The sequence below is a fragment of the Xanthobacter sp. YC-JY1 genome, from assembly GCF_021730305.1.
GTDB classification, from domain to species: domain Bacteria; phylum Pseudomonadota; class Alphaproteobacteria; order Rhizobiales; family Xanthobacteraceae; genus Xanthobacter; species Xanthobacter flavus.
On sequence record NZ_CP032674.1, the window covers coordinates 717,464 to 1,178,836 of the forward strand.

At 68.1% G+C, this 461,373-nt stretch carries 401 protein-coding genes, 4 tRNA genes and 7 pseudogenes (2 of these 412 only partly in view); 182 read left to right on the forward strand and 230 right to left on the reverse strand.

Translation table 11 applies throughout. From position 1 onward, the window contains the following. The 5 genes from D7006_RS03410 to D7006_RS03430 all read right to left on the reverse strand — a co-directional run. Window positions 1-254 carry the 5' portion of a hypothetical protein gene (locus D7006_RS03410; RefSeq protein WP_237355558.1) on the reverse strand. 298 nt of this gene lie to the left of the window's left edge, so 254 of the gene's 552 nt are visible here — the first part of the coding sequence; it begins with the start codon at window positions 252-254; the stop codon falls past the left edge of the window. Window positions 255-330: 76 nt separating this feature from the next. Next, window positions 331-1,146 (reverse strand): WYL domain-containing protein, encoded by an 816-nt coding sequence (locus D7006_RS03415; protein WP_237355559.1) that lies wholly within the window; start codon window positions 1,144-1,146, stop codon window positions 331-333. A gap of 122 nt (window positions 1,147-1,268) precedes the next feature. Further along, a complete protein-coding gene (locus tag D7006_RS03420; RefSeq protein WP_237355560.1) occupies window positions 1,269-2,621 on the reverse strand; it encodes a (Fe-S)-binding protein in 1,353 nt (450 codons plus the stop codon). A gap of 200 nt (window positions 2,622-2,821) precedes the next feature. Continuing rightward, window positions 2,822-3,544: a cytochrome c biogenesis CcdA family protein gene (locus tag D7006_RS03425; RefSeq protein ID WP_237355561.1), complete on the reverse strand. Its 723-nt coding sequence runs from the start codon at window positions 3,542-3,544 to the stop codon at window positions 2,822-2,824. 7 nt (window positions 3,545-3,551) lie between these two features. Then, on the reverse strand, window positions 3,552-3,989 hold the full coding sequence (locus D7006_RS03430) for a thioredoxin family protein (protein WP_237355562.1): 438 nt from the start codon (window positions 3,987-3,989) through the stop codon (window positions 3,552-3,554). 188 nt (window positions 3,990-4,177) lie between these two features. Here D7006_RS03430 and D7006_RS03435 point away from each other — a divergent pair, with 188 nt between their 5' ends. The 3 genes from D7006_RS03435 to D7006_RS03445 all read left to right on the forward strand — a co-directional run bounded on the left by D7006_RS03435 (window position 4,178) and on the right by D7006_RS03445 (window position 6,576). Continuing rightward, complete coding sequence (locus D7006_RS03435; protein WP_169123611.1) at window positions 4,178-4,798, forward strand: Maf-like protein; 621 nt, start codon at window positions 4,178-4,180, stop codon at window positions 4,796-4,798. Beyond that, window positions 4,795-5,001, forward strand: coding sequence for a DNA gyrase inhibitor YacG (gene yacG, locus D7006_RS03440; protein WP_024277474.1), 207 nt, complete (start codon window positions 4,795-4,797; stop codon window positions 4,999-5,001). Before D7006_RS03435 ends, yacG begins: the two co-directional genes overlap by 4 nt. Before the next feature lie 93 nt (window positions 5,002-5,094). Continuing rightward, window positions 5,095-6,576: an aldehyde dehydrogenase gene (locus D7006_RS03445; protein WP_237355563.1), complete on the forward strand. Its 1,482-nt coding sequence runs from the start codon at window positions 5,095-5,097 to the stop codon at window positions 6,574-6,576. A 21-nt stretch (window positions 6,577-6,597) separates the two neighbouring features. On the opposite strand, the gene tmpT is transcribed toward D7006_RS03445, so the two are convergent. Further along, a complete protein-coding gene (tmpT, locus tag D7006_RS03450) occupies window positions 6,598-7,236 on the reverse strand; it encodes a thiopurine S-methyltransferase (protein WP_237355564.1) in 639 nt (212 codons plus the stop codon). A 130-nt stretch (window positions 7,237-7,366) separates the two neighbouring features. Between tmpT and D7006_RS03455 the strand changes: the two genes are divergently transcribed. Together D7006_RS03455 and D7006_RS03460 are read left to right on the forward strand one after the other, a co-directional pair. Beyond that, window positions 7,367-8,800 (forward strand): aspartate aminotransferase family protein, encoded by a 1,434-nt coding sequence (locus tag D7006_RS03455; protein WP_237355565.1) that lies wholly within the window; start codon window positions 7,367-7,369, stop codon window positions 8,798-8,800. A 325-nt stretch (window positions 8,801-9,125) separates the two neighbouring features. Further along, on the forward strand, window positions 9,126-9,527 hold the full coding sequence (locus tag D7006_RS03460; RefSeq protein WP_169123614.1) for a DUF1236 domain-containing protein: 402 nt from the start codon (window positions 9,126-9,128) through the stop codon (window positions 9,525-9,527). Between the two features lie 58 nt (window positions 9,528-9,585). Here the strand turns inward: D7006_RS03460 and D7006_RS03465 are convergent, their stop codons facing one another. Next, on the reverse strand, window positions 9,586-10,185 hold the full coding sequence (locus tag D7006_RS03465; RefSeq protein WP_237355566.1) for a glutathione S-transferase N-terminal domain-containing protein: 600 nt from the start codon (window positions 10,183-10,185) through the stop codon (window positions 9,586-9,588). Between the two features lie 118 nt (window positions 10,186-10,303). Next, on the reverse strand, window positions 10,304-11,176 hold the full coding sequence (locus D7006_RS03470; protein WP_237355567.1) for a 23S rRNA (adenine(2030)-N(6))-methyltransferase RlmJ: 873 nt from the start codon (window positions 11,174-11,176) through the stop codon (window positions 10,304-10,306). A gap of 169 nt (window positions 11,177-11,345) precedes the next feature. On the opposite strand from D7006_RS03470, the gene D7006_RS03475 reads away from it, so the two are divergent. Then, complete coding sequence (locus D7006_RS03475; protein WP_237355568.1) at window positions 11,346-11,744, forward strand: hypothetical protein; 399 nt, start codon at window positions 11,346-11,348, stop codon at window positions 11,742-11,744. A gap of 30 nt (window positions 11,745-11,774) precedes the next feature. Here D7006_RS03475 and D7006_RS03480 read toward each other — a convergent pair whose 3' ends face one another. Together D7006_RS03480 and D7006_RS03485 are read right to left on the reverse strand one after the other, a co-directional pair. Next, entirely contained in the window at window positions 11,775-12,467 is a 693-nt protein-coding gene (locus tag D7006_RS03480; protein WP_237355569.1) for a ribonuclease T, read from the reverse strand. After that, window positions 12,464-13,006, reverse strand: coding sequence for a hypothetical protein (locus D7006_RS03485; RefSeq protein WP_229646593.1), 543 nt, complete (start codon window positions 13,004-13,006; stop codon window positions 12,464-12,466). The genes D7006_RS03480 and D7006_RS03485 overlap by 4 nt, the downstream gene beginning before the upstream one ends. A 257-nt stretch (window positions 13,007-13,263) precedes the next feature. Between D7006_RS03485 and D7006_RS03490 the strand changes: the two genes are divergently transcribed. Further along, a complete protein-coding gene (locus tag D7006_RS03490; protein ID WP_237356842.1) occupies window positions 13,264-14,493 on the forward strand; it encodes an alanine racemase in 1,230 nt (409 codons plus the stop codon). Window positions 14,494-14,654: 161 nt separating this feature from the next. Here D7006_RS03490 and msrP read toward each other — a convergent pair whose 3' ends face one another. From msrP to D7006_RS03515, 5 genes are all read right to left on the reverse strand, one after another. Continuing rightward, entirely contained in the window at window positions 14,655-15,632 is a 978-nt protein-coding gene (gene msrP / locus D7006_RS03495) for a protein-methionine-sulfoxide reductase catalytic subunit MsrP (RefSeq protein ID WP_237355570.1), read from the reverse strand. Window positions 15,633-15,735: 103 nt separating this feature from the next. Continuing rightward, window positions 15,736-16,245 carry a DUF992 domain-containing protein gene (locus tag D7006_RS03500; RefSeq protein WP_237355571.1) on the reverse strand — a complete coding sequence of 170 codons (510 nt, stop codon included), beginning with the start codon at window positions 16,243-16,245 and terminating at the stop codon, window positions 15,736-15,738. 114 nt (window positions 16,246-16,359) lie between these two features. Then, window positions 16,360-16,890 carry a DUF992 domain-containing protein gene (locus D7006_RS03505; RefSeq protein ID WP_237355572.1) on the reverse strand — a complete coding sequence of 177 codons (531 nt, stop codon included), beginning with the start codon at window positions 16,888-16,890 and terminating at the stop codon, window positions 16,360-16,362. Window positions 16,891-17,122: 232 nt separating this feature from the next. Further along, window positions 17,123-17,596, reverse strand: a complete 474-nt coding sequence (locus D7006_RS03510) for a DUF992 domain-containing protein (RefSeq protein WP_169123622.1) — start codon at window positions 17,594-17,596, stop codon at window positions 17,123-17,125. Between the two features lie 237 nt (window positions 17,597-17,833). Beyond that, complete coding sequence (locus tag D7006_RS03515; RefSeq protein WP_169123623.1) at window positions 17,834-19,036, reverse strand: pyridoxal phosphate-dependent aminotransferase; 1,203 nt, start codon at window positions 19,034-19,036, stop codon at window positions 17,834-17,836. Between the two features lie 261 nt (window positions 19,037-19,297). On the opposite strand from D7006_RS03515, the gene D7006_RS03520 reads away from it, so the two are divergent. The 5 genes from D7006_RS03520 to D7006_RS03540 all read left to right on the forward strand — a co-directional run bounded on the left by D7006_RS03520 (window position 19,298) and on the right by D7006_RS03540 (window position 24,049). Then, window positions 19,298-19,936 (forward strand): glutathione S-transferase family protein, encoded by a 639-nt coding sequence (locus tag D7006_RS03520; RefSeq protein ID WP_169123624.1) that lies wholly within the window; start codon window positions 19,298-19,300, stop codon window positions 19,934-19,936. A 199-nt stretch (window positions 19,937-20,135) separates the two neighbouring features. Then, window positions 20,136-20,519 carry a hypothetical protein gene (locus D7006_RS03525; protein ID WP_237355573.1) on the forward strand — a complete coding sequence of 128 codons (384 nt, stop codon included), beginning with the start codon at window positions 20,136-20,138 and terminating at the stop codon, window positions 20,517-20,519. After that, a complete protein-coding gene (locus D7006_RS03530) occupies window positions 20,503-21,741 on the forward strand; it encodes a PQQ-dependent sugar dehydrogenase (protein ID WP_237355574.1) in 1,239 nt (412 codons plus the stop codon). Before D7006_RS03525 ends, D7006_RS03530 begins: the two co-directional genes overlap by 17 nt. 75 nt (window positions 21,742-21,816) lie before the next feature. Continuing rightward, window positions 21,817-23,181 carry an 8-oxoguanine deaminase gene (locus tag D7006_RS03535; protein WP_237355575.1) on the forward strand — a complete coding sequence of 455 codons (1,365 nt, stop codon included), beginning with the start codon at window positions 21,817-21,819 and terminating at the stop codon, window positions 23,179-23,181. Between the two features lie 85 nt (window positions 23,182-23,266). Continuing rightward, window positions 23,267-24,049 carry a hypothetical protein gene (locus D7006_RS03540; protein WP_237355576.1) on the forward strand — a complete coding sequence of 261 codons (783 nt, stop codon included), beginning with the start codon at window positions 23,267-23,269 and terminating at the stop codon, window positions 24,047-24,049. A 96-nt stretch (window positions 24,050-24,145) separates the two neighbouring features. Here D7006_RS03540 and D7006_RS03545 read toward each other — a convergent pair whose 3' ends face one another. Next, window positions 24,146-24,508 (reverse strand): DMT family protein, encoded by a 363-nt coding sequence (locus tag D7006_RS03545; protein ID WP_210254740.1) that lies wholly within the window; start codon window positions 24,506-24,508, stop codon window positions 24,146-24,148. Window positions 24,509-25,137: 629 nt separating this feature from the next. Here D7006_RS03545 and D7006_RS03550 point away from each other — a divergent pair. Then, window positions 25,138-25,554, forward strand: a complete 417-nt coding sequence (locus D7006_RS03550) for a hypothetical protein (RefSeq protein WP_237355577.1) — start codon at window positions 25,138-25,140, stop codon at window positions 25,552-25,554. Window positions 25,555-25,606: 52 nt separating this feature from the next. Continuing rightward, window positions 25,607-28,267 (forward strand): excinuclease ABC subunit UvrB, encoded by a 2,661-nt coding sequence (gene uvrB / locus D7006_RS03555; protein ID WP_169123630.1) that lies wholly within the window; start codon window positions 25,607-25,609, stop codon window positions 28,265-28,267. A gap of 141 nt (window positions 28,268-28,408) precedes the next feature. On the opposite strand, the gene D7006_RS03560 is transcribed toward uvrB, so the two are convergent. Next, window positions 28,409-28,681 carry a hypothetical protein gene (locus D7006_RS03560; RefSeq protein ID WP_237355578.1) on the reverse strand — a complete coding sequence of 91 codons (273 nt, stop codon included), beginning with the start codon at window positions 28,679-28,681 and terminating at the stop codon, window positions 28,409-28,411. A gap of 58 nt (window positions 28,682-28,739) precedes the next feature. After that, complete coding sequence (locus D7006_RS03565; protein WP_229646604.1) at window positions 28,740-29,147, reverse strand: DUF930 domain-containing protein; 408 nt, start codon at window positions 29,145-29,147, stop codon at window positions 28,740-28,742. A gap of 202 nt (window positions 29,148-29,349) precedes the next feature. On the opposite strand from D7006_RS03565, the gene D7006_RS03570 reads away from it, so the two are divergent. Continuing rightward, window positions 29,350-29,901 carry a DUF2478 domain-containing protein gene (locus D7006_RS03570; RefSeq protein WP_237355579.1) on the forward strand — a complete coding sequence of 184 codons (552 nt, stop codon included), beginning with the start codon at window positions 29,350-29,352 and terminating at the stop codon, window positions 29,899-29,901. A 59-nt stretch (window positions 29,902-29,960) separates the two neighbouring features. On the opposite strand, the gene D7006_RS03575 is transcribed toward D7006_RS03570, so the two are convergent. After that, a complete protein-coding gene (locus D7006_RS03575; protein WP_237355580.1) occupies window positions 29,961-31,463 on the reverse strand; it encodes an MFS transporter in 1,503 nt (500 codons plus the stop codon). A 202-nt stretch (window positions 31,464-31,665) separates the two neighbouring features. On the opposite strand from D7006_RS03575, the gene D7006_RS03580 reads away from it, so the two are divergent. The 4 genes from D7006_RS03580 to D7006_RS03595 all read left to right on the forward strand — a co-directional run bounded on the left by D7006_RS03580 (window position 31,666) and on the right by D7006_RS03595 (window position 34,256). After that, on the forward strand, window positions 31,666-32,370 hold the full coding sequence (locus D7006_RS03580; protein WP_237355581.1) for a hypothetical protein: 705 nt from the start codon (window positions 31,666-31,668) through the stop codon (window positions 32,368-32,370). Between the two features lie 162 nt (window positions 32,371-32,532). Further along, complete coding sequence (locus D7006_RS03585) at window positions 32,533-33,105, forward strand: hypothetical protein (protein WP_024277505.1); 573 nt, start codon at window positions 32,533-32,535, stop codon at window positions 33,103-33,105. 167 nt (window positions 33,106-33,272) lie between these two features. After that, window positions 33,273-33,527, forward strand: a complete 255-nt coding sequence (locus tag D7006_RS03590; protein ID WP_237355582.1) for a hypothetical protein — start codon at window positions 33,273-33,275, stop codon at window positions 33,525-33,527. A gap of 33 nt (window positions 33,528-33,560) precedes the next feature. Then, window positions 33,561-34,256: a class I SAM-dependent methyltransferase gene (locus D7006_RS03595; RefSeq protein WP_237355583.1), complete on the forward strand. Its 696-nt coding sequence runs from the start codon at window positions 33,561-33,563 to the stop codon at window positions 34,254-34,256. A 108-nt stretch (window positions 34,257-34,364) separates the two neighbouring features. Here D7006_RS03595 and D7006_RS03600 read toward each other — a convergent pair whose 3' ends face one another. Further along, window positions 34,365-34,811, reverse strand: a complete 447-nt coding sequence (locus D7006_RS03600) for a GtrA family protein (protein ID WP_237355584.1) — start codon at window positions 34,809-34,811, stop codon at window positions 34,365-34,367. 421 nt (window positions 34,812-35,232) lie between these two features. Here D7006_RS03600 and carB point away from each other — a divergent pair, with 421 nt between their 5' ends. Then, on the forward strand, window positions 35,233-38,607 hold the full coding sequence (gene carB / locus D7006_RS03605; protein ID WP_169123637.1) for a carbamoyl-phosphate synthase large subunit: 3,375 nt from the start codon (window positions 35,233-35,235) through the stop codon (window positions 38,605-38,607). A gap of 238 nt (window positions 38,608-38,845) precedes the next feature. Beyond that, entirely contained in the window at window positions 38,846-39,319 is a 474-nt protein-coding gene (gene greA, locus D7006_RS03610) for a transcription elongation factor GreA (protein WP_169123638.1), read from the forward strand. A 240-nt stretch (window positions 39,320-39,559) separates the two neighbouring features. On the opposite strand, the gene D7006_RS03615 is transcribed toward greA, so the two are convergent. Beyond that, window positions 39,560-40,045: an Lrp/AsnC family transcriptional regulator gene (locus D7006_RS03615; RefSeq protein WP_169123639.1), complete on the reverse strand. Its 486-nt coding sequence runs from the start codon at window positions 40,043-40,045 to the stop codon at window positions 39,560-39,562. A 279-nt stretch (window positions 40,046-40,324) separates the two neighbouring features. Between D7006_RS03615 and trxB the strand changes: the two genes are divergently transcribed. The 5 genes from trxB to D7006_RS03640 all read left to right on the forward strand — a co-directional run bounded on the left by trxB (window position 40,325) and on the right by D7006_RS03640 (window position 44,298). Next, a complete protein-coding gene (gene trxB / locus D7006_RS03620) occupies window positions 40,325-41,287 on the forward strand; it encodes a thioredoxin-disulfide reductase (RefSeq protein ID WP_237355585.1) in 963 nt (320 codons plus the stop codon). A 152-nt stretch (window positions 41,288-41,439) separates the two neighbouring features. Continuing rightward, on the forward strand, window positions 41,440-42,330 hold the full coding sequence (locus tag D7006_RS03625) for a LysR family transcriptional regulator (protein WP_024277513.1): 891 nt from the start codon (window positions 41,440-41,442) through the stop codon (window positions 42,328-42,330). Window positions 42,331-42,647: 317 nt separating this feature from the next. After that, entirely contained in the window at window positions 42,648-43,166 is a 519-nt protein-coding gene (locus D7006_RS03630) for a peptidoglycan-binding protein (RefSeq protein WP_229646618.1), read from the forward strand. Window positions 43,167-43,218: 52 nt separating this feature from the next. Next, complete coding sequence (locus D7006_RS03635; RefSeq protein WP_237355586.1) at window positions 43,219-43,539, forward strand: hypothetical protein; 321 nt, start codon at window positions 43,219-43,221, stop codon at window positions 43,537-43,539. 45 nt (window positions 43,540-43,584) lie between these two features. Beyond that, window positions 43,585-44,298, forward strand: a complete 714-nt coding sequence (locus D7006_RS03640) for a M15 family metallopeptidase (protein ID WP_237355587.1) — start codon at window positions 43,585-43,587, stop codon at window positions 44,296-44,298. 175 nt (window positions 44,299-44,473) lie between these two features. Here D7006_RS03640 and D7006_RS03645 read toward each other — a convergent pair whose 3' ends face one another. The 10 genes and pseudogenes from D7006_RS03645 to fdnG form a co-directional block, all read right to left on the reverse strand. Continuing rightward, the gene (locus D7006_RS03645; protein ID WP_237355588.1) at window positions 44,474-44,845 is read right to left on the reverse strand and encodes a hypothetical protein; all 372 of its coding nucleotides are present in this window, start codon (window positions 44,843-44,845) and stop codon (window positions 44,474-44,476) included. Between the two features lie 6 nt (window positions 44,846-44,851). After that, the gene (locus D7006_RS03650) at window positions 44,852-45,346 is read right to left on the reverse strand and encodes a hypothetical protein (protein WP_237355589.1); all 495 of its coding nucleotides are present in this window, start codon (window positions 45,344-45,346) and stop codon (window positions 44,852-44,854) included. Window positions 45,347-45,423: 77 nt separating this feature from the next. Then, a tRNA-Sec gene (locus D7006_RS03655) sits at window positions 45,424-45,519 on the reverse strand. Window positions 45,520-45,654: 135 nt separating this feature from the next. Continuing rightward, window positions 45,655-47,478: pseudogene (selB, locus tag D7006_RS03660) on the reverse strand (selenocysteine-specific translation elongation factor); the annotation flags it as partial. Continuing rightward, window positions 47,479-48,207, reverse strand: coding sequence for a tetratricopeptide repeat protein (locus D7006_RS03665; protein WP_169123859.1), 729 nt, complete (start codon window positions 48,205-48,207; stop codon window positions 47,479-47,481). Window positions 48,208-48,802: 595 nt separating this feature from the next. Next, window positions 48,803-50,233: an L-seryl-tRNA(Sec) selenium transferase gene (gene selA / locus D7006_RS03670; RefSeq protein WP_237355590.1), complete on the reverse strand. Its 1,431-nt coding sequence runs from the start codon at window positions 50,231-50,233 to the stop codon at window positions 48,803-48,805. Window positions 50,234-50,243: 10 nt separating this feature from the next. Beyond that, window positions 50,244-51,176 (reverse strand): formate dehydrogenase accessory protein FdhE, encoded by a 933-nt coding sequence (gene fdhE / locus D7006_RS03675; RefSeq protein WP_237355591.1) that lies wholly within the window; start codon window positions 51,174-51,176, stop codon window positions 50,244-50,246. Window positions 51,177-51,266: 90 nt separating this feature from the next. Next, complete coding sequence (locus tag D7006_RS03680; RefSeq protein WP_237355592.1) at window positions 51,267-51,965, reverse strand: formate dehydrogenase subunit gamma; 699 nt, start codon at window positions 51,963-51,965, stop codon at window positions 51,267-51,269. Continuing rightward, on the reverse strand, window positions 51,962-52,918 hold the full coding sequence (gene fdxH / locus D7006_RS03685; RefSeq protein WP_237355593.1) for a formate dehydrogenase subunit beta: 957 nt from the start codon (window positions 52,916-52,918) through the stop codon (window positions 51,962-51,964). The genes D7006_RS03680 and fdxH overlap by 4 nt, the downstream gene beginning before the upstream one ends. A gap of 17 nt (window positions 52,919-52,935) precedes the next feature. After that, complete coding sequence (gene fdnG, locus D7006_RS03690) at window positions 52,936-56,022, reverse strand: formate dehydrogenase-N subunit alpha (protein WP_237355594.1); 3,087 nt, start codon at window positions 56,020-56,022, stop codon at window positions 52,936-52,938. A gap of 485 nt (window positions 56,023-56,507) precedes the next feature. On the opposite strand from fdnG, the gene D7006_RS03695 reads away from it, so the two are divergent. The 4 genes from D7006_RS03695 to D7006_RS03710 all read left to right on the forward strand — a co-directional run bounded on the left by D7006_RS03695 (window position 56,508) and on the right by D7006_RS03710 (window position 59,900). Then, on the forward strand, window positions 56,508-57,071 hold the full coding sequence (locus D7006_RS03695) for a TlpA disulfide reductase family protein (protein WP_237355595.1): 564 nt from the start codon (window positions 56,508-56,510) through the stop codon (window positions 57,069-57,071). Further along, complete coding sequence (locus D7006_RS03700) at window positions 57,068-58,192, forward strand: transglutaminase-like domain-containing protein (RefSeq protein WP_229645374.1); 1,125 nt, start codon at window positions 57,068-57,070, stop codon at window positions 58,190-58,192. Before D7006_RS03695 ends, D7006_RS03700 begins: the two co-directional genes overlap by 4 nt. A 130-nt stretch (window positions 58,193-58,322) precedes the next feature. Continuing rightward, window positions 58,323-59,399, forward strand: a complete 1,077-nt coding sequence (gene selD / locus D7006_RS03705; RefSeq protein WP_237355596.1) for a selenide, water dikinase SelD — start codon at window positions 58,323-58,325, stop codon at window positions 59,397-59,399. 93 nt (window positions 59,400-59,492) lie between these two features. Further along, a complete protein-coding gene (locus D7006_RS03710; RefSeq protein WP_237355597.1) occupies window positions 59,493-59,900 on the forward strand; it encodes a hypothetical protein in 408 nt (135 codons plus the stop codon). Here D7006_RS03710 and D7006_RS03715 read toward each other — a convergent pair. Together D7006_RS03715 and D7006_RS03720 are read right to left on the reverse strand one after the other, a co-directional pair. Further along, entirely contained in the window at window positions 59,866-61,482 is a 1,617-nt protein-coding gene (locus tag D7006_RS03715; protein ID WP_237355598.1) for a bifunctional aminoglycoside phosphotransferase/ATP-binding protein, read from the reverse strand. The genes D7006_RS03710 and D7006_RS03715 overlap by 35 nt on opposite strands. Window positions 61,483-61,723: 241 nt before the next feature. Next, window positions 61,724-62,839, reverse strand: coding sequence for an NAD(P)-dependent alcohol dehydrogenase (locus D7006_RS03720; protein ID WP_237356843.1), 1,116 nt, complete (start codon window positions 62,837-62,839; stop codon window positions 61,724-61,726). 196 nt (window positions 62,840-63,035) lie between these two features. On the opposite strand from D7006_RS03720, the gene D7006_RS03725 reads away from it, so the two are divergent. Then, on the forward strand, window positions 63,036-63,341 hold the full coding sequence (locus tag D7006_RS03725; RefSeq protein ID WP_237355599.1) for a hypothetical protein: 306 nt from the start codon (window positions 63,036-63,038) through the stop codon (window positions 63,339-63,341). A gap of 128 nt (window positions 63,342-63,469) precedes the next feature. On the opposite strand, the gene D7006_RS03730 is transcribed toward D7006_RS03725, so the two are convergent. The 4 genes from D7006_RS03730 to D7006_RS03745 all read right to left on the reverse strand — a co-directional run bounded on the left by D7006_RS03730 (window position 63,470) and on the right by D7006_RS03745 (window position 68,233). Further along, the gene (locus tag D7006_RS03730; protein ID WP_237355600.1) at window positions 63,470-65,116 is read right to left on the reverse strand and encodes a GMC oxidoreductase; all 1,647 of its coding nucleotides are present in this window, start codon (window positions 65,114-65,116) and stop codon (window positions 63,470-63,472) included. Continuing rightward, window positions 65,109-65,456: a hypothetical protein gene (locus D7006_RS03735; protein ID WP_237355601.1), complete on the reverse strand. Its 348-nt coding sequence runs from the start codon at window positions 65,454-65,456 to the stop codon at window positions 65,109-65,111. Before D7006_RS03735 ends, D7006_RS03730 begins: the two co-directional genes overlap by 8 nt. 9 nt (window positions 65,457-65,465) lie before the next feature. Then, window positions 65,466-66,830, reverse strand: coding sequence for a sugar porter family MFS transporter (locus D7006_RS03740; protein ID WP_237355602.1), 1,365 nt, complete (start codon window positions 66,828-66,830; stop codon window positions 65,466-65,468). 80 nt (window positions 66,831-66,910) lie between these two features. Beyond that, entirely contained in the window at window positions 66,911-68,233 is a 1,323-nt protein-coding gene (locus D7006_RS03745) for a DegT/DnrJ/EryC1/StrS aminotransferase family protein (protein ID WP_237355603.1), read from the reverse strand. 158 nt (window positions 68,234-68,391) lie between these two features. Between D7006_RS03745 and D7006_RS03750 the strand changes: the two genes are divergently transcribed. The 4 genes from D7006_RS03750 (at window position 68,392) to D7006_RS03765 (ending at window position 72,642) form a co-directional block, all read left to right on the forward strand. After that, window positions 68,392-69,726 carry a sugar porter family MFS transporter gene (locus D7006_RS03750; protein WP_237355604.1) on the forward strand — a complete coding sequence of 445 codons (1,335 nt, stop codon included), beginning with the start codon at window positions 68,392-68,394 and terminating at the stop codon, window positions 69,724-69,726. A gap of 65 nt (window positions 69,727-69,791) precedes the next feature. After that, the gene (gene gltS, locus D7006_RS03755) at window positions 69,792-71,000 is read left to right on the forward strand and encodes a sodium/glutamate symporter (RefSeq protein ID WP_237355605.1); all 1,209 of its coding nucleotides are present in this window, start codon (window positions 69,792-69,794) and stop codon (window positions 70,998-71,000) included. Window positions 71,001-71,722: 722 nt separating this feature from the next. After that, complete coding sequence (fldA, locus tag D7006_RS03760) at window positions 71,723-72,205, forward strand: flavodoxin FldA (protein ID WP_024277541.1); 483 nt, start codon at window positions 71,723-71,725, stop codon at window positions 72,203-72,205. After that, a complete protein-coding gene (locus tag D7006_RS03765) occupies window positions 72,184-72,642 on the forward strand; it encodes a DUF2023 family protein (protein ID WP_237355606.1) in 459 nt (152 codons plus the stop codon). The genes fldA and D7006_RS03765 overlap by 22 nt, the downstream gene beginning before the upstream one ends. A 27-nt stretch (window positions 72,643-72,669) precedes the next feature. Here D7006_RS03765 and D7006_RS03770 read toward each other — a convergent pair whose 3' ends face one another. Beyond that, entirely contained in the window at window positions 72,670-73,029 is a 360-nt protein-coding gene (locus D7006_RS03770; protein WP_229645386.1) for a hypothetical protein, read from the reverse strand. A 292-nt stretch (window positions 73,030-73,321) separates the two neighbouring features. On the opposite strand from D7006_RS03770, the gene D7006_RS03775 reads away from it, so the two are divergent. The 3 genes from D7006_RS03775 (at window position 73,322) to D7006_RS03785 (ending at window position 76,163) form a co-directional block, all read left to right on the forward strand. Then, the gene (locus D7006_RS03775; RefSeq protein ID WP_237355607.1) at window positions 73,322-74,071 is read left to right on the forward strand and encodes a transaldolase; all 750 of its coding nucleotides are present in this window, start codon (window positions 73,322-73,324) and stop codon (window positions 74,069-74,071) included. A 146-nt stretch (window positions 74,072-74,217) separates the two neighbouring features. Then, window positions 74,218-75,438: a Ppx/GppA phosphatase family protein gene (locus D7006_RS03780; protein ID WP_371745030.1), complete on the forward strand. Its 1,221-nt coding sequence runs from the start codon at window positions 74,218-74,220 to the stop codon at window positions 75,436-75,438. Next, window positions 75,435-76,163: an RlmE family RNA methyltransferase gene (locus tag D7006_RS03785; RefSeq protein ID WP_237355609.1), complete on the forward strand. Its 729-nt coding sequence runs from the start codon at window positions 75,435-75,437 to the stop codon at window positions 76,161-76,163. The genes D7006_RS03780 and D7006_RS03785 overlap by 4 nt, the downstream gene beginning before the upstream one ends. Here the strand turns inward: D7006_RS03785 and D7006_RS03790 are convergent. Further along, window positions 76,160-77,599, reverse strand: a complete 1,440-nt coding sequence (locus D7006_RS03790) for an MFS transporter (protein ID WP_237355610.1) — start codon at window positions 77,597-77,599, stop codon at window positions 76,160-76,162. The two genes, D7006_RS03785 and D7006_RS03790, sit on opposite strands and share 4 nt — an antisense overlap. A gap of 172 nt (window positions 77,600-77,771) precedes the next feature. On the opposite strand from D7006_RS03790, the gene D7006_RS03795 reads away from it, so the two are divergent. After that, complete coding sequence (locus D7006_RS03795) at window positions 77,772-78,026, forward strand: hypothetical protein (protein ID WP_168462499.1); 255 nt, start codon at window positions 77,772-77,774, stop codon at window positions 78,024-78,026. Window positions 78,027-78,062: 36 nt separating this feature from the next. Here D7006_RS03795 and D7006_RS03800 read toward each other — a convergent pair whose 3' ends face one another. After that, complete coding sequence (locus D7006_RS03800; protein WP_237355611.1) at window positions 78,063-79,073, reverse strand: NAD(P)H-quinone oxidoreductase; 1,011 nt, start codon at window positions 79,071-79,073, stop codon at window positions 78,063-78,065. Between the two features lie 141 nt (window positions 79,074-79,214). Between D7006_RS03800 and D7006_RS03805 the strand changes: the two genes are divergently transcribed. Further along, window positions 79,215-79,397: a DUF1192 domain-containing protein gene (locus tag D7006_RS03805; RefSeq protein ID WP_237355612.1), complete on the forward strand. Its 183-nt coding sequence runs from the start codon at window positions 79,215-79,217 to the stop codon at window positions 79,395-79,397. 290 nt (window positions 79,398-79,687) lie between these two features. Further along, window positions 79,688-80,089, forward strand: a complete 402-nt coding sequence (locus D7006_RS03810; protein WP_237355613.1) for a hypothetical protein — start codon at window positions 79,688-79,690, stop codon at window positions 80,087-80,089. A gap of 98 nt (window positions 80,090-80,187) precedes the next feature. Here the strand turns inward: D7006_RS03810 and rpmE are convergent, their stop codons facing one another. After that, entirely contained in the window at window positions 80,188-80,412 is a 225-nt protein-coding gene (gene rpmE / locus D7006_RS03815) for a 50S ribosomal protein L31 (protein ID WP_024277552.1), read from the reverse strand. Between the two features lie 88 nt (window positions 80,413-80,500). On the opposite strand from rpmE, the gene D7006_RS03820 reads away from it, so the two are divergent. After that, entirely contained in the window at window positions 80,501-82,324 is a 1,824-nt protein-coding gene (locus D7006_RS03820) for an ABC transporter transmembrane domain-containing protein (RefSeq protein WP_371745031.1), read from the forward strand. A 3-nt stretch (window positions 82,325-82,327) separates the two neighbouring features. On the opposite strand, the gene D7006_RS03825 is transcribed toward D7006_RS03820, so the two are convergent. Both D7006_RS03825 and ada read right to left on the reverse strand, forming a co-directional pair. Beyond that, entirely contained in the window at window positions 82,328-82,858 is a 531-nt protein-coding gene (locus D7006_RS03825) for a GNAT family N-acetyltransferase (RefSeq protein ID WP_237355614.1), read from the reverse strand. Between the two features lie 46 nt (window positions 82,859-82,904). Next, window positions 82,905-83,984 carry a bifunctional DNA-binding transcriptional regulator/O6-methylguanine-DNA methyltransferase Ada gene (gene ada, locus D7006_RS03830; protein WP_237355615.1) on the reverse strand — a complete coding sequence of 360 codons (1,080 nt, stop codon included), beginning with the start codon at window positions 83,982-83,984 and terminating at the stop codon, window positions 82,905-82,907. 178 nt (window positions 83,985-84,162) lie between these two features. Here ada and D7006_RS03835 point away from each other — a divergent pair, with 178 nt between their 5' ends. Further along, on the forward strand, window positions 84,163-84,717 hold the full coding sequence (locus D7006_RS03835) for a flavin reductase family protein (protein WP_237355616.1): 555 nt from the start codon (window positions 84,163-84,165) through the stop codon (window positions 84,715-84,717). Between the two features lie 120 nt (window positions 84,718-84,837). Here the strand turns inward: D7006_RS03835 and D7006_RS03840 are convergent, their stop codons facing one another. The 14 genes from D7006_RS03840 to D7006_RS03905 form a co-directional block, all read right to left on the reverse strand. Beyond that, entirely contained in the window at window positions 84,838-85,434 is a 597-nt protein-coding gene (locus tag D7006_RS03840) for a DUF2239 family protein (RefSeq protein ID WP_237355617.1), read from the reverse strand. 61 nt (window positions 85,435-85,495) lie between these two features. After that, a complete protein-coding gene (locus D7006_RS03845) occupies window positions 85,496-85,861 on the reverse strand; it encodes a DUF1850 domain-containing protein (RefSeq protein WP_237355618.1) in 366 nt (121 codons plus the stop codon). Window positions 85,862-85,864: 3 nt separating this feature from the next. After that, window positions 85,865-87,994 (reverse strand): TRAP transporter permease, encoded by a 2,130-nt coding sequence (locus tag D7006_RS03850; protein WP_237355619.1) that lies wholly within the window; start codon window positions 87,992-87,994, stop codon window positions 85,865-85,867. 101 nt (window positions 87,995-88,095) lie between these two features. Beyond that, the gene (locus tag D7006_RS03855) at window positions 88,096-89,073 is read right to left on the reverse strand and encodes a TAXI family TRAP transporter solute-binding subunit (protein WP_229645398.1); all 978 of its coding nucleotides are present in this window, start codon (window positions 89,071-89,073) and stop codon (window positions 88,096-88,098) included. 130 nt (window positions 89,074-89,203) lie between these two features. Next, a complete protein-coding gene (locus D7006_RS03860) occupies window positions 89,204-90,382 on the reverse strand; it encodes an NnrS family protein (RefSeq protein ID WP_237355620.1) in 1,179 nt (392 codons plus the stop codon). A 33-nt stretch (window positions 90,383-90,415) separates the two neighbouring features. Next, entirely contained in the window at window positions 90,416-91,447 is a 1,032-nt protein-coding gene (gene moaA / locus D7006_RS03865; RefSeq protein ID WP_237355621.1) for a GTP 3',8-cyclase MoaA, read from the reverse strand. Window positions 91,448-91,450: 3 nt separating this feature from the next. Further along, window positions 91,451-92,287 (reverse strand): carbonic anhydrase, encoded by an 837-nt coding sequence (locus tag D7006_RS03870; protein ID WP_237356845.1) that lies wholly within the window; start codon window positions 92,285-92,287, stop codon window positions 91,451-91,453. Further along, the gene (locus D7006_RS03875; protein ID WP_169121553.1) at window positions 92,274-92,663 is read right to left on the reverse strand and encodes a hypothetical protein; all 390 of its coding nucleotides are present in this window, start codon (window positions 92,661-92,663) and stop codon (window positions 92,274-92,276) included. The genes D7006_RS03870 and D7006_RS03875 overlap by 14 nt, the downstream gene beginning before the upstream one ends. 10 nt (window positions 92,664-92,673) lie before the next feature. Beyond that, window positions 92,674-93,516, reverse strand: a complete 843-nt coding sequence (locus tag D7006_RS03880) for a peptidylprolyl isomerase (RefSeq protein ID WP_237355622.1) — start codon at window positions 93,514-93,516, stop codon at window positions 92,674-92,676. A 5-nt stretch (window positions 93,517-93,521) separates the two neighbouring features. Further along, the gene (narI, locus tag D7006_RS03885) at window positions 93,522-94,295 is read right to left on the reverse strand and encodes a respiratory nitrate reductase subunit gamma (protein WP_237355623.1); all 774 of its coding nucleotides are present in this window, start codon (window positions 94,293-94,295) and stop codon (window positions 93,522-93,524) included. Between the two features lie 11 nt (window positions 94,296-94,306). Next, window positions 94,307-95,041, reverse strand: a complete 735-nt coding sequence (narJ, locus tag D7006_RS03890) for a nitrate reductase molybdenum cofactor assembly chaperone (RefSeq protein WP_237355624.1) — start codon at window positions 95,039-95,041, stop codon at window positions 94,307-94,309. Continuing rightward, complete coding sequence (narH, locus tag D7006_RS03895) at window positions 95,041-96,576, reverse strand: nitrate reductase subunit beta (RefSeq protein WP_237355625.1); 1,536 nt, start codon at window positions 96,574-96,576, stop codon at window positions 95,041-95,043. Before narH ends, narJ begins: the two co-directional genes overlap by 1 nt. Continuing rightward, complete coding sequence (locus tag D7006_RS03900) at window positions 96,573-100,316, reverse strand: nitrate reductase subunit alpha (RefSeq protein WP_237355626.1); 3,744 nt, start codon at window positions 100,314-100,316, stop codon at window positions 96,573-96,575. The genes narH and D7006_RS03900 overlap by 4 nt, the downstream gene beginning before the upstream one ends. Before the next feature lie 117 nt (window positions 100,317-100,433). Next, window positions 100,434-103,202 (reverse strand): MFS transporter, encoded by a 2,769-nt coding sequence (locus D7006_RS03905; protein ID WP_305852706.1) that lies wholly within the window; start codon window positions 103,200-103,202, stop codon window positions 100,434-100,436. A gap of 248 nt (window positions 103,203-103,450) precedes the next feature. Between D7006_RS03905 and D7006_RS03915 the strand changes: the two genes are divergently transcribed. Then, window positions 103,451-104,143 carry a helix-turn-helix domain-containing protein gene (locus D7006_RS03915; protein ID WP_169121546.1) on the forward strand — a complete coding sequence of 231 codons (693 nt, stop codon included), beginning with the start codon at window positions 103,451-103,453 and terminating at the stop codon, window positions 104,141-104,143. 107 nt (window positions 104,144-104,250) lie between these two features. Continuing rightward, entirely contained in the window at window positions 104,251-105,522 is a 1,272-nt protein-coding gene (locus D7006_RS03920; RefSeq protein WP_237355627.1) for an MFS transporter, read from the forward strand. Window positions 105,523-105,526: 4 nt separating this feature from the next. Here D7006_RS03920 and D7006_RS03925 read toward each other — a convergent pair whose 3' ends face one another. From D7006_RS03925 to D7006_RS03945, 5 genes are all read right to left on the reverse strand, one after another. Continuing rightward, window positions 105,527-105,673: a hypothetical protein gene (locus D7006_RS03925; protein WP_237355628.1), complete on the reverse strand. Its 147-nt coding sequence runs from the start codon at window positions 105,671-105,673 to the stop codon at window positions 105,527-105,529. 62 nt (window positions 105,674-105,735) lie between these two features. Further along, a complete protein-coding gene (locus D7006_RS03930) occupies window positions 105,736-106,989 on the reverse strand; it encodes a lytic murein transglycosylase (RefSeq protein ID WP_371745032.1) in 1,254 nt (417 codons plus the stop codon). A gap of 92 nt (window positions 106,990-107,081) precedes the next feature. Continuing rightward, window positions 107,082-108,200 (reverse strand): ABC transporter substrate-binding protein, encoded by a 1,119-nt coding sequence (locus tag D7006_RS03935; RefSeq protein ID WP_169121543.1) that lies wholly within the window; start codon window positions 108,198-108,200, stop codon window positions 107,082-107,084. Between the two features lie 59 nt (window positions 108,201-108,259). Continuing rightward, entirely contained in the window at window positions 108,260-109,060 is an 801-nt protein-coding gene (locus D7006_RS03940; RefSeq protein ID WP_237356847.1) for an ABC transporter ATP-binding protein, read from the reverse strand. Window positions 109,061-109,062: 2 nt separating this feature from the next. Beyond that, window positions 109,063-110,082 carry an ABC transporter permease gene (locus tag D7006_RS03945; RefSeq protein WP_237355630.1) on the reverse strand — a complete coding sequence of 340 codons (1,020 nt, stop codon included), beginning with the start codon at window positions 110,080-110,082 and terminating at the stop codon, window positions 109,063-109,065. A 298-nt stretch (window positions 110,083-110,380) separates the two neighbouring features. Between D7006_RS03945 and mtnC the strand changes: the two genes are divergently transcribed. Both mtnC and D7006_RS03955 read left to right on the forward strand, forming a co-directional pair. Beyond that, entirely contained in the window at window positions 110,381-111,058 is a 678-nt protein-coding gene (gene mtnC / locus D7006_RS03950) for an acireductone synthase (RefSeq protein ID WP_237355631.1), read from the forward strand. Between the two features lie 35 nt (window positions 111,059-111,093). Further along, a complete protein-coding gene (locus tag D7006_RS03955) occupies window positions 111,094-111,423 on the forward strand; it encodes a 2Fe-2S iron-sulfur cluster-binding protein (RefSeq protein WP_237355632.1) in 330 nt (109 codons plus the stop codon). A gap of 5 nt (window positions 111,424-111,428) precedes the next feature. On the opposite strand, the gene D7006_RS03960 is transcribed toward D7006_RS03955, so the two are convergent. The 9 genes from D7006_RS03960 to D7006_RS04000 form a co-directional block, all read right to left on the reverse strand. Further along, a complete protein-coding gene (locus D7006_RS03960; RefSeq protein ID WP_237355633.1) occupies window positions 111,429-111,914 on the reverse strand; it encodes a DUF2269 domain-containing protein in 486 nt (161 codons plus the stop codon). After that, a complete protein-coding gene (locus tag D7006_RS03965; protein ID WP_237355634.1) occupies window positions 111,914-113,203 on the reverse strand; it encodes an SDR family oxidoreductase in 1,290 nt (429 codons plus the stop codon). The genes D7006_RS03960 and D7006_RS03965 overlap by 1 nt, the downstream gene beginning before the upstream one ends. 248 nt (window positions 113,204-113,451) lie before the next feature. Further along, complete coding sequence (locus tag D7006_RS03970; protein WP_237355635.1) at window positions 113,452-113,787, reverse strand: hypothetical protein; 336 nt, start codon at window positions 113,785-113,787, stop codon at window positions 113,452-113,454. A gap of 17 nt (window positions 113,788-113,804) precedes the next feature. Next, window positions 113,805-114,239: a hypothetical protein gene (locus D7006_RS03975; protein WP_229646633.1), complete on the reverse strand. Its 435-nt coding sequence runs from the start codon at window positions 114,237-114,239 to the stop codon at window positions 113,805-113,807. 115 nt (window positions 114,240-114,354) lie between these two features. Next, window positions 114,355-115,233, reverse strand: coding sequence for a 2-oxo-4-hydroxy-4-carboxy-5-ureidoimidazoline decarboxylase (gene uraD, locus D7006_RS03980; protein WP_237355636.1), 879 nt, complete (start codon window positions 115,231-115,233; stop codon window positions 114,355-114,357). 14 nt (window positions 115,234-115,247) lie between these two features. Continuing rightward, window positions 115,248-116,051 carry an ABC transporter permease gene (locus tag D7006_RS03985; RefSeq protein WP_229646635.1) on the reverse strand — a complete coding sequence of 268 codons (804 nt, stop codon included), beginning with the start codon at window positions 116,049-116,051 and terminating at the stop codon, window positions 115,248-115,250. A gap of 10 nt (window positions 116,052-116,061) precedes the next feature. Continuing rightward, window positions 116,062-116,919: an ABC transporter permease gene (locus tag D7006_RS03990; RefSeq protein ID WP_237355637.1), complete on the reverse strand. Its 858-nt coding sequence runs from the start codon at window positions 116,917-116,919 to the stop codon at window positions 116,062-116,064. A 2-nt stretch (window positions 116,920-116,921) separates the two neighbouring features. After that, entirely contained in the window at window positions 116,922-117,968 is a 1,047-nt protein-coding gene (locus tag D7006_RS03995; RefSeq protein ID WP_237355638.1) for an ABC transporter substrate-binding protein, read from the reverse strand. Window positions 117,969-117,970: 2 nt separating this feature from the next. Beyond that, window positions 117,971-119,077: an ABC transporter ATP-binding protein gene (locus D7006_RS04000; protein ID WP_237355639.1), complete on the reverse strand. Its 1,107-nt coding sequence runs from the start codon at window positions 119,075-119,077 to the stop codon at window positions 117,971-117,973. 134 nt (window positions 119,078-119,211) lie between these two features. On the opposite strand from D7006_RS04000, the gene D7006_RS04005 reads away from it, so the two are divergent. From D7006_RS04005 to D7006_RS04025, 5 genes are all read left to right on the forward strand, one after another. Next, a complete protein-coding gene (locus tag D7006_RS04005) occupies window positions 119,212-120,159 on the forward strand; it encodes a LysR family transcriptional regulator (protein ID WP_229646639.1) in 948 nt (315 codons plus the stop codon). Window positions 120,160-120,309: 150 nt separating this feature from the next. Continuing rightward, window positions 120,310-121,296, forward strand: a complete 987-nt coding sequence (locus tag D7006_RS04010; protein WP_237355640.1) for an AraC family transcriptional regulator — start codon at window positions 120,310-120,312, stop codon at window positions 121,294-121,296. A gap of 161 nt (window positions 121,297-121,457) precedes the next feature. Beyond that, the gene (locus D7006_RS04015) at window positions 121,458-122,513 is read left to right on the forward strand and encodes a linear amide C-N hydrolase (RefSeq protein WP_237355641.1); all 1,056 of its coding nucleotides are present in this window, start codon (window positions 121,458-121,460) and stop codon (window positions 122,511-122,513) included. Between the two features lie 186 nt (window positions 122,514-122,699). Then, the gene (locus D7006_RS04020) at window positions 122,700-125,252 is read left to right on the forward strand and encodes an AsmA family protein (RefSeq protein WP_237355642.1); all 2,553 of its coding nucleotides are present in this window, start codon (window positions 122,700-122,702) and stop codon (window positions 125,250-125,252) included. Between the two features lie 127 nt (window positions 125,253-125,379). Next, entirely contained in the window at window positions 125,380-127,500 is a 2,121-nt protein-coding gene (locus D7006_RS04025) for a 3-hydroxyacyl-CoA dehydrogenase NAD-binding domain-containing protein (protein WP_237355643.1), read from the forward strand. Window positions 127,501-127,579: 79 nt separating this feature from the next. Here the strand turns inward: D7006_RS04025 and D7006_RS04030 are convergent, their stop codons facing one another. Continuing rightward, window positions 127,580-128,773, reverse strand: coding sequence for an acetyl-CoA acetyltransferase (locus D7006_RS04030; RefSeq protein ID WP_237355644.1), 1,194 nt, complete (start codon window positions 128,771-128,773; stop codon window positions 127,580-127,582). A gap of 15 nt (window positions 128,774-128,788) precedes the next feature. Then, window positions 128,789-130,261: an OB-fold domain-containing protein gene (locus tag D7006_RS04035; RefSeq protein WP_237355645.1), complete on the reverse strand. Its 1,473-nt coding sequence runs from the start codon at window positions 130,259-130,261 to the stop codon at window positions 128,789-128,791. Between the two features lie 157 nt (window positions 130,262-130,418). Between D7006_RS04035 and D7006_RS04040 the strand changes: the two genes are divergently transcribed. Further along, window positions 130,419-131,654, forward strand: a complete 1,236-nt coding sequence (locus D7006_RS04040) for an NAD(P)/FAD-dependent oxidoreductase (protein WP_237355646.1) — start codon at window positions 130,419-130,421, stop codon at window positions 131,652-131,654. A 181-nt stretch (window positions 131,655-131,835) separates the two neighbouring features. Here the strand turns inward: D7006_RS04040 and D7006_RS04045 are convergent, their stop codons facing one another. Next, window positions 131,836-132,507 (reverse strand): TetR/AcrR family transcriptional regulator, encoded by a 672-nt coding sequence (locus D7006_RS04045; RefSeq protein WP_237355647.1) that lies wholly within the window; start codon window positions 132,505-132,507, stop codon window positions 131,836-131,838. A gap of 490 nt (window positions 132,508-132,997) precedes the next feature. Here D7006_RS04045 and D7006_RS04050 point away from each other — a divergent pair, with 490 nt between their 5' ends. Together D7006_RS04050 and D7006_RS04055 are read left to right on the forward strand one after the other, a co-directional pair. Next, entirely contained in the window at window positions 132,998-134,323 is a 1,326-nt protein-coding gene (locus D7006_RS04050; RefSeq protein WP_237355648.1) for a phenylacetate--CoA ligase family protein, read from the forward strand. A gap of 7 nt (window positions 134,324-134,330) precedes the next feature. Then, complete coding sequence (locus tag D7006_RS04055; RefSeq protein WP_237355649.1) at window positions 134,331-135,233, forward strand: alpha/beta hydrolase; 903 nt, start codon at window positions 134,331-134,333, stop codon at window positions 135,231-135,233. A 267-nt stretch (window positions 135,234-135,500) separates the two neighbouring features. Here D7006_RS04055 and D7006_RS04060 read toward each other — a convergent pair whose 3' ends face one another. From D7006_RS04060 to D7006_RS04085, 6 genes are all read right to left on the reverse strand, one after another. Further along, entirely contained in the window at window positions 135,501-136,637 is a 1,137-nt protein-coding gene (locus tag D7006_RS04060; protein WP_237355650.1) for a CaiB/BaiF CoA-transferase family protein, read from the reverse strand. A gap of 5 nt (window positions 136,638-136,642) precedes the next feature. Beyond that, window positions 136,643-136,963: a 2Fe-2S iron-sulfur cluster-binding protein gene (locus tag D7006_RS04065; protein WP_237355651.1), complete on the reverse strand. Its 321-nt coding sequence runs from the start codon at window positions 136,961-136,963 to the stop codon at window positions 136,643-136,645. A gap of 38 nt (window positions 136,964-137,001) precedes the next feature. Beyond that, window positions 137,002-137,739 (reverse strand): SDR family NAD(P)-dependent oxidoreductase, encoded by a 738-nt coding sequence (locus tag D7006_RS04070; protein WP_237355652.1) that lies wholly within the window; start codon window positions 137,737-137,739, stop codon window positions 137,002-137,004. Beyond that, window positions 137,736-138,566 carry an enoyl-CoA hydratase/isomerase family protein gene (locus D7006_RS04075; protein ID WP_237355653.1) on the reverse strand — a complete coding sequence of 277 codons (831 nt, stop codon included), beginning with the start codon at window positions 138,564-138,566 and terminating at the stop codon, window positions 137,736-137,738. The genes D7006_RS04070 and D7006_RS04075 overlap by 4 nt, the downstream gene beginning before the upstream one ends. A 216-nt stretch (window positions 138,567-138,782) precedes the next feature. Beyond that, complete coding sequence (locus D7006_RS04080; protein ID WP_237355654.1) at window positions 138,783-139,316, reverse strand: aromatic-ring-hydroxylating dioxygenase subunit beta; 534 nt, start codon at window positions 139,314-139,316, stop codon at window positions 138,783-138,785. Then, window positions 139,316-140,593 carry a Rieske 2Fe-2S domain-containing protein gene (locus tag D7006_RS04085; RefSeq protein WP_169124395.1) on the reverse strand — a complete coding sequence of 426 codons (1,278 nt, stop codon included), beginning with the start codon at window positions 140,591-140,593 and terminating at the stop codon, window positions 139,316-139,318. Before D7006_RS04085 ends, D7006_RS04080 begins: the two co-directional genes overlap by 1 nt. Window positions 140,594-140,991: 398 nt before the next feature. Here D7006_RS04085 and D7006_RS04090 point away from each other — a divergent pair, with 398 nt between their 5' ends. From D7006_RS04090 to D7006_RS04110, 5 genes are all read left to right on the forward strand, one after another. Beyond that, on the forward strand, window positions 140,992-142,140 hold the full coding sequence (locus tag D7006_RS04090) for an ABC transporter substrate-binding protein (protein WP_237355655.1): 1,149 nt from the start codon (window positions 140,992-140,994) through the stop codon (window positions 142,138-142,140). Between the two features lie 216 nt (window positions 142,141-142,356). Beyond that, entirely contained in the window at window positions 142,357-143,229 is an 873-nt protein-coding gene (locus tag D7006_RS04095) for a branched-chain amino acid ABC transporter permease (protein WP_029557220.1), read from the forward strand. Window positions 143,230-143,231: 2 nt separating this feature from the next. Continuing rightward, window positions 143,232-144,188, forward strand: a complete 957-nt coding sequence (locus D7006_RS04100) for a branched-chain amino acid ABC transporter permease (protein WP_210257902.1) — start codon at window positions 143,232-143,234, stop codon at window positions 144,186-144,188. Next, complete coding sequence (locus tag D7006_RS04105) at window positions 144,185-144,970, forward strand: ABC transporter ATP-binding protein (protein WP_237355656.1); 786 nt, start codon at window positions 144,185-144,187, stop codon at window positions 144,968-144,970. Before D7006_RS04100 ends, D7006_RS04105 begins: the two co-directional genes overlap by 4 nt. After that, on the forward strand, window positions 144,957-145,658 hold the full coding sequence (locus D7006_RS04110) for an ABC transporter ATP-binding protein (protein ID WP_169124399.1): 702 nt from the start codon (window positions 144,957-144,959) through the stop codon (window positions 145,656-145,658). The genes D7006_RS04105 and D7006_RS04110 overlap by 14 nt, the downstream gene beginning before the upstream one ends. A gap of 38 nt (window positions 145,659-145,696) precedes the next feature. On the opposite strand, the gene D7006_RS04115 is transcribed toward D7006_RS04110, so the two are convergent. The 6 genes from D7006_RS04115 to D7006_RS04140 all read right to left on the reverse strand — a co-directional run bounded on the left by D7006_RS04115 (window position 145,697) and on the right by D7006_RS04140 (window position 156,121). After that, complete coding sequence (locus D7006_RS04115; protein ID WP_229644553.1) at window positions 145,697-148,858, reverse strand: efflux RND transporter permease subunit; 3,162 nt, start codon at window positions 148,856-148,858, stop codon at window positions 145,697-145,699. Between the two features lie 4 nt (window positions 148,859-148,862). After that, window positions 148,863-149,990: an efflux RND transporter periplasmic adaptor subunit gene (locus tag D7006_RS04120; protein ID WP_237355657.1), complete on the reverse strand. Its 1,128-nt coding sequence runs from the start codon at window positions 149,988-149,990 to the stop codon at window positions 148,863-148,865. A gap of 222 nt (window positions 149,991-150,212) precedes the next feature. Beyond that, the gene (locus D7006_RS04125; protein ID WP_237355658.1) at window positions 150,213-152,504 is read right to left on the reverse strand and encodes a DUF3141 domain-containing protein; all 2,292 of its coding nucleotides are present in this window, start codon (window positions 152,502-152,504) and stop codon (window positions 150,213-150,215) included. Window positions 152,505-152,514: 10 nt separating this feature from the next. Then, window positions 152,515-153,726 carry an acetate/propionate family kinase gene (locus D7006_RS04130; RefSeq protein ID WP_237355659.1) on the reverse strand — a complete coding sequence of 404 codons (1,212 nt, stop codon included), beginning with the start codon at window positions 153,724-153,726 and terminating at the stop codon, window positions 152,515-152,517. 2 nt (window positions 153,727-153,728) lie between these two features. Beyond that, window positions 153,729-154,721 carry a phosphate acetyltransferase gene (locus D7006_RS04135; RefSeq protein ID WP_210257903.1) on the reverse strand — a complete coding sequence of 331 codons (993 nt, stop codon included), beginning with the start codon at window positions 154,719-154,721 and terminating at the stop codon, window positions 153,729-153,731. Between the two features lie 338 nt (window positions 154,722-155,059). After that, window positions 155,060-156,121 (reverse strand): HAD family phosphatase, encoded by a 1,062-nt coding sequence (locus tag D7006_RS04140; RefSeq protein WP_237355660.1) that lies wholly within the window; start codon window positions 156,119-156,121, stop codon window positions 155,060-155,062. Window positions 156,122-156,645: 524 nt separating this feature from the next. Here D7006_RS04140 and D7006_RS04145 point away from each other — a divergent pair. Further along, a complete protein-coding gene (locus D7006_RS04145; protein ID WP_237355661.1) occupies window positions 156,646-161,976 on the forward strand; it encodes an alpha-2-macroglobulin in 5,331 nt (1,776 codons plus the stop codon). A 5-nt stretch (window positions 161,977-161,981) separates the two neighbouring features. Continuing rightward, on the forward strand, window positions 161,982-164,057 hold the full coding sequence (pbpC, locus tag D7006_RS04150) for a penicillin-binding protein 1C (protein WP_237355662.1): 2,076 nt from the start codon (window positions 161,982-161,984) through the stop codon (window positions 164,055-164,057). Between the two features lie 120 nt (window positions 164,058-164,177). Here the strand turns inward: pbpC and D7006_RS04155 are convergent, their stop codons facing one another. Then, the gene (locus D7006_RS04155; RefSeq protein WP_169124406.1) at window positions 164,178-164,384 is read right to left on the reverse strand and encodes a hypothetical protein; all 207 of its coding nucleotides are present in this window, start codon (window positions 164,382-164,384) and stop codon (window positions 164,178-164,180) included. A 257-nt stretch (window positions 164,385-164,641) separates the two neighbouring features. On the opposite strand from D7006_RS04155, the gene D7006_RS04160 reads away from it, so the two are divergent. Beyond that, window positions 164,642-164,715: transfer RNA gene (locus tag D7006_RS04160), tRNA-Gln, on the forward strand. 353 nt (window positions 164,716-165,068) lie between these two features. Beyond that, window positions 165,069-166,040 (forward strand): hypothetical protein, encoded by a 972-nt coding sequence (locus tag D7006_RS04165; RefSeq protein ID WP_237355663.1) that lies wholly within the window; start codon window positions 165,069-165,071, stop codon window positions 166,038-166,040. A gap of 64 nt (window positions 166,041-166,104) precedes the next feature. Here the strand turns inward: D7006_RS04165 and pcaD are convergent, their stop codons facing one another. The 6 genes from pcaD to D7006_RS04195 form a co-directional block, all read right to left on the reverse strand. Next, window positions 166,105-166,902, reverse strand: coding sequence for a 3-oxoadipate enol-lactonase (gene pcaD / locus D7006_RS04170; protein WP_237355664.1), 798 nt, complete (start codon window positions 166,900-166,902; stop codon window positions 166,105-166,107). 19 nt (window positions 166,903-166,921) lie between these two features. Next, a complete protein-coding gene (locus D7006_RS04175; protein ID WP_237355665.1) occupies window positions 166,922-167,956 on the reverse strand; it encodes a cyclase family protein in 1,035 nt (344 codons plus the stop codon). 62 nt (window positions 167,957-168,018) lie between these two features. Then, window positions 168,019-168,738, reverse strand: a complete 720-nt coding sequence (locus tag D7006_RS04180) for an SDR family oxidoreductase (protein ID WP_237355666.1) — start codon at window positions 168,736-168,738, stop codon at window positions 168,019-168,021. Then, window positions 168,735-169,043, reverse strand: a complete 309-nt coding sequence (locus D7006_RS04185) for a YciI family protein (RefSeq protein WP_237355667.1) — start codon at window positions 169,041-169,043, stop codon at window positions 168,735-168,737. Before D7006_RS04185 ends, D7006_RS04180 begins: the two co-directional genes overlap by 4 nt. Before the next feature lie 23 nt (window positions 169,044-169,066). Continuing rightward, a complete protein-coding gene (catC, locus tag D7006_RS04190) occupies window positions 169,067-169,342 on the reverse strand; it encodes a muconolactone Delta-isomerase (protein WP_169124412.1) in 276 nt (91 codons plus the stop codon). 118 nt (window positions 169,343-169,460) lie between these two features. Beyond that, window positions 169,461-170,684 (reverse strand): ABC transporter substrate-binding protein, encoded by a 1,224-nt coding sequence (locus tag D7006_RS04195; RefSeq protein WP_169124413.1) that lies wholly within the window; start codon window positions 170,682-170,684, stop codon window positions 169,461-169,463. Between the two features lie 353 nt (window positions 170,685-171,037). Between D7006_RS04195 and D7006_RS04200 the strand changes: the two genes are divergently transcribed. Together D7006_RS04200 and D7006_RS04205 are read left to right on the forward strand one after the other, a co-directional pair. Beyond that, window positions 171,038-172,054, forward strand: coding sequence for a 3-hydroxyacyl-CoA dehydrogenase (locus D7006_RS04200; RefSeq protein ID WP_237355668.1), 1,017 nt, complete (start codon window positions 171,038-171,040; stop codon window positions 172,052-172,054). Beyond that, entirely contained in the window at window positions 172,051-172,848 is a 798-nt protein-coding gene (locus tag D7006_RS04205) for an IclR family transcriptional regulator (RefSeq protein WP_168459301.1), read from the forward strand. Before D7006_RS04200 ends, D7006_RS04205 begins: the two co-directional genes overlap by 4 nt. A 30-nt stretch (window positions 172,849-172,878) precedes the next feature. Here the strand turns inward: D7006_RS04205 and D7006_RS04210 are convergent, their stop codons facing one another. From D7006_RS04210 to D7006_RS04265, 12 genes are all read right to left on the reverse strand, one after another. Further along, the gene (locus D7006_RS04210) at window positions 172,879-173,958 is read right to left on the reverse strand and encodes a LuxR C-terminal-related transcriptional regulator (protein ID WP_237355669.1); all 1,080 of its coding nucleotides are present in this window, start codon (window positions 173,956-173,958) and stop codon (window positions 172,879-172,881) included. A gap of 272 nt (window positions 173,959-174,230) precedes the next feature. Beyond that, a complete protein-coding gene (locus tag D7006_RS04215) occupies window positions 174,231-175,370 on the reverse strand; it encodes an aminomethyltransferase family protein (protein ID WP_237355670.1) in 1,140 nt (379 codons plus the stop codon). A gap of 20 nt (window positions 175,371-175,390) precedes the next feature. After that, complete coding sequence (locus D7006_RS04220; RefSeq protein ID WP_229645458.1) at window positions 175,391-177,106, reverse strand: APC family permease; 1,716 nt, start codon at window positions 177,104-177,106, stop codon at window positions 175,391-175,393. A 188-nt stretch (window positions 177,107-177,294) separates the two neighbouring features. Next, window positions 177,295-178,266 carry an electron transfer flavoprotein subunit alpha/FixB family protein gene (locus D7006_RS04225; protein WP_237355671.1) on the reverse strand — a complete coding sequence of 324 codons (972 nt, stop codon included), beginning with the start codon at window positions 178,264-178,266 and terminating at the stop codon, window positions 177,295-177,297. Further along, window positions 178,266-179,060 (reverse strand): electron transfer flavoprotein subunit beta/FixA family protein, encoded by a 795-nt coding sequence (locus D7006_RS04230; protein ID WP_237355672.1) that lies wholly within the window; start codon window positions 179,058-179,060, stop codon window positions 178,266-178,268. The genes D7006_RS04225 and D7006_RS04230 overlap by 1 nt, the downstream gene beginning before the upstream one ends. Before the next feature lie 8 nt (window positions 179,061-179,068). Further along, the gene (locus D7006_RS04235; protein WP_237355673.1) at window positions 179,069-180,472 is read right to left on the reverse strand and encodes a hypothetical protein; all 1,404 of its coding nucleotides are present in this window, start codon (window positions 180,470-180,472) and stop codon (window positions 179,069-179,071) included. A 3-nt stretch (window positions 180,473-180,475) separates the two neighbouring features. Further along, the gene (locus D7006_RS04240; protein WP_237355674.1) at window positions 180,476-182,638 is read right to left on the reverse strand and encodes a heterodisulfide reductase-related iron-sulfur binding cluster; all 2,163 of its coding nucleotides are present in this window, start codon (window positions 182,636-182,638) and stop codon (window positions 180,476-180,478) included. Between the two features lie 141 nt (window positions 182,639-182,779). Then, window positions 182,780-184,987, reverse strand: coding sequence for an NAD(P)-binding protein (locus D7006_RS04245; RefSeq protein WP_169124422.1), 2,208 nt, complete (start codon window positions 184,985-184,987; stop codon window positions 182,780-182,782). Window positions 184,988-185,412: 425 nt separating this feature from the next. Next, window positions 185,413-186,549, reverse strand: coding sequence for an FIST N-terminal domain-containing protein (locus tag D7006_RS04250; RefSeq protein WP_237355675.1), 1,137 nt, complete (start codon window positions 186,547-186,549; stop codon window positions 185,413-185,415). A 203-nt stretch (window positions 186,550-186,752) separates the two neighbouring features. Continuing rightward, window positions 186,753-187,073, reverse strand: a complete 321-nt coding sequence (locus D7006_RS04255) for a hypothetical protein (protein ID WP_169124424.1) — start codon at window positions 187,071-187,073, stop codon at window positions 186,753-186,755. Window positions 187,074-187,134: 61 nt separating this feature from the next. Further along, a complete protein-coding gene (locus tag D7006_RS04260) occupies window positions 187,135-188,517 on the reverse strand; it encodes a PP2C family protein-serine/threonine phosphatase (protein WP_237355676.1) in 1,383 nt (460 codons plus the stop codon). An 89-nt stretch (window positions 188,518-188,606) separates the two neighbouring features. Then, entirely contained in the window at window positions 188,607-189,044 is a 438-nt protein-coding gene (locus tag D7006_RS04265; protein ID WP_169124426.1) for a potassium channel family protein, read from the reverse strand. 255 nt (window positions 189,045-189,299) lie between these two features. Between D7006_RS04265 and typA the strand changes: the two genes are divergently transcribed. After that, window positions 189,300-191,129: a translational GTPase TypA gene (typA, locus tag D7006_RS04270; protein WP_169124427.1), complete on the forward strand. Its 1,830-nt coding sequence runs from the start codon at window positions 189,300-189,302 to the stop codon at window positions 191,127-191,129. A 272-nt stretch (window positions 191,130-191,401) separates the two neighbouring features. On the opposite strand, the gene D7006_RS04275 is transcribed toward typA, so the two are convergent. Further along, window positions 191,402-192,505, reverse strand: coding sequence for an NAD(P)/FAD-dependent oxidoreductase (locus tag D7006_RS04275; protein WP_237355677.1), 1,104 nt, complete (start codon window positions 192,503-192,505; stop codon window positions 191,402-191,404). Between the two features lie 130 nt (window positions 192,506-192,635). Between D7006_RS04275 and D7006_RS04280 the strand changes: the two genes are divergently transcribed. The 5 genes from D7006_RS04280 (at window position 192,636) to D7006_RS04300 (ending at window position 197,706) form a co-directional block, all read left to right on the forward strand. Beyond that, window positions 192,636-192,977, forward strand: coding sequence for a DUF971 domain-containing protein (locus tag D7006_RS04280; RefSeq protein ID WP_237355678.1), 342 nt, complete (start codon window positions 192,636-192,638; stop codon window positions 192,975-192,977). Next, window positions 192,974-194,722, forward strand: coding sequence for a fumarate reductase/succinate dehydrogenase flavoprotein subunit (locus tag D7006_RS04285; RefSeq protein WP_237355679.1), 1,749 nt, complete (start codon window positions 192,974-192,976; stop codon window positions 194,720-194,722). Before D7006_RS04280 ends, D7006_RS04285 begins: the two co-directional genes overlap by 4 nt. A 30-nt stretch (window positions 194,723-194,752) precedes the next feature. After that, window positions 194,753-194,986, forward strand: coding sequence for a ferredoxin family protein (locus tag D7006_RS04290; RefSeq protein WP_024277657.1), 234 nt, complete (start codon window positions 194,753-194,755; stop codon window positions 194,984-194,986). Window positions 194,987-194,991: 5 nt separating this feature from the next. Beyond that, complete coding sequence (locus tag D7006_RS04295; protein WP_229646653.1) at window positions 194,992-195,963, forward strand: HEAT repeat domain-containing protein; 972 nt, start codon at window positions 194,992-194,994, stop codon at window positions 195,961-195,963. A gap of 117 nt (window positions 195,964-196,080) precedes the next feature. Then, window positions 196,081-197,706, forward strand: a complete 1,626-nt coding sequence (locus D7006_RS04300) for an alpha-amylase family glycosyl hydrolase (RefSeq protein WP_237355680.1) — start codon at window positions 196,081-196,083, stop codon at window positions 197,704-197,706. A gap of 55 nt (window positions 197,707-197,761) precedes the next feature. On the opposite strand, the gene D7006_RS04305 is transcribed toward D7006_RS04300, so the two are convergent. Beyond that, window positions 197,762-198,793 (reverse strand): TRAP transporter substrate-binding protein, encoded by a 1,032-nt coding sequence (locus tag D7006_RS04305; RefSeq protein WP_237355681.1) that lies wholly within the window; start codon window positions 198,791-198,793, stop codon window positions 197,762-197,764. Between the two features lie 237 nt (window positions 198,794-199,030). On the opposite strand from D7006_RS04305, the gene D7006_RS04310 reads away from it, so the two are divergent. The 7 genes from D7006_RS04310 to bluB all read left to right on the forward strand — a co-directional run bounded on the left by D7006_RS04310 (window position 199,031) and on the right by bluB (window position 207,088). Continuing rightward, window positions 199,031-199,909, forward strand: coding sequence for an IclR family transcriptional regulator (locus D7006_RS04310; RefSeq protein ID WP_237355682.1), 879 nt, complete (start codon window positions 199,031-199,033; stop codon window positions 199,907-199,909). Window positions 199,910-199,935: 26 nt separating this feature from the next. Further along, the gene (locus D7006_RS04315; RefSeq protein ID WP_237355683.1) at window positions 199,936-201,555 is read left to right on the forward strand and encodes an acyl-CoA synthetase; all 1,620 of its coding nucleotides are present in this window, start codon (window positions 199,936-199,938) and stop codon (window positions 201,553-201,555) included. A gap of 41 nt (window positions 201,556-201,596) precedes the next feature. Beyond that, entirely contained in the window at window positions 201,597-202,358 is a 762-nt protein-coding gene (locus D7006_RS04320; protein WP_169124433.1) for an SDR family NAD(P)-dependent oxidoreductase, read from the forward strand. An 11-nt stretch (window positions 202,359-202,369) separates the two neighbouring features. Beyond that, window positions 202,370-203,125, forward strand: coding sequence for an SDR family NAD(P)-dependent oxidoreductase (locus D7006_RS04325; protein ID WP_237355684.1), 756 nt, complete (start codon window positions 202,370-202,372; stop codon window positions 203,123-203,125). A gap of 111 nt (window positions 203,126-203,236) precedes the next feature. Next, entirely contained in the window at window positions 203,237-204,745 is a 1,509-nt protein-coding gene (locus D7006_RS04330) for a glycerol-3-phosphate dehydrogenase (RefSeq protein WP_237355685.1), read from the forward strand. A gap of 21 nt (window positions 204,746-204,766) precedes the next feature. Further along, on the forward strand, window positions 204,767-206,254 hold the full coding sequence (gene glpK / locus D7006_RS04335) for a glycerol kinase GlpK (RefSeq protein WP_237355686.1): 1,488 nt from the start codon (window positions 204,767-204,769) through the stop codon (window positions 206,252-206,254). 138 nt (window positions 206,255-206,392) lie between these two features. Next, window positions 206,393-207,088, forward strand: a complete 696-nt coding sequence (bluB, locus tag D7006_RS04340; protein WP_237355687.1) for a 5,6-dimethylbenzimidazole synthase — start codon at window positions 206,393-206,395, stop codon at window positions 207,086-207,088. 36 nt (window positions 207,089-207,124) lie between these two features. Here the strand turns inward: bluB and D7006_RS04345 are convergent, their stop codons facing one another. Next, window positions 207,125-207,685 (reverse strand): protease inhibitor Inh/omp19 family protein, encoded by a 561-nt coding sequence (locus D7006_RS04345; protein WP_237355688.1) that lies wholly within the window; start codon window positions 207,683-207,685, stop codon window positions 207,125-207,127. 302 nt (window positions 207,686-207,987) lie between these two features. On the opposite strand from D7006_RS04345, the gene D7006_RS04350 reads away from it, so the two are divergent. Both D7006_RS04350 and D7006_RS04355 read left to right on the forward strand, forming a co-directional pair. Beyond that, entirely contained in the window at window positions 207,988-208,761 is a 774-nt protein-coding gene (locus D7006_RS04350; RefSeq protein WP_237355689.1) for an SDR family NAD(P)-dependent oxidoreductase, read from the forward strand. Window positions 208,762-208,843: 82 nt separating this feature from the next. Next, a complete protein-coding gene (locus D7006_RS04355) occupies window positions 208,844-209,773 on the forward strand; it encodes a methylated-DNA--[protein]-cysteine S-methyltransferase (RefSeq protein ID WP_371745033.1) in 930 nt (309 codons plus the stop codon). 16 nt (window positions 209,774-209,789) lie between these two features. On the opposite strand, the gene hemH is transcribed toward D7006_RS04355, so the two are convergent. The 3 genes from hemH to cpdR form a co-directional block, all read right to left on the reverse strand. After that, window positions 209,790-210,848, reverse strand: coding sequence for a ferrochelatase (hemH, locus tag D7006_RS04360; RefSeq protein ID WP_237355690.1), 1,059 nt, complete (start codon window positions 210,846-210,848; stop codon window positions 209,790-209,792). A gap of 178 nt (window positions 210,849-211,026) precedes the next feature. Beyond that, window positions 211,027-211,101 (reverse strand) — tRNA-Val (locus D7006_RS04365). Between the two features lie 86 nt (window positions 211,102-211,187). Further along, window positions 211,188-211,550: a cell cycle two-component system response regulator CpdR gene (cpdR, locus tag D7006_RS04370; RefSeq protein ID WP_024277671.1), complete on the reverse strand. Its 363-nt coding sequence runs from the start codon at window positions 211,548-211,550 to the stop codon at window positions 211,188-211,190. 190 nt (window positions 211,551-211,740) lie between these two features. Between cpdR and D7006_RS04375 the strand changes: the two genes are divergently transcribed. Continuing rightward, window positions 211,741-212,628 carry an N-formylglutamate amidohydrolase gene (locus D7006_RS04375; RefSeq protein ID WP_237356849.1) on the forward strand — a complete coding sequence of 296 codons (888 nt, stop codon included), beginning with the start codon at window positions 211,741-211,743 and terminating at the stop codon, window positions 212,626-212,628. 1,211 nt (window positions 212,629-213,839) lie between these two features. Beyond that, window positions 213,840-214,625: a histidinol-phosphatase gene (gene hisN, locus D7006_RS04380; protein WP_229646665.1), complete on the forward strand. Its 786-nt coding sequence runs from the start codon at window positions 213,840-213,842 to the stop codon at window positions 214,623-214,625. A 6-nt stretch (window positions 214,626-214,631) separates the two neighbouring features. On the opposite strand, the gene D7006_RS04385 is transcribed toward hisN, so the two are convergent. After that, window positions 214,632-215,573, reverse strand: a complete 942-nt coding sequence (locus tag D7006_RS04385; RefSeq protein WP_237355691.1) for an alpha/beta fold hydrolase — start codon at window positions 215,571-215,573, stop codon at window positions 214,632-214,634. Window positions 215,574-215,660: 87 nt separating this feature from the next. Further along, window positions 215,661-216,173, reverse strand: coding sequence for a hypothetical protein (locus tag D7006_RS04390; RefSeq protein WP_237355692.1), 513 nt, complete (start codon window positions 216,171-216,173; stop codon window positions 215,661-215,663). Window positions 216,174-216,438: 265 nt separating this feature from the next. Here D7006_RS04390 and D7006_RS04395 point away from each other — a divergent pair, with 265 nt between their 5' ends. Together D7006_RS04395 and D7006_RS04400 are read left to right on the forward strand one after the other, a co-directional pair. After that, window positions 216,439-216,924, forward strand: a complete 486-nt coding sequence (locus D7006_RS04395; RefSeq protein WP_237355693.1) for an Hsp20 family protein — start codon at window positions 216,439-216,441, stop codon at window positions 216,922-216,924. A 186-nt stretch (window positions 216,925-217,110) separates the two neighbouring features. Further along, window positions 217,111-218,097, forward strand: a complete 987-nt coding sequence (locus D7006_RS04400; protein WP_237355694.1) for a phosphoglycerate dehydrogenase — start codon at window positions 217,111-217,113, stop codon at window positions 218,095-218,097. 60 nt (window positions 218,098-218,157) lie between these two features. Here the strand turns inward: D7006_RS04400 and D7006_RS04405 are convergent, their stop codons facing one another. Further along, on the reverse strand, window positions 218,158-218,439 hold the full coding sequence (locus tag D7006_RS04405; RefSeq protein ID WP_229646669.1) for a MoaD/ThiS family protein: 282 nt from the start codon (window positions 218,437-218,439) through the stop codon (window positions 218,158-218,160). 3 nt (window positions 218,440-218,442) lie between these two features. Further along, window positions 218,443-219,528: a sialidase family protein gene (locus D7006_RS04410; RefSeq protein WP_237355695.1), complete on the reverse strand. Its 1,086-nt coding sequence runs from the start codon at window positions 219,526-219,528 to the stop codon at window positions 218,443-218,445. A 162-nt stretch (window positions 219,529-219,690) separates the two neighbouring features. On the opposite strand from D7006_RS04410, the gene D7006_RS04415 reads away from it, so the two are divergent. The 3 genes from D7006_RS04415 to D7006_RS04425 all read left to right on the forward strand — a co-directional run bounded on the left by D7006_RS04415 (window position 219,691) and on the right by D7006_RS04425 (window position 224,785). Beyond that, on the forward strand, window positions 219,691-220,305 hold the full coding sequence (locus D7006_RS04415; RefSeq protein WP_237355696.1) for a TetR/AcrR family transcriptional regulator: 615 nt from the start codon (window positions 219,691-219,693) through the stop codon (window positions 220,303-220,305). A gap of 101 nt (window positions 220,306-220,406) precedes the next feature. Further along, window positions 220,407-221,639, forward strand: a complete 1,233-nt coding sequence (locus D7006_RS04420) for an efflux RND transporter periplasmic adaptor subunit (protein ID WP_237355697.1) — start codon at window positions 220,407-220,409, stop codon at window positions 221,637-221,639. 86 nt (window positions 221,640-221,725) lie between these two features. Beyond that, a complete protein-coding gene (locus D7006_RS04425) occupies window positions 221,726-224,785 on the forward strand; it encodes an efflux RND transporter permease subunit (RefSeq protein ID WP_237356850.1) in 3,060 nt (1,019 codons plus the stop codon). 123 nt (window positions 224,786-224,908) lie between these two features. Here D7006_RS04425 and D7006_RS04430 read toward each other — a convergent pair whose 3' ends face one another. Both D7006_RS04430 and D7006_RS04435 read right to left on the reverse strand, forming a co-directional pair. Continuing rightward, complete coding sequence (locus tag D7006_RS04430; RefSeq protein WP_169124448.1) at window positions 224,909-225,490, reverse strand: HdeD family acid-resistance protein; 582 nt, start codon at window positions 225,488-225,490, stop codon at window positions 224,909-224,911. 186 nt (window positions 225,491-225,676) lie between these two features. Further along, the gene (locus D7006_RS04435; RefSeq protein ID WP_237355698.1) at window positions 225,677-226,864 is read right to left on the reverse strand and encodes a L,D-transpeptidase; all 1,188 of its coding nucleotides are present in this window, start codon (window positions 226,862-226,864) and stop codon (window positions 225,677-225,679) included. A gap of 237 nt (window positions 226,865-227,101) precedes the next feature. On the opposite strand from D7006_RS04435, the gene D7006_RS04440 reads away from it, so the two are divergent. From D7006_RS04440 to metH, 3 genes are all read left to right on the forward strand, one after another. Further along, window positions 227,102-228,121: a metalloregulator ArsR/SmtB family transcription factor gene (locus tag D7006_RS04440; RefSeq protein ID WP_237355699.1), complete on the forward strand. Its 1,020-nt coding sequence runs from the start codon at window positions 227,102-227,104 to the stop codon at window positions 228,119-228,121. After that, window positions 228,121-229,062, forward strand: a complete 942-nt coding sequence (gene metF / locus D7006_RS04445; protein WP_237355700.1) for a methylenetetrahydrofolate reductase [NAD(P)H] — start codon at window positions 228,121-228,123, stop codon at window positions 229,060-229,062. The genes D7006_RS04440 and metF overlap by 1 nt, the downstream gene beginning before the upstream one ends. 88 nt (window positions 229,063-229,150) lie before the next feature. Then, the gene (metH, locus tag D7006_RS04450) at window positions 229,151-232,903 is read left to right on the forward strand and encodes a methionine synthase (RefSeq protein ID WP_237355701.1); all 3,753 of its coding nucleotides are present in this window, start codon (window positions 229,151-229,153) and stop codon (window positions 232,901-232,903) included. Between the two features lie 16 nt (window positions 232,904-232,919). Here the strand turns inward: metH and rsmA are convergent, their stop codons facing one another. The 8 genes from rsmA to msrB form a co-directional block, all read right to left on the reverse strand. After that, window positions 232,920-233,798: a 16S rRNA (adenine(1518)-N(6)/adenine(1519)-N(6))-dimethyltransferase RsmA gene (rsmA, locus tag D7006_RS04455; RefSeq protein WP_237355702.1), complete on the reverse strand. Its 879-nt coding sequence runs from the start codon at window positions 233,796-233,798 to the stop codon at window positions 232,920-232,922. After that, window positions 233,795-234,859 (reverse strand): 4-hydroxythreonine-4-phosphate dehydrogenase PdxA, encoded by a 1,065-nt coding sequence (pdxA, locus tag D7006_RS04460; protein ID WP_237355703.1) that lies wholly within the window; start codon window positions 234,857-234,859, stop codon window positions 233,795-233,797. Before pdxA ends, rsmA begins: the two co-directional genes overlap by 4 nt. A 92-nt stretch (window positions 234,860-234,951) precedes the next feature. Further along, complete coding sequence (locus D7006_RS04465) at window positions 234,952-235,860, reverse strand: SurA N-terminal domain-containing protein (RefSeq protein WP_237355704.1); 909 nt, start codon at window positions 235,858-235,860, stop codon at window positions 234,952-234,954. A 98-nt stretch (window positions 235,861-235,958) separates the two neighbouring features. Continuing rightward, complete coding sequence (locus D7006_RS04470) at window positions 235,959-238,385, reverse strand: LPS-assembly protein LptD (protein ID WP_237355705.1); 2,427 nt, start codon at window positions 238,383-238,385, stop codon at window positions 235,959-235,961. Window positions 238,386-238,495: 110 nt separating this feature from the next. Further along, the gene (gene lptG / locus D7006_RS04475; RefSeq protein WP_169124455.1) at window positions 238,496-239,593 is read right to left on the reverse strand and encodes an LPS export ABC transporter permease LptG; all 1,098 of its coding nucleotides are present in this window, start codon (window positions 239,591-239,593) and stop codon (window positions 238,496-238,498) included. Window positions 239,594-239,595: 2 nt separating this feature from the next. Further along, window positions 239,596-240,927: an LptF/LptG family permease gene (locus D7006_RS04480; protein ID WP_237355706.1), complete on the reverse strand. Its 1,332-nt coding sequence runs from the start codon at window positions 240,925-240,927 to the stop codon at window positions 239,596-239,598. Window positions 240,928-241,067: 140 nt separating this feature from the next. Next, window positions 241,068-243,179, reverse strand: a complete 2,112-nt coding sequence (locus D7006_RS04485; RefSeq protein WP_371745035.1) for a S9 family peptidase — start codon at window positions 243,177-243,179, stop codon at window positions 241,068-241,070. After that, window positions 243,154-243,597 carry a peptide-methionine (R)-S-oxide reductase MsrB gene (gene msrB, locus D7006_RS04490; protein WP_229646679.1) on the reverse strand — a complete coding sequence of 148 codons (444 nt, stop codon included), beginning with the start codon at window positions 243,595-243,597 and terminating at the stop codon, window positions 243,154-243,156. Before msrB ends, D7006_RS04485 begins: the two co-directional genes overlap by 26 nt. 522 nt (window positions 243,598-244,119) lie before the next feature. On the opposite strand from msrB, the gene D7006_RS04495 reads away from it, so the two are divergent. After that, window positions 244,120-244,533 carry a MucR family transcriptional regulator gene (locus tag D7006_RS04495; protein ID WP_169124459.1) on the forward strand — a complete coding sequence of 138 codons (414 nt, stop codon included), beginning with the start codon at window positions 244,120-244,122 and terminating at the stop codon, window positions 244,531-244,533. 89 nt (window positions 244,534-244,622) lie between these two features. Here D7006_RS04495 and D7006_RS04500 read toward each other — a convergent pair whose 3' ends face one another. Both D7006_RS04500 and D7006_RS04505 read right to left on the reverse strand, forming a co-directional pair. Further along, window positions 244,623-246,236 (reverse strand): phosphoenolpyruvate carboxykinase, encoded by a 1,614-nt coding sequence (locus tag D7006_RS04500; protein ID WP_169124460.1) that lies wholly within the window; start codon window positions 246,234-246,236, stop codon window positions 244,623-244,625. A gap of 184 nt (window positions 246,237-246,420) precedes the next feature. Then, window positions 246,421-247,137, reverse strand: a complete 717-nt coding sequence (locus D7006_RS04505; protein ID WP_237355708.1) for a HugZ family protein — start codon at window positions 247,135-247,137, stop codon at window positions 246,421-246,423. A gap of 287 nt (window positions 247,138-247,424) precedes the next feature. On the opposite strand from D7006_RS04505, the gene D7006_RS04510 reads away from it, so the two are divergent. The 7 genes from D7006_RS04510 (at window position 247,425) to D7006_RS04540 (ending at window position 253,157) form a co-directional block, all read left to right on the forward strand. After that, window positions 247,425-248,123, forward strand: a complete 699-nt coding sequence (locus tag D7006_RS04510) for a response regulator transcription factor (RefSeq protein ID WP_029557293.1) — start codon at window positions 247,425-247,427, stop codon at window positions 248,121-248,123. Between the two features lie 31 nt (window positions 248,124-248,154). Then, window positions 248,155-249,915, forward strand: coding sequence for a sensor histidine kinase (locus tag D7006_RS04515; RefSeq protein ID WP_237355709.1), 1,761 nt, complete (start codon window positions 248,155-248,157; stop codon window positions 249,913-249,915). A 56-nt stretch (window positions 249,916-249,971) separates the two neighbouring features. Further along, window positions 249,972-250,373, forward strand: a complete 402-nt coding sequence (locus D7006_RS04520) for an HPr kinase/phosphorylase (RefSeq protein ID WP_237355710.1) — start codon at window positions 249,972-249,974, stop codon at window positions 250,371-250,373. A gap of 108 nt (window positions 250,374-250,481) precedes the next feature. Further along, entirely contained in the window at window positions 250,482-250,883 is a 402-nt protein-coding gene (locus D7006_RS04525) for a PTS sugar transporter subunit IIA (RefSeq protein WP_024277703.1), read from the forward strand. Next, the gene (locus D7006_RS04530; protein ID WP_371745036.1) at window positions 250,852-251,235 is read left to right on the forward strand and encodes an HPr family phosphocarrier protein; all 384 of its coding nucleotides are present in this window, start codon (window positions 250,852-250,854) and stop codon (window positions 251,233-251,235) included. Before D7006_RS04525 ends, D7006_RS04530 begins: the two co-directional genes overlap by 32 nt. A 183-nt stretch (window positions 251,236-251,418) precedes the next feature. Then, on the forward strand, window positions 251,419-252,903 hold the full coding sequence (locus tag D7006_RS04535; protein ID WP_169124464.1) for an ATP-binding protein: 1,485 nt from the start codon (window positions 251,419-251,421) through the stop codon (window positions 252,901-252,903). 177 nt (window positions 252,904-253,080) lie between these two features. Further along, window positions 253,081-253,157: transfer RNA gene (locus tag D7006_RS04540), tRNA-Arg, on the forward strand. Between the two features lie 393 nt (window positions 253,158-253,550). Here D7006_RS04540 and D7006_RS04545 read toward each other — a convergent pair. The 8 genes from D7006_RS04545 to D7006_RS04580 form a co-directional block, all read right to left on the reverse strand. Further along, a complete protein-coding gene (locus D7006_RS04545) occupies window positions 253,551-254,597 on the reverse strand; it encodes a DMT family transporter (protein ID WP_237355711.1) in 1,047 nt (348 codons plus the stop codon). Between the two features lie 173 nt (window positions 254,598-254,770). After that, entirely contained in the window at window positions 254,771-256,228 is a 1,458-nt protein-coding gene (locus D7006_RS04550) for a multicopper oxidase family protein (protein WP_237355712.1), read from the reverse strand. 58 nt (window positions 256,229-256,286) lie between these two features. Further along, on the reverse strand, window positions 256,287-256,661 hold the full coding sequence (locus D7006_RS04555) for a hypothetical protein (RefSeq protein WP_229643638.1): 375 nt from the start codon (window positions 256,659-256,661) through the stop codon (window positions 256,287-256,289). An 11-nt stretch (window positions 256,662-256,672) separates the two neighbouring features. After that, on the reverse strand, window positions 256,673-259,804 hold the full coding sequence (locus D7006_RS04560; protein ID WP_237355713.1) for an efflux RND transporter permease subunit: 3,132 nt from the start codon (window positions 259,802-259,804) through the stop codon (window positions 256,673-256,675). Between the two features lie 9 nt (window positions 259,805-259,813). Beyond that, the gene (locus D7006_RS04565; protein WP_237355714.1) at window positions 259,814-261,457 is read right to left on the reverse strand and encodes an HlyD family efflux transporter periplasmic adaptor subunit; all 1,644 of its coding nucleotides are present in this window, start codon (window positions 261,455-261,457) and stop codon (window positions 259,814-259,816) included. 78 nt (window positions 261,458-261,535) lie between these two features. Beyond that, on the reverse strand, window positions 261,536-262,864 hold the full coding sequence (locus tag D7006_RS04570; RefSeq protein ID WP_237355715.1) for an ATP-binding protein: 1,329 nt from the start codon (window positions 262,862-262,864) through the stop codon (window positions 261,536-261,538). Beyond that, complete coding sequence (locus tag D7006_RS04575; protein ID WP_237355716.1) at window positions 262,861-263,574, reverse strand: response regulator; 714 nt, start codon at window positions 263,572-263,574, stop codon at window positions 262,861-262,863. Before D7006_RS04575 ends, D7006_RS04570 begins: the two co-directional genes overlap by 4 nt. A gap of 76 nt (window positions 263,575-263,650) precedes the next feature. Further along, a complete protein-coding gene (locus tag D7006_RS04580; RefSeq protein WP_237355717.1) occupies window positions 263,651-264,676 on the reverse strand; it encodes a LysR family transcriptional regulator in 1,026 nt (341 codons plus the stop codon). Window positions 264,677-264,812: 136 nt separating this feature from the next. On the opposite strand from D7006_RS04580, the gene D7006_RS04585 reads away from it, so the two are divergent. The 4 genes from D7006_RS04585 (at window position 264,813) to rhmD (ending at window position 269,118) form a co-directional block, all read left to right on the forward strand. Then, window positions 264,813-265,655, forward strand: coding sequence for a fumarylacetoacetate hydrolase family protein (locus tag D7006_RS04585; protein ID WP_237355718.1), 843 nt, complete (start codon window positions 264,813-264,815; stop codon window positions 265,653-265,655). Between the two features lie 11 nt (window positions 265,656-265,666). Further along, window positions 265,667-266,419, forward strand: a complete 753-nt coding sequence (locus D7006_RS04590; protein ID WP_169124473.1) for an SDR family NAD(P)-dependent oxidoreductase — start codon at window positions 265,667-265,669, stop codon at window positions 266,417-266,419. A 136-nt stretch (window positions 266,420-266,555) separates the two neighbouring features. After that, complete coding sequence (locus tag D7006_RS04595) at window positions 266,556-267,866, forward strand: MFS transporter (protein WP_169124474.1); 1,311 nt, start codon at window positions 266,556-266,558, stop codon at window positions 267,864-267,866. Window positions 267,867-267,933: 67 nt separating this feature from the next. Then, entirely contained in the window at window positions 267,934-269,118 is a 1,185-nt protein-coding gene (rhmD, locus tag D7006_RS04600; protein WP_237355719.1) for an L-rhamnonate dehydratase, read from the forward strand. Window positions 269,119-269,286: 168 nt separating this feature from the next. On the opposite strand, the gene D7006_RS04605 is transcribed toward rhmD, so the two are convergent. Next, on the reverse strand, window positions 269,287-270,102 hold the full coding sequence (locus tag D7006_RS04605; RefSeq protein ID WP_237355720.1) for a DUF1345 domain-containing protein: 816 nt from the start codon (window positions 270,100-270,102) through the stop codon (window positions 269,287-269,289). A gap of 691 nt (window positions 270,103-270,793) precedes the next feature. Between D7006_RS04605 and nhaA the strand changes: the two genes are divergently transcribed. Further along, window positions 270,794-272,122: a Na+/H+ antiporter NhaA gene (gene nhaA / locus D7006_RS04610; protein WP_237356851.1), complete on the forward strand. Its 1,329-nt coding sequence runs from the start codon at window positions 270,794-270,796 to the stop codon at window positions 272,120-272,122. On the opposite strand, the gene D7006_RS04615 is transcribed toward nhaA, so the two are convergent. Beyond that, complete coding sequence (locus D7006_RS04615; RefSeq protein ID WP_229643135.1) at window positions 272,117-272,980, reverse strand: transglutaminase family protein; 864 nt, start codon at window positions 272,978-272,980, stop codon at window positions 272,117-272,119. The genes nhaA and D7006_RS04615 overlap by 6 nt on opposite strands. 383 nt (window positions 272,981-273,363) lie before the next feature. On the opposite strand from D7006_RS04615, the gene D7006_RS04620 reads away from it, so the two are divergent. The 8 genes from D7006_RS04620 (at window position 273,364) to D7006_RS04650 (ending at window position 285,356) form a co-directional block, all read left to right on the forward strand. After that, window positions 273,364-273,576: a cold-shock protein gene (locus D7006_RS04620; protein WP_169124477.1), complete on the forward strand. Its 213-nt coding sequence runs from the start codon at window positions 273,364-273,366 to the stop codon at window positions 273,574-273,576. A gap of 203 nt (window positions 273,577-273,779) precedes the next feature. Continuing rightward, window positions 273,780-273,908, forward strand: a complete 129-nt coding sequence (locus tag D7006_RS25275; protein WP_256444955.1) for a hypothetical protein — start codon at window positions 273,780-273,782, stop codon at window positions 273,906-273,908. Window positions 273,909-273,917: 9 nt separating this feature from the next. Further along, window positions 273,918-274,223, forward strand: coding sequence for a hypothetical protein (locus D7006_RS04625; RefSeq protein WP_169124478.1), 306 nt, complete (start codon window positions 273,918-273,920; stop codon window positions 274,221-274,223). 27 nt (window positions 274,224-274,250) lie between these two features. Beyond that, on the forward strand, window positions 274,251-274,514 hold the full coding sequence (locus D7006_RS04630) for a DUF1488 family protein (RefSeq protein ID WP_169124479.1): 264 nt from the start codon (window positions 274,251-274,253) through the stop codon (window positions 274,512-274,514). Between the two features lie 96 nt (window positions 274,515-274,610). Beyond that, on the forward strand, window positions 274,611-274,832 hold the full coding sequence (locus tag D7006_RS04635) for a hypothetical protein (protein ID WP_169124480.1): 222 nt from the start codon (window positions 274,611-274,613) through the stop codon (window positions 274,830-274,832). A 103-nt stretch (window positions 274,833-274,935) separates the two neighbouring features. Next, window positions 274,936-283,497 (forward strand): GH36-type glycosyl hydrolase domain-containing protein, encoded by an 8,562-nt coding sequence (locus D7006_RS04640; protein WP_237355721.1) that lies wholly within the window; start codon window positions 274,936-274,938, stop codon window positions 283,495-283,497. Window positions 283,498-283,584: 87 nt separating this feature from the next. Beyond that, window positions 283,585-284,004, forward strand: a complete 420-nt coding sequence (locus D7006_RS04645; protein WP_237355722.1) for a CopG family transcriptional regulator — start codon at window positions 283,585-283,587, stop codon at window positions 284,002-284,004. A gap of 92 nt (window positions 284,005-284,096) precedes the next feature. Next, entirely contained in the window at window positions 284,097-285,356 is a 1,260-nt protein-coding gene (locus tag D7006_RS04650; RefSeq protein ID WP_237355723.1) for a PHB depolymerase family esterase, read from the forward strand. A 90-nt stretch (window positions 285,357-285,446) separates the two neighbouring features. Here D7006_RS04650 and D7006_RS04655 read toward each other — a convergent pair whose 3' ends face one another. Then, a complete protein-coding gene (locus tag D7006_RS04655) occupies window positions 285,447-286,409 on the reverse strand; it encodes an alpha/beta fold hydrolase (protein ID WP_237355724.1) in 963 nt (320 codons plus the stop codon). A 190-nt stretch (window positions 286,410-286,599) separates the two neighbouring features. Here D7006_RS04655 and D7006_RS04660 point away from each other — a divergent pair, with 190 nt between their 5' ends. Beyond that, complete coding sequence (locus D7006_RS04660) at window positions 286,600-288,711, forward strand: catalase (protein WP_237355725.1); 2,112 nt, start codon at window positions 286,600-286,602, stop codon at window positions 288,709-288,711. 57 nt (window positions 288,712-288,768) lie between these two features. On the opposite strand, the gene D7006_RS04665 is transcribed toward D7006_RS04660, so the two are convergent. Further along, entirely contained in the window at window positions 288,769-289,695 is a 927-nt protein-coding gene (locus D7006_RS04665) for a hypothetical protein (protein ID WP_237355726.1), read from the reverse strand. A gap of 157 nt (window positions 289,696-289,852) precedes the next feature. Then, entirely contained in the window at window positions 289,853-290,350 is a 498-nt protein-coding gene (locus D7006_RS04670) for a ferritin-like domain-containing protein (RefSeq protein WP_237355727.1), read from the reverse strand. Between the two features lie 320 nt (window positions 290,351-290,670). On the opposite strand from D7006_RS04670, the gene D7006_RS04675 reads away from it, so the two are divergent. The 3 genes from D7006_RS04675 to D7006_RS04685 all read left to right on the forward strand — a co-directional run bounded on the left by D7006_RS04675 (window position 290,671) and on the right by D7006_RS04685 (window position 293,888). After that, the gene (locus D7006_RS04675) at window positions 290,671-290,850 is read left to right on the forward strand and encodes a CsbD family protein (protein ID WP_237355728.1); all 180 of its coding nucleotides are present in this window, start codon (window positions 290,671-290,673) and stop codon (window positions 290,848-290,850) included. 192 nt (window positions 290,851-291,042) lie between these two features. Then, on the forward strand, window positions 291,043-292,575 hold the full coding sequence (locus tag D7006_RS04680) for a helix-turn-helix transcriptional regulator (RefSeq protein WP_237355729.1): 1,533 nt from the start codon (window positions 291,043-291,045) through the stop codon (window positions 292,573-292,575). 146 nt (window positions 292,576-292,721) lie between these two features. After that, entirely contained in the window at window positions 292,722-293,888 is a 1,167-nt protein-coding gene (locus D7006_RS04685; protein WP_237355730.1) for a histidine kinase dimerization/phosphoacceptor domain -containing protein, read from the forward strand. A 1-nt stretch (window position 293,889) separates the two neighbouring features. Here D7006_RS04685 and D7006_RS04690 read toward each other — a convergent pair whose 3' ends face one another. Further along, window positions 293,890-294,789, reverse strand: a complete 900-nt coding sequence (locus D7006_RS04690) for a LysR substrate-binding domain-containing protein (RefSeq protein ID WP_237355731.1) — start codon at window positions 294,787-294,789, stop codon at window positions 293,890-293,892. A gap of 234 nt (window positions 294,790-295,023) precedes the next feature. Between D7006_RS04690 and D7006_RS04695 the strand changes: the two genes are divergently transcribed. From D7006_RS04695 to D7006_RS04715, 5 genes are all read left to right on the forward strand, one after another. Then, window positions 295,024-296,364 (forward strand): MFS transporter, encoded by a 1,341-nt coding sequence (locus D7006_RS04695; protein WP_237355732.1) that lies wholly within the window; start codon window positions 295,024-295,026, stop codon window positions 296,362-296,364. A gap of 66 nt (window positions 296,365-296,430) precedes the next feature. Next, the gene (locus D7006_RS04700) at window positions 296,431-297,261 is read left to right on the forward strand and encodes a phosphogluconate dehydrogenase C-terminal domain-containing protein (RefSeq protein WP_237356852.1); all 831 of its coding nucleotides are present in this window, start codon (window positions 296,431-296,433) and stop codon (window positions 297,259-297,261) included. A gap of 90 nt (window positions 297,262-297,351) precedes the next feature. Beyond that, window positions 297,352-298,596 carry a ribulose-bisphosphate carboxylase large subunit family protein gene (locus D7006_RS04705; protein ID WP_237355733.1) on the forward strand — a complete coding sequence of 415 codons (1,245 nt, stop codon included), beginning with the start codon at window positions 297,352-297,354 and terminating at the stop codon, window positions 298,594-298,596. Continuing rightward, window positions 298,593-299,966 carry a 3-oxo-isoapionate kinase OiaK gene (gene oiaK, locus D7006_RS04710; RefSeq protein ID WP_237355734.1) on the forward strand — a complete coding sequence of 458 codons (1,374 nt, stop codon included), beginning with the start codon at window positions 298,593-298,595 and terminating at the stop codon, window positions 299,964-299,966. Before D7006_RS04705 ends, oiaK begins: the two co-directional genes overlap by 4 nt. Before the next feature lie 385 nt (window positions 299,967-300,351). Further along, complete coding sequence (locus tag D7006_RS04715) at window positions 300,352-302,865, forward strand: arylsulfatase (RefSeq protein ID WP_371745037.1); 2,514 nt, start codon at window positions 300,352-300,354, stop codon at window positions 302,863-302,865. Between the two features lie 78 nt (window positions 302,866-302,943). Here D7006_RS04715 and D7006_RS04720 read toward each other — a convergent pair whose 3' ends face one another. The 5 genes from D7006_RS04720 to D7006_RS04740 all read right to left on the reverse strand — a co-directional run bounded on the left by D7006_RS04720 (window position 302,944) and on the right by D7006_RS04740 (window position 307,003). After that, window positions 302,944-303,261 carry a cytochrome c gene (locus D7006_RS04720; RefSeq protein WP_237355736.1) on the reverse strand — a complete coding sequence of 106 codons (318 nt, stop codon included), beginning with the start codon at window positions 303,259-303,261 and terminating at the stop codon, window positions 302,944-302,946. Between the two features lie 11 nt (window positions 303,262-303,272). Next, a complete protein-coding gene (locus tag D7006_RS04725; protein ID WP_169124493.1) occupies window positions 303,273-304,493 on the reverse strand; it encodes a molybdopterin-dependent oxidoreductase in 1,221 nt (406 codons plus the stop codon). Window positions 304,494-304,806: 313 nt separating this feature from the next. Then, window positions 304,807-305,841 (reverse strand): GTP-binding protein, encoded by a 1,035-nt coding sequence (locus tag D7006_RS04730; protein ID WP_237355737.1) that lies wholly within the window; start codon window positions 305,839-305,841, stop codon window positions 304,807-304,809. Further along, window positions 305,834-306,175 (reverse strand): hypothetical protein, encoded by a 342-nt coding sequence (locus tag D7006_RS04735; protein WP_237355738.1) that lies wholly within the window; start codon window positions 306,173-306,175, stop codon window positions 305,834-305,836. The genes D7006_RS04730 and D7006_RS04735 overlap by 8 nt, the downstream gene beginning before the upstream one ends. Before the next feature lie 21 nt (window positions 306,176-306,196). Continuing rightward, complete coding sequence (locus tag D7006_RS04740) at window positions 306,197-307,003, reverse strand: GntR family transcriptional regulator (RefSeq protein ID WP_237355739.1); 807 nt, start codon at window positions 307,001-307,003, stop codon at window positions 306,197-306,199. 99 nt (window positions 307,004-307,102) lie between these two features. Between D7006_RS04740 and D7006_RS04745 the strand changes: the two genes are divergently transcribed. The 13 genes from D7006_RS04745 to D7006_RS04805 all read left to right on the forward strand — a co-directional run bounded on the left by D7006_RS04745 (window position 307,103) and on the right by D7006_RS04805 (window position 319,939). Continuing rightward, a complete protein-coding gene (locus tag D7006_RS04745; protein WP_024280023.1) occupies window positions 307,103-307,975 on the forward strand; it encodes a branched-chain amino acid ABC transporter permease in 873 nt (290 codons plus the stop codon). After that, on the forward strand, window positions 307,972-308,952 hold the full coding sequence (locus tag D7006_RS04750; RefSeq protein WP_237355740.1) for a branched-chain amino acid ABC transporter permease: 981 nt from the start codon (window positions 307,972-307,974) through the stop codon (window positions 308,950-308,952). The genes D7006_RS04745 and D7006_RS04750 overlap by 4 nt, the downstream gene beginning before the upstream one ends. Then, window positions 308,939-309,715, forward strand: coding sequence for an ABC transporter ATP-binding protein (locus D7006_RS04755; RefSeq protein ID WP_237355741.1), 777 nt, complete (start codon window positions 308,939-308,941; stop codon window positions 309,713-309,715). The genes D7006_RS04750 and D7006_RS04755 overlap by 14 nt, the downstream gene beginning before the upstream one ends. Next, window positions 309,712-310,428: an ABC transporter ATP-binding protein gene (locus D7006_RS04760; protein ID WP_229643114.1), complete on the forward strand. Its 717-nt coding sequence runs from the start codon at window positions 309,712-309,714 to the stop codon at window positions 310,426-310,428. The genes D7006_RS04755 and D7006_RS04760 overlap by 4 nt, the downstream gene beginning before the upstream one ends. Before the next feature lie 33 nt (window positions 310,429-310,461). Continuing rightward, window positions 310,462-311,853, forward strand: coding sequence for a dihydroorotase family protein (locus D7006_RS04765; RefSeq protein WP_237355742.1), 1,392 nt, complete (start codon window positions 310,462-310,464; stop codon window positions 311,851-311,853). Window positions 311,854-311,900: 47 nt separating this feature from the next. Then, entirely contained in the window at window positions 311,901-313,115 is a 1,215-nt protein-coding gene (locus D7006_RS04770) for an amino acid ABC transporter substrate-binding protein (RefSeq protein WP_237355743.1), read from the forward strand. After that, window positions 313,112-314,092, forward strand: coding sequence for an amidohydrolase family protein (locus D7006_RS04775; protein ID WP_237355744.1), 981 nt, complete (start codon window positions 313,112-313,114; stop codon window positions 314,090-314,092). Before D7006_RS04770 ends, D7006_RS04775 begins: the two co-directional genes overlap by 4 nt. A 98-nt stretch (window positions 314,093-314,190) precedes the next feature. Then, window positions 314,191-314,850 carry a DUF2161 domain-containing phosphodiesterase gene (locus tag D7006_RS04780; protein ID WP_237355745.1) on the forward strand — a complete coding sequence of 220 codons (660 nt, stop codon included), beginning with the start codon at window positions 314,191-314,193 and terminating at the stop codon, window positions 314,848-314,850. Between the two features lie 399 nt (window positions 314,851-315,249). Beyond that, the gene (locus tag D7006_RS04785; protein WP_237355746.1) at window positions 315,250-316,068 is read left to right on the forward strand and encodes an ABC transporter ATP-binding protein; all 819 of its coding nucleotides are present in this window, start codon (window positions 315,250-315,252) and stop codon (window positions 316,066-316,068) included. Continuing rightward, window positions 316,061-316,960, forward strand: a complete 900-nt coding sequence (locus tag D7006_RS04790) for an ABC transporter permease (protein WP_169124505.1) — start codon at window positions 316,061-316,063, stop codon at window positions 316,958-316,960. The genes D7006_RS04785 and D7006_RS04790 overlap by 8 nt, the downstream gene beginning before the upstream one ends. 41 nt (window positions 316,961-317,001) lie before the next feature. Continuing rightward, window positions 317,002-317,886, forward strand: coding sequence for an MBL fold metallo-hydrolase (locus tag D7006_RS04795; protein ID WP_169124506.1), 885 nt, complete (start codon window positions 317,002-317,004; stop codon window positions 317,884-317,886). A gap of 104 nt (window positions 317,887-317,990) precedes the next feature. Beyond that, on the forward strand, window positions 317,991-319,007 hold the full coding sequence (locus tag D7006_RS04800) for an ABC transporter substrate-binding protein (protein WP_237355747.1): 1,017 nt from the start codon (window positions 317,991-317,993) through the stop codon (window positions 319,005-319,007). A gap of 98 nt (window positions 319,008-319,105) precedes the next feature. Continuing rightward, window positions 319,106-319,939 carry a GntR family transcriptional regulator gene (locus D7006_RS04805; protein WP_237355748.1) on the forward strand — a complete coding sequence of 278 codons (834 nt, stop codon included), beginning with the start codon at window positions 319,106-319,108 and terminating at the stop codon, window positions 319,937-319,939. Between the two features lie 19 nt (window positions 319,940-319,958). Here the strand turns inward: D7006_RS04805 and D7006_RS04810 are convergent, their stop codons facing one another. Both D7006_RS04810 and D7006_RS04815 read right to left on the reverse strand, forming a co-directional pair. After that, window positions 319,959-320,732, reverse strand: coding sequence for a siderophore-interacting protein (locus tag D7006_RS04810; protein ID WP_237355749.1), 774 nt, complete (start codon window positions 320,730-320,732; stop codon window positions 319,959-319,961). Window positions 320,733-320,755: 23 nt separating this feature from the next. After that, window positions 320,756-322,198, reverse strand: coding sequence for an MFS transporter (locus D7006_RS04815; RefSeq protein WP_237355750.1), 1,443 nt, complete (start codon window positions 322,196-322,198; stop codon window positions 320,756-320,758). Between the two features lie 169 nt (window positions 322,199-322,367). On the opposite strand from D7006_RS04815, the gene D7006_RS04820 reads away from it, so the two are divergent. Next, window positions 322,368-323,261, forward strand: a complete 894-nt coding sequence (locus tag D7006_RS04820) for a LysR family transcriptional regulator (protein WP_237356853.1) — start codon at window positions 322,368-322,370, stop codon at window positions 323,259-323,261. A gap of 23 nt (window positions 323,262-323,284) precedes the next feature. On the opposite strand, the gene D7006_RS04825 is transcribed toward D7006_RS04820, so the two are convergent. Beyond that, the gene (locus D7006_RS04825) at window positions 323,285-324,325 is read right to left on the reverse strand and encodes a LacI family DNA-binding transcriptional regulator (RefSeq protein ID WP_237355751.1); all 1,041 of its coding nucleotides are present in this window, start codon (window positions 324,323-324,325) and stop codon (window positions 323,285-323,287) included. A 241-nt stretch (window positions 324,326-324,566) separates the two neighbouring features. On the opposite strand from D7006_RS04825, the gene D7006_RS04830 reads away from it, so the two are divergent. The 9 genes from D7006_RS04830 to D7006_RS04870 all read left to right on the forward strand — a co-directional run bounded on the left by D7006_RS04830 (window position 324,567) and on the right by D7006_RS04870 (window position 333,083). Continuing rightward, a complete protein-coding gene (locus tag D7006_RS04830) occupies window positions 324,567-325,352 on the forward strand; it encodes an ABC transporter permease (protein WP_229643103.1) in 786 nt (261 codons plus the stop codon). After that, complete coding sequence (locus D7006_RS04835; protein ID WP_024280497.1) at window positions 325,349-326,131, forward strand: ABC transporter permease; 783 nt, start codon at window positions 325,349-325,351, stop codon at window positions 326,129-326,131. Before D7006_RS04830 ends, D7006_RS04835 begins: the two co-directional genes overlap by 4 nt. A 9-nt stretch (window positions 326,132-326,140) precedes the next feature. Further along, window positions 326,141-326,932, forward strand: coding sequence for an ABC transporter ATP-binding protein (locus D7006_RS04840; RefSeq protein WP_029555401.1), 792 nt, complete (start codon window positions 326,141-326,143; stop codon window positions 326,930-326,932). An 82-nt stretch (window positions 326,933-327,014) separates the two neighbouring features. Further along, complete coding sequence (locus D7006_RS04845) at window positions 327,015-328,118, forward strand: ABC transporter substrate-binding protein (RefSeq protein ID WP_237355752.1); 1,104 nt, start codon at window positions 327,015-327,017, stop codon at window positions 328,116-328,118. A 47-nt stretch (window positions 328,119-328,165) separates the two neighbouring features. Then, window positions 328,166-329,479, forward strand: a complete 1,314-nt coding sequence (gene hisD, locus D7006_RS04850; RefSeq protein ID WP_237355753.1) for a histidinol dehydrogenase — start codon at window positions 328,166-328,168, stop codon at window positions 329,477-329,479. Between the two features lie 3 nt (window positions 329,480-329,482). Next, window positions 329,483-330,244 carry an SDR family NAD(P)-dependent oxidoreductase gene (locus D7006_RS04855; RefSeq protein ID WP_237355754.1) on the forward strand — a complete coding sequence of 254 codons (762 nt, stop codon included), beginning with the start codon at window positions 329,483-329,485 and terminating at the stop codon, window positions 330,242-330,244. Window positions 330,245-330,270: 26 nt separating this feature from the next. Then, window positions 330,271-331,266 carry an alcohol dehydrogenase catalytic domain-containing protein gene (locus D7006_RS04860; protein ID WP_237355755.1) on the forward strand — a complete coding sequence of 332 codons (996 nt, stop codon included), beginning with the start codon at window positions 330,271-330,273 and terminating at the stop codon, window positions 331,264-331,266. Window positions 331,267-331,506: 240 nt separating this feature from the next. Then, a complete protein-coding gene (locus D7006_RS04865) occupies window positions 331,507-331,794 on the forward strand; it encodes a UxaA family hydrolase (RefSeq protein WP_169124518.1) in 288 nt (95 codons plus the stop codon). 8 nt (window positions 331,795-331,802) lie between these two features. Then, window positions 331,803-333,083 carry a UxaA family hydrolase gene (locus tag D7006_RS04870; RefSeq protein WP_229646781.1) on the forward strand — a complete coding sequence of 427 codons (1,281 nt, stop codon included), beginning with the start codon at window positions 331,803-331,805 and terminating at the stop codon, window positions 333,081-333,083. Between the two features lie 89 nt (window positions 333,084-333,172). On the opposite strand, the gene D7006_RS04875 is transcribed toward D7006_RS04870, so the two are convergent. Continuing rightward, window positions 333,173-334,177, reverse strand: coding sequence for an Ldh family oxidoreductase (locus tag D7006_RS04875; protein WP_237355756.1), 1,005 nt, complete (start codon window positions 334,175-334,177; stop codon window positions 333,173-333,175). Next, complete coding sequence (locus D7006_RS04880) at window positions 334,174-335,109, reverse strand: hydroxyacid dehydrogenase (RefSeq protein ID WP_237355757.1); 936 nt, start codon at window positions 335,107-335,109, stop codon at window positions 334,174-334,176. Before D7006_RS04880 ends, D7006_RS04875 begins: the two co-directional genes overlap by 4 nt. A 198-nt stretch (window positions 335,110-335,307) precedes the next feature. Between D7006_RS04880 and D7006_RS04885 the strand changes: the two genes are divergently transcribed. The 3 genes from D7006_RS04885 to D7006_RS04895 all read left to right on the forward strand — a co-directional run bounded on the left by D7006_RS04885 (window position 335,308) and on the right by D7006_RS04895 (window position 338,117). Then, a complete protein-coding gene (locus D7006_RS04885) occupies window positions 335,308-336,105 on the forward strand; it encodes a GntR family transcriptional regulator (RefSeq protein WP_237355758.1) in 798 nt (265 codons plus the stop codon). Between the two features lie 355 nt (window positions 336,106-336,460). Further along, window positions 336,461-337,231, forward strand: a complete 771-nt coding sequence (locus tag D7006_RS04890; RefSeq protein ID WP_237355759.1) for an ABC transporter ATP-binding protein — start codon at window positions 336,461-336,463, stop codon at window positions 337,229-337,231. Then, on the forward strand, window positions 337,224-338,117 hold the full coding sequence (locus D7006_RS04895) for an ABC transporter permease (RefSeq protein ID WP_371745039.1): 894 nt from the start codon (window positions 337,224-337,226) through the stop codon (window positions 338,115-338,117). The genes D7006_RS04890 and D7006_RS04895 overlap by 8 nt, the downstream gene beginning before the upstream one ends. A 33-nt stretch (window positions 338,118-338,150) precedes the next feature. On the opposite strand, the gene D7006_RS04900 is transcribed toward D7006_RS04895, so the two are convergent. Beyond that, a complete protein-coding gene (locus D7006_RS04900) occupies window positions 338,151-338,903 on the reverse strand; it encodes a GntR family transcriptional regulator (protein WP_237355760.1) in 753 nt (250 codons plus the stop codon). Between the two features lie 227 nt (window positions 338,904-339,130). Here D7006_RS04900 and D7006_RS04905 point away from each other — a divergent pair, with 227 nt between their 5' ends. The 11 genes from D7006_RS04905 to D7006_RS04955 all read left to right on the forward strand — a co-directional run bounded on the left by D7006_RS04905 (window position 339,131) and on the right by D7006_RS04955 (window position 348,821). After that, a complete protein-coding gene (locus D7006_RS04905) occupies window positions 339,131-340,153 on the forward strand; it encodes an ABC transporter substrate-binding protein (protein WP_237355761.1) in 1,023 nt (340 codons plus the stop codon). A gap of 90 nt (window positions 340,154-340,243) precedes the next feature. Beyond that, window positions 340,244-341,020: a succinate dehydrogenase/fumarate reductase iron-sulfur subunit gene (locus D7006_RS04910; RefSeq protein ID WP_024280482.1), complete on the forward strand. Its 777-nt coding sequence runs from the start codon at window positions 340,244-340,246 to the stop codon at window positions 341,018-341,020. Further along, on the forward strand, window positions 341,017-341,361 hold the full coding sequence (locus D7006_RS04915) for a succinate dehydrogenase (protein WP_237355762.1): 345 nt from the start codon (window positions 341,017-341,019) through the stop codon (window positions 341,359-341,361). Before D7006_RS04910 ends, D7006_RS04915 begins: the two co-directional genes overlap by 4 nt. Continuing rightward, a complete protein-coding gene (locus D7006_RS04920; RefSeq protein ID WP_237355763.1) occupies window positions 341,358-341,738 on the forward strand; it encodes a succinate dehydrogenase in 381 nt (126 codons plus the stop codon). The genes D7006_RS04915 and D7006_RS04920 overlap by 4 nt, the downstream gene beginning before the upstream one ends. 2 nt (window positions 341,739-341,740) lie before the next feature. Then, window positions 341,741-342,472 carry a sulfite exporter TauE/SafE family protein gene (locus tag D7006_RS04925; RefSeq protein WP_237355764.1) on the forward strand — a complete coding sequence of 244 codons (732 nt, stop codon included), beginning with the start codon at window positions 341,741-341,743 and terminating at the stop codon, window positions 342,470-342,472. 9 nt (window positions 342,473-342,481) lie between these two features. After that, window positions 342,482-343,354: a fumarate hydratase gene (locus D7006_RS04930; protein ID WP_237355765.1), complete on the forward strand. Its 873-nt coding sequence runs from the start codon at window positions 342,482-342,484 to the stop codon at window positions 343,352-343,354. A gap of 14 nt (window positions 343,355-343,368) precedes the next feature. Beyond that, window positions 343,369-343,980, forward strand: coding sequence for a fumarate hydratase C-terminal domain-containing protein (locus D7006_RS04935; RefSeq protein WP_237355766.1), 612 nt, complete (start codon window positions 343,369-343,371; stop codon window positions 343,978-343,980). Next, window positions 343,977-345,707, forward strand: coding sequence for an L-aspartate oxidase (locus D7006_RS04940; RefSeq protein ID WP_237355767.1), 1,731 nt, complete (start codon window positions 343,977-343,979; stop codon window positions 345,705-345,707). The genes D7006_RS04935 and D7006_RS04940 overlap by 4 nt, the downstream gene beginning before the upstream one ends. Further along, the gene (locus D7006_RS04945) at window positions 345,704-347,383 is read left to right on the forward strand and encodes a thiamine pyrophosphate-binding protein (RefSeq protein WP_237355768.1); all 1,680 of its coding nucleotides are present in this window, start codon (window positions 345,704-345,706) and stop codon (window positions 347,381-347,383) included. Before D7006_RS04940 ends, D7006_RS04945 begins: the two co-directional genes overlap by 4 nt. Window positions 347,384-347,470: 87 nt before the next feature. Next, complete coding sequence (locus D7006_RS04950; RefSeq protein WP_237355769.1) at window positions 347,471-348,478, forward strand: ABC transporter substrate-binding protein; 1,008 nt, start codon at window positions 347,471-347,473, stop codon at window positions 348,476-348,478. Window positions 348,479-348,638: 160 nt separating this feature from the next. After that, a complete protein-coding gene (locus tag D7006_RS04955; protein ID WP_169124533.1) occupies window positions 348,639-348,821 on the forward strand; it encodes a hypothetical protein in 183 nt (60 codons plus the stop codon). A 9-nt stretch (window positions 348,822-348,830) separates the two neighbouring features. Here the strand turns inward: D7006_RS04955 and pta are convergent, their stop codons facing one another. The 4 genes from pta to D7006_RS04975 form a co-directional block, all read right to left on the reverse strand. Beyond that, window positions 348,831-349,910: a phosphate acetyltransferase gene (gene pta, locus D7006_RS04960; RefSeq protein ID WP_237355770.1), complete on the reverse strand. Its 1,080-nt coding sequence runs from the start codon at window positions 349,908-349,910 to the stop codon at window positions 348,831-348,833. A 187-nt stretch (window positions 349,911-350,097) separates the two neighbouring features. Continuing rightward, window positions 350,098-351,873: a sulfoacetaldehyde acetyltransferase gene (xsc, locus tag D7006_RS04965; protein ID WP_237355771.1), complete on the reverse strand. Its 1,776-nt coding sequence runs from the start codon at window positions 351,871-351,873 to the stop codon at window positions 350,098-350,100. Between the two features lie 83 nt (window positions 351,874-351,956). Continuing rightward, the gene (locus tag D7006_RS04970) at window positions 351,957-353,297 is read right to left on the reverse strand and encodes an MFS transporter (protein WP_237355772.1); all 1,341 of its coding nucleotides are present in this window, start codon (window positions 353,295-353,297) and stop codon (window positions 351,957-351,959) included. Continuing rightward, window positions 353,261-354,967, reverse strand: coding sequence for a GMC family oxidoreductase (locus D7006_RS04975; RefSeq protein ID WP_237355773.1), 1,707 nt, complete (start codon window positions 354,965-354,967; stop codon window positions 353,261-353,263). Before D7006_RS04975 ends, D7006_RS04970 begins: the two co-directional genes overlap by 37 nt. Before the next feature lie 192 nt (window positions 354,968-355,159). Here D7006_RS04975 and D7006_RS04980 point away from each other — a divergent pair, with 192 nt between their 5' ends. Beyond that, window positions 355,160-355,987, forward strand: a complete 828-nt coding sequence (locus D7006_RS04980; protein ID WP_229646762.1) for an IclR family transcriptional regulator — start codon at window positions 355,160-355,162, stop codon at window positions 355,985-355,987. A 97-nt stretch (window positions 355,988-356,084) separates the two neighbouring features. Here D7006_RS04980 and D7006_RS04985 read toward each other — a convergent pair whose 3' ends face one another. The 12 genes from D7006_RS04985 to D7006_RS05040 all read right to left on the reverse strand — a co-directional run bounded on the left by D7006_RS04985 (window position 356,085) and on the right by D7006_RS05040 (window position 376,224). Continuing rightward, the gene (locus D7006_RS04985) at window positions 356,085-361,259 is read right to left on the reverse strand and encodes an ATP-binding sensor histidine kinase (RefSeq protein ID WP_237355774.1); all 5,175 of its coding nucleotides are present in this window, start codon (window positions 361,257-361,259) and stop codon (window positions 356,085-356,087) included. Window positions 361,260-361,860: 601 nt separating this feature from the next. Further along, complete coding sequence (gene cydB, locus D7006_RS04990) at window positions 361,861-362,889, reverse strand: cytochrome d ubiquinol oxidase subunit II (protein WP_237355775.1); 1,029 nt, start codon at window positions 362,887-362,889, stop codon at window positions 361,861-361,863. Between the two features lie 2 nt (window positions 362,890-362,891). Then, on the reverse strand, window positions 362,892-364,310 hold the full coding sequence (locus tag D7006_RS04995; RefSeq protein WP_371745103.1) for a cytochrome ubiquinol oxidase subunit I: 1,419 nt from the start codon (window positions 364,308-364,310) through the stop codon (window positions 362,892-362,894). Between the two features lie 2 nt (window positions 364,311-364,312). Further along, window positions 364,313-366,610, reverse strand: a complete 2,298-nt coding sequence (locus D7006_RS05000; RefSeq protein WP_237355777.1) for an FdhF/YdeP family oxidoreductase — start codon at window positions 366,608-366,610, stop codon at window positions 364,313-364,315. 274 nt (window positions 366,611-366,884) lie between these two features. Next, complete coding sequence (locus D7006_RS05005) at window positions 366,885-367,784, reverse strand: HlyD family secretion protein (RefSeq protein ID WP_237355778.1); 900 nt, start codon at window positions 367,782-367,784, stop codon at window positions 366,885-366,887. Then, window positions 367,781-367,987, reverse strand: coding sequence for a DUF1656 domain-containing protein (locus D7006_RS05010; RefSeq protein ID WP_237355779.1), 207 nt, complete (start codon window positions 367,985-367,987; stop codon window positions 367,781-367,783). Before D7006_RS05010 ends, D7006_RS05005 begins: the two co-directional genes overlap by 4 nt. 23 nt (window positions 367,988-368,010) lie before the next feature. Then, the gene (locus D7006_RS05015) at window positions 368,011-370,113 is read right to left on the reverse strand and encodes an FUSC family protein (protein ID WP_237355780.1); all 2,103 of its coding nucleotides are present in this window, start codon (window positions 370,111-370,113) and stop codon (window positions 368,011-368,013) included. 49 nt (window positions 370,114-370,162) lie between these two features. Further along, on the reverse strand, window positions 370,163-371,278 hold the full coding sequence (locus D7006_RS05020) for an FAD binding domain-containing protein (RefSeq protein WP_237355781.1): 1,116 nt from the start codon (window positions 371,276-371,278) through the stop codon (window positions 370,163-370,165). Between the two features lie 22 nt (window positions 371,279-371,300). Further along, window positions 371,301-372,077: an SDR family NAD(P)-dependent oxidoreductase gene (locus tag D7006_RS05025; RefSeq protein ID WP_237355782.1), complete on the reverse strand. Its 777-nt coding sequence runs from the start codon at window positions 372,075-372,077 to the stop codon at window positions 371,301-371,303. Between the two features lie 54 nt (window positions 372,078-372,131). Continuing rightward, window positions 372,132-374,387, reverse strand: coding sequence for a molybdopterin cofactor-binding domain-containing protein (locus D7006_RS05030; RefSeq protein ID WP_237355783.1), 2,256 nt, complete (start codon window positions 374,385-374,387; stop codon window positions 372,132-372,134). Continuing rightward, window positions 374,384-374,878: a (2Fe-2S)-binding protein gene (locus D7006_RS05035; protein WP_237355784.1), complete on the reverse strand. Its 495-nt coding sequence runs from the start codon at window positions 374,876-374,878 to the stop codon at window positions 374,384-374,386. The genes D7006_RS05030 and D7006_RS05035 overlap by 4 nt, the downstream gene beginning before the upstream one ends. Then, window positions 374,875-376,224, reverse strand: a complete 1,350-nt coding sequence (locus D7006_RS05040; RefSeq protein ID WP_237355785.1) for a cytochrome c — start codon at window positions 376,222-376,224, stop codon at window positions 374,875-374,877. The genes D7006_RS05035 and D7006_RS05040 overlap by 4 nt, the downstream gene beginning before the upstream one ends. A gap of 191 nt (window positions 376,225-376,415) precedes the next feature. On the opposite strand from D7006_RS05040, the gene D7006_RS05045 reads away from it, so the two are divergent. The 7 genes from D7006_RS05045 to D7006_RS05075 all read left to right on the forward strand — a co-directional run bounded on the left by D7006_RS05045 (window position 376,416) and on the right by D7006_RS05075 (window position 382,748). Next, entirely contained in the window at window positions 376,416-376,964 is a 549-nt protein-coding gene (locus tag D7006_RS05045) for a peroxiredoxin (protein ID WP_237355786.1), read from the forward strand. After that, window positions 376,961-377,506, forward strand: a complete 546-nt coding sequence (locus D7006_RS05050) for a DsbA family protein (RefSeq protein ID WP_169124549.1) — start codon at window positions 376,961-376,963, stop codon at window positions 377,504-377,506. The genes D7006_RS05045 and D7006_RS05050 overlap by 4 nt, the downstream gene beginning before the upstream one ends. Before the next feature lie 30 nt (window positions 377,507-377,536). Next, window positions 377,537-378,772, forward strand: coding sequence for an MFS transporter (locus D7006_RS05055; protein WP_371745040.1), 1,236 nt, complete (start codon window positions 377,537-377,539; stop codon window positions 378,770-378,772). Window positions 378,773-378,854: 82 nt separating this feature from the next. After that, window positions 378,855-379,508, forward strand: a complete 654-nt coding sequence (locus D7006_RS05060) for a lipase family protein (protein ID WP_237355787.1) — start codon at window positions 378,855-378,857, stop codon at window positions 379,506-379,508. 189 nt (window positions 379,509-379,697) lie between these two features. Next, entirely contained in the window at window positions 379,698-380,534 is an 837-nt protein-coding gene (locus tag D7006_RS05065) for an alpha/beta fold hydrolase (RefSeq protein WP_237355788.1), read from the forward strand. 152 nt (window positions 380,535-380,686) lie between these two features. Beyond that, window positions 380,687-382,327 carry a Na+/H+ antiporter gene (locus D7006_RS05070; protein WP_237355789.1) on the forward strand — a complete coding sequence of 547 codons (1,641 nt, stop codon included), beginning with the start codon at window positions 380,687-380,689 and terminating at the stop codon, window positions 382,325-382,327. Between the two features lie 133 nt (window positions 382,328-382,460). Beyond that, on the forward strand, window positions 382,461-382,748 hold the full coding sequence (locus D7006_RS05075; protein ID WP_237355790.1) for a hypothetical protein: 288 nt from the start codon (window positions 382,461-382,463) through the stop codon (window positions 382,746-382,748). 180 nt (window positions 382,749-382,928) lie between these two features. Here the strand turns inward: D7006_RS05075 and D7006_RS05080 are convergent, their stop codons facing one another. From D7006_RS05080 to D7006_RS05095, 4 genes are all read right to left on the reverse strand, one after another. Further along, window positions 382,929-383,444, reverse strand: a complete 516-nt coding sequence (locus D7006_RS05080; protein ID WP_237355791.1) for a Dps family protein — start codon at window positions 383,442-383,444, stop codon at window positions 382,929-382,931. A gap of 265 nt (window positions 383,445-383,709) precedes the next feature. After that, window positions 383,710-384,111, reverse strand: coding sequence for a response regulator transcription factor (locus D7006_RS05085; RefSeq protein WP_210257914.1), 402 nt, complete (start codon window positions 384,109-384,111; stop codon window positions 383,710-383,712). An 84-nt stretch (window positions 384,112-384,195) separates the two neighbouring features. Continuing rightward, window positions 384,196-384,849 (reverse strand): response regulator transcription factor, encoded by a 654-nt coding sequence (locus D7006_RS05090; RefSeq protein ID WP_169124556.1) that lies wholly within the window; start codon window positions 384,847-384,849, stop codon window positions 384,196-384,198. Continuing rightward, window positions 384,846-386,348, reverse strand: a complete 1,503-nt coding sequence (locus tag D7006_RS05095; protein ID WP_237355792.1) for a sensor histidine kinase — start codon at window positions 386,346-386,348, stop codon at window positions 384,846-384,848. Before D7006_RS05095 ends, D7006_RS05090 begins: the two co-directional genes overlap by 4 nt. 432 nt (window positions 386,349-386,780) lie before the next feature. Here D7006_RS05095 and D7006_RS05100 point away from each other — a divergent pair, with 432 nt between their 5' ends. Both D7006_RS05100 and D7006_RS05105 read left to right on the forward strand, forming a co-directional pair. Then, window positions 386,781-387,326, forward strand: coding sequence for a helix-turn-helix domain-containing protein (locus D7006_RS05100; protein WP_237355793.1), 546 nt, complete (start codon window positions 386,781-386,783; stop codon window positions 387,324-387,326). A gap of 252 nt (window positions 387,327-387,578) precedes the next feature. After that, on the forward strand, window positions 387,579-387,866 hold the full coding sequence (locus D7006_RS05105) for a hypothetical protein (protein ID WP_237355794.1): 288 nt from the start codon (window positions 387,579-387,581) through the stop codon (window positions 387,864-387,866). Window positions 387,867-387,964: 98 nt separating this feature from the next. On the opposite strand, the gene D7006_RS05110 is transcribed toward D7006_RS05105, so the two are convergent. The 17 genes and pseudogenes from D7006_RS05110 to D7006_RS05190 all read right to left on the reverse strand — a co-directional run. Next, window positions 387,965-388,318 carry a hypothetical protein gene (locus D7006_RS05110; protein ID WP_169124594.1) on the reverse strand — a complete coding sequence of 118 codons (354 nt, stop codon included), beginning with the start codon at window positions 388,316-388,318 and terminating at the stop codon, window positions 387,965-387,967. Between the two features lie 90 nt (window positions 388,319-388,408). After that, window positions 388,409-390,073: a cation/acetate symporter ActP gene (gene actP, locus D7006_RS05115; protein WP_237355795.1), complete on the reverse strand. Its 1,665-nt coding sequence runs from the start codon at window positions 390,071-390,073 to the stop codon at window positions 388,409-388,411. After that, window positions 390,070-390,426 carry a DUF485 domain-containing protein gene (locus tag D7006_RS05120; protein ID WP_237355796.1) on the reverse strand — a complete coding sequence of 119 codons (357 nt, stop codon included), beginning with the start codon at window positions 390,424-390,426 and terminating at the stop codon, window positions 390,070-390,072. The genes actP and D7006_RS05120 overlap by 4 nt, the downstream gene beginning before the upstream one ends. Then, a complete protein-coding gene (locus D7006_RS05125) occupies window positions 390,423-391,655 on the reverse strand; it encodes an FAD binding domain-containing protein (protein ID WP_237356855.1) in 1,233 nt (410 codons plus the stop codon). The genes D7006_RS05120 and D7006_RS05125 overlap by 4 nt, the downstream gene beginning before the upstream one ends. A 238-nt stretch (window positions 391,656-391,893) precedes the next feature. Then, window positions 391,894-392,511 carry a TetR/AcrR family transcriptional regulator gene (locus tag D7006_RS05130; protein ID WP_371745041.1) on the reverse strand — a complete coding sequence of 206 codons (618 nt, stop codon included), beginning with the start codon at window positions 392,509-392,511 and terminating at the stop codon, window positions 391,894-391,896. Between the two features lie 174 nt (window positions 392,512-392,685). Then, entirely contained in the window at window positions 392,686-393,408 is a 723-nt protein-coding gene (locus tag D7006_RS05135) for an ABC transporter ATP-binding protein (protein ID WP_237355798.1), read from the reverse strand. Then, on the reverse strand, window positions 393,398-394,147 hold the full coding sequence (locus D7006_RS05140; RefSeq protein WP_237355799.1) for an ABC transporter ATP-binding protein: 750 nt from the start codon (window positions 394,145-394,147) through the stop codon (window positions 393,398-393,400). Before D7006_RS05140 ends, D7006_RS05135 begins: the two co-directional genes overlap by 11 nt. Further along, window positions 394,144-395,133, reverse strand: coding sequence for a branched-chain amino acid ABC transporter permease (locus D7006_RS05145; RefSeq protein WP_209489942.1), 990 nt, complete (start codon window positions 395,131-395,133; stop codon window positions 394,144-394,146). Before D7006_RS05145 ends, D7006_RS05140 begins: the two co-directional genes overlap by 4 nt. Continuing rightward, window positions 395,130-395,981, reverse strand: a complete 852-nt coding sequence (locus tag D7006_RS05150; protein WP_237355800.1) for a branched-chain amino acid ABC transporter permease — start codon at window positions 395,979-395,981, stop codon at window positions 395,130-395,132. The genes D7006_RS05145 and D7006_RS05150 overlap by 4 nt, the downstream gene beginning before the upstream one ends. A gap of 39 nt (window positions 395,982-396,020) precedes the next feature. Beyond that, a complete protein-coding gene (locus D7006_RS05155; RefSeq protein ID WP_237355801.1) occupies window positions 396,021-397,562 on the reverse strand; it encodes an aldehyde dehydrogenase in 1,542 nt (513 codons plus the stop codon). Between the two features lie 32 nt (window positions 397,563-397,594). After that, window positions 397,595-398,578, reverse strand: a complete 984-nt coding sequence (locus D7006_RS05160; RefSeq protein ID WP_237355802.1) for an amidohydrolase family protein — start codon at window positions 398,576-398,578, stop codon at window positions 397,595-397,597. Between the two features lie 92 nt (window positions 398,579-398,670). Then, a complete protein-coding gene (locus tag D7006_RS05165) occupies window positions 398,671-399,897 on the reverse strand; it encodes an ABC transporter substrate-binding protein (protein WP_237355803.1) in 1,227 nt (408 codons plus the stop codon). A 156-nt stretch (window positions 399,898-400,053) separates the two neighbouring features. Continuing rightward, a complete protein-coding gene (locus tag D7006_RS05170; protein WP_237355804.1) occupies window positions 400,054-400,845 on the reverse strand; it encodes a YoaK family protein in 792 nt (263 codons plus the stop codon). Window positions 400,846-400,912: 67 nt separating this feature from the next. Continuing rightward, on the reverse strand, window positions 400,913-402,106 hold the full coding sequence (locus tag D7006_RS05175) for a cupin domain-containing protein (RefSeq protein WP_237355805.1): 1,194 nt from the start codon (window positions 402,104-402,106) through the stop codon (window positions 400,913-400,915). A gap of 183 nt (window positions 402,107-402,289) precedes the next feature. Continuing rightward, entirely contained in the window at window positions 402,290-402,694 is a 405-nt protein-coding gene (gene crcB, locus D7006_RS05180; RefSeq protein ID WP_237355806.1) for a fluoride efflux transporter CrcB, read from the reverse strand. Window positions 402,695-403,259: 565 nt separating this feature from the next. After that, window positions 403,260-403,514 (reverse strand): annotated as a pseudogene (locus tag D7006_RS05185) (electron transfer flavoprotein subunit alpha/FixB family protein); the annotation flags it as partial. Window positions 403,515-403,529: 15 nt separating this feature from the next. Further along, a pseudogene (locus D7006_RS05190) lies at window positions 403,530-404,464 on the reverse strand (IS3 family transposase); the annotation flags it as partial. A 63-nt stretch (window positions 404,465-404,527) separates the two neighbouring features. Here D7006_RS05190 and D7006_RS05195 point away from each other — a divergent pair. After that, entirely contained in the window at window positions 404,528-405,562 is a 1,035-nt protein-coding gene (locus D7006_RS05195; protein ID WP_237355807.1) for an IS110 family transposase, read from the forward strand. A gap of 256 nt (window positions 405,563-405,818) precedes the next feature. On the opposite strand, the pseudogene D7006_RS05200 reads toward D7006_RS05195, so the two are convergent. The 8 genes and pseudogenes from D7006_RS05200 to D7006_RS05235 form a co-directional block, all read right to left on the reverse strand. After that, window positions 405,819-406,055: pseudogene (locus D7006_RS05200) on the reverse strand (transposase); the annotation flags it as partial. Between the two features lie 149 nt (window positions 406,056-406,204). After that, a complete protein-coding gene (locus tag D7006_RS05205; RefSeq protein ID WP_237355808.1) occupies window positions 406,205-407,089 on the reverse strand; it encodes a transporter in 885 nt (294 codons plus the stop codon). A 141-nt stretch (window positions 407,090-407,230) separates the two neighbouring features. After that, a complete protein-coding gene (locus D7006_RS05210; RefSeq protein ID WP_237355809.1) occupies window positions 407,231-408,073 on the reverse strand; it encodes a hypothetical protein in 843 nt (280 codons plus the stop codon). After that, the gene (locus D7006_RS05215) at window positions 408,070-410,346 is read right to left on the reverse strand and encodes a hydantoinase B/oxoprolinase family protein (protein ID WP_237355810.1); all 2,277 of its coding nucleotides are present in this window, start codon (window positions 410,344-410,346) and stop codon (window positions 408,070-408,072) included. Before D7006_RS05215 ends, D7006_RS05210 begins: the two co-directional genes overlap by 4 nt. Window positions 410,347-410,429: 83 nt before the next feature. Then, the gene (locus D7006_RS05220; RefSeq protein WP_237355811.1) at window positions 410,430-412,586 is read right to left on the reverse strand and encodes a hydantoinase/oxoprolinase family protein; all 2,157 of its coding nucleotides are present in this window, start codon (window positions 412,584-412,586) and stop codon (window positions 410,430-410,432) included. Between the two features lie 105 nt (window positions 412,587-412,691). Then, window positions 412,692-413,078: an acetone carboxylase subunit gamma gene (locus tag D7006_RS05225; protein ID WP_237355812.1), complete on the reverse strand. Its 387-nt coding sequence runs from the start codon at window positions 413,076-413,078 to the stop codon at window positions 412,692-412,694. 17 nt (window positions 413,079-413,095) lie between these two features. After that, complete coding sequence (locus D7006_RS05230) at window positions 413,096-415,027, reverse strand: hydantoinase/oxoprolinase family protein (RefSeq protein ID WP_237355813.1); 1,932 nt, start codon at window positions 415,025-415,027, stop codon at window positions 413,096-413,098. 425 nt (window positions 415,028-415,452) lie between these two features. After that, window positions 415,453-417,492 carry a sigma-54-dependent Fis family transcriptional regulator gene (locus D7006_RS05235; RefSeq protein ID WP_237355814.1) on the reverse strand — a complete coding sequence of 680 codons (2,040 nt, stop codon included), beginning with the start codon at window positions 417,490-417,492 and terminating at the stop codon, window positions 415,453-415,455. Between the two features lie 466 nt (window positions 417,493-417,958). On the opposite strand from D7006_RS05235, the gene D7006_RS05240 reads away from it, so the two are divergent. Beyond that, window positions 417,959-419,170, forward strand: a complete 1,212-nt coding sequence (locus tag D7006_RS05240) for a GTP-binding protein (protein WP_237355815.1) — start codon at window positions 417,959-417,961, stop codon at window positions 419,168-419,170. A gap of 32 nt (window positions 419,171-419,202) precedes the next feature. Here D7006_RS05240 and D7006_RS05245 read toward each other — a convergent pair. Further along, window positions 419,203-420,374: pseudogene (locus D7006_RS05245) on the reverse strand (acetyl-CoA acetyltransferase). Window positions 420,375-420,666: 292 nt separating this feature from the next. On the opposite strand from D7006_RS05245, the gene D7006_RS05250 reads away from it, so the two are divergent. Next, window positions 420,667-421,701 (forward strand): zinc-dependent alcohol dehydrogenase family protein, encoded by a 1,035-nt coding sequence (locus tag D7006_RS05250; RefSeq protein ID WP_237355816.1) that lies wholly within the window; start codon window positions 420,667-420,669, stop codon window positions 421,699-421,701. A gap of 120 nt (window positions 421,702-421,821) precedes the next feature. Here D7006_RS05250 and D7006_RS05255 read toward each other — a convergent pair whose 3' ends face one another. The 14 genes and pseudogenes from D7006_RS05255 to D7006_RS05320 form a co-directional block, all read right to left on the reverse strand. Further along, complete coding sequence (locus D7006_RS05255) at window positions 421,822-422,250, reverse strand: CopG family transcriptional regulator (RefSeq protein ID WP_237355817.1); 429 nt, start codon at window positions 422,248-422,250, stop codon at window positions 421,822-421,824. Window positions 422,251-422,255: 5 nt separating this feature from the next. After that, window positions 422,256-424,235 (reverse strand): conjugal transfer protein TraG, encoded by a 1,980-nt coding sequence (locus D7006_RS05260; RefSeq protein ID WP_237355818.1) that lies wholly within the window; start codon window positions 424,233-424,235, stop codon window positions 422,256-422,258. A 24-nt stretch (window positions 424,236-424,259) separates the two neighbouring features. Beyond that, on the reverse strand, window positions 424,260-425,999 hold the full coding sequence (locus D7006_RS05265; protein WP_237355819.1) for a VirD2 family relaxase/mobilization nuclease: 1,740 nt from the start codon (window positions 425,997-425,999) through the stop codon (window positions 424,260-424,262). Next, window positions 425,989-426,246, reverse strand: coding sequence for a hypothetical protein (locus D7006_RS05270; RefSeq protein ID WP_237355820.1), 258 nt, complete (start codon window positions 426,244-426,246; stop codon window positions 425,989-425,991). Before D7006_RS05270 ends, D7006_RS05265 begins: the two co-directional genes overlap by 11 nt. Continuing rightward, window positions 426,243-426,899 carry a lytic transglycosylase domain-containing protein gene (locus tag D7006_RS05275; RefSeq protein ID WP_237355821.1) on the reverse strand — a complete coding sequence of 219 codons (657 nt, stop codon included), beginning with the start codon at window positions 426,897-426,899 and terminating at the stop codon, window positions 426,243-426,245. The genes D7006_RS05270 and D7006_RS05275 overlap by 4 nt, the downstream gene beginning before the upstream one ends. A gap of 174 nt (window positions 426,900-427,073) precedes the next feature. Then, window positions 427,074-427,619 (reverse strand): conjugative transfer signal peptidase TraF, encoded by a 546-nt coding sequence (gene traF / locus D7006_RS05280; RefSeq protein WP_237355822.1) that lies wholly within the window; start codon window positions 427,617-427,619, stop codon window positions 427,074-427,076. Next, window positions 427,616-428,146: a DUF2840 domain-containing protein gene (locus D7006_RS05285; protein ID WP_237355823.1), complete on the reverse strand. Its 531-nt coding sequence runs from the start codon at window positions 428,144-428,146 to the stop codon at window positions 427,616-427,618. The genes traF and D7006_RS05285 overlap by 4 nt, the downstream gene beginning before the upstream one ends. Next, on the reverse strand, window positions 428,143-428,394 hold the full coding sequence (locus D7006_RS05290) for a hypothetical protein (RefSeq protein WP_237355824.1): 252 nt from the start codon (window positions 428,392-428,394) through the stop codon (window positions 428,143-428,145). Before D7006_RS05290 ends, D7006_RS05285 begins: the two co-directional genes overlap by 4 nt. Beyond that, a complete protein-coding gene (gene parA / locus D7006_RS05295; RefSeq protein ID WP_237355825.1) occupies window positions 428,391-429,044 on the reverse strand; it encodes a ParA family partition ATPase in 654 nt (217 codons plus the stop codon). The genes D7006_RS05290 and parA overlap by 4 nt, the downstream gene beginning before the upstream one ends. Then, complete coding sequence (locus D7006_RS05300) at window positions 429,041-430,201, reverse strand: replication initiator protein A (protein ID WP_237355826.1); 1,161 nt, start codon at window positions 430,199-430,201, stop codon at window positions 429,041-429,043. The genes parA and D7006_RS05300 overlap by 4 nt, the downstream gene beginning before the upstream one ends. Before the next feature lie 15 nt (window positions 430,202-430,216). Next, window positions 430,217-430,498, reverse strand: coding sequence for an AlpA family transcriptional regulator (locus tag D7006_RS05305; protein WP_237355827.1), 282 nt, complete (start codon window positions 430,496-430,498; stop codon window positions 430,217-430,219). Window positions 430,499-430,637: 139 nt separating this feature from the next. After that, window positions 430,638-431,141, reverse strand: coding sequence for a DUF2285 domain-containing protein (locus tag D7006_RS05310; RefSeq protein ID WP_237355828.1), 504 nt, complete (start codon window positions 431,139-431,141; stop codon window positions 430,638-430,640). A gap of 127 nt (window positions 431,142-431,268) precedes the next feature. Next, window positions 431,269-431,421: pseudogene (locus D7006_RS05315) on the reverse strand (transcriptional regulator domain-containing protein); the annotation flags it as partial. A 112-nt stretch (window positions 431,422-431,533) separates the two neighbouring features. After that, a complete protein-coding gene (locus D7006_RS05320) occupies window positions 431,534-431,791 on the reverse strand; it encodes a DNA -binding domain-containing protein (RefSeq protein ID WP_237355829.1) in 258 nt (85 codons plus the stop codon). 207 nt (window positions 431,792-431,998) lie between these two features. Here D7006_RS05320 and D7006_RS05325 point away from each other — a divergent pair, with 207 nt between their 5' ends. Then, entirely contained in the window at window positions 431,999-432,217 is a 219-nt protein-coding gene (locus D7006_RS05325; protein WP_237355830.1) for a helix-turn-helix domain-containing protein, read from the forward strand. Window positions 432,218-432,397: 180 nt separating this feature from the next. On the opposite strand, the gene D7006_RS05330 is transcribed toward D7006_RS05325, so the two are convergent. Then, window positions 432,398-433,351 (reverse strand): helix-turn-helix transcriptional regulator, encoded by a 954-nt coding sequence (locus D7006_RS05330; protein ID WP_237355831.1) that lies wholly within the window; start codon window positions 433,349-433,351, stop codon window positions 432,398-432,400. 227 nt (window positions 433,352-433,578) lie between these two features. On the opposite strand from D7006_RS05330, the gene D7006_RS05335 reads away from it, so the two are divergent. Then, a complete protein-coding gene (locus tag D7006_RS05335; protein WP_237355832.1) occupies window positions 433,579-434,427 on the forward strand; it encodes a sulfite exporter TauE/SafE family protein in 849 nt (282 codons plus the stop codon). A gap of 86 nt (window positions 434,428-434,513) precedes the next feature. Here D7006_RS05335 and D7006_RS05340 read toward each other — a convergent pair whose 3' ends face one another. The 11 genes and pseudogenes from D7006_RS05340 to D7006_RS05390 all read right to left on the reverse strand — a co-directional run bounded on the left by D7006_RS05340 (window position 434,514) and on the right by D7006_RS05390 (window position 443,645). Next, window positions 434,514-434,843, reverse strand: a complete 330-nt coding sequence (locus D7006_RS05340; protein ID WP_237355833.1) for a DUF736 domain-containing protein — start codon at window positions 434,841-434,843, stop codon at window positions 434,514-434,516. Between the two features lie 495 nt (window positions 434,844-435,338). Further along, on the reverse strand, window positions 435,339-435,755 hold the full coding sequence (locus D7006_RS05345) for a hypothetical protein (protein WP_237355834.1): 417 nt from the start codon (window positions 435,753-435,755) through the stop codon (window positions 435,339-435,341). 137 nt (window positions 435,756-435,892) lie between these two features. Next, entirely contained in the window at window positions 435,893-436,087 is a 195-nt protein-coding gene (locus tag D7006_RS05350) for a hypothetical protein (protein WP_237355835.1), read from the reverse strand. A gap of 109 nt (window positions 436,088-436,196) precedes the next feature. After that, window positions 436,197-436,928, reverse strand: a complete 732-nt coding sequence (locus D7006_RS05355) for an ABC transporter ATP-binding protein (protein ID WP_237355836.1) — start codon at window positions 436,926-436,928, stop codon at window positions 436,197-436,199. A 1-nt stretch (window position 436,929) separates the two neighbouring features. Then, window positions 436,930-437,721 (reverse strand): ABC transporter ATP-binding protein, encoded by a 792-nt coding sequence (locus tag D7006_RS05360; RefSeq protein WP_237355837.1) that lies wholly within the window; start codon window positions 437,719-437,721, stop codon window positions 436,930-436,932. Continuing rightward, window positions 437,718-438,767, reverse strand: a complete 1,050-nt coding sequence (locus D7006_RS05365) for a branched-chain amino acid ABC transporter permease (RefSeq protein WP_237355838.1) — start codon at window positions 438,765-438,767, stop codon at window positions 437,718-437,720. Before D7006_RS05365 ends, D7006_RS05360 begins: the two co-directional genes overlap by 4 nt. Window positions 438,768-438,770: 3 nt before the next feature. Next, window positions 438,771-439,646, reverse strand: coding sequence for a branched-chain amino acid ABC transporter permease (locus D7006_RS05370; protein ID WP_237356856.1), 876 nt, complete (start codon window positions 439,644-439,646; stop codon window positions 438,771-438,773). Window positions 439,647-439,676: 30 nt separating this feature from the next. Beyond that, on the reverse strand, window positions 439,677-440,816 hold the full coding sequence (locus D7006_RS05375) for an ABC transporter substrate-binding protein (protein ID WP_237355839.1): 1,140 nt from the start codon (window positions 440,814-440,816) through the stop codon (window positions 439,677-439,679). A gap of 35 nt (window positions 440,817-440,851) precedes the next feature. Further along, window positions 440,852-441,723: pseudogene (locus tag D7006_RS05380) on the reverse strand (3-keto-5-aminohexanoate cleavage protein). A gap of 59 nt (window positions 441,724-441,782) precedes the next feature. Then, on the reverse strand, window positions 441,783-442,724 hold the full coding sequence (locus D7006_RS05385) for a 3-hydroxyacyl-CoA dehydrogenase family protein (protein WP_237355840.1): 942 nt from the start codon (window positions 442,722-442,724) through the stop codon (window positions 441,783-441,785). Window positions 442,725-442,802: 78 nt separating this feature from the next. Next, complete coding sequence (locus D7006_RS05390; protein WP_237355841.1) at window positions 442,803-443,645, reverse strand: cyclase family protein; 843 nt, start codon at window positions 443,643-443,645, stop codon at window positions 442,803-442,805. Between the two features lie 123 nt (window positions 443,646-443,768). On the opposite strand from D7006_RS05390, the gene D7006_RS05395 reads away from it, so the two are divergent. Next, on the forward strand, window positions 443,769-444,557 hold the full coding sequence (locus tag D7006_RS05395; protein WP_237355842.1) for an IclR family transcriptional regulator: 789 nt from the start codon (window positions 443,769-443,771) through the stop codon (window positions 444,555-444,557). 48 nt (window positions 444,558-444,605) lie between these two features. Here the strand turns inward: D7006_RS05395 and D7006_RS05400 are convergent, their stop codons facing one another. The 4 genes from D7006_RS05400 to D7006_RS05415 form a co-directional block, all read right to left on the reverse strand. Beyond that, window positions 444,606-445,529, reverse strand: a complete 924-nt coding sequence (locus D7006_RS05400) for a DUF2493 domain-containing protein (protein WP_237355843.1) — start codon at window positions 445,527-445,529, stop codon at window positions 444,606-444,608. 339 nt (window positions 445,530-445,868) lie between these two features. Further along, on the reverse strand, window positions 445,869-446,906 hold the full coding sequence (locus D7006_RS05405) for a toprim domain-containing protein (protein WP_237355844.1): 1,038 nt from the start codon (window positions 446,904-446,906) through the stop codon (window positions 445,869-445,871). A gap of 90 nt (window positions 446,907-446,996) precedes the next feature. After that, window positions 446,997-449,060, reverse strand: coding sequence for a ParB/RepB/Spo0J family partition protein (locus D7006_RS05410; protein WP_237353995.1), 2,064 nt, complete (start codon window positions 449,058-449,060; stop codon window positions 446,997-446,999). A 174-nt stretch (window positions 449,061-449,234) separates the two neighbouring features. After that, on the reverse strand, window positions 449,235-450,431 hold the full coding sequence (locus D7006_RS05415; RefSeq protein ID WP_237355845.1) for a DUF932 domain-containing protein: 1,197 nt from the start codon (window positions 450,429-450,431) through the stop codon (window positions 449,235-449,237). Between the two features lie 545 nt (window positions 450,432-450,976). Between D7006_RS05415 and D7006_RS05420 the strand changes: the two genes are divergently transcribed. The 6 genes from D7006_RS05420 to D7006_RS05445 all read left to right on the forward strand — a co-directional run bounded on the left by D7006_RS05420 (window position 450,977) and on the right by D7006_RS05445 (window position 457,148). Further along, a complete protein-coding gene (locus D7006_RS05420; protein WP_237355846.1) occupies window positions 450,977-452,248 on the forward strand; it encodes a site-specific integrase in 1,272 nt (423 codons plus the stop codon). Window positions 452,249-452,516: 268 nt separating this feature from the next. Beyond that, window positions 452,517-452,849, forward strand: a complete 333-nt coding sequence (locus tag D7006_RS05425) for a helix-turn-helix domain-containing protein (RefSeq protein WP_237355847.1) — start codon at window positions 452,517-452,519, stop codon at window positions 452,847-452,849. Between the two features lie 50 nt (window positions 452,850-452,899). Further along, window positions 452,900-454,132: a type II toxin-antitoxin system HipA family toxin gene (locus D7006_RS05430; protein ID WP_237355848.1), complete on the forward strand. Its 1,233-nt coding sequence runs from the start codon at window positions 452,900-452,902 to the stop codon at window positions 454,130-454,132. Between the two features lie 111 nt (window positions 454,133-454,243). Beyond that, entirely contained in the window at window positions 454,244-454,981 is a 738-nt protein-coding gene (locus D7006_RS05435) for a DUF5131 family protein (RefSeq protein WP_237355849.1), read from the forward strand. Continuing rightward, the gene (gene tcmP, locus D7006_RS05440) at window positions 454,981-455,895 is read left to right on the forward strand and encodes a three-Cys-motif partner protein TcmP (RefSeq protein ID WP_237355850.1); all 915 of its coding nucleotides are present in this window, start codon (window positions 454,981-454,983) and stop codon (window positions 455,893-455,895) included. The genes D7006_RS05435 and tcmP overlap by 1 nt, the downstream gene beginning before the upstream one ends. Next, a complete protein-coding gene (locus D7006_RS05445) occupies window positions 455,892-457,148 on the forward strand; it encodes a three-Cys-motif partner protein TcmP (protein ID WP_237355851.1) in 1,257 nt (418 codons plus the stop codon). The genes tcmP and D7006_RS05445 overlap by 4 nt, the downstream gene beginning before the upstream one ends. A 119-nt stretch (window positions 457,149-457,267) precedes the next feature. On the opposite strand, the gene D7006_RS05450 is transcribed toward D7006_RS05445, so the two are convergent. Then, a complete protein-coding gene (locus D7006_RS05450) occupies window positions 457,268-458,095 on the reverse strand; it encodes a hypothetical protein (RefSeq protein WP_237355852.1) in 828 nt (275 codons plus the stop codon). Window positions 458,096-458,395: 300 nt separating this feature from the next. Beyond that, window positions 458,396-458,563 carry an integrase core domain-containing protein gene (locus D7006_RS05455; protein WP_371745042.1) on the reverse strand — a complete coding sequence of 56 codons (168 nt, stop codon included), beginning with the start codon at window positions 458,561-458,563 and terminating at the stop codon, window positions 458,396-458,398. 215 nt (window positions 458,564-458,778) lie between these two features. Here D7006_RS05455 and D7006_RS05460 point away from each other — a divergent pair, with 215 nt between their 5' ends. Next, on the forward strand, window positions 458,779-459,975 hold the full coding sequence (locus tag D7006_RS05460) for a DUF932 domain-containing protein (RefSeq protein ID WP_237355853.1): 1,197 nt from the start codon (window positions 458,779-458,781) through the stop codon (window positions 459,973-459,975). A 173-nt stretch (window positions 459,976-460,148) separates the two neighbouring features. Continuing rightward, window positions 460,149-461,373 carry the 5' portion of a ParB/RepB/Spo0J family partition protein gene (locus D7006_RS05465; RefSeq protein ID WP_237355854.1) on the forward strand. Its footprint extends 839 nt past the window's final position, so 1,225 of the gene's 2,064 nt are visible here — the first part of the coding sequence; the start codon lies at window positions 460,149-460,151; its stop codon lies off the right edge, out of view.

Genomic DNA, 461,373 nt, shown 5'->3' on the forward strand with positions numbered 1-461,373 from the left:
TCGGTGACGGTCTGTTCCGCCCGCGACTTCAGCGCATCTTCCGGCTTGGGCGCGGCCAGAGGCGGCGCGACCTGCGGCGGCACGACGGGCGATGTGGCCGGCGCGGGTGTTTCCGTGGCCGGCGCGGGGCGCGGGGGGACGGGATCGGCCGGGGCGGCCTGCTGCGCCAGCGCGGGGCCGCTCAGGAGCGCGCCCGCGAGGAACAGCCCCGCAAGGGCAGGGCGGAAGAGGCGGATCGGGCGGGCAGACGTCATTGTGTCCTCCGGATGGTTTCGGAGGACAACGCAGGCGCGGCCATATGGTGCCGCCGCGCCTCTGCTTTGGTGAAGCCTATCTTACGTGCCGGCCGGTGAGGGCATAGCAGAAGGCGTCGAGCATCTCGGCTTCGGCTTCCTTCAGCGTGCCGTCGGCGTTGATGACGCGCATGCCGGCCTTGAGCAGGGTGGCGATGGCCTCGGTGCCGCTCTCGAACAGGGTGTCGAGAGCGCTTTCCACGGATTCGGGCGTCGGACGCAGGCGGGCGACCCAGGCGGCGAGGCGCTCGCGCTCGGTGCCGGTGAGGTCGATCTCCTCCGCGGCGCAGGCGCGCTCGCAGAAGAAGACCATCTCCTCCACCTCCGCCGCGCCGATCTCGCGGTCCGCCCGCGCCAGCGCGGCCAGGAGCGCGATGCCGGCCTTGCGGATGACCAGGCGGATGCGGTCCCAGCGCTGGTCCTCGGGCTCCTCCGGGGCCACCAGCTCCGCGTCCTTGGGCCAGATGAAGCCGAAGGTCTCGTAGAAGAAGCGCGACAGCGGCTCGCGCTTCGCCCCGTCGAGGTCGGTCACGCCGGTGATGCGGTCCACCCGGAAGGCGCGCGCCGCCTGCCGCTCGTGGCATTTGGCGATGAGGATGGGCACGCCCTCCACATTGCGCTGCACCGCCCACACCGAGATGCGGCGGTGGCTGATATTGCCCGCATGGTCCACATAATCGATGGCGAAGGACTGCCCGTCGGCGGGGTCATGGTCCTCCGCCGCGCCGGCGGCGAGGGTATCGTGGGGGTCGTCCTCGGGCACCGAGACGCGGTGGGCGTCGGTGTAGAAGGGGGCGCCGATCATCTCGACCCGGTCGAGGATGAAGGACTTCAGCGAGGTGATGGCGTTCATGGGGGCGCTCGCACTGAGGCCGATGCATCGGGCCGACGACGGTTCCCCCATAGATAGCTGGCGCAGCGTCGCCGATAAAGCTTTTCCCCGTATTGGCTCCCGTGCGGCCTTCTTGTGGTGCCTCAGTCCCGATCCAGCGCATCCCGGATCAGCAGCGCGATGTGGCGCGCCTTGCGGCCCGACCCGTGCTCGATCTGGTGGCGGCAGGAAAAGCCGTTGGCGATCAGCGGCGCGTCGTCCGGCGCGGCGCGCATGGCCGGCAGCAGGGCGATCTCGGCCATCTGCATGGACGCATCATAATGCTCCGCCTCCAGCCCGAAGCTGCCGGCCATGCCGCAGCAGCTCGTCTCCACGATGTCGTAGGAGAAGCCGGGGATGAAGGAGAGCACCTTGCGCGTCGCCTTCATCACCCCGAACGCCTTCTGGTGGCAGTGGCCGTGCAGCACCGCCTTCGCACCGGGAAGCGCCTTGAGCTTCAGCCGCAGCCCCCGGTTCTGGTGCTCGCGGGCGAGGAATTCCTCGAACAGGTAGAGCTGCTTGCCCAGCGCGCCGATCTTCGGGCCGAGGCCGAGGCTGTAGAGCTCATCCCGCAGCGACAGCAGGCACGAGGGCTCGAGGCCGATGATGGGCGTGCCGGCGGCGATCTCGCCCTCGAAGGCGGCAAGCACGCGCCGACCCTCGCTGCGCGCCTTCTCCACCATGCCGGTGGTGAGGTAGGTGCGGCCGCAGCACAGGGGACGGTCGGGCTCCGCGTCGGCGGGATCGGGCTTTGCGATGCGGACACGGTATCCGGCGAAGGTCAGCACCTCGCGGGCGGCCTCCGCCACCTCCGGCTCGAAATGGTGGCAGAAGGTATCCACGAACAGGATCACGTCGCCCCGCTCCGCCAGATGCGGCGCGGCGGGCGGTGCGACATAGGCGGCGGGGGCCGGCTCCGGAATGGGGCGGCGCGCGGTGATGCCGAGGAAACGCTCGGCGAGGCGGGCCATGGTCGGCACGCGGTTGCGCAGGAGAATGGCGAGGCGCAGCAGGCGGCGGTGGCGGCCGGTCCATTCCGGCACCCCGCCGAAGAGACGGGTGCGCAGAGGCACGCCCTTGATCTCGTGCCGTTGTGCCAGATACTCGGTCTTGATGAGCGTCATGTCCACGGCGCTCGGGCATTCCTTCTTGCAGGCCTTGCAGGACACGCACAGGTCCATGGCCTCGTCGAGCCGGGGATCGGCGAAGGCGGCGGCGTCGCTGCCGTCGTTCAGCGCGGCCTTGAAGGCGGCGACGCGGGCCTCGGTGGAATGGGCGCGGTCACCGGTGATGCGGTAGCTCGGGCACATCACGCCCTTGCCGGTATTCTGACAATCGCGGCTATGCATGCACACGGCCACGGCCTTGGCATAGTTCCCGCCGGTGGCGGGAATGCCGGAATAGGCGTCGCCGATGCCGTAGGTGTCGTAAGCCGACCAATCCAGGAAGGTTTTCATGCCGCGCGGGTCCTTTTCACCCGCGCCCATGCAAGAGGCATACCCCCTGGCATACGAAGAGCCCGGCGGCGCACGTGGGATCGGTGTGCGCCACCGGGCGCCGGCCGCAGCCTGCGGGACGCGCAGGACTCATGCGGCCGGAGGGAGACGGCGCCAGTTCGGCCCGTCTCTGGATCGAAGCGGAAACGACCTGCGGGAGGTCAGAACCGCGTCGTCAGCGTTGTCAGCCAGGCCGGGGAGACCTGGACCAGAACCGCTTCGATCCGCTTGTCGGCACCGGTGGCGATCAGCAGGCCGACCACCACCAGCACCAGACCCATGAGGGCCTTGGCGCCCTTGCCGCCGGAAATCATGCGCCCGCGCCAGCGCATCAGCGTGGGGCGCGAGAGGGTGCCGGCGAGCGCCAGCGGCAGGCCGGCGCCGAGGCCGAACAGGGCCATCACGGCCGCCACCTCGCCGAGGTTGCGGCCCTGCGCGGCGAGCACCGAGGCCGCGCCCAGCGTCGGCCCGACACAGGGGCTCCACACCGCGCCGAGCAGCAGCCCGACGGCGAACTGGCCGCCCACACCCTCCGTCGCGAAGCCGGACAGGTGCCGGCTGGCGAGGTCGCTCACCGGCCCGCCCGCGGTGGCGAGCCGGGTCTGCAAGGGCGGCACGGCGAGGACCGCTCCGATGCCGATCATCAGCACCGCGCCCACCATCCGGAAGGCATCGCCTTCCAGCCCGATGGCGTAGCCGACGGTGGCGACGAACAGGCCGATGACGGTGAAGGAGAGCGTCACCCCCACCGCCAGCGCCAGCGGGGCGAGGCGGTGCTCGGCCGCTGCAGCGCCGAGCACCAAAGGCAGCAGCGGCACCACGCAGGGCGACAGGATGGAGAGCACGCCGGCGAGAAACGCGAGGCCGAGGCTGCCGAGGGCCATGGTCGCCTCAGACGCCCTTGGCCAGCAGCGCCTCGATGGACGGCCGCGCGGTATCACCCACGGAACGGCCTTCCTCGGTCTTGCCCTTGTAGACGATGAGGGTGCTCTGGGAGCGGGCGCCGAAGGCCTTCACCACGTCCTTCTGGCTGTCGAAATCGACGCGGAACACCACCATCTCCTTGAATTTGGGGGTCGCGAGCAGCTCGCCGAGAATGGGCGCCTGGGCCGCGCACACCGGACACCAGCTGGCATGGATCTCCACCAGGATGGGCTTGCCAGCCTTCTGCGCGTCGGCGAAGGCCGCCGGCGTGTAGGCGGCATGGGCGGTGGAGGATTGTGCGGTGGCGCCGTGCTCGGTGCCGGCGAGGGCGGATGCGCCGGCCAAGGCGGCCGCGGCAAGCGGAAGGGCGATCGCGAAGGCGAGGGTGAAACGGCGGGTGAACATGATGGCGTCCTTCTTCCCTGGATCGGCTGCGCGTGGCCGACATCGGGCTTTTCGGGGCGCGGCGGCGGGCGGTTACAGCGGCAGGAGCCATCACGGCCAGTTGATCGGCGTTCACAGGCCCGGCCAATTCCGCTAGACCACGGACCAGACAGGGGCCGGCGCGGGTCGGCCCGGGAGGAATTTGCTCCGTGAACGATCAGGTGAAGCTCGTCCTTGCCTCCGGCTCTCCCCGCCGCCTCGCGCTGCTGAACCAGGCCGGTATCGATCCGGACCTTCTCATGCCCGCCGACGTGGACGAGACGCCCGAGCGCGGCGAGCTGCCCCGCCGCCTCGCCCAGCGCCTCTCGCAGGAGAAGGCGAAGCTGGTGGCCGGCCGGGCCAAGGATGCCGAGATGAACGCGCTGGTGCTCGCCGCCGACACGGTGGTGGCGGTGGGCCGGCGCATCCTGCCCAAGCCCGATCTGGTGGACGAGGCGGAGGCCTGCCTGCGCCTGCTCTCCGGCCGCACCCATCGGGTCTATACCGGCGTCTGCCTCATCGATCCGCGCGGCCGCACGGCCACCCGCCTCGTGGAGACCCGGGTGCGCTTCAAGCGGCTCTCGCGCGACGAGATCAACGATTACCTCGCCTGCGGCGAGTGGCGCGGCAAGGCGGGCGGCTACGCCATCCAGGGCATTGCCGGGGGCTTCGTGGTGAAACTGGTGGGCTCCTACACCAACGTGGTCGGGCTGCCGCTTTCGGAAACCCTCGGCCTCCTGACCGGCCAGGGCTACGACGTGCGCGCCGGCTGGGTGGAGCGCGCGGCGTGAGCGCGGATACCCCCGCCAAACCCATCCCCGCCGCTCGTCCGTGCCCCATCTGCGGGAAGCCGCCGGTGGAGCGCTACAAGCCCTTCTGCTCCAAGCGCTGCGCGGACGTGGACCTCAACCGCTGGCTGTCCGGCAGCTACGCCATCCCCGGCCGTCCCGAGGAGGACGAGGACGGGGAGAGCGGACCGCCAGAGCGCGAATAGGCGCCCTCCGCCCCCACCTTGACGGCTCCCGTTACGGCGCGCGAGGGTGCCGCAGGTCTGGCGCGGGCCGGGTCTGGCAGTGGAGCGAGCATCATGGCGGCGGTGGAACGGGTGTCGGCGGATCATCCCGCCTTCCGGACTGAGGCCTTCATCGACGGCGCCTTCGTGCCGGCCGCCTCGGGCCGCACCTTCAGCGCGATCAATCCCGCCACCGGCCATGCCATCGCCGAAGTCGCGGCCTGCGATGCGGAGGATGTGGACCGGGCCGTGAAGGCCGCGCGCCGCGCCTTCGAGGATCGCCGCTGGGCCGGCCAGCGCCCGCTGGAGCGCAAGCGCACCCTGTTGCGCTTCGCCGAACTCATCCGCACCCACCGGGACGAACTGGCCCTCACCGAGACGCTGAACATGGGCAAGCCCATCTCGGACGCCCGCGCCATCGACGTGCGGGCGGCGGCCGACTGCTTCGCCTATTACGGGGAGTGCTGCGACAAGGTCTATGGCGAGGTCGCGCCCACCACGGACGACAACCTCGCTTTGGTGCTGCGCGAGCCGCTGGGCATCGTCGGCTGCGTCACGCCGTGGAACTTCCCCATGATCATGGCCGCCTGGAAGGTGGCGCCGGCGCTGGCCATGGGCAATTCCGTGGTGCTGAAGCCGGCGGAGGAGAGCCCGCTCACCGCGCTGCGCCTCGCCGAGCTGGCGGCGGAAGCCGGCATCCCCGACGGGGTGTTCAACGTGGTGCCGGGGCTCGGCGTCGAGGCCGGCAAGGCGCTGGGGCTCCACATGGATGTGGACGCCATCGCCTTCACCGGCTCCACCGAGGTCGGCCGCTATTTCCTGCGCTATTCGGCCGAGAGCAACATCAAGCGCGTGGCCCTCGAACTGGGCGGCAAGACCGCCTTCGTGGTGGCGCACGACGTGAAGGACCTCGGCGCCGTGGCCGAGGCGGTGGCCGGCGGCATCTTCTTCAATCAGGGCGAGATGTGCACGGCGGCCTCGCGGCTGCTCGTGGACAACCGCATCCGCGCCGAGCTGGTGGAGCGTGTGGCCGCGCTTGCCCCGCGCTGGATGCCGGGCGATCCGCTCGACCCCGATGCGCCGGCCGGTGCGGTGGTGAGCCGCGAGCATCAGGGCCGCATCCTCTCCGCGATCCAGGCCGGCGGCGAGAGCGGAGCACGGCTGGTGACGGGCGGCACGGCCGTGCGCACGGAAACCGGCGGTGCCTTCGTGGCGCCCACCGTGTTCGACGACGTGGCACCGTCCTCCGCGCTGGCGCAGAACGAGATCTTCGGGCCCGTGCTTTCAGTGATCGGCTTCGACGGGCTGGACGAGGCGGTGGAAATCGCCAACGGCACCATCTACGGCCTCGGTGCCTCCGTCTGGAGCGCCAACCTTGCCGCCGCCCACAAGGTGGCGCGGCGCTTCAAGGCCGGCATCGTCTATGTGAACTGCTTCGACGCCGACGACATCACCACGCCCTTCGGCGGCGTGAAACAGTCCGGCTTCGGGCGCGACAAGTCCCTTCATGCGCTGGAGAAGTATTCCGACCTCAAGACGGTGTGGACGCGGCTCTAGCCGTCCGGGACGCGATATCCGTCAGCGCCGCGCCAGAAGATGCACCTCTTCGGTGGCTTCCCACTGGCCCTTGAGGGCGTCGGGACGGGTGACGGCATCGAGCTGCGTCACCTCATAGCCGGCATCATGCAGCGCGTGAACTTCTGACGCCGGCACGGAGAAGGGCGGGCCCCCGACCAGGGACTGGTCGTAGACTAGGGTCACCACCAGCTGCGGAACCGCCCCGGTGATGGCCCTGACATGGGCGGCATAGCGCGGCCGCATGTCGGGCGGCAAAGCGATCAGGGCGGCGCGGTCATAGACGGCATCCACCGGCCCGAGGGTCTCGGCGGTAAGGGCGAAGATGTCGCCCTGGAAGATGTCGAGGCCGGGCGCGCGGAAGCGCAGGAGGTCGCCGGCCTCGGTGATCTCGGGCACCACCCCCAGCTCGGCGAACAGCTCGTCCACCGCGATGCGGCTCAGTTCCGCGCCGGCCACGGCGAAGCCCTGTCCGAGCAGATAGGCGATGTCCCGCGTCTTGCCGCACAAAGGCAGGAAGATGCGCGCGCCGGGCGCGAGGTCGAGGCGGGAGAGGTGCTTCACCAGATAGGTATTGGGCTTTCCCTCGTGGAAGCCGATCTGCTTCGTCTCCCACCGCGCCTGCCAGAACCCCGGTTCCATGCCTCGCCTCCGCACGCTCGATCCACCGCCGCAGCTTTAGCAGATCAGGCGGGCGGCGACAGCGCGGGGGTGGCCCACGGCCTCGCTTTCGCGCTAGAACCGAAGAGGTTCAACACGGAGCATCGCCATCGTGACGTCCGCCCCCCTGTCCAACTCCACCGCCCACTGGCGCGCGCTGGATGCGGCGCACCACCTGCACCCGTTTTCCGACACGAAGGCGCTGAACGCCGAGGGGGTGCGGGTCATCACGCGGGCCGAGGGGGTCTACGTCTTCGACAGCGACGGCAACAAGATTCTCGACGGCATGTCGGGCCTGTGGTGCTCGCAGGTGGGGCACGGGCGGCACGCCATCGTCGATGCCATCGCCCAGCAGCTGCACCAGCTCGATTATTACAACACCTTCTTCAAGACCACCCATCCCGGCGCGGCGGAGCTGGCGGCGGCCATCTCCGAGGTGGCGCCGGCCCACATGAACCATGTGTTCTTCACCTCCGGCGGCTCGGAGGCGGTGGATACGGTGCTGCGCATGGTGCGCCATTACTGGGCGTCGCTGGGCAAGCCCGAGAAGCACATCTTCATTTCCCGCCGCAACGGCTATCACGGCTCCACCATGGGCGGCGCCTCGCTGGGCGGCATGAAGCCCATGCATGCCCAGGGCGGGCTGCCCATTCCCGGCATCATCCACGTGGCCCAGCCCTATTGGTGGGCCGAGGGCGGGGAGATGAGCCGCGAGGATTTCGGTCTCTACGCCGCGCGCGAGGTGGCCCGCGCCATCGACGAGGCGGGGCCGGAGAATGTGGCCGCCTTCATCGGCGAACCGATCCAGGGGGCCGGCGGCGTCATCATCCCCCCCGCCAATTACTGGCCCGAGGTGGAGCAGATCTGCCGCGAGCGCGACGTGCTGCTGATCTGCGACGAGGTGATCTGCGGCTTCGGGCGCACGGGGCGCTGGTTCGGCGCCGAATTCATGGGGGTGAAGCCGGACCTCATCACCTTCGCGAAGGGCGTGACCTCCGGCTACTTCCCGCTGGGCGGCGTGATCGTCGGCGATCGTTTCGCCGAAGGCTTCATCGAGCATGGCGGCGACTTCAACCACGGCTACACCTATTCCGGCCATCCCGGCGGCTGCGCCGCGGCGCTCGCCAACCTCAAGATCATGCACGAGGAAAAGCTGGTGGACCGGGTGCGGACCGATATCGGCCCCTACCTCCAGGAACGCTGGCTGAAGCTCGCGGAGCATCCCCTCGTGGGCGAGGCGCGCATGGTGGGGCTCATCGGGGCCATGGAGCTGACCCCCGACAAGGCCACCCGCGCCGCCTTCGCTGCGGAGGAGGGCACGGTGGGCCTTATCTGCCGCGACTTCTCCTTCAAGGAAGGGCTGGTGATGCGCGCGGTGCGCGATGGCATGATCCTCGCCCCGCCCTTCACGCTGTCCCACGAGGAAGCGGACGAACTGGTCGCGACCGCCTGGCGGGTGCTGGACCTCACCCATGCCGAGCTCATCAAGCGCGGGATGATGGTGCCGGTGCCCCGCTTGCCGGCGCGGGCGACCGCCAGCGTCTGAGGGACCCGCGAGGCCGGTGCCTCGGGCGCCCGTTCTGCTGCCCGGCCGGGTGCCGGGCATCCCCGCCAAACCGCGCGGGAGCGCGTTCGGCACATGTCCTGCCATACATGTAGACCAGCCGGCCGTCTCCCCCGATACCTTTGACGGGTGATTCCCTCACGGCAAAGCCACAGTCAAAAGCGGCGCGCGCGGGGCGACGGCCAAGGTTTGCGGAGGCCTCGTTCTCAAATCATCGCAAATGTCCAGAAGGTATTGATCGCCGTCGGGAACGATTTGCCATCGAGCACTGTTTCTCCTGCAACATGAACGCAGCAGGAGAGGTAACATGCGCAAGACATTGTTGATCAGTACCGTGGTTGCCGGCCTCGCGGCTCCCGTGATCGTTCCCACGGTCGCTTTCGCGCAGGCCTCCACCGCCACGGGCGCCATCGGCGGCGCTGCTGTCGGCGCGGTGGTCGGCGGCCCCGTGGGTGCCGTGGTCGGCGGCGTGGTGGGTGCGGGCGTTGGTGCCGCGGCCGAGCCGCCGCAGGAAGTGCGAACCTATGTGATGAAGGAGCGCCGTCCCTCCGTCCGCCTCCAGCAGGAAGTGGTCGTGGGTGAGCCCCTGCCGTCCAACGTGGTGCTCTACGACATTCCGGACAACAACCAGTACGGATACACCGTCGTCAACGACCGCCGGGTGATCGTGGATCCCCGGACCCGCAAGGTGGTCTATATCGTCGAGTGACGGAACGGTCTGGTACCGCGTCGAAGGCGCCGCCCCCAGGGGCGGCGCCTTTGGCGTTTCAGGCCACCGGCGTGGAGTCTGCAAACTGCGGATGCGCGGCACTGAAGGCGTCGAACCAGGCGACGAGCTTGGGATGATCGGCCCGCCAGTCCCCCGCGAAGCGGAAATCGAACCAGCCGAGGGCGCAGGCGAGGGCGATGTCGCCCACGTTCGGCGTGCCGGAATAGGGCTCCACCTCGGCTTCCAGCGCATCGAGCGCGCGCAGGCGCTTGCCGGCCTGATGCTCCAGCCAGCGCGCCTCGTGCTTCTCCTGCGGCCGGAAGCGCGCCTCATAGAGGATGAGGATGGCCGCATCCATCATCCCGTCCACGAGCGCTTCCCGGCGCAGGACCTTGATACGCGCCGTAGGCTCGATGGGGAGGATGCGCCCGTCGCCGGCCAGATGGTCCAGATAGGCGAGGATCACGGAGGAATCGAACAGCACCTCGCCGTCCCCGGTCAGCAGCGCCGGGATCTTTCCCAGCGGGTTCTGCTGGCGCAGCGTGTCGTTCGCGTCGAGGGTGTCGGCGGGCTCCAGCTCAAGCGAGATGCCGAGGATGGCAGCGGCGACGCGCACCTTGCGCACGAAGGGAGAGGTGGGGGAGTGGCGGAGCAGCATGTGGGGGTCCGTCAGGACGGGGGAGGGACCCTCTGGATAGCGCGCCTGCCGCCATGCTGCCACGCAAAATCAACGGCATCTCCCCTGCCGCGTTCGCTACCCGGTTATTCCGATGGCCTCAGCCCGCTTCGGTCAGCCACGACACCCGCGCGCGCCCCTTGCCGTCCCGCGCCAGCAGCGGGGCGAGGGCGTTGAGCACCGTTTTCATCTCGTCCGCCAGCGTGAAGGGCGGATTGACGATGATGAGGCCGGAGCCGGAGAGGGTGTCCAGCGCGCGCACCTGCGCGAAGTCGAGTTCCACCCTCAGGGTCTTGGGCAGTTTCAGGTGGGCCACGTCGCGGCGGAAGGCGTCCACCGCGCGCAGGTCCTTGATGGGATACCAGAGCATGAAGATGCCGGTGGCGAAGCGCCGGTGCGCCGCCTCCAGCCCCGCCACCATGCGCTGGAACTCGCCGGGTTCCTCGAAGGGCGGGTCCACCAGCACCACGCCGCGCCGCTCGCGCGGGGGGAGATGCGCGGCGAGCGCCTGCCAGCCGTCCTGGGCGAGCACCTTCACCCGGCCCTCGGCGCCGGGCGCCTCGCCCACCCGCTTTTCCAGCTTCGCCCGCTCCTCCTTGTTCAGCTCGCAGAACAGGAACTTGTCCTGCGGCCGCGACAGAGCCAGGGCGAGGGCCGGCGAGCCGGGATAGAGCTTGCGCCCGCCCTCGCGCAGTCCGCGCACGCAATCGAGATAGGGCGCAAGAAGCGCCGCGGCGGGGGCGGGAAGGGTGCCGGCATCCTGAGCCGCCAGCACGGCCTCGATGCCCGCATCCGCCTCGCCGGTCTTGCGGGCATTGATGCCGTCGAGATCGTAGAGCCCGGCGCCGGCATGGGTGTCGAGCACGCGGTAGGGCGCGTCCTTCTTGCCGAGATAGGCGAGCACGCGGGCCAGCGCGGCGTGCTTCATGACATCGGCGGGATTTCCGGCGTGGAAGGCGTGGCGATAATTCATCTCGGCTCGGCGATGGCGCGGAAGGGGGATGGGGACGGCGCGTGCAGCTGTGACGCAACGGTATTGTGGCCCTCGTGACGCCGTGCGACCGTCCCGGCGTGACGCATGGACGCCGGCGCGTCAAGCGGCAGTCAACCGCACGCGGCCTCCGCGTCCGCAGGAGGAAAACATGAAGCCTCTCGTTTTCGCGCTGTCCCTTGTTGCCACGCTCGCGGTCGTGGTGCCGGCTTCGGCCCAGCAGGTCCCCTCCCTCGTCGGCACCTGGAAGGGGCCGAGCGACGGTGTGGGCATGGAAATGGGCTATGTCACCGCCGATTACGGCTTCGTCGTCGAGGAGCAGCGCGGCCGCTCCTTCAAGGGCAAGGTGATCTATCCGGTGCCCGGCGGCACCAAGTCCGAGCCCATTCACGGCACGATCACGCCCGACCTGAAGACCGTCTATGTGGTGGGCGACGACGGCTTCCACATCGGCACGCTGCAGCCCGACGGCAAGTTCGACCTCTGCTATCTGGAAGTCGACGACGACGACGCGCTGGCGCTCTGCGCGCGCCTCACCAAGCAGCCCTGAAGACGGATCGCGCACCGGCCGGCGGGGGCCTCAGCGCCCGCCGCGCACCGGCGGCATCACCATGCGCGAGAGCCGGCAGGCGCGGCGGTCCACCTCCGGGCAGGGCTGGAAGGCGAGGTCACGGCTGAGGCACACCCGCACTTCGCGCAGCCGGCGCCGGTCGCAATCCACAGAGATCATGCCGGTGTCGAGGCCGGGATTGGCAGCGCGGAAGGCGTCTTCCACCTCCTGCGGCGAGACCATCTTGTAGTCGTCGAGGCGGGAGAACTCCGCCGGGATGACCACCTTCGCCTTCGCCGCGCGCACCTGATCGAAATAGGCCTGCGGCGACAGGCCGGAGCAGGTGCCGTGCTTCTTCCATTCGTAGATGACGAGACGCCGGCTCGGCATCACGTCCAGCATGGAATTGACCAAAGGATTGGGCACGTAGGGCGGCGGGTTCTGGCAATATTGCGGGAAGCCCCGCTCATATTGCGGCCACAGCCCGTGCACCACGAAGGCGTAGGGGCGGGTGAGCGAGCATTGCGGCTCGCTGTCCGCGCGGCGGCCCTGATCCTCGCAATAGGTCGGCGACCAGGACAAGGAGAGCACATAGAAATCGAACTGGCCGGGCTGGCCCTCGGCGCGCGCGGGACCATGGGCCGCGAACGCCAGCAGCAGCGCGAGACCGGCGGCGAGCCGGCCCGCGGTCGCCCGCAGGGCCCGCGCGAAAGGCCGCGTCACGGACCCGCCATCTTGCAGGACGGGGCGTAGGCGTAGTTGCGGTCGAGACCCACCACGCACCATTCCACGCCCCAGCTGGCGCCGATGAAGCCGCCGTCCTCGATGATGGAATAATAGATGGCGCGCTTCTTGAGATCGTTGGTGAAGACCGTGCCACGGCAATAGCGGCGCGGCTGGTATTCCGGTCCCCACGGGCGATAGGCGATCTCGTGCACCTTCTCGAAGTCGGTGATGGAGAGGGTGGAAGCCCAGAAGCGCCGCTCGGTCTCGGCGAAGCGGGTGGCGATGAGGTCGAGCGCCTCCTGGCTGTCGCAGGCCGGGATGACGCCGGAATAATTGGGGCCGGAGAGCCAGAAATTCAGCTCGGCCAGATTCGCCGCCTTGGCGGGGGCGAAGGATACGGGCGCGAACGCAAGCGCGGCCACGGCGGCCGCCGCGGCGATCCGGCCGAAGGCGCCTCCCATGGCCGCGCGCATGCGCTTCATCTTGCCGCCAGCCTTGTCGCCAACGGCCTTCGCGCCCAGCGCCCGCTCACCCATGGTCGTCTCCACTTCGCGGCCTCTCGCCCCTCCGGGCGTACCTCGGCGGGACGATGCGACCGGCTTTTGCTGCGGTCAAGGACGCGGCGGCAACACCTTAAGAGAAAATGAACGAGCGGTTCGATGGCGGGTGTCGTGCTCTCGCCGGAAAAGACCGGCAAGGTGGCGGCGTCCGACTCGTGCGGGAGGAGCCCCGAATGCCGCAAACGACGCCCCACCTCGTGGCCGCAAGCCGCAGCGGACCTGAACCCTCCGCCTTGCCGCGCTTCGCCACCGGCCGGGAGGCGGCGCTGGAGATGCGGCCGGACCAGCCGGTCTATTGCTTCCGCCCGGACGTGCTGGCCGCCGACGCCGCGGCCTTCCTCAAAGCCTTTCCGGGCAAGACCGCCTATGCGGTGAAGACCAATGGCGAGCCCATGGTGCTCGACGTGCTGGCGCGCGCCGGCATCAACGCCTTCGATGTGGCCTCGCCCGCCGAGTTCGCGGCGGCGCGCGCCGCCGCGCCGGGGGCGGAGCTCTTTTACATGCACCCGGTGAAGGCGCAGTCGGACATCCGCCTCGCGCTGGAGCATTACCGCATCCGCGCTACCGCCCTCGACCATGAGGACGAGGTGGCGAAGATCGTGCGCATCGTCCGCGCGCTGGATCTAGACCCGGAAGACCTCACCTTGTTCGTGCGCATCGCCTCCAAGGGGGAGGCGGCCTACGAGCTGTCGCGCAAGTTCGGCGCGGCGCCGGGCCATGCGGCGGAACTGCTCCAGCGCATCGATGGCCTCGGCATACGCTGTGGCCTGTGCTTCCACGTGGGCAGCCAGGTGGAGGACGTGGACACCTATGCCCGCGCCGTCGCCACCGCCGCCGAGGTGCGCGACGCGGCCAAGGTGCCCATCACTGCACTCGACGTGGGCGGCGGCTTCCCGGCGACCTATGCGGTGGACCCCCGCCGGCCGGTGCCGCCCATGCCGCCGCTGGGCGAGATCGTCGGCGGGCTGATGGGGGCGGTTGAGCGGCACGGCTTTTCCGGCATCCCGCTGGTGGCGGAGCCGGGGCGCGTCATCGTCGCCCGCGCCTTCTCGGTCATCGTGCGGGTGCTGCTGAAGAAGGGCCAGCGGCTCTACATCAATGACGGCGTGTGGTCGTCTTTGTCGGATTCGTGGACGGGGAAGATCCTGCTTCCGGTGCGTCATATCCCCGATCCCGCCCGCCGCCGCCGGCCGGGGCGGGCGGACGTGATGGCGCCGTTCCGCATCTACGGCGCCACCTGCGACAGCGTGGACGTGCTCTCCCGCCCCTTCTATCTGCCGGAGAGCGTGGATACGGGCGACTGGATCGAGATCGGCCACATCGGGGCCTATTCCCTCTCTTTGCGCACCCGCTTCAACGGCTTCTACCCCGACACCTTCGTGGAGGTGACGACGCCGTTCGACGCCGGAGAGGCACCGGACGGCTTCGCCGAACCCGAGCGGCGGGGCGGCGTGGAGGGGTAAGGAAAGGCGGAGCCTTCAACCTGAGCTGTCATGCCCCGGCTTGTCCGGGGCATCCACTGTGCCGACTGCGCGATGTCTGAACCATGAGCGGCCCCGTCCGCCCGGTGGATCCCCCGGACAAGCCGGGGGATGACGGCCGAAAGGGATGGTGAGGGTCCCCCCTAGAACCAGATCTTCTGCGTCTCGCGGCCCTTGTAGAGGTCCGCGACATACTCGCCGTAGCCGTTGAAGATCACGGTGGGCACGCGCTCGCCGGTGGCGATGTCCTCCTCGCTGGCCTGGCTCCAGCGCGGATGCGGCACCTTGGGGTTCACATTGGCCCAGAAGCCGTATTCAGAGCCCTGCAACTGCTCCCAGAAGCTCACCGGCTGCTTGTCGGTGAAGGTGAAGCGGACGATGCCCTTGATGGACTTGAAGCCGTATTTCCACGGCAGCACGAGCCGCAGCGGCGCGCCGAACTGGTTGGGCGCGGGCTTGCCGTAGACGCCGGTGACGAGGAAGGCGAGCTCGTTGGTCGCTTCTTCCAGGGTCAGGCCTTCGACGTATGGCCACGTATAGCGGAAGTCCCGCTGGTTGGGCGCCACCTTGGGATCGAGGAAGGTTTCCATCTTGATGTATTTCGCGCCCGAGGTGGGGGCGGCGAGGGCCACGAGGTCCTTCATGGGAAAGCCCGTCCACGGCACCGCCATGGACCACGCCTCGACGCAGCGGTGGCGATAGAGACGCTCCTCGAACTTCACTTTCTTGAACAGATCGTCGATGCCCATCTCCTGGGGCTTCTCCACCAGCCCGTCGATCTTGACGAGCCACGGCCGGCGCTGGAAGCGCGTCATGGAGGGGCCGACGACCTTGCCGTAGCTGAACTCGTAATAATTGTTCACGAGGCTCGACTTCGCCTCGGGCGTCACCGGCCTCTCGAGCGTGTAGCGGGGGTTCCGCGGGGCGGGGTAGAGGCTGGCCGAGGGGTCGGGCACGTCGCCGACGCGCTGGGCTGCGGCAGGGCTGGAGAGCGTCCCGGCGCCGAGGCCGGCGAGGAGCATCGCGCCCGCACCCATGGCCTGCCGACGGTTGAGATAGACGTCCTCCGGCGTCGCCGCCGATTCGGGAAGTTCCCAGCCACGCCTTGATCTGATGAGCATTCAGTGTCCTCCGTCGCGGCGCCAAGATCAGGGCGGGGGGACGAAGGGGCAAGTCACACGGGCGTGTCTCACACGGGCGTGTCTTACGCGCCGGTGTAGAGCCTCATTGCGGGTTGGCGCCGGATTGCTCCAGCGTCAGCGTCGCTCCGGCGATGGAGACGCTGAGGCCGCTGTCGGAGGATACGCTGAGCGGCTGAAGCGTCACCTGCTTGGTGGCGTCGTCGGAGGCCAGCATGTTGGCGGAAAAGCCCGGGCCGAGGGAGAAGCCGGTGGAGATGCCGACATATTTCCCGGCGAGCGCGCCGGGCGCCACGGCCGGCGAGGTGGCGATCACCGCCCATAGCATGCTGGCCTGATCGGACACGCCGAAGTCGAGCCCGATCCGCTCCATGGTGCCGCTGTAATAGTGGTTGACCCCCATGGAGGGCCGGTATTCGCATTTCACGGAGCGCGAAGAGCCGAAGCCGTAGCCGGTGGCGAAGGCGCTGCGGCATTCCAGCAGGCCGGCCGCCACCTGCGGCATCGCCGGGCCGCCCAAGGCCGGCGCCAGCATGGCGGCGAGGCCTGTCGCGCCAAGCGCGACCGCCACGGAACGAGACACAAACCTGGACATGCCGAACCCCTCCGCACAGGGATGGCGCCTCGGCGGGGACATGTCGTCCGGCCGAGGCAAAGCTCACTCTGCCACGAAGGCTGCGGCCCTTTTGTGGTGGGTCGCGAAATACCTTCAGTTCGGCAGCAGAACGAGGGTGAGGTCGGCGATGCCGGCCGCGACGTCGGCGCCCACCATGCCCTCCACCGAGACGGTCTGCAGGGCGATCTGGTTGCTGGAGCCGCCGAGCAGCACGTTGGCGCCCGCGCCGATGGTCCAGGCGGCATCGGCCGAGACGCCGATATAGCTGCCGGCGATGTCGTTCGGGTTGGGCCGGGCGGTGGGGGCGAACACGGCCCAGGCGAGCGTATCGGCGGCGAGCACGCCGAGATCGATGCCGAAGCGGGAGATGGTGCCCTTGTAGCGCGACAGCACCACATAAGGCTGCGCCGCATTGTCCCGGAATTCGCAGGCCGCCTCGCGCATGGAGCCGATCACGAAGCCGATGGACGGCGCGACCTTGCACACCAGCATGCCGGACTGGACCAGCGGTCCGGTCGGGGGCGGGGGAAGCTGCACCGGCGGGAGGGGCTGGGCAGAGGCCGGAACCGCAGCGGCGAGCACGGTCGAGACGGCAAGGACGGCGGCGGCGATGGTGGCGCGCATGGAATATCCCCCGGATGGCGACGTGAGAGAGGTACGTGGCCGAGGAGTCTCGCGCAATCTCGACGTCCGTCGGCGTGGCGCGGGCGGAATCATCGGGGCGCGCGCGGGGAGTCGGGGGCTTGAAAATGCTCGCGCCCCCGGTTGGGCCGGGGGCGCGGGGCAGGCTTGCAATTAGCTCTATGCCGCTGCGGCAGGTGGCGTTTCGGCCGTCCTGCCGCGGGGTGGAGCCGAATCAGCGCAGGGTGAGGTCCGACACGCCGAGGGCGAGGTTGAGACCGGTCTGGCCTTCGAGCGACAGCGGCTGCAGCGCGAAGGTGTTCTGCGAACCGCCGACCAGCACGTTGGCGCCGAGGCCCACGCCGATGGAGGCCGAGCCAGCCGCACCCACATAGGTGCCGCGCAGGGCGCCGGCGGGAACCTTGGCGGACGGAGCGAACACGCCCCACACCAGGGTGCCACGGCCGTTCACGCCGATGTCGAGGCCGAAGCGGCGCACGGTGCCCTGATAGGTGGCGCGCTTCACGCCATGCACGGCGGGACGGAACGCGCAGCTCATCTCGCGCACGGAGCCGATGACGAAGGCCACGTTGGGTGCCAGGTTGCAGGTCAGCGTGCCCACCTGGACGCGCGACTGGGCAGAAGCGGGAAGCGCGCCGGCGACGAGCACAGCGGCCGCAGCGAGGCCGGCCTTGAGAACAGTCTTCATGATGTCGTTCCTCCTGTGGGAAGCGGGCGGGTCGAATCCGGCGCCCGACGACCGCGCAGCCTTAGCCCAGACTTCACCGCTGCGCCAACGCTCCAGTTGGCGCCGGGTTCCGTTTTCCCGCTGCTGTTGCAATTCCCACCCTGCCGAAAGGTCACTTTCGCGGGAGGTGGGGGGACGAGGGGCCGGTGCGCTGGCCGGGTCGAACGCGAGCGGCGTGCGCCGCTCGCGATGCTTGGGTCAGACCAGGGAGCCGCAGAAGCGCTGGATGCGGCGGCAGGCTTCCTCGAGGTCCGTGGTGGCCGTGGCGTAGGAGATGCGGAAGGCCGGGCCGAGGCCGAAGGCCGACCCATGCACCACCGCGACGCCCTCGGCGTTGAGCAACTCGGTGGCGAACACCTCGTCGTCGGTGATCTTCACGCCCGAGGGCGTGGTCTTGCCGATCGTGCCGGCGCAGGACGGGAAGACATAGAAGGCGCCTTCCGGCTTCGGGCAGGTGAGGCCCTTGGTCTGGTTGAGCATGGAGACCACGAGGTCGCGGCGCTCCTTGAACACCTTGTTGTTGGCGGCGATGAAGTCCTGCGGCCCGTCCAGCGCCTCGAGCGCCGCCCACTGGGCGATGGAAGAGGGGTTGGAGGTGGACTGGGACTGCAGGGTCCCGATGGCCTTGATGAGCGCCTCCGGGCCGGCGGCGTAGCCGATGCGCCAGCCGGTCATGCAATAGGCCTTGGACACGCCGTTCATGGTCAGCGTGCGGTCGTAGAGCGCGGGCTCCACCTGCGCCGGGGTGACGAACTTGAAGTCGTCATAGACGAGGTGCTCGTACATGTCGTCGGTGAGGATCCACACATGGGGATGCTTCACCAGCACGTCGGTGAGCGCCTTCAGCTCGTCGAAGCTGTAGGCCGCGCCGGAGGGGTTCGAGGGCGAGTTGAAGATCAGCCACTTGGTCTTCGGCGTGATGGCGGCTTCCAGCACCTCGGGACGCAGCTTGAAATTGTCTTCCAGCGTGGTCATCGCCGGCACCGGGGTGCCGCCGCAGAATTCCACGATGTCCGGGTAGCTCACCCAGAAGGGCGCCGGGATGATGACCTCGTCGCCGGCGTCGACCGTGGCGACGAGCGCATTGAACAGCACCTGCTTGCCGCCGGTGCCGACCGTCACCTGCGAGGGCTTGTAGTCCAGCCCGTTCTCGCGCTTGAACTTGCGGCAGATGGCGGCCTTCAGCTCGGGAATGCCGTCCACGGCGGTGTACTTGGTCTCGCCGCGACGGATGGCCGCGATGGCGGCTTCCTTGATGTTGTCAGGGGTGTCGAAGTCCGGCTCGCCGGCCGAGAGCGCGATGATGTCCCGCCCCGACGCCTTCAGCTCCCGCGCCTTGTTGGAGATGGCGATGGTGGGGGAGGGCTTGATGCGCTTGAGGGCGGACGAAAGGAGGCTCATGGCCTTTGGGCTCCGGGACGCGCGATCGTGGGCGGAGCGGATGCCGCGGCACGGGCGCAACGATGACAGGTCGAGGGCCGGCCGGATGCCGGCGCGGCGGACACTAGTTCAGAGCTTTGCCGCGAACAAGCAAGGATCGTGAATGTCGCGCCACGCCGGATTGATGGATCGCCGCGCGGTGCGGCCGGCTGCAATCGGGGCTTGCAGCCACCCCGGCCTGCCGCCACATGCTGGGGCGTCGGGGGTGGGAGGACGGTTGAGGTGCTGACGCTCTATTCCACGCAGTCGTCGGGCAATTCCTACAAGGTGCGCCTGATGCTGGCGAAGCTCGGCCGGCCGTTCCGCCTCGTGGAGGTGGACATCTTCGCCGGCGAGCACCGCACGCCCGAATTCCTCGCCATGAACGTGGAGGGGCGGGTGCCGCTCCTCGATGTGGACGGGCGCTTCCTCGCCGAGTCCAACGCCATCCTCTTCTATCTCGCCGAGGGCACGCCGCTTCTGCCCGTCGACGCCTTCGCCCGCGCCGAGGTGTTGCGCTGGATGTTCTTCGAGCAGAACAGCCACGAGCCCGGCATCGCCACCGCCCGCTTCTGGCTGCGTCAGGTGCGCGGCGGCCGCGAGTTGCGCGCCCATGACGTGGATCGCTGGATGGAGGAGGGCTATGCGGCGCTCAAGGTGATGGAGCGGCACCTGTCCGCCCGCCGCTATTTCGTCGGCGATGCGCTGACCATCGCCGACATCGCCCTGTTCGCCCACACCCATGTGGCGGAGGAGGGGGACTTCTCCCTCGCCGCCTTCCCCGTGGTGCGCGACTGGCTCGCCCGCGTCGCGGCGGAGCCGGGGCACGTGGACATGGGCTGGCGGCCCGAGAACGCGGCGGCCGACCCGGCGCTCGCCTGAGCGGCGCAATGGCGCGGCAAAACAGCGGGGATGGCTCGCGCGTCCGTGAGCGACCGACATCATCTTGCCATCATCCGTGAAGGCTAAGCCGCGGTCGCGCCACGATTCTTTTCCACCCTGCCTTGTGTCGGCGGAACTGATTCGCCCCTTTTCACGTTGCCAGAGTGCGCGCGGAACAGGGGATGAGGAGGCTGCCCCAATGAGCGAGACCATCATGTCCGGACGTTGTGACGTCGGCGGTTACATGGAAGCAGGGCACTTTTCCCTCACCCGCCGGGCCGTGCGCCAGTCGCCGGCGGATCCCGAGCTGCTGGCCCGCGCCGTGCGCGCCCACAAGGAAGGCGACGCGCTGGCCCAGGCCGTTCTCACCTTTGCCCTCATGGTCGCCATCGGCGCCGTGGCTTTGGTCCTCGGCGGTCATGCGGCCATGGCGGGGGATCTGATCGCCGGCGGCGTCAAGGAGTCTTCCGGCTTCCTCCTGTCGCTCGGCGCGGTCGGCGGCGCGGTTCTCCTGTCGGCCCTTGCGGCGCGGCGCCTCGCCACCTCTCGCGTTGAAGCCCGCGCGCGTGCGCGGTCGCGTTGATCCGGCAGCGCGGCATACGCCCACGCCGCTGAACGCCGTGCTGCCCGAGGCGCAGCTTGCCGCCGGGCCGCGAACAAAGCGGCGGCGCGGCACAGGCGGAGCGGCGCTCGGCGCCATCCTTATTCTCATCCTGATTGCGGCGGCGACCTACGCCTTCGCCCAGCCCGTAGAGGCTCGCCTCGGCGGCGAGCAGGTGCGCGTGGTGCCCTTCGCCACCGGCCTCGATACGCCCTGGAGCATCGCCTTCCTCCCCGATGGCCGCCTCCTCGTCACCGAGCGCGACGGGCGGCTGCGCCCCATCGATGCGACGGGCAAGGTGGGCGCGCCTATCTCCGGCGTGCCCAAGGTGGCGGCGCGGGGGCAGGGCGGCCTGCTGGACGTGGTGCTCGATCCCAAATTCGCGCAGAACCGCCTGATCTATCTCAGCTATGCCGAGCCGCGACCGGAAGGCGCCGCCACCGCCGTCGCCCGCGGCAGGCTCTCCGATGACCTCACCCGCCTCACCGACCTGGACGTGATCTTCCGCCAGCAGCCGGCGGTGTCCGGCGGCAACCATTTCGGCTCGCGCCTCGTGTTCGCGCCCGATGGCATGCTGTTCGTCACCCTCGGCGAGCGCTTCAACCACATGGACAAGGCGCAGGACCTCTCGACGACGCTGGGCAAGGTCGTCCGCATCGCGCCGGATGGCTCCATCCCCGCCGACAATCCCTTCGTCGAAAGGGTCGGCGCCCGGCCTGAAATCTGGAGCTTTGGCCACCGCAACGTGCAGGCCGCGGCCATCGAGCCGGGCACCGGCGCGCTGTGGACCGTCGAACATGGCCCGCGCGGTGGCGACGAGGTGAACCGGCCGGAGGCGGGCGAGAACTACGGCTGGCCGGTGATCGGCTATGGCCGGCACTATTCCGGCGCCCAGATCGGCGTCGGCACGGCCAAGGAGGGCATGGAGCAGCCCTTGTTCTACTGGGACCCCTCCATCGCCCCGTCCGGCGCCGCCTTCTATACGGGCGATGCGCTGCCGGGCTGGCGCGGCCAGCTCTTCGTCGGCGCGCTGGCGGGTCAGGCGCTGGTGATGGTGAAGGTGCGCGACGGCGCTGTCATCGGCGAGGAGCGCCTGCCCCTCGGCAAGCGCATCCGCGACGTGCGCATGGGGCCGGACGGCGCGCTCTGGCTCGCCGCCGAGAGCACGGGTGAGATCCTGCGCGTGGTGCCGGCCGGGCGCTGACCGGATTCCCTCGGTCCCCAAAGCTACCTAAGATCGGCGGGCCGCAGACGCGCGGCGCCGTCTTCCGGAGTTCCCATGGCCTCGACCCTGCTCGCCCGCAACGCCCTCGTGCTCGTGACCATGGACGGCGCGCGGCGGGAGATCGCGGGCGGCGGGCTCTATGTGGAGGACGGCCGCATCGTCGCCGTGGGCCGGCCGCAGGACCTGCCGGCGAGCGCCGACGAGGTGATCGACCTGTCCGGCCATGTGGTGATGCCCGGCATGGTCAACACCCACCATCACATGGTGCAGAGCCTGACCCGCGCCGTGCCGGCGGCGCAGGACGGGGAGCTGTTCACCTGGCTGAAATCGCTCTATCCGCTGTGGGCGGGCCTGACCGGCGAGATGGTGGAGGCGGCGACGGAAACCGCCATGGCGGAGCTGATCCTCTCCGGCTGCACCACCTCCTCGGACCATCTCTACATCTATCCCAACGGCGCGCGGCTCGACGATTCCATCCGTGCGGCGCGGCGGATCGGCATGCGCTTCCACGCGGCGCGGGGCGCCATGACCATCGGGGAGAGCAAAGGCGGCCTGCCGCCCGACCGGGTGGTGGAGGACGAGGACTTCGTGATGAAGGACTCCGAGCGGCTGATCGGCGCCTATCACGACCCCGCCCGCTATTCCATGCTGCGCATCGTGCTCGCGCCCTGCTCGCCCTTCACGGTGAGTCGCGACTTCATGCTGGAGACGCTGAAGCTCGGCCGCGACAACGGCCTGACGCTGCACACCCACCTCGCCGAGAACGACAGCGACGTGGCCTTCTCCGAGAAGACCTTCGGCATGGGGCCGACCGAATATGTGCGCTCGCTGGGCTGGGTGGGGCCGGATGTCTGGCACGCCCACTGCGTGAAGCTGGACGATGACGGCATCGCCCTGTTCGCGAAGACCGGCACGGGCATCGCCCATTGCCCCTGCTCCAACATGCGCCTCGCCTCGGGCGTTGCGCCGGTCAAGCGCTTCCTCGCCGAGGGCATCCGCGTGGGGCTCGGGGTGGATGGCTCCGCCTCCAACGACAGCGGCCACATGCTGAGCGAGGCGCGGCAGGCCATGCTGCTGCAGCGCGTCGCTTATGGTCCCGACGCCATGAGCGCGCGCACGGCGCTGGAGCTGGCGACCCTGGGCGGCGCCCGGGTGCTCGGGCGCGACGATATCGGCGCGCTGGCCCCGGGGATGGCGGCGGATTTCATCGCCTTCGACATGTCGCGCCTCGCTTACGCCGGGGCGCTGCATGATCCGGTGGCGGCGCTCATCTTCTGCCAGTCGCAGGATGTGTCCCTCAGTGTCATCAACGGGCGGGTGGTGGTGCGCGACGGGCGCCTCCTCACCATCGACCTCGGCGCCGCGGTGGCGCGGCACAACGCCATGGCCGCCGAACTGGCGCGCCTGGCTTCCGCTTGATAAGACGACCGCGGCGGCTGGCGGCCCGCCCTCCCGGTGCCGGAAACGGCGCCGCCTTTTTGAAGACGACCGTCCGGAGTTGACGATGGGTAAACGCATCGTCGCGGTGCGCTACAGTCCCGACTGGCTCGCCTTGACCGACGACGACACCCGCCGCTTCCTGCGCCGCCACCACATCGACGAGAATCTGCTCGTGGATTTCATGGCGCTGTGGGATCGGAACCTGAAGGTGGATTACCGCAGCTTCCGCGACGAGATCGCCAAGCTCTCCCGCGCGAGCTTCGCCGCCGTGCGGGGCGCCGAGGTGATCTCCCACGAGGTGCTGCGTCAGACGAAGCGCGCGAGCGACGATCTCATCGCCTTCGTGGACGACGACGACTGGCTGTCCCCCGGCCTGTTCGAGGAACTGGACAAGGCCTGCCCGCGCCCGCTCAACGGCATCTGGTGGGGCTCGATCCTGGTCGGCCCGCAGCTGACCACCTATGAGGACTCCCAGACCGTCCCGCTGATCGAACTGCGGCCGCTCAAGCGGGTGATCTACACCAACAATTACGCCGTGACCGGCCGCGCGCTGAACCATCACGGCTATCCGCGCCTGTTCGAGCACTATCACGCGGACCGGCGGTTCGGAAAATTCTGGTGGCCGCCCAAGAAGGTGCCGCTCTATCTCTCGGCCGCCTCCAAGCACCCGTGCTCCACGGTCTCCGTGCAGTTCTTCATGGCCCAGCCCCAGTTTCGCGCCGACCCGCGCCGCCACGTGGAGCGTTTCGCCGACCAGTTGGCCGAGGCGGTGATCCCGGCCGAATATGGCTGGCTGAAGCAGCCCGTGAACGCCGTCGAGGCGCTGGTGCGCCGCGCGCTGGCCTGAGCGGTTTTCGTCGTTGCTTTCGCTCAGGCGCCGCGCGGGCTGATCGCGCGGCGCCGGGCGGGTGGCTGTGTTCCTCCCGCCCCGGCGTCGCGCCGCTCAGAACTTGTGGAAGATGAAGAAGGCGCCGGCCGAGATGAAGGCGAAGCCGAGCAGGTGGTTCCAGCCCAGCGGTTCCTTTAGGTAAAGCACCGAGAAGCCGGCGAAGACGACGAGGGTGATGACCTCCTGCATCGTCTTGAGCTGTGCCGTGGAATACACCTCCGAGCCGAAGCGGTTGGCCGGCACGGCGAGGCAATACTCGAAAAAGGCGATACCCCAGCTCGCGACGATGGCGAGAACGAGCGGCGCCGACTTGTGCTTGAGGTGTCCGTACCAGGCGAACGTCATGAAGACGTTCGAGGCCACGAGCATGACGATGGGCAGGATTTGGGGGGGCAGAAGGTTCGTCAGGGGGGGCATAAGGCAGTGTTCCGGCGGATCTGAACCGATCCGCCCTCTAGCACGAAATGCCCCGCGCCAAGACCTGCCGCCTATTTTTTGCTTATCCTGCGGCTTCGTCCGGGGCGTGATGCAGGCCGCGATTGCGTTGCGGCCGAGGGGCCTGCCGCACATTCGTCGCGGGGCCCTTCACCCAATCGTGGTGCCCGCCGCAATTTCAAGATGGTGGCTTGGAGCGCGCTGACGTTAGCAACGCTTGTGCCGACTCATTGATTTGAAGCTTTCCCGTATTGGTTGCAATTATTGATAGTTGCAAGTTTGCATCTATGTATTCTTTTTCGCAGTTTCAAAGGGGCTGCACGTTGACCGTGCTTCGAACTCGTATGCAACTAAAAGGGGCATACGAATTGGGGGCACTTATGAAGAGAGGAATTTTGATCCTGATGACGGGCTTGGGCCTGTCGGCCTGCGGGATACCTCCCGGCGCGAGGGTGGTCATCCCTCCGAAGGGAGACCTCAAGGTCGGTGCCCTCTACACTTCGCGTCAAAGCGACAGGAACAGCGGACCGGTATCTTTGGACCGTCTGTGTAACATTCCTTCCTCTATAGCATCTGCAATCACTGTGCCTCCATCTGGAGGTATCGACGAGATGGATCTGACCTCGTCCTTGTCCGCGGAGGGTGGAATTACTGGAATTCAGGCATCCGTCGTTTCGGCTGATCTGAGCGGAAAGCTGACGGACTATTATGATCTGAAGCTCAAAGGCGTGACCCGATACGAGGTGTCAAGCGAAACGGCGCGCGATGCCTTCGCGATGTTCATGCAACGAGCTGGGTGCCGTGACACTTATCAGGAAGATGGCCGGAAATTCTACGTCTATCAAATTCGTACGGCCTATGTGGGTGACGTCAGCCTGGATGTTAAGCGAAGCCTCGCGTTCAATACGGAACTCGTTGCCAAGCTCAAAGCTCTCGAGCCCAAGGCAAAGCTCCAGTTTTCCAAGGCTTATCAGATTGCATTCACTGGCAAGCAACTGGTCGGCGTTGTGGATCTGATCAGGCGTTGAGCCTTCGACAGGAGGCTTCCGTCCGACGCCTCCTGCCCCCATATTCCCCCCCATGGCCAAAGCATCCCGTCCCGGAAAGCTCGGTGAACGCTCGCAGCGTCATTTCGAGCCGGCGCCCCAGCAGGCGCTTGATCCCGCCCTCGCGCAGTCCCTCGGTCTGAATCCGGGCGACCTCACGGTCGATCTCGAATCCGCCGGCGCCTCCGCCACGGTGCAGGCGCTGGCCAAGCTGATCGAGACCGGGCGGCCCGAGGTGAACGGCCAGACCTGGGTGCCGCACCGGCCGCCGCGGCCGGAGAAGTCGGAAGGCGGCGTCGCCTTCACCATGAAGAGCGACTTCCAGCCCGCCGGCGACCAGCCGCAGGCCATCAAGGAGCTGTGCGCCCAGGCCGAGGCGGGGGATCGCGACCAGGTGCTGCTGGGCGTCACCGGCTCGGGCAAGACCTTCACCATGGCCAAGGTGATCGAGCAATTACAGCGCCCGGCCATCGTGCTGGCGCCCAACAAGACGCTCGCCGCCCAGCTCTATGGGGAGTTCAAGAGCTTCTTCCCCGACAATGCGGTGGAGTATTTCGTCTCCTACTACGATTACTACCAGCCCGAGGCCTACGTGCCGCGGACGGATACGTACATCGAGAAGGAATCCTCCATCAACGAGCAGATCGACCGCATGCGCCATGCGGCGACGCGCTCGCTGCTGGAGCGGGACGACGTCATCATCGTCGCCTCGGTGTCGTGCATCTACGGCATCGGCTCGGTCGAGACCTATTCGGCCATGACCTTCGACATCAAGGTGGGCGAGCGCATCGACCAGCGCGGCCTGATCGCCGATCTCGTGGCCCTGCAATACAAGCGCATCCAGTCGGACTTCGCCCGCGGCACCTTCCGCGTGCGCGGCGACAGCGTGGAGATATTCCCCGCCCATTATGAGGACCGCGCGTGGCGCGTGTCCCTGTTCGGCGACGAGGTGGAGAGCATCGCGGAGTTCGATCCGCTCACCGGCCAGAAGAGCGGCGACATGAAGAGCGTGCGCGTCTACGCCGCCTCGCACTATGTCACCCCGCGCCCGACGCTGATCCAGGCCATCTCCGGCATCAAGGCCGAGCTGAAGATGCGGCTCGACGAACTCTACAAGATGGGCCGCCTGCTGGAGGCACAGCGGCTGGAGCAGCGCACCCGCTACGATCTGGAGATGATGGAGGCCACCGGCTCCTGCGCCGGCATCGAGAACTATTCGCGCTGGCTCACCGGCCGCAAGCCCGGCGAGCCGCCGCCGACCCTGTTCGAATACGTGCCCGACAACGCCCTCGTCTTCATCGACGAGAGCCATGTCACCGTGCCGCAGATCGGGGCCATGTATCGCGGCGACTTCCGCCGCAAGGCGACGCTGGCGGAATACGGCTTCCGCCTGCCGAGCTGCATGGACAACCGACCGCTCCGCTTCGAGGAGTGGGAGGCCATGCGGCCGCAGACCGTCCATGTCTCCGCCACCCCCGGCTCATGGGAGATGAACCAGACTGGCGGCGTGTTTGTGGAACAGGTCATCCGCCCCACCGGCCTCATCGATCCGCCGGTGGAGGTGCGCCCGGCGCGCACGCAGGTGGACGACCTGCTCGGCGAGGTGCGGGCGGTGGCGGCCAAGGGCTATCGCACGCTCGTCACCGTGCTCACCAAGCGCATGGCCGAGGACCTGACGGAATATCTGCACGAGAACGGCATCCGCGTGCGCTACATGCATTCGGACATCGACACCATCGAGCGCATCGAGATCATCCGCGATCTGCGCCTCGGGGCGTTCGACGTGCTCATCGGCATCAACCTGCTGCGCGAAGGCCTCGACATTCCCGAGTGCGGGCTCGTCGCCATCCTCGACGCGGACAAGGAAGGGTTCCTTAGGTCCGAAACCTCGCTGGTGCAGACCATCGGACGCGCCGCGCGTAACGTGGACGGCCGGGTGGTGCTCTATGCCGACCACGTCACCGGCTCCATGGAGCGGGCGATGGCGGAGACCTCCCGCCGTCGCGAGAAGCAGGTGGCCTACAACACCGAGCACGGCATCACGCCGGAGAGCGTGAAGAAGGCCATCGGCGACATCCTCAATTCCGTCTACGAGCGCGACCACGTGCAGGTGGATGCGGGCCTCGCGGAGGAGGGGGCGGCCTTCGGGCACAATCTCAAGGCGGTCATGGCGGACCTGGAGAAGCGCATGCGCGCCGCCGCCGCCGACCTCGACTTCGAGACCGCCGCCCGCCTGCGCGACGAGATCCGCCGGCTGGAGGCCACCGAACTCGCCGTCTCCGACGATCCGCTGGCGCGGCAGGAGGCGGTGGACGACCGCACCGGCGGCTACAAGGGCGCGCGCAAATACGGCAAGGCGGCCAACCTGCCGCCGAAGGAGGAGTCCGGGCGCCTTTTGCCGCGCGGCCGAGGCAAGCCCTCAGCCAAGGGCCGTGGCGCGGCCGCCGAGGACGGGATGGGGGAGGCGCAGGCGCCCTACACCCCGCCGGGCGCCGCCACGCCGAAGGCGGCCCGCACCCCGGCCGAGACACCGCTGGCAGCGCCTCTACCCACGCGTGCCCACAAGCCGTCCCTCGACGACATGGGGCCGGGCTCCGACCGCGTGGTGCCGCTGGCCGAAGACACCTTCCGCCCCGGCCCGCGGCCCGATCCCGGCACCAAGGGCTATCGCAAGGGCGGCAGGCGGAAGGGGTAGGGGGCTTCGAAGGCTCGCCTGAGCGGGCCGTCACCCTCCCGGCTTGTCCGGAGGGGCCACGGAGTGGCCGGGCTGGCGTTTTGCTTTTGGGCACCCGGCGAGGGGCGCAGTGGATGCCCCGGAGGGGCCGGGGCATGACGGCTACCCGCGCCGGCTGATCCGCCCGATGACCAGTTCGTCGATCTCCAGCCGACGGATGCGCGCGCGGCCGATGGCGAGGCGGCCGATGGCGACGGCGCCCACGGCGAGCGCTCCGAAGGCCAGTGCGCCGATGGCGATGGCGCCGATGGACCCGGCGCCCAGAGACCCCGCACCCACGGTGCCCGCGCCGACCGCCCCGGCCCCCACGCCCACCTTGCGGATGCGGCGCTTGCGGGCGGGCGTTGCGGCGGGGGCCTCGGGGTCGGCGGTCATCGCATGTCCTCGGATCTGGGGCCTGGGATCGGCGGGCTTGGGATCGGATTGCGGTGGGTCACGGCACGAGGCTGTGGGCGTCCCAGTCCTGCCGCGGCACCTCGGCGCCCAAGGTGTAGCTGAAGGCTACCACATCCATGCCGTCCGGGCTGGTCTTGCAGCGGTAGGCGAGGTGATACCAGTGCTGCCGGCTTCGGATGGCCGCGCCGGGGGCGGAGATGGCGGCATCGCCGTGCCGGAAGTCGCCGAGCTTGGGATCGGCGAAGGCATAGGCCACCACCTCCTCCGGCCGCATGTCCTTGTGCTCGCGCCCGATCTCGCCCATGGCGCGGGCGTTGCAGCGCTGCTCGATGCGGGTGCCGGGGTCCACGTGCAGCATCATGTCGTCGTGTCGGCCGGGGCCTGCGAGCGCCGGGGCAGCCGTCGCGGCAGTGAGGAGGACGAGGGGCAAAGCAAGGCGAATCACGGCGCGGGCGTCTCCGCAGAACAGGGAAGCGCGCCGCCTCTAGGCCGAATCTGTGGCAGGGATGGGACGGGACGGTGGCGTGGTACGCAAGAGGGGTCTCGCACGCCATGGCGCCCGCGTGTTATGGTGTTCACGATACAGCTTCGGCTGTCGGGGCCACGGGCGGACCGGCCGGCAACGGCGCAGAGGACGGATGTTCGGGATGACGGGGGACGAACGGCCGATGATCCTCGCCCTGCAGGGCGGCGACCGGGAAGAGATCCAGTCCTTGCTGGCGGAAGCCGCGCGGCAGCTTGCCGCGCAGGGCGTGCGCGTGCTCGGCGTGGTGGAGCACCTGACCCCCGGCTGCGCCCATGAGGACGTGCTGCTGCTCGATCTCGTCTCCGGCGAGACCAACCGCCTGCATCAGGATCTCGGTCCCGGCGCGGCCGGGTGCAGCCTCGATCCGGCGGGCCTTGCGGCTGCCTCCGCCGGCGTGGAGCGCGCCATCGCCGATCGCCTCGCCGAGGGCGGCGACCTGTCCGACACGGTGGTGGTGCTCTCCAAGTTCGGCCGGCAGGAAGCCGATGGCCGCGGCCTCACCGCCGCCTTCCATGCGGCGGTGGCGGCCGAGCTGTGCGTCATCACTTCGGTTTCGCCCAGCATCACCGACGAATGGGCGGGCTTCGCCGGCGACCTCGCCGAGCTGCGCCCGGCCGTGCTGGCCTCCATCGACGCGTGGTGGAGCGCGCGCGTTCCCGAACCGGCGGAATAGCCGGAGCGTTTCCGAGCGAAGTGGGCCCCGGTTCGCGTGAAGGAAACGCGTAAAACCCCCTACAGCCCGATATCGTCCAGGCTGCGCCCGCGCGTCTCGATGCGGTAGTGCCAGGTCACCACCGCGCCCAGCAGCGAGGCGCCGATCAGCAGGAACAGCAGCGTGCGGGTGCCGAAGTCCGCGAGCAGGATCGGGAACAGGAAGGCGGTGAGCACTGCCCCGATCTTGGCGAAGGCCGCGGCAAAGCCCGCGCCCATGCCGCGGATGCGGGTGGGGAAGACCTCGCCGGCGATCAGGTAGGTCTGCGCGTTGGGGCCGAGATTGGTCATGAAATTGAACAGCATGAAGCCGATGACCACCATCGTGACGGCGCGGTCGCCGCTGTAATAGGTGGAGAGCGCGGCCACCAGCAGCCCCGCCGCACAGCCGACGAAGCCGGCGATCTGGAGCGGGATGCGGCCGATGCGGTCGGACAGCGCCACCGCCACGCCGATGCCCACGAGCAGCAGCAGGTCCACCAGCGCCGCCCCCTCCGAGGCGAGGAGATCCGCCGAGACGAGATCACTCAAATTGCGCCCGACATCCGCCTGATGGCCGAAGGCGGCGGCGAGGATGGTCGGCGTGAAGATGCCGATGCCGTAGGTGGACAAATCCTGCAGGAACCACGGCACGCTCGCGAGGATGGTCGCGCGCCGGTTGTGCGGGGTCTTGAGCAAAGCGAGGGGGGTGCGCTCGTGGACATGATCGTGCCCGCCGGCCCCGGCCGCACCGGTATGGTGGCTGCGACGGGCGAGCTCGATGGATTTCGGATATTGCGGCGACCGGGCGAGCAGACGCTGCGCCGCTTGCTGCGCTTCCTCCACGCGGCCGTGGGCGAGCAGCCAGCTCGCGCTTTCCGGCACGAACAGGCGGGCCACCGCCACGGCCACCGCCGGCAGGATGGCCGCCGCATACATGATGCGCCAGGCAGAGACCGTCTCGATGTTGGACAGAACGAGATAGCCGAGCAGCGTGCCGGTGAGCGCGCCCACCGCCTGGAAGCCGAAGGCGCTGAGCACGAGGCGCCCGCGCGCCACGGAGGGGATGCTCTCGGAGATCACCAGATGGGCGGTGGGATAATCGCAGCCGAGCGCAATGCCGATGCCGAACAGGAACACCACGGTCCAGCCGAAGGAGGGGCTGACCGCCAGAAGCGCGAGGAAGATGATGAAGATCACCATCTCCGCCACGAACATCAGCTTGCGGCCGAACTGATCGGCGAACCCGCCGAGCAGCAGCGCGCCGACCAGGATGCCGGCGAGGCTCGCCGCGCCCACGAGGCCGTGCTGGAAGGCGTCCATGCCGAATTCGCGGGACATGAGGGGCAGCGTCACGCCCGTCATGAAGACCACGAGGCCCTCGAAGAACTTGCCCGCCGCGGCCAGCCACCAGATGCGCCACTGCATGGCGGTCATGGGCGTCGCGGCCACCTGCGTGCCGTCGCGCCAGATCGGGGTCTCGTCGATATAGTCCTGCACCGAGCGCTTGTGGTTGAACCCGCGCAGGTCCCGCATCTCGTTCATGGCCTTCCCCCACGCTCCAGCGTGACAGAAAGCGTGCGAGCCGTGAATTGCCTATGACGGTCGCGGGGCCCGCTACCGCCCCGGGGACTGGCGGGGCGAAAGGGGAGCGGCTAAGAAAGGCATTCACCGGCGTGCTGCCCGGCCGTTTCCGCGGCCTCTCAGCCCTTGGCGCGCCCCCTCCCGTCCGGCGCCGCAGGTTCCCATGGTCTCTTCCCGCGTCTCTGCTCTGTCCCTCGCGGCGCTCGCCGCGGGCCTCGCCCTCGCCGCCTGCCAGGGCAATCCGGACAGCTGGGGCACCGGCGTGGTGAAGCAGACGGACGCGTTCGGCGACTATTCGGAGACGGTGGTCTCCGTGCCCAAGCCCACCGCCGGGCCGCGCCAGTTCGAATGCACGGGCCCGTTCGCGCCCAACACCACCGCCATCAACATCGCCGCCGACTTCGGGCAGGCGAACGTCATCACCGGCAACATCATGTCGCCGGACGGCAGCACCGCGCCGGGCATCATCCTTCTGCCCAACGATCCCGCCTTGAGCCTGGAGATCGCCTGGAAGGACCCGGCCAACATGGTCGCCCCGCGCCGCGTCGCCTTCACCGAGAGCACGGCCTGGACGGTGAACGGCATCGGCATCGGCACCAGCCTGTCCGACCTCGAGCGGGCCAACGGCAAGCCGTTCCGCATCCAGGGCTTCGGTGGCAATTCCGGTGGCGTGGTGGCCGACTGGCGCGGCGGACGGCTGGGCAATCTGGGCGGCGGCTGCGTGCTCGGGGTGCAGATGGCGCTTTCGGCTGGGGCCTCGGACGGCACGCAGGCGCGCATTTCCGGCCCCAAGGTCTATGCCTCCAACGACCCCGCCATCCGCGCCGCCAACCCCAGCGTGGGCGTGTTCTGGGTGAACTACCGGTAGCGGGACCGGGGCCGGCCGTCGCGATTTGCGAAAACGGGGCCGGCGTTAAGATTAACGCTCTCTAAATACCGCCGGGCGCGCGCCGTCATCTTTGCAAGAAGCGTGGCGGTTGTAGAGTGCCACTGCGCGTCGCGGACCCAACCGCGCGCAGGAGATACTCCAATGAAACGCCTGATCCTAGGAGCACTGCTGGGGGCCGTCTGTGCCGTCAGCGGAGCCTTCGCACAGGGGGCGCCTGCCAATGCCCCCGCCGCGAGTGGCCGGCCCGCCAACATCGAAGAGTTGAATGGCGTCCAGTGGTTGTTCGTGCAGGTGGCGGATTCCATTTCCGTCACCGACAAGACCATCACGCTGAAGGGCGTCGCGCCGCAGGTCATCATGTTCGCCGACCGCCCCGAGCGGATCACCGGCGACGCGTCGACGGCGACCTTCATCAAGATCTGGAACGAGGGCAAGGACAGCTTCCAGAAGGACCCGCCCAACGCCACCCTCTCGGTGACGGTGAACGGCGAGCCCAACCTGTCGGTGATCGAGCTGTCGAATCCGGTGCTCTCCGGCGACACGCTGACCTATGACTACAAGCTCCTCAGCGAGGACAAGCCCCTCTCCGGCACCAATGCCAGCCTGTTCATCGACTGGTGGCATTATCACCGCTGGTGGGGTCCCGGACCCGGCCGCTGGGGCGGTGGCGGCTGCTGGCGCGGCCCGTACGGCGGCCTGCACTGCCGCTGGTGAGCCTGATCTCCCCCCATTGACGCGCGCCCCGCCCGGAACCCGTGGCGGGGCGTTTGCGTCCGTGGCGCGTCTGCCATGATGGTGCCGTCTTGATGGTGCCGTTTCACCGGCGCGTGTCAGCACCCCGCTGCCGCCGGACGTTGTTCCTCGAAACCGTGAGAGACATCATGATCCGCTCCAAGGCCGCCCTGCGCCCGCTGACCCTCGCGCTGACCTTCGCCGCGGGCCTTGCCACGGCCGGGCTCGTGCAGTCGGCCTTTGCCGACCAGCCCAACATGCAGCGCGCGCTCGAAGCGCTGCGCACCGCGCGCGCCTTCCTGCAGCAGGCGGAGCCCAACAAGGGCGGCCATCGCGAGCGCGCCATCGACCTCGTGGACCGGGCCATCGGCGAGACCGAGGCCGGCATCCAGTTTGCGCGCTGATCGCGGCGCCGCCTTGTTTTCGGAAAGTTGCTGATGGCCGATTGGATCTCGTTCTGGAACGGTAGTCACGCCATCTATGTGAATGACCGGCACAAGGCGGTGCATTATGCGGCCATCGCGGCCGACCTCGTCGGCTTCGTGCCGGGGCCGCACGCGCGGGTTCTGGACTTCGGCTGCGGCGAGGCCCTCGCCTCGGCCGAGCTGGCGTTTCGCTGCGGGCGCCTCGTGCTCAGCGATGCCGCGCCGGCGGTGCGCAATCGCCTGAAGGGCCGCTTCGTCGCCGCTCCCGCCATCGACGTGATGTCGCCTGAGGAGGTCTCGGCGCTGCCGGACGGCAGCTTCGACCTCATCATCTGCAATTCGGTGGCGCAGTATCTCTCGCGCGACCTGCTCGCCAGCCTCGTCCGGGAATGGCGGCGACTGCTGGCGCCGGGTGGACGGCTGCTCCTCGCCGACGTGATCCCTCCCCATGTGAGCGCGCTGGCCGATGCGGAGGCGCTGCTGCGGCTGGCGGCGCGCGAGAAGTTCCTGCTGGCCGCGGTCGCCGGCCTTGCCCGCACCGCCATCTCGCCCTATCGCAAGCTGCGCGCGGAACTCGGGCTGACCACCTATGAGGAGTCGGAGGTGCTGGCCTTGCTCACCCAGGCCGGCCTCGCGGCGCGGCGGGTCCAGCCCAATATCGGCCACAACCAGCAGCGCATGGCCTTTATCGGCGAACGCGGAGCCTGAAAGCCCGCGCGGCGCCTGAGCGGACGGAGCGCGTGAAGCCCGCGCGGCGCCTGAGCGCAACACGATCCCCGCGCGGCGCCTGAGCGTAGGCCGTGCCGGCGTGGCTTCTCAGCCGCGCACTGCGCTGCGGTGGGCGAAGGCCCAGACGCGGTAGCCGGTGAAGGTCCACATCATGGTGATGCCCGTGGTGAGGAACTGGGCGAGCAGATAGAACAGCCCTGCCTTGTCCACGAACAGCCACATGAGGGTTTCGTTCAGCACGAAGGCCACCCCCGCCACCACGATGAAGCGCGGCACCGCCCCGGCATGGGAGCGCGTGGCGTCGAAGGTGAAGCGGCGGTTGAGGATGTAGGACATGATACCGCCCACGACGAACCCCACCGCCGAGCCGAGCACGGGGCCGACGGCATCCATCTCCACCAGAATGGCCAGCGTGGAGAAATGGGCGAAGGCGGCAGTGAGGCCCACGCCAACGAATCGGGCGAACTGGTTGACCAGATCGCCGTGGCGCGTGCGGTATTCATTGACCGTCCGGGCGAGGGAGGGCGGCAGCACTGGCGTCTCCGGCAGGAAAGCTTACAGGAATCCTCAAGGCCGAGCTGGCGCGGGGCGGGCGCCGGACACCCCGCGAGGATGTGTATTCCGAGCGTGGCGTCATCTCGGTGACATGGCTTCCGTCGCCGCAAATTATGGTCTAAGGAAGCCCATCAGCGCCAAGGGCCCGGGAAATTGCGCAGGTGTGACATCCTTGAGGTGTGACATCCGCGCCGCGTCCCGCCCGCGCGCAAGTCTGGGAGCAGGCCCCGGCCAAGCTCGTACCTTTCTGGGGCGCGTGACCCGCGGCCCTTTTTTTGCGCCCGGCGGGCGCTAGGAAGGGGCGGGCGCTGCGACGGGGCGGCTCCTGATGGAAACGGATCCCGTTGTCCTCGCCGGCTCAGCGGCGCGGGTGGCGGCGGTCGAGAGCTCAAAGACGGATATGCCGAAACGCACCGATATCGAAACCATCCTCATCATCGGCGCCGGTCCCATCGTGATCGGGCAGGCCTGCGAATTCGACTATTCCGGAACGCAGGCGGTCAAGGCGCTCAAGGAGGAGGGATACCGGGTCGTCCTCGTGAACTCGAATCCCGCGACCATCATGACCGACCCGGACATGGCGGACGCGACCTATATCGAGCCCATCACCGCCGAGATCGTCACCAAGATCATCGAGAAGGAGCGCGGCGACCGCTCCAAGGGCTTCGCGCTCCTGCCCACCATGGGCGGCCAGACCGCGCTCAACTGCGCGCTGTCGCTCAAGAAGATGGGCACGCTGGAGAAGTATGACGTCGAGATGATCGGCGCCACCGCCGAGGCCATCGACAAGGCCGAGGACCGCGAGCTGTTCCGCGAGGCCATGACCAAGATCGGCCTCTCGACGCCCAAGTCCCGCCAGATCAAGACCCTGCCCCAGGCGCTCGAGGCGCTGGACGAGGTGGGCCTGCCCGCCATCATCCGCCCGTCCTTCACCATGGGCGGCACCGGCGGCGGCATCGCCTACAACAAGGCCGAGTTCATCGAGATCATCGAGCGCGGCATCGATGCCTCCCCCACCAACGAGGTGCTGGTGGAGGAGAGCGTGCTGGGCTGGAAGGAGTATGAGATGGAGGTTGTCCGCGACAAGGCGGACAACTGCATCATCATCTGCTCCATCGAGAACATCGACCCGATGGGCGTGCACACCGGCGATTCCATCACGGTGGCGCCGGCGCTGACGCTCACCGACAAGGAATACCAGATCATGCGCGACGCATCGCTTGCGGTGCTGCGCGAGATCGGCGTGGAGACCGGCGGCTCCAACGTGCAGTTCGCGGTGAACCCCGAGGACGGCCGGCTCATCGTCATCGAGATGAACCCGCGCGTGTCGCGCTCGTCGGCGCTGGCGTCGAAGGCCACGGGCTTCCCCATCGCCAAGGTCGCTGCGCGCCTCGCGGTGGGCTACACGCTCGACGAGATCGAGAACGACATCACCGGCGGCGCGACCCCGGCCTCCTTCGAGCCGACCATCGACTACGTGGTCACGAAGATCCCGCGCTTCGCCTTCGAGAAGTTCCCCGGCGCCGACCCGGTGCTGACCACCGCCATGAAGTCGGTGGGCGAGGCCATGGCCATCGGCCGCACCTTCCAGGAATCGCTCCAGAAGGCCCTGCGCTCGCTGGAGACCGGCCTTTCCGGCCTCGACGACATCGAGATCGAGGGCCTCGGCCAGGGCGACGACAAGAATGCCGTGCGCGCGGCGCTCGGCACCCCCACGCCCGACCGGCTGCTCTACGTGGCCCAGGCCATGCGCCTCGGCCTCTCCGACGAGCAGATCCATTCCGCCTGCAAGATCGACCCGTGGTTCCTCGCCGAGATCCGCGGCATCGTCGAGATGGAGCAGAAGGTGCGCCGGCTCGGTCTGCCGGAGACGGCCGGCCAGTTCCGCCGCCTCAAGGCCATGGGCTTCTCGGACGCCCGCCTCGCCACCCTCGCCGGCCTCCACGAGGGCGAGGTGCGCGCGCGGCGCCAGGCGCTGGACGTGCGCCCGGTCTACAAGCGCATCGACACTTGCGCGGCCGAGTTCGCCTCGCCCACCGCCTACATGTACTCGACCTACGAGACGCCCTTCGCCGGCGTCCTCGCCGACGAGGCACAGCCCTCGGAGCGCGAGAAGGTGATCATCCTCGGCGGTGGTCCCAACCGCATCGGCCAGGGCATCGAGTTCGACTATTGCTGCTGCCATGCCGCCTTCGCCCTGAAGGATGCCGGCTATGAAGCCATCATGGTCAACTGCAACCCGGAGACGGTCTCCACCGACTACGACACCTCGGACCGGCTCTATTTCGAGCCGCTGACCGCCGAGGACGTGCTGGAGCTGATCGCCCGCGAGAAGACCCGGGGCACGCTGAAGGGCGTCATCGTGCAGTTCGGCGGCCAGACCCCGCTCAAACTCGCCAAGGCGCTGGAAGATGCGGACGTGCCGATCCTCGGCACCTCGCCCGACGCCATCGACCTCGCCGAGGACCGCGACCGGTTCAAGACGCTGCTCGACCGGCTGAAGATCCGCCAGCCGGCCAACGGAATCTCCTACAGCGTGGAGCAGGCGCGCCTCGTCGCGGCCGAGCTCGGCTATCCCATGGTGGTGCGCCCCTCCTACGTGCTGGGCGGCCGGGCCATGCAGATCATCCGCGAGGAGAGCCAGCTCGGCGACTACCTGCTCGAGACCCTGCCGGGCCTCGTGCCGCAGGAGATCAAGGCGCGCTATCCCAACGACAAGACGGGCCAGATCAACACCGTCCTCGGCAAGAACCCGCTTCTGTTCGACCGCTACCTGTCCGACGCCATCGAGGTGGACGTGGACGCGCTCTGCGACGGCAAGGACGTGTTCATCGCCGGCATCATGGAGCACATCGAGGAGGCGGGCATCCATTCGGGTGACAGCGCCTGCACGCTGCCGCCCTATTCGCTCTCGCCCGACACCCTCGCGGCGCTGGAGAAGCAGACCGCGGCCATGGCCCTGGCGCTCGGCGTCGGCGGCCTGATGAACGTGCAGTACGCCATCAAGGGCGACGAGATCTACGTGCTCGAAGTGAACCCGCGCGCCTCGCGCACGGTGCCCTTCGTCGCCAAGGTCATCGGCCTGCCCATCGCCAAGATCGCGGCGCGGGTGATGGCCGGCGAGAAGCTGGCGAGCTTCAATCTCGTGCAGCCCAAGCTCGGCCACATCGCGGTGAAGGAGGCGGTGTTCCCCTTCGCCCGCTTCCCGGGCGTGGACACGGTGCTCGGCCCGGAGATGCGCTCCACCGGCGAGGTGATGGGCCTCGACACCGATTTCGGCGTCGCCTTCGCCAAGAGCCAGCTGGGCGGCGGCACCAAGGTGCCGAAGTCGGGCACGGTGTTCGTCTCGCTGAAGGATGGGGACAAGATCCGCATCCTGCCCACCATGAAGATGCTGGTGGACCTCGGCTTCAAGATCATCGCCACCTCGGGCACCCAGCGCTTCCTGGAGGAGCACGGCGTGCCGGCGACGAAGATCAACAAGGTGCTGGAGGGCCGCCCCCACATCGTGGACGCCATCAAGAATGGCGGGGTCCAGCTGGTGTTCAACACCACCGAGGGCGCGCAGGCGCTGGCGGACAGCCGCTCGCTGCGCCGCGCCGCCCTCTTGCAGAAAGTGCCGTATTACACCACGCTGTCCGGAGCCATCGCTGCGGCGCAGGGGATCAAGGCCTATGTGGGCGGCGACCTGACGGTGCGTCCGCTGCAGGGCTATTTCGGTGCCGAGGGCGACAGCGCTGGCGTCAGCCCGCGGGGCGCAGCCTCCGTCGCCTGATCCCGGAAGGGAACACCGGCGCGCGGCCTTTGGGCCGGCGCGCATCCGTCGCGGCCGTCCGGCGTCTCAAGGCGCGGGGCGGGCGCATCGCCCGGGGGCCATGGATCGCCCGAACCGGGACAGTCGCCGCAGCCGAGGCGCCGAAAGGCGCCGCGGGGCGGCTTTCTTTTCGGCGCCGGCACCACCTGAGGTGGGTCTCCGGCGCACCGAGCAGTTTCAGGAGGTCTGACAAGGACCCATGGAGAAGATTCCGATGACGGCCGGCGGCTTTGCCGCCCTCGAGCGAGAGTTGAAGCAGCGTCAGCAGGTGGAGCGTCCGCGCATCATCAATGCCATCTCGGAGGCGCGCGCCCATGGCGACCTGTCCGAGAACGCGGAATATCACGCCGCCAAGGAGCAGCAGTCGCTGAACGAGGGCCGCATCGCCGATCTGGAGGACAAGATCTCCCGCGCCGAGGTGATCGACGTCTCGAAGCTCTCCGGCGACATCGTCAAGTTCGGCGCCACCGTGACGCTGGTGGACGAGGACACCGAGGAAGAGAAGGTCTGGCAGATCGTCGGCGACAGCGAGGCTGACGCCAAGGCCGGCCGCATCTCCATCTCCTCGCCGGTCGCCCGCGCGCTCATCGGCAAGAAGAAGGGCGCCTCGGTGGAGGTCGTCACCCCCAAGGGCGCCCGCTCGTTCGAGATCGCGGACGTCCGCTGGGCCTGAGGGGCACGCGCGGTTCTCATGTCTTGGCCAGGGTGACTTGGCCCATCGTCTCCGCCGTCATGCCCCGGCTTGTCCGGGGCATCCACATCGCGGCAGGCGCAGTGCCGAGACGCGAGAAGCCAGCCCGGTCACACGGTGGATCCCCCGGACAAGCCGGGGGATGACGGCGCTCAAGTTCAAAAGGATCTGTGACTCTCGCGTCGCGCGCCGGGGGTACGCCTTGCGCTCACGCCCCTCCCGTCACGCCCCCTTGGGCAGTCCGGCTTCCAGCGGCACGATGGGCGCGTCCTTGGACTGCTTCAGCGTCAGGGCCGTCTTCACGTTGCGCACGTTGGGCGCGGCGGTGATGTCCAGAACGAAGGTCTGGAAGGTGCGCAGGTCCGGCGCCACGCACAGCATCAGGAAATCCACGTCGCCCGAGAGCATCCAGGCGCTGCGCACCAGCGGCCAGCCGGAGATGCGCTCCTGGAAGGCGGCGAGGTCGGCTTCCGCCTGGCTGATGAGGTGCACCATGGCGAAGGCCATCAGGTCGTAGCCCAGGCGCTTCTCGTCGAGCAGCGCGCGATAGCCCTCGATGATGCCTTCCTCTTCCAGCGCGCGCACGCGCCTGAGGCAGGGCGGGGCGGAGATGCCGACCCGCCGGGACAATTCCACATTGGTCATGCGACCGTCCCGCTGCAGCTCGTCGAGGATCTTCCAGTCGACAGCATCAAGGCGAACGGTCAAGGCACGGCTCCTTGGGGGCAAGGTTGGGAACGCGGCCGCGGACGCGGCGGGCAGGGGTTACGTCCGCGCACCTTAGTCTCCGTATGCGGCAACGCAACGAAATAATATTGCGTCGGTTGCGCTGCGAAGGGACAGAAGCTGCCGCCTTGTGGGCACGCGGGGGAGCCCCTACATTCGGGCATAGCTCACGCTGCGGCCATCGGGCGGGCCCGCCATACGTCCCGTCCCCTCTCTTGTCGCGGCTTTCAGCCTTTCGAGCTTCTGGTTTTCGAGGACGTCATGACCACCCACAGCGCCAAGGTCGTCATCATCGGGTCGGGTCCCGCCGGCTATACCGCAGCCATCTATGCGGCTCGCGCAATGCTGGAGCCGGTCCTGTTCGAGGGCATCCAGCCCGGCGGCCAGCTCACCATCACCACGGATGTGGAGAACTATCCCGGCTTCGCCGATCCCATCCAGGGCCCCTGGCTGATGGAGCAGATGCGCGCCCAGGCCGAGCATGTGGGCACCAGGATCATCGCCGATCACGTGAACAGCCTCGATTTGTCCCGCCGGCCGTTCCGCATGGAGACCGAATCGGGCGACACGTGGCTCGCCGACGTGGTGATCCTCGCCACCGGCGCCCAGGCGCGCTGGCTCGGCCTCGAATCGGAAGCGGCGTTCCGCGGCTTCGGCGTCTCGGCCTGCGCCACCTGCGACGGCTTCTTCTACCGCGGCAAGGAGGTCGTGGTGGTGGGCGGCGGCAACACGGCGGTGGAGGAAGCGCTCTTCCTCACCAATTTCGCCTCCAAGGTCACGCTGGTGCACCGCCGCGACGCCTTCCGCGCCGAGCGCATCCTGCAGGATCGCCTGTTCGCCAACCCCAAGGTGAATGTCGTCTGGCATTCGGAAGTTGCCGACGTGGTGGGCGAGACCGGCGACATCTCCAAGGTCACCGGCGCGCGCCTGCGCGACGTGCGGACGGGAACCCTCACCGAGCTACCCGCTGACGGCATATTCATCGCCATCGGTCATGCGCCTGCCACAGAGCTGGTCAAAGACCAGTTGAAGCTCAAGGAGAGCGGATACGTGTGGACGGCGCCCGATTCGACGGCGACGTCCGTGCCGGGCGTGTTCGCGGCCGGCGACGTGGCCGACGATGTGTATCGCCAGGCGGTCACGGCCGCGGGGCGGGGCTGCATGGCGGCGCTGGAGGCGGAGCGGTTTCTCGCCCACCACAGCGTGGCGCAGGCGGCGGAGTAAAACGTCCGGGCGCGGGGAACCGCCCGGTGACGATCTAAAAGGGTTCAAGGAAGGCCGCGGGGCAGGGGAGCCCGCGGCTTCTCCCGAGACAAGCGAAAAACAGCGCCACCTCGCCGGCCGGATGCCGGTGATGCTCAAGGGGCTCGGGCCGGATGGATTGGGACAAGCTTAAGGTCTTCCACGTGGCCGCGGAAGCGGGCTCCTTTACCCATGCCGGCGAGACACTGGGGCTCTCCCAGTCGGCGGTGAGCCGTCAGGTCTCGGCGCTGGAGGCGGAACTGAAGGTTCCGCTGTTCCACCGCCACGCCCGCGGCCTCATCCTCACCGAGCAGGGCGAGCTGCTCTACCGCACCGCCCATGAGGTGTTCCTCAAGCTGGAATCGGCGCGCGCCCAGCTCACCGACAGCCGCGAGAAGCCCAACGGCGACCTGCGCGTCACCACCACCATGGGCCTCGGCACCCACTGGCTCACCGCGCGGGTGGGCGAGTTCGTGGAGCTGTTCCCGGACATCCGCATCCAGCTCATCCTCACCGACGAGGAGCTGGACCTTGCCATGCGCGAGGCGGACGTCGCCATCCGCATGCGCCAGCCGGTGCAGCCGGATCTGGTGCAGCGCAAGCTCTTCACCGTCCATTTCCATGCCTATGCCTCGGCCGACTATCTCAAGCGCCACGGCCATCCGCGCACGCTGGACGAACTGGACAAGCACCGCATCCTGCTGCTCGGCGGGCCGATCCCCTCCTATTTCCAGGGGCTGAACTGGCTGGAGCATGCCGGCCGCGACGGCTCCACGCCGCGTATTCCCGCCTTCGAGGTCAACAACGTGCTCGGCCTCAAGCGCGCGGTGGAGCGGGGCGTGGGCATCGGCACGCTGCCGGACTATCTCTCCGACGATTCCACCTCGCTGGTGCAGCTCTTCACCGATCGCGAGACGCCCAAGCTGGAGGCATACTTCACATATGCCCAGGAAATGCGCTCGGTGGCCCGGATTCAGGTCTTCCGCGACTTCCTGATTTCCAAGGCGCAGCGCTGGAATTACTGATTTATGACGTTCGTAGGTGCTATGGTAGGGCTTGGATTGCCTAGCCAAGCGCTGGGCACATGCCTGATATGCGGTCAGTATACGTTGCATTCTGCCTATTCGGGGAGCATCTTTCCCTTGCGCTGATTGCATCCTGTGCGGTGCATCAGCTGTTCCCCTCTGGAAGGTTCGCTGCTCTGCAGCGATACTTGCCGGGTCCCGACCAGGACCCGGCATTTTTCTTTTGTGCGGTTCATTTTTCAGGGTGCCGCAGCGGCTCTTTTCCCCCAATGTCAGGCACCGGCCCTCAGGCCGGAGCAACTTGACCGGGGTAAGTCATGGCACTTCTCAAGCGTGGGCTCGCGGGCGAGCCCGTGAAGATCCTTCAGGCGAAGCTCGGCGTGACTGCGGACGGCCAGTTCGGCCCCGCCACCGAGACGGCCCTCAAGGCCTACCAGACCCAGCACGGCCTCGCCGCGGACGGCATCGCCGGGCCGGATACCTTCACGGCCCTCGGCCTGCCAGAGCTGGTGCTGCTCACGGTGGGCACCAAGGGCGAGGCGGTGAAGAAGCTGCAGACGGCGCTGGGCATTCCCGCCGACGGCGCCTTCGGCCCTGCCACCGCCAAGGCGGTGAAGGAATTCCAGGAAAAGAACGGGCTGGACGCGGACGGCATGGCCGGCCCCGACACGCTCGCCAAGATTCCCGCCTTCGCCGGCGTCTTCTCGCCGGAAGCGGTGGCGAAGTCGCAGGCCGCGCCGGGCACGATCTCTGCCGATGCCAAGCCCGCCGAGGCCGGCGCCACCGCCGCGCCGAAGAAGAGCATCTGGCAGACCATCACCTCCTTCTTCTCCTGATCCGCGGGAAACCGCGGGGGGAACAGGGGCAGGTCCCGGGCGTTGGCCCGGGATGAACCTTGCCCCTTTCCACCCGCTGCGCTCCGGCGCTGAATACGATATGGCCGCCCCCATGGGCGGCCGGTCCTCCTCTTCAGGCTTGGCCGCCCTCGTGGGCGGCCCGTTCCCGCCCGAGCCCGGCCGTCCGCCGGAGCCGCCCATCCTGCCGCCCGACCCGGTGGAGGACCCGCCCGACCTGCCGGAGCCCGGCCCGGACCTGCCGCCGCTGCCCGAGGGCGATCCCTCCCGCGAGCCGCGCCGCGATCCCGAGCCGGAGCCGCCGCCGTTCCGCGATCCCGTCGATCCCACCGACCCGCCCGCGCGCATGGGCTGAGCGCCCGCTCTGGCGGGCCTCTGCGGTGCGGCTTATGCTGAAGCCATGCAACGCAGCATGGCCAAGGCCCTGATGGATCGACTGGTGAAGCCCGCCGCACTTGCCCTCACCATTGCGGGCCTCCCGCTCGCGGCCGACGCCCGCACCGACCGGCCGGACCTGTTCGTGGATGTCGCAAGCGTGGTGCCGGACGCGGTGTTCGACGTGCGCTATTTCTCCACCGACAATTTCGTCGGCACGCGCGTGGACGGCTACGGCGCCGCCCGCTGCTTCCTCACCCGCCCGGCCGCCGAGGCGCTGGCCAAGGTGGCGGCGGAGGCGAAGAAGAAGGGCCTCGGCCTGCGCATCTTCGATTGCTACCGCCCGGCCCGCGCCGTCGCCCATTTCGCCCGCTGGGCCAGCGACCTGCGGGACGAGAAGACGAAGCCCACCTATTATCCCGACGTTGCCAAGAAGGACCTGTTCGCGGAGGGCTACATCGCCGCCCGCTCGGGCCATTCGCGCGGCTCGACGCTGGACCTGACCCTGTTCGATCTCGCGACGCGGCGGGACATCGACATGGGCACGCCGTTCGACCTGTTCAGCCCGCGCTCCTGGCCGGATTCCGCCGCCGTCACCGCCGCCCAGCGCGCCAATCGCCGGCTGCTCGCGGGGCTGATGAGCGAGAACGGCTTCAAGCCGTTCGACAAGGAATGGTGGCACTTCACCCTGAAGGACGAGCCCTTCCCGGACACCTATTTCGATTTTCCCATCGAGTAGGGGCGGGGGAGGCAACACCGGCAGGCCTCCGCTGCCGTCATCCCCCGCCTTGTGCGGGGGATCCACCCCACCGCTCGCGCCGAGCGGGAAGGCATCGCGCAAGCGGCACCGTGGATGCCCCGGACGAGCCGGGGCATGACGGCCTCAAAACGCTGCAGCCGGCCCATGCCAAGCCTCAGTTCGGCGCGATCTCCTCCACCTTCAGCCGGCGGCCGAAGGTGTCGAAGAAATCGCCTTCGTTCAGCACCAGCCGGTTCTCGCGGATGCGCTGCTCCAGCGCGCGCAGGCGGCCGCGCGCCTCGCCATTCTCCAGCGGGCCGCCATCCTCCGTCTGGGCGAAGAAGGCGGCGCCGTCCCACGCCTGCCGCGAGCCCGCGAACAGGGTGATCATGCCGGCCCAGTCCACCTCGTCGCCGATGATGTTGAGGAAGGTGGAGGCGAGCGGCTTCACCTCTGGCTCGGCAATGCGCACCAGCACCACCAGCGCGGTGAAGCCGCCATGGTCGGCGAAGGTGGCGGCGAGCCAGTCGTCGAAATCGGTGGCCATGGGCTTTCAGAAGTCCACGAGGGGCGTGTCGGGAAGATAGTGCTCAAACAGGTACCAGAAGGCGCTCTGCCGCGTCGTGGCGTACCAGTCCTCGAACGCCGCGAGGGCGGTCTGCGGCGCCGTCTCGCTCTCCATCTCGAACAGCGCCACAGCGACCGGGGCGAAGCGCACGAGCACCTCGGCGCGGGCCTCGCTGTCGTCGGACCAGCCGAGCCGGGCGCGCAGCAGCGCCTGCCCGGCGGCAACCGCCATCTCGGCATCGCCGATGCCGTCGAGGGCGGTGGCGAGGGATCGCATCAGGTCGGCCCGGCGCCAGGCGTGGGCCCGATCGCGCGCCAGTTCCTCGGTGCGGCGGGCGGCCTCGGCGCGATAGGCCGTCTCGGCCACATCGGCCGCGACCTTCGCGGCATCGAGGCGCGCCAGCACGGCGGCGCGGGCCTCACGGGCAGGGTCGGGCGCGGCTTCGGGGGGCGGGGCGGGGAGGTCGGTCTCGGGGCTCATCGTCCCTTCCCGTAGCTGCGGGGGCGCGCATCGGGCGCGGGCTGCTTCGGCGCAGCGGAATTTGGCGCAATGGAATTTGGCGGAAGAGAGTGGGAGTCGAACCCACCAAGGACCGGCTCGCGGCCCCTCCCGGATTTGAAGTCCGGACGCCCCACCAGGGACGCTTCTCTTCCCCGCGACGGCGCCGCCGCGGTGATTTCAGGCGCATCGTCCGCCGCTCCGGCGAACAGGTCCAGCCGGAACGGATTGATGCGCCTCAGATCGCCGCGACGCAAGGTGAGGCCGTGGCGGTCGAAGAATTCGAGGATCTGGATCGCCACCTTGCGCCCGTTCTGCACTTCGTCGCGGAAGGCGGCGGCGGTGAACTCGTCCTTCATGCGGGGGCCGGAAAGGCGGGTGATGATCTCCACCATCTCCGACACCACCGGGCGCAGGAAGAAGTGGTCGTGGGCCACCTCGTCCACCCGGCCCATGCGGCCGAGCAGCTTCATCAGGCGGCGCACCTCCGGCTCCGGCACGGCGAGGAGGCCGGCGATGTCGCGCACGCGGGGCGGGCGGAAGCGCTCCTCGCCCGTGAGCAGCGGCTTGATGCGCGCCCACAGCGCCTCGTCGGCGGCGGCGAGCTTCACGGAGAAATCCGCGCGGCGCACCCAGGCGCCCTCCTGCCGGATTGTGCCGGCGGGCAAAGCGGCGAGCGCGGCGAGGAAGGCGGCGGACGGCAGGCGCGGCTCCAGCATCATGCGCAGCCGCTCGCGGCCGAGGCCCGGCATGTCCGGGTTCTCCGCATGGAAGGCGTCGAGCACGGCCATCACGCTGGCGCAGAAGGTGGCCAGCGTCGCCCGGGTCAGCGCCAGCGTGGTGGCGCCCGCGGCGAGGCGGGCGAGATCGAGCCGCTGCGCCAGCGCCTCCACCTCTTCGGCGGAGAGCGCCCGGTCGCGGGCGAAGGCGTCGAGATCGACGAAATGCGGCGGCACGGCCAGAAGCCCCGCCAAAGCCGCGGCGGGATCGCGCTGCGCCAGCGCATCGAGCTGGGCGATGCGCTCGGGCGTGCGGCGCTTGCGGCGCGGTCCGCGCAGATCGAGGAAGCGGCCGCCGCCGATGGTGCGCTGGGCCGAGGTGTCGCGGATGACGAAGCGGTCGCCCGCCGCCGCCGCGATGGGCGCCTCCAGCACCAGTTGCACCTTGCCGGTGCCACCGGGCGCGATGGCATCGCCGAGCAGCACGAGGCGCGCCCCCACCTCACGCGCGGCATGGTGCAGGCGCACCGGCAGCCACTGGGCGATGGGGCGGGGCTCGGTGGCCAGAACCTTCAGCTCGGCGTCGATATGGTCGGCGGGGGCGTGCAGCGCCGGGTCCAGCACCACGTCGCCACGGGAAATGGCATCCTTGGAGATGGCCTCGCCGGCGAGGTTGATCCCGCAGCGGTCGCCGGCGACGCCGGTCTCGGCCACGCGGTCCTGCGCGCGGATGGAGCGGACGCGGGCGGAAAGGCCGGAGGGGCTCACCGTGACCCGGTCGCCCACCTTCACCGCGCCGGACAGCACCGTGCCCGTCACCACCGTTCCGGCGCCGGACAGGGTGAAGCTGCGGTCCACGGCGAGGCGGAACCGCCCGCCGCCGGCCCGCCGGCCCAACGTGCGCGCGGCCTCCACCAGCATGTCGCGCAGGGCATCCACCCCGTCGCCCCGCGCTGCCGCCACGGGCAGGATGGGGGCGCCTGCCAAGCCGGTGGGGGCGAGGAGGGCGGTGATCTCGGCTTCCACCGCAGCGAGGCGGTCGGCATCGGCGAGGTCGGACTTGGTGAGGGCGACCACGCCCTTGTCGATGCCGAGCAGGTCCAGGATGGCGAGGTGCTCGCGGGTCTGCGGCATCACACCGTCATCGGCGGCCACCACAAGCAGCGCGAAATCGATGCCCCCCGCGCCGGAGAGCATGGTGTGCACGAACTTCTCGTGCCCGGGCACGTCCACGAAACCCAGCACCTCGTCCCCCACCGGGAGATAGGCGAAGCCGAGGTCGATGGAGATGCCGCGGGCCTTCTCTTCCTTCAGGCGGTCGGTATCGACACCGGTGAGCGCACGCACCAGCGTGGTCTTGCCATGGTCGATATGTCCGGCCGTGCCGATGATCACCTAGGGCAGCTCCCCCAGCGGAATGGCGGCGCGGCGCTGGGCGGCGGCGGCTTCTTCCGGGCTCAGCGTGGCGCTGACCGCGTCGAAGAAGCGGTCAGCGAGGGCGCTGTGGCCGGCGCGGGCGCGCAGCAGCCAGGCGAAGGCGGCGATCTTGTCGTGGGGTACGCCGGCACCGAGATGGTAGGCGGCGCCGAGCATGGCCTGCCCGTCCGCGTCGCCCGCCTCGGCGCCCTTGCGCCACCAGCGCGCGGCCTCCACCGGATCGCGATCCGTGCCGAGCGCATTGTGGGCGATCATGCCCAGGCGCGTCATGGAGGAGCCGACGCCCTGCTCGGCCGCGGCCAACGCCCAGCGGCGGGCCTCGGTGGTGTCGGGCGGCATCACCTCGCCCTCCAGCAGCATCCAGCTCAGCATGTCCTGCGCGGGGGCGTCGCCGTCCTCGGCCGCGGCGCGGTACAGCTCGGCGGCGCGGGCATAGTCCTGCGCCACGCCCTGGCCCTTGAAATAGAGGGTCGCGAGGTTGCGCCGGCCCACCGGATCGCCGCCCTCGGCGGCCAGCTCTAGCCAGCGGCGGGCGAGGTCGAGGTCCTGGTCGACGCCGAGGCCGTCCACGAAGCAGGCGCCGATATTGTTCTGGGCGCGGGCATTGCCGGCGCGGGCCAGCGGCTCCCAGATGTTGAGCGCGGTCTCGTACTGGCCGGCGGTGGCCGCCGTCAGCGCCTCGGCCATCAGCTCCTCGGGGGAGCGGGTGTCGGCCACCGGCTCTTCCGGCGCTTCCTCGGTGAAGGCGGGTTCGGTGTAGGAAACCGCGGCATAGCTCGCCTCGGCCACGTCGGTCTCGACGAAATCGGGCGCCACGACCTCGGGTGCCGCGACATGCGGCGCGGGTTCGGGCGCGGGGGCGTCGACGGCGGGCGCGTCCGACGTGCTGGGCGCGCGGGCGAACACGATCTCCTCGAAATTCAGCTCCACCGCCGGGGCTTCCGGCTCGCGCGCGGGCGGCTCGTGGGCGACCGGCTCCGGCTCGGAGACGGGGGCGAAGGGATTGTCCTCGCGCATGCGTTCGCCAAGGCGGGGCCGGCGCGGCGCGGGGGCGACGGGACGTTCCTCGGCCGCGGGGCGCGTGGGGGCAAGGCCGCTGGCGATGTCGCCGAGCAGGGCGTCGAGGTCCACCTCGGCCTCGCTCACCGGGCGGCGCTCGCTGGCGCGCTGCAGGCGGGGCATGGGCGGATGCACATGGGGCGGCCGGGGCGGCGCGCGATCCTGCGGCGCATCGGTCGGCGCTTCCGGCTCGTCCGGTCCCCCGCCCTTGCCCTTCAGTCGGTCAAGCCAGCTCATGTGCCCCCTCCAAAGCGGTCACGGACGCGACAAGCGCCGCTTCGTCATCAAGGCACCTCACATCCAGCACCAGCGCCTGATCGTCAATCCGTCCGATGACCGGAACCGGCAACCGGCGCATGGCATCGGCCAACCGGCCGATGGTGCCGCCGCTGCCGTCGCGGGCGCGGATGGCGAGGCCCACGCCCTCAAGCGTCTCCAGCGGCAGCGCCCCGGAGCCGATCTGGCTGCGGCACGGCACGCTCTCTACGGTGAAACGAGCACCAAGGATGCGCTGAAGATGCGGCGCCAGTCGGGCAGCTTGGGCGGCGAGATCCTCGCGCGACCGGGTGAGGTAACGAAGTGTGGGAAGCCGCGCTGCGAGGCGATCGGGGTCGCGGTAGAGCCGCAGGGTCGCCTCGATGGCGGCGAGGCGCACCTTGTCCACGCGCAGCGCCCGCTTCATGGGGTTCTTGTTGATGCGGGCGATGAGATCGCGCCGCCCCACGATGAAGCCGGCCTGCGGCCCGCCGAGCAGCTTGTCGCCGGAGAAGGTCACGATGTCCGCGCCCTCCGCCAGCGCCTCCCGCACGGTGGGCTCGTGCACGAGGCCGTAGCGGGAGAGGTCGGCGAGGGTGCCGGAGCCGAGGTCGTTGACGAGGGGCACGCCGCCGGCACGGGCGATCTCGGCGAGGTCGCGGGGGGGCACCTCGGCGGTGAAGCCCTCGATGCGGTAATTGGAGGTGTGGACCTTCAGGATCACCCCGGTCTCGGGCGCGATGGCGTCGCGATAGTCGCGCGGATGGGTGCGGTTGGTGGTGCCCACCTCCGCCAGCTCGGCGCCGGCCCGGCGCATGATCTCCGGCATGCGGAAGGCGCCGCCGATCTCGATCAGCTCGCCGCGCGAGACCAGCGCCGGCTTTCCCGGCGACAGGGTGTTGAGCACGATGAGGACGGCGGCGGCGTTGTTGTTCACCAGCGTCGCGTCCTCGGCGCCGGTGAGTTCGCAGATGAGGCCGCGCACATGGTCGTCGCGCTCGCCGCGTCGGCCGCCGTCGAGGTCGTATTCCAGCGACACGGCGTTGCGCATAGCGCGGGTAGCGGCCTCGATGGCCTCCTCGGGGAAGATGGCGCGGCCGAGATTGGTGTGCAGCACCGTGCCGGTGAGATTGAACACCGGCTTCAGGCTGGGGGCGGCGGCGACATCGAGGCGGGCGAGGGCGGCGGCGGCGATCTCCTCGGGCGTCGCGGGGGCGCCGGCACCGGCCTTGAGCGCGGCGCGGCGCTCGTCGAGGGCGTCGCGCACCGCCTGCGTCGCCGCCTGCCGGCCATGGCGCTCCACGGCGGCGCGGGCGGCCTCCGCCTTCAGCACCTGATCCACGGAGGGAAGCAGGCGCAAGGGCGGGGCGGGGGAGAGGGCCGCCGGTGCGTTCGCCATCTCGCCGCCCTCAATAGCCGAGGAGGAAGGGATTGAAGGCGGCGCGCCGATACGGGCCATCCTTCTGCTTGATGTCGAGGGCGAGGCTCGCCACGTCGTCGGCCACCGGATCGAGGCCGTCATCCTGGGTGAGGTAGAACACCTTGGAATAAGCGTGGCAGGTGTCGCAGGTCTCGGCCTTCACCGCGCCGTTGCCGCCCTCCATTTCCTGATAGCCGATGCCGGCGGTGGAGCCGCAGGCGGTGCAGCGCACCCGCACATAGTTCCAGAGCGTGCCGCACAGGGCGCAGGCGCAATAGCGGGCGCCATGGGAGGTCGGCCAGTTGACGATGAGGCTGCCCACCGGCGGCCCGCCGCAGGTGGGGCACACGCCGTCGCCCACCGGAACGAGCCTGGCGGCATCGAGCTGGGACGCGAGGCGGGCGAAATGGGCTTCCAGCGCCGCCGCCACATAGAGGTGCTCGGCCAAAGCTTCCTCGGGGATGGAGGAGGCGAGCACGTTGCGGATCATCTCGCCGCGCGCCACGTCGGAGGCCATGCGCACCCGCTCCAGCGCGGTGCGGGCGGCCTCGGGCTGCTCGATCTTGGTCGCTTCCGCCAGCGCCCGCTCGAACAGGGTGTCGAAGGCGGCGTCGGTGGTGAAATGGCTGCGGTCGAGGGGCGGCATCTCGTTGGCGCGGGCGCGCTCCACCTGCGCCGCCTCCACCGGCTCGGGCGCGGGCGTCGCGGCGATGGCGGCGTGCTGCGCCTCGCAGAGCCCGGCGAGGAAGGTGAGATAGGGGGCGAGGGGATTGTTCTGCGCCAGATGCCGGAACCGCGCCGCGCGCCGCGCGAACAGGATCGAAGGGTCCGGCAGATAGGCGAAGGTCGGCGCCGTCACGCCCTCCAGCACGGAGGGATCGGGAATCGGGGGCGCCGAACTGGGGCCGAAGGTACGCGACATGATGACCTCACGAACCTCACGGGTCACGTGCACCGGACATGAACCTCCCGGTCGCACGCGGCGGCCGGGAGGCCATTATAGGGAAAAGGCCTACTCCGCGGGAGTCCCGCGGGTCCCCGACTTGCGGGAGCTGACCAGCTCGCGGAACCACTTCCTGTGGTGCCGCCACGCCCAGCCGCCCGTCACCTGCCCCTTGGTCATGGCGCTGATGGTGCCCTTGACCCAGATGGCCGCGTAGACGTGGACGATCCACACGCAGATGATCGCCACCGCCGCCAGCGCATGCACCAGAAGGGCGATGCGCTGCTGCTCGATGGTGGTGTAGGAGGCGAAGTAGGCCTGCCAGATCACCACGCCCGAGGTGATGAGCACCATGATGAGCAGGCTCATGCCCCAGAACACCATCTTCTGCCCGGCATTGTACTTGCCGAGCTCCGGCAGCTTCTCCTCATGGCCGGCGATGACGTCGCGGATGCGGCGCATCCAGGTGCCGTCCTCGCTCTTCCAGAGGTTGGCCTTCCAGAAGCGCAGGAACATGCCGGCGAAGGAAAAGAAGAGCACCACGCCGATCCAGGGGTGGATGGTGCGCGTCATCTGCCCGCCGCCGAAAAGGCCGGTGAGGAAATAGAGGCTGGGGTGGAACAAGGCGAGGCCCGAAATCGCCAGCAGGATCAGGCTGATGGCCGTGATCCAGTGGTTGATGCGGGCGCCCACGGTGTAGCGGTCCACTTGCACGGGGCGACCCGGATGAACCGCGTCGCCTTTCTCCAGATCGTAGGGTGCGCTCATGACCGGCCTCCAGACGACAGCTTGTCAGCCGCCAGCTTCTCGGCGTTCGCCTCGTCTTCAGGCGACACCTTGTTGGCGCCGTTGACGAGGTAGTGCAGCGCGCCAGCGAGGGCGGCAAAGCCCATGACGCCGAGGCCCACATATTTGGTCACGCCCTTCCACGCCTCGACGATGGGGCTGATGCGCGGATTGTCCGGCAGGCCCGCATAGATCGAGGGCTTGTCGGCGTGCTGCAGCACATACATGACGTGCGTGCCGCCCACGCCGGGCGGATCATACAGGCCCGCATTCTTGTAGCCGCGGGACTTCAGATCCTTGATGCGGCCCTCGGCCCATTCCTTCATCTGCGTCTTGGTGCCGAAGACGATTGCCTGGGTGGGGCATGCCTTCTGGCAGGCGGGACCCTGGCCGACCGCCACGCGGTCCGAGCACAAAGTGCACTTGTAGGCCTTGTGATCGACCTGCGAGATGCGTGGGATGTTGAAGGGGCAGCCCTTCACGCAATAGCCGCAGCCGATGCACTTGGCGTGGTCGAAGTCCACGATGCCGTTGGAATACTGCACGATGGCGCCGGGCGCCGGGCAGGCCTTCAGGCACCCCGGATCGGCGCAATGCATGCAGCCGTCCTTGCGGATGAGCCATTCGAGATTGTCGGTCTCGGGGTTCACCCACTCGGTGAAGCGCATGAGTGTCAACGACGCCGGCGTGAGGTCCGGCGGGTTGGTGTAGGTGCCGTTGAAGGTGCCGATCTCCTCATGGAGCTCGTTCCACTCAAGGCATGCCGACTGGCACGCCTTGCAGCCGATGCACTTCGACACGTCGATGAGCTTGGCCACCGGCTCCTTGAACTCGACCTGCGAGGGGGAACCGGAGGCCGAGCGGCGGACGAGGTCCGCATCGCTCATCTTGGGCGCCACGGGGGCGGTGGTGGGGTTCGGAATCGGAGGAAACATGCTGGTTCTCCTTTTCCTTACGCCACCGGCCCGGTGGAGGGCTCGATGTTGACGAGGAACGCCTTGAATTCCGGCGTCTCGATGTTCGCGTCACCCACGAACGGGGTGAGCACGTTGGCCGGGAAGCCCTTCTTGGCGGCGCCGACGAAGCCCCAGTGGATGGGGATGCCGACGATGTGCACGGGCTTGCCGTCCACCATCAGGGGACGGATGCGCTTGGTCACGTAGGCCTTGGCGAAGACCGAGCCCCGCTTCGACCACACGCGCACCCAGCCGGCGTTCTGGATCGACTTCTCCTTCGCCAGTTGCTCGGAGATCTCCACAAAGAATTCGGGCTGGAGCACCGAATTCACGTGGTTGTTCTTCGTCCAGTAATGGAAGTGCTCGGTGAGCCGGTAGGAGGTCGCCGCATAGGGGAACTCCTTCGACGCCACGTCCGCGAACTGGGCGAAGTCGTCCTTGAACACGCGCGCCACCGGGTTGCCCCGCACCTTGGGGGCGATCAGGTTGGCGACCGGGCTCTCGAACGGCTCGTAATGCACCGGGAACGGTCCATCCCGCATCATGCCCCGGGTGAACAGGCGGGAGACGCCTTCCGGGTTCATGATGAACGGGCCGACATCCTGCGGCTTGGCGGTGGGGGCGATGTCGGGCACGTCGTAGCCCGTCCACTTGGCCCCGTCCCACCAGATCAGCTTGCGGGTGTCGTCCCACGGCTTGCCGTCGATGTTGCAGGAGGCGCGATTGTAGATGATGCGCCGGTTGGCCGGCCACGCGAACGACCACTTCAAGTAGGCGCCGGTGTCGTCGGGATCGGAATTGTCCCGGCGCGCCATCATGTTGCCCGCCTCGGTGTAGCAGCCGGAATAGATCCAGCAGCCCGCCGCGGTGGAGCCGTCGTCGCGCAGCACGCCGAATGTCGGCACCTGCTTGCCCGCCTCCAGGACCTTCTTGGTGGGGTCGTTGGGGTCGAACACGTCCGAGACCACGTAGCCGTTGAGCTCCTTGGCAAGCTCGTCGGGCGAGGGCTCGTGCGGGTCCTTGTAGTTCCAGGTGAGGTTGACGATCGGATCGGGGAACGCGCCGCCGTCCTTCTTGTACATCTCCTTCAGGCGCAGATGGATCTGCGCCATGATGTAGGTGTCGGGCTTGGCATCGCCCGGAGGGGTGCCGGCGGCCCAGTGCCATTGCAGCCAGCGGCCCGAATTCACCAGCGAGCCGTTGTCCTCGGCAAAGCAGGTGGTGGGCAGCTGGATGACCTCCGTCTGGATCTTGGACGGATCGGCCTGGTTGTAGACGCCGTGGTTTTCCCAGAAGCGCGCGGTCTCGGTCTCCAGCGGATCCATGATCACGAGGAGCTTGAGCTTGGCGAGCGCCTCCGCGAGCTTCGCCTTGTTGGGGAAGGCCTGCAGCGGGTTGAAGCCCTGGCAGAAGTAGATGTTCATCTTCCCCTGCTTCATCAGCTCGAACGCGCGCAGCACGTCATAGGCCGGCACGTCGAGCTTCGGCAGGTAGTCGTAGGCCCAATTGTTGTCCGCCGTCGCCGACGCACCCCACATGGCCTTCTGGAAGGAGACGAAGAACTTCTTGTAGTTCTGCCAGTAACTCATCTGGTTGGGACGCAGCGGCTTGAAACCGCGCGTCGACATGTAGGCGTTGAAGTCCGGCTCCTTCTCCGTCGGGATCGTGAGATAGCCCGGGATCAGGTTGGACATCAGGCCGATGTCGGTGAGGCCCTGGATGTTGGAATGCCCGCGCAGGGCGTTCATGCCGCCGCCGCGCACGCCGATATTGCCGAGGAGCAGCTGGATCATCGCCATGCAGCGGATGTTCTGCGAGCCCTTCGAGTGCTGGGTCCAGCCGAGCGCGTACATGGAGGTCATCGTCTTGGTGGGCGACGAGCACTCCGCCATCATGGACGCCACCTTCAGGAACTTGTCCTTGGGCGTGCCCGTGATGCGTTCGACCAGCTCCGGCGTGTAGACGGAGACGTGCTGCTTCAGAAGGTTGAAGACGCAGCGGGGATGCTGGAGGGTGTTGTCCACGACCGCATAGCCGTCGGGGCCGATCTCGTAGTCCCAGGTGGAGCGGTTGTAGTCCCGCTTCATCTCGTCATAGCCCGTGAACAGGCCGTCCTGGTACCCGAAGCCTTCCTTGACGATGTAGCCGACGTTGGTGAACGCCTTCACATAGTCCCACTGAATCTTGTCGTTCTGGATCAGGTAGTTGATGACGCCGAGCAGGAAGGCGATGTCGGTGCCTTGCCGGATCGGGGCGTAATAGTCCGCCACCGCGGCCGAGCGCGTGAAGCGCGGGTCCACGACAACGAGCTTGGCGCCACGGGTGGCCTTCGCCTCCGTGACCCACTTGAATCCGCACGGGTGCGCTTCAGCGGCATTGCCGCCCATGATGATGACCAGATCCGTGTTCTTGATATCGGTCCACGAATTGGTCATCGCGCCACGGCCAAAAGTTGGGCCCAAACTGGACACCGTGGGGCCGTGTCAGACGCGCGCCTGATTGTCGAAAGCCAGAATTCCGGTTGAGCGCACCACCTTGTAGGTGGCGAACGCGGTTTCGTTGGTGGTGGCGGAGGCGGCGAGGAAGCCGGCGGTGAGCCAGCGGTTCACCGTCACGCCGTCATTGTTCTTGGCGATGAAGTTGGCGTCGCGGTCCGCCTTCATGGCCTTGGCGATCTTGTCGAGCGCCTCGTCCCAGGAAATCTTCTCGAACTTGTCGGAGCCCGCGCGCCGGATCATGGGCTGCTTGAGGCGCTGCTCGGACTTGACGATGTCGAGCAGGGCCGCGCCCTTCGGGCAGAGCGTGCCGCGATTGGTGGGGTGGTCGGTGTCACCCTCGATATGGGTGATGTCCGCCTTCTCGCCCTTGGCGAGATTGCCCTTGGAGAAGATGAGGATGCCGCAGGCCACCGAGCAGTAGGTGCAGGTGTTGCGCACCTCGGTGGTGTTGACGAGGCGGAATGGCTTGATGGTGGAGGCCAGGGCCTCCTCGATGGGACCGAATCCCAACGCGCCCAGCGTCGTTCCCGCCACGCCCGCGCCCGCCGTTTTCAAAAACTGGCGCCGCGAGAGCTCCATGTTCATCGAAGGAAGCCTCCGACCTTTCGTGCCCCGACCGGGGACGGTTTCGGACGGCCTCGGGGCCGCTCCGGGAGCTGGATCACCCAGCGTGACCGGACGGTATTTTGGAACTGGAATGATGTCAATTTTCGCCCGCGCAACTCCGCGTGTTTGAACGAAAATCGCCTTCTTGTCGCATGTTGCGATGCGGCACGCGTGCGCCTGCCCGCTACCGCTTCTGACGTAACGGCATATGGTTTTGCGGCGCCTTCCTGTTGTGCGCTGCCGAAGCATGGCTGACATCACGGAAACGAGCGTTGACCGCGCTTGCAACCCTGACGCAGAGTGACCGCGTGAAGGTCGGTTTGGCTCCCGCGGGTCGGGGCGCACAATCTATCCAGCCGGATATAACATTTCCCGGACCGCAGCGTCGCTGGCGGGGCCGAGGACGCGTATCCGCGCGATCCCGGACGGTCGGGTCTCTGCCTCAGCGCGGCGTGCTGGGCGCGATGGCGCTCGCCCTCGTGCTTGCGGCTGGCCCCCTGCTCATCGCACCCGCCATCGCGGCGGAGGAGGAGCGCGCTCCGCCGGGCCTTCTCGCCGCCGTCGAAGGCCGCCCCGTTGCCCCCGCGCTCTCGCTCGGCGCCCTCGATGGCGCGCCGGTGGCCCTTGCCGCGGACGCGCCGCCGACCATCGTCCATTTCTTCGCCACCTGGTGCGCGCCCTGCCGCACCGAGCTTCCCGCCCTCGCCGATTTCGCCCGTCGCAGCGGCGTGCGGGTGCTGCTGGTGGACGTGGCGGAGCCCGCCGACCGCATCCGCCGCTTCTTCGCCGAGGGAACGGCCGGCGCCGCGCCCGGCCCCGTTCTGCTCGATCAGAACCGCGCGGCGGCGCGGGGCTGGGGTGTCAGCCTGCTGCCGGCGAGCTTCGTGGTGATCTCCGGCCGGCTCGCCCTCGCTTATGAGGGCGAGGTGGACTGGGCCGATCCCAAAACCCACGCCGCGATCGCCGCCGCGGCGGCGCCCCCGCAAAAAAACCAACCAAAAGAAGCCCAGGGAGAACAGACCCGATGACCACCCGTCGCGACCTTCTGAAGGCCGGCGCGCTCGCCGGACTTTCCGCCGGTGCTGCCGCGCTGCTGCCTCGCGCCGCCTTTGCGCAGGCCGCAGAGGCGCGCGTGTTCGCCCCCACGGTGGGCAACTGGCGCAGCTTCCAGATCACCACCACGGTCGAGATCCTGAAGCCGGCCGGCAAGGTGCAGGCCTGGCTGCCGGTGGCTTCCTTCTCCAATCCGGACTGGTTCAAGCCCGGCGAGAACACCTGGACCACCAATGCCCGCTCGGCCAAGATCGTGCGCGATGCGCGCTCCGGCGCCGACATACTGCACGTCGCCTGGGCCGAGGGCGAGCCGGCGCCGAAGGTGGAGCTGGTCAGCCGCGCCACCACCCGCGACTTCGCCGTGGACCTGACCAAGCCCGGCAAGCCGACGCCCCTCACCGCCGAGGATCGCCGCCGTAACACCGCGGCCACGGACCTCATCCCCACCGACGGCATCGTGAAGGCGACGTCCGACAAGATCGTCGCCGGCAAGGCGTCCGAGCTGGACAAGGTCGGCGCCATCTTCCAGTGGATCGTGGAGAACACCTATCGCAACGCCGCCACCCGTGGCTGCGGCATCGGCGATATCGCGGCACTGCTGAAGAGCGGCGATCTCGGCGGAAAGTGCGCCGATCTCAACGCTTTGTTCGTGGGCCTGGTGCGGGCGCAGGGCATTCCGGCGCGCGATGTCTACGGCCTGCGCGTGGTGCCCTCGCGCTTCGGCTACAAGAGCCTCGGCGCCAATTCCGAGATCGTCACCAAGGCGCAGCATTGCCGGGCCGAGGTGTTCCTCTCCGAGTTCGGCTGGACCCCCATGGACCCGGCCGACGTGCGCAAGGTGGTGCTGGAGGAGCCCCCGGGCAAGCTGGCGCTGGACGACCCCAAGGTGGTGGCCGCGCGCAAGGCGCTGTTCGGCTCGTGGGAGGGCAACTGGTTCGCCTACAACACGGCGCACGACGTGGCGCTGCCCGGCTTCGACGGGCCGCATCTCGGCTTCCTCATGTATCCGCAGGCGGTGACCGCGAGCGGCCTGCTCGACTGCCTCGACCCGGACAATTTCAAATATACCATTCGCGCCGCTGAAATCGCGGTGTGATCACGTCGCCGGTCAGGGCGTGGTCCCCGCTGTGGCGGCGCTCAGCGTCGCCCGGCGGGGACATTCTTCCCGGCCTCCCTGCGCGGTGAAGCCCGCCGGGGGGCTGCTCCTTTCTTCCGGAACCCATTCCATGCTCGACGTGCCCCACGCTTCACCGCAGGACCAGGCGCCGGTCCGCCTCACCAGCCTCGCCCATGGCGGCGGCTGCGGCTGCAAGCTTGCGCCTTCCGTGCTGCAGGAGCTGCTGGCGGGGCAGGCGAGCGGCGGGCCGTTCGAGCGGCTGCTGGTGGGCACCGAGACGGGCGACGATGCGGCGGCCTACGATCTCGACGGCGAGACCGCCATCATCGCCACCACGGACTTCTTCATGCCCATGGTGGATGACCCCGACCATTTCGGCCGCATCGCCGCGACCAACGCCATTTCGGACGTCTACGCCATGGGCGGAGAGCCGCTGATGGCGCTCGCCATCCTCGGCATGCCCTTGGGCAAGATCGACACCGCCACCGTGCGGGCCATCCTCGCCGGCGGGCAGGCCATCTGCGCCGAGGCCGGCATTCCGGTGGCCGGCGGCCATTCCATCGACTGCCCGGAGCCGGTCTACGGCCTCGCCGTCATCGGCCGGGCGCCCAAGGCGCGGCTGCGCCGCAATTCCACGGCGCGCGCGGGCGATGCGCTCATCCTCACCAAGGCGCTGGGCGTCGGCGTCTATTCCGCCGCCTTCAAGAAGGAGGCGCTCTCCGCCGCCGCCTATGACGAGATGATCGCCTCGGTGACCAAGCTGAACCGCGTCGGCGCGGCGCTCGGCAAGGAGGTGGCGGTGAGCGCCATCACGGATGTGACCGGCTTCGGCATCCTCGGCCACGGGCTGGAGATGGCGCGCGGCTCGGGCGCCACCCTCGTCATCGAGCGCGCCGCGCTGCCCTGGCTCTCGGAGGCGGAAATGCTGGTGCAGCAGGGCTTCGTCACCGGCGCCTCGCACCGCAACTGGTCGAGCTACGGCGCCGAGGTGGACCTGCCCGAAGGCACGCCCGACTGGCAGCGCCACCTCTTCACCGATCCGCAGACCTCCGGCGGCCTGCTGGTGGCCTGCGCGCCGGAGGAGGCCGACCGCCTGCTCGCCGATATTCGCGCGGCGGGCTATCCCGCGGCGGTTCGCATCGGGCGCGTGGAGGCCGGGCCGGGGCGGGTGCGCATCGCCGGCTGAGGCGACAAGCGGGGGCTCTGGCGGGACGCCGGCGCCGAAATCAAGGAACCATGCGGCGTGGCAGGTCGTTCTCCCGGCGAAAGGAGAACGGATATGCCCTTCACCGACGCCTTGAACGCTTATTCGACGGCGCCCCGGCGCCCGTCTCCCATCGTGCTGCCTTCGCCGAACAGGGCGCGCATCTGCGCCACCGCGATCGTCGGCGGCATCATGTTCCTTCTGGTTTCGGGCGTACCCGCGCCGGCCGCCGCCCAGACCGCTGCACCCGCGGCCCAGACCGGCGCCTGCGAGGAGCCGCCCCACACCGCCGCGACGCCCCCCGCGCATGGCCCGGATTCCGGCACCAAGCCCGGCAGCGAAGGCTCCACCGCCTGGAGCGGCGGCACCGGCGGCTCCTATACCGGCCTCACGCCCCATGCGGGCACGCCGGCATCGCCCACCCGCCAGCCGGATACGGTCTCCGGTGTCAATCCGAAGCCGGAGCCGCAGGGGAAGTGCTGACGGGGCGCTCGGCTCTCGCCCAATGGATGGGGCCGAGATCATAGGCCAGCTGATGGCGCACCACGGCGGCATCGGCGTCTGACGCATCGCCGGTGCGGGCGGTCACCCGCCGCACCAGTTCCTCCGCCGGGGCATCGAGCCAGATACCGGCGAAGGGCAGGCCAGCCTGCGTCGCAACCTCTTCGATGGCGTCCCGCTCCTCGGGGCGCGCATGCACGGCATCCACGATGACCGTGTAACTGCTGGCGAGGACACGGCGCGCCAGCGTCCGCAGCCGCTCATAGACGCGCGGGCTCACCTCGGCCGCATAGGCTTCAGGGGGCAATTTTTCCGTTTCCGCTACATGGAACAAGCGCTTGCGCTCGATATCCGAGCGCAGGATGACCGCGCCGGGCGCCCGCGTGCCGACACCCACCGCCGCCTTGGCCGCCCACGTGCTCTTGCCGCTGCCGGACAGCCCGCCCACCGCCCAGAGCGTGGGCCGGGAGGGGTCGGCCGTTTTCACCGTCACATCGCCGAAGCGAACCGGATCGGGCTGCGTGGTGCCGAGGAGGTCGATGGTCTGCTGGAAGAAGTGGGCGACGCGCCCCTCCGCCTCAGTCCGCTTCTCCCCCTCCAGATGCGCGAGCCCCGCCGCCTCCACCTTCGCGCGGATGCCGGCGCGCAGGCTGAGGAAGAGCGGCAGCGCCGCGAGCCCGTCGAGCTGCGCGTCGTCGCTGGCCCACAGATAGCGGTTGAAGATGGCGTTGGCCTCTGTCCTCAGGCCCCGCTGCCACAGGTCCATGAGCAGGAAGGCGAGGTCGTAGAGCACGTCGCAGGTGGCGATCTCGTCGTTGAACTCGATGGCGTCGAACAGCACCGGCTTGCCGTCGAGGAGCACGATGTTGCGCAGGTGCATGTCGCCATGGCAGCGGCGCACGAAGCCCGCCCCGGCGCGCGTCGCCAGCAGCGGGCGCACACGGGCCAGCGCCGCACGGGAGACTTCGGCGAGCCGCGCCACGTCTTCGGCCGGGAACAGGTCCGGCCGGGCGGAGAATTCGGCGATATTGTCTTCCAGATAGGTGGAGAGCGCGGCAGCGGTGTCGAAGCCCCGGCGCTCGGGCGCGGCGGCGTGGGCGCTCACCACCATGGCCGCGACGGCCTTGACCAGCTCGGGCGTGAGCTCGCCGCGCCCGGCGATCCTGTCGAGGGTGAGGTCGGTGTCGAAGCGGCGCATCTTCACCGCATAGTCCACCGCCTCGCCATCGCCGCCGAGCGCGAGGCCATGGGGCGTGCGCACGATGGGCACCACGCCGAGATAAAGGCCGGGTGCCCCCGCGCCCGAGATCGCCACCTCGGCGGCGCAGGCGGCGCGGCGCTTCTCCAGCGTGGAGAAATCCATGAAGGGGAAGAAGACCGCGCGCTTCACCTTGTAGGCGAACGGGCCGGCGAGGAAGACGGCGGCGCCGTGGGTGTCGATGCGGATGATGTTCTCCGCAAGCCCATGGGTCGCGGGATCGGCGAGGAGGGCGAAGACGGCGCTTTGGTCGGCGACCACGTGGTCGCCGGCGGTCTTTTGGGGCGGTTGCGCAGGTGCTGCCATGGTCGCCTCGCCACGCTTTCCCGTCCGAACCAAAGGGGCCGGGTCTTATGCGCTCTGGCCGGCACTCGCTCCGGCCCATCGGCGTGTCATCGCCCGGCTTGTCCGGGCGATCCACCCTGCCGTTTCAGCAATGGTCGAAAGATTGACCCCGGCCCATCCGTGGATCGCCCGGACAAGCCGGGCGATGACGGCGGTCGAGTGTTCTCCCGCGAAGGGGAGAAGGGTAAAGCCGGCCTGCCCCCTACGGCGTGATGGCCACCTTGAGGACGCCGTCGCGCTGGTTGGCGAAGAGGTCGTAGGCGGCCTCGATCTCGTCCAGCTTGAAGCGGTGGGTGACGAGGGCGCGGGCGTCCACCCGGCCGGAGGCGACCACGTCCATCAGCCGGCGCATGCGCTCCTTGCCGCCGGGGCAGAGCGAGGTGACGATGGCGTTGTCGCCGAGCCCCGCCGCGAAGGCATCGAGCGGAATTCTCAGGTCGCTCGAATAGACGCCGAGGGAAGAGAGCGTGCCGCCGGGCCTGAGCACGCGCAGCGCCGCCTCGAACGTCTCCTGCCGCCCCAGCGCCTCGATGGCGACATCCACGCCGCGCCCGTCGGTGAGGCGCAGGATCTCCTCCACCGGATCGACCTTGGAGAAGTCCACCACGAGGTCGGCGCCCATGGCGCGGGACATCTCGAGCCGCGCGGCGACGCGATCCACCGCGATGATGCGCGTCGCGCCCATGAGCTTGGCGCCGGCCGTGGCGCACAGGCCGATGGGGCCCTGCGCGAACACGGCCACCGTGTCGCCGATCTTCACCTTGCCGCTCTCGGCGCCGGCGAAGCCGGTGGACATGATGTCCGGGCACATCAGGACCTGTTCGTCGGACAGCGCCTCCGGCACCGGGGACAGGTTGGTCATGGCGTCGGGCACGACGAGATATTCCGCCTGCGCGCCGTCGATGGTGTTGCCGAAGCGCCAGCCGCCCATGGCCTTGAAGCCGTGCTTGGTGCGCGGGCCATCCTGCGAGCACTGGCCGCACAGGCAGGCGTTGGAATAGCCGGAGGGCGTGATGGCGCCGGCGATGACGCGCTGGCCTTCCTGGAAGCCCTCCACCGCCGAGCCGAGCTTCTCGATGATGCCCACCGGCTCGTGGCCGATGGTGAGACCCGTGGCCACCGGATACTCACCCTTGAGGATGTGCACGTCGGTGCCGCAGATGGTGGTGGTGGTGATGCGGATAAGCGCATCGAGCGGGCCGACATCGGGGATGGGCTTCTCGTCCAGCACGATGCGGTTCTTCTCGACGAAGATGGCCGCCTTCATCTTAGGCTGCCCGGGGCGCTGGCGTTCCACATAGGCTGCGGGGGAGAGCATATCCGTCATGGCGTTCCTGCCTTTCCGTCGAGCCGCCTGAGCGGCTGCCTTGCGGTATTTTAATATTGGTCGGGTGGCGGCGGGACATTGATGCCCGTCAACGTGGGCGCCACGGCTTCGGTACCGCAGGTTGAGAGTGTAGACTGGAACAAGCGGCCCTTTTCGGGCCGGACGATCATTTCAGCCGGGGATTTTCATGACCGATCACAGCGAGGCGGCGCAGATCGCGCCGGAGGCCATTGCACGCTGGACAGGGCTGGCGCAGGACGCGCCGCTGCGCATCGCCCTCACGCGGACCGATCTCGACAATTTGCTGCTCGGCCTGCGCGCGCTCGCCATCGGCCAGAGCGAGCTGGCGGCGGCGCTGGTCGCGCATCTCAATCAGGATCCCGGCGCCTGTCATGAGGCGGTGATGCGGGCGGGGGAGCTCTCCCAAGCCGCCTTCGGCCGCATCAACGGCTTCGTCGGGGCCGTTATGGCCGGGGCCGTACCCGAGAGGTGAGTGAACTGCGGAAGCTATCCCGCCGTCATGGCTGGGAACGCCTTACGGGGATTGTACCGTCGGTCTGACGTGGATGCCCGGGACAAGCCCGGGCATGACGGAAGCATTGGAGGCGGAGGCCTTGGGCCTCACGCGTGGGCCGGTTCGCCTTGAACCGCGGCGCCGGTGCGCGCCTTCTCCACCAGATGGCCGGCGAGGCGGTGGGCCAGCGCCATGATGGTGAGGGTGAGGTGCTTGTCCGGCAGCACGGGGATGACGCCGCCGTCGCAGACATAGACGTTGTCGAGGTCGTGCAGCTTCAGGTCCGCATCCACCACGCCCCGCTCGGGGTCGGCGGTGGTGGCGGTGGTGCCGGCATAATGGATGCCGGTGCCGGTATTGTCGCGCGAGGGATAGATGGAGGTCGCCCCGGCATGGCGCAGCACTTGGCGGCCCCAGCCGTTCATGGCCTCCATCATCGCCTCCGCGCGCGGCGTGGCGGAGAAGTCCACGGCCACATGGCGCACGCCGAAGCGGTCGCGGGTCGCGCCGGGCCGCACCCGGTTGGCGGGGGTCGGCTCGCCGGCGCAGAACAGGCCGAGCGTGACGTAGGAGTGGAACATGAAGCGGGCGAGCCGCTCCTTCATGAAGGGCGGGAAGCGCTTCATGCCCGCGAGATAGTGCGGGATATCCGGCACGCCGTGGATGGCGTGGCCGATGAAGGGGAATTCCTCCCCGTCCGGCAGCGTGCCGCGCGACATGAGGATGAGCAGGTCGCCATAGCCGATGTCGAAATCGCGGCCCTTGCCCCACAGCTTCCACAGCGAGGTGGAGAGCACGGCCTTGGGATTGTCCTGCAGGCGCAGGCCGAGCTGGCCGGTGGCGTTGCCCATGCCCTCGGGGGCGGCGTCGTCGGCGGAGTTGAACAGGATGCGCGGGCTCTCGATGGCACCGGCCGCGAGCACCACGTGATCGGCGGTGAGCACGCGCGCCTCGCCGGTGGCCATGTCGCGATATTCGACGCCCATCACCCGCTTGGTGCCGGGCTCGCGCAGCAGGCGCACCACCTTGGTGCCGGAGCGCAGCTCGTAGTTCGGCAGCGTCTCGATCTCCGGCAGCAGACGGGCGGTGAACTTGTAGACCGCGCCGGTGGGGCAGCCGGAGGTGCAGATGCCGGTGGAAACGCAGGCGTTGGGGCTGTCGGGGCGGGTGTCGATGGCCTTGCGGTTGGGGATGGCGTGCGAATAGGGCTCGTCCATCGCGTTCACCGCATCGACGATCATCACGTCGGCGGGGCGCAGGGGCTTCGGCGGCACATAGACGCCGTCGGGCAGCTCCTCCAGGTTTTCCTGGGTGCCGCAGACGACGATGCGCCGCTCCACCGCCTCGTAATGGGGCGCGAGGTCGGAATAGGAGATCGGCCAGTCCCGGAAGTCGCGGGCGGAAAAGCGCACGCTCACCCCGTTCCAGAGGTTCTGGAGGCCGTTGACGGCGAGGATCTGGTAGTGGTGGAAGTTGTTGTCCGGCCAGCCGGTGGAGCCGTCCCCGCCCTTCTCGAACAAGGGATGGACGAACAGGCTGTCATGCGGCTCGGCCGGCCACACCGTGTTGGCGCGGATGCCGAAATCAAGCTGGGTGCCCGGCGGGTCCACGCGCTTGAAATGGTCGTCGGCGAGGCGACCGCCCTGCTCCAGCGAGACCACGTTGAGCCCCGCCTTCGCCAGCTCGTAGGCCAGCATGCCGCCGCCGGCGCCGGTGCCGACGACGATCACGTCGCAATGGGTTGCCTTAGCCATGGGCGTCTCCCGAAGCCTTCCCGGCCAGCGGCCGCCCGCCGACCAGCGGCCATTCCCCCACCGAGCCCAGGAAGCTGGGCGAGGCGAAATGCACGTATTCGAAGAAGGTGCCCACCGCCTCGGCATCCTCGGCGAGGTGCTCGCGATGTACCGCGCCTTCGGGGAAGCCGGAGCGTTCGGCGATGCGCCGGAATGCGGCGTTGAGCTGGGTGTTCAGCGTGGCGATGCGGGCAAGGTCCGTCACCATCGGCGCCAGCGCCGCGTGGTAGGGGCCGAGCGGCAGGAGGGCTACGACCAGCGCCTCGAAATCGAGGGGGGCGTCGGGAGAGGTCTCGCTCATGGGGTCTCCTCAGGCCGCGTGCAGGCGGCCGAGCTCGCGCAGGGGGCGGCCGCTTCTGAGGTGGCGCTCGATCTCTTCCAGGCTCACGCCGTTGGTCTCTGGCACCAGCCACTGGGTGAAGGCGAGGCCGGCGACGCACACCACGGCATAGAGGCCGAATACGCCGGCGAGGCCGAACTCGGCCACCAGAACCGGGAAGCTGAACACCACGATGAAGTTGAAGCCCCAGTTCACCAGAGAGGCGATGCTCATGCCCAGCGCCCGGCAATCCAGCGGGAACACCTCGGACATCATCACCCACGGCAGCGGGCCGATGGCGATGGCGAAGGAGGCGATGTAGAGCACCAGCCCGGCGAGGGCGAGCACGCCGAGCGACGGGCTGCCGGTGGCGGCGGCGATGGCGATGGCACCGAGCGACACGGCGGTGCCGGTGAAGCCGATGAGCAGCAGCAGGCGGCGGCCGAGCCGGTCGATGAGCATCATGCCCACCACGGTCATCAGCACGTTGACCACGCCGATGCCGGCGGTGGCGAGGATCTGGGTGGTGGTGGAGCTGAAGCCGGACAGCTCGAACACGGTGGGCGCGTAATAGATCACCGCGTTGATGCCGGAGAGTTGCTGCAACAGGAACAGCCCCATGGCGACGATGAGCGCCGGGCGCACGCGGGGCGAGAGCAGATCGGCGAAGGTCGCCTTGCGGCCCTCGTCGGCGGCCGCGGCGGCGCGGATCTCCTCGTATTCGGCGGCGACGGCGGGGTCGTTCTCCGGCTTCTCGCGCATGCGGGCGAGGGCGGCCTTGGCCTCGGCGCTGCGGCCGCGCATGGCGAGCCACCGGGGGGTATCGGACAGGGCGAAGATGCCGCCGAACAGCATCACCGCCGGCACCGCACCCATGGCGAACATCCAGCGCCAGTTCTCATGGAAGGCGTAGCCCACCACATAGGCGCCGAGGATGCCGAGGGTGATGGCGAGCTGGTAGATGGAAACCAGCATGCCGCGCTCCTTGGCCGGGGCGCTTTCGGAGATGTAGAGCGGCGCCATCATGGCGGCGACGCCCACCGCGAGGCCGATGACGAGGCGCGCGAGGGTGAGGGTGATGAGGCCGCCGGCCAGCGCACTCAGGAGCGCGCCGCCGATGAACAGGATGGCGGACCACAGCAGCAGCTTGCGGCGCCCCGCGGCAGCGGCGAGCCGCCCGCCGACGATGGCGCCGATGAAGGCGCCGAAGGGCACCGCCGCCGTCATCATGCCTTCCGCGACGGGATCGATGCCGAGGTCCCTGCGCAGCGGTGCCAGCGCGCCGGCGATGACGCCCTCGTCGAAGCCGAACAGCGCCCCGGCGAGGCCGGCGATGGCGGCGATCAAATAGATCATGGCGCTTCCCTTCGCGCTTTACCGCCCGCCGGACAGCCCCGCGGCGCGGCCCCTCTTTTTCATGAAAAGCCCTGCGGGCGTCAGGCCAGCACCACGCGCGCCACCTTGCGGACGGCGGCGATGATGTCGGCCTCGTCCTCGGGGGTGAGCGTGGAGGCGATGGTCAGCAGCGCGCCACGGGCGTGCAGGTCGTCGCAATGGGGCAGCGCGCCGGCGGCGTAGCTGTAGCTCTGGCCGAAGGCGTTGGACGGGTGCGTCCACGGGAAGCCGTCGCGGCTGTCCGAGCGCTTGTTCACAAGGCTCGGGATGTTGGAATACCAGTGCATCCCCCACTCGCGCATGGCGAGGCAGGCGAGCGAGCCGGACGGCCCGGCGATGCCCTCGGCGCGCAGGGCATCCACGAAGCGGCGGGCGGTGGCCTCGTCCTTCAGCGTCATCAGCAGGAAGGGGCCGGTGTCGCCGGAGGGGTCGGGCACGGTGCGGAAGCCGAGGCCGGGGAGGTCGGCGAGGGCATCGCGGATGCGCCACTTGGACGAGCGCATGTTGCCGGTGATCTGCGGAAGCTTGCGCATCTGGGCAAGGCACATGGCGCCCGTCAGCTCCGACATGCGGGCGCCGACGCCCCAGAGCTGGCAGTTCTCGTCCGAGGTGTCGAGCCGGCCCTTCTCGTTGCGCGGATAGCCGAGATCATGCAGCGCGACGATGCGGCGGAAAAGGTCGTCCCGCTCGGTCACCACCATGCCGCCGTCGCCGGAGGTCATGTTCTTGTTGAGCTGGAACGAGAAGATGCCGATGTCGCCGAAGGTGCCCACGGCCTTGCCGTTCTGGCTGGCGCCGGCGGTCTGGGCGCAATCCTCGATCAGGGCGATGCCGCGCTCGCGGCAGATGCGGGCGACGTCGGCGACCCGGCCGGGCGCGCCGCTCATGTGCACCATCAAGGCGGCGCGGGTGTTGGGGCCGATCTTGCGCTCCACGTCCGCCGGATCGAGGGTGAAGCAGTCGTCGACATCCACCAGCTTCGGGATGGCGCCAGCGCGCACCACGGCGGCGACGCAGCTCACCCACAGATAGCCGGGCACCAGCACCTCGTCGCCGGGGCCGATGTCGAGGGCCGACATGGCGATGGTCAGCGCGGCGGTGCCGGAGGAGACGCCCAGCGCGTGCTTGTGGCCGAAGGCGGCGCACCATTCCTTCTCCAGCGTGTCCACCATGTGCTGGAGGTCGGGGCCGTAGAAGCGGAAGGGGCTCTGGGCGCGCACCACGCGGGAGACGAGTTCCAGCTCCTCCTCGCCGATCCAGTGGGCGCCCGGCAGCTCCCACGGCAGGGGCTTGGTGCGGACCGGTTCGCCGCCCTCGATGGCAAGGCGGTTGGCGTGTTCGTGGGTTGCCGCGGAAACGGTCACTGGGCGCCCTCCCTGACGGCAGCTCCGGCGAGATGCCGGGCCTATCGCCGCTCGATTTTTTGTACTTATGCTCTACTGTAGGTGGCGCTTACAAGTCCCGCAGGCCGCTCCATCTCGCGCACGTTATCCGCGCCCTACCCCCATACCCGTCGGATCACATGGCAACCTTGTTCCTCACGGCGGGGCTCGTGCTCCTCAACGGCATGTTGTTCGGCTTCAGCACGGCGTCCATCGCCGGCGTGGTGGGCACCATCTCCGAGGCGTTCGCCCTCTCCACCCGCGCCACCGAGATGATGGTGACGTCGCTGCTGGCCGGCTGCTTCGTGGGCGCAGTGCTCGCCGCGCCGATTTCCCAGCGGATCGGCCGGCGTCCCTCCTGCCTCCTCGCCGCGGCGCTGGCCTTTGCCGGCTACGCGCTGGTGCCGATGGGACAGGTGATGGCGCCGGGCGTGGGGATGCTGGTGGCGGCGCGCATCCTCATCGGCCTCGGGGTGGGACTCTCCTCCATGGTGGTGCCCATGTATGCGGCGGAGGTGACGCCGGCGCGCCATCGCGGCGCGGTGGTCTCCCTGTTCCAGCTTGCCGTCACCATCGGCATCCTTCTGGGTTATGCGGTGCCCCTCGCGCTCACCGGCCACGCCACTTGGGCGCAGATGCTGGGCGGCGGCGTGCTCATCGCGGGGGCCTGCGCGGGCGCCGTGCTGCTGCTGCCGGAAAGCCCGCGCTGGCTCATCTCCCGCGGCCGGATGGCGGAGGGCGAGGCGGCGGCCCAGCGGCTGGGCCTTGCCGGCGAGATCTCCGCCGGCGACGGCGAGAGCGCGCCGGCCGGCAACTGGCGGGCCGTGCTCGGCCGGGGCAGCACCAAGGCGGTGCTGGTGCTGTGCAGCGTGCTGTTCGTGCTGCAGAACTTCTCCGGCATAGACGGCATCCTCTATTACGCCCCGCACATCTTCACCGAACTCGGCTTCCCGGCCGGCGTCGCCGCCCTCGCCGCCACTTTCGGCCTAGGCCTCGTCAACGTGCTGGCGACCATGGCGGCCATGATGCTGGTGGATCGCCTCGGGCGCCGCCCGCTGCTCATCGCCGGCTCGGCGGCCATGGCGGTGAGCCTGGCGCTGGTGATCGTCGCCGCGCTGGCGGACTGGCCCTATGTGGCGCTGGCGGGCCTGTGCGCCTACATCGTCGCCTTCGCCCTGAGCCTCGGGCCGCTGCCTTATGTGCTCATGTCCGAGCTGTTCCCCTCGGCCATCCGCGAGCGGGGCATTGCTGCCGCCTCGGCCACGAGCTGGCTGTTCAACGCCATCGTGGCGGCGAGCTTCCTCTCGGTGGTGGAGGGCATCGGCCTTGCCGCCACCATCGGCATCTTCCTCGTGGTGTGCGTCGCCTCGCTCTTCATCTCCCTCGCTTATGTGCCGGAGACGCGGCAGGTGGAGCTGGAGGACATCGAGAAGGACGTGCTCGCCGGAAAAGCGCTGCGCCGGCTGGGCGCGTAAGCGTTTCGGCGCGTACCGGAATAGGCTAGAGGAGGGGCGGAGCAAGGTCACGCAGGGGGAGCCAGATGCCGGCGACGTACGAGGTTTCGGGGCTGCTGACCTTCACCATCGCCATCCTCGTCTACTTCCTCGGCGCCGGCCTCAACGAGATCATCGCCCCGCTCAAGCGCTGGAACATCCCGGAGGCCGTCACCGGCGGCATCCTCGCTGCGCTCGCCACGCTCTTTGCCTACAAGGTGGTGGGCCTCGCGGTGAGCTTCGACCTCGACGCCCGGGACCTGCTGCTGCTCTATTTCTTCACCGGCATCGGCCTCAATGCCCGCGTCTCGGACCTCGCCACCGGCGGCAAGCCGCTGGTGATCCTGCTGCTGCTGACGGTCACCTATCTGGTGCTGCAGAACGTCGTCGCCGTCGGTGGCGCGGCGGTGCTCGGCCTGCCCCATGGCGTGGGGCCGCTTCTGGGCTCGGTGTCGCTGGTGGGAGGCCACGGCACCACCATCGCCTGGGCGCCGATGATCTCGCAAAGGTTCGATCTGCCCAACGCGCTGGAAATCGGCATCGCCAGTGCCACCCTGGGCCTTGTCATCGCCAGCCTCGTGGGCGGCCCGGTGGCGGGCCTGCTCATCTCCCGCTTCAACCTGCGTGGCACCGGCGACGACGCCCCCATGGTGGGCCTGCCGGATACCCCGGCCGAGCCCCAGGGCGGTTCGGTGGACTACAAGAACATCCTCGTCACCATCCTCGCGCTCAACCTCGTCATCATCATCGGCTATGCGCTGGAAGGCGTGGTGGAGAAAACCGGGCTCAAGCTGCCCATGTTCGTGGTGTGCATGCTGGTCGCCATCGTCATCACCAATATCCTGCCGAAGGTCGCGCCGCGCATGCCCTGGCCGGCCCGCACCCCGGCGCTGGCGCTGGTCTCGGACCTGTCGCTGAAGATCTTCCTGGCCATGTCGCTGATGAGCATGCAGCTCTGGACGCTGGGCGGCCTCGGCCCGGCGCTGGCCACGGTGCTGGGGCTGCAGACGCTGGTGGCGGTGGCCTACATCCTGTTCGTGGTGTTCCCCGCCATGGGCCGGAACTATCAGGCGGCGGTGCTGGCGGCGGGCTTCACCGGCATCAGCCTCGGCGCCACCCCCACCGCCATCGCCAACATGACGGCAGTGACCCGCACCCACGGCCCGGCCCCCATCGCCTTCATCATCCTGCCGCTGGTCTCCGCCTTCTTCATCGACATCGCCAATGCGCTCGCCATCGGCTTCATGCTGAGGTGAGGGGGCGCTCTGTGCGTCCGCGATGACGTGGGGGACGCCTTGGCCCCCTCATCCGTCACGCGGCTGCGCCGCGCGCCACCTTCTCCCGCGAGGGGAGAAGGGAGAAGCCTGCCAGTCGCTTCAGTATCTTAACGTGGGAGCCGGCCCAGCTCCCCTCTCCCCTCGCGGGAGAGGGGCTGGGGGTGAGGGGGTTCTCTCCGCAGCCGCGATGGCCGGGCGGACGCCCGCCCCCTCATCCGTCACACGGCTGCGCCGCGTGCCACCTTCTCCCGGGAGGGGAGAAGGAAGAAGTCTGCCAATCTCTTCAGTATCTTGACGTGGGAGCCGGCCCAGCTCCCCTCTCCCCTCGCGGGAGAGGGGCTGGGGGTGAGGGGGCTTTCTCCGCAGCTGCCCACCCTATCCCCGCGTCATGCCCAGCCTCGTGCCGCTGCCCGGTGAGGTGGTCCCGGCCCGGTCATGACCGCGCGGCGAGAGGGGCCGGCCGCCAAAAGACCTTCTCTTCAGCAAACCTCCCTCGAAGCCCCTGCGTCACCGGCCGATCCGCCCACCATCGAGGCATTCCAATGTCGGGTGCCCCCTGTTGTCTTCCATGAAACCTTGATGTCCAATGTTCATGCGATGCATTTGCATCGTCGATGACTGTTTTTGGAGATGCCCGGAGGCTCGCATCATTGGCGAAGTCTGCGGCGTGATTTTGAATCATTCCATAAAGAGACGAGGACATGATCGTTAACGTGATCTTCGGCTCCGACGGCGGAGCCACCAAGGGCGTTGCGTCCCGGATTTCCAAGAAGTGCCAGGGCCGTGCGGTGGACATCAAGACGGCGAGCCCGGCCGACTTCGAGAATTGCGAACTGCTCATCCTCGGCTCGCCCACCTATGGCGACGGAACGCTCCAGACCGATTGGGAGGAGCATATCGACAAGCTCCGCGGTGCCCGGCTGAAGGGCAAGAAGGTGGCCCTGTTCGGCACCGGCGACCAGGAGAGCTATCCCGGCTCCTTCGTGGACGCCATGGGCATCCTCTATGACGAGGTGACGGCGCTGGAGGCGGTGGTGGTCGGCTTCACCGACACCAAGGGCTACGACTATCTCAATTCGACCGCCGAGCGCGACGGCAAGTTCGTCGGCCTCGCCCTCGACCAGGACACCCAGTCCGGTCTCACCGACAAGCGAGTGACCGCATGGCTCAGCACCATTCTCTAGAAGCCGTCTGCGATCCGCCGCAGGAGGCGGAGGCCGACTGGCCGCCCGCGCTGGTGCGCCTTGCGGTGCCGAAGGAGGCAGGCGCCATGCAGCGCCTGTTTCACCATCATCTCTACGAGCTGGGGCGGGGCGTGCGGCCGCTGTTCCTGATGACGCTGGCGACGCGGGAGCTGCCGCCGCTTCTGGCGCGGCTGGAGCGGGCGGGCATCGACCATTTCGTGCAGCAGGTGAGCCCGGCCAAGGCCAACCTCTTCTTCGGCCGCGACGCCTTCGTCGCGGTGGCGCGGGCGTTCGTCACCCGGCCGCTCAACGCCCTGACGGCAGAAGAGGACTTCATGCTGGGGACCATGCTCGGCTACGACCGCGAGCAGCAGTGCCGCCGCTACCTCACGCGCTCCGGCCGCGGGCTCGACCGGCCGGCGCTGGCGGCGGAATAAGCTTCGACCGGTCTTCCGGCGAGAAGTTCAGACCGCACCCTCGGCATGGCGGGTCGCCAGCGGCAGGGAGGCGGTGGCGAGGAAGGAGCGGTAGCGCCGCCGGGCATCCATGGCGGTGCCGTTGTCGGAGATGGCGGCTTCCTGCAACTCCGCCAGCGCCCAGGGCGCCGGCTCCACCGGCACGGCGACGATGGCCGGCGCGGCGCGGGAGGTGATCTCGATCACGTCGTGGGGGGTGAGGGCCTGGAGGGCATGGGCGGCAAGCTGGCGCTGGTAGGCCCGCCGCTCGGGGGACAGCTCCTCCCACGGCTCCAGCAGCGGATAACGCTGCTGCGAATAGGCGTGCATCGCCCGCGCCATCCGCTCCACCATGTCCGTCGAGACCATGCCCGCCCCTCGATGCCCTGACCCTCTGGGTGCGACGGTATCAAGGTGCGCAACCTGGGCGCATCGCCGTCCTTCCGTCACAGCGAGGATGACCCGGCGGTTCTTTCACGGAGGTTGCTGCCGGTCCGGCTGGCACCGGCGCATTCGATACATGGTGAACGCCCCCTTAACGCTACCGATACCCCTCCCGGCAACCTCGGGTGACACCCGGTTCGAATTGTGATTCCGGGCGGTGTCCAATTTGCCGCAAACGGCCTATAGGATGGCCGAAATCGTCAAGGGAGCCGAAGAGATGTCCGTGAAGCTGAGCGACCTGAAGGTGAAGCTGTTCACCGACGGCGCCGACAAGGCGCAGATCGTGGAAATGGCGAAGCAGCCCCACATCGCCGGCTTCACCACCAACCCCTCTCTGCTGCGCAAAGCCGGCGTAACCGATTATGAATCCTACGCCCGCGACCTCGTGGCGGCGGTGCCGGACCGGCATATCTCGTTCGAGGTCTTCTCCGACGACATCCCCGAAATCCGCGCCCAGGCCCGCGTCATCGCCACCTGGGGCGAGCATGTGCATGTGAAGCTCCCGGTCTCCACGACCCGCGGCGAAACCTTGTACGAGCTGGTGCGGGACCTCGTGCAGGACGGCGTGAAGGTGAACCTCACCGCCATCTTCGACGTGCCCCAGGTGGACGAGGGCGTGAAGGCCCTGGCCGGCGGCGCCCCTTCCATCATCTCGGTTTTCGCCGGCCGGTTGGCCGATCTCGGCATCGACTACAAGCCGGCGATCTCCCGCGCCGTCGAGCTGTCCCGCGCCACCCCGAACGTCGAAGTCATCTGGGCGTCCACCCGCGAGGTGTGGAACGTGATCGAGGCGGACGAGATGGGCTGCCACATCATCACCGCCCCCGCCGACGTGCTGAAGAAGCTGCCGGCGCTGGGTTCGCGCACCGCCGCCGAACTCTCCCTGGACGCGGTGAAGGCCTTCCGTACCGACGCCCTGGCCGCCGGCCTGACCCTTGACCTCAAGGGCCGCGCCGCCGCCGAGTGACCCTTATGTCCGCCTGATTACGAACAGGGCACGCCGCGGCATTGCGCAGCGGCGGCGCGCTGTTACACTGTCCGCAAGGCGCAGCCGGCCGCGGAGCTTCGCGGCGGCCTGAGCGCACGGGACCGCCTTGCGGCGAGGGACAGGACATGAGGGACGAGACGCACGGGCCCGGCGGGGGTCCGGAGCAGTCTTGCCGTAGCGGAACCGCTGCCGAGGCAACGGTTTCTCCGTTGCGTGCGGGGACGGGCGATGGTCCCAAGGACCAGCCTCCTGCCGCCCAGCCTTGCGCCACGTCCGCTCTCCCTCAGGATCGCCGGGCGGAGTCGCGATCGGCGAGCCCGCACGGCATCTATGCTGCCATCGACCTTGGCACCAACAATTGCCGCCTGCTGATCGCCCGCCCGACCGCCCGGAGCTTCCGGGTGGTGGATGCCTTCTCGCGCATCGTGCGCCTCGGCGAGGGGCTCGGCGCCTCCGGCCGACTGTGCGACGGCGCTATGGAACGGGCGCTGGGTGCGCTGGAAATCTGCGCCACCAAGATGGAACTGCGCGGTGTCACCCGCGCCCGCATGGTGGCGACCGAGGCCTGCCGCTCGGCCGTCAACGGGGAGGATTTCTGTTCTCAGGTCGAGGCCCGCACCGGCCTGACGCTGGAGGTGGTGGACCGCCGAACCGAGGCGGGACTTGCCGCCACGGGCTGCGCGCCACTGGTCGACCCTTCCTGCGAGGGGGCGGTGCTTTTCGACATTGGCGGCGGTTCGACCGAGGTGGTCTGGCTCGGCCGCCGCTCGGCCGGAGATGATGGCCCGCCACGTGCCCGCATCCGCTCCTGGGTCTCGCTGCCGGTGGGCGTCGTCTCCCTGTCCGAGCGCCACGGCGGCGTGAAGGTGTCGCCGGACGTGTTCCACACCATGGTGGACGAGGTCTGCGCCATGCTCGACGGCGTGCGCCAGAGCTGGGGCGTGCGCGCCCCCGCCCGGCTGCACTTGCTCGGTACGTCGGGCACCGTGACGACCGTCGCCGGCATTCATCTCGGCCTCGACCGCTATGATCGTGCCCGTGTCGACGGGGCCTGGCTCGGCGCCAGCCACATCGAGCAGGTGGTGGATCGGCTGATGACAATGAGCTTCGAGGAGCGCGTCGCCAATCCCTGCATCGGCGCCCAGCGTGCGGATCTTGTGCTCGCGGGCTGCGCCATCATGGAGGCGGTTCGCCGTATTTTTCCCGCCGACCGGCTCCGGGTGGCCGATCGCGGGCTGAGGGAGGGAATGCTGGTGCAGATGATGCGGGCGGACGGCGTGTGGCGGAACGGCCGCGCGGCCGACGGCTACAACGCGACCCCGCCAAACGGAAGCCGTCCAGCGTGACCACACCGCCCCGTGGGCCGGACGGCCGCCCGCTGAAAGTGCGCGTGAAGACCTCGCGCGGCCGCACCACCTCCCAGCAGAAATGGCTCCAGCGCCAGCTGAACGATCCCTATGTGGCCCGCGCCAAGCGCGAGGGCTGGCGCTCCCGCGCGGCGTTCAAGCTGATCGAAATGGACGAGAAAGCCAAGCTCCTGAAGCGCGGCCTGCGCATCGTCGATCTCGGCGCGGCGCCCGGCGGCTGGAGCCAGGTGGCGGCGCAGAAGATCGGCCTTGAGCAGGGGCAGGGCAAGATCGTCGCCATCGACCTTTTGGAGATTGACCCGATTCCGGGCGTCGCCTTCGCGCAGATGGATTTCCTAACCCCCGACGCGCCAGGGCGGCTGATCGAGATGCTGGGCGGGCAGGCGGACCTCGTGATGTCGGACATGGCGGCCAACGCGACGGGCCACAAGAAGACCGATCATTTGCGCATCGTCGGCCTCGTGGAACTGGCCGCGGATTTCGCCCGGCAGGTGCTCGCGCCCGGCGGCGCCTTCCTCGCCAAGGTGATCCAGGGCGGCACCGAGGGGACGCTGCTCGCCAACCTCAAGCGGGATTTCGCTCTGGTGCGCCACATCAAGCCGGCGGCCAGCCGTGCCGACTCGGCCGAACTCTACGTCCTAGCTACCGGCTTCCGCGGCAGCGCCGACATCGCCTTTGAAGAGGCGGACGACGCGGACGCCTAGTCCGGCGGCACTTCGCTGCGCGGGTCGTCGAGATCGGGCTTGCGTGCGGTGAGGGAAGAGCCGGCATCCTTCGGCAGCGGGATGAAGAAGAAGATGCTGAGCGCGCTCACCGCCGCCACCACCAGGAAGGCGGCGGAGAAGTCGCCCTGCGTCACCGCCACCTCGCCGCGCGAGGCCCGCATGGTTTCCAGGACAAGGCCCGCAACGGCAACGCCAAAGGAGAGCGAGACCTGCTGCGCCACGCTGGCGAACGAGGTGGCGCGGCTCATCTCGGCCGGTTCCACGTCGGCATAGCTCAGCGCGTTCAGGGCGGTGAACTGCAGCGAGCGCAGGAAGCCGCCCACAAGCAGCAGCGACGCGATGAGCCAGTGCGGCGTCAGGGGCGTAAAGGCGGCATTGATGGCGATGAAGCCGCTGCACAGGAAGACGTTGGCGAGGAGAACCCGCTTGTAGCCGATGCGCTGCAGGAGCCTGGCGGCGGTGAACTTCATGGCCATCGCTCCGGCCGAGGCGGTGAAGGTGAGGAGGCCGGAGGCAAAGGGCGAGAGGCCGAACGAGAGCTGCAGCATGAGCGGCAGCAGGAAAGGCATGGCGCCGATGCCTACACGGAACAGCGAGCCGCCCACCACGCCGGCGCGGAAAGTGCCATGCCGCAGCAGCTTCAGATCCAGCACGGCGTGAGGCGTGACGCGCGCGTGGCGGACATAGAGAAACAGGAAGAACGCACCCGAGGCTCCGATGGCGAGCGCAGCCCACTGCGGCACCAGCACCTCCTGCCCCAGCACCGCAAAGCCGAAGACGAGGCCGGCGAGCCCTGCGCCCGACAGGATCAGGCCCTTGAGATCAAGCGGCGGCACGTCCTCCTCGCGCACGTTCTCGATGAAGCGCGTGGCGAGGAACACGCCCAGCACGCCGATCGGAACATTGATGAAGAAGATGAGGCGCCAGTCGAAATAGGTGGTGATGAAGCCGCCCAGCGGTGGGCCGAACACCGGGCCGAGCAGGGCCGGAATGGTGAGCCAGGCGAGGGAAGAGACCAACTCGGACTTCGGCACCGAGCGCAGGATGACGAGCCGCCCCACCGGCACCATCATGGCTCCGCCCATGCCCTGGATGATGCGGTAGAGCACGAAGTCCGCCAGCGACGACGAGAGTCCGCACAGGATCGAGCCGATGGTGAAGATGACGATGGCGGAGCGAAAGACCGTGCGCGCGCCATAGCGGTCGGCGGCCCAGCCGCTGGCCGGGATGAAGACAGCCAGGGAGAGCAGGTAGGAGGTCAGCGCCAGCTTCAGCGCCACCGGGTCCTCGCCGAGATCGGCGGCGATGGCGGGCAGAGAGGTGGCGATGACGGTCGAGTCCACCTGCTCCATGAAGAGCGCGCAGGCGACGATGAGCGGGATGAGGACCTGAGGCGGGAGCGCCTTGAGCTGCATCAGCTTACCCTTGGGCCGGCCCGTTCGGGCTCCCCCGTTTCCCCTGCCCCGCAATAGGCGGATGGCGCGTCGCGATCAACCGTCGCCCGGCGCATGGTGTTGCTCCGATCCTTGCAGCACGGGCAGAGCACACCATATGGATTTGGGGCCTCAAGGAGGGCCCGGGAAGGCCATGATCTACATTCTCGCCGCTCTGCTGCCGCCCGTCGGCCTGCTGGTGAACGGGCAGCCCATCTCGGCCATCATCAATCTCGTGATGATCGTGCCCTGCATCCTGCTCGGGCTGATCTTCCCCTTGATGTTCCTAGTACCCTCGGCCCATGCGGTGATTGCGGTGCACATGAAGCGCACCGACCGCCGCCAGCGGGAGGTCATCGAGGCCATCCAGCGCTCGGGCGGCGTACCGCCGCGCGACTGGCGTCCCTGACGGCAGAGGCGGGGGCCGCCCCCGCCTCGTCCCGGACTATCTCACCACAAGCACGATCTTGCCCACGTGCGCGCTTGCATCCATGCGGGCGTGGGCGCCAGCGGCATCCGTGAGGGGGAAGATTTCGTCCATGACCGGGCGGTACTTTCCGGCGGCGATCAGCGGCAGCACATGCTCGACGATGGCTGCGGCGATGGCCGCCTTCTCGGCGACCGGGCGCGAGCGCAGGGTGGAGCCGGTGTGGGTGAGCCGCTTCAGCATGAGGCGCATGAAGTCCACCTCGGCTTTGGCGCCCTGCTGGAAGGCGATCTGCACGATGCGGCCGTCCTGCGCCGCCGCCTCGTAGTTCTTCTGGATGTAGGGGCCGCCGATCATGTCGAGAATGACGTTGGCGCCCTTGCCGGCGGTGAAGCTCTTCACCTCAGCGACGAAATCCTGCGTCCTGTAGTTCACAGCAACGTCTGCGCCGAGCTTCACGCAGGCGGCGCACTTCTCGTCCGATCCGGCGGTGACCACCACGCGGGCGCCGAGTGCCTTGGCCAGCTGGATCGCCGTGGTGCCGATGCCGCTCGCGCCTCCGTGCACCAGCAGCGTCTCCCCGGCCTTCAGCCCGCCACGGTCGAAGATGTTGCTCCACACGGTGAAGACGGTCTCGGGCATGGCCGCCGCCTCGGCCATGGAGAGGCCCTCGGGTACGGGCAGGGTAGTGGCCTCATGGGCGGGACAATATTCCGCATAGCCGCCGCCGGTGACGAGGGCGCACACCTTGTCGCCGATCTTGTAGGTGCTCGCGCCCTCACCCAGCGCCACCACTGTGCCGGCGATCTCGAGCCCCGGAATGTCGGAGGCGCCGGGCGGCGGCGGGTAGAGGCCCTTGCGCTGCATCACGTCCGGCCGGTTGATGCCGGCCGCCTCCACCTTCACCAGAACCTCGCCGGGCGCCGGCTTCGGCACCGGCCGCGGGCCGGGCACCAGCACCTCGGGGCCGCCGGGCGTGCTGACGGTGATGGCGGTCATGGTCTCGGGCAGGGCGGCGGCGCTGGACATGGAAGCTCCGGTGGGGCGCACGGCACGAGGCTCTTCCCAGCCCGGCCACGGCGCGCAAAATAGGGTGATCAGACAGGAGGCAACCGCGCCTGAGGCAGCGGCGGTCGCCGCGGAGAATAGGGAAGGGGAGGAGCAAAGCCAATGGATGAGGAGATCAAGCCGAAGCCTGCCGATCCGTTGGCCGGCGTGGACGTGTCGCGCCTGTCGGTGGACGAGATCGAGGCACGCATCGCCGCGCTCAAGGCTGAGATTGCGCGTCTGGAGGCGGCGCTCGCCTCCAAGCACGCCTCTCGCGCCGCGGCGGATGCGGCGTTCAAGCTGTAGGAATGGGAAAGGCGTTGGGGGCCTGCGATTGCGTCGGCCCCTTTAGCGCGGAAGGGCGCGGCTAGCGGGTTCGCATTAACGCGGCGTTAATGTCCCGCGAGCACTCTGATGTGGTCCGTCGGAAAAGATCCTCCCCGGACTTCTGGCAACTCTCCCTGTCGGACTGCGAGCCGCCGCAAGGCGGCTCTTCTTTGGCTAGCCCCCGATATCCCCAGTCTGATCCGTGCGGTTCCCCTTTACGGGGATGCCGGCGCTGCGCTTGATGCCGGTCCATTCACAGGAGCGGGCCGGTGGATCAGGCGCGGAACAAGAGGGACGGAATCGCGCGAAGCTTCGAACGCCTCGCCGCGGCCGAGACACGCCTTGCCGCGTCCGCTCTGTCCGCTGCTGATAGCGAAACCCTCTCGCGCCTGCGCTCGGATATCGCGGCCGGTCTGGTGCTGTTGCTCAGCCGGGCGGATGGATGCATCTCCCGGACTGAAACAGCGGCCGCCGCAGCACCGCTCGCGCTGGCCCTTCCCGCAAACGTGATCGGGCGTCTGCCGGCCGCCGTGCGCCTCGCTGCGCTCGATCTGGTCGCCCTCGCCGAGGGGGTCAGCGCGGCGCTCGCGGCGGCACAGGCGGTCGAACCCCAAAACGAAAAGCCGCGACGGCGGCAGAGCCGCCCGCGGCTTGAACTCGTCAGTCCCTGAGCCAGTCCCCTTTGCGCGAACCGGTTGTGCGCTTGCGTCGCTGCGGCGGAGGCGCGCAGCTTCGCGGCAGCAGCAGGGGCCAAAAGGCCCCACCGGCCTCAGCCCTTGAGCAGCGCGCCGAACTTGTTCTTGAAGCGGGACACGCGGCCGCCGCGGTCCATCAGCTGCTGGCTGCCGCCCGTCCACGCGGGATGGGTGCGCGGATCGATGTCGAGCTGGAGGGTGTCACCCTCCTTGCCGTAGGTCGACCGGGTCGTGTACTCGGAACCGTCCGTCATCACCACCTTGATGAAGTGGTAATCGGGATGGATGTCGCTCTTCATTGGTTCAATCCTTTATCGCCACGCCCGCCCCGCCAGGGAGGGCAGCGTCAATTTCGGTTCCTGACGGAAGTGGCGGGTCTATAGCCGAGTGGATGCCTTGACACAAGCCGACACCTCATCTGCCCCTGTCGATAGCTCCGAAACCCGCGCCGCCGCTGAAAAGCGAAGGCGCGACCTGAAGCCATTGGCGGGCCTTGCGCCCTATCTGAAGCGGTATCGCGGCCGGGTCGCGGCGGCGCTCGGCGCCTTGCTGGCTGCGGCGCTGGCCACGCTCGCACTGCCGATCGCTGTGCGGCGTATGATCGATTTCGGTTTCGCCGAGGACCATGCCGGCCTCGTGGACCAGTATTTCGGGGTGCTGGTAGCTGTAGCCGCCGTGCTCGCGCTCGCCTCCGCCGCCCGCTACTACCTCGTCACCACCCTTGGCGAGCGGATCGTGTCGGACCTGCGCACGGCGGTGTTCGCCCGCCTCGTGACGCTGGATGGTGCCTTCTACGATTCGGCCCGCTCGGGTGAGCTTACCTCCCGCCTCACTGCCGACACCACGCAGCTCAAGTCGGCGGTCGGTGCCTCCGCCTCCACGGCCCTGCGCAATCTCATGATGTGCATCGGCTCGGTGGCGATGATGGTGGTGACGAGCCCGCGCCTGTCCGGCCTCGTGCTGGTGGCCATCCCGATCATCGTGCTGCCGCTGATGGCCTCGGGCCGCAAGGTGCGCCGCCTGACCCGGCAGGCGCAGGATACCCTCGCGGATGCCTCCGCCTACGCCGCCGAGGCGCTGAACAGCATGCGCGCGCTGCAGGCGGCGAGCGCGGAGGGCGTGGCGCGGCAGCGTTTCGATGGCGCGGTGGAGGACGCGTTCGGTGCCGCCCGGCAGGCCACGCAGGCGCGCGGCTGGCTCACCGGTATCGCCATCTTTCTGGTGTTCGGCTCGGTGGTGGCGGTGCTGTGGGCGGGTGCCCAGTCTGTGCTGGCCGGCACCATGACATCGGGCGCGCTGGGACAGTTCGTACTTTATGCGGTGCTCGCCGCCGCCTCGCTCGGCAACCTTTCCGAGACGTGGGGCGAGATGTCGGCCGCCGCCGGCGCTGCCGAGCGCATCGGCGAACTGCTCAAGGTCGAGCCTCAGGTGCGCCCGCCGGCCCGGCCGGTGCCTCTGCCGGCGCGGATCAGCGGCGCCATCCGCTTCGACGAGGTGTCCTTCTCCTATCCCACGCGGCCCGATCAATCGGCGCTCGCTGCCATCGCCTTCTCCATTCGGCCGGGGGAGCGGGTGGCCCTCGTCGGCCCGTCCGGGGCGGGCAAGAGCACCGTGTTCCAGCTGCTGGAGCGTTTCTACGACCCCCAGGCCGGGCGCATCCTCCTCGACGGCATAGATATCCGCGAGGCCGATCCCGTCGCCGTGCGGCGGCAGATGGCGCTGGTGCCGCAGGAAGTGGCCATCTTCGCCGACAGCGTGCGGGCCAACATCCGCCTCGGACGCCCGGAAGCGCCCGACGCCGAAGTGGAGGAGGCCGGCCGCGCAGCGCTGGTGGATGAATTCGTCGCCCGCCTGCCGCAGGGCTGGGACACCATGGTGGGCGAGCGTGGCGTGATGCTTTCCGGCGGCCAGCGCCAGCGCATCGTCATCGCCCGCGCCATCCTGCGCGGCGCGCCCATTCTCCTGCTCGACGAGGCCACGAGCGCGCTCGACGCGGAAAGCGAGACGCTGGTGCAGACCGCTCTCGAACGGTCCATGGAGGGCCGGACGACCCTGGTCATCGCCCATCGCCTTTCCACGGTTCTGTCTGCCGACCGCATCCTGGTGATGGAAGCCGGTCGCATCGTGGACGAAGGCACCCACGCGGAACTGGTCGCCAAGGGCGGCCTCTACGCACGACTCGCGCAGCTCCAGTTCCACGCGGCGGCATAGGCCTCAGGCGCCGCGCCACTCCATCCGGTACGTCAGTCGGCCCGACATGGGGTTGGCGCCCTCCGAGACGATGGCAAGCCCCATCTTCTCGTAGAAGCGCACCGCGCGTGGGTTGTCCTGGTTCACGTCGAGCGCGACGAGGGCCGGGGAGAGGCGTCGCGCCTCCGCCATCAGCGCCTCGGCCGCGCCCTTGCCCCAGACACGCGGCGCCACGGCGAGCTGATCGAGATAGCCGGTCCCTGGGTGGATGACGACGAAGCCGGCCAGAGGCCCGTCCTCGCGCTCCTCCCGCGCCACGCGGATCGATGCGCCGCCAGCGGCGAGGCCGTCCAGATGGCTTTCCAGCCAGGGCAGGCGGGCAACGAAATCGATGTCGGGCATGGTCTTCGACCAGGTCTCGACCCACAATTTCGCCATGGCCGGGCGGTCTTCAGGCGTGGCTTCCGAAAGGATATAGCCGGAGGAAGCCGAGGAGTTGGGCGTGGTCTGGTCGGTCATGGTGATGGGCTGATCGCTCCGGCGGATGAGCCACACTGCGCCCTCCCGGTTGCCGTGGCTTTAATGTCCTGCCCGCATCGGCTCAGCCTTCGGTTTCCGTCTTCAGAAGGCGACGCTTGCGTTCCACCCCCCAACGGTACCCCGACAACGTACCGTCCGAGCGGACGACGCGATGGCAGGGGATAGCAACCGCCAGGGTATTGGCCGCGCACGCCCGCGCCACAGCGCGCACGGCTTTGGCGTCGCCGATGCGTGCGGCGACGTCGGCATAGGTCGCTGTGCCACCTGCGGGGATGTGGCGCAGGGCCTGCCACACCCGCTGCTGGAACGCGGTCCCGCGCACGTCGAGTGGAAGGCCCAGGCCCATCCGCGGCGCCTCCACAAACCCGATGACTTGTCCGACCAACGTTTCGAAGGCGCTGTCGCCGCCGATGAGGTTTGCCGCGGGAAAACGGTCCTCAAGCTCGCGGACAAGCGTGCCGGGGTCGTCGCCAAGCGAGATGGCGCAGATCCCCCTTGGGCTGAGGGCCACGAGGATCGCACCGAGGGAGCACTGCCCAACTGCGAAACGGATGTCGGTGTCTTTTCCGCCGCGGCGGAACTGTGTTGGCGTCATGCCCAGCATACCATCAGAACGTTCGTAGAAGCGGCTGCTCGAGGAGAAGCCCGCGCCATAGATGGCTTCGGTTACGCCGCCGGATTCGGTCGCTTCCAGTTCGGAGCGCACCCTGCGCGCCTGATGCGCCACGGCATAGGCACGCGGGGTCAGGCCGGTAACTGCCTTGAACCGGCGGTGGAAATGCCAGGGGCTCATGCCCGCGTCAGAAGCCAGTTCATCGAGCTTCGGCGGCGCGTCCGCCGCCTCAATCCGCCGGCACGCCTCGGCGATGATGGTGGTGCTGCGTTCGGCTGGGGACGGGCCAAGGGGCTGACACCGCAGGCAGGGGCGGAAGCCCGCGGCCTGGGCCGCCGCTGGATTCTTGAAGAAACGGACATTGCGCGGATTGGCGCGCCGCGAGGGGCAGGATGGACGGCAATAGACGCCCGTGGTCACGACCGCATAGACGAAGGCCCCGTCGGCCGAGACATCCCGCCCCAGCACTTGCGACCACCGCGGATCTTGGTCGGTGGACAATGGCCCTGCAGCCGTCAGCGGATCCATGAATAGCCTCTCCGGCTGTCGAACCCTGCCAGCATGGCGCACTGCCGCTCCGAGCGCACCCCGTTCCTTGCTCTCGATATGTCGTCGTCCGCGCGCGTCCATTGGAGGGCAAGAACCGGAGTGCCGACGCTGCGGGACCTGCCTAGTCCTCGGGCCTCAATCCTTGAGGAGAGGCCACATGTCTTGTGATCGCGTCTGTGTCGAACCGTCCATCCTCTATTTCGGTACGCCCGTCGCCCTTATCTGCACCGAGAACGAGGATGGTACCGCGAACCTTGCGCCCATGTCCTCGGCCTGGTGGCTCGGCTGGCGCTGCATGCTCGGGCTGTCGGCCAATTCCAGGACCACCGAAAACCTCCTCCGCACCGGCTCGTGCGTCCTCAACCTGCCGTCGGTCAACGACGTTGCCGCGGTGGATCGGCTCGCGCACCTGACCGGGAGCGATCCTGTCCCGGAGAGCAAGCGTGCCCGGGGCTATCGCCACGAGGCGCGAAAGTTCGAGGCTACGGGACTGACGCCGCTCGCTTCGCTCACCGTCGCCCCTCCGCGGGTTCTGGAGTGCCCGGCACAGCATCGGCGAAGACGGCCCGTGGAAGGGCGGCCTGTTGGCCATCGAGGTCCGTATCCTTCGCGTCCACGTCGATCCCGAAATTCTCATGGACGGCCATCCAAACCGGATCGATCCGGACAAGTGGTGCCGCTCATCATGAGCTTCCAGAAATTCTGGGACTAGCGTCCGACCAAGTGCTTGGATCGCGGTTGGGCGAGATTACCGAGGCGTCGTACCGCAGCCCCGACATGGATCGCGCCCGGTCGACGGAGGCGTGACGAGCGGCGTGCGGTGACCCGATCGTCAGGATTCCAATCCATCGCCCGCGCCGAAGGCAAGGCGCAGGGTGTGGGTGCGGACATCGGGCGGCCAGCCGGCCGTCATCTGCTCCAGGCCGGCCCGGTCGTCGGCAAACAGGGCGCGGGTGGCCTCTTCATAGTCTGGCAGGTCCCCCGCCAGGGCCTGCATGAAATGATAGGCCGCGGTCTGGGCGGCGCGCCGCTGCTGCTGTGGTGCATCCCGGCGCCGCGCCTCGTCCACAAGGCGGCGCAAGGTGGCAGAGGCACCGCTCGGCTGGGCGGCAAGCCAGTCCCAGTGTCGGGGGAGCAGCGTCACTTCGCGGGCGACGACGCCGAGCTTCGGGCGGCCGCGGCCCTTGGCGGGCGCGTTGGGGACGGGAGTAGCCGGCGTGCCCGGGATATCGAGGCGCGCGAGGATTTCCGCGTCACCGCCGCGCAGGTCGAGATCGATGAGCCGGCCGCTGGCGTCGTCGAAGACGAGGACGTTCTCTCCAGCCTCGATGGCCGCTTTCACTGCAAGCGCCACCTCGGCAAGGGGACCGCGCCTCAGGAGGCGCGTTCCGGCAAAGGCGGTGCATGAACGGGCCGGGGAGGCGGACACGGGGTGGCTCCTGCGAAAGGAGGGAAAATACCCGGATAAAAAAATCTGTCCAGCCCGAACGTCATTCGCAGGTGGTGAGCGTCACCGGATCGGCCTCGGGCGGTACGAATTCGGCCATGGGGCGACAGGTGCCGGCGATGCAGACCTGCCAGTCGGCAGTGGCGCCGGAGCGGCGCAGGATCACCTCCCGCTGCGGCGCCAGCACAGGATGGGCGACGTAGAAGCGCTCTTTCAGCACCGCGCCGTCCGGCGGCTCCATGCCGGCGCCCGAACCTTCGACGCGAACCTCTGTCAGTTCGAGGCCGGCAGGGGTGGCGCGCCAGTCCTCCTGCCATACGCTCTTCTGCACCGAATGGGTCCAGGCGAGCGTGATGGCGGCGGCGAGCCGTACCACAGTCGCTCCCGAGACGAGGCAGGCGAAGACCACGTCTCAGGCCGCGACCGGCCGCGTCCGGCTTCTCCAGTAGTGCCAGCCGATGAATGCGGCGGAGGCGGCGAAGCCGACCTCGTCGGTCATAGGCAGCGCGAGAATGAGCAGCGCCGCGGCAGAAAAGGCGATGATCCGCTCGATGATGTTGAGCGGAGCCAGGAGATAGCCGGTGGCGGTGGCCGCCCACAGGATGATGGCGACCACCGCCTTCACGAAGACATAGGCGACCGCCGGCCAGAAGCCGATGATGTCGGCCATGGGATCGCCGTTCTGCAGCATCAGCGCGGGGGCATAGACCGCCATGAACGGCACCACATAGCCCGCCACTGCAATGCGTGTCGCGATCCAGCCGATGGTCTGCCCCGATGCGCCCGCGATGGGTGCTGCCGCGAAGGCGGCCAGCGCCACCGGCGGGGTCAGGTCGGCCATGATACCGAAATAGAAGACGAACATGTGGGAGACGATGAGCGGCACCCCGAGCGCCAGCAGCGCCGGGCCGGCGATGGAGGCAGTGATGATGTAGTTCGGGATGGTGGGCAGCCCCATGCCGAGGATGAGGCAGGCGATCATCGTGAGCACCAGCGACAGGAACAGCGAGTTCTTGCCCACTTCCACCACGAAGGTGGCGAAGGTGGTGGCGACGCCGGTCAGCGTGAATACGCCGATCATGGTGCCCACCAGCGCGCAGGCGATGCCCACGGGCAGCGCATTGCGGGCGCCGTCCGCCATGCTCTCGATGCTGATGCGCAGCGTCTCGCGCCCGCCCTTCACGAAGAACAGGATCGCGACCAGCACCGCGATGACAGTGGCGACGCCGTTGATGCCGTACTCGACGAAGCTCGCCGCCGACAGGCCGAGCACGATCCAGAATACAACCCTCAGCCCATAAGGCCCGATCAGCCGGGCCACCGGCGTGCCGAGCACGATCAGGGCGGTCAGCGCGAGGCCCACCGTGCCGGCAAACAGCGGCGTGTAGCCGGAGAACAGGAGCCACACCAGCGCCGCCAGCGGCAGGATGAGGTACCACTTATTCTTGAGCGCCAACCACGCGTTGGGGCACTTTTCCTTGGGCAGCCCCGAGAGGCCATCCTTGCCGGCCTCCAGATGGACCATGGCGAAGACGGTGAAGAAATAGAGGAAGGCCGGAATCACCGCTGCCGTGGCGATGGTAGCGTAGGGCACGTCGATGGTCTCGGCCATGATGAAGGCGACGGCGCCCATCACAGGCGGCATGATCTGCCCGCCCATGGAGGCGGTCGCCTCCACCGCGCCGGCGAATGCCGGCTTGTAGCCGAAGCTCTTCATGAGAGGGATGGTGAACTGGCCGGTGGTGACGACATTGGCGACGCCCGACCCGTTGATGGTGCCCATCAGCGCCGATGAGATCACCGAAACCTTTGCGGGGCCGCCCTTGGCGTGGCCCACCGTGCCCATGGCAAGGTCGTTGAACAGCTGGATCATCCCCGCGCGTTCCAGGAAGGCGCCGAACAGGATGAACAGGAAGATGAAGGAAGAGGACACGTAGATGGGGGTGCCGTAGATGCCCTCTGTGCCGAGGAACATCTGGTCGACCACCTGCACATAATCGAATGGCCGGTGATCGAGAGGCGCCGGAAGGTACTCGCCGAACAGGCCATAGAGAATGAAGCCGCCGCAGATGAGCGGCAAAGCAAGGCCCATGAGCCGCCGCGAACCCTCGAACACGAGCGCCACCGCAATGGTGCCGACCACGATATCGAGGGTGGAGGGGTCGCCCGCCCGCTGGATCAGCGCGGCGTAGAATACCCAGTGATAGAGCCCGACGATGAAGGAGAAGATGCCGAGGCCCCACAGCACGAGGCGTTCGCTGCCGGTCTTGTGGTTGGCAGCGATGGCGAAAACCACCAGGAGCAGGAAGCCCACATGGACCGAGCGCACGATCTGGCTCGCCAGCGGGCTCCAGGCCGCCGTGATGACCTGGAAGGTGGAGAAGGCCACCGCGATCCAGAACACCGCCCGGCCCCACGCTCCCGGCCCCCAGGTGAGGTCGAGCAGCGCGTCGTCCACCACCACCGCGGCGCCGTGCTCGGGATTGTTCACGTCGTGGCTCACCGGCGGGACGGTCTGCGGCGTGTGGAGCGAGGAGGTCATGGGTCAGGGCTCGCGGCGGCTGGCACGGTCTGGAACGGGAAACGGCGGCGCTGGAGCGCGCCGCCGGCAAGGCAATCGAGCGGGCGTCTAAACCCCTCGGATCAGGGCGTGACGCCCTTTTCCTTGAAGAACTTCTCGGCTCCCGGATGGAAGGCGACCGGCGACCCCTTCATGGCATTGGCGAGGGTGATGGACTTCGCCGCCGAATGGGCCGCGGCGAGTTCCGGCAGGTTCTCGTAGATGGCCTTAGTGATGGCGTAGACCTCGTCGTCCTTCAGGTCGGAGCGGGTGACGAGGAAGTTCGGCACGGCGGCCGTGGCGACGTCCGCGCTCTGGCCCTCATAGGTGCCGGCAGGGATGGTGGTCTTGAGATAGGGCGCACCGATCTTGTCGATCACCGTGCCGGGCACTTCCACCACCACGATGGGCACCGAGTTCGCGAGGTCCTTGATGGAAGCGACGCCGAGGCCGGCGGACTGCAGCGTGGCGTCGAGCTGGCGATTTTTCATCAGCTCCACGGATTCGGCGAAGGGCAGATATTCGATCTTGCCGAGATCCTCATACTTGAGACCGGCGGCATTGAGAATGGCACGGGCGTTGAGTTCCGTGCCGGACTTGGGCGCCCCCACGGAGAGGCGCTTGCCCTTGAGATCGGCGATGGTCTTGATGCCGGAATCCTTCGAGGCGACGATCTGGATGTAGTTGGGATAGATGCCGCCCAGAGCCCGCACCTTGGTGAGCGGAGCCTTGAATCCGGCCTCTTCCTTTCCGGCCGCGCCATCGGCGAGGCTGTCCGCGAGGGTGAAGGCGACCTCGCCTTTGCCCTGCTGCATGAGGTTGAGATTCTCCACCGACGCCTTGGTGGCCTGCACCGAGGGGCGGGTGCCGGGCACCTTCTCGCCGATCACCTTCGAGATCGCGACGCCCAGCGGATAATAGACGCCGGACGTCCCGCCGGTGAGAACATTGACGAACTCGGCCCGCGCCGCCGCAGGGGCGAGCGCAAGCGCACAGGACAAGGTGGCTGCGGCGAGATGGGCGGGTCGAAAGACTTTGGCTGCGGCGGACAGGCGCTGCATTGGCGTGCTCCCTTTTTATCGATCGTTGCAGGGAGGCTACCGTCTCGTACCGTAAAGGCCAGTGCCTTTCTGACTCTTGAGACTAAAGTCGTAGATGCGGTTCCGGGGTATGGCCAAGCTTGATGCGGTCTCACCCCCTCCTTGCCAGCATCGGCCAGTAGATGATGACGAAGCCGGCGAATGCGGCGCACCAGCAGAATGCAGCAACCAGCATGAGAGGCGCCGTCCACTCGGGGAGCAGGGCCATGGCAATGCGGGCCATAAGCGCTGCGGCGACAAGGAGATAGACCGCGACGGTGCCGGGCGTCGTGGCGAGGGCCTGGCCGGAATGGCCGAGGGTCGCCCGTGTCATCATCGCCAAGGTCATGCCGCCGATGCCGCCGATGCCCCAGATGTGGAGACCGATAGCGGGGGGGATTTGGTTCGGCATGAGCGCCGACGCCCCAGCCGCCAGAAAGCCCAGCGCCACCAGCAGGAAGGCGCCGTGCAGCACCAGAACCAGCGGATCGGCGAAGGTCCGCCAGCCCCGCCAGCGGGCGAGCCGGGCCAGGGACGCAAGGCCGGCGGCGAGCAAGGCGAGGCCAGTCAAGTCTTTGTTGGGAAAGGCGATCCAGGCGATGAGGGCCAGCGCTGACAGGGCGAGGGCGTAGGCATCCCAGCGGTCGAACGCGGCGGGACGCTTCGCCTCGCCGCGGCGGGCCAGCCAATTGCCGGTGAAGCTCGGCACCACGCGGCCGCCGAAGAGGAGGATCAGGAAGACGATCAGCGCCAGCGCCGCCCGTCCGGCATGGTCGGCATCACCGGTGAAATGGGCCTCCAGATGGAAGGCGAGATTGGCGCCGGCGAGCAGCCCCACCACAGCTATAACCTTGAGATTACGCCAGTTTTTCCCCGCCGCGATCTCCCGTGCCACCACCAGTGCGAAGACCACGAGGAAGGCGACGTCGATGACCGCCGCCGTCGCCCAGCCGATGCGGGCGGAGACGAGCACGGCGGCGCGGCCCGCAAACCAAAGCAGGGCAAGGCTTCCCAGCGCCTTTCCGGCGACCGGCAGGCGGCCGGTCCAGTTGGGGATGGCGGTGAGGAGGAAGCCGGCGATGACGGCCGCGCCATAGCCGAACAGCATCTCGTGGGCGTGCCATTCGACGGCGGAAAATTGAGTTGGCAGAATGACTTCGCCCAGAAACACCGCCGGCCAGACGGCGATGGCGACAAGGGCGAACAGGCCGGCGCCGAGGAAGAAGGGGCGGTAGCCCCGGCTCAGCAGGGGCGCGCCGGTGAAGGCGCGGAAGGTTGCGGCGGTGCGCATATCTATGTTCCTGAAATAAATAAAGAATTTTCCTCAGCCGCCGAGCGCGGACATGTGCCGCGACAGGGCCGGGGCGCCGCCGCGGGTGATGACGAAATCATGCCCGCGGGGCTTCGCGCGGATGGCGTCGGCGATGGCTTCGGTCATCGCGGCCTCGCCGCCGGAACGCAGGCAAGTCTTTAGATCCACAGCATTTTCCTGACCGAGGCAGGTGTAGAGAACGCCCGTCGCGCTTACCCGGATACGGTTACAGCTCTCGCAGAAGGAGTGGGATAGGGGGGTGATGAAGCCGATGCGGCCGCCGGTTTCCGCCACCCGGGCATAGCGGGCCGGGCCGCCGGTGCGGTCAAGCGTGTCGACCAGGGAAAAATGCTGCTCGACCAAGGCTCTGAGCCGGTCGAGGGGGAGATACTGGTCGACCCGGTCCACCCCCACGTCGCCCAGGGGCATGGTCTCGATGAAGGTGATGTCCATGCCGTGCCGGTGGGCGAATTCGATGAGTTTCACCACCTCATTCGGTGTGGAATCGGCGAGTGCCACCACGTTCAGTTTCACAGTCAGTCCGGCAGTCAGCGCGGCGCGGATGCCGTCCATCACGACGGGCAACGATCCGCGCCGGGTGACTCGCTTAAAGGTATCCGGATCCAGCGTATCGAGGGACACATTCACCCGCCGCACTCCGAGCCGGGCGAGGTCGTCTGCGTGCCGGGCGAGCTGGGTGCCGTTGGTGGTCAGCGTCAGCTCCTTCAGCGCGCCGGAGGCGAGGTGGCGGGAGAGGGAGGCGACGAGGTCCATGATGCCCCGCCGCACCAGCGGCTCGCCGCCGGTGAGGCGCAGCTTGGTGACGCCCTGGCGGATGAAGGCGGTGGCGAGGCGGTCCAGCTCCTCGATGGAAAGCACCTCGTTGCGCGGCAGGAAGGTCATGTCCTCCGCCATGCAATAGACGCAGCGCAGGTCGCAGCGGTCGGTCACCGAGAGGCGCAGATAGGTGATGCGGCGGCCGAACAGGTCGATGAGCGAGCAGGGGGAGGCCGGCGCAGGGCAGGGGGCGATCTGGGTGGGCATGGGTCAGGCCTCCTCCGCCGCGCGGGCGGATGGCGAGGGAAAGGCGCCGCAGGCACATGCGCCGACGCCACAGGCCCCGAGTTCGGGGAAGGCCTCCGCGTCCATCTCCAGGAAGGCGGCGATGGCGTGCCGCCGCGCGGCGGTCATTGGCTCGAAGGGTGCGCCGATCAGCGTGTCGAGGGCCGGCAAAGCGGCGAAGTCCTCGGGCGAGGAGATGGTGGCGCCGAGGTCGCGCAGGAGGCCATCGCCGATGCCGTAGATCCAGCCGTGCACCGTGACCTGATGGCCGCGCGCCCAGGCGGACTTCATCACCGGCGTGGCGGCGAGGCGGCGCATCTGCAGGGCGACGTTCAGCTCGCACATGCGGTCGATCTGCCGGGCGGCATCTCCGGCCGCGGCGATCTCCCGGCGATGGCGGCAATAGAGGTCGACGATGGGGGCGAGCCAGTGATCCACCAGCGCGCCGCCGCCCGCGCCCGCCGCATTCTCGAGCGCCCGCCGCACGCCGCCGCAGCCATAATGGCCGCAGACGATGACATGGCGCACGCTGAGCACTTCCACGGCGAATTCCAGCACCGCCAGCATATTCATGTCGCTGGAATGGATGACGTTGGCGATGTTGCGGTGGACGAACACTTCGCCGGGATCGAGCCCCACCACGTCGTTGGCCGGCACCCGGCTGTCGGAGCAGCCGACCCACAGGAAGCGCGGCGCCTGCTGCTCCGCGAGGCGGCGGAAGAAGGTGGGGTCCTCTTCCGTCTTGGCGCGCGCCCAGGCGAGATTGTTGTCGAACAATTCGTCGAGGATGCCGTCCGGGCGGGGGCGCTCAGCCGTGCCCATGGTCGCCCCCGCCGTGCCCTCCACCCCCGCAGCCGCCACCCCCGCCGCAGCCGCAGCCCTCATGGGCAGCGCCTTCGGCTTCGCGGGCGGCGGCGGCCGCATCGTCCTTCAGCGCCCATTCGGTCATGGTCCGAAGGCAGGTGGCGGCGGGGTCGGTGCTGCGCTCCAGCGCGGTCATCAGCGCCAGCCAGTCCTCGTCCCCCGCATGGTCGCCGAAGCGGGCGCAGGCGGAGGCGGCATAATCCGCCGCGCGCTCCCCATAGGGCGCCCCGGCCGCATCGGCGCGGGCGACGAGGGAGAGATCGCCGAGGCCGATGAGCGTCTCCTGTGCGAAGCGTTCATCGCGCAGGCGCCGCAGCAGGCTTCCGAGCAGCATGGCGGCCCCCTTATTGCACGAGGGGCGATTGGGCCCCTTCCATGGAGATGCCGCGAATGTCGGCGCGGCCGATGAGCAGGCTCACATACTGGCGCATGGCGGCGTGCCAGGAGGACAGCTCCAGATGGCCGGCAATGGCCTCCCGCACCATCTCGAACGGCAAGGCGCGCGCCTCCACGCGATGGGCGAGGCGGACGATGTGGAAGCCGTAGCGCGTCTCCACCGGCACGGGGTGGAGCGCGCCCGGCTCCATGGCCGCCAGCGCCGCCTCGAACTCCGGCACCGTCTGGCCCCGGCCGATCTGGCCGAGGCTGCCGCCCACCTCGCGGGAGGGGCAGGCGGAAGCCTCGCGCGCGGCGGCCTCGAATGCCACGGCGCCGGAGAGAAGGCCGGTGAGCAGGGCTTCGGCCTGGTCCCGCGCCGCCTGCCGCGCGCCCGCATCGGCGGGGTCGGCGGCGATGAGGATGTGCGCCACCTCGTAGAGGTCGCCGGTGCGGAAGAGGGCCGGGTTGCGTGCGAAATAGCGCCGGCAGGTGTCCTCGTCCGCCGTGGGCACCTTCACCTCTTCCTCGAGCAGAGCGCGGATGACCGCCTCTTCCTCGGTCTCGCGGCGGTCCTCGTCGTCCTCCTCCGGCACGGCGGCGATGCCGAGACGGTCGGCCTCGGCGAGGAGCAACTGGCGCACCACGAGGGCATGGGCGGCCGCCTGCCATGCCGCGGCGGGGTCGGCGGCCGCATGGTTCTGCGCCTCGCGGGCGATGTCGGCGCGGGAGATGGCGACGCCATCCACGCGGATTTCCTGCGGCCTGCGGCCGGCTGGGCGGGGGGCGGTGAGGGTGACGATCTCGACCATGGCCTTCACTCCGCCGGATTGCCGACGGGACGGGCGGCGGGGCGCACGGCCGCCGTCGCCGGCAGCGGGCGCGCGGCGACCGGCTTGCGCACGGGCCGGCGCGAGCGCACCACCTGATAGCCGGGCCGGCCGAGATACCAGACCGGCGCGCTCCACACATGCACGAGGCGGGTGAAGGGGAAGACGAGGAAGATCGTCATGCCCAGCACGAGGTGCGCCTTGAAGATGGGGCTCACGTCCGCGATATAGGCGGCCGCAGCTGGCTGGAGGGTGAGGATGCCCTGCGCCCAGTTCATGAACTTCACCATTTCGTGGCCGTCCATGTGGTGGAGCGAGACGAAGATGGTGGAGAGGCCGAGCGTGAGCTGCACCCACAGCAGCAGCAGGATGGCGGTGTCGCCGAAGCTGGAGTTGGCCCGGATGCGCGGATCGAACAGCCGGCGGTGGGCCAAAAGCGCGATGCCGATGAAGCACATGACCCCGGCGATGCCGCCCACGGTGATGGCGAGGCCCTGCTTGAAGGAATGCGAGATGCCCAGCGCATCGAACACCCAGATGGGGGTGAGGAGGCCGCCGGCATGGCCGATGAAGATGACGAGGATGCCCACATGGAAGAGGTTCGATCCCCAGCGCAATTGCCGCTTGCGCAGCAGCTGCGAGGAGCCGGTCTTCCAGGTGTATTGCTCGCGATCGAAGCGGATGAGGCTGCCGACGAGGAACACCGTGAGGCAGAGGTAGGGATACCAGCCGAACAGGGCGGAATTGATGGCCTGGGACATGGTCGTCTCCTTCAGGCGGCAGGTTGGCGCGCGGGATGGCGCGCGTCGCGCTGGGCGGCGCGCAATTGGGTGCGGAAGCGATCGACGCCGCAGGAGGCAGCATCGCCGGGGCCGAAGGTGACGGCGGTTTCCTCCCACTCCTTGTCCAGGGCGGTGAGGTCGAGCGCGTTGAGGTCGGGGGCGGCGCGGTCTTCGGCTTCGCCCTCGGAGGTCGGGTTGGGCATCGTCACCGCTTCGGCGCCGGCAAGGTGGCGCACGGCGGTGAGCACGGCGGCATAGAGCGAGCCGCGCTCGGAGAGGCGCTCTTCCAGCGTGGCGAGGATGTGGTCCACGTCGGCGAGCAGCCCCTGCGCCTCCGTCTCCGGCCGGGTGGCGAGGAACTCCAGGAATAAGGGCAGGAAGTCCGGTAGCTCGTTGGCGTCGATGGCGAGGCCGCCCTGCGCGTAGAGCGCCGCGAGGTCCACCATGGCCTGCCCGCGGTCGCGGCTCTCCCCGTGCACATGCTCGAACAGGTGCAGGGACAGGCGCCGCGTGCGGTCGAAGAGGCTCACATAGGCCTCCTGCAGGTCGTAGAGGTCTTCGCCGGCCAGCGACCGCAGCAGCGGCATGATGCCGAGGCGGGTCGCGGCGTCGAGCCGGCCGTCTTCGGTGAGCGCCTCGGCGAGGTGGGGCGCCGCATCCTGCAGCGCCGCCTCGGGATAGAGGAGGAGGCGCGAGAGAGCCTTGAGGGTGAGATTGTCGGCCATCACTCGACCTCCATAGGGGTCTTGGCCCGGCGGCCGGGCGTGTGGGTAGGGCTGCCGAACAGGTTCACATCGCTGTCCCCGCCCGAGCAGCCATTGCCGAAGGAGAAGCCGCACGAGCCGCGCAGGTCGAACGGGTCTTCCCCCGCCTCGCGGTGGGCGGTGGGGATGACGAAGCGGTCCTCGTAATTGGCGATGGCCATCGTCTGGTACATGTCCTCGATGTCCGCGCCGGTGAGGCCGACCTTGGTGGCGATGCCCCCATCGATGCGCCCGTCCACCGTCTTCGCCCGCATGTAGGCGCGCATGGCGAGCATGCGTTCCAGCGCCAGGGCGACCGGCTCCTCGTTGCCGGCGGTGAGCAGATTGGCGAGGTAGCGCAGCGGGATGCGCAGCGAGCGCACGTCCGGCATCTCGCCATCCATGCCCATCTTGCCGGCGGTGGCGGCGGACTGGATGGGCGAGAGCGGCGGCACGTACCAGACCATGGGCAGGGTGCGGTATTCGGGATGGAGCGGGAAGGCGACCTTCCACTCCATGGCCATCTTCCAGATGGGCGAGATCTTCGCTGCCTCGATCCACGCATCCGGCACGCCATCGGCGCGGGCCTGGGCGATGACGGCGGGATCCTTGGGATCGAGGAAGAGGTCGAGCTGGGCCTGGTAGAGCTTCTTCTCGTCCTTCACGCTCGCCGCTTCCTCGATGCGGTCGGCGTCGTAGAGCAGCACGCCGAGATAGCGGATGCGCCCGACGCAGGTTTCCGAGCACACGGTGGGCTGGCCCGCCTCGATGCGTGGATAGCAGAAGATGCACTTCTCCGACTTTCCCGAAGACCAGTTGTAATAGATCTTCTTGTAGGGGCAGCCCGACACGCACATGCGCCAGCCCCGGCACTTGTCCTGATCGATGAGGACGATGCCGTCCTCCTCCCGCTTGTAGATCGCGCCGGAGGGGCAGGCCGCCGCGCAGGTGGGGTTCAGGCAGTGCTCGCACAGGCGCGGCAGATACATCATGAAGGTGTTTTCGAACTGGCCGTAGATGTCGGCCTGCACGCCTTCAAAGTTCACGTCCTTGCGGCGCTTGGCGAACTCGCCGCCCAGGATCTCCTCCCAGTTCGGCCCCCACTCGATCTTCTCCATCCGCTCGCCGGAAACGAGGGAGCGCGGGCGGGCGGTGGGGAAGGCCTTCGATTCCTTGGCGGTGTGCAAATGCTCGTAATCGAAGGTGAAGGGCTCGTAGTAATCGTCGATCTCCGGCAGGTCCGGATTGGCGAAGATGTTGGCGAGCACCCGCCACTTGGCGCCGATGCGCGGCTCGATCTTGCCGTTCGCCTTGCGGCGCCAGCCGCCGTTCCACTTCTTCTGGTTCTCCCACTCGCGCGGATAGCCGACGCCGGGCTTGGTCTCCACATTGTTGAACCAGGCGTATTCGACGCCCTGGCGGCTCGTCCACACGTTCTTGCAGGTGACGGAGCAGGTGTGACACCCGATGCACTTGTCGAGGTTCAGCACCATGGCGATCTGGGCGCGGATCTTCATTGGGCCATCTCCTTTTCGGAAGCGGCCGGAAGCTCGTCCTCGAGCCAATCGACCTTGTTCATCTTGCGCACCACCACGAACTCGTCGCGGTTGGCGCCGACCGTGCCGTAATAGTTGAAGCCGTAAGATTGCTGGGCGTAGCCGCCGATCATGTGGGTCGGCTTCAGCACGGTGCGCGTCACGGAATTATGGATGCCGCCGCGCTTGCCGGTCATTTCCGAGCCGGGGGTGTTAATGATCTTCTCCTGCGCGTGATACATCATGGCCATGCCCGGCATGACGCGCTGGGAGACCACGGCGCGGGCGGTGAGCGCGCCGTTGGCGTTGAACACTTCCACCCAGTCATTGTCGGCAAGGCCGGCCGCGCGGGCGTCGTCCTCGCTGATCCAGATCACCGGCCCGCCCCGGTTGAGGGTGAGCATGAGAAGATTGTCAGTATAGGTGGAGTGGATGCCCCACTTCTGGTGCGGGGTGAGGAAGTTGAGCACGATTTCCTGGTTGCCGTTGGGCTTCGCGCCGCGATGGCCGGTGATGGTCTTCAGGTCCACCGGCGGCTTCCAGGTGACGAGCTCCTCGCCGAAGGCCCGCATCCACAGATGGTCCTGATAGAGCTGCTGGCGGCCGGTCAGCGTGCGCCAGGGGATCAGCTCGTGGACGTTGGTGTAGCCGGCATTGTAGCAGACCTTCTCGCTCTCGATGCCGGACCAGGTGGGCGAGGAGATGATCTTGCGCGGCTGCGCCTGCACATCGCGGAAGCGGATTTTCTCGTCTTCCTTGGGCAATGCGAGATGAGCGTGCTCGCGACCGGTGTTCTTGGAAAGTGCTTCCCACGCCTTCACCGCCACCTCGCCATTGGTCTCCGGCGCCAGCATGAGGATGACCTCGGCGGCGTCGATGTCGGTCTCGATCTTGGCGAGGCCCTCGGCCGGGCCGTCGCGGTGGGTGCCGTTGAGGGCCTTGAGCGCCTCCACCTCATGCCCGGTCTTCCAGCTGATGCCCTTGCCGCCGTTGCCGATCTTCTCCATCAGCGGGCCGAGCGCGGTGAAGCGGGCGTAGGTCGCTGGATAGTCGCGCTCCACCACGGTGACGGTGGGCATGGTCTTGCCGGGAATGGGCTCCACCTCGCCGTTGCGCCAGTCCTTCACATCCAGCGCCTGCGCGATCTCGGCGGGCGTGTCGTGGAGGATGGGGGTGAGCACAGTGTCCTCCTCCACGCCCAGCACTTCGGGTGCGACGGCGGAGAAGGTGCGGGCGAGGCCCTTGTAGATGTCCCAGTCGGAGCGGGCCTCCCATGCCGGGTCCACCGCCGCCGAGAGCGGATGGATGAAGGGGTGCATGTCCGAGGTATTGAGATCGTTCTTCTCGTACCAGGTGGCGGTGGGCAGCACGATGTCCGAGTAGACGCAGGTGGTGGACATGCGGAAGTCCAGCGTCACCAGGAGATCGAGCTTGCCGGTGGGCGCTTCCTCATGCCACGCGACTTCCGTGTTGCGCACCGCGCCCTCGCTGCCGAGGTCCTTGCCCATCACGCCGTGCTGGGTGCCGAGCAGGTGCTTGAGGAAGTATTCGTGCCCCTTGCCCGAAGACCCCAGCAGGTTGGAGCGCCAGACGAAGAGGTTGCGCGGCCAGTTGTCCGGGTGGTCCGGGTCGTGGCAGGAGAGTTCCAGCTCGCCGCTCTTCAGCCCCTCAGCCACATAGTCCTTCACCTCCTTGCCGGCGGCGTTGGCCTTGGCGGAGATGGATAGCGGGTTCTGCCTCAGCTGCGGGGCGGAGGGCAGCCAGCCCATGCGCTCGGCGCGGACATTGTAGTCGATGAAGCTCTTGTCCCATTCCCCCTTGGGCGCGGTGGGGGAGAGGATTTCGCCGGCGGTCAGCGTCTCGTAGCGCCACTGGTCCGTGTGCGCATACCAGAAGGAGGTGGCGTTTTGGTGCCGGGGCGGGCGCGACCAGTCGAGCCCGAAGGCCAGCGGCTGCCAGCCGGTCTGCGGCCGGAGCTTTTCCTGCCCCACATAATGCGACCAGCCGCCGCCCGACTGGCCGATGGCGCCGCAGAACACCAGGAGGTTGATGACCCCCCGGTAGTTCATGTCCATGTGATACCAGTGGTTCATGGCCGCGCCGATGATGATCATCGAACGCCCGTTGGTCTTCTCTGCATTGGTGGCGAACTCGCGCGCCACGGTGATGATGGCATCCCGCTTCACGCCGGTGATGCGCTCCGCCCAGGCGGGGGTGAAGGGCACGTCCTCGTCATAGGAGACGGCGACGTTGCCGCTGCCGAAGCCGCGGTCGAGGCCGTAATTGGCCATCATGAGATCGTAGACGGTGGCGACCTTCATCACGCTGCCGTCCGCACCCTGGATGAGGCGGACGGGCAGGTTGCGCGTCAGCACCTCGCCATGGTCGGTGGAAACGAAATGCTCGGTGGCGCGGCCGCCGAAATAGGGGAAGTCCACGGCCGCGATCTCGTCCGCATGGTCTTCCAGCGAGAGGCGTAGGCGCAAAGCGCGGCCGGTACCGTCCTTCTCCTCCAGGTTCCATTTCGCCTGCTCGCCCCAGCGGTGGCCGATGGAGCCGACGGGGGCGACGAGATCGCCGCTCGCCTCATCGAACGCGACAGTCTTCCACTCGGGATTGTTGGCCTCGCCGAGGCCGCCGGGCAGGTCGGAGGCGCGCAGCATCCGCTCCGCCACGAGCCGCCCCTCCTGCTCCACGAGGCGCACGAGGAAGGGCATGTCCGAGTAACGACGCAAGTAATCGTCGAAGTAGGGCACCTGCCGGTCGAGGTGATATTCGCGCAGGATCACATGGCCCATGGCCAGCGCCAGCGCCGCGTCGGTGCCCTGCTTGGGATTCAGCCAGATGTCGGCGAACTTGGTGGCCTCGGCATAATCCGGCGTCACCACTGCGCTCTTGGTGCCCTTGTAGCGCACCTCGGTGTAGAAATGGGCATCCGGCGTGCGCGTCTGCGGCACGTTGGAGCCCCACACGATGATGAAGCCGGCATTGTACCAGTCGGCGCTCTCCGGCACGTCGGTCTGCTCGCCCCAGGTCTGCGGCGAGGCCGGCGGCAGGTCGCAATACCAGTCGTAGAAGGAGAGGCACACGCCGCCCAGCAGCGAGAGATAGCGCGCGCCCGCCGCATAAGAGACCATGGACATGGCCGGGATGGGCGAGAAGCCCGCCACCCGGTCCGGGCCGTGCTTGCGGATGGTGTGGGCATTGGCGGCGGCGATGATCTCGTTCACCTCGTCCCAGGTGGCGCGCACCAGCCCGCCATGGCCGCGGATGGAGGTGTAGGAGGCGCGCTTGTCCGCGTTCTCGACGATGGAGGCCCAGGCGGCGACCGGCGGCAGCTTCGCCCGCGCCTCGCGCCACAGCTTCAGGAGGCGCCCGCGCACCATGGGGTGCTTCACCCGCGCGCCGGAATAGAGATACCAGCTGTAGGAGGCGCCGCGGGCGCAGCCGCGGGGCTCATGGTTCGGCAGGTCCGGCCGCGTGCGGGGATAGTCCGTCTGCTGGGTTTCCCAGGTGACGATGCCGCCCTTCACATAGATCTTCCACGAGCAGGAGCCGGTGCAGTTCACGCCGTGGGTGGAGCGCACGATCTTGTCGTGCTGCCAGCGCTTCCGGTAGCCGTCCTCCCACGAGCGATCCTCGTGGGTGACGATGCCGTGGCCGTTGGAGAAGGGCTCGGTCTCGCGACGGAAGAAGGTGAGCCGGTCGAGAAAATGGGACATGGGGATGCCTTCGGTTTTACCGTCGGCATCGGTCGATGACCGATGCCAAGTGGGTTCGCTCAAGCGCCGCGCGGGCTTCACCACCGGTCCGCGAGCCAGGCTCGCGGACCGGTGGTCTTACTCGGCTGCAGCCGGACGGTGGGTGGCGCGCGGGGCGATCCCGCGCTCGATGTCGTGGAGAAGGCCGCCCTTGCGGGTGTAGACGGCCCACGTGATGACCAGGCAGCTCACATAGAAGCCGAGGAAGGCCCAGAGCGCCGCCTCCGGCCCACCCGTGAGCGCGATGGAGGTGCCGTAGCCCTTGGGGATGAAGAAGGCCCCGAAGGCGGCGATGGCCGAGGTGAAGCCGGTGATGGCCGCCGCCTCCTTCTCCGCCTGCTTGCGACGCGCTTCCGCGTCGGCGTCGGGCATCAGGCGCTCCATCTCCTTGGCCATGATCGCGGGGATCATCTGGAAGGTGGAGGCGTTGCCGACGCCGGTGGCGAAGAACAGCAGCAGGAAGGCCGCGAAGAAGGCCGAGAAGGCCCAGGGCTCGGCGCGCATGCCGATGGCCCACAACACGCCCGACACACCCGCCATCATCAGCACGAAGACGAAGAGCGTCACCCGTCCGCCGCCGTAGCGATCCGCCAGCCATCCCGTGCCGGAGCGGGCGAGCGCGCCGACCAGCGGGCCGAGGAAGGCGTAGGAGAGCGCGTTCACCTCCGGGAAGAGGATGTTGGTGAGCAGCGGGAAGCCCGCCGAATAGCCGATGAAGGAGCCGAACGTGCCCGTATAGAGCCAGCACATGATCCAGTTGTGCTTGCGCTGGAAGATCACCGACTGCTCGCGGAAGGAGGCGCGGGCGTCGGCGATGTCGTTCATGCCGAACCACGCGCCGAAGGCCGAGAGCACGATGAAGGGCACGAAGACGAAGCCGGCATTCTGCAGCCACATGGGCGCCGGCCCCGCCGCCGCCTTCACCAGCGCCGGATCGCCGCCGAACTTGCCGAACAGGCCCATGGTGATGACGAGGGGCACCACGAACTGCACCACGCTGACCCCGAGATTGCCGAGGCCGGCATTCAGCGCCAGCGCGTTGCCCTTCTCCGCCTTGGGGAAGAAGAAGGAGATGTTGGCCATGGAGGAGGCGAAGTTGCCGCCGCCGAAGCCGCACAGCAGCGCGAGGATGAGCAGCACCACATAGGGCGTGTCCGGGTTCTGCACCGCATAGCCGATGCCGAGCGCGGGGATGATGAGCGACCAGGTGGTGAGCGTCGTCCAGAGCCGTCCGCCGAAGATCGGCACCATGAAGGAATAGAAGATGCGCAGCGTCGCGCCGGTCAGCCCGGGCAAGGCGGCGAGCCAGAACAGCTGGTCGGTGGTGAATTTGAAGCCCACCAGCGGCAGCTTCGCCACCACCACCGACCACACCTGCCAGATGGCGAAGGACAAGAGCAGCGCCGGGATGGAGAGCCACAAATTGCGCCGGGCGATGGCGCGGCCGGTGGAGGCCCAGAAGGCCTTGTCCTCGGGCCGCCAGTCGGTCAGCACCGCGCCGGCCTTGCGGGCGGGCAGGGCAGGCGCGGGGGTTCCGGGGGCGGGCATGCCCTGCATCTCCGGAAGTTCGGGTAGGCTCGCCAGAGCGGGGGCGGAGGCCTCCTTTTCCATGTGGCGGATGGCGAGGTGCATCCAGGCGAGGGCACCGACCGCGATGACGAACAGCAGCATGAAGCAGCTGGTCCACAGGCCGGTGAGGTCGTTGAGCACGCCGAAGGCCAGCGGCAGCACGAAGCCGCCGAGGCCGCCGATCATCCCCACGAGGCCGCCCACGGCGCCCACATTGTTGGGGTAATAGACCGGGATGTGCTTGTAGACCGCCGCTTTGCCCAGCGCCATGAAGAAGCCGAGCACGAATACCGTGACGGTGAAGCCGGCGACGCCCATTTCCATGTGGAAGGTGATGGGCCCGTTGATGCCGCGCACCACATAGTCCGTGGGCGGATAGGACAGCACGAAGGTGGCGGCCACCGAGACCAGGAAGGTCCAGTACATCACCCGCCGCGCGCCGTAGACGTCGGAGAGATGCCCGCCATAGGCGCGGAACAGGCTCGCCGGCACGGAGAAGGCGGCGGCAATCATGCCCGCATGCTTGATGTCGAGGCCGTAGACCTTCACCAGATACTGCGGAAGCCACAAAGCCAGCGCGACGAAGGCGCCGAAGACGAAGAAATAATAGAGCGAGAAGCGCCACACCTGGACGTTCTTCAGCGGCTCCAGCTCCAGCCACGCGCTCTTCGGCTTGATGCCGAGGCGGCGGCGCTCCACCAGCACCGGATCGTCCTTGGTGGTGACGAAGAAGAGGACGGCCATCACCACGAGGGCAGCGGCCCACACCTGCGCCACCATCTGCCAGCCGAAGGCGACCAGCACGAAGGGGGCGAGGAATTTGGTGACGGCCGCGCCTACATTGCCGGCGCCGAAGATACCGAGCGCGGTGCCCTGCTTGCCCGCCGGATACCAGCGCGAGACATAGGCGACGCCCACCGAGAAGGAGCCGCCGGCGATGCCGACCCCCAGCGCCGCCAGCAGGAATTGCGGGTAGGTCGCGGCATAGGTGAGGAGGAAGGTGGCCACCGCCGCCGCCAGCATGGTGAGGGCGAAGACGACGCGCCCGCCATACACATCCGCCCACACGCCCAGCGCCACGCGGATGAGCGAGCCGGTGAGGATGGGCGTGCCGATGAGCAGGCCGAACTCGGTGTCCGAGAGGCCGAGATCCTGCCTGATGCGGATGCCGATGATGGAGAAGATCGTCCACACCGCGAAGCACACGGTGAAGGCGAGGGTGCTCATGGAAAGGGCGCGCCGCTGGTCGCTTTGGCTCGCCTCGAAAGGGGTGTGCATGGCTTCAACCCGCCAGTTGCAAAGTCGCGGCCGGGCCGCGCGTCGCAAACCTGCGGCGGGGGCGCCGTGGCTTCTTTGATCTGTATCAGTAATAGACTTCGGTCATCAGAAATCAGGAGGTACTTATTCGATGAGTCGAAGATAAATGTCTTTCTTCTGTTCTGTGATTTACAAGCTTTGACGTGGCAATTGACATTTGTCAATCCGCCGGCCTGATGGCATGGTAGGGGTGACGAAAAGAGGTGTGCATGAGGCCCGACGACGCCGCCGTCATCAGAAGCCTGCCGCTGTTCGCCGATGCCCGCGAGGAGACCTTCGCGGAACTGGTGCGCACGGCCTTTCTCCAGCGATTCCCGCCGGGGGTGACGCTCATCAACGAGAATGACGAGGCGGATTTCCTGCACGTGGTGGTGGAAGGACAGGTGGAGCTGTTCGCCACTTCCGGCGAGCGCGAGACCACCATGAGCATCGTCGAGCCGGTGGGCACCTTCATCCTGGCCGCCGTGCTCAACGCGCGCATCTATCTCCAGTCCGCCCGCACCCTGCAGAAATCACAGGTGCTGATGATCCCGGCGGAGAAGGTGCGCGATGCGCTGGGCACGGACGAGGCCTTCACCCGCGCCGTGGTCACCGAGCTGGCCCGCGGCTATCGCCGGGCGGTGAAAGAGGTGAAGGGCCAGAAGCTGCGCACGGGGGCGGAGCGCCTCGCCAACTGGCTGCTTCAGCGCGCCGAGGCGGAGCGCGCGGACCGCATCACCTTGCCGTTCGAGAAGCGCGTGCTCTCCTCGCTGCTGGGCATGACGCCGGAGAACCTCTCCCGCGCCTTCGCCGTGCTGAAGACCCATGGCGTCACCAGCCGGGGCGCCGTCATCACCCTCGCCGATCGCGCGACGCTTGCGGCCTTCGCGCGGCCCGATCCGCTCATCGACGGGCCGGAGTGAGGGGCTCCCCAACGCACCAGACCCGCCGTGGCTCTTGATTAAGACTGCCCGTCTTGGCCATGGTGCTCCCGGCCGGTGACTCACAGCGCCCGGGCAGGGGGCGATCCATGGCGGCGACGCGGTTCCACAGGGTGGTGATCTTCCTGCTGTTCGCCATCACGGTGGTGAATTACATCGACCGCGCCGCCATCTCCTATGCCATCCCGGCCATCGAGCAGCAGCTCGGGCTCTCCAAGGCGGCGGCCGGCACCATCCTCGGCGCATTCGGCCTCGGCTATGCGGTGACGACGCTCATCGGCGGCTTCGCGGTGGATCGCTATGGCGCGCGCATCGTGCTGAGCATCGCGGCGGTGCTCTGGAGCCTGTCCATCGGCCTCACCGGCCTCGCCTCCGGCTTCCTCACCCTCTATCTCGCGCGCACGCTGCTGGGCATGGCGGAGGGGCCGAACTTCTCCGCCGTCACCGGCGCGGTGGAGCGCTGGCTGCCGCCGGCCCGGCAGGCGAGCGCGCTCTCCTATGCGCTGGTGGCGGTGCCGGTGGCCCTCGCCTGCGGCGGGCCGATCGTAACGCAGCTTCTGGCGGCGCTGGGCTGGCGCGGCACGTTCGCCGTGCTGTTCGCGCTCTCGCTGGTCTGGGTGCCGCTCTGGTACTTTCTCTTCCGCGACGATCCCGCCCAGTCGCGCCATGTGAATGCGCAGGAACTCGCCTTCATCCGCGAAGGCCAGAAGGCCGAGACCGCGCCCGTCCGCCGCTGGCCGCGCATGAGCGAGGTGCGCGTGCTGCTCACCAACCGCACGCTGCTGGTGAACTACTGGGCCTTCTTCGTCTTCGGCTATTTCCTGTTCTTCTTCATGGCCTGGCTGCCGAGCTATCTCCAGCAGTCCTACGGGCTGAACCTTGCCGCCGTGGGCGCCTTCACCGTGCTGCCCTGGCTCTGTGCCGCCGTGGCGCTGTGGGCACTGGGGCGCTGGTCGGATCGCCTCCTGAGGACCACCGGCCGGCTGCGCGTGTCGCGCTCCTATCTCATCGCGGGCACGCAGCTGGTGGCGGCCCTCGCGGTGGTGCCGGTGGCGTTCAGCGCCAGCCTGCCGGTGGCCATCGCCTGCATCTCGCTGGCGGTCGCCGCCTCCATGGGGGCGAACGCGGCCTATTTCGCGGTGAATGTGGACATCGTGCCGGAGAAGGCGGCCACCGCGCTGGGCATCATGGACTTCTGCTTCGCGTTGGCCGGCTTCGTGGCGCCCGTCATCACCGGCTTCGTGCTGTCGCTGCGCGGCTCGTTCGCCGATGGCTTCGCCCTGATGGCGGTGCTGGCGCTCTCGTCCGTCGTTCTCGTCCTCGCCTTCCACCGGCCCGACGAGGACCGCGCAATCCCCTGAGGCGTCAGCGCCGCGCGCGCATCACCGCGGCGAAAGCGAGCAGGATGGCGGAGGTGGCGATGCCGGCCGTGACCACGCCCGCAGGGGGCCAGCGGGCGGTTCCCTGAAGGCTGATGCTCTTGCCGACCTTCAGGTCCCACGTCGCCTTCATCTCCTCGGGGTGATAGGGGGTGGCGGGGGCGTGTCGCGGGTCTCGCTCATGGTGTCTTCCGTTCAGCGTCCGGCATTCATGGCGTTAAGCACGGCTTCGCTCGGCCAGCAATCCACCTTGAGCCCGGCGGATTTCTGGTAGGCGCCGAGCGCCGCGCGCGTCTGCATCCCGGCCTTGCCGTCGATCTTGTCGGAATAGAGCCCCAGCCGCGCCAGATGCTTCTGCATGGCCTCCACCGATTTGGTCTTGAGCTGGGAGGAGGCTGACCACGGCGTGCGGAAGGGCGAGGGATCGGTCATGCGGTCGGAGAGGTGGCCGACGAACAGCACGTAGAGGTCGGAGAAATTGTACTGCTTGATGACGAAGTAGTTCGCCGTGGTGAGAAAGGCCGGGCCGTAGGTGCCCTCCGGCTGCAGCAGCGAGGCGGGCTGCGCCACCTCGGTGGCGGAGAGGCGGCGGACGGGGGCGTAGCGCGCGCGGATCCACTCGCCGATGGGCTGCTTGAACTCCGGCACGCCCATGGTGCAGTCGGCATTCACCGGCGCCAGCACCTCATAGGCCCAGCGCACGCCCGGCTGCCACCCCTTGTCGGCGAGCTGCTTGGCGGCGGAGGCGAGCGCGTCCGGCACCGAATGCCAGATGTCGGCATGGCCGGTGCCGTCGAGATCGACGCCGTGCTTCACATAGTCCGAGGGCAGGAACTGGGTGAGGCCCGTCGCCCCGGCCCAGGAGGCGCGGAAATCCTTCCGGCTCACATCGCCGTCGTTCAGCATCTTCAGGGCGAGGATGAACTCGGTGCGGTACTGGTCCTTGCGCCGGCCGGCATAGGCCTGCGTCGCCAGCACCTTGAGCGCGTCGTGGGGCGAGGTGTAGCGGCCGAAATCGGTCTCGCGGCCCCAGATGGCCAGCACCACGGGCGCGGGCACGCCGAACATGGCCTCGATGCGGTCGAGGGGCGCCTTGTACTTCTGCATCAGCCGCTGCCCCTCGGCGGCGAGGCGGGCGATGGTGGCCTCCTTCACATAGGCCGCCGGCACCTGCACGAACTCGGCTTGTCCGCCGGCACCGGTGGAGGGGCGGCCGGGCAAGGCGAGGTCGGGCAGCTTGTAGTCGGGCTCGAGGCCCGCCGTCTCCCGCTCGAAGGTGGCGCGCGACACGCCGGCCGCCTGCGCCTCCGGCCACAGGGAGGCGATGAACTGCGTAAAGGCGGCATCCGCCGCCCGCGCCGGCGCGGAAGCGGCGAAGGTAAGGGCCAAGGTCCAGGCGATCAGCCCGGCAAGGAGGCAACGGCAACCGGCAGGCAAGGGGCGGCTCATCGATCGGGGGAAGCAGCGCCGGAGGGTAACATGGCCCGCCGCCGCCGCCAAAAGCGGGCCGGCGCCCGCTCGGTCCCGATGCGCTGCCGCCCTCAGACGGTCAGCACGTCCGCATAGATCTTCTCGGCGAAGCGCTGGGAATTGGTGGCGGGCTTGATGACCTGCACCAGCTTCAGTTCGTCCGTATAGGCCGCGAGCTGGGTCTTGAGGTCGGCGCCCACCGGCGCATGGTGGTGGTCCTGGCTGTTCAGCATGGCCACGAGATCGTCGATGGAGCCCTTGCCGCCATAGCCGGAGAAGGTGCGGGCGGCGAGTTCCGGGTCGGCGCCCACCTTGTGCGCGCCTTCCAGGATGGCGCGGGTGAGGGCGGTGGCCACCGGCCGCTCGTCGCGGATCAGGCTGCCGCGTACGCCGATGATGCAGCAGGCGCGATCGGCGTACTTCTCCGAGAGGTTGGTGGCGATCTCGGTGAGCTTGCCCTTGGATTCCTTGATCCAGATCCAGGTGCGCGGATCGGCATCCGCCAGCGCCTGCGCCTCGCCCTTGTCGATGGCGAGCGGTAGCGCCTCCAGCGGATACTGGCGCCACTCCACGTCCTTGAACGGATCGACGCCGCGTTCGGCGAGATAGATGGAGAAGAAGTTCTTGCCGGGCGAGGCCTGGTCGGAGATGGCGATGGTCTTGCCCTTCAGGTCCGACACCTTGGTGACGCCGGCGCTGGCATCACCCAGCAGCCGCAGGCAGCCGCCGTGGACGCCGGCGGTGATCTTCACGTCGAAGCCCTGTTCCAGCGGCTTCAGCCAGCGCAGCGCCATGCCGATGCCGGCGTCGGCCTTGCCGGTGGCGATGGCTTCCAGCAATTGCTCGGTGGAGCTGCCGAAATTGACGAAGTCCACGTCGAGGCCGTGGCGGGCGAAGATGCCCGTCTCCTTCGCCACCGGCGCGGCGGCGGTGCAGATGGCGCTGGCGTTCCAGGCGAGCTTGAGCGGCCGCAGCGGGCCGGTGGGCGCGGCGCCCTCAGCGGCGGTGAGGCAGAGCGGGAAATCCGGCACCGTGCTCGCCGGCGCGCGCATCAGGTTGGCGGCGAGCACCCGCCCGCCGGCGGCGCCGGCGAGGGTCGCCGCACCCGCGGCGAGGCCATAGCGCAGCAGGCTGCGGCGGGAGGCTGAGCGGGGGGCGTCTGCGGCGTCCGTGTTGGGGTCGTGGGTCATGGCGGGCTCCTGAAATCACTTGGATGAATGCGAGGGGTGCCCGAGGGCAGGCGAAAGGCTCACCAGGTGGCGTCGAGCCCGAGGAGGCCGAGGAGGTGGTGGCGCAATTCGGCGAGGCGCGGGTCGCCGCGATGGCGGGGATAGGGCACGTCCACCGTCACGTCGGCCTTGATGCGGGCCGGCCGCTCGGAGAAGACGATCACCCGCTCGGCGAGGAACAACGCCTCCTCCACGTCATGGGTGACGAGGAGCGCGGTGAAGCGGGCGTCCTGCCACAGCTTCAGGATCTCGCCCTGCATGGTGATGCGTGTCAGGCTGTCGAGCTTGCCCAGGGGCTCGTCGAGCAGCAGCAGGCGCGGCTCGTTCACCAGCGCGCGCGCCAGTGCCACGCGCTGGGCCATGCCGCCGGAGAGCTGGCGCGGATAGGCGCTGGCGAAGCCCGACAGGCCAACGAGGGAAAGCGCATCGCCGACCCGCCGCCGCTGGGCCTTCAGCAGGCCGCGCGCCTCCAGCCCCAGCGAGACGTTGGCCTCCACCGTCCGCCACGGATAGAGCGTCGGGTCCTGGAACACGAGGATGCGCGAGGGGTCGGGGGCGGTGATGGCCGTCCCGTCCACCGCGAGCTGGCCGGTGACCGGCTGGTCAAGCCCGGCGAGGAGCCGCAGCAAAGTGGACTTGCCGCAGCCCGACGGCCCGAGCAGCGCGACGAACGAGCCGGGCTCGGCCGAGAAGCTCACGTCGTCCAGCACCGGGAGGGGCGCCCCCTCCAGCTGGAAGGCATGGCTCACATGCTTCACGTCGAGACGCAGGCCGGAAGCCGGGGCGGGCGCGGGCGCGCCGGCGGGGGAAGAGAGGGCCACGCTCACCACCGCACCAGCTCCTTCTGCCAGGCGAGGGTCCGGTCGCGCAGCCGGAATAGCAGGGTGACGAGGCTGGAGCACATCAGCGCCATCACCAGCAGCGCCGCATACATGTTGGCGTAGGCGGCCCAGCCCTGGGCCCATTGCAGGTACCAGCCGAGGCCCGCTTTCACCCCCAGCATCTCCGCCACCACCAGCACCGCGAACGAGGTGCCGAGGCCCATGAACAGGCCGACGAAGACGTGGGGCAATGCGGCGGGAATGGCCACCTTCAGCACCAGGAAGCGCTGGCTGGCCCCGAGCGTGCGGGCGATGTCGTAATAGTCCTTGTTGACCGAGGAGATGCCCGACCAGGTGAGGATGGTGACGGGAAAGCCGGTGGCGAGCGCGAGCAGGAACACGCTGGCGCTCCAGGAGGAGGGAAACAGGAAGAAGGCCACCGGCAGCCAGGCGGTGGCCGGCAGCGGGCCGATGAAGCGCAGCACCGGATGCGCCCAGTAGCCGGCGATGCGCCACCAGCCGATGGAGACGCCGAGCGTGATGCCCACGGCGGCGCCGATGGCATAGCCCCAGGCCAGGAGTTTCAGGGAGGCGACGACGCTGAGGCCGAGTTTCGGCCAGTCGTCGAGATAGACTTCCAGCAGCGCCTGCGGCGGCACGAAGAAGGGGCGCGGCAGCAGTTCCAGCTTCGCCGTCACCGCTTCCCAGGCGATGAGGCCGAGCGGCAGGATGAGAAGCCACGGCCCCCAGTGCCGCAGCGCCTTCAGCCGCAGCCCCGCCACGGGTCCCGCGAGCGCTGCGAGGAGGATGAGCCCGCCGATGCCGGCAAGGCCGAAAGCGAATTCCCGCGTATAGGCGAAGTCGTCCGCATCGGGCACGAGGCCGGCATAAGCGGCGGCGGCGAGCCAGACGCTGCCGGCCGCCAGCCCCGTGTGCCAGAGCGGCACCCGCTCCGCGTGATCGCGGGTGCGACGGCGCGGAGCGCCGGCGATTGCGGGCGTCTCGATCAGCTGATCTGTCATCGGTTGGTCTCGCCTGCGGCTGGTATCGGGAAGAACGGGCACAGCGCGGATGCGAACGCAGGGCCGCGCGCGGACAGCTAGGAGTTGAATCAATCTAGTAATTTTATGGAAATTATAGAAAATGAGTCAAGCGCCAATCTGCGCCATTCTCGGCCGTGCAGCAGGCTGGGTGCGGTGCCGGCCCGATGGGACTGGCACGGCGGGTGCTTGCCCTGTCAGGGGACCCGGATCGCGGGCCGGGGAGAGCCTGTTCTGGCGCCTTCCCGACATGGCGGCCCGCAGAGGCAGAGGCGGTTTCATGGCCATAGAGGCGGTGCTGATCGACATCGAGGGCGTGCTCGGCCCCCTCTCCTTTCTCGATGAGACGCTGACGCCCTATGCCAGCGCGCGGCTCGGCGCCTTCATCACCGCCCATGCCGAGGAGGACGAGGAGATCGAGGAGGCGCTGGACGAGGCCGGACGGCTCATGGGCGGCTTCTCCCTCAAGCCCGCCGAGGCAGGGGCGCTGCTGCTGCGCTGGATGAAGCAGGGCCGCAAGCCGACACCGCTCAAGATCATCCAGGGCCGCATCTGGCAGGAGGGCTATGCGGCCGGCGCCTTCCGCGCGGAGGTCCATGGCGATGCCGGGCCGAGCCTTGCCGCCTGGAAGGCGCAGGGGCTCCGGCTGTTCACTTTCTCCTCCTCCTCGGAACTGGCGCAGAAGCTCTGGCTCTCCTCCGCCGGCTCGGACGCGGAGAGCCTTCTGGACGGCTTCTTCGACACCCGCATGGGCCAGAAGGTGGAGGAGGAGGCCTACAAGGCCATCGCCCAGGAGATCGGCCTCGCCCCGGCGCAGATTCTCGTGCTCTCGGAGAATGTGGACGAACTGGACGCCGCCGCCTCCGCCGGCCTCGCCACGCTGCGGATCGCGCGGGCGGGTGGCGACAGCGGGAGGCACCCGGCCGTGGCGGACCTTGCGTCCATCATCCTGCCGTGAGCCGGCGGGCGGGCACCTGAGCGGGGGGCTGAATCTTGGCGCGCTTCACCGTGGAAACCCGCAGCGGCGCCCGTCACGAGGTGACGGGGCGCGATGGCGCGACGCTGCTGAAGGCCATCCGCAAGGCCGGCATCGAGGAACTCACCGCCCAGTGCGGCGGCGGCTGCGCCTGCGCCACCTGCCATGTCTTCGTCACCCTGCCGGAGGGCGGCACGGCACCCCCGGTCAGCCCCGGCGAGAGCCGCATGCTCGCCACCAGCCACAACCGCACCCTCGCCTCCCGCCTCGCCTGCCAGCTGAAGCTGGAGACCGCGCTGGACGGCATGCTGGTGGTGCTCGCCCCCGAGGAGGCGGGCGACTTCTGAGGGAGTCAGCCGAGGCTGAAGGCCGGCAGATCGGGGCGTACGATCATCAGCCAGAAGATGCCGAGCACCGCCGTGAAGGCGGGAAAGCCGAAGGCGAACCAGGTCCAGAACAGGCGATGATACGCGGCGGGAAGGGCGGTACCGGCCGCGGCGGCGGTCTCTGCCAGCTGGCGCATGCGCATCTGCATCCACACCACCGGCAGCCAGAAGGCGCCGGTGACGAGATAGAGGGCAATGGAGAGCACGATCCAGCCTTCGGTGAGCGGATAGCCAGCCGAATGCGCCAGCAGCGCGCCCGTGACGGGTTGCAGCACCACGGCGGTGGCGGTGAAGAGGAAATCCGCGAGGATCACGATGCGCGCCACCGCCGCCACCTTCACGGCGCTGCCGGTGACATGGGCCATCATCATGAAGAAGGCGATGCCGGCGCCCGTGCCGAGCAGCACCGCTGCGCCGATGACATGCAGGAATTTCAGGATGAAATAGGCCATCACCGGTCCCTCAGGATGGCGAGGGCGACGAGGTTCAGCATCATCACCGGAGCGATCTTCACCAGCGGGCCGAGCGGGTCGATCCACAGGGACGAGAGGAGCGCCGTTCCGGCGACCACATAGAGAAGCGAGACGGCGAGTGCCGCCCACAGCGCCGCCCGCGTCGTGCGGCGAACGGCGATGCCGAGGCCGATGGCGAGATCCGCCAGCGCGCCGCCAACCGCCAGCGGCCCGGCGAGCGGCCCGGCACCGGCCGCCTGCAGCAGCAGGACGCCGGCCTCATAGGCGGGGCCGAGCGACAGAAGCCCGGTCGCGATCCAGAACAGGGCGAACACGACGAAGATCGCCGGCTTCAGGGTGTAGAGGGCGGCGAACCAGTGTTCCTGCACGCCCGCGGGCTCGGCGGCGAGGGCGTCGGCCAGGGATTGCGGCCGGATGCCGGTCATCCGCGTCCAGGGGCCGGGATCGCCGGTGGCGCCGCGTGCGATCTCCCGCGCGATGGTGCTACGCAGAGGCGGACGCCAGCCGAGGCGGCCGATGCCGTCTCCGAGCCGATACATCAGGCGGGCGATCCAGCCGGGGACGCCGACGGTCCGCGCAGGAGCAAAGCCCAGCCACCGGCGATAGGCGGCGATGACCTCTTCCAGGGGCAGCCGCTCCGGCCCGGCGAGGTCAAGCTCCACGCCGGCCGGCGCGTCGGGGCTGACGAAGAAGGCCACCGTCTCCGCCACATCGTCGAGCTGCACGATCTGCAGGTCGGCGGTGTCCGGAAACAGCGGGAAAACGGGCAAGGCGGCGAGCCCGCGGAACATGGCGCTGCCGCCATAGGCTCTGCGCCCCACCACCACGGACGGGCGCAGGATGACATGATCGAGCCCGCTCGCCGCCAGCAGGGCATCACCCTCCTGTTTGGTGCGGGAGAAGTCGGACGGCGCGCCCGTATCGACGCCGATGGCGGAGATGTGGACCAACCGGCGCACGCCGGCCAGCCGGCAGGCCGCGATCAGCGTCTCCATCCCCGTCACATGGACGCCGGCGACGCTTTCACCCGGCCCGTCCTGAAGCAGGCCGGCGGCGTTCACCACCGCGTCCGCATGCTCCAGTTCACGGGCCAGTTGCTCCGGCGTCGCGGAGCCGATGTCGAGCGCCACGAACCGCGCCTGCGGCAGGAGGCGGGCGGCGGTGTCGATGCGCCGGGCAAGGCCGACCACCTCGTGCCCAGCCGATGCGAGGCGCGCCACCACGGCGGATCCGATGAGGCCGGTGGCGCCGATGACGATGAGGCGCATGGCGTTGCTCCCGGGCGCGATCCGACTCGTTCCCTCTCTCGGTCAATCTCGTCCGTTCCGCAAGGCGAAGACCCTCACCGCCCCCTGCGACATGCGGCGCCGCCCGTTGCCGCGGTTCTCAGAACCAGCGGGACCTCTGCCGGTTACGTCACCGCCGGACAGGGCGTTTTCGTAGCGCACGGGCCGGGCAAGGAGAATGGGCAGGTGGCCTTTATCGCCGGCTTCCAGGGCCAGAGGCTTCCCGGTCCTCACTCCACCGCGAGGCGCTCGGCGAGTTCGCGCACGTCGTCCCAGCTGAGGTGATGGGGCGTGCCGCTGGTGTCCACGTCCACGCCCTCCGCATGGACGGCGGCGGAGAAATCGCCATCCATGCCGATGGGGCTGAGATAGAGGATATCCGTGCGCCGGTAGTCGTGCGCCACGGCGGTGAAGGCGCGCGACAGGGTGCGCCCCTCCTCCAGTGTGAGGTCGTAGTGCAGCGCCTCGCTCAGCGTCATGCGCAGCATGTCGCCGAGGAGGCGGTGGGGCACGCGCCGGACGAAGGGATAGGTGAGGGCGGGGCCGGTCATGCGAGGTCCGGTCATGGTGAAATCCTCACCGCTCAGATCGGCCGGACCTCTTCCGCCTTGGCGACGAAGTCCAGCGTGTCGGCCGCGTCGAAATCCGCCACGGGCACGGCGAAGGCGAAGCGGTTCGCGTACCAGAAATTGCCGAAGGGCAGGAACAGGCTGCCGGAGGCGAAGGTGGCGAGCGGCGTGTCGCCCGCCTTCAGCACCGCCTCGAAGCCGGGGCCGGCCTCGGCTGCGGCGGTGTTGTCGCCGAACACCTCGAACTGCACGACGAGCCGCACCAACGGCGCGCCCGCCTCTTCCGTCTTGATCGCGATGACCTTCAGGTCCTGGAAGCGCCGGCCGATGGTGCCGTCCGCCAGCAATTGCGGGAATTCGTGCACGCGCCCCTTCTTCACCGCGAGGCCTTCTGCTGGCAGCACGCCGAGGTCGGCGAGCCCGGTGGGCTTGGCGGGGGCCAGTGTCACGCTGGTGCGGGTTTCCTGCAATGCCGGCAAAATACGCTCCTGTCGGGCGGGTCGTTGGAAATGCGACAAAAATCGACATTGCCCGGCCAGAAGCACATTGCGCGCCAGATCGCCCTCAGCTGCCGCGATAGGTGGTGTAGGCGCCGGGCGAGAGGAGGAGCGGCACGTGGAAATGCTCCTCCGGATTCCACACGGTGAAGGCCACGCGCACCTTGCCGAGATAGGCGCGGGCGGTGGTGGAATAGCCGTGGCGGGCGAAATAGGTGGGCGTGTCGTAGCGCCACTCATAGGTGCCGGCGGCAAGGTCGCCGCCGCCGAGGAGATGGTGGTCGCAGGCGCCGTCGGCGTTGGTGACGAAGGAGGTGAGGCGGGTCATGCCGCCGTCGCTTTCCCGCCGCCACAGCTCCACGCCCAGCCCGCCGGCCGGCGCCGCGCGCACGGTGTCCAGCACATGGGTGGAGACACTGCCCGTGGGCGCGGCGCGCACGCGGTCGAGCAGCCGCATCCAGGAGATGGCCGCGACCTCCGCCAGCGCCTCCGCGCGCTCCGCCTCCGGGCTCGCCGCGAGGCGCCGCTCGAAGGTGGCGAACAGGGTCTCCAGCGAGGCCTTGCGCACCGCGAGGATGAAGGGATAGCCGAAGCGCGCCTCATAGGCGGCGTTCAGCCGGTCCAGCCGGGCGCTGATGTCGGCGTCAAGCGCATCGAGGCCGAGGGCGGTCTGCTCGGCGGTGGATTCCGCCGTGGTGCCGCGCCGGAGCGTCTCGGGGGAGAGGCGGGGATGGCCGTTGAGGAAGTCCGCAAGGGCCGGCGCGGGCAGCGCCTCGATGCCAGCAAGCATCGCCTTGTGCAGGGCGGTGAGGGTGGCGAAGGGGCGCGCGGCGGCGGCGTCGCGCGCCACCCACGGGGCATTCTCGAACACCGGGCCGAGGGCCGCCGCGAAATCGGCGGCGGTCATGGCGTTCAGCGCGTCGAGGCGCAGGAGGTCGTTCTGCACGTCCCGTCTCCCGGTCATTTCATGAAGCGTGAGAAGCCGGCGACGCGCTCCATCAGCACCATCATCAGCACGGTGGCGATGATGATGACGCCACAGGCGGAGGCGGCCCGGCTGTCGAGCTGGTTCTGGATGATGTCCCACAGATAGATGGGCAGCACCTGAGTGCGGGCATCCTGGAGGAACAGCGACACCGGCACGTTGTCGAACGAGGCCATGAAGGCGATGAAGGCGCCGGACGCCACGCCCGGGCTGATGAGCGGCAGCGTCACCGTCCGGAAGGTGTGGAGGCGCGATGCGCCGAGGCTGCGCGAGGCGTCGAGCAAAGCCGGATCGAGCTGGGCGAGGCTGGCGAGCGTGGTGCGCAGCACGAAGGGCACGCACACCACGATATGGCCGATGGCGAGCGTGAGCGTCGAGGGCCGCATCCCCAGTATGGAGAACAGCATCAGCGCCGCGAAGCCGAACGCCAGCGCCGGCAGGATCAGCGGCGACAGGAACAGCGTCTCCAGCCCCCGCGCCACCGTCCCCTCGCTGCGGGCGATGCCGAGGGCGGCGGCCACGCCCAGCACGACGCAGGCGGACACGCTGATGACGGCCACCTTCAGGCTCACCCACAAGGCGGCCTGCAATTCGTTGGCGTCGATGAGCGCCGCATACCAGCGCAGCGAATAGCTGGCGGGCGGGAAGTGCAGCGCCTCCTCTCCGGTGAAGGAGAGGATGAGGATGACCAGTGTCGGCCCCGCCAGCACGATGACGGAGATGAGGGAGAGGAGGCCGAACACGGCGTTGAAGGAGAGGGTCTGCCAGTCGCGGAGCATGGCTTGTCTCCTAGCCGTAGAGCCGGGCCGCGCGGCTGCGCGAGAGCGCCACCAGCATGGCGACGATGAGCAGCACCGAGACCATGAAGATGACCGAGACGGCGGCGGCGAAGGGCCAGTTCTGCAGGTCCATGGCCTGCTGGAAGATCATCATGGGCATGAAGAGCAGCCGCGAGCCGCCGATGAGCGACTGGGTAACGAAGGCCGTCACGCAGGCGGTGTAGGTGAGGATGGTGCCGGCGATGATGCCGGGCAGCGACAGGGGCAGCGTGACCTTGAAGAAGGTGCGCCAGGCTCCCGCCCCCAGCGCCCGCGAGGCGCTTTCCAGATTGGGATCGATGCGCTGGAGCGTGGTGATGAGGGGCAGCACCATGAGTGGCATCTGCACCTGCGCCAGTACGATGACGACGCCGGTCTCGCTGAACAGCAGCTTGAGCGGCTGGGCGGAAAGGCCGAGGGCGAGGATCGTCTCGTTGACGATGCCGTGGCGGCCGAGAATGACGATCCACGCGAAGGTGCGCACCACCACGCTGGTGACGATGGGCAGCACCACGAGGAAGATGAGCACCGCCTGCCAGCGGGCCGAAACCTTCGTGCACAGCCACGCCAGCGGATAGCCGAACAGCAGGCACAGGAGCGTCGCCTTCGCCCCCACCAGCAGGGTGTCGCGCAGTACGGCGAGGTTGAGCCCGTCGGAGAGGAAGGCGGCATACTGGCCGAGGCCCAGCGTGCCGGTCATCTGCCGCTCGGTCTCGAAGCTGATGGCGACGAGCAGGCCGAGCGGCGCGATGAAGAACAGCGCGAAGAAGGCCGCAAGCGGCAGCGCGAGCGCCCAGTCCCTGGGTTTTGGATCGAGGGCGCCCGCCATGGTCACACCCGGATGTCGCGGTTGAACTGCTGGGTCCAGGCGGCGCGGTTCTGGTTCACCTTGGCCCAGTCGAAGAACACCATCTTGTCGAGGTCGGCGGGGGTCTTGGCGATCTTTTCCGCCACCAGCCCGGCATAGGGCACCTTGCTGGAGGTGGGGATCACGTTCCACGGCGACTTCTGCATCTCGCTCTGCACGTCCGGCGAGATCTGGCTGTCCACATAGGCATAGGCCAGCTCCGGCTTCAGCGCGCCGGCGACGATGTGCATGGTGGTCTTCCAGGCCGGGGTGCCGGTATCGACGCGGACGAACTCGATGGGCACGCCCTTGGCCTTGAGCTCCTCGGCGAAGTTGAAGTTCTGCACGCCGATGTCGATCTCGCCCTGCTGGAACAGCGCGCCGTGGGCGCCGAAATTGGCGGAGACGGCGGCGAGGTTCGGCAGCAGCGTCTTCAGCTTCTTGAAGCCCGGCTCCATGTTCGCCTCGGTGCCGCCGGCCAGCCGGTTGATGTCGAGCAGGAAGGCGAGGCCGAGGGTGGAGGCGAGCGAGGTGATGCCCACCCGGCCCTTGTATTCCGGCTTCCAGAGGTCATCCCAGGAGGTCGGCGGGGTCTTCACGGTCTTCGGATTGTAGGCGATGCCGATGGCCTGCATGGTGATGGCCGGGCCATAGGCGCCCTGGAACTTGGGGTTCAGCGCCGCGAAGTTCGGCGACTTGGCCGGGTCGTACTTGGCGATGAGGCCGGCATCGATGGCTTCCAGCGCCGGGCCCTCGTCCAGCATGGCCACGTCGAAGGGCGGCTGGTTGCCCTTGGCGGCGGTGAGCTTGGCGATCTGCTCGGTGGCCAGCATGGGCGACTGCACCACGCTCGCCCCGGTGCGCTTGACGAAATAGGGCGCGAGGATCTGCTTCTGCACATTGGCCCAGGTGCCGCCGAAGGTGGCGGCCACCAGCTCGTCCGCGGCGAAGGCGCCGCGCGGGGCAAAGGCGAGGCCAGCGGCCGCCGTCGCGGAGGCGAGGAAGGCTCGCCGGGACATCTCGAACGTCATGCTCAATTCCCCTTCTTGTGGGTGTCGCCCGAATGGTCCGGGAACAGGCCGGTGATGCGGTTCGGCTTGAGGTGGAGGAAGACCGGTCCGGCCAGCGGGGCATCCGCCTCGCGCTCCTGCACCACCTTCACCGACGAGCCGTCGATGAGCGTCACCTCGTAGATGAGGGCGGGGCCGATGGGCATGACGGCGGTGATCTCGGCGCCGATGGCTCCCGCGCCGCCGGTGGCGCTCACGCGCATCCCCTCGGGGCGCACCGCGACGAGAACCGCCGCGCCCACGGACAGGGTTGTCTCCCGTCCGGTCTCGATGACCATGCCGTCGGCCAGCCGCACCGCCGCGCCCGAGGCCGAGATGCCGGCCACCGTGGCCCTGAGCAGGTTGGCGGTGCCGACGAAGGTGTTCACGAACAGGGAGGCCGGCCGGTCGTAGATGTCCGAGGGCGGGGCGAACTGCTCGAGGTTGCCGCGCGAGAGCACGGCGATGCGGTCGGACATGCCGAGCGCTTCCTCCTGGTCGTGGGTCACCATCACCGTGGTGATGCCCGACTGGCGCTGGAGGCGCTTGATCTCGATCTGCATGTCCAGGCGCAGATTCTTGTCGAGGGCGCTGAACGGCTCGTCCAGCAGGAGAATGCGCGGGCGGATGGCGAGGCAGCGGGCGAGCGCGACGCGCTGCTGCTGGCCGCCGGAGAGTTCGCGCGGGAGGCGGTCGCGGAAGGCGGCCATCTGCACCACGTCCAGCATCTCGGAGACCACCGCATCGGTCTCCGCCTTCGGCCGGCCGGCGGCGATGGGACCATAGGCGATGTTCTGCGCCACGCTCATATGCGGGAACAGGGCATAGTTCTGGAACACGATGCCGATGCGCCGCCGGTTGGTGGGCAGGTGGGAGATGGAGGCGCCATCCACCAGCACGTCGCCGGATGTCTGGCGCAGGAAGCCGGCGATGATCTTGAGCAGTGTGGTCTTGCCGCAGCCCGACGGGCCGAGCAGCGAGACGAGTTCGCCGGGGCGGATGTCGAGATCGATGGCATTCGCGGCCACCACCTGCCCGAACGCGTGGGAAATGCCCCTCAGCGTCAGCGCGTGCCCGGCGGACTGGCTCATGGTGAAAGCCTCAAAGGTGCATTCGGATCGGGACGCCCCATCGCCCGCGACGCCAGGAGTGTCGCCGTGCGGGGCATTGCCGTCCATCGCAGATTTGATACTTTTCCATACGCAAAATGCGTATGGAGGCGACGGTGCCGGCATCCCTTGTTCCCGCGGCCCTGCGCTATGCCGAGCAGGTGGCGCGCTCCGGCTCCATCCAGCGCGCGGCCAAGGACCTGAACGTCGCCGCCTCCGCCATCAACCGGCAGGTGCTGCAACTGGAGGAGACGCTGGGCGTGCCCCTGTTCGAGCGGGTGGCGAAGGGCATGCGCCTCACCCCCGCCGGGGACGCCCTCGTCACCCTCGCACGCCGCTGGATGGCGGACGAGCGGCGCACCGCCGCCGAGCTGCGCCAGCTTCAGGGGGTGAATCAGGGCCATGTGCGGGTGGTGGCCATGGACAGCCACGTCAACGGCATCCTGCCCGCGCTGATCGCCGACCTCGACGCCCGCCACCCGCGCATCTCGCTGGACGTGGAGGTGGCGAGTACGGACGCCGCCGTCGCCGCCCTGCTGGCCGGGGACGCCGACATCGCTGCCATCTTCAATCTCTCGCCCCGGCGCGACATCCATGTGCTGTGGTCGGCGGAGCTGCCCTTCGGCTGCGTCATCGCGCCGGATCATCCTCTGGCGAGCCGCGGCTCCATCAGCCTGCAGGAGGTGGTGGCCCATCCCATCGTGCTGCAGAGCCGCGCCTTGATGATCCGCCGCTATCTGGAGGCGCGGCACGGCTGGCTGTTCACGCAGGAGCGCAAGACGGTGGAGACCAATTCGCTCCAGCTGGTGAAGATCCTCGCCCGCGAGAAGGGCTATGTGGCCTTCACCTCGGAGCTCGACGCCGCCCCCGAGCTGATCGCCGGCACGCTGGTGTTCCGCCCGGTGCGCGACAAGGGCGCCGAGCCGCAGATGGTGGCCATCGCCATGGACGGGCGAAAGCCCCTGACACGGGTGGGACGCATCGTGGCCGAGGCGCTGGAGGGGTTGATCGGCACCACCATCGCCGATGTGCGTCGCGCCGAGGGCCGCGAGCCCGCGCAATGACGCTGCGGCATGCCGCCGGCCTTGCGGCTTCCATCTCGGGCGTGGCCGTGACGCCATGAAGCAGGTGGCGGCCGGGAGGTGATATCCTATTCTTCATGACGGTTGACGGGACGGGCAAGCGGCCGGTCATCGGTGTCAGGCGGGGCCAACGTGACACATGAGAGCGCGGCGGAGGCAGGCATCGCCTCGCAATCCCGCTGGATCCTTCCCAACGGGTGCGACGGACTGCAACTGCCGCCCGAAGACCGCGATCTGCCGCCGGATGTGGCCGACGTCCGGTATCCGCAGTACTTCCTGCGCCCCGGCCTTGAGGTCTACACCTTCGCCGCGAAGGTCCGATCGCCGGTGGCGCTCACCTATGAGGTGCTGTCGGGCGAGCCCTATCTCTGGCTGGCGATGAATTTCTCCGGCCGGAACCAGTATCTCCACCAGACCGGGCTCGATGGCCCCGTGCTCCCCCACAGCAGCCATTGTGCGCTCCTGCGGGATCCCCTGACCACCTTCGACTATACGGCGGGCGAGCACAGGACGGCGGGAATGGCCGTGACGCCGGCGCGGCTGCGCGAGATGCTGCAGGGGCAGCGCCTGTGCGGCGCCATCGACGGGTTCCTGGAGGGTTCTTTCGACCCCGCCGTGCTCTCGCCCCGCCCCTCGGCGGCGCTGCGGACCATCGCCGAGCAGATGGGCAGCCATCCCTACCAAGGCGCGATGGAGGCCGTGTATCTGGAAGGCAAGGCCTTCGAGATGCTGGCCGAGATGCTGCGCATGGTCTTCGACGAGGGGGGACGCGCGCATGGCGGCGTGGCGCGCGGCCAGGCGCATGCCGCACGCGACCTCATGCTGGCGGACATCGCGCATCCGCCCCGGATCGAGGATGTGGCCCTCGCCGTCGGCCTGTCGCAGCGTCGGCTCAACGAGGTGTTCCGCGAGGTGTTCGAGGCCTCGCCGCTGCAATGCATGGTGCGCTGGCGCCTTGATCTGGCGCGGCAGTTGCTGGCCTCGGGCGAGCTGAGCGTGAAGCAGGTGGCCCACCGGCTGGGCTACGCCCATGTGAGCAACTTCTCCCTCGCCTTCACCCGCCGCTTCGGCCATCCGCCCTCGGGGGAGCGGGACATGGGGCGGTCCGCCCGCCGCTGATCCTCATATCCCTTCGGCATTTCCGCATATGCCAATCGGGTGGAGGGCGCCCCCCTCATCCCATAAATTGCGGCGGCGCCACCATCGGCCGGTCCAGCGTTGATTCAGGTCACGGATACTCCGGCACTTCTCGCGAATATTGCAGGCATTGGAGGGGGCATATGAAACTCAAAGTCATGCTTTTGGGCGCAGCCGCCGTCACCGCGGGGCTCGTTGCCTGCCTCGATACCAGCCATGTCGCCATGGCGTGCAGCCTCATCCTGTGGAACACCAACGGTCAGGCGGTGGTGTCGGGGCGCACCATGGACCTCTACATCGACGACAAGCCGCGCCTCGTCTATTTGCCGCGCGGCATCGCCCGCCGCGGCGTTCCCGACGCCAATGCGGCGACCTGGACGTCGAAATACGCCAGCGCGGTCCTGACCGGGCTGGACACGGCCACCAGCGACGGCATCAACGAAGCCGGCCTCAGCGCGCATCTGCTCTATCTGCACGGGGCCGAGCACGAGCCCGTGGACCAGCGGCCCGGTGTCTCCAACCTGCTGTGGCCCCAGTTCGTGCTGGACAATTTCAGCAGCGTTTCCGAGGCCCTGGAAGGGCTGAAGAAGGTGCGCGTCGTCTCGACGGTGGCGCATGGGCGCGAATGGCCGCTGCACCTCGCCATCGAGGATGCGTCGGGCGACAGCGCCGTGCTGGAGTTTGTCGGCGGCAAGCTGGAGATCCATCACGGCAAGGACGTGACCGTGATGACCAACGAGCCGCCCCTCGACGAGCAGCTCGCCAACCTCAAGCGCTACAAGCTGTTCGGCGGCACCCTCGCGATGCCCGGCGACATCGACCCCATGAGCCGCTTCGTGCGGGCCTCGTCCTACCTCAAGACCCTACCCAAGCCGGCCGGGACCGAGGAAGCGCTGGGTCACCTCACCGGCGTGGTGCGCACGGTGGCCGTGCCGTTCGGCGCGGTGGACACATCTGGGGGTGAATCCGCGGACGCCTGGCCGACCCGCTGGGCGACGCTGAGCGATCACACTCACAAGGTCTATTATGTGATGCCGGTCAACAGCCCGAACGTGTTCTGGGTGGACCTCGCCAAGTTCAAGCCGGAGTCCCGGGAAATCCTCGCCGTGGACCCCTATGCCGCCGGGCTGAGCGGCGACATCTCCGGCAGCCTCAAGAGCTTCGGTTCCATCGACAAGGCCTTTCCGCAGGGTTACTGACATCGCTGGGCGCTGCTTGGCTGGCCGTCCCGCACCCCTGGCGGAATGCGGGACGGCTGACCGCGAAAGGCAGGCTCCGGTTGCTTTCGGCGCGCCGAAAGTTTCAGGTGTCGCGCCTTTCGCCTGTCCCATTCGGGCCGGGGAGGGCGGCGGCGCTGCTGTCGTTGAGGCAAGGCGGAGGGTGTCATGTTTCGCTTCGCGCGGCGGGCAGTCGCGGTCCTGCTGGTGCTGGCGTGCGCCGCTGTCCTCGCGCTGGTGCTGGCGGCCAACCTGCCGCAGGCGGAGGGATTGCGCCGGTCGCTGGCGGAACAGGGGTTGACCCATCTGTGGGGCGAACCCGTCAGCGTGCGCGGGGCGGTGAGCGTCAGCCTCTGGCCCAATCCGGCCGTCGATATCGACGGCGTAGAGGCCCACGGCATCGATGGCGCCCACGCCCGGACTGATCATCTCGCCATCGCGATCCCGCCCTATCTTGAGCTTCTGACCGGCGGCCTGCGCTACAGCCTCGACGTGGCGGGCGGCGCGTTCGACGTGCCGCTGGACGGCGCCGAGCAGGCCCGGCCCGGCTCTCTGCTCGAATCCCCCATCTACGTGCTGTCCCTGCTGCCGCACCTCACCATCCGCGACACCGTGGTGCGGTTCACCGACGCGATGACCGGCTGGCAGTTCGAGCTCAAGGTGTCGAACCTCAAGAGCGCGCTGGATGCGGGGCGCAACGTGCTTGTTGCCGATGCCGCGCTGAACGGCCAGCCCCTGACCCTCGCCTTCGCCTTCGACCTCGAGGTGGAGAAGGAGGATCGCAAGCACCCCTATGGCGCGCAGATCACCCTGTCGACCCCCGGCGGCGCGGGTAACCCCGCCCTTGGTCTCTCGGCCCGCCTCGACGTGCGGGCGCCGACGAAGCATTTCGACCATGACCTCGTGATGAAGCTCGATGCCGAGGCCGGCAGCCTCGCCACGGCGCTCGTCCTCGCGGGCGTCGCTCCCTCCATCGACGGCACCGGCAAGGTCACCGCCCGCCTCAAGGCCGAGCCGGACCGCCTCAGCTTCCACGATCTCAACCTCGCCCTCACTCTGGCGGACGGCGAGCGCATCTCCGTCACGGGCCAGGCCGACGACCTCGCCACCCTCGCCGGCGCCGACCTCAAGGTGGTGGCCGATCTCGCGACCGCCGCGCCCCCCGCCGTCTCCCTGCGGGAGATCGTCGTCACCCGCCTGACAGGGAACTTCCGCAGCCGCGCCGAAGGCATGATGCTGGACGAGATCCTCATCTCCACCAATGCGTTCGACCAGAGCCTGAGGGAGATCGGCCCCATCAATGTGCGCTCGGTCACGCGCGATGCGACGGGGCATGTGGCCTTCCGCGGCATCTCGGTGATCGCCGGCCCGCCCAGCCGCCCCATCGCCCGGCTGGAGGGCAATGTGGACGACATCCTCGGGTTTGCCGGCGTCGAACTGGCGGGCGGTGTGGACATTCCGGTCGCCAGTATCCTGGCGCTGCCGCCCGAGGCCCAGGACAAGCTGGGGCGTGTCGTCGGCAGCCTCTCCATGTCGGATGCCGGCGGCGGGCTGGGGGTGGATTCCTTCGCTGCCCGCATCGAGGGCAGCGACCTGATCTCGGCGACGCTCGCCCTCGTGCTGGACGATCTCGGCAAGCCCGGCGTCGCGGCCACCACCCAGGTGGATTCGCGGCTCAAGGTGCCGAATTATTCCGCCTTCGCCGCCGCCTTCGGCGACACGTCCGATTTCCGCGGGCAGGTGACGTTCGAGGGCCGCCTCAGCGGCAACACTGATGCGCTGACCATGGAGGGGCGCACCGATATCGGCCGCACCCGCATCGACGGCACGCTCTCCAGTCTCGCCGCGCCCGGCGGCCGGTCGGTGGTGAAGGGCACCATCACCTCGCCGCTGGTCTATGCCGACGAGCTTCTCGCCTTCATGCGTCCGGAGGGCCAGCGACGTCGCAAGTCGGTCAAGGTGATCGGCAGCCGGGAGCCGGAAGGCGGCAGCCAGATCGACCTGATCGCCACGACGGATGCGGACGTGAACATCTCCGCGACGCGCCTGCAGGGTGGGGGCGACAGCGCCACCGGCGTCAAGGCGCGTCTGGTGGTGAACAATGGCGCCCTGCGGGTCGATCCGCTGCGCATCGGCTATCGCGGCGGCGTCATCTCCGCCGTCATGGCGAGCGAGGGGCGCTCCGTGCTGCGCACCAAGGGCTCCGGGACGGGCTGGCCGCTGGCGACCCTGTTCGGGCGCGGCTCGCCCATCTCGGTGTCCGGGACGCTGAGCGTCGTCTTCGATCTCACCACCCGGATGGATGCGGACAACCCGATCGCCACCCTCGGCGGTACCCTCACCGGGCGCGTCGGCCGCGGACGCATCGGCACCGGGCTTCTGGACCTCGCCGGCGTCGGCATTCTCGCGGGCATCTTCACCTCCTCCGTGCAGAAGGGGGAGAGCGTGATGCGCTGTGCCAAGGTGCCCCTCCAGTTCCACAAGGGCGTCGGCCGCACCAATCCGGTGATCGTGGTGAATACCGAGAACGTTCAGGCGCTTGGGCGTGGCACGGTGGACCTCGTGCGCAACCGCATCGACCTGCGCGTGGCGCCGCGTCCGATCACGGCGCCCGATGGCCCGCCCGGGCACAGCTTCACCGTGAAGGGCTCGCTCAGCAGCCCCTCCATCGCGATGGCCTCCGCCGGCAACGAGCCCCACGGCCGCTACAGTTGCGAATGAGGCGGCTGGCTTTCGGCTGCGGACCTGCCGGTTGTCGTCTTGGAAATAATAAATCGATCGTTTAATCTTTGAATCGCCGGCAAGGCCCGGCGACACAGCCGACGCACGCCATCCTCAGGAGCGACCCATGACCGAGCAACCGCCCGCGGCCCCGCGCGGCGCGCCCCCGCATGCCGAAAGCGTCCCCCTCACGATCACCCGCCATGGCGCTGTCGCGGTGGTTCACATCGACCATGCGCCGGTGAACGCGCTGTCGCGCGGCGTGCGGCAGGGGTTGTTGGATGCGGTGCGGGGGCTGGAGGCCGATGCGTCGGTGTCGGCGCTCGTGCTGAGCGGCGGGCCGGGGCGGTTCATCGCGGGGGCGGACCTCAAGGAGATGGCGCTGCCGCCCGATGAGCCGTTTTTGCCGGAGGTGGTGGGCGCGATCGATGCCTGCACCAAGCCGGTGGTCGCGGCGCTGGATGGCGCGGCTTTGGGCGGCGGGTGCGAGATCGCGCTGGCCTGCGATCTGCGGCTTGGGTCAGCGAAGGCGCTCGTCGGGCTCACCGAGACCCGGCTCGGCATCATCCCCGGTGCGGGCGGAACCCAGCGGCTGGTGCGGCTGGTCGGGGTCGCGCAGGCGATCGCTCTGGTGTGCGAGGGCCGGGTGCTGAAGGCTGGCGAGGCGCTGGCCCTGGGCCTCGTCGATGCGGTGGTGGAGGGCGATCTGCTCGCCGAAGCCATCGCCCGTGCGCCGTCCGTGGCCAAGCGCCGGCTCTCGGCCCGACCGGTCCCCGCCGGCGATCCGGCCGGGGAGGCGGCCGCCGCGGCCAAGGCGCTCAAGGGCGCCAAGGGCGTGCCGGCCATCGCCGAAGCCATCCGCGTCATCACCGCGTCGAGGGACGGCGATTTCGCCTCCGGCCTCGCCACCGAGCGTGCCGCCTTCCTTAGCCTGCGCGAGAGCCCGGAAGCCAAGGCCCTGCGCCACCTCTTTCTCGCCGAGCGCGAGGCGGTGAAGGTGCCGGGGCTGGAAGGCGCCAAGGCGCGGTCCGTGTCATCCACTGCCGTCATCGGCGCCGGCACCATGGGCGCGGGCATTGCCGTGGCGCTGCTGGACGCCGGATATCCCGTGACTCTGGTGGAGCGCGATGCGGAGGCCGCTGCGGCCGGCGTCGCGCGCATCGATGCCCTCTATGCCCGGCAGGTGAAGAGCGGCCGTATCGACGAGGCCCGGAAGGCGGAGCGCCTCGCCCGCCTCACCCCGGCCTGCGACTATGCGGCGCTGGCCGATGTCGACCTGATCGTCGAAGCCGCCTTCGAGGACATGGCGGTGAAGACCGACATCTTTCGCCGCCTCGATGCGGTGGCAAAGCCGGGCGCGGTGCTCGCCACCAACACCTCCTATCTCGACCTCGACGCCATCGCCGCCGCGACCGCGCGACCTGAGGACGTGGTGGGCCTGCACTTCTTCGCCCCGGCCAACATCATGAAGCTGCTGGAGGTGGTCAAAGCCACCCGCACCGCCCCGGACGTGCTGGCCACCGCCCTCGCGCTGGCGAAGAAGATGGGCAAGCAGCCGGTGGTGGCGGGCAATTGCGACGGTTTCATCGGCAACCGCATCTATGCGGTGTACCGCTGCCACGCGGAATATCTGGTGGAGGACGGGGCCAGCCCCGAACAGGTGGATGCGGCGTTGGAGGCCTTCGGCTTCGCCATGGGCATCTTCGCGGTATCGGACATGTCCGGCCTCGACATCGCCTATGCCATGCGCAAGCGCCGGGCGGCGACGCGCGATCCGAACGAGCGCTACGTCGCCATCGCCGATGCTCTGGTGGAGGCGGGGCGGCTGGGTCGCAAGACCAATGGTGGCTGGTACGCCTACGATGCAAACGGCAACCGCACGCCGGACCCTGCCGTCACGCTGATCATCACGCAAGCCCGCGCCGCCAATGGTATCCAGCCGAAATCCTTCACCCCGGAAGAAATCCAGCTTCGGCTTCTGGCGGTGATAGCGAACGAGGGCGCGAAGGCGCTGGCCGAGGGCATCGCGCTGCGGCCCTCCGACATCGACCTCACCTTCGTCAACGGCTACGGCTTCCCGCGCCTGAAGGGCGGCCCCATGCACGCGGCCGACGCCCTCGGCCTTCCTACCATCCTCACCGAGATCGAAGCCGCCCACGCCACCGGCGGCGCCGGCTCCGACCCCGCTCCGCTCCTCGCCGAACTGGTGCGCGAGGGGAAGACATTCGCAGACTGGCAAAAGGCCTAAGTCTCTCGCCCCCAATAAAAAAACCCCGCCGCCGGCGCGTGCCGGGCGGCGGGGCAGTCAGCGGGCCGCCACGGTCAGATCAGGCGGCACCGACAATGGTGATGGAGCACACGTTCTGCGCCGGCGCGCCGCCCAGATTGTGGGTGAGGGCGAGGCTCGGGTTCGCGAGCTGGCGTTCGCCGGCCTGTCCGGTGAGCTGCAGCCAGCATTCGTAGAGCATGCGCAGGCCGGACGCGCCCACGGGATGGCCGAAGCATTTCAGTCCGCCATCCACCTGGCTGGGCAGCGCCCCGTCCGCATCGAAAGCGCCGTCCAGCATGCGCTTCCAGGCGGTGCCTTCGTCGGCGAGGCCGATATCCTCCAGCGTCACCAGTTCGGTGATGGAGAAGCAATCGTGCAGCTCGGTGAAGCTCAGCTGCGCGCGCGGATCGGCGATGCCCGCCTCGGCATAGGCGCGGCGGGCGGCGATGCGGGCGGTGTGGACATAGGAGCCATTCCAGCCGCTGCTCTGCACCTCCCAGCCGTTGGAGGCGACGAGCTGGATGGCCTTCACCAGCACCGGAGTCTTGCCGAGGCTCCGCGCGATCTCCGGCGTGGTGACGATGGCGCAGGCGGCGCCGTCGGACACCGGGCAGCAGTCGAACAGGCCGAGCGGGTCGGCCACCAGCGGCGCATTCACCGCCTGCTCGACGGTGATGGCCTTGCGCAGATGGGCGTTTTTGTTCTTCACCGCATTGGCGTGGCTCTTCATGGAGGTGTGCCCCATGGCCCGCTTGAGGTCGCCGGCGGAGATGTTGTGGCGCGTGCCATAGGCCCGCGCCAGCTGGGCGAAGTTGCCGGGATTCGTGTGTGTGGGCAGATACATGGGCGCGAAGGTGCCGCGCGAGGCCGGGGGCAGGCCGGCAAAGCCGGTGTCCTTCAGCTTCTCCACACCCACCGCCAGAGCGATGTCCACCGCCCCCGATGCCACGGCATAGACGGCGCCGCGAAAGGCTTCCGTGCCGCCGGCGCAGAAGTTTTCCACGCGGGTGACGCCGATGGCCGGCAGGCGCAGGGCCTGGGCCATGGGGGTGCCGGCCTTGCCGGCGCCGATGTCGTCATAATGGGAGGAATACCAGGCCGCGCCGATCTGGTCGGGGGCGATGCCGGCATGGCCCAGCGCCTCCAGATAGGCTTCCGCCATCAGCTCTTCCTGCCCCACGTCCCAGCGCTCGCCGAAGCGGGAGCAGCCCATGCCGAGGATGGCGACCTTGTCCTTGATTCCGTTGGCCATTTTGTCGCCCTCCGGTCAGGCTGCGGCGGGCGACGCGGGGGCCGCGACCGCCTTCCAGAAATAGCGGCGGAAGCCGGTGCGCTCGTCCAGATCCTTGATGCGAAAGACGAAACGGACCGCATCGCCGGGCGAGAGGCGCTCTGCGTCGGGGTCGGTGAAGTCCATCATCAGGCGGGCGCCGCCGGGGATGTCGATGAGGCCATAGCAATTGGGCGGGCTGCGGGAGAAAGCGAGGCGGTCGGCGGTGGCGGTGGCGACCGTGCCGCCGAGGTCCGCAAGGGGCCATGGCTGCTGGGTTTCCGCGAAGAAACCCGCCTCCGACACGGCAAGGCGGGAGGGGGGAAACTGCACCTGCCCGGTCTCGGGGCTGCGGCCGCCGACAAAGCCCAGCAGGGCCTCGGAATTGCGGTAGGCCGTGGTCAGCGCCTCGTTGACCGGGAAGCGTCCGCGCAGGCCGCGCTCCCACGGCATGAGGCCGCGAAAGATGGGGAGTTTCAGATAGTTGGCTTCGGCGACGCCATCCGCCAGAGCGGCCGAGGCGGCGGCCGGGAAGCCGGTGATGGTGTCGCTCGCCTCCAGCACAAGGGCGGTCGCGCCCTGGCCGAACTGGGCGACCAGCACCCGCTCGCCGGGGCGCATGTCTTCCATCGCCCGCGCCAGCATCACGAGGGCATGGGCCGCGCCGGTGTCTCCGCATTCCAGATCAAGGGGTTGGGCGAGTTCCGCGCGGGAGAGACCGGCCGCCTGCGCCACCGCCTTGGCCGCGCCGGGGATGACGCAGGGCAGGACGAAATGGTCGATTTCATCTGCGGAAAGCTGCGCCTTTCCAAGGGCTTCCGCTATGGCGCGGGGCACGAGATCGAGGAAGCCTTCTTCCCGCACCCAGCGCTCCTCCCAATCGGTGGGGAGGGACCGGTCGGGGGCGCGGTAGCGCTCGATGAAGGGGGCGGAGAGGCTGGCGCCGCCGCGATAGGTGAGGAGGTCCGGCCCGCCCCCGACGCCGCCCCCGACAAGGGCGCTGACGCCTCCATCCGAATAGCGCATTTCGGCGGTGCCACCCGGGGTGTTCAGGGGCATATCGGCGGCTGTCAGCAATGCCGGTTCGGCGGATTCAAGAGCGGCATGCAAAGCGAGCAGTCCGCACCGCATGGTACCTCCCACATCCTGCGCCCGGGTCGCCTCGGGGAGGCGAAGGGCGGCATGGACGAGGGCCGCCTGCTGCGGCTCGGCGAAGACCGGGGTGGTGGTCGCGAAGGTGAGGGCGCGGACGGCGGTGCGCGCCTCGGGAACTCCATTGCGCTCAGCTTGCGCGAGGCAGGTGCGGGCGGCGGCGACGGCCATGGTGATGGGGTCTTCGTCCCAATAGGCCAAAGTGCGGACGCCGCGGGTGTCGCCGCGGGGGCAGAGCCAGCCCATGGCGGCGGCCATGGCGGCGCGCTGGAGGCGCAGGCGCGGCAGGTGGATTGCGAGTGCTGTGATGCCCGTCATGAGGTGCCCGTCTGTGCGGCCGGGGGAGGGGGCTTCACCGGCGTCCACGCGCCGAACGTCGGGGCCGACGGCGCGCGGGAAAGCCGATTGCCACCCGCATTTGGGCATTATAATAATCAGAACGTTCGGTCAATAAATATCCAGAATGGGGGACGCCATGGACCAAAAACACGCCGGTGAGGATCACATCTGCATCGTCGGGGCCGGGCAGGCCGCCGCCTCCCTCGCGCTGCGCTTGCGGCATGGCGGCTATTCGGGTGCGCTGACCCTCTTCGGCGACGAGCCGCACCCGCCCTATCAGCGCCCGCCGCTCTCCAAGGCCTATCTCAAGCGGGAGTGGACGGTGGACCGGCTCTATCTGCGCCCCGCCGAGTTCTGGAGCGGCATCGGCGTCGACGTGGTGACGGGCGCGCCTGTCACCGCCATCGATCCGGTGGCCCGCACGCTGGAGGTGGGCGGGCGCAAAGTGGCGTGGACGAAGCTGGCGCTCGCCACCGGCACCCGCCCGCGCCCGCTGCCGCCGGAGTTCTCCGGCCTTTCAGGCGTTTATGAGCTGCGCGGTCTCGCTGATGCGGACCGGCTGGAAGGCGAGATCCGCCCCGGCCGGCGGCTCCTCGTGCTTGGCGGCGGCTATGTGGGGCTGGAGACGGCGGCGGTGGCGGCGAAGGCCGGGCTTGTGGTGACCGTGGTGGAGCGGGCCGCGCGCATTCTGGAGCGTGTCGCCTGCGCCGAGACGTCCGACGCCATCCGCGCGCTCCATGCGGGCCACGGCGTGCGCATCCTGGAAGGCCGCAGCGTGGCCGGGGTCGAGGCGCGGGACGGCACTGTGGCGGCGGTGACGCTGGACGACGGCACGCGCCTGGAGGTGGATGCGGTGCTGGTGGGCATCGGCGTCCTGCCGCGCGACGAACTCGCCCGCGCGGCCGGCATCACCTGCGAGAACGGCATCGTGGTGGACGTCCACGGCCGCACCTCGGTGCCCGGAATCTGGGCGGCGGGCGATTGCGCGTCCTTCCCGTTCCAGGGCCTGCCGACCCGGCTGGAGAGCGTGCAGAATGCGGTGGACCAGGCCGAATGCGCCGCCGACGACATGCTCGGCCAAACCCGTTCCTATGCGCCGGTGCCGTGGTTCTGGTCCGATCAGTACGACATGAAATTGCAGATCGTCGGCCTCAACCGCGGCTACGACGCGGTGCTGCGCCGCCGCTCGGAGCGGGGCGAATCGCTCTGGTATTTCCGCGAAGGGCGCATGATCGCGGTGGATGCCCTCAACGATGCGCGCACCTACATGGCGGCGAAGAAGCTGCTGGAGGCGGGCGCCGTCCTGACGCTGGACGAGGTGGCGGCGGAGGGATTCGACCCGGTGGCGCGGATGAAGCGGTCGGCGGCGTGAGGGGGCGACGCTCCGGACGGAAAACAGCGCGCGTTGCCCTCACCTCGTCATGGCCGGGCTTGTCCCGGCCATCCACGTGGAGCGGCTGGGAACGCTTTGCGGAAGTGGCTCCATCGGCCCGACGTGGATGCCCGGGACGAGCCCGGGCATGACGGCTGCACAGGGAGCTCGCCCCGTCCCTCTATTCCTTGCTGCGCCCCTCATGCCGGGCCGCATGGCGGCCGTCCGGCTTGGCGTGGGGCGTGCCGCCATTGGCCGGTGCGGGGGCGTTGGCGTAGCCCTTCACGAAGAGGTCCACCGTGCGGTCGGCTAGCTCGTTTGGCGTCACGGCGCCGTCGGCGTGGTACCACGTATAGGTCCAGTTGATCATGCCGAAGAACAGCATGGTGTCCACGTGGGCGGTGCTGGAATGGGCGAGGTCCGGCCGCAGCTGCAGCAGGATGTCCCTGACATAGGCGATCAGCTCGCGCTGCTTGGCCACCAGCACCTTGCGCGTCTCGGGCGCGAGGAACTCGGCGCAGGTGAGCAGCGCCACGTGCTGGTCACGCGAGACGGAATAGACATCAAGGAACAGGCGGGTGAGCTGGCGGAACCGCTCTTCCGGGTCCTGATAGCCGTAGAGGGTCTGCCGGCACTTCATGAGGAGGCTTTCCACATGCGAGGTCAGCATGTCGGAAAGGATCGCCTCCTTGGAGGTGAAATAGTGATAGAGCCGCGACTTGGAGCACTCGCACGCCTCGGCGATGTCACCGATGGAGGTGGCCGCATAGCCGCGCTGCGCGAACACGGACGCCGCCCGTTCGAGGATGGTGTCGTGAATGTTGTCGTATTCGGCTGAGCGCGTTCTCGCCACGGCGGCCACACCTGCAAGAATGTTCCGATCATTCGGTCTATAAGCGCATGGGGCGACGGTGCCAAGGGCGGCGGGCACCGGAGGGGTCTTCCTGAAGCCGTTCAAAAGCGCGGGGCGCACGATGCGTGGCTCGTCTTGGGCTGCCGTCATGCCCGGGCTTGTCCCGGGCATCCACGTGGTCTGGCCGGGAACAGGTCTGAAACGCCTGTGAAATCGGCCCGACGTGGATGGCCGGGACAAGCCCGGCCATGACGGCGGGGAGATGCCGCGCGCTTCTTCTACGCGAGCGCTGCCCCGGCCTTCTCCCGAACCCCGTCGCAGGTGCCTTCCCCGCCTTCCCCATGGTAGCCTCGCCGGGCATCCCGGGCATGGAGGTTGATGCAGATCAAAATCGCCGTTTACATAGACCAGTCGTTCGGTCTATTAATTTGCCAATCGAGAGCGGCCACAAGAGCCGCGTGTTCCAACGGTCGGATGGGGGAGGAGCCACATGCAGCATCCTGAGGTGGAGTCGCTCGACCGCGACGGTATTCTGAAGCTCCAGCGCGAGGGCCTTGCCGGCCTCGGCGCGCGTCTGGCCCAGTGCGACACCTGGAAGGCGCATTTTGCGCAGGCCGGCATGACGCCGGAGGACCTCGCCAGCGAGGACGGCCTCGCCAACGCCCCGTTCATGGACAAGTCGCTGCTGCGCGACCTCTATCCCTTCCCCTTCCTCACCGTGCCCATGGACAAGGTGGAGCGCTTCGTCGCCACCTCCGGCACCACCGGCCTGCCGGTGACCTTCGGCATGACGAAGAACGACCTGCACAGCCTGCTGCCCTCCCAGATGGCGCGGCTGCTCACCGCCGCGGGCGTCAAGCCCGGCTTCCGCGCCTATCAGGGCTATGGCTACGGCCTGTGGATCGGCGGCCCGGCGCTCGATGCCGGCTTCTCCGCCGTGGGCTGCACCAATTTCCCCATCGGCCCCGGCCGCGGCGAGCTCGCTGCCCGCTGGCTGCGCGACCATGCCTATGACGTCGCCTCTATGTCGCCCTTGTGGCTCATGACCTTGGTGCAGGCGGCCAAGCATCAGGGCATCAATCCGCGCAACGACTGGACGCTGAAGGTCGCCATCCTCGGCGGCCAGTCGGTCTCGGCCGAGTTCCGCGCGCAGCTGGAAGCCGAGATGCCCGAGGGCTTCATGAGCCACAACATCTACGGCACCACGGAAGCCGGCGGGCCCATCCTCGCCATCTCCACGCCCTTCACCCACGCCGACGACGAATTGCAGCTCCTCAACGAGGATACGGTGATCGTCGAGATCCTCGATCCCAAGACCATGAAGCCGGTGTCCGAGGGCGAGGTGGGCGAGATCGTCATCACCACCCTGCGCAAGGAAGCCTCGCCGGTGGTGCGCTGGCGCACGCGCGATCTCGTGCGCCTCTCCCCGCGCCCCTACGATTGCCCCTCGGGACGGCGCGGCATGCGCAAGATCGGCCGGATCATCGGGCGCACCGACGACATGATCAAGTTCAAGGGTGTCATCGTCTTCCCGTCCCAGATCGAGGACGTGATCGCCGGCATTCCCGGCCTCGCCAAGGAAGCCTGGCAGATCTACGTGGACAAGGAAGCCACCACCATCGGCAAGATGACCGTGGCGGTGGAGGCTGTCGCCGCCTCGCAGCGTCCCGGCGAGGATGCGGCGGCTGATGTGCGGCGCGAGATCAAGGCCCGCCTCGGCATCAACGTGAACGTGGAGTGCCACCGCGAGGGCGAGCTGCCGCGCTACGAGGCCAAGGCCACGCGCGTGCTGCACCGGCCCGAAGCGACGCACTGAGGCGGCCTTGGCAGAGGCTCTTTCCTCCGACGCACCCGCCTTCGAGCGGGTGCGCGCGCGCATCGCCGCCGCGACCTCCGCCTGGGCGGCGGGTCTGACGCTCGCCGAAATCCGCGACAGCTTCGAGGCCTTCCTCGGGGCGGGCGAGGGCGCGCCGGAGGTGGTGCGCACGCCCCTCATCCTCGCCGGCCTTCCCGCCTGCGCCTTCGATGCGCCGGGGGGCGATGCCGCCCGCATGCTGCTCTATTGCCATGGCGGCGGCTTCCAGATCGGCTCCATCCGCTCCCATGCTTCCCTGATGGCGCGGATCGCGCGCGCGAGCGGGATGCGGGTGATCGGCTTCGACTATCGCCTCGCGCCCGAGCACCGCTTTCCGGCGGCGCATGACGACGCCTTCGCCGTCTATCGCGCGCTGGTGGCGGCGGGGGAAACGCCGCTCGCGCTGGTGGGCGATTCCGCCGGCGGCGCGCTGGCGCTGGGCACGGTCCTGCGGGCGCGGGATGCGGGATTGCCGCTGCCCAAGGCGCTGGTGCTGCTCTCGCCGTGGCTCGATCTCACCATGAGCGGGGAGAGCTATACGGCGCTGGCGGAGAAGGACATCTTCTCCCGTCCCGAGCAGTTGAAGGCCATGGCGCGCACCTATCTCGGCCGCGACAACCGGCCTGATGATCCCGCCGCCTCGCCGCTGCTGGCCGATCTCTCCGGCCTGCCGCCTGTGCTCGTCCATGCGGGCGGGCACGACATCACCCTCGACGACAGCCACCTCCTCGCCCGCCGCGCCGCGGAGCACGGTGGGCGGGTGGAGATCGAGGTGTTCCCCGGCATGTGCCACCATTTCCAGGTGTTCGAGGAACTGCCGGAGGCGGCCCAATCCCTCGCCCGCATCGGCGCCTTCCTGCGCGCGCTGTGAATCCCGGCCTCCTCCCGACGCCTTTTGACGTCGCATGTGCCGGGCCCACTCGCCGGCCTCCCGCCACCGCCGGGGGGCCGGCTTTTTCGTAGGCTGCTCCGTTCACGCACGGCCTCTATCCTACAATGCCGCGTCATGGCCGGGCTCGTCCCGGCCATCCACGTGGCACGGCCGGGAGCAGGTCTACCCCTGTTGCGCGGTCGGCCCGACGTGGATGCCCGGGACAAGCCCGGGCATGACGGCTGGTGCGTGGAGCGCGCGGTCTGCTCAACTCTCGAATACGCCTCCCCCCAGCCGCGCTGGATCGAGGCCCCAGTCGGCCAGGATCGCCCGACCGTCTGCGCCCGGCTTGGCGGGACCGTGGGCGACCGCGGAGGGGGTGGCGGAGAAGCGGGGGGCGGGGGCGGGCTGGGTCACGCCGTCCACGCGCACGAACGCCCCGCGCGCCTGCGCATGGGGATGGGCGGCGGCCTCGTCCCAGTCGAGGATGGGGGTGACGCAGGCGTCCGTACCGGCGAACAGATCCGCCCAGTGGTCGCGCGGCTCACTGAGGAACAGCGCGGCGAGACGCGCCCGCAGCGTCCTCCAGGCGGCGGGATCGGCGGCATGGGTGAAGTCGGCGGCGTCCAGCCCCAGCCGGTCGATAAGGATGCGGTGGAAGCGGCCCTCCACCGGCGCCACGGCGAGGAACTTCCCGTCCGCGCAGGCATAGGTGCCGTAGAAATAGGCCCCGCCATCCAGCAGGTTCGCCCCGCGCGCATCGCTCCACATTCCGCCGGCGCGGAAGCCCCAGAACATGGCGGAAAGCAGCGCGGCGCCGTCGGTCATGGCGGCATCCACCACCTGTCCCTGCCCGGTGGTCTTCGCGGCCAGCAGCGCCGCCACCATGCCGAAGGCCATCAGCATGCCGCCGCCGCCGAAATCGGCCACGAGGTTGAGCGGCACGGGCGGCGGGGCATCGGCCGGGCCCATGGCGGCCAGCGCCCCGGTCATGCCGAGATAATTGAGATCGTGCCCGGCCGCGTCCTTCAGCGGCCCTTCCTGCCCCCAGCCGGTCATGCGGCCGTAGACGAGGCGCGGATGGGCAGCAAGGCACGGCTCCGGCCCGAGGCCGAGGCGCTCCATGACGCCGGGCCGGAAGCCCTCGATGAGGCCATCCGCGCGGGCGATGAGATCGCGCATCACGCCGAGGTCGGCCTCGGCCTTGAGGTCGAGGGCGAGGGAGCGGCGGCCGCGCGCCAGCACGTCGAAGTGCGTGTTCATGAGCGGGATGTCCGCCCGCGCGCCCTTCTGGTGGATGCGGATGACCTCCGCCCCCGCATCCGCCAGCATCATGGCGGCGAAGGGGGCGGGGCCGAGGCCCACCATCTCGACGATGCGCAGTCCCGAAAGCGGACCCGGCATCGCCCTCAGCCCTGCCCGGCGGGCAGGTGGACGACGAGGCCGTCCAGCGCCGGCGCCACCTTCACCTGGCAGGAGAGGCGGGAGGTGTCGCGCACGTCCTCGGCGAATTCGAGCATGTCGCGCTCCATGCCGGTGGCCTCGCCCACGGCTGAAGACCAGGCGGGGTCCACATGCACATGGCAGGTGGCGCAGGAGCAGGCGCCGCCGCACTCGGCAACGATGCCGGGCACATTGGCGCGGCGGGCGCATTCCATAACGGAGAGCCCGTCATCCGCATCGATCTCGATGCGCTCAGCGGCGGGCGTGACGAAGACGATGCGGGTCATCGGGGGCTTCCAGTGGGGTATTGGTCTTGCTTGAAAGGTCAGGCGCCGCAGCCCATGCCGCCGGAGACGCCCAGCACTTCGCCGGTGACGAAGGAGGCGCCCGGCGAGGCGAGGAAGGCCACTGCCGCCGCCACCTCCTCCGGCTCGCCGATGCGGCGCAGCAGGGTGAGGGCGGCCATGTCGGCGAGGATCTTCTCGCCCACCTCGGCCACCGCCCGCTCCACCATGGGGGTGCGGATGGGGCCGGGCGCCACAGCGTTGGCCGTGATGCCGTAGCGCGCATTTTCGCGAGCGATGGAGCGGGTGAAGCCGATGAGCCCGGCCTTGGCGGCGGCATAGACCGCGCCGCCCTTGGAGCCCAGCCGCCCCGCCTCCGAGGCCACGTTCACCAGCCGCCCGTAGCGGGCCGCCTGCATGGCGGGCAAAGCGAGGCGAGTGAAGAGGAAGGCGGTTTCCAGATTCACCGAGAGCAGGAACCGCCAGTCGTCCACCGTGGTGTCGGTGAAGAAGGCGTGCTGGTCGGCGCCGATATTGTTCACCAGCACGTCGAACCCGCCGTGGGTGGCGAACAGCGCCTGCGCGGCCGCGGCGTCCGTGCCGTCCATATGGACGAAGGTGCCCCCGGTCTCCGCCGCGAGCGCGGTGCCGGTCGTGGCGTCGCGATCGCAGAAGGTGACGGCCATGCCGTCCGCGCCGAGCTGGCGGACGATGGCAGCGCCGATGCCGGCGCCACCTCCGGTCACCAGCGCGCGGCGCTTCGTTGCAGGCGCGGTCATCGGCCGGTGAAGACGGGCTTGCGCTTCTCGATCACCGCCGCGAGCCCTTCGCGGGAGTCGGCGGTGAAGGAGAGTTCGGAGACCGTGCGCGCCTCCTCCGGCAAAGCGCGCTCCACGTCCAGCGCGTTCCACAGGAGGCGCTTGGTGGCGGCCATGGCGAGCGGCGCGCCGGAGGCATAGAAGCGCGCGGCCTTGCCAGCTTCCTCGGTCAGCGCGTCGTCCGGCACGCACTTGGTGATGAGGCCGATGGACTGCGCCTCCTCGGCACTCACCACGCGGTTGGAGAGCATGATTTCCGCCGCGCGGCGGAAGCCCACGAGGTGGGGCAGGATGACCGAGGCGCCGGCATCCGGCGCCATGCCCACGCGCGTCGCGCCGGCCATGAATTTCGCGCCCGCGCCGGCAATCACGATGTCGGAGGCGCAGACGAGGCCGAGCCCGCCGCCGCCCGCCGCATAGCCGTGCACCTCGGTGACGACGATGGCTTTGAGGCGGATGAGGGCGCCGATGGCGACCTGGAGATAGGCCGTCACCTCACGCAGGAAATCGCCCAGCGCCTCGCCCTTGGAGGCGAACTCGCGCACGTCGCCGCCGGCGCAGAAATTGGCGCCCGCGCCGCGCAGATGCACCACCCGCACATGGGCGGAGCGGTGCACCACCATGATGGCCTTGTAGAGTGCCTGCATCAGCTCGATGTTCATGCCGTTGGCCGAGCCGGGGCGGTTGAGCGTGAGGGTGGCGACACCATCGGCATAATCGAGCAGGACCGGGCCTTCGGCGATCCAGCTCTCGGGGGCGGGGGTGCTGTGTGTGGTGCTGTGTGTCATGGGAGCCTCGGGGGCTGAAAGGGGAGGGCGCTGCCTGAGCCGCCGTCATGCCCGGCCTTGTGCCGGGCATCCACGTCGGGCCGCTGGCGCGGTGTTCGGATAAGCGCTCCCGGCCTCACCACGTGGATGGCCGGGACAAGCCCGGCCATGACGGGGAGGGGAGAGGCGGCGGAAAAGAGCCGGGCGCAGGCGCGCGGATACGTGCCGGGCCCGCCCTCACACCAGGAACGACAGCGTGTAGATGGGCTTGTTGTTGTTCACGAGGCAGATCTTCTTGCGCACCAGCCGGAAGCCGGCGTCGGTCATGCGCAGGCGGTAGGTGTTGCGCGCCGCCCAGAGCGTGTCGCCGCGCAGATTGTCCTCGTAGATGAGGACGTTGGCGCGCACGTCCACCTCGGGGCCGCGCACCTCGGCGATCTCGATGTTGGAGATCACGCGGGCCAGCTCCGAGCGCGGCGTCTGGGTGTGGCGGCGGCCGGTCTTGAGCTGGCGGATGCGCACGCCGATGCGCGAGCGGTTGTCGTAGAGCACCGACATCTGCTTCTCGGGGTCGGTGTCGTCGCCATTGGCCGGAACCCAGTAGATGGCGTCGTCGGTCCACAGCGCTTCCCACCCGTCATAATCGTGGGTGTCGGCGAGGCGGGCCTCCAGATAGAGGAACTGCGCCACCTGATGGTTGAGTGTCGCCGGCTCCAGCTTGGCGAGGTCGGGGGCGGAGGCGTCCGCGAAGGAATGGGCGAGGGCGGTCATCAGCGGGCCTCCGTCATCAGGTTGAGATAGTGGCGCCAGATGCCGCGCTGCGGCGTCTCGTCGGTGGAATGGGCGATGCGGAAGCCGTTCTCGTCGAGGCGCTCGCGGTGCAGGCCGCGGGAGAGCACCAGCCATTCGGGATCAAGGATCTGCGCGCCGCGATGGTTGCGCTCGTACATCTCGGTGTCGTCGGCGAGCAGCAGGCCGGCGGGGCCCACCGAGCCCATGGTCTGCTGGCGCAGGCGGCGGTTGATGTCCGGCGCGCCCTTGAACTGCACGGCGGTGACATGCTGGATGGTCTCGTCCACCGCCACCGGCTGGAGCACGAAGATCTGGATCTCGGCGATGAAGAGGTTCGGGAAGATCATGACGTGGGGCGAGCCGTCGATCATGATCTCGCGCGCCCGCTCCTCGCCATAGGCCGCGTTCATGCTCTTCACGTATTCGGGCAGGCGCTCCGGCGTGGTGCCGAACCACTGGAGCGGCTTGTCGTGCTTGCGCCATTCGGGGCGCAGGTCGAACTCGGTATGGCCGTTGCCGTAGTCGCGGGTGAGGGCGGTTGAATCCGCGCCGTAGAGGCTGCCGATGCCGGAGCTCGTCACCTGGAACACCGAGCCGTGGACGAAGCCGGGGTGGTAGCCGTCCGTCTCGTTCTCCAGCATGAACTTCCAGTTGGCCTTGGTGCGGTGCTGGAGGAAGCCCGCGGTCAGGTCCAGCTCGCCGGTGGGCGAGTTGTCGAGCAGCTGGTCGAGGGCCGCCTTGGCGCCGCCGAGATGCTCTTCCAGCGAGATGCCCTCGGCCGCCATGGAGCCGAAGACGAAGCCGCGATAGATGGCGATGCGCGGCACCTTGCCGAGGTTCAGCCCCGCCTTGCTCTGGCCTTCATAGCCCTCCGGCAGGGCATAGCCCATGAGGTCGCCGGTGTTGGAGAAGGTCCAGGAGTGGTACGGGCAGGTGAAGCTGGTGCGGTTGCCCTTCTGGTAGGCGCACAGCTGGTTGCCGCGATGGGGGCACTTGTTGAGGAGGAGGCGGACCTCGCCTTCCCGGTCCCGCACCATCAGCACCGGCATGGGGCCGATGGACTTGGTGACATAGTCGTTCTTGTTGGGAATTTCGCTGGTGTGGCCCACATAGACCCACGTCTTGTACCAGATCTTCTCCAGCTCTTCCTGGAAGATGGCCGGATCATAATAAAGACGGCTGTTGATGCGCGCGGGCTCGATGAGCGCGCGATAGTCGCGGGCCTGTGCGGCCTCGGACACGGCGGCGTGTGGCATGGCGGTCCACCCCTGGTGTGGCGTTGAATCTGCAGCGTTGGATTGTCGGATAATTCATCGAACGATCGATCTAAGTATTCTCGCGTTCCTTGAGCCATGTCAAGCAGGCCCCTGGGGCCTTCCGGCGCGAAATCTTCCCGGCGCGATCGCGCCAAGTCCCGCAGTGGTGCGCCTATACGCCTGAGACGTGTGGAAAAATCCCGCCCGGCTGACGTTGCGTTGAGGTGCTGCAGATTCTGGTGGCAATGCGAACGGATCTGAATTAAAAAGACCGAACGATCTAACGATAATAGATCGAAGCGTGATGCCCCCTCGCTTTCTCCCGCAGGCTTGTCTCCTCAGGCTGCCCGCGGTGGCGACGGCTCGGCGGCGTCACCCATCAATTCTGGGGAGGACACATGAAGAGGATTGTCACGGGCGCCTTCGCGCTGGCCCTCGTCGCCACCGCCGCCGCAACCCCCGCCCTTGCCGAGATCAAGATCGGCGCCGTGGTCTCGGAGACGGGGCCGGCCTCCTCCCTCGGCGATCCCGAGGCCAAGACCATCCGCATGATGGTGGAGGAGCTGAACGCCAAGGGCGGCATCAAGGGCGAGAAGGCCAAGCTCGTCCTCTATGACGATGGCGGCGACCCTTCCAAGGCCAAGACCTTCGCCACCCGCCTCGTGGAAGACGACGGCGTCGTCGCCATGGTCGGCGGCACCACCACCGGCACGTCGCTCGCTATCCTCGCGGTGGCCGAGGAGAGCAAGGTGCCCTTCATCTCGCTGGCCGGCGCCATCGAGATCATCGATCCGGTGAAGCCCTTCACTTTCAAGACCCCGCATACCGACCGCATGGCGTGCCAGAAGATCTTCGACGACATGAAGGCCCGTGGCCTGACGAAGATCGGCCTCATCTCCGGCACCGACGGCTTCGGCGCCTCCATGCGCGCCCAGTGCATCGCGGTGGCCAAGACCTCCGGCATCGAGATCGTCGCCGACGAGACCTACGGGCCGAAGGATGCGGACATGACCCCGCAGCTCACCAATATCCGCAACAAGAGCGGCATCCAGGCGGTGCTCAACACCGGCTTCGGCCAGGGGCCGGCCACCATCACCCGCAACTATGCGCAGCTGGGCATCACCCTGCCGCTCTACCAGTCCCACGGCGTCGCCTCCAACGCCTTCATCGAGCTGTCCGGCGCCAAGAATGCCGAGGGCGTGCGCCTGCCCGGCACCGCGCTGCTCGTGGGCGAGCTGCTCGACCCCAAGGACCCGCAGAAGAACGTGGTGCTGGCCTACAAGGCGAACTTCGAGAAGGCGGCCGGCGGCGCGCCGGTCTCCACCTTCGGCGGCTATGCCCATGACGCCATGCGCATCCTCACCGAGGCGCTCAACAAGGCGCCGTCCGCCAAGCCCGCCGCCATCCGCGATGCCATCGAGGGCACCACGGGCCTCGTCGGCACCACCGGCACCTACAATTACTCGAAGACCGACCATCTCGGCCTCGATCTCTCCGCCTTCCGCATGCTGGAAATCAGCAACGGCGGCTGGAAGCTGGTGAAGTAGAGGGGCCCACCCGGCCCGTCTGTCCGCCGGTCTTCCGCCATCGGTCCGCGGCCGCCGTCAGGGGTGGCCGCGGACGCCCCCACCCAAGACAAGCCGCCCGCCGGGGAGACGCATGGCGTCCGCCGGCAAGGCGCGGCACCCCCTTCCACACAGCGTGAGACGGCCTGCCGGTTTCCACTCGGCGCCGTCTCGAACCGCCCGCGGGGAGCGAGCGACATGTCCGATCTGCTGCAATTCCTGGTGTCCGGGGTCACGGTGGGCGCGGTCTATGCCCTCGTCGCCCTCGGCTTCACCATCATCTACAACGCTTCCGACGTGGTGAACTTTGCCCAGGGCGAGTTCGTGATGCTGGGTGGCATGATCAGCGTGGCCGGCGTCGCCGCCGGCCTGCCCTTGCCGCTCGCGGCGCTCATCGCCATCGCGCTCACGGCGGCCATCGGCGTGGCGCTGAACACCTTCGCCATCGAGCCGGCGCGCGGGGCGCCCGTGGTGTCGCTCATCATCATCACCATCGGCGCCTCCATCTTCATCCGGGGCGTCACCCAGATCGTGCTGGACAAGGGCACCCACCGGCTGCCCTCCTTCTCCGGCGACGACCCCATCCATGTGCTGGGCGCCACCGTGCTGCCCCAGAGCCTGTGGGTGGTGGCGGGGGCGGTGGCCATCTTCGTGGCGCTGTGGCTGTTCTTCACCCGCACGCTCACCGGCCGCGCGGTGCTCGCCACCTCCAACAACCGGCTGGCGGCGCAGCTCGTGGGCATCAACACGCGCTTCGTGATGACGCTCTCCTTCGCCCTCTCCGCCGCCATCGGCGCGCTGGCGGGCGTGCTCATCACCCCCATCCTGCCCACCAGCTTCGAGATCGGCATCTCGCTGGCGCTGAAGGGCTTCGCCGCCGCCATGCTGGGCGGCATGGGCAACCCCAAGGGCGCGCTGGCGGGCGGGCTGCTGCTCGGCCTCATGGAGGCGCTGACGGCGGGCTATATCTCCTCCCACTACAAGGATGCGGTGGCCTTCTTCGTCATCCTCGCCGTGCTGTTCGCCTTCCCGCGCGGCCTCTATGGCAGCAATCCGGTGGAGCGCGTGTGACCATGCGGCTCTCCCCGAAGCAGTCCACCCTGCTGGTGCTGGCGGTGCTGATGATCGCCAGTCCCTTCTTCTTCCCGTCGAACTATTACTACCGCGTGGGCTCGCTGGTCTTCGTCAATTCCATCGCGGTGGTGGGCATCGTCATCCTCACCGGCTATGCGGGGCAGATCAGCCTCGGCCATGCGGGCTTCCTCGGCATCGGCGGCTATGCCTGCGCGCTGCTGCCGGCGCATTTCGGCCTGCCGCCCGCGCTGGCGGTGGTGGCGGGGGCGGCGCTCTCCGGCGCCATCGCCTATGTGGTGGGTCGGCCCATCCTGAAGCTGAAGGGCTATTACCTCGCGGTGGCGACGCTCGGCTTCGGCGTGCTGGTGTCCATGGTGCTCGCCAATGAAGGCTGGCTCACCGGCGGGCCGGACGGCATCAAGGTGCCCGATCCCGGCCTGCGCGCGCTGCTGGAACAGGTGGGCATCGAACTCACCAACCCGCAATTCTGGTACGCCTTCTGCGGCCTCGTGCTGTTCATCGGCGCCTGGCTCGCCTTGAACCTGCGCGAAAGCCCCACCGGCCGCGCGCTCCGGGCGCTGCATGGCTCGGAGGTGGCGGCGCGCACGGCGGGCATCGATGTCGCGAAGGCGAAGTTGAATGCCTTCGTCATCTCCGCCGTCTACGCCTCCGTCGCCGGCTCCCTGCTGGCCCTGCAGAACCGGCTCATCACGCCGGATGTCGCGGGCTTCATGCACTCCATCGAGCTGGTCACCATGGCGGTGCTGGGCGGGGCGGGATCGGTGCTGGGCGGCATCTTCGGCGCGGCGCTGCTCACGCTGCTGCCGCAGGTGCTCACCGTGTTGCAGGATTACGAGCACGTGGTCCTCGGCCTCGTGATGATGCTGGTGATGATCTTCCTGCCGGCGGGGCTCATCCCCAGCGCCCGGCGCCTGCTGCGGGGGAGGGGGGAATGAGCCTTTTACAAGTGGAAGGCCTCGGCATCTCCTTCGGCGGAGTCACGGCGGTCAACGACGTGTCCTTTGGGCTGGAGACGGGCAAGATCGTCTCGGTCATCGGCCCCAACGGGGCGGGCAAGACCACGCTGTTCAACATGATCTCCGGCGTCTACCTGCCGAAATCCGGCCGGGTGCGCCTGGACGGCGAGGACGTGACCGGCCTGCGTCCGGACCTGCTGGCGGTGCGGGGCATGTCGCGCACCTTTCAGAACCTCCAGATCTTCCACGAGATGAGCGTTCTGGAGAACGTCATCGTCGGCTTCCACATGCACGAGCGCGGCCCGGTGCTCGCCGACCTGTTCGGCCTGCCGGGCTCGCGCCGGCGGGCACGGGCGGCGGCGGAGGGCGCGCGCGTCCTTCTGGAGCGGGTGGGGCTGGAACGGGCGGCCGAGCGCGAGGCCGGCGCCCTCTCCTATGGCGCGCTCAAGCGCCTGGAGATCGCCCGGGCGCTGGCCGCCCGTCCCCGCGTGCTGCTGCTCGATGAGCCGGCGGCGGGCTGCAACGCGGTGGAGACGGAGGAGATCGACCGCCTCATCTGCGAGGTGGCCAAGACCGGTGTCGCCATCCTGCTGGTGGAACACGACATGAAGCTGGTGATGCGCCTGTCCGACACCATCGTGGTGCTGGACCACGGCGAGAAGATCGCCGAGGGCGATCCCGCATTGGTCAGCCGCGATCCGAAGGTGATCGAGGCCTATCTCGGCGCCGGCACGACGGAGGCGCTCCATGCTCACGGTTGAGGGGCTGCGCTCGCGCTACGGGCGCATCGAGGTGCTGCACGGGGTGGACCTGTTCGTCGGCTCCGGCGAGATCGTCACCGTGGTGGGGGCGAACGGGGCGGGCAAGACGACGCTGCTGCGCTGCCTCTCCGGCGTGCAGCCGGTGTCGGGCGGCACCATCACCTTCCGCGGCGAGGCGCTCACCCAGGTGCCCGCCTATCGCCGGGTGGCGCGCGGGCTGGCGCAATCGCCGGAGGGGCGGCAGATCTTCACCAATCTCAGCGTGGAGGAAAACCTGCGGCTCGGCGCCTTCGTCTTCGCCGACGAGCGGGTGGAGCGCGACATGGCGGACGCCTTCGCCATGTTCCCCATCCTGAAGGAGAAGCGCAACCAGCTCGCCGGCGGCCTATCCGGCGGGCAGCAGCAGATGCTGGCCATCGCCCGCGCCCTCATGGGCCGGCCGGCCTGCCTGTTGCTGGACGAGCCCTCCATGGGCCTCGCGCCCATCCTCGTGGCGCAGATCTTCGAGGTGGTGAAGGGGCTGAAGGCGCTGGACGTGACCGTGCTGCTGGTGGAGCAGAACGCCTTCGGGGCGCTGTCCGTGGCCGACCGGGGCTATGTGATGGAAACCGGCCGGGTCACCATGGTCGGCCCGGCGGCGGAGCTGATCGCCGACCCGCGCGTGCGCGAGGCGTATCTGGGCATCTGAGGCGGCCGCCCCGGAAGGGGCGACCGGCTTTCAGCGTCTCAATGGCCGCTGCCGGCTTCCGGTGCCGGCGGCGCCGCCACCTTGGGCCGGGCGCCGGGGCGCAGCTTTTCGCGGATGCCCTGGAACAGCACGTAAAGCGGCGGGATGACGAAGATGCCGAGGAAGGAGGCGGCGATCATGCCGCCGAACACCGGCGTACCCACATTCTGCCGCGCCATCTGCGCCGCGCCGGTGGCGACCACCAGCGGGAACAGGCCGAGGATGAAGGCCAGCGACGTCATCATCACCGGACGGAACCTGAGGCGAGAGCCCTCGGTGGCGGCGGTGAGCAGGTCCTCGCCATGCTCGCGCCGCTCCTTGGCGAACTCGACGATGAGGATGCCGTTCTTCGCCGCGAGGCCGATGAGCACGATCATGCCGATCTGGCCGTAGAGGTCGAGGGTGAGCTGCCCGATGACGATGGCCGCATAGGCGCCGAGCATGCCCACCGTGACGGAGAGCAGCACCGGCACCGGGATGGACCAGCTTTCATAGAGGGCCACCAGGAACAGGAAGGCGAACAGCACGGCGAAGGCGAGGATGATGCCGGTCTTGCCCTCCGCCCTCTTCTCCTGGAACGAGGTGTCGGTCCACGCGCCGGAGAAGCCCTGCGGCAGGGTCTTGGCCGCAACCGCATCCATGGCGGCCAGCGCCTGGCCGGAGGAGACGCCGGGCGCCGGATTGCCCTGCACCGTCACCGCGCGCTTGTTGTTGTAGCGGATGAGCGCCGGCGGGCCGACCTCCACCCGCACCTCCACGATGGAGCGCAGCGGGATCATCTCGCCTTTGTTGTTGCGCACATGGATGCGGTAGATGTCCTCCACATCCTTGCGGTCCTCGCCCTCCGCCTGCACCTGCACCTGCCAGGTGCGGCCGTAGAGGTTCATGTCGTTCACATAGAGGCCGCCCAGCGAGGTCTGCAGCGCGGTGAACACGCTGTCGAGCGGCACGCCCAGCACCTGCGCCTTGTCGCGGTCGATGTCGAGCTGGAGCGAGGGGTTGGTGGCGGAATAGGTGGAGAACACCCGCGTCAGCTCGGGGTCCTGGTTGGCGGCGATCAGGAGGCCGCGCAGCACCTGCGCCAGCACCTTGGGATCGCCGGCTCTGAGATCCTGCAGCACGAAGGAGAAGCCGCCGCCGGTGCCGAGGCCGACGATGGGCGGCGGGCCGAGCGGCACCACCGTGCCGCCGGGGATCATGCGCATCTTCTCGCCGAGGCGCGCGATCACCGCGTTGGCGCTCTCGTCCTTGCCCTTGCGCTCCTCGAACGGCTTCATGGTGACGACGATGAAGGCGGCGTTGGGCTGGGAATAGTTGTCAATGAAGTTGAGGCCGATGACGGAGGTGTAGTCCTCCACCGTGTGCTCTTCCTTCAGGAGCGCCTCGGCCTTGCGGATCACCTCCGTGGTGCGGCCCACCGAGGCGCCGCCGGGCAGTTGCACGACGACGAAGAAGGCGCCCTGGTCGTCCTCCGGCAGGAAGCCCGTGGGGGTGAGCTTCGACAAGGCGAAGATGCCGCCCGAGGCGACGAACACGCAGACGAGGCCGATGAGCGAGAAGCGCACCAGCCGCGCCACCGCCGAGCCGTAGGCGTCGCGCACCTTGTCGATGCCGCGCATGACGTAGCCGATGGGCCCCTTCTTCGGCCCGTGGGAGGGCTTCAAAAGGATGCCGCAAAGGGCCGGCGAGAGGGTGAGCGCGTTGATGGCCGAGAGGAACATGGCCACCGCCACCGTGATGGCGAACTGGCGGAACAACTCGCCGGAGATGCCGGGGATGAAGGCCACCGGCACGAACACGGAGAGCAGAACCAGGGTGATGGCGATGATGGGGGCGGTTATTTCCGCCATGGCCTTCTTGGTGGCGTCGGCGGGGGAGAGCTCGGGATGCTCCTCCATCACGCGCTCGACATTCTCCACCACCACGATGGCGTCATCCACCACGATGCCAATGGCAAGCACGATGGCGAGCAGCGACACGGTGTTGGCGGAATAGCCGATGGCGTTCAGCACGATGAAGGTGCCGATGAGGCTCACCGGCACCGCCAGCGTGGGGATGAGGGTGGCGCGGAAGGAGCCGAGGAAGAGATAGACCACCAGCACCACGAGGATGAACGCCTCGATCAGCGTCTTCTGCACCTCGTGCATGGTGTCGGTGACGAACACGGTGGGGTCGTAAGTGACCTTCCAGGCGAGGTCCTCGGGGAAGGCCTTCGCCAGCTCGTCCATGCGGGCGCGGATGGCGTTGATGGTGGTGATGGCGTTGGCGCCGGGCGACTGGTAGAGCGCCAGCACCGCCGACGGGCCGCCATTGAACAGGGTCTCGCGGTCGAGGTTCGCGGCACCCATTTCGAGGCGCGCCACGTCGCCGAGGCGCAGCACCGAGCCGTCCGCATTGGTGCGCAGGACGATGTTCTCGAACTCCGCGACGCTGGAAAGCCGCCCTTTGGTGCGCAGGTTCAGCTGCAATTGCTGGTCGTCGGACACCGGGCGGGCGCCGAGGCGGCCCACCGCAGCCTGGATGTTCTGCGAGCTGATGGCCTTGACCACGTCTTCCGCGGTGAGGCCGAGGCCGGTGAGGCGGTCGGTCTTCACCCAGGCGCGCATGGCATAGTCCTGCGGACCCCACAGGCCCGCATCGCCCACGCCGGGAATGCTCTTCAATTCGTCGAGGATGTTGATGGTGACGTAATTGGAGATGTAGAGCGGGTCCCAGGTCTTCTTGGGCGAATAGATCGCCAGCACGCCGAGCAGCGCGGACGACTTCTTCTTCACCGTCACGCCCTGGCGCTTCACGTCCTCCGGCAGCTTGGAGAGCGCGACCTGCACCCGGTTGTTCATGTTGACGGTGTTGATGTCCGGGTCGGTGCCCAGCTCGAACGAGCCGGTGAGGGTGTAGGACCCGTCATCGCCGGACACGCTCTTCATGTAGATGAGCTTGTCGACGCCCACCACCTGCGCCTCGATGGGCTGGGCGACGGTGGAATCCACCACCTCGGCGGAGGCGCCGGGATAGAAGGTGGTCACCGACACCTGCGGCGGGATGATGTCGGGATATTGCGACACCGGGATCGCGAAGAGCGAGAGCAGGCCCGCGATCACCGTGACGATGGCGATGACGATGGCGAGCCGCGGGCGGTCGACGAAGACGGAGGAGAGCATCGCCTCAGCCCTTCACGCCGAGGACGGGGGTCGCGCGCACGGGGGCGTTGGGCCTCAGCGCCTCGAACCCGTCCACGATCACCGGCTCGCCGGGCTTGATGCCGTCCACGATGATGTTGCTGCCGACGTTTCCGCCCGGCTTCACCCGCCGTACCACCGCCTTGCCGTCCTCCACCACGAAGACGTAGACGCCGGCCTGGTCGGCGATGAGCGCCGCCTGCGGGACGACGACACGTTCCTCCGGCTTGCCGGACTTCAGCTCCACCCGCACCAGTTGGCCGTCCACCAGCTGGCCCTTGGGGTTGGGCACGTCCGCGCGCATGATGATGGTGTCCGTGGTGCGGCTCACCGACACGTCGATGAAGTTGATGCGCCCCACCTCGCCATAGATGCTGCCGTCGGGAAACTTGATGCGGACCTCGACGTTGGAGAGGTCCACCTTCCCCTCGTCCTTCTGCGCTTCCTGATAGTCGCGCTGGCTCACCGGGAAGGTGACGTACATGGGGTTCTGGCTCACCACCGTGGCGAGCGGGCCGCTCTCCGGGCCGATGATGTGGCCGCGGGTGAAGGCGGTGCGGCCGATGCGGCCGGCGATGGGGGAGACGATGTCGGTATAGCCGAGATTGATCTTCGCCGTGTTCAGCGCCGCCTCGGCGGTGAGCAGCGCGCCCTTGGCGGATTCCTCGTTGGCCACCGCCTGGTCGCGGGCGACCACGGTGCCGGCATTCTTGGTGAGCAGTTCCTCGGCGCGCTCGCGCTGGATCTTGGCGAGGGTCAGGGCCGCCTTGGCCCGCTCCACGTCGCCTTCCGCCTGCTGCACGTCGGCCTGGAAGGGCGGCTTCTCGATGCGGTAGAGGGGCTGGCCCTCCTTCACCATCTCGCCTTCCTTGAACAGCACGGCCTCCAGCATGGCCTTCACCCGGGCGCGGATGTCCACCCGCTCAGGCGCTTCCACGCGGCCGACGAATTCCATGGCGTCGGCGATCGGCTTGAGTTCAGCCGCCGCCACGCCCACGGGGATCGGCCCCTGCTGGGCGCCGGCCGGCGTCGCGCAGAGCAGCAGCGCAGCGGCCCACAGGACGGGACCAACGGATTTGAAATGCGCCGGCTTCGGACGAGCGATGATGCTCATGGCTGTTCCCCCTGATCGGCCCGTCGATGCCGCCCGGCGGCTTCGCCCGATGCCCCGCAAACTGGATCCGCAACGCTGATCTGAGCCCCTGCAGCGCCGCGTTCGCGCACACTAGCACCCCGGCCGCGTCCAGCAACGCCCCGATCTCGCCCCTGCGCTTGGCACAGCGGGCGCGATCGGCCAATTGCCTTTTGGCGCCATCCGGGGCGCGCTGCCGTCGCCTCAGGCGACGTTGAGCGGGAACGGCACCACTTGCGCGCCTTCGCCCCGCGGCAGGCTCGGGGAGGCATCCGCCACCGCCAGCACCTGGCGTACCTCGTCCACCACGGACGCCGCCTCGGGGGCGATCTCCATGTTGGCGAGCAGCCGGTCGAGCAGAGCGAGGAGGCGCGAGCGCTCCTGCGGCGTCTTCAGCAGCGCCGGCAGGGTGGCGATGGCCTCCGCCTCGTTGCGGTCCACGATGATGGACTGGCGGCGGATGATGCCTTGCGCGACATCGGAGGGCAGGGCCAGAAGCCCCAGCTCGTAGCCCACCAGCTCGCGGATCTGCTTCAGGGTGGAGAGCCGGCGCTCGTTGCCGCCGCGCTTGAAGCCGATGAGGGCCACGCGCACGCCGGCATCGGTGAAGCCGCCCTCGCGGATGGCGGCGAGCGCCGCCTCCACTTCGGCTGGCGGCTGCTCCACCAGGGCAGCGGCGGTGGCCGGCGCGGTGAGGTCCGGGTCCAGCATGGCGAAGGTGCCGTAGAGGCGGAAGAATTCGGTCTCCACCGTCGCGTCGCGCAGGCGGCGGTAGAGGTCCCAGCCGGCGGTGATGGCGGTGGCGGCGAACCGCTCGCCGGCCACATGCACGCCTTTCTCGTCCCGCGGCGTGCGCTGGCCGCGGGCGAATTCGGCCAGCGGCGCCATGGCCTTGAGCCACGGATTGAGATCGGACAGACCCCAGCGCACCGCGCGCAGCGGATGCACCGCGCGCACCACGCGGCCCATCTCGGGCGTCACCACGGCGGCAATCGCGGGATGGACGAAGGTCTCGTAGAGGCGCGAATTGGTCTGCGAGACGTTGGCCACCACCTCGAACGGGATCTCGTCGTTGCGGTTATACTTCTGCAGCACCGCGAGATCCTCCACCCGGCGCTCGGTGAGGGTCACGTCATACTTCACCTCGGGGCCGGAGCGGTCCTCCTCGATGGTCATGCCGTAGAGGCCGGGGGGCAGCGCCTCCACATAGTCGAGCAGGTCCACGATCTGCGCGTGCTCGCGCCGGGCGATGGCGCCGGAGACGAAGATGCCGAGATGTCCCACCGTGTCGTGCATGAGGCCGACGATGACCTGCCCGGCATCCTTCAGCGCCTGCGTGGTCGGGTAGAGGTCCGCCACCCAGTTGATGGCCTGCTGGGGCGGGGTGATGTTGTCGCCCAGCGAGGCGAAGACGATGATGGGCGAGCGCACGGCCTTGAGGTCGAAGGTCTTGCCCGGCGCCCATTCCGCCTTGCCGGCGGCGAGCCTGTTGCCGACGAACAGGTTTTCCACGATCCACCGGATCTCTTCCCGGTTCATCAGGAAGTAGCCGCCCCACCAGCGCTCGAATTCCAGGAAGCGCGGCGGCTCGGTGTCGATCTTGGAATAGAGCGAATAGTATTTGGTGAAATAGGTGTTGGCCGGGTTCAGATACTCGAAATTGTCCACGAGATAGGCGCCGTCGAAGACGCCGCCGCCGAGGTCCGAGGCGAGCGAGGCGGTCCACGCCCCGCCCAGCACGCCGCCGGCATAGCGCATGGGGTTCTCGGCGTCGTTGCCGGCCCAGTAGGACATGGGCGCGCCGTTCACGACGATGGGGCCCACATTGTCCGGGTCCAGCGCCGCGACCAGCATGGCGGCCCAGCCGCCCTGGCAATTGCCCATCACCACCGGCCGCTCGTGGGTGGGATGGCGCTCGCGCACGAGGCGCACGAACTCGGATTCCGCCAGCGACACGTCCGCCAGCGTCTGCCCCGGCACCGGCTCGGGGAAGAAGATGACCATGTAGACGGCATGCCCCGCCTTCAGCGCGAAGCCGACCTCGGAATCCTTCTTGAAGCCGCCGATGCCCGGCCCGTGCCCGGCGCGCGGATCGATGATGAGGAAGGCGCGCTTTTCCGGGTCCAGCGTCACGCCGTCCGGCGGCAGGATGCGCACGAGGGCATAGTTGCAGGGCCGCGCGAAGGTGCGGGCGTCGGCCACCATCTCATAGTCGAAGGCGAGCAGCGGCGGCTTGCCGGCCTTCTCGTGCGCGATCCAGTTGTTGCCGCGCTGGCGCATGGTGTCCCAGAAGATCAGCGAGCGCTGGGCCGCGTCGAAAGCGTAGGACACGCTGTCGCGCCACGCCTCGGCCGGCGTCTGCGGGCGACCCGCCCCGGCGAAGGCGGAGGCCGCTTCGCGCATGGCCGCGCCATAGGCCGAGACCGCCTCGCCGATGCGCAGGCGGTAGATCTCCGCCACCCGGCCGTAGACCTTCATCATGTCCATGGGATGCATGGGGGCCTCCTCAGGCCGAAGGAACCTGAACTTGCGTGTGGGAGAGGACCTGGCGCATCTCGCGGACGATGGTCCATTCCTCGTCGGTGGGGATCACATAGGCCTGTGGGCCGGTGCCGCGGGTGATGCGGGTGGCGCCGGCGCGGTTGGCCTCCGGGTCCAGCTCGAAGCCGGCCCAGGCGGCGGCGCGGATCACCTCGGCGCGGGTCTCGGCGTCGTTCTCGCCGATGCCGGCGGTGAAGACGAGGGCGTCGATGCCCCGCAGCGCCGCCACCAGCGAGCCGAACTCGCGGTTGATGCGGTAGACGAACAGGTCGATGGCCCGCCGCGCGCCCGCGTCCGTCTCGCAGCGCTCGCGCAGCACGCGCATGTCGTTGGAGAGGCCGGAGACGCCGATGAGGCCGCACTTGGTATAGAGGAAGTGCTCCGCCTCCTCCGCGCTCATGCCCATCTCGCGCTGGAGATAGAAGACCACGCCGGGATCGATGGAGCCGCTGCGCGTGCCCATCACCAGCCCGTCGAGGGCCGAGAAGCCCATGGTGGTGGCGATGGAGCGCGCGGCATCATAGGCGCACAGGCTCGCCCCGTTGCCGAGATGCGCCGCCACCACCCGCCCCTTGGCGAGGCGCGGGTCGACCTTGGGGAACTGGGTGGCAAGATAGGCGTAGGACAGGCCGTGGAAGCCGTAGCGTTTCACCCCCGCATCGGTCATCGACTGGGGAATGGCGAACATCTGCGCCAGTTCCGGCTGGGTGCGGTGGAAGGCGGTGTCGAAGGCCGCCACCTGCGGCAGGCCCGGCACGCGGCGGGCGATGATGCGGATGGGCTCCAGGCTCTTCGGCTGGTGCAAAGGCGCGAGCGGGGAGAGGGTATCCAGCTCGTTGATGATGGCGGGCGTCAGCTCCACCGCATGGGTATAATGCGGGCCGCCATGCACCACGCGGTGGCCGACGGCGGCGAGCTGGTGGCCGCCCCGGTGGGCGCCGAGCCAGTCGGAGAGATAGGCCAGCGCCTCCTCGAAGCCGAACGCCGTCTGGCCGGCCCAGCGCTGCTCCCCGGCGGTCGCGCCGTCGTGGTCCTTCACCTTGAAGTGCGGATCGGTGCCCAGCCCCTCGAACAGGCCGCGATAGATGCGGTTGGGCACGTCCGCCCCATCGTCCAGGAACACCTGGAACTTGAGGCTGGAGGAACCGGCATTCAGGACGAGCTGTACCTTTGCCATGTTCAGACCTCCAGCGCCTTGGCCGCCGCGCGGGCCGTGGCCTGCTGGGCGGCGGCGAGCAGCGCCGCCACCGCGCAGGAGGCGAGGCGCGTGGGCGCGGAATCCGCCCGGCTGGTGAGGATGATGGGCACCCGCGCCCCCACCACGATGCCCGCCGCATCGGCGCCGGCGAGGAAGGACAGGCTCTTCGCCAGCATGTTGCCGGCTTCGAGGTCCGGCACCACCAGCACGTTGGCCCGCCCGGCCACCGGCGAGGAAATGTGCTTGATGGCTGCCGAGCCGAGGTCGATGGCATTGTCCAGCGCCAGCGGCCCGTCGACGATGGCGCCGGTGATCTGGCCGCGATCGGCCATCTTGCACAGGGCCGCCGCCTCGATGGTGGAAGGCACGGCGGGGTTCACCGTCTCCATGGCGGAGAGGATGGCCACCCGCACCTCGGGGAAGGAGAGCGCGTGCGCCAGCTCGATGGCGTTCTGCACGATGTGCGCCTTGTCCTCCAGCGAGGGGGCGATGTTGATGGCGGCGTCCGTGATGATGAGCGCGTCGGGATGGCTCGGCACGTCCATGACGAAGCAGTGGCTGATGCGCCGCGCGGTGCGCAGGCCGGTGTCGCGGGCGACCACCGCGCTCATCAGCTCGTCGGTGTGGAGGCTGCCCTTCATGAGGGCGTCGGCCTCGCCGCAGCGGACCAGCGCCACCGCCTTCTCCGCCGCCTCATGGCTGTGCGCCGCCGCCACCTGCCGCACCTTGGAAATGTCGAGCTGGCCGGCCGCCGCGGCCGCCGCGATCTTGGCCGGCGGGCCGACGAGGATGGGCTCGATCAGCCCGAGGTCGGCCGCCTCCAGCGCGGCACGCAGGGAAACGTCGTCGCAGGGGTGGGCCACCGCCACCTTGAGCCGGGGCAGCGCCTGCGCCGCGGAGATCAGGCGATCATACTTGGCGTGTCGATTGTGCTGGGTGTCTTGAGCCGCCGCTGCGGCCAAATGAGCGGTCATGTGCGCTCTCCCTCGTGCCGCCGCACGGGCCGGCCGGGCGGCTGGGTCTCCTGGCGGATGCTCGCCTCAAGCTGTCGGCCCGCAGCCTCCCGCCTTCCATGATGCAGATCAAGGGGCGTGTGCTCGCACCTGCGGAATGGTATCCGGATGGTGCAGAAATGGGTGGCGTCGGTGACGCGATGCCGTTCAGCGGTGCCGGGAAAAAATCCGGCCGGGCGCCTGCGGGGAAGCGGCAGCCCGGCCGGCGCTTCCCGGGAGGTCTCGGTTGAGCGCGTGGCCATGGTCCACGGAAGCCACGGGCGCCGCATCCCCAAAATGGAGGAGGCCGCGCGGCAACCTCACGGCTCGAAGGCGAACACCTTCTTCCAGTCGTCCTTCATGGAGATGACGGACCAGCCGCGCGCCTTCGCCTCGTCATAGAGCTTCTGCGTGAAGGTGCCGACCTCGGAGTATGGCAGGCCCTGTGCCGGGCCATAGGCGAATTCGCGCTTCCCGTCGTCGTGCAGCACCAGGGCGGCGAAGCGCAAACCCTTTCCGGCCTTGGTATATTCCAGCATCTGCCGGTCGCCGGTGGAGTTGCCGAAGGCGGCAATGGGGCGCTTGCCGATGACGAGGTGGATGCCCTCCGGCTTGCCGCCGAACAGGTCCTCGAACAGAACGGCCGGCTCCAGCCGCAGCACCGGGCGACCGGAGGCGTCGTAGCCGAAGCGCACCGCATCCGGCGTGCCCACCACCTGCTCGGGCGGGATGCCGTAGAGCTTCTCGGAATAGGCGCGCACGAAATCCTGCCCGCCGCCGGTGACGATATAGGTGCGGAAGCCGTTGGCGCGCAGCAGTTCCAGCACCTCCCTCATGGGCTGGTAGACGAGATCGGTGTGCGGGCGGTTCAGCACCGGATTGCGAGCGGTGGCCATCCAGTCCTGCACGGCGGCGCGGAACTCCTCCACCGTGAGGGATTCCAGCGTCAGCATGATGATTTTCATGAAATCGGCGGAGGAGAGCTTGCCCAGTGCTTCTTCCCTGGCCTTCTCGTCACCGGAAATGGCCGTGCGGAACGGCTCCTCGGTCTTCAAGGCCGGATTCGCCTGGGCCATCGCGCGCACCCGGGCGGCGGCGAAGGCGACCTCGGTATAGACCGGCTGCTCCACCCAGAGCGTGCCGTCCTGGTCGAAGGTGGCGATGCGGTCGGCGGGGGGCACGAAATCCGGCCCGCCGGGGGTTGTGGTGGCCTTCACGAAATCGAGGAGGCCGCTCTTGGTCGCCCCCGCATTCCAGGAGGGGAGGGGATCGACCGCCTGAGCATGGGCGGGGAGGGACAACCCGACGCAGAGAAGGCCGGCGGCGAGGACAGCGGCGCGAGCGAGCGGCCGCAGGCCGGCGGAAAATCTCAACGACACCATGGATCAAGCCCCCTCGCGCCCTGACGCTGCGCCCCGCATGTTGCCCGATTCTGCGACGCCTGCGCGACGGCTTCAAGCACCGGCCTCTCGTGAAGGGCACCACTCTCGCGTCCCGGACACATGCAGCGTCAGCGGAATGTGAGCCGGGACCCAGTGCACGGGTCCGCCGAAGGCGCTTCTTGACCTCGGCGCTCTCGGGCTTTGCCCCGCTGCGCGGGACCTCTTGCGCTGGACCCCGGATCGGCGCTCCGGCTTTCGCCGTCGCTTGTCCGGGGAACATCCCCGCACAGCGAATAACTGACGTTCCGCAAACGTCCCTCTTGGCGAGCGGCCCGGGTTGCGCGTAGATGGCGGTGCGGGGTCGGGCCACGTCGTTCCGGAATGGGCATGACGGGCACCGGTCGGTCATTTCTCGTGAGGGGGCCGGTCGAACGATCTGCGGGCAGGAGCTGCTCTTTGGAGCTATCCCGCCGCATCGCACGCCTCGCCTCCCGCAACGGTGCTGCGCACCGAGGGAGCGGTCCATGGACCTTCGCCGTCGTCTCCTCACCATCCGCCACAACCGCGCGCCCTTGCCCACGCGCTTCGGCCTCGCGCTCGCGCTCATGGCCAGCGTGCTCACGGCCGGCGCGGTCCCCGGCACGCCCGCTTTCGCCCAGCAGGCGCGCCCGCAGGCGCCCGCCGCCCAGCCCGCGCCCATCCAGCCGGCCGCCCCGCTGCCGCCGCGCGCGGCGAGCCAGAAGACCTTCCAGCGGCAGGATCTCATCGCCGGCGCCCGGCGCTACGAGCGGCTGCTGCGTCGCGAGGCGACCGCCCCCACCGGCCCCCTGGACAAGGCCCGGCGCGATGCCGCCCAGGCCTTCCAGCGCAATGATGCCCGCGCCGCCGCCGAGCTTTATGCCGGCCTCGCGCTGGTGCAGGCGCAGGATCCGGGCATCTGGATGCGCCTCGCCCGCTCGCTCGCCGCCATCAAGCCCACCGACGACGAGGACGCCTCCACCTTCATCGACAATGCGCTGGCCGCCGCCTTCATCGCCTATCGCCGCGCCACGACGCGGGCGGAGGAGGGGGAGGCGCTCTCCTTCATCGGCCACGTCTATGCCGACCGGCGCCTGTGGCAGCCGGCCATCGACACCATGAAGCTGGCGCTGGAGCTGCGCGACACCCCCGCCGACCGCAGCTTCTACGACAAGCTGAAGGAGGAGCACGGCTTCCGGCTGGTTGACTATTCGGTGGAATCCGATGCCGCGTCGCCGCGCGCCTGCGTGCAATTCTCCGACGACATCGCGCCGGGCACCGATTTCGCCGCCTTCGTTCAGGTGGGCGGCATGGACAAGCCGGCCATCACCGGCGAGGCGCGGCAGATCTGCGTGGAAGGCCTCAAGCACGGCTCCCGCTACACCATCGCGGTGCGGCCGGGCGTGCCCGCGGCCAATGGCGAGAAGCTGAAGAAGGCCACCGAACTCTCCATCTATGTGCGCGACCGCCAGCCCTCGGCCCATTTCTCCGGCCGCAACTATGTGCTGCCTCGCACCGGGCAGAAGGGCATTCCTGTCACCTCGGTCAATTCGCGCGAGCTGAAGATCAAGGTGCTGCGCATCGGCGACCGGGGCCTCGTGCCCACCGCCATCCAGGGCGAGTTCCGCCAGGGCCTCGACGGCTATGTGCGCCAGCGCCTCGCCGAGGGCGCGGGCATAGAGGTGTTCTCCGGCACGCTGGAGGTGGACGGCGCGCTCAATGCCGATGTGGTCACCGCCATCCCCGTCAACGAGGCGGTGGGCAAGCTTGAGGCCGGCGTCTACGCCATGACCGCCGAGCCGCGCGAGACCTCGGGCGATGACGATTACGGCAGCCTCGCCACCCAGTGGTTCATCGTCTCCGACCTCGGCATGACCGCGCTCGCCGCGCCGGACGGCGTGCATGTGCTGGTGCGGTCGCTGGGCAGCGCCGAGTCGGTGGCCGGGGCGGACGTGACGCTGGTCGCCCGCTCCAACGAGGTGCTGGGCACGGCGAAGACCGACGCCAACGGCTATGCCCGCTTCGATGCCGGCCTCTCCCGCGGCCCCGCCGGCATGGGGCCGGAGGTGGTGACGGCGCGTGCCGCCAATGGCGACTACGCCTTCCTCTCCATGAAGGAGAATGCCTTCGACCTCACGGACCGGGGCGTTTCCGGCCGCGAGGCGCCGGGCGCGCTGGATGCCTTCCTCGCCACCGAGCGCGGCGTCTACCGCTCCGGCGAGACCGTGCATGTCACCGTCCTGCTGCGCGACGCGGCGGGCAATGCGGCGCCGAACGTGCCGTTGACCGTGCAACTGGTGCGCCCGGACGGCGTCGCCGACCGCCGCGTGGTGGTGCAGGACCAGGGCGCGGGCGGGCGTACGCTCGATCTTCCCATCCTCAAGGGCGCCATGACCGGCACCTGGCGGGCCAAGGCGCTCACCGACCTCAAGGCCCCTTCCATCGGCGAGGTGACGTTCCTGGTCGAGGATTATGTGCCCGACCGGGTGGAGTTCGACCTCTCCTCGCGGGAACCGCGCCTGCCGCGCGACAAGGCGGTGGAGGTGCTGGTGGACGGCCGCTTCCTGTTCGGTGCCCCCGCCTCCGGCCTCGACGTGGAGGCGGAAACCGAGCTGCGCGCCGCCGCCAACCGGCCCGGCTTTGCCGGCTATGCCTTCGGCAATGCGCAGGACGAGGTGCTGGCCGAGCGCCAGCCCACGGCCGACGCCCCCGTTACCGACGCCCGCGGCCGCGCCACCATCCGCCTGCTGGCGGGCCAGCTGCCCAAGACCGCCCGGCCGCTGGAGATGGAGGCCTTCGTGCGCCTCGTGGAGGCCGGCGGCCGCGCCGTCCAGCGCACCATCGTGCTCCCGCTCGCGCCGGCCGGCAGCCAGATCGGCGTGAAGCCGCTCTTCGCCGATCGCGTCCGCGAGGGCGAGACGGCGAATTTCGACGTGGTGGTGGCCGGCGTGGACGACAAGCTGCTCGCCTCGCCCGGCCTCACCTGGAAGCTCTCGCGCATCGAGACGCGCTACCAATGGTACCGCGTGAGCGGCTCGTGGGACTATGAGCCTGTGAAGACCGTGACCCGCGTCGGTGAAGGCGTCATCGCCACCACCGCCGACGGCCCGGCCCGCCTCTCCGTGCCCACCCAATATGGTCGCTACCGCCTCGACCTCACCGGCGACGGCCTGCCGCTCACCTCCGTGACCTTCGAGGCCGGCTTCGGCGGCGATGGCAATGCCGACACGCCGGACCGCCTGGAACTCACCCTCGACAAGCAGGCCTATGCCGCCGGCGACACGCTGGAAGCCACACTCACCGCTCGCACGGCCGGCACCGCCACGGTGATGGTGGTGAATGACGGCGTGCGCGCCCAGCAGGTGCTGCAGGTGCAGCCCGGCGCCGCCAAGGTGAGCTTCAAGGTGGATGGAAATTGGGGGCCGGGGGCCTATGTGGTCGCCTTCCTCCACCGCCCGCTGGACGTTCAGGCGAGCCGCATGCCCGGCCGCGCCATGGGCCTCTCCTGGTTCTCGGTGGACAAGGCGGCGCGCACCCTGAAGGTGGAGCTGTCGCCGCCCGCCGAGATGCGCCCCAACACGACGCTCGCCATCCCGGTGAAGGTGTCGAACCTCCCCGCCGGCGAGAAAGCCTATGTGACGGTGGCGGCGGTGGATGTGGGCATCCTCAACCTCACCGGCTACAAGCCGCCCGCGCCGGACACCGTGGTGTACGGCCAGCGCCGGCTCGCCGCGGACATCCGCGATTTCTACGGCGCGCTCATCGACGGCATGCAGGGCGCCGCCGGCCGGCTGCGCTCCGGCGGCGACGGCGGCGAGGGGCTGATGATGGCGAGCCCGCCGCAGGGACCGCCCGTGGCGCTGTTCTCCGGCCTCGTGGAAGTGGGGGCGGACGGCACCGCCACCGTCTCCTTCCCAGTGCCCGCCTTCGACGGCACGCTCCGGGTGATGGCCATCGCCTGGAGCCAGAACCGCCTCGGCCATGCTTCGGCCGACGTGATTGTGCGCGACAAGGTGGTGATGCTCGCCACGCTTCCGCGCTTCCTCGCCTCCGGCGACCGCTCCAGCGTCAATCTGGACCTGACCAATGTGGAAGGCCCGGCCGGCGAGTACCGGCTGGAGGTGACCGCCACCGGCGCCGCCGCTGTCACCGGTACCATGCCGCCCGTCACCCTCGCCCAGAAGCAGCGCCAGTCGGTGCGGCTCGCGCTGGAGGGCCGGGGCGTCGGCCCGGCCACGCTCACGGCGCGGCTGACGGGGCAGGGCATCGACATCACCCGCTCGTTCCAGATGCAGGTGCGCCCGGCCTATCCGGACATCGAGCGGCGCACGGTGCGCAACCTCGCCCCCGGCGAGAGCATCAGCGTGTCGCGCGATCTCCTCGCCGACCTGCTGCCGGGCACCGGCAGCGTGGCGGTGAGCGTGTCGCCTTCCAGCGCCATCGACGTGCCGGCGTTGCTTGCGGCCCTCGACCGCTACCCCTATGGCTGCACCGAGCAGGTGACGAGCCGCGCGCTGCCGCTCCTCTCCTACAACGAGCTGTCCGTGCTGGTGGGTCGCGCGGCCGATCCCGAGGCCGACCAGCGCATCCGCGACGCCATCGTCCGGGTGTTCTCGCGGCAGGGGTCGGACGGTTCGTTCGGCCTGTGGTCGGCGGGCGGCAACGACACCTGGCTCGACGCCTATGTGGTGGATTTCCTCACCCGGGCGAAGGAGAAGGGCTTCGCCGTTCCCGACCAGGCCTTCTCGCTGGCGCTGGACCGGCTGCGCAACGTGGTGAACCTCGCGGGGGCCGACATGCGCTCCGCCAGCGAGGGCCTCGCCTATGCCCTCTACGTGCTCGCCCGCAACGGCCGCGCGCCCTTGGGCGACCTGCGCTACATCGCCGACACGCGGCTGAAGGACCTCGCCTCTCCGCTCGCCCGCGGGCAGGTGGGCGCGGCCCTCGCGCTGCTCGGCGACCGCACCCGCGCGGAACGGGCCTTCAACGTGGCGCTGGAGGGCATCCCCGCCAGCGCCACCGCGCCGGAGATCGGCCGTTCGGATTTCGGCTCGGTGCTGCGCGACGCCGCCGCCTTGACCGTGCTCGCCCGCGAGGCGGGGCTGGACAAGGTCGCCGCCGTGGCGCTTGCCCGCGTGGATGCGGCGCGGGTGCGCACGGAACGCACGTCCACGCAGGAGAATGCGTGGATGCTGCTGGCCGCCCGCACGCTGGCCGCCAGCGCCGCCAACATGACGCTGGAGGTGGATGGCGGCCTCGTGCGCGGCCCGTTCGGCAGCAAGCTCTCGCGCGCCGATCTGGAGCGCGGGCCGCTCACCCTGCGCAATGCCGGAACCGAGGCGGTGAAGGTGGTGGTGGGCGTCAACGGCGCGCCGGTGGCGCCCGAGCCGCCCATCTCCAAGGGCTTCTCGCTGGACCGCAAGTATTTCACCCTCGACGGCAAGCCGGCGGACCCCGCCAAGGCGGTGCAGAACCAGCGCTTCGCCGTGGTGCTCACCTTCTCCGAGGAGAAAAGCGCGCTGGCCGACGTGCTGCTGGTGGACTTCCTGCCGGCCGGCTTCGAGATCGAGAACCCCAACCTCATCAAGGGCGGTGACGGCGGCTTCACCTGGCTCGACGAGACCAGCGAGGCCGGCCATGTGGAGTTCCGCGACGACCGCTTCGTCGCCTCGGTGACGCGGGAGGAGGGCGATGCGCCCTTCGTCGTCGCCTACACGGTGCGGGCGGTTTCGCCCGGCCGCTATGCCCACCCGCCGGCCATGGTGGAGGACATGTACCGCCCTGACCGCTTCGCCCGCACGGCGGCCGGCAGCATGGAGGTCGCGCCGGCCCGATGAGCGAGATGCCCGCGCCCCTCCCGCCTCCTGTCCCCCGGCGCCGCTGGCGCTGGATGGCGGGCGCGGCGGGGCTCGGCCTCGTGCTGGCGCTCTCGGCCGGCGCTGTGGGGCTCGCCATCATCCGCGCCGATGCCCCACCGCCCCCCGAGCCCAAGGTCTCGGCCGAGGTGGTGGACAAGGAGGGCCGCCTGCTGCGCCCCTTCGCGCTGCCGGACGGGCGCTGGCGGCTCTCGGCCTCCGCGGGCGACGTGGATCCGCGCCTCGTGGACATGATCCTCGCTTATGAGGACCGGCGCTTCCGCGACCATATGGGTGTCGATGCCCTCGCTCTGCTGCGCGCGGCGGGGCAGGCGGCGGGGTCCCTGCGGGTCGTCTCCGGCGGATCGACCCTGACCATGCAGGTGGCGCGCCTGACCCTGCCGCCCCGCGCCCGCACGCTGAACGCCAAGCTCGCCCAGATGCGCCGCGCGCTGGAGCTGGAGGCGCGGCTCTCCAAGGACGAGATCCTTTCGCTCTATCTCACGCTTGCCCCCTATGGCGGGAACATCGAGGGGGTGCGTGCGGCCTCGCTCACCTATCTCGGCAAGGAGCCGCGCCGGCTGACGCTGGGCGAGGCGGCGCTGCTGGTGGCGCTGCCGCAATCGCCCGAGACGCGCCGGCCGGATCGCTATCCCGCCCGCGCCAAGGCGGCCCGCGACCGCGTGCTGGACCGCCTCGCCGCGCAGGGGATCATCGCTCCGGACGAGGTGCGCGTCGCCAAGGCCGAGGCCGTGCCCACCGCCCGCCGGCTCCTGCCGCAGATCGCGCCCCACCTCTCCGAGGAGATGGCGGCCGAGCGGCCGGACCTCGCCCGCCACCTCACCACCCTCGATGCACCCCTGCAGGAGCGGCTGGAGGAACTGGTGCGCGAGCGCACCCGCACGCTGGGGCGCGGGCTCTCCGCCGCCATCGTGGTGATGGACAATGAGAGCGCCGAGGTGCGCGCCTATGTGGCCGCCGCCGACTATTTCGACAAGGACCGCGCCGGCGCCGTGGACCTCGCCCGCGCCGTGCGTTCGCCGGGCTCCACGCTGAAGCCCTTCATCTATGCGCTGGCCTTCGAGGACGGCATCGCCCATCCGGAGACGCTGATCGAGGACCGGCCCGCCCGTTTCGGCGCGTGGCGGCCGGAGAATTTCGACCGCACCTTCCAGGGCACCCTCTCCGTGCGCAAGGCGCTGCAATTGTCGCTGAACGTGCCGGCCGTGCGGCTGCTGGAGGCGGTGGGGCCGCAGCGGCTGGCGAGCCGCATGCAGCAGGCGGGCGGCCGGCTGGAGCTGCCCCCCGGCGCTGCGCCGGCCTTGCCCATGGGCCTCGGCGGCGTGGGCATCCGCCTCATCGATCTCACCACCCTCTATGCCGCTTTGGCGCGGGGCGGGGAGGCCCATGCTCCCGTCTTCCGCCGGGGCGACGGGGCCGTGGCGGCGCCGCGCAAGGCCCGGCTCGTGGACGAGGTGGCCGCTTGGTATGTGGGCCAGTGCCTGCTCGGCACCCCCGCGCCGGAGAATGCCTTGGGCGGGCGCATCGCCTTCAAGACCGGCACCTCCTACGGCTATCGCGACAGCTGGGCGGTGGGCTTCGATGGCCGGCGCACAGTGGGCGTCTGGGTGGGCCGGCCGGACGGGCAGGCGGTACCGGACCTGACCGGTCGGGCGGCGGCCGCGCCTCTGCTGTTCGACGCCTTCGCCCGCATCGTGCGCACCCCGGCGAGCCTCGCCGCCGCCCCGCGCGGGGCGGTGATGGCCGGCAACGCGCGGCTGCCCCCGCCCCAGCGGCATTTCGGCCGGGCGCGTCAGGAGCAGGCGCTGGAGGTGGTCTATCCGCCCGACGGCGCGCGGGTCTCGTCCGAGGGGGCGGAGACGCTGGCGCTGAAGGTGGACGGCGGCACCTTCCCTCTCACCCTGCTCATGGACGGCCGCCCGGTGGCACGGGTGGAGGATCGCCGCACCCTGTTCTGGACCCCGCCCGGCCGCGGCTTCGCCCGCCTCACCGTCATCGATGCGGATGGACGCAGCGACAGCGTGACGGTGAAGGTGGAGTAGCGCGCAAAAGAAAACCCGCTGCCTTGCGACAGCGGGTGGAGGGCACTGGGAGGAAACGCGGAAGACAGGAACTTAAGAGCCGGCCGCCGCGAAACCGCGCGGCCGGGCCTTCAGGAATTCTCAGAAGCCGCGGGCAACCGCCTGGGCGATGCGCTGACGGTCGAGGCCCATCTCGGCGAGTTCGCTGTTGGAGCGGCGCGAGAGGTACTCATAGCGCTCCGACATGGCGCGGGCTTCGGCGACGGCGTCGAGGAAGTCGCACACCGCAGCGCCGATGCGACCGAAGAAGCCGGTTTCGCGGGGAGCATGTGCAGTGATCGTGACCATTTTCGCCTCCATTTGATGAAGGGAAGATAGGCCATCCGCGTGCATTGCAATATAGCGGATTGTGCATGGCACCATTGCGTATGCGGTATGCCACCGGCTCGGCCGGCCGCAGGGGGGCCGTCGCCGACCGGGCGGGTCCGTTGGAAACGGGGCTGTGAATGGCGCGAAACGGGAGTTGAACCCGGCGATCGAATTGCGTATAGAGCCCACCTGCCTCGGCAGACCCACCCGCCCCGCTCCTGCGGCCGGCCGGGTGTTGGGGGATAGTTCAACGGTAGAACCGCGGACTCTGACTCCGTTAATCCTGGTTCGAATCCAGGTCCCCCAGCCAAATCAAGCGCCATCCCAGATACAGACGCCGCCCGCATCGTGATGTCGGGTGCTGAAGCGCGTCGGCTGGTCCGGCTTCATCGGCCATTGCGCCGCTCCTAACCCCTTGAGGACTTGCCGCTGCGCTCGCCGATCCGGGCGATGGTGCGCCGGTCCACCGATTCCCGGGATTATCTTTGCGCGTGGCGCGATGGCGGCAGCGCGCGGTGTTGCGCTCGGCTCCGGATTGCGGGGCGGCTGTCTATTATACTTTAAGTTGTAGTTTTGAAGATCTGCAATCATATTTCCCAATGGCCCGACCAAGCGGTGGCAGGGGCGCCAGACCGCCGGGAAATCCAATGGGGGGAAGGGGCGATGACCTTAAGCGATGTCCTGACGATCGCCATTGCGCTGATGGTCACCTACACGATGATGAGCCTGCTGGCCTCAACCCTTCAGGAGCAATTGTCCGCAGTTCTGTCAAAGCGCCAGAAAGGGCTCGAAGCCGCCATACGCGGGCTGATCGCGCCGGAGGGCGGGGAGGATGGCCGCCTTCGGGAAATTGCCGAGCAATTATATGGGCATGCCCTCGTGTCCGGGCCCAGTCCCAAGGGAAAACCCTCCTACGTGCCGGCGCGCAACTTCACCCTCGCGCTGCTCACGCTCATCAGCGAGGGATCGCAGGCCGAGTCCATCGTCGGCCTGCGCGAAGCGGTCGGGAAGTTGCCCGAGGGAAAGCTGCGCCAAGCCCTTGGCACGCTTGTCGAAAGCGCGGGCACGGACCTGGATGCGTTTCGCACATCCGTGGATGGCTGGTACAATCAAGCCATGGACCGGCTCAATGGCCAGTACACGCGTCATACGCAAGTGTGGCTGCTGGGGATCGGCTTCCTCCTCGCCGCGTCTCTGAACGTGGATACGTTCACCATCGTCGACACGCTGATGAAAAGTCCCCAATTGCGCGCGGAGTACGAGGTGAAAGCTCAGGCCTGGGTGAAAGAGGGCCAGCCGAAACCGGGTGAGGCCCCCATCTCGCGCATTCTTTCAGATCTGGCACCGCTGCCCATCGGCTGGCAGCAATGTGCGGCTCCGGTTCCGCCCGCACCGCCAGCCGGTGCGGGGGCGGCGGCGTCAGATTCCACCGCGCCGACACATTGCGTTTCGTGGGAGCGCCTCGGTCGCGGCGATCTGCGTCTGTCGGATGCCCTGACCGTCTTCGGCTGGATTTTCACCGCCGTCGCGATCTCGTTTGGCGCGCCGTTCTGGTTCCAGCTGCTCAATCAGCTCGTGAACATGCGCGCCGCCGGCCCCAAGCCCGACGCCAAGGACGACAAAGCGAAGACCTGACGCGTTTCGGCCAACGGGCGCGCTTGTGCGAAGCGCGCCTGGAGGGCGCTCAGCGCCACCTTGCTCACCCCGCCAGATGCGCGATCAGCAGGCGGGCGAGCGCTTCCGGCTGCTCCACGCAGGGGATGTGCGAGGCATCGGCAATCACCTCCAGCCGTACGCCGGGAATGGCCGCCGCCATGGCCTCGGCCGAAGCGGGGGAGGTGGCGGGGTCCTTGTCGCCCACCACGACCAAAGTCGGCGCGGAAATCCGGCCGGCGGAGGCGGTGAGGTCGGCGTCGCGCACCGCCATGGCACAGCCCACATAGCCTTCCAGCGTGGTGCGGGCGACCATGTTGGCGTAGCCGCGGACGATATGCGGCACCCGCTCGCGGAAGCCATCCGTGAACCAGCGGCCCATCACGCCGGGGGCGATGGCGGGAAGGCCATCGCGGCGGATGCCGGCGAGGCGCTCGTTCCACACCGAAGCGGGGCCGATCTGCATGGCGGTGTCGCACAGAACGAGCCGATCCACCCGCCCCGGCGCATGGGCCGCCAGATGCTGGGCCACCATGCCGCCGATGGAGAGGCCGCAGACATGCGCCTTCTCGATGCCCAGCGCATCGAGCAGCCCCAGCGCATCTCCGGCGAGGGCGGCGATGGAATAGCCGGTGTTTTCATCGGGCAGCGGCGCGGCGTCGGAGAGGCCGTGGCCGCGCATGTCGTAGCGCAGCACGCGGAAGCGGGCGGTGAGCGCCGGCATCACCGCATCCCACACGAGGAAGCTGGTGCCGAGCGAATTGGCGAGCAGCAGGACCGGCGCGCCCTCCGCCCCTTCAAGCGCGTAGTGAGTGGTGCGGCCGTCGACGGCGATAAAGGGCATCCGGGTCTCCTGTGGAAGATCACACGGTGGCGATGGGGGTGACGGGAGAGCCCACCGCGCCGGGCAGGCGCAGAGGAGGGGCGGTGAGCAGGAAGCGGCTGCGCCCGGCGGCGCGCAGGTGGGCGGCGAGGTCGGTGAGCCACCACAGTTCGCCCAGCGGCACGCCGAGCCGGAACAGGCAATGGTGGTGCAGCGGCATGGCCGCCTGCGTCGTCGCGGCGAGGCGCTTCGCCGGCAGGTGCTCCACCGCATAATTGTCGGCGACGAGGGCCGAGATGCGGCTGTCCGAGATCCATTGCAGAAGGCGCGCGTCGCGGCCGTCAAGGGCGGCGCAGCTCTTGCCGAGAATGGCGCCGTCTGGCGCGCCGTTCATCTCCATGACGACCTGCGTGAAGCCGGTATAGAGGCACAGGATGTCGCCCTCCTCCACCGTCACGGCCTGCGCGTCCATGGCGCGCATGAGATCGTCATATCCGACGAGGTGGCGCTCCCGGCCGAAGAGGGCGAGGAGGTCGACCAGCACGCCGCGGCCCTGAACGCCGTGGACGGCGGCATTGTGGATGCCCAGACGATGTGCGCCGGAGGCGATGCCGCGCGCCTCGGCGTCGCGCGGGCCGACGATGTCGGTGCCGGCGCGGAAGCCGTTGTAATAGACCGGCTCGGGCCGGCCTTCCCCGCTCACGTCGAACAGCGCCCCCACATGGGCGAAGCTGTCCCACTGGGTGGAGTATTGCAGGCAGATCTCCACCTTGTCGTCGCTCACCACGTCCACGAGGCTGGCGTCTTCCGCACAGAGCATGGCGTTGAAGCGCGGCGCTTCCGTGCTGCCGGTGGGCGTCAGCACAGGGGGCAGGCGGCGCGGGTTCAGCACGTTGCCGCCGGGCCGGTCGAGGGGCAGGCTGAGGCAGAAGGTGCGGCCCTCCTTCACCTCGGCGACGGCGCTGCGCACCTTGTCGGGGGTGATGAGGTTGAGGCGGCCGAGCTCGTCGTCCGGGCCGAAATCGCCCCAGGTGGAGCCTTCCGGCCGGCGAGCCCAGCGGGGATTGGACGGCATGGACGTCTCCGTTTGGGTGAAGCCCGGGCGGCGCCGGAGCGAAGACACCGGCGCCGGTGCGCTCAGACCGCGCCCTTGCCCACCGTGATGCCGCCGCAGACCGGCAGCGTCTGGCCGGTGATAAAGCCGGCCTCGTCCGAGAGGAAGAACGAAACCGCCTGCGCCACATCTTCCGGCGTGCCCATGCGGCCGACGGGGATGGCCTCCACGATGGCGCGGGTGCGCGGCGCGTCGGGCGGGTTGGCGGCGGTGAAGAGAGGGGTCGCGATGGGGCCGGGCGCCACGGCATTCACGGTGATGCCGTCCTTGCCCAGTTCCAGCGCCCAGGTGCGGGTGGCGCCGAGCAGCCCCGCCTTGCTGGCGGCATAGGCGGTGCGCAGCTCCTTGCCGTAGGCCGCGCGGCTCGACACGTTCACGATGCGCCCGAAGCGCTCCGCACGCATCCCCGCGAGGAGCGCCTGCGTGGCCTGAATGGCGACGCCGAGATTGAGCCGCATCACGGCGGCGAAATCCGCGCCGGTGGTGTCGTCGAGGCTCGCCGGCCGCACCATGCCCACATTGTTGACGAGGCGGGTGATCGGGCCGTGCGACAGGGCTTCCGAGAGGGCGGCGGCAGTGGCCGCCTCGTCCATGAGGTTGACGCAGACGAAGCGGGCATCGAGGTCGGCGGGGGGCGGCTCACGGTCCAGCACCACCACGGCGCGGCCAGCGGCCAGTTCCTGCCGCGCCACCGCGAGGCCGATGCCGCTCGATCCGCCGGTGACGAGGGTCCGCGGGCTCATTTCGCCTCCGGCAGGTAGCAGACGCCGTCCACATAGGCCTTGCGCCAGCGCTGGATCTGGACGCGCTCGAACAGCCCGGCGGTGAAGAAGGGATCCGCGGCGATGAAGGCTTCCGCCTCCGTCCGTGTCTCCAGCGCCACCACATAGAGCCCGCCGCCGGCGGCGTTGCCGTCGTCGTCCAGCTTGGCGCCGCAGGCGAGCAGCAGGTGTTTGTGCGCATCAAGGAAGGCGAGGTGCGTGTCCCGCACCTGCGTGCGCAGGTCCAGCGTGCCGGGCTTGTCGAAGGTCTCGATCATGTAGGGCATGCGGCGGTCCTTCGGGCGCGGCTTCAGATGGCGGAGGGGTGGCGCGCCAGGGGCGTCACCTTGATGTCCATGAAGGGGAAGAGGGGGAGCGAGGAGAGGAGCGTGTGCAGTTCGTCCACGCTCGAAACGTCGAAGATGGAGACGTTGGCGTAGCGGCCGGCGATGCGCCAGAGGTGCACCCACTTGCCCTGCCGCTGGAGATCCTGCGCATAGGCCTTTTCCGCCGCCTTGATGGCATCCGCCTTCTCGGCCGGAAAGTCGTGGGGAATGTTCACCTGCATCTCGACATGAAACAGCATGGGCTTCGCCTTCTGAGCTGCGCGGAGCGGAGGAAAGACCCCGGGCGCCCGCGCTGCAAGTGCGCGCAGGCGCCCGGGGGCGCGCCGGACCGGGAGGAGAGGCCGACGCGCGCGAGACTTACTTCTTCACCAGCGGGCAGGTGCTGTCGCTGAGCGGCTGGAAGGCTTCATCGCCCGGGATAACGCGGACGATCTCGTAATAGTCCCAGGGGCCCTTGGACTCCTTCGGGGACTTCACCTTGGCGAGATACATGTCGTGCACCATGCGGCCGTCGGGACGGATCTTGCCGTTCTTGGCGAACATGTCGTCGATGGGCAGCTCGCGCATCTTGGCGATCACCTTCTCGCCCTCGTCGGTGCCGGCGGCCTCGGCGGCCTTCAGATAGTGCAGCACCGAGGAATAGACGCCGGCATGCACCATGGTGGGCATCTTGCCGTTCATGCGCTGGGCGAAACGCTTGGAGAAGGCGCGGGTCTTGTCGTCCGTGTCCCAGTAGAAGCCGGTGGTCAGCACCATGCCCTGCGCGGCTTCGAGGCCCACCGAGTGAATGTCGGTGAGGAACAGCAGCAGCGCCGCCAGCGTCTGGCCGCCCTGGGTGATGCCGAACTCGCGGGCCTGCTTGATGGTGTTGATGGTGTCGGAGCCGGCATTCGCCATGGCGATGATCTTGGCGCCGGACGCCTGCGCCTGCAGCAGGTAGGACGACACGTCCGACGTGCCGAAGGGATGGGCCACCGAGCCCTTCACCGTGCCGCCCTTCTCCTTCACGATCTTGGCAACCTGGTTTTCCAGGTCGTGGCCGAAGGTGTAGTCGGCGGTGATGAAGTACCAGGTCTTGAAGCCTTCGCTCACCAGCGCGTTGCCGGTGCCGGCGGCCAGCGAATAGACGTCGTAGGTCCAGTGCAGGCCGGTGGGCGAGCAGGCCTTGTTGGTCAGCGACATGGAGGCCGCGCCGGAATTGATGTCGACCTTGCCCTTCTCCTTGGCCACCTCGCGCACCGCGAGCGCCGCCACGGAGCCGTTGATGTCGAAGATGGCGTCCACGTCCTGCGTGTCATACCACTTGCGGGCGGTGGCGGAGGCGATGTCCGCCTTGTTCTGGTGGTCGGCGGAGACCAGCTCGACCGGCTTGCCGTTGATGGGCTTGCCGAAGTCCTCGATGGCCATCTTCGCGGCTTCCACCGAGCCCGAGCCGGCGAGGTCCGAATAGGCCCCCGACATGTCGGTGAGCACGCCGATCTTCACGCCGCCGCCGGCATACTGGGCGGCCGCGGGGCCTGCCATCATGGCGCTGGCGAGGAGCGCGGCAGCGAAGGGCACCGCGAGGGCCTTGGTCTTCATGTTTCCTCCTTCGGACAGAAAGCTGGGGGCGGCACGGGCCGCCGGTCAGGGCGTCGGGGTGGGCGCGGCATCACGAAAGAGGGCTTTCGTCACGGCGTTTATCCGATTTAGAATTTGTGCGAATGGCGCACTTTTTGTTCGTAGTTTGGTACGGCCCCGCCGCCTCTTCCGTCAAGCAGATTAAATGCTGCACCTGCGAACAATGGCCCGCAATTGAACAGTTTCTTCAAATCCCACGCGGGCTGGCGTCGCACCGCCGATCGCGGTAGATGCCTCCCGAAACACGCGACTTGTCTTTCAAAATTGTTCGTATTACGAACTTGACACGTCCATTACGCACAAATGAGGCCCGTATGACCGAAGGCCGGAGCGGTCCCGTCACCCTCGTGGGCGGTGGCAGCATGGGGGTGGGCTGGGCCATCGTGTTTGCCCGGTCGGGGATCGAGGTGCGAGTGCACGACGCCTCCGCGGACGTCCGCCGCGGGGTTCTGCCGGCCGTGGCCGAGCGCCTCGCCGCGCTCGCGGCCCATGGCCTGCTCGACGCCGCCCCGCGGGAGGTGATGGCCCGGGTGCGGGTGGTCGATACCCTGGCCAATGCCCTCGATGGCGCCGTTCATGTGCAGGAGAGCGTGCCCGAACGGCTCGACCTGAAGACGGAGCTGTTCCGCGCCATGGACGAGCTGGCGCCGCCCGATGCGGTGCTCGCCAGCTCGACCTCCTCGCTGCCGGCCTCCGAATTCGCGGATGGCTTGCCGGGCCGGGCGCGCTGCCTCGTGGCCCACCCGGCCAATCCGCCCCATCTCCTCCCCATCGTCGAGATCGTGCCCGCCCCCTTCACCGATCCCGCCGCCGCCGAACGCACCCGCGCCCTCATGGCGCGTGCCGGGCAGGTGCCGGTGGTGCTGAAGCGCGAGGTGAACGGCTTCATCTACAATCGCCTGCAGGGCGCCGTCCTGCGCGAAGCCTACTGGATGCTGGAGCAGGGCATCGCGGATGTGGCCGATATCGACCGGGTGATGACCTCGGGCCTCGGCCTGCGCTGGTCCATCGTCGGGCCGTTCGAGACGTCGGATCTCAATTATCGCGGCGGTCTCGCCGAGCATGCCCAGCGCATGGGCGAGCGCTACCGGCAGATGGGGGCCGAGCGTGGCCAGCCGGAAGGGTGGAGCGAAGCCCTCGTCGCCCGCGCCACGGCCGAGCGGCGGGCGCTGCTGCCGCTGGAGGACTGGGAGGCCCGCGTCGCCTGGCGGGACGAGCGCCTGATGGCGGCCCGCGGCGCCGAGCACGGGGCGGCTGGGCAGGCGAAGGATGCCCCCTATAATGCCCCGGCTGGAGCGACCGCTGCCGGCGGTTCGCGGGAGGGCGCATGACGACGGGCGAGGTGCTGGAGCGCGCCGGGGCGGCGGGCGAGGACAAGGACTATGTCCAGTCCCTCGTGCGCGGCCTGGAGGTGATCCGCGCCTTCAGCCAGTACAAGCCCCGGATGACGCTGAGCGAAGTGGCCCAGCATACCGGCCTGACCCGCGCAGCCGCCCGCCGCTTCCTGCTCACTTTGGTGCGCGAGGGCTATGCGGAGACGGACGGAAAGCTCTTCGCGCTCCGCCCCAAGGTGCTGGAGCTGGGCTTCGCCTATCTCTCCTCCCTGCCCATGTGGGAGGTGGCGCAGCCGGTCATGCGCGACGTGGTGAACACGCTGCAGGAATCCTGCTCCCTCTCGGTGCTCGACGGGGACGACATCGTCTATGTGGCCCGCGTGCCCACGGCGCGGGTGATGACCATCGGCCTGTCCATCGGCTCGCGCCTACCGGCCTTCTGCAGCTCCATGGGCCGGGTGCTGCTCGCCGGCCTGCCGCCGGCCGAGCTTGCGGTGGTCTATGACCGGGTGCGGATCGAGAAACGCACGCCCCGCACGGTCGCCACCATGGTGGCGCTGAAGGAGGCGGTGGAGAATGCGCGCCGGCAGGGCTGGGCGCTGGTGGACCAGGAGCTGGAACTCGGCCTGCGCTCCATCGCCGTGCCGGTGCGCAACCGGCGGGGCGAGGTGCTGGCGGCGCTCAACGTCTCCACCCATGAGGGCCGCTCCTCCATCGAGGCGATGCGGACGCAGTTCCTGCCGGTGCTGCTCGACGCCGCCCAGCGCATCTCCGCCGCCTTGCCGCAATAAGGCCCTGCCGCAAGAGACGTCCCCGGCGCCTCAGCGCGCGCCGATGGACTGCATGACGTGCTTGACCAGCGCCCGCTCGGAGCCGACGCCGGTCTTGCGATACATGCGCAGCCGGCAGTTCTTGATGGTGCCCTTGCTGAGGCTGAGCTTCTGGGCGATCTCGCCGGTGGTCTGGCCGTTCATCAGCAGGAGCAGGATCTCCCGCTCGCGCGGCGTGAAGATGCCGAGGGCGTCCTCCAGCAGGCGGTCGGGATCATCAGCAACCCCGCGCTGCGGCGCGTCGAGCACATACATGCGCCCGCCGGGGGCGAGCGGAAAATCGCGATCGAAGACCTCCACCTTCACGTTCAGCGGGCCCGAGGCGTGGATCGTCCCGGCCGGCGCCACGCGCAGGGCCTCCACCGCATCGGCGAGGGCCGGGGCGCGCCGGGCCGCGTCGCGCCAGGCGTCATTGGCGAAGACATCCACGCCGAACCGGTCCTCGATGAGGGTCGGGCGGGTGATGAAGCCTTCCACCTGCGTCCCGCGCGGGTTGCGCAGGTCGTTGAACAGCGCGCCGAGATGGGAGCGGTGAAAGCCCTCCAGCATGGGGAAGATCAGCCGCGCCCGCTCGATGTCGGTCTGCGAGAAGCGGCCCGTCTCCCGCTCTAGGAACAGGCCGAAGCAGCAATGGCCGACGGTCGAGAAGAACATGCCCAGCTCGTCCGAGATGCTGGCCAGCGTCTGGAACACCTTGTGGTACATGTCCCACGACTGCCCCGGGGAGCTCACGTCGTTCAGCATCAGCACGCCGGGGCTGCCATTGTTCTTCCAGTATTCGGAGAACGGGTCCACGGACGAATAGAGGTTGGTGTAGTAGGCGACCACGTCGCTCGCCACATCCTTGGTGTAGAGCACATCCGGCGGCGCCACGCGCGAATAGCGGATGATCCAGCAGGCATCGTGGTTGATGGCCGCGCCGGCGAGCTCCACCAGTTCCCGGTGGAAGCGGTCCGAGCCGATCACGCGGGCCACCTCGCCCACGCGCGCGAACCATTCCGGACTGTTCAGGCGCACGGCGCTGTAGCGGGCAGGCTGGGCAGCGGGCCGGGGTTGATCGGCGTCGACCATCGCAACATGCCCCAACGGAATCGCCGCTCTCGCAATTCTTCTTGCGGCGAATAAAGCCCAAGCTTCGATGCTTGGCAATTCTGGGGGCGGCGCGCAGGGACCATCGTGGGGCTCGCTTCAGAAAAATGGGGCCGGCCGAAGCCGGCCCCAAGGGGAAGGGCCGGAGAGCGCGATTGGGACGGAACGCTCTCCGGCGAGCGCCCAGGGGGGAAGCTCCTCGGAGGAAGCCCGGAGAGAGCCCTGGGGCACGACGGCCTGAGGTGGCTAAGGTTTCAGGCCGTACGTTCTTCAAGCGGATGGGTGCGCAGGCGCAGCGGGTCGTAGAAGGGCGTCTTCACCACCCGCGCCGCGAACGTGCCGTCGGCGCCGCGAACCTCCAGCTCGGTGCCGAAGGCGGCGAGGTCCGGCGTCACATGCGCGAGGGCGAGGGAGCGCATGAGGTAGCGGCTGTAGGCGGTGGAGTTCACCAGCCCCACTTCCTTGCCGTCCCGGAACAGCTTGGCGCCGGGCTCCACGGCGGCGTGGTGGTCGATCTCGACCCCCACCTGCGCCACCCGCTCCTGCCCCTTGCGGCGCACCAGCGCGTCGCGACCGCGGAAGGCGGGCTTCGAGAGGTCCACGGTCCAGCCGAGGCCGACTTCCCACGGCGTGGTGTCGCCCTGCGGCATGTCATAGGGGAAGAACAGAAGGCCGCCCTCCACCCGCACCACGTCGAGGCAGGACCAGGACACCGCCATGGCCCCGACCGGCTTTCCGGCGGCGAGGATGGCGTCCCACAGCGCGACGGCATCCGCCGCGGCGCAGAACACCTCGTAGCCCCGCTCGCCGGAATAGCCGCCGCGGGCGATGGACACCGGACGGCCGAACAGCGTCGTCCGCTGGTGCCCGAAATAGGGCAGGGTCTCCAGCGCGAACGGGGTGTTCGGGTTGAGGATGTCGAGCGCCTTGGGCCCCTGCAGGGACAGGATGTGGACGTCGTTGTCCTTGGTGAAGGTCACCTCCCGGCCCGCCGCGATGCCGGGCAGGATGTCCTCCAGCGAGCCGCCGCCGTGGGAGATGCGGTAGGCGTCGGGCCCGTCGCAATAGATCAGCACGTCGTCGATGAGGGAGCCGTTCTCGTCCACCACGCTGGTGAGCGAGGAGGCGCCGGGCGCGATCTTCGAGATGTCCGAGGTGCACGTCTCGTTCAGCACGGCGAGCGCTTCCTTGCCCGCCACGTCGATGATGCGCAGTGCGGAGACGTCGAACAGGCCGGCGGCGGTGCGCACCGCGATCACCTCGTCATAGGTGTCGCTGGCGTAGTTCTGCGGCACCGGCATGTCGTTCCAGGAGGCCTCGAAGGCGGTGCCGAGCGCGCGGTGGCGATCGGACAGCGCCGAGAGGCGGGAGAAGGCGGAAAGGGCCTGTGTCATCCTGCGATGTCCCTTCAGGATCAGAGGTGGAAGAAGAGGTTGGAGAGGATCACCACCGCGATGCCGGCGATGAGCGCGAGATAGGGCAGGATGCCGGCGCGCTTCTGCGTCTTCGTCCCGTCGCCGACCTGCAGGTCCTCGAAGGTCTCGTGCGGGAACTTGCCGCCGTCCTGCACATAGTGCCGGAAGATGAAGACCGGGATGATGAGCGCCGCCGTGATGAGCCCCGCCCACAGCGCCACCGGGTTCCACACCTTGGCGCCGGCGCCCATGAAGACCGCATTGGCGAAGGCGAACACGGTGCCGAGCACGAGGAGGAAAGTGGGGGCCTTGTAGGGCCGGGCCACGTGCCCGGAATCGATGCGGTGGATCCAGCCCGAATTGAGGTTCAGGAAGTTGAAGATGATGTATCCGACGTTGGCCACCGCCAGCACGAAGAAGAAGCTGGTGGCGTCGGCGCAGGCGACGGCGAGCAGCGCGAGGTTGAACCACAGGTCGGCCCACATGGCCCGCGTGGGCGCGCCGTGCTCGTTCACATGGTCGAGGAAGCGCGGCAGCCAGCCATCCACGGCGCCCTGGTAGAGGGTGCGCGAGGAGCCCGCCATGGCCGTCATGATGGAGAGCATCAAAGCGAGGATCATGAGCATCACGAGGGCGCTCTCGATGATCTTGCCGCCGCCCACCATGTGGGCCAGCGCCTGGGCGACGCCGGAGCCGTCCACGATGGCCGGGTCCAGCATTCCCGAAAGTCCCAGCGCGCCCTGGAAGGTGAAGGGCACGAGGATGAACAGGGCCAGGCACAGGAGGCCGGAGTAGAAGATGGCCTTGAAGGTGTCCTTCTCGGGGTTCCGGAACTCGCTGGTGTAGCAGACGGCGGTCTCGAAGCCGTAGGTGGACCAGGCGGCGATGAACAGGCCGCCGAGCACCAGCGTCCAGCCCGGAATGTTCCAGCTGCCGGGATCGGCGGCGCCGGCGGCGGCCAGCGGCACCAGCGGCGAGAAATTCCCCCAGTCCACCTTGCCGGTGAGGATCGGCACGAGGCCGACGATGACCATGGGAATGATGACCGAGAGGCCGATCCACTTCTGCACGCTGGCGGTGCCCATGATGCCCCGGTGCTGGATGGCGAACACCACCAGCATCAGCGTCGCGCCCACGAAGAAGGAGGCGTTCAGGGAGAAGGAGACGGGGCCGATGGCGTGGGAGAACAGCGTCCAGTCGCGCACCGCAGGCGTCAGCGCCGCCACCGCGGCGGCGGCCTTCTCGGCATCGGTGCCGGTGAGGGTGGTGGCATGGGCGGCGATCCACTGCGCCACCTCGGGGCCGTTCACCGCCGGGATGGGGGCGAAGGCATTGAGGATGTAGGCGGCGGCGATGGTGCAGCCGAGCGAGAGCACCGGGCTCCAGGCGAACCAGTTGCACCACACCGAGAGCGGCGCCACCAGCTTCACGTAACGCACCCAGGCGGCCGCGCCATAGATGGAGGCGCCGCCCGACTTGTTCGGGAACAGGCCGGCGATCTCGGCATAGATGAAGGACTGGATGAAGCCCATGCCGATGGAGATGGCCCAGATCAGAAACGAGAGCGTGCCGGTGGTGCCGGCGATGCCGCCGATGGAGAACAGCACCAGCGCGGGCACGCCGCTCGCCACCCAGAAGGCCCCGGTCCAGCTGATGGAGCGGTGCAGCTTCCCGTCACCCTCCGTTGTCGCGTGAATGTTGGTTATCGTCGTCACGGTGTCCTCCCTTGCCCGGTGCTTCGGGGCGACGGCGCGCGTGCCCGGCCCGGATGGTGTTTGTCGTCACCCTTGCGGCGCTTCCGATGAATTCGGAGGTCGCTCTTCTTGCCTCTGGACGCGATCGACAGGGCCTGTGGCCGGGACCGATTTGGCGCTCGGTCCCGGCCCGGATGTTCAGCTGTGCTCTAATGGATACCCTTCTGCTTCCGCAGTTCTTCGGCGATCTCCAGCATGTCGCCGACGATGCCGTAGCGGGCGATGGTGAAGATGGAGGCCTCGGGGTCCTTGTTGATCGCCACGATGTTCTCCACGTGCTTCATGCCCCACTGGTGCTGCACGGAGCCGGAGATGCCCATGGCGATGTAGAGGTTGCACTTGGCCGCCAGCTGGCCGGACTGGCCGACCTGCCGCGCCTTGGGCAGCCAGCCGTTGTCGGCGATGGGCCGCGAACAGCCAAGCGTCGCGCCGAGGCCGTCGGCCAGCTCCAGGAACTGCGCCACGTTCGCCTCGTCCCCGACCCCGCGGCCGATGGAGAGGATGAAGGGCGAGCCGGGAATGTCGATGCCGCCGGTGGCCGGCGGATCACGCCAGTCGAGGTGCTTGCTGCGGGCCGTTCCGTCGCCCGCATCGATGGCGGACACGGCCGGGCTGGCCGGCGCCGTCTCCGGCGCGAAGGAGCCGCCCCGCAGGGTGAGGAGCACGCCGGTGCGGCCGGGAAAGTCGATCTCCACGAAGACCTTCTCGTTATAGCCGGCGCGTGTCGCCACCACCTGGCCATCCTCGACCGCGACACCGAACACGTCGGTGGCGAAGCCCAGGCCCTCGCCGATGGCGACGGCGGGCGCGAGGGAGAAGCTGTCCACGCCGTGGGGCATCAGCACCAGCGCCGGCGAGCGCTGGGCGATCACGCTGCGCAAGACGGCTTCGTAGACGTGCGGCTCGTAGGTCGCCGCATCGGGACGGGCGACGGTGATGACCTCGTCCACCGCGCCGACGCTGACCGCCTTGGCGAGCGGGGCGGGATCGGCCGCGATGACGAGGACGGTGACGGGACCGCCGAGGGCGGCCTTGAGCGTGCCGGCGGCGCCGATGGCCTCCAGCGTGGCATCGCGCAGGGTGCCGCGCCGGTGCTCGGCCAGGATGAGAATTCCGGACATCAGCCGTTCACCTCCGAAATGATCTCCAGGAGACGGGCCGCCTGCTGGGACGGCGTGCCCGCGATGATTTCGCCCCGGCCCCGCTCGGGGACGAAGACGCGCCGCACCCGGCTGAGCGCGCCGGCGGCGCCGATCTCGGCGTCGGACAGGCCGACATCGTGGGGCGTCAGGCACTCGATGGGCTTGGCATTGGCCTGCTTGATGGAGCGCAGGGAGGCGTAGCGCGGCGTGTTGATACCGAGCTGGATGGTGAGCACCGCGGGCGTCTCCACGTCGAGGCACTCCACCAGACCGCCCTCGAGTTCGCGCTCCACCTGGGCGGTGGCGGCGCCGGGGGCGAAGTCGAGCTTCGAGACCACCGCCGCGCGCGTCCAGCCGAGCAGCGCCGCGACCGACATGCCGGTCTGGGCGTTGCCCTGGTCGGCGGATTGCGCGCCGCACAGCACGAGGCCGGGCTCCTCGTTCTCCGCCACCTTGGCGATGACGCGGGCGATGGCCACGCGGTCCGCCTCTTCGAGCCCCGCATCGTCCACGCGGATGGCGCGGTCGGCGCCCTTTGCGAGGGCCTTGCGCAGCACGTCATCGGCATCGTCGGGGCCGATGGTCAGCACCACTACCTCGACGGAGCCTTCGGGCGCGGCTTCCTTGATCTGGACCGCCGCTTCCAGCGCGTATTCGTCGAATTCGTTGAGGTCGAACTCGCAGAAATCCGGGTCGACGTCGCGGCCATCGTCGCGCAGCTCGAATTCGTCATCGAGCGAGGCGACGCGTTTCACCGGCACGAGTATCTTCATGGGTGTCCTCACGGCTGTGGGAAGGTTTCGAGGTGCCTGCGTGCGGCGCGCCCGGCGGCCGCTGCGTGGGTGACGGCGCGCTTGCCCACCGCGAAGCGCACCTGCGGCGCGCCGTCGTCGGCGCAGCCCCAGGCATCCGCCACCGGAAGGTTCGGGTGACGCACGGCGAAAGCGCGATTGAGGGGATAGGGATCGTCCAGCAGCAGGCGCAGGGCGGCTGCGGGCGCATCCGGATTGAGCGCCACCGCGCGGCGCACGTCCGCCTGCCCATGCCGGGCGAGGCGGCGGAGCGCGGCTTCCCGCGTCTGCGGATTGCGGGCGACGGCGGAGGCCACATCCTCCCCGTCTTCCCGTTCGAGGGCGCGTAGGGCCTCGGTCGGAAGGTCGGGGCGGCAGGCCACGGCGGCGCGCACCCATTCGTCGCCATCGCGGGCGAGGGTTGCGAGCATATCGGCCGGGCAGGCGGGATTGCGGCCGGCGGCATGGCGCACCCGCGCCTCCGCATCGCCACCCAGCCGTTGGATGAGGCCGGCGGGCAGCGCCGGATTGCGGGCGAGCCAGACGCGCACCCACACATCGCCGTCGCGGGAAAGCACCTCCGCCAGATCCTCCGGCACGGCCACATGGCGGGCCTGGGCGCGGCGCACCCGCACATCGCCGTCATCGGTCAAGGCCACGTCCTGGCCTTCCGCATGAAGGCGCAGGGCCTCCGCGCGGACGGCCGGATCGCTGTCGCCCATCAGCGCCTGACGCAGGCTCGGCGGCAGCACGGGATTGGAGGCCGCCCGGCGGCGAATGGCGGCATCGGCATCGACGCACGCATCGGCGACCTGCGTGAGCGGGCAATGGGGGTGTGCCACCGCCTCGGCCCGCACCACGGCATCGCCGCCCGCGAGCAACGTGCGCAGCAGGTCCGCGTCCGCCTGCGGGTGGCGGGCGAGGGCGGCGCGCTCCGCCGCGTCGGCGTGGTCCAGCAGGGCATGGAGGGCGAGGGCCGGCGTTCCGGCATTGCGCAGCAGCGCGGCGCGCACGGCGGCATCCGCATTCATGGCGAGGCCGATGAGGGCCACCGACGGCGTGTGGGCGTGGGCGGCCAGCGCCGCGCGGGTCGCCGCGTCGTCCATCTGCCGCGCCAGGCGCAGCAGCGTCGCGCCTGATGTGGCCGGGTTGCGCACGATGCGCTGGAGGATGGCGGGCCGGTCCTCGCCGGCGAGCAGGGCGAGGAAGGCCGGCGGCGCGAAGGGCAGCGCGGCAAACACCAGCTTCAGCCGCGCGTTCGAGAGCAGCAGCCGCGCCAGCGCCGCCTGCGCCCACTCCGCGCCCTCCGCCCCATAGGCGGGGAGTGCCAGATAGGCGTCGCCACGGGCGATGAGCGCTCCCGTCAGCGCGGCCATGTTCGCTGGTGCGCGCATCGCTCAGCCGACCTCGGCGGGTGCGGGGAGGACGGCGGGTTCTTCGGGCTCCAGCGCCTCGGCGAGCAGCTCGGTCAGCTCCAGCACCCGGAAGTTGCGCTCGTTGCCGGTGGTCTTCACCGCGTCCTCGAGCATGGTCATGCACTTCGGGCAGTTGACCACCAGAGCGTCGAGGCCATGGATCTCGGCGGCTTCCCGCGCGCGGATCTCGCCCACCTTGGTGGTGCCGGGCGGATCGGGCACCCACACCCGGCCGCCGCCACCGCCGCAGCAGAAGGAATTGTCCCGGCTCTTGCCCATCTCCACCAGCTTCACGCCGGTGGCCGCGAGCACCTCGCGCGGAGCGTCATAGCCCTTGTTGAGGCGGCCGAGGTGGCAGGGGTCGTGATAGGTGACGGTGAAGTCCAGCTTGCGGGCGGGGGTGATGCGCCCGTCCGCCATCAGCTCCTTCAGGAAGGCGCTGGCGTGGCTGACATCATAGGTGCCGCCGAGGTCGGGATACTCGTTCTTCAGCGTGTTGAAGGAGTGCGGATCGGTGGTGACGATGCGGTTGAAGCTGCAATCGCCGAGCGTCGAGATGTTGCCTTCGGCGAGCTGCTGGAACAGGCCCTCCTCACCCACGCGGCGCACGTCGTTGCCGGCCGTGGTCTCGCCCTCGTAGAGGATGCCGAAGTCGATGCCCGCGGAATGGAGGATGCGGGCGAAGGCGCGGCTGACCTTCTGGTTGCGCGGGTCGAAGCTCGCATAGTCGCCGACGAACCAGAGCACATCCACCGGCTCCTTGCGGGCGTCCTTGATCTTGAACGGCAGGTCCTTGGTCCAGTTGGGGCGCTTGCGGCGGCTCTCGTTGAAGCAGTTGCCGGTCTTGTTCACCGCCCCGAGGGTGCGCTGGAGCGCTGGGTCCATCTCGCCTTCGTCCACCAAAGTGCGGCGGAGCATGTTGATGAGCGGCACGTGCTCCACACCCACCGGGCAGATCTCCGTGCAGGCGCCGCACTGGCGGCAGGACCACAGGGTCTCCGGCCGGTATTCGCCGGTGGCGAGGCCGATGAGGGGCGTGGCGCAGCCGGCGGCGCGGGGCTTGGGCAGCACCTCGCCCAGATGGGTGTTGGCCTGCTCGCGCAGTGTCAGCACCACGTCGCGCGGGGAGAGCGGATAGCCGGCGGCCCGCGCCGGGCAGGCTTCATGACAGCGGCCGCATTTGGTGCAGGCGTCCGCCTGGACGAGATAGCGGCTCGCGACGTCGCCCAGCTCGCGATAGCCGATGCGCGCGGCATCGAGATCGCCGAGCGGCAGGTGGCGGATCGCCTCGGGATTGCGCAGCATCCAGGAAGCGGCGGCGGTGAAGATGTGCTTCGCCTTGGTGTAGGGAATGAGCGCGATGAAGGTGAGCGCCAGCACGCCGTGCAGCCACCACAGCCCCATGCGCAGCGCCCCCGCGCCGGCACTTGTGAAGCCCACCGCCTTCAGGCCGGCGGCGATGGACGCGCCCACCGGGGCCCACCAGCGCGTGTCCCACACCGCCGGATCGTTCTGGAGCCACACCATGCGGGCACCGGAGAGCAGGAAGCCGGTGATGCCGATGAGCAGCAGGGTCCACAGGAAGGCCCAGTCCTCGATGCGGTAGCGCTCGCGGGAGAAGTCCGCATCCTGCGGCGTGCGGTCGGGCCGGGCGTAATCGAGCTTCGGCGGCTTCAGCCAGCCGCGCCGCCACATCATGTAGAGGAGGCCGCAGATGAAGCCCGTGCCGGCCAGGGTCATCGTGAGCTTGAACAGCAGGTAGAAGTGGCCGTGCCAGAATTCGAGGCCGATGAGCGGGCCGAGGATGTCTTCCTGCAGGGTGATGGTGGCGGTGCCGATGAACAGCAGCGCGAAGCCGTAGAAGATGAAGGCATGGAGCCGCCCGGCCGCGGTGTCGCGCCGGCGCAGCGTGCGATGGGAGGCGATGGTCTTCGCCGTGTCGAGAAGCCTGCGGCCGATGTCGCCCCAGGCGAGGCGGTCGCCCCGGCGTCCGGCGCGATACTTGTGAATCTGGGCGTAGACGCCCCAGGCGAATGCCGCCATGCAGCCGATGGCATAGACATAGAAGATCGCGAGCATCCAGGGCGAAAAATCCTGGAACAGGATGCGCGTGACCTTGGATGGATCGATGCCGCTCGGAATCATGTGCTGCTCGCCCTCTGATCTTTTTCTTGGCTGTGCTCGTGCGAATGCCCGTGCCGGCCGAGGGATTGGACCCCGACGACGGCGGGCATGCGGGGCGCGTGATCTGCCGCGCCCCGCCCGCTCTGACCAGGACGAGGGGAACTAGCCCTGGTAGCGGATCTCGTAGGAGCCGCCCGGCTGGTAGGGCGCGCCATAGACGGCGGACTCGCGCCGGTAGGGCTTGGGCTCCTGCGGGTTCGCCTCTTCGATCTCGCGGGCAAGGCGCTGCCCGTCGAAGGTGGCGTCGGCGATAAGCTTGGGCGCCCAGGCGTCGCCGATCACGTACACGCCCTTGATGCCGCGGGCATCCCACTCGCCGGAGCGCGCCTTGAGGGCCCGGAACAGGGCATCCTCGGAGCGGCGGGCGGTGACCAGCACGAGGGTGTCATACTCGTGCCAGGCGTGGGTGGTGTTGGCGCTGCGCGGCATCTTGCCGGGGCCGGTATAGACGCGCTTATGCCCGTCGCCCCAGAGGTTGTAGAGCTCGATCCGGCCGTCTTCCACGCGGCTCGCCCAGGTGCTGGACAGCACGTTGATGTGCAGCTCGTGCAGCATGCGGTGCATGTTCGGCGCTTCAAGGGTGAAGTGCATGTAGCGGCCGAGCTCGACACCCGACGCCACCGTCACCTGATGCCCCGCCTCCGCCAGCTTCTGCGCGAGGCTCGGCGCCATGTAATAGGGGTCGGCATTGAGGATCATCACCCGCTTGCCGATGGGCTTGGTGCCGAGGATCACGTCCTCAGGCGTCAGCACATTGGCGCGCGGCGTGCCTTCCAGGCCCGGGATGGGGGCGTGGGTGAGGCAGTTGGTGCCGTCGGTGACCCAGTGGGCGCCGGTGGCGATCACCACCTTGTCGGCACCGTAGGAGAGCACGTCCTCCACCGAGAGCTTCTTGCCGCCGAGGGCGATCTGGCTGTCGCGGTTGCGCTTCACCAGCTTGTTCAGCTGCACTTCGCGATAGTCGCGGTGATAGCTCCACTCGCCGAGGCCGGGCAGGGTGGCCACCTCATTCACATAGCCGCCGACCTTATCGGCGCTATCCACGAGATGGACCACATAGCCGCGCTCCATGAGCACGCGGGCGCACTCGGAGCCGGAGGGGCCGGCGCCCACCACCAGGATGGCATCGTCCGAGCCCTTCTTGGGGAAGCGCTCGGGATGCCAGCCGCGGCGGAATTCCTCGCCGGCGGTGGCGTTCTGGGTGCAGATCATGGGCGGGCCGCCGATCTCCCAGCGGGAGATGCAGACGTTGCAGCCGATGCAGGTGCGGATGTCGTCGAGACGCCCGTCGCGGATCTTCTCCGGCAGGAAGGGGTCGGCGATGGAGGGCCGCGCGGCGCCGATCACGTCCAGCTCGCCGTTGCGGATCACCTCGACCATCTTCTCCGGATCGGTGAAGCGGCCGACGCCCAGCACGACCTTCTTCGAGGCCTGCTTCACGAACTTCTGCCAGGAAAGCTGGTGGCCCTGACGATAGAAGCGGGAGGGACCGGCATCCTCGCCCCACTCGGCAATGTCGCCCACGTTCACGTCCCACAGGTCCACGAGATCGTCGGCCAGTTCGACGAACTTGAGGCCGTCGCGCTCCACCTCGATGCCGTCCTCGCCGATCAGCGTGTCGACGGCGAAGCGGGTGGCGATGGCGCATTCGGAGCCCACGGCCGCCTTCATCTGCTCCAGGGTCTCGATCCAGAAGCGGGCGCGGTTCTCGAAGCTGCCACCGTACTTGTCGGTGCGCTTGTTGTAATACTTGGAGAGGAACTGCAGCGGCAAATAGGAGTGCGCGCCGTAGCAATAGATGATGTCGAAGCCGGCATCGCGGGCGCGGCGCGCCGCCTCCACGTAGAAGCCCTGCACGCGACGGATGTCGTCGTGGTCCATCTCGTGGCAATAGGTGAGGGATTCGAACTCGGAGGCGTACTGGCTCGGGCCGCGCGCGGTCTGGCGCGTCTCCATGCACGGGGCATGGGCGCCGCCGTACCACAGCTCGACGCCAGCGAGCGCGCCGTATTTATGGATTTCAGAGGTCATCGCGGCGAGGTTGCGGACGTCGCCCTCGTCCCAGATGCGGGCGGAGACGCGGTGCGTGTCGTCCGATTCCGGGTGGATGGAGCAGTATTCGGTGTTGAGGGCCGCCCAGCCGCCTTCGGCCTTGATGGAGCGGTGCGCGGCCTGGAAGCCGGGCTTGTCGGAACCGGCGCCGATGCAGTGCGGCACCTGGTAGAAGCGGTTCCGAAGTGTTTTCGGCCCGATCTTGATGGGCTCGAAAAGAATATCGTATTTGCTGACACCCAGCGTTTCGTGCGTCATCTCAACTCCCCGTAAATAATCCGGAAGGCAGGCGTGTGACGACCGGATCTCTTCGCCGAGAAGGACAAGCAGAAGGCTCTGCGCGCACGGGTGCGCACATCAAGACTGTCGCTTCTCGATGAAGAGCTTGCTGTCTGTTCCCGGTCGTTTTCTTATTGGGATAACTCTAACGCGCCGGGCCATGTCTCCGGCAATAGTGCCAAATGGCACTATCGTGACATGCGGCACTGCAAGAGCGATCGCGCCTGCTGTCCGGCCTCAGGCCTGACGCAAAGGAATTCTGGCGGGTGGGGGAGACGGGCGCGGAGCCTGGGCCCGTCACATGGCTGAGGGTTCGGGCCACGCCGAGAGCCGCCTGCGCCGATGCGTGCGGCGCGGCAATACTTCAGTCTCTTGCTTTGGGAGCTCTCACCTGAGCGGGAGCATCAGGTGAACACCGTGAGCACGCCGGTATAGCCATAGAGATGGTGGCGGGCGATCTCACCGCCGGCGAAGAAGCCGACGAGCGGCACCGGGCCGAGGGCCTCGCGCACCATCCTGAATTCCGCGCTGGGGGCGCCGAAATGCGGGCCGCCGCGGCCGGAGCAACTCACATAGAGCGCGCCGCGGGCGCCGCCGGCGGCATCGGCTTGCGCCTTCACCTCCGAGACGATGCGCAGGAGATCGTGGCGCGCGGCCTCCGCATTGCGCTTGCAGAAGGCGAGCTTGGTGCCGGCCTCCAGCTGCTCCGCCACCACCAGCACGCCAGCCTTGCGACCGACACCCAGAAGGTGGCGCACCTGCGTGTCGGTGCCGAAGCGGCCCGGTGCCGCGCTGGAATCCTCGCCCGGCGCAATGAGCCCGGCCAGCGTCTGGCCGAGTTCGAGGCGCAACTGGTCGTCGGGAATGTCGGCGGGCAGGCCGAGATCCTCCATCGCGCAGTCGAGGGCCCGTTCGCCATCGAGCGTGACGAGGTAATTGCCTTCGGCGCGGCCGATGGCCCGCTTGGGGCCTATGGGCTGGCAGCCCTGCGTGACGCGGGAGAGCACCGGCACCTGCGGCCCGAAGGCGACGCCCGATACCCCGCCGAGCATCACGTCGTCGGCGAACAGCAAGGGCTGGTTGCGGGCTGAGGAGAGCCCGCCGAACAGGTAGCCCGTGAGGGTCTGGCCGGCCAGCGCCTTGACCCGCTCGGGCAGGTCCGGCGTGCCGCCGTCGGCATGGACGAGGGCGGTGAAGGGCTCGAAGCCGTCCGTGCCCAGGGGCGCGAGGTCGGAGAAGACGCGGAAGCCTTCCGGCGGAATGTCGGCCAGCATGAGCGCGATGCCCGGCTCGTCGAAATATTCCACGTCGTCCGCCGCGACCCCTACCCCGATGGTGCCGACCCAGCGTACCTCCGGCAGGCCCGCTTTCAGGGCCTCCATGATGTTGCCGGCGGCGCCGGTATAGCGGTCGGAGAGGTAGCACCAGCCGAGCGTCGGCGGCGGCTTGTCCTCCAATTGGGTGCGCAGCTGGCTCCAGCAGGCGCCGAGGGCGGCCTGCCAATCGGTATTGCCCGCATGGGCGAAGGAGAACTGGCTCATGGGCGGGTTTCCGCGCGGTGCGTCCGGATACGGACAAGGATCGGGGAGAGCCCCGCCACCATAGGGCGCAAAAGCGCGAGCGGCGTCTTGCGGACGGCGCTTGGGCCAGAAACCGGACGCATCCGGCCTGCATGTCGCGACACTTTGCGGGGCAGCAAGGTCATGGGGCTGACGAAGCAATCGGCGTGCCGTGCCTGCCCCGCTCAGGCCACCGGCGAACGCATCTCGTCGCCGAGCACCGCCTGGACGTCAAAGAGGACACGGCGGAACTCCTCGTCCACCCGCCGCTCGAAGGCGAAGGCGGCGTCTGCCTCCAGCCCCGCGTCCTCATGGGAATCGTGGAAGGTCAGCTTCTGGCTGACTGCCTCCACCAGTGCCGCGCGCAGCACGTCGTCCCGCGCCATCAGCTGCAGCGCCAGCACCAGCAGCTTGCGATGGGCGGCGGCGGCGATGTCAAGCTCCAGCGGTGTCCGGGCCGTCAGGCTGTCCGGAGCCGTCGGGTGGGTGTTGTCCTCGTCGGCCATGGCCGTCCTCCGCGCGCTCGCCCCCTTCGCGCAACACGCGGGCGGGGCGGAAGTTCCGCGATCAGCGGTGGCCGAGGGTGACCGCCAGCGCCGTCATGTCGTCGAACTGGGGTGCGGTGTCGGCCCAGCGGGTCGCGGTGTCGAGCAGGCCGGTGATGAAGGCCGCGGCCGGCAGATCGGGCGCTGCCGCGAGGGCGGTAAGGGCGGCGGCTTCGAGCCGCGCCTCGCCGAACGCTTCTTCCGCGGGATTGAAAGCATCCGTCAGGCCGTCCGAGAACAGGAACAGGCGATCCCCGGGTGCAAATGCCACGGTCTCGGCGCGGGTGCGCGCGCCCTCCATCATGGCGAGGGCCGGCCCGGTCGCCATGGGGCGCTCCAGCCGTCCGTCGGCGCGCAGGATCATGCAGTCCGTGTGGCCGCAATTGCAGTAGGTGAGGGCGCCGGTGTCGAGGTCGAGGACGCCGCAGAACAGGGTGACGAACATGTCCTCGCCGTTGGTGGCGCAGAGCAGCTCGTTCACCCGCGCCACCGCGACGGCAAGGTCCGGCTCGCTCCGCAGGACCATGCGCAGCGCGGTCTGGGTGGCGCTCATGAACAGGGCGGCGGGGGTGCCCTTGCCGGCGACATCGCCCAAAGTCACCACCAGACGGCGGTCGTCGATGAGGAAGTAATCGTAGAAATCGCCGCCCACGTCCTTCGCCGGGCGCATGGCGGCGAAGATGTCCGCCCGTCCTGACAGCGCCTCCGGCGGCAGGGGCGGCGGCAGCATGGCGCGCTGGATGGCGGCGGCGTTGGCCATCTCGCGCCGTTCCGCCGCACGGCTCATGATGGCCTCGGCGAGACGGCGGAAGGAGTGGGAGAAATCCACCATCTCCGGCAGCGGATTGCGCAGGTCGTCGAGCAAGGCGAGGTCGAATTCGCGCCGCTCCAGTGCATTCAGGGCATTGGCGTAGAAGCCGAACACCTGGTTGAAGGTCTCGAAGCGGCGCCCGAACTGGCGCATCACCGCGGAGAGAAGATCGGGCCGCACCCGCCCGGCCGCCTCCAATACCTCCGCCGAAATCCGCACCGCGCGGATGGGGGTGAGGGCATCCACATGGGCGGTGCGGGCGACGCCGGTGAAGGCGGCGATCTCGCCGATCACCGCCGGCGCCCGCAATTGCGCCAGCTGGACGTGCTCATAGGGCGTGTCGATGGTGACCACCGCCGTGCCCTCGAACACCAGCAGGGCGAAGGTGCCCACATCCCCCCGGCAGAGCAGGCGCGTGCCGGCGGCGACGTCCATCCGCTCACCGCGGGCGATCAGGGCGGCCAGCTCCTCCAGCGGGAAGGCGGCGAAATAGGGATGGCGCGCCATCACCTGCGCGGCGGCGAAAGCGGGCTGTGACGAAACGTCCGGAGCCCCGGGGTCGGCTGCCGCCTGCTGCAATGCTCCTGATGCCATGGTCCGTGTGCGCCCCTCGCGATGGACCACTATAGCGCAGGCGGGACGGGACGACCTTACCTCAAACGCGGGATGGGCCGCGCCGTGGCCTATCGCAGGCGCAGATGGGCGATGGAGCGCGACAGGACGGCGAACAGCACCGCGGTGGACCAGCCGAACAGCAGCATGCCGTTGGCCGCCGTCATCGGTCCGAGGATGCGCCACGGGCGGGCCGGGATGAGGTCGCCATAGCCGAGGGTGGTGAAGTTCACGAAGGCGAAATAATAGACGTTGTCCGGCTCGGTCGCCCCCGTGACGCTGTAGAGCAGGGCCCAGACCATCACCTCCACCAGGTGGGCAATTGTCAGCAGCGTGCCCGAGGCGGCCATGACGATGACGAGGGCTTCAACCTTGCGCCTTCCGCTGAGGTGGCGCGCGGCATAGCGGACGGCCTTTATCACGACGAGCGTGGCCATGGCCTGGATGGAAATCGTGACGATGCTGACCAGAACGCCCGAAATGAAGGCCCCGTCCATCCACGTGCCCATCTCTCTCCCCGTCCGGAAGCGCGCGCCTGCGCATGAGGCCTGATGGACCGGCTTGGCCGGCGCGGCAAGAGGGTTCCGCCCCTCGTCACAGGCCATGGCGCGGCCGGTGTCCAGACCGCCCGAAGATGGCGCGGTGACAGGGTCGCGGCGGCGACGCATTGATCTTGATCGGTTTGTGTGTATTTTGCACCGCAAAATACCCCTTTCCCGGCGGGCCCGAGCCATTCGGACCCGCGTTTTCGTGCTGGACGGCCCATGAAGCTGCGTAACATCGCCATTATCGCCCACGTCGACCACGGCAAGACCACGCTGGTGGACGAGCTGCTGAAGCAGTCGGGGTCCTACCGCGAGAACCAGCGCGTGGCCGAGCGCGTGATGGATTCCAACGACCTGGAAAAAGAGCGCGGCATCACCATCCTGGCCAAGGCCACCTCGGTGGTCTGGAAGGACACGCGCATCAACATCGTCGACACCCCCGGCCACGCCGACTTCGGCGGCGAGGTGGAGCGCATCCTGAACATGGTGGATGGTGCCATCGTGCTCGTGGACGCGGCCGAAGGCCCCATGCCGCAGACCAAGTTCGTGGTCGGCAAGGCGCTGAAGATCGGCCTCAAGCCCATCGTCGCCATCAACAAGGTGGACCGCTCCGACGCCCGCCCGACCGAAGTCATCAACGAGGTGTTCGACCTGTTCGCGGCGCTCGACGCCACCGACGACCAGCTCGACTTCCCCATCCTCTACGGCTCCGGCCGCAGCGGCTGGATGGCCGACAGCCCGGAAGGCCCCATGGACCAGGGCATGGCGCCCCTGTTCGATCTGGTGCTGAAGCACGTGCCCGAGCCCACCGTGGACGACGGCCCCTTCCGCATGATCGGCACGCTGCTGGAAGCCAACCCCTTCCTCGGCCGCATGATCACCGGCCGCATCACCTCCGGTTCCATCAAGCCGAACCAGGCCATCAAGGTGCTGGCGCAGGACGGCACACTGGTGGAGCAGGGCCGCGTCTCGAAGATCCTCGCCTTCCGCGGCATCGAGCGCCAGCCCATCGAGGAAGGCGTGCAGGGCGACATCGTCGCCATCGCCGGCCTCTCCAAGGGCACGGTGGCCGACACCTTCTGCGCGCTCGAAGTGACCGAGGCCATGGCGGCCCAGCCCATCGATCCGCCCACCGTCACCATGTCGTTCATCGTGAACGATTCGCCCCTCGCCGGCACCGAGGGTGACAAGGTGACCAGCCGCGTCATCCGCGACCGCCTGTTCCGCGAGGCGGAAGGCAATGTGGCGTTGAAGATCGAGGAATCCACCGAGAAGGATTCCTTCTTCGTCTCCGGCCGCGGCGAACTTCAGCTGGCGGTGCTCATCGAGACCATGCGCCGCGAGGGCTTCGAGCTCGCCGTGTCGCGTCCCCGCGTGGTGTTCCAGAAGGACGAGGCCACCGGCCAGACCCTCGAGCCCATCGAGGAAGTGCTGATCGACGTGGACGAGGAATATTCCGGCACCGTCGTCCAGAAGATGAGCGAGCGCCGCGCCGAGATGATCGAGATGCGCCCCTCCGGCGGCAACCGCCAGCGCCTCGTCTTCTACGCGCCCACCCGCGGCCTCATCGGCTACCAGTCGGAGCTGCTCACCGACACCCGCGGCACGGCCATCATGAACCGGCTGTTCCACGAATATGCGCCCTATCGCGGCGAGATCGCCGGCCGCACCAACGGCGTGCTCATCGCCAATGCGGCGGGCGAGGCGGTGGCCTACGCCCTGTGGAACCTCGAAGATCGCGGCCCGATGATGATCGAGCCCGGCTGGAAGGTGTACCAGGGCATGCTGATCGGCGTGCACAACCGGGACAACGACCTGGAAGTGAACGTGTTGAAGGGCAAGCAGCTCACCAACATCCGCACCACCTCCAAGGACGAGGCGGTGCGCCTCACCCCGCCGATCCGCATGACGCTGGAGCGCGCGCTGGCGTGGATCCAGGACGACGAGCTGGTGGAGGTGACCCCCAAGTCCATCCGCCTGCGCAAGCGCCTGCTGGACCCCAACGATCGCAAGCGCGAGGAGCGCAAGAAGGAAAGCGAGATGGCCTGAGGGCCGTCCGCGACCCGATTTTGAAGAGGGCAGCGGTTCCGGCCGCTGCCCTTTTTGTTTGGGGAATCTCTCGCGCCCCGGACGCATGCAGCGCCAGCGGAATGCGAGCCGGGGCCCAGCGCAACGGCCCGCCGAAGGCGCTTCCGATCCCGGCGGCCTCTGGTTTTGCCCCGCTGCGCGGGAGCTCCTTGCGCTGGGCCCCGGATCAGCGCTCCGGCTGTGCCGTCGCTTGTCCGGGGAGCGGTGAGCCTGCACCGTGCGCCACAGGCGCGCTATCCCCGCGCCACCTCCACCACCCGCTCTGCGATGGCGAGGCAGCTCGTCAGCCCCGGCGATTCGATGCCGAAGAGGTTCACCAGCCCCGGAACGCCATGCACCGCTGGCCCCTGGATGACGAAATCCGGCGCGCGGCCGTCCACGCCGGGGATCTTCGGCCGGATGCCGGAATAGCCCGGCGCCAGATCCTCCTCCCGCACATCCGGCCAGTAGCGGCGGATGGAGGCCATCATGGTGGTCTTGCGGGTGGGATCGACCTCGTAGCGCCGCTCGCTCACCCATTCCACATCCGGTCCGAAGCGCCCCTGCCCGCCGAGGTCGAGGGTGAGGTGGGTGCCGAGGCCGCCCGCCTCCGGCACCGGATAGATCAGGCGGGAGAAGGGCACCTTGCGCAGGCAGGTGAAGTAATTGCCCTTGGCCATGGTCTCCTGCGGCACCAGAGGGGCGGGCATGCCGGAGATGGCGCGAGCGAGCGCCGGGGCATCAAGCCCGGCGGCGTTGATGAACAGGCGGCAGGCGAGCGTCATGGGCTCGGGTCCACCGGTGGTGAGCGCGATACTGTCCGCCCCCGCCTCGGCGGCCACCATGGGGGAGGAGAGGGCGAGCATCCCGCCGGCCGCCTCCATGTCGCCGAGCAGCGCCAGCATGAGGCCGTGGGAATCCACGATGCCGGTGGAAGGCGAATGCAGCGCCGCGTGGGCCGAGAGCGCTGGCTCCAGCGCCTGCGCTTCCGCGCCGGTCAGCATCGTCAGATCATCGACGCCGTTGGTTGCGCCGGTCCTGGCCAGCTTTTCCAGATAGGCGACTTCGTCCGGTGCCGCGGCGACGATGAGCTTGCCGATGCGCTTGTGCCCCACCCCGTGGCTTTCGCAGAAGGCATAGAGCAGTGCGCGGCCGCGCACGCACAGCTCGGCCTTCAGGCTGCCGGGCTCGTAATAGATGCCGGCATGGATCACCTCGGAATTGCGCGAGGAGGTGCCGGTGCCGATGGCATCCGCCGCCTCCACCAGCACCACTTCCCGGCCCGCCAGCGCCAATGCGCGGGCGACGGCGAGGCCGACCACTCCCGCTCCGGCGACGATGCACTCGACCTGATCCATTCGGCTCTTCCCGTGATCCGCGACCGGTACCATAGCGCAGGCGGGGGCCGCGCAAAGGGGCTCCCTGGAAGTGCTCCAGCCAGCAACTAGTTGCTATCGGCAGGAGGGGCCGCGATGTCCAATCGGGGCCATGATGACCTCCGCCCCCGCATCCCTCCCCCTTGAAGTCGAGGAAATCCGCCTCGACCGGGACCGGCGCCGCCTGACCCTCGCTTATGGCGGGACGCGGGCGGAATTCTCGGCCGAGCGCCTGCGCTCCGCCTGCCGCTGCGCCGTCTGCACGGCGGACCGCGCCCGCGACCGTTTCCCCGCCGCCTTTCCCGGCGTCGCCCTCACCGGCGTGGAGCCGTTCGGCGCGCACGGCCTGAACCTCACCTTTTCCGACGGCCACAAGCGCGGGGTCTATCCCTTCGCCTATCTCGCGGCGCTGGCCGCGGAGGCCGCCAACGACCTTCCGGAGATGAACCCATGAGCGCGTTCGACAGCGAGATGAAGACCGAGATCGTGGAGACCGACATCCTCGTCATCGGCGGCGGCACCGGCGGCCCGATGGCGGCCATCAAGGCCAAGGAGAAGAATCCCGCCCTCAAGGTGGTCCTCATGGAGAAGGCCAATGTGAAGCGCTCCGGCGCGGTCTCCATGGGCATGGACGGGCTGAACAACGCCGTCATCCCCGGCTACGCCACCCCCGAGCAGTATGTGAAGGAGATCACCGTCGCCAATGACGGCATCGTCCACCAGAAGGCGGTGATGGCCTACGCGACGGGCTCCTACCCGATGATCCAGTATCTGGATTCCATCGGCGTGAAGTTCGAGAAGGACGGCTCGGGCGAATACAATGTGCGCAAGGTCCACCACATGGGCACCTATGTGCTGCCCATGCCGGAAGGGCACCACGTCAAGAAGGCGCTCTATCGCCAGCTGCGCAAGCACCAGGTGCTGGTGACCAACCGGTATATGGCCACCCGCCTCTTGACCGGCACGGACGGCCGCGTCGCCGGCGCCATCGGGGTGAACACCCGCACCGGCGAGTTCCTGGTGATCCGCGCCAAGGCGGTGGTGCTGGCCTGCGGCGCCGCCGGCCGCCTCGGCCTGCCGGCCTCCGGCTATCTCTTCGGCACCTACGAGAATCCGGCGAACTGCGGCGACGGCTATGCCATGGCCTACCATGCCGGCGCGGGCCTCGCGAACCTCGAATGCTACCAGATCAACCCGCTCATCAAGGACTATAACGGCCCGGCCTGCGCCTATGTCACCGGCCCGTTCGGCGGCTACACCGCCAACAACAAGGGCGAGCGCTTCATCGAGTGCGACTACTGGTCGGGCCAGATGATGAAGGAGTTCTACGGCGAGCTGCTGAGCGGCAACGGCCCGGTCTTCCTGAACATGACCCACCTCGCCGAGGAGACCATCTCCGAGATCGAGACCATCCTGCATTCCAACGAGCGGCCCTCGCGCGGCCGCTTCCACGAGAAGCGCGGCACGAACTATCGCGAGAAGATGGTGGAGATGCACATCTCCGAAATCGGCTTCTGCTCCGGCCACTCCGCCTCGGGCGTGTGGGTGGACGAGAATGCCCGCACCACCGTGCCCGGCCTCTATGCCGCCGGCGACATGGCGAGCGTGCCGCACAATTACATGCTCGGCGCCTTCGTGAATGGCGGCATCGCCGGCGAGGATGCGGCGGACTATTGCGCTTCCACCGACCTGCCCGCCTATGACGCCGCCGATGTGGCCCGCGAGCAGGCCCGCGTGATGGCCCCCACCCGCCGCGACGACGGCCTCACCCCCTTCGAGATGGAGTACAAGGCCCGCCGCCTCGTGAACGACTATCTCCAGCCGCCGAAGGTGACCGCCAAGTACAAGATCGGCCAGGCCCGCCTCGCCGAGGTGCGCGACGATCTTTCGGCCCTGTGCGTAAAGGATCCGCATGAATTGATGCGGGCGCTGGAGCTGCAATCCATCCTCGATTGCGCCGACATGGCCGCCGCCGCCTCGCTCTACCGCACCGAGAGCCGCTGGGGGCTCTACCACTGGCGCGTCGACCACCCTGCCACCGACAACGAGAACTGGTTCTGCCACACCCTCCTCTACAAGGACGAGATGGGCCGCATGGCGCACAAGAAGCGCGCGGTGGACCCCTATGTCGTCGAGATCGATGAGGACGAGATGGGCGCCTACCACCAGCTGCGCACCCCGGCCATCGCCGCCGAGTGAGCCCCTCACCCCGAATCCCGGAGCTGCCCCATGCCTTTCGCCAACCACACCACCTCCGTGCCCGTGACCGTCGATGACGACAAGTGCATCGCCGAGAAGGGCTGCCGCGTCTGCATCGACGTGTGCCCGCTCGACGTGCTCGCCATCAACCCGGCCTCGGGCAAGGCGCACATGAAGTATGACGAGTGCTGGTACTGCATGCCGTGCGAGGTGGATTGCCCCACCGGCGCGGTGAAGGTCGAAATCCCCTATCTGCTGCGGTGAGCGCCATGGCCATCTTCGACGATTTCGACGACGACCTCGATGCGGTGGCCGAGCGTGCCCGCGACGCCGACCCCGGCATCCGCCGCGTGGCCATGCTGGGCCTGGCCGAGAGCGTGGACCCGGGCGCCGTGGACCTGCTGCTCGCCGGCCTGAAGGACGAGGATGCCGGCGTGCGGGAAGCCGCCGCGAAGTCCCTCGACGAGCATTCCGGCCTGCCGGCGGCCCTCGGCCTTGCCGAAGCCCTCGACGATGCGGTGGAGGCGGTGCGCCTCGCCGCCGCCGAGAGCCTCGCCGACAAGAAGGAGCCGGCCTCCGCCCCCCGCCTCATCGAGCGCGCTCAGGAGACCGGTGGCCCCCTGAGCGCGTTCGTCCGCACTGCGGCGCTCCGGGCGCTGCGCGACATGCAGGATGCCTCGGCCATGCCGGTGGCCCTCGCCGCGCTCACCGATCCCGACATGGCGGTGCGGCGCGAGGCGTTGGGCGTGCTCGGCTATCTGAAGGCGGATGCCGCGCTCCCCGCGCTGCTGCTGGCGGCCACTGATCCCGAGCCGGCGGTGCGCCGGGCGGTTATGGCCGCCCTCGTCTTCGTGCGGAGCGGCACGGCGGGCGTTCCCGCGCTGATCGCCGGCCTCAGCGACGGCCACTGGCAGGTGCGCGAGGAAGCCGCTTATTCCATCGGCAAGGCGAAGATTCTCGAGGCGGTGGACCCGCTGATCGTCGCGGCCAATGACGATGCCTGGCAGGTGAAGGCCAAGGCAGTGAACGCGCTTGGCAAGCTGAAGGCCCGCGCGGCTGTCCCGGTGGTGTCGGAGGCGCTGGGCGACCAGTTGTCCAACGTCCGCAAGGAGGCCGCGGCGGCACTGGGCGAGATCGCCGATCCCGCCGCCGTGCCCGCGCTCGAGGCCGTCTATGACGACCCGGACCCGGACGTGCGCAAGCTGGTGCGCTGGGCCATCGACCGCTGCCGCGCCGCCTGAGGGGCGGGCGTTCCAGCCCTTCCAGACGGCCGGTCATGAAACCGAACCGGGCCGACCGTACTTCTCCAATCTGAGCCGGAGCGCCAGAGTGCTCCGGCAGAGCGGGAGAAGGCGTCCATGGCGGAGCAGGAACGCGAGCGGCTGAAGACCGGGCCGCTGTGGTGGCAGGCCGGCGTGGTCTACCAGATCTATCCGCGCTCGTTTCAGGATTCGAACGGCGACGGCGTGGGCGACCTGCCGGGCATCATCTCCCGGCTTCCCTATCTCGCCGACCTCGGCGTCGACGCCATCTGGATCTCCCCCATCTATCCCTCGCCCATGGCGGACTTCGGCTATGACGTGGCCGACTATACCGCCATCCATCCCCTGTTCGGCACGCTCGAAGATTTCGACCGGCTGGTTCAGGAGGCCCATGGGCTGGGGTTGAGGATCATCCTCGATTTCGTGCCCAACCACTCCTCGCAGGAGCATCCCTGGTTCAAGGCCTCGCGCTCGGGCCGGGATGATCCCAAGCGCGACTGGTACATCTGGCGCGATCCCGGCCCGGATAGCGGCCCGCCCAACAACTGGCTCTCTGAATTCGGCGGCAGCGCCTGGGAATATGATGCGGCGAGCGGTCAGTATTACTACCACGCCTTCCTGAAGGAGCAGCCGGACCTCAACTGGCGCAACCCGGACGTGGTGGAGGCCATGCACGATGTCCTGCGCTTCTGGCTCGACCGGGGCGTGGACGGCTTCCGCATCGATGCGCTCTGGCACGTCATCAAGGATGCCGAGTTCCGGGACAATCCGCCGAACCCCGATTTCCGCGAGGGCATGAACCCGCATTCCGCTTTGACCCAGCTCTTCACCGGCGACCGGCCGGAGGTGATGGATGTCATCGCCGGCTTCCGCGCGCTCGCCGATTCCTGTGAGGGCGACCGGGTGCTGATCGGAGAGGCCTACCTGCCGCTCCATCGCATCGCCGCTTATTACGGCGAGGGCGGGCGCGGCGTGCATCTGCCGTTCAACTTCACCCTGCTGGCGGCGCCGTGGACGGCCGCGGACCTGGCGCCGCTGATCGCCGCCTATGAGGCCGCCATCCCCGAGGGCGGCTGGCCCAACTGGGTGCTCTCGAACCACGACCGCCCGCGCGTCGTCGGCCGTCTCGGCCCCGATCAGGCGCGGGTGGCGGCCATGCTGCTGCTGACCCTCCGGGGCACGCCGACACTCTATTACGGCGACGAGATCGGCATGACGCAGGTGCCCATCCCCAAGGAGCGGGTGCAGGACCCGTTCGAGAAGAACGTGCCCGGCCTCGGCCTCGGTCGCGACGGCGCCCGCACGCCCATGCAGTGGGACGACGGCCCGTTCGCCGGTTTCTCCATGGTGGAGCCGTGGCTGCCGCTGGCTGAAGATTTCACCGAGGTGAACGTGAAGCGCGAGCAGGGGGAGGCGGCTTCCATGCTCACTCTCACCCGCGCGCTGCTCGCCTTGCGGCGGGCGCATCCGGCCCTGTCCGTGGGGATGTGGTCCCCGGTGGCGGCGATGGGCGATCTCGTCGCCTATCTCAGGCAGGGGGAGGGGGAGACGATGCTGGTGGCGCTCAATCTCGGCGGCGACCCGCTGTCGGCGACGCTGCCGGAAGCGGTGGGCGGGGGTCGCCTCCTGCTCTCGACCTTCTGCGATCGCGCGGGGGAGCGGGTGGGGGACACCGTCGATCTGCGGCCCAACGAGGGCATCGTCGTGCAGCTGGCGCCGTAAACGAAAAGGGGCGGCCTGACGAGGCCGCCCTTGTCGGTTTCAGCGGGTTCGGGATTCAGGAGAGCTGGCCGGTGTACTTCTCCAGCGTGGCCCAGGCCTCGTCGCCGTACTTGCCCTTCCACTCGGCGTAGAAGCCGGCCTTGCGCAGCTGGTCGCGGAAGCTGTCCACCTTCGGCTCGTTGAAGGTGAGGCCCTTTTCCGCCAGCTCCTTGCGCAGATTGTTGTTCAGGGCGAACACGTCGTCGCGCTGCTTCAGGCCCGCCTCGTTGATGTTCTTCGCCACGATGGTGCGCAGGTCGTCGGGCAGCTTCTCGAAGGCGCGGCGGTTGGCGAGGAACCAGAAGCCGTCCCACATGTGGTTGGTGAGGGAGCAGTATTTCTGCACCTCGTAGAGCTTCGCCGTGGAGATGATGGCGAGCGGGTTCTCCTGCGCGTCCACGGCGCGGGTCTGCAGCGCGGTGTAGACCTCGGCGAAGTTGAGTGAGGCGGGGGCGCTGTCGAACGCCTTGAACATGGAGGTCCACAGCGGCGACACCGGCACGCGAATCTTCAGGCCCTTGAGGTCGGCCGCGGTCTCGATGGGCTTGGTGGAGGTGGTGATCTGGCGGAAGCCGTTGTCCCAGATCTTGTCCATGGCAACGATGCCGGCCTTGGAGATCTGCCCGCGCACATAGGTGCCGAGGTCCCCGTCCATGGCCTTCCACACGCTGGCATAGTCCGGGAAGGCGAAGCCGATGCCGCTGATGGAGGCGTTGGGCACCAGCGTCGAGAGGATCAGCGGCGAGAGGGTGAAGAACTCGATGGCCCCGGAGCGCAGCTGGCTCAGCATGTCGGTGTCGCCGCCGAGCTGGCTGGAGGGGAAGATATTGATCTCGACCCTGCCCTTGGTCTCGGCCTTGATCTTCGCCGCCATCTCCTGCGCGCGCACGTTCATGGGGTGCGTGACCGGCAGGTTGTTGGCATATTTGTAGGAGAATTCGGCGCTCTGGGCCCGCGCGACGGTGGGGGCGAACAGGGCCGGCGCGATGGCGCCGGTCAGCGCCGTGGCGGCGCTCGCCTTGATGAGGGTGCGACGGGTCAGGGTCATCGGTGCTCCTCCTTGCGGCCGTTTCGCGGCGCCCCGACTGGCTCCGGCCCGGCCCGACTGGTTTCCTTGGGTCCAATATATGGACCTCTTTTCCCGCCGCCCATGCTGGCCCGCTTGTGGGCATTTCGCAAGCAGATTATGGTCCTTTCGGACGCCGCGCGGCGGCGATCCCAATTCGCCAGATAAATCAGGTCCATATTCTGGATCAAGGGAGCGCGCGTGGCAGGGGGACTGAAAGTGCCCGCCGCCGGAGCAGGCGGGCCGGAGCGTCCGTCGGGCGCGACCCCGGATGCCGCGCCTGAGTCGGCCGGCGGCACCCAGAGCATCGAGCGCGCGGTCGCGCTGTTGATGCTCGTGGGCCGCGCGGGTGCGGAGGGCGCCCGCCTCGCCGATCTCGTCGCAAGCTCCGGCCTTTCCAAGCCCACCGTGCGCCGCGTGCTGCTGGCGCTGGTGCGCGCCGGGCTGGTGGACCAGGACGAGGCGAGCCGCCGCTATCATGTGGGGCCGGAGGCCTATGTGCTCGGCACGCTGGCCGCGCCGCGTTTCGGCATCCACGCCCTCGCCCTCGACGGACTCTCCCGCATCGCCCGCCAGAGCGGCGACTGCGCCTTCCTCTCGGTGCCGCGCGGGGCTTTTTCCGTGTGCCTGCATCGCGAGGAGGGCACCTGGCCCATCCGCACCCATGTGCTGCAGGCCGGCGACCGGCACCCCCTCGGCATCGGCGCCGGCGGCCTCGCCATCCTCGCCGCGCTGCCCGAGGCCGAGGCGGCGCGCATCATCGAGGCGAATGCGGCGGCGCTCGCGGCTTATCCCGGCTATTCCCCCGATTTGCTGCGCGGCGCCATGGGCGACACGCGCGCCCGTGGCTATGCACTCAATCCGGGCCTCTATGTCGCCGGCTCGTGGGGTATCGGCGTGCCGGTGCGCGGAGCGGACGGGCGCCCGCTCGGCGCCCTCTCGCTCGCCGCCATTGAGAGCCGGCTCGGCGCGGAGCGGCAGAAGGAGCTGGTGCCGCTGCTCCAGCGCGAAGCCGCCGCGCTGGAGGCAAAGCTCGGCGGCAGCGAGCGGGGCCCCCCGCAGCGCCCGGCCCGTTCCATGGCCCGCCCGGCCCCCTGACCGTTTCCGATCCCGGAGTGAAGCGAATGTCCGCAAATGCCCAGACCGTTGCCGAGGCCCCGCGTGGCGGCGTGACCCGCACCAGCCGCCGGGTGATGAACCTCTCCCATTTCCTGCGCCAGGCGGCACGGCGGCTGCCGGCTCACATCGCCTTCGTCGAGGGCGAGCGCACCGTGACGTGGGCCGAGATGGATGCCCGCGTGGATGCCATGGCGGCGGAGCTGGCCGCGCGCGGCGTCGTCAAGGGCGACCGCATCCTCGTTCAGTCGAAGAACTGCCTCGAAATGTTCGAGAGCATGTTCGCGGCCTTCCGGCTGGGGGCGGTGTGGGTGCCCACCAATTTCCGCCAGACGCCGGGCGAGGTCGCCTATCTCGCCTCCGCCTCAGGTGCGAGCGTGATGATCTGCCACCGCGACTTTCCCGAGCATGTGGAAGTGGTGCGCGCCGAGGCGCCGGCGATCCGCGAGGTCATCGCCATCGGCGCCGCCCCCTTCGGCGCCGACTATGGGGAGATCGTCGCCGCCCGCCTCGGTGAAAAGGTGCCGGTGGCGGACGTGGAGCACGACGATCCCTGCTGGTTCTTCTTCACCTCCGGCACCACCGGCCGCCCCAAGGCGGCGGTGCTGACCCACGGCCAGATGGCCTTCGTCATCACCAATCACCTCTGCGACCTGATGCCGGGCACCACCGAGCAGGACGCCTCCCTCGTGGTGGCGCCGCTCTCCCACGGCGCGGGCGTGCACCAGCTGGTGCAGGTGGCGCGCGGGGTGAAGACCATCCTCATGCCCTCCGAGCGGTTCGACGCCGCCGAGGCGTGGCGGCTGGTGCAGGACTGGCGGGTGACCAACATGTTCACCGTGCCCACCATCACCAAGCTGCTCACCGAGCACCCCTCGGTGGACGCGTTCGACCACTCCTCCCTGCGCTACGTGATCTATGCCGGCGCGCCCATGTACCGGGAGGACCAGAAGTTCGCGCTGAGGAAGCTCGGCAAGGTGCTGGTGCAGTATTTCGGCCTCGGCGAGGTGACGGGCAACATCACCGTCCTGCCGCCCTATCTGCATGACCCCGAGGACGGCCCGCATGTGAAGCTTGGCACCTGCGGCTTCGAGCGCACCGGCATGCAGGTTCAGATCCAGGACGATGCCGGCGGCGAGGTCGCGCCCTTCGAGACCGGCGAGATCTGCGTCTGCGGCCCGGCGGTGCTGGCGGGCTACTACGACAATCCCGAGGCCAATGCGAAGGCATTCCGCAACGGCTGGTTCCGTACCGGCGACCTCGGCCACATGGACAATGAGGGCTTCGTCTACATCACCGGACGTGCCTCCGACATGTACATATCGGGCGGCTCCAACGTCTATCCGCGCGAGGTGGAGGAGAAGGTGCTCACCCATCCCGCCATCGCCGAGGTGGCCATCCTCGGCGTGCCGGACCCCATGTGGGGCGAGGTGGGCGTCGCCGTCTGCGTGCCGCGCGAGGGGCAGAGCGTGAGCGAGGAGGACCTGATCGCCTTCCTCGACGGCAAGGTCGCCCGCTACAAGCTGCCCCGCCGCGTGCATTTCTGGGATGCCCTGCCGAAGTCCGCCTACGGCAAGATCACCAAGAAGATGGTGCGCGAGGCCCTGGCCGAGCGCGGGCTCATCTGAGCCGCCGACGGAAACCAACAATCACCCTCAGGGAGAGTGCCGTGTCGAGACCGGGAAGCGTGATCGTGACGGGTGGTGCCTCGGGCATCGGCCTCGCCGTGGTGGAGGAGCTTCTGGCCGAGGGCTGGCGCGTCGTCGCCGCCGACCTCGTGCCGGAGAGCATCGAGAAGGCGCGGGCCGCGCTCGCCGCCCATGGCGACAAGGTGCGGGTCGTCCAGGCCGACATCTCCGACGAGGCGCAGGTGGTGAAGCTCGTCGCCGAGACGGAGAGCGGGTTCGGGCCGCTGTGGGGCGTTGTGAACTCCGCCGGCATCGCCCGCGACATCCCCGCCCTCGAAACCTCGGCGGACATCTTCCGCAAGATCCTCGACGTGAACGTCATCGGCACCTTCCTGGTGGCGCGCGAGGCGGCGAAGGTGATGCAGGCGCGCAGCGCCGGCTCCATCGTCAACATCGCCTCCGTCTCGGGCATACAGGGCAATCTCGGCCGCGCCGCCTATGGCTCGTCCAAGGGGGCGGTGGTGGTGCTCACCAAGATTCTCGCGGTGGAGTTCGCGGCCCTCGGCATCCGCGTCAACGCCATCGCGCCGGGGCCGGTGGATACCCCGCTGGTGCAGGCGGTCCATACCGATCAGGCCCGCGCCGCCTGGCTCGCCCGCGTGCCGCTCAATCGCTATGCGCAGCCGAAGGAGATGGCGGGCACCATCGCCTTCCTGCTCGATCCCGAAAAATCGTCCTATGTCACCGGCCAGACCATCGGCGTGGATGGCGGCTTCACCGCCGGCGGGCTGATCGGGCTGTGACGGGGGAAGGCATGAAGGGCAGCGTCATCGTCACCGGCGGTGCGTCCGGCATCGGCCTTGCCGTGGTGGAAACCCTGCTCGGCGAGGGCTGGCGCGTCGTCGCGCTGGATCTCGCCGCCGACAGCATCGCCAAGGCGCGGGAGCACCTCGCCGCGCATGGCGAGCGGGTGCGGTTCGAGACGGTGGACATCACCGAGGAAAGCGCGGTGGCGGCGGCCGTTGCGCGCACGGCGGCGGACTTCGGCCCGCTCAAGGGCGTGGTGAACTCGGCCGGCATCGCCCGCGACATTCCCGCCTTCGACACGAGCGTGGAGCTGTTCCGCAAGGTGCTGGACATCAACCTCGTCGGCAGCTTCGTGGTGGCGCGGGAGGCGGCGAAGGCCATGCGGGAGACGGGCGGTGGCTCCATCGTCAACATCGCCTCCGTTTCCGGCCTGCGCGGCAATCTCGGGCGTTCCGCCTATGGCGCCTCCAAGGGCGGCGTGGTGACGCTGACGAAGATCCTCGCGGTGGAGTTCGCGCCGCTGGGCATCCGCGTGAATGCGGTGGCGCCCGGCCCCATCGAGACGCCGCTGGTGCGCGAACTGCTCACCGCCGAAACCCGCGCCGCGTGGCTGAAGACCCTGCCGCTGCGCCGCACCGGCACGCCGCAGGAGGTGTGCGGCGCCATCTCCTTCCTGCTGGACGAGGAGGCATCCTCATACGTGACCGGCGAGACCATCGCCGTGGACGGCGGGTTCTCGGCGGGCGGTCTCATCAACGTCTGAGGCGCCTGGGCGCCCGCCCGTCCACATGGATCGGCGGCGCAGGCGTTGACCTGCCGCAGGTCTCGGGCATCGTCTGGCGGAGCGAACCGATTCCGGTGCCGGGAGGCCGAGATGGAGGAGAGTGGTCAGGTCTTCGACCTTGCCATCGTCGGCGGCGGCATCAATGGTTGCGGCATCGCCCGTGATGCCGTGGGGCGTGGCCTCAGCGTGGTGCTGTTCGAGAAGGGCGATCTCGCCTCCGGCACCTCCTCCGCCTCCACCAAGCTGATCCATGGCGGCCTGCGCTATCTCGAATATTACGAGTTCCGCCTGGTGCGCGAGGCGCTGGCCGAGCGGGAGGTGCTGTGGGGCCTCGCCCCGCACATCGTCTGGCCCCTGCGCTTCGTGCTGCCACATCATCCCGGCCTGCGCCCGGCATGGATGCTGCGGCTCGGCCTGTGGCTCTACGATCATATCGGCGGCCGCCGCCTGCTGCCGCCCACCCGCACGCTGGACTTGCGGCATGATCCCGCCGGCCAGCCGCTGCGGCCGGGCTATGGCCGCGCCTTCGAATATTCCGACTGCTGGGTGGAGGATGCCCGCCTCGTGGTGCTCAACGCCCGCGACGCCGCCGACCGGGGCGCCGCCATCCGCCCGCGCACCCGCGTCACCGGCGCGCGGCGGGAGGCGGGGCTGTGGGTGATCGAGAGCGAGCATGAGGGCCGCCCCGAGACGGTGAAGGCGCGGGCGCTGGTGGATGCGGCCGGCCCCTGGGCGGGCGAGGTGCTCGACGTGCTGAAGACCGGCCGGGGCGAGGCACACGCCCCGCTCCGCCTCGTGCAGGGCAGCCACATCGTGGTGCCGCGGCTTTATGCGCACGAGCGCTGCTACATCTTCCAGAATGCGGACGGGCGCATCATCTTCGCCATTCCCTACGAGGGCGATTTCACCCTCATCGGCACCACGGACCGCGATTTCTCCGGCCATCCGGAGGATGTGCACGCGACGCCGGAGGAGGTGGCCTATCTGTGCGCGGCGGCGAGCGAGTATTTCGCCGCCACCATCGCCCCCGAAGAGGTGGTGTGGACCTATTCCGGCGTGCGCGCCCTTTATGACGACGGCGCCGGGGCCGCCCAGTCGGCGACGCGGGACTATGTGCTCGCCCTCGATGCGCCGGAGGAGGGGGCGCCGCTCCTCACCGTGTTCGGCGGCAAGATCACCACCTATCGCCGGCTGGCCGAGGCGGCGCTGACGCGCCTCGCACCGCACTTTCCCCATCTTGGCGCGCCCTTCACCGCGACCGCGCCGCTGCCCGGCGGGGATTTTCCACGCCAGGGCTATGACACTCTGGTGCGCGCTTTGCGCGGCGCCTTCCCGGCGCTCGATCCCGCCCTGCTGGCGCGGCTCGCGCGGGCCTATGGCACGTCCGCCTTCCAGTTGCTGGACGGGGTGAGCGACGATGATGACCTCGGCGACTGGTTCGGCGCGCATCTGTGCGCCCGCGAGGTGGACTATCTGATGGACCGGGAATGGGCTGAGACCGCCGCCGACGTGCTGTGGCGGCGCTCCAAGCTCGGCCTGCGCACCGCGCCGCATGCGGTGGAGGCGCTCGACGCCTACATGGCGGCGCGGCGCGCCTGAAACAGAACAAAGGAGGACGCCGTGGCCGCCTACATTCTCGCCATCGACCAGGGCACCACCTCCTCGCGCGCGCTCCTGGTGCGGCGGGACGGGTCCGTCGCGGCACTGGCGCAGGAGGAGCTGCCGCAGCATTTCCCGGCCTCCGGCCATGTGGAGCAGGAGGCGGAGGACATCTTCGGCACCGTGCTCAATTGCTGCCGCGCGGTGCTGGCCAAGGCCGGCGCCACGGCGTCCGACATCGCCGCCATCGGCATCACCAACCAGCGCGAGACGACGTTGGTGTGGGAGCGTGCGACCGGCCGTGCCATCCACCGCGCCATCGTCTGGCAAGACCGCCGCACGGCCGAGGCTTGCGCCCAGCTGGAGGCGGACGGCCATGGGGCGCTGGTGAGCGCGCGCACGGGCCTCCTGCTCGATCCCTATTTCTCCGCCACCAAGATCGCCCACATCCTCGATGCCGTCCCCGGTGCGCGGGAGCGGGCGGAGACGGGGGAACTGGCCTTCGGCACAGTGGACAGCTTCCTGCTCCATCGCCTCACCGGCGGCCGCGTGCATGTCACCGACGCCACCAATGCCGCGCGCACGCTGCTCTTCGACATCCATCGCGGCGCGTGGGACGACGATCTCCTCGCCTTGTTCGGCGTGCCCCGCGCTTTGCTGCCGGAGGTGAAGGACTGCGCCGCGGACTTCGGCACCACCGATCCGGCGCTGTTCGGCGGGCCCATTCCCATCCGCGGCGTGGCGGGGGACCAGCAGGCGGCCATGGTGGGGCAGGCGTGCTTTGCGCCCGGCATGGTGAAATCCACCTACGGCACCGGCTGCTTCGCCCTGCTCAATACCGGCACGACGCCCGTCGCCTCATCCAGCCGGCTGCTGACGACCATCGCCTACCAGATCGGCGGCCAGCGCACCTATGCGCTGGAGGGCTCCATCTTCGTCGCCGGCGCGGCGGTGCAGTGGCTGCGCGACGGGCTGAGGATCATCTCCACCGCCAGCGAGAGCGACCGCCTCGCGGCGGAGGCGGATGCGGGGCAGGACGTGATTCTCGTCCCCGCCTTCGTCGGGCTCGGCGCGCCCTATTGGCGGCCGGAGGTGCGCGGCGCCCTGTTCGGCCTCACCCGCGCCACCGGACCGGCGGAGCTGGCGCGGGCGGCACTTGAGAGCGTGTGCTTCCAGACCGTGGACCTGATCGACGCCATGCGCGCCGACTGGCCGGACGGCGACACGGTGCTGCGCGTGGACGGCGGCATGACCGCCTCGGACTTCACCATGCAGCGGCTCGCCGACCTGCTCGGCGCACCCGTGGATCGACCGGTGCAGAAGGAGACGACCGTGCTCGGCGCCGCCTATCTGGCCGGCCTTGAGTGCGGTTTCTTCCCGCCGCCGGATGTGTTCGCCGGCCAGTGGCGGCTGGAGCGGCGGTTCACGCCGCAGATGCTGCCGGAGGTGCGCACCGGCCGCATCGCCCAGTGGCGGGATGCGGTGGGGCGGCTGATCGGCGGGGTGTGAGGGCGCAGGCTTCGGGATTGACCTTGCCGTCCCGCTGCCGCCGAATGGCGCCCAAGGCCGAGTGGCCTTGGGCAAAGCCCGCGCGGCGTCTGAGCGAAGCAATCGTCCGGCGCCGGTCGAAGACCGGGGGCGGACGCCATGAACAAACACAGGGAGGGCGCGGCCATGGTCCGGGACGACAGTTTCTCGGCTGACGAGCGCGCCGCCATCTATCGCTGCATCGCCGCGCGGCGGGACGTGCGACGAAACTTCCTGCCCGATCCGGTGCCCCACGCGGTGCTCGCCCGCGTGCTGGCCGCCGGCCATGCGGCGCCCTCGGTGGGCTTTTTGCAGCCGTGGAACTTCATCGTGGTGCGCTCGGACGAGACCAAGGCGGCGCTGCACGCGGCCTTCTCCCGCGCCAATGCCGAGGCGGCGGAAATGTTCGAGGGCGAGCGGGCGCTTCTCTACCGCACGCTGAAGCTGGAAGGGCTGCGCGAGGCGCCGCTTCTCCTGTGCATCACCTGCGAGCGGGATCGCGCCGGGCCGGTGGTGCTGGGGCGCACGCACCAGAGCGAGATGGACATCTATTCCACCGTCTGCGCGGTGCAGAACATCTGGCTGGCGGCGCGGGCGGAAAATCTCGGGGTGGGCTGGGTGTCCATCCTGGACCTGGCCGACCTCAGCCGCATCCTCGCCATTCCCGATCCCATCGTGCCGGTGGCGCTGCTGTGCATGGGCTATGTCGACCAGTTCGCGGCGACGCCGGACCTTGAGCGCGCGGGATGGCGTCAGCGCCTCCCGCTGGAGGAGCTGGTGTTTTCGGAGCGGTTCGGGGAGAAGGTCGGGACGTAGGGCCGCTGGAGTCAGACGAAAGCCCGAAGGCCCGCCTCAGCGGGCGAGGGCGACCTGCTGGCCGGTTTCGGCGATGGTGCCGACGTAGTGGTTCGGGCCATCCGGCTGCAGGCGGGCGGTGACCTTGCCCTGATGGTTCTGCAGCACGATGTCCGAGCCCATCATGTCCCAGCCCTTAGTCATGAAGATCTCGCTGGGGCAGGAGACGTCGGCCTGGGCTGACAGGCCGCTGAGGCCGCGATCGGTGCCGAGGCGCACCGGGCAGGAGGCCTTGCCGCCATCCCACGAGAAGCTCCAGGCACCGGAAACCTGTTCCTTGGCCGCGCTGGGGGCGAAGGCGGTGGCACCGGGATTGGCCGGGGGCGGGGTGAGGGGCACGTTGGAGGCGGTGGTGCGCGGGGTGATGGCGCCGGTGGCGGTATCGGCCGCGGCCGTGGACACGTTGCCGGGCACGGGCGACGATTCGACCGCCGCCGTGGGCGCCGTGAGCACGCGATTGGCCGCCGTGGCGGACGGCTTCGCCCCGAAGCCGTCAAGCTCCGTGCTGCACCCACCAAGGGCCAGCGCCAGCGCCGCCGAAACCAGAACCACCTTCATCCATTGTTCTCCGGACGTGTCCGCAACCTAGCGTCTTCGCGCGAAAACCGCCACCCGCCCCTGAGTGGCTTGCACGGGACGCCATCGACGTTCGGACCGCAACTGACAGGCGCGAACCCTAGCCGGCTGCGGGTAAACGCACCCTTTCGCGAGATCGTGGCAGCAGCAAGGCTGGTGATGTATCTAAGTACCGTTCGGCGGCGACGGATGGACGCGATGGTTAAGGCGGTTTAATCACCGGCGCACCTTGCGGCACGGTCTTCCGCGCCCTTATCCCGTCCTTGCCTTGCCCGGAGCTTCCCATGGCCATGCTCGATCCCCGCACGCTGACCCTCGTCGTGACCGGCGCCACCTCGGGCATCGGCGCCGCCACCGTCCGCCGCTTCGCGAGCGCGGGATCGAAGGTGGTGGCCGTGGGCCGCCGGGCCGACCGCCTGGAAGGCCTCAAGGCCGAGTTTGGCGACCTGATCCTCCCGCTGGAGCTCGACGTGCGCGACGAAAAGGCGACGGTCGACGCCCTCTCCAGCCTGCCGGCGCCGTTCGCCGACTACAACATCGTCTTCGCCAATGCCGGCCTCGCGCTCGGGCTGGAGCCCGCCCAGAACGCGGATCTGGACGAGTGGAAGACCATGGTGGAGACCAACATCACCGGCATGCTCACCACCGTGCGCGCGAGCCTGCCGGCCATGGTGGCGCGCAAGGAGGGGCATGTGGTGTTCACCGGCTCCGTCGCCGGCGACTACCCTTATTTCGGCGGCAACGTCTACGGCGCCACCAAGGCCTTCGTGAAGCAGTTCTCCCTGAACCTGTGGGCGGATGTGGCCGGTACCGGGGTGCGCGTCACCAACATCGAGCCGGGCCTCGTGGAGACCGAGTTCTCCGTGGTCCGTTTCGCCGGCGACAAGGGCAAGGCGGATCAGGTCTATGCCGGCTACACGCCCATGACCGCCGAGGACATCGCCGAGCAGGTCTATTTCGCCTGCACCATGCCCCGCCACGTCAACATCAACCGCATCCAGTGCATGGCGGGCCAGCAGACCTTCAACGGGCTGACCGTGCGGCGCGACCCCGCCTGATGGCAAGGGCGGGGGAAATCGGGTGGCCGGCGCTTGCGGCGCCTGCTGAGATGGGCAACGCTCGATCAGAAGGAGACGTGCCGTGCTGGCGCTCGATGCCCCCGATCTCATCCTGCCCGCGGCGGCGCCGAGGCTGACGGCGACGCCTGCCGCGCCGCTCGACATCGCCGCCCGCGACTATGACGTGGTGCGCCGGGCGGTGGAGTACATCTCCCGCAATGTGCGCCGCCAGCCGGAGGTGGAGGAGATCGCCGCCGCCACCGGCGTCTCTGCCCGCGCGCTGACAGACCTGTTCCGCCGCTGGTGCGGCCTCACGCCCAAGGCATTCCTGCAGGCGGTGACGCTCGATCGCGCCCGGCGCATCGTTGCCGAATGCCCCAACGTGCTGGATGCCGCGCTGGAGCTGGGTCTCTCCGGCCCCGGCCGGCTGCACGACCTGTTCGTGGTGCACGAGGCCATGTCGCCGGGGGAGTGGAAGACCGGCGGCGCCGGCCTCGTTATCCGCTTCGGCTTCCACCCGTCCCCGTTCGGGCAGGCGCTGGCCATGTCCACGCCGCGCGGCCTGTGCGGCCTCGCCTTCGCCGATCTGGGGGAGGAGGCGGCGGCGCTCGCCGACATGCGCTCGCGCTGGCCCAACGCCACCTATCTGGAAGACCCGACCGCCACCGCCCCGCTGGTGGCGCAGATATTCGATCCCGCCTCCTGCCGGGGCGACCAGCCCCTGCGCATCGTCTTCATCGGCACGGATTTCGAGATCCGGGTGTGGGAGACGCTGCTACGCATCCCCATGGGCCGGGCGACCACCTATTCCACCATCGCCGAGCACGTGGGACGGCCCAAGGCGGCGCGTGCGGTGGGCGCGGCCATCGGCAAGAACCCCATCTCCTTCGTGGTGCCATGCCACCGCGTCATCGGCAAGAGCGGCGACCTCACGGGCTACCACTGGGGCCTGACGCGCAAGCGCGCCATACTCGGCTGGGAAGCCGCGAAGGTGGAGCCTAAGGCGGAGTAAGAGGCGGGGAGGGGGCCTACCCCACCCAGCCCCGCAATTCCCGCTCCACCACGGTCTTCAGCACCCGCATGCCCTCATCGCCGGCATTGAGGCAGGGGATGGCGGCGAATTTCTCGCCGCCGGCGTGCTCGAAGATCTCTCGGTTTTCGACGCCGATTTCCTCCAGCGTCTCCAGGCAGTCGGCGACGAAGCCGGGGTTGAACACGGCGAGGCGCTTCACGCCGCTTTCGGCGAGGGCCTTCACCGTCTCGTCCGTATAGGGCTTCAGCCATTCTTCGCGGCCGAAGCGGGACTGGAAGGTGAGGCGAAAGCGCTTCTCGTCCATGCCGAGCCGCGCGCGCAGCAGGCGGGCGGTCTTGGCGCACTGGCAGTGATAGGGGTCGCCCTTCATGAGGTAGGACTTCGGCACGCCGTGGAAGGAGGCGAGGATTACCTCCGGCTCGAAGTCCAAAGCCGCCAGATTCCGCTCCAGGTCGCGCGCCACCGCATCGATATAGACGGGATCATCGTGCCAAGGCGGCGCGACGCGCAGCGTCGGCTGCCAGCGCATTTCCTTCAGCGCGTCGAAGGCCTTGTCGCAGACCGTCGCGGAGGTGGCGGCGGCATATTGCGGATAGAGCGGCATTAGCAGGATGCGCTCGCAGCCCTGCGCCTGAAGCGCGGCGAGGCGCTCGGCGATGGGTGGCTTGCCGTAGCGCATGGCGAAATCCACGACGATGCGCTCATCGATGCCGGCGAAATGGGCGGCGAGCTTCTCGGCCTGGTCGCGGGTGATGGTCTTGAGCGGGCCTTCGTTGCGCTCGTTGTTCCAGATGCTGGCATAGTCGCGGCCCTTGGGGCCGGGGCGCTTGGTGAGGATGATGGCGTTGAGCACGAACCACCACAGCGCGCGGTTCACCTCGATCACCCGCCGGTCCCAGAGGAACTCCTTCAGATAGGCGCGCATGGACCAGTAGTCCGTCGCCTCCGGCGTGCCGAGATTGACGATGAGCACGCCCACGCGCCCGAACGCCACCTTCGGGTGGTCCTTGGGCAGATGGGTGGAATCGGCGGAGAAGGCGGGAGCGTCGATCATCAGGTCCTCGGCTGCTGCCGGTGAGATGGCGCCTCGGCCGGGGCGCGTCAATGCGCCCGCAGGCGCAGCTCTTTTACGCGACCGGGCGCGCGCTGGATGGCCGGTGCCGCACACGCGATGACGGCCCGGACGGCTGGTGCCGCCGGACGGATCAATCGCCGGATGATGAAGTGAGGGATGGTGGGCGCGACAGGGATCGAACCTGTGACCCCTACGATGTCAACGTAGTGCTCTCCCGCTGAGCTACGCGCCCCCTCGCAGGAGCCGCCTCTATATCGGCTCGAAACGCCGGAGGCAAGGCGGGTGTGTCGAAGGATGTTCCGGCCTGTGGATGACGCGTCAGGCGGCCGCCAGCATCTTGCCCACCTCGCTCACGAGGTCGCGCAGGTGGAAGGGCTTGGAGAGCACCTTGGCCTCGCTCGGCGCCTCGCCATCGGCATTGAGGGCGACCGCGGCGAAGCCGGTGATGAACATCACCTTCAGGTCGGGATCGAGCTCGGTGGCCCGGCGGGCCAGCTCGATGCCGTCCATCTCCGGCATCACGATGTCGGTGAGGAGCAGTTCGAACGGCTCCTCCCGCATGCGTTCGTAGGCGGAGCGGCCGTTGTCGCAGGAGGCGACGGAGTAGCCCGCATTCTGCAACGCCTTCACGAGGAAGCGTCGCATGTCGTTGTCGTCTTCAGCGAGCAGGATCTTGGCCACGCCGCTTCCCCTGATGTCATGTTCTGTCCACCCCCGGCCAGAGCAGGGGGTTCATATGACTTGTCTGCCGCATTCGGGTAAATTCGAAGTGAAAGCCGCGCCACCCCTTTCCAAAAGGTGTTTCGCCGGGCCATCATTCCGCCGCCCGCCGGTGTGAATTCCGGAACTATTCCAAGGTGCTGGGTTCTTGATGACTGCCTGTCTCGCCGACACCATTGAACCCGCATTCGAGGTGCTCACTCCGGTCGAGGCGCGCGCGCCCTTCCTCTTCAACTCCCCGCATTCCGGCCGTATCTATCCGCGCAGTTTCGTCGAGCAGACCCGCCTCGACTTTTCAACCCTGCGCCGCTCCGAGGATACGTTCGTCGACGAATTGTTCGGCGACTGCGTCGCGCTCGGCGCGCCGATGATGCGGGCGCTGTTCCCGCGCTCCTTCCTCGACCTCAATCGCGAGCCGTACGAGCTCGACCCGCGGATGTTCGACGGCCGTCTGCCGCCGTTCGCCAACACGCGGTCGATTCGCGTGTCCGGCGGCCTCGGCACCATTGCCCGGGTGGTGGGCGACGCGCAGGAGATCTATCCGCGCCGCCTCGCCGTGAACGAGGCGCTGGAGCGCATCGAGACCTATTACAAGCCTTACCACCAGACCCTGCGCCGCCTCGTGGGGCGAATCCAGCGGGAATGGGGGCTGGCGGTGTTGGTGGATTGCCACTCCATGCCCTCCACCTCCGCGCGGGACGAGGTGGCGCGGGCCGATTTCGTCATCGGCGATCGCTACGGCACAAGCTGCAGCGATCTGGTGACCGACGCCATCGAACGGTCCCTCACCGCCCGCGGCTACCGGGTAGTGCGCAACAAGCCCTATGCGGGCGGCTATATTACTGAGCACTACGGAAACCCCTCCGCCGGCCTGCACGCGGTGCAGATCGAGCTCAACCGCAGCCTCTACATGGACGAGGCCGGCTATGAGCGAAATGGCGGATTTACGCGGGTTCAGGCCGATATTCGCACCCTGATGGGGGATCTGTTCATCGCGGTGTCGGAGGGCCTTGCCCCGCTCCGTGCGGCAGCTGAATGACAAAGCCCTGCATTTTTGCATAAGGTGCCTTGCGTTTTTCGTATGGCAAGGCTACCAATTGCGCACGGTTGCCGAGGAATTACTCAGGCACCATCGAATTCCGGCCCGGACTGGCTTCGCCCTGCGAAGACGTCCGCGAGACACGGGATCGAATGGCGGCGCAAGACCGCATCCAGGGATGGAACGAGAGGGGCCTAGACAGGGCGGCGGGTGACGGCGAATGCCGGATCGGCCAGCCCGAAAAAGAAAGGGGCCGTCCGCGTGAGCAGACGGCCCAAGTCTAGGGAGGAAACGCCCAAGGAGGGCAGCGACACAGCGACGCCAATCGCCGTGTCGCAATGCACAAATAGCCGAGTGCAGTGCCATAAATCAAGTGCGCGTTTGTCGCAGTCTGGTATACCACGGTAATTGATTGATTTTTATAAGGATTTATTTCTCCCGGCTAAGCCCGGGCTGGGGCCTGCGCGATCGGGCCGCTCAAAAAAAATCGACAAAAGCGTGCGCTTGGTCCGACTCGGCCGTGCCCGGGGATGGCCAGGACTCGGCATGTCCGGCTGTTGCCCGGCGCCGGGGCCCATGGTGACAGCCAGTCGATCAGGGCTAAACGCACGCAGGTGGACGCGCGCGGTCGACCACAGCCGCGAGCTTCTCTTCACGCGCCACGGGCGCGGAGCGGGATCTGGCAGGGCAGGGGTCGCGAGCAGGGGGAGGCGGAGGCGGACGCAGGCCACCGGGACTTTGCCGGGCGGCGCGCATTTCCTGCCTCGGCATGAGGGGCCGAAAAAAGAAAGGGGCCGCTGAGAACAGCGGCCCAAGTCTAGGGAGGAAACGCCCAAGGAGGGCAGCGGCACCGCAACAAGCAATGCCGCGCTGCATCAATATGACGAACGGCCCCCTCTGCATCAAGTCCGTGACAGGCAGATAGTTTGTGCATCTGTCCAACATTTAAAACCATTTATTTTCAGCCCATTGCGGCGGGCCTGCCCAATCTTTGCGCGTCCTGCCTGCCGCGCCTGCCGCTGCGGCGATCATCTCGCATCGCACGTGTGCCGCCGGGATCATCGCGAGCCGAATTCGGAAGGCGTGCCGGATCGGGCCGCCCCGCGACCGGAGCCGGCCGTCCCCCGCAGATTTTCCTTGGCAGCCGCAGGCACCCGCGCTTTCTTGCCGGCGCGGGCACCCTCGGCCCGCCCGATCGTTCCGGAGCGCCCATGACCGCCGTCGATTTCGACGCCTTCGTCCATCAGCTTGCGACCGTCTCGGGCGAGGCCATCCTGCCCTTCTTCCGCACGGCCCTGGGCATCGAGGACAAGAGCGCGGGCCGCGCCTTCGATCCCGTCACCGAGGCAGACCGGGCGGCCGAGCAGGCCATGCGCGCGCTCATCCGCTCCACCTTCCCCGCCCACGGCATCATCGGCGAGGAGTTCGAGAACGTGGTGGCGAGCGCACCCTACACGTGGGCACTGGACCCCATCGACGGCACCAAGTCATTCATCGCCGGCCTGCCCGCCTGGGGCACGCTGATTGGCCTTCTGAAGGAGGGCGATCCGGTCTACGGCATGATGCACCAGCCGTTCATCGGCGAGCGCTTCTTCGGCGACGGCGGCGCGGCGCGCTATCGCGGCCCGGCCGGCGAGCGCACCCTCGCCACCCGCGACTGCGGACGGCTGGAGGACGCGGTGCTCTACACCACCAGCCCCCGTCTCATGAACGAGGAAGACCGCGCCGCCTTCGGCACCGTGGAGGAGCGCGTGCGCATGTCGCGCTACGGCGGCGATTGCTACGCCTATTGCATGGTGGCGGCGGGCCTTATCGATCTCGTCATCGAGACCGGCCTGCAGGATCACGACGTGATTGCCCTGGTGCCCATCATCGAGGGCGCGGGCGGCGTGGTCACCAGCTGGGAAGGTGGTTCGCCGGTGGCGGGCGGCCGCGTGGTCGCGGCCGGCAGCCGCAAGGTGCACGAGGCGGCGCTGCGCCAGCTCACCGGCGGCTGAGCACCCTCAGATCGGCGTGCCCGGAATGAAGGCGTCGAACGCCGCCCAGAACTGGGCGCGGAAGATGTCGCGTTCCATCAGCAGCTCGTGCCGGCTGGCCGGCACCACCACATGGGCGCCGGCGATGAGCCGGGCCGAGAAATGCTCGATGGCCTTGTTGGACACGAGCCGCTCTCCCCCTGCCGCGATGATGAGCAGCGGCTGGCGGATGCGCGGGATCACGTCGGGATGGGTCAATTCCGCCATGGTGGAATAGGCGCCCGCCAGCCAGCCGATGGTCGGCGCCCCGAGATCGAGCTGCGGATAGGCCGTGACCAGAGCGTGGGTTCGATCGAATCGGCCGCGGTCCGAGGTCAGCGGATTGCCCTCGAACTTCAGCCGCGCCAGCGAGCGCCCGCGTCCGCCCGGCACGAAGGCGCGGGCGAAGCCGATGTGGGAGAGCACGGTGGCGGTCGGCCGCACGATGCCCTCGAAGGGCACCGAATCAAGCCCCAGCATGGGCGCGCTCAACACCATGCGGTCGAACCAGCGCTGCCCCTCCAGCACGGAAGACAGGAGGATCGAACCGCCCATGGAGTGGGCCAGCGCGAAGTGGGGCGGCGGACAATCCGGCAGCAGCACCTCGCGGGCGAAGGCCTCGAGGTCGAGCAGATAGTCCGAAAAGCGGGTGACGTGCCCCTTCAGGCGGTTGCGCAGCAGATGCTGGGAGCCGCCCTGGCCGCGCCAGTCCAGCAGCGCCACGGCGAAGCCGCGCGACCTCAGCTCGCGCACCACCTCGAAATATTTCTCGATGAACTCGCAGCGGCCGCTGAACAGCGCGACGGTGCCTTTCGCCTTGCCCTCGGGCATGAAGCGGGCGAAGCGCAGGCGCACGCCGTCGCGGGCGGTGATCTCGCCTTCGATCGCGCCTTCGGGCACCGGATTGTTCGGCAGGGAATAGAGCGTCATGAGGCTCGCAGCGATGGAAGGCGGGCGGGCTGAGGGTTACACGCCGGGCGCCCGCTTCACAATCGCCGTCTCGCGCGGGAGCAGCGCTCAGCGCGGCGCGCCGGAGCCGATGACCTGCATGCCGCTGATGTCGCCGCTGGCGGCATCCAGCACCAGCCGCACCCGCTCGCCGCGCGGGCCGGTGGCCTCGGCGAGGAAGCTCTGGCCGCGCTGGCGCACGGCGCCGATCTGGCGGAAGCCGCGGGCCTCCAGGCTCGGCGCGACGGTCTCTGCAGTGAGCGGAAGGGGGCCGGCGGGGGCGATCTGGTAGGGCCGGTAGGCGCGGGGGGCGATGGCGCCGCCGGGCATCAGGGCGGCCTCGTCCGGCATCTGGGTCGCGGTGACGGAGGCGGCGCGGGCGAGCGGCAGGCCGGGCAGGGCGATCGTCCCGGCTTCGCTTGGCGGATGGTACGAGTGCAAAGGCGGGGGCTTGGCCGGAACGGCCGGCTGGACAGCGGGCGGGGCCGGCGGCTCGGGGCCGCACTGGGCGAGGGCCCGCGTCATGGGCGGCGCGAGCGCCATCAGGAAGAAGGCCGCACAGGCGGCCGCACAGGCCCGCATCGCCCGACCTCCCCTTGCTCCCCGCCTCCTCACCGGATCACGCCGCGGACGGAGCAGATGTCGTTGGGGAAAAGTCTAGCCGCGTCGGGTGAACGCGGGCCTGCGGCGGCGTTCATCGCCGGTTCAGATTGCGGCCGGGGCACCCCCTTGACGCCCGAAACGGGCCTACCCACATCCGAAAAGGCGCCGGGCAGAAACCTGACGGCGCCCTGACCGGACCCGGCTTTATGCGGGTCCCGCATGTCGCTTCAAAGGAGGATATGCCATGCGTACGTTTGACCTTGCTCCCCTGTACCGCAACACCGTCGGTTTCGACCGGCTGTTCTCGCTGCTCGATTCCGTCGGCGGCGTGGATGCGGCGCCCACCTACCCGCCCTACAACATCGAGCGCACGGGCGAGAACGCCTATCGCATCACGGTGGCCGTGGCGGGCTTCACCGATGCCGAGCTCGGCATCGAGGTGAAGGAGAACACCCTCACCCTCAAGGGCGAGAAGAAGTCGTCCGAAGCGTCCGAGAGCGCCCAGGTGCTCTATCGCGGCATCGCCGCCCGCGCCTTCGAACGCCGCTTCCAGCTCGCCGACCATGTGGAGGTGAAGGGCGCGGTGCTTGAGAATGGCCTGCTGCACGTGGACCTCGTGCGCAACATTCCCGAGACCAAGAAGCCCCGCATCATTCCCATCGCGGGAGCGACCTCCGCCCCCAAGACCATCGAGGGCGCGCCGGTAGAGAGCGCCGCCCAGGCGGCCTGAGCGGCGGAAATGAGAGGGCGGGCTGCGGCCCGCCCGCCAAGACTTGAGGGCGGTGCGCAGGCGCCGCCCTTTTGCATGGTCGCTTCTGCATGGCGCCGATGCCGGCCGGGGGGTTGATCTCAAGGCGCGGCCGGGAGAGGAGGGGGCATTCGCTCCCGTGCGTTCCCTCCGGAAAGGTCGCCTGCCGTGTCCGCGCCCCGCAAGGTTCTCGTCACCACCCGCCTGTTCGATGCCGCCGCCGGCGAATATCTCGCCGAGCACGGCTGCGTGGTGGTCCCCTCCGGCCTGCCGGGCGATGCGCTCGATGCCGACATTCCCGACGCCACCCTGAGCGCGCTGCTGGAAGGCGTCGAGGGCTGGATCGTCGGCATGCGCGCGGTGACGCGGGAGATTCTCGCCGCCCATCCCGATCTCAAGGTCATCGCCCGTCGCGGCGTGGGCTATGAGCGGGTGGACGTGGCGTCCGCCAAGGCGCTCGGCCGGGTGGTCACCATCGCGGCGGGCGCCAATGACGATGCGGTGGCGGACCACACTCTGGCGATGATCCTCGCGCTGCTGCGCCGCCTGAAGGAGAGCGACCGCGCCATCGCCGCCGGCAATTGGCGGGTGCTGAGCGGATACGACCTCACGGGCAAGACGGTGGGCCTCGTCGGGCTCGGCCGCATCGGCAAGGCGGTGGCGCGGCGCCTGCACGGCTTCGGGACCAAGGTTTTGGTGGCGACCCGCACCCCCGACCCGGACTTCCCCTTCGTGGATTATGTGCCGCTCGACGACCTGATCGCGCAGAGCGACATCATCAGTATCCACGCGCCGCTCACCTCCGAGACCCGCCACCTGATCGGCGCCGACGCGCTCGCCGCCATGAAGCCCCATGCGCTGGTCATCAACACCTCGCGCGGTGGCCTCGTGGACGACCGCGCGCTGCTGGCCGCGCTGGAGGCGGGACGCATCGGCGGCGCCGGCCTCGACGTGTTCGAGGCGGAGGCGGACGCCGCGATGCTGCCGGTTGCCGCGGCCTTGGCCGCGCGGCCCGACGTGGTGGCGACCGCCCACGCCTCCGGCTCCAGCGCCGAGGCTCTGGCCCGCGGCAACCTGATCTCGGCGCAATGCGTGGTGGCGGCGCTGGACGGGACGGATTTCCCGCCCGGCTGCCTCATCGCCGACGGGCGCTGAGGTTCCCCATTCCAACGCGTTTTCTTCACGCGAACCGTACCCACTTCGCTCGTAAACGCTCTAGCCGCCGCTGATGGCGGTGAGCACGAACACGTCCGCGCCGGGCCGCAGTGGGGTCTCCAGCCGCGCCCGCCGTCCATCGACGAACACGTTGATGTGGCGGCGGATGGCGGGGCGCTCGTCGCACAGTCGGTCGCGCATGCCGGGCCAGCGCGTCTCCAGCGCATCCATCAGCTCGCGCACCGTCGCGGCGGGAAGCTCCAGATAGGTCTCGCCGTCGGGAAACAGCCGGACGAGGTGGGCCGGCAGGCGCACCTTCACCGGCGCTGTGTCGTCCGTCACCGCTCAGGTCTCCACCACCAGCGTCTCCACGGAGGAGATGGTGGGCAGGTGCTCGGCGAGGCGCGTCCAGCTCTCTCCCTCGTCGGCGCTGGCATAAATCTCGCCGGACCCGGTGCCGAAATAGACGCCGGCGGGCTCCAGCGTGTCGGTGGCCATGGCCTGCCGCAGCACGTTGAAATAGGCGTCCTTCTGCGGCAGGCCGGACCGCAGCGCCTGCCATGAGGCGCCGCCGTCGCGGGTGCGCCACACGGCAGCCTTCGCCTCCGGCATGAAGCGGCCGGCGGTGTCGCCGTTGAGCGGCACGAGGAACAGCGTCTCCGCATCGCGCGGATGGGCGGCCGCCGGAAAGCCGAAGCTGGAGGGCAGGCCCTTCTCGATGCTCTGCCACGACACGCCGCCGTCGTCGGAGCGGTACATGCCGCAATGGTTCTGCTGGTAGAGGCGGTGGCGCAAGCCCGGCGCCTTGACCACGCAATGCACGCACTGGCCATGCTCGGGATAGCGCTGGTCCTCCGGCATGTAATCGGCGCGGGTGCCGCGGTTGCGCGCGCTCCAGGTGCGCCCGCCATCGGCACTGTGGAAGACGCCGGCGGCGGAGATGCCCACCCACAGCGCATCCGGATCGTCCGGATCCAGCACGAGGGAGTGGAGGATGAGGCCCGCGCCGCCGGGACCCCAATCGCCGCGGGACGGGTGCTTCTGCAGGCCGTCGAGGGCGGTGAAGCTCTGTCCGCCATCATCCGAGCGGAACAGGCCGGCGGGCTCGACCCCGGCATAGAGCACGCCGTCCGCCCCCGGCGCGAGGCTCCAGACGGATTTCACCGGCGCCTCGCCCTCGGCATGGGCAAGGCCGCGGGAGGAATGGGTCCAGCTGGCCCCGAGATCGTCCGACTGCCACACGGCAGGGCCGAACCATTCATTGCCTCCGCCCGCATAGATGCGGCCGGAGGCGCGATCGCCCACCACGTGGTTGGTCGGCCACGTGTCGCAGAAGGGACCGCGCAGCGACCAGCTCGTTCGGGCAGGATCGCTCTCCAGAATGAACGCGCCTTTCTTCGTTCCGATCAGGATCAGCACCTTCTGCGCCATCTTCTCCCTCCCACGGCCCCGGGGCTTCGGGCCACCCCGAGGACGCGGACGCAGGCGACGCACCGACACGGCAGCGATAAGATTTTGCGAGACGGGCGAGTCGCGGGCTTGGAAATTTAGAACTGACGATTTATGATAATCGTCAGTTTATAGGAGTGCAGCGTGAACGTCAGGGTGAAGGAGACGGCGGACGAGACCCGCGAGCGCATCGCGCGGACGGCGCAGGAGTTGTTCCGCCGCATGGGTTTCGCCAAGACGGCGGTGGCGGATATCGCCGCCGAGCTCGGCATGTCGCCGGCCAATGTCTACCGTTTCTTCCCCTCCAAGAACGCCATCGTCGCCACCATCTGCAGCCGTTGCCTCAACGAGAGCGAGGCGGAGGTGGCCGCGGCCATTGCGGACGTCGGCTCACCCCAGGAGCGCATCCTCGCCGCGTTTCTGTCCATCATGCGCTACCACAAGGAGAATTTCCTTGAGGAGCGGCGCGTGCACGACATGGTTCTGGTGGCCATCGAGAACAATTGGGACGCCATCGAGGCCCACAAGGCGCGCCTGTGCGACATGACTGCGCGTGTGCTCGCTGACGGTATCGCGCAGGGGGTGTTCGTGGCCCATGATCCGTCGAAGGTCAGCCGACAGATCCAAAGCGCCCTCCTTCGCTTCTGCCATCCGATTCTGGTCGCCCAGCACATTGATGAAGACCAGGAGGGGGCGTTGCGCGAGAGCCTCCGGTTCATTCTGAGAAGTATCGAGGTGGAGCGTTCGCCTCTTCCCTGAGCGGGTGGGCGAAACGCTTTCGTGCGCCGTAAGAGTGATGATCGACGAAAATCGTCAGTGTTAAATCCGTATTTCGCAGACCCAAGCCACAGGATCGTTCCATGCCCCGCCTTGACGTTCCGATCCGAACCGGCCGCCGCCTGAAGGGCCTGGCAGCGTTGCTCCTGACAGGGGCCGCCGTGCTGCTCGCCGGCTGCGGCCAGGAAAACCACGCCAATGCCGGCGAGGCTCCTGCCTCCAAGGAGGCCACGCTGGCCCGGCCGGTGCAGGTCACGACCGTCAGCTTCCGACCGCGGCAGACGCAGAAGAGCTTCGTCGGCGTGGTCCGTGCCCGCCGCGAGATCGACCTCGCCTTCCGCGTGGGCGGCAAGGTGGTGCAGCGGCTTGTGGAAGTGGGCGACCGCATCGAGCCCGGCACCGTGGTGGCCCGCCTCGATAAGGAAGATCTGAAGCTCGAGCTGGAGAGCGCCAAGGCGGAGATGCAGGCGGCCACCGCCAACCTCGCCCAGACCACCACCGAGGACACACGCTATCGCGCGCTCACCGCCAAGGGCGCTGCCTCCAACGCCGATCTCGACCGCAAGTCGCTTGCCAAGGAGGAGGCGGTGGGCCGCCTCGAACGGGCGAAGCGCTCGCTGGAGCTGGCCGAGAACCGCCTCTCTTATGCCGACCTCGTCACCGATGCGGCCGGTGTCGTCGTCGCGACCTCGGCGGAGCCGGGGCAGGTGGTGGCCTCGGGCCAGACCATCGTGCGCGTCGCCCGCCTCGACGAGAAGGAAGCGCTGGTCTCCCTTCCCGAGACCGCCCTTGCCGACGCCCGCACGGCCGATGCCGTCGTGACCCTCTGGGCCGATCCCGGCCGGCGCATTCCCGCGCGCCTGCGGGAGCTATCGCCGCAGGCCGACGTCACCTCCCGCACCTATCCCGCCCGTTTCTCCCTGGAGGGTGCTGACGGGGCGGTGGCGCTGGGCATGACCGCAACCGTGACCCTTCGCCCCAAAGACCAGCAGCAGGTGGCGCGCCTGCCGCTCTCCGCACTCATCGACCGCGGCCACGGCCCGCAGGTGTTCGTGGTGGATGGGGCGACCCATGCCATCGTCGCCCGCCCGGTGGAGATCGCCGCCTATACGGGTGACGAGGTGCTGCTCTCCGGCGGTGTCGCGCCGGGGGATGCGGTGGTGATCCTCGGGGTCCAGACGCTGCTGCCCGGCCAGAAGGTGCGCACCGTCGAGGCTCCGGCCGTGACCGAGGTGGCCGAGCGCCTTCCGTCCGTCGATACCCGCCGGGCGCAGGCGCCCGCCGCCGGCACCAGCGTGGCGGAGCAGCGTCCGTGAGCGGCGCCGGCCCCTCCCACGATCCGGCCTCCGGCGCCGGCTCCGCGCCCGAAGGCGCCTCGCGCTTCAATCTTTCGCGCTGGGCCATCACCCACCGCGCGTTGACCCTGTTCGCCATCCTCCTTTTGGGCGCGGCGGGGGCCTATTCCTATTTCAATCTCGGCCGCGCCGAGGATCCGTCCTTCACCATCAAGGTCATGGTGGTGCAGGCCGCCTGGCCCGGCGCCACCGCCTCCGAGATGCAGGCACAGGTGGCCGATCCCATCGAGAAGAAGCTGCAGTCTTTGCCGCACCTCGACAGGGTGGAGAGCTATTCGCGCCCCGGCGTCTCCTTCGTGCAGGTGTTCCTGCGGGACAACACCCCCGCGAAAGAGGTGAAGGACCTCTGGTACCAGGTGCGCAAGAAGGTCTCCGACGTGCGCGGCGATCTTCCCGCCGGCGTCATCGGACCGGGCTTCGACGACGAATATGGCGATGTCTATTCCGCGCTCTACATCCTGAGCGGGCAGGGGGCGGCGCCGGCCGAGCTGAAGCGGCAGGCGGAGCTCATCCGCCAGCGTCTGCTGCGCGTGCCCAATGTGGAGAAGGTGGACCTCATCGGCGAGCGGCCGGAGAAGATCTACATCGAGTTCTCCCACGCCCGCCTCGCCAATCTCGGCATCACCCCGCAGCAGGTGTTCGACAGCGTGGCCCGGCAGAATGCCGTGGTGGCGGGCGGCGCGGTGGATACCCGCTCCGACCGCATCAATTTGCGCGTCACCGGCGCCTTCACCGGCGTCGAGGCCATCGCCGAGGTGCCCGTGGCGGTGAACGGCGCGCTGCTGCGCCTCGGCGACATCGCCACGGTCAAGCGCGGCTATGAGGACCCGCCCTCCTTCCTCATGCGCCAGCACGGGCTGCCCGCGTTGGGCATCGGTGTGTCCATGGCGCAGGGCGCCAACATTCTCACGCTGGGCGAGGGGCTGAAAACCGCCATGGCCGAGGCCACCGCCGAGCTGCCGCACGGCATCGACGTGACGCAGGTGGCCGATCAGCCGCACATCGTCGGCGAATCGGTGGGCGAGTTCCTGAAGACCTTCCTCGAAGCCCTCGTCATCGTGCTGGTGGTGAGCTTCCTGTCGCTGGGCTTCCGCACCGGCATTGTGGTGGCGCTCTCGGTGCCGCTCGTGCTCGCCATCGTCTTCCTCATCATGTTCTCGGCGGGCATGGACCTCCACCGCATCACCCTGGGCGCGCTCATCATCGCCCTCGGCCTCTTGGTGGACGACGCCATCATCGCCATCGAGATGATGGTGGTGAAGATGGAGGAGGGGTGGGACCGCATGTCCGCCGCCACCTTCGCCTGGACCTCCACCGCCTTTCCCATGCTCACCGGCACGCTGGTGACGGCGGCCGGCTTCCTCCCGGTGGGCTTCGCCAAGTCCTCCTCGGGCGAATATGCCGGCGGCATCTTCTGGGTGGTGGGCATCGCGCTTATCGCATCCTGGTTCGTGGCGGTGATCTTCACCCCCTATCTCGGCACGGTGCTGCTGCCGGACATGAAGAAGGCGGGCGGGCATCACGAGATGCACGACGGCCGGCTCTACCGGATGCTGCGCGGCACGCTGGAATTCTGCCTGCGCCACCGTTTCATCGTCATCGGCACGACGGTTGTGATGTTTGCCGGGTCCGTGGTGGCCTTCGGCTTCGTGCAGCAGCAATTCTTCCCCACCTCCACCCGGCCGGAGCTGTTCCTGGAAATCCGCCTGCCCGAAGGCACCTCCATCACCGTCACCGAGGCAACGGCGAAGAAGGCGGAGGCCCTCGTCGGGGAAGACCCGGACGTGGCCACCAGCACCACCTATGTGGGCCGTGGCGCGCCGCGCTTCTGGCTCGGACTCAATCCCGTGCTGCCCAATCCGAACTTCGCGCAGATCGTGATCGTGGCGAAGGACGTGGCCGCCCGCGAGCGGCTGAAGGCCCGGCTCGATGCGGAGCTGGCCGAAGGCGCACTCTCGGAAGCGCGGGTGCGCGTGGACCGCTTCGTGTTCGGTCCGCCGGTGGGCTTTCCGGTGCAGTTCCGCGTGGTGGGGCCGGACCCCATCGCGGTGCGCGACATCGCCGATAAGGTGCGCCTGGTGATGGCCTCCGATGCTGACATGATCGATCCGCACCTCAATTGGGGCGAGCAGGTCAAGTCCATCAACCTGACCGTCGATCAGGACCGCGCCCGTGCACTCGGCACTTCGCCGCGCGATATCGCCGAGACGCTGCAGACCCTGCTTCAGGGCTACGCCATCACCCAGCTGCGCGAGGGCAACCTGCTCATCGACGTGATGGCGCGGGCCGTGCCCGAAGAACGGGTGGACCTGGAGCATCTCGCCGCGCTCACCGTGACCACCCGCAACGGGCTTGCCGTGCCGCTCGGACAGGTGGCGCGCATCGGCTATGCCCATGAGGAGCCGATCCTCTGGCGGCGCGACCGCGACCTCGTGCTCACCGTGCGCGGCGATGTGCGGGACGGCGTGCAGCCGCCGGACGTGACCACCCGCCTCCTGCCCAAGCTGGCGCAGCTCAAGGCCGAGCTGCCGCCCGGCTATCGCATCGAGACCGGCGGCTCCATCGAGGAAAGCGCCAAGGCCAATGCCTCGCTGGCGGCAGTGTTCCCGGTGATGATCATCGTCATGCTCACGCTGCTGATGATCCAGCTGCAGAGCTTCTCGCGCCTTGCGCTGGTGCTGGCGACGGCGCCCCTCGGCCTTATCGGCGCGGCGGCGGCGCTGCTCATCGCGCACCGGCCGTTCGGCTTCGTGGCGCTGCTCGGGCTCATCGCGCTCGCCGGTATGATCATGCGCAACACGGTGATTTTGGTGGACCAGATCGACCACGATATCCGGGACGGCGCGACTCCCCACCGGGCCATCGTGGAGGCGACCTTGCGCAGGGCGCGTCCGGTGGTGCTCACGGCGCTGGCCGCCGTGCTCGGCATGATCCCGCTGGCGGAGAGCGTGTTCTGGGGACCGATGGCGGTCACCATCATGGGCGGCCTGCTGGTGGCGACCGTGCTCACCCTGCTGGTGGTGCCGGCGCTCTATGCCACCTGGTTCCGTGTGAAGGTCACGGAAGAGGAGACCGCACCAGCTGCCCTGCCGCAGCCGGCGTCATGATCCCCCTCATCTGAACAGGACGCGCCCCGACGCCCCCCGGGGCCGTCCGCTCCGCCCGTTCCCGGCAACGCCCCCGCCGAGGACGGGCGGGGCGGTTTTTCGAATCGGGCGGAGTGCCGCGACTCAGTCCTTCTTCTCGCGCAGAGCGAGGCCGAACATCAGCGTGCCGACGCCGTTGACGATGAGGTCGACGCCGAGGAACAGGCCGAGGATGTAGACGGAGTTCACCGGCCAGCGGGCAATGATGATGAGGCCGAGCAGCAGGGTGACAACGCCGGACACCACGATCCAGCCCCAGCCCTTGCCGTGCTGCGAGCCGAAGCCGGCGAAGAGGCGGAAGATGCCCTCGACGGCGAGCGCCACGCCGATCATCAGCGTGAGGACGCCGGCACCGAGCAGCGGGTTGTACATCATCAGGCCGCCGGCCACGACGTAGAGCACGCCCGCCAGCAGCCAGTAGAAGAACCGGCCCCAGCCCTGCACCCGGAAGGCGTGGATGACCTGCACCACGCCGCCCACCAGAATCAGCGCGCCCACATAGAGCACGGTGACGACCGTGGAGGCGAGCACGTGGGCGAGGGCGACGAAGCCCAGCACGATGAAGGCGATGCCGAGCACCGCGAACCAGCCCCAGCTCGCACGCACGGCGTGCAACTGGTCGGCGACGGCGGAAGCGGGGGTGGGCGCAGATGCAGGCGTGGACATGGGCCTCTCCTGTCAGCTTGATCGCTGCTGGGCCATCATATCGAACGGGAACGCCGCGCACAGCGGTCTTCCGCTCCGGCAGATTGCGGAGCCCGCGACCGGGTCAGGGGGCCCTCAAACGCAAAACGGCCCGGCGTGGGCCGGGCCATTTCGGTGATGTCTTTCCACCGTGGGAGCGGGCTGCGCTCAGCGCTGGGCGGCGGGCTTGCCGGCCGAGGCGGTGGAAACCGGCGCGGCATTGGCCTGCGGGGCCGAATTCGCCTTGGGCAGGATCACAACCTTGGTGCCCACCTTGGCGCGGTCGTAGAGGTCTTCCACGTCCGCGTTCAGCATGCGGAAGCAGCCGGAGGACACGAACTTGCCGATGGTCTGCGGCTCGTTGGTGCCGTGGATGCGATAGATGGTGCCGCCGAGATACATGGTGCGGGCGCCGAGCGGGTTGCCGGGGCCGCCGGCCATGAAGCGCGGCAGATAGGGCTGGCGCTCGATCATCTCGGACGGCGGACGCCAGTCGGCCCATTCCTTCTTCGCGGTGATCTTCTCGGTGCCGGCCCAGGTGAAGCCCTCGCGGCCCACGCCGATGCCGTAGCGGATGGCTTTGCCGCCGCCGAGCACGAAGTAGAGGTAGGTGTTCGGCGTATCGATGACGATGGTGCCGGCCGGCTGGGTGGTCACGTAGTCCACCGTCTGGCGGCGGAAGCGCTCGGCCACGGGCTCGGTCGGATCGACATTCTCGATGCGCGGACCGGACGGCGCTTCGGTCGTGCCGGGCACCACGGCGGAGTTGGGGCCGTAGGAACCCGCAGGGGCCGGCGCATTGTTCAGGCTGGCATAAAGCGCATCCTGATCCACGGCGCCGCGGCCGGAGCCGGAATAGCCGGGCTGCTGGCCATAGGCCTGCTGCTGGGGCTCATAGGACGTGGGAGTCGCCTGGCGACCGTAGAGGTCGGGCGCGGAATTGTAGACCGGCTGGCCGCCATACGCCTGCTGCCCCTGCGCCGGAACGGCGGTCGGGTAGGGACCGGAATCGGGAGCGACCGCAACAGGGCCGCCGGGCGCGGGCTGCGGATAGCCCTGCTGCGCCGGCTGGGGATAGGCCTGCTGGGGATAAGGTTGACCCGGCGCGGGAAGCTCCGTGCGCTCCACCTGATCGCGGCGCACCGGCGCCTGCTGGCGCGCATAGGGGTCCGAATAGCCGGGAGGCGCCTCGCCATAGCCGCCGACAGGCGCGGGCGGGAGCGTGCCGGTAGCATCGTCCTGCTGCCCGCCGGGCAGGCTGTAGTTCGGCCCCCCGTACGGCCCCTGGGCGAAGGCCGGGCCAGCTAGAACGGACGCGCCGACGGCGGCGAGGAGAAGGGTGTTGCGAAGGGTCATGCTTGAGGTGTTAACCGTGAAACGTGACGAAATTGGAAACGGGTCGAGGAAAAATTTGGCCCGTCCGGCGGTAACTTGTTCCGGCTTTGCAGCTCTTGTCCTGAAACGCCTTTAGGCCCGCAAGAGATCCCCGGCAATGCGAGATTCCGGCAGGCTCGCGATCGTGATCGCAGTGTGGCGCGCGGGGCATAGATGCCGGGCTTGAATGCCGGTCGGTAAGGATATAAAGATATCTTTATGTCAGATCGGCCTTTGCCCGCAGTTTCCTCCTTCGCCGCCGTCCTCGAAGGCCTCAAGGCCGCCGGGGAGGATACGCGCCTGCGCCTTGTCGCGGTGCTGGGCGAGGCGGAGCTGACCGTCTCCGATCTCACCGAGATTCTCGGCCAGTCGCAGCCGCGCATCTCGCGCCACCTCAAGCTTCTGGCCGATGCCGGGCTGGTCGACCGCCACCGCGAGGCCAGCTGGGTCTTCTATCGCCGCGCCGCGGAAGGACCGGGCGGGCGAATCGCCCGGAGCCTGCTCGACCTTCTGGACAGGGACGATCCCGTCCTCGCCGGTGACCGGGCGCGGCTGGAGGCGGTGCGCGCCGCCCGTGCTGCCGCCGCGCAGGGCTATTTCGCCGCCCATGCGCGCCAGTGGGACGAGATTCGCCGCCTCCATGTGCCCGAGGCGGCGGTGGAATCCGCCGTCCGCCGCGCCTTCGCCGGCGCGCCCATCCGCGCGCTGCTCGATCTCGGCACCGGCACTGGCCGGATGCTGGAATTGTTCGCGCCGGACATCGACCGCGGCATGGGGGTCGATCTCTCCCCCGACATGCTGGGCGTTGCTCGCGCCAATCTGGAGCGCGCCGGCGTGCGCAACTGCCTGCTGCGGCAGAGCGACATCTATGCCGTCCCGGTCCCGCGCGACGCGTTCGACGCCGTGATCGTCCATCAGGTGCTGCACTATCTCGACGATGGCAGCCGCGCGCTGAAAGAGGCGGCGCGGGTGCTGGCGCCCGGCGGTCGGCTGCTGGTGGTGGACTTTGCCCCCCATGGCCTCGAATTCCTGCGCGAGGCCCATGCCCACCGCCACCTCGGCTTTGCCCGTGCGACGGTGGAAGGCTGGCTCGCCGCGGCGGGCCTTGAGCTCGTCTCCTTCGACACCCTCACCCCCGATGGCGGTGCCGGCGACGGCCTCACCGTCTCGCTCTGGCTCGCCCGCGATCCGCGCTACGTGGTGGCCGACGCCGAACTCGCCCAAAGGGAGATTGCCTGATGACCACCCCCGCTTCCATTCCCGCCGCGGCGCCCGTGCGGGCCAGCCGGGAGATGGACCGGCCGCCGGTCAACGTCTCCTTCGAGTTCTTCCCGCCCAAGACCGAGGAGATGGAAAAGACCCTGTGGTCCTCCATCCACCGGCTGGCGCCACTGTCTCCGAGCTTCGTCTCCGTCACCTATGGCGCGGGCGGCTCCACGCGGGAGCGCACTCATGCGACGGTGGCGCGCATCGTGAAGGAGACGGACCTTCATCCCGCGGCGCATCTCACCTGCGTCGGGGCCAGCCGGGCCGAGATCGACGACGTGGTGCGCGCCTACAAGGATGCCGGCGTGAAGCACATCGTCGCTCTGCGGGGCGATCCGGCCACCGGCGTCGGCACGGCGTACGAGCCCCATCCGGAGGGCTACCCCTATGCCTGCGACCTCGTGGAGGGCATCCGCCGCATCGGCGATTTCGAGGTGTCGGTCTCGGCCTATCCCGAGAAGCACCCGGAAAGCGCGAACCTCGATGCCGACATCGACTATCTGAAGGCCAAGGTGGACGCCGGCGCCACCCGTGCCATCACCCAGTTCTTCTTCGAGAACGACGTCTATTTCCGCTACCTCGACAAGGTGCGCGCCAGGGGCATCGACATCCCCATCGTGCCGGGCCTGTTGCCGGTGACGAACTTCAAGCAGGCCTCGAACTTCGCCACCCGCACCGGGGCGAGCGTGCCCGCATGGCTGCTGAAGCGGTTCGAGGGGCTCGACGACGATGTGGAGACCCGCAAGCTCATCGCCGCGGCGGTGGCGGCGGAGCAGGTGACGGACCTCGTTGATCGTGGCGTCACCGATATCCATTTCTATACCCTGAACCGCGCCGACCTCGTCTACGCCATCTGCCACCTGCTCGGGCTGCGCCCGAATGCGGGGCCGGTGCCGCAGGCGATGGCGGTCTGAGCGCGACGCCATTCCTGCCGGCGCGGTGCGCCGGCCTGTCCTTCACGGAGGCGCGCGCGTGCGTCGCCCCGAGCCTCGAGACCGCCCCATGACCGCGCCCACGACCACCCCGACGACCCACGCCGACACCATCTTCGCCGATCTCGCCAAGGCCGCCGCCGAGCGCATCCTGGTGCTGGACGGGGCCATGGGCACCATGATCCAGCAGCTGAAGCTGGACGAGGCGGGCTATCGCGGCGAGCGGTTCAAGGACTGGCCGCGGGACGTGAAGGGCAACAACGACCTTCTCAGCCTCACCCAGCCCGATGCGGTGCGGGCCATCCACCTCGAATATTTCCGCGCCGGCGCGGACATGGTGGAGACCAACACCTTCTCCGGCACCTCCATCGCCCAGGCTGACTACGGCATGGAGGGGATCGTCTATGAGCTGAACTTCGAGAGCGCGAAGCTCGCCCGCGAGGCGGCCGACATCGCGCAGAAGGAAGACGGCCGCCGCCGCTTCGTCGCCGGCGCCTTCGGCCCCACCAACCGCACCGCCTCCATCTCGCCGGATGTGAACGACCCCGGCTTCCGGGCCGTGACCTTCGACGAACTGGCCGATGCCTATTTCGAGCAGGCACGTGGCCTCGTGGATGGCGGCGCGGACATCCTTCTCGTCGAGACCATCTTCGACACGCTGAACGCCAAGGCGGCCATCTTCGCCATCGAGAAGCTCTATGCGGAGCGCGGCTTCCGACTGCCGGTGATGATCTCCGGCACCATTACCGATCTCTCCGGCCGCACGCTTTCGGGCCAGACGCCGAGCGCCTTCTGGTATTCGCTGCGCCACGCCAAGCCCTTCTCCATAGGCCTCAACTGCGCCCTCGGCGCCCGCGAGATGCGCGCCCACATCGCTGAGATCGGCCGGGTGGCGGACACCCTCGTCTGCGCCTATCCCAATGCGGGCCTGCCCAACGAATTCGGCATGTATGACGAGAGCCCCGAGGCCATGGCGGCCCTCGTGGGCGAGTTCGCCGCCTCCGGCCTCGTGAACGTGGTGGGCGGCTGCTGCGGCACCACCCCCGCCCACATCCGCGCCATCGCCGAGGTGGTGAAGGGCAAGGCCCCCCGCGAGGTGCCGGAGCTGGAGCCGCGCCTGCGCCTCTCCGGCCTCGAGCCGTTCGAGCTGACGCCGCAGATCCCGTTCGTGAACGTGGGCGAGCGCACCAACGTCACCGGCTCCGCCCGCTTCCGCAAGCTCATCACCACCGGCGACTTCCCCGCCGCCCTCGCGGTAGCGCGCGACCAGGTGGAGAACGGCGCGCAGGTGATCGACATCAACATGGACGAAGGCCTCCTCGACAGCGAGGCCGCCATGATCACCTTCCTGAACCTCGTCGCCGCCGAGCCGGACATCGCCAAGGTGCCGGTGATGGTCGACAGCTCCAAGTGGGAGATCATCGAGCAGGGGCTGAAGCGCCTGCAGGGCAAGGGCATCGTCAATTCCATCTCCCTCAAGGAAGGCGAGGAAGCCTTCCTGGAAAAGGCGCGCCTGGTGCGCGCCTATGGCGCCGCCGTGGTGGTGATGGCCTTCGACGAGGAGGGGCAGGCCGACAGCTATGCCCGCAAGACCTCCATCTGCGAGCGCGCCTACCGCATCCTGACCGAAGAGGTCGGCTTCCCGCCGGAAGACATCATCTTCGATCCCAACGTCTTCGCGGTGGCCACCGGCATCGAGGAGCATTCGGGCTATGGTGTCGCCTTCATCGAGGCGACCCGCTTCATCCGCCAGAGCCTGCCCTATGCCCATGTCTCGGGCGGCGTCTCCAACCTCTCCTTCTCGTTCCGCGGCAACGAGCCGGTGCGCGAGGCCATGCACGCCGTGTTCCTCTACCACGCCATCAAGGCGGGCATGGACATGGGCATCGTCAATGCCGGCCAGCTCGCCGTCTATGACGAGATCGAGCCCAAGCTGCGCGAGGCGTGCGAGGACGTGGTGCTGAACCGCCGCGCCGACGCCACCGAGCGCCTGCTGGAGATCGCCGAGGGCTTCAAGGGCGCGGCCGGCAAGGAGAAGAAGGAGGCCGACCTCGCCTGGCGCACCTGGCCGGTGGAGAAGCGGCTGGAGCATGCCCTCGTCAACGGCATCACCGACTTCGTCGAGGCCGACACCGAGGAGGCCCGGCAGAAGGTGGCGCGCCCGCTGCACGTCATCGAGGGCCCGCTGATGGCCGGCATGAACGTGGTGGGCGACCTGTTCGGCGCCGGCAAGATGTTTCTGCCCCAGGTGGTGAAGTCCGCCCGCGTGATGAAGCAGGCGGTGGCCTACCTCATGCCCTTCATGGAGAAGGAAAAGGAGGAGCAGGGCATCACCTCCGCCTCGGCCGCCGGCAAGGTGCTGATGGCGACGGTGAAGGGCGATGTCCACGACATCGGCAAGAACATCGTGGGCGTCGTGCTCCAGTGCAACAATTACGAGGTCATCGACCTCGGCGTGATGGTGCCCACGCAGAAGATCCTGCAGGTGGCCAAGGACGAGAAGGTGGACGTGATCGGCCTCTCCGGCCTCATCACCCCGTCGCTGGACGAGATGGTGAACGTCGCCTCCGAGATGGAGCGCGAGGGTTTCGTGGTGCCGCTGCTCATCGGCGGCGCCACCACCTCGCGCGTCCACACCGCGGTGAAGATCGCGCCGCGCTATGAGCGCGGGCAGGCGGTTTATGTCACCGACGCCAGCCGTGCGGTGGGCGTCGTCTCCAACCTGCTCAATGCCGAGACGCGCGGCACCTATGTGGCCGACGTGCGCGCCGAATATGCCAAGCTCGCCGAGGCCCACGCCCGCGCCGACGCGAACAAGCAGCGCCTGACGCTGGCCAAGGCGCGCGAGAACGCCCTGAAGCTGGATTTTTCCGCTCACACGCCGGAAAAGCCGTCCTTCCTCGGCACCCATGTGTTCGAGGACCATGACCTCGCCGACCTCGTGCCCTTCATCGACTGGACGCCCTTCTTCCAGTCCTGGGAGCTGACGGGCCGCTACCCCGCGATCCTGGAGGACGCGGTGGTGGGCGAGCCGGCGCGCGCATTGTTCGCCGACGCGCAGGCCATGCTCAAGAAGATGGTCTCGGAGAAGTGGGTCACGGCCCGCGCCGTGGTGGGCTTCTGGCCGGCCAACGCCGTGGGCGACGACATCCTCCTGTTCCGCGACGACACGCGAAAGACCCCCCTCGCCACCCTGCATACCCTGCGCCAGCAGCTCGCGCGGCGCGAAGGCCGCTTCAACCTCGCGCTGTCGGATTTCATCGCCCCGTTGGAGAGCGGCGTCGCCGACTATGTGGGCGGCTTCGCGGTGACGGCGGGCATCGGCGAGGAGGACCGGGTGGCGGCCTTCAAGGCGGCCAATGACGACTATTCCGCCATCCTGCTGAAGGCCCTGTGCGACCGCCTCGCCGAGGCCCTCGCCGAGCGCATGCACCATATCGTGCGCACCAAGCTGTGGGGCTATGCGACCGACGAGGCCCTCGCCAACGACGACCTCATCGCCGAGCGCTATCGCGGCATCCGCCCGGCGCCGGGCTATCCCGCCCAGCCCGACCATACGGAGAAGGCGACGCTCTTCGAACTCTTGGATGCCACCCAGAAGGCGGGCATCCACCTCACCGAGAGCTTCGCCATGTGGCCGGGGGCGGCGGTGTCGGGCTTCTATTTCGCCCACCCCGAGAGCGCCTATTTCGGCGTCGGCCGTATCGAGCGCGATCAGGTGGAGGACTACGCCCGGCGCAAGGGCTGGACCCTGGCGGAGGCCGAGCGCTGGCTCGCCCCCATCCTCAATTACGACCCGGCGCGGGTGGCGGCGGCGGAGTAAAGCCGCCCCGTCCGCCTCACTTGAGCGCGGAGAGCGCGCCGAACTGGCGGCCGACGCCCTCGGAGAAGGCGTTGGCCAGACGAACGAAGCCGGCGACGTCGATCTCCTCGGCGCGAGCGGTTTCCTCCACGCCGGCGGCGGCGAGCAGGGCCTGCGCATCGACGCCGAGGGTCTTCAGGCTCTGGCGCAGCATCTTGCGGCGCTGGCCGAAGGCAGCTTCCGTGACCTTTTCCAGAGCCGACAGCGCACAGGGCAGGGGCTCCGGGCGCGGCACGAGATGGATCACCGAGGACGTCACCTTCGGCGGCGGCACGAAGGCGGAGGGGGCGACGTCGAAGGCGATCCGCCCCTTGGTGCGCCAGCCGGCGAGCACCGCGAGGCGCCCGTAGGCCTTGGAGCCGGGCTCCGCGACGATCCGCTCGGCCACTTCCTTCTGGAACATGAGGGTGAGGGAGGAAAACCACGGCGGCCACGGGTCCGTGGAGAGCCAGCCCACCAGCAGCACGGTGGCGATGTTATAGGGCAGGTTCGCCACCACCCGCGCCTCGCCCTCGCCGATGAGGGGGCGCACGTCCACCTTCAGTGCGTCGCCCTCGATCACCTCGAGCCGGCCGGGATAATGCGCCGCCACTTCGGCCAGCGCATCCATGCACCGCCGGTCGCGCTCGATGGCGATGACGCGCTTGGCACCCAATGCCAGGAGCGCGCGCGTCAGGCCGCCCGGACCCGGACCGACCTCCACCACCGTCACATCCTCCAGCGGCCCGGAGGCGCGGGCGATGCGGCCGGTGAGGTTGAGGTCCAGGAGGAAGTTCTGCCCCAGCGACTTCTGCGCCGAGAGGCCATGCCGGCGGATGACGTCGCGCAGCGGCGGCAGATCGTCGAGCGCGCTCATGCGCGCGCCAGCGCGGGAGCGGAAGCCGGGCGCGCCGCCGCTTCGGCATCGGCCAGCCGGCGCGCGAGCCGGAGCGCCGCCATGAGGCTGGACGGATTCGCGCGGCCCGTGCCGGCGATGTCGAAGGCCGTGCCGTGGTCCGGCGAGGTGCGGATGAAGGGCAGGCCGAGGGTCACGTTCACCCCGTCATGGAAGGCGAGGGTCTTGGCCGGGATCAGCACCTGGTCGTGATACATGCCCACCGCCGCGTCGTAGCGCGACCGCGCCTCGGGGTGGAACATGGTATCGGCGGGCAGGGGGCCGGTGGCGAGGATGCCCTCGCGCTTCAGCGCCTCCACGGCGGGCCGCACGATGGCCTCGTCCTCGCCGCCGAGCGTGCCCTCTTCCCCGGCGTGGGGATTGAGGCCGCAGAAGGCGAGGCGGGGGCGGGCGATGCCGAAGCGGCGCGCCATGTCGCGGGCGACGATGCGGCCGGTCTCCACCAGCAGGTCGATGGAGAGCAGGGCGGGGACGTCTGCATAGGGCACGTGGATGGTGGCCGGCACCACGGCGAGCTGCTCCGACCAGATCATCATCACCGGATGGGGGGCCGGACGGCCCGGCCCGGCGGCGCGGTCGGCCAGCCATTCGGTGTGGCCGGGGAAGGGGAAGCCGGCCTCGTACATCACCGACTTGGCAAGCGGATTGGTGACGAGGGCTGCGGCCCGCCCTGATGTCACGAGGCCGAGGGCGGCCTCCAGGCTCGCCACCACGCAGGCGGCGGAGGACGCGTCCGGCCGGCCGGCACGGCCGGTGAAGGTGGGGCCGGCGGCGAACACCGGCAGGGCATTGGCAAAGTGTGCCACCGCGCCCTCGGGGGTCGTCTCCACCAGCGGGATATCGAGGTTCAGGAGGCGGGCGCGGGCGGTCAGCGCGGCGGGATCGCCAGCGACGATGAAGGCCGGGACGGTTTCCGCGCCACCCTCAGTCCCACGACGGCGCAGGAAGGCGGCGAGCGCGACGTCGGGGCCGATGCCGGCCGGATCGCCAAGGGCGAGAACGAGGGGAGAGGCGGCGGGCATCAGGGGTTCGTCAGCAGCACGGGTTCAGCGACCGGCGTGGGCGCCGGCCGACCATAGCACGCAAGGACGGGCGCAATGCACGCCCGTTCCGGTCAGCGGCGGTATTGGATGAGGGACTGCTTGCGCAGCTCGGCGAGGAACTTCTTCGATTCGGCGGTGAACTGGCTGGAGGTCAGCTCGTCCTTGATCTCGCGCTTCTGCGAGCTCTCGCCGCGCACCTCGCGCTTGCCGCACATGGCAAAGGTCTCGACCCCGGCCTGGGCGACCTCGGGCGGGGTCAGCCTGCCGATTTCGGTCTTGTCCAGAATCTGCTTGAGCTGCGCTGGAATCTCGGAGGACAGGCGGGTCACCTTGGGGCGCACCACCACTTCCTTCATGGACTTCACCATCTGGGCGCCGCCGTCGCAATCGGTGAATCGGGCGCGCAGGGCGTTGGCTTCCGCCAGGCGCGCCTGATGCGTGCTGGCATTGCGCGGCACCACGAAGACGATCGGCATGAGGGTGTATTCGGTGGCGACCATCTGGGTCTCGCCGCGCTTCTGCAAAGCGGCGATCACGTCGGCGTCGCGGATGTTCACCGTGCCGGAGCGGGCGCGGACATACTGGCCCCAGACATAGTCGGCGAGCAGCTTCTGCTTGAACGTGCGGTCGTCGAGGCCCTGCTGTTTGAAGCCTGACGAGAGCTGCTCGGGCGTGCGGCCGGACCGTTCGGCCACCGAGGCGAACATGCGGTCCACGTCCTTCTGGTCCACGTCGAGCTTGAGACGCGCGGCCTGCTGGATCTTCAGTCGTTCGTCGATCAACTCCTCCAGCGCGTCCTTGGCGCTGACGGGCTTGCGCTCGATCATGTTGTGCAGGAGCTGGCGCTGCGAGACGTCGTAGCTCGTGATCGGATCGCCGTTGACGAGGACCACGATCTGCTGCGCATGGGCCTGCGTTCCCGAGGCAAGCACGGGAAGGAGGAGGGCGGCGGCGAGGAGAAGAAAGCGTACGAGCGGCATGGTCCTGTCCGGGGGGCTGCCTGCGACTTTTGTCTTCATCCTGTGGCGGCAATGCGGCTTCGCGAACGTGGCCTTACCGTTCGCGGCCGCAGCCGGCATCAATTCGAGGATTCGGAGCCGAAGCTGGTGGAGAAGCCGCCTTCGCCGAGGGTGCGCAGGCCGATGCGGAACATCACCTTCGTCACCGGCGGCGAACTGGGGCCGTTGATGGTGTAGTCGGAGATGTAGTTGAGGGCGAGGGTGAAGCAGTCGTCGATATAGCTGAGGCCGACGAGGGTGTAGTCCACCTCGCCCGCTGTAAAATCGTAGCGGACGGCGCCCCGGACCGCCCAGTTGTCGGTCAGCTTGTAGGACGCGTTGGTGTAGATACCCTCGCGCTGCTGATAATAACCGAGCAGAGGCTGGGCCTCATAGCGGCCGTAGGTGACGGCGACGTTGAACTTGTCGATTTCGGCGCGCGCCTGCAGCTCGAAGCGCTGCATGGAGAAGTTCTGCTCGTCGAAGCGGAAGCGGGTCACGAATTCGAGATATTTGGTCGGCGAGTAGCCGAACTTGGCGATGTAGTCCGAGGCCGAGGTCTCAAGGCCCGATTCAAGGCCGGTGTTGGCCATGTCGCCGTAGGCGTAGGAGTTCTTGCCGAACAGGTTATAGGACTGGCCGATGACGGCGGTGAACAGGCCGGCGCCATTGATGGCGGCGGTGTAGGTCACGCCGAGGTTGAGACGGCTGCCACCCTCGACCCGGTCATATCCGGAATATTTGTTGATCTCGAAGAGGTTGGTGTCGTCGAACACCAGGCTCTGGGCGTCCTCGTTCGGGAACTTGCCAATGTTGCTCTCGTTCGGGCGGATGATGACCTGCGCCCGCGGCTCGATGGTTTGGGTGCCCCAGCTCTCCGCCGAGATGAAGGGATATTTATAGTCGACGCCCACCGCAGGCATGGCGCGGATGAGGTCGTCGCTGCCGGACTGGAGCGGGTTCTGGCCGGGGAAGGTGGGGCCGAACTGGTAGCTCGCGGGCAGATAGGAGGTGTTGACCGAGGCCACGTCCACCCGTGCCGTGACGAACGGCGTCCACTGCTGGCCGAGGGAATCGGTGATGGTCTTCTTCCAGTAGACTTCGCCGGACAGGCGCGTGTAGTCGCCCGGCGCGCCGCGCAGCAGGCATTCCTTGGCGTTCGGGCTCCACAGGGTGCAGGCCCCGGTGGGCACACCCGTGCTGCCGACGGCGGAGGTGAGTTCGGAGGTCCCGATGAAGTCGGCCTGCTGGCGGGTCAGGCTGGTGAGGTTGACCTTGAACCCGGCCTCGCCGCCCCAAAGGGCGTTGTTGAACACCTTGTCGTAGTTGAGCGTGCCGACGATGGGCTGGCGCGCCTGGTCATCCGTCACGGCGAGGCCGAGGAAGTAGAGGCCGCGCAGGTCAAAATACGAGCGGTCTCCCTGGCCCGTCAGGTAGACGGTGGAGGTCTTGGTGGTGGTGGTGTCCGGGATCAGGTTGTAGTCGCGCAGGAAGGCGCGGTCGGACGCGACGGTGGCATCCCAGCCGAAGGTCCAGAACTTGTTCAGCGCGAAGGCGCCGGAGCTTTCCACCGCGCCGCGGTCCTGGCGATAGCCCGGCAGCACCTCGGTGATGCCATTCGAGGTGGTGATGAAGTCCTGCGGGTTCTGCTGCACGATGCCGGCGGCGCGGATGGTGTAGCTGCCGTTGATGAGGCGCTGGCGCCATTCGCCCTGCATCAGCAGGCCCTGCTGGGTCACAATGGCCGGGGTGAGTGTCAGGTCGCGGTCGGGCGCGATGTTCCAGAAGAAGGGAATGGAGACGCCGTAGCCGATCTGGCTCGAGGAGAAGAACTCCGGCATTAGGAAGCCGGTCTTGCGCTTCACCGTCGGGTCGGGCGACGACATGTACGGGAAATAGGCCACCGGCAGGCCGAAGAACTCGACCCAGGCGTCCTCGTAATAGACCATCTTCTCGTCGTCGTTGTGGATGATCTTCTTGGCCTTGATCTGCCACAGCGGAGGCTTAGAGGGGTCGTCCTTGCACGGCTCGCAGGCCGTGTAGATGCCGTTCTGGAACACCGTGATGTTGCCGTCGGTCCGGTCGGCGCGGACGGCGGCGAAGTGGGTGTTGTCCGGCGTGTCGAGGCGCAGGGAATCGATAAAGCCCTGCTTGAAGTCCTGGGTCAGCTGCAGCGTGTCGGCAGTGACGATCTTGCCGTCCTTGTCCTTGAGGCGGGCATTGCCTTCCGCGCGCAGGGTGTTGGCCTTGCGGTCCAGCACCACGCGGCGCGCCTCCAGGGTGGAGCCGTCATAATAGATCTGGACGTTGCCGACCGCCGAGACCGTGTCCTTCTGGTAGTCGTATTCAAGCTGGTCGGCCGTCACCAGCATCTTCTGGTTCGGGTCGAGCTGGCGCGCGGTGAGGATATTGCTGCCCGGCGTCGTGTTCTGGCTGGCGGCCGGCTGGGTCTGCGCACGGGCGCTCCCCATCGGCGCGAGGAGGGCGACGAGGCCGGCAAAGATCAAGCTGAAGGCGGCAGCCGAGGAGGCGCGTCGAGACGCGCGACCACCCGTTCCCCGCGCAGCTGCGCGAAGGCCCCTGGCAGTCATCCCTACGGCGGGGGGATGCCCGACCGTCATCCGTCCTCCCGGTGCAACAGAATGAGCGCCCCCAACAAAATCCCGGTCACTGCAGGAAACCACGCAGCAGCAACGGGATGAACGATTCCCGCCTCACCGAGGTCCTCGGCGAGCTTGGTCCCAACATAAAGCAGAAAGCCCGCAAGCACGCCACCGAGAATCGTCTGGCCCACCCCGCCGAAGCGGAACACGCGGAGGCCCACGACCGCGGCAATGAGGACCATTGCCACCAGCAGAAACGGCTTCGCGAGAAGGCTCTGGAGCTGCAAGCGGTATTTTTCCGCGCCGAAGCCGGATTGTTCTGCACTGCGAATAGCCGACGGGAGTTGCCAGAACGACACGGTTTCCGGGGCGATCAGCGAATCCTGGACCTGCTTGGGGTCCAGCTTCGTGGCGATCATGTAGGTATCATAGGAAGCGAGGTCGAGGCCCGGGACGAGCACCTTGGCGCCGGTAAGAATCCATGCACCATCTCCCAAGGTTGCAGATTTCGCCTCCACACGCTCCATGAAGTTCCCGGCCGGATCGAACTCGAAAATCACCACGCCGGAGAGCACGCGGCCGCCCTGGCGGGAGGACTGCGCCTGGATGATGGACTGGCCGTCCACGCTCTGCTGGCGAATCCAGAATTCCTTCTTCCCCTGGGTAAAGCCAGGGGTGCCGCCGCCGCTGGCGAAGATGTCGCCCTCGATCTGGTTGGCCCGCTCCTTGAAGTCGGCAGAGATCGGGTTGAACACGCAGGTGGCGAAGACGCCCACCAGGAAGGCCACCAGAACCGGCGGGGTGATGAACTGCCAGACCGAAAGCCCCACTGCCCGCGCCACCACCAGTTCCAGCCGGCGGGACAGGATGACGAAGGTCACCATGCCGCCGAACAGCACGGCGAACGGCAGCAATTGCTCGGTGAAGGCGGGGGCCCGGTAGAGGGTGAGCAAAGCCAGCAGGCTTACCGTCACCTGATCGCGGTCGGCCGTACGCCGCGCCATCTCCAGGAAGTCCACGAGCACGATCAGCGTGACGCAGGACAGGAAGATGACCGCCACTGCATGCGCGAAGCGGCGCGCGAAATAGAAGCCGAGGATGCGTCCGATCATCGTCAGGCGGCCGCCCGCCGCGAGAACCGAGCCCGGATGGAATCGATGAACGCGGTCAGCGCCGCTGGCGGGGCGAGGCGGATCCAGCCTTGCAGCACCATGGCGCAGATGATGACGGTGACGACGGGCAGCGCGTAGATCAGCGGCACCGCCGCGGCATTGGCCTTGAGCTGGCCGGCGATGGCGAAGTTGCCGATCTGCACCAGCCCCATGGCCGGGATGATGGCGGTGAGCGCGGCGCCCCGGCTCTGGCGGGTGGTGCGCGGCTGGGCGAGCGCCGCGGCGGCGATGGCGAAGAAGGCCATGGGATAGAGCCCCGCGGACAGGCGCTTGTGCAGTTCCTCCCGATACCGGCCGGGGAAGAATCGCACGTACATGTCCTCGGGCGGCGGGTTCATCACATAGGTGAGGGGCCGTTCCATGGGCTTGATGTCCACGCCCTTGTTGTCCGGCGCCAGCGACGAGAGGTCGAAGGCGTAGCGCTGGAACTCCACCACGGAGGAATTGGCGGCCTTGCTGTCGGAGCGCCCCTGCTTCTGGTCGCCGGCTGCGGGAGCCGCGGCGGCCGGCGCTGCCGGCTCGGACGCCTTGGCGGCCTGTCCACCGGAATTCTGCGCGGCGAGCTTGGCACGGGCGGCGGCGCGGGCCTCTTCCGGCGTCGGCTGGGGCGTCGCCTCGGTCTTCCACAGGTCGCCGCCGCGCCGGTGAATGGAGCCGTTCTCCAGCACCAGGAAGATGCCGGCCTTGCTCTCGACGATCTGGCCGCGATCCGCGAGGTAAGTCGAAACCTCCTTCTCGCGGGCGTCATTGATGAAGATGCCGCGCATCACGCCGTTGGCGGAGCGCTCGCGCACGTGGAATACGAGGCCGTGCGTCAGGTTCACGAAGCGGCCGGGCTGGGCGACGAAGGACACCACGTCCGCGCGCACCTTGGTCACCTGCTCGCGGAAGCTGGTGAGGCTGGCCGGCACCACATGGACCGCGAGGGAGGAGCAGAACAGGGACACCAGGATGGCCAGCAGGATGAGCGGGCGCAGCAGGCGCCACGGCCCCATGCCGGCGGCCGCCATCACCACGATCTCGCTGTCGCCGTTGAGTTTCAGCAGGGTGTAGGCGGTGGCGATGAACAGGGCGGCTGGGGCGATCACCAGCACCAGCGTGGGCATGGTGAGGCTGGTGATGGCGATGAAGGCGAGGATGGTCTGGCCCTGGCTGGTCACCAGGTCGAGCTGGCGCAGGGCCTGCGTCGCCCAGATCATGCCGGCGAGCACGACCACGACCCCCAGGAAGGCGACAGCCGCCGTGGAGAAGATGTAACGATCCAGACGGCCCATCACAGCATGCCTTACAATGCGCGGAGCCGCCCCCTCACTCGCATGTCGATCGACAGCGCGCTCTGGATAGCCGGAAGCCGTCCGCCGCGCAAATGCCGATGGGGAACTGCCCGGCTTCCGTCTGTGAATGGCCGCGCGGCTCAGCCGGCGCGGCCAACCGTTCTCAGGGCGAAGAGGTAGACCAGCGCCACCTCGTCCAGCCGGTCGAACCGCCCGGCCGCGCCGCCATGGCCCGCATCCATGTTGGTCCGCAGCAGGATGGGCCGCTCCCCGGTATCGGCCGCCCGCAGCCGCGCCACCCACTTCGCCGGCTCCCAATAGGTCACGCGTGGGTCGGTGAGCCCGGCCAGGGCGAAGATGGAGGGGTAGGCCTGGGCCGCCACATTATCCACCGGCGAATAGGCCCGGATTCGCTGGAAGGCCGACTCGTCCGCGATGGGATTGCCCCACTCCGGCCATTCCGGCGGGGTGAGGGGCAGGGTGTCGTCCAGCATGGTCGTGAGCACGTCCACGAACGGCACCTCGGCGACGATGCCGGCGAACAGATCGGGCCTGAGGTTGGCCACCGCCCCCATCAGCATCCCGCCCGCCGAGCCGCCCTGGGCGACGATGCGTTCGGGCTGGGTGAAGCCTTCCGCGACCAGATGCTCGGCGGCCGCGATGAAGTCGGTGAAGGTGTTGGTCTTCTTCGCCAGCTTCCCGTCGGCATACCAGCGCCAGCCCTTGTCCGTGCCACCGCGGATATGGGCGATGGCATAGATGAAGCCACGGTCCACCAGCGAAAGACGGTTGGTGGCGAAGCCGGCGGGAATGGTGATTCCATAGGCACCGTAGCCGTAGAGCAGCAGCGGCGCGGAACCGTCGAGCGGCGTGTCCTTGTGGTAGATGAGCGAGACCGGCACGGTTTCGCCGTCCGGCGCCGGGGCCATCAGGCGGCGCGTCACGTAATGCGCGTGGTCGTGGCCGGAGGGCACCTCCTGCCGCTTCAGCATCTCGCGCCGGCGGCTCGCCATGTCATAGTCCCACACCTCGGACGGCGTGGTCATGGACGCATAGGTGAAGCGCAGCTGCGTCGTGTCGAAGGCGTATCCCGCCGACATGCCCAGCGCATAGGCCTCCTCGTCGAAGGCGATGGCGTGTTCCGCGCCGTCGGCGAGCGACCGGATGACGATGCGCGGCAACCCGCCCTCGCGTTCCAGGCGCGCCATGTGGCCGCTGAACACCGTGTGGCTGAGGATCATGCAGCCCGGGCGATGCGGGACGAGATCGCTCCAGTGCTCCCGCCCCGGCGTGGCGACGGGGGCCGTGGTGATCTTGAAATCCTCGGCGCCGTCCGCATTGGTCAGGAAGATCAGGGCATCGACGCCGCAAAGGTCGGGATGGTGCTCCACCTCGTAACGCACGCCCTCGGTGCGGGGCGCGATGCAGCGCGGGGTGGCGGCGGCGTCATTAAGGTCCAGAAGGTGGACCTCCGACGTCTCGTGATCGCCGCAGGCAATCAGCCCGTAGCGGCGGGACTGGGTTTCGCCCAGCGAGACGAAGAAACCCTTGTCGGGCTCCTCGTAGATCAGCGTGTCCGTCTCGGGCGCGGTGCCGATGACGTGCCGGAAGACGAGGGACGGGCGGTGCTCCGCATCCCGGCGAATGTAATAGAGCACGCTGCCGTCGGCGCTCCACAGGAGGTCTCCCGTGGTCTCCTCGATGGCGTCGGGGAGGTCGGTGCCGGTCGCGAGGTCGCGGACGCGAAGCGAATAGAGCTCGGAGCCGGACGTGTCGGCGGAATAAGCGAGGCGGCCATGGTCGCTGCTGTGCCGCCAGTGGCCGAAATGGAAATAAGCCTTGCCCTCGGCCTCCTTGTCGCCGTCGAGGAGGATGACTTCCTCACCGTCCGGCAGAGCCTTGCGGCAGGCGAGGGGGTGCTGGCCCCCCTCCCGGTGGCGGGAATAATAGGCGAAGGGGCCGTCCGGCGCGGGCACGGAGGAATCATCCTCCTTGATGCGCCCGCGCATCTCCGCGACCAGCTTTCCCTTGAGGTCTCCCAGCGGCGCGAACCAGGCGTCCGCATAGGCGTTCTCGGCCTCCAGATAGGTCCGGATGTCGCCGTCGAGCACGGAGGGATCGCGCATGACGGCGCGCCAGTTGTCGGCGCGCAGCCAGGCGTAGTCGTCGGTGAGGGAAATGCCGTGGACGTTGCGGGTCGACGGACGGCGAGGGGCGCGCGGCGGCTCAGACGCCACGGTCTGCCCCGTCATCCGTCTTCAGGGAGAGGGCGGTGCCGTTCATGCAGAAACGCAGGCCTGTCGGCGCCGGGCCATCGGGAAAGACATGGCCGAGATGGCTGTCGCACGATGCGCAGCGCACCTCGATGCGGCGCATGCCGTGGGAGACGTCCTCATGGGTCACGACCGCCTCCGGCGAGACCGGCTGGAAGAAGCTGGGCCAGCCTGTGCCGGAATTGTACTTGGTCTCGGAGCGGAACAGCGGCGCGCCGCAGGCGACGCATTCATAGAGGCCGGCGCGCTTCTCGTCCCAGTACGGGCCGGTGAAGGCACGCTCGGTGCCGGCCTGACGGGTGATTCGGAACTGCTCGGGCGTGAGGCAGGAGCGCCATTCGCTTTCGCTCTTCACGACCTTGGTGTGGTCCGCGTCGGAAGGGGCAGAGGTGGACATGGAAGAACCCCGGTCTGATTTGTCGCAGAGGTAGGCATTCCATATGGCAACGGCAAGGCTGCGCCGATCACATGACCGCGGGCGGACCGGGAAGGGGCGCTGCGGCGCGGCCGCTCTTCTGCGCCGCGGCGGGGAGGGTCGGCAGTGCAGATCTGCGATATCGCGACAACTGACGAAGATGAGCCGTATAGCCGAAATATCGGTTGCAAAGTCGAAAGTGCGAAACTAACACGGTCTTATAGCCGTCTTCGCAGCATCCGTGCGCGGGCGACTGTTCAGGGTACGTACACTGTCCGGGGTTCGTACACTGTGTCTCTGCGGACGAGCGCGGCGGGGCGCCGCTAAAGCGTCCCGGTGGCGTGTCGCGTCTTGGTGGCGCCTTGTCAGCACTGGGCTCCACCTTGCTCGCACCCACCGACTTCTCCCGCTCCACCCGTCGATTGCATGTCCTGATCGTTCGGAAGCGCGAAACCTGACCGACGGCGCATTTTTCTCAAGCCATCTCAACGCGAAGCAGGTCCCATGAGCGACACCACGGAACAGACGGCCTTCATCGAGCTCGCGACGGATATCATCTCCGCTTATGTCGGCAACAACACGGTTGCCGCCACCGAGCTGCCGGCCCTCATCAACGACGTCTTCCTCGCGCTCACGCGCCTTGGCACCGGCGAGGCGCCGGCCGACGCCGAGCCGCTGAAGCCGGCGGTGCCGGTGAAGCGTTCCGTGCATCCGGACTTCATCATCTGCCTGGAAGACGGCAAGAAGTTCAAGTCGCTCAAGCGCCACCTGCGCACGCGCTACGACATGACCCCCGAGCAGTATCGCGAGAAGTGGGGCCTGCCGGCCGACTACCCCATGGTCGCGCCCAACTATGCCGCCGCCCGCTCGGAGCTTGCCAAGCAGATGGGCCTCGGCCAGCAGCGCCGCCGCGGCTGAAGCGCCCCCATCGGAAACGGGAAGGCCCGGCGCAGCGCGCCGGGCCTTTGTTTTTAAAGCCTTCGCTGCTGAAGCCTGACGCGGGCCGCTCACTCGGCGGCGATGCGCACCTGCGGCTGGGCATCGCGAACGGCGGCGTCCACATGGGTCTCGAAGCGGGCGAAGTTCTCGCGGAACATGTTCACCAGCCGCCGCGCGGTGGCGTCGAAGTCCGCCTTGTCCGCCCAGGTCTTGGACGGATAGAGGATGTGCGGCTCGATGCCCGGGACCGAGGTCGGCACCTCGAAGCCGAAATAGGGGTCGGTGCGGAACGAGGCGCCCTTGAGCGAACCGTCCAGCACCGCTGTGAGCAGCGTGCGGGTGACCTTGATGGGCATGCGCCGCCCGGTGCCGAACTTGCCGCCGGTCCAGCCGGTGTTCACCAGCCAGCAGTCGACGCCGTGCTCGGCGATGAGGTCACGGAGCAGGTTGCCGTAGACCGAGGGGTGGCGCGGCATGAAGGGTGCGCCGAAGCAGGTGGAGAAGGTGGCCTCCGGGTCCTTCACGCCCTTCTCGGTGCCCGCGACCTTCGCCGTGTAGCCGGAGAGGAAGTGATACATGGCCTGCGCCGGGGTCAGCCGCGCGATGGGCGGCAGCACGCCGAAGGCGTCGCAGGTGAGCATCACCACATTCTTCGGCTGCCCCGCGCGGCCTGTGGGGCTGGCATTGGGGATGAAGGCGAGAGGATAGCAGGAGCGGGTATTCTCGGTGAGGCTGCCGTCGTCGAAGTCCGGCACCCGCGTCACCTTGTCCAGCACCACATTCTCCAGCACCGTGCCGAAGCGGTTGGAGGCGGCGAAGATCTCGGGCTCGGCCTCGGCGGAGAGGCGGATGGTCTTGGCGTAGCAGCCGCCCTCGAAGTTGAAGACGCCGTCCTGGCTCCAGCCGTGCTCGTCGTCGCCGATGAGCGTGCGGTTGGGATCGGCGGAAAGCGTGGTCTTGCCGGTGCCCGACAGGCCGAAGAACAGGCAGACATCGCCCGCGTCCCCGACATTCGCCGAGCAGTGCATGGGCATGATGCCCTTTTTCGGCAGGATGTAGTTGAGTGCGGTGAACACCGACTTCTTCATCTCGCCCGCATAGGACGAGTTGCCGATGAGCACGATGCCGCGGGTGAAGTCCACCGCGATCACCGTCTCCGAGCGGACCCCGTGGCGTGCCGGGTCGGCCTTGAAGGACGGCAGGTCGATGATGGTCATCTCCGGCACGAAGCCGTCCAGCTCGGCCCGTTCGGGGCGGCGCAGCATGGTGCGGATGAACAGGGAGTGCCACGCGAACTCGGTATAGACCCGCACCTTGATGCGGGAGGCCGGATCGGCACCGCCATAAAGGTCCTGCGCGAACAGGGTCTTGTCCTCGGCTTCCTTCAGGAAATCCTGATACAGCGTCTCGAACTGCTCCGGCGTGATCGCGCCGTTATTGTCCCACCAGACCTCGCCCTCGGTGGTGGCGTCGCGCACCACGAACTTGTCCTTGGGGCTACGGCCGGTGTGGGCGCCGGTCTCGGCCATCAGCGCGCCGCCGGAGGACAGGTGCCCTTCCTTGTGGGCCAGCGCGTGCTCGTAGAGCTCGGGCTCCAGAAGATTCCAGTGGACCGCCGTAAGATGCTTGAGGCCGAAAGTGTCCGCGCCGCAGGCGCTGTTCCGGTGACCGGTTTCGAGCACGGAAAATCCTCCACAGTTCCCGCCGGCGTGACGCCGGCATTCATCCGCCTTCCCGCTCTCGTAGAGTTATGCGGGAGGTGTCGGGCCGGGGATGTCTTTGCGCATCCCTCGAAGCCGCGGCGAGCAAGCTAGAGGGAGTTCGCCGCCAAGGAAACTCCGACAAACGGAGGCTAAACGTTTAAGTTCAGGCCGCAGTTCCGCGACGCGCGTCATTGACCAGCTTCACAAGTTCTTGCCGCACCGCAGCAAGGTCTTCCACCCGCTTGGTAAAGTCGAGGCGCCGCACGAGATTGTCGCAGATCAGCTCGCAGCCCTCGGGATCGAGGGAAAGCATCCGCCAATCGCCCTCCGGCGCGCCGAGGAGCACGGTGGCATAAAGCTTCACGGCGTCGGCATGGTCGGCATTCATGTGCTCGATGACGCCCGCGGCTCCCTCGGAGAGCGCTTCCGCCCCCTGCCAGCCGGTCAACAGCTTCTCCCCCGGCACGTCCACGATGCGGCCGAAGCCCTCGACCAGGTGCGCCTCGGTGATGTCGATGGCGTAGAAGGCGAAATCCGTGAAATCCGCATATCCCGCCGCGGCCGCATGCCGGGCGAGGTAGCGCGCGCGGACCTCCGGGGCAGGGGCGGGGACGATGCGGCCGATGAGGCTGGCGCGGGGCGCGTTCAGCGGGTCCGCGGCGCCGGCCGCCGAGACAAGGAGGGAGACGCGGGCATCGCCCGCAATATTGCGGGTGTGGCGGGCGAGGCGGGAGATGAGCAGAGTCGGCCGGCCCTCGGGGTCCGTGGAGATGGCCACCAGCGAGGCGTAGGGCGCGCCGTCACCCTCCAGCGTTGCAAGGGCACCGAAGCGAGCCTCGCGCACGAGATGGCGGACTGCGGTCGCGGACGGCTTGGTCATGGTCTCCTCCCACGGGACGGTGCCACGATGCTCCGGCGCGGCGGGCGGGCGCAAGAGGCCACACGCCCTATCGTAAGGCGGCCGGGGAAGGAAAAGCTTGATTAAGCGTATTCGGCAGCCGCCATTTGGTGTCGGTGGAGAATCCCGCTAATTTGCATCGATCGAGTCTTGTGTGTCACATTTCGGCCACGCGAACGCGGTTCACCGCAGTGAGCGGCCGCAACAGATGGTCGGCTTGAAGGCCCGTGTTCAACGGACCGCTTTCCGGACGGCTTTAAAGAGGTGTCATGCCCACGATCGCCCTCGTCGACGACGACCGCAACATCCTGACCTCGGTCTCCATCGCTCTGGAGGCGGAGGGCTACCGCATCGACACCTACACCGACGGCGCCTCGGCCCTCGACGGGTTCAAGACCAACCCGCCGGACCTCGCCATCCTCGACATCAAGATGCCCCGCATGGACGGCATGGAGCTGCTCCGCCGCCTGCGCCAGAAGACCGACATGCCGGTGATCTTCCTCACCTCCAAGGATGAGGAGATCGATGAGCTTTTCGGCCTCAAGATGGGCGCCGACGATTTCATCAAGAAGCCGTTCTCCCAGCGCCTGCTGGTGGAGCGGGTGAAGGCGGTCCTGCGCCGCGCCGGTGCCAAGGACGGCGCCGCCCCGCGCGAGGTGGACAGCGCCAAGGTTCTCGAGCGCGGCAACCTGCGCATGGACCCCGAGCGCCACACCTGCACCTGGAAGGCCGAGCCGGTGACGCTCACCGTCACCGAATTCCTGATCCTCCAGGCGCTTGCCCAGCGCCCGGGCGTCGTCAAGAGCCGCAACGCGCTGATGGACGCGGCCTATGACGATCAGGTCTATGTGGACGACCGCACCATCGACAGCCACATCAAGCGGCTGCGCAAGAAGTTCAAGTCGGTGGACGATTCGTTCGAGATGATCGAGACCCTGTACGGCGTCGGCTACCGGTTCAAGGAGTGATCCGGGCCGCGCGCGGCAGGTTCGGCACCAAATGACGGTCGAGACCAACGAAGCGCCGCTGGAGCGCCCGAGCGAGCCGGCGGGCATTCTCGCCACCGTTCGGCGCGTGCGCCGCTTCGTGGCGTTCAAGGGCTTCTCGTCGCTCACGCGGCGCATCGTGCTCCTGAATCTCGCCGGCCTGTGCGCGCTGGTCTCCGGCATCCTCTATCTCTCGGAATTCCGCTCCGGCCTCATCGACGCGCGCATCCAGAGCCTTTTGGTGCAGGGCGAGATCATCGCCGCCGCCATCGCCTCCTCGGCGCAGGTCGAGACCAACGCCATCACGCTCGACCCCGATCGCCTGCTGGAATTGCAGGCGGGCGAGAGCTACGGCCCCGAGGACGGCTTCGCGCCGCTGGAATTCCCCATCAATCCCGAGCGTGTCGCCCCGGTGCTGCGTCGCCTCGTCGGCCCAACCCGGACCCGCGCCCGCATCTATGATCGGGAAGGCCAGCTGCTGCTGGATTCCCGCTCGCTCTATTCCCGCGGCGAGATCCTGCGCTTCGACCTGCCCTCGCCCAACGAGCCCAAGCCCGGCTTCCTGGAGCGCGCCTGGCTCGGCGTCCAGCTCTGGCTCGGCCGTGGCGATCTGCCACTTTACCGCGAGATGGGGCCGCAGTCCGGCAAGAACTATCCGGAGGTCGCCTCCGCGGCGCTCGGCACCAAGGCCAGCGAGGTGCGGGTGGATGAGCGCGGGCAGGTGGTGGTCTCGGTCGCCGTCCCCATCCAGCGCTTCCGCGCCATTCTCGGCGTGCTGCTGCTCTCCACCCAGAGCGGTGAGATCGATGCGGCGGTGAAGGCCGAACGCTTCGTCATCGTCCGCGTCTTCCTGGTGGCGGCGGCGGTGATGGTGCTGCTCTCCGTGCTGCTCGCCGGCACCATCGCCGATCCCGTGCGCAAGCTCGCCGCCGCGGCGGAGCGGGTGCGGCGGCGCATCAAGACCCGCGTGGAAATTCCCGATTTCACCGCCCGCGCCGACGAGATCGGCCACCTCTCCGGCGCCCTGCGCGACATGACGAGCGCGCTCTACAACCGCATCGAGGCCATCGAGAGCTTCGCGGCGGACGTGGCGCACGAATTGAAGAATCCGCTCACCTCCCTGCGCAGCGCGGTGGAAACGCTGCCGCTCGCCAAGACCGATTCCTCCCGCTCGCGCCTGCTGGAGGTGATCCAGCACGACGTGAAGCGCCTCGACCGCCTGATCTCCGACATTTCCGACGCCAGTCGCCTCGACGCCGAGCTGCAGCGGCAGGAAGCCGTGACGGTGGACCTGAAGCAGCTTCTGGAGATGGTGGTGGGCCTCGCCCAGGACGTGCGCAAGGACGACGGCGTCAGCGTCTCCCTCTCCTTTGATCGCGCGGCCGGAGCGCCGCAGGACTACAACATCGCCGGTCATTCCTCGCGCCTCGGCCAGGTGGTGGACAATCTCGTGTCCAACGCCCGCTCCTTCTCGCCGCAGGGCGGCTCGGTGCGCGTCACCTGCCGCCGCCTCAAGGACGGGGCCGAGATCATGGTCGACGACGATGGGCCGGGCATCCGCCCCGATGCCCTCTCGCGCATCTTCGAGCGCTTCTACACGGATCGCCCGCACCAGGGCTTCGGCCAGAATTCCGGCCTCGGCCTCTCCATTTCGCGGCAGATCGTCGAGGCCCACGGCGGGCGCATCTGGGCCGAGAACCGCACCGCCACCGATCCCGACGGCACCCCCCATGTCACCGGCGCCCGCTTTGTCGTGCGCCTGCCCACCGGCTGATCGTGACCGGGGCCGCACCGCCCACCATCCATGCCAGCTGCGTCGCCGTGGGGGACGTGGGGCTCCTCATCCGTGGTCCGTCAGGCTCCGGCAAATCCACGCTGGCCCTGAGCCTCATCCTCGATGGCCCCCGCGCCCTCCCGCCGGCCGAGCTGGTCGCGGACGATCGGGTGGTGCTCACGGCCGAGAATGGTATCCTGATCGCTCGGCCGCCGCCTTTGCTTGCAGGGCTCATCGAGTTGCGCGGTATTGGTGTGCGGCGGATGCCCCATCGCGCTTACGTCGCAGTGCGGCATGTGGTCGATCTCTCGGCACCGGAAACGGCGCGCATGCCGGATGCGGCCGAGCTTCAGGAGCAAATTCAAGGCATTGAAATCCCGAGGACTCCAATCTCTGCCTTGGCCTTGGCACCTGTCATAATCGCTTGCATTCTCAAAACTCGAGCTTACGAAAACTAAATGTGCTTTTGTGCGTTGCACCCCTTGCGTAATTTTTGAGCCGCTCTGAATATGGCCGTCCCGCAGCGCGGGAGGCCTTCATCAGGGGGAGGTGAGGGCGGAGGAAGCATGATCGGTCTCGTCCTCGTCACACACGGCCGTCTGGCAGACGAATTCTGCTCCGCTCTGGAGCACGTGATGGGCCCGCAGGCCCAGATCGCCGCTGTCACCATCGGTCCAGAAGACGACATGGAGCGGCGGCGTCAGGACATCATCGAGGCGGTGGATCGCGTGCGCACCGGCGACGGGGTGGTGATCCTCACCGACATGTTCGGCGGAACGCCCTCGAACCTCGCGATTTCGGTGATGAACACGCCCGACGTCGAGGTGGTCGCGGGCATCAACCTGCCCATGCTGGTCAAGCTCGCCAAGGTGCGTGGGGAGATGCCGCTGGCCCAGGCCGTGGACGTCGCCCAGGAAGCCGGTAGGAAATACATCAATGTCGCAAGCCGCGTCCTCTCCGGTAACTGAGCTGTTCGCCGACGCCAGTTGCGAGGCGGGCGGCTGTTCCGACGATCCCGCCATCGCCTGCGGCCGGCCTATCGCACCCGAAGCGCTGGTGCGCGTTCTTCCCATCATCAACAAGCGCGGCCTCCACGCTCGTGCCTCCGCCAAGTTCGTGCAGACCGTGGAGCGCTTCGACGCCATGGTCACGGTGTGCCGCAGCGGCGAGGCGGTGGGCGGTAATTCCATCATGGGCCTGATGATGCTCGCCGCCGGCCCCGGCACCTGCGTCACCGTCACCGCCACCGGCCGGGAGGCGTCCGACGTGCTCGAAGCCCTCGGCACCCTCGTCAGCGGCCGTTTCGGCGAGGAAGAGTAGGGCACAAGCCCCGCGCCCGTGCAGTGACGGGCAGGCAAGCGAAAGCGCTGCCGTTTCGGCCGTTTACCTCAAATTGAGGTTGCTCTGGCCGGTTCCCCGATGGTTGCCTATGTCTTAACGCTGATCCCTTCGTGCAATGGGCCCGAGGGATCCGGGACGGGCCTTCCCCCCGTATCAGATACGATGTTCGAGCCGAGGAGCCATAAGCCCGAGGAGGCACCGGCGCCCAAGCGCACCCGGTGGAGCCTCGGCTTGTCGGCAAAGCTGCTCGCTTTGACGGTGGCGGTGGTGGCCACGGCGGAGATCGCCGTGCTGGTGCCGACCATCGCCAACTACCGCATCGCCTGGCTGTCCGACCGCCTCGCCGCCGCCCGTACCGCCGCCCTTGTGCTCGACGCCGCGCCGCAGGATGGCGTGACTGTCGATATGACCCGGGAGCTGCTCGACAGCGTGGGCGCCAAGGTGATCGTGGTGAAGCGGGAAGGCACCCGGCGCCTGCTCGCCGCCTCCGACATGCCCCCGGAAGCGGACGTGCATATCGACATGCGCGAGACCACGCTCTGGAGCGCGGTGCATGACGCCTTCGACACGCTCATCGCCGACAATGGACGCATCCTGCGCATCGTCGGCGAGCCGCCGCGGGGGGCGGACTTCATCGAGATCGTGCTCAGCGAGACCCCGCTGCGCGCCGCGCTGCTGCGCTTTGCGGCCACGGTGCTGCTGATCTCGCTTGCCGTCGCGGTGGCGGCGGGCGTGCTGGTCTATGTGAGCCTCAACTGGCTGTTCGTGCGCCCCATGCGCCGCCTCACCGAGCGCATGTCGGCCTTCCGCGAGGATCCGGAGGATGCCTCCCGCATCATCGTGCCCTCCGGCCGCTCCGACGAGATCGGCACCGCCGAGGAGGCGCTTGAGGAACTGCAGCGCGCGCTCTCCCACACCCTGCATCAGAAGAGCCACCTCGCGGCGCTCGGCCTCGCCGTGTCCAAGATCAACCACGATCTGCGCAATCTGTTGTCCTCGGCGCAGCTGCTCTCGGATCGCCTTGCCTCGGTGCCGGACCCGACCGTGCAGCGCTTTGCGCCGAAGCTGCTCGCCGCCCTCGACCGCGCCATCCATTATTGCGAGCAGACCCTCTCCTACGGTCGCGCCAAGGAGCCCCTGCCGGAGCGGCGGGATGTGGAGCTCGCCCATCTGTTCGAGGAAGTGCGCGAGACCCTCGGCCTCTCGGCTGGCGGCAGCGCGGGGGTCGGCTGGGTCGTGGACGTGGAGCGCGGCCTGACCGCCGATGCGGATCCCGACCAACTGTTCCGGGTGATCCTCAACATCACCCGCAACGCCCTCCAGGCGCTGGAGGCGCGCGCCCCGCTCGATCCCGAGCGCGACCAGATTCGCGTCCGCGCCCGCCGCAAGGGGCCGGTGGTGGAGATCGATCTCAGCGATACCGGTCCCGGCATTCCCCCGGCGCGGCGGGAGCATCTGTTCGAGGCCTTCGTCTCCTCCGCGCGGCGCGGCGGCACCGGGCTCGGCCTGCCCATCGCCGACGAACTGGTGCGGGCGCACGGCGGCCACATCCACCTGCTCGACACCAAGATCGGCACCGCCTTCCGCATCACCATCCCCGACCAGCCGGAAAGCCGGCACCACCGGCGCGAACGCATCCGTGCGTAATGGGTGCGAGTTTTCCACAAGGCGCGCTGTTTCCGGCCCGCCTCGTGCGTGATGCAGGACAGGGGCCTTGCACCCTCCGATAAAAAGGGGTAGCAGACGGGCCTCGCGGAATTCCAAGCCGCGAACGCCCCGGAAAGCTCCCCGCTTTCCCGACCGGTTCGCCGGTCCAGGGCATAGGCGCCGGTAGCTCAGCTGGATAGAGCACCAGACTACGAATCTGGGGGTCGGGAGTTCGAATCTTCCCCGGCGCGCCACCTAAATCCAAAAAAGATAATTTCACGCCCGACAGGTCGCGGGAAGGCATAGTCGTGCCGTCGGGCCATCTCCGGTCATCGCCAACGCTCGTCGATGGAGGTGAGCACGGGTGGGTCCGGCCCGATGGCTGTGCCAGTCCACGCTCACCACATGCTGGAAGGCAACGCGGATCGCGAACCGGCGAAGACGTAGTCGGCGAACATCGATGATGACGGGCGCCGTCCGCGGCCCGACGAAGCGGCCGAGTTGCGCCACGGCGATTGCGGTGTTTGAAGGCACGAGCCGCCATAAGCGGGACGGGATTAAGGCTGGCGCCTCAAGGGGCAATCGCGGAAGCCTATTGATGCCAGATCAGACGGACCGGCGATCCGCGCGCGACCCTGTCGCAGACGTCACACGCCGTGTCCGTGCCTATGGTGGATGTCGGGGTAATGCGGATGCCGGTGCACCATCGGCGTGTGCCGGTGCCGATGGCTGTGCGGCTCGCCGGCCGGGATGCCCGCATCGTGGGCGTGTTGGTGGTGAGCGTCGTGGCGGTGGCGGTGTTCGTGCTCCAGCGCCTCGTGGGCGTGCTCGTGCTCATGCTGCTCGGAGAGGTGCAGCCAGAGGCCGAGCGCCATAAAGAGGCCCGCGATCACCAGCTGGGACGTAATGGCCTCGCCGAGCAGGACGATGGCGAGCTCCGCGCCCACGAATGGCGCGAGCGAGAAATAGGCGCCGGTGCGCGCTGTGCCGAGATGGCGCAGTGCGAGCACGAACAGGGCGAGGCTGACGCCATAGCCGAAGAAGCCGACCACGGCAGCCGCGGCTACGGCCCCGGCAGAAGGGAAGGCCGCCCCGTGGCCGAGCGCGATCACCAGGTTGATGGTTCCGGCGATCAGGCCCTTCAGCATGGCGATCTGCACGGGGTCGGCAGAGGAGAGCCTTCGGGTGAGGTTGTTGTCGATGCCCCAGCACAGGCAGGCGCCGGCGATTAGTACGGCGCCGAGGTCGAGCGTCGCCCGGCCCTGCCATGACAGCAGCGCCGCGCCGGCGAGGATGGCGAGCGCGCCCAGAAGGAGGCGCCTGTCCACATTCTCGCGGAAGGCGATCCAGGCGATGACCATGGTCGCCACACCTTCCAGATTGAGCAGAAGGGAGGCGCTCGCGCCATCGGTCCGGGCGAGGCCGAACATGAGCAGCAGCGGGCCGAGGACGCCGCCTGTGAGGATCACCAGCGCGAGCCAGGGCAAATCGGTCTGCCGCAGCGGCGCCTCCACCGCCGGCAGCCGGAGCGCGGCCCGGGACAGGTGGACGGCGGCGAGGCCAGCGCCTGCTCCGAGATAGAGCAGGCCGGCCATCATCCACGGGTCGACGGCGCCGAGAAGCAGCTTGGCGAGCGGCGTGCTCGCGCCGAACAGTCCAGCCGAGATGAGGGCAAAGACGATACCGAGCTTCACGAGGCGCCCCTATCCTGTCCGGGCAGTGCTTCGCCTCAGCGCCTGAGATACTTGATGAGCGCGGCGATGCCGAGCACGACAAGGGCCAGGATGAGGAGGCCGAAGAGCCACATCCCCCACATGCCGCCGCTCATCATCTGATCGTAGTGCATGACGGTCTCTCCTCTGCAGGATCAGGCCACCTTCAGCACCGCCATCATGCCGGTGGCCATGTGATAGAGGTGGTGGCAATGGAGGAACCATTCGCCCTTCGGTCCGGCGTCGAAGGCGATGGTTACGGGCATGTGCGGGGGCACCATCACCGTGTCGCGCACCGCCCCGGGGAAGCGCTTCCCACCTAAGCCGACCACCTGGAAATGATGACCGTGCAGGTGCATGGGATGGCTCATGCCAGTGGGGTTCATGAAGGTCATTTCCACCCGCTCTCCAGGGCTCACAACAAAGGGCTCGGCCTCGGCATGGGTCCGCCCGTTGATGGTCCAGCGGTAGCCGGCCTCCTCTCCAAGCATGATCGGAAAGACCTTGTCGGCCCTCCGCCGCACGAGCGGCGTGCGGGCGGAAAGGCGCGCCTCGAAGTCGAGGTCGAGCAGCCCCTGTGGACGCTCGGCGGCCTCGGGGATGCGCGGGACGGACGCGCCGGCGGTCGCGAGGACGAGGCCGGTGCGGCGCGGCGAGGCCTCAACCTGCGCCAGCACGGGGAAGGCGCCGCCACCGGCGGGTATTTCCACCATCAAGTCTATGCGCTGGCCCTGCGCCAGCGGAAAGGCTTCCGCCAGAAGAGGCGCGCAGGGCACGCCATCGACCGCGATGCAGCGCGGCGAGAGGCCCGGTGCCGAGATGAAGAAGGCGGTGGCGGTACCGCCATTGATGATGCGCAGCCGCACCCGTCCGCCCTTCTCCACCCGCACCACGTCGGGATCGCCGAGGGTGCGGCGGTTGGCGAGGAAGGCGTCGTAGTCCACATCATTGGCGTGGGTCATCATCCCGCCGCCCATGCCGCTCATGCCATGCCCGGAATGGTTCATTCCCGGCATGGCCATCCCCGGCATGCCCTGCATGGTCCCGCCCATGCCGTGGCTGCCATGGGCGCTGCTCCCGCCGAGCCCGGCGAGGATCTCCTGCGGGCTGCGGAAGGAGAAGTCGTGCAGCATCACCACCACGTCCTGCGCGTCGCCGGCGTCGGCCTCGCGGGTGACGAGGGGAGCGGCGAGCAGTTGCTGTTCGCTCAGGGTGTGGGAATGCATCCAGTGGGTGCCGGGCGTGAGCGGGAAATCCACCTGGTCCGTCCCGCCGGGCCCCAACTCGCCGCCGTCGGGGCGGGCCCGGTCCTGGTCCGGCGGGGCGAAGATCTGGCCGTGCCAGTGCATCACTGCCGGGGTGTCGGAGGCGTTGAGCACGGCGCCGGAGAGGCGGTCGCCCTCTCTGGCGAAGATGCCCTCGCCGGCCGGCCCCTTTACCGCGAAAACCTTGGCGGCTTTGCCGTTCACGTCGAGGGTGAGGCTCTCGACGGTCAGGAGCGGGGCTGCGAAGGCGCGGTTCCACCCGCCGGAAACAGCGAGCGCGCCCGCGGCGGCACCGCCCGCGAGGAAGGCGCGGCGGGAGAGCCGGGGAATTGGCATTGGTCGGGTCATGGTAGGCCTCTCGGAGGCATCGCCGGGCAGACGAGGCGAGGCGCGCTTCATGTGGGTTTCAGTATTTGGCCTGAGCGGAGGAGCCATCCGGAGCCGTGATCTGGACGGCGCCCTTCACCCCCTTGGGAATGGCCACGGCTGCGGTGCCGGCAAGCCGGTTGCCTCCGGCGGGAGACAGGGGAAAGCGCTGGGCCTTGCCCTCCACCACGAGGATCGCGTTCGCCTTGAAGCCCGCGGCCGCGACGGGCTTGTCGGATCCATCACTGAGATAGAGCGCGACGGCGGGCGTGCCGTCGGCCACCAGCTCGGCGTGATAGTGGCCGGCATCCACCCGCACACCGCCATTGGCGCCGGTGCCGGGCTCGTGCGCGAGCAACGGCGTGGCCGAGAGGGTGACAGCGAGGAGGGCAGGAACGAGGCGGCGGAAAATCATGGCAGGCTCCGTCAGAAGGCGTCCGCGCGGGCGGCGCCGGCAAGGGAAGAAGCCTCGCCGGCCGCGGCCACCAGCCGCTCCAGCGGGCGGCGGCCGAAGCCGAGGACGAGGACGGGGGTGAGCACGGCGTCGAGCAGCGTGGCGCTGACGAGGCCGCCGAAAATCGTGATCGCGACGGGGTGGAGGATCTCCTTGCCCGGCACTTCCGCCCCGCTCATGAGCGGCAGCAGGGCGATGCCGGCGGACGTGGCGGTCATCAGCACCGGGGTCAGCCGCTCAAGGCTCCCGCGCATGACGAGGGCCGGGCCGAAGGGCAGGCCCTCGGATATGGCGAGATTGATGATGTGGCTGATCTTCAGGATGCCGTTGCGCGCGGCGATGCCGGTGAGCGTGACGAAGCCGATCATGCTGGCCACCGAGAGCGGCTGCCCGGCGAGCCACAGCGCCGTAACAGCGCCGATGAGTGCCAGTGGCACGCTGCCCATGATGACGAGCGCGAACAGCGCAGAACGATAGCGGCTGTAGAGGATGGCGAAGACCAGCAGCAGCGACACCGCGGCGAGGCCGCCGATGGTGCGCATGGAGTCTTCCTGCGCCGCGAATGTGCCCTCAAGACTTGCAGAGATGCCGGGCGGCAGGTCTGTCGCGGCGATGACGCGGCGCATGTCGGCGATGATGGCCGCCGTGTCGCGGCCTCCGGAGGTATTGGCCAGCACTACGATGCGCCGGCGCCCACCCTCGCGCAGGATCTGGTTCGGCCCGTCCGTCTCCTTCACGTCCGCCACCTGCGAGAGGGGAACCCAGCCGGTGGGGGTCTCGATGAGGAGGCGGGCCAGGCCCTCGGCGCTCCGCGTTGCGTCGGGGAGGCGGACGATCAGGTCGAATCGGCGGTTGCCGTCCACGAGGGTCGAGACCACGCGACCGTTCGAGAGCCGCGCCAGCGCGTCCGTCACCTGGGCGGGCTGGAGGCCGTAAAGGGCGGCGCGGCCATAATCCACCTGCACGGTGACTTCGGGCACGCGCACCTGCCGCTCCACCTGCAGGTCCGCGAGGCCGGGAATGGCGGCCAGACGCTGGCGCAGGGTTTCGGCCGTGGCGCGCAGGGTGTCGAGGTCGTCGCCGAACAGCTTCAAGGCGATCTCGGCCCTGACGCCGGAGAGCATGTGGTCCAGCCGGTGGGAGATGGGCTGGCCCACATTGAAGGAGGCGGGCAGGATAGAGAGCCGGTCGCGGATATCGGCGGTGATCTCCGCGCGGCTGCGGACGGAGGGCTGAAGGTCGACCTCGATCTCGGAGGCGTGCACGCCCTCCGCATGCTCGTCCAGTTCGGCCCGGCCGGTGCGTCGGCCCACCGCCTTCACCTCCGGCACCTCAAGGATGATCTTTTCGGCCATGAGCCCCATGCGATGGCTCTCGGCCAGCGAAAGGCCGGGCCGGAACGACATGGAGATGGTCAGCGAACCCTCGTTGAACGGCGGCAGGAACGCGCGCGGCAGGCCCGCGGCGGCGGCCAGCGCGGCGATGAAAAGGAGCGCAGTCACGCCCATCACCAGTCGCTGGTGGCGGAAGGCGGTGGCGAGCAGGGCTGCGTAGCCACGCTTCAGCATGCGCACCAGCGCGCCGTCCCGCTCCGTATGCCGGCTGATGGCCGGGAGCAGGTAGAAGGCGAGCACCGGCGTCAGGGTGATGGAGGTGAGAAGGCTTGCGAGGATGGAAACGATGTAGGCCTGCCCCAGCGGGGCGAACAGCCGCCCCTCGATGCCGGGCAGCGCGAACAGGGGCACGAACACCAGCACGATGATGAGTGTCGCGTAGACGATGCCCGAGCGCACCTCTCGGCTCGCCGCCACCACCACGTCGAACACGGGGCGGGGCGCCGGGGCGGCGGCATTCTCGCGTAAACGCCGGAAGATGTTCTCCACGTCCACCACGGCATCGTCCACCAGCTCGCCGATGGCGATGGCGAGGCCGCCCAGCGTCATGGTGTTGATGGAGAGGCCGAAGGCGTGGAACACGATGGCCGTGGCGAGGATCGACACCGGGATGGCGGTGAGCGAGATCACGGTGGTGCGCCAGTTGAGAAGGAAGGCGAACAGCACCACCGCAACCACCGCCATGGCTTCCATCAGCACCTTCTCGACGTTGCCGATGGAGGCGGCGATGAAGTCGGCCTGCCGGAACACGGGCGGGGAGATGCGGATGCCGTCGGGTAGCGTGCGGTTGAGATCGGCCACCGCCTCCTCCACCGCGCGGGTCAAGGCGAGGGTGTCGGCCTCCGGCTGTTTTTCCACCGAGAGGATCACTGCCGGGCGCCCCATATAGCCGGCATCGCCGCGCTTCAGCCGCGCGGCATAGTCCACCTGCGCGATCTGGTGGAGGAAGACGTTGCCTCCCGCCGGGCGGGGCAGCACGAGGTTTTTCAGGTCATCGAGGCCGAGCGTGCGCGCGATGTTCCGGATCAGGAACTCACGCCCGTTTTGGTCGGTGAAGCCGCCGCCCGAATTGGTGCCGAATTGCTGGAGCGCCTTTTCCAGGGCATCGAGGGTGATGCCATGGGCGCGCATCGCAGCAAGGTCCGGCGCGACGCGGAACTGCCGCACCTCGCCGCCCAAGGGGATGACCTGCGCAACACCGGGAATGGCGAGAAGGCGCGGGCGGATGACGAAGTCCGCCGCCTCCCGCATCGCCATGGGCGAGGCGGTGTCGCTGGTGAGGGCGAACATCAGGATCTGCCCCATGATGGAGCTGATGGGCCCCATCTGTGGAGCGACGTTCGCAGGAAGCCGGTCCCGCACGAGGGCGAGGCGTTCCGCGATCTGCTGGCGATTGCGGAAGATGTCCGTGCCGAAGTCGAACTCCGCATAGACGACGGAAAGGCCCACGCCGGACGCCGAGCGCAGGCGGATGAGGCCCGGCAGGCCGTTCACCGCGGTCTCCAGCGGGAAGGTGACGAGCTGTTCCACCTCTGCCGGCGCCAGGCCCTCGGCCTCGGTCATGATGGTGACGGTGGGGCGGTTGAGGTCTGGCAGCACGTCCACCGGCAGCCGCGTCACCGCGTAGGCACCGTAGACCACCAGCACGAGCGCGAGTGCGAGCACCAGCAGGCGGTTGCGCAAGGATTGGGTGACGAGGACGGTGAACATCGGCCGGCCTCAGCGAATCTGGTCGATGAGCTCGGCGCCATCGGTGACCACGCGCTGGCCGGGAGAGAGACCCGCCAGAACCAGCATGCGGGCGGCGTCGAGGGGCGCGGTCTTCACCTCCAAGGAGACGAAGCGCTCGGCACTGACGTGCGCATAGACGATGGATTGGCCGTTCGCCCCGCGCACCACCGCAGAGCGGGGGATCGCGATGCCAATGCGCGGGGCGCCGGCCTCGGCGAATACCGTCAGGAACTGGCCTGGGCGCAGCTCCCCGGTATCCGAGGCGACCGAGAACAGGAGGGGGAGCGCCTGCGCGCGTTCGGATAGTCCCGCCCCCAGAAAGGCGAGGTCCACGGTGCGCCCGTTCGGCAGGCGGCCGGTGGCGCCCGATCGGCCCGCATCCGGCGAGAAGCCGAGAGCCTCCACCCACAGCCGGCCGGGATCGACGATGCGGAACACCACGGTGTTCGGGTCCGCCATCTGCCCCGCCACGGCATCGGCGGCAGCGATGACACCGGCGACTGGGGCACGAAGGGCTTCCGGCTCGCGCTGCACCCGCTCCAGCTTGGTGCGGCGGGTCTTGAGGCCGTTCAGCTCGATTTCCGCCTCCTCCACCTCGCGGCGGGTGACGGCGTTGGGAATCGCGGAAAGCCGCTCGTAGCGGCGCTTCACGAGAGCGATCTGCTGATCCAGCTCGTAGCCCTGCTGCTCCAGGTCCTTGAGGTCGGAGGCGCCGATGGGCGGATGCACGTAGGCGAGGATTTCGCCCGCAGCGACCTTGGTTCCGAGTGGCTTGAAGCCGCCCTCGGGTGGCGCGAGGCGGCCGCCCACAGCGCTCTGCACGAGGCCGCTCGCATTGGCGTCCGGCACCACGCGGCCGGGCAATTCCACCGTGCCGGCGAAGGCGCCCGAAGCAGTGACGAGCGTGCGCACGCCGAGAATGCGCTGGGTCGGTTTGGGCACGATCACCGAGCCGTCGGGGAGGCGCTGTGCCATGTCGCGCGGAGCGGGCTTCGGCGCGTCCGCCCGGGCGTCACGTGCTCCGGCAAGCGCGAGGCCGACCGCCCCAAGGACCAGGAGCGCCCCCACCCGCCGCCGCGACACGACAAGCGCCCCGGTGAGGAAACCGATGAGGAGGCCCGCCGCAACGCCCGCGAGCGCGCCGGACGGTGCCCCGCCGATCAGCGCCAGCGTCGCCGGCGCGGGCGGCCTCGCATCGGATGAAGGTACTGCCGGCCCAATGGTCAGGGTGCCGGCAAGCACGTCCACCGTGTCGCCTGCCGTGACGGTGAAGGCGATATCGTGCGCGCCCGGCGTCGTCGCGAACGGCGCGGGCAACACATAGGTACCCGGCCCGGCGGGGTTTGCGGGCTGCGAGCCTTCCGGCGTGTCCACCTCGACGGCGGGGCCCTCCACCGGAGCATTGTCGGCGAAGCGGTCGAGATAGATCGTCAAGATGCCGTCGCGCAGCACCGCCACCAGTTCGAAATCGGAGGAGGCGGCCTCGACGCGCGGGGCAAGGGTCGTCACCTGGGGGGGCGGTGGCGCCCCATGGTCATGGCCTTCATGGGCCGCAGCGGGGCCGGACAGCGCTGCGCAGGCGAGAAGCCCGCACAGGCCGAACACGACGTTCCGCAAGAAATGGCGCCCCATGCCTCAACCCGTCCGCTCGTGATGCCGGTACGGGTGAGTGATAGCGGGCGGCGCGTCACGCCGCGTATCGCTTCTGTATCAGTTTGTTTCAGCCTGGACCTTGGGCAGGCGCACCGTCACGATCAGTCCGCCATCGGGAGCGTTGGCGAGGGTCAGAGTGCCGCCATGCGCCTCGGCCACGGTGCGCGCGATGGTGAGGCCGAGCCCGACGCCGCCGGTCGCGCGGCTGCGCGAGGCCTCAAGCCGGACGAACGGCTCCAGCACGGCGGCCAGTTGCTCCTCGGGAATGCCGGGGCCGTGGTCGCGCACCGCCAGCGCGGCTGCGGCGCCCTCGTCCGTGAGCGTCACATGGGCGGAGCCGCCATACGTGAGGGCATTCTCGACGAGGTTGGACACCATCCGCTTCAGGCTCACGAGCCGTCCCGCCACCACGAGGCGCGGCGGGGCGGAGAGATCGGCGCAAAGGCCCCGGTCCCGCGCTCCGTCCACGATGTTCTCCACCAGCGCCACCAGATCGAGCGGCCGCACCGGCTCGTCGCTGGCCTCGCCGCGCAGGTAGGAGAGGGTGGCATCCACCATCTGCTCCATTTCCGCGATGTCCTCGGCCATGGCGTGGCGCAACGGCGGATCGTTCACATCCTCCAGGCGGAAGCGCAGCCGCGTCATGGGCGTGCGCAAATCGTGGGAGACGGCGGCCAGGGCCTGCGTGCGACGCTCCACCAGTCCGGCGATGCGCGCCTGCATGCCGTTGAACGCATGGGCCAGCTCGCGAACTTCTTTGGGGCCGGTCTCGGGGAGCCGCACGAGGGGGGCGGCGGGCGGCAGGGCCGCAACCGTGCGCGCCATGGCCCGGAGCGGGCGGGTGAGCCACGCGGCGATGGCGAGCGAGAGCAGCAGCACGCCCGCCGCCATGAGCGTGGTGGAGAGCAGGGATCCATGCGCCCCCGGCGCCTGCGGGGCGGAGGCGAACAGGCGGGCGTTGAGCCAGCTGCCGTCCGGCAGCCGCACCGCCACGAGACTGAGATGCGGATCGGCCCCGGCACTCACCAGCACGTCGCCGGCCTGAAGCTCGGGCGCCAAGGCGCGAACTTCCTCGGCGAGGCGCTGGGCGGCTTCGGTGGCGCGGGCGCGGGCGCCGGCCGCGGCCATCGCCTCCCGGCTCCAATGCGCGTCGATGGCGCCGCCAGACAGATCGTGGGCCACATCCTCGCGGCTTTCCGGCGCCACGGCCGCAAGCGACCGGCGCAGGGAGACCAGTTGGTCCGCGAGGCGCACCGCGTGGGCGGCGTGGCGCTGGCGCTCCATGGCGTGCTCGTAGGTCCACAGGCTGAGCACATGCACCACGACGATGCCCAACACCGCGACCACGGCGGTACGCATGGCGAGGCTGTCGAGGGCACGGATCACGAGCGCTCCACCTCCGGGGCGAAGAAATAGCCCGCGCCGCGCACCGTCTTCACCATCTCCAGGCTCCCGTGGGACTCGAGCTTCTTGCGCAACCGGCTCACCTGGATGTCGATGGCGCGATCGAAGCCCGTGGCGGTGCGGTTCTTGGCGGCGTCCATCAGCTGATCGCGGTTAAGCACCCGCTGGGGGTGCTCGAGGAAGGTCAGCAGCAAGTCGTATTCCCCAGTGGAAAGGTCCACCACCGCGCCTTCTGGATTGGTCAGTTCCCGCCGGCGGGCGTCGAGCGTCCAGCCGGAGAACTTCAGGCTCGAACCGGTGGCAGTGGGGACCGTGTCCGAGGGCCGTGTCCGCCGCAGGACGGCGTGGATGCGCGCGAGCAGCTCGCGCGGGTTGAACGGCTTCGCGAGGTAGTCGTCGGCGCCCAGCTCCAGCCCGACGATCCGGTCCACGTCGCTCCCGCGCGCGGTGAGCATGATGATGGGGACGTTGGAGCTACGGCGCAGATCCCGGCACAGATCGAGGCCGCTGACGCCCGGCAGCATGATGTCGAGAATGATGAGGTCCACGGGGCCGGCGGCCATCGCCTCCCGCATCTCGCGGGCATCCTGCGCCGACGTCACCTTGTGCCCGTGCTCACGCAGGAACTTACCGGCGAGCCGACGGATCTCGGCGTCATCGTCGACAATCAGGATGTGGCCTTCAGGGGACACGGTCGCTCGCTCCTCGGAGCCGCATTTCTATCGCTTCGACGATGCCGCGCAACCGCAATCAGGCCGGAGATCGCCGTCATTTCTGGCGCGGGTTCCGCGGACTGGGAAGGGTGTCGGCCCGAGCCTGGGGCTTTCGACCTGCGCCGCCTGGATTCATGCCCTCACCCGCCTCCCGCGCGACGAGGGCCTTGAGGATGGCGAGGAATTCCGCGGCGTTGGGCGTCGTGACCACGCCCTTTCGCGTGACGATGCCGTAGGGCTCCAGCTCGCCTTTCACCTCCAGCGGCAGGCGGACGAAGCCGCCGCCGGCCACTTCCTGGGCCACGATCGTACTCGGCAGCATGGAGACCATACCCGCATGCCGCACCAGGTTGAGCGTGGCGAAGATGGAGGAGGTCTCCACCAGATTGTCCAGCGTCCTCAGGCCCGCGGCGGCGAAAGCGGTGTCGATGAGCCGCCTCATGGGGCTTGGTGCCGGCTGGAGCACCCATGGCAGGTCGCCCATATCGGCAAGGTCGAGATGGCGCCGTCCGGCGAGCGGGTGGGAGGCGGCCGCGAAGGCCCACAGCTCCTCCTTGGACAAGGGCTCGAAATCGAACTTCGCCCCGTCCTCGCTGGTGGGCAGGCGGCCGATGACGAGGTCCAGTTCGCCCCGCCCCAGCGCCGCGATCAGCTGGTCCGAGGTGGTGGCGAGCACCTGGATGGTCATGAGCGGGCGCTGCCGCTTCAACTCGGCAATGGCGCGGGGCAGGAGGTCGGAAGCGGTGGCCATGATGGCGCCCAACGCCAGCGCGCCATAGCCACCGCGCTTGAGATTGGCGAGGGCACCGGCGAAACGCTCCCCGTCCGTCAGCGCCCGGCGCGCATAGTCCACCACATGTGCACCGATCTCGGTGGCGAGCATGGCGCGCGGCGTGCGCTCGAACAGCTTCACCCCCAGCGTTTCCTCGAGATCCTGCAATATCTTCGTGGCGGCCGGCTGCGTCATGTTCAACTCAGCCGCGGTGCGACGGAGATTTCCGGTGCGCCCCAGCACGTCCACGAGGCGCAATTGCTTGAAGCGCAGGCGCGAGAGGAGCGCCGTGGGTCCGTGGTCGCGCATCGCGATAACCTGATGGAATAGGCTGAACAGATCTTCTCATTATCCCGTTATCGCTCAGTCGGCTAGCGTCCCCCCGAATTGGCTCGAACCGGTCCGGCCCATAACGGACGAACGGCGGACCGATGGGAGGAAACACATGAAGCTCGTTCGCCATGGCGCGGCGGGGCAGGAGCGCCCCGGCCTGATCGATGCGGAAGGCCGCCTGCGCGACCTCAGCGGCATTGTCCCGGACATCGCCGGCACCGTCCTCCTTCCCGAAAGCCTCGATTGCCTCAAGGCCATCGACCCGGCGACCCTGCCGCTGGTGGAAGGCAATCCCCGCATCGGCGCCTGCGTCGGCTCCGTGGGCAAGCTCGTCTGCGTCGGCCTCAACTATTCCGACCACGCGGCCGAGAGCGGCCTTCCGGTGCCCTCCGAGCCGGTGCTGTTCATGAAGGCCACCAGCTCCATCGTCGGCCCGAATGACGATGTGGAGATCCCCCGCGGCTCGAAGAAGACCGATTGGGAAGTCGAGCTGGGCATCGTCATCGGCAAGCCCGCCAAGTATGTGAGCGAAGAGGATGCCCTCTCCCACGTGGCCGGCTATTGCGTGATCAACGACGTGTCCGAGCGTGAATTCCAGATCGAGCGCGGCGGGCAGTGGGACAAGGGCAAGGGCTGCGACACCTTCGGCCCCATGGGCCCGTGGCTCGTTACCGCCGACGAGATTTCCGACCCGCAGGACCTCCACATGTGGCTGGAGGTGGACGGCAAGCGCTTCCAGGACGGCTCCACCCGCACCATGATCTTCGGCGTAGCGCACCTCGTGAGCTACATCAGCCAGTTCATGAGCCTGCAGCCGGGAGACGTCATCTCCACCGGCACGCCTCCGGGCGTCGGCCTCGGGCAGAAGCCCCCGCTCTATCTCACGCCGGGCCAGACCATGCGCCTCGGCATCCAGGGCCTCGGCGAGCAGCGCCAGACCACCGTGCAGGGCTGAGGAACAGCGCCATGACCAATATCGATCTCAAGGGCCGCGTGGCCATCATCACCGGTGGCGCGCGCGGCATCGGCTATGCGACGGCGCAGCGCATGCTCGCCTCGGGTGCGGAAGTCTCGCTCTGGGACATCGACGCCGCCCGCCTCGAGGAAGCCGCCGCAGAACTCGCCAAGGCCGGGACTGTCTCCACCGAGATGGTGGAACTGACCGACGAAACGTCCGTCACCGCCGCCGCCGCGAATGTCGTGGCGAAGCACGGCAAGATCGACATCCTCGTCAACAATGCCGGCATCACCGGCGGCAACGGCAAGACGTGGGAACTCGCCACCGACGTATGGCGTCGGGTGATCGACGTGAACCTGGTCGGTCCCTTCCTCACCTCCAAGGCGGTGGTGCCGCACCTGCTGGCGAACGGCTGGGGACGCATCGTCAACGTCGCCTCCATCGCCGGCAAGGAAGGCAACCCCAACGCCTCCCATTACTCCGCCTCCAAGGCGGGCCTCATCGGCCTCACCAAGTCGCTCGGCAAGGAACTGGCGCAGTCGAACGTGCTGGTGAACTGCATCACGCCCGCCGCCGCGCGCACCGAGATCTTCAACCAGATGAAGCAGGAGCACATCGACTTCATGCTGTCGAAGATCCCCATGGGCCGCTTCCTGGAAGTTGACGAGGCGGCCGCGCTCATCACCTGGCTGTCGTCGGAAGATTGCGCCTTCTCCACCGGAGCGGTGTTCGACATCTCCGGCGGCCGCGCGGTGTATTGACCGCAGCCCGAAAGTTACTGGCGGCGTGACGCCGCCGTCTCCCCGCGCGCCCCGCCACCCTGGGGCGCGCCAAGACAAGAGTCGTCCGGGAATGAGCCCGAGACGGCCGGAGGCAACGTTTCCCATGGAGAGGCTCATGCCCGCCCCGTCCGCGTCGCTTCAGGCGACGATTTCCAAGGTTACCAAGCGGCTCCTGCCGTTCCTTTTGCTCATGTACGTGCTCGCCTTCCTCGACCGGGCGAACGTGGGCTTCGCCAAGAAGGCGTTCCAGGCCGACACCGGCATCTCGGACGCGGCCTTCGCGCTCGGCGCCTCCATCTTCTTCCTCAGCTACGCGCTGCTGGAAGTGCCCTCCAACATCATCATGCACAAGGTGGGCGCGCGCATCTGGATGGCGCGCATCATGGTCACCTGGGGCCTCATCTCCGCCGCGATGATGTTCGCGCACAACGAATTCACCTTCTACGTGCTGCGCGTTCTGCTGGGCGCTGCCGAGGCCGGCTTTTTCCCGGGTGTGATCTTCTATCTCACCTTGTGGTTCCCCTCCTTCGCCCGCGGGCGGGCCATGGGCCTGTTCTATTTCGGTGCGCCGCTCGCTTTCATCTTCGGCTCGCCGCTGTCCGGCCTGCTGCTGGACTGGCATGGCCTCGGCGGACTGCATGGCTGGCAGTGGATGTTCATGGTGGAAGGGCTGCTCGCCACCGTGGTGGGCGTGTGGGCCTATTTCTACCTCGACAACAAGCCGGCTGACGCCAAGTGGCTGACTGCCGCCGAGAAGGACGAGCTGACCCGCGTGCTCGCCGCCGAGGAGACCCACAAGACCACCCACGGCCCGGCGCATCTCCTCTCCGCCATGCGCAACATGAAGGTGCTGCACTTCGCCCTCATCTATTTTCTCATCCAGATGAGCGTCTATGGCGTGGTCTTCTACCTGCCGACGCAGGTGGCGAACCTGCTCGGCACCAAGGTTGGGCTTCAGGTCGGCTTCGTCTCCGCCATCCCGTGGGTGTGCGCGCTGGTGGCCGCCTATGTGCTGCCCCGCATGGCGGATGCCTCGGGCAACCGGCGCGGCTATGCGGCGGCGATCCTCGCAGTGTCCGGTCTCGGCATCGCGGCCTCCGTCGCCACCACCTCCCCGGCGCTGGCGCTGATCGCGCTCTGCTTCGCGGCGGCGGGCTTTATCTCGGTGCAGCCCATCTTCTGGACCTTCCCCACCGACTATCTCGGCGGCGTGGCGGCGGCGGGCGGCATCGCCCTCATCAACTCGCTCGGCGCGCTGGGCGGCTTCGTGGCGCCCAACGTGAAGACCTGGGCGGAGGCGGCCTTCGCCTCCCAGGCGGCGGGCCTCTATGTGCTCGCCGGCACCACGCTTCTTGGCGCGCTGCTGATCCTTGCCATCGGCCAGTCCCGGGCCCTTCCCGTTGCTCCGGCCACGCGCCGCGCGTGACCCTCGACGCCTGATTTCGACCATGTGACGCCCCGCGCCAGGCGCGGGGCGAAGAGGAGACAAGACCATGGCCATGCCGACAATCAAGGCGGTCCGCGCCTACACCGTGCGCGGCGGCGGTGCCGACTATCATGACACCCAGGGCTATCACTGGATCGACGACCACATCGCCACCCCCATGGCGCGCTATGAGGAATACCGGCAGAGCCGCCGCTCCTTCGGCATCAACGTGCTCGGCACGCTGGTGGTGGAAGTGGAGGCCTCCGACGGCACCATCGGCCTCGGCGTGACCACGGCGGGTGAGATCGGCGCCTTCATCGTGGAGAAGCACCTCTCGCGCTTCCTCATCGGCCGGCAGGTCACCGAGATCGAGAAGATCTGGGACCAGATGTATTTCTCCACCCAGTTCTACGGCCGCAAGGGCGTCGTGGTGAACACCATCTCGGGCGTGGACATCGCCCTGTGGGACCTCCTCGGCAAGCTGCGTGGCGAGCCGGTGCATGCGCTTCTCGGCGGACCCGTGCGCGATGAGCTGCAGTTCTACGCCACCGGCGCGCGGCCTGACCTCGCCAAGGAGATGGGCTTCATCGGCGGCAAGCTTCCTTTGCTGCACGGCCCGGCCGAGGGCGACGAAGGCCTGAAGAAGAACATCGAGAAGCTCGCCGACATGCGCGCCAAGGTCGGCGACGACTTCTGGCTCATGTACGACTGCTGGATGAGCCTCGACCTCAACTATTCCATCCGCCTCGCCCAGAAGGCGCAGGAATTTGGCCTGAAGTGGATCGAGGAATGCCTCTCCCCCGATGACTATTGGGGCTATGCGGACCTCAAGCGCAACGTGCCGAAGGGCATGCTGGTGACAACCGGCGAGCATGAGGCCACGCGCTGGGGCTTCCGCATGCTGCTGGAGATGGACTGCTGCGACATCATCCAGCCCGACGTGAACTGGTGCGGCGGCATCACCGAGCTGATCAAGATCTCGGCGCTGGCGGATGCCCACGGCAAGCTCATGGTGCCCCACGGCTCGGGTGTCTACAGCTACCATTTCGTCATCACGCGTCATAACAGCCCGTTCACCGAAATCATCATGAGCGCGCCCAATGCGGACGAGGTGCGCCCCGCCTTCAGCCCGCTGCTGCTGGACGAGCCGGTGCCGGTGAACGGCCGCATGAAGGCCTCCGCCCTCGACAAGCCAGGCTTCGGCGTGCGGCTCAATCCCGAGGTCCAGCTCCACAGGCCCTACGCCCCCTGAGCTGGACTCTTCCTCTCCTCCCAGCTGGCCGGCGCCGTGTGCGCCGGCCTTTTTTTATTGCGTTCTGCCGCCCGTCCCGAGAACGTGGCGGCGTTTCAGTCCGTGATCGGCTGGAGCACCAAGGCAGCGCCGCCAACGTTGTGAATGCGGCGAGCGCGTAAGCGGAAGTCAGCCGCCCAGCGAGTTGATGCTGAATGCGAGAATGCCGATGTTGAAAATGAAGGCGGCCAGGCAGTGGAATGTCACGGCTCGGCGCATATGCATGCTTGTCACCTCCACATCGGAGGTCTGGAACGTCATGCCGAGGCAGAAGGAAAAATAGATGAAATCCCAATATTTTGGCTCCGGCGTCTCGGGAAATGCCAGGCCGCCAAGATCTGTCTCGTCTTTTGAATTCGTGTAATACAAGTGTGCGTAGTGAATTGTGTAAACCGTATTGCTGAAGATCCAGGCCAACACCAGCGTCAGCACGATCAAGGCGATTGTCCCGGGTCCGGCGTTCCCCTTTTCCATTAGCTCGCTGGCAACAATCGTGAGGATCAACAGCCCCATGACAAATGTGAGCGCCAGGAGCGCCGGCCGATTGGCGTCATTGCGCTTGGCGTTCGCGCGCATGTCGCTTGGCGCATCGTCCAGCAGCTCGTAGCAGGACAGGAGGAAGGTGGCCGAGGCGACGTCGAACCCGATCATGAAGCCAAGGCGCCAGCCCGCGAACCAGATCGATCCGCCACCCACAAGAACGAGCAGTACCGCGAACGCGATAAAGCGCGCCGGGGCAATCACGTTACCGATGCTGCGCCGGGTCGCCTGTGAGGGGAGTAATGGCATCAGGTCCCTTAATCTACAGCCCAATGGTGAGAAAAATGGGCTGCCTGACCAGGATAGCGGATCAGTCGTCGTTCGTCGCATCGAGCTTCCCGCCCAGGTGCCTCGAGTTATCATCACGGCGCCCATTGCGAGCACCAGCCTCGTCTTCGCGGTCACGGAAGTTACCTGACCCAGGGGAGCCGTTCCGACGGGCACGATGAGATCCAACGGTTTTCTGCCATGGATCAGCCGGCGTGGGGGAACCGGGTGCAGTCTGCCTTTTGCCGTTAAACACAAATTGTCGATCTTGTTCCAAGCGTCGGCGGTAAAAATTGAAAATAGATCCCATGTGAATTGGATATAAGCTCGAAATTTCCGAAATTCCGGCAGGTGGTGAAAGCAAGAAAAGGTCGAAAATTGTAAAATTGATCGCCCTGTGATAGGTGTTCACTATGAATGACATCAACCAAAACAAGCCCTCCGATCTTACAGAGACGGCGGTCGCAATCGCAAGCTGGGAGGGGGAGGGCGGTGCGCCTATGCATCGATGGGACGCCCTTGAGGTGCGACAGCGCCTTGACTGGATCAAAGAGGTGCATTCTCGAATGCTTGGGCGCGGCTGTTTTCAAGCTAGGGAACGCATCGCAAGCTTCAGTTGAGCACGCCCTCTTTCGAGGGCGACGGTCCAAGCCGCGTAGCTCAGCACGGCTGGAGGCGCTCGGCGCGCGCTTTATCCAGCACCATAGACACTCTGCCGCCAGTATGGCTGTGAAGTTCTAGCTCGATCCGAGCAGCAATACTGCGATGCCGCATGCGCTTCCGCCCACGGCGCATCCGAGGGCGACCCATAATGCAATCTGCGAAGACTATCGCGAACGGCCTGGGCCGGCTTCCTCAGGAGCCCGCAGACCGTTTCACCAAGCCGTTCATGCGCTTCCTGCGCATCGAAAGCATGGCCAGCGCGGCGCTGCTGCTCGCCACCGTCGTGGCCCTCGGGCTCTCCAATTCTCCCTGGTCAAAGACGTTTCTCGCGGTCTGGGACATGCGCGTGGGCCTGGAGATCGGCCACATCAGCTTTTCCCGCTCGCTGCAGCATTGGATCAACGATGGTCTGATGACGCTCTTCTTTTTCGTCGTCGCCCTTGAGCTCAAGCGCGAGATCGTTCTGGGAGAACTGCGCGACCTGCGAACCATCACGCTCTCGCTTGCGGCCGCGCTGGGGGGAATGGCGGTGCCGGCGGCCCTGTTTCTCCTGCTGCAGGGCGGCGGTGAGGGCTGGCATGGCTGGGGGGTGGTGATGGCGACGGATACCGCTTTCGTCATCGGCGCACTCGCTGTGCTGGGAAACCGCGTTCCCTTGAGCCTGAGGTTGTTCCTGCTGTCGCTGGCGATCTTCGACGACATGGGCGCGATCCTGGTGGTGGCCATCGGCTATGGCGGCACCATCTCCTGGATTCCCATCGTCCTTGCCGGCGCCGGATTCGGCCTGGTGGCGGTCATCTCGCGGTTGGGAATTCGCAGCATCCCGGCCTATTTCGCCATCGGTGGCGCCATCTGGCTGGCGCTGGACGCTGGCGGCATTCACCCGACCCTGGCCGGTGTGATCCTTGGTCTCATGACGCCGGCCCGGAGCTGGGTCAGCGGCATTCGCCTGCATGCGATCTTCGATCGTGTGATCGCCTATCCACTCGATGAGCATTGGACCGGCGACAGCAAGGGGCGACAGGACCTGCAGCGGGCCAGGATCGCCGCGCGCGAATCCCTTTCGCCCATCGAGCGCCTGGAAATGCTGCTCCATCCCTGGGTGGCGTTTGCGGTCATGCCGCTCTTTGCCCTGGCGAATGCCGGCGTCAGCATCGTGCCGGCGGAATTTCACCGCGGGCTTGCATTGGCCGTCTTCGCCGGCTTCGTCCTGGGCAAGCCTGTCGGCATCGTGATGTTCAGCGCGATCGCCGTCGCGCTGCGCCTCGGCAAACGTCCGGCGGAGCTGTCCTGGGGCGTGCTGGCGGCGGGGGCCATGCTCACGGGCATCGGCTTCACGATGGCCCTGTTCATCGCCGAGATGGCGTTCGAGGGAGGACTGCTCACCTCGGCGAAGCTCGGCATCCTCGCGGCGTCCGTGGTCTCGGCCGCCGGCGGGCTGCTGGCCCTGATCCTGCTGACCTCCTCGGGGGCGCGGCGCCCCGTCCCGTCATGACGTGACGTGGACGTCCACCGTCATGCCGCCGAAGGCGTTGCTGTCGCCGATGAAGCTGCCCTGCACGGGGATGGCCTGGCGTATGTCGCGCACCACGGCGACCGGGATGAGATTGAACCCGCCCATGCTGCGATTGGTGGGATCGAACGGGATCCATCCTGCTCCGGGCACGAACACCTCCGCCCATGCGTGGGTGGAGCCCATGCCCTGAGACCCCACGAATGTTCCGGCGGGGTTGTAGAGATAGCCCGACACGATGCGCGCGCCGAAGCCGAGGCTGCGGACCGTCTCGACGAACAGCACCGCGAAATCGCGGCATGAGCCCCAGCCGCGATCCAGCGTGTGCGTCGGCGACTGTGTGCCCTCCTCGTCGCGGCTCTGATAGGAGATCTGCCGGGATACGCCGGCGCTCAGATCCTTGAGCAGCGAGAGAGTGTCGGTGGACTTGCCCCGAACGAAGCCCATGGCCCAGCTCCGCAGCCGGCCGCTGGCATCGGGAAACTGGGGGACCCCCAGCGCGCCAAGATCGGTCCATTCGTCGGCGGAATAGCTGAACGGAAAGGACGTGGCGGTGCCCGCGATGGCGAACACCGGCCACGGCACGGCATCGAGCTGGAGCTCTGTCGTGCTCTCGATGACCAGTTGATCGCCGGACGTCGAGAAGTTCGCCGTGGCGACCGCGTTGCCGAAGACATCCTGAGCCCAGTTCACCGTCGCCGCCGGGGTCAGGATCAGCTGGTTCGATGTCACCCGCAGGTCGCGGCTTTCCCGGGGGCGGAGCATCAGTCGATGCGGTCCGAAGGTCACCGGCCGATGGAAGCGGTAGGTGGTGGTGTGGCGGATCTGGAGAGGAATCAAGTGCGCTCCATGGGGCTCGACCACGCCCGAGGTCTTTGACGGGGCTGCAAGGCAGCACGTCACCCGGCCCGGGTTCCGGCGGTTGAAGGGGGCCGGCCAGGCTCTGCGTTCGCATCGTGAGACGCGCCGCGGAGCAGCCCAGCCAAGGCCCCTTGCCGGTAGCATATAATGGACCAACCGCCGCGCCAAAGCAGAGGCGTTTATAAAATAATCTTGCAAATCGAGGCGGCGGGGAGCATATTCGCCCAGTCGATACAAAGCCTGATCATTTGGATCTCCGCGGATTTTATTCTTGCGCCCGTCCAAAATTCTCGCCCGAAAATGCGATTTCGACACCCGGCTGTGAGCCGGCCTGCTAAATACTGAAAATAGAAAGGGTTCCTATGACTGAGGGAACCGTGAAGTGGTTCAACGCCCAGAAGGGCTTTGGATTCATTGCCCCCGATGCGGGCGGCAGCGATGCGTTCGTCCACATCAGCGCTGTCGAGCGCTCCGGCCTCGGCGATCTGCGCGAAGGCCAGAAGGTGGGCTTTGAGCTCGTCGTTGATCGCAAGAGCGGCAAGATGGCCGCGGACATGCTCAAGGATCTGAGCTGAGCTGATGGCCGGCGGCCCGAGCCTTTCGGGAATGCCGGCCTGCCCATTGTTGCCGAAGGCTGACCGCGGATGTACCGGCAGTCCCGGTGGCGATGTGCCATCCCATGCCCTGCAGAGCGTCCGACGCCCTGTGGCCCTTGAGGTCGCAGGGCGTTTTTCGTCTCGCCGGCAGGATCTACCCACGTGCCCGAGAGGAGACTGCCATGGCCAAAGGACAGATGCGCGGCAACCGCGAAACCAAGAAGCCGAAGAAGATCAAGGTGCCCGAGCCGCCGGCGTCGTTCGTGAAAGGGTCTCCCGTATCCTTGGGTCCGCCTAAGAAGAAAGGCTGAGGTGATGTCATGAACGTCCGCACCCGTGAAACCACGGTCACGTTCGATCACGCCTTCCACCTCAGCGAGGCGGATGGCGACCTTCCGGCGGGAACCTACCGTCTCGTCATCGACGAGGAGCAGCTTCTCGGCGTCTCCTTCCTGGCCTACCGGCGCATGGCGACGATGCTGCACACGCCCGCCCTCGCGGCGCCCCCCGGTCGAAACGAATGCTTGTCGGTGAATGCCGCCGAACTCGATGCCGCCTTGTTGAAGGACCAGCAGACATCCGCGAGGGCGCGCGAAGCCCCTTCGGCGGACGCGCTCCTCCTTTGATGGACGTGCCGCAAACAGGAGGCTTCCATGACCCTTCAGTTTCCCAACGCCAGCCGCGTCTTTGATCCCGTCAGGCGTTGCGTGACCTTTTGGGGGCACGATTCCGCCTTCGAAGTCGCGTTCCATCTCGACGCCGATGTCCTGACGCGTTTCAGTCCCCAGAGCGGCCATGACGAGGCCGCGTCCCTGCGCACCTTCGACACCAACCGGCAGCGCATCGAGCGCGCCGCGAGCGGCGTCTATGCGCGGCGGCGGCAAAGCTTCCACCGCCTGTCCACGTCCGACTTCTAGGGCCCACCATCGGCCGGCGCCCCGGCCCCCTTCGCGCGATCGTATGCGAGCCGCGCGTCGCACGCCGTGCCTCCGGCAAGAAAGGCGTTCGATCGCATGAACAAGGGCCTCAACATCGTTTTCCAGTCGCTCGACGCGGAGCACGTCCTCGCCCGGGTCATCTGGCGCGAGCAGGACAGCGGCGGCGGTAGCCTCACGCTTGAGATTCCCGTCCGCAACAGCGCGGCCGCTCCCAAGAGCACCGAGCAACTCCAGGCCGACGCACGCGCCCTTGCCGTCCGCTTCGCCCGCGCCTTCGCGGACACGATCCAGGATTAGCGCGGTGTCCCGCCGGTCATGAGACCGCACGCGAAGCTGCGCACGTCGGCAGCACTTTCCGCACGGCCGATCATCGGCCGCACCACGCGGTAGAAAGGTCCATTTGCTTTCCCATCTTCTCAGTGCCTTCGGGCGCGCGCCCGCATCTTCGCCGTGGGATCAGCAGCCCATCCGCGAGGAACTGTTCGGTGCGGAACGGCTTGAAGAGCACGCCCGCAGCCTTGCCTCCGCCCAGATGGTGGAGCCTCGGCTCGCCCGGGGACACGCGCTCTCCGCCCGCCTCGCCGACAATGGCGCCATTCTGCTGGCCGCCTACCGCGCCATCGCCACATCCGTCGCGGAAGGCGGTGCCATCACCCCCTCGGCGGAATGGCTGATCGACAATTATCATCTGGTGGAAAAGCAGATTCGGGAGATCCGCTCCGATCTGCCGCCGGGCTACTACCGCCAGCTTCCCAAGCTCGCCGGCGGGCCGTTCGCGGGTTATCCGCGCGTGTTCGGCGTGGCCTGGGCGTTCGTGGCCCATACCGACAGCCGCTTCGATCCGGAGATGCTGTCGCGCTATCTCACGGCCTATCAGGAGATCCAGCCGCTCACCATCGGCGAGCTGTGGGCGGTCTCCATCACCTTGCGGATCGTGCTGATCGAGAATCTGCGGCGCCTCGCCCAGGCGATCGTCGACGACCGGATCGCCCGGCGCGAGGCCGATGCGCTGGCCGATCGGCTGCTCGGCGCCGGCGGGACACCGGGCGAGCCGGTCGAAAGCGTGCTCGGCAAATATGAGCAGGGCCAGATCGCCGACGCCTTCGCAGTCCAGCTGGTGCACCGGCTGCGCGATCAGGACCCCAGGATCACACCGGCTCTGGTCTGGCTCGACCAGCGCCTGGCGGCGCAGCACACGACCGCCGACACGGTGGTGCGCGACGTGCACCGCAGCCAGGGCGCGGCGAACGTCACCATCCGCAATATCATCACCAGCCTGCGGCTGATCTCCGACCTGGACTGGCCGGACCTCTTCGAGCGCACCAGCCTCGTCCACGCTCTGCTGTCCGCCGGCAGCGCCTATGACGCCATGGATTTCCCGACACGCAATCTCTACCGGGACGCCATCGAGCAACTGGCGCGCGGGTCCCGCCGCAGCGAGCTCGACATTGCGCGGGAGGCCATTGCCGCGACCGAGCGGGCCTGCGCTGCGCATCCCGATCAGGGGCCGCTCCCGCGTGATTGCGAGCCCGGCTATTATCTGATTGGTAGCGGACGTCGCGCCTTCGAGCGACGCGTCGGATTTCGCCTGCCCATCAGCAATGTCTCCACCCACCTGAATCGGGCTTTCGGCGTCGGCGGCTATGTGGCGGCCATCGCCATCGCGGCCGCGGCGCTTCTGGCCCTGCCGCTTCTCGCGCTCGGCGCGGCCGGCGTCGGTGCGGCACAGCTCGTTATTCTCACCCTGCTCGGATCGGTGCCGGCCATTGATGCCGCGGTGGCGCTGGTCAATCGCGCCATGAGCTTCGGCTTCGGGGCAACGGCCCTGCCGGCGCTCGAGCTGCGCGAGGGCGTTCCCTCGCATCTGCGCACCCTGGTGGCGGTGCCCACCCTGCTGACGAGCCCCGCATCCATCGCGGAAAATGTCGAGCGGCTGGAGATCCACCACCTCGCCAGCCCCGAAGGCGACCTGCATTTCGCGCTCTTGTCCGACTGGACCGATTCCGAGACGGAGCATGCGGACGGCGACGACGCCCTGCTCGCCGAGGCCGCGGCCGGGATCGACGCCCTCAACGCACGTTACGGACCCGCGCCCGGCGGTGTCCGGTTCGCCCTGCTGCACCGGCGGCGGGTGTGGAACGCGGGCGAGGCGCGCTGGATCGGCTGGGAGCGCAAGCGCGGCAAGCTGCATGAGCTGAACCGCCTGCTGCGCGGTGCCGCCGACACGACGTTCGTGGACATCGCCGGATTGCCGCCGAGCCTGCCGGCTGACGTGCGCTATGTGGTGACCCTGGACGCGGACACCCGGCTGCCGCGCGACACGGTCCGCCGGCTCATCGGCAAGATGGCCCATCCGCTCAACCGCCCCCGCTTCGATGCGGCGGCGGGGCGCGTGGTGGAAGGCTATGGCGTGCTCCAGCCGCGCGTGACACCCTCTCTGCCCATGGGTGAGGAAGGTTCGCTGTTCCAGCGCACGTTTTCCTCCATGAGCGGCATCGACCCCTACGGCTCGGCCGTGTCCGATGTCTATCAGGACCTGTCGGGCGAGGGCTCCTATGTCGGCAAGGGCATCTACGACGTGGACGCCTTCGAGGCCGCGCTGAACGGGCGCGTGCCGGATTCCACCCTGCTCAGCCATGATCTGTTTGAAGGCGTCTTCGCGCGCGCAGGCCTCGCCTCCGACGTGGAAGTGGTGGAGGAGTTTCCCGCCCGCTACGACGTCAGCGCCCTGCGACGGCATCGCTGGGCGCGGGGCGACTGGCAGCTTCTGCCCTGGATCCTCGGACGCGGCCCCAAGCTCCCCGGCGCCACCCCCGGCATCGACACCATGCCCGTCATGGGGCGCTGGAAGATGCTCGACAATCTGCGCCGTTCGCTCTCGGCGCCGCTGGCCGTTGCGGCCCTGGTCGCCGGGTGGACGCTGCCGTTCGCCGCCGCGCTGTTCTGGACCGCCGCCGTGCTGGTCACCCTCGCGCTGCCGCACTTCATTCCCGTTCTCGCGGCCATCGTGCCCCGCCAGCGCGGCATCGCAGCCGTCAGCCATCTGCGGGCCCTGCTGGCCGACCTGCGGCTGGCCACCCTGCAATCCACGCTTAATGTGGTGTTCCTCGCCTACGAGGCCTGGCTGATGGGCGATGCCATCGTGCGCACCCTGTGGCGGCTGCTGGTCACCCGCAGCCACCTGCTGGAATGGGTGCCCGCCGCGCAGGCGAGCCTTGCCCGGCAGCTCGACCTTGCGGGCTCCTACCGCCGAATGGCCGGAGGATTGGTCATCGCAGCCGTCGCGGTGGCTGTCGCGGCCGTCGCGGGAGAGGGCGCCTGGCCGCTCGCGGCCGTGTTTGCCGTCGCGTGGGCGGCATCGCCGGCCGTGGCGTACCGCATCAGCCGTGCGCCCCATCCGGCAGGCCAGCTGGAAATGTCCGACGCCCAGGCCCAGACCCTGCGGCTGACCGCGCGGCGCACCTGGCGGTTCTTCGAGACGTTCGTGACGGCGTCCGACCATCATCTGCCGCCGGACAATTTCCAGGAAGACCCTGCGCCCGTGGTGGCGCACCGGACGTCGCCGACAAACATGGGTCTCTACCTTCTCTCCATCGCGAGCGCCCGCGATTTCGGATGGCTCGGCACCGACGCCGCTCTGGGGCGGCTGGAGGCGAGCCTTGCCACCATGGCGCGGCTTCCCCGTTTCCGCGGCCATTTCTTCAATTGGTACGATACTAGCGACCTGCGCCCGCTGGACCCGAAATACGTCTCCACGGTCGACAGCGGCAACCTCGCCGGGCACCTCATCGCGCTCGCCAACGCGCTCAACGAGTGGAAGACGTCCGCGCAGCCCATCGCCCAGCGTCTGGCCGGCATCGCCGATGCGCTGGACCTGACCCGCGAGGAGGCTGGCCTGCTCGCGGACGGACGGCGCACCCAGACGGTGACCCTCCCGCAGCTGGACGAGACCCTCGCCGGCCTTTCCGCCGGCGCGCGCCGGGGCTCTGCAGAAGGCGAGGACCCCGCCCTCCGGCTCGCCGAGCTCGCCGCCGGTGCGGACACGATGATGGATATCGCCCTCGCCCTAGCCACCGAGCGCGGTGACGCAGGCGGCGCGGACATGCTGTTCTGGGCGCGGGCCAGCCTCGACATCATCGCCAGCCATCGCCAGGACATCGCGGACAGCCAGACGCAGGACGCCGCGCTCGCCGCCCGCCTATCCGCGCTTGAGGATGACGCCCGCGCCATGGCGCTTGAGATGGAGTTCGGCTTCCTCCTCTCCCGCGACCGCAACCTCTTGTCCATCGGCTATCTGGTGGCGGAGGGGACGCTCGACCCCAGCTGCTACGATCTTCTGGCCTCGGAAGCCCGCCTCGCCAGCTTCTTCGCCATCGCCAAGGGGGATGTCCCCGCCAAGCACTGGTTCCGCCTCGGGCGCTCGGTGACGCCCATCGCCCATGGTGGCGCGCTGATCTCGTGGTCGGGCTCCATGTTCGAATACCTGATGCCGTCGCTGATCATGCGCGCACCCGCCGGCAGCCTGCTGGACCAGACCAACCGGCTCGTGGTGCGCCGGCAGATCGACTATGCGGCCGACCTGCGGGTGCCGTGGGGGATTTCCGAATCTGCCTACAACGCCCGCAACCTGGAACTCACCTACCAATATTCCAATTTCGGCGTTCCCGGCCTGGGGCTGAAGCGGGGGCTGGGCGACAATCTTGTGGTGGCGCCCTACGCGACCGCTCTTGCCGCCATGGCCGACCCCATCGCCGCCTGCGCCAATCTCGCCCGGCTCCGCGAGGCCGGCGGCCGCGGCCGCTACGGCTTCTACGAAGCGCTGGACTACACCACGAGCCGCGTCCCGGTGGGCGCGCGGCATGCCGTGGTGAAGGCCTTCATGGCGCACCATCAGGGCATGACCATCGTCGCCATCGCCGACACGCTGCTGGGCGGCATCATGCGCGCGCGCTTCCACGCCGAGCCGTTGATCCAGGCGACGGAACTGCTGCTGCAGGAGCGCACGCCCCGGGACGTGGCGGTGGTGCGCCCCTGGTCGGCGGACGGGCGGTCGACGGCCCGCGCCCGCGATCTCGATCCACCTGCCGGCCGTACCTTCACCTCCGCCCGGCAGGCGACGCCCGCCACCCACCTGCTATCCAACGGGCGCTATTGCGCCATGCTGACGGCCGCCGGCTCCGGCTACAGCCGCTGGGGCGACTTCGCCGTCACCCGCTGGCGGGAGGATCCGACCTGCGATGACTACGGCTCCTATGTCTTCATCCGCGACGTGCACAGCGGAGAGGTCTGGTCGTGCGGAGCGCAGCCCAGCGGCGTCGAGCCGACCGCCTATCATGTGACCTTCCACGAGGATCGCGCGGAATTCGTGCGCCGCGACGGCACGCTGGAGACATCGCTGGATGTGCTCGTCTCCGCAGAGGACGATGCCGAGGTGCGCCGCGTCTCGCTCTCCAACACGGGCACCCGTTGGCGGGAGCTGGAGATCACCTCCTACGCCGAACTGGTGCTGGCGCCCCAATCCTCCGACATCGCCCATCCGGCCTTTTCCAAGCTCTTCGTCGAGACGGAATACCTCCCCGATATCGGCGCGATCCTCGCGACGCGCCGGCGGCGCTCGCCGGGCGAGCCGGAGATCTGGGCCGCCCATTTCAGCGTGCTGGATGGCGAGGCGGTGGGCGGGCCGGAGATCGAGACCGACCGGGCCCGCTTCCTCGGCCGTGGTCATGGCGTGCGCGACCCCATCGCGGTCATCGATGGGCGCCCCCTCTCGAACACCACCGGCAGGGTGCTGGACCCGATCTTCGCCCTGCGCCGGCGCGTGCGGATCGAGCCGGGCGGCATGGCGCGGGTGGCGTTCTGGACCATGGCCACGCCCACCCGCAGCGCGCTGCTGGACGGCATCGACAGACATCGCGACACCGCCGCCTACAGCCGCGCGGCAACCCTCGCCTGGACGCAGGCCCAGGTCGAGCTCTACCACCTCGGCATCACCGCGAGCGATGCGGCCACATACCAGCGGCTCGCCGGTTATGCGATCTACGCCGCGCCGACGCTGCGCCCTTCGTCCGACACCATCCTGCGTGGCGGGGGGCCGCAGTCCGGCCTCTGGGCGCAGAGCATTTCCGGCGACCTGCCTATCGTGCTGCTGCGCATTTCCGATATCGAGGACATCGATGTCGCCCACGAGCTGCTGAAGGCGCACGCTTACTGGCGCATGAAGCAACTGGCGGTGGATCTCGTGATCCTCAATGACCGCCAGTCGTCCTACGTGCAGGATCTGCAGATCGCCATCGAGGCCCTCGTCCGCACCAGCCGCTCGCAGCCGCAGGCGGAGCGGAACGGGCCCACGGGACGGGTCTTCGTGCTGCGGGCCGATCTCATTCCGGGGGAAACGCGATCGCTCCTGTCCTCCATCGCCCGCATCGTCCTCGTGGCGCAGCGCGGCAGCCTCGTGGACCAGCTGGATCGCATCAGCGAAGCCGAATTCACCGCCAGCGCCGCGCCCAAGCGCCGCGTGGTGGTGCCGGAGCCGCCGCCTGTCGTGCCGGAGCTGGAATTCTTCAACGGCCTTGGCGGCTTCGCCGAAAATGGGCACGAATATGTGACCGTGCTTGGCCCGGGTCGGTCCACCCCGGCGCCGTGGATCAATGTCGTCGCCAACCCCGCGTTCGGCTTCCACGTGGCGACGGAGGGCAGCGGCTGCACCTGGGCTGAGAACAGCCGGGAAAACCTGATCACCCCCTGGTCCAACGATCCCGTCACCGACCGGAGCGGCGAAGCATTCTACCTGCGTGACGACGAGACCGGCGCCGTCTGGACCCCGACCGCCTTGCCCATGCGCGACGAGGCGGCGACTTATGTCGCCCGGCATGGTCGCGGCTACAGCGCCTTCACCCATGCGGCCCATGGGATCGCCAGCGAGCTTATCCAGTTCGTGCCGGTGGAAGGCTCGATCAAGATCGCGCGCCTGAAGGTGCGCAACCTGACCCATCGCCCGCGCCGGATCTCCCTCGCGGCCTATGTGGAATGGGTGCTTGGCCCGTCACGGGCCGCAACTTCTCCGTTCGTGACCACGGGCATCGACGACGAGACCGGCGCGCTGTTCGCCCGCAATACCTGGAATGGGGATTTCGGCGCCCGTGTCGCTTTCCTCGACATGGCCGGACACCAGACCGACTGGACGGGCGACCGCAGCGAATTCATCGGCCGGAACGGTACCCTCGCCGCGCCCGCGGCGATGCTGCGGGGCGGACGGTTCTCCGGGCTGGTGGGAGCGGGTCTGGACCCTTGCGGCGCCATGCGCACCACGGTGGATCTGCGCCCCAACGCCAGCGCGGAAATCGTCATCCTGCTTGGCCAGGGCGCCGATGCGGCGGAGGCCCGCGAACTGATCGCCCGGTTCCGCGCCGCCGACCTCGACGCGGTCCTCGCCGAAGTGACCCGAGGATGGGACGCCATCCTCGGCGCCGTCGAGGTGCACACACCCGACCGCGCCATGGACATCATGCTGAACGGCTGGCTGCTCTACCAGTCGCTGGCCTGCCGGGTGTGGGCGCGCTCGGCTTTCTACCAGGCAAGCGGGGCCTACGGCTTCCGTGATCAACTGCAGGATGGCATGGCCCTGGCGCCGCTGCGTCCCGACATGACGCGCGCCCATCTCCTGCGCGCCGCCGGGCGGCAGTTCGTGGAGGGCGATGTGCAGCATTGGTGGCTGCCCCATTCCGGCCGCGGCGTGCGCACCCGCATCTCCGATGACCGGGCCTGGCTCGCTTATGCCACCGCCCACTATGTGAAGGTGAGTGGCGACCGGGCGGTGCTCGATGAGGCGGTGCCCTTCCTGGAAGGTCAGAGGCTGCATCCCGGCGAGCACGAGGCCTTCTTCCCGCCCAGCGTCTCCGATCAGTCTGCATCCCTTTTCGAGCACTGCGCCCGCGCCCTCGACGAGAGCCTCGCGCTGGGCGGCCACGGACTGCCGCTGATCGGCACTGGGGACTGGAACGATGGCATGAACCGTGTGGGCGAAGGCGGCGAAGGCGAGAGCGTCTGGCTCGCCTGGTTCCTGCATGCCGCGCTGACCGCGTTTGCCCCCCTTGCCGAAGCAAGGGGAGAGCAGGGGTACGCCGCGCGATGGCGCGCGCACGCGGAAGGACTCCAGGCCGCCCTCGAGCGCACGGCGTGGGACGGAGACTGGTATCGCCGCGCCTTCTTCGACGATGGCACGGCCCTGGGCACGGCCATGAGCGAGGAATGCCGCATCGATTCCATCGCGCAGTCCTGGGCGGTGCTGTCCGGCGCGGGCGATCCCGCGCGGGCGGTCCGCGCCATGGCGGCGGTGGAGCGGGACCTCATCCGGCCGGGGGAAGGACTGGCGCTGCTGTTCACGCCGCCCTTCGACAGGACGCCGCTCGATCCCGGCTACATCAAGGGCTATCCGCCGGGCATCCGCGAGAATGGCGGCCAATACACCCATGCGGCGCTCTGGTCCGTGATGGCCTTCGCAACTTTGGGAGAAGGTGACAAGGCCGGTGCCTTGTTCTCCATGCTCAATCCCATCAGTCACGCGCGGACCCGCTCCGACGTGGTGCGCTACAAGGTCGAGCCCTACGTGCTCGCTGCCGACATCTATTCCGAGCCGCCCCACGCGGGCCGGGGCGGCTGGACCTGGTACACGGGCTCTGCCGGCTGGATGCAGCGGGCGGGGATCGAGAGCATCCTCGGGCTGCGCAAGGAAGGGGACATGCTGCGCCTCGATCCCTGCATCCCGCGCGGCTGGCCCGGGTTCGATCTCACCATCCGTCATGGCGCCGCGCGCTATCGGATCACCGTGGACAATCCGAAGGGGGTGAGCCGGGGCGTTGCTTCGGCCACCCTCGACGGCGTTGCATTGTCCACGAGTCCGCTCCTCATCCCGCTGCGCGATGAAGCCGGAGAGCATGACGTCCACGTCCGGCTCGGGTCCTGACGCGACAAAAACCTTCACCGGAGCCCCTTGTGCGGGGCGTCCGGCAGGGCCATTTACCATCCACACAGATGGTTTAGGGATGGAAAAATGGCCCAGAAGGTGCAGGAGCTAAGGCCGCGGCAGGCGGAGAGCGAGAAGATCACCATCAACCTCGGCTATGTGGACCTGGGTCAAGTGGACCTTCTGGTGCGCGAAGGGTTTTACTCCAACCGTACCGATTTCATCCGCACCGCCATTCGCAATCAGATCGACCGCCATGATGAGGCCCTGAAAAAATCGCTGAGCCGGCATCAGCTGGACCTCGGTCTGCGGCGTTATAGTCGCAAGGACCTGGAGGCGGCACACAATTCCGGCGAGATGCTGCATATCCATGTGCTCGGCATGGCGGTCATCGAGGAGGATGTCTCGCCTGAGCTGGCGCGGTCCACCATCGCCTCTCTTCAGATTCTCGGGGCTCTCCAGGCCAGCGCGGGCGTCAAGGCGGCACTGGCCGATCGGACCAGCTGACGACCTGAACCGCCAATGCTGGCCGTTTCAAGCCTTTCACCGCAGGGCCGGCTCCTGCGCTTTCTCAGAATGAACTTACGGAGCCGTACGAAATGGCCAGACAATTCAAGATCGACGTGCTGGAAGCCACACGCCTCACCCGTCAGGGCCGACTGGAAGAAGCCATGAGCGTGCTGCGTGACGGCCTTTCCGGCGCCCCTGACACCGATCGCCCTGCCGATGCGGACGCGGGCTCACAGACCGTCGATCTCGTCCCGCCTTCGCCGGAAACCGGCGGCGCCTGGACTGCGCCCGCAGCCACCAAGACGTCTGCCCCCGTCCTTGTCGACCACGGCACCGCCCGGCCCGCCTCCTGGTTGGACGGAATGCTTGATCTGGTCCTCGACGCCGGCCCCTCCGCCCGCGTCAAGGCGAGGGGACCCCGCGTGGGCACACAGGCGCCGGTGCCTGAAGGCGCGCGCTTCGAGGAGCGTAGTTTCGCCAATGAGGCCGGCCGTCGATCCTACAAGCTTTACGTGCCCCAGAGCCTGGCGGACGAGGCCGTGCCGCTGGTGGTGATGCTGCACGGCTGCACCCAGTCCCCGGACGATTTCGCGGCCGGCACGCGTATGAACGAACTGGCGGAGGAGCACGGCTTCATCGTCGCCTATCCCGCACAAAGCCACGACGCGAACGCCTCCGGCTGCTGGAACTGGTTCAATGCGAGCGACCAGAAGCGCGACCGGGGCGAGCCCTCTCTGATCGCAGGCATCACGCGCCAGATCATGGACGAGTTCCCGGTCGACCCGGACCGGGTATTCGCCGCCGGCCTGTCCGCCGGGGGCGCGACGGCTGCGATCATGGGCGCGACCTATCCCGATCTGTTCCGCGCCATCGGGGTGCATTCCGGGCTGGCATGCGGCGCAGCTCGCGACATGCCGTCCGCTTTCGCGGCGATGCGCCAGGGCGGAAGTCCGGCGCCATGCCGGAGCGATGGCACCGTCGTGCCCACCATCGTCTTTCACGGCGACGGCGACAGGACGGTCCATCCGGTGAACGGCATGCAGGTGGTGGCGCAGGCGGCCGCGCAGGCGCAGGGGGAAATGAAGCTCGGGACGACGGTCACATCCGGCCAGTCTCCGGGCGGCGTGGCCTACACAAGGGAAGTCCACAGCGATGCCGCGGGGCATGCGGTGCTGGAGAACTGGGTGCTCCACGGCGCCGGCCATGCCTGGTCCGGCGGCAGCCCGGCGGGATCCTTCACCGATCCGAAGGGGCCGGACGCGAGCCGGGAGATGCTGCGCTTCTTTGTGGAGAGCAGCCACGGCCGCGCGGAGCGCGGGCGTGCAGGGGGGCAGATACCTCGGCGCTGACCAAAAGTTTTACCCCGCCGCTCTCCGCGCCCAAACGGGACGCGGAGAGCGGCGGGGGTGTTGGATGGAACGGGTGCGGCGACGCAGGCTTCACATCCGCGTCGCGATTTCCCGCTCCACATCATCGATGGCGGACATGACTTCGCCCGTGGCGGTCTGGTGCACCATGTGCCCGCCGCCCTTGATCCGCCGGAACGTACTGCCCGGAATATCGTCGTGAAGCCGGCTCGACTGGTCGTCGATATCCACGATGCGGTCGCCCTCGCCGGCCACGATGGCCACGGGCATTCTGAGATCGCCATACTTCTCGCTGGCACCGTAGGCGGCCGGAATCATCAGCATCGCCTCGGCGGCCGAGGCCCGCAGCTGCGACGGGCGCAGAGCCATGTCGCGCGGGAAGGCGCCGAATTTGGCAGGAACTGCCGCCGGCCCGAACAGGGTGCGCAGCATCTTGGGCCACATCAGCCAGCCGAGGAGCGGCGACACCGTATAGCGCAGCACATCGCCGAAGCCCGGCACCGCAGGAGCCCCCATCGCAAGCGCGTCAGCCCGGAAGCCGGGGTAGTAATAGCCGGAAGCGAGGACGAGACCGGCAACCGCCTGCGGGTAGTCAGCAGCCAGCCTGACCGCGACGCAGGCACCCCATGAGTGGCCGAACAGGAGAAAGCGCGGCACGCCGAGCTGGAGCAGCGCCTTGTGGAATAGCGCGGCCTGCGCTTCCGCTGTCCAGATGGTGGCGCGCGGACGGGAGCTGTGGCCGAACCCGGGACGGTCGAACGCGATCACACGGTGGTGGTTCGCCGCCAGATCCAGGAGGCCGCTGGACTCAAGGTCATCGATCGAAACCCCGTTCCCATGCAGCAGCACGAGCGGCTGGCCAGTCCCGCGCTCCACATAATGAAGCCGCACCCCGTCCACCTCGATGAACTTGCCGTTCGGCGGATTGTTGCGCTCGGTCTTGCGCGCAATCAGCGCGTTGGCGACAACGGCGGCCACCGTGGCGGCCACTCCGGCAGCAAGATATATTTGGGTGTTGGTGGGGCGTGACGACATGATGAGCACTCCGTGATGGCATGCTCGATAACCCGCCAAACGAGAAATATAGCAGCTTTCAACGAACGCCCACCACCACGCGCGGTTCCTGTATTTATAGGCGGGCACAACCCGAATTTTGGGAACTTAGCGAAATCCCTCGCATTGAATTGAGCGCTCGCGCGCGAAATACTTTCGCGAAGGAAATCCAATGGCTAAAAAATCGGGCTTGTCCTCTGGCAAGCCGGCGACTGTCCATGACCAGAAGCTTCAGCGTGGGGCGGGCGGCGAGCTTCACCAGCTGGCGGGCGGCGACATCCCTGTGCTCACCACCGCCCAGGGCGGTCCCGTCGCTGATGATCAGAACACCCTCAGGATTGGCTCTCGCGGTCCCGCCCTGCTCGAGGACTTTCACTTCCGCGAGAAGATCTTCCATTTCGATCACGAGCGCATTCCCGAGCGGGTCGTCCATGCCCGCGGCTACGGCGCCCACGGTTTCTTCGAAACCTACGAGTCGCTTGCGGACTACACCCGCGCCGACCTCTTCCAGCGCGCGGGCGAAAAGACGCCGGCCTTCGTGCGCTTCTCTACCGTCGCCGGCTCCAAGGGCTCCTTCGATCTCGCCCGTGACGTGCGAGGCTTCGCGGTCAAGATCTACACCAAGGAAGGCAATTGGGATCTCGTCGGCAACAATATCCCGGTCTTCTTCATCCAGGATGCGATCAAGTTTCCGGACATCATTCACGCCGTGAAGCCCGAGCCTGACCGCGGCTTTCCCCAGGCTCAATCGGCGCACGACAATTTCTGGGACTTCATTTCGCTGACCCCGGAATCCATGCATATGATCATGTGGGTCATGTCCGACCGGGCCATTCCGCGCTCGTTCCGCTTCATGGAGGGCTTCGGCGTCCACACCTTCCGGCTGCTGAATGCCAAGGACGAATCCACCTTCGTCAAGTTCATCTGGAAGCCCAAGCTCGGCCTGCAGTCCGTCGTCTGGAACGAGGCGGTGAAGATCAACGGCGCCGATCCCGATTTCCACCGCCGCGACCTGTGGGAGGCCATCCAGTCCGGCAATTTTCCGGAGTGGGAGCTGTGCGTGCAGCTGTTCGACCAGGACTTCGCGGATAGTTTCGATTTCGACGTGCTCGACCCGACCAAGCTCATTCCGGAGGAGCTCATCAAGCCGGTCCCCGTCGGCCGGCTGGTGCTGGACCGGATGCCGGAGAACTTCTTCGCCGAGACCGAGCAGGTCGCCTTCATGACGCAGAACGTGCCGCCGGGCATCGATTTTTCCAACGATCCGTTGCTTCAGGGCCGCAACTTTTCCTATCTGGACACCCAGCTCAAACGCCTCGGCAGCCCGAACTTCACGCACATCCCCATCAACGCCCCCAAATGCCCGTTCGCCCATTTCCAGCAGGACGGGCACATGGCGATGCGAAATCCCGTCGGGCGCACGAACTATGAACCTAATTCGCGGGGCGAGGGGCCGCGCGAGGACCCTGTCCGAGGCTTCCGGTCGTTTCGCGAAGAGGTTGACGGACCGAAGGTGCGCCAGCGCGCCGAGAGCTTCGCCGACCACTACAGCCAGGCCCGGCAGTTCTTCAACAGCCAGACCGTGCCGGAGCAGAAGCACATCGCCATGGCGCTGACCTTCGAGCTCAGCAAGGTCGAGGCGGTGCCCATCCGGGAGCGGATGGTCGCGCACCTTCTGGTGATCGACGAGGCGCTGGGGGCCGCTGTGGCCGACAAGCTCGGCATGGATCCCCTGCCAAAGCCCGCCGATGCGGCTGTGTCGCCCCGCGATGACCTGCCGGCGTCTCCGGCCCTCAGCATCATCCTGAACGGCCCGGAGAGCTTCACCGGCCGCAAGGTGGGGGCGCTCGTCAGCAACGGCTGCGACGCGGGCCTGCTGAAGAAGCTGCGGGCTGCGGTGGAGAAGGAAGGGGCAATGATGGAACTGGTCGCGCCCAAGGTCGGGGGCGTCGAGGCCTCGGATGGCAGCCGGCTTCCCGCCCATCACATGATCGATGGCGGTCCTTCCGTGCTGTTCGATGCCGTGGTGCTGCTGCTGTCGGAGGAGGGGGCCGAGCGATTGACGGGCGAGGCGGCGGCGCGCGACTTCGTGGCGGACGCATTCGCCCACTGCAAGTTCATCGGCTTCACGACCGGTGCCGTGCCGCTCCTCGCCAAGGCTGGCGTCGCGCCTGATGCGGATGAGGGAATGATTGCCCTGGAGGGCGCCTCCGCCGTCCCCGGCTTCATCGAGAGCTGCCGGAAGCTGCGCCTGTGGGCGCGGGAGGGGAGCGTGAAGCTCTGAGGCTCTAGTTCAAAGAAGGGCATCGGCGGGGCTGAAAGCCCCGCCGATGCCCGGCACTCAGCGCGACATGCCGAGATACAGCGCCTCGTCGTCATCCCTCTGCCGCCCACCCATGGCGGCGGCGACACCGGCGACGAATGCGCCGACCAGCAGAGACAGGGCACCGAGAAGCGCGAACAAGGCTCCGGCCTTGCGGGCGGTGTCGGCCGCCTTCTGCGCCTTCACCTTCGCCGCCTCGGCCTGCGCCAGCACGGCATTCACCCGCTCGGTCGCTTCGGCCGGGGAGAGGCCGGTGCGCGCGGCCACGAGCTGGCCGAGATAGGCCCGGTCTGCCGCGGAGACTTCGCCTGCCGCCGCACTCGCCGTCAGGATGCGCGACGCCTGTGCCACCGCGGCCGCGTCACCTTCGCCTTCGGGAGCCGCCAGCCTGGCCGGATCGGCCGGGCGGAACAGCGTGTCGACGAAGTAGGAGACGGCGTCGGTTGCGCTGCCCGATCCCGCATTGGCAGCGGCACCGGCGGACGCGCCCATGGCCGCACCGGAAGCGACGTTGGACGCGGCACGAACGCCCGTTCCCACCGCTGACGACATGGCGGAACCGAGCAGGCCGGCAACCAGCAGCGTGGCGACCGCCCAAGCCATGAAGCCATGGGCCGTATCCCGGAAGAACGTCTCATCGCTATGGACGCCAACCCGCTTGGTTCGCAGCCGTCCGGTGAGATAGCCGCCGAAACCCGCCGAAAGCCACTGGACGATCACCAGCCAGATGACCGTGGAGACGGCGAAGGTGGTGATGCTGGCGCTCTCGCCGGCCCAGGGCGAGGCCATGGTCAGCCCCAAGCCCGAGCCGAGGAGCATCAGGGTCAAGGTGAGGGTGGCGGCAGCCAGGGCGCCGGCGAAGATCGCGCCCCAGCTGACCGCCGATGGGGACGGCTCCACGGCGGCCGCGATGGCAGGCACCGGTGGTGCGTAGGTGGATGACATGCGGTCCCCCTATCGCATGAACAGAGCGAGAAGAATGATGATCGGGATCGGAATCCCCAGCAGCCACAGTAGAATGCCTCGACCCATGGGTGGTCTCCTTGAATGAACGTGGTGGGAAAGCGAGGCGGCCGCCGATAAGCGCGGTGGCCGCTCTGGATCAGGCGGCCTTGGCGATGGCGTTGGCAGACTTATCCGCGAGCGCGGTCAGCGACTTGTCGGTCTGGGTCTCTTCGGCCAGCGTATGCTGGAGCAGGGCGGCGACATCGGTCAGCCCGAGCACCTCGGCCCAGCGCTTGAGCGTGCCGTAGCGGGTGATCTCGTAATGCTCGACCGCCTGGGCCGAGGAGATGAGGCCTGCGTCGATGGCCGGCGAACCCTTGAAGTTCTCGATGATCTCCTCGCCTTCGGCGACGATGCCCTCGATGGCATCACAGGTTTTGCCCTGCGCGCGCTTGCCGATGAGCTCGAAGACCTGCTGCAGGCGTTCGACCTGGCCTTCGGTCTCGTCCTTGTGCTTCTCGAACGCCGCCTTCAGCTCCGGCGAAGAGGCGGCGCGCGCCATCTTGGGAAGCGTCTTCAGGATCTTCCGCTCGGCGTAATAGATGTCCTTGAGCGTGTCGTGGAACAGATCTTCCAGCGTTTTTTCGCGGATCATGGGGTGTGTCCTTCGTCGTGCAGTATTGCACCGCCTTTCCCGAACGCGAAAAAAGCAGAATATAAAGCAGCCGGATGCCAGTTTTGTTCCCGCGTCAATCCCGTAAATAATCCAGATATATGAAATAGATCGGCGGGCAGATTGCTGCCGAGATCAAGTTTGAGCATCGTATGTCGAGCATTGATGCAGATGCGTCAGCTTAATTGGCGTGTCTGCATCTTTTAATCTCGCTCTCGCGGCCTATGTATTTGAAGATCGCGGAGGCGATCTGTACATCAGGTCCAGTCGCCGTGCGGTGAGCCGATAACAGGAGAGCTGCCATGTATAAGGATCGTGTCGCTGGTGCCGCCAAGCAGGTGAAGGGCACCATCAAGGAAGCCGCCGGCAAGGTGACGGGCGACGTCAAGACCGAAGCCGAAGGCAAGGCCGAAAAGTCCGCCGGCAAGGTCCAGAATGCGGTGGGTGGCGCCAAGGATGCCGCCCGCGACGCCCTGAAGTGATCCGGCGAGACGCGGGCCCTGCAGGCCTTGTCCGGCTTGCCGGCGGAATGATCTGACCAGATCCGCCCCTCTGCATCCGGCCGTGCCCCGCGGCCGGATGCGGCGCATCCGCGCACGTCGCGTTTGCTTTCCGTGCTGTGATCGGGCGAACTGGTCCCCGGGGACCTCGTTTTCGCCACACAGGGAAGCGCCATGGACACCGATGTTCCCAACGAGGCAGCCCTGCGCCAGCGGGTCGATCGACGCCAGCTTCAGCAGATCATCGCCGGGCTCGCCGAAGGGATCGTGCTGATCGATCCGGTCGATGGCATCGTGTGGGCGAACGAGCGTGCGCTCGCCCTGCATGATGTGGCGGAGCTTGCCGGCCTCGGCACCACGGCGGCAGGGTATCGCAAGACCTACCTGCTCAAATATCGCAACAATCACTTCCTGACCGACAGCCAGTATCCTATCGACCGGCTGCTCGCCGGAGAGCCGTTCGAGAACCTCGTCGTGGAAATCACCAATGCCGAGAGCCCGGACGATGGCTGGCGCCGCATCTGCCGGATTGGCGGCCGCAGCCTTTCCAACACCAAGGGCGAAGCGGAATCCCATGTTCTGGTGATCGAGGACCTGACCGATCGCTTCACAGCCGAAGAGCGCTTTGAGCGGACGTTCAACGCCAATCCGGCTCCCGCCATCATCTGCCGCCTGTCCGATCTGCGCTATGTGAAGGTCAACCAGGGCTTCCTGGAAATGACCGGCTATGCGCGAGAGGACCTGATCGGCCTCTCTGTCTATGAGCTCGACGTTCTCGAGGGCGCGCCGAACAAGGAGACCGCCATCGCCTGCCTGCGCGAGGGACGGACCATTTCGCAGACCGAGGCCACCATTCGCGTTGCCGAAGGCGGCTCCCGCTTCGTCATTGTCGCGGGGCAGCCCATCGAGCTTGGCGATGAAGGCTGCATGCTGTTCACCTTCATGGACATGGCCGAGCGAAAGATGGCGGAAGATGCGCTCCGCCAGAGCGAAGAGCGCTTTGCCTCCGCGTTTCGGATGACGCCCCTGCCGACCGCCCTCTCCACGCGCGAAAACCTTCGGCTGCTCGATGTGAACGCCGCGTTCGTCGCTCTGCTCGGCTACAGCGAGGAAGAGGCCGTGGGACGATCCGGTCCCGAACTGCCGATCTGGACCAGCGCGGTCGTCCGCCGCCAGATCGAGCGCAAGATCGCGGAGAGCGGAAGCTTCCGCAGCATCGAGGTGCAGCTGCGCACCAAGGCGGGGGATATCCTCGATTGCCTGATATCTGGGGAAACGGTCACCATCCACGGGCAGGACTGCCTGCTGACGGTCATCCAGGACATCACGGAGCGCAGGCGCTCGGAAGTGGAGCTCATCGCCGCCATCGAGGCCGTGATGCAGGATACTTCGTGGTTCAGCCGAACCGTCATCGAAAAGCTCGCCGAGCTGCGCCGCCCCCGGCGCTCGGACAAGCCGCGGGTGGGTCTTGCCGATCTGACGGCCCGGGAGCAGGAAATCCTCGGCTTCATGTGCGAGGGACTGGCGGATGCCGATATCGTCAAGAAGCTGGGCCTGACGCGCAACACGGTCCGCAACCACATCGCCCGCATCTACAGCAAGGCCGACGTCCACAGCCGCACGGCAGCGGTGGTCTGGGCACGCGAGCGCGGTTTCACCGGCACGCCGGGCAAAAAGGCATCTCCGCCCACACGCCCCAGGCGGTGAAGGGGCGCAGGCGCATCAGTTCGCACTGATGCAGCCGGCTCTATGGCAGTGGTCCCCCAAAGCCTAGTTTGATCGGCAGGAAAGCCGATGCTTTCCGTTGCCCCCACCAATGGGAGCGGATCGACGGGGACCAAGGAACGTCACGCATGAACCAGTCCGTTCCTCGTTCCCTCGAAGATGGCCTGGCCACGCCGGTCCCGCGCGGCCGGATGGCTGCGCCGGGCGAGGCGGCACTGGATCAGATCGTTGGACTGGCGGCCCTGCTGTGCGAGGCGCCCATGTCCGTGTTCACGCTCGTGGACGATGATCATCCGCAGGGAACAAGCCTCGGCTTCGGCTTCGCGCCGCACGAGGTGCCGAGCGACATGGCTCTGTTCGCCGAGGCCGTCCAGCAGGGCGGCATCTTGATCGTGCCGGACCTGACCCAGGACCCGCGGTTCAACACGCTTGCGTGCGTCACCCGCGCGCCCTTCCTGCGCTCTTACGCCGGTGTGCCGCTGGAAATGTCGGAGGGGCAGGGCGCCGGAACCCTGTGCGTCGTCGGACACAGCCCCCGCGATCTCACCCCTGTCCAGCGACTGGCTCTGCAGTCGTTGGCGCGGCACGCCTCGACGGAACTTGGCCTGAGACGGAGCCTCGACGCCGAGCGCGCGGCGCGGATCGAAGTCGCGCGACTGCTGTCGGAACGAAACGACCTGCTGGCCCGCAACGACGTCCTGAGGCGGGAAGCGGATCACCGGGTGAAGAACTCGCTCCAGCTGGTCGCCGCCATGCTGGGGCTGCAGGCGCGCCGGCTGTCGGATGCGTCGGCGGCGAAAGCCCTTGAAGATGCGCAGCAGCGCATCGGCGGCATCGCCGCGGTGCACGAGCAGCTCTACAGAAGCTCGGGTACGGACCTCGTCGAGGTCAGCGATTTCGTGGAGGGTCTTTGCGCTGCGCTGGCGGCCAATCGTCCGGCGAATGTGGATGCGCTCCGGGTCCACGCAGACAAGCTGACGCTCGAATCGAGCCAGGCGATGAACCTCGGCCTGCTCCTGTCGGAACTGGTCACGAACGCCTTCAAGCACGCCTATGCCGCTGGCACGCGTGGCGACGTTCGTGTCGTCCTCACCGCCGACGATCGCTGGATCGAACTGGTTGTCAGCGATGATGGCGCCGGCCTGCCCGCAGGCTTCAGTCCGGAGGGCGGCACAGGACTGGGCATGCGGCTGGTCCGCGCGGTGCTCGGCGAGTTTGGGGGAGCCATCACCGCAAAGACGGGGACAGGCGCGACCTTTGCAATCAAGATGCCGGTGACCCTGGCTACGGGCTAGCTCAGTTCCCGCCGCGCGCTTCCGGCCGGGGCGCCGCGCCGAATGTCGCCATCTCGCCTACGAGCCACGCTTCAAGCGCCTTCAATTCCGCGCGGATGGCCGCCTGCGGCGAGATCCATAGCCTCAGGTGCCGCGCGCCGGGCGTGAAGCCGAACGGCGCCACCAGCCGGCCGGATTGCAATTCGCTCAACGCCAGCATGTGCGGCACCACCGCAACGCCGAGGCCGCAGGCCGCCGCCTGGATGAGCAGATAGAAATGATCGAAGCTGCGCTGCGCCTTTAGGGTGAGGCCGCCATTGCCGGTCACCTCGGCCCAGTCCCGCCACGCCTCCGGCCGGGTGTTGGTGGCGAGCAGGTGCGCGCCCGCCAGATCGTCCGGCGTCACCAGCGGCATGGCGGCGAGATAGTCCGGCGCGCAGACCGGGCCGATCCACTCCGCGCCCAGTTCCCGGATGATGGCGTCGCGCGGTGGGGGGATGGTGGAGGATCGGATCGCCAGCGAGATGTTGTCGCGGCTGAAATCCACCTTGTCGTAGTTCATGTTCAGCTCCACCTGTACGTCCGGATTGCGGCGGTGGAAGCCGGCCATGCGCGGGATCAGCCAGCACAGCATGATGGAGGCCGAGCAGGAGAGGGTCAGCGGCCCCGGCCGCACCCGCTCGAGCGTCGCATGGATCACCCCGAACGCGGTCGTCAGTCCCTCGGCGAGCCGCTGTCCCTCGGGTGTCGGGTCGGTGGCGGTCCCCCGGCGGGCCAGCAACGGCACGCCGAGGGTCGCCTCAAGCGCCTTCACATGCCGGCTCACCGCGCCGTGGGTGACGCACAATTCCTCCGCCGCCCGGCTCATGCTCCGGTGCCGGGCCGTGGCCTCGAAAGCCCGCAGCGCCACGAGTGATGGCAAGGATTGGCTCGGCTGCTGGGACATGCTCTGAATGCTCTCGGTTCGCTGCAATGCAGCATCTTTGTTGTGAGTTTAGCTCACATCCAGTGGACAACAAATCGATTGTTCCCGAGGGCTCGGGGCGCCTAATGGCTTATGTCCAGCTCCCCGCGTTCGGCATGCCGCGCGTGGCCGGGAGCCCAAAATCAAGAATGCGCAGACGCCACTTCATCTGCCTTATCTGGGAGGATAACCATGCCTGAGCCCGAGGTGTCGGCCGTCGAGCGGTCGGCCATCAGCAAGGTCTGCTGGCGGTTGACGCCGTTCATCGGCCTGATGTTCTTCATCAACTTCCTCGACCGAACCGCCGTGTCCTTCGCCGGCCCCAATGGCATGACGAAGGACCTCGGCCTGACCGCCGCGCAGTTCGGCTTTGCCGCGGGCATCTTCTTCCTCGGCTACATCCTCCTTGAAGTGCCGAGCAACCTCGCGCTCCACAAGTTCGGCGCGCGGCGCTGGCTCGCCCGCATCATGGTCACCTGGGGCATCGTCGCCCTCCTGTTCACCTGGGTGAGCAGCGTGGAGGGCCTCTATTTCCTGCGCTTCCTCTTGGGCGTTGCCGAGGCCGGCTTCTTCCCCGGCGCGATCCTCTATCTCAGCCTGTGGGTGCCCTCGCGTCACCGCAACAAGGTGCTGGCGCTGTTCTACGTGGCGCAGCCGCTCACCATCGTCATCGGTGCGCCGTTCGCCTCGGCGCTGATCGGCGCCGATGGCCTGATGGGCCTCGCGGGCTGGCGCATCATGTTCTTCGGTGTCGCCGTGCCGGCCATCGCCGTGGGCGTGATTGCGTGGTTCTACCTCGTGGACAAGCCGGCCGACGCCAAGTGGCTCACCGCCGCCGAGCGCACGTGGCTGACCACCGAACTGGCGAAGGAAGAAAAGGCCAAGTCCGGGGCCCACAACATCCTCGCCTCCGGGGCGCTGCTAAACGGGCGAGTGTGGCTGCTCTCGTTCGTCTATTTCGGCCTCATCTACGGCCTCTATGCGCTGGCCTTCTTCCTGCCCACGATCATTTCCGGCTTCGAGGCGCAGTTCGGCTCCAAGTTCAGTGTGATGCAGAAGGGCTACATCACCGCCATTCCCTATCTGCCCGCGGCGTTCGCCCTGGTGCTGTGGAGCCGGCAGGCGGCGAAGACCGGCGTGAAGCCGTGGCACGTGGGCCTGCCCGCTCTGGTCGGCGCCCTGTCCATCCCGGTGGCGCTCTACATGAGCTCGCCGGCGGCGACGGTGGCGGTCATCACGGTCACGGCCTGCGCCATCTTCTCGGTGCTGCCGAACTTCTGGGCCATCCCCGCCCGCTTCCTGTCCGGCGCTGGCGCTGCGGCGGGCATCGCCCTCATCAACACGGTGGGCAACGCGGCCGGCTTTGCGGCACCCTTCATCACGGGATGGGTGAAGGATACCACCGGCTCCTTCCAGGCGGCGATGCTGCTGGTGGGCGGCTTCATGCTCCTCTCCGCCGTGCTGACCCTGGTGGTGGCGCGGCAGGGTGATCGCGTCGCCGACGGCACCGCGGCTCCGGCGCGCTCGGCCTGAGGGCCCCACAGAACAAACGCAGGGGCCGGCCCCGCCGGCGCCGATGCAGACGACGGGAGAAACATGATGGATGCGAAGATCGCGCTGTTCGGCGCCGGCGGAAAGATGGGCGTGCGCCTGTCCAAGAACCTCGCCAAGACGGACTTCCGCGTGGCCCATGTGGAGGTCAGCGAGGTCGGCCGCAAGCGGCTCAAGGACGAGGTGGGCGTCGACTGCATCGAGGTGGATGCCGCCCTCGACGGCGCCGACGTGGTGATCCTCGCCGTGCCGGATACGCTCATCGGCAAGGTCTCGCACGCCATCTCGCCGAAGCTGAAGGCGGGCACCATGGTGATGCTGCTGGACGCCGCAGCGCCCTTCGCCGGCCATCTGCCGGAGCGGCCGGACCTCATCTACTTCGTCTCGCACCCCTGCCATCCGTTGATTTTCAACGACGAGACCACTGAGGAAGGCCGCCGCGACTATTTCGGCGGCGTCGCGGCGAAGCAGTCCATCACCTCCGCGCTGATGCAGGGGCCGGACGAGGCGTTCGCGCTGGGCGAGGCGGTGGCGAAGGCCATCTACGCCCCCATCCTGCGCTCCTATCGCCTGACCGTTGAACAGATGGCGATCCTGGAGCCGGGCCTGTCCGAGACCATCTGCGCCACCCTGCTCGATGTCATGCGCGAAGCCATGGACGAGACGGTGCGGCGGGGGGTGCCGGCGGAGTGCGCGCGGGACTTCCTGCTGGGCCACATGAACATCCTTGCGGCGGTGACGTTCAAAGAGATTCCGGGCATGTTCTCAGATGCTTGCAACAAGGCCATCCAGTTCGGCAAGCCGCGGCTGATGCGGGACGACTGGCTCAAGTGCCTGGACAATGACGAGATCGCCGAGAGCATCCGCCGCATCACCTGAGCGGCGCCAGCTTCCCCGAGAGTCCGACCAATTCCTTAACAAAGACAATTGGTTGGGCTCGCTTGACAGACGACCTTGGGAACCCGTGTGATGAGCGATCGTGTCCATGCCACCTACTGGATGGAGACCGGGGGCGACCCGGCGCGGACGGCGGAGGTCATCGCCGGGGAGCAGTCGAGCGGCACCTTCGTGGCGCTGGCCACCGAGACGGCGGAGCTGAAGCAGCGCTCGGGGGCGAAAGTCGAGCGTCTCGAGATACTTGATGTGGTGGACCGGCCCAGCCTGCCGGGCGCCATGGCGTCCGATCGCTATACCCGGGCGACGCTCGAACTGTCCTGGCCGGTGGAGAATTTCGGCCCATCCTTGCCGAACCTGATGTCTACCATCGCCGGCAATCTGTTCGAGTTACACCAGGTTTCCGGGCTGCGTATCACCGGCCTTCAGCTGCCATTCGGGTACACGTCAGCTTTCAAGGGTCCGGCGTTCGGCATTTCCGGCACCCGCCGCCTCGCCGGTGTCTCGGAGGGGCCCATCATCGGGACCATCATCAAGCCCTCCATCGGCCTCACGGCGGAGGAGACGGCGCAGCAGGTGCGTGAGCTGATCGCCGGCGACATCGACTTCATCAAGGACGACGAACTGCAGGCCGATGGCGGCCGCTGCCCGTTCGAGGAGCGGGCGCGTGCGGTGATGCGGGTGGTGAACGATGCCGCCGACCGGCGGGGCCGCAAGGTGATGGTGGCCTTCAACATCACCGGCGACCTGGATGAGATGCGCCGCCGTCATGACCTCGTGCTGGAGCTGGGGGGCACCTGCGTGATGGTCTGCCTCAATTCCATCGGCCTCGTGGGGGTGCGGGAGATCGCCCGCCACGCCCAGTTGCCGTTGCACGGCCACCGCGCCGGCTGGGGCACTCTTTACCGCGCCCCGGCGCTGGGGTGGGACTATGCCCCCTGGCAGCAGCTGTGGCGGCTGGCGGGGGTGGACCACCTGCATGTGAACGGGCTCTACAACAAGTTCTCCGAGAGCAATGAGAGCGTCATCGCCGCCGCCCGCGCGGTGCTGTCGCCCATCAATGCCGATGCCCCCATGGAGGCCATGCCGGTCTTCTCCTCCGGCCAGACCGGACGGCAGGCAGCGGAGACCTATGCCGCCATCGGCTGCGCCGATCTCATCCACACGGCGGGCGGTGGCATCTTCGGCCATCCCGCCGGGGTGCCGGCGGGCGTCGAAGCGCTCCGGGCGGCCTGGCGGGCGGCCATGGCGGGGGCGAGCCTCGAGGACGAGGCGAGCCGCAACACTGCGCTGAAGACCGCGCTCGGCTTCTGGCGATGACCTCTGAGGCGAAGACCGGGGCGGCGCTGCCGGAGGGCCTGCTCCTCGCCTATTATGGCGACGACTTCACCGGCTCCACCGATGCGCTGGAGGCGATCACGGCGGCCGGCGTGCCCTCGGTGCTGTTCCTGCGCCCGCCCACCGAGGACATGCGCGCGCGCTTTCCCCATGCCCGGGCCATCGGCCTTGCCGGCTCCTCGCGCGGGCGCTCGCCGGAGTGGATGGACAAGGAGCTGCCGCCCCTGTTCGCCCGCCTCGCCGCGCTGGGCGCGCCTGTGCTGCACTACAAGGTGTGCTCCACCTTTGATTCCGCGCCGCATGTGGGCTCCATCGGCCGCGCCATCGATCTCGGGGTGAAGCAGATGGGCGGCGCCTGGTCGCCCATGGTGGTGGGCGTGCCGCGCCTTGGCCGCTACCAGATGTTCGGCAACCTGTTCGTCACCTGGAACGGCACCACCTACCGGCTCGACCGCCACCCCACCATGTCGCGCCATCCGGTGACGCCCATGGACGAGGCGGACCTCTCCCGCCACCTCGCGCGCCAGACGGACCGGCGCATCGCCCTCATCGATCTCGCCGAGATCCGCTCCGGCAAGGCGCAAGCGCGCTGCGCGGCGCTGCGGGGTGATGACGCGCCCGTGGTGCTCATCGACGTGATGGACGAGGCCACGCTGGTGGAGGCCGGACGGCTCATCTGGGAGAATCGGGGAGACGGCCTGTTCTCCGCCTCCTCCTCCGGCCTGCAATATGCGCTCGCTGCCTATTGGCGCAGCCTCGGCCTGCTGCCGGAAACGCCGGGCCTGCCCAAAGCCGTGCCCGTGGAGAAGATCGCCGTGGTCTCGGGCAGTTGCTCGCCGGTGACGGCGGCGCAACTGGCTCATGCCCGCGCCGCCGGCTTCCACACGGAGCGGCTGGACCTGCCCCGCGCGCTCTCGGAGGCTGACGGGCCGGCGGAAATCGCCCGCGCGGTCGCTTCCGCCGTGGATGCGCTCTCGCGCGGCCAGAGCCCCGTCATCTACAGCGCTGAGGGGCCGGATGATGCGGCCGTCACCGGCTTCGACGCCACCGCAGCCGCGGCCGGCCTCTCCCGTGCCGATGCGGCGCGGCGGGTGGGCACGGTGCTGGCGGAGATCATGCGCCGCATCGTGGAGAGCGGCGCGGTGCGGCGGGTGATGGTGGCGGGCGGCGATAGTTCCGGCGAGGTGATGGAGGCGCTCAACATTTTCGCCCTGGACATCGTCGCCGGCCTCGCCCCCGGCGCCCCCCTGTGCCGGGCATGGTCGGACGACGCCCTCTATGACGGGCTGGAACTGGTGCTGAAGGGCGGTCAGATGGGGCCGACCGATTTCTTCCCGCAGGTGAAGGGCTGAGGCGCGCCGTACTCGGATAGCCGCGGCTCAGACGCCCGGCTTGCCTTGATGGCGCCGGCCCCGTGTGCGGGCCTCATTTTCGTGATCATGAAAGACCTCAGCCGCAGGTGCCCAACTGGCATCTGGCGGCCGGGCGGCTTGCCCACGTGCCACCGGAGCAAAGGGAGTCGGAGCGCAGGCGGGGCCGGTCGCTGCCCGGCGCGGCGCGTGCCGAACCCACCAGATGATACCCCATGCGCCAAAATAACCGTCCGCGCCCCTGAGCCGGGCGGATGGACGTGGCTGGACTGTCTAAAGTCAAAGCGGCAGCTCTCAAGGAGGCGCATATTGCACGCGAAAATCGCGCGCGACGCAGATCAACAAAATGCGTGCAAGGGAGGGCCGGATGCTCCGTTCGATCATTTTCCCATGTCTTGCTGTGGCAGTCGCCATTGTGCCGGTAGCGGGGTCCCGGGCTCAGGACATCCGCGGTGTTCCGGGCGCGCCGGATGCGGTCATGACGCTGCCCGGTCTTCAGTTGCCGGCGCCGTCCCCGCCCTTCGTCGGCCGGATCCTGCCCGATACCGTCGACAGCACCCCGGCTTGGCCGCCGCAGGTGATGCCGCCCGCAGCGGCGCCCAACGTCCTGCTCATTCTCACCGATGACGTGGGCTTTGCGGCCCCCTCCACTTTCGGCGGCGTCATCCCTACGCCGACGCTGGACGAGGTGGCGAACGAGGGCCTGCGCTATACCACCTTCCACACCACCGCCTTGTGCTCGCCCACCCGCGCGGCGCTGCTGACCGGCCGCAACCACCATCAGGTCGGCTTCGGCGACATCAGCGAGCTTTCCAGCGGCTATCCCGGCTACAACGCCATCATCCCGCCGGAGACCGCCACCCTCGGCGCCATCCTCAGGCAGAACGGCTATGCCACGGCCTGGTTCGGCAAGAACCACAACGTGCCGCCATGGGAGGCGAGCACCGTCGGCCCGTTCACCAACTGGCCGGGGGGCCTCGGCTTCGATTATTTCTACGGCTTCGTCGGCGGCGACACGAGCCAGTGGCAGCCGGGCAACCTGTTCCGCAATACCACGCCGATCCATCCTTATGACGGTCATCCCGGCTGGAACCTGACCACGGCCATGGCGGATGACGCCATCGACTATATCCGCCGGAACGTGGAGATCGCGCCGACCCGGCCGTGGTTCATCCATTACGCTCCCGGTGGCACCCACGCGCCCCACCACCCGACGAAGGCGTGGGTGGAGAAGATCGAGCAGATGCATCTGTTCGACGAGGGGTGGGAAACTCTGCGCGACCGCATCTTCGCCAACCAGAAGAAGCTCGGCGTCATCCCCGCCAATGCGGAGCTGCCGGCCTGGCCGGCCGACATGCTGAAGCGCTGGAACGATCTGACCGACGTGGAGAAGAAGCTCTTCATCCGGCAGGCCAATGTCTATGCCGCCTACCTCGCTTATACCGATCATGAGATCGGGCGCGTCATCGAGGAGGTGAAGCGGCTCGGCCAGCTCGACAACACGCTCATCATCTATATCAGCGGCGACAACGGGTCGAGCGGGGAAGGCTCGGTCAACGGCACGCCCAACGAGGTGATGTATTTCAACGGCGTCGCGCTGAACGCCGAGGAGCAGATGCCCTGGTACGACGCCTGGGGCACCGACCAGACCTACAACCACATGGCGGTGGGCTGGACCTGGGCCTTCGACACGCCCTATCGCTGGACCAAGCAGGTGGCCTCGCACTTCGGCGGCACCCGCAACGGCATGGCCATCTCGTGGCCGGCGAAGATCAAGGACCACGGGGGCATCCGCGGGCAGTTCCACCACGTGATCGACATCGCCCCGACGATCCTCGAACTCGTGGGCGTGCCTCAGCCCAACTTCGTCAACGGCATCGCGCAGCGGCCCATGGACGGCGTGTCCATGGCCTATACGCTGCCGGCGCAGAACAAGGCGCTGCCCTCCACGCGGAAGACGCAGTATTTCGAGATCCTCGGCAACCGCGCCATCTACAATGATGGCTGGATCGCCAGCACCACCCCGCCGGTGCCGCCGTGGGCGACGATCACCGATGCCCGCCCGTCGGATGTGATGAACGGCTATGCCTGGGAGCTGTACAAGCTCGCCGACGACCCGACGCAACTGCACGACCTCGCCAAGGCAGAGCCCGCCAAGCTCAAGGCGATGCAGGAGCTGTTCATCATGGAGGGCCAGAGGAACCAGGTCTTCCCGCTGAACAATTCCATCGCCGCCATGATCGCGCCGCGTCCCGGCCCGGCCGCCGGCCGCAGCCACTTCGTCTATACCGGCCCCTCCTGCTGCACCCAGGCGAATGCGGCGCCGAGCATTCTCAACCGCTCCTTCCGCATCACCGCCGACATCACCGTGCCGGCCGATGGCGGCAGCGGCGTTCTGGTCACGCAGGGCGGCCGCTTCGCCGGATGGGGGCTCTATCTGAAGGACGGCAAGCCGACCTTCACCATGAACCTGCTCAATCTGAAGCGGCCCAAATGGCAGGCGGCGCAGGCGCTGGCCGCAGGCCGGCACACGCTGGTGTTCGACTTCGCGCTGGTCCAGCAGGGCGAGGTCCCGTTCGGACATGGCGGGACGGGCGTGCTCACCGTGGACGGGACGGAAGCGGCGAAGCTGACCCTGCCGCACACGACGCCCTTCACCTTCGCCTGGGACGAGACCTTCGACGTGGGCCAGGACACCGGCACCCCGGTGGATGATGCCGACTATCAGGTCCCGGCCCTGTTCACCGGGAAGATCGGCTCCATCGACGTCGATCTGGGGGACGGCTCCGTCTCGCTGGAGTCGATGAACGCGTGGTTGAAGGCGGCGTCCACCCGCGACGTCGAGCATCCGGCGCCGGGTGTCACGCCGGCGGGGAAATAGGCCGTCAGACGACGCAGCTCATTACGCACCCGCCCCCTGATCGGGCGGGTGCGTAATGCGGCCAGCCTGCAGCTTCGCCTAGTAGGTCGCCGCCAGATAGTCGACGATGGCCTTGGCGTCCTTCTCGTCGATCGGAGCGCCGTAGGCGGAAATCATCTTGTGCACCTCCGCATCCCAGAACGGCCGCCCCATCTTGGGCGGCTGGGTGAGGATGTAGTCGGCCGAGTGGCAGGCCGCACAATTGTTCTCGGCGGCCTCGACCCCCGGACCCGGCTTGAAGACGGCGGTCTCCTCCGGAAGCACATAGGACATGGGCTGCGCCACCGCCAGGCCGGCGAAGGTGCCGGCGCAGGCCAGGGCGATGGCGGCGGAGAGGGCCTTGAGATGGTTGGTCATCGGAATGTCCCTCACGCGGCCACGATACGGGTGGTTTCGACGACGTTGCGCATATAGCCGGAGGGATTCCAGGTCGGCTCCATGGGCTGGGTCTTGCCGAGCACGTTGGTGGCGCGCACCAGGATCGCATGCTCCCCCGCCGGCACGGTCACGCTCGTCCGCCATTCGCGGAACGAGTATTTGCCGAGATCCTCGCCCAGCGTCGCCGGCGCGAAGGACTTGCCGCCATCGGCGGAGACTTCGACACGCGCGATGCCCGAGCCGCCATCGAAGGCGATGCCGCGCAACGGCAGGGGCTTGCCCGCCGCGACCTTCGCCCCGTCGAGGACGTTGGTGAGGAAGGACCGCACGACGAAGCGGCCGATCGGCACGGTCTTTTCCGGCTTCGTGCCGGGGGGCACGCAAGCGCATTCGTTGTCGGGAATGCGATAGGCCGTCGCCATCCAGAAATTGTCGAGCGGCTTGTCGAGCACCGTGATCTGGCTGAGGTGCTTGACCCAGTAGGTTCCGAAATAGCCGGGCACGACGAGGCGCAGGGGGAAGCCGTTCAGCCAGGGCAGATCGGCGCCGTTCATCTGGTAGGCGAGGATGACCTCGCCATCGAGCGCGTGATCGAGCTTGAGGGACTTGGCGAAGCCCGGCGTCTGCGGCATGGCGGGCCGATCGAGCCCGCTGAAGGCGACTTCCACGGCGCTGCTTGCGATGCCCGCCTTCTCGAGCACGGCCTTCAGCGGCACGCCCTTCCAGCGGGCATTGCCCATCAGTCCGTTGCCCGCCTGTCCGCCGCCCACGCGCGGCTCCAGGAAGCCCCGGCTGTTGCCCGAGCACTGATGCACGGCGACGAATTCCACCGGGTCGAACTTGGTCTTCAGATCGTCCAGCGAAAGCGAAAGGGGTGTCGCGACCTTGCCCTTGACCTCCACGCGGAAGGCGGTGGGGTCGATGTCGAGGGGAATGTCGGCCAGGTGATAGCGCACGAAGAAGGCGTCGTTCGGAGTCAGGATGCCTTCGTTGAACACGGAAAACGGGGTTTCGAGCTGCGGGGGCCGCGCGGTCAGGCCGATCAGGGCGCGCTTGCCGGGATAGACCACGAGCGGGCGCTCGCCATTGCCAAAGGGAAGCGTGATCGTGTCCGCAGCCAGTGCCGCGAAACGGGACCCCGCCATGAGCCCGGCCCCGGCCCCGAGGGCCATGCCGCCGACCGAGCGCAACGCCTGACGCCTTGTGATCATTCCGCGTTTCCCTTCCCGGCAGCCCGGTTGCCCCGGGATCTGCTTTTGTCCGGCGTTCTCCGGGCTTCCCCGTCCCGCCGGAAGGGCGGACGAGCGGCCCGATGGCCGGTGCCGAACCGCCCGCGCATCGCAGGCGATTGCGGTCCAAACTTCACCCTGCCGCTCGATTGGTCAACCACTCTCGCCGGCACGATGGAGCTTCCCGTGGGGCAGTTCGGCGACCGTCTTGGCCTTGATGCGCAAGCTGTTTTTAGGTGTCGCAACGGCCAGCGACGTGCGGGGGGGAAGACCCGGTGATGATGCCTCGCGTGGTCTAATGGGGCAGCAGCAGCGCCTGGTTGCCGTCCTGACTCCCGGTGCGCGCCTCGCGTGCAGCGAACGGCGCGCAGCGCTCCAGCAGGCGGGCGAGGCTGAGCTCGATTTCGGCCTTCCTGATGCCGCGGGCGATGAAGACGAGGAAGGAGGGGCCGGCATCGCGCTCCGGCAGATGGGTCGGCGGATGCATCACGTGCTGGACCCCATGAATGGCGAGGGGCCGGTCCGACGATGTGGTCCGCAAAAGCCCCTTCACCCTGAGGATGCGGTCGCCGTGCGCGTGCAGCAGCGCGGAGAGCCAGAGCGTGAAGGCCGGCCAGTCCAGCGCGCCCTCCAAAGGGAGGGTGAAGGAGGAGACCTCCGAGTCATGCTCCGGCGCGTCGGCGAGGAAAGGGGAGGGCGGGGCATGCAGGCTGTCGCGGCCCGCCAATACGTCGGCGAGGCGGAACGTCTCGTCCTGCGCGTCGAGGATGCGCGCATCGGGGGAGATGGCGCGCACCGCCGCGGCGAGTTGTGCCGGCGGCACGGCGGCGCGCATGTCGCCTTTGGTCAGCACCACCGTATCGGCGATGGCCACCTGACGGCGCGCCTCCGGCCGGTGTTCCAGATTGCGCAGGCCCGCCACCGCATCCACCACCGCCACGACGGAGGCGAGGCGCACATGCGCCTTCAGCCACGGGTCGCGCGCGAGCGTCGCAATGACCGGAGCGGGATCGGCAAGTCCTGAGGTTTCGAGGATGGCGCGGCGCAGGCCGCCGCCGGCCCTGGAGCCGTTCTTCGCCATGCGCACCAGATCGTGCATCGCCTTGGCCACATCGGCGCGGCGCGCGCAGCACAGGCAGCCGCCGTCGATCAGCTCCACCGCCTCGCTGGCATGCACCAGCAGGCGATGATCGACGCCCGCCTCGCCGAACTCGTTGACCATGAGGCCGGAATCGCCGCCCTCCGGGGTCTCGATGAAGCGGCGGATGAGCGTCGTCTTGCCCGAGCCGAGGAAGCCGGTCACGACGATCAAGGGCAGACGTTCATCCATGGGCCGGCGTCTCCGCGATGGCGACCGGGGCGATGAAATCCTCGGTGAGCGGATCGATGCTGCGGCCGGAGAGACTTTCGGCCACCGGCCAGACGTCTCCGAGGGTCGGGGCGATCTTGGTGCGGCCGCGCGCGTCGGTCAGCGCCAGCGCCTCCCCGTCCCAATCCTCGCAGATGAGGCCGAGGGGCTGCACCAGCGCATTCAGCATGGCGACGCGCCGGCGGCGCTCCTCGCGATAGTGCAGGATGTCCTCGAACGGGAAGCGCTCGTCGCGCTGCCGGGCGAAGTCGCTCCAGTGTTCTCCCGCGCCGAAGATCGCGCAGACTTCGCACATGGCGGTTTCTCCTTCTCGCAGTCAGGCGAGGCTGTCGGGCGCGCCGCCGAGCGGCAGCTCCATGTCGGACAGCATGCTCTGGGTGAGGCATTCGGAAACGCGCTTGCGGGCAAGCCCCGCGTGGGAGCTGCCGAGCGCGTCCGCCCTGTCGGCGTCGCGGGCGCGGATCGCCTCCACCATCTCGCGGTGCTCGCGGATGATGTTGCCGATATGCGCGTCGTAAGCCTCCTCGGTGGAAAAACAGTCGTAGGTCATGGCGAGGCGGGAGATGCGCAGGTTGGTGGTGAGCAGCTGGAGATAGAAGCGCTCGACAACGCCATTGCGGCAGCAGGCGGCGATGGCGGCATGGAAGCGCCAGTTGATCTCCAGCATGGCCTCGGAATCCCGCTGCGCCGTCGCGGCCTCGAAGGCCTCCCGCTGGGCGTCGATGGCGGCGATCTGCGCCTCCGTCCGCCGCAGCGCCGCCCACCGGGTGACGAGGCGCTGGGAGAGGTCGAACGCCTCCAGATGCTCGCGAATGTCGTTCCAGCCCATGGGCGCGACGCGCGTGCCGCGATTGGGCAGGATCTGCACCAGCCCCTCGCCAGCAAGGCGCACCAGCGCCTCGCGCAGCGGCGTGCGTGACAGGCCGAGGCGGGTCACCAGCGCCGCCTCGTCGAGGTCGGAGCCGGGCGCAAGGGCGAGCGAGACAATCTCGGCGCGGATCACCTGATAGGCGAACTCGCTCGATCCGCCCTTCGAAATTCCCGCCTTGGGGGCGGTGGGCACCGCGAGGCTGCCGCGTCCGGCGGCACGGGTGCGGCTTCTTTGTGCGTTTCGTTCAGACATCGTTGTTGCATGACTCAATTTATTTTGCATAAGATATGTATAAATAAGCCTTCCGTCAAGCATATAACTTCGTGATATCAACGATTTGGAGGGGTAACGGTGCTTTGGCAAGCCACCGCTAACGGGCTGCTGCTCGGCGGCCTCTATGGCATCGCCACCATCGGCTTTTCGATGGTCTGGGGCGTCATGGGGGTCATCAACCTGGCCCACACCGGCTTCATCATGCTGGGCGCCTACATCACCTACGGCCTGTTCCGGTTCGCCGGGCTCGACCCCATCGCGTCCATTCCGGTCTCCATGATCGCCATGTTCGCGCTGGGTTACGCGCTGCAGGTGCTGGTGCTGAACCGCATCATCCGCACCAGCCTGCTGCTGTCGCTGGTGGTGACCTTCGGCATCGAGCTGGTGATGGTGGATGCGGTGTCCATCGCCTTCACCTCCGACGTGCGCTCGGTGAACTCGTCCTATGCGGCGAGCTCCATCGAGGTGTTCGGCATCCTCGTTCCGGTGGTGCGCCTCATCGCGGCGGGCTTCTCCGTCACCCTCGGCATCGCCTTCTTCGCCTTCCTGCGCTTCACCCGCGCCGGGCAGATGATCCTCGCTACGGCGCTCGACCGGGAGGTCTCCTCCCTCATGGGCATCAATCCCGAGCGGATCTACGCGCTGACGGCGGGTGCAGGCGCTGCGCTGGCGGGGGCGACGGGCTCGCTCGCCTCCATGCTGTTCCCGGTGATGCCGGGCATGGGCGTCACCTTCCTGAGCGCGGTATTTGTCATCACCGTGCTCGGCGGCATCGGCTCGGTGGAGGGGTGCATCGTCGCCGGCTTCATCTACGGCCTCGTGCAGGCGTGGGCGGGCTACTTCCTCGGCGCCAATTATCAGGAGATCGTCGGCTTCGGCCTGTTCCTGTTGGTGCTGGCCCTGAGGCCGCAGGGCCTGTTCGGCCGCGCCTTCTTCGGGGAGCACGCATGATCTCCCCCTCGTCCCCCTCAGGCGCGCGGCGTCGCGCGCTTCTCTTCTGGGCCTTCTTCGCCGCCGGCGCGGTCGTCCTCGCGCTCGCGCCCCTCGCCCTCAACAATTACTGGCTGCGGGTGCTGACCACGGTGTTCATGTACGCCACGGTCACGCAGGGGCTGAACGTCATCGTCGGCCTCACCGGCTATCACGCCTTCGGCAATGCGGTGTTCTTCGGCTTCGGCGCCTATGCCTGCGGCGTGGCCATGACGCTCGGGGCACCCTTTCCCGTGGCGCTGGTCGCGGCGGTCGCCTTCTCGGCGCTGGTGGCGGGCATCGTCGGCTGGCCCATCCTGCGGCTGCGGGGGCATTACTTCGCCATCGCGACCGTCGCGCTGAACCTCGCGGCCATCCAATTGGTCATCCAGGTGGGCGGCGTCACCGGCGGCGCCGAGGGCCTGCCCCTGCCGCTCTCGGACCTGCCGCCGGGGCCGCTCTATCGCGCCATCTATCTGGTGATGCTGGCCGGCATGGTCGTCTCCACCCTGCTGGTGGCGTTCATCCTCATTCGCCCCTTCGGCTACGCGCTGCGGGCCATTCGCGACGGCGAGCGCGCGGCGGGGGTGATGGGCATCGACACCACCGCCACCAAGGTTGCCGCCTGGGCCATCTCCGCCGGCATCACCGGCTTTGCCGGGGGCGTGTGGGCCTATTGGATCACCTTCATCGAGCCGGCCAGCGCGTTCGATCCCGCCATCGGCGTGAAGGCCTACATGATGCTCATCCTCGGCGGCATGGGCACGGTGATCGGGCCGGTGCTAGGCGCCTTCGTGCTGGAATTTCTCTCCACGCTGGTGTGGGGCGGCTTCCTGCAGGCGCATCAGATCGTGTTCGGCGTGCTCATCGTCGTCATCTGCCTCGTCGCCCCCAACGGGATGCTGGTGGCGGGGCGCTCCCTGATCCAGCGGTGGAGGTCGCGCCATGGCGCTGCTTGAGGCGAACGACCTCGAAATCCGCTTCGGCGGCGTGAAGGCTTTGGCCGGCGTCTCCTTCCGCGTGGAAGAGGGCGAGGTGTTCGGCGTCATCGGCCCCAACGGTGCCGGCAAGACCACGCTGCTGAACGCCATCTCCGCCGTCTACAAGCTCAATGGCGGCTCCATCCGCTTCGCCGGGGAGGACGTGACCGGCCTGCCGCCCCATCGCCTCTCCCGCCTCGGCATCGCCCGCACCTTCCAGATCGTGCAGCCCTTCAAGGCCATGAGCGTGCGGGAGAATGTCGCCATCGGCGCCATGTTCGGCCATGCGCGGCTGCGCACCCGCGACGCCTGGCTCGCCGCCGCCGATGCCGCGCTGGAGCGCACGGGCCTCGCACCCAAGGCCGCCTTCATGCCGCCGCAGCTCACCCTCGCCGACAGGAAGCGCCTGGAGGTGGCGCGCGCGCTCGCCATGGGGCCGCGCATCATCCTCTTCGACGAGGTGATGGCGGGCCTCAACCACACGGAGATCGAACGCATGATCGACCTCGTGAAGAGCCTCAAGCAGGCCGGCCTCACCGTGGTCGTCATCGAGCATGTGATGAAGGCGGTTCTGGCCCTCTGCGACCGCATCATGGTGCTGAATTTCGGCGCCAAGCTCGCCGAGGGCGTGCCGGACGACGTGGTGTCCGACCCCAAGGTGGTGGAGGCCTATCTCGGCCAGCGCTTCGCCAAGGCGCATTCGGCTGCCCATGCGGCCACGGTGGCGGGAGGCGTGCAATGAGCCTTCTCTCGGTCGAAGGCCTCGCGGTGGCCTATGGCGACAGCCGCGTCCTGTGGGACGTGGGCTTCGACATGGCGGAAGGCGAGATCGTCGCGCTGGTGGGCGCGAACGGGGCGGGCAAGACCACCCTGCTGCGCGCCCTCACCGGCCTCGTCCCTGTGCGCGGCGGGAAGATGCGCTTCGCCGGCGCGGACCTCGGCCCGCTGAAGCCCTATGAGCGCGCCCGGCGTGGCATCGCCATGGTGCCGGAGGGCCGGCGCCTGTTCGCCGGCCTCACCGTGCGCCAGAATTTGAAGCTCGGCGCCACCGCGCGCCCGGACCGCGCGGGCGAGGAGGACGACCTCGCCTTCGTCTTCCAGCTGTTCCCCGAGCTGAAGCGGCTGGAAGGCCGGCTCGCCGGCCTCATGTCCGGCGGCGAGCAGCAGATGTGCGCCATCGGCCGGGCGCTGATGGCGCGGCCGAGCCTTCTGCTCGTCGACGAGATGTCGCTGGGCCTCGCCCCGGTCATCGTCGATCGCATCGCCGAGGCGGTGCGCCTCGTGAACCGCGAGCGCGGCATCACCGTGCTGCTGGTGGAGCAGGACGTGGGCCTCGCGCTGGAGATCGCCACCCGCGGCTACGTGCTGGACACCGGCCGCATCACCATCGACGGCCCGGCGGACGACCTTCTGCGACGCGAGGACATCCGCGCCGCCTATCTCGGCCTCAACTGACGTGCCTCAACCGATCCTTCTGGAGAGCGTGACGTGTCCCGACCCTATGACCTCGTGATCGAAAACGGCACGATCCACACCCCGTCCTCCTCCTTCAAGGCGGACATCGCCGTGCTCGACGGCAAGATCTCCGCCATCGGCGGCCCCTTCACGGAGGCGGCGAAGCGCGTGGACGCCAAGGGCCTCGCCGTGCTGCCGGGCCTGTGGCACGTCCACTGCCACTTCCGCGAGCCGGGCCATACCTACAAGGAAGACTTCCAGACCGGCTCCGCGGCGGCGGCGGTCGGCGGCGTGACCATGTGCATAGACATGACCAACAACACGCCGCACCCGACCACGCTCGAAGACTACGAGATGAAGAAGGCGCTGGTCGCGCCCAAGGCCCATGTGGACTACGCGCTCTATGGCGGCGGGCTCTATCCGCGCACGGTGGAGGCGCTGGCCAAGGCGGGCGCCATCGGCATCAAGATCTTCAACACGCGCCACATCAAGGAAGTCTATCCCTACATCTCGGAACTCGGCGTGCTCGACCACGGCATCCTGTTCGAGCTGTATGAGGCGACGCGGGACATGGGGCTCGTCGCCTCGGTGCATCATGACGATCCCGAGTGGTGCAAGCGGCTCACCTTCCGCGACTACATCGACAAGGGCCGCACCGATGCCATGGCCTATCACGAGAGCTTCTCGAAAGGGTACATGTACGGCCACGGCATGGTCGCCGGCCTCGCGGCCTCGCTCTATTACGCCCGCATCTGCGGGGTGAAGCTGCACGTGCTGCATCTCGGCGTCATGCCCAAGGGCGCCAACGAGATGATCCACCACGCCAAGTACGATCTCGGTCAGGACGTGTCGTGCGAGCTGGAGCTCGGCACCATGTTCATGAACCGGGCGCAGATGGAGAAGGTGGGGCCGCGCACCTACAATTGGGCCTACGACCCCGAGGCCGGCTGGGACGCCATCAAGGACGGCACGGCTGATATGATCGTGCTGGAGCACGCGCCCCATACCAAGGAGGACGTGGACCCGGGCTGGAAGGACCTGTTCTCGGTGCCGCTCGGCGTCACCGGCGCGCAGGAATACATCCCGCTGCTCATGAACGCGGTGAACGAGGGGCGCCTCTCGCTCAACGACGTGGCCCGCCTCGCGGCCGAGGCGCCCGCCCGGCGCTTCGGCATCTTCCCGCGGAAGGGCGTGATCCAGCCTGGCGCGGATGCCGACTTCACCATCGTCGATATGAGCCGCGAAGGCGTCTTCCGCAACGAGGACATGCTCTCGCGCACCGGCTTCTCCAGCTGGGAGGGCATGGCCACCAAGGGCGCGGCCACCCACACCATCGTGCGCGGCACCATCGTCGCGCAGGACGGCAAGCTCGTCGGCGCGCCGGGCTTCGGGCGCTTCGTGCCCGGCACCGCGGCATCCGTCTGAGAAACCTAACAAAACTAAACCTTCCGGGACCAGCAGGAGCGAGCGAGATGATGCACAGACGAACTCTGGTGAAGAGCGTGGCCGCCCTCGGCCTCGCCACCCTTTTCGGCGCGGGCACGGCCGCCGCGCAGGACAAGATCAAGATCGGCGCCGCCGTCAGCCTCACCGGCAATTTCGCCCGCGAAGGCCATCTCTTGAAGAACGGCTACGCCTATTGGGAAAAGCTGGTGAATGATGCCGGCGGCATCAAGGTCGGCGACAAGAAGATGCCCGTCGAGGTCATCTATTACGACGACGAGAGCAAGCCGCAGACCTCCGCGCGCCTCACCGAGAAGCTCATCACCGAGGACGGCGTGGGCTTCATCCTCGGCCCGTACTCTTCCGGCATCGCCACCGCCACGGCGGCGATCAGCGAGAAGTACAAGGTCATCACCATGACGCCCATGGCGACGGCCGACAGCCTGTACCAGCGCGGCTACAAGTACATCTTCTGTCCCGCGCCGCTGGCCTCGACCACGCTCGATCCCATGCTGGCGCTGCTGAAGACGGTGAAGGACCCGCCCAAGACCATCGCCATCGCCGGTCCCGACGACCTCTTCCCCAACGTGTTCGCCGGCGCCGCGCAGAAGAAGGCGGAGGCCGAGGGCCTGAAGGTGGTCTATTCCACCAAGTATCCGAAGGGCTCGGCCGACCTCTCCTCCGTCGCCACGGCGCTGAAGGAGAGCAATCCGGACGTGCTCATCCTCACCGGCTACGTCCAGGATTCCATCCTGCTCATCAAGACGCTCCAGACGCTGAAGGTGAACCCGAAGCTCATCGGCTTCGCCTTCGCGGTGGGCATTCCGGACTTCCTCAACGCCCTCGGCCCGGCGGCGGAGGACCTGTTCGGCGTGCAGATCTGGGATCCGGCGCTGACCTACAAGGGCCCGGTGGTCGCCGACAGCGCGACCTATGTGGAGACCTTCAAGAAGCAGTTCGGCGGCGAGGTGCCGACCTACATCACCGCCGCCGGCACGGCGGGCGCGCTGTCGCTCCAGCTCGCCATCGAGAAGGCCGGCAGCATTGACCCGGTGAAGGTGCGCGAGGCCATGCTCCAGCTCGACACCGACACCTTCTTCGGCCCGGTGAAGTACAACGATGCCGGCGTCGACGTGAAGGCCTCCGCCGTGGTCGCGCAGGTGCAGGGCGGCAAGGCGGTGCCGGTCTATCCTCCGGCCATCGCGGCGGCCCCCGTCGTCTATCCGCGCAAGCCCTTCCCGTGATCGTCGACGTTCACGCCCATGCCCTCTCGCGCGATTTCCTCAGCGAACTCGCGCGGGAGGGTGCCTTCGGCATCGAGACATGCCCCGAAGGCTTCCGCTTCGCCGGCTACGGCCCCCTCGATCCGCTGCTGTTCGACATGGAGGGGCGGCTCGAAAGCCTGACGCGCCGCGAGATCGGCCTCCAGCTGGTGTCGCCGCCGCCGCGCGTCGTCTCCCATGCGGGATGGGCTGCGGATGCGGCCTTCGCCCGGCGGCTCAATGACCAGACCCTCGCGGCGGTGCGCGACGGAGGCGGCCGCCTCGGCGGGCTCCTCGTTCCGCCCATCGCCGAGCCGGACCGGTGTGTCGCGGAAATCCGGCGCGGGCTGGACGAGGGTCATATCGGCGTCGCCCTGCCGACCTCGGCGCCGGGACGCCCGCTCGATGATCCCGCCTTCGAGCCCATGTGGGCGGAATGCGCGCGACAGGGCTGCATTGTCTTCATGCACCCGACCACGGGCGTGGAGCGGCAGGCCTTCGGCAGCTTCACCATGCTGCAGCTGGTGGGCTGGCCCTCGGAAACCGCCTTGTGCGTGGCGCGGCTGATCTTCGCCGGCGTCATCGAGCGCCATGCCGGCCTCAAGCTGGTGCTGGCCCATGGCGGCGGCACGCTACCCATGCTGGCAGGCCGGCTCGATCTCGCCTATGAGGCGCCGCTCTATGAGGCCAATCCGGCCTGCCGCGCGCATATCGCCAAGCCACCGTCGCACTATCTGCGCGATCTCTATTACGACACGGTGATTGCCCACCCGGCCGTGCTCGACTTCCTGCTGAAGCTGGTCGGCCCGGAGCGGGTCGTGTTCGGCACCGACTTCCCGTTCGAGATCGGCGATGCGGAAGGCCGGAAGGCCCTCGCGGCTTTGGAGCCCCTGGGGGCCGAGGTGCGCGACACCGTTCTCGCCAATGGCGCGCGGCTGGTGTCCGGCGCGCGGTCTTAGGGGGCGGCGGGCGCTCCAGCCGTCGGAATATCACCGTCGTTTGCGGCTCCTAAACCACGGGCAGGACATGTTCGGCGCGGTCCAACCGGAGGCGCGCTGTGGAAACGTCCCTTTATGAGCCCGTGAAGCGCTTCCTCGAGCAGCTCGGCTACACCGTGAAAGGCGAGGTGAGGAATTGCGACATCGTCGCTCTCCGGGACGATGATCCGGCGGTGGTGGTGATCGGCGAACTGAAGCTGGCGTTCAATCTTGAACTCATTCTTCAGGGCGTCGACCGGGCGACCATGGGCGACGAGATCTGGCTGGCGGCGCGCCTGTCCGCCAACGGCAAGGGGCGGGAAAGCGACCCGCGCTACCGCAATCTGTGCCGCCGCCTCGGCTTCGGCTTGCTGGGCGTTTCGGCAACCGGGCGCGTCGATGTCCTTGTTTCGCCGGTGGCGCCGATGCCGCGGAAGGATCCCCGCCGCCGCTCGCGGCTGATGGAGGAGCACAGGCGCCGCCAGGGCGATCCCGTTGCGGGTGGAGGCACGCGCAAGCCGATCATGACCGCGTATCGGCAGCAGGCCCTGGCCTGCGCTGCCGCGATGACAGCCGCGCCGCAGCGTCCGCGCGACCTGAAGCACATCTGCCCCGATGCCCAGAAAATTCTCCACCGCAATGTCTATGGGTGGTTCCAGCGTGCGGAGCGCGGCGTCTATGTGCTGACCGAGCTGGGGCGGAGCGCATTGGCCTCGTGGCAGCCTGACATCACCCCCTGAACGCGAAATAGGCAGTGGTGTGCGGCGTCAGCCATTCGGCGATCATTGAGCGTCTGCCGCCTTCAACGCGAAGTCTCGCGACATCGGCGCCTTGATCGGCCGTAGCCCTGCCTGCGGCCGACCGCGACGTCGCGCGTCCCGCCGCGCCTCCTGCCGCGAATGCGGCCTTGCCGACTGTCCGCCGTGCGTCCCCCGGTCGGCTTCTTGCAACGCTTCGGATGAACGGCGCCCCCGCGTGCCCCGCGGCGGTCGGCAACGCCCCAATGCGCTCCCTGTCGGTTGACAGTAAACTATATAGCATTTATGTTTCACTACATCTCATAAATGCAATTCGCCGCGCCGGCGTCCCGTTCGGACTCTGTCGAAGGCGAAGCCAGAGCCGGAACAATGAGGGGGCCGATGAACGCTGCCACCATGCATCCGAAAGACCAGACCTATCCGCCTTCGTATGCGAGCCCGTTGCTGGAGGTGTCCGGGGTCACGCTCCAGTACAAGACCCGCGATCTGCTCGTCACGGCCACCCGCGACGTGAGCTTCGAAGTCTATCCGGCCGACCGCTTCGTGCTGCTCGGCCCTTCCGGCTGCGGCAAGTCCACCCTGCTGAAGGGCGTCGCCGGCTTCCTGAAACCGGTGGCGGGCTTCATGCGGCTGAACGGCCAGATGATCGACGGCGCCGGCCCCGACCGCATGATGGTGTTCCAGGACTTCGACCAGCTGATGCCGTGGAAGACCGTGCTGGAGAACGTGATGTTCCCCATCCTGGTGAGCCGCCGCTTTCCCCGCGCCGAAGCCCGCGCGCGGGCTATGGCCAGCATCACGAAGGTCAAGCTCGGCAAGTTCGCGGATGCTTATCCGCACATGCTGTCCGGCGGCATGAAGCAGCGCGTGGCCATCGCCCGTGCCATGGCCATGGAGCCCGCCATCCTCTTGATGGACGAGCCCTTCGCCGCCCTCGACGCCCTGACCCGCCGCCAGATGCAGGACGAACTGCTGCAGCTGTGGGACGACACCCGCTTCACCGTCCTCTTCGTCACCCACTCCATCGAAGAGGCGATCGTGGTCGGCTCCCGCATCCTCGTGCTCTCGCCCCATCCCGGCCAGGTGAAGGCGGAGCTGAACGCCCACCAATACGGGCACGACCACCAGGGCGGGAGCGATTTCATGGCCCTGTCCCAGAAGATCAACACCATGCTTTTCGCCGAGGGGCACCATGGCTGAAATCACCCCCTTGCCGGTCGCCCGGCTGTCTCCGCCGATCCGGCCGGAATTCGAGCGGACCACGCCCCCCGTGAGCGATGCGGCCGAGATCGAGCGTCCGCTCTCGCTCTGGGAGCACCTCGCCAACATGGAGGGGGTGCGGCGCGGCGCCATCGTCGTGGCGCTGATGGTGGCCTGGCAGGTCTATGCCGTCTGGCTGTCCAACCCGCTGATGTTCCCCACGCTGACCGATACCCTGAGCGCCTTGTGGGATGGCCTCGTCCACGGCGTCCTGCTCCAGCGCATCGGCGCGACGCTCCAGGTGCTGATGACGGGCTATGCCATCGGCATCGCCCTTGCGGCCATGCTGACGACCTTCGCCGTCTCCTCGCGGCTGGGCGCCGACCTTCTGGCGACCCTCACAGCCATGTTCAATCCGCTGCCCGCCATCGCCCTCCTGCCGCTGGCGCTGCTGTGGTTCGGGCTCGGCGTTCCCAGCCTCGTCTTCGTCATCGTGCATTCGGTGCTCTGGGCGGTCGCCCTCAACACGCTGACGGGCTTTCTGGGTGTCTCCGAAACCCAGAGGCTGGCCGGCCAGAACTATGGCCTGCGCGGCGTACGCTACGTGGCGCTGATCCTGATCCCGGCCGCCTTCCCCTCGATCCTTTCGGGATTGAAGATCGGCTGGGCCTTCGCCTGGCGCACCTTGATCGCGGCGGAGCTGGTGTTCGGCGTGTCCTCGCGCTCGGGCGGGCTCGGCTGGTTCCTGTTCGAGAAACGCAACCAGCTGGAGACCGATCAGGTCTTCGCCGGGCTCACCTGCGTCATCATCATCGGCCTGCTGGTGGAAGGACTGATCTTTCGCACCATCGAGGCCCGCACCATCCGTCGCTGGGGCATGAGCCGCGGCTGACCTCACCCTGCACTTACACCTCCAAGAAAAGAGCAGTCCCCATGCGTATTCGCCTTCTCGGCACAGGCACGCCCACGCCTTCCCTGCGCCGCATGTCCTCCGGCTATGTGATCGAGACCGGAAACGACGTGATCGTCATGGACCACGGCTTCGGCGCCCATCATCGCCTGCTCGAGCTGGGCATCCCCGCGACCCGGGTGACCCACCTCTTCTTCTCCCATCTGCACTATGACCATTGCGGCGACTATGGCCGCCTGCTGCTGACGCGCTGGGACCAGGGCGCCGACCGCATTCCCGAGCTGAAGGTGTTCGGGCCGGCGCCCATCGCCGATATCACCGAGCGCCTGTTCGGGCTGGACGGCGTGTACAATGCGGATCTGGTGGCGCGCACCTCCCACGGTTCGAGCCTCGATCTGTTCAAGGCCCGCGGCGGCACGCTGCCCCGGCCGCGCCCCGTCCCGGAGGTCACCACCCTGTCGCCCGGCGACGTCATCAAGGGCGATGGTTGGACGCTGGAGACGGACCAGGTGAACCACTTCCAGCCCTTCCTCGTGACCCTCGGCTTCCGCCTGACGACGCCCGAAGGCGTCTTCGTCTATTCCGGCGACAGCGGGCCGGCGGAAAGCATGCATGTGCTGGCGCGGGATTGCGACGTGCTGGTGCACATGTGTCATTACCTCTCCGGCACCAATTACAGCCCTGATTTCTCGCACAGCTGCATGGGGCACATGGAGCTTGCGGAGCTGGCGCGCGACGCCCGGGTGAAGAACCTCGTTCTCACCCACATCACCGAGCAGTTCGACCGGCCGGGCCTCAGGGAGCGGGTGGTCGCCGACATCTCCCGCGTCTATGGCGGCAACATCTTCTTCGGCGAAGATCTCATGGAAATCCCGCTCAAGGGACCGCAGAACGACCGCCTGCTCTGAGGCGCTCAAAATGGAAACGCGACGCCTGCGGGCGTCGCGTTTCATCGATCGCAAAACGAGACGCCGAACTGGCGCGGAATCTTCCAGACCATGAGGGGATCCAGATGAAACATCTTGCCCGGCTGGCCGCATTGGCCGTCGCTCTTGCCGCCACCATCGCCCCGCCTCTTGTGAGGCCCGCTGCCGCGGCCGAGGTGCGTGTCGTGAGCGGCCTCGGCCTGTGCTACCTGCCCATGATCGTCGCGGCGGAAAACAAGCTGATCGAAAAGCATGCGGCGGCCCTGGGCGTGCCCGATGCCAAGGTCGTCTACACGCAGCTGACCAGCGGCCCGGCCATCACCGATGCGCTGATCTCCGGCAATGCCGACGTCGCCATGGCCGGCACGTCGGTGATGCTCAATCTGTGGGACAAGACGGTGAAGTTCGCCCCCGTGAAGGGGATGATGGCGATCTGCGATTCCCCGATCTATTTCAACACCATCGATCCCGCGATCACGTCCATCAAGGACTTCAAGCCCACCGACCGGATCGCCATGGCCGCCGGTAAGGGAACGCAGCATGCGCTGATCCTGGAGATGGCCACCGCCCAGGCCTTCGGCTTCGACCAGCGCAACAAGTTCGACACGCTGGCCATCACCATGTCCCATCCCGACGGGGTCGCCGCGCTGCTCTCGGGCGGGGCCGTCGCCAGGACGCACGTGACGACGGTGCCCTTCATCCAGATGGAGCTCGCCAATCCGAACGTGCGCACCATCCTCAGCTCCTATGACGTCACCGGCGGCGCCAACACGCTGATTACCGCCTATGCCAATGACAAGTGGCGGGCGGCCAATCCCAAGCTCTACGCCGCCACCTATGCGGCGCTGACCGAGGCGATGGGCCTCATCGCCGCCGACAAGACCGCGGCGGCGCAGGCGTTCAAGCGGTTCGACAAGTCGAAGCTGTCGGAAGCCGAGATCGTGGCGATCCTCAATGATCCGAACATGATGAGCTTTTCGCCGACGCCCCGGAAGGTGATGGTCTTCGCTGAATACATGCACAAGACCGGCCTGCTGAAGAATATGCCGACCTCCTGGAAGGACGTATTCTTCAGCAACGTCCATGATCTGCCCGGCGATTGACCCCTCGTGGCGGGCACCGGACACGCCAAGTGCCGGCGCCTTGCCTCCTTGGGGGAATGTCAGTACCACCGCCCTCTCACCTGCGTTCGGAATCTCCCATGACAAAGCCTCGGGTTCCGCGTGCGACGCACGACAAGGCAGATGCCGTGACCAAGGCTCCGGCGTCTCAGGCGGGCCACGACTTCTGGCGCCGCTTTGCGCCGAAGGACCCCGGCCAGTCCCCCAAATACCTCCAGCTGCGGGATGCGGTGCTGGCGGGAATTCGCGAGGGATACTGGAGCCTTGGCGACCGCCTACCGCCGGAGAAGGATCTGGCGCTCGCCACCGGGCTCAGTCTCGGCACGGTGCAGAAGGCCTATCGCGAACTGGTGCAGGATGGGGCGGTGGACCGCAAGCAGGGGCGGGCCGGCAGCTTCGTCAATCGCGAGCCGCGCCAGGTGGACACGGTCTGGCACTTCCTGTTCAGCGACGAGCGGCGCGAGAACTTCTTCCCCGTCTTCCCCCAGGTGGACCGCATTCACCGGCACAGGAACCGCGGTTCCTGGAGCATGCACATGCAATGGGTGGAAGACGAGGTGGTCGAGATCGACCGCATCGTTGATATCGGCCACGAATTCCTCGTCTACAGCCAGTTCATCATCGATGCGCGGGTCTACGACCAGGTGCGCAAGGACAAGCAGACTGCCCTTGAAGGCGTCAATCTGCGCCGTGAGCTGAACCTGACGGTCCAGCGCATGACGTATGACATCCGCATCGAGCCGCTGCCGCGCGACATCTGCTCGAAGATCGGAGTGGAAGCCAAGACCATCGGCATGGTGGTGGAAATCTTCAGCTCGGCGAGCCCGGCGAATTACGGCTCGTTCCAGCGCATCTTCGTGCCGCGCACCCAGTTCTTCATGCGCATCGACAGCCAGGCGCCCCGGTCCGCGTGACACGCGCCAGTCTCGCCCCTCACTGATCTCCCTCGCTGTCCTTGAAGTCGGTCTCGCCCTTCTTCCAGTATCCGGACATGACGAGCCGACTGGGCGGGAAGGCGCGGTCGAGCCGGAAGTGGCGGCGCACATTTCGCGCGACCGAGGCTTCGGCGGCGAACCACACCGCGCCCGAGTCCTGCGGCACCTCCGCCCGCGTGATGGTGTCGGCGAGGGTTGAGAACGGGCCGGCATCGTCGTTGCCGCGCGGAAGCCAGGTGATCTCCACATCGGCCTTCGAGTGGATGATCTGCGCATCGGCGCCCTCGGGAATTTCCACGAAGGCATCGACGGAAAGCCCGGCCGGCAGGGTTTCGAGGATGGCGCCGATGGCGGGAAGCGCCGTCTCGTCGCCACCGATCAGCAGATGCGAGACGTCCGGATCCAGCCGGAAGCCGCCGCGCGGGCCGGCGATCTGGACCACATCGCCGGGCGCCGCGTTCTGCGCCCAGGTGGAGCAGGGGCCGTCCCCGTGCAGGACGAAATCGATGTCCATCTCGCACAGCGTCTCGCGGAAATGGCGGATGGTGTAGGCGCGCCCGTTGGGCTTCCCGCCGTCGGCCGTCGGCACGAAGACCTTGACCCATTGGGCCGGGCGGCGGACGGGAAAGTCCATCAGCGCCGTCGAGGCGAGGGTGATGCGCCGCATATGCGGGCTCACCTCGGTGACCTTGCGGACCTCGGCGATCCTCAGGCGGCGTTCGGGCGGCACCGGGCGTTCGGCGCCCGTGAGGGGGGTGTTGTTCTGTTTCATCGGAAGGGTCCTTGGCCGCCGGGTCAGGCGCGACGCCGGCGCAGCGTGGTGAGGGAGAGGAGGAAGGCAGCAGCCGCCATGGACGCCGCGATGCGGAAGGCGAAGCGCATGGCCTCCGTCACGAGGTCCGGGGTGGCGGTGGCCGTATCGCCGGCAACGCTGGCGAAGAGCGCGCCCATGAGGGAGGCGCCGGTGATGAGGCCGAGATTGCGGGCCAGGGCCAGCAGGCCGGAAACGAGGCCGCGCTGTTCGGGGCGCGCATCGGTCATGACGGCGGTGTTGTTCGGCGTCTGGAAGAAGGCGAGGCCGACGCTGATGAACAGGATGGCGACGATGTAGATGGCGACACCGCCGTCGCGCGACACCCAGGACATGGCGAACGCCCCGACGGTGAACAGCGCCAGCCCTATTACCATGGCAAGCCGTGCGCCGATGCGATCGGCAAGGGTGCCGGCCGGCACGCCCATGATGGCTGCGGCGAGGGGGCCGACCGTCATCACCAGCCCGACCATGCGGGTGTCGAGGCCGAGGGCCTTCGAGAGGAAGAACGGCCCCAGCACCAGGGTCGCCATCATCACCGCATAGACCAGCACGCTCATGACCATGCTGGTGGAGAGCAGCACGTTGCCGAACATGGAAAGCTTCAGCAGCGGGGCGCGCGCCTTCACCTGCACCGCGAGGAACAGGGCAAGACCGACGAGCGCGCCGAGCCCGAGCTGCAGCACGAGCGGTGCATCGAAGCCCTGCTTGCCGGCGAAGGTCATGGCCAGCGCGTAGGCGCCGAGCGTCAAAGCGAGGAGGATCGTGCCCAGCCAGTCGAACCGCGCCGCGGGGACGGGATGCTTCGGCGCATCCACGGCATTGGGCAGATAGCGCGAGACCAGAAGGAAGGCCAGAAGCCCGAACGGCAGGTTGACCCAGAACACCGCCTGCCAGCCGAAGGCGGCCAGCGCCAGCGAGCCGAGCGAGGGCCCAAGCGCGATGCCGAAGGACACCATGGTGGAGAGCACGCCCATGGCGAAGCCGGTGCGCTCCTTGGGAAACACCTCGCCAACGAAGGCGAAGGAGAGCGCCATCAGGATGGCGCCGCCAAGCCCCTGGCCGGCGCGACCGGCGATCAGCAGCGGCAGGCTGGTGGAGAGGGCGCACAGCACCGAGGCAGCCATGAAGACGGCGAGCCCCCACAGATAGAGCCGCTTCTTGCCGAGCTGGTCACCGAAACGGCCCACGCCGACGATGAGGGCGGTGACGACGAGCAGATAGCTCACCACCACCCATTGGACGGCCGCGAAGTCCACACCGAGGCTTTTGACCAAGGTGGGCAGGGCGACGTTGATGATGTTGGTGCCGAGCTGCGACAGCAGGATGGCAAGGGAAAGCCCGGTCAGCACCATGCCGGAATGGATGGGCCGGTGCGCGGCCGCGGCGTGCGGCTGGGCGGTGGGGGAAGAGGTTTGTCGTGTCATGTGGGGTCCTGTCGAAAGCAGCGCGCAGGCGCGTTGAACTGGTCTTTCGATAGGGGCGGGCCTTGTTTGCATACAGTGCAATGTCGCTATTATATGATTGCATCAGATGCACTGATGCGGAGGCGCTCCCTTGCCTGCCAAACCGACGCGACGCCAAGTGTCGCGCCATATGCCGCCGCTCGACATGAACCTGCTGGTGACGCTCGACGCGCTCCTCTCGGAAGGCAGCGTCGTGGGGGCGGCCCAGCGGTTGAACCTTTCCGCGCCGGCTATGAGCCGCCAGCTCGCGCGCATCCGTCACCTCCTGGGCGATCCGGTGCTGGTTCGCGCGGGGCGGGGGCTCGTGCCGACCCCGCGTGCCGAGGCCCTGCGCGAACGGCTGCGCGGCCTCGTGGCCGAGGCCGAGGCGCTGGTGCGCGGCGACGAGATCGATCTGCTGCGGTTGGAGCGCACCTTCGTCATCCGCGCCAATGACGGGTTTGTCGGCACCTTCGGTGCGGCGCTGGCGTCATTGGCCGCGCAGGAGGCGCCCTTGGTCCGGCTACGCTTCGCCCATCAGGACCAGGAGGATGTGGAGGCCCTGCGCGAGGGGCGGATCGACGCCGATGTGGGCGTCATCGGCGCCATGGGGCCGGAGATCCGCTTGCAGGCGCTGTTCCACGATCGTTTCGTCGGGGTCGTGCGCCCCGGCCATCCGCTCGCCGGGGAGGTGACGCCGGAGCGGTTCGCGGCCTTTCCCCATGTCTCCGTCTCGCGCCGGGGGCGTTTCTCGGGGCCCATCGACTTGGCGCTGGCGGCGCTGGGACTGAAGCGCTTCGTGGCCATCGCGGTGGCGAACTTCAACGATGCGCTGGCCATCGTGCGCACCTCGGACCATGTCGCCGCGGTGCCGGCCCGGCTGACGGAGCCGGCGCGTGCCGGCCTCCACAGCTTCGACCTGCCGGTGAAGACCGATGCGCTCGCCGTGTCCCTTGCCTGGCATCCCCGCTTCGATGCCGATCCCGCGCACCGATGGCTGCGCGCGGCGCTGCGGGCGGCGTGTTCGTTCCGCGCCCCGGGATGACGCAGGCGGAGTGCCGGCCGCCCCTATGACGGCTCCCGGGCGAGAGCCGGAATTCCGGCCGGCGCCGTGGCCGAACGGCGGATCACCAGCTCGATGGGCAGCTCCACGCGCTGCGGCTGCGCTTCGCCGCGGAGGCGAGCCAGCAGATGGCGCGCCACCGTGCGTCCGAGCTCGGTGGTGGGCAGATGAACCGTGGTCAAAGGCGGGGCGAGGTGGGCGGCGATTTCCAGATTGTCGATGCCCACGACCGACAGCGCGCCGGGCACGGCGATGCCGCTCGCCTGGGCCTCGAACAATGCACCCGCCGCGAGAAGATCGTTGCCGCAGACCACGGCCGTCGGCGGCGTCGCCCGCGCCATCAGCTCGGCCAGCCCCGCTCGGCCGCCGGCGAGGGTAAAGGGGGCCTCCACCACGCAGGACGAGGGCAGCTCGATCCCGCGCGCGGCGAGGGCGGCACGGACCCCGGCGACGCGGGAGCGGGCGCGGTCGTTGGCGTGGGTGAAGCCGGAGATCATCCCGAACCGGCGGTGGCCGAGATCGAGCAGGTGATCGGCGATGAGCCACCCCGCCTTCTCGTTGTCGAAGCCGATGGCGGGCAAACGCGCGTCGAACGACCAGGACAGCACCACCGGAACGGACGCCGTGGTGAGCAGCGCCCATGTCTCCTCCAGATGGTCCGCGCCCACCACCATCAGCGCATCGACGCCGCGCGCCAGCATCGCCCGCACCGCTGCCGCCTCCTGCGCCGGGGCATAATCGTGGGCGGCGACGAGGAGCTGATAGCCGTTGCCCGCAAGCTCGGTCTGCATGGCCTGGATGGCGCGGGCGAAGATGGCGTGATCGAGGGTGGGCACCACCGCGCCGATGGTCAGCGTCTTGCCCGAGGCGAGGGCGCGGGCCGCGCCGCCCGGCACATAGTTTAGCCGCGCGATGGCGTCGCTCACGCGCGCCAGGGTTTCCTCCTGCACCAGGTCCGGGCGCGAGAGGGCGCGCGAGACCGTGGCCGTGGAGACCCCGGCCATCTGAGCCACATCCTGAAGCGTCGCCCGCGCCTTGCGATTCATGCTCGTCATCATGCCAGCAGGCGGCCGGAATGAACAGGGATGAATGCGCTTGCAGCCTTGTGCCAGCAAGGTAATTACCGCAGTGCAGCAGTGAAAATAGAGATCTCCGGCGGATGGCCGCTTGACACTCGGAGGCTCGATGATAGCTTTCATGTAAGCGCTTGCATTAACCGCCGACGAAGCGGAGACGCAGCGTGCCGATGCTCCCGCAGATGGAGCACGCAATGACGGGAGGAGACGAATGCCGCTCGGGCGCAGGTCCGCCATCGGCGTGACGACGCTCGGCTTGCTGGTGCTCGCGTGGTTCATGGCCACCGGCGCCAACGGGCTGATCTCACCGGGACGTTTCCCGACGCCGGCCGATACGTGGACCGCCGGCCTCCAGGCCATGGTGCGGGGCTACGGCGACGCGACGCTTGTGGTGCATGTGCTGCAATCGCTGAAGCTGGTGGCGCTGGGCTTCGTGGTGTCGGTGGCGGTGGGGGTGCCCCTCGGCCTGCTGATGGGCACCAGCGCGACGGCCGAGGCGGTGCTGAACCCGGTGTTCATGCTGCTGCGTCCCATTCCGCCGCTGGCCTGGATCCCGCTCGCCATCCTGTGGTTCGGGCTCGGGGACACGGCCAAGATCATGGTCATCTTCTTCGCCGCCTTCGTCCCTTCGGTCATCAACACCCAGGCCGGCGTGCGCACCATCGAGCGCCCCCTCATCGAGGCGGCGCGCATGCTCGGCACGCCACACGGCCGCTTCATACGCGAGGTGGTGGTGCCCGGCGCGGCGCCGATGATCTTCACCGGCCTGCGCCTGTCCCTGCAGGCGAGCTGGACCACCCTGGTGGCAGCCGAACTCGTGGGCGCCCTCGCTGGGCTCGGGCACCTGCTCAACCTCGCGCAGCAGGACCTTTATCCCGGCATGATCCTCGTGGGCATGATCTGCGTCGCCATCTTCGGCGCGCTCACCACCGCTCTGCTGGGGCTTGTCGAGCGCCGCACCCTGACCTGGGTCCGCATCAAGGGAGACACGGCATGACCGGCGCGCTGGACCCTGCCCGGCGCATGGTGCTGGGCCTCGCCGGTCTCGTCGGCTTCTTCGGCCTGTGGGCGCTGGTCGCGGCGAGCGGGCTTGTGGGCAAGGCCTTCCTTCCCGGCCCGCTGGAGGTGGCCGAGCGGCTGGTGACGTTGCTCCATACCTCGTTCGCGGGGGGCACGCTGCCGCAGCATCTCGCCTCCAGCCTCCAGCGCTTTTCCGCCGGCTACCTGCTGGCGGCGGCGGTGGGCGTGCCGCTGGGCCTGCTCATGGGGCGCTTCCGGCTGCTCGACGACATCGTCTCGCCGCTGTTCGACGCCCTGCGCTTCATCGCGCCCATCGCGTGGGTGCCGTTCGCCGCCTTGTGGTTCGGCACCGGCTTCGGCGGCCCCGTCCTCATCATCTTCTCCGGCGCCTTTCCGCCCTGCCTGCTCAACGCCTATCGCGGCGCCCGCCAGGTGGAGCCGCGCTACATCGAGGCGGCCGAGATGCTGGGCACGCCGACCCATCGCCTGATCCTGGAAGTGCTGCTGCCGGCCGCCACCCCCTCCATCGTGGCTGGCCTCAGGATCGGCGCCGGTCTCGGCTGGCAGTCGCTGGTGGGGGCCGAGCTGATCGTAGCCTCCACCGGCGTCGGCTACATGATGGTGCAGGCCCAGAGCGGCGTCGCCACCGCAACGGTGATGGTCGGCATGGCGGCCATCGGCCTCGTCGGCGTCCTCATCGACATCGCCCTTCGTGCCCTCGAGGCGCGCATCCACAACCGCCTCGAGCGAGCCTGAGAGGACAAGATGAGCTCCATCCGCTTCGATGCCGTGAGCAAGAGTTTCGGCGCCGGCCAGGTGAAGGCGCTGGACGACGTGGACCTTGCCATCGCCGACAAGGAATTCCTTGCCATCGTCGGCCCCTCCGGCTGCGGCAAGACCACCTGCCTGAGGCTCGCCGCGGGCTTCGAGTTTCCCACCTCCGGCCGCGTGCTGGTGGGCAATGCCGAGGTGCGCGAGCCGGGGCCGGACCGGGCGGTGGTGTTCCAGCAGTTCGCCCTCTTTCCGTGGAAGACGGTGGTCGAGAATATCGAGCTGGGCCTGCGCAACCGGAACATGCCGCGCGAGGAGCGGCGCATCCGCGTCATGGAGGCGGTCGAGCTGATTGGCCTCAATGGCTATGAGGGCGCCTATCCGCACCAGCTCTCGGGCGGGATGCAGCAGCGCGTGGCCATCGCCCGCGCCTATGTGCTCGATCCCCAGGTGCTGCTGATGGACGAGCCCTTCGGCGCCCTCGACGCCCAGACCCGCGTGGTGATGCAGGAAGAGCTGGTGCGCCTCGCCCGGCGCAATCCGCGCACGGTGCTGTTCATCACCCATGGCGTGGAAGAGGCGGTCTATCTCGCCGATCGCGTGGCGATCATGACCCGCCGCCCCGGCCGCCTGAAGGAGATCGTGGACGTGAAGTCGATCCGCGAGGCGGAGGGCTGGGAGCGCTACAGCCGCATCGAGGACGTGATGGACCTCGAATCCTTCGTCCACCTGCGCACCCACATCTGGCGATCGCTCCGCGAGGAAAAGACCGGCGCCGCGCACTGACGGCGTCGAAAAAGGGAGCAGGGCGCCCCGGCGCGCGCTCCAGAACAGGCCGGACCACCGGCAGCACCAGGGAGAGACACGCATGACCAAGGTCAAGGACACGCCGTTCAAACGCCCCGCGCGCAGGCACGCCTTCCTCGCGGCGGCGCTCGCCGCTTTCTCGGCCACCCTGGTCGCGCCGGCCGCACCGGCACGGGCCGAGGGGCTGACCAAGATCAGCATCTCCTACCAGCCCTCGCTCTACTGGGCGCTGCCCTTCTACATCGCCGCCGAGAAGGGCTGGTGGAAGGAGGTGGGGCTCGACGCGACCTTCGTCACCTTCCCCGCGGGCGCGCCGCAGGTGGCGGCGGCGCAGGCGGGATCATGGGACGTGGGCGGCACCGGATCGGTTCCGGCGGTGCTGGGCGCCGCGCGCTTCGGCCTCGTCACGGTGGGCATCACCAACGACGAATCCAAGACCAACGCGCTGATGACCCGCGCCGACAAGGTCGCCGCGCTGCAGAAGGATCCGTCTGCCCTGAAGGGTCAGAAGCTGCTGCTCACCACCAATTCCACGGCGGACTATGCGGCGCGCAACTGCCTCGCCAAATGGGGGCTGAAATCCTCCGACATGCAGTTCGTCAATCTCGGCCAGGCGCAGATCATCTCCGCCGCCATGGCCAACAATTCCGACGTCGTCGGGGTGTGGGCGCCCTACACCTACACGCTGGAGGAAAAGGCCGGCGCCAAGGTGCTGTGCTCGGGTGCGGATGCCGGCGCCATCGTGCCCGGCGCGCTGGTGGTGCGTCCCGCCTTCGCCAAGGAGCACCCGGACCTCGTGGCCAAGGTGGCGGCCGTGTATCTGCGCGCCTGGGGCTGGGCCAAGGCGCATCCGAAGGAGGCGCACGCCATGACCAAGGCCTTCTATGCCGTCGGCGGCGTCGAGGCCTCGGATTCCGCCATCGACCAGGAATTCGCCCTGCGGCCCACCTTCGCGCTCACCGAACAGCTCCGCCTCATGGATCGCGCCAAGGGACCGTCCGCCCTCGACGGCTGGCTCGGCCGGATCGGCGCCTTCATGGCGGAAGTCGGCACCATTCCCGCAGCGCCGGAGGCGAAGTCCTACGTGGACGACAGCTTCATGCGGATGGTCGCCGCCGACCCGAAGCTCAAGGCCTTCGCCACCGAATTCGACACGACCAACTAGAGCCCGGACGGCAGGACGTCTCCTCCCCGGCGCCATGGAGCATTGAAATGGCCATCGAATACCTGAAGCGCGCGAGCAAGACCCCCGAGACCGAGACGGGAACGGCCCGCGAGGTCGTCACCGCCATGCTGGGCGAGATCGAGCGCCGGGGCGAGGAGGCGGTCCGCGACTATGCCCTGAAGCTGGACAAGTGGGACGGCCCCATCCTCGTCACCCGCGAGGAGATGGAGCGCCGCGCCCGCGAGGTGCCGGATCAGGTGCGCCGCGACATCGCCTTCGCCGCCGATCAGGTACGCCGCTTCGCCGATGCCCAGCGCGAGAGCGTGAAGGACTTCTCGGTGGAGCTTCTGCCCGGCCTCACCGCGGGGCAGAAGCTGGTGCCCTGCAATGTCGCCGGCTGCTACGTGCCGACCGGGCGCTACGCCCACATCGCGTCCGCCTACATGTCCGTCGCCACGGCGAAGGCGGCGGGCGTCGGCACCGTGGTCGCCTGCTCCACGCCCTACCGGGGCGGCGGCATCCATCCTTATGTGCTGTATGCCATGATGGTGGCCGGCGCGGATGTGGTGATGACGCTCGGCGGGGTGCAGGCCATCGCCGCCATGGCCTACGGCCTGTTCACCGGCAAGCCGGCGGACATCATCGTTGGCCCCGGCAACAAGTTCGTCGCCGAGGCCAAGCGCATGCTGTTCGGCAAGGTGGGTATCGACGTGTTCGCCGGCCCCTCCGAGGTGGCGGTGATCGCCGACGAGACCGCCGATCCCCTGATGGTGGCGGTGGATCTCGTGGGCCAGGCCGAGCACGGCCACGAGAGCCCCGCATGGCTCTTCACCTCGTCCCGCGCGCTGGCGGATGAGGTGATGCGCGCCGTGCCCGGCCTCATCGCCGATTTGCCGCCCACCGCGCGCGATGCGGCGGCCGCCGCCTGGCGCGATTATGGCGAGGTGATCGTCTGCGACACCCGCGAGGAACTGGTGGAGGTGTCCGACCGCTACGCCTCCGAGCATCTGGAGGTCCATGCCGCCGACCTCGGCTGGTGGCGCGAGGCCCTGACGAATTACGGCTCGCTCTTCCTCGGCGAGGAGACCACGGTGGCGTTTGGCGACAAGACATCCGGCCCCAACCACATCCTGCCCACCAAGTTCGCGGCCCGCTATTCGGCCGGGCTGTCGGTGCACAAATTTCTCAAGCCGCTCACCTGGCAACAGATGAGCCGGGACGCCTGCAAGACCATCGCCCAGGTCACGGCCCGCATCTCGCGGCTGGAAGGCATGGAGGCGCACGCGCGCACCGGGGATTACCGTCTCGCCAAATACTTCCCCGGGCACAATTTCGACATGGGCGTGCCGGTGGACGCCTGAGCCATGTTCAATCTGTCTTCCCTGTTCGGCCTTTCCGGCCGCACCGCTTTGGTGACGGGCGGAAGCTCCGGCATCGGCCTCGCCATCGCCGCGGGGCTGGGGCAGGCGGGGGCTAGCGTTGTCCTCGCCGCCCGCCGCGCGGCGGAGCTGGACGCCGCCTGCGCCGATCTCGCCCGCAACGGCATCGCCGCCCGCGCCATCGTCGCCGACCTTGCGGCTGATGACGGGGCCGAGCTTCTGGCCGAAGCGGCCGGCGATGGCATCGACATCCTCGTCAATGCCGCCGGAATGAACCTGCGCCAGCCGTTCGGCGCGGTGACGCGGGAGGCCTTCGACCTGCACATGGCCGTGCATGTGCGCGCGCCGTTCATGCTGGTGCAGAAGCTCGCGCCGGCCATGGCGGGGCGGGGGTGGGGGCGCGTGCTCAATATCGCCTCGCTGCAATCCTTCCGCGCCTTTCCCAATTCCGCGCCCTATGGCGCGGCGAAGGGCGCCGTCGCCCAGCTCACGCGGGCCATGGCGGAGGAATGGTCTCGCCATGGTATTACCGCCAACGCCATCGCCCCGGGCTTCTTCCCCACCGCGCTCACGCAGGCGGTGTTCGAGGACGAGGCGCGCGCCGCCCACAATGCGGCTCAGACCGCCATCGGCCGCAACGGGCGGCTGGAGGATCTGGTGGGCCCCGCCGTGTTCCTCGCCTCCGACGCCGGGGCCTATGTCACCGGTCAGGTGCTGGCGGTGGACGGCGGGTTCACCGCCAAGTAGCGCGCCGCAAGATGAAAGCCCCATAAATGAAAGCCCTGGTCTATACCGGCCCCCACCGGCTGGAATTCCGCAGCGAGCCCGAGCCCCTGCCGGCCAATGACGAAGTGCTTGTGCGGGTCGAGGCGGTCGGCATCTGCGGATCCGACATGCACGCCTATCACGGCCATGACGCGCGGCGTCCGGCGCCGCTTGTGCTGGGGCACGAGGCTGCGGGGCGCGTCGCCTCCGGGCCACGGGCGGGACAGCGCGTCACCGTCAATCCGCTGGTCACCTGCGGCACCTGCCCGGCCTGCGAGGCGGGGCGCGCGCATCTGTGTCCCGACCGGCAGATCCTCTCCATGCCGCCGCGCCCCGGTGCGTTCGCCGAGCTGGTGCGGGTGCCAGAGCGCAATCTGGTGCCCATCCCCGACGACTTCCCCATCGCCCATTCCGCGCTCGCCGAGCCGGTGGCGGTGAGCTACCACGCGGTGAACCAGGGGGCGCGCCTTCTGGGCTTACCCCTTCCCGCCGCCCGCTGCCTCGTGCTCGGGGGCGGGGCCATCGGGCTTGCGGCGGCTTTGGTGCTGGCCATGCAGGGCGCGGCGGAGATCTTCGTCGCCGAGCCCAATGCGGCCCGGCGGGACACGGTGGAGCGCGCCGGCCCGTTCCGCAGCTACGCGCCGGGGGAAAGTGGGGAGCCGAAGGACGGCAGCATCGATCTCGTTGTTGATGCGGTGGGCGCAGTTGCGACCCGCGCCGCGGCCTGCCGGCTTGTGCGGCCGGGGGGCGTCATCGTCCATGCCGGACTTCTGCCCGGCACGGAAGGGCTCGATATCCGCCGCATCACGCTTCAGGAGATCATCGTCTCCGGCACCTATTGCTACACCCCCGCCGACTTCCGGGCGACGGTGGACGCGCTCGCCTCGGGGCGCCTCGGCGGGCTCGGCTGGATCGAGGAGCGCGGATTCGCGGAGGCCATTTCCGCCTTCGCCGACATCGATGCCGGCCGCACCGGCGCGGCGAAGATCGTCCTGCGGCTCTGATCGACTGCGCGCCCCGGCCAGTCCGGGGCGCTTTCCTCATCCCTCGATCCTGTCCCCGCCTGCTGCTCCGGCGCAGGCGCCCGCTCCGCGCGGCCAGACGCGCCTTTCATTCGAAAAACCAGAAAGAACGCCGGCGCCCGACGGGCCGCTTGACAGGGTTTTGTTCGAAGTTTTATGTACTATATCTTATATAAGACTTGGCCGACACGAGCCGGCCAAGACGGCAACGAGGAGGCAAGCGTGAGTGCGCCGCAACTGTTGGTTCACGAGAAGAAGGACACCGTGGGTGTCGTCGTGGTGGAGGGCCTGAAGGCCGGCACCGACATGCTGTGCGTGGTGACGCACGACAATTCGGCGTTCCACCTCACCTCCAAGATGGACGTGCCCATCGGCCACAAGGTCGCCCTCGCGGACATCAAGGCCGGGGACACCATCTGGAAGTACGGCCAGGACATCGGCATCGCCAAGGCCGACATCGCCAAGGGCGAGCACGTCCACGTCCACAATGCCAAGACCAAGCGCTGGTGAGGGAAGAAATGTCCAACATCGCCATGTTCCACGCCCAGACCGCGCCCAACCCCTTCCGCGGCGGCGCGCCCGACCAGCTCATCACCAAGGCGACCCCCACGGCGCTCGCCTCGGCCGACTATGCCAACGCCACCGTCCGCGGCTGGCGCCGCGAGAATGGCCGGGTGGGCGTGCGCAACCACGTCGTCATCCTGCCCCTCGACGACCTCTCCAACGCCGCCTGCGAGGCCGTGGCCGCCCATGTGAAGGGCACCATGGCGCTGCCCCACGCCTATGGCCGTCTGCAGTTCGGCGAGGATCTGGAAATCCACTTCCGCACCCTCATCGGCATCGGCTCCAATCCGAACGTCGCCGCGGTGGTGGTGATCGGCATCGAGGACCAGTGGACCAACCGGGTGGTCGAGGGCATCGCCAAGACCGGCAAGCCGGTGGTGGGCTTCGGCATCGAGCTGAACGGCGACATCGCCACCGTGGCCAAGGCCTCCTACGAGGCCAAGCGCTTCGTGCAGTGGGCCAACGAGCTGCCGCAGGAGGACTGCCCCCTCTCCGACCTGTGGATCTCCACCAAATGTGGTGAGAGCGACACCACCACGGGCCTATCCTCCTGCCCCACCGTGGGCAACATGTATGACAAGCTGATCCCGCACGGCATCTACGGCGTGTTCGGCGAGACCTCGGAAATCACCGGTGCCGAGCACCTGTGCAAGGAGCGCGCGGCCACCCCGGAAGTGGCCGAGAAGTGGTTCAAGATGTGGAAGTCGTACCAGGACGACGTGATCGAGGCTCACAAGACCGACGATCTCTCGGACAGCCAGCCCACCAAGGGCAACATCGCCGGCGGCCTCACCACCATCGAGGAGAAGGCGCTGGGCAATCTGGAGAAGATCGGCCGCGAGTGCCGCTACATCGACGCCCTCGAGCCCGCCGAGGCTCCGGCCAAGGGCCCCGGCCTCTATTACATGGACACCTCCTCCGCGGCGGCCGAATGCGTGACGCTGATGGCGGCGGCGGGCTACGTGATCCACACCTTCCCCACCGGGCAGGGCAACGTGATCGGCAACCCCATCGTCCCGGTCATCAAGATCTCGGGCAACCCGCGCACCATCCGCACCATGGGCGAGCATATCGACGTGGACGTGTCGGGCGTGCTGCGGCGGGAGATGACCATTCCGGAGGCCGGCGACGCGCTCATCGACATGATCGTGCGCACCGCCAACGGGCGCCTCACGGCGGCCGAATCCCTCGGCCACCGCGAGTTCGTGATGACCAAGCTCTACCGCAGCGCGTGAGGGCAGGGCGGCCGGGAGCGGCCGCCTTCTCCCCGCACGAAAAAGGGCCGCCGGCAGGATATGCTGGCGGCCCTTTTCTGTTTCCCGTCTCAGGCGGCGGAGCGGCGCTGGAGGTCTTCCAGCAGGTCGGCGGGGATGGTGATGCCCTCGGCCTCGCTCACGGCCCGCGCCTTCAGCCGCCGCTCGCCGGGCAGGCGCGTGCCCTCCTGCCCCAGGATGGCGCCGAGCAGCAGCTCCAGCCGCACGAGATAGTCCGGCCCGCCCAGCCGCACCGGGTCCATCACCAGGAACAGGTGACCGATGGCGGGGGAGGGGCCTTCGGCAGTGAAGAAGGACGCCGCCTCGAAGCCGAACTGGCCGCCGGTCAGCGCCGCGGCGAGGATCTCCACCATCAGCACCAGCGCCGCCCCCTTGGCATCGCCGATGGGCAGCATGGTGCCGGCCAAAGCGGCCTTGGGATCGGTGGTGGGGGTGCCCTGCGCATCCAGCGCCCAGTCGCCGGGAATGGGATTGCCGCGCTGGGCGGCGACCATGATCTTGCCGCGCGCCACCTTGCTCAGGGAGGCGTCGATGACGAGGGGCGCGGCATCCTTGCGCGGGGTGGCAAACGCGATGGGATTGGTGCCGAACACTCCGGCCTGCCCGCCCCACGGCGCGATGGCCTGCGGCGAGTTGGAGAAGGCGAGGGCGGCCAGCCCCCGCTCCGCCATCTGCTCCACATGATGACCCATGACGCCCGCATGGTGCGAGGCGAAGACGGAAACCGCGACAATGCCGCTCTCGGCGACGCGGCCTGCGGCGGCATCGAGGCCGGCGGCGATGGCGGGAAAGGCGAGGCCCTCGCGCGCATCCACCCGCAGAGTGGAGACGGAGGTCCATTCGAGCGCCGGCTCCGCCTGTCCCTTCACCTTGCCGGAGCGGATCTGGTCCGCATAGGCCGGCAGGCGGGAGAGGCCGTGGCTGGCGATGCCGTCCGCGTCCGCCGCAACCAAAGCCTCGGCGGTCGCATCCGCCGCCGTGCGGCCGGCGCCGGCCGCGATCAGCACGGAGCGGGCGAGGGCGCGTGCCGCGTGGAGGGAAAGTTGCTCGCTCATGCCGCCTTCTCCTGAAGCACCTGCGCCACCGCGACGGCCACCGCCTCGCTGACACGCACGTTGGATTCCACGGTGACGCCCGCAATGTGCGGGGTGAGGATGAGGTTCGGCACCCCCTCGAGCGGGCCGCCGCCGGGCAGAGGCTCCGTCTCGAACACGTCCAGCATGGCGCCGGCAAGCCGGCCCGCCTTCAGCGCCTCGGCCAAAGCCGCCTCGTCCACCACGCCGCCGCGCGCGGCGTTGATGAGCACCGCATCCGGCCGCATGCAAGCGAGGGCGTCGGCGCCGATGAGCCCGCGCGTTTTGGCCGTCAGCGGCACATGGAGGCTCACCGCGTCGGCGTTCCGCAGCACCGCGTCGAGCGAGGCCGGGCGCGCGCCGTTGGCGGCGAAGGCGGGATTGCCGGCGTCGAGAAAAGGATCGTGGGCGATCACCTCCATGCCCAGCGCCACGGCGCGCCGCGCCGTCTCCCGCGCGATGGCGCCGAAGCCGACGAGGCCGAGGATGCGGCCGGACGTTTCCCGCCCCATGAGGCGCGTGCGCGGCCAGCCGCCGCCCGCCACCTCTGCGGAGGCGTGGTAGGCGCCGCGCAGCAGCATCATCACACCGCAGATGACATATTCGGCCACCGCCAGGTCGTTGGCGCCGGTGGCCGGGCGCACGGCGATGCCGCGGGCGCGGCAGGCCTCCACGTCGATATTGTCGAGGCCGACCCCGAGCCGCCCCACCACTTCCAGCCCGGGCGCCGCCGCGAGCAGCGCGCCGCGCACCTGCGTCCGGTTGCGGACGATGAGGGCGCGCGCGTCCTTGAGGAGGCCGTGGAGGGCATCGGGCTGGTCCACCAGCGCCGGATCATAATGGACCTCGTGACGGTCGCGCAGCGCGGCGAGCGCCGCCTCGTCCATGAACTCGGTGACGACGATGTCGGGCATGGGCGTTTCCGGTTGTCGTTTTCGGATATTGTCGTTCTGGGCGCGGAACGAGGGCATTGCATGCGCTTCTATTCCGTTATCATATATAAGATATGAGACTGACGGGCGTTGCAAGCTCTACGGGGGGAGATGCAAGCCGGGCCAGCCGCACCTATAAGCGTCGGAGAAAGACGCGCCGGACCAGGGGGCGAGAGGATCGTGAGCAAGCCAAACATCGCCGCCGGGGCCGAGCCCCGCAGGGCGCAGGAGAGAAGCCCGGCCGGCGCCGCCCATCGCGGCGAGGGCGAAGGACTCGAATCCAAGCCGCTCTACCGGCAGGTCCGCGAAACCCTGATCCGCCGCATGGTGGACGGCGTGTGGGCCCCGGGAGAGCCTCTGCCCAGTGAGATCCAGCTCGCCGCTGAACTCGGTGTCAGCCAGGGCACGGTGCGCAAGGCGCTGGACGAGATGGCGGCCGAGAACATCGTGGTGCGCCGGCAGGGCCGGGGCACCTTCGTCGCGCGCCACGACGAGGAGCGCATCCTGTTCCAGTTCTTCAAGCTGGTGGGGGATGACGGCGAGCGCCACTTTCCTGAAAGCCGGGTGCTAGGCATCGAGCGGGCGAAGGGAAGCGCCGCCGAATGCGCCGCCCTCGCCTTACCGCGCAACGGGCGCGTCCTGCGCATCCGCCGCCTGCGCACGTTCGATGGCGCGCCGCTCATCATCGAAAGCCTGATCTTGCCCGACCAGATGTTCCCGGGCCTCGCCGACGCGCCCGTGCCGAACAATCTCTATGGCCTCTACGCGCAGCGCTACGGCATCACCGTGGCGCGGGCGCGGGAGCAGCTGAAGGCCGTCGGCGCGGATGCCGACACTGCGGCCATGCTGCATGTGGAGCCCGGCGCGCCGGTGCTGCTCATCGACCGCCTCGCCTATTCGCTCGACGGCACGCCGGTGGAGTGGCGCGTCAGCTTCTGCCTCACGGCCGGTTTCCACTATCTCTCCGACCTGACCTGATTTCTCCTAAGCCGTTGAGAAAAGTTCATCTTTCGGCGCGAAGCGGCCGCCGAAGTGGTGCGAAAAAACTTATGTCTTATATATGATAGTAGATGACCTTTACAGGCCTACCAGCCTTGTCTATCGTCATCACACCTGAGGCGGCGCGACAGGAGTCCGCAGCCCGCAGGAAAAGCCGAAGAACGGCGGGGCGGATGCGCCATTTCGCGCGCCCCGACCGCGGGATCCCAACAGACACGACAAGGCCTGCCGCCCCGCCAAGGGTGGTCCGGCACCATGAAGACCGGGAGCAGAAACGACGCCTCGCCAGAACGGCCAATAAAGGTCGCGGCGACAGGTCCCAAGGGAGGGATGCATGGGTTCGCAGAAACCTCTTCTGGAGGTGAGTGGCGTAACGCTGCAGTACAAGACGCCGAATCTACTCGTCACCGCCACCTACCGGGTGGATTTCAACGTTCTCGAGGGCGACCGCTTCATCCTGCTGGGACCGTCCGGCTGCGGGAAATCCACCCTGCAGAAGGCCGTCGGCGGCTACATCACGCCCACCGAGGGCGAGATGCGCCTCAAGGGGCAGGTGATCCGCGCCCCCGGGCCGGACCGCATGATGGTGTTCCAGGAATTCGACCAGCTCCTGCCCTGGAAGACCGTGCGCCAGAACGTGGCCTTCGCCCTCACCGCCGCCCGCAAGCTCAAGGGCAGGGAGGCGGACGAGCGGGCCATGCACTACATCGAGAAGGTCAACCTCACCAAGTTCGCGGACACCTATCCGCACATGCTCTCCGGCGGCATGAAGCAGCGCGTGGCCATCGCCCGCGGCATGGCCATGGAGCCCGACATCCTCTTGATGGACGAGCCCTTCGCCGCCCTCGATGCGCTGACGCGCCGGAAGATGCAGGACGAGCTTCTGCAATTGTGGGCGGACACCCGCTTCACCGTGCTGTTTGTCACCCATTCCATCGCCGAGGCCATCAAGATCGGCAACCGCATCCTCCTGCTCTCGCCCCATCCGGGCCGGGTGAAGGCCGAGCTCAACAGCACCACCGATCCCAAGGACGCCGCGCTCCTCGAGCAGCGCATCCAGCACATGCTGTTCGCCGACGAGGCGAAGGAGATCATCGATGCCTGAGATCGCCACCCTGAAGGTCATTCCCGCCACCGAGGCGCGTCCGGAAATCTTTCGCGAGGACACGCCCGCCGACGCCATGACGGTGGTGGAAAAGCCGCTTTCCACCTGGGAGCTGCTCTACAACTGGAGCTTTTTCCGCAAGCTCATCATCCTCGCCGCGCTGGCATTGGCGTGGGAGATCTACGGGCGCGTCCTCAACAACGATTTGCTCTTTCCCACCTTCAGCGCCACCGTCTCCGCCTTCTTCACCAACGTGATGAACGGCGTGCTGCCGGAGCGCGCGTGGGGGTCGCTGCGGGTGCTGCTGATGGGATACGCCATCGGCATCACGCTGGCGGCGGTGCTGACGGCACTCGCCATCGCCTCGCGCATCGGCACGGACTTCCTGGAGACCATGACCTCCATGTTCAATCCGCTGCCGGCCATCGCACTGCTGCCGCTGGCGCTGATCTGGTTCGGGCTCGGCACCGCCAGCCTGGTCTTCGTGCTGGTGCACTCGGTGACATGGGCCATCGCCCTCAACACCCACTCGGGCTTTCTCTCGGTGAGCCGGACGCTGAAGATGGTGGGCCGGAACTACGGGCTGAGGGGGCCGCGCTTCATCGCCACCATCCTCATCCCGGCGGCGTTTCCCTCCATCCTCACCGGGCTGAAGATCGGCTGGGCGTTTGCGTGGCGCACGCTGATCGCGGCGGAGCTGGTCTTCGGCGTGTCGTCCGGCTCCGGCGGCCTCGGCTGGTTCATCTTCGAGAACAAGAACATGCTGGACATCTCCAACGTGTTCGCCGGCCTCCTGACGGTGATCCTCATCGGCCTCGTGGTGGAAAACCTGATCTTCCAGACCATCGAGCGCCACACCATCCAGCGATGGGGCATGCAGGCCTGAGCGGCGCCGGGAGGCGCGAAGCTTGGACCGCCCTCACTCGAGGGCGGTCTTGTATTTGAGGTGGGCGGTGAAGCTCTCGCGATATTCCACGCGCCGTCCATCGAGCGCGTAGGCGACGCGTCGCACCTCCAGAACCGGGGCGCCCATCGCGATGCCCAGGTGCTGCGCCATGAGGGCGTCCGCCATCGCCAGGCCCACCTCGTCCATGGTGCGCATGATGGTGACGCCGCAGCGCTCCTGATAGAAGACGTACACCTCCTCCACGATATCCTCGCCGGTCTCCAGCCCCAGCGCGGCGAAGGTCTGCGCCGGCAGCGCCAGGCGTTCGTAGACCAGCGGCTGGTCCTTCTCACTGCGGATGCGGGTGAGCGCCAGCACCTTGCCATTGGGATCGAGATCGAGCTGCCGGCGCTCTTCGGCACTCGCCGCGCGAACGGTCTGGGTGAGGAGATGCGCCACCGGATCGAGCGGACGCCCATCCCCGTGCACGAAGCGCAGGAAGCGGAAGCGCGACTTGGCGCTGGAGTGGGGCACCACCCGCGTGCCGCGTCCGTGCTGACGCTCCAGAAGCCCGTGGATCACCAGTTCCTCGGTGGCCTTGCGGATGGTGCCGATGGACACGCCCAGCTCGCCGCAGAGCTGCTGCTCGCTCGGCAAATAGCCGCCGGGCTTCCAGACGCCATCGATGATGCGCTTCAGCAGCAGGTCGCGTGTCTGCTGGTAAAGCGGCCGTGCCTCGATGGCCGTGGCGCGGGCGTTTGTGGGGGCGATAGATTCCGATGTCATATATATGACCTAAGACTATTGACACCTGTCTTGCCGAGGGTACTCTGCCCCTGCCGACACTCAATCGGAAAATGGTCGCGCGCCGGAATCAAAACCCGAGCGGACATGTCCATCGGCCTTTGATCCCGGAAACGAAAACAAGACCGCACGCCCGCAGCGCGCGGCCAGGGCAGCCCTCGGCATGCCGGCTGCGAGGCGCCAGGGAGTCTGCCACCAGGGAGAACGCAATGGGTCTCTTCTTCAAACGCGCGGCCGTGTTCGCCGCCGCAGCGCTAGCCCTTGTTCCGCTGTCGCTCGCCGCAGGAGCGGCGCGCGCGGAAACCGGAACGGTCCGCCTCGCCAAGCAGTTCGGCATCTCCTATCTGCCGATGACGGTGATGGAGGAGTTGAACCTCATCGAGAAGCAGGCCAGCGCCAAGGGCTTTGCCCTGAAGACCGAATGGCTGCGCTTTACCGGCGGCTCGGGCATGAACGAAGCCCTCATCTCCGGCAATCTGGATATCGCCGCCGGCGGCGTCGGGCCGATGCTCACCATCTGGGCCCGCACCCGCGGCAATCTCAAGGTGAAAGGCATCGCGGCGCTGAACGCCATGCCGCTCTACCTCGTCTCGGTGAACCCGAACGTGAAGACCATCAAGGACTTCACCGCCGCCGACAAGATCGCCCTGCCGGCGGTGAAGACCTCCATCCAGGCGGTGACGCTGCAGATGGCCGCCGAGCAGGCCTTCGGCGCGGGCCAGCAGAACAAGCTGGATTCCCTGACCGTCTCCATGGGTCACCCGGACGCCCAGCTCACCATGATGGGCGGCAAGTCCGAGGTGACCGCGCATTTCGGCTCCTCCCCCTTCCAGGAACTGGAGCTGAAGGATCCGCGCGCCCACAAGGTGCTGGACAGCTATCAGGTGCTTGGCGGGCCGCACACCTTCAACGTCATCTGGACCACCGAGAAGTTCGCCACCGAGAACCCCAAGGCCCTCGCCGCCGTCCTCGCCGCGCTGGAGGAGGCCAATGCCCTGATCCGCAAGGATCCTGCCGCCATGGCCGCGCTGTGGATCAAGGCCGAGGGCTCCAAGATGAGCGTCGACGAGGCGGTGGCCATCATCAAGGCGCCGGAGAACGAGTGGACCACCACCCCGAAGAAGGTGCTGTCCTATCTCGATTACATGCACCGGGCCGGCCTCGTCGGTGCCACCACCAAGGACTGGAAGGACATCTTCTTCCCCGCCATCCACGGTGCGCCGGGGGGCTGAATATCTCCTAGGCCGGCGCGCGGCCATCGCGTGCCCTCCCGTCGCGGGCGGCAGCCTGCGGCGTCTCAAGAAGCCCTCAGGACGAACGACATGACCAGCACGAGCCAGAACGGGCGGCCGGCGGCAGCGCCGGCCGAGGAGACCCTGCGCGTCCGCGTGTGGCGCGGCCAGGCCGATGGCGCCTTCGAGGACTTCGCGGTGCCGCGCCGCGCCAGCCAGACCGTTCTCGACGTGGTGACGGAGATCCAGCGTGCACAGGACCCGACGCTCTCCTACCGCTTCGCCTGCCGGGTCGGGATGTGCGGCTCCTGCGCGATGGTGGTGAACGGCCGGCCGCGCTGGACCTGCCGCACCCGCGTCTCCGAAGCGGTGGACGGCGACATCCTCGTGCTGGAGCCCCTGCGCAACCTGCCGATCGTGAAGGATCTGACGGTCGACATGGTCCCCTTCTTCGAGAAATGGCGCGATGCCCACGGCGCCTTCGAGCCGGGCGAGGCCCCGCCCTCAGATTTCGCGCCGGTGCGGCCCGACAGCCCGAAGCGTAAGGCCGCCGATGCCGGCGTCGAGTGCATCAATTGCGGCGTGTGCTATTCCGCCTGCGACGTGGTGGCCTGGAACAAGGACTATCTCGGCCCGGCCGCCCTCAATCGCGCCTGGACGCTGGTGAATGACGAGCGCGACCGGGGCAATGCGGCGCGGCTCGCCGCGGTGTCCGGGGACGTGGGCTGCCACTCCTGCCACAGCCACATGAGCTGCACCGAGTTCTGCCCCAAGGATCTGGCGCCCACCTACGCCATCGCCGGCCTCAAGCGCGCCACCGCGCCCTCGCCGATCGGCCGCCTCCTCGCGCTGCTGGTGAAGTCATGAATCCCCTTCTCTACATGGCCCAGCGCGGAACGGCCGCGCTGCTGGCGCTCGCGGTGGCCGTGCATCTCGCCACCATGGTGCACGCCGTGCGCGGCGGGCTCAGCGCGACGGAAATCCTGTCGCGCACGGCAGGCAATGGCTGGTTCCTCGCCTTCTATTGCGTGTTCGTCTGCGCCGCCGCCATTCACGCCCCCATCGGCCTGCGCAGCGTGATCCGCGAATGGACCGGCTGGCGCTCACGCTCCCTCGACATGGCCATGCTCGCCTTCGCCACCGCCATCCTGGTGCTGGGGCTGCGCGCGGCGCTGGCGGTCTACCAGCCGGGAGGACTGGTGCCGTGAAGCCCTCCGCCCTCTCCTCCACGACCCGCCCCGGCCTGCGCGAGGCTTCCCACCTGAAGCCGGGCTTCATCGCGGCGCTGCTCCACCGCCTGTCGGGCGTGGCGCTGGCGGTGTTTCTGCCCATGCACTTCATCGCGCTGGGCACCGCCCTCTCCGGCGCCAACGCGCTCGACAGCTTCCTGGCGGTCACCCACAGCCCGCTGGTGAAGATCGCCGAATGGGGCCTCGTGAGTGCCCTTGCCGTGCACATGGCCCTCGGCCTCCGGGTGCTGGCCATCGAGTGGTTCTCCTTCCGCGGCCACACCGCCGGTGTAGTGGCGGGCGCCATCGCGGCAGGGCTCGCCGTGGGGCTCCTCTTCCTGCTGAGCGGGTGGTGAGCATGCTCGGCATTCCGCTCGCCACGCTGTCCGTGCTCTGGGCCGGCGCCTTTCTCGGCGCGCTGGCCGCGGGCGGGGCAGGCTTTGCCTTCGCCCTCGCCGCCTCCGCCATCTGGCTGCACGCGCTGGACCCGATCCAGACCACCGCGCTGATCGTCGCCTGCGGCAGCATCCTGCATCTCACGCTGGTCTGGCCCATCCGCCGGTCCATCGACGGCGTGCGCCTCGCGCCCTTCCTCGTGGGCGCTTTGGTGGGGGTGCCGCTGGGCGTCCTCGTGCTCACCGCGGTGAACCCCGCTCCGCTGAAGCTTGCTCTGGGCCTCGGCATGGCGGCCTACGCCCTCTACGCGCTGCTCGCCCCGCGCCTTCCGGTGATCGTCGCCGGCGGCCGGTGGGCCAATGCGGGCATCGGCTTCGTGGGCGGCATCCTCGGCGGCCTAGGCGGCTATTCCGGGGTTGTCCCCACCATCTGGACCCAACTGCGCGGCTGGCCGAAGGAGGTGGCGCGCGGGGTGTACCAGCCCTTCATCCTGTTCGCGCACGTGGTGACGCTGGCGGCCGTCGGGGTGGTGGGCATCGACGGGCGCTCCTGGCAGCTCATCATCCTGGCCCTGCCGCCGCTCGCCATCGGCGCCGTGCTCGGCCTCCAGATCTACGGCCGTCTGAACGAGAAGGCATTCAAGCAGATGCTGTCGCTGATGATCCTGATCTCGGGTCTGGCGCTGGTCTTCTAGGAGCACCCCATGGACCTCAACCTCGACGAAGTCGAAAAGATCTGCGCCGACCTCTATCTGCGCGCGCTCCAGTTGCTGCCGCCGGATATCAAGGCGGGCTTCTCGGAACTCCAGCGGACGGAGACGGACGCGACCGGCCAGGCCATCCTCGGCACCATGGTGGAGAACATCAAGGTCGCCGAGCGCACCCGCAACATCCTGTGTCAGGACACGGGTATCCCCATCTACAACATCACCATCGGCCGCAACGTGGCCTTCGACGGGGCAGGGCTGAAGGAGGCGGTGCGCCGCGGCGCGGCGCGCTCGACCAGGGAGAACTCCCTGCGCTCGTCGGTGGTGCATCCCATCACCCGCAAGAACGACCAGAATTCCTGTGGCATCCGCGTGCCGGTGATCCACATCGACTTCGACGACCGGGAGGAGACCGTCTCCATCGAGATGATCCCCAAGGGCTCGGGCTCGGAAAACGGCTCGTTCCTCAAGATGCTGCTGCCTTCGGACGGCATCACCGCCGTGAAGCGCTTCGTGGTGGACCGGGTGATCGAGCTGGGCGGCCGGGTGTGCCCGCCCACCATCGTCGGCGTCGGCATCGGCGGCACCTCGGACCTGTGCATGCACCTCGCGAAGATCGCCGCCACGCGGCCCTTGCGCACGATGTGCGAGGACGCCGAAGGCGCGAAGATCGAGGCCGAGCTTTCCCGCGCGGTGAACGAATTGGGCATCGGGCCGCAGGGCCTCGGCGGGCGGTCCACGTCCTTCGCCGTCCATGTGGAAGTCGCCGCCACCCACATCACCCAGAACCCGGTCGCGGTGAACATCCAGTGCCATTCCGCCCGCCGCGCGCGGGCCACCCTCACCCCCGGCGGCATCGCCTTCAGCTGATCCGGAGCGCCCCGATGGCCCACCATGTCCTTGAAATGCCGGTTGATGCCGATCAGGTCCGCGCCCTGAAGGTCGGCGATACGGTGACGCTCCAGCGCACCCTGTTCGGCATCCGCGATGCGACGCAGATCCACATGTTCGACCGCGGCCGCACCACCCGCCTCGATCTCAAGGGGCATGCGGTGATCCACACCGCGCCCAACGTGCACCGCGTGGCGAAGTCCCCCGCCGCGCCCGCCGGCTACACGCCCTTCTGCATCGGCACCACCACCTCCATGCGCATGGAGCGCTTCACCCGCCCGCTGATGGAGCGGGAAGGGGTACGCCTCATCGTCGGAAAGGGCGGCATGGGGCCGGCGACGCAGGAAGCCTTCCGCGACCTCGGCGGCGCCTATCTCGCCATCGTCGGCGGGGCGGCGGCGCTGGAGACCACGTGGATCGAGGAGATCGAGGACGTGGACATGGACGATCTCCACCCCGAGAGCCTCTGGAAATTCCGCATCCGCGATTTCGGCCCGTTGCTGGTGGGCATGGACGCCCATGGCGGCTCCCTGTTCGACCGGGTTCAGGCGGACGTCGCCAGCCGCCGCGACGCTGTGCTGGCCGGCATCGGAGCCTCCGAATGACCCCCGCCGTCGCGATCCGGGAGACGGACGTCCTCATCCTAGGCTCGGGCGGAGCTGGCCTGTTCGCCGCGCTTCACACCAAGAAGGCCGCGCCCGACCTCGACGTGACGGTGGCGGTGAAGGGCCTCATCGGCAAATGCGGCTGCACGCGCATGGTGCAGGGCGGTTACAACGTGGCTCTGGCGCCGGGCGACAGCGTCGAGCGCCATTTCATGGACACGGTCGAAGGCGGCAAGTGGCTCAACGACCAGGACCTCGCCTGGACGCTGGTGACCGAGGCGCAGGTGCGCATCCGCGAGCTGGAGACCGAGCTCGGCTGCTTCTTCGATCGCAATCCGGATGGCAGCGTCCACCAGAAGGCCTTCGCCGGCCAGACCTTCGACCGCACGGTGCACAAGGGCGACCTCACCGGCATCGAGATCATCAACCGCCTCATGGAACAGGTGTGGCGGCGCGACGTGAACCGCATGGAGGACCACCGCGCCCTCGACCTCATCCCCGCCGCGGACGGCTCGGGCCTTGCCGGGGTGCTCATGCTGGACATGCGGACCGGCGTTCCGGTGCTGGTGAAGGCGCGTGCGGTGCTGCTCGCCACCGGCGGCGGGCCGACCATGTACAAGTACCACACCCCCTCCGGCGACAAGTCCTGCGATGGGCTCGCCATGGCCCTGCGCGCTGGCCTGGCGCTGCGCGACATGGAGATGGTGCAGTTTCACCCCACCGGCCTCCTCGCCGGACCCGGCACGCGCATGACCGGCACTGTGCTGGAGGAGGGGCTGCGCGGCGCCGGCGGCTGGCTCACCGACCGCACCGGCGCGCGTTTCATGCACCTCTATGACCCGCGCGGCGAGCGGGCCACCCGCGACATCGTCAGCCGCTCCATCATGCGCCGCATCCGCGACGGCTACGCCACCGCCCATGGGGGCGTGCACATCGAGATGGGGCATCTCGGCCCCGACCATGTGCGCAAGACCTTCAAGGGCATGGTGGAGCGCTGCGCCGATTGCGGCTTCGACCTGGCCGGAGGGCGGGTGGAGGTGATCCCGACCGCCCATTACATGATGGGCGGCGTGGTGTTCGGCGGAAATTGCGGCACCGCCATGTCCCGTCTTTACGCGGCCGGGGAGGATACGGGCGGCGTGCACGGCGCCAACCGCCTGGGCGGCAACGGCGTCGCCAACTCCACCGTGTTCGGCGGCATCGCCGGCGATGCCATGGCGCGGGAAGTGGAGCGCGGGCGGGCCCTTGCCGATCCCGATCCGGCGGCCATGGAACATGCGCTGGAGCGCGCCTTCTCTCCGCTGGGCCGCGATGCGCGGGACCTGCCCACCATCCGCGAGGCGCTCTACGAGGCCATGTGGGATGACGTGGGCATCCTGCGCACGGCGCAGGGGCTGAAGCGTGCGCAGGCGACGCTGGGCAGCCTCGGCGATGCCGTCTCCCGCGCCGGCGCACCGGATGGGGATCGCCGCTACAACCTCACCTGGATGGACCGGCTGAACCTTGAGAATCTGGTGCTTGTCAGCCAGGCCATCACCGCCGCTGCGCTCGCCCGCGAGGACAGCCGGGGCGCCCATTTCCGCGAGGACTTCCCCGAGACCTCGGACCTTGATACCTCGCGCTACACGCTGGTGCGGCAGGAGGCGGGCCGCCTCGACATTTCCACGGCCGCGGTGGCCTTCACCCGCGTCGCGCCCGGCCAGAGCCTGCTGAAGGACGTCGCATGAGCCCCGCACCCGCCCCCACTGCCGCTGCCCCTCTCCCCGCCGCGGGGCAGGACCTCGCCCCGCGTGGTGCGGACCTCGTTGTCCGCGCGCTTCAGGCGCATGGGGTGAAGCGCATCTTTTCCCTGTCCGGCAACCACATCATGCCCATCTATGATGCGTTGCTGGAAACGGACATCGCCCTTGTCCACGTGCGCCAGGAAGCGGCAGCGGTGCACATGGCGGATGCCCATGCGCGCCTGACCGGTGAGGTGGGTGTGGCGCTCGTCACCGGCGGGCAGGGCTTGTCCAATGGCGCGGCCGCCTTGTTCACGGCCCTCGGGGCTGAATCCCCGGTGCTTCTGCTGTCCGGCCAGGCCGGCATCGGCGAATTGGGCCGAGGCGCCTTTCAGGAGATGGATCAGGCGGCCGTCGCGCGGCCCATGGCCAAGGCCTCGTGGATGGTGGAAAGCGTCGAAGCGCTCGGCGCCGACATCGCGCGGGCCATGCGCATTGCACGGGAGGGGCGGCCCGGCCCCGTTCATCTCGCGCTGCCGGTGGATCTGCTGGAACAGCGGCTGGCCGCATCGCAGCCGGCCGTGACGATCGAGCAGCCGGCCGGCACGCCGGATGCGCAGGCCATCGCAGGGCGCCTCGCGGGGCTGCTGGAGAGCGCGGACCGGCCGCTCATCCTGTGCGGTCCCGCCTTGTGCACGCCGCGCGGACGGGGCGCCATGGCGCGGCTGGAGGCCGCCACGGGCGTTCCGGTGATCGGCATGGAGAGCCCGCGCGGGGTGAACGATCCCGGCCTCGGCGCTTTTGCGGAATTGCTGGCCGAGGCGGACCTCGTAGTGCTGCTCGGCAAGGCGCTGGATTTCACGCTCAAGTTCGGCGCGCCGCCGGCGGTGGCGGCGGCCTGCCGCTTCGCGGTGGTGGACGCGGACCCGGACCTTCTGGCGCGTGCCGCCAAGGCGAAGGGTCCGCTCCTCGTGGAGCGCGTGGAAGGGGAGGCCGGCAGCGTGCTCGCCGCCCTCGCCGTATCCCCGCCTGCTCCCGCAGCCGTCCGTGCATCCTGGCTGGCGCGGGCGCGGGAGGCACTGGCCTTCCTGCCGGCGGCCTGGGCGAGCGCGCGGGCCGCCTCGGGGCGTATCCATCCGGTGGAGCTGTGCGCCGCGGTGCGCGATTTCCTCGCCCGCCATCCCCATGGGACGCTCGTCTGCGACGGCGGCGAGATCGGCCAATGGCCGCAAGCCGTCGTCAAGACGCAGAACCGCATCATCAATGGGGTTTCCGGCACCATCGGCGCCTCCATTCCCTTCGCCATCGCGGCCCGGCTCGCCCGGCCGGAGGCGCCGGTGGTGGCGGTGATGGGGGACGGCACCTTCGGCTTCCACATGGCGGAGTTCGATACGGCGTTGCGCGTCGGCGCGCCCTTCATCGCGGTCATCGGAAACGACGCCCGCTGGAACGCCGAGCACCAGATCCAGCTGCGCACCTATGGCACCGAGCGGACCCGCTACTGCGATCTGCTGCCCACCCGCTATGACGAGGTGGTGCGGGCGCTGGGCGGATACGGTGCCCTCGTCACCGATGCCGCCGACCTGCCGGCCGCCCTCGCCGAGGCCCGTGCGAGCGGGCTCCCGGCAGCGATCAACGTGATGATCGAGGGCGTTCCCGCTCCGGTCATCCGGCGCGGCTGAGCCTCAGGCCGCCCAAGACCCGATCCGGGCATCAGACCCGGCGACGCCCGCGGGACGGGCGAGGAAACGCAGACGGAGGGCTCAAGGATGATCGCATTCAAACGGAAGCTGGCAGGCGCGCTCGTGCTGCTGGCCGCGATGACGTCGGTCGCGGCGGCGGAGGTGGATAATGTGACCATCGCCCGTCAGCCGAGCCTCGGCCATCTGCCGCTGATGATCATGGAAGACCGCGGCCTGCTGGAAAAGGAGGCGGCGGCGCGCGGCGTGGCGAACCTGAAAACCCGCTACATCAAGCTCGCCGGTGGCGCGGCGATGAATGATGCCCTGCTGTCCGGCGCCATCCAGTTCGCTGCCGGGGGCGTGCCGCCTCTGGTGCTGCTGTGGGCCAAGACCAAGGACGGTTCCAATCCGGTCAAGGCGGCGGCCGCCATGAACTCCATGCCGCTCTTGCTCAATACGTCCAACCCCAATGTGCGCTCGCTGAAAGACTTCACGGCGAAGGACAAGATTGCCCTGCCGGCGGTGAAGGTCTCGGTGCAGGCCATGTTCCTGCAAATGGCCGCGGAGAAGGAGCTGGGACCGGATCGCCGCAACGACCTCGACAAATTGACCGTCACGCTGTCCCACCCGGATGGCATGGCGGCGCTGCTCGCCGGCAATGAGGTGACCGCGCATTTCACCGCCGCGCCCATTCAGGAGCTGGAACTCAGGAAGCCCGGCGTCCACACGGTGCTCAACACGTTCGACGTGCTGGGCCAGCCGTCCACCTTCAACGTGGTGTGGACGACGACGCGCTTCGCCAATGACAATCCGAAAATCTATGCCGCCTTCTTCGCCGCGCTCGAAGAGGCCATCGCCATCATCAACCGCGACAAGTCCGCTGCCGCCCGGGACTATGTCCGCCTCGCCAGCGACGGCAGCGAAGTGGCGCTCATCGAGGGCATCCTGAACGACCCGCAGGTGACCTTCACCACCACCCCGCAGGCGATCCAGAAATATGCTGACTTCATGACCCGCACCGGCATGATCGCCGCCACGGCGCAGAGCTGGAAGGACCTCTTCCTGCCCAACGTGCACGGCAAGCCCGGAAGCTGACGTCGCTTCAATACGAAGGGGCGCCGCCGCCGGAGAGTGTGGCGCCGCCTTGTTTTTCCGACAATTGTTGCGGCGCAACAGAGCGCGATGTTGCGCCGCATTTGGCGACGGATGCGGCTGGGGATATAATGGGCGCTTGAAACGACGCTCGTGACCCCAGATGAACACGCAAGACGAACTGCGAAAGGTTTTCCTGCCGCTCGTGCTGGTTGCGGCGCTGTTCGCGGCCGCAGCACCGCGCGCGGCCGGGCAGCCGATCTCGCTGTCGGCCGTCTCGAAGACGCTCGCGCAGTGGGGCGAGGCCTATGCGGCCTCCGAGTCCATGCTCCAGATGGGCAACTGATCCGTCCCTTCAGCCGGCCCGCGTCTCACCGAGGCTGGTTGCGGCCGGCCGTGAGTTCTGCCAGACGCTGTCGATCTTTCCAGACATCGCGACCGGAAGCGTGCGGCCGGCCTGGGCGCAGGTCAGCGCGATCATGTGGAACACGTCGTCCTGCGAGCAGCCGCGGGAGAGATCATTGGCGGGCTTGGCGAGGCCCTGAAGCACCGGCCCGATGGCCTTCGCCCCGCCGATCCGCTGGGCGATCTTGTAGCCGATGTTCGCGGCATCCAGATTGGGGAAGACGAAGACGTTGGCATCGCCCCGGATCCTCGATCCGGGCGCCGTCTTGGCCGCGCCCACCGTGGCGACGAAGGCGGCGTCGAACTGCAATTCCCCTTCGATCACCAGATCCGGTTCCGCCTGACGCACGAGGCGCACCGCCTCCACTACCTTGTCCACCCGCTGGTGGCGCGCGCTGCCGTTGGTGGAGAAGGAGAGCATGGCCACGCGGGGCGCCTCGCCGGTCATGGCGTTGTAGGAGTGCGCCGCCGCGCGGGCGATATCGGCCAGCTCGGCCGCGTCGGGGTCGATCACCAGCCCGCAGTCGGAGAACACATAGGCCCCCTTCTGCTCGTGATAGTCCTCGCACAGGATCATGAGGAAGAAGCTGGAGACGATCTTCGCGCCCGGCGCGAGGCCGATGATCTGGAGCGCGGCGCGCACCGTCTCGGCCGTGGTCGCCACCGCGCCGCCGACCGTGCCGTCGGCATCCCCCTGCCGCACCATCATGGCGGCGAAGGCGAGCGGCTCGCGCACGCGGCGCGAGGCGGTGGCGAGGTCCATGCCCTTGGCGTGGCGCAAGAGGTGCAGGGCCTTGGCATAGGCTTGAAGGCGCGGCGAGGTGGCGGGATCCTCGATGGCAATGCCCCGCGCATCACCATCGAGGGCCGCCAAAACCTCCTCGCGGGCACCGAGGAGGATCGGCCGGGCAATCCCTTCCCGCGCGGCGCGACGGGCGCCGGCGGCAATGCGCGGGTCGCTGCCTTCCGGCAGAACGATGCTGCGGGGGGCGGCACGCGCGGCGTCGATGATCCGGTCGAGGGCGAGCATGGCCTTCCTCTGGGGACTAGAGCACGCGCCGACCTGATTGCATCGCAATCACGTCGGATAACGCGTTCTCTTTCTTAAGGTTAGAGGGCGATTCACCGAACGGATTGATCCAATCCGTTCGGATCGCGCTCTGGGGCAGAAAAAGCCGGGCGGAGCGTGTGGAGGAGCGACCCCGCCCGGATCTCAGTCAGCGCGCGATCTGCTCACGCATGTCGGAGCGCGCGATGCCGGCCACTGGAACGGGCTTCTTCATGGCATCCCGGCGGAATGGCTCGCCGAGCTCCTGGTTCAGCACCACCTCGATGAAGGTGGTGATGCCCTTCTTCTGCTCCTCGGCGGCGGTGTGGATGGCCTCCTTGAGGCTCTCCGGCGTGTCCACGCGCACCCCCTTGAAGCCACAGCCCTCGGCGATCTTCGCGTAGGAGAGCTTGGGGTCGAGCTCGGTGCCGACGAAGTTGTTGTCGTACCAGAGCGTGGTGTTCCGCTTCTCGGCGCCCCACTGGAAATTGCGGAACACCACCATGGTCACCGGCGGCCATTCCTCGCGGCCGATGGAGGTCATCTCGTTGATGGAGATGCCGAACGCGCCGTCGCCGGCAAATCCGAACACGGGCACGTCGGGGCAGCCGATCTTGGCGCCGATGATGGCCGGGAAGGCATAGCCGCAGGGCCCGAACATGCCCGGCGCGAGATATTTCCGCCCGATCTCGAAGCTCGGATAGGCGTTGCCGATGGCGCAGTTGTTGCCGATGTCCGTGGACATGATGACGTCCTTCGGCAGCGCCGACTGGATGGCCCGCCACGCCTGACGGGGCGACATGCGGCCCTTGTCGCGGGCGCGGGCGTCCTCGTTCCAGCGGGTGCCGGGATCGTCGTCCTCATGGTCCATGGAGGCGAGCTGCTGGAGCCAGCGCGAGCGGGTCTGGTGGATCAGCGCGCGGCGCTCCGCCCGTCCGGCTTCGCCGGCGCTGGACGCGAGCTGGTCCAGCAACTGTCCGGCCACTTCCTTGGCGTCGCCGCAGATGCCCACGGTGATCTTCTTGGTGAGGCCGATGCGGTCCGGGTTGATGTCCACTTGGATGATCTTGGCCTGGCGCGGCCAGTAGTCGATGCCGTAGCCGGGCAGGGTGGAGAAGGGGTTGAGCCGGGTGCCCAGCGCCAGCACCACGTCGGCCTGCGCGATCAGCTCCATGGCGGCCTTGGAGCCGTTGTAGCCCAGCGGGCCGACGGCGAGCGGATGGCTGCCGGGGGCGGCGTCATTGTGCTGGTAGCCGGAGCAGACGGGCGCATCGAGCCGCTCGGCCAGCGCCATGGCTTCGCCGATGGCGTTGCCGATGACCACGCCCGCGCCGTTGAGGATCACCGGGAACTTCGCCTCGGAGAGGATCTGCGCCGCCTCGGCGATGGCGTTGCGGCCGCCGGCGGGACGCTCGAGGCGCACGATCTGCGGCAGCTCGATGTCGACCACCTGAGTCCAGAAATCGCGGGGCACGTTGATCTGCGCCGGGGCGCAGGCGCGCCAGGCCTTCTCGATCACGCGGTTGAGCACTTCGGCGACGCGGGAGGGGTCGCGCACCTCCTCCTGGTAGCAGACCATGTCCTGGAACATGGCCATCTGCGAGACTTCCTGGAACCCGCCCTGCCCGATGGTCTTGTTGGCCGCCTGGGGCGTCACCAGCAGCATGGGGGTGTGGTTCCAGTAGGCGGTCTTCATGGCGGTGACGAAGCCCGTCACGCCCGGTCCGTTTTGGGCGATGGCCATGGCCATGCGGCCGGTGGCGCGGGTGTAGCCGTCGCAGATCAGGCCCGCATTGGTCTCGTGGGCGCAATCCCAGAAGCGGATGCCGGCCTTGGGGAAGAGGTCGGAGACCGGCATCATGGCCGAGCCGATGATGCCGAAGGCCTCGTTGATGCCGTGCGCCTGCAGGACTTTGATGAACGCCTCTTCGGTGGTCATCTTCATGACGGAAAAATCCTCTTGGAACTTTGGAAGTCTTTGGGGAGAGGGAGGCGGCGGCCGCGCGCCGCCTCCGGATCGGCGGGGGATCAGCGCGCGGGCTGCCGGGCCGCTTCAGGGGTGGTGCGCCGGGCGTCGGATAACTGGGCGCGGGTGACCGGCACCCGGATCGCCAGGGCCGAGACCATCGAGACCAGCGCCGCGAACACCACGTAGGCGCACACCTGCCAGGGCTGTCCGTCGCCGCGGGCGAGCAGATAGGTGGCGATGATGGGGGTGATGCCGCTCGCGACGATGCCGGAGAACTGGTAGACGAACGAGATGCCGGTGTAGCGCACCCGGGCGTCGAACAGGTCCGAGAACAGCGCGGCTTCAGGCCCGTAGCACATGGCGTAGAGCACGCCGAACGGGAACACGATGCCGAGCGCGATCAGCGGCAGGGACCCGGTGGAGAACAGCCAGAAGGCCGGGAACACCACCAGCGCCAGCAGCGCGGAGCCGATCGCATAGGTGCGCGGGCGGCCCCATTTGTCGGAGAGCTTGCCGAACATGGGGATGGTGAAGATCATCACGAAGGCGGCGAGCGTCACCAGCCAGAGCGCCGTCGTGCGGGGTACCTTCACGTAGTTCGCCAGATAGACGATGGAGAACACCGCGAAGACGTTGAAGAACACGCCGTCGATGTAGCGCACGCCCATGCCCAGCAACACGTTGCGCGGATATTCCCTGAGCATGGTGATGAAGGGGATGGCCTCCGCCTTGTTGGCGGCCTTCACCTGCTCGAACTCGGGCGTCTCTTGCACCTTCAGGCGGATGTACATGCCCACGATGATGAGCACGATGGAGCCGATGAAGCCCACGCGCCAGCCCCAGCTCATGAACTGCTCGTCCGGCAGCATGGAGACGATGGCGGTGACGCCCGAGGCGAGGCACAGGCCGAGCGCGAGGCCGATCTGCGGGATGGAGGCGAAGAAGCCGCGCTTGTCTTCCGGCGCGTATTCATACGCCATCAGCACCGCGCCGCCCCATTCGCCGCCGATGCCGATGCCCTGCGCCACGCGCAGCAGCAGCAGCAGGATGGGCGCGGCGATGCCGATCTGCGCATAGGTGGGCAGAAGGCCGATGGCCACCGTCGCCACGCCCATGATCATCAGCGTGATGATGAGCATGCTCTTGCGGCCCAGCTTGTCGCCGAAATGGCCGAAGATGAGCCCGCCCACCGGCCGCGCCACGAAGCCCACCGCGAAGGTGGTGTAGGCGAGCAGGATGGAGATGACCGGATCGTCGGCCGGGAAATACAGCTTATTGAAGACGATGCCGGCGACGATGCCGTACAGGAAGAAGTCATACCATTCGATGGTCGCGCCGATGACGCTGGCGCCGACCACGCGCCTCAGCTCGCGACTTGAAGCTCCCGCTTGCCCAGCCATTGTTGTGTCCTCCCGTCATTGATTTGATTTGGGGCGTTGTCTCGCCCATTCCTGTTGTTCATCGCGTCCTCGCGGATCATGTCGGCGGCTTTTTCTCCGATCATGATCGCGGGGATGTTGGTGTTGCCGGACACAAGGCTCGGCATCACGGAGCAATCCACCACCCACAGGCCATCGACGCCACGGACCCTTAGGCGCGGGTCCACCACCGCATCGCGGTCGTCGTCGGGGCCCATCCGGCAGGTGCCGGCGGGGTGGAAGATGGTGGCGCCGTATTCGCGGGCGAAAGCGAGGAGACCCTCGTCGTCGGTGACGCCCGGTCCCGGCAGCTTCTCCTCCGCCACATAGCTCTTCAGCGGCTCGGTGGCGGCGAGCTTGCGGGCGAATGTCATGGCGGCGACGGCACACCGCCGGTCCGTGTCGGCGGCCAGATAATTGGCGGTGATCTTCGGCGGCGCGAGCGGATCGCCCGAGCCGAGCCGCACCCAGCCCTTGCTCTCCGGCCGAAGCTGGCACACCGAGAGGGTGAAGCCGGAATAGTCATGCACCTTGCCGCCGGCCATGTCCGCCGAAAGGGTGCCGATGTGGAACTGGATGTCGGGGGTCTTCGATTCCGGCAGCACGCGGGTGAACAGGCCGCCCTGGTTGATGCCGATGGCCAGCGGTCCGCCCCGGAACAGGAGATATTCCAGCCCCATCTTGAGGCGCCCGAACAGGGAGTTCAGCGCATCGTTGGTGGTGATGGGCTTGGTGCAGCGATAGAGCAGGCGCAGCTGGAGATGGTCCTGCAGGTTGCCGCCGACGCCGGGGCTGTCCACGTGGACGCCGATGCCGTTGGCCTTGAGGTGCTCCGCCGGCCCGATGCCCGAGAGCATGAGCAGATGCGGGGACTGCACCGCCCCCGCTGACAGCACCACGCCCCGGCGCGCCCGGATGACCTTTACCCGCCCGCCTACGCTCACCTCCACGCCCACGGCGCGGCCATTCTCAAACAGCACGCGGCGCGCCTGTGTGTCGGTGAGGATGGAGAGATTGGCGCGGCCCTTGGCGGGGGAGAGATAGGCCTTGGCCGCGCTCATGCGGAAGCCGTTGCGGGTGGTGAGCTGATAGTAGCCCACGCCCTCCTGACGGACGCCGTTGAAGTCCGCCGTCTCCGGCACGCCCAGCTTGCGGCCAGCCTCCTTGATGACCTCGATCAGCTCGTGCTTGCGCGGGATGGAGCTGACGCGCACGGGACCATCGGTGCCGTGGAGCGGATCGCCGGCGAAGGCGGGGTTGTCCTCCAGCTTGCGGAAATAGGGCAGCACATCCTCGAAGCCCCAGCCAGTGGCGCCCTGCGCCGCCCAGCCGTCGTAATCCTCCTGCTGTCCGCGGATGACGATGAGGCCGTTGATGGAGGAGCATCCACCGAGCACGCGGCCGCGCGGCCAATAGATGCGCCGGTCGCCCATGGTGGGTTCCGGCTCGGTGTGGAAGCGCCAGTTCAGGCGATCATTCCACATGGTCTTCCCGTAGCCGATCGGCACGTGAATCCAGGGGTTCGTGTCCTTTGGTCCGGCTTCCAGCAGGGCGACGCGGCTCTTGCCGTCTTCGCTCAGCCGATTGGCCAGAACACACCCCGACGACCCGGCACCGATGACGACGAAGTCGAAGTTTTCCTCGCCTTGCATGGCAGTTTCCTCTCTGCGGAGCAGACGATGCGACGAAGGGATGAGATGAGTCAATCCATTTTTTGAAATGAAACGTCTCATTCAGTGAGATTTATGTTGTGCAATGCGAAGGCCGCCGTGTGCACCTGCGTTCCGTTTGACACCCCGCTGCCAGCCGCTAAGGCTGCACGTAGCGAGAGGCTGACGATTCAGATGGCCAAGGCAAAGCAGCAGCTGGAGAGCGTGGAGAAGCCGGAGAAGCCCGAGGAGCGGGACAACGCCTCGGCCATGCTGCGGGCGCTCGATCTGCTGGGCGAGATCGCGCGGTCCGAAACGCCCCTCGGCGTGCCCGAGCTCTGCGTGCGGCTCTCCTTGCCCAAGCCCACCGTCCATCGCCTGTGCCAGAAGCTGGAGGCCGAATCCTATCTGCTGCGCGAGCCGGATGGACGGCGCTTCGCGGTGGGGCCGCGCTTCCTGCGCATGGGGTTCGACATGCTGCGCAATTCGGTGAGCACCGAGCGGCGAGGCATCCTGGAGGCGCTGGTGGACGTGGCGGGCGAGACCTGCAATTTCGTCACCCGCGTGGGCTCCGAGGCGATCTATCTCGACCGCGTCGAGGCCGCCTGGCCCCTGCGCCTGCATCTGGAGGTGGGCTCGCGGGTGCCCATGCATTGCACGGCCTCCGGCAAGCTGTTCCTCTCCGCCATGCGTCCCGTCCAGCGCCGGCGCATTCTGGAGACGCTGCACCTGAAGGCGCAGACGCCGAACACCATCACCACCGTCGAGGAACTGGACGCCGAGCTGGAGCGCATCGCGAAGAATGGCTACAGCACGGACGATCAGGAGTTTCTGGAAGGGCTCGTCGCCATCGCCGTGCCGGTGAAGGACCGACGCGGCACGGTGGTGGCCGCGGTGGCCTGCCACGGCCCCCTGCCGCGCTTCTCGCTGGAGAAGGCGAGGGCTCTGGTACCCAACCTCAAGGAAGCGGCGGAACGGCTCCAAGCCACCCTTCCCGATTCCGGCGACGTCACGGACGACTGACGCGTGGCCGGCCAGCGGAATGGCGGGGACGGGGCAGGCCCGACATTCTTACGACGCGAAAGCCCAACGTTCGTTAAGGCACGATCCGCGCCTCCACTCAGGCTTGCGCATCCTGTTCCGTCCGGGCGGCGTCATCCAGCGTCTTCAGGCTGAAATAGAAGACGCTTCCCTCTCCCACGGTCGAGCGTGCCCGGAGCACCCCGCCGTGCGCCTCGATGATCGAGCGGCAGATGGACAGCCCGATGCCCATGCCGGCGTGCTTGGTGGTGAAGAAGGGTTCGAAGATGCGGGAGAGGACATCCTCGCTCATGCCGCAACCGGTGTCGGCGATGCTCAGGCGAACCATGCCCGCGTCCTGAGACGTCTCGATGGTCAGGCGCCGCCGGCCGGGATCGACCGCTTCCATGGCGTGAATGGCGTTGGTGATGAGGTTGAAGACGACTTGCTGCAACTGGACAGGATCGGCCTCCACGTGGCGCCGGTCCACCGCCAGCAGGTCGACCAGCTCGACACCGTTCGACTGGAGGTCCTTGACCACCAGCCGCATCACGTCCTCGGTGAGATCTTCGAGGCGGATCGGCTCCAGCACCGGGGCAGTGCGCTTGGCCAGCGCGCGCAGGGACTTGACGATGCCCGCCGCGCGCATGCCCGAGGCCCGGATCTGCTCGACGCCCTGCAAGGCTTCATCCACGTCCGGCTCCGCGCGCCGCAGCCAGCGCATGGCCGCATCGGCGCTCGCAACGATGCTGGTCAGGGGCTGGTTGATCTCGTGCGCGATAGAGGCGGCATAGTTGCCCATGGCCATCATGCGGGAGGCGCGACCGAGTTCCGCGCGCGTCTCCCTGAGGTCGAACTCCGCGCTCGCCCGCCGCGTGTTCTCGTCCACGAGATCGTTGTAGAGGCGGGCGGCATCCAGCGAGATGGCCGCCTGCGTCGCCAGCAGTTCCAGCAGCGCCGTGCGGTTTGGCGTGAAGACGTCCGCGGCGAGGTTGTTCTCGAGATAGAGAATGCCGACGAGCGTGCCGCGCTTGATCAGCGGCATGAACAGGAGCGAGCGCGCGGGCGTCCCCCCGTGGCCGGCGGCGCGCAGGCCCGGTTCCTCGCTGGCGGCATCGGCGAAGACCGCCGTCCTGCGCGTGCGCATGACCGTGTTGAGCATGGCCAGCGGCAGGTCGCGCGCGGTGGGAACGGCGGAGTGGACGTCCACTTCCACCTGCTGGTTCTCCACACGCGCCGAGGCCTCGATCACGGGATCGCCGCCGCGCATGAGGATCAGGAGACCGTATTGGGCGCCGGCATGGACGATCATCTCCCGCATCAGCGTGCGGATGACCTGATCGAGCCCCACCGTCTCGGCCAGCGTCTGCGCGGCCTTGGTCATCACCTCAAGATTGAGGCCGCCCTGTCCCGCCGAGATGCCCGTTGCGTCTGCCGCTCCGTCGCCGGCCCGGTGCTGGCGCGCGCCGGCGCCGCCATCGAGCAGGAGGGGGAAGCTGCGCATGAGCTGCTCCGCCTTCCCCTCCGCGCCCCAGTGCCGGTAGTGGCTGATCGCCGCCTGGACGTATCCGGAAGTGGGAATGCCGAGCCCGGCCTCCCGGCAGCAATAGGCCGCCAGCTCGTAGGCCAGCGCCTGCTCATGGACAAACCCGCTGGCCGCCGCCGCGTCCGCGGCCTGCTCGTACAGGCGCTGCGCGTCCGCAGGAATGCCGGAGAGCCGTGCCGCCTCGGCCTCCAGCAGCAGGTGCTTGCACTCGAAGGTGGACGGATTGAGTCGCGCGCGATCGGCAAAGCGCCGCCGCAGCTCGTCGATCCTCCCCAGCGCCACCTTCCGGGCGGGCGCGCCTGCACTGGTGCGGGCCAGCGCGAGGGCGAGGAAGAGCGCGCATGAGGCGGTGTCGATATGCGCTGGCGCCGCCCAGCTCAGCGCCGCCGCCTGTTCCAGTTGGAGGACGGCGCGCTCGAAATCGCCGAACAGGAAGGCAGTCACGCCCGCATAATGGCGGACCCAGAAGAGGGTCGCCAGCGAGGTGATTTCCGCTTCCGGAACGCCCTGTGCGCCGTCGTAATCGCCGGATGCGAGTGTATCCACGAAGCGGAACTGCGCCGCCAGGATGAGCTCGATGTCGCGATACTTGAACTGGCGCGTCCACGCCAATCCTTCCTCGATGTCGTCCCGCACCGCGGAGAGGGGCGCGCCCAGCATGAGCATGTTGGACGCGATGTGGTTGCGGGCATAGCAGGCCCAGCCGAGATCGCCCGCCGTCAGGCCGATCTGCGCCGCCTCGCGCGCGCGATCGAGGGCGAAGCGCAGCGGCCGTGTCCACGCGCCCACCTGGTCGAGGGCCAGCAGAACCGCCGTCTGCTGCGCCTCGTAGCCGCCCCGCTGGACGATGTCCTGCGCCATCATGGCGTAGGTCTCGCCATCCTCGTAGGCGCCGTAGAGATCCGCGCAGAACACGCCGAACCACGCAAACCCGTAGGCAGCCTCCGGCGTCATGCCGTGGTCGAGGGTGAGTTCGACGATCTTGATGAGATGCAGCACGCGCAGGCCGCCGCGCACGAAGAAGGCCGCGCTCAGGGCAGAGAGCAGGGCGAGCGCCGACCGCATGGCGGGATCGGTGATTTCCGGCAGGTTGCGCAGGTGGGACACGTCGAGGGCGTTGAGGCGGGCGCTGCACGCCTGATAGGCCTGCGCGAGCTGTTCGTCCGTCACGGACCGCGCGAGTTCGACACCGAGGAGCGCGAGCCCCGCCAGGGCCTCGTCGATCGCCCCTTCGTAGTCCGACCGGATGGTCCGCGCGATGGCCTTCAGGCGGTAGAGGTCGGCCTGCTCCACCGGGGTGGCGGCAATGGCGAGCGAGCGTTCAATGGCCGGCAGGGCCTCATCGATGCGCCCGAGGGCGATGAGGATTTCGCAATGGAGCCATTTCACCTCCGCGAACAAGGCGCGATGGCTCACTTGCCAGACGTCGGGCATGAGGCTGCGGGCCATCTCGATATGGCCGGCAGCCACGTGGACGGCGCCGGAATTGCGGGCGCGGCGGGCCGCGGTCCGCAAGGCCCTCACGAAGCTCAGGCGCTCCGCCTCATCCAGTGTGGTGCGATCGGCGCGCTCGATCTGCGCCGCCATGGCGAAGGCCCAATCGGCGTCGCCGTCGCGCTCGACTGCGATCATGCGCCGGGCGATGGCCAGATGCTCGGTCGGGCGATCCGGCTCGGGAATGGAGGCGTAGGCGGCTTCGAGAACGCGGTCATGGGCGATGACGTAGTCCGCATCCCGCCGCAGGAGCAGGCCAGCTTCCACGAGGCCAACCGCGACGAGCTCCGCTTCGGCCTCGGACTGGCCGACAAGGTGCGCAAAGGTCTCGCCCGAAACCCGCCCGCCGACGCTCGCGAGCCGCTGCAGGACGCCGCGCTGGCTCGGCGGTAGCGCATCGAGCCGCTGCAGCATGAAGTCCGAAACCGAATTGTACGCGCCGAAGCGCAGCGGATCCCAGCGCCAGCGTTGCGCCTCCGGATCGAAGGTGATCACCCTGTCATCGAAAAGCTTCTGCAGGAGCTGCCGGACGAAGAAGGCATTGCCCCCGGTCTTACGATGGATGCTGTCCGCGAGCTCGCCGAGTTCGGCCGGTGCGCCGTTCAGCGCGCTGGCGACGAATTCGAGGGTCTCCGTGCTCGAGAGCGGGCCGACGCGGATCTCCAAGGTCGGCAGCAGGCCGGTGTGCGCCTCCGCCAGCAGGCTGACCAGCTCGGGATGGCGGGCGACCTCTTCCTCGCGATAGCTGCCGATGAGCAGCACATGCGGCGGCGCTTCGCGCCACAGCGCCTGAAGGGCGCCGAGGCTTGCCGCGTCCATCCATTGCAGGTCGTCGAGGAACAGGACGAGCGGGCGGGACGGCGTCGCGAAGGCCTTGAGGGTCTGGAGCACGATCCGCACCACGCGCGCCTGCGCCATGCTTGCGGCAACCTCGGGCAGCGCGCCACCGTCCGAGAGGATGAATTCGGCCTCGGGCACGAGATCGATCAGCAGGCTGCTGTAGCCCGACAACTGCGCGGCAAGGCGCTCGCGGATGCCGTCCAGCACGTCCGCGCTCTCGCCCAGCGCCCGCATCACCAAGGTGCGCAGCGCCTGGGCGAAGGGGGCGTAGGGCATGCCCTCCTGCAGCAGGACGCTCTTGCCGGCCGCGAACTGGGCGTCCGCCGGCAGCCAGGCCTTCGACAATTGCTCGACGAGGGCGGATTTGCCGGCGCCGGCTTCGCCGCGCAGCAGGATCAGCTCGCTCCGGCCCGTGTGGGACACGCGCCCGAAGGCCTCCACGAGCTGCGACAGCTCCAGCGCCCGGCCGAACAGCCCGCGCGCCTCGATCCCCTTTCGGGCGAACTCGCCGCGGCCGAGAGCGAAGGTCGCCGCGCCGTCGCCGGCCGCCAGCGCGGTGCGGGCGAGGCGCAGGTCGATTTGGAGCGCTTCGGCGCTCTGGTAGCGCTGCTCCGGATCCTTATCGATGAGCTTCATGAGAATGGCGTCGAGCATGGGCGGGACGTCGCCGCGTACGGCGCCGGGCCGCACGGGCTCGACCGCCACATGGGCGTGCAGCCACTCCGCCATGCTGGTGGCCTGGACCGGCAGGCGCCCGACGAGCAGCGCATAGAGCAGCACGCCCAGCGAATAGAGATCGCTGCGCGCATCGCTGGCCGGGCGATGAAGCCGCGCCTGCTCCGGCGCGGCGTAGGCGATGGCGTCGGCCGCCATGAACCCGGCCGCTTGCGGGGCGTCGGTGCCGATGGGGCCGACGAGATGGCGGAAGCGGACCCGTCCCCGCTCTTCCAGAAGCACGCTCGGTGGCCTGAGGCCGCCATGGATGGTGCCGAGCGCGTGCAGCCGGGAGAGCGCGGCGGCGATGGCCGTACCGAGATCGAGGAGCGCTTCGGGGGCGAGCGTGCCGGGAGTGAGGTCGCCGAGGGTCGCGGTGGGGCGATCCGGGTAGAGGAGGAGCACCCGGTTGCGATGCTCCAGCCGATGGGGCGGGTCGGCGAGGTCGGTGGGAAGCCCCTGCGCCAGGGCCGCCTCGCGATCGAGAATCGCCGCCGCCGGACTGCCGCGCAAAGCGGATTTCACCCGCCAGCGCTCGCCCGTCAGCTCGTCCTGGGCGAGACAGGATTCGATGGCGTCAACGGTGCCCTCGGACGTCAGCGCGAGGCGGTCGAAGGATGCGGCGTCCATCCCGCTGCGCAGCGGAGGGCTGTTGCCGTCGATGTCTCGCACGCTGTCCACTGGCGATCTTTCATCCGTTCATTGCATATATGTACACAAAATCGATGTTATTGATTATTTGTATTGCGTTATTGCAAGTGCGTCCAGCGCGCCGTTGGCGCTCGCGGCTGGCGGTCGACGCGCCGGAGAGGACGCGAAAAACCGGCTATTTATCGTTCGATCAAATATTCCGGGATAGTCGCCCGCGTCAAGGTGTCTACCGTCGGCATCGGCGTGGCGGCGAGGGGCGCGGCGATCACATGTCGGGCATCGCCCGCGCGCCCCGCGCCTGCGGGCTAGTCGAAAGCGAGCGGGCACGCTGCCGCGACGCCAGTCTCACATTGCCGCCGCGGCGACGAGCAGGCGCCTGGCTCATGGTCATCGATCCTCGCATCCGATGCGTCCCGGAAAATCGTTGCCATTTTGCCGGTGTTCGGGAGCGGTCTCTTGTCGAATATGCCGGTCGCTTTGTACGATTTTGGGAAGACGATGACGGCGGCGGTGCTTCTGCCTCGCGTCCTCGGGGCAAGAGATCACGGGCGTCGCCCGGAACAAAAACGGCAATCGCTCGCCCCGTGCCATGTGGCTTCGGGACGAGCGATCGCGAACCGGGCGGGGGTCGTCAGCCGTAGCCGCCGTGCCCCGCTTCGTGCTGCACCTTCCCCCGGAAGATCCAGTAGGCGTGGGCCTGATAGGCCAGCACCACCGGGATGATGACCACGACGCCCACCCCGAGGAAGGCGAGGGATCGGGGATCCGACAGCCCGTCCCACACCGTGACCTGGCGCGGCACCACATAGGGCCACATGCTCACCACGAGGCCGAACAGACCGAGGGCGAACAGCACGAGGGACAGGACGAACGTCTGCGCCTCCCGGCCATTCCAGATGGCCCACCAGATCCCCACGATCACCGCCAGGGTGAGGAGGGGGACGGGCACGAGCCACAGCAGGTTGGGAAGGGCGAACCAGCGGGCCGCGACCTCGGGCACGCTCCAGGCGCTCCACAGGCTCACCAGCAGCATCATCGCGCTGGTCAGGATCAGCGCCGCGCGGGCGATCTCCCGGCCGAACACCTGGGTCGGTCCCTGCGCCTTCCAGATCAGCCAGCCGGCGCCGATGAGCGCGTATCCGCCCACGAGGCCGATGCCGCACATGACGCCGAGCACGCTGAGGAAGCTGAAGGCGCCGCCGGCGAACATGCCGTTCTCCACCGGCACGCCGTCGATCAGCCCGCCGAGGATGAGGCCCTGGCAAAAGGTGGCGAGGAGGGAGCCGGCGAAGAAGGCGGCATCCCACACCGGCCGGAACCGCGTCGCCTGCAGGCGGAAGCCGAAGGCGACGCCCCGGAAGATGAGGGCGAACAGCATGAACATGATGGGCAGATAGAAGGCCGGCAGGAGGATGTAGTAGCCAGCGGGGAAGGCGGCGAACAGCAGCGTGCCGCCCATCACCAGCCACGTCTCGTTGCCGTCCCAGACGGGTTCGATGGAGGCCATCATCACATCGCGGTCTACGTCGCGCGGGGCGGCGAGGAAGAGGATACCGACGCCGAGGTCCAGCCCGTCGGCGAGCACGTAGACCGTGACGCAAAAGAGGGCGGCGGCGGCGAAGAGGAGCGGCACATGGTCCGCCTGCATCAGCTCGGTCATGGTCAGGCCTTCGCTTGTCCGGCGCCGTAGGCGGGCGACGGGGAGGTGGGGGAGCCGGTGAAGAGGCCGACGCTGGCGCGCTCCATGCCCGGACGCTCGGCGACCTGGGGCGTGGTGTCGGTCGGGCCTTTGAACGCCACCCGTCCGGCGAACCAGAGGAAGGCGAGCAGCAGCAGATTGTAGACGGCGAAGAAGATGATGAGGCTGGTGGTTACCGCGCCGGCGGTCACCGGGGCGACGGCATCGGCGGTGCGCAGCACGCCGTAGATGATCCAGGGCTGCCGGCCAGCCTCCGTCACCGTCCATCCGGCGAGCACCGCGACGAGACCGAGGGGCGTGGTCGCCATGGCCAGGTACTGGAACCAGCGCGCGTCATAGAGCCGGCCGCGCAGCCGCAGCACCAGTCCGGTCACCGCCGTCGCCAGCAGCACCATGCCGATGCCGGCCATGATGCGGAAGGCGAAGAACACGATGGGCACGTTGGGCTGGTCGGCGGGCGGCACCGCCTTCAGGCCCTCGACCTTGCCGTTCCAGCTGTGGGTGAGGTAGAGGCTGGCGAGGTGGGGGATTTCCACCGCATAGAGGTTCTTCTGCGCCGCCATGTCCGGCCAGGCGATGACCGTCATGGCCGGGCCGCGCGTGGTGTCCCACAGGCCTTCCATGGCGGCGAGCTTGGTCGGCTGGTGCACGAGCGTATTGCGGCCGTGCAGGTCGCCGATGAAGATCTGGAGCGGGGCGAGCACCAGCGCCAGCCACAGCGCCATGGAGAAGGCAGTGCACGAGGCAGCGACATGCTGGCCGCGCCACATGTGGAAGGCGGAGACGCCGGCGATCACGAAGGCGCAGGTGAGGAAGCTCGCGCACACCATGTGGGCGAGGCGATAGGGGAAGGAGGCGGTGAAGATCACCTGCCACCAGTCGACCACGTGATAGATGCCGCTGGCATCCGCGACGGCCCCCGCCGGGGTCTGCATCCAGCTGTTGGAAGCGATGATCCAGGTGGTGCTGATGAGCGCGCCGCCGGCCACCATGAGGCAGGCGAAGAAATGCGTCGCCTTCGATACGCGGGACTCGCCGAACAGCATGATCCCGATGAAGCCGGCCTCCAGGAAGAAGGCGGTCATGGTCTCGTAGGCGAGAAGCGGGCCGAGCACGTTGGCGACGGAGCGCGAGAAGCCGGCCCAGTTGGTGCCGATCTCGTAGCTCAGCACGATGCCGCTCACCACCCCCATGCCGAAGACCAGCGCGAACAGGCGCATCCAGAAGCGCATGAGGTCGCGATAGACCGTCTTGCCCGTCCGCCACCACAGGAAGCTGAGCAGGGTGACGAACCAGGCGGTGCCGATGGTGAGTGTCGGCCACAGGATGTGGAAGCCAACGGTGAAGGCGAATTGCAGGCGCGACAGCGCGAGGGCGTCCATGGTCATTTCGCTCCGGTGGCGGGGGCGGATTTCACGAGGCGTACGGGCACGCCCTTCGAAGCCGGGGTGAAGCTCTGCGGGTCGTGCGCGTAGAGCGGCACGAGGGGGTTGGTCTCCGGGTAGTAGGCCGCGCAGCTCGCCTCCGGGAACGGATGGAGCACCACGCGGAAGCCGCGGACCGCGCGCTCGATCCCATCGGTGGAGAGGGTCACAATGTCGACGCGGTCGTCCGGCTTCAGCCCGCGCTTTTCCATCTCCTTCTCGCCGAGGAAGATCACGTCGCGCGCGCCATGGACGCCGCGATAGCGGTCGGAGAGCGAATAGAGCGTGGTGTTGTACTGGTCGTGGCTGCGCACGGTGGTGAGCCAGAGCGGATGGCCGCTGACGCCGGGGTCCTCGCACAGCCCCTCGCAGACGATGAAGTTCGCCTTGCCCGAGGGGGTGGCCCAGATGCGCTCGCGGGCGGTGGAGGTGAGGTGGAAGCCGCCCGGCGCCTTGATGCGTTCGTTGTAGCCCTGGAAGATCGGGAACACCGCCTCGATGTCCTCGCGGATCAGCGCATAGTCCGCAGTCAACGCTTCCCAGTTCACCTTCGAGCGGCTGCCGAGCGTCGCCCGCGCCATGCCGGCGATAATCGCCGGCTCGCTCTTCAGATGCGCGGAGGCCGGCGGATTGTGGCCGGTGGAGGCGTGCACCATGGACATGGAATCCTCCACCGTGACCGATTGCGGCCCGCTCGCCTGCATGTCGATCTCCGTCCGGCCGAGACAGGGCAGGATCAGCGCGTCCCGTCCGTGGACCAGGTGGCTGCGGTTGAGCTTGGTGGCGATGTGGACGGTGAGGTCCAGCCGGCGCATGGCGTCCTGGGTCTGCTGCCAGTCCGGGATGGCGGCGGCAAAATTGCCGCCGAGGCCGATGAACACCTTCGTCTCGCCGCGCAGCATGGCCTCCAGCGCGGTGACCACGTTGTGGCCGAACGCGCGCGGCGGGGTGAAGCCGAAGCGCGCCTCGATGGCATCGAGCAGCGCATCGGACGGCACCTCGGTGATGCCCACCGTGCGGTCGCCCTGCACGTTGGAATGGCCGCGCACCGGGCAGATGCCGGCGCCCTCGCGCCCCACATTGCCGCGCAGCAGCGCGAGATTGGCGATCTGCTGCACGTTCTTCGTGCCGTGGCGGTGCTGGGTGATGCCCATGCCGTAGACGAGGATGGCCCGCTCCGCCTGCATGTAGGCCTCGGCGGCCGTCTCGATGTCGGCCCGGGCGATGCCGCTCTTGCGCTCGATGTCCTCCCAGGAGGTCGCGGCGAGGTCGGCGATGAGCGCGTCGATGCCGGCGGTGTGGCCGCGGATGAAGTCCCAGTCGAGCACCGCGGCAGCCTTGCGCACGCGGGCCGCCTCGTCCGCCGCGACGAGATGCTTCATCATACCCTTGATGAGGGCCACGTCGCCGCCGACCCGCACCTGGAAGATGCGCGAGGATATGGGCGTGGAGGTCAGCGTCGCCATTTCCACCGGGTTCTGCGGCGCCTGGAAGCGCTCCAGCGCTCGCTCGCGGAACGGGTTGAACGACATGATGGTGGCGCCCCGGCGCGATGCGTTGCGCAGGTCGCTCATCATGCGCGGCGAGTTGGTGCCCGGGTTCTGGCCGAAGATGAAGATGCAGTCGGCGCGCGCGAAATCCTCCAGCAGCACGGTGCCCTTGCCGACGCCGATGGACTGGGGAAGCCCGACGCTGGTGGCCTCGTGGCACATGTTGGAGCAGTCGGGAAAGTTGTTCGTGCTGTATTCGCGGGCGAAGAGCTGGTAGAGGAAGGCTGCTTCATTGGAGGCGCGGCCCGAGGTGTAGAAATCCGCCATGTTCGGATCGGGCAGGGCATTGAGATGCCGGCCCACCAGCGCGAAGGCCTCCTCCCAGGTCACCGGCAGGTAGCGGTCGCTTGCCGCGTCGTAGCGCATGGGGTGGGTGAGGCGGCCTTCCATCTCCAGTTCGTAATCGCCGAGGGCACTGAGCGCGGTGACGGTGTGGGCGGCGAAGAATTCGGGCGTGCAGCGCTTCGTGGTCGCCTCCCAGGCCACCGCCTTGCCGCCGTTCTCGCAATATTCGAAGGGCGAGGTGTGCTTGGGGTCGCCCCACCCGCAGCCGGGACAATCGAAGCCGCCCGGCTGGTTCATGCGGGCGAGGGTGGCCATGCCGGACACGGCGACGTGCTGCTCCACCAGCGCGCTGCCCATGGCCTTCAGGGCCCCCCAGCCGCCGGCGGGCTCGTGATAGGGAAGGATGGTTTTCGCGATGCCCATGGGCGGCTCCCGCAGCAATGAGGGGGTGAGGCCGTCAAGCGAGGGGGCTCGTCTCGACTGCACAGGTCGCCGGACGTGAAAGTAACCGGAAGACGAGGGTATGATTGCCGCAGGAACAGCCCGAATAAATGGGCTTCACATATGTCCGGCGCATACCTTGGTATGGCGCGGGACAGTCTTTGCGCAGGATGAAGGCGGGGCAGGGCGCTGAGGGGCGCGAACGCATACGGCCCGCCCGTTTCGGGGCGGGCCGTCGGTCGGCTCGGGTCGGTCGTTACTTTCCGGAGATCGACACCGTCGCGGTGAGGCCGGCGGACAGGGTGACCGAGGGCGGCACGGGATCCAGCGCGATGCGTACCGGCACGCGCTGGGCGAGGCGGACCCAGGTGAAGACGGGGTTGACCGAGGCGAGGCCGGAGACATCCGGCGCCACATTGGGGATGGCGATCCCCCGGCCGATGCCGGTGACGTGTCCGGTGAGCGGCATGGGATAGGCCATCAGCGCGACCTTCGCCCTGTCGCCAACGTGGATGCCGGCAAGGACGGTTTCCTCGAAATAGCCGTCCACCCAGAAACTGTCGCTGTCCACCACGGAGAGCGCGCGCTGGCCGCTGGTGCCGTAGTCGCCCACTTGGGTGAGGAGGTTCGTGACATAGCCGTTCACCGGGGAGACAATGCGCGTGCGGCTGAGGTTGAGCTTCGCCTGGTCGCGATCGGCGAGGGCCTGCTGATAGGCCGCCACCGCCATGTCCGCCGAGGCCGCGAAGCTCTGCTTTTCCTCGTCCGACGCGGCGATGGCACTCAGCTTCGTCCGCCGTTCCGCCTCTGCCCTCTTGTTCTCGAGGTCGGCCTTGGCGCGGGCCACGGCGGCCTCGGCGTTGGCGAGCGCGATCCGATAGTCGGACGGCTCGATCACCATCAGGAGGTCGCCCTTGTGGACGAACTGATCGGCCTTCACGGGAAGCTCGACGATGCGCCCGGAGATCTGCGGCGCGACGGTGACCACATAGGCCCGCACGGTGCCGTCGCGGGTCCAGGGCGTGGTCATGTAGGTCTCCCACATCCGCCATCCGAGGACGCCGGCAACGCCGACGACGGCGAGGGTTAGGAGCACGCCCATCACGCGACGCGAAACGGAGGTCCCCTTTTTGGCAGGGATGTCGATGGCGGTCATGAACCTGCTCCTATGATCAGGACGGTGAGGGACAGCACGATCACGTAGATCGCGAGGTTGAACAGGGCCGGGTGCCACACCACGCGCGACAGGCCGGTGCGGTTGCCGAGCATGATGAGCGGGATGGTCATGATCCACGCCGCCAGCATCATGGCTGCAAAGGGCGAGAACAGAACGCCAAGGAGATTGAGTTCCGAGAACATGGGTGGATCTCGTCTTTCCTGATCTAGCCGATGTGTGCGCGCTGACCGTCCGTCGCCTTCAGGAGATCTGAACAGGCATCGAGTGCGTCCGTGATGATCTTGATCTGCACGAACGACGGCAGGCCCGCCAGCGTCTCGGAGGGCTGGGCGGCCGGCCGCTCCGAGAGCACGCGCTCCATGTCGCCGAAGGCGATGCGCGCGAGCGTGACCCGTCCCTCCGCAAGCGCGGCACTGGCGTCCGAAATCCGCCGGCGCTCCACCTCGTTCGCCGATGCTTCGCGCAGGAGGATCAGGGCGCGGCCGAGGATGAAGAGCGTCATGAGGGAACTCGCCTGCGCGTCCGTCGCCTGGGGCGGCAGATCCTCGACACGGCGTGTCATCACCGCCGTCCAGCGCGCCGCGTCCCGGGCCTGTGACCGCGCCGCGAGCCGTCGCAGGTCGCGAACCGAGAGGGCGAGAAGACGCCGCGTCCGCACCTCGGGCGACAGTCCCGGGATGATGATGAAGAACAGCGTTCCGATGATGTTGCCCACGATGATCGTCAGCGCGATGTTGAAGAAAGTGGACGCGTCATAGGAAATCGGGTTTCCGACCCCGAGCAGAGGCAGGAGATTGATGGACATCGCCAGGAACAGCGGCGTGTGCCAGCTTCCCGCCTGCATCAGGCCGATCGGCACCAGGACGAGCGCGAGCACCACAGCGAGCTGCGGGAAGGTGGAGATGGACGGCATGACGCCGAAATAGAGCCCGCAGCCGATCACCGTCACGAGGATGGAGCCGATGGTGAAGTCGGTGACGAGCATGCGGGCTTGATCGCCCGCCGGAGCGAAGATCAGGGCGGCGATGGCAACGAAGGCAATGGCGAGGGGGCCGTTCGGCCATTCGGTGGCGATGGTGAAGGCTGCCGCCGCGGCGACTGCAGAGAAGACACGGAAGCCGCTCAGCAGGGGCAGAAGCGGATCGCCGACGACGATGGTCCACGGTGCGGCCCGACGTTCAGCTCTCGCACCCATGAGCAAGGCGATACTTCCGGCTGTTTCGCGCAGGCAAAGGAGGAGGTCGCGGGTCGCGTCGGCTAGAATTGAGGCGCGGGCGTCATCGCGCGGAAGCGCCTCAAGGGTCTGCAAAGCTCGCGCGCAGGCGCTGCGGAGCCGCTCCGGGTCTCGGCCCAGATCGGCCGGGTCGAGGCGGGAGAGCAGGGTGTCCAGACATTTGCGAACGTCCTCACCCGGTTGGCCGGAAGCCTCCTGCTCCAGGGTAATCTTCTGCCAGCCGAGCACCGCGTCCATGAGGCGTGCCCCGGCATCGCGCAGATGACCGCTGCGTGAGCGCAGATACGGGGAATCCGCCATGGCCGCATCGGCTGCGGCCTGAAACAGGCTCAGCTTCCGCAGGACGTCCCTGGGGCTGAAGCGTTCCTCGCGCGCGCCTTTTGGCGCGGCGAGGGTCGAGCGGAAGCCGCGGACCAACTGACGGGCCAGATCTTCCAGAAGGCTGGCGAAGGTCCTGCGCGCGGCGCCGAAATCGGTGAGGAGGATGACGAAGAGGGTCGATCCGATGCCGATGCAGATTTCGCTGACACGGACTATGGAGAAAAAGAAGGCCGACGTCGGATCGGCGATGGTGTCGGCGAAGATTACGGCTGCGGTAAAGCCGGCCAGGGCCGCGGCGTAGGATGCGAAGTTCCGGAGTACCACGACGGCAAGGCCGCACAGGCCGCACCACGCGGCGAGGCAGAAGGCGAGGGTGTATCGGCTCTGGGCGAAGAGCCCGAGCACCGTCACCATGGCCAGCGCGCCCGCCACCGTTCCGATGATCCGCCAGCGCCCCTTCTGCAGGGACGTGCCGAGGTTCGGCTGGCACACGATGGCCGCCGTCGTCGCCGCCCAGAAGGAATTCTGGAGCTCAAGCGCATAGGTGATGTAGAGCGCCAGACAAACCGACGCCGCAAGGCGCACACCGAACAAGGCGCGAGGACCCCAGGAGCGAAGACGCGCGCGCAGGGCCCCGGAATTTGTCTCCGGGCGACTGTCGAGAGTGCCTTGTGCAGTGGAACTCATGGATACCGTGCCTTGCTGAACCCATCGTGGCTCTGGTGAGCATAGGTCCTGCGGGGCAACGGCCAATTATACACTAGGTAGTGAGGCCCTACCTTGGTTTAACTATAGTGCCGGGCTAGCCGAGCGAACCGCCGAGGCGCTGGCCGTAGGCGACGATCGCCGCCCCCACCGGCGCGCGTTCGGCGGCATAGGCGGCGAGGGCGGCGTCCATGTCCGGGGTGTGGGTGAGCGCATCGCGGAGCGCGAAGGCATCGCCCGCCGCCTTCGCCACGCCCATGGCGGTGTGCGGCCGGGCGATGAACGCTGCATCGCCCATGAGCGCGACGCGGGCGGAAACCATCTGCGGCGGCGCGTAGTCGAAGATGGCATGCAGGAAGGGGCGCGGCTCCGCCGCCACCACGGCGGCGAAGGCCGGGGGCAGCAGCCGCGCGGCATTGGATTTCATCGCGGCCGCCACGTCCGGGCGCACGCGGCCGGGCGCGAGGGAGAAGGGGCGCCGCACGCCGTCCACATCGGTGAGGACGCCATCGAGTTCATCCGGCGTGTAGCGCCGGTACCAGACCCAGTTGTAACGGCGTCGGCCGGCGGTGGTGGAGCCGTCCGGGCCGGGCACGAGATAGCCGAGAATGTGCGAGCCCGGCATTTCGTAGAAGGCGAAGCGGTCGAAGAGCTGTCCCGCGGCCACCGCCGGTACCTCGGCCTCGGGGACGAGGCCGCGCCAGGTGGCGTAGCCCACATAAGTTGGCCGGGACTTTGGGCCCGCAACCGCGCTGCGCAGCGTCGAGCCCACGCCGTCTGCGCCGATGACGAGATCCGCACGCTCCTCGGTGCCGTCGGAATAGGTCACGCGGGCGCCGCCCGGTTCCTGAGCCACGGAAACAGCCTGCTGGTCGATGTGGTAGCGATCATCCGGCAGCAGATGGCGGAAGGTGCGGAACAGCACGTCCCAGGAAAGCTGGGTCTGGGGGGTGCGCTGGCGATGGATGATGGCCCCGGCCTGATCGAGATAGATGCGCTCGTGGGCCGTCACCCCCACATGCGCGACGTGCTCCACGCCGACTTCCCGCAGGATTTCGAACACCTCGCGCTGGGCGACGAGGCCGGCGCCCCGCCCCTCCAGCCCATGCACCGAGCGTTCCGTCACGCGCACGTCGAAGCCGGCACGGTGCAGCAGCACGGCGGCGAACAGGCCGCCGATAGATCCGCCGACGATGAGGATGCGAGGGGGCATGGCCTGTCTCTCCGGGTGAAAGCTAGACGATGAAATCGATGACGCCGCCATCGACCCGCAGGGCGGCGCCGGTGGTGGCCGAGGCGAGCGGCGAGGCGATGTAGACCGCCATGTTGGCGACCTCCTCCACGCTCGCCGGCCGCTGGATGATGGAGGTCGGTCGGTGGGCCTTCACGAAGTCGGCGCCGGCCTCCTCCAGCGTCTTCCCGGTCGCCACCGCGTCCTTCAGCATGGCCGCGACGCCCTCCGAAAGGGTGGGGCCGGGGAGAATGGAATTCACGGTCACGCCCGTGCCCGCCATGCGCTTGGCGAGGCCGCGCGCGAGGGAGACGTCGGCCGTCTTGCTGACGCCGTAGTGGATCATGTCCGCCGGGATGTTGAAGGCGGATTCCGAGCCGAGGAACAGCATGCGCCCCCAGCCGCGCTCCGCCATGCCCGGCAGGTAGGCGCGGGCCAGGCGCACGCCGGACATGACGTTGATCGCCCAATGCCGGTCCCACACCGCGTCGTCGGTTTCGAAGAAGTCGGACGGCTGGAAGATGCCGAGATTGTTCACGACGATATCGAACGCCGGCTCGGCCGCCACCAGCGCGGCGGCGCCGTCCGCCGTGCCGAGGTCGATGGCCTGCCCCCGCGTCGTGCCGCCGATGCGCGCCACGGCCTCGGCCACCTTCGCCTCCGAGCGTCCGTTGACGACGACGCTCGCGCCGGCCTGCGAAAGCCCCTTGGCGATGGCGAAGCCGATGCCTTCGCTCGACCCGGTGACGAGGGCGGTCTTGCCCGACAGATTGATCTTCATGGCTGTCTCCTGTGGGTGTGCCGATGCCGCGCCCGGCGCGGGATCGGGCTCCGGTCAGCGGAGCGGCGGTGGATCCATCATGGCATGGCGGATGCGGCTTGCATCGAGGGGCAGGGTGGCGAGGCGCTGGCCGCTGGCGTCGCGGATGGCATTGCCCAGCGCCGCCCCCATGGGCCCTTGCGCCGCCTCCCCCGCGCCGAGGAAGGGCAGGCCCGGCCGCGGGATGATGTGGACCTCCACGGCGCGGGGCACGCGGGAGAAGCGCAGGATGGGATAGGCCGCCCAATCCACCGAGGTGATGCGTCGGCGGTCGAAGCGCACGCCCTCGAACAGCGTCCAGCTCGTCGCCTGCACGATGCCGCCCTCGATCTGGTTGCGCACCCCGTCCGGATTCACCACCTGCCCGGTGTCCACCGCCGCCGCCACGCGCGTGACGAGGAGGCGGCCGGTGTCCGCATCGATGGCGACCTCCAGCGCGATGGCGCAATAGGCCTCGAGGTTCTTGTAGCGCGCGAAGGCGAAGCCGTAGCCGCCTCCGGCGGGAGGCTTCGGCCGGTCCTTCCAGTCGAAGCGCTCGGCGGCGGTGGTGATGACCGCCTTCGCCCGCTCGTCCTGAAGATGGCGCATGCGGAAAGCCACCGGGTCCTGCCCCGCCCGGCGGGCGAGTTCGTCCATGGTGCTCTCGATGGCGAAGACGTTGAGATAGCCGCCCAGCGAGCGCATGGAGGAGCCGCGCAGCGGCATCTCCGGCAGGAAGTGGTTCACCGCCCGCGCATTGGGTAGCACATAGAGCGGCACGGCGTTGCGGTCGCCGCCGCCTTCAGGCATGGGCAGGTCCACCGGCGGCGCCGGGGGGAACGGCTCGGCCTTGTCGCGGGCGGCGAGGAGAGTGCCGGGCGGGCCGGGGCGCATCATGTGCGACTGGCTCCACACATCGTGCTGCCAGGCGGAGATCGCGCCGTCCGGCCCCAGCGCCGCGCGCACGCGGGCCACCATGCCCGGCCCGAACGGCTCCCAGGCATGCTCCTGCTCGCGCATCCACTGCACGCGCACCGGACGGCCGGGGAGGGCGCGGGCGAGCATCGCCGCGTCGGCGCCGGCATCGTCCGCCCCGTTCTGGCCATAGCAGCCGGCCCCCTCCGCATGGATGCAGCGCACCTTCTCCGGGGGCATGGCGAGGAGACCGGCCAGGGCATCGCGCAGGGGATAGACGCCCTGGGTGTGGGTCCACACCGTCATGGCGTCGCCCTCCAGATACGCGATGGCGCAGGAGGGGCCGATGGAGCCATGGGCGAGATAGGGGCGGCTGAACAGGGTATCGAGGGTGAAGGCCGGCGCATCCGGCTGCCCCACGTCGAGGATGGTGGTGTCCCGCGTGGGCAGGGCCATCAGCGCCTCGGGCAGGCGGGCCTCGTCGGGAAGCTGCGCGGTCTCCTCCCAGCGGGCGAGGGTGGCGAGCCAGCGCATGGCCTTGATCGCCGTCCATTCCTGCTCGGCGATCACCCCCAGGAAGGCGCCGTCGCGCACCACCTTGAGCACGCCGGGCATGGCCTCCACCGGCCCCGCGTCGAGCGCGACCAGCCGGGCGCCGTAGCTCGGCGGGCGCACGATACGGCCGTGGACCATGCCGGGCAGGCGCATGTCCTGCACATAGGCCGCCCCGCCCGTGACCTTCGCCGGAATGTCGACGCGCGGCACGGGGCGATCCATCACCGTGAAATCGCGCGGATCGGTGAGGGTCGAGGTAGGCGCGGCATCCACGTGCAGCAAGGTGTCGGAGACCAGCTCGCCATAGCCGAGGCTGAGGCCGGCGGGGCCGGTGACGACGCCGTCGCGGGCGGTCAGATCCGCGCGGGAGACGCCTGACCGGCGCGCGGCCTCGCCGATGAGGATTTCGCGCACCTGCGCCGCCGCATTGCGGATGGCGGTGCCGGAATCCTGCACCGAGTGGCTGGCGGCGGTGTAGCCCTCGTTGGGGGTGCGGCCTGTGTCGGCGGTGATGAGGTCGAGCCGTGAGAGGGGCAGCTTCAGCTCTTCCGCCGCCACCTGAAGCAGAGCGGTACGGATGCCCTGTCCCAGCTCCGCCTTGCCGGTGAAGATGGTGGCGTTGCCGTCCGGCGCGATGCGGATCCAGGCGTCGAGCCGGGGCGTGGCATCGAGGCTGCCGGGCAGGCCCCGCAGGGGTGTCGCGCTCGCCCCGGTTTCGGTCTGGGCGAAGGCCCGGCCAGACAGGCTGAAGGCGAGGATGAGGGCGCCGGTGCCGCGCAGCACCGCGCGGCGGGAGAGGGCGTGTATCGTCGGCTTTGTCATCGCACGGCCTCCACCTTGCCAGCCATCGGTTTGCCGGCCATGGTGCGGGCGGCGCGCTTCACGGCGCGGACGATGCGCACATGGGTGCCGCACCGGCATAGGCTGGGTTCCAGAGCGGCGAGAATGGCGTCGTCGTCCGGGTCGCCATCGCGCTCCAGCAGCGCCTGCGCGCGCATGACCATGCCGGCGATGCAATAGCCGCACTGCGCCGCCTGCTCGGCGATGAAGGCGGCCTGCACCGGCCCCGGCGCATCGGCGCTGCCGAGCCCCTCGATGGTGCGCACTGTCCGCTCGTCCAGCAGCATCACCGGCGTGATGCAGGAGAAGACGGGCTCCCCGTCCACCAGCACCGTGCAGGCGCCGCACTGGCCGAGGCCGCAGCCGAATTTCGCGCCGTTCAATTCGAGTTCGCCGCGCAGCACATAGAGCAGGGGCGTGTCCGGCGCGGCGGCGATGGTGCGGCGCGTGCCGTTGACGGTGAACGTGATCATGGGGCGCCTTTCGCGGGGTTCGCGGTGGTCTGGGGAGCGGCGGCGCGGCGGGCCGCTGTGATGGCGGCGGCGAGGTCCAGCCAGGCCGGCCGGGCGGCGATATCGCGGCGCAGGTAATCGAGAAGCGCGGTCAGCGCGGTGTCGTCCATGGCGGCGAAGGGCGGCATGATGGGCGCCGCCACGCCGTCCGCGGCCGGAACGCCGCGCAGGATGAGGTTGAGCAGGTTTCGCGGCGTCTCGGCCGCAACGGCCGTGGAGAGGGCGAGGTCCACGCCTCCGAGCGGCAGTGGCCGGCCCGCCTGGTGGCAGGCGGCACAGGCGGCGGCGAAGACCCGACGGCCCGCGCTCGCATCCGTGGGCAGGGCCATGGCGGCCGCCTGCCAGCCCGCCGATTGCGGACGCTGGCCGGAGGCGTCGGGCGCGGGCGCCTTCGGCGTCGCAGTCTCGCTTGCGGGCGCGCCGAGCGAGGCGAGATAGTCCGCCATCGCCTCGATATCCTGCGCGGGCGCCTCGGCGAGGTTCTCCGTCACGGGCCCCATGGGGCCGAGCGCGACGCCATGGTCCGTCTGCCAGCCCTCGCGCAGATACTGGGCGAGGGCAGCCTTCGTCCACGGCACGCGGGCGGGCGACTGCGCGTCCAGGGGGTAGGCGGTCCAGCCCTCGGCCTCGCCGCCGGCGAAGGCGCGGGAGCGGATTTCCGCTCCCATCAGGTTGCGCGGCGTGTGGCAGGCGCCGCAATGGGCGAGGCCTTCCACCAGATAGCGGCCTCGGTTCCACGCGGCATCGCGCGAGGGGTCATCTTTGAAAGGCTCGGGATGGAAGAACAGGAGCTTCCAGCCGGCGAGCACGAGGCGGATGTTGATGGGGAAGGGCAGCTGGTTCGCCGGCGCCGTGGCGACCACCGGCGTGCGGGTCATCAGGAAAGCGTAAAGCGCCGCGAGATCCGCGTCGGTGGTCAGGCTGAAATGGTCGTAGGGAAAGGCCGGGTAGAGGTGCCGGCCTTCGCGGTCCACGCCCTCGCGCATGGCCCGCACAAAGGCTGCAAGCGGCCAGCGCCCGATGCCGGTTTCCGGATCGGGGGTGATGTTGGTGGAATAGATCGTGCCGAAGGGTGTCGGCATGGCGAGCCCGCCGGCGAAGGTCGTCCCGCCCGGCGCGGTGTGGCAGGTGCGGCAATCCCCGATCAGGGCGAGCGCCGCGCCCCGCTCGATCTGCGCGCGGTCGAACGTGGCGGCGGGCGGGGGCGAGATGGGCGCTATCTCCCCATGCCAGGCATAGGCCAGCGCGGCGAGCGCGCCGCAGCCGGCGGCAACGAGGGTTAGCAGCAACACGCGCTTCATCATCATCCGCACCCTTTCTGGGGGTGCACCATGCGGCTGCCCGGCGCTCTCATCTTTCCGAAACGCACTAAAGGGGCACCCGCCAAACCCAAGTATGAGCAGGCCACGCCAATGGCCGATTTCCCCCGGCCCGTCCCCCCGACACTCTCGCAGCCGACATTGGACACCTGCGACGCAGAGAGGGATGAGGCATGCACATGGCCGATCCGCACGACGCTTCCACACATGCCTTGCTGCAGCCGGGCCAGGCCGCGCCCGACTTCACCCTGCCGGCGACGCCCGACCAGAAGCTGTCCCTCTCCGACCTGAGGGGCGCGCCCGTCATCCTCGCCTTCTATCCGGCCGATTGGAGCCCGGTGTGCGGCGACCAGATGGGCCTCTACAACGAGATGCTGCCGGAGTTTCACCGCTCGGGTGCCCAGCTCGTGGGGATCTCCACGGACGGCGTGTGGTGCCACGCGGCCTTCGCGGAGACGCGCAAGCTGCATTTCCCGCTGCTCGCCGATTTCGAGCCCAAGGGCGAGGTCGCCCGGCGCTATGACGCCTACCGCGCGCAGGATGGCGTCGCCGAGCGGGCGCTGTTCGTGATCGATGCCGAGGGCGTTATCCGCTGGAGCTACCTTTCGCCTCTCGGCCTGAACCCCGGCGCGGACGGCATTCTCGATGCGCTCGACGCGCTCGTTCCCACCCCAAAGACCCCCACCTCGAATACCCCCACTTCGAACACTTATGGAGCGCAGGCATGACGCGCCGTCTTCCTCCCGTGAGCGCCACCGACAAGGTGGCCGGGCCGGCCGATGCGCCGGTGACCCTGATCGAGTACGGCGATTACGAATGCCCCTATTGCGGCGAGGCCTATCCGGTGCTCAAGGCCGTGCAGGAGGCGATGGGCGCGCGGCTGCGCTTCGTGTTCCGCAATTTCCCGCTGACCGAGATGCACGCCCATGCCCTGCGCGCCGCGCAGTTCGCCGAGGCGGCCGCCGCGTCCGGGGTGTTCTGGGCCGCCCATGACATGCTCTACGAGCACCAGGACGCGCTCGATGTGGCGAGCCTCACGTCCTATGGCGCGCAGCTCGGCATTGAACGCCGCGTACTGCAGGCGGCCTTCCAGGGCCAATACGACGCCATCATCCAGCAGGACTTCGTGGGCGGTGCGCGCGCCGGCGTGAACGGCACGCCCTGCCTCTTCATCAACGGTGTCCGCTACGACGGGCCGAGGGACAGGCAGAGCCTGATCGAGGTGCTCGATCGCGCCGCTGCCGCCGCCGCGATCGACGTCCCGGCCTGAGCCAGCATGCACCCGCCCGAGGAGGCAACCATGATCTTCAAGCAGACTTCAACCCTGCGTCCCGGTGCGCCCGCACTCGCCGACACCGCGCCCGAGCCCCGCGCGCTGGGGTTCGGCGCCACGCTCGCCATGGCCACTGCGGCCGGCCTCGCGGTGGCGAACATCTATTACAACCAGCCCATGCTCGCGCTGATCGAGCAGGATCTGCCGGGCGCCCTCACGGGGGCCATTCCCACCGCCACTCAACTCGGCTACGCCACCGGCCTCGTGCTGCTCGTTCCGCTGGGCGACCTCGTGGAACGCCGGCGCCTGATCGTGGTGCAGTTCGTGCTGCTTGCGGCGGCGCTGCTGCTGGCCGCGGTGGCGCCCACGGCGCTGCTGCTCGTGGCGGCCTCGCTGGCGGTGGGGCTCGCCTCCACGGTGGCCCAGCAGATCGTGCCCCTCGCGGCCCATTTCGCGGCGCCCGAGAAGCGAGGCGCGACGGTGGGAACGGTGATGGCCGGGCTGTTGACGGGCATCCTCCTCAGCCGCACCGTCGCCGGTTTCGTCGCCTCGCACGGCGGCTGGCGCGAGATGCTGTGGCTCGCGGCGCCCATGGCGCTCGCCGGTGCGGTGCTGATGGCGGTGACGCTCCCCAGCAGCAAGCCGGACTCGCGCCTGAGCTATCACCGGCTGCTCCATTCCGTGTGGCAGCAGTGGCTGGATTTTCCCGCACTGCGGCTCGCGGCCATCACGCAGGCTGCGCTGTTTGCGGCCTTCACCGTGTTCTGGACCATCCTCGCCTTCCGGCTCGCCGAGCCGCGCTTCGGCCTCGGTGCCGAGGTGGCGGGATTGTTCGGCCTGGTGGGCGCCGTCGGCATCCTCGCCGCGCCGCTGGCCGGCCGGTTCGCGGACAAGCGCGGCCCGAAGCTGGCGGTGATGGTGGGCTCCATCGTCACGCTCGCCGCATGGGTCGTGATCGGCGCGTGGGGCTCGCTCGTCGGGCTGATCGTCGGCGTGATGTTGCTGGATTTCGGCATGCAGAGCGCCCTCGTCTCCAACCAGCACATCGTCTTTGCTCTGCGGCCGGAGGCGCGGGCGCGGATCAACACGGTGCTCATGAGCGCCATGTTCCTCGGCGGCTCCATCGGCTCGGCCACGGCGACGCTCGCCTGGGGGGCCGGCGGCTGGTTCCTCGTCACGCTGCTGGGGACGGCGTTCGCCGCCTTCGCGGTCGGCCTCCAGCTGCTGGCGGCCCGCAGTCGCCGGGCCGATCCGGCGCACTGAACGGCACCGGCCGGAAGAAGGGTCAAGGAGGCTCCGCCATGCGCACGGGACGCTGTTTTGCCCTTCTTCTGGCCGTCGCCCTGTGGCCGTCGCGCGCCCTCTGCGCCGACAGGGCGGCCACGCCGCGCTGTTCACCGCCGCCACCGCCCGGGCCTACGCGCCGGAGCTGCACCTCGCCGGCGTCGCCGCGGCGGCCGCGCCGACGGAACTGCGGCGCCTGCTGCGCGACGATATCGGCACGCTGCCGGGGCAGGTCGTGGCCTCCTTCGCCGCATGGTCCTGGGGCCAGGCCTATGGATTGCCGCTCGACGGCATCGTCCGCCCGCAGGCGATCGGGACGGTGGACGGGATCGCCGCCGATTGCAGCCTCGATCCGGCGGGCGATGTGGCGCTCGGCCTCTCCGCGCTGGGCTATGCCCAGACGGGCTTCCTGCGCAGCGCCGCCGACCGGCGGCCCGGCTGGGATCAGCTGATCGCGCGCAATTCCAATCCGGATCCTAGGGGCGTGCCCGTCTTCTTCGCGCAGGGGAGCCTTGATGCCCTCGTGGAGCCGGCCACCACGCGGGACTATGTGGGGCGCCTCTGCCGGGCGGGGACGTCCGTCACCTATGTGGAAGTGCCATGGGCGTCCCATGGAGGGGTGGTCAAGGCCGTGGCGCCCATGGCCGTGTCCTGGCTTCTCGCGCGGCTTTCGGGCGCCCCCGTGCCGAACGGCTGCTTGCGGGCCGGCCGCTGAGGCGGCCGGGGTGGGATGCTGAAAAAGTCCACCCCCCTATATTGATGTGCGATCCAATATACCCGCGTATAAGCTCATTTCCCCTCTCCCTATTCTAGAGTGATCTTGTGTCGGTGCTGGATCTCAGGCTGTGCCCCGCCTGCCGTCACGGACAGTTTCATCCTGGAACACAGCGAGAGGAACAGGATCATGGCTTACGTCACCACCAAAGACGGCGTCGACATCTTCTACAAGGATTGGGGTCCGAAGGACGCCCAGCCCATCGTCTTCCATCACGGCTGGCCTCTCTCCTCCGATGACTGGGATGCGCAGATCCTGTTCTTCCTGCAGCACGGCTTCCGGGTGGTCGCGCACGACCGCCGCGGGCATGGCCGCTCGGCGCAGGTGAGCGAGGGCCATGACATGGACCATTATGCCGCTGACGCCGCCGCTGTGATGGAGCATCTCGACCTGCGCAACGCCGTGCATATCGGCCATTCCACCGGCGGCGGCGAGGTGGCCCGCTATGTGGCGCGGCACGGCCAGCCGCAGGGGCGCGTGGCGAAGGCGGTGCTGGTCAGCGCCGTGCCGCCGCTGATGGTGAAGACCGCGGCCAATCCCGGCGGAACGCCCCTCGAGGTGTTCGACGGCTTCCGCTCGGCGCTCGCGGCCAATCGCTCCCAGTTCTTCATGGATGTGGCGTCCGGCCCCTTCTACGGCTTCAACCTGCCCGGCGCGACGCCGGTGCCGGGTGTGATCCAGAATTGGTGGCGCCAGGGCATGACCGGCGGCGCGAAGGCGCACTATGACGGCATCAAGGCCTTCTCCGAGACCGACCAAACCGAGGATCTCAAGCTCATCACCGTGCCGACCCTCGTCATGCACGGTGATGCCGACCAGGTGGTGCCCATCGATGATGCCGCCCGGCTGAGCGTGAAGCTGCTGAAGAACGGCACGCTGAAGGTCTATGCCGGCTATCCCCACGGCATGCTGACCGTCCACGCCGACGTCATCAATCCCGATCTGCTCGCCTTTGTGAAGGCCTGACGGGCTGACGCGCACAGCGCCGGTTGCGGCCGTCCCGCACCGGCGCTGCCGTCCGCTCCCGCGGGCGACGAGACTTCCGACGAGATCTGGAACGTGAGCGCGCCAACGCACGCGCCGCGTGCGCACGGCGCCGAGACAGGCCGGTGGTGCGCATGACCGACATTCGCTACATCCTCGTGCTCCTTGCCGGCGTGGTGCTCACCAACTGGATGGGCCGCGTGCTGGGCGATCGCGTGGCGCTGCCCCTCATTCAGGTTGCGGTGGGCGCCGCCATCGGCTCGGTCACCAGCCTCGGCGCGCCGCTGAAGCCGGATCAGTTCTTCCTCATTTTCCTGCCGCCGCTCCTGTTCTTCGACGGGTGGCGCGTGTCCAAGACGGATCTTGCGGCGAATGCGCCGCTCATCCTGTCCATGGCGCTGGGGCTGGTGGTGGTCACGGTCGGCTGCGTGGGGCTGATGCTCCATTGGCTCATCCCGGCGATGCCGCTGGCCGTGTGCTTCGCGCTCGCGGCGGTCCTGTCGCCCACCGATGTGGTGGCGGCCGGCGCGGTGGCGCGGCACATTCCCATTCCGCGCGGCGTGCTGCGCCTGCTGGAGGGCGAAGCCCTCTTCAACGATGCCGCCGCGCTGATCTGCCTGCGCCTCGCCATCGCGGCGGTGGTGACGGGGACGGTGCCGGTGCTCGATTCCCTCGCTGCCTTCGTCTGGGCGGCCGGAGGCGGCATCGCCATCGGCATCGCCTTCAGCTGGATGGTGGCCACGGCCAAGGCTTTCATGGTGCGCCGGGTGGGCGAGGACACTTCCGGCCAGATTCTCATCAGCCTGCTCATTCCCTACGGTGCCTATCTGCTGGCCGAAGTGGCCGGCAGCTCCGCCGTGCTCGCGGCCGTGGCCGCCGGCATGATGATGAGCCGCATTGAGGTGTCGGGCCGCGCGCTTCCCTTGACGCGCCTGAGGCGCGGCGCGGTGTGGGAGACGCTCCAGTTCACCCTCAACGGCGTCATGTTCCTGCTGCTGGGCGAACAGATGCCGTGCATCCTCAGCGGCGCGGCGCGCAGCATCGCCGAGGGCGGACATCACGCCGTGGGGTGGCTCGGGCTCTATGTGGCGGCCACCGTTCTCGCCCTCGCGGCCTTGCGCTTCGCATGGGTACTCGCCGCACTCTGCTGCTGGCCCGCCGGCCGGGGGCAAAGCGGTGCGCCGCGCGCCTTTCCCCGGTGGCGCCTGGTGGCGGTGATGGCGTTCGGCGGGGTCCGCGGCGCGGTCACGCTCGCCGCGGCGCTCAGCCTGCCTTTGGTCTTGACGGGTGGCATGCCTTTTCCCGCGCGTGATCTTGCCGTGTTCATCGCCGCCGCGGTCATTCTCGTGTCCTTGGCGCTCGCCAACGTGGCGCTGCCCATCCTCCTGCGGGGCATCGATGTGCCGCCCGACGTGGCCGATGCGGCGCAGGAGCACGAGGCCCGCGCCGAGGCGCTGCAGGCCGCCCTGGACGCACTCGCGGAGACGGCCGAGACGCAGACGGCCGATGCCGACGCACCGACCGTCGCCGCCATCGTTGCCGACCATTACAGGCACCGACTCGACCAGCTCCAGGCCGAGGGCGTCGATGGCGGAACAGCCGCCTGGCCGGAAGAGCGGCGGATGCATCTCCTCGCGATCCAGGCCGAGCGCCGATCCATCGTCAGTCTCGTCCAGCGCCGGCGCATCCCCATCGATCTGGCGCACAAGCTGTTGCGGGAGACCGATGCCGAGGAGGTCGCCCTGCCCGTCGCGCCCGGCATGGGCGAGGGCTGAGAAGGTGCAGTGACGAAAAGTAAACCGACGTATAGTTCGGTGAAACATCGATATTCATGGAATGAATTTGAGTTCGATACCGGCGAAGGCTGCGGGATGCAAAACTAAATCATCGAAAACACAGGAGGTTCTCATGACTGCGAATTCTAAGTTCATCATGGCGTTCGGCGCTCTTGCCTTCTTGGTGGCCGGCGTGGCGGGCACCGCCCACGCGGACACCAGCTTCCCCACCGAAGCGCGCGGCGAGACCACCTTCTTCGATGCCCAGTCGGGCGCCGTGGTCCAGCCGTTCAACATCTTCCAGATGCCCTCCGCCGCGAAGCTGCGGGCCATGAACTCCGCCCGTCCGTTCATCGGCCAGCCGGCCCAGCCCGACGCCCACTGGGGTCCGGCCCAGGATGCCACTTCGCCGGGGGCGTGAGCCACCCGACATGCGCTGCAACGAAAAGGCCGGCGTCCCCTGAGGGCGCCGGCCTTCTCGCTATTGCGGGTGTAGGTGCGCTGGAAGGCCTGCCTTCGCTCTATCCCGGGGGGGCGGCGCGCACAAAAAGCCCGCCGGGTTTGACCGGCGGGCTCAGGCGGGGAGGAAGGGGAGGGCAGGTCAGTGCGAGCGGGTGGCCTCGAAGAGGAACCACACGCGGCGTTCAGCCTCGTCGATCCAGACCTCGATGAGGCTGGTGGTGGCGACGTCGTTATAGTTCTCGCAGACCACATGGGCTTCCCGCAGGAAGGTGATGAGGCGCTTGTTGTCCTCGCCGAGCTCGGCCAGCATGTCCTCGGCGGTCACGTAGTCCGCGTCATTGTCGGGGAGACGCTGGAGGCGCGCGATGTGGCCCACCGACCGCAGCGTGGTGCCGCCCACCTTGCGGGCCCGCTCAGCGATGGCATCGGTGGTGGCGAAGATCTGGTCGCCGTGCTCGTCCAGCAGAAGATGGTAGTCGCGGAAGTGCGGGCCGGACATGTGCCAGTGGAAATTCTTGGTCTTCAGATAAAGCGCGAACATGTCGGCCAGAAGAACGGTGAGGGCGCCGGCAATGTCGCGGGTGGCGTCTTCGCCGAGATCGGTGGGGGTCCGAAGCGGTGCCAGCTGGCGCAGTTTCGTGATGGTCTTGTCCATGGGTGTCGTCCTTATGGAAAAGCTGTAGGGCAGCGGTCGGGTGGTGGCTGAGATGCCGCGGCGACCGCTCTGTGAATGTCACGGTGGTCACCATAGGACCGGGGCGCGGACGAAAGAATTGGGCGCTCGTTTGCCTGGATCATACGAGGGTATGGGGCTCGAAGGCGTGCGCAGGCGCGTGCGCGCGAACCCGCGAGGGTCGCCGCAGCGCAGATTTAGGGGGCAGAGGTGGCAGGGCGCGAAAGGCCGCGAGCGCGTCGGCGCGTCAGCGGCGCGGGGAAGCCTGCAGCGCGCGATCGATGCAATCGATCATTTCGTTCCCGTCGAACGGCTTCGCCAGGAAGCCGAAGGCGCCGGCCGCGTCGACCTGCCGGCGGATGCGATCCTCGGGAAAGGCGGTGATGAAGATCAGCGGCACCGGGTCGCCTTCGGCGCGCAGCCGGCTCTGAAGCTCGACGCCGCTCATGCCCGGCATCTGGACATCGGTGATGACGCACGCGGTCCGGCTGCGCTCCGTGGAACCGAGGAAGTCCTCGGCGGACGCGAAGGATCGCGCGCCGAACCCAAGGGAGCGGACGAGACTTTCCGTAGCGACGCGAACGGATTCGTCGTCATCGATAATCGTTATGGTTGGAGCGCGTGACACTCGGGGCACCTCGACGTGCAATCATTCGGCACGCGATGACGCGCCGGTCTGACCCTATATAGCCTGCCGCCTGCCCAACCCGTAATCATACAGACGTTTGCAACTTTAGCTTTTTGCACTGAGCCCCAGGGCCTCCGCCATCCGGACCAGATCCGCGAGGGAATGGGCCTCCATCTTCCTCATGACGTTACCGCGATGAATTTTCACGGTAATTTCGCTCAGCCCCACCTCGGCGGCGACCTGCTTGTTCATGAGGCCGGAGGTCACGAGGGCCATGATCTGCCGCTCGCGCTCGGTCAGCGTGTCGTAAAGCGCGCGCAGCTTCGAGGAGGAGGCGCGCTCGGCGCGGCGGCCCCGGTCGATCTCGATGGCGGCGGAGACCGCATCCAGCATGTCCTGGTCGCGGAACGGCTTGGTGAGGAAGTCCACCGCGCCCGCCTTCATGGCGCGCACGCTCATGGGGATGTCGCCATGCCCGGTCATGAAGATGATGGGTAGCTCCATGTCCGAGCGCGCCAGCTGCGCCTGGAAGTCGAGCCCGCTCACGCCCGGCAGGCGGATGTCCAGCACCAGGCAGCGCGGCGCATCCGGCAGCTTGGCGGCCAGGAGCTCGGCGGCGGAGGCAAAGAGCGCCACCTCGAGCCCGATTGAGCGGAACAGGCTGGACAGCGCGTCGCGCAGGCTGGCGTCATCGTCCACGACGATCACGACGGGGGCGCTCGGGGGCGGCGCCGGGCGGGGCAGCGGTCGACTGGTCACGGGCGGGTGTCCCTGGTGCTGGAAGAGGGGGGCGTGCTCGCAAGTGGCATCGTGAGGGTGAAGCACATTCCCCCCTCGGGGTGAGGCGTGGCGTCGATCCGGCCGCCATGGGCCTGCGCGATCGAGCGGGAGACGGAGAGGCCGAGGCCCATCCCGTCCTGCTTCGTGGAAACGAAGGGCGAGAATAGGGAGGCGAACACATCCGGCGCGATCCCCGGTCCGGTATCGCGCACGGAAATGGTCAGCTCCGCCGTGCCATCCATTGACCACGTCGGTGTTTCGAGCGCGTTGCGGACAGTGAGGATACGCTGGCCCTCGGGCACTTCGTCCATGGCCTGGATGGCGTTGAGGACCAGATTGATGAGCACCTGCTGCAATTGGATGCGGTCGCCTTCGATGCGCGGCAAATCGGGGGCGAGGGCGAGTTCGAGCCGGACGCGATGGTTCGACAGTTCCCGCTCCAGCAGCAGCACGCAATCCTCCACCAGCTCGGTGCTGTCGAGTGCGTCGCGCAGCGGCTCTCCGCGCCGGGCGAAGGCGCGCAGCCGTTCCACCACCTCACTCGCGCGGCGGGCATTGGCGATCATGCGGGTGACGGAGGCTTCCGCCTCGCCGAGGTCGGCCACTGGGCGGCGCAGCCAGCGCAGGCAGGCCTCGCCGTTGGTCACCACCGCCGCGAGCGGCTGGTTGACCTCGTGGGCGATGGAGGCAGTGAGTTCGCCCATGGTGCTGACGCGGGTTACGTGGGCAAGGTCGCTGCGGACCTGGTTCAGTTCCTGCTCGGCCTTCTGCCGCTCGGTGATGTCGTGGTTGGTCTCCATGGTGCCCATGGGCCGCCCGCGCGCATCGCGCTGGAGCGACCAGCGGCTCGTGCAGACCAGCTTCCGCCCGTCGCGGGTGGTCTGGACGATCTCGCCCTCCCATTGGCCGGTCTTGAGCAGAATGCCCATGATGTCCGCGCGGGGGGACGGAAAGACGGTCTTCAGCAGCGCGCCGGCCTGCTGCCCCAGGGCCTCGGCCCGGGTCCAGCCGTAAAGCCGTTCGGCACCGTGGTTCCAGTAGACGATCGTGTCGGCGAGGTTCCGCACGAAGATGGCATCTTGGGAGAGATCGAGCAGCGCGGCCTGTTCTCTCAGCGCGCCCGTCGCCTGCTGGTTGCGCAGCGAGAGAACGGTGGTGACGGTGATAGCCGCGACGCTGACGAAGCACCGCATGGTGGAGGAGACGTTGTAGTCGGTGGCGTGCATGATGACGAAGCTCAGCATCGTCAGCATGACGCAGGCCCCGGCGACGATCAGCAGCCCCGTGCGCCCGAAAAGGCCCGCGCTCAGAAGCACCACGACCACGTAGAGCACGGCAATGGCCATGTCGAGCGGCGAGAGCGTATCCACCAGGAAGATCGAGAGACACAGCAGCGCGACAAGGAACCAGCCGGTTCGCGCCCGGGCGGGGGCATCCGCACTGTTGCTGGACAAGGGACCGGCCAGACCCGACATCATGCCCTCGAGAGTGTGGTTTGCGCCCGGCGATCTGCCGGAGCGCAGCGGACGGATGCCTGTTGTGCGGCTGCCAGCTGCCCGGCATCGTGCTTCGGTATCACCGACATATACCTCGATCTTGCCAGTTTGAACGGCGCATTTGCCGGCTCGCGAGGCAGTAGTGCAGCAAAAACGGGCGGTCGGCTCAAGCCCGCTAAACGCAAAGTCTAGCCGCCTATACCAAGGTATGCCCGCGCGCACCCGATCATATGAGCGCCGAACCCCAAGTAGAATGGAGCAAAATACGCTGGTCGCCGATGCTGGGTTTCCAATCGGCGAAGCGCAAGTCTTTCTGCCGGAACGGTTCGGTGTCGCAGCTCGTGCGCCGGTGCCGGTCCGAGCTGCACGGAGGAACTGCGCGGAACCGCCCTTCAGCCTTCGGGGGTCTCCAGCATGTCGTTCCATGCCGCGCCATCCGCCGCAGCCGCCGCAATGCCGGCGCAGGCCCATGCGGAACTCAATGCCGAGGTCCGGCGCCTCGGTCTGCTCACCCCGCGTCCCGCGTCCGATGACCAGACCAGGCCGGCACCGAAGCCGGCGCGTGCCCGGTCCGGACTGGTGGCGTGGCGCCTCAAGCGCGTGCTATCCTTCATGGAGGAGCATTATTGGGAGCCCGTCACGCTTGCCGAGATGGCTCGCGTGGCCGGCCTCAGCCGGATGCATTTCGCCGCGCAGTTCCGCATCTCGACGGGCTCCAAGCCGCACGAATACCTGCTGCGGCTGCGCGTGGAGCGCGCCCAGAAGCTGATGATGGAGAGCGATGAGCCCCTGGCGCAGGTGGCCTTCAGCGTCGGCTTCCAGACCCAGGCCCACTTCACCACCGTATTCCGGCGTTTCGCCGCAACGACCCCGCATCGCTGGAGGTCGGAACAGATGGCCCGCACGCCACACGGTGGCGCTGCGGCCCCCCGCGCGCTTGGCTCGGCCCATCAGGCCTAGCGCAGCGCGTCGGCGCGACACGCGCCCTTCTCCTTTCGATCCGAACGAACAGAGGCCGGCGCGGCAACGCACCGGCCTCGCGCCGTTGGGCCTCCGACGGCAGGGGGGCCGGTGCAGCATTCTTTCTGGAGATCGCTGATCATACCCACGTATGCGGATCTATCGAAGCATATGAGAAGAATAAATCACGGGATAATACGCGTCATTAGCAGCATCTTCTAAATTCATTTCATCAACAACGGAGTGTTTGCCATGTCCATCAAGTCTACTGTCCTCGCCGCCGGTGTCGCCGTGATGCTCGTCTCGTCCATGGGTTCGGCCTTCGCCGACCCGACCGTCCAGAAGGAGAATGTGGAGCAGTATGCGGTCTCCGCGCAGGGGAGCCTGACCCCCACCTCCCCGGCGGCCGTGGCCCGCGACGAGCGCCGGCTCGAGCGTCCCAGCGCCTTCGGCACCCCCGGCCCCTATTATGTTTCCGAGCGCCCGTTCGCGAACGGCAACGCCCAGTCGGGCCCGGCCCACGACGCCGACGACAACTGACGCGAGCCGTCCGCGACGAAAAAAAAGGGGCCGCTTTGGGCGGCCCCTTTTCTATTTGTCCGGGTCTGTCCCGCTGCGGTCAGCGAAGGGCCGGTGCCTCAGTCGACCTTCAGCGGCGGGTTGTCGCTGTCCAGGAACTCGACGGTGGTGAACACCAGTTCGGTGTCCCCGATATTGGTGAGGTCATGCATCATGAACTCGCCCGGGCCGAAATGGTGGTGCTTGGTGTCGCCGGCCTCGTAGGTCACTTCGGCCACCCGCCCGTCGGCATAATGCGACCGGGCGCGGCCGCCGGTCACGGCCGTCCAGAAATAATCGAGCACATGGGTATGGAATCCGATGCGCTCGCCGGGCTTGAGGGCGAGGTGCCACACGCGCACCCGCTCGCTCTGCGAGACGAGGCGGCTGCCGACGCGTCCGTTGCCGCGGCTGGCGTGGAGGTCAGCCCGCATGGGCTCGGGCCATGCAAGCGGTGCTTCGATGTTGGCGTAGGTAGGGTTGGTGCTGATATTCATTGGGTTTCTCCCTGGTTGTCTGGCGTTTCAGTCCACCGCGAACCCGGTCTGCGCGCGCACGTGCTGGGCGGCGAAGGCCGCACGGACGCGCCCGGCCGCCGCGCTGTGATCCGCCAGCGAGACGACGATCGAGACCAGGAAGGCGAGCGGCACGGAGAACAGCGCGGGATTGTCATAGGGAAAGGGTGCTGGGCCGAGCTTCAGCGTCGTCGTCCACACGCTGGGGCTGAGGGCCACGAGCACGAGGGCCACCACGAGGCCCGTCACCGAGCCAGTCACGGCGCCGCGTGTGGTGAGGCCGGGCCAGGACACGGACAACACGATGACGGGGAAGTTCGCGCTCGCAGCGATGGCGAAGACGAGACCCACCATGAAGGCGATGTTCTGGTTCTCGAACAGCAGCCCGAGGCCCATGGCGAGGAGGCTGATGACGACCGCCGCCGCCTTGGAGACCCGCACCTCTTCCTGTTCCGATGCCTTGCCGCGCCGGATGACGCGGGCATAGAGATCGTGGCTGGCCGCCGACGCCCCGGCGATGGTGAGGCCCGACACCACCGCGAGGATGGTGGCGAAGGCCACGGCCGAGATGAAGCCGAGCAGCACCGAGCCACCGAGCGCGTTGGCGAGGTGCAGGGCCACCATATTGGTGCCGCCCAACACAGCGCCGGTCGCGTCCTTGAAGCTCGGATCGGACATGACGAAGGCGATGGCGCCGAAGCCCAGCACGAACAGCAGCGTGTAGAAGACGCTGATGAAGCCGGTCGCCACCAGCACGGAGGTGCGCGCCTGCCGGGCATCCGCCACGGTGAAGAAGCGCATCAGGATATGCGGCAGGCCAGCGGTGCCGAACACGAGGGCAACGCCCAGTGAGATGGCGGAGATGGGATCCTTCACCAGCCCGCCCGGCGCCATGATGGCCGCGCCCTTGGGGTGGAGCGCCGCGGCGTGGGCGAACAGCGCCTCCAGGCTGAAGCCGAAATGGCCGAGGATGAGGGCGGACATCACCACCGAGCCCGTGAGCAGCAGCACGGCCTTGATGATTTGCACCCAAGTGGTGGCCAGCATACCGCCGAAGGTGACATAGGCCATCATCAGCAGGCCGACGAGGCCCACCGCCACCCAATAGGGCAGGCCGAACAACAGCTCGATGAGCTTTCCGGCTCCCACCATCTGGGCGATGAGGTAGAGCAGCACGATCACCAGCGTGTTGGTGGCCGCGACCACCCGCACCGGCACTTCCGAGAGCCGGTAGGCCGCCACATCGGCGAAGGTGAAGCGCCCGAGATTGCGCAGCGGCTCGGCGATGAGGAACAGGATCATCGGGAAGCCCACGAGGAACCCGATGGCGTAGATCATGCCGTCATAGCCGGAGGTGTAGACCAGCGCCGTCACGCCGAGGAAGGTCGCGGCGGAGGTATAGTCGCCGGCGATGGCGAGGCCGTTCTTGAAGCCGCTGAGGCCGCCGCCGGCGGCGTAATAATCCTGGGCGCCGCCGGTGCCCTTGCGGGCCGCCCACCAGGTCACGCCAAGGCTAACAGCGACGAACAGCAGGAAGAGGCTGATCGCCACGGGATTGATGGGCTGGCGGGTGCCGCCTTCGATGGCGCCGGCGGCTGAGGCCGGGCTGGCGGCGCAGACGAGCGCGAAGGTGAGGGCGGCGGGGGCCGCGCGGACGAGCGGAGTCCACCTCATTGCACGTCCTCCCTAAGGTTCTCGGTGAGCCGGTCGAAGGTGTGGTTGGCGACGGCGACGTAGATGGCCGTCAGCACGAAGCCGAGGCCGAGCAGGCTGACCCCGGCGACGATCCCCCAGGTGGAGACCGCATCCGGCAGAACCGGCGTGCCGAGGGCGCTGGGCTTCAGCGCCACGGTGAGGATGTAGGCGAAGTAGAGCGTCGCCATCAGCGCGGCCATGGAGAGGCCGAGCCGGGCGCGGATGGAGGCGAGGCGGCGGAAGTTGGGATTCTGCCGGATCGCCTCGATGCGGGCAGCCGCATCGAGGGGCCGCGCGTGCGGCTTCGGGGGGAAGGCGCCATCGGGTTTCATGCGGCAAGCCCCGTGGCGACGGCGGTTTCGCTCATCACGGCGTCGGGGTGCCGGTGCCGTTCGGCGCGGGCGCGCTGCTCCTCGTCGAGGATCTGCGCCTGCATGTAGGCCCCGAGGTGCCGTGCCCGCTGCACCACGGCGCGGCCGAAGGCGAGGCGCTTGGCCTCGAAGGCGGCCAGCGCCGCTTCCACGTCCGTGCTGTCGGCGAGGGCGGCGGCGAGGGCGGCGGCATCCGCGGCCGCCTTGGTCACGCCCATGCCCACGTGGGGGCGGGCGACGAAGGCGGCATCGCCCAGAATCACCACATGGGGCGACAGGCGCAGGCGCGGGCTTTCCAGATCCTGGATCGCCTGCAGGAAAGGCTGCTGCGTGCGCTCCACCACCTCAGCGAACTGCGGCGCGAGCAGGCGGTGGGCGTCCGCCCGCATGCCTGCCACCACTTCGGGCCGGATGAGGTGCGGGGGAATGGAGAGGGGGTGCCGGGTGCCGTTCACATCGGTGAGCAGCTCGGCGAGTTGGCCGTCGCTGGCGGCGGGACGGTACCAGACGAAATTGTAGCGGCGGTGGCCTTCATCCAGCTGCTCGTCCGCGCCCGCCACCGGATAGCCGAGCATCTGCTCGCCGGGGGGCAGGCTGAAGGAGAAGTGGCCGCACAGGGCGGCGCGGGTTTCCGGCGAGAGCGTGCTCTCATCCACCAGTCCGCGCCAGGCCACATAGCCCGCATAGCTGGGCTTGGCCTCGGGCAGGAAGGCGGCGCGCACGGTGGAGAACAGACCGTCCGTGCCCACCAGCAGGTCGGCCTCCTCCACGACGCCATCGGCGAAGTGCGCGCGCACGCGCTCGGCCCCGTCCTCGACGCGCACGAGGTTCCGGCCGTGGTGATAGCTCTCGTCCGGCAAAGCCGAGCGCAGCAGGCGGTAGAGGTGGCCCCAGGAGGTGAGAACCTGCGGCAGGTCGAGCTGGCCGGTGATCCGCCCGTCCGGCCCGAACACCCGCCGGCCGCTGACGCCCACGCCGACGCGCGCCTCGGTGACGTCCAGGCCGGTCTTGCCGATGACGTCGAACAGCTCGGGATGGGTGACGATGCCGGCGCCACGGCCGGCGAGTTCGCTGCCGATGCGCTCGAAGACGGCCACGTCCCAGCCGGCCTTGCGCAGCAGGAGCGCGGCGAAGAGGCCGCAGATGGAGCCGCCGATGATGACGGCGCGCTTGGGCTTTGCCGGGCGCATGGCGGGGCGCTCCGCCGAACCTGCGGCGGGGATGTTCGTTGGCATGGTGTCCTCCCTCGGCTCCTGAAGGCGGCAGGCCGCTCGCCTGTGCGAGGGCCGGCCTGCGCGAGCCTGCGTGTGGTCGCGTCGGATCGCCGTTGGCCGGTCTGTGCCGGGCTGGGCGACACCGTCCGATTATTTATCGGATGATAGATAGTGACGCGGAAATTGACCGGCGTCAAATTAATTTATCAAATGATTATTTCCGCGCCGCGACCTTCCGGCGGGCCGGCTTGGCCCGGTCGATCACCGAGGCGAAGGCCGCCGGGGCGCCATTGAGGAAGGCGTTGACCTTCACGTCGATGTCGGCTTCTGGATCGGCAGGAATGGGCATGCCGTAAATGAACTTGCGCACGCCGATGTAGAAGATTCCCGCGTGCAGCGACCAGATGAGCTCGATCTCTTCCTCGCTCACCGGGGCGGTCTCGTCGAGGCCGTTGGCGGCGCGTATCTCGATGACCATGCGCTCGAACAACCGGGCGCGCAGGAAGGCGAGATAGCGGCTGTTGAAATCGAGGCCCTTGAGCCCGGCGAACATGAACAGCCGCACCCATTCATAGGTCTGGATGACGGCGGCATAGGCCCGGTAGAACCGCTTCAGCCGCTCCTCGATGGGGATGGAGCGGTCGGCGATGGCGGTTTCCCATTCGGTCTGCCAGCGGCTCTGGTAGACCTCCTGATAGACCCGGTCGAGCAACGCATCCTTGCCGGGAAAATAGCGGTAGAGCAGCGGCTGGGTGATGCCGAGCCGCTGCGCCAGATCCCGCGTCGCGCCGTCGAAGCCGAATTCGGCGAAGAAGGCCACCGCCCCCGCCACGATATCCCGCTCCCGGTCCGCGGGCGAAAGGCGACGACGCTGGGGCGAGGGGGCTTTAGAGGACGGCACTGCGGACACCCGGTCTTTATCGGACGATCAATCCTAGCACGGCTCGCGTGCGATTCATCACCCTGCGACGAGATGCCGGAAGGTCAGGTGCCGTTTCTGCCGCCGTCAGTGGACGCCCAGATGCTCCTCCAGCCGGGCCGGATCGGCCTGGAAGGCCGAAGCCGAAGCCTTGTCCACCACCCGCCCCGTGCTGATGACCACCACCTCGTCGGCGAGCTTCAGGGCGAAGGCCATGTGCTGCTCCACCAGGATCACCGACAGCCCGGCGGCGCGCAGCCGGCCGACGATGGCGCCCACCTCGGCGACGATCTGGGGGGCGAGGCCCTCGGTCGGCTCGTCCATCAGCAGCACGCGCGGCGCGGTCACCAGCGCCCGGCCGATGGCCAGCATCTGCTGCTCGCCGCCGGACATGAGCCCGGCCGGATGGCGGCGCCGCTCCTTCAGGCGGGGGAAGAGGCCGAAGATGTCGTCGTCCGTCCACGCCACACGCTCGTCCGGCGGCCGGGCGCAGCGGGCGACGGCGAGATTCTCCTCCACGCTGAGGCTGCGGAAGATGCGCCGCCCCTGCGGCACCAGCGCAAGCCCGGCCCGGCAGATGGCCTCGGGCGAGAAGGCGGAGATGTCCCGCCCGTTGAGCACGATCCGCCCGGTGCGGGTGGGCAGCAGGCCGGCGAGGGCGTTCATGCAGGTGGTCTTGCCCGCGCCGTTGCGGCCGAGCAGAGCGAGAATGCGCCCCGGCGCCACCTCCAGCGACACGTCGTGCAGGATGTGGCTGTCGCCATAGAAGGCGTTCAGACCCGAGAGCGAGAGCGCGGCGTCACTGGGCAAGATAGGCCTCCCGTGTCCTCGGGTCCGCGATCACCTCCTCGCGCGTGCCGTCCACGATCAGACGGCCGTGGTGTAGGAGGGCGATCTTCTCGGCGAAGGCGAGCGCGACATCCATGTCGTGCTCGATCATCAGGATGGTGAGGTCGCGCGGCAGCTCCGCCAGCAAGGCGCTGACCGTGCCGCGCTCCTCCTTCGACAGGCCGGCGAGCGGCTCGTCCAGCAGGAGGATGCGCGGCGCCTGCGCCAGCGCCATGGCGATCTCCAGCCGCCGCTTCTCGCCGTAGGAGGTCTCCGAGACCGGCCGGTCGGCGAGCGTGTCGAGCCGCACCCGCGCCAGCACCTCCAGCGCCTCGCGCCGCAAGGCGGGGTCCGTCGCCACTGCGCCATAGGGCTTCCAGCGCTGCGGGCGCCCGCCGAGGAGGGCCATGATGAGGTTGCCGATCACGCTCTCCCGCGCAAACAGGGTGAGGATCTGGAAGGTGCGGCCGATGCCCCGCGCCGCGCGCCGGAAGGTGGGCAGAGCCGACACGTCTTCTTCCGCGATGCGGATCTGCCCGGCGGTGGGCCGGAGGTCGCCGGCGATCAGGTTGAACAGCGTGGTCTTGCCCGCGCCGTTCGGGCCGAGGAGCAGGCGCCGCTCGCCCGGCGCGACGGTGAAGTTCACGCCTTGGATGACGTGGAGCCCGCCGAAGCTCTTGTGCAGATCGTCTATCCGAAGGGCGGCAGTTGGCGCGGTCACGGGCGAGCCTCCTTGACGGGGGTGGCGGGGATCGCCGTCGGCCCACGCCGCGTGGCGAGGTGCGCACCGAGCGTGCGCATCAGCCGCCGCGCGCCGGGCAGAAGCCCTTCCGGCACCACCACGATGATGAACAGGAAGATGAGGCCGAGCAGCGTCGGCCAGCGGTCGGTGTAGGCGCTGGCGACATTCTTCAGCAGCACCACCAGCGCCGCGCCGACAATCGGCCCGAAGGTGGTGCCGAGCCCGCCGGCGATCACCATCAGAACCGCTTCCGACGACACCGTGAGCGAGAGCGTGTGGGGGCTGATGAAGCGGAACAGCAGCATGTAGAGCACGCCCGCGATGCCGGCGATGCCGGCGGACAGCACATAGGCCGCATAGCGGATGCGCCATACGTCATAGCCCAGCGTGCTCATGCGCCGCGGCTGGTCGCGCACGCCCTGCATGGAGGCGCCGAGCGGCGAGCCGGCAAGGATGGTGACGAGCGCGAGGCAGCCACCCGTCACCACGAGGCACAGGTAGAAAAGCCCCGTGCCGTTGGCGAGCAGCCCCTGGAAGCGGGGCATGGAGATGCCGTTCTCGCCATTGGTGAGGTCCACGTAGCGGAAGGCGACGCCCCACACGATCTGCCCGAGCGCGAGGGTGATCATCAGGAAGCTCAGGCCCGAGGTGCGCAGCGCCACGAGGCCGAACAGCGCGCCCGCCGCCACCGACAGGCCCACCGCCGCCGGGATCGCCGCCCAGAGCGGCCAGCCGGTGCTGGTCGTCAGCAGCGCGAAGGCATAGCCGGCGATGCCGAGGAAGGCGGCGTGGCCCAGGGAGACCATACCGCAATAGCCCGCGATGAGGTTCACGCTCACCGCGAACAGGCCGTAGACGAGAACCTGCGTGGCGATGGAGAGATAGAACGGCCCGGGCAGCACGAGGGGAACCGCCGCCGCGCAGATGAGGAGAATGCCGAGGGTCTTGAGGCCGGGGTTTTTCATGCGGCTTGCCTCCCGAAGAAGCCCTGGGGCCGCACGGCGAGCACCACCACCATGGGCAGGAACAAGATGACGTAGGCGAGGTCCGGCAGCAGCATCTGCCCGAAGGTGTAGACGAGGCCGATGACGAGGCTGCCCGCCAGCGCCCCCGTGAGCGAGCCGATGCCGCCGAGGATGACCACAAGCAGCGCCAGCGGCAGCATCTCTGAATCGAGGCCCGGATAGACCGACATGATGGGCGCGGCGAGCGCCCCGCCGATGCCGGCGAGCCCGGCGCCGAGGCAGAACACCGTGGTAAACAGGCGCGACACGGGAATGCCCATGGCCCGCGCCATCTCCCGGTCATCCACCGCGGCGCGGATGCGGGCGCCGAGGGTGGTGCGCTCCACCAGCGCCCAGATGCCGAGGAAGGCCACCAGCGCCAGCACCACCAGGGCCAGCCGATAGGCGGGAAAGACGATGCCGCCGAACCCCACCGCGCCGCGCAGTGCCTCCGGCGCCGGCTGGGCGATGGGATCGCCCGACCACACCAGCAGGCACTGGTCGGCGATGATGAAGGCGAGGCCGAGCGTGCCCAGCACCTGCGCCAGCTCGCGCCCCGCGAGGCGGCGGATGAGCGTGCGCTCCAGGATGCCGCCGAAGACGGCGCACGCCGCCCCCGCCGCCAGCACCGCCCCCGCGAACCCGAGCCCCATCGCGGAGGTCGCGATGTAGCCCCCCAGCATGAACAGGGCGCCGTGGGCGAGGTTCGCGACTCGCATGAGGCCGAAGATCAGGGAAAACCCGACCGCCAGCAGGAACAGGATCGCGCCGAACGCGAAACTGTTCAGTAGACCGTTGATCCAGAACATGGAGGCCATCTCCAGGGGCCGCCGCGGGGGCGGGCGGTTTCAGTTCAGCCTTTGGGCGGGGGCGCTCATGTCGAACCAGTCGAACGGCTGGTCGCCGACGTTCACCATCACGGCCTTCACGTCGAAGTAGGCGTCGAACGCCTCCTTCCCGAACTCGCGGCCGATGCCGGACAGCTTGAACCCGCCCCAGGGCGAGGCCGCATCCACCCGGTGGTGATCGTTGATCCAGACGATGCCGGCCTCGATGCGGTCGGCGACGCGGTGGGCGCGGGCGATGTCTCGGGTCCGGATGGCGGCGGCCAGGCCATAGGGGCTGTCATTGGCGATGCGCACCGCATCGTCCTCGGTGTCGAACGGCGTCACCACCGTGAACGGGCCGAACACCTCCTCTTGGAAGATGCGCATGCGCGGGTCCACATCGGCGAAGACGGTGGGCTCCACATAGAAGCCATGGCTGTTGGCGAGGGCCGGAGGCACCTGTCCCCCCGCCACCAGCCGCGCGCCCTCTTCAAGGCCGATGCGCGCAAAATCCAGCACCCGCTCGCGCTGCCGCGCTGAGATGAGAGGCCCCATCTGGGTGGCGGCGTCGAAGGGGTCGCCGACGGCGATGGCCTTCGCCTTGGCCGCGAGCTTCTCCACGAAGGCGTCGTAGATGGAGCGCTGGACGATGTGGCGGGCGGCGCACACGCAGGTCTGCCCCGCGCCGACGAAGGCCCCGAACGCGGCATAGTTCACCGCCTGGTCGAGGTCGTAATCGTCGAACACCACCACCGGCGTCTTGCCGCCCAGCTCCAGCGTCTGGCGGGCGAAATTGCCGGCGGCGGCCGCGCCCGCCCGGCGTCCGGCTTCCGTGCCGCCGGTGAGCACCAGCTTGCGGATGCCGGGATGCTCCGACAGCGCCCGGCCGGTGACGGCGCCGGGGCCAGTCACCACATTGAACACGCCCGGGGGCAGGCCGGCAGAGGAGAAGATCTCGGCGAGGCGCAGCGTCGTCAGCGGCGTGTATTCGGAAGGCTTCACCACCGTGGTGCAACCGGAGGCGAAGGTGGGGGCGAGGTTGCGGCAGGCGATGAGCAGTGGGTGGTTGAAGGGCGTCACATTGGCCACCACCCCCACCGGCAGGCGGCGGGCATAGGTGAGATAGTCGCCCTCCACCGGGATCGCGTCGTCGCGCCGCGCCATGGCGAGGCTGGCATTGTAGCGGAAGAGGTCCGGCACGCGGGCGAGCTGGGCGCGCGTCTCGCGCACCGGCCGGCCGTTGTTCAGCGTCTCGAGCTCGAACAACTCGTCGAGATGGGCCTCCATCACGTCGGCGAGCTTGTTCACCAGCCGCGCCCGGGTGCGCACCGACATGGAGCGCCACTCCTTCGAGCGGAACGCCGCGTCGGCGCTGGCGACGGCGCGGTCCACGTCCTCCGCGCTCGCCTCGATCACCTGCGCGATGGCGGTGCCGTCGCGCGGCGCGGTGATGTTCATGAGGGCGCGCGGGCCGGGATCGACCATGCGGCCGTCGATGAACAGGCCCCGGATGAGGTCGTGACGGGGCGTTCCGGCCGAAGCCGGGTCCAGATTGTGTGCCATGTGTGTCTCCGTTCGGTCGGGATACGGGGCGGTCAGCCGCCGGTCAGGCCCCAGGCATTGCGGCCGGCGATGCGGGCGCGCGCATCGGCGGTGAGGCCGGGGACGGCATCGAGCGTGTCGAGCGCCGTCTCGTCGGCCATGTCGAAGGGGATGTCCGTGCCCAGGAGTACGTGGTCCGGCCCTACGAGATCGATGAGATAGGCGAGCGCGCCGGCATCATGGGTGATGGTGTCGAAATAGAAGCGCCGGAACAGCTCCTTGGGCGAGGTCGCGATGGTCTGCGCCTCGCGCCGCACCTTCCAGCCGTGGACGAGCCGGCCGATCTGGTAGGGCAGGAAACCGCCGCCATGGGAGAGCGCGATCTTCAGGTCGGGCAGCTCCTCCATCACCCCGCCGAAAACCAGGTCCGCCGCCATGATGGCGGTGTCGAGCGGATTTCCGGCAAGGTTCGTCAGATAGTATTTCTCGAAACCGGCCTTGGTTCCGAAGTAATAGGGGTGGGTGAGGATGAGTACACCCAGTTCCGCCGCGCGCCGCAGCACCGGCCGGAACTTCGGCTCGGAGAGCGCGGCGCCGTCGATGTGGCAGCCGATCATCACCGCGCGCATGTGGAGGTCGGACACGATGCGCTCGATCTCGGCGACTGCGGCGTCGGGCGACTGCATGGGCAGGGTGCCCATGGGCCGCAGCCGCTCAGGTGCCGCCGCGGCGAAGGTGGCGATCTCGTCGTTGAGACGCCGCACGAACTCCGCCTCCGCCAGCGGCGGAACGCGGTAGAAGAACAAAGTCGGCGAGGGCGAGATGATCGCGGCATCGAGGCCGCGACGATCCAGCGCCTCGATCTTGCGTTCGGGGGTGAGATACTCCTCGAACAAGGGATAGGCGAAGCCTTCGCGGTGGACGAGGCGCGTTGCGCCCTCCGCCCGGTCGACCCGGACGCCGAACAGATCCTCGCGGCTTTCGAGGTGCCGGATGATGGCCTCCGGCATGACGTGGTTATGGGCGTCGACGATCATGGAACCGTGCTCGCAAAGGTGTGGGGCAGGGGCGCGGCCGGGGCGGGCGCCGGACGGTGGCGTGCGGCGCTTCTTGTCCCTCGGCCTTGGGCTCAGAGCTTGGTGGGCTCGTTGCGCGAGTAGACCGGGGCGGCGAGGAAGGATTCCGGCTTGTAGGTCCAGAACTGCGAGACGTTCTCGTAGGTCTTGATCACCGTATTCATCAGCCGTCCGTCGCGACGTTCCGTCTTGCGGATGTAGATGTTCTCGATGGGGTTGCCGTAGCTGTCGAGCCGCCAGGGTCCGCGCGGATCGTCCTTGATGTCGACCTTGCGCAGGGCATTCATGAATGCCTGCTTGTCCTCGATCTTGCCGTCCACCGCCTTGAGCGCGTGCTCCAAGGCGAGGCCGGCCGAATAGGCGCCTTCGGAATAGAAGCCGGGATCGACGCCGGTCTGCTTGCGCAGCGCCGCGACGAAGCGTTCGTTGGCCTCGCCGGGAAGGGCGGCCGAATACCAGCCGGCAGAGATGATGCCGATGGCTTCATCGCCCATGCTGTGCAGCACGCCCTCGTCCACCGTGGTCATGGAGCCGACCAGCGGGATCTTGCCCTTCAGGCCATATTCCGAATACTGGCGCAGGAAGCGCAGACCGTTCGCCCCGGCGAAGGCCGCGAAAACGGCATCGGGCTCGCCGATTTGGGAAATGTAGGAGCCATAGTCCGCGACATTCAGGGGCGCCCACAGTTTCTTGACGAGCGTACCGCCTGCGGCCTCGAATGTTCTCTGGAAGCCGGAGGTCTGCTCCTGACCGAAAGCGAAATCATCGGCGATGGCGACGATCTTCTTGTATTTGAGTTCGCGCGCCACGTAGTCACCGAGCGGATGGCACGGCTGGGCGGAGGTGGACGAGGTGCGCACGAACCAGGGGTTCTGGCGGCGCTGGGTCAGGTCTTCCGCGGCTGCCGAGCAGCACAGGAAGGGAACCTCCGCTTCCTGCAGATAATCGTTGATGGCCAAAGCCTCGAACGCTGCCACAGGTCCCACGACCACCTGCACGCCGGAGCGCTGGACCAGCTCCTGCGCCCGCGTCTTGGCGAGCGCCGGCTGGCCGCCCGTATCGGCCACGATGAATTCCACGGGGCGGCCCGCGATGCGCTCCGCGCGCTCCCGCAGGAAGAGACGGAAGCCATCTTCCATCTGTCGGCCGCCGGCCGAAAGGGCGCCCGACTTGATGGTCAGCATGCCGATGCGAATGGGCTGTTGCTGGGCCATGGCGGGCAGCGCGCCATAGGAGACGGCAGCCGCCGTCGCTCCCAGGAATCCTCTCCTAGAGATCATGTTTTCCTCCCGGTCGATTTTTATTTATCGTTCGATCACTATTTGCATGGGAGGTGATCTGCGTCAAGGCGCTTCGCGGCGGGATGTGAAGGGCAGCCCCCGACTTAGCCGTCGGCCCGCCCGCCGCGCGCGTCGGGCCGGACGGGACAAATAACTTCAACGACTTGATAAATCGGCGATCAGCAGCATGATGAGCGCGGCGGCCGCGAGCAACAGGCAGGGGATGAAGCCGAGCCGCGCGATGGCGAGCGCCCCGCCCGCCGCCCCGGAGACGAAGGCGATCCAGCCCGCAAGAAGGGTCGCCGTATCGGCTGGGTCCGCCTTGGGAGAGCGCAGCCGGGCAATCGACTGGCCGAGGCGCACGAGCGCGCCGCTGACGAAGCCCTTTCCGACCGAGGTTGTTCCGGACATCTGGTGCAGCACGTTCTGAAGTCCCATGGCGATGGCGACCGGCAGAAGGCCGATGGTGGACAGCGTGATGCTGGAGGCCGCGGCCGCGAGCAGAAGAAGCCCGGCCTCGATGGACAGCGTGAGGGGCAGGAGCCGCACGCTGGCATGGTCCTGCAGCAGCGTTCCGGCTGACGCACCAAAGACGAAGGCAATGACCACGCCGAAAATCGTCAGGATATCGGAAGTGCGTAGTGTCGCGATGGACATTCCAAGATGAATACTGTTTCCGCTCATGAAGGAAACGTAGAGATGACTGAATGTCACATACGCGGCGACATCGAGAAAGCCGGCGACAGCGGTGAGCAGTATACCGAAGACGGCAGGATGTTCCATATCGAGCGGCGCCGTGGGCGCAAATGGAACCTGGGCAGCCGGCCGGCCCGGCGGCGCCGGGATGGGCTCGATCGGCGGGGATGGCGGATGAGCATGAAGCGTCATTGCGTCCTTGCTGGGTGTGATAGGGGAGGGCCTGCCGGAGACAGCACGCGGTCGCCGCATCTAGCCGAACAGCACTGCGCGGAAGGGGACGACCGCCGGCCTTGGCGCCGTCGATCGTCCGCTCGGGTCACGGAAGCAGGGGATGGTGGCCGGTGGGAATCTGGCGGATTTCCTCGGCCGTGAGATGGGTGTGGGCCATCACCACCTGCTCGGGAAGTGCGCGCATCCAGCGGTTCAGCGAGATGTCGTGAAACTCCGCGGCGACGAACAGTTCCAGGAACACGAGGTCTTCATCCCCCGTATTCTCGATGTAATGGCCGGCCATGTTCGGCACGAAGCCCACGTCGTTGGAGCTGAAATCCATGGTGCGGGCGGCCTCCTGGCCGGGGAACACCGTCATGCGGCCGTGTCCCTTGATCCAGTATTGCCATTCGCTGCCGTTGGGGTGCCAGTGGAGCTCGCGAATGCAGCCCGGCTTCACGGTGACGATGGCGGACGCGATCTTCTGCGAGGCGGGGAAGTTGCGGGAATCGATGACCTTCACACTGCCTGAGGCGCTCTCCCGCGTGGGCGTCATGGTGCTCGCCTTGAAGGTGTAGGACACCTTCGGTGGCGCGGCATGGCGCGCCACCTCGGCGATGTCCTCATCGAGCGTGTTGGTCGGCTCGGCGGCGGGGAAGATGTAGAGCGGCTCGCCCTTGGGCAGGCGGGCGATGGCCTCGGCATCGAGGCCGAAGTTCTTTTCCAGTATGTCCGGCGGCGTATGCTTCAGCCAGTCGGAGAGGAGTAGCGTGCTCTCTTCCGAGAAGTCGCCCTGGTTGAAGACGAGGAGGAACTCGCAGCCGTCCTCGCCGAGGGCCTGGATGGAATGGGGCGCGCCGGCCGGGAAGAGCCAGAGGTCGCCTTCGCCCACGTCGTCGACGAACAGGGCGCCGTCCGGCGTGAAGACCGTCACCCGCGCCCGACCGGAAAGCATGATCGCCCACTCGTCCGCCAGATGCCAGTGGAGCTCGCGGAAGCTGCCGCGGGTCAGCCGCATGTTGACCCCGGCGATATCCTTGGAGACCGGAAGCTCGCGCGACGTGACCTGATGGGTCCAGCCGCCTTCCTGGATGCGGCGACGGGTGAGATCGAAGGAGTACCAGAAAGGCTCGACCACGCCGTGATCCGTGGGCGGCGGGCAATCGGCATTGGGGTTGAGCGCCATCAGGGCGCGGTTCTTTGGCCCGGGGTTTGTCGCCGAGACATCGCGCTCGGCCGCGGCGGTTTCCTGAGCGAGGGCGCTGTAGAACCCGGTGGGCGGGTTGCCGGACGTGGTCATGACTACTCCTTTATTGCCTGCCTGAGAGAAAACGCGGGGCGTTGCTTTGCACCTCGAAGGATGCCGTCGAGTACCGCAGTAAACTGCCGTCTGATGCGCTGTTCGCCATAAGACGTGGGGAAGTGCTGTGCCGACTTGGTATGGCAGGGCATATTCTGGTATGGGCGCCCCCCGCCGGGATCTTCACGCGCCGACGCTGCGCGAGACCGTGGCGACGGCGCCCGGGAGCATGAAGCCCAGTGCCACCGCGGTCAGGCCCAGCGCCACCGACAGGCCCACATTGAGCGCCGCGCGCGCGGGCTCGCCGGTCTGCAGCAGGTCGAGCGTCTGGAGGCTGAAGGACGAGAAGGTGGTGAAGCCGCCGCACAGGCCAGTCAGCAGGAACTGGCGGACTTCGTTCGGCGTGGACGACCCGGCGCCCTGGAAGGTCGCTGCGAGCGCGCCGATGAGGAATGAGCCGGCGATGTTGATGAGAATGGTCCCCCACGGCAGCGCGCTGCCGAACAGGGGGGTGAGCCAGCGGTTCAACCCGAAGCGCAGGATGGACCCGAGCGCGCCGCCAAGTGCCACGTAAGTATAAAGGAGCATGATCCACCTCGTCGGGACGCCGATCCGCGCGTTGCTGACGCGATCGATGTGGAAAGCATTCCACGGGCGGGTGGGGGCGGACATTCTACGTCCGTGTCGGGCGCCTGAACGATTGGCTGGTGGGACGATCCATTTGGATGTGTCGAGGGCTTCGGCGGTCGGCTTCCGGCCGCAGATCCGAGCCGGTTGAGGAAGACGTGGATCAGGGGCGTTTAGCGGTAGCTCTGCTCACGATGAGCCTGCCGGCTAACCTCAAATCTCACTCTATGCCGCGCGGGCGCTTTTGAGTGTGCCTTAGATCAGCACTGCCGGCCGGAAGTGGGCTGGAGAAACGACGCCTGACAGGTCTTCCTGGCCCCCTGCCTCATCTTCTCGAATGGACGCTCGATCATGCTGAGGCGCCAGCTCGGCTCGACATGCAAGGCGGCCACCCTCACGAGTGAGGAGTCCAGTCGCTCTCCGGGCGGGTTCCCTGTCCTCGGGAGGCGGGCTGACCTCCCGCTCGCTCCCTCAGCGACAGCCGACCGCCGGGCGGAGCACGCTCGCCGCCCGGCGGTCGCAAATCCTATCCCTTAACCTTGGCGATTTCCGCCTTGAGTTCAGGGATGACGGTGTTGATATCGCCGACGAGGCCGTAGTCGGCCACCTGGAAGATGGGGGCCTCCTCGTCCTTGTTGACGGCGACGATGACCTTGGAGTCCTTCATGCCGGCGAGATGCTGGATGGCACCGGAGATGCCGAGGGCGATGTAGAGCTCGGGGGCGACGACCTTGCCGGTCTGGCCCACCTGCCAGTCGTTCGGGGCATAGCCCGCACCTGAACCGCCCCGGGTTTTCTAGACGCCTTCGGGGTTCTCTTTGTGCTGCCGTTCGAACTCGATGGGCGACAGCATCCCGTTGCGTGCGTGTCTGCGGGTGGGGTTGTAGAACATCTCGATGTAATCGAACATGTCCCGGCGTGCCTCGTCGCGCGTGCGGTAGACCTTCCGGCGGATCCGTTCGCGCTTGAGCAGGGTGAAGAAGCTCTCGGCCACGGCGTTGTCATGGCGCGTTGTCATGGCAGTTGCCACGACGGCTCATTGAGGGCTGCAGATCGTGGTGTTTCAGGAACGAAGCCCACTCCATGCTGAAGAACTGGCTCCCCTGGTCCGAATGCACCATCACACGGCCCTTCGGCTTGCGTCGCCAGACGGCGGCCAGCAGCACCTGAAGCACGACGTTGGTCGTCTGCCGGGCCTGCATGGACCAGCCGACGACGCGGGCGGGAGAAGAGGGCGATCACGACCGCCAGATAGGCGAAGCCTTCGTGGGTGCGGATATAGGTGATGTCGGTCACCCAGGCCTTGTCCGGCGCCTCCGTGTCAAAACGGCGATCGAGCGTGTTGTCGACCGCCAGGGATGGCTTGCCTCCATAGTGGCCGGGGCGGCGCCTGTAGCCGATCTGCGCCCGGATGCCGGCGAGCCGCGTCAGCTGTGCAACCCGGTTGGGACAGCACCTCTCGCCCAGGTTCGCTAACTGGCTCCGCCAGATCGTCGTGAAGCTTGCGATAGCCATAGACCTTGCCGCTCTCGCGCCATGCGGCGCGGATCAGCGCGGTCTGTCGTTGGTCTTCCTGCGCGCGCTTGCTCAGCGGGTCCTTCAGCCAGGCATAGAAGCCGCTGGGCTGGGCACGCAGGCACCGACACATGGCGCGGATCGAAACAGAAGGCGATGCTCGGCCATGAACGCGTACTTCACTTTGCATCCTTGGCGAAGCACGCGGCCGCTTTTATGGAATGGCCCGCCCCTCACTTCCCGGCATGATGACGATGTCGGATTTGGAGGAGAGGACCGATGACGAAGCCCCCCATCGCCGTGCTCGGGATCGATCTGGGCAAGAATAGCTGCAGCTTGGCAGGTATGGACGCGACCGGTGCCGTGGTTATGCGCAAGCGGCTGACGCGCGAAGCGATCGTGGCGTTCGCGGCGACGTTGCCGGCATGCGTCATTGCGATGGAGGCGTGTTGCGGCGCGCACTTTCTCGGCCGGACGCTGGCGTTGCATGGGCACACGATCCGGCTGATGTCGCCGGAATATGTGCAGCCCTATGTCAAGGCGCAGAAGACCGACGACCGTGACGCCGAGGCGATCGCCGAAGCGGCGACACGGCCAACGATGCGCTTTGTCTCGTTGAAGAGCGAAGCTCAGCTCGACCTGCAGATCCTGCACCGGGTGCGGGAGCGGCTGGTGAATGCGCGCACCGCGCTGATCAACCAGTTGCGGGCGGTGCTGCTCGAGCGCGGCATCGTCCTGCCAAAGGGTCGTGTCAACCTGATGCGTCGCCTCGAAGAGCTCATGGCCGGCGATCCGGCTGTCAGTGCGCGTACACGCACGTTATTGGCTGACCTCCACAAGGAATGGGCGGGGCTCGACCAAAAGATCAAGGCCTATGACGATGAGCTCGCCGCGCTGACCCGTGAGGATGAACAGGCTCGGCGACTGGCGACGATCCCCGGCATCGGCGTCATCAACGCAACTGCATTGCTGGCGGCCATCGGCGACGGGAGCGCCTTCGCCAAGGCAAGGGATCTGGCCGCTTGGCTCGGCCTGACGCCTCGGCAACACTCGACCGGAGGCAAGACGAAACTTCTCGGGAATAGCAAACGCGGGAACGGCTATTTGCGCAAGCAGCTGATTCACGGTGCCCGAGCCGCCATGCCGCATCTCGCGGCGAAGCCGAACCCGTTGGGCACTTGGCTGCAGGCGATGCTGACCCGCGCGCATCCCAATGTCGTGGTCGTGGCGCTGGCGGCGAAGCTGGCGCGCATCGCCTGGGCGGTGTTGCACACGCAGAAAGACTTCGATCGGCACGCGCTTGCCGCCGCCTAATCGCTCGGAACAGCGGGCGGGAAACGCCGCACGCTCAAGATGTCTGCGAGAGATGAAGTAAAGAGGGCATAACAGGTCGTACCGGCAGCCTGAAAACCTGATCCTAAATGTGGTGCTCGGCACCGGCGCTTTTATGAGGATCAGGCTGCGCGGATATCCATCTTGGCCAAGGCTTCAGCCTTGAGACCGGATACGTTGATGCAGACCATCTTGCCATCTTTGACATCCCCCTTGCGGACGGGGCGGGCCATACGTTTAGGATGTCGCGCTCCTCCGTCACGCGCTGCAACTCTCGCTTCAGCCGGCCGACCTCAGCGGCCTGACCGTCATCGTGGGCCACGGCAGCAGGCTTGCCGTACTGTTTCCTCCACTCGTAGAGCGAGTACTTGCTGATCCCCAGCCGGGCCGCCACCTCCGCAACCGGATAGCCCCGTTCGGTGATCTGAACGACCGCGTCGCGTTTGAAGTCCTCGGTGAAGTTCGCTTTGCCCATCGGGGCCTCCTTGCCTAAAAGCTTAGGGAAGAAGGCGTCCAGGAATCTAGGGGCGGTTCAACCGACCATTGGACACACAGCCTGAGCTGAGGGAAGGTCTCCGTATTTTACCGCCGGAATTGGAAACCTTCGCGGCTGCCGACGGTGAGCTAAAACACTTGCAGAAGACGTATTGTGCCCCGAAGTTCCTCCGGGAAACCTCCCGACGTTGCGACGTCGCGCTGAACTAGGCCCAAGACCTGGAAGGTCGGAGTGATGAACTTGGACAGCTCCAGGCGTGCCTGACTGCGCTCGGTTGAGTTTCCGGTCGGCATTCCGGCGAGAAATTCCCTCCCGCCCCAAAACTGCGAATAACCGACCGCAGCCGACCAGGAGGGGGCGAAAGCGTAGGAGAGCCAAGCCTGAAACTGATAGGTGGGATCTTGCGACAGGGTCTGGGTCCCGTTGCCAGCCTTGCTGTTGTCCCCGTACCAGACCACGTCGCCTGTCAGCTGAAGCGCGAAGCCACTGGTGAGGCCCTGATACCATCCGGCCTGCAGATCCAGCTTCCAGCGGTTCTCACCCAGGTTCAGCACCTCGCCTGCACTGTACTGGCCGATGGGCAGGAACACATACGGCATGATGCCGATATAGGTCTGCGTCGCCTTGTTGTTCACCACCCAGACCGTGGTCGCGAGGATGGGATCGCCGAGGCCGGCGGCGGCGTCGAACGGGGCGCCACCGAGCCGGCCGTTGTAGAGGGTGCCGGCGGGGATGAGCACCTGCGGCGCAACCGTGAAGCCGCCGATGTCGAAGTAATGCACGTAGCGCAGAATATTGACGTAGGAATCAAGGCCGGTGCCATTGGAGATGGTCTGTCCCGAGGCGCTGACATATTCGTCGCGGGTCGCATACTGGCTGTAGAAGACCAGCAGGTTGGTGCCGGCGGGTGCGGGCAGGTAGTCGCCGGAATTCACGTCGGCAGCCCAGGCGGGCGAGCCGGCGAGCATGGCGCAGAAGACGGCGAGGACGATGTCCTTGAACGAACGGATCATGATTCCTCCAGACTGATTTTTGGGTGATGGACGGCGTTGGCGCGCCGCGGTGGTCCGCGCCCTGCTGGCGCACGGACATGGAGCCTGCCTGCCCCGGCCGGGCGTGGGCCACGGTCCGGGGTCGCTGGCAGACGGGGTGGCTCAGGCCCGAAGCCGGGCGAGTTGCTGGAGCACGGATTCCGGCTCTGCCCCCTCGGGGATCTCGGCGAAGTAGAACTGGCCGCCACCAAGCGTGGCGAGGGGCCCGCCGCTCCACAGGTCCCGGCTCACGTCGATGCCGAGGGCGAAGTCCCCACCCGCAACCGGCTCGGTGCTGATGAGGGTGTCGAACTCGCTGGTGGCGCCCCCGTCACGCCCGCGCAAGGCAAGGCCCCAGCGATAATGCCGAGCAACGTTCACGAGTGGACGGCTCGCATCCATGTCGCCGGCTTCGGCGGCCTGGTCCTCCTCCAGCAGCAGCCCGCCGATGGGAAGGGCCGAGACCACGCGCACTAGGTCCGCCATATACATGGCGGCGCTCTCGACCATGTCGGCGTCGATGGGGACACCCTCCCGCCCGGCGAAGGCTGCGGCCTCGGCGAGCCAGCGCCGGGGAGCGGGGAAGGCAAGCACCAGCGGGGTCTGCCCGCGCAGGCTCGCCGCCACGGCCTCCACCACCTCCGCCAGTAGCCGGCGGGGATCCTCCTCCTCCAGCATGCGCTTGAGGGGGAAGGCGGCGCGGGATTTCGCCGCCATCTGCGTCTTCAGGGCAGGATTCCGCTCCACCCAGGAGCGGTAGAGATCGCCCACGTCCACCACGCCCACGTCCGGTCGCAGCAGGCCATGGGCCTGAGTGAAGAAGGAGAGATAGCGCGGCGCGCTCTCCCACGGGTCGCCCCCCTCCCCGAGCAGAAGGCGCCGGGCATAGCCCGACGACTTCAGCCAGACCCTGAGTCCGGGCGCGCCGGACGGACGCGGCAGGGCATCCACGAGCCGTGGGCTCATTGCTTCTCGCCCCCCATGGCGCCGACGGCGGCAAGACGGGCCTCAAGCTCGGCGATGCGCACATCCTTGGGATGCGGCATGTAGTTGGGGCGCGGTGTATCAGCGTCGCGGGTCTTGTGCGGGCTGCCCATGTAGAGGGTCTGGACATCATCGCCCCACGCACCGAAATACTGCAGGTGGGTCGGCGGCGTGGGCTTGCTCCAGTCCTTCACGAAGTCCGAATACGGCCTGGAGCGGGCGATGCGGGCCTTGCGCTCGGCAGCGCGCGCCACTTCGGTGGCCACCTCGTCGATGGCGAGGGTCTCGGGGTCGAACGCCACCTTGTAGAGGCGGGCGGCGACCTCCGGGGAGATCAGCCCCTCCTCGATGTCCTTGATGACGCCCCTTGGGTCGCGCTCCAGCAGGTCGCCGTAGCCGGCGCCTGCCCCCTGCGAGATCATGAACAGCTCGCCGCGCTTCGAGATTTCAAAGCCCATGCCCATGTGGTGGGTGGTGTAGCTGGCGCCCTCGAAGGGCTGCTCGTTCATGATCTCCTCGATGGAGTGCTTGAACTTCTCCGGCGTGTTTTGCAGCACGTCGTAGACATCCACGCCCTTCACCTTGGACAACGGATAGCAGCCGCAGGCATAGCCGCCGAACAGCCCCTGGAGCGGCGGGATCTTGGCGCCCTGGCAGGTGGTCATGAAGCCCCACTGCTCGCTGTCCTTGGTGGCCACCATCATGGTGTAGCCCTGGCCGCCGCGATACTTGCCCGGCGCGATGGCATCGCGTGTCATCTTCTTGGACACGAGCTGGAGGAACGGCACCTCTTCCTCGTTCAGCTCCTGCTCGCCGATGTCGGCCATGGTGGCGAAGATGGGGGCCAGCGCATGCTCGCCGTCCCGGTCCACGGTGGCGCCGGCGCCCATGCCGTTGAGGTCGGCGCAGAGATTGCCCAGGGTCTCGCCGTGCTGGGACACGCCGCCCCAGATGAAGGTGTTGATCATGTTGAAGGTCGGGGCGTGGACCTTGGTGAACTTCTCCGGGCAGGAATAGAGGAACTTCGCCACCGCGTGCTGGCCCGCCGTGAAGCCCGTGAAGATGGACATCAGGCTCTGCGAGTTGGGCGCGTCGTAGGAACAGTTGACGATGGAATGGGGGTCGGTGATGACCTCGATGGGGGCGAAGGCCGCCTGCCCGCGCGGCAGGTCCGGCCACACGTAACACAGGAACACCTGCGCCAGCATGCCCTTGAGGCCGGCGACGATGGTATTGGTGGCGCGGTTGGTGAATTCCGGCGCGGAGCCGCGGAAATCGAAGATCAGCCGGTCGCCGGTCTTGGTCAGCTTGCAGTTGATCTTCACCACGCAGTTCTCGCGCAGGGTTGAGTCCTGGATGATGTAGGTGCGCACCGTCATGTCCGGCCACTCGGAAATGCGGCGCTTCACCTCGGCGCGCACATTCTCCATGGTCAGGCGCAGGGTGGAGATGAGGGCCTCCGGGCCGTCGGTGTTCAGCGTCTCCTCGATGCGCTGCTTGATGCGCAGGCAGGCGAACAGCTTCACCTTCATGTCTTCATATTGCAGCTTGGGCTCGCGCACCGAATTCTGTAGGAAGGTGAGGATATCGCGCTTGATCTGGTAGTTCTCGACCACGCGGAAGGGCGACATCTTCAACCCCTCGTCGGACGGGCTCTCCGCCATGGACGGCATGCCGCCCGGCTCGATGGCGCCGTTCTCTCCCTCATGCACGGTGGAGGCCACCCAGCACACGAGCTTGCCGTTGTGGAAGATGGGCACGATCATGGACTGGTCGGTATTGTGGACGTTGCCGTAGCGGCTGTCGTTGTGGATGAAGCCGTCGCCTTCCCGCACCCCGACGGTCGGATCATTCATCCAGTTCTTGATGATGAACTTGATGGGGTGGTGCACCAGCGCCGAGAAGATCAGCACGCCGCCGGCGGAGGCGATGGCCAGATCGCCGGAGGCCGAATACACGCCGGTGATCACGTCGCCCCATTTGGCGCCGGGGGCGGCGCCCATCTGCTCCACCATCTCGTAGCCTTCGTCGCAGCCGGCCTGGATGCGATCGCGGATCTTGGCGATGATGTGGCTGTCGGCCACCTTGGTAATGGCCTCTTCCTCGTCTGCCGTGCGCGGCATGAGGTCGTGGTTCTGCATGATCTCGGGGTCGGGGCCGAGGAACAAGGTGGTGTCGTTCAGGAACTTCCGGACCAGGGCGGCCTCTTCGGCGCTGGGCAGCTTGCCGCGGCCGGCGATGCTCATGTCGTTCATGGGTTTATCCTCCCGGATTATCTCAGGTGATCGCAGCGCCATGGGGCGCGCTCTCCCCGCGCGGGGCGGGGAGAGAAACGGCGTCAGTGCGTGGTGGCGGGGATCTTCGCGCGCAGGAACCAGGAGGCCCCCTGCTTTGCCGCCACGAAGCTCCAGCCCGGATTGACCAGGAAGGTGGTCACCTCCGATGCGATGATGGCCGGGCCCTCGATCTGGACACCGGGACCGATATCGGCGCGGCTCCACACCGGCGTCTCCAGCGGGCCGTCCTGGCCCACGAAGTGGCACACGCGGCTCGCCGCGGGTGGCGGCGGCGCCTTGCGCTCGATCTCGGGCACCGGCTTGATGTCCTCGAACTGCACGGTCTCGTGCTGGACATAGGCGGCGATGCGGATGGTGTTGATGCGGATGCCCGCCTCCGGCGCCTGCGAGCCCTCGCCGAAGCGCTTGCCGTAGTCCGCCGAGAACTGGGAGATGATGGCGAGCACGTCCGCCGGGCCGTCCACCGCGTGCTTCTCGATCACCGCCGTGGTCTGCACCAGCTGGTTGCCGTAGCGCATGTCCAATTCGAGGTTGTGGCGGATGTCTGCGGGCGGAACGCCCTGGCGCAGCAGGTCCTGGGTGCCCCGCTCCTTCAGGTCGGCGACGATGGCGTTGAAGCGGTCATAGTCGTCGAACAGGGCGCGGGTGTTGCTGTCGTAGAGCACCATGTAGAGCGACTGCTCATGGATATGGAGCTGGTGCATGTTACCGGCGCCCACCGCGGAGAACACCGAGGAGAGCGGCGGCGCCAGGATGCGGTCGATGTTGAGGTTCTGGGCGATGCCGCAGCAGTGCAGCGGGCCGTTGCCGCCGTAGGCGAGCATGGTGAAGTCCTTGGGGTCGTAGCCCCGGGCGCGCAGCTCGGTGAACAGGCCGTTGGCCATGTTGTCGTCCACCTTCTCGCGGATCAGCAGCGCCGCCTCGATCACCGAGCAGTCAAGCTCGTCGCACAGGGTATCCTCGATGGCCCCCCTGGCCCGGCGCGGGTTGAGTGGGATGGAGCCGCCCGCATAGTTCGCCGGGTCGAGATAGCCGAGCAGAAGGTCGGCGTCGGTCACGGTGGGCCGCATGCCGCCCCGGTCGTAGCAGGCGGGGCCGGGGTCGGACCCGGCGCTCTCCGGGCCGCACTTCACGGTCTTGTACATGCGGTCATAGGAGGCGATGGAGCCGCCGCCGGCGCCCAGCGTCACCAGGTGCACCATGGGCACCGAGACCAGCCAGCGATCGATCACCGGATTGAAGTCGTAATGCTTCACGCCGCCGTCCACCACGATGCCGATGTCGTAACTGGTGCCGCCCATGTCAGTGGCCACCACATTGCCGAGCCCGGTGAGCATGGCCAGGTGCTCGGAGGCGCCAATGCCGGAGACCGGGCCGGAATGGATGGTCTGCAACGCGTCGGTGGAGTTGAGCTGCGCCATGCCGCCGGAATTGTGGATCACCAGCATGGGCTTGTCGTAGCGATGGGCGCGCAGGTTCTGCTCCAGCGCCGAGAGCGCATGGTACATGGTGGAGTGCAGATAGCCGTCCACGATGGCCGAGGTGGCGCGGACATACTCGCCTTTGCGCCCCGCCACCTGGTGGGACAGGATGACCGGGATGGCGCCGAGCAGGTGGGAGGGATACTCCTCGAGGATGATCTCCTCGATGCGCTGCTCGTGCGCGGGGTTCACCACGGCGTTCACCAGCGCCACCACGATGATCTGGGCGCCGCGGTTCACCAGCTCGCGGATCTGGGTGCGCACGTCCTCCTCGTCGAGGGGCATGACGCGCTTGCCCTGGAAATCGAGCCGCTCGCGCACGCCACGGATCATGTGCGCCTCCACCAGCGGATCGGGGCGCTGGGCGTTTGGCATGTCCTGCTGGCCGAGATTGTCCAGCCCCTCGCCATAGCCGCGGGCGCGGCTGAGCGGCACGGTGGCCTCGTAGCCAGCGGTCACCAGCATGCCGATCCTGGGGCCCTTGTGCTCGATGAGCGCGTTGGTGCCGAGGGTGGTGGCATAGCGCACGCTGTCCACGGCGCTGAGGATCTCCTCAAGGTCGAGCCCCAGCACGTTGCAGGCCTTGCCGAGGGCCTCGTTGAACCCCATGGCGAGGTTATGGTGGGTGGTGAGGGCCTTGGCCTCGATATACTGCCTGTCCCAGACCACGAAGCAGTCGGTGAAGGTGCCGCCGATGTCCACGGAAACGCGTTTCATGTGTCCTCCCAGAGGATGCTGGCGGGCGCGTCGCGCCGCATTCGTTCTGCTGTGGGGATGGGGCCGCCGCGTTCCGCGCGGGGATGGGGCGGCACCATCGAAGCTTCAGTGGCCGTGGCCGTCGTCACGCACCACGGCCGGGCCGGCATAGGGTGCCGCTGCCTCGCCGCGGGCGGCCCATTGGGCCTTGAGCGCATCGAGATCGACTTCCATGTCGTGGAGCGGCGGGTGGCCGGGCACGGCATATTCGGTCTCGACCTGGGTGCCGCAGCTGGGGCAGCAATATTCGAGGATGCGCACCCACTCCGGATCGGGACTGAAGGTGAAGCGATACTTGTCCGGATCGAGGATCGGCGGATGGATCTCGCGCGGATCGCGATCGTGGACCAGAAGGCCTTCCTTGTAGTTGCCTCGCGCCGGCGCAATCTCGTGATCGCACACGCGGCATTCCCACCTCTCCGACGTCAGGTTGATGCGGAGATATTCGGTCATGGCGACTTTCATGTTTTTCAATCCTCCCGGCTCAGCAGGATGTCGCCTGCATCGCTGATGACGAACTGCCAGTTTTCAGGGACCCGGCAGGTGAAATAGTCTTCCTCAAGGATGGCGGGGCCGGACGCGAAGTCGCCATCCGCAAGGTCGGCGAGACGGTAGACCGGCACGTCAATGCGCCCGCGATCACGGATCAGCACGTTGCGCTTGCCATGGGCTGCGGCCGACGAGCGGGGCGCGAAGCGAGCCGACTGCTCCGCGCCTGCGCGCAGGCTGCGGACCGCCTTCAGTTCCACTTCCACCGAGCGGGCCCCGGCGAAGGCGGCCGGCACCTCCAGCTGGTCGCCGAGCACGTGGACCAGCGTGCGCCCGTCCCCGAAGTCGGCGACGAGGCGTGTATCGAGGGTGTAGGTGCCGTCGGAGCAGCCTTCCGCGAACATGTCGCGGGACGCCTTCACCTTCAGCGCCGCGATGGTGCCGGAAAGCTCGGCGGCATCGCTCAGCGTCACCGCATAGCGCTGGGAGACATCGCAGGAGCCGATGCCGTAGGCCGAGAACACTGCCGCCATCTGCGGGATCGCCACCCGGCGAATGCCCGCCTTCTCGGCGATGCCGCAGGCGTTGAGGGGGCCTGCGCCGCCGAAGGCGAGCATCACCGTCTCGTCGGAGATCTTGGTGAAGCGGTGAAGCTCCGCCGCGATCTTCTCCTCATAGGCAAATTCCATGCGCAGCAGCGCATCATCGAGCCCGAGCCCCAGCCGGCTGGCGACGCTGGCGGTCACCGCCGCCGCCGCGCGGTCCGCGTCGAGCCCCATGCCGCCGCCGAAATAGGAGGTGGGATCGAGCAGGCCGATGAGCAGGCTGGCGTCGGTGATGGTGGCCTCGCGCCCGCCGCGCCCGAAGCAGGCCGGCCCCGGAACCGCGCCGACGCTCTCCGGCCCGATGACGATGCGCCCGTCCACCACCTTGAAGATGGAGGAGCCGCCCGCCCCCGCGCTCAGGATCTCGCACAGGGGGAAGGAGACGGAGATGCCTTCCACATGACCGCGCCGCACCTCGGCCACCGTGCCGTCGATGTACTGGCCGATATCCGTGGTGGTGCCGCCCACGTCGATGGAAACGGTGTCGGCGAAGCCGTAGCGGCGCGAGAACGACTTCACGCCCTCCATGCCGCCGCGCGGACCGGACGAATAGGTCTTGATGGCGATGGTCTTGGCCACGCGCGAGGCGTCGCCGTCATTGCGGAAGATGAGCAGCGGATTCTTGGTGCGATAGGCCCGCAGCCGGTTCTCCGCATTGTAGAGGAACGCCTCCATGGAAGGGTGGAGGAAGGAGTTGATGAGCGCGGTCCAGGTGCGCCGCTCGCCATCCGGGTCGGTGGTGAGATCGGAGCCGTAGAGGATCGGCACGGCGCCGAGCAGGTGGCGCGGATACTTGCGCAGGGCGACAAGGCGGAAGTCGTTCTCCAGCGCCTGGAAATCGGCGCCCCCGAAGCTCACCACCAGGCGGTTGGCGCCGGCGGCGGTGAGGGTGTTGATGGCCTTCGCCACCGCCACGTCCGCCTCGTCGGCGCTGATGGCCGCGGCATCGAGGAAGGCGATCCGGTCGCCCACAAGGGCCTCGAACACATCCTGGTCGTGCGCCGCGAGGCGGCTCGGCAGGTCGTGCGCGGATGCATCGAGGATGAGGCCGAGCCGGGGCCCCTTGCGCTCGCAGATCGCGTTGGTGCCCTGGGTGGTAGAATAGCGGATGAGGTCCACCTCCTCCAGCAGGCGCTTCACATCCGGCGCGCCGTAGAGCACGCCGGAAGCCTTGGTCAGGCCCTCGAAGAAGCACTTGCTGAGATCATAAGGCGTGGTGAGGACCTTGGTCTTTCTCACCGCATCATCTGACAGAATACAGATGTCCGTCAGCGTGCCGCCGTTGTCGATGTTGATTTGCAGGGACATACGCTCTTTCTCCTCCCACGTCTTCTCCGGCTGCGGCTTCATGCGTCGGCAGGCCCGGGCGCGCCGCAGCGGCACTCGCGGCCAGGTCGACACACGGTCCGCAAGGCTCCCGCAACGGATCGCAAGGGGCGTGCCAAGAGGAGAAAGGCAGGTGGCGTCTCGACTATTGTTTATTTGCGCTGAATTTTGACGCCGGCGCTTTTTCTGGGGGTTGAGGCATCGACGTCTTTACGAATGCCTGTTCGAAAATCGGTCTTTATTGTGCGACGCGATGAACGCAGGGCGTGCGCCGCACCATGTCCGCGCAGACAAAAAAACACCGCCGATCGAGACCGGCGGTGTGGAGGAAGCTTTCGGGAGGGATGCGAAAGCCGATGCTTTCAAGCAATCGGCGTGCCGGACAGGTGCAAGTTGTGGACCGGGGCCTAGATCTGGACCCGCCGCGTCTCGCCCACCGCGCCCTCGAGGCCGAAGCGGCGGAGCTTGGCGTAGACCGTGCTCTTGGCGATCCCCAGATCGCGGGCCACCGCGGTCATGTTGCCCCTGTGCGCCTGCATGGCCCGCAACAGGGCGAGCCGTTCGGCATTCTCCATGCCGGTGAGGCCGCGCAAGAGCTCGGCCTCGCCAGCTTCGCCGGCCTGCGCGAGCTGGGACGCCACGCCACCCGCCGGCGCCGCCCAGATCTCGTCCGGGATATCGGCTTCGGTCAGTTCCTCCCCCTCGGCGATGAGGAGCATGCCCTCGATGACGTTGCGCAGCTCGCGCACGTTGCCCGGCCAGGCATAGGCCTGCAGCACCTCGATGGCCCGGGGCGAGAGCCGGCGGGGTGCCAGGCCCTGCCGGCGTGCGAGGTCCTGCACCAGATGCTCGGCCAGGAGCGGGATGTCCGTGGCGCGCTCCCGCAGGGCGGGAATGGAGATGCTGGTGACCGCGACTCGATAGAACAGGTCCATGCGGAACCGCCCCGCCTCCACCTCGCGCCGCAGGTCACGGTTGGTGGCGGCCACGAGGCGCAGGTTCACCTTGCGCGGACGCGTTTCGCCGATGCGGTAGACCTCTCCCGATTCCAGCACCCGCAGGAAATGGGGCTGCAGGTCCTTCGGCATCTCGCCGATCTCGTCGAGGAACAGGGTGCCGCCGTCCGCAGCCTCGATCTTGCCGGTCATGCCGCCGCGGCGCGCGCCGGTGAAGGCGCCTTCCGCATAGCCGAACAGCTCGCTCGTCAGCAGCTCGCGGGAGAAGCCGCCGCAATTGAGCGCCACGAACGCGCCGTCGCGCCCGGCGCTGCCTGCATGGAGGCACTGGGCGAACACGTCCTTGCCCACGCCGGTCTCGCCCAGCAGCAGCACCGGCGCCCGGCTCTTCGCCAGCTGGCGCGCCCGGCCGATGGCGTGCCGCAGGCTGGGCGCTTCGCCGACGATCCGCGCGAAGGCATCGCCCCCCGCCCCCGGCTTCGGGGCGGCGTCCGGGCCCGCGGTTCGGGACGGCGCAGCACGGCGCCCGGGAAGGCGCAGCACGATGCCGAGCCGCTCGCCATCGGTGACCACCGGCTCAAGCCATTCGCGCCGCATCCACGGCGGCAGTTCATCGGGCAGGGCGGCCTGCTTGCGCCAGTTCAGGCGAAGCTGCGAGAGGTCGGCGCCCGTCGCCTCGCCGCGCTGGCGCTGCAGGTCGAGCAGCGCGTCGGCGGCGGCACCGTTGGCCTTCACCGCCCGGCCACGGCGGTCGAACACGACCACACCGTCGCTGCTCGCCCCCGAAAGGCGGTCCATGCAATGGTCGAGGAGGCGCAGGCGGAGGTCCATCTCCTGCTGGGCGAGGCGATTCTCGATGCGCCCGGCCGTCGCCACCACGAGGGCGAGGCTGTGGCGATTGAAGGTGTCCGAAAGCCCGGAGACATCGACAACACCGAGAATGGTGCCGTCATAAGGGTCGCGGATGACGTTGGCGGAGCACGACCAGCGCTTGATGCCCGAGCAATAATGCTCGGCCGAATGGATCTGCACCGGCTGGCCAACCTCGATGGCCGTGCCGATGGCATTGGTGCCGCACGCCTGCTCGCTCCAGCTGGCGCCCGACAGCAGGTGAATGTTGGCCGCCGCGTCCCGCAGCCGCATGTCCCCCTCCAGGTTGAGGATGACGCCGGCGCCATCGGTGAGAACCATCACGGTGCCGGTCTCGGCGAGGAACTCCCGCGCCGAGGCCATCACCGGCTGGCTCGCCTCCAGCAGCTCACGGCAGTCGTCGCGCAGGGAATGCAGCGAGTCCTCGCGCATGGGCGGCGGGGCCTGGTCGCGTTGCGGGTCCACGCTGTTGTTGAGGCAGCGACGCCAGGAATCATCGACGAGCCGGCGCAGCGCGTCGGAGCCGAATTCGTCACCGCCGAGGAATTGCTCCCACGACGTCATTACCTTGTCGTCGTTCTCGGGCACCGAGAACTTTTGTCCGGCTCGTCCGAAAGGCATATTTGTCCTCCCCCGGCGGGCTCCATGAGCCGGCCGGTGTGCCGCCACCCGGGCAGATCTGCTGTCTGCGTTTTCGTGGGCGGACTTTTCTCTTCGGTCTTGTGGTCTTGAGTCTTGTGGTCTTCGGTCTGTGATAGCCGCGGTGCGAACCCGCTCCGGCCTACTCCATTTGAAGCAACAACGGCCTGCGCCTCGCCGCTGCAAGGTCATCATGCCTGGGAGTGAGCTTAGCATCGATCATGCCATGCCGCACGCCCTTCAGGTATCGAGACTTCCCGCGTTTCCGCCCCGGCGCAACCTTGCGGAAGGCGCACTACGCCGTTCGATTTTCGAATGCGACGGCGACTGAAAATCGAACGCCTTCGACCCGCTTGGGACACCACGGGCAGGCTTTGCCCCGGTGGCACGGGCGTTGCTGCGCTCCCGCGACATCCCAGCGCTGCCGGCGCCCGCTGCGAGACCGCCCATGACCGAACACGATCCCATCGACCCGCGCATCCCCGTCACCGTGCTCACCGGCTTCCTCGGCGCCGGCAAGACCACGCTGCTCAATCGCCTCGTCACCCATCCGGAGATGGCCGGTACCGCGCTGCTCATCAACGAATTCGGCGCCGTGGGTATCGACCACCAGTTGGTGGAGCAGAGCGGCGAGACCATGGTGCTGCTCGGGTCCGGATGCGTGTGCTGCACCGTGCGCGGCGATCTCGTGGCGGCTCTCGAAACGCTCCATGACAAGCTCGCGCGGCGGCAGATCCCGCAGGTGCGCCGCGTGGTGATCGAGACCACCGGCCTTGCCGATCCCATACCGGTGGTCTGGACCCTGATGGAGCAGCGTTACGTCGCCGCCCGCTTCCGCTGTGACGGCGTCGTCACGCTGGTGGACACCGGCCTTGGCGCCGAGCAACTGGACCGGAACGAGGAGGCGCGCCGCCAGGTGGGCATGGCCGACCGCATCCTCCTCACCAAGGCGGACCTTGCCGATCGTAGCGCCCGCGAGCAGCTCGATGCCCGGCTCGACGTGCTCAATCCGTCGGCTCCGCGCCTTGCCGTGACCCATGGCGAGATCGAGCCCCGGCGCATCCTGGGCGCCGGACTTTATGCGCCGGGCAGCCTGCCGGCGGAGGTGGAGCGCTTTGTGGCCGAGACGGAAGCCGCCGCCCGCGCCGGCGAGGCCCCGCCCTCCGCCCATGGGGCGCAGGCGCTGCCGGTGAGCTTCACCTGCTTCTTCAACCATCAGGTGCCCTGGCGCGGCTTCGCGGTGGCCATGGGAGAGATTCTCGCCAAATACGGATCGCACCTGCTGCGGATAAAGGGGCTGATGAACGTGGCCGGCCTCGGCGCACCGGTGGTGGTGCAGTGCGTGGAACAGGTCGCCTATCCCCCGGTGCGCCTGCCGCGCTGGCCGAAGGAGGGCACGCGCTTCGACATGCGGGGACGGCTCGTGTTCATCGTCCGTAACCTGCCGGAGGCAGCCATCGACGACATCCGCCGCCGCCTCGCCGACCTGCCCGGTGACGCTGTCGCCCTGCGGGCGGCCGCAACCGCTCCCCTGCTGCCGACGCGCTGCTGGCTCAGCGCCCGCATGCCGGTGCAGGGCCGCAGCCGCTTCGAGACCGACGCCTGGCACATCAATTCCGTGAGGCTGGGCAAGGGCCGGCCCGCCGTTGCCTCCTCGTGAAGCCGCGCGGCGACACCGCTCGCGGCCTCGCCTCACTTCACCGGCTCAAGCACGCTCACATAGTTCGCCACCGCTGAGCCACCCATGTTCCGCCAAGGCTGGCACCGGGAACCTGCATGTCGCCGGCGGTACCGGTGAGCAGCATGGCGGACAGGACGTGCATGGACACGCCGGTGGCGCCGATGGGGTGGCCCTTCGCCTTGAGGCCGCCGGAGACGTTCACCGGGAGGCGGCCGCCACGGGCCACCGTTCCATCCTCCAGCACCCGCGCGCCCTGCCCTTCCGGAGTGAGCCCCATGGCCTCGTAGGCCAAAAGCTCCGCGATGGTGAAGCAGTCGTGGACCTCGGCAAATGAGAGATCGCCGACCACTATGCCGGCCTCCGCGAAGGCCGCGGCGAAGGCGCGTCGCGGTCCCTCGAAGCGCACTGGATCGCGGCGCGACATGGGCAAAAGGTCGTTCACCTGCGCCCGGGCACGAATGCGCACGGCGCGCTGTGCCTCGCCGATGAGATCGTCGGATGCGAGCACCACGGCCGCCGCGCCGTCCGAAACCAGCGAGCAGTCGGTCTTGCGCAGCGGCCCGGCAATGACCGGGTTCTTCTCCGAGACGGTATTGCAGAATTCGAAATCGAGCGCCTTGCGCATCTGCGCGAAGGGGTTGGACACACCGTTGGCGTGGTTTTTCACCGCGATCTTCGCCAGCGCCTGCGCATGGTCGCCATAACGCTCGAAATAGGCGCCGGCGATCTCCCCGAAGATGGACGGGAAGGTCTTGCCGCAGTTCGCCTCCTCCTTGACGTAGGAGGCCGAGCCGAGGATGCGCGTCACCTCCTCGCCGGAGACCGCGGTCATCTTCTCCGCACCCACCACGAGGGCGAGGCGCGCACGGCCGGACTGGATGGCGTCACAGGCGGCGAAGATGGCCCCGGCCCCGGAGGCACAGGCGTTCTCGACCCGCGTCGCCGGCTTCCAGCGCAGACCCGGCTCGCCATTCATGGGCAGGGACGAGCAGAAGATCTCCGGCACGAAACCGCCGTTGAGATTGCCGAGCCAGACGCCGTCCATGCGCTCGGCCGGGAAGCCGGAATGAACCAGCGCTTCGTGGCAGACCGCTGCGATGAGCGCCTCCATGTCCATGTGAGCCAGCCGGCCGAAGGGCGAATGGCCCCAGCCGACGATGGATACTGCGTTGCCAAGCTTCATGATGCGTCCTGCCGCTGTCGCGTCGTCGTTGCGCCGGCGCTCCTGCACCGTGCGTGCCACCGCGTGGCCCTCGCTGGGAGAAGCGTGGCCGCCCCCAAGGGAGCACTCCAAGCGACCGAAATCCGTCCGCGGGAGTAGCAATTGCGGACAGCATGGCAGCCCCACCGGACGGGAGAAGCATGCGAATGCGCGGCCTTCAGCCGTGGCATCTGTTTTGCCGAGGAGGCGGCGCGGAAAGCGGCCGTTGTCCCGCGTGCCGCCAATTCAACGACACTGGAAAGGGAGATCCCTCATGAAGGGTCTGGTCTATCGTGGCCCCGGCAAGAAGGCGCTGGAGGAAGTGCCGCATCCGCGGATCGAGCAGCCTACCGACGCCGTGGTGAAGATCCTGCGGACGACCATATGCGGCAGCGACCTGCACATCCTGAAGGGCGACGTGCCCACCGTGAAGCCCGGCACCGTGCTCGGCCACGAGGGCGTCGGCGTCATCGAGGAGGTTGGCCAGGCGGTCTCGGCCTTCAGGAAAGGGGACCATGTCCTCATCTCCTGTATCTCATCCTGCGGGCGCTGTGAGTACTGCAAACGCGGCATGTATTCCCACTGCTCCGTCGCCGGCTGGATGCTCGGCCACACCATCCACGGAACGCAGGCCGAATATGTCCGCATCCCCTTTGCGGACACCTCCCTGCATCGCATCCCAGACGGCATGGACGAGGAAGCCCTCGTCATGCTCAGCGATATCCTGCCCACCGGCTTCGAGTGCGGCGTGCTGAACGGCAAGGTGCAGCCCGGCAGCACGGTAGCCATCGTGGGGGCAGGGCCCGTGGGCCTCGCGGCGCTCCTCACCGCGCAATTCTACTCCCCCGCCGAGATCATCATGATCGATCTCGACGACAACCGCCTGGAAGTCGCCCGGACCTTCGGCGCCACGCAGACGGTCAACAGCGGCCGCGAGAATGCGGTCGAGCGGGTCATGGCCCTGACCGGCGGCATCGGCGTGGACACTGCAATCGAGGCGGTCGGCATTCCCGCCACCTTCGTGCTGTGCCAGGACATCGTGGCTCCCGGCGGCACTATCGCCAATGTGGGGGTCCACGGCACCAAGGCCGACCTCCACCTCGAACGCTTGTGGGCTCACAACATCACCCTGACCACCCGGCTGGTGGATACGGTGACGACGCCGATGCTGCTGAAGACGGTGCAGTCGAAGAAGCTCGATCCGCAAAAGCTGATCACCCATCGCTTCGCCCTCGCCGACATCCTCGAAGCCTACGAGACATTCGAGAAGGCCTCGCAGACGAAGGCCCTCAAGGTCATCATCGGATAGCGCGAAGAGGAGCCATCTGGGACGCCGGTGCGGTAGGCGCCCCAGATGTTTCGACAAGGCGGTAAATGTCTTCTAACAGGAACGCTCCCAAGGGCCGCTCCTGGCGCGAGAGCTCCTTTCTCAGGCTTTGGCAGCACCGCCCTCCTCGGCGATCTCCTGCGCTAACCTCGGGCCCTTCGCGAGCCGCCGGCCTAGCGCCGCGACAAACGCCTCATACCGCTCCGCCGCCTTGGCTCGCGCGGCTTGGGCCACCGGCTCGGCCAATGCCGGTGTCGTAGCCAACCAGAACCGCACGAATACCGCCAGCGTCTCGATGGAGATGCCGAGGTCCCGCTCCAGCCGGGCCATCCGTCGGTCCAGCTGATCGAGCCGCTTGGCGATGGTAGCTTCCCGTTGCTCGGCGGCGTCTGGAGACAGGAAGGACGCGATGGCAGCTTCCGCGATCAAGGACTGAGGCTGATCCCTCCGCGCGGCATAATCGGCTAGAAGCCCCATCGTCGTCGGATCCAGATAGACCGAGATCTGCGCCTTCTTCTTGCGCGAGGCCATCACCGTCACAGCTCCATGCCGGCGTTGAGATCGAGCGAAACCTGACGCGCGACGCCTTGCATGACTCTGTTCATGCGACTGGTCCGGGCCACGTCGTCCTCAGTCTCATCGACCAGATCGATCTCGAACTCATTCGGCACTTGCTGCAGAGCCTCCAGCGTCTCTACCCGTGCGAGTTCGGGTTGGCGCCGTTGCTCCGAACCCGTGGTGTCCTCGTCGTCGCTGCCCTCGACCAGCAGGCTCAACTGCGACGGCACGGGCAGCTGGAGGACTGTCCAATTGTCGGGCTGGCGATCGCCAGGGGCCAAAAGCTCCGGCGGATGCAGAACTCGCTCCCTGAACCGCTCATCGTCGTAGTACCGCGCCTTTTTCGCCCGGATCGGCGGCGTGCCGGCCACCATGACGATCTCGTCGCCGGGCGGAAGCTGCATCACCTCGCCGGGCGTCAGGAGCGGGCGCGCCGTCTCCGAGCGCGAGACCATGAGATGACCGAGCCAGGGCGATAGCCGGTGGCCAGCGTAGTTCTTCATGGCCTTCATCTCGGTGGCGGTGCCGAGGGCGTCGGAGACACGCTTGGCGGTGCGCTCGTCATTGGTGGCGAAGCTCACCCGCACATGGCAGTTGTCGAGGATGGAGTTGTTCGGCCCGTAGGCCTTCTCGATCTGGTTCAGGGACTGGGCGATCAGGAAGCTCTTGAGCCCATAGCCTGCCATGAAGGCGAGCGCTGACTCGAAGAAGTCGAGCCGGCCCAGCGCCGGAAATTCGTCGAGCATGAGGAGGAGCCGGTGGCGATCGGCTTTCGCCTGCAGGTCCTCGGTGAGCCGTCGACCCACCTGGTTGAGGATGAGCCGGATGAGCGGCTTGGTGCGGTTGATGTCGGACGGCGGGACGACGAGGTAGAGGGACGTCGGTCGGGGACCTGACACGAGGTCGGTGATGCGCCAGTCGCAGCGCCTGGTCACATCGGCCACCACGGGATCGCGGTAGAGCCCGAGGAAGGACATGGCGGTGGAGAGCACACCGGACCGCTCGTTCTCCGATTTGTTGAGGAGCTCCCGGGCGGCACTGGCGATCACCGGATGGGGACCGGCCTCTCCAAGATGAGCCGTCGTCATCATGGCGGCGAGGGTCGTCTCGATGGCCCGCCGGGGATCAGAGAGGAAGGCCGCGACACCGGCCAGGGTCTTGTCCCGCTCGGCATAGAGCACATGGAGGATGGCGCCCACGAGGAGGGCGTGGCTGGTCTTCTCCCAGTGGTTGCGCTTTTCCAGCGAGCCCTCGGGATCCACCAGGATGTCGGCGATGTTCTGGACGTCGCGGACCTCCCATTCTCCGCGGCGGACCTCCAGGAGGGGATTGTAGGCTGACGAGCGCACGTTGGTGGGGTCGAACAGGAGCACACGCCCGTGCCGGGCCCGGAAGCCGGCGGTGAGCTGCCAGTTCTCGCCCTTGATGTCATGGACGATGGCAGAGCCCGGCCAAGTCAGTAGCGAGGGCACGACGAGGCCGACGCCCTTGCCGGACCGAGTCGGCGCGAAGCACAAGACATGTTCGGGTCCGTCATGGCGCAGATAGTCCCCTCCGTGGCGCCCCAGCACCACGCCGTCGGGGCCGAGCAGCCCGGCCGCGCGGATTTCTTCCGGCTCGGCCCAGCGGGCTGACCCATATGTCTCGATACGCCTTACCTCCCGCGCCCGCCAGACCGAGAGGCCGATGGCGGCGGCGATGGACAGGAACCCGCCCGAGGCGGCAATGAGCGCACCCTCGGTGAAGATGGCCGGCGCATAGGCGTCGTAGAAATACCACCACCAGAAGAAGGCCGGCGGGGGATAGACCGGCCAGGGCCCCAGCAGGAACCAGGGCGCGCCGAGTTGGTCCTGAAATCCCAGTCGCCACGCCACGAACTGCGTGGCGCCCCAGGTTGTGGCGAGCACGATGGCGAAGACCAGGAGGATCTGGCCCCAGAGGATCTTGGTCGCGGACATGCGGCGCTCCAGCGAGGGATGAGGTCAGAGGCCGAGGCCGCGCTTGCGGCCGAAGGACCAATCGATGCCGCCGTCGGTTCGGGCGACGCCGGAGATGTGCTTGCCGAGGTGCCTGTCCAGGGAAGGTGTCCAGGGCAGCAGCTGGAAGCCGAGGCCGTCATCGAGCATCGCGAAGCGGCCAGAGGCCAGGGCGAAGCGCTGGCGATAGGTGCCGGTGACGTACTCTCCAGTTCCGGCACGGCTGAACGGCTGCCCGGTCTCGGCTGAGAGCTTCTCGCCCAGTGCCTCCACCTCCCGCCGACGCAAGGTCTCGATCAGATCCTGGGCGAAGGTGACCCGCTGGCCGTGACGCTCCGCGAGCCCCTCCCGGACCAGATGGTCGGCGCGGCGCTCCAAGGCTTCACGCACCTCGGCGCCGAAGCCGCCTTCGGAGAGAGATGCCGGCGCTCGGGAAAGCGCCTGACGATCAAGCCATGTGGCGCCCGATGCCGTGACCTGACGCTCGATGGCGAGATCGGAGCGGACCGCGAGGGCAACACGGGGCTGGCCCCGCCCATCCTCGAACCGCCTGAGCTCAACGATGGAGCCGGGAGCGCCATCGCCTGCCGAATCGAGGTCGGGCAGCCGGATGTGGTGGGTGCGCCCGTCGACGCCGTCCACCACGGCATAGGCTGAGCCCTTCAGCTCGTCATCAAGGCCGCGATCAATGAGGCGGCCAACGATGGGCGCGTCCAGGCTCTCGCCCGCGAGCACATAGCTCGCTGTTCCGCGCTCGATCCCCTGTGCCGTGAGGGCGCGGTGCATCCGCTTGATGATGTCGCCGCGTTCGCCAAGGGCGCGTAGCGCCGCCTCGGCCGTCTCGTCGATCACCCACTGGCCGGGGCCGATCTCATCGGCGAACCCGAGGGCCTCGAGTTTGCGCAGCCGGCCGACCTTCAGAGGGAGGAAGGCGTCCGGCCCGCCATTCGCATCGCGTGCCACGTCGATTATGCCGGGTTCGCGCTGATCGCGAACCAGCTGGCGGTCGAGCTGGGTCCAGCCCTCCGCCTCCACCTGCCGCTCGACGGCGCGGTGGATGTCGAGGTCGGTACGCGGCCCCAGTTCCTGGGTCAGGAGATCCTGCGCGCGGGCACGCATGCCCTCCTTGATGTAGTCGCGGGAGATGACCAGGTCCTGGCCATCGTCGGTCCGGCCTCGCACCAGAATGTGCAGGTGGGGATTGTCGGTGTTCCAGTGGTCAACACCGACCCAGTCGAGCTTCGTGCCGAGGTCCTTCTCCATCTGGCCCATGAGGTCGCGGGCGAAGGACCGGAGGTCCGCCATGTCTGCAGCATCCTCGGGCGAGACGATGAACCGGAAATGATGCCGATCGTCGGCGCATCGCTCCGCGAAGGCGCGGCCGTCCCCCTCCTCGGCACCAGGCCCGAACAGGCGCGCCTTCTCTCCGTCCCGGGTGACACCCTCTCGCCGCAGATAACTCAGGTGCGCGGTCAGCGGGGTGGCCCGCGCCGTGTGCCGCACGACGCGGGTCTTGATGACGACGATCCGCGAACGCCCAGTGAGCAGGCGGTTGGCGACGACGCTTGCCGTCCGGCCCCGGCCGAAGTGCGAGCGCGCGCCGGATGAGATCCGGCCGGATCGGGAGATTTGCCCACCGGCCTTCTGGGCCGCCGCGAGGGCCTGGGCGATGAAGGGGCGGGCTCGCTGCGCTCGGGTCGAGCGGATGCGGCCGGGCCGGACACGGAACTCGCGCTCATCGGCCATGGCGCGACCCCGCAAGGTGCGAGAAGTTCTGCGGTGGCAGCGACTTGAGAGTTCGACACACATTGCCGATCAACGCCGCAATGTGTGTTTGGTCGCGAATTTCCCAATAGAAACAACCGCCCAACCGCAGCGCACCCTGCGCCCTTTTATCTCGCCATCGGTCGGTCGTTCCCCAGTCCTTCCGTCCCGCCGTTCGCTCGAACAGCAGAAAGCCCGATAGGGTGCGAATGCGTCCGTTCGTGGTCATCGCACGCCTCCTGTGCCACCACGATCAACGAACAGACCAGCAGTCTGCGGAACCATGTCCGAGACATCGCGAACGTCGGGTGTCGGCGGTGCGTGGTCCGTTGGCGCCGGATCCGCCGCCGACGTGCGCGCCGGCTGCACGGCAAAGATCGGCGCGTGAGCCCACGACGGTGTCTCGCCCGCTGGCAGAGCGGGCGATTTCAGCGCGGCGGGCTTGGACTCCCCGCGCGCGATGTCCGGCGCCAGCTTGTTGACATAAGCGAGCGTCTCTGGCGGGAGGGGGCGCCCCTTCCGCGAGGCCTCGTAGCGGCCCGGCCCCGCATTGTAGGCGGCGAGGAAGCCGGGATTGCCGTAGCGGTCGAACAGCTCCCGCAAATAGGCGGCGCCGGCCACGATGTTGTCGTGCGGGTCGTAGGGATCCTCGCCAAGACCATAGTGGACGCGCAGTTCGGCCCAGGTCTGCGGCGTGATCTGCATCAGTCCCACGGCGCCTTTGGACGAGGTCGAACGCGCATCGCCATCGCTTTCGGCGCGCATGACGGCCCGGATCCAGGCTGCGGGAATGTCGAAACGCTCCGCCGCTTCCGTGATGAAGTCGGCGTAGCGATCGCTCGGCGAAGGTGGGGTCTGTGGCCCTCGTGTTTCCGCCGCCATGGCTGTTGTTGGCCAGGCACAGGGCACTCCGGAAAGGAGAAGAAGGACCAGCGTGGGCGGACAAATGAGCCCTCGCGTCGATGCGCGCACGCCATCCCAGGCGCGCGGAAACAGTCTCGTCGGCAGCATGACGGCCTCTCGACGTGTGATGAAGGTGGAGGTGGTCGGTCGCACTCAGCGCGTCGGCGCACGCCAGACGAAATGTCCGTCGCCGGCCTCATCCGTGTAGATCGGCATGGCGCGGCCGATCACAGTGCTGGCGGGCAATGGTCCGAAATACCGCCCGTCAAGGCTGTCCGGCACATCGAAGTTCATGAGGAAGAGCTCGCCCTGGGCGATACGCCGGCAGCCGTGCCAGACCGGCAGGGGACGGCCCATGCGGTCGCGCTCCAGCGCCTCACCGTAGGCCACGCCATCGACGGTGATGGTGTGGTCCTTGCGGCCGACCTCCTGCCCGGGAAGCGCCGCCACGCGCTTCATCAGCGGCACGCCGGGCCCAATATAGCCACGTTCCACCAGGAAGCGGGCGATCGCTGCCGGTGGCGTGATGGCGAGGAGATCGGTGACCTCCAGCCGACGCGCGGGCTCGATGGCGTAGAGCCCGATGGGCGCGCTGGCGGAGACGTTCCACACCAGCTTGAGCGGTGTCGGAACGAGCGCGGCGGTCGCCACCCCCATCACCGAGAAATAGGTGACCATCACCGTGCCGAAGCGGGTCATTCTCCGCACTCCCGCCGCTTGAGCCACGCGTGATGGCGCTCAGTCGTGTAGGCGCGGGGCATATGGCCGGCGACCAGGCGATTGTGGACATGCCGCCAGTGGTCGGGGGCGACATCAGCGCCGTTGATGCCGATGGCCTCAACGGCATCCATGTGCTGGAGCACTTTCTCGACCTTCGGCCAGCCGTCGGCGCGCAGCAGGATCTCTCCGCCGGGACGCACGAAGGGCAGCGTCTGGTAAGCCTCGCCGGGTGCGACGGCGCGCACGATGTCGATGCGCGAGACCACGGTGCCGAAGTCGTTTGCGGCCCAACGGACGAAGGCGAAGATGGAGTTCGGCGCAAACGATACGATGCGGCGGCTGCGGTCGAGGGTCTGCGCATGAGCTGGGCGTCCGAAGCGGATCCAGTTCTCGATCCGCTTTTCGATCCAGGTCAGCTCCACATGGGTGAGCGGATCTGCGGCAGGAGCGGCGGGCGACGGGGCGATGGATTTGGGAACGGAGGATGGCACAGGCTGGCTCATCATGACGCCTCTCCTGATGTCGGGGGAAATTCACGGGCGAGGAGATCGCGGAGCATGTCCGCGACCGTCTGGCCGCGACTGAAGGCGGCGATCTTGATGCGCCCGCGCAGGTCGGGCGTGACGTCGATGGTGAGCCGCGCGGTAAAGCCCCCGGCGACGTCATTCGACGTCTTCACTTCTGCTGCCTTGATCCACTGCTCAGGATTGGCAGGCCGCGCGGCGAAGCCCTTGCGGGTCGGCGGCGCGCTCATGGGGCGGTTTCCGGAACACCGATGCCGACGATCTCCGCGGCGAGCCCCGCAATCTCGCGCGCCGCCCGACCTCCTTCGTCGAGTTCGCCGACCAGCCTCCCGGACTGGGCGGACATGGCGAAGGACACGCGCTGGCCGATAGTGGTCGCAAGCACGGGCGGATCGTGATCCGCTAATGTCTCGGCCGTCTCACGGGCGAGCACTGTGCGAGTGCCGCAGCGGTTCAGCACGAAGCGGGCGGCCAGTTCCGGCCGGTAGATGCGCGCCTCATTCAGGAGCGCGAGCATCTCCGCGGAGGCCCAACCATCGAGGGGCGAGGGCTGCACCGGGATCAGCACGAGGTCGGCGGCGAGGAGCGCGGAGCGCATCAAGCCGGCGACACGGGGCGGCCCGTCGATGACGATTATATCCGCACCGCGCGCCAGTTCGGGGGCTTCACGATGGAGCGTGTCACGGGCAAGTCCGACGACGCCGAACAGGCGCGGCAAGCCCTCGCGGCTGCGTTGCTGCGACCAGTCGAGGGCCGAGCCCTGGGGATCCGCATCGATGAGCGTGACGCGTTGGCCGCGGCTCGCCCACGCGCCGGCAAGGTGCAAAGCGAGCGTCGTCTTGCCGACACCACCCTTCTGATTGAGCAGCGCGACGATCATCGGGGATCTCCCGATGTACCAGCAGGCATCGTCTCGGCTGCAGTCAAAGGATCGGGAGCCTGAAATCCGCCTTTACGTAAAGACGAAATTCGCCTACTATTTGAAGCGTGCTTGGGGACGGCCTTTTGCGCTGATCGAGCACAGTTATCCACATCGCCCGCGCGCCTTTTAAGGTTAGATTCTATGTTAGAGTCTAAGTTAAGGGCGCGATTTTCATTTTCAGAACCTGGTCTTGTGCCCTGTTTCGGTTCCCGATGGCACGGGAGGCCCGTTCCTGATGGCACGCCACTCCCGGTTCCGGATGGCACGAAGGCTTTCACAGCTTTTCCACAGGGCGCCGCCGGCTCGAAGGAGAGCAGCACGCGGCCGCCCACATCTAACTCCGTAAAAAGGGTGTAGCCGGGCAAAGGCTGACGGCGGACGATGTCGCGCAGTTCGAAGGCGAAGCGCTTGAAGGGCGAGAGGCTGCCGGATTTGAGGTAGAGATGGCGGAAGTCGAAGTGCCAGCCCCGGCGCTGCCGCCCGCCATGCTTGCGCACGATCCGGTAGAGCCAGCGTTCCAGCCCGCCCGTCAGCTCGAAATACGCCCGGTCGATGGTGAGGACGAGCGCGTCCTCCACGATGGCGCAATAAAACCAGTCGGGGACGATGAGCTCAATGCCCGCCGGCCTGCCGTCCCGGTCGGTGCGCTCCTTCCACTCGTTGATCCAGGAGAAGCGATGACGCCGTCCCTCGGCCGGCTGGCGGATCGAGGTGGACACGGTGGTGGACTGCAGCCGGTCGAGCGCAGCCTTGAGGCGTTGGTAGTCCCGCAGCGAGGTGCCGCGCCCCACGAACCTGAGGATTTCATAGGGAGTGGCGACCATGAACCGCGAGGTGCGCAGGCCGGCGTCGCGGGCCTCCACGATCTGGCTCGCCGCCCAGATCAGGATGTCGGCGTCCCAGATGGTGGCCATGCCATGGTCTGGCACGGCCTCGACCCGGATGGAGACATCGCCGGCGGCAAAATCGATGGGCGCGATACGATGGGTCTTGGAGAGGGAGAAGAAGGGATAGGCCATGAGATCCTGCGCATCTCGTGGCGCGAACGCGCCGGGAAGCGCGCGGAACAGATCGAGCTGTCCGCGCTCCGGCTGGGAGCGATGCCGCGCCGCCATGGAGAAGGGGTCCGATCAGCGTGCGAAGCGGTGGGGCTCGATAACGCCGGGCAGGGCGTGGCGCTTGGCCGGCAGGATCGAACCGCGCGGATCGGAGGTGGAGGTGACAGCGCCACGGGCAACCCAGGACTGCAAGTCCTCGACGGCATAGACGACGCGTCCCCCGAGCTTGCGATAGGCGGGACCGGTCCCATAGGTGCGGTGCTTCTCCAGCGTCCGGGGAGACAGGCTGAGGAAGACGGCGGCTTCCTTGGTGCGCAGGTAGCGTGGCGGCAGCGGGACAGCGTCGGGTCGCATGGATCGAACCTCCGTGGGCGATCTCGGGCCGCTGGTCATCAGCGGCGGATGGCGATCACGGTGGCGAAGGGCGGCCGTCGAGGGGGATGGGGAACTTGTAGGGGCCAAAATCCCCACCCTCAGGATGCCGCCGATGCGGCTATGGTCTTCTGCGATGACGCAGGAGCTTGAGATAACCGCCGCCGATCATGGCGAGGCCACCTTTGACGAGGCCGATGACCTTGTCGCGCAGCGGCGAGGTTTTCCAGGGCTCGGACGCAACGCGCTTGTGGCCGTAAAGGACCACGGCGATGTCGCGGTAGCTGGCGCCGTTCGTCCGACCATCGGCCGCCAGCATCATGGTGCGCAGCCGGCCACGCTGCTGCGCGGTGACGCGGGTGTCGGGGATCGTCGGCCGACCCTCGGCGGCGCGCCAGAAACGGGTCAAGGCCTCCACCCGCCCAATCGTGTCCGCATCCAGCGGGATCAATGCCGCCAGCGGCGCGTCGGGGCGAGTCCCAGCCAGCAGCAGCACCTGCGCGGCATGGGGTGCCGGACCATGGACCCAGTATCGGCCCTCGGCGCTGTCGCGCGGCGCGACCATGTCGCCGAACGACACGCTGGCCGCGCCCACAAGAAACGCGGGCTGTTGGGCGAGAAGCACGACGGCCGGATCGACAACCGGCGACCACGGGACGTTCTGTTCCGCGGCGGAGAGAGATGGCCGCGCGGCGAAATCGCAGCCCCCAGCGTTGCTCCACCTCCCGGGGGAGCGGGTCGGCGTCCGAGCCGGCCTTCACGAGGGAATGATAGTGCTCCTGGTAGGTCTGGTCCCGGCGCAGGCATTCCCAGGCGAGGCCCTCCGCCGACAGCGTGTCGAAATAGCTGTAGCTGGCATCCTCTCGCCAGCGCGATGTATCGGGCTTCATCACTCGTCTCCGCATCAAGTGTGCGTGTCGAGCAAGGACAATCAGAGATTGAGGGTATTGGGGGAAGTCGGCCGGGGAGCATCGCGTGATGCGGCTGCGGCATCACCCCTGCGAACGGGCCGCAACGTCAGACGGGACGGCGGAGGAGGTCCTTGTAGCCGCTGGAGGCCACCCATCGGGCCCGCACCAGGTGGCTGTCATGGACATGACGGGCCCGTTCGGGCTCCCGAGCCGCGTCGATGCCGAACAGCACCGAGGCGATCTCCTTCCAGCCGGCGCCATCCGCCGTGGCGTCCAAAAGGCGCGCATAGAGCTTGATGTGCGCCCGGTCGTAGTCGGTGAGCTCGGGAGCGATTGGGACGGTGTCTGCAAACGCGTCGGTCATGTCACCCCACGTTTCCATGCCTGGCGCAGCCTTCGTCCCTTCTAGACGACGGCGGATGGTGAAGCGAGCCCCGCACGCTCGGGGCATTCCCGGGGCTGCTCGATGGTCGATTGGCATCGGCATTGCCGCCCTCTAACCTGCTAGGACCGCTTGATTACATATTATAGTTGATAAGCTCAAAGTGTGTAAATTGCGATCCGTCTGCGCATGGATATGCGCAAGCTGGTCGGCCGGAATTTCGCGCGCCTGCGTCAGGAAAAAGGCCTGACGCAGGAGGACGTGGAAGCACGTTCCGGCTTCAGCCAGCAATACATCAGCGGCCTGGAACGCGGTCGGCGCAATCCCACCGTCATCACCCTTTACGAGCTGGCCCAGGCGCTGGGGGTCAGCCACGTCGAGCTGGTGCGGCCCAACGGCAACGACTGAGCGGTGAACTCGGGGGGCCGGCTTGATCAGCCGGGGCCTCGTCTGAGGCTCACTCGCCGCGCCGCCCGCTGGGGCGGGACCAGATCAGCACCTGCATTTTGCGCGCTTTGAAGGAGGACGGAGGAAAGCCCGTGAGCGGTCCGGCAATTCGCAAGGCAGAGGACGGCAGTGGATCGAGTCTTACGTCTCGGCGACGATCTTCCCGATGTCGGTGATGTCGTATCCGCCGATCCTCTTGAACTCGTTCTGGAACCGCTCGGAGCGCAGGATGCTGAGCATGGTCGCCACCTCCGCCGTGTCGAGATGCTCCTTTTTGACCACGAGGTCGTAGCGCTCCTTCTTCAGCGGAACGAACTCGACATTCTCCACTTGGCGGGCGACCTTCTCCATCCCCACTGCCACGTCGGCGTCGCCGCGGCCCACCGCGCTCGCCACCGCGAGGTGGGATTGGTTCTCGTTATCGTAGCCCTTGATCCGGCTGCCGTATTGACCGAGAAGCTTCAGGTTCTCGTCGAGCAGCACCCGTGATCCCGCCCCCTTCTCGCGGTTGATCATGGTGATGTCCTCGCGCGCGAAGTCCCGCCACGTCAGGATGGTCTTGGGGTTGCCGCTGGCGACGTACAGGCCCTGCATGCGGTAGGTGACGTTGACCACCGCACAGCGGATGCCGGGCAGCAGGGCGCGGACATAGGGCACGTTGTAGTCGTCGCCTGCGCTGTCCCACAGATGGGCGCTCGCGACGGAAACCTTGCCATAATAGAGCGAGACGAGGCTGTCGTAGCTGCCGATATAGGCCCTGAGCGCCATGACGCCGTGCATGCGCATGAAGTTGGACAGGATGTCGAGGATGAGGTCCTGGCCGCAGATGATGAAGCCGTCCCCGGCGCGGCGCTCCGCCGACAGGTCGAAATACCGGTTCTCGTCGAATGCCGGGCGGCCTGCCGGCGCGAGCGCGCGCGCGGCCCTGCCGGAGCGCTCGATATAGTCGCGCACATGGGCCTCGGTGAAGCGGATCTTGCGGCCGACCTTGTAGAAGCCGATTCCCCCATTCTTGATCAAGGCATAGATGCCGCTGCGGCTGACGTTGAGCTGCTCGGCCACGTCCTCGACGGTCAGGGCGTTGCGCGTATCCATGGGCAAATTCCGCATATCACTTCATATTATTTCGTGCAGTTTGGCACAAAGATATGCGGATTGGCCACCGCAAGAATTGCACTCTTCCTGTAAAAGCACTCTTATTTGTCACGATTGATGCAGATCGAGAGGCCGTCGAGCCGCTATTTCGTTCATTTAATACAGTTTCATATTATTTCGTGCATGAGGCCGGCCTCGGCTGTGCAGTCATCGCCGGAGGCCCAACCATGTCCCACCAATCCATTCCACTGCCGCCCGAGCCTGCCGTCGCCAATGATGAAAATGACGCCGTCCCCAGCCGCCGGCCACTGCCCGCCTTCGTCGGCGGCGCTCTCATCGGCATGCTCGGCGGCCTCATCGGCCTGGGAGGTGCGGAGTTTCGCCTGCCGCTGCTGATCGGCCCGTTCCGCTTCCGGGCGCTCGAAGCGGTCATCCTCAACAAGGCCATGAGCCTAGTCGTCGTCGCCAGCGCGCTGCCGTTCCGGGCGGCGACGGTGCCCTTCGACGCGATCGCAGCCAACTGGCCGATCATCCTCAACCTGTTGGCGGGCAGCCTCATTGGCGCCTGGTTCGGTGCCGGCTGGGCCACCCGGTTGAGCTCGCGCACCCTCTACAGGGTCCTGGCGGCCCTGCTGGTGCTGATCGCCGTCGCCCTCCTGTTCGGACATGGATCGACCGCAGCGTCTGCGCTGCTTTCGGGACCCTGGCTGATCGTCGCCGGGGTCGTGGCGGGATTCGCCATCGGCGTGGTCGCCTCTCTGATGGGCGTGGCCGGCGGCGAACTGCTGATCCCGACGCTGGTGCTCCTCTTCGGCGCCGACATCAAGCTCGCCGGCAGCCTGTCACTGGCCGTCAGCCTGCCCACCATGGTCGTCGCCTTCACCCGCTACAGCCGCGACAGCGCCTTCGCGACCGTTGTGCGGAACAGAGCCTTCGTCGCCGTGATGGCGGTGGGCTCCATAGTGGGCACCTTCATCGGTGGCGGTCTCCTCGGCCTCGTTCCCGATCACGTGCTGCTCCCGATCCTGGCGCTGATCCTCGGCGTCTCGTCGGTGAAGGTGTGGCGGCATAGATAAGGCCTCCGAAGCAGAGCCGAAACTGATCCAGCTTCGGCTGGCGGAAGCCCCGCCCGGGCCGTCCGGGCGGGGCGTTTCTTGTGGCTTCAGTCTGCAGTGCGCCGCCCGCTGGGGCGGGACCAGATGAGGCTGAAGGTGTCGGCGTCCTCGTCGTCGAAGAGGTTGGCGTAGATTGGGGCGTTGAAGCTCGGGTCGTCGAGCTTGAGGCCCAGATAGTCGCGGCCTTCGCCGGAGCGCTTGGACCAGGCGGCGCCGATCTCGATCCGGCCCACCAGGACCCGATGGCTGGGAGCGTTCTCGCCGTTGGTCCGCAGGTCGGGGACGATGCGCACGCCCTTGGCCTGGACGCTGAGGGTGACGATCTCGCCGGTGAACTCGTTCGCGCCGGTCTTCTTGAAGGTGCCGATGGTGGCCATGGTAAATCTCCGTCTTCCGTTTCCGAGCCCGCACCATGCGGCCTCGATGGCGATCGGAAGGCCGGAGGCGACCGACGCCGCATCGCCTCGGGGTCCCCGTCGCGCTGGCGCGATGGGGTGAGGATTGCGACCGGAGCGCAGCGGAGGACGGCGCGAGAGGGACTTTCTTGACTCGCGAGGAATGACGGCTCCTCGGGGTTCCCACGCGACCTGTCGCGTGGGGTGGGGTCCGGCAGGGGAAGAAAGTCATGATGCGCCGTTGCGGCAGAGGCGGTCGAGGCGCAGCCGTCCTGCGGCCAGATCCGCCCATTGAAGAGGCCGTTTGGAGCGGTCGACCGACGGATGCCGAACGGGGAAAATGGCGACCCGCCGCAACCTCACGGAAGACCGGCCCGATTCTCTTCGGCTTCACGTCCCCCGTTCCGGGTCAGTTGCGCGTGCGTACACCGCACCGGGTACAACCGGGCAAGGCCACTCCCACCATGCACGGGTCCGTCACTGACCGCGGGGCGCCATGCCCGCGACCTGCATCAGCGTCGTGATGCCGATGGCAATAGCGCCGATGATCGAGAAAACGATCTGCCACGTCTCGGACGACATGGTGAGCTTCGCGATACCATGCGTGGCGTGATAGCCGGCGAAGACGGCCGGGGCGACGAAGGCGAGCGCAACGAGGAGCCGCGCCCACATCGGACGAACGATCGCGAGCAGAACCTGGCCGATGCCGAGCGTGACGCCCCCGGCGATCAGGCCAACGATGATCGCACCGAGCCAGCCCGCGCCGGTATGGTAGGCCCAAGTGCCGGAGCTGATGGCAGCGAAGAGCGGCAGCGCGAAGACGGCGAGCGTAAACAGCAGCCAGCAGAATAACGCGATGGCGGCGAGACCAAGCGGGATGCCGAGGAAGATCATGGTGGTGGCTCCGTAAGGACAGCTCTGACGGTCGCGCCTTCCACCACCACCACGGCGCGATCACCAGCATAGCAAGAGAAGATGCATGCCGGAATCCCAGTAAGGGGGATACCCGGCACTTCATGCGTACACCTCCGCTATCTGGCGAAGGGATCGATTTCACGGAAGATCTGCGAGGCGTCACCGTCGAACTCGTCGGCTGGCACGACCGAGAGGCTGCCGTCGCCGGCGCGGAAGATCACGATGACAGTCGTCTCGCCCTTGGCCTCGGCAAAGTCCCAAGCACTACTGCAGATAATGGGGACTAGCTCTTGCTGGAAATGGAGAGCCATCCGCTAGCAGACGTCATGCGGCGCAGGCGCGTGGGCCGCAATCACCGCGACAGCGAAGCGGGAGCGGCAGCGGGCACGCGGAGTTGACCACATGGCCTGACCAACTGCATCACTGATGGGCGGCCCCCTGATGATGGCCCAGATAGGCGCTCACTAGCTTCTCGTCAGCCATGAAGCACGGCCAGTGGCCTTCGGGAATCTCGTGCGCGACGCTGCCGGTTGCCATCACATAGGCCCGGCTCGTGGCGCTCGACGCGATGGCGATGTTCTGCTCCACCAGAATGATGCTCATGCCGTCGGCGCGCAGCCGGCCGAGAACATCCAGGATGTCCTTCACCACCTTGGGCGCCAAACCGGTGGAGGGCTCATCCATCACCACGATGTCCGGCTGCTGCAGGAGCGCGCGACCGATGGCCACCTGCTGCTGCTGGCCTCCGCTGAGGAGGTCGCATCGCACGTTCAGCTTCTCCCCCACGGCGGGAAAGAGATCGGCGATCCGATCGAGGCTAAACACCGGACTGCGACCGCGGCCGGCGCGCTCGGCCAGGACTAGGTTCTCTCGTACGGTCAGCTCGCCGAAGAGGTTCCGGTTCTCAAGTACGACCGCCAGGCCGAAGCCGCTACGGCGATGAGGCGGAATTCGGGTGATGTCCTCGCCGCCCAGGCAGATCTCGCCGGCCCGCGCAGGCAGGAGACCCGCCAGCGTGCGCACCAGTGTTGTCTTGCCGGCACCGTTGGCACCGACTAGACCGACCACTTCTCCCCTGCCGATTTCGAGATTGATCCCCTTGAGGATCGTCAGCGCGCCATAGCCGGCGCAAAGGCCTTTCACGCTCAACATCTCACACTCCCAGATAGGCCTCGCGCACGGCCGCGTCCTCCTGGACCTCCGCCATGGTGCCAGAAGCGATGATCCGCCCGAAGTTGAGCACGTGGATGGCTTGCGCCACCCCCATCAGCTCCATGTCGTGCGAGACCAGCAGGACGGCGATCCCCTCTTCCGCCAGAAGCTTCAACTTGGTGATGAGCACCTCGATCTCGGTGGTGGTGAGGCCCGAGGAGGGCTCGTCGAGCATCAGCAGGCGAGGCCGGCCCTGATAGGCCCGCGCCAGTTCCAGCAGGCGGCGCTGGCCGGCGGTCAGCAGCGGCGAGGGCCGGTCGAAGACGGCGCCAAGATCGAAGCGCTGCGCGGTCTCATAGGCCCGCGCGCGCATGTCCGTCATCTCTCGCCGCGCCGAGGGGAGGCCGGCAAGTCCGGCGAAGAAGCCCGAGCGGCCGGCCTTGAAGGCGCCCACCATCACATTCTCCGCGACGGTCAGGCGCTCGAATATCTTCGGCGTCTGGAAGGTGCGCACTAGGCCGTCGAGGCTCCGCCGGCGCACGTTCTCGGCGCGGATGTCCCGGCCATCGAACAGCACCGCGCCCGAGGTGGGTGTGAGAAAGCCGGAGATGATGTTGAACAAGGTCGTCTTGCCGGAGCCATTGGGGCCCATCAGTCCGGTAATGCCCACCGCCGGAGCCGCGAAGCTCACGTCGTGAAGCACCTGGAAGCCGCCGAAGCGGTGGGCGATGGCTTTCAGCTCCAGCAGCGGAGCATCGGGCGCACTGGCGGCGCTGCGGGGGGCAAGGTTCATGGCGTGGTCTCCCCGCGAGCGGCGGCGCCAGACCTGCGCCTCACCAGTCCGGTCAGGCTACGGCCGAGGCCCCACAAGCCGTCCGGAAAGAACACCACGGACGCGACGAGCGCGAGCCCGAAGAGGACACGGTGGATGTCACCCAGAGCGCTGAGCAATTCCGGGACGAGGCCGATGAACAGCGCGCCGATGATAGCTCCGGCCGGGACCGAGGCGCCGCCGATGACCGGAACCAGGAGGAACATGATCGATTTGTCCACGCCGAAGCTGTCCACGTTCACGAACCCCACATAATGGGCGAACAGACTCCCGGACAGCGCGCCGAGCCCGCTCGACAGCATGAATATCCAGAGCTTCAGCCGGGCGTTGTCGATGGCCATCACCATCGCCGCGTCGGGTGCGTCGCGCATGGCCTGCAGAGCGAGGCCGACGCGGCTGCCCATCAGATTGTGCATGGCGAGGATGGTGGCGAAGGCGATGGGCCAGACGAGATAGTAGAACTTCTCCGGGGTATCGAAGACGAACCCCCCGATCGCCAGCTTCGGCACCCCCGGAACGCCGAGCGTACCGCCCGTGATGAAGTCCGCCTCGAAGTAGATGTTGGTGCAGATGATGCCGAGGGCGAGCGTTGCCAGTGCCAGGAAGTAACCCGACAGCCGCAGGATCGGCCGGCCGATGAGCGCAGCGATGGCCAGCGAAAGCGCGATGCCGATGGCGATCCCCGCCGGCGTCGGCCATCCCAGCCGCGCCGAGCAATAGGCGCTGGCGTAGCCGCCGATGCCGTAGAACGCTGCCTGACCGAGATTGACGATCCCGCCCTGCCCGAGGAGGAAGCCGACGCCGGCCCCGGCGATGGCATAGAGCCCGCAGAACACCAGGAGGTCCACGGCGTGACGCTCCAGGACCAGCGGCAGGATGAGGTACAGGCCGGCTGCGAGCGCGAGGACAGACAAGGCAGCAGCCGACGGGCGGGTGGTTCGTAGCCGTTGCGCCGGCAGTTCACCGGCAATGCCGGGCGGGGCCAGAGAGGTCTTGTTTGGCAGCATGGCTCAGCCTCCCTTGCGGCCGGCGCGGCCGAGGATTCCATCCGGAACGAAGATCATGATGACGATGAGCAAGGTGAGGGCGACCGCATCCTTCATTCCGGATGAGACGAAGACGATGGACATCGCCTCGAGTATGCCGATGACGAGGCCCCCCACCAGCGCCCCGAGCGGATTGGAGAGGCCGCCGAGAATGGCCGCCGCAAAGCCCTTCAGCGTGAGCAGCGGCCCCATCTGGTAGCCGACGCCGATGAGCGGGGCGACGAGGAGGCCCGCCAGTGCCGCCAGCAGGCCGCCCAGTGCGAAGGTTGCGGTGCGCATGGCGCGGACGTTGATGCCGGTGGTCGCGGCGCCATCGGGATCGATGGAGGCGGCCATCATCGAGAGACCGAGATGGGTGTGCCGATAGAACAGGCGCAGCGCCAGGATCAATACGGCGGAGATGGCGATCACCCAGAGGGCATGTTCCCGGATGATTGCGCCGAAGATCTCGTACACCTCGTCCCCTAGCGCGGGCAGAAGATGCTCCTCCCGCCCGAACAGATAGAGCACCCCGGCCGAGAAGGTGAAACCGAGGCCCACCGTGAGCAGGAGGAAGGACTCCTCCCGCGCCCGCCGCGCGAACAGGGCGCGGATCGGGCCGAGCTCCACGAGGATGGCGATGGCCATCCCCGTGAGCGCGCCGGCGACGACCGCCAGCCAGAGCGGAAGGCCCCATATGGCAGCCGCAAACACGGCCGTGGCTGCGCCGACCACGGCGAGCTCGCCCTGCATGGCGTTGATGACGTGGCTACCCTTGAAGATGACGGCGATGCCGAGCCCGACGAGGGCATATACGAAGCCGTTGGTGACACCGGCGAGCAGTGCCTGGGTGAAGAGCATCAAGGCCAAGGGACGTCCCCCTATTTGGGTTCAGGAACCGGCCTTGAAAGGCAGGCGGACAAACTTGCCCTTGTCGAGCTTCGAGAAGACGTAGCTCTTCAGCGTGAGCCCGGTCAGGTCTTCCTGCGAGAAGTCGAACCGCGCCATGGCGCCGTCGAACGGACCGCGGATCGCCTCGCACAGGGCGCCAGGCTGGGCCTCCGGCCCGACCTTGGCGAGCCCGGCCGCCACAGCGTTGAAGGCATCCCAGGCGCTCGCCTCCATGGTCTTTGGCAGCACCCCGTATTCCTTGTGGAAGGCCTCCACGAACGCGCTCTGGCCGGGCAGAGGATCCTCCGCAACAAGGAATTCGGCGAAGACGATGTTGTCCGCCGCGTCGCCCATGGCCTTCACATACTCGTAAGTCGCCGTTCCGATGCCCGACAGGAGCGGCATTGTCATGCGGATCTGCCGTGCGTTGCGGAAGGGCGTCGCCGAATTGCCGATGACGGCCACCGCATCCGGGCTCGCCGCCTTCACCTTGGCGGCCTGAGTCGTGGCGTCGGTGGCGCCCACTTCCCACTTCTCCACCGCCACGATCTCCACCGGATAGTCGGGGCTCACCTCCCGGATCTTCGTCATCACGATGTTGCCGTAGGCGGAATCATGCAACACGCCGAGCTTCTTCGCGCCCAGCCCCTTGGTCGCGACCTCGAGCAGCGCGCGGGCGTTCAGGTCCTGCGACGGCAGCATGTGGAACACGCAGCGCCGGGTCTTCTCCATGGCAACGCCGAGGCCGGTGAAGGCCATGACCGGGATCTTGCCCGGGTCGGCGACACCGCCCACGGCGAGGGTGGAGGCTGTCAGCGTCGGGCCGATGATGGCCTGCACCTTCTGCGAGAAGATCAGGTTGTTCGCTTTTGTGACCGCGACGTCCGGGCTCGACCCGTCATCCTCCATGATAAGCTGGACTTGGCGGCCGTTGATGCCGCCTTTCTCGTTCACAAGCTTCACGGCCAATTGCAGCCCATTCCGCTGCGGGATGCCGGCTCCTGCGCCGGGTCCGGTGGTCGACAGGATGGCGCCGATGCGGATCGGCTCCGCAGCCTCAACGACGGCCCCCGTTCCTGCAAGAGCGAGGACAAGCGCGGGCACGGCCAAGAGCGCCCGGCGCGACACTGATTGCGTCATGTTCTTCCTCCCAGATTTTATGATTGTTCGACACTTCAGAAACCGACGCGGTCACCTCCCTTGAGGGCGAGCATCGACCGCGCGTCGCTTGGCGTTGCGATCTCGTGGCCGAGCTCTTCCAGGATCTGGCGGACCTTTCTCACTTGCTCGGCATTGTTCGCAGCGAGCCGTCCGCGGCCGATGAAGAGGCTATCCTCCAGCCCCACCCGCACGTTCCCGCCCAGCATGGCTGCCTGGGTCGCGACCGGAATCTGGTGCCGACCTGCAGCAAGCACCGACCAGACATAGTCCGCGCCGAACAGCCGGTCTGCGGTGCGTTTCATGAACAGGACGTTGTCCATCTCGGGACCGATGCCGCCCAGGATGCCGAAATGGTCTGGACGAAGAACGGGGGTTTGACCAAACCACGGTCGACGAAGTGGGCGAGATTGTAGAGGTGGCCGACATCGTAGCACTCGTGCTCGAAGCGCGTGCCGTGCTCCTCGCCCAGGCGTTTCACGATCCGCTCGATGTCGCGGAACGTGTTGCGGAAGATGAAGTCGTCAGTGCTCCGAAGGTAGGGCTCTTCCCAGTCGAACCGCCAGTCCTTGTAGCGCTCGGCCAGCGGGTAGATGCCGAAGTTCATGGAGCCCATGTTGAGCGAGCACATCTCCGGGCGCGCCACCAGCGGGGCGGCCAGACGCTCCTCCACGCTCATGTTCAGGCTGCCGCCGGTGGTGATGTTCAGCACCGCGTCCGTTGCCTGCTTGATGACTGGAAGGAACTGCATGAAGACCTTCGGATCCGGCGTCGGGCGGCCGTCTCGCGGGTCGCGGGCGTGCAGGTGGAGGATGGCCGCGCCGGCCTGCGCGGCGGCGATGGACTGGGCCGCGATGTCCTCCGGCGTGAACGGCAGGGCGGGCGACATGGTGGGGGTGTGGATCCCCCCGGTGATGGCGCAGGTGATGATGACCTTATTGGCCCGTTTCACACTTCATCTCCTTGGTCGTTTGCTCCTTGGCCGGACTTGCGCACTGCGTCCTTCAGATGGAGCACGAGCGCGGCACGCAGCTGATCGGCATCCCGTGGCGCCCAATGTCGGAAGCCTTCTCCGGACTTCATGCCGAGCCGGCCCCGCGCAACGAGATCGCGCAGATAGGCCGAGGGCGCGGCCGCGCGGTTGAGGGCGGGCAATATGGTCTCGTGGATGGCGAGGGTCAGGTCGGTGCCCACGAGGTCCGCATTTTCCAGCGGTCCAAGCACCGCGAGGCGCAGCCCGAAGCTGGCCTTGACCACCGTATCCACGGTCTCGGCATCGCAGACGCCCTCTTCCACCAGCGAGATGGCCTCGCGCCACAGCGCGTGCTGCAGCCGGTTCCCCACGAAGCCCGCCACGTCCCGCCGCACATGGACCGGCTTCTTTCCCGCTGCCGCCAGGATGTCCATGGTGCGCGCGACGATGTCCGGCGCCGTGCGGTCCGTCCCGATCACCTCGACCAGCGGGACCAGGTAGGGCGGGTTCCACCAGTGGGTGCCGAGCGCCCGCTCCGGCCGGGCGAGGCCGGCCATGATGCTGCCGATGGGGATGACGGAAGTGTTGGTGGCGAGAATGGCCCCGGTCGGTGCATCGCCCTCGATTTGGGCGAACAGGGCGCGCTTGGCGTCGAGATTCTCCGTCGCCGCCTCGATGACGAGATCGGCGCCGGCAACGGCATCCGCGAGCTTCCGGCAAGGCAGAACCCGCTGCGCGGCGGCAGGGTCCCGGCCGAGCGCCGAGAGGTTGGCACCGATGCGCGCATGCAGGGACGCCAGCGCCTCCGGCATCGGGTCGAACACCCGGACCTCGTGCCCGCGTGCCGCGAACACCTGGGCGATGCCATGGCCCATGAGGCCGGCGCCGACAATGGCTGTGATTGGCTGTGCGGTCATGCCCTTCTCCTCCTGCATCTGCCGCAGGGTGCGACCTGTCCCGGCGGGATGCCGGAACAGGTCAGGTCGGGTGCTGCCTCAGAGGGGTGTGCCCGCCTCGATGCGGTAGGCCTGCTGGGGATCCTCGATGGCGACGAGGCGGATGATGCAGCCGTCGCCCCGGTCCCAGTTCCAGGGGAAGAAGGCGAAGGTGACGCGCTTTCCGGTGACGGCATCGAGGTCGCCACCCACATTCTCGATGCCGAGAATGCCGTTGGTGAAGAGCTTGCGGTGGACCGGCTCCCACTCGGGGTGATCCTCCTTCCAGTCCCGGCCGCCGGACCACGCCTTGTATTCCTCGGCGAGGTGGGGATGCAGGGGGCCGTTGCGGTGGGGCCCGATGGCGGTCGCCAGCGGGTGGTCGTTGGCCTGCGTATCGTGACCGACCACCTTCACCTTCTTCTCGACGAACCAGTCGCCGGCTGAGGCGACAAAGCCGGGCGCGTAGCAGAAATACTCGGCATTGTCGTCATAGAGCTTGTGCCAGCCGGTGTTGACGATGACCACATCACCCGGACGCACATGCGCTCCGGCGGCCTTTTCAAGGTCCTCATAGGTGATGGGCTCCCACTTCTTCTTCGGGATCGAGACCACGATCCCGGTGCCGAAGAAATGGGGCAAGGGAACTTCATCGATGAAGGGCGTGCCTTCCACCACGTGGGCCGGCGCATCGATATGGGTCGTGTTGTGCATCGTGGTGGTGATGCGCTGGGTCAGGACACCCGATTTCGCCATGTAATGGATGCGCTCGATCTGCACATCCTGGAAATAGGGCCAGTTCGGAGACTGGAATCCGAAACGGTGTGACAGATTATAGAATTTGAGACCCATGTCGTTATTCAGATTCGACTGGAACTCGATGCCACGGATCGTGACAGTCATTTAACGCCTCCCAGCGTCTTACCCTCGGCGAGGGCGGATCTTTTTCGTTGCTTCCGGGATATGGCGCACGAAAGGGGTGGTCAAACATAATGATACATGTGTATTGTAATGCGATACACATCCATGGAGCAAGCGATGACGGAGGATGGAACGGCCATCCGCGACGGGGGTGGGATCCAGGTGATTGCCCGGGCGGCGGCCATCCTGCGGTCGCTGAAGAACGTGCGTTCGGGGCTCAGCCTCGCGCAGATCGCCGGCCGCGTCGGTCTCCCGCGCTCGACCGTGCAGAGGATCGTCAATGCCCTGCTGGAGGAGGACCTTGTGATTTCGGCAGGTCCCGAGGGGGGGTACCGCCTCGGGCCAGAGATCCACGCGCTCTCGCGCTCTGGAAAGATCGACATCGTCGAGCAGGTGCGCCCCCATATTGTCGCGCTCTCACAGACGACGGGTGAGACCGTGGACTTCTCCGTGCTGCGCGGGAGCGAGGTGCTCTTCCTTGACCAGGTGACGGGAACGCACCGACTGCGGGCGGTCTCTGCGGTGGGAGACATTTTTCCGCTGACAAATACGGCCAACGGCAAATGCTGCCTCGCCCTGCTCGAACCCGAGCGAGCGCGGGCCTTGGTTCGCAAGGAACTTCCCGGAACGAAGCGACTGGACGCCGTGATCGCAGAAGTCGCCGAGGTGCGACGGACGGGAATCGGCTTCAATCACGAGGAGCATACCGTTGGGATCAGCGCCGTGGGCATTGGCTTCCGCGATGCCGCAGGCGGGGTCTATTCGATCTCCATCCCCGTTCCCACCTCACGCTTCGAACTCGTGCGAGATGATGCAATCCGCCATCTGCAGGCGCACAAGAGCCAGATCATCGAAGAGTTGGGCGCCGGCAACAAAAATATCCGCGTGACGTGACTGTAGTGGGTCCCGATATTTGAATAATATTTTTCGGGCCAGCGGCGCTCATGCGCTACCCGCCCCGAAGCGATAGACCGGGATGCCGAGCGTGCGGGCCTTGTCGGCGAGGTTGTCTTGGATGCCGGTGCCGGGGAATATGATGACCCCGATGGGCATGACCGAGAGCATCTGGTCGTTGCGCTTGAAGGGCGCGGCCTTGGCGTGCTTCGCCCAGTCGGGCTTGAAGGCAACCTGGGGCACCTTGCGCGCATCGGCCCAGCAGGCGGCGATCCTTTCGGCGCCCTTGGGCGAGCCACCGTGCAGCAGCACCATGTCGGCGTGCTTGGCGTGCACCTGGTCGAGCTTGGCCCAGATGAGCCTGTGATCAGCTGTGTCGCCGCCGGAGAAGGCGATTTTGGGGCCTGCGGGCATCAGCACCTCGGTCTCCGAGCGCCTGCGGGCGGTGAGGAAGTCGCGGCTGTCGATGAGGGCAGCAGTGAGGTGCTGGTGGTTCACCAGCGATCCGGTACGGGGGCGCCAGGCTGAGCCGGTGTGGCGTTCGAAGGCGTCGGCGGCATCGTCGCGCATCAGCTCGAAGGCATCGCGACGCTCCACGAGGCTCTGCCCCTCGGCGATGAGGCGTTCCAGTTCCACCGAGCGCACCTCGCTGCCGTCCTGCTCCTGCTGGCTGCGACGCTGGCCCTGCTCGTTATCGTCAAGCGCGCTGGAGATCCGGCCGGCGGCACGGTGGAAGAGATGGACGGTGGACCACAGGAGGTCGGGGAGGTCCGGCTCGAGACGCGTGTCCTGCAGGGTCGCGATCAGCGCATCGAAGATGTCGGCGATGGCGCCGGTGATGTGGTTGGCCTCGGGAAGGGGCCGGGGATCGGACTCGTCGTTGAGCGGGCGGTAGCCGTAGAGCTGAAGCTCCTGCAGCAGGTGATCCGTGGGCGAAGAAGCGTGGTGGGGCTCGTCGTGCTCGGTGCTCATGGGAGGCTCCGTCGGTTGGACCGCAGCCTTGCGGCCTTCATGGCGACGAAGCCGGCGGACGGGTCGGACCTGCACCCCGCGGGAAGCGCGGGGCCGGAGCGCAGCGGAGGATGGCGGAGGCCGGCGATTTTGTTTCGCGATGGAAAGGCGGTGGCAGGGGTCCCGCGACGCCTGCGTCGTGGGGAAAACACCGCCGACGGAAAATCGCCGGCCGCAGCCATTGCCGGTCCGGGACGACTGCTGGCCGATCGCCCTCTGGAAGGCCTGGCTGCGGACTCTTTGCCGACGGTGGGTATCAGAGCGTGCCGTTAGCGCATCCCCGCTCCCAGCTCCTTCATGTCACGGGTTCAGCATTGTGAAGCGGCTGGCATCCTCAGGAGCAAGCAGGCATCGCAGTTCAGCCCGCACCGCATCGACCCCAAAGGCGCGCAGATCCTCGTTGAAGTCGCCGAGCGCTGGCGAGAGCACGATGGCCTCGATCCCGACGGACGCCGCCCGCGAAGCGACACTGTCCCGCGCCCTATCGCCGGCCGGATCGTTGTCGCGAACGATGTAGAGCCGGTGCAGCCCTGGTGGGAAGGCGATGACTGCAAGGTGTGCGGCCGAGAGCGCCGCTGCCATCGGAAGGTTGGGCAGTAAGGTCCGCACGGAAAGGATGGTCTCGATGCCCTCGCCGACGGCCATAACATCGTCAGCCCCGCCGAAGCGAACGGCATGCTCCAGCAGGTGACCCATGGCGCGCCGGGGCGTGGTGATGGCTGCCTTGTCCGACCCATTCGGAGCGAGCCATGTTCGATGCACGCCCGTGATCCGTCCGCTGAGATCGGTGACGGCCGCGACCATCGCCGGCAAGGGCTGGATGGGGGTGTGCGCATCGGACCGGTAATAGCAGCGGGGGTGAAAGCGCAGGCTTCCGGTTTCGTGCAAAGCCGTGATGCCGCGGTTCCGCAGATACGTCTCCACGAGTGTGCCCGGAATCGGCTTGGCGGCTGCAAAGAGCCGTTGTGCCGAGATGACCGGATTGGCGGAGGTGGGCGCTGCCCTCCGGTCCACCCCTTCTGGCTCTCGCCGCGATTGCGGCAGACGGAGGAAGGTCTCAGCCTCGGCGACGACATCGGCGAAGATGGACAAGCCCCGGCTCTCGCGGATCACGTCGAGCAGGTCGCCGTGCTCCCCCGTGGCCGCATCGGTCCATTTTCCGGCAGGGCCATGCGCGCTATCCGACAGCCGCACGAACAGGGAGCGGCCGGGCGTGTTGCGAACATCTCCCACCTGCCAATAATGACCCTGCCGCCGGCCTGCGGAGAGATAATGGCGGCAGACCGCCTCTGCCTGCCGCCCCAGCCGCCGGGCGAGGTCATGCGCAGCATCCGCCATGAGGACGCTCCAAGAAAAAGGCCCGCCGACCGGACCTCGCGACAGGGAGATCGCGGAGCCTCGGGCGACGGGCCAGGTTGCCCAGGAGGACTATTCGGCGGCGATCGGGGGACAGGCCGCCTCGGGCTCCTCAGTCTCGGCGAGCTCGTCCTCTTCGCCCATGGCCGTTGCGCCGTCCTTCTCCGCCGTCTTCTCGCCGGTGGTGTCGGACGGCTGGGTCCGCAGCGGCTCCGGGAGCCACCCGCCTTCGGCAAGGAGGGTCTCAGCCTCCCGCGCCATGTCGCCCTTCTTGAGGTGGGCGATCCGCTCCGCCGCACGTTCCCCCTTCGCCTCGGTCACCGCCTGCAGAATGCGGGCCTTGGTCACCCGGCCGAGGAAGGTGTCGACGGTGGGCTTCCACCCGGCCGCCGCCATGTCGAGTGACACCGCCTGCGCCAGCCTATCGGCATGGGCGAAGGCGCGTGGACGGCGGTTCCAAGCCTCATGCACAGCATTGACCGAGAGGCTCACCACATGGGCGAACAGGGCGGCCTGGCTGTCGCGGTCCCATCCACTCAGGGTGTCCCAGAGCGCAACCGGCTCCTTGGGCAGCCCCTTAGCCCAGCTTTCGTGCCGGACACGGATCGCCTCGGCCGAAACGCTGTCGTTGAGGCCCGGCGCCTGGGCGTTGAAGGACACGCTCTTGAGATCGAGCTCGAGGCAGCTATCCGAGCCATAGGCGTAGAAGGCCTTCAGCGTGAGGGCGTGGACCGCCGCGAGGAAGGCCACATCGGGCTGTTCGCCCAGCGCATGGCGCAGGCCGAGGGTGCGATGGGTGGTCAGCTCCGTGAGCAGCCGGTCGGAGATCGGGGCGAGGTCGCCTTCCTCCTCGGGCTCAGCAGGGGCATCGGGTGTGGCCGCCTCCTGGAGAGAAGTCGATGCCACATGGTTTGCATCATCGGTCTCGGTGGAAGTGGCATGCTCCTCTTCGACCGGCACCTCGTCCTCCGGGCGGACATAGCCCCGCTCCACCCGGAGCTTGCCGTCCTGCGCGATGCTGACGAAGGCGCCGGCGCGGCCGACCTCCGCCGGATCGAACGCGAGAGGACGCGTATCAAAGGCTTCCAGCACCGCCTCGAGCTCACCGAGCCGCGCATCGACCTCCTCGGGAAGCTCGTCGGCATCGGCATGTTCTTCGGAGAGGCGATCATATGCGGCCTGGGCCGTCGCCCGAGCTGCCTCCTCTTCCTCGGTCAGGGGCGTCGGCTCACCCCGCAGCTGGCGCAGGCCGTAGGTGTGGCCATAGGCGAAGTCCGGCGCCACTTCGATCCACTTCCAGCCTTCGCTCCGAATCCCGTTGGCCTCGGCGGCGAGCTTCTCCGCCACCATGCGATCGACGAGGGTGACATCCTGCAGCCAGCCGCCGTCGTCCCCCTGGAACAGGTCGCGCAGCACCGTGCCGCCAGCCGTCTCATAGGCCTCGATGCCGATGAACCGGGCCCGCTTGTCGGATGCCCGCACCGCCCCCTCGGTCAGCATGCGCCGGATGACATAGGGCTGCTTGTCGTAAGCCTGGGCGAGACGCTCCAGCACCTGCTCCTGCCGCTCATGGTCGCCGGAGACGGTGAAGGCCATGAGCTGGTCAAGGGTGAGGCCATCCTCGGCATAGACGTCGAGGAGCTTCGCAGAGAGCGATGCGAGCTTCAGCCGCTGCTTCACCACCATCACCGAGACGAAGAAGGCAGCCGCGATCTCCTCCTCGGACTGGCCCTTCTCCCGCAAGGCCAGGAACGCCCTGAACTGGTCGAGCGGGTGCAGCGGTGCGCGCTGGACATTCTCGGCAAGCGAATCCTCCTCGGCGATGCCGCCCTCGCGCACGATGCAGGGCACCGGCGCGGTCCTGGCGAGGCGCTTGCGCTTCACCAGAAGTTCCAGCGCCCGGTAGCGCCGTCCGCCGGCCGGGATCTCGTACATGCCGGTCTCGACGCCATCCGCATCGATCACGGCTCGGACATTGAGGCCCTGGAGCAGGCCCCGCCGGGCGATATCCTCGGCGAGTTCCTCGATGGACACGCCCGCCTTCACCCGGCGGACGTTGGACTGGCTGAGCACCAGCTTGTTGAAGGGAATGTCGCGGGACGACGAAAGGGTGATCTTCTGAACGGCCGTGGCCATGGGATGCTTCTCCGCGACGGGCGGCCGGAGAACCTCTCTCTCAACCTCCAACCCGTCACGAAGCACGGCGCCGTCCTCTTCCTCTGAGGACGGCGCCGCAGAACCGACGATCCGGAAAGCCGGCACCACATGAAGCCGGAGACACGGCAATCCGCATCTCCGGCTTTGCGGATCTCAGGCAGCGCGATCAAGGAGCTTCTTTGCCCGGGCCTCCAGATCGAGGCGCGCATCCTGGTGCGGCTTGTCCCGCGCCACCGCTGTGATGCCCTGCACGAAGTCGAAGATGCTCTCGGGCTTGCGGCCTTCCTCGGCGAGCACGGTGTCGATCACCTTCTGCGTCTCGGCCTTGGAGAAGCCCTTGCGGCGCAAAAACTCGGTGCGGTCTTCGTCGGTGCGCGCCACGATGCGCTCGCGGGCCGCCCTGATTCCGTTGACGAAGGGCATGGGGGAGGAATTGGCGAACCGCTCCAGGGCCGGCGCGGCCTGATGGGCAAAACGGGAGGCGGCATACTTGGAGTGGCGGATGGTGATCTCCTCAAAATCCTCCACGCCCCATAGGTTGCGGTTCTGGCAGACCGCCCGCAGATAGAAGCTGGCGATGCCCAGCGTCTTCGCCCCCACCTCCGAGTTCCAGCAATAGAAGCCCCGGAAGAACAAGTCGGGCGAGCCATCCGGCAGCCGGCCGGCCTCGATGGGGTTGAGGTCGTCCACCAGGAACAGGAAGACGTCCCGGTCCGAGGCATAGAGCGTGGTGGTGTCCTTGGTGATGTCGATGCGGGGATTGTAGATGCCGGTCGACCAATCGAGCACGCCGGGCACCTTCCAGCGGGTATCGCCCGTGCCGTTGCCGGCAATGCGGCGCACGGCGTCCACCAGCTCATGGTCATAGATGCGGCCGTAGTCGGGGCCGGTGACGGCCCGGAGCTCGACGCGTCCGTCTTCGATCTCGAGCGTCTTGACCTGCTCGGCACGATGGGATGTGAGTCCGTATTGCAGATTGATGCCGGCCAATGGTGCCGGGAGCTGGCGCAGATAGGCGGCAGGCGCGCCGATGAGGCTCGCAAGCTGGCCGAAGCTCCAATGGGTCGGGACAACTGGAGCATCTGCCCCGGGGAACGCGAGCGTCAGCCGGTCCGGCGCCTCGCGGCTGGCGTCGACGCGGATGGCGGCGCTCTCCACGGTGCGCGTCCGGCTCCGGTCGGACCGCCCGCGCACCGCACCGTAGAGCTCCGACAGCGACAAATAGCGCTCGTCCGCCGGCCGGGAGAACCACTCGGAGGACACACGGCCGATCCGCTCGCCGCGGCTCGCGTCGACCTTGTAACCGCCGGCCGCTTCCCGGCTGGCATCTAGAACCTGAACTCCAGTCATGGGACCAAACTCCATGACGGGGCGCCGGGAGCCTCTCTCCCTGCCCTCAACCCGTCACGGGCATCCGGTCCAACCTCTCACTCTCGATGGACGACAGGGTGCGTCCCGTCAGCAGGATAGGTCACCTGCCGAGCAGCATCACCGCCCGTTCCAGGTTGTCGCTGACCGGTCGGGAAGGGCCGGTCGCCTACTCTGGAGCGCGCCATGGCTTTCCCTGCCGCGCTTACCGCCTGCTTACCGATATGACCGAGCCGTCGCCGGTAAGCAGAAAACGCCCCAAGGGGCGTTTGTCAACCATCTGATTTTCTTGAGAGAAACTGGAGCGGGCGAAGGGATTCGAACCCTCGACCCCAACCTTGGCAACTTTGGGCGGAGCCTGCGCCGCCACACGCTGTCGCACTAAAATATACTATTTATCATATGTTTATTGATTGTCACCTTACGACGACGTATCCTTTTTTGGCCCACGAAACTCGCGTTTCTGGAGACATTTTGGAGACAAAGCCTCCTTACCGGAGCTTTGTCTCCAGAAGGAGAGCGCCGGCATGCCGACCATCAAGCTGACCAAGAAAGCCGTTGACGCCTTCGCACCACCTGGTGAGGCCCAGATCATTCACTGGGACAGCGAAATCCGTGGCTTCGGCGTCCGGATCCTCAGGTCAGGCCTCAAGACCTTCGTGCTGCAGTACCGCAATGCAGAGGGGATCAAGCGCCGGACCAATCTCGGACGCTACGGCGTCATGACCGTCGAGCAGGCCCGCGAGAAAGCCAAGATCCAGCTCGGCACCGTCGCGGCCGGGGAAGATCCCGCCGACGAAGCCCGCCAGGCCCGCAAGGGTATGACGGTTGCGGAAATGTGCGATTGGTATCTCACCGAAGCGCGAGCGGGAAACATCCTTGGCCGCAAGAACCGGCCCATCAAGGCGTCTTCACTGGACATGGATGAAAGCCGGATCAGGACGCACATCAAGCCGCTGCTTGGCAAGCGTATCGTCCGCCACCTCATGATCGCCGACGTCGAGCAGATGCAGACCGATGTCAGGAACGGGAAGACCGCCAAGCCGCGCGCTGGCGGGCCCGGGGGCAAGGCTTCGGGCGGCGCTGGGGTGGCGGGACGGTGCGTCGGAACGCTTCAGGCGATCATCGGCCATGCCAAGCACAAAGGCCTTCTCGCCGAGCACCCGACGAAGGGCGCGAAAAAGCTCACAGGCAACAAGAAGAACCGGCGCCTGAGCGTGGCCGAGATCGAGGCTGTCGGCACTGCCATCGCTTATGCCGAACGCAATGGTGAAAATCAGACGGCTCTCGGCGTGATGCGCCTGCTCCTGCTGACGGGCTACCGGCGCGAAGAAGCGCAGGCCATGCATCGCGCATGGGTCCATCGAGACGGCGGCTACGTGGCCTTTCCCGACACCAAGGGTGACGCACAAATCCGTGCGATCGGTCCGGCGGCAATCCGGGTCGTCGAAGCGCAGCCGGTCATCATAGGCAACCCGCATGTGTTTCCTTCGGACATCACCGACGGGCCGTTCACGGCCGTCAGCTCCTGCCTGGATCGGGTCTGCAAGCTCGCCGGCATCAGCGGAGTAACGCCGCATACCCTTCGGCACACCTTCGGCAGCGTCGCGGGCGATCTCGGCTTCTCGGAACTGACGATCAAAGCGATGCTCGGGCACGCGTCGCGAAGCGTCACCCAGGACTACGTCCACATTGACGAAGCGCTGAAGCTCGCGGTGCGCATGACGTCGGACGAGATCGAGAGATTGCTCACCAAGGGCGCCGAAAGGTGCCCCGCAGTTCCTATGGCGGCAGAATAGTCGGCATATGGCAATCGTCGGATTTCATGGAGACAGACTCCCGGAAGAGGGCTGCTCGCGAGCAAGGGGAATGCCGGCGTGTTTCTCCTCGGTTCGACTATCGTGGGCACCGCAAAGCCGCGCTGAGATGCAAACGGGACGGGCGAGACTTGATCCTCGCGCGCCACTTTCAGGCTCTGGCTGGACCCCTCTGGCAACTCGACAGCCGCTCGTTAAGGACTTATATACACGACCGTGAGAGCATTATGGCTCTCTTCATGAGACTGTAATGCGATCCACCGTCGTCGACACGCTGCCGCCCAAGGTGAAGCGAGCCCTGGCCAAGCTGGGCGCGGACATCGCGCTCGCCCGCAAGAAGCGCAGCCTGACAACCATCATGATGGCCGAGCGGGTCGGGACCGCCAAAAGCACGTATCTGAAGATCGAGAAGGGCGACCCGACCGTCGCCATGGGCACCTACGCCATGACCTTCTTCGTCCTCGGCTTCGACGGCGCGCTCGGCGAGATCGTCGATCCGCGGCGTGACGACCAGGGGCTGTTGCTCGACGCCGAGCGCCTGCCGAAACGGGTGCGGGCGCGCAAGACGCCGCGACCGCTATGAGGCGCACCATTGCGATACGTCTCGGCGCAGAGGCAAGACCTCTCGGCGTCTTGCGCTACGACCAGCAGGGCGCACGCGAAAGCGCGACCTTCGAGTACGACGCGGCCTGGCTCCCGGCCGCCGATCGCTTCGCAATCGAGCCTGGGCTGCCCCTCGTGGCCGGTCCTCAGTTCCACCGCAAGACGCGCGACGGCTCGGTTTTCCACGCCGCCATCGCCGATACCGAACCGGACGGCTGGGGCCGGCGGGTGATCCAGCGCGATCACGCCAAGCGCCGCCAGGAGGCGCGCCGGGCGGGACAGGCGGTGGAGACGCGGCCGCTCAACGCGATGGACTATCTCCTCGCCGTGGACGACGTCAGCCGCGTGGGCGCGCTACGGCTCCAGGACGAAGATGGCCACTACCAGCGCTCGGTCGAGGACGGACGTCGGACCATCCCGCCGCTCATCGAGCTGGCGCAGCTTCTGGCCGCAACCCGTGCTGTCGAAACCAATACGGAGACAGAGGCCGATCTCGCCTATCTCCGCGGCCGCGGCACGTCGCTCGGTGGGCTCCGCCCGAAATGCTCCGTCATCGACGAGCACGGGCGGCTCTCGATCGGCAAATTCCCGAGCGTGACGGACGAGCGGCCCGTCACCAAGGGCGAGGTGCTTGCCTTGCGGCTGGCCCGCAAGGCCGGCATCGATGCTGCAGAAGCCCGCCTCATCGACAGCGACGGCTCCCCCGTAGCTCTCATCCGACGCTTTGATCGCACCGGCAATGGTGCCCGGCTCATGTATGTGTCAGCCGCGACCATGCTCGGTGCCGTGCCCGGCGATCCAGGCGAGCACAGCTACACCGAACTGGTCGATGCGCTTCGACAGCATGGAAGTGAGCCCGCTGCGGACATCGAAGAGCTGTGGCGCCGCATCGCCTTCTCGATCCTCATCACCAACGTGGACGATCACCTGCTCAACCACGGCTTCCTGCATGTCGATCGCGGCCAGTGGCGGCTGGCCCCGGCGTTCGATGTGAATCCGTTCCCCGAGCGGGTACGCGAGTTGAAGACCTGGGTGTCCGAAGAGGCCGGCCCCGAGGCGAGCATCGACGCCTTGATGTCAGTCGCGCCCTACTTTCGGATCGCGAGTGCGCGCGCGAAAGCCATCCTCACGGAAGTGGAGGCGGCAGTCGCGACGTGGCGCGAGGAAGGCCGGGCGCTCGGGATGACCAACGAAGACCTCGCGAGCTTCGCCGATGCTTTCGAGCACGGTGAACGCCAAGCCGCGAAGCGGGTGCTGCAATGACGGCCGGCATGACGCGTGCCGCTTTGTGCAGCCCACACGCTGGGCCCCGTCAGAGGCGTTCATGTTTTGTTCTTATCGTGCTAGAGTTCGGACTCGAGAGGCGACGCCAGCATGGCTGATGGAAGCGCGATCGAGTGGACGGACGCGACGTGGAATCCGGTAACGGGCTGCACGAAGATCTCGCGTGGCTGCGATAATTGCTACGCGGAGCGCTTCTCGGAGCGTTTCCGAGGCGTTCCAGGGCATCCGTTTTCAACAGGGTTCGACTTGACGTTGCGGCCTGAGCGGCTCGATCATCCGCTCAAATGGCGCAGGCCGCGGATGATCTTCGTCAACTCGATGAGCGACCTGTTCCACAAGCAGGTTCCCACGTCCTTCATCGACCAGGTGTTCGACACGATGGAGGCGGCCGACTGGCATGTCTTCCAGGTGCTTACGAAGCGCAGCTCCCTGATGCGCGACTATCTGCGTCACCGCTACGGCGCTACGCGAGGACCAAAGCACATCTGGTGCGGCGTGTCGGTCGAGGACGCTCAAGCGAAGGGGCGCATCGGGCATCTACGGGCGACCCCGGCTGGCGTGCGCTTCTTGTCGATTGAGCCTTTGATCGGCGCCGTCGGACCAGTCGATCTGACGGGCATCGACTGGGTGATCGCCGGCGGCGAGTCGGGACCGGGGGCGCGGCCCCTCCACCTCGAATGGGCGCGCGAGATCCGCGACCAGTGCGTAGAGCAGAAGGTTGCGTTCTTTTTCAAACAATGGGGCGGCATCCGTCCGAAGTCCGGCGGGCGCGAACTCGATGGCCGCGAATGGAGCGAGTTTCCCGACCGCACGGCGAGCGCCCTCTGATGGCGGATCTGCCGGAGGTCGGGCCTTGGGTCAAGGAGAAGCTGGACGCCTTGGCGCGCTACCTCGATTTCTACACAAAGGTCCTGAAGAACCAGCCGTGGAGAACGATCTACCTCGACGCCTACGCGGGCGGCGGTCGGGCTGTCGTTCGGACCGAGGAACGTGCGACCCACGGCGGACCAGACCTCTTCGGCCAAGAGCCGCCGATCGACACCGAAGCAAGGGAGTTGATCGATGGATCTCCGCGGGTAGCGCTCAGGATCCCCAACGCCTTCAATCGTTATATTTTCGTCGACCCCGACGCGAACCGCGCCGCCGAGCTCGAAGCACTGAAGGCGGAGTTCGCGGGCACTCGCACCATCAATGTCCTCCAGGCTACGGCCGCCGAAGGCATCGCCTGGGTGACGGCGCAGCCGATCTCGCGCCGGACGCACCGCGGCATTGCCTTTCTCGACCCCTTCGGCGCCAAGCTCGACTGGGCGAGCATCCAGAGGCTCGCGGACACCGGCCTGTTCGAAGTGGTCGTCAACTTCGCGCTCAGCATGGCCATCCAGCGCATGCTTCCGAACTCGGGTGAGGTGCCCGAAAGCTGGGCCGCGACCCTCGACAGCTACTTCGGTAGCCGTGCCTGGTTCGATGAGGTCTATCAGCGGCGGCAAGGCGGGCTCTTCGCAGTGAACGGCCTTGAGAAACGACCAGACTACTCGGAGCGGCTGCTTGAGCTATATCGCACCCGGCTGCAGTCAGCTTTCGGCCATGTCTCGACACCGCGCCTGATCCGGAATACCCGCGGCGCACCGCTCTACTACCTATTGTGGGCCGGTCCCAACAAAAAGGGCTTGGAAGGCGCGGACTATATCCTGACCATGGGCGAACGTCTCAACCGACGGCAACGAGAGCGGGCGGCCAAGTGAGCAGGCACTACGAATGGAAGCTCGGCGAAGCGCTCCCCTTTCTCGGCGAGCACAGTGTCGCCAAGCACGACATCTTCGAGCAGTATGTCCGCATCTATATCGAGCGGCTGACGCGGACGCCGAGCCAGACGATGCTCAACTTGACCATCGTCGATGGTTTCAGCGGCGGTGGGCTTTACCGCCTGGGTTCGGCGGAAGTCGAAGGTTCGCCGCTTCGCCTCTTGACCGCTGTGACGGCGGCCGACGCTGCGCTCAAAGCAGCGCGGTCAAAGGGCTTTGCCGTTCGAGCCGACTTCTTTTTTGTCGATGAGAATCCGCAGCACATCGCCTTCCTGAACGATCTTCTGACCAAGCGCGGATACGGCCCCCGGCTGGGCCAGGACATCTTCGTCCGTTGTGCACAGTTCGAGGAAGCGTGCCCGGACATCCTCTCGCACATCAAAAAGAAAGGGACTGCGCACCGCTCGCTCTTTTTCCTCGACCAATATGGCTGGAGCGACGTCAGACTGGCCACCATCCGCACTATCCTCGGCACGCTCAAGAACCCAGAGATCCTGCTGACGTTCGCGGTCGATGCGCTCATCGACTTCCTGTCGGAAAAGACAGCGGAAACGCAGGCGCTCCTCAACATCGAACTCGCTCGTGAGGACGTTCGCGCCCTCATGGGCCTGAAGAACGGCGAGGGGTGGCGTTATCTCATCCAGAACGGGCTCTACCGTCATGTCCAGGGGCGCACGGGCGCGCGATTCTACACACCCTTCTTTATCCACTCGGTCGAGGCGCACCGTTCCTACTGGTTGCTGCATCTCTCGAACCATCGTCAGGCCCGCGACGAGATGGGCAAGCTGCATTGGCGCCTTAACAACCGGTTCCAGCACCACGGTGGCGCGGGTTTCCACGCGCTCGGCTTCGATCCGGCGAGAGACCTGCGCCAGGGGTTGCTCCCCTTCATGTTCGACGACGACGCCATGCGTCGGTCGGAGGCGGCGGTTCTCGACCAACTGCCGCGCATGATCCACGCCGCGAACCAAGATGGCGCCGGCCTCGCCGTCGAGGCGCTCTTCGCGGGCAACTGCAACGACACGCCGGTCACCTCAGACATCCTGAGCCGTCAGCTCGTCCTGCTTCGCGATGAGGGGGAACTCCTCATCAGGGGGGAAGACGGATCACTGAAGCCGCGGGCAAAGACAATCGGCTGGGGCGATTATGTTATCCTCCCCCGCGAACGCTCTCTGTTCAGTCGTCTTGGGTAGTGAAATTCCAAATATCGGCGTTAGTCAAGATAACATAAGAATAACTAAGCATGCGGGAGAAGCGGTAGAGCTAGGTTACTGCCATGAATCTATGATGACCCTCTGCTTTCTTCGGATTTTTAGTTCGGAGAGATGTCACCATTTTGTGTCGAGATCTTCCGAACGGCGAAGCGCGAACCCTCAAGATCGATTGTGATCAGGGTCTTCCGAAGGGTCATTTCCGTATCCCAGAACCAGTCGGCGATCAGCTCAGTCTTGAAAGGGAGCTCGCCGTCGAGCACCTTGTGTATGCGACCTTCCCAGCTACCTACCTGAGCCAGACGGGTAGAAACCTCTGAAAGCATTCCGGCGGCGAGGTCGGGAATCGCACAGAGATCTTCAAAATCGCGATTCTCAAGGTCTTGCCCGGTGGTGTTCAGCCGAAAAACACCCATCGGGTGCTGGAAATAGAACGAGCACATACGTGCGACGGCCTGGAGAGCATCGTCATGACGCGTGTCATTCGCCACAAACTCGTCTTCGTCGGTTATCCAGGTTACATTGGCATATGGACGCGACCAGATGGAGAGCAAGATGGCGGTAAATTGCACTTTCCGCAGCATGGCCTCCAGCGCTCGAGCATTCCAGGAGGCCTTTAACTGAAGAGCCTTACGGAAATCCTCTGCTGCATTCGGAACGGTTGAGAGCCACTTTTTCCTCTTGTCTACCGCAATCGCGACCAAATGGCCGTCGAGGCTCGCAGCCGCTTTCAGAAATGGCACCAGCGCTTGTTGGCGAGCCGGATCATCCAGGCGCTTATAGGACAGCGTTCTCCCGTCTGGCAGATGCTCACGGCGCGCCGTCCGAACAGCGGACAACCACGTTGGAGTTCCTCCGTGGATAATGAGGTAGCAATAGATCAGATGGGTCGATTTGCTATGATCTCCGCCGAAGTCCGACGCAATCAAGAGTTGGCCACTCTGACACGGCTTCGGTTCCGACGCCCCCAGTATCTTCTGTATTGAATGGCCCCAGCCCCAAAGTCGACGTGTCTGAATGTTGGCTGGTGTGAGAAGCCGCCAGCGCTCGGGTGAGTGCAGTCCGAGAAGCATCCTTGCAACCTACCTCCGGTGCAGCAGCCGTCGAGACATCCGTGTCGGAAATGATCCATCCAGTGGTCTGAGGTGGTCCCGCATTGGCTGCTTTGCTAAGCTTGGTACTGGTATCCGTTACGTCGATGTGTCGATACCATCTCGAGCCCTGTGGACCTACTCCGGCGTTTTGCCGCCGCGGGCGGAACGGAACCTCGTGCGGCTATCGTAGGTGATCCACCAGTCGATCCCGGCCCGCGCGTCTGTGTCGGTCTCGAAGGTGTCGAGGAAGATGCACTCGTCTTTCCGGGATCGCCAGAGGCGCTCGATGAACACGTTGTCCATCCGTCGCCCGCAGCCATCCGTGGAGATTTAGACGTCGCGGCCCCCAACAGCGCCTCGGTGAAGCGCTGGGTGGTGAACTGAGCTCAATCAATTGACTAACGGCTTCGAAGATGGTGGGCCTCCCGAACTCCTAAAGTGAGAGGTTGGATCGGATTTCCGCGACGGGTTGAGGACCGGGAGTGAGGCTCCCGGCGCCCGTCATGGAGTTTGGTCCCATGACTGAGATTCAGGTTCTAGAGGCGTGCCGGGAAGCGTCGGGCGGGTACAGAATCGACGCTAGCCGCGGCGAGAGGAATGGGCGGGTGTCGTCCGAGTGGTTCTCCCGGCCGGGGGACGAGCGCTATCTGTCTCTGTCTGAGCTGTATGGTGCGGTGCGCGGCCGGTCCGACCGGAGCCGGACACGCACTGTGGAGAGCGCCGCCATCCGCGTCGAGGCGAGCCGAGAGGCGCCGGACCGGCTGACGCTCGCGCTGCCGGGGGCGGAGGCTCCTGTTGCGCCGACCCACTGGAGCTTCGGCCAGCTTGCGAGCCTCATAGGGGCGCCCGCCGCCTATTTGCGTCAGCTCCCAGCACCCTTGGCCGGCATCAACCTGCAGCACGGGCTGCTTACGCATCGCGCCGAGCAGGTCAAGACGCTGGAGGTCGAGGACGGCCGTGTCGAGCTCCGGGCCGTGACCGGCCCGGACTACGGCCGCATCTATGACCATGAGCTGGTGGACGCCGTGCGCGGTATTGCCGGCAACGGCACCGGCGATACCCGCTGGAAGGTGCCGGGCGTGCTCGACTGGTCGACAGGCATCTACAATCCCCGCGTCGACATCACCAAGGACACCACCACCCTTTACGCCTCCGACCGGGACGTCTTCCTGTTCCTGGTGGATGATCTCAACCCCATCGAGGCCGGCCGCCTGCCGGATGGCTCACCGGACCTCTTCTTCCGAGGCTTCTATTGCTGGAACTCGGAGGTGGGTGCGAAGACGCTGGGGATCGCCAGCTTCTATCTCAGGGCGGTCTGCCAGAACCGCAACCTCTGGGGCGTCGAGGATTTCGAGGAGATCACCATCCGACACTCGAAGTATGCCGCATCCCGCTTCGCCCATCAGGCCGCGCCGGCCCTGGAGCGCTTTGCCAATTCCTCGCCCATGCCGTTCGTCAACGGCATCAGGGCGGCACGCGAGCGCATCGTGGCGCGCACCGACGAGGACCGCACCGAGTTTCTGCGCCGCAAAGGATTTTCCAAGGCCGAGACGCAGAAGGTGATCGACACCGTGCTCGCCGAGGAGGGCCGGAAACCCGAGAGCATCTTCGACTTCGTGCAGGGCATCACCGCCGTGGCGCGGGACAAGCCCCACCAGGATGCGCGTCTCGATCTGGAGGCTCGGGCGAAGAAGCTGCTCGATCGCGTTGCCTGAGATCCGCATTGCCGGAGATGTGGAATGCAGTGTCTCCGGCTTCGTGTTGTTCCGGATTTCCGGATCATCGGTTCTGCGGCGCGGCCCTCAGAGGAAGAGGGCCGCGCCGTGCTTCGTGACGGGTTGGAGGCCAGAGAGAGGTTCTCCGGCCGCCCGTCGCGGAGAAACATCCCATGGCTACGGCCGTTCAAAAGATCACCCTTTCGTCCTCCCGCGACATCCCCTTCAACAGGCTGGTACTCAGCCAGTCCAACGTCCGCCGGGTGAAGGCGGGCGTGTCCATCGAGGAGCTCGCCGAGGATATTGCCCGGCGCGGGCTGCTCCAGGGCCTCAACGTCCGCGCCGTTGTCGATGCCGATGGCGTCGAGACCGGCATGTATGAGATTCCGGCTGGCGGGCGGCGCTACCGGGCGCTGGAATTGCTGGTGAAGCGCAAGCGCCTTGCCCGGACCGCGCCGATCCCCTGCATCGTGCGCGAGGGCGGTATCGCCGAGGAGGATTCCCTTGCCGAGAATGTCCAGCGGGCTCCGCTTCATCCCCTCGACCAGTTCCGCGCCTTCCTCGCTCTGCGGGAGAAGGGCCAGTCCGAGGAGGAGATCGCCGCTGCCTTCTTCGTCTCGGTCGCCGTGGTGAAGCAGCGGCTGAAGCTCGCCTCTGTCTCACCAAAGCTGCTCGACACCTATGCCGAGGATGGTCTCACCCTCGACCAGCTCATGGCCTTCACCGTATCGGGCGACCATGAGCGGCAGGAGCAGGTGCTGGACCGTCTCGCCCAGGCTTACGACAAGCAGCCCTATGCCATCCGGCGCATGCTGACGGAGGGTGCGGTCCGGGCATCCGATAAGCGGACCCGGTTCATCGGCATCAAGGCCTATGAGGCGGCCGGCGGCATCGTGCTGCGAGACCTGTTCCAGGGGGATGACGGTGGCTGGCTGCAGGATGTGACCCTCGTCGATCGCATGGTGGCGGAGAAGCTCGCCGCCGAGGCCGACGTGATCCGGAGCGAAGGCTGGAAGTGGATCGAGGTGGCGCCCGACTTCGCCTATGGCCACACCTACGGCCTGCGCCAGCTGAGGGGCGAGCCCACGCCGCGAACCGAAGAGGAGGAGGCTGCGCGGGCGACCGCCCAGGCGGAGTACGATCGTCTGTCCGAAGAACATGCCGATGTCGACGAGCTTCCCGAAGAGGTCGACGTGCGGCTCGGTGAGCTCGAGGCGATGCTGGAGGCCTTCGAGACGCGGCCCCTCGTGTTCGATCCGGCGGAGGTCGCCCGGGCCGGCGCCTTCGTCAGCATCGCTCAGGACGGCAAGCTCCGGGTGGAGCGGGGCTATGTCCGCCCGGAGGACGAGATACCCGTCGAGGAGGACCAAGACCGTTCCGCCGAGAGCGATGACGGGT

Coding starts and splice junctions, on each gene's coding strand:
- typA (WP_169124427.1), top strand. CDS start 189,300: ATGAAGCTGCGTAACATCGCCATTATCGCCCACGTCGACCACGGCAAG.
- D7006_RS05285 (WP_237355823.1), bottom strand. CDS start 428,146: ATGATGAGCCAGCCTGTGCCATCCTCCGTTCCCAAATCCATCGCCCCG.
- D7006_RS04800 (WP_237355747.1), top strand. CDS start 317,991: ATGAAACATCTTGCCCGGCTGGCCGCATTGGCCGTCGCTCTTGCCGCC.
- D7006_RS03855 (WP_229645398.1), bottom strand. CDS start 89,073: ATGCAGCGCCTGTCCGCCGCAGCCAAAGTCTTTCGACCCGCCCATCTC.
- D7006_RS03805 (WP_237355612.1), top strand. CDS start 79,215: ATGGATGAGGAGATCAAGCCGAAGCCTGCCGATCCGTTGGCCGGCGTG.
- D7006_RS04080 (WP_237355654.1), bottom strand. CDS start 139,316: ATGACCGCCCTCGCCCATTCCTTCGCGGACGCCTCCGCCCCCGACCTC.
- D7006_RS05020 (WP_237355781.1), bottom strand. CDS start 371,278: ATGCCCCCTCGCATCCTCATCGTCGGCGGATCTATCGGCGGCCTGTTC.
- D7006_RS03800 (WP_237355611.1), bottom strand. CDS start 79,073: ATGTCCAGCGCCGCCGCCCTGCCCGAGACCATGACCGCCATCACCGTC.
- D7006_RS04000 (WP_237355639.1), bottom strand. CDS start 119,077: ATGAGCCAGTCCGCCGGGCACGCGCTGACGCTGAGGGGCATTTCCCAC.
- tmpT (WP_237355564.1), bottom strand. CDS start 7,236: ATGGAACCGGGGTTCTGGCAGGCGCGGTGGGAGACGAAGCAGATCGGC.
- D7006_RS03535 (WP_237355575.1), top strand. CDS start 21,817: ATGGCCTCGACCCTGCTCGCCCGCAACGCCCTCGTGCTCGTGACCATG.
- D7006_RS03965 (WP_237355634.1), bottom strand. CDS start 113,203: ATGCGCCTCATCGTCATCGGCGCCACCGGCCTCATCGGATCCGCCGTG.
- D7006_RS03880 (WP_237355622.1), bottom strand. CDS start 93,516: ATGGTCGAGATCGTCACCCTCACCGCCCCCCGCCCAGCCGGCCGCAGG.
- carB (WP_169123637.1), top strand. CDS start 35,233: ATGCCGAAACGCACCGATATCGAAACCATCCTCATCATCGGCGCCGGT.
- D7006_RS04705 (WP_237355733.1), top strand. CDS start 297,352: ATGAGCGATCGTGTCCATGCCACCTACTGGATGGAGACCGGGGGCGAC.
- D7006_RS05305 (WP_237355827.1), bottom strand. CDS start 430,498: ATGCGACCCGACGCTGTCCCGCTGCCGCCACGCTACCTGCGCACCAAG.
- D7006_RS04430 (WP_169124448.1), bottom strand. CDS start 225,490: ATGTCCACGCCTGCATCTGCGCCCACCCCCGCTTCCGCCGTCGCCGAC.
- D7006_RS04115 (WP_229644553.1), bottom strand. CDS start 148,858: ATGCTCTCCTCCGTCTTCGTCGACCGCCCGCGGCTCGCCATCGTCATC.
- D7006_RS04395 (WP_237355693.1), top strand. CDS start 216,439: ATGCGTACGTTTGACCTTGCTCCCCTGTACCGCAACACCGTCGGTTTC.
- D7006_RS05205 (WP_237355808.1), bottom strand. CDS start 407,089: ATGATCCGTTCGTTCAAGGACATCGTCCTCGCCGTCTTCTGCGCCATG.
- D7006_RS05045 (WP_237355786.1), top strand. CDS start 376,416: ATGGCCGATCCGCACGACGCTTCCACACATGCCTTGCTGCAGCCGGGC.
- D7006_RS04345 (WP_237355688.1), bottom strand. CDS start 207,685: ATGAAGGTGGTTCTGGTTTCGGCGGCGCTGGCGCTGGCCCTTGGTGGG.
- D7006_RS04925 (WP_237355764.1), top strand. CDS start 341,741: ATGCTCGGCATTCCGCTCGCCACGCTGTCCGTGCTCTGGGCCGGCGCC.
- D7006_RS05330 (WP_237355831.1), bottom strand. CDS start 433,351: ATGGATACGCGCAACGCCCTGACCGTCGAGGACGTGGCCGAGCAGCTC.
- D7006_RS05000 (WP_237355777.1), bottom strand. CDS start 366,610: ATGGGCATCGCGAAAACCATCCTTCCCTATCACGAGCCCGCCGGCGGC.
- D7006_RS04730 (WP_237355737.1), bottom strand. CDS start 305,841: ATGGATGAACGTCTGCCCTTGATCGTCGTGACCGGCTTCCTCGGCTCG.
- D7006_RS04230 (WP_237355672.1), bottom strand. CDS start 179,060: ATGAAGATACTCGTGCCGGTGAAACGCGTCGCCTCGCTCGATGACGAA.
- D7006_RS04770 (WP_237355743.1), top strand. CDS start 311,901: ATGATGCACAGACGAACTCTGGTGAAGAGCGTGGCCGCCCTCGGCCTC.
- D7006_RS05345 (WP_237355834.1), bottom strand. CDS start 435,755: ATGATCTTCCTCGGCATCCCGCTTGGTCTCGCCGCCATCGCGTTATTC.
- D7006_RS05370 (WP_237356856.1), bottom strand. CDS start 439,646: ATGCTCTTCACCCAGGCACTGCTCGCCGGTGTCACCAACGGCTTCGTA.
- D7006_RS03420 (WP_237355560.1), bottom strand. CDS start 2,621: ATGAAAACCTTCCTGGATTGGTCGGCTTACGACACCTACGGCATCGGC.
- D7006_RS05080 (WP_237355791.1), bottom strand. CDS start 383,444: ATGGACAAGACCATCACGAAACTGCGCCAGCTGGCACCGCTTCGGACC.
- D7006_RS25275 (WP_256444955.1), top strand. CDS start 273,780: ATGGCCAAAGGACAGATGCGCGGCAACCGCGAAACCAAGAAGCCGAAG.
- D7006_RS03945 (WP_237355630.1), bottom strand. CDS start 110,082: ATGACAGATCAGCTGATCGAGACGCCCGCAATCGCCGGCGCTCCGCGC.
- D7006_RS04295 (WP_229646653.1), top strand. CDS start 194,992: ATGGCCATCTTCGACGATTTCGACGACGACCTCGATGCGGTGGCCGAG.
- D7006_RS04880 (WP_237355757.1), bottom strand. CDS start 335,109: ATGCCCGACATCGTCGTCACCGAGTTCATGGACGAGGCGGCGCTCGCC.
- hisD (WP_237355753.1), top strand. CDS start 328,166: ATGGCCATCGAATACCTGAAGCGCGCGAGCAAGACCCCCGAGACCGAG.
- D7006_RS04825 (WP_237355751.1), bottom strand. CDS start 324,325: ATGAATCGCAAGGCGCGGGCGACGCTTCAGGATGTGGCTCAGATGGCC.
- xsc (WP_237355771.1), bottom strand. CDS start 351,873: ATGAAGATGACCACCGAAGAGGCGTTCATCAAAGTCCTGCAGGCGCAC.
- D7006_RS04840 (WP_029555401.1), top strand. CDS start 326,141: ATGAGCTCCATCCGCTTCGATGCCGTGAGCAAGAGTTTCGGCGCCGGC.
- D7006_RS03590 (WP_237355582.1), top strand. CDS start 33,273: ATGATCCGCTCCAAGGCCGCCCTGCGCCCGCTGACCCTCGCGCTGACC.
- D7006_RS04900 (WP_237355760.1), bottom strand. CDS start 338,903: ATGACATCGGAATCTATCGCCCCCACAAACGCCCGCGCCACGGCCATC.
- D7006_RS05335 (WP_237355832.1), top strand. CDS start 433,579: ATGTCCCACCAATCCATTCCACTGCCGCCCGAGCCTGCCGTCGCCAAT.
- D7006_RS04250 (WP_237355675.1), bottom strand. CDS start 186,549: ATGAGCCAGTTCTCCTTCGCCCATGCGGGCAATACCGATTGGCAGGCC.
- D7006_RS03640 (WP_237355587.1), top strand. CDS start 43,585: ATGCAACGCAGCATGGCCAAGGCCCTGATGGATCGACTGGTGAAGCCC.
- traF (WP_237355822.1), bottom strand. CDS start 427,619: ATGACCCGCTTCGGCACGGTGATGGTCACCTATTTCTCGGTGATGGGG.
- D7006_RS05260 (WP_237355818.1), bottom strand. CDS start 424,235: ATGTCCGCGACCAAGATCCTCTGGGGCCAGATCCTCCTGGTCTTCGCC.
- D7006_RS04955 (WP_169124533.1), top strand. CDS start 348,639: ATGAACACGCAAGACGAACTGCGAAAGGTTTTCCTGCCGCTCGTGCTG.
- D7006_RS03780 (WP_371745030.1), top strand. CDS start 74,218: ATGAGGGACGAGACGCACGGGCCCGGCGGGGGTCCGGAGCAGTCTTGC.
- D7006_RS04035 (WP_237355645.1), bottom strand. CDS start 130,261: ATGACGGGCATCACAGCACTCGCAATCCACCTGCCGCGCCTGCGCCTC.
- D7006_RS04175 (WP_237355665.1), bottom strand. CDS start 167,956: ATGCCGTCCAATCCCCGCTGGGCTCGCCGGCCGGAAGGCTCCACCTGG.
- pcaD (WP_237355664.1), bottom strand. CDS start 166,902: ATGCCCTTTATCGCCGTCGACGGCCGCACCACTCACTACGCGCTTGAA.
- rpmE (WP_024277552.1), bottom strand. CDS start 80,412: ATGAAGAGCGACATCCATCCCGATTACCACTTCATCAAGGTGGTGATG.
- D7006_RS03465 (WP_237355566.1), bottom strand. CDS start 10,185: ATGCTGCTCCGCCACTCCCCCACCTCTCCCTTCGTGCGCAAGGTGCGC.
- uvrB (WP_169123630.1), top strand. CDS start 25,607: ATGGCCAAAGCATCCCGTCCCGGAAAGCTCGGTGAACGCTCGCAGCGT.
- D7006_RS05240 (WP_237355815.1), top strand. CDS start 417,959: ATGACCGAACACGATCCCATCGACCCGCGCATCCCCGTCACCGTGCTC.
- hemH (WP_237355690.1), bottom strand. CDS start 210,848: ATGATCGACGCTCCCGCCTTCTCCGCCGATTCCACCCATCTGCCCAAG.
- D7006_RS03475 (WP_237355568.1), top strand. CDS start 11,346: ATGAAGCCTCTCGTTTTCGCGCTGTCCCTTGTTGCCACGCTCGCGGTC.
- D7006_RS03510 (WP_169123622.1), bottom strand. CDS start 17,596: ATGAAGACTGTTCTCAAGGCCGGCCTCGCTGCGGCCGCTGTGCTCGTC.
- D7006_RS05290 (WP_237355824.1), bottom strand. CDS start 428,394: ATGAGCGCGCCGCCGACCCGCAAGGGCTTCGCCGCGCGGCCTGCCAAT.
- D7006_RS04810 (WP_237355749.1), bottom strand. CDS start 320,732: ATGAAACAGAACAACACCCCCCTCACGGGCGCCGAACGCCCGGTGCCG.
- selD (WP_237355596.1), top strand. CDS start 58,323: ATGCTCGACGTGCCCCACGCTTCACCGCAGGACCAGGCGCCGGTCCGC.
- D7006_RS03870 (WP_237356845.1), bottom strand. CDS start 92,287: ATGGGCACGGCTGAGCGCCCCCGCCCGGACGGCATCCTCGACGAATTG.
- D7006_RS03750 (WP_237355604.1), top strand. CDS start 68,392: ATGGCAACCTTGTTCCTCACGGCGGGGCTCGTGCTCCTCAACGGCATG.
- D7006_RS04805 (WP_237355748.1), top strand. CDS start 319,106: ATGACAAAGCCTCGGGTTCCGCGTGCGACGCACGACAAGGCAGATGCC.
- D7006_RS04915 (WP_237355762.1), top strand. CDS start 341,017: ATGAATCCCCTTCTCTACATGGCCCAGCGCGGAACGGCCGCGCTGCTG.
- D7006_RS04720 (WP_237355736.1), bottom strand. CDS start 303,261: ATGACCAACCATCTCAAGGCCCTCTCCGCCGCCATCGCCCTGGCCTGC.
- D7006_RS04435 (WP_237355698.1), bottom strand. CDS start 226,864: ATGACCCTTCGCAACACCCTTCTCCTCGCCGCCGTCGGCGCGTCCGTT.
- D7006_RS04895 (WP_371745039.1), top strand. CDS start 337,224: ATGCCTGAGATCGCCACCCTGAAGGTCATTCCCGCCACCGAGGCGCGT.
- D7006_RS04290 (WP_024277657.1), top strand. CDS start 194,753: ATGCCTTTCGCCAACCACACCACCTCCGTGCCCGTGACCGTCGATGAC.
- D7006_RS04905 (WP_237355761.1), top strand. CDS start 339,131: ATGGGTCTCTTCTTCAAACGCGCGGCCGTGTTCGCCGCCGCAGCGCTA.
- D7006_RS05025 (WP_237355782.1), bottom strand. CDS start 372,077: ATGAAGATCAATCTGTCGGGCAAGACCGCCCTCGTCACCGGGTCGAGC.
- D7006_RS04210 (WP_237355669.1), bottom strand. CDS start 173,958: ATGGTCGACGCCGATCAACCCCGGCCCGCTGCCCAGCCTGCCCGCTAC.
- D7006_RS04125 (WP_237355658.1), bottom strand. CDS start 152,504: ATGCATCCCATGGACATGATGAAGGTCTACGGCCGGGTGGCGGAGATC.
- fdhE (WP_237355591.1), bottom strand. CDS start 51,176: ATGTCGCGTACCTTCGGCCCCAGTTCGGCGCCCCCGATTCCCGATCCC.
- D7006_RS05340 (WP_237355833.1), bottom strand. CDS start 434,843: ATGGCCACCATCGGCACCTTCAAGAAGACCGGCGCGAACGAGTTCACC.
- D7006_RS05250 (WP_237355816.1), top strand. CDS start 420,667: ATGAAGGGTCTGGTCTATCGTGGCCCCGGCAAGAAGGCGCTGGAGGAA.
- D7006_RS04330 (WP_237355685.1), top strand. CDS start 203,237: ATGGAGGAGAGTGGTCAGGTCTTCGACCTTGCCATCGTCGGCGGCGGC.
- narI (WP_237355623.1), bottom strand. CDS start 94,295: ATGTCCCAGGCCATCAATTCCGCCCTGTTCGGCTGGTATCCCTACCTC.
- D7006_RS04060 (WP_237355650.1), bottom strand. CDS start 136,637: ATGCCGGGTCCGCTTTCGGGACTGCGCATCGTCGAGATGGTGGGCCTC.
- D7006_RS05270 (WP_237355820.1), bottom strand. CDS start 426,246: ATGACCACGAACGGACGCATTCGCACCCTATCGGGCTTTCTGCTGTTC.
- D7006_RS03970 (WP_237355635.1), bottom strand. CDS start 113,787: ATGACCGGACCTCGCATGACCGGCCCCGCCCTCACCTATCCCTTCGTC.
- D7006_RS04655 (WP_237355724.1), bottom strand. CDS start 286,409: ATGTCGTCACGCCCCACCAACACCCAAATATATCTTGCTGCCGGAGTG.
- D7006_RS05210 (WP_237355809.1), bottom strand. CDS start 408,073: ATGAGCCCACGGCTCGTGGATGCCCTGCCGCGTCCGTCCGGCGCGCCC.
- D7006_RS04650 (WP_237355723.1), top strand. CDS start 284,097: ATGGCCAGACAATTCAAGATCGACGTGCTGGAAGCCACACGCCTCACC.
- D7006_RS03985 (WP_229646635.1), bottom strand. CDS start 116,051: ATGCTCCGCGACTGGCAGACCCTCTCCTTCAACGCCGTGTTCGGCCTC.
- D7006_RS05375 (WP_237355839.1), bottom strand. CDS start 440,816: ATGACGCAATCAGTGTCGCGCCGGGCGCTCTTGGCCGTGCCCGCGCTT.
- D7006_RS05350 (WP_237355835.1), bottom strand. CDS start 436,087: ATGGCTCTCCATTTCCAGCAAGAGCTAGTCCCCATTATCTGCAGTAGT.
- D7006_RS03730 (WP_237355600.1), bottom strand. CDS start 65,116: ATGGCTAAGGCAACCCATTGCGACGTGATCGTCGTCGGCACCGGCGCC.
- D7006_RS05225 (WP_237355812.1), bottom strand. CDS start 413,078: ATGACCGAATATCTCCGCATCAACCTGACGTCGGAGAGGTGGGAATGC.
- D7006_RS04485 (WP_371745035.1), bottom strand. CDS start 243,179: ATGACGGGGCAGACCGTGGCGTCTGAGCCGCCGCGCGCCCCTCGCCGT.
- D7006_RS03580 (WP_237355581.1), top strand. CDS start 31,666: ATGGTCTCTTCCCGCGTCTCTGCTCTGTCCCTCGCGGCGCTCGCCGCG.
- D7006_RS05050 (WP_169124549.1), top strand. CDS start 376,961: ATGACGCGCCGTCTTCCTCCCGTGAGCGCCACCGACAAGGTGGCCGGG.
- mtnC (WP_237355631.1), top strand. CDS start 110,381: ATGGCCATAGAGGCGGTGCTGATCGACATCGAGGGCGTGCTCGGCCCC.
- D7006_RS05175 (WP_237355805.1), bottom strand. CDS start 402,106: ATGACCACGTCCGGCAACCCGCCCACCGGGTTCTACAGCGCCCTCGCT.
- D7006_RS04820 (WP_237356853.1), top strand. CDS start 322,368: ATGCCGCCGCTCGACATGAACCTGCTGGTGACGCTCGACGCGCTCCTC.
- D7006_RS04465 (WP_237355704.1), bottom strand. CDS start 235,860: ATGCCGCTCGTACGCTTTCTTCTCCTCGCCGCCGCCCTCCTCCTTCCC.
- D7006_RS05265 (WP_237355819.1), bottom strand. CDS start 425,999: ATGGCCGATGAGCGCGAGTTCCGTGTCCGGCCCGGCCGCATCCGCTCG.
- D7006_RS04815 (WP_237355750.1), bottom strand. CDS start 322,198: ATGACACGACAAACCTCTTCCCCCACCGCCCAGCCGCACGCCGCGGCC.
- D7006_RS04315 (WP_237355683.1), top strand. CDS start 199,936: ATGTCCGCAAATGCCCAGACCGTTGCCGAGGCCCCGCGTGGCGGCGTG.
- D7006_RS04935 (WP_237355766.1), top strand. CDS start 343,369: ATGGCCCACCATGTCCTTGAAATGCCGGTTGATGCCGATCAGGTCCGC.
- D7006_RS05040 (WP_237355785.1), bottom strand. CDS start 376,224: ATGATGATGAAGCGCGTGTTGCTGCTAACCCTCGTTGCCGCCGGCTGC.
- D7006_RS04135 (WP_210257903.1), bottom strand. CDS start 154,721: ATGACCGCTCATTTGGCCGCAGCGGCGGCTCAAGACACCCAGCACAAT.
- D7006_RS04030 (WP_237355644.1), bottom strand. CDS start 128,773: ATGGCCAACGGAATCAAGGACAAGGTCGCCATCCTCGGCATGGGCTGC.
- rsmA (WP_237355702.1), bottom strand. CDS start 233,798: ATGAGCGCGCTCGACGATCTGCCGCCGCTGCGCGACGTCATCCGCCGG.
- D7006_RS04670 (WP_237355727.1), bottom strand. CDS start 290,350: ATGATCCGCGAAAAAACGCTGGAAGATCTGTTCCACGACACGCTCAAG.
- D7006_RS04835 (WP_024280497.1), top strand. CDS start 325,349: ATGACCGGCGCGCTGGACCCTGCCCGGCGCATGGTGCTGGGCCTCGCC.
- trxB (WP_237355585.1), top strand. CDS start 40,325: ATGACCACCCACAGCGCCAAGGTCGTCATCATCGGGTCGGGTCCCGCC.
- D7006_RS04755 (WP_237355741.1), top strand. CDS start 308,939: ATGGCGCTGCTTGAGGCGAACGACCTCGAAATCCGCTTCGGCGGCGTG.
- narJ (WP_237355624.1), bottom strand. CDS start 95,041: ATGGCCGACAATCTCACCCTCAAGGCTCTCTCGCGCCTCCTCCTCTAT.
- D7006_RS04215 (WP_237355670.1), bottom strand. CDS start 175,370: ATGACACAGGCCCTTTCCGCCTTCTCCCGCCTCTCGGCGCTGTCCGAT.
- D7006_RS05125 (WP_237356855.1), bottom strand. CDS start 391,655: ATGCGCCCGGCAAAGCCCAAGCGCGCCGTCATCATCGGCGGCTCCATC.
- D7006_RS04510 (WP_029557293.1), top strand. CDS start 247,425: ATGCCCACGATCGCCCTCGTCGACGACGACCGCAACATCCTGACCTCG.
- D7006_RS05360 (WP_237355837.1), bottom strand. CDS start 437,721: ATGAACCTTGCCCCCCGCAGCGCCGCCAGTGCGCCCGATGCTCCGCTG.
- D7006_RS05405 (WP_237355844.1), bottom strand. CDS start 446,906: ATGGCGGATGCTGCGCATGACCTCGCCCGGCGGCTGGGGCGGCAGGCA.
- moaA (WP_237355621.1), bottom strand. CDS start 91,447: ATGCCCACCCAGATCGCCCCCTGCCCTGCGCCGGCCTCCCCCTGCTCG.
- D7006_RS04440 (WP_237355699.1), top strand. CDS start 227,102: ATGTCAGATCGGCCTTTGCCCGCAGTTTCCTCCTTCGCCGCCGTCCTC.
- D7006_RS04040 (WP_237355646.1), top strand. CDS start 130,419: ATGGACCAAAAACACGCCGGTGAGGATCACATCTGCATCGTCGGGGCC.
- D7006_RS03720 (WP_237356843.1), bottom strand. CDS start 62,839: ATGCTCTCCCCCGCAGCCTATGTGGAACGCCAGCGCCCCGGGCAGCCT.
- D7006_RS04950 (WP_237355769.1), top strand. CDS start 347,471: ATGATCGCATTCAAACGGAAGCTGGCAGGCGCGCTCGTGCTGCTGGCC.
- D7006_RS03700 (WP_229645374.1), top strand. CDS start 57,068: ATGACCACCCGTCGCGACCTTCTGAAGGCCGGCGCGCTCGCCGGACTT.
- D7006_RS04700 (WP_237356852.1), top strand. CDS start 296,431: ATGGATGCGAAGATCGCGCTGTTCGGCGCCGGCGGAAAGATGGGCGTG.
- D7006_RS03595 (WP_237355583.1), top strand. CDS start 33,561: ATGGCCGATTGGATCTCGTTCTGGAACGGTAGTCACGCCATCTATGTG.
- D7006_RS04580 (WP_237355717.1), bottom strand. CDS start 264,676: ATGCGCGACCACGGACCCACGGCGCTCCTCTCGCGCCTGCGCTTCAAG.
- D7006_RS03550 (WP_237355577.1), top strand. CDS start 25,138: ATGGATCTGACCTCGTCCTTGTCCGCGGAGGGTGGAATTACTGGAATT.
- D7006_RS03850 (WP_237355619.1), bottom strand. CDS start 87,994: ATGACCTCCTCGCTCCACACGCCGCAGACCGTCCCGCCGGTGAGCCAC.
- D7006_RS03960 (WP_237355633.1), bottom strand. CDS start 111,914: ATGGCCTATTTCATCCTGAAATTCCTGCATGTCATCGGCGCAGCGGTG.
- D7006_RS03930 (WP_371745032.1), bottom strand. CDS start 106,989: ATGAGCCGCCCCTTGCCTGCCGGTTGCCGTTGCCTCCTTGCCGGGCTG.
- D7006_RS03915 (WP_169121546.1), top strand. CDS start 103,451: ATGAGGCCCGACGACGCCGCCGTCATCAGAAGCCTGCCGCTGTTCGCC.
- D7006_RS03460 (WP_169123614.1), top strand. CDS start 9,126: ATGCGCAAGACATTGTTGATCAGTACCGTGGTTGCCGGCCTCGCGGCT.
- msrP (WP_237355570.1), bottom strand. CDS start 15,632: ATGCTCATCAGATCAAGGCGTGGCTGGGAACTTCCCGAATCGGCGGCG.
- D7006_RS05120 (WP_237355796.1), bottom strand. CDS start 390,426: ATGAAACCCGATGGCGCCTTCCCCCCGAAGCCGCACGCGCGGCCCCTC.
- D7006_RS04715 (WP_371745037.1), top strand. CDS start 300,352: ATGCTCCGTTCGATCATTTTCCCATGTCTTGCTGTGGCAGTCGCCATT.
- D7006_RS04275 (WP_237355677.1), bottom strand. CDS start 192,505: ATGGATCAGGTCGAGTGCATCGTCGCCGGAGCGGGAGTGGTCGGCCTC.
- D7006_RS04240 (WP_237355674.1), bottom strand. CDS start 182,638: ATGATTCCGAGCGGCATCGATCCATCCAAGGTCACGCGCATCCTGTTC.
- D7006_RS03920 (WP_237355627.1), top strand. CDS start 104,251: ATGGCGGCGACGCGGTTCCACAGGGTGGTGATCTTCCTGCTGTTCGCC.
- D7006_RS03575 (WP_237355580.1), bottom strand. CDS start 31,463: ATGAACGAGATGCGGGACCTGCGCGGGTTCAACCACAAGCGCTCGGTG.
- D7006_RS04870 (WP_229646781.1), top strand. CDS start 331,803: ATGTCCAACATCGCCATGTTCCACGCCCAGACCGCGCCCAACCCCTTC.
- D7006_RS04200 (WP_237355668.1), top strand. CDS start 171,038: ATGACCGAAGGCCGGAGCGGTCCCGTCACCCTCGTGGGCGGTGGCAGC.
- D7006_RS04305 (WP_237355681.1), bottom strand. CDS start 198,793: ATGACCCTGACCCGTCGCACCCTCATCAAGGCGAGCGCCGCCACGGCG.
- D7006_RS04595 (WP_169124474.1), top strand. CDS start 266,556: ATGCCCGCCCCGTCCGCGTCGCTTCAGGCGACGATTTCCAAGGTTACC.
- D7006_RS04480 (WP_237355706.1), bottom strand. CDS start 240,927: ATGGGCCGTCTGGATCGTTACATCTTCTCCACGGCGGCTGTCGCCTTC.
- D7006_RS04410 (WP_237355695.1), bottom strand. CDS start 219,528: ATGGCGCAGAAGGTGCTGATCCTGATCGGAACGAAGAAAGGCGCGTTC.
- D7006_RS05385 (WP_237355840.1), bottom strand. CDS start 442,724: ATGACCGCACAGCCAATCACAGCCATTGTCGGCGCCGGCCTCATGGGC.
- D7006_RS04255 (WP_169124424.1), bottom strand. CDS start 187,073: ATGGCCGACGAGGACAACACCCACCCGACGGCTCCGGACAGCCTGACG.
- D7006_RS03445 (WP_237355563.1), top strand. CDS start 5,095: ATGGCGGCGGTGGAACGGGTGTCGGCGGATCATCCCGCCTTCCGGACT.
- D7006_RS04300 (WP_237355680.1), top strand. CDS start 196,081: ATGGCGGAGCAGGAACGCGAGCGGCTGAAGACCGGGCCGCTGTGGTGG.
- D7006_RS04665 (WP_237355726.1), bottom strand. CDS start 289,695: ATGTCATCCACCTACGCACCACCGGTGCCTGCCATCGCGGCCGCCGTG.
- D7006_RS03735 (WP_237355601.1), bottom strand. CDS start 65,456: ATGAGCGAGACCTCTCCCGACGCCCCCCTCGATTTCGAGGCGCTGGTC.
- D7006_RS03665 (WP_169123859.1), bottom strand. CDS start 48,207: ATGGCCGAGGCGCTGACGGCGGCCACCGCCGGCCAGTACGAGACCGCG.
- D7006_RS04095 (WP_029557220.1), top strand. CDS start 142,357: ATGTCCGATCTGCTGCAATTCCTGGTGTCCGGGGTCACGGTGGGCGCG.
- D7006_RS03860 (WP_237355620.1), bottom strand. CDS start 90,382: ATGCGCACCGCCGCAACCTTCCGCGCCTTCACCGGCGCGCCCCTGCTG.
- D7006_RS03425 (WP_237355561.1), bottom strand. CDS start 3,544: ATGGCCCTCGGCAGCCTCGGCCTCGCGTTTCTCGCCGGCGTGCTCTCC.
- D7006_RS04725 (WP_169124493.1), bottom strand. CDS start 304,493: ATGATCACAAGGCGTCAGGCGTTGCGCTCGGTCGGCGGCATGGCCCTC.
- D7006_RS05095 (WP_237355792.1), bottom strand. CDS start 386,348: ATGATGTCGGGTCTGGCCGGTCCCTTGTCCAGCAACAGTGCGGATGCC.
- bluB (WP_237355687.1), top strand. CDS start 206,393: ATGAACAAACACAGGGAGGGCGCGGCCATGGTCCGGGACGACAGTTTC.
- D7006_RS04860 (WP_237355755.1), top strand. CDS start 330,271: ATGAAAGCCCTGGTCTATACCGGCCCCCACCGGCTGGAATTCCGCAGC.
- D7006_RS03430 (WP_237355562.1), bottom strand. CDS start 3,989: ATGTTCACCCGCCGTTTCACCCTCGCCTTCGCGATCGCCCTTCCGCTT.
- selA (WP_237355590.1), bottom strand. CDS start 50,233: ATGGCGAACGCACCGGCGGCCCTCTCCCCCGCCCCGCCCTTGCGCCTG.
- metH (WP_237355701.1), top strand. CDS start 229,151: ATGACCGCGCCCACGACCACCCCGACGACCCACGCCGACACCATCTTC.
- D7006_RS04285 (WP_237355679.1), top strand. CDS start 192,974: ATGAGCGCGTTCGACAGCGAGATGAAGACCGAGATCGTGGAGACCGAC.
- D7006_RS04940 (WP_237355767.1), top strand. CDS start 343,977: ATGACCCCCGCCGTCGCGATCCGGGAGACGGACGTCCTCATCCTAGGC.
- D7006_RS05005 (WP_237355778.1), bottom strand. CDS start 367,784: ATGACCGCCATCGACATCCCTGCCAAAAAGGGGACCTCCGTTTCGCGT.
- fdxH (WP_237355593.1), bottom strand. CDS start 52,918: ATGTTTCCTCCGATTCCGAACCCCACCACCGCCCCCGTGGCGCCCAAG.
- D7006_RS04260 (WP_237355676.1), bottom strand. CDS start 188,517: ATGGCATCAGGAGCATTGCAGCAGGCGGCAGCCGACCCCGGGGCTCCG.
- cydB (WP_237355775.1), bottom strand. CDS start 362,889: ATGACCGAGCTGATGCAGGCGGACCATGTGCCGCTCCTCTTCGCCGCC.
- D7006_RS04550 (WP_237355712.1), bottom strand. CDS start 256,228: ATGACCCGACCAATGCCAATTCCCCGGCTCTCCCGCCGCGCCTTCCTC.
- D7006_RS05320 (WP_237355829.1), bottom strand. CDS start 431,791: ATGACCGACGCGTTTGCAGACACCGTCCCAATCGCTCCCGAGCTCACC.
- D7006_RS03485 (WP_229646593.1), bottom strand. CDS start 13,006: ATGGGTGAGCGGGCGCTGGGCGCGAAGGCCGTTGGCGACAAGGCTGGC.
- D7006_RS05215 (WP_237355810.1), bottom strand. CDS start 410,346: ATGAACGACATGAGCATCGCCGGCCGCGGCAAGCTGCCCAGCGCCGAA.
- D7006_RS05035 (WP_237355784.1), bottom strand. CDS start 374,878: ATGATCACGTTCACCGTCAACGGCACGCGCCGCACCATCGCCGCCGCG.
- D7006_RS04245 (WP_169124422.1), bottom strand. CDS start 184,987: ATGACGCACGAAACGCTGGGTGTCAGCAAATACGATATTCTTTTCGAG.
- fldA (WP_024277541.1), top strand. CDS start 71,723: ATGATCGTTAACGTGATCTTCGGCTCCGACGGCGGAGCCACCAAGGGC.
- D7006_RS04975 (WP_237355773.1), bottom strand. CDS start 354,967: ATGCAAGGCGAGGAAAACTTCGACTTCGTCGTCATCGGTGCCGGGTCG.
- D7006_RS05420 (WP_237355846.1), top strand. CDS start 450,977: ATGCCGACCATCAAGCTGACCAAGAAAGCCGTTGACGCCTTCGCACCA.
- D7006_RS04185 (WP_237355667.1), bottom strand. CDS start 169,043: ATGCCCTACATGATCGAGACCTTCGACAAGCCCGGCACGCTGGACCTG.
- parA (WP_237355825.1), bottom strand. CDS start 429,044: ATGATCGTCGCGCTGCTCAATCAGAAGGGTGGTGTCGGCAAGACGACG.
- D7006_RS04685 (WP_237355730.1), top strand. CDS start 292,722: ATGAACCAGTCCGTTCCTCGTTCCCTCGAAGATGGCCTGGCCACGCCG.
- D7006_RS04945 (WP_237355768.1), top strand. CDS start 345,704: ATGAGCCCCGCACCCGCCCCCACTGCCGCTGCCCCTCTCCCCGCCGCG.
- D7006_RS04695 (WP_237355732.1), top strand. CDS start 295,024: ATGCCTGAGCCCGAGGTGTCGGCCGTCGAGCGGTCGGCCATCAGCAAG.
- D7006_RS05220 (WP_237355811.1), bottom strand. CDS start 412,586: ATGAAACGCGTTTCCGTGGACATCGGCGGCACCTTCACCGACTGCTTC.
- pdxA (WP_237355703.1), bottom strand. CDS start 234,859: ATGCCCGCCGCCTCTCCCCTCGTTCTCGCCCTTGGCGATCCGGCCGGC.
- D7006_RS03635 (WP_237355586.1), top strand. CDS start 43,219: ATGAACCTTGCCCCTTTCCACCCGCTGCGCTCCGGCGCTGAATACGAT.
- D7006_RS04505 (WP_237355708.1), bottom strand. CDS start 247,137: ATGACCAAGCCGTCCGCGACCGCAGTCCGCCATCTCGTGCGCGAGGCT.
- D7006_RS05300 (WP_237355826.1), bottom strand. CDS start 430,201: ATGGCGGCGCGGCATCGCTCCCAGCCGGAGCGCGGACAGCTCGATCTG.
- D7006_RS04660 (WP_237355725.1), top strand. CDS start 286,600: ATGGCTAAAAAATCGGGCTTGTCCTCTGGCAAGCCGGCGACTGTCCAT.
- D7006_RS04020 (WP_237355642.1), top strand. CDS start 122,700: ATGTTTCGCTTCGCGCGGCGGGCAGTCGCGGTCCTGCTGGTGCTGGCG.
- D7006_RS03715 (WP_237355598.1), bottom strand. CDS start 61,482: ATGGCAGCACCTGCGCAACCGCCCCAAAAGACCGCCGGCGACCACGTG.
- D7006_RS04830 (WP_229643103.1), top strand. CDS start 324,567: ATGCCGCTCGGGCGCAGGTCCGCCATCGGCGTGACGACGCTCGGCTTG.
- D7006_RS04265 (WP_169124426.1), bottom strand. CDS start 189,044: ATGGGCACGTGGATGGACGGGGCCTTCATTTCGGGCGTTCTGGTCAGC.
- D7006_RS04090 (WP_237355655.1), top strand. CDS start 140,992: ATGAAGAGGATTGTCACGGGCGCCTTCGCGCTGGCCCTCGTCGCCACC.
- oiaK (WP_237355734.1), top strand. CDS start 298,593: ATGACCTCTGAGGCGAAGACCGGGGCGGCGCTGCCGGAGGGCCTGCTC.
- D7006_RS04085 (WP_169124395.1), bottom strand. CDS start 140,593: ATGCCACACGCCGCCGTGTCCGAGGCCGCACAGGCCCGCGACTATCGC.
- D7006_RS04995 (WP_371745103.1), bottom strand. CDS start 364,310: ATGGACGCCCTCGCGCTGTCGCGCCTGCAATTCGCCTTCACCGTTGGC.
- D7006_RS04130 (WP_237355659.1), bottom strand. CDS start 153,726: ATGGCAAAGGTACAGCTCGTCCTGAATGCCGGTTCCTCCAGCCTCAAG.
- D7006_RS04235 (WP_237355673.1), bottom strand. CDS start 180,472: ATGCGCGCACCAGCGAACATGGCCGCGCTGACGGGAGCGCTCATCGCC.
- D7006_RS03990 (WP_237355637.1), bottom strand. CDS start 116,919: ATGGCGGGCGCCCTCGATCCAAAACCCAGGGACTGGGCGCTCGCGCTG.
- D7006_RS03775 (WP_237355607.1), top strand. CDS start 73,322: ATGTCCGTGAAGCTGAGCGACCTGAAGGTGAAGCTGTTCACCGACGGC.
- D7006_RS04680 (WP_237355729.1), top strand. CDS start 291,043: ATGGACACCGATGTTCCCAACGAGGCAGCCCTGCGCCAGCGGGTCGAT.
- D7006_RS04100 (WP_210257902.1), top strand. CDS start 143,232: ATGCGGCTCTCCCCGAAGCAGTCCACCCTGCTGGTGCTGGCGGTGCTG.
- D7006_RS04140 (WP_237355660.1), bottom strand. CDS start 156,121: ATGGTGTCGTTGAGATTTTCCGCCGGCCTGCGGCCGCTCGCTCGCGCC.
- D7006_RS03650 (WP_237355589.1), bottom strand. CDS start 45,346: ATGAGCCCCGAGACCGACCTCCCCGCCCCGCCCCCCGAAGCCGCGCCC.
- D7006_RS03725 (WP_237355599.1), top strand. CDS start 63,036: ATGACCGATCACAGCGAGGCGGCGCAGATCGCGCCGGAGGCCATTGCA.
- D7006_RS04165 (WP_237355663.1), top strand. CDS start 165,069: ATGACCTTAAGCGATGTCCTGACGATCGCCATTGCGCTGATGGTCACC.
- D7006_RS05110 (WP_169124594.1), bottom strand. CDS start 388,318: ATGCGGGCTGACCTCCACGCCAGCCGCGGCAACGGACGCGTCGGCAGC.
- D7006_RS03625 (WP_024277513.1), top strand. CDS start 41,440: ATGGATTGGGACAAGCTTAAGGTCTTCCACGTGGCCGCGGAAGCGGGC.
- D7006_RS04585 (WP_237355718.1), top strand. CDS start 264,813: ATGAAGCTCGTTCGCCATGGCGCGGCGGGGCAGGAGCGCCCCGGCCTG.
- D7006_RS03905 (WP_305852706.1), bottom strand. CDS start 103,202: ATGCACACCCCTTTCGAGGCGAGCCAAAGCGACCAGCGGCGCGCCCTT.
- D7006_RS04420 (WP_237355697.1), top strand. CDS start 220,407: ATGCCCCGCCTTGACGTTCCGATCCGAACCGGCCGCCGCCTGAAGGGC.
- D7006_RS05145 (WP_209489942.1), bottom strand. CDS start 395,133: ATGAAAAACCCCGGCCTCAAGACCCTCGGCATTCTCCTCATCTGCGCG.
- D7006_RS04025 (WP_237355643.1), top strand. CDS start 125,380: ATGACCGAGCAACCGCCCGCGGCCCCGCGCGGCGCGCCCCCGCATGCC.
- D7006_RS04930 (WP_237355765.1), top strand. CDS start 342,482: ATGGACCTCAACCTCGACGAAGTCGAAAAGATCTGCGCCGACCTCTAT.
- D7006_RS05355 (WP_237355836.1), bottom strand. CDS start 436,928: ATGTTGAGCGTGAAAGGCCTTTGCGCCGGCTATGGCGCGCTGACGATC.
- D7006_RS04225 (WP_237355671.1), bottom strand. CDS start 178,266: ATGTCCGGAATTCTCATCCTGGCCGAGCACCGGCGCGGCACCCTGCGC.
- D7006_RS04645 (WP_237355722.1), top strand. CDS start 283,585: ATGGCCCAGAAGGTGCAGGAGCTAAGGCCGCGGCAGGCGGAGAGCGAG.
- D7006_RS04750 (WP_237355740.1), top strand. CDS start 307,972: ATGATCTCCCCCTCGTCCCCCTCAGGCGCGCGGCGTCGCGCGCTTCTC.
- D7006_RS04795 (WP_169124506.1), top strand. CDS start 317,002: ATGCGTATTCGCCTTCTCGGCACAGGCACGCCCACGCCTTCCCTGCGC.
- D7006_RS04635 (WP_169124480.1), top strand. CDS start 274,611: ATGAACAAGGGCCTCAACATCGTTTTCCAGTCGCTCGACGCGGAGCAC.
- D7006_RS03900 (WP_237355626.1), bottom strand. CDS start 100,316: ATGTCCCATTTTCTCGACCGGCTCACCTTCTTCCGTCGCGAGACCGAG.
- D7006_RS05230 (WP_237355813.1), bottom strand. CDS start 415,027: ATGTCCCTGCAAATCAACATCGACAACGGCGGCACGCTGACGGACATC.
- D7006_RS05410 (WP_237353995.1), bottom strand. CDS start 449,060: ATGGCCACGGCCGTTCAGAAGATCACCCTTTCGTCGTCCCGCGACATT.
- D7006_RS04110 (WP_169124399.1), top strand. CDS start 144,957: ATGCTCACGGTTGAGGGGCTGCGCTCGCGCTACGGGCGCATCGAGGTG.
- D7006_RS04530 (WP_371745036.1), top strand. CDS start 250,852: ATGTCGCAAGCCGCGTCCTCTCCGGTAACTGAGCTGTTCGCCGACGCC.
- D7006_RS03925 (WP_237355628.1), bottom strand. CDS start 105,673: ATGAAGGCGACGTGGGACCTGAAGGTCGGCAAGAGCATCAGCCTTCAG.
- gltS (WP_237355605.1), top strand. CDS start 69,792: ATGCCGGCGACGTACGAGGTTTCGGGGCTGCTGACCTTCACCATCGCC.
- D7006_RS04620 (WP_169124477.1), top strand. CDS start 273,364: ATGACTGAGGGAACCGTGAAGTGGTTCAACGCCCAGAAGGGCTTTGGA.
- D7006_RS04015 (WP_237355641.1), top strand. CDS start 121,458: ATGAAACTCAAAGTCATGCTTTTGGGCGCAGCCGCCGTCACCGCGGGG.
- D7006_RS03560 (WP_237355578.1), bottom strand. CDS start 28,681: ATGACCGCCGACCCCGAGGCCCCCGCCGCAACGCCCGCCCGCAAGCGC.
- D7006_RS03540 (WP_237355576.1), top strand. CDS start 23,267: ATGGGTAAACGCATCGTCGCGGTGCGCTACAGTCCCGACTGGCTCGCC.
- D7006_RS04590 (WP_169124473.1), top strand. CDS start 265,667: ATGACCAATATCGATCTCAAGGGCCGCGTGGCCATCATCACCGGTGGC.
- D7006_RS05395 (WP_237355842.1), top strand. CDS start 443,769: ATGGAGCAAGCGATGACGGAGGATGGAACGGCCATCCGCGACGGGGGT.
- D7006_RS04145 (WP_237355661.1), top strand. CDS start 156,646: ATGGACCTTCGCCGTCGTCTCCTCACCATCCGCCACAACCGCGCGCCC.
- pta (WP_237355770.1), bottom strand. CDS start 349,910: ATGCTCGCCCTCGACCGGATCATCGACGCCGCGCGTGCCGCCCCCCGC.
- D7006_RS05160 (WP_237355802.1), bottom strand. CDS start 398,578: ATGATCGTCGACGCCCATAACCACGTCATGCCGGAGGCCATCATCCGG.
- metF (WP_237355700.1), top strand. CDS start 228,121: ATGACCACCCCCGCTTCCATTCCCGCCGCGGCGCCCGTGCGGGCCAGC.
- D7006_RS04495 (WP_169124459.1), top strand. CDS start 244,120: ATGAGCGACACCACGGAACAGACGGCCTTCATCGAGCTCGCGACGGAT.
- D7006_RS04970 (WP_237355772.1), bottom strand. CDS start 353,297: ATGGCTGGGCAAGCGGGAGCTTCAAGTCGCGAGCTGAGGCGCGTGGTC.
- crcB (WP_237355806.1), bottom strand. CDS start 402,694: ATGCTCCTTTATACTTACGTGGCACTTGGCGGCGCGCTCGGGTCCATC.
- D7006_RS03935 (WP_169121543.1), bottom strand. CDS start 108,200: ATGACCCACGACCCCAACACGGACGCCGCAGACGCCCCCCGCTCAGCC.
- greA (WP_169123638.1), top strand. CDS start 38,846: ATGGAGAAGATTCCGATGACGGCCGGCGGCTTTGCCGCCCTCGAGCGA.
- D7006_RS05150 (WP_237355800.1), bottom strand. CDS start 395,981: ATGTTCTGGATCAACGGTCTACTGAACAGTTTCGCGTTCGGCGCGATC.
- D7006_RS04385 (WP_237355691.1), bottom strand. CDS start 215,573: ATGACGCTCTATTCCCTGCCGAACAATCCGGTGCCCGAAGGCGCGATC.
- D7006_RS04205 (WP_168459301.1), top strand. CDS start 172,051: ATGACGACGGGCGAGGTGCTGGAGCGCGCCGGGGCGGCGGGCGAGGAC.
- D7006_RS03415 (WP_237355559.1), bottom strand. CDS start 1,146: ATGAACGCCATCACCTCGCTGAAGTCCTTCATCCTCGACCGGGTCGAG.
- D7006_RS03585 (WP_024277505.1), top strand. CDS start 32,533: ATGAAACGCCTGATCCTAGGAGCACTGCTGGGGGCCGTCTGTGCCGTC.
- D7006_RS05065 (WP_237355788.1), top strand. CDS start 379,698: ATGGCTTACGTCACCACCAAAGACGGCGTCGACATCTTCTACAAGGAT.
- D7006_RS05070 (WP_237355789.1), top strand. CDS start 380,687: ATGACCGACATTCGCTACATCCTCGTGCTCCTTGCCGGCGTGGTGCTC.
- D7006_RS04740 (WP_237355739.1), bottom strand. CDS start 307,003: ATGTCTGAACGAAACGCACAAAGAAGCCGCACCCGTGCCGCCGGACGC.
- msrB (WP_229646679.1), bottom strand. CDS start 243,597: ATGTCCACCTCTGCCCCTTCCGACGCGGACCACACCAAGGTCGTGAAG.
- D7006_RS05325 (WP_237355830.1), top strand. CDS start 431,999: ATGGATATGCGCAAGCTGGTCGGCCGGAATTTCGCGCGCCTGCGTCAG.
- D7006_RS04675 (WP_237355728.1), top strand. CDS start 290,671: ATGTATAAGGATCGTGTCGCTGGTGCCGCCAAGCAGGTGAAGGGCACC.
- actP (WP_237355795.1), bottom strand. CDS start 390,073: ATGAGGTGGACTCCGCTCGTCCGCGCGGCCCCCGCCGCCCTCACCTTC.
- D7006_RS03680 (WP_237355592.1), bottom strand. CDS start 51,965: ATGAGCGCACCCTACGATCTGGAGAAAGGCGACGCGGTTCATCCGGGT.
- D7006_RS03515 (WP_169123623.1), bottom strand. CDS start 19,036: ATGAGCCTCCTTTCGTCCGCCCTCAAGCGCATCAAGCCCTCCCCCACC.
- D7006_RS04875 (WP_237355756.1), bottom strand. CDS start 334,177: ATGAGCGAGCAACTTTCCCTCCACGCGGCACGCGCCCTCGCCCGCTCC.
- D7006_RS03710 (WP_237355597.1), top strand. CDS start 59,493: ATGCCCTTCACCGACGCCTTGAACGCTTATTCGACGGCGCCCCGGCGC.
- D7006_RS04630 (WP_169124479.1), top strand. CDS start 274,251: ATGACCCTTCAGTTTCCCAACGCCAGCCGCGTCTTTGATCCCGTCAGG.
- D7006_RS04325 (WP_237355684.1), top strand. CDS start 202,370: ATGAAGGGCAGCGTCATCGTCACCGGCGGTGCGTCCGGCATCGGCCTT.
- lptG (WP_169124455.1), bottom strand. CDS start 239,593: ATGATCGGACGCATCCTCGGCTTCTATTTCGCGCGCCGCTTCGCGCAT.
- D7006_RS04350 (WP_237355689.1), top strand. CDS start 207,988: ATGGCCATGCTCGATCCCCGCACGCTGACCCTCGTCGTGACCGGCGCC.
- D7006_RS04105 (WP_237355656.1), top strand. CDS start 144,185: ATGAGCCTTTTACAAGTGGAAGGCCTCGGCATCTCCTTCGGCGGAGTC.
- D7006_RS05425 (WP_237355847.1), top strand. CDS start 452,517: ATGCGATCCACCGTCGTCGACACGCTGCCGCCCAAGGTGAAGCGAGCC.
- D7006_RS05055 (WP_371745040.1), top strand. CDS start 377,537: ATGATCTTCAAGCAGACTTCAACCCTGCGTCCCGGTGCGCCCGCACTC.
- D7006_RS04845 (WP_237355752.1), top strand. CDS start 327,015: ATGACCAAGGTCAAGGACACGCCGTTCAAACGCCCCGCGCGCAGGCAC.
- D7006_RS04735 (WP_237355738.1), bottom strand. CDS start 306,175: ATGTGCGAAGTCTGCGCGATCTTCGGCGCGGGAGAACACTGGAGCGAC.
- D7006_RS05195 (WP_237355807.1), top strand. CDS start 404,528: ATGACGAAGCCCCCCATCGCCGTGCTCGGGATCGATCTGGGCAAGAAT.
- D7006_RS05415 (WP_237355845.1), bottom strand. CDS start 450,431: ATGACTGGAGTTCAGGTTCTAGATGCCAGCCGGGAAGCGGCCGGCGGT.
- D7006_RS03795 (WP_168462499.1), top strand. CDS start 77,772: ATGATCTACATTCTCGCCGCTCTGCTGCCGCCCGTCGGCCTGCTGGTG.
- D7006_RS04070 (WP_237355652.1), bottom strand. CDS start 137,739: ATGACCGCGCCTGCAACGAAGCGCCGCGCGCTGGTGACCGGAGGTGGC.
- pbpC (WP_237355662.1), top strand. CDS start 161,982: ATGCCCGCGCCCCTCCCGCCTCCTGTCCCCCGGCGCCGCTGGCGCTGG.
- D7006_RS03525 (WP_237355573.1), top strand. CDS start 20,136: ATGAGCGAGACCATCATGTCCGGACGTTGTGACGTCGGCGGTTACATG.
- narH (WP_237355625.1), bottom strand. CDS start 96,576: ATGAAGATCCGCGCCCAGATCGCCATGGTGCTGAACCTCGACAAGTGC.
- D7006_RS04980 (WP_229646762.1), top strand. CDS start 355,160: ATGGCCAAGGCAAAGCAGCAGCTGGAGAGCGTGGAGAAGCCGGAGAAG.
- D7006_RS04180 (WP_237355666.1), bottom strand. CDS start 168,738: ATGAGCCCGCGGACCCTCGTCACCGGCGGATCGAGCGGCATCGGCCTC.
- D7006_RS03645 (WP_237355588.1), bottom strand. CDS start 44,845: ATGGCCACCGATTTCGACGACTGGCTCGCCGCCACCTTCGCCGACCAT.
- D7006_RS04890 (WP_237355759.1), top strand. CDS start 336,461: ATGGGTTCGCAGAAACCTCTTCTGGAGGTGAGTGGCGTAACGCTGCAG.
- D7006_RS04375 (WP_237356849.1), top strand. CDS start 211,741: ATGACTGCCTGTCTCGCCGACACCATTGAACCCGCATTCGAGGTGCTC.
- D7006_RS05460 (WP_237355853.1), top strand. CDS start 458,779: ATGACTGAGATTCAGGTTCTAGAGGCGTGCCGGGAAGCGTCGGGCGGG.
- rhmD (WP_237355719.1), top strand. CDS start 267,934: ATGGCCATGCCGACAATCAAGGCGGTCCGCGCCTACACCGTGCGCGGC.
- D7006_RS04195 (WP_169124413.1), bottom strand. CDS start 170,684: ATGAAGACCAAGGCCCTCGCGGTGCCCTTCGCTGCCGCGCTCCTCGCC.
- D7006_RS04535 (WP_169124464.1), top strand. CDS start 251,419: ATGTTCGAGCCGAGGAGCCATAAGCCCGAGGAGGCACCGGCGCCCAAG.
- D7006_RS04855 (WP_237355754.1), top strand. CDS start 329,483: ATGTTCAATCTGTCTTCCCTGTTCGGCCTTTCCGGCCGCACCGCTTTG.
- D7006_RS05455 (WP_371745042.1), bottom strand. CDS start 458,563: ATGGACAACGTGTTCATCGAGCGCCTCTGGCGATCCCGGAAAGACGAG.
- D7006_RS04050 (WP_237355648.1), top strand. CDS start 132,998: ATGCAGCATCCTGAGGTGGAGTCGCTCGACCGCGACGGTATTCTGAAG.
- D7006_RS05275 (WP_237355821.1), bottom strand. CDS start 426,899: ATGGCGGCGGAAACACGAGGGCCACAGACCCCACCTTCGCCGAGCGAT.
- D7006_RS04515 (WP_237355709.1), top strand. CDS start 248,155: ATGACGGTCGAGACCAACGAAGCGCCGCTGGAGCGCCCGAGCGAGCCG.
- D7006_RS04785 (WP_237355746.1), top strand. CDS start 315,250: ATGAACGCTGCCACCATGCATCCGAAAGACCAGACCTATCCGCCTTCG.
- D7006_RS05100 (WP_237355793.1), top strand. CDS start 386,781: ATGTCGTTCCATGCCGCGCCATCCGCCGCAGCCGCCGCAATGCCGGCG.
- D7006_RS04075 (WP_237355653.1), bottom strand. CDS start 138,566: ATGACACACAGCACCACACACAGCACCCCCGCCCCCGAGAGCTGGATC.
- D7006_RS04565 (WP_237355714.1), bottom strand. CDS start 261,457: ATGGGGCGCCATTTCTTGCGGAACGTCGTGTTCGGCCTGTGCGGGCTT.
- hisN (WP_229646665.1), top strand. CDS start 213,840: ATGACCGCCGTCGATTTCGACGCCTTCGTCCATCAGCTTGCGACCGTC.
- D7006_RS05105 (WP_237355794.1), top strand. CDS start 387,579: ATGTCCATCAAGTCTACTGTCCTCGCCGCCGGTGTCGCCGTGATGCTC.
- D7006_RS05010 (WP_237355779.1), bottom strand. CDS start 367,987: ATGTTCTCGGAACTCAATCTCCTTGGCGTTCTGTTCTCGCCCTTTGCA.
- D7006_RS05435 (WP_237355849.1), top strand. CDS start 454,244: ATGGCTGATGGAAGCGCGATCGAGTGGACGGACGCGACGTGGAATCCG.
- D7006_RS05255 (WP_237355817.1), bottom strand. CDS start 422,250: ATGGCCTCGCGCAAGAAGAAGGCGCAGATCTCGGTCTATCTGGATCCG.
- D7006_RS03875 (WP_169121553.1), bottom strand. CDS start 92,663: ATGCTGCTCGGAAGCCTGCTGCGGCGCCTGCGCGATGAACGCTTCGCA.
- D7006_RS04790 (WP_169124505.1), top strand. CDS start 316,061: ATGGCTGAAATCACCCCCTTGCCGGTCGCCCGGCTGTCTCCGCCGATC.
- D7006_RS03765 (WP_237355606.1), top strand. CDS start 72,184: ATGGCTCAGCACCATTCTCTAGAAGCCGTCTGCGATCCGCCGCAGGAG.
- tcmP (WP_237355850.1), top strand. CDS start 454,981: ATGGCGGATCTGCCGGAGGTCGGGCCTTGGGTCAAGGAGAAGCTGGAC.
- D7006_RS03740 (WP_237355602.1), bottom strand. CDS start 66,830: ATGATCTATTTGATCGCCGCCATCGCCGGCCTCGCCGGGGCGCTGTTC.
- D7006_RS04525 (WP_024277703.1), top strand. CDS start 250,482: ATGATCGGTCTCGTCCTCGTCACACACGGCCGTCTGGCAGACGAATTC.
- D7006_RS04910 (WP_024280482.1), top strand. CDS start 340,244: ATGACCAGCACGAGCCAGAACGGGCGGCCGGCGGCAGCGCCGGCCGAG.
- D7006_RS03545 (WP_210254740.1), bottom strand. CDS start 24,508: ATGCCCCCCCTGACGAACCTTCTGCCCCCCCAAATCCTGCCCATCGTC.
- D7006_RS04760 (WP_229643114.1), top strand. CDS start 309,712: ATGAGCCTTCTCTCGGTCGAAGGCCTCGCGGTGGCCTATGGCGACAGC.
- D7006_RS03570 (WP_237355579.1), top strand. CDS start 29,350: ATGACGGGGGACGAACGGCCGATGATCCTCGCCCTGCAGGGCGGCGAC.
- D7006_RS03790 (WP_237355610.1), bottom strand. CDS start 77,599: ATGCAGCTCAAGGCGCTCCCGCCTCAGGTCCTCATCCCGCTCATCGTC.
- D7006_RS04065 (WP_237355651.1), bottom strand. CDS start 136,963: ATGACCCGCATCGTCTTCGTCACGCCCGCCGCTGAGCGCATCGAGATC.
- D7006_RS03770 (WP_229645386.1), bottom strand. CDS start 73,029: ATGGTCTCGACGGACATGGTGGAGCGGATGGCGCGGGCGATGCACGCC.
- D7006_RS04560 (WP_237355713.1), bottom strand. CDS start 259,804: ATGTTCACCGTCCTCGTCACCCAATCCTTGCGCAACCGCCTGCTGGTG.
- D7006_RS04280 (WP_237355678.1), top strand. CDS start 192,636: ATGATGACCTCCGCCCCCGCATCCCTCCCCCTTGAAGTCGAGGAAATC.
- D7006_RS05400 (WP_237355843.1), bottom strand. CDS start 445,529: ATGAGCACCGAGCACGACGAGCCCCACCACGCTTCTTCGCCCACGGAT.
- D7006_RS04555 (WP_229643638.1), bottom strand. CDS start 256,661: ATGATTTTCCGCCGCCTCGTTCCTGCCCTCCTCGCTGTCACCCTCTCG.
- catC (WP_169124412.1), bottom strand. CDS start 169,342: ATGCTGTTTCATGTCGAGATGCAGGTGAACATTCCCCACGACTTTCCG.
- D7006_RS05235 (WP_237355814.1), bottom strand. CDS start 417,492: ATGCCTTTCGGACGAGCCGGACAAAAGTTCTCGGTGCCCGAGAACGAC.
- D7006_RS05365 (WP_237355838.1), bottom strand. CDS start 438,767: ATGCTGCCAAACAAGACCTCTCTGGCCCCGCCCGGCATTGCCGGTGAA.
- D7006_RS05165 (WP_237355803.1), bottom strand. CDS start 399,897: ATGATCTCTAGGAGAGGATTCCTGGGAGCGACGGCGGCTGCCGTCTCC.
- D7006_RS05390 (WP_237355841.1), bottom strand. CDS start 443,645: ATGACTGTCACGATCCGTGGCATCGAGTTCCAGTCGAATCTGAATAAC.
- D7006_RS05075 (WP_237355790.1), top strand. CDS start 382,461: ATGACTGCGAATTCTAAGTTCATCATGGCGTTCGGCGCTCTTGCCTTC.
- D7006_RS03500 (WP_237355571.1), bottom strand. CDS start 16,245: ATGTCCAGGTTTGTGTCTCGTTCCGTGGCGGTCGCGCTTGGCGCGACA.
- D7006_RS04120 (WP_237355657.1), bottom strand. CDS start 149,990: ATGAGCATCATCGCTCGTCCGAAGCCGGCGCATTTCAAATCCGTTGGT.
- D7006_RS03695 (WP_237355595.1), top strand. CDS start 56,508: ATGGCGCTCGCCCTCGTGCTTGCGGCTGGCCCCCTGCTCATCGCACCC.
- D7006_RS05030 (WP_237355783.1), bottom strand. CDS start 374,387: ATGACAAAGCCGACGATACACGCCCTCTCCCGCCGCGCGGTGCTGCGC.
- D7006_RS04625 (WP_169124478.1), top strand. CDS start 273,918: ATGAACGTCCGCACCCGTGAAACCACGGTCACGTTCGATCACGCCTTC.
- D7006_RS04390 (WP_237355692.1), bottom strand. CDS start 216,173: ATGCGGGCCTGTGCGGCCGCCTGTGCGGCCTTCTTCCTGATGGCGCTC.
- D7006_RS05155 (WP_237355801.1), bottom strand. CDS start 397,562: ATGGCACACAATCTGGACCCGGCTTCGGCCGGAACGCCCCGTCACGAC.
- D7006_RS03995 (WP_237355638.1), bottom strand. CDS start 117,968: ATGACGTTCGAGATGTCCCGGCGAGCCTTCCTCGCCTCCGCGACGGCG.
- D7006_RS03505 (WP_237355572.1), bottom strand. CDS start 16,890: ATGCGCGCCACCATCGCCGCCGCCGTCCTTGCCGTCTCGACCGTGCTC.
- D7006_RS05170 (WP_237355804.1), bottom strand. CDS start 400,845: ATGCGGCGACCGCGTGCTGTCTCCGGCAGGCCCTCCCCTATCACACCC.
- D7006_RS03835 (WP_237355616.1), top strand. CDS start 84,163: ATGTCTTGTGATCGCGTCTGTGTCGAACCGTCCATCCTCTATTTCGGT.
- D7006_RS04155 (WP_169124406.1), bottom strand. CDS start 164,384: ATGGTCACGATCACTGCACATGCTCCCCGCGAAACCGGCTTCTTCGGT.
- ada (WP_237355615.1), bottom strand. CDS start 83,984: ATGGATCCGCTGACGGCTGCAGGGCCATTGTCCACCGACCAAGATCCG.
- D7006_RS03630 (WP_229646618.1), top strand. CDS start 42,648: ATGGCACTTCTCAAGCGTGGGCTCGCGGGCGAGCCCGTGAAGATCCTT.
- D7006_RS03470 (WP_237355567.1), bottom strand. CDS start 11,176: ATGAATTATCGCCACGCCTTCCACGCCGGAAATCCCGCCGATGTCATG.